This window comes from Rhodococcus spelaei, assembly GCF_006704125.1.
Lineage (GTDB): Bacteria > Actinomycetota > Actinomycetes > Mycobacteriales > Mycobacteriaceae > Rhodococcus_G > Rhodococcus_G spelaei.
Genome location: NZ_VIGH01000002.1, coordinates 1 through 461,373 on the forward strand (window position 1 = coordinate 1; position 461,373 = coordinate 461,373).

A 461,373-nucleotide genomic window follows, 5' to 3' on the forward strand; every position below is an offset into this window, starting at 1 on the left:
CGCCCGGCCCGGCATGAACAACCCCGACGACCCCGACTCACCCGCCGGCGACGCCGAATCCCCGAACCTCGACCACGATGCCCTCGCGAAGGCCGCGGCCCGCGACACCCGCACCGCCGGACAACGAGGCCACGACGCCCTCAAAGCCGGGCTGCGGCACCTGCTCGCATCGGGGGTACTGGGCAGTCACCGCGGACTCCCGGTCACCGCGATCATCACCATGACTTTGCAGCAACTCGAGGACGCCACCGGGGTGGCAACGACCGCCGGCGGCGGGATCGTCCCCATCCGCGACGCCCTGCGAATGGCCGAACACGCGCACCCGGTGCTGTGCCTGGGGGCACCTCCCTGCACGAAGTGCTTGGGGGATTCGACCACCACGGCCGACCCCTGCACCTGGGCCGATCCAAACGGCTCGCCACCCCCGACCAACGCCTGGCATTGATCGCATCCTCCCGCGGCTGCACCCGCCCCGGCTGCGACGCACCCGCCACCATGACCGCCGTCCATCACATCCGAGAGTGGAACGACGGCGCCGGCACCGACATCACCAACGAAGACCTCGCCTGCGACGCCTGCCACGCCCTCGTCAAGGACGGACCCACGGGGTGGAGAACCCGCACCGCCCCACCGGAATCCGAGCATCCCGGCCGCACCGAGTGGATCGCACCCGCCCACATCGACCCCGACCGACAACCGCGCATCAATCACCGCCACCACCTGGACGAGCTCCTCGCCCAGGCACTCCAACGCGCCCGCGCACGCCGGGACGCGGAACTACGGCGACACCGCGCACAGCGGAACCGCCACATCGGCACCGAGCCCGGCGACGATGCGCCCAACGACGGCGACGCCCCGTGACCCACAGGTCCCGCCAGACCGCCTTCGAGAACCCGGGACCGGGCGTGCCCACTCGACGTAGTGTCGGCTGGTCCGACCCGTTGCAGCAGAACAGGAGACCACCCGTGAGCTTTGTCCTCGTCGAGCGGCCGCGCGAGAACGTCGCGCTGGTGACCCTGAACCGCCCGGAGCGGATGAACGCGATGGCGTTCGACGTGATGGTGCCACTCAAGGAGTCGCTCGAGGCGATCAGCAACGACAACTCGGTGCGCGCGGTGGTCCTCACCGGGGCCGGCCGCGGGTTCTGCTCGGGCGCCGACCAGGCCTCGGCGGGCAGTCCGCCGCACATCGACGGTCTCACCCGACCCTCGATTGCGCTGCGCGCCATGGAGATCCTCGACGACGTGGTGCTCGCGATCCGTCGAATGCACCAGCCGATGATTGCCGCGGTGAACGGGGCCGCGATCGGCGGTGGCTTCTGCCTCTCGCTGGCGGCCGACATCCGCCTGGCCTCCCCCGACGCCTACTTCCGCGCCGCGGGAATCAACAACGGGCTCACCGCGAGCGAACTCGGGCTGAGCTACCTACTGCCGCGCGCGATCGGTTCGTCGCGAGCATTCGAGATCATGCTGTCGGGCCGCGACATCACCGCCGAGGAAGCCGAGCGGATCGGACTGGTCTCACGCCTCGTGCCCGGCACCGACCTCCTCGACGAGTCCTTCGCGCTGGCCGAACGGATTGCCGCATTTTCGAGGCCCGGTGTCGAGCTCACCAAGCGGACGCTGTGGTCGAGCCTGGACGCCTCCTCGATGGCCCAGCACATGAACCAGGAAGGACTCGGCCAGTTGATGATCCGGCTGATGACCGACAACTTCGAGGAGGCGACACTGGCCCGTCGAGAGAAGCGAGACCCGGTCTTCCGGGACATGCGCTGACGGGGCCCGCAGGCGCGGCGTCAGCCCAGCAGCGCCAACGCGTCACCGAGGGTCTCGACGGTGTCGAGTCCGGACCGCACCCGTTGATCGTCACGCATCCGCTGCAACGTCGAACGGCCGTCGACCACCACACATTCGACCACCATCGAACGCAGTCGCATGCCGATCTCGCTCACCGTCGCCCCCACCCGGGAATCGATCCCGCGGACCGCCTCGAGGTCCAGGATCACTGCACTCACACCCGTCCGACCCGCCTCCTCGACGATCAATTCGCCTACCGCAAGCGCATTCTCGTCATCACGCAGGGGCGGAACCCCGACCACGAGACAGCCCGAAACCTCCACCATCGGCACGTCCGGATTCACATTGCCCCCTCATCTTCCTTCTCGTCGCTTGTCATCCACTCGTTCCCCCGTTGCGTTACACGACCACCAGGCACAGCTATCCATAGGTGAACGAGAACGCCTGCAGCCCTTGTGAGAGCGTCACCTCGAGACGACCGGCCTGTGTGGTGTCGGCGGCGACGATCTGGTGCAGCGTCGGTGGACCACTGATCGGCACCGTGGTCGACTTCCCGTTCCTGGTGACAGTAGCGGTCCCGGCTCCGCCGACGACGAGGTACACGTTGCGCGCGTGGTAGTTCAGCGCAATGCTCGACGTGTCGCTCTCCGCGGTCGCGCCCTGGTAGTCGAGGCTCCACTGTCCGCGGTACGCGAAGCTGTCAGCGGGCAGCGATGCCGGATAGTCGAAGGTCGCGGCGCCCTGGTCGTACGCGCCGCCGCCACCGTAGTTGACCACCTTGCCGACCCCGAGGTAAGTCTCGGGAGTGGTGCTCGCCTGAGGTGTGCTGTCCGACGCGGTGGACGACGCAGGCAACGGAGCGCTCGGGTTGGCGTCGCGAAGCAACTGACGAATCAGGTTCTCCGTCACGTCGTAGTCACCCTCTCCGAACTTGATGTGCCGCACGGTGCCGGTGGCATCGATCAGGTACTCCGCGGGCCAGTAGCTGTTGCGGTAGTTGGTCCAGGTCGAGTAGTTGGTGTCCAGCGCGATCGGATAGTCGATGTGCAGGCCCGCGGCACCGGCCGCGACGTTGCTCTCGACGCGTTCGAAGGCGTACTCGGGCGTGTGTACGCCGATCACCTCGAGGCCCGCGTCCCGGTAGGTGTTGTACCAGTCGACGACGTGTGGGATGGCGCGTTGGCAGTTGATGCACGAATAGGCCCAGAAGTCGACGAGGGTGACTTTGCCGCGCAGGGACGTCAGGTCGATCGGCGCGCCGCCCGGAGTGTTCAACCATCCGGTGATGCCCGTGATGTCCGGTGCCGTACCACAGTTTTCGAGCGTCGCCGCGTCGCTGCTACAGTTCGACAGCTCACGATTCTGGTCGGTGACGATGCCGCCGAGGTTGAGTTTCTCCTGGACCTGGCTGCTGCCCGCGACCTTGTCCTGCAGCCCGCCGGTGTAGTCGGGGATGGCGCGCTGCAGTACCGCCGGCAGGTTGAATACGAGGCCGACGGCAAGCGCGATCATCAGCAGGCCGCCGACCACCCGAATCTGGCGTTGGTGGTTGCGAAAGGCGCTGACCCGCTCCGCTACTCGACGACCCGCGAGCGCGAAGATCAGCAGCGGCAGCGCGGCGCCGATGGCGAACGACAGGGTCAACGCGACGGTCTGGAGACCGATCTGCCCGGTGGCTCCCGCGACGACGATGGCGGCGAGAACCGGCCCCGCACAGGGGACGTAGAGCACGCCGAGTGCAAGTCCGAGACCGAATCCGCTCTTGCCCGCCCCGACCTGCCGCTGCGGCAGTCGGGCGAAGGGGCGCTCGAGCAGATGCTCGACGCGCGGAAAGATCAGGCCGAGGCCGATGAGGGTGAGCACCACGAGCCCGGCCCACCGCACCGCGTCCTGCGGGAGATGCAACAGCGTCAGCAGGGCCGAGCCGGCGAGAGTGAACACACTGAAACTGAGCACCAGTCCGGCGATCACCCGGTAGGGGCGCAGTGCCTCGCCTACCGAGCGGGTCGGCGGCGGCGCCGCGATCAGCACGTCCCCGGCCACCTCCGGTGATCGAGCGGACTCACGGGTGCGGGCGTTCTGTGCGCCGGAGAAGAAGATGACCGGCAGGACGGGGAGGATGCACGGGGAGATTCCGGTGATCAGTCCGCCCAGGAACCCGATGAGCACGATGGTGTACATGCACGATATTCGGAGCCGGCCTCGTCTCGGCTTGGTCGCGCTGCCCGAGCTGCACTGAAAGAAACTCTCCGCTCCGACCCATCCGGTCGTGACTCGGCGCCGAATACCCAGTCGACAGAGCTGACGGCGACGGCAATCGTGCCGTCCGAGAAGGAGTGACCGATTATGAAGAGTGTTCAGCGAAAGGCATTCGCGGCGGCCGGAATTGCCGCAGTTGCTGTTCTGGGCCTGTCGGCATGTTCGAGCGACAGTTCGGACTCGTCGTCGGATTCGACGGCGATGTCGCAGCAGAAGACCTCGGCGATGACGGCGCCGAGCGGCCAGATGAGTGCGGCCGCGGATCTGGTGGGACCGGGCTGCGCCGACTACGCAGCCAAGGTGCCGACCGGCCCCGGTTCGGTGACCGGCATGGCTCAGGACCCGGTAGCCGTGGCGGCGTCGAACAACCCGCTGCTGACCACCCTGGTCTCGGCGGTCTCGGGCAAGCTCAACCCGAACGTCAACCTGGTGGACACGCTCAACGGTGGTCAGTTCACCGTCTTCGCGCCGGTGGACTCTGCGTTCGGGAAGATCGATCCGGCCACGATCGACTCGCTGAAGACCGATTCGGCGACTCTGACGAAGATCCTCACCTACCACGTGGTGCCGGGTCAGATCAGCCCGAAGAACATCGACGGCCAGCACAAGACCGTCGAGGGCGGCTCGGTGACGGTGACGGGATCCGGCGACACCCTGAAGGTCAACGACGCGGCGGTGATCTGCGGCGGTGTCCACACCGCCAATGCGACCGTCTACCTCGTCGACTCGGTTCTGATGCCTCCGGCGCAGTAGCCGCCGCCGGCGCACCGGAGGGGTGTGCGCCGCAGGTCGCCGGTGCGGCCACCGGGTGAGAAGTCTCGACCCGCAGACCTACGTTCCGGTCTGCGGGTCGAGGTCGAACACGACGCGGTCATTGGTCGCCGGGTTGCGAAACTTCGTGCTGGCAGCGAGATTACGGCCACCGATGTCGGTGATGCTGCTACCTGGGCTTTCCTACCGCGCGTGCAGTTCTCGTCGGCACGACTGTCCGAACACCAGCACGGACACCGCGAAGAAAGCGGCTCCGACCGGCCAGCCGAGGAACAGTCCGATCACCACCCCCGCCACCGCGAACAACGCAGTCTGCGCGTACAGCCGCATCGGGTTGCCCAGCCGGCGGCGGGACGTCGGCGCCATCCACACCGACCAGATCCCCGCCGCCACCACGGGCAAGGCGATCGCCGCGACCACCCTCGACGGCACTGAATCGGCGGACGCGGCGCCGGCGAGGGCGAGCAGGATCAGCATCGCCAGTTCGCACAGGAACGCCAGCAGGTCGAGCGCGCCGACGCGGGCCTCCGGCTGGTGCCCGACCAGCCCGGTCATGCGTCGGCCACCTTCACCAGGAGTTTGCCGAAGTTCTTGCCCCGCAGCAGCCCGATGAACGCCTCGGGAGCGTTCGTCAGCCCGTCGACGATGTCCTCGCGGTAGCCGACCTTGCCGTCCCGCACCCATCCGGACATGTCCAGCATGAAATCCGCGAACGACTCCTTCACGAACTCGGACTGGATGAAGCCGCGCACGGTCAGGCTCTTGGTCAGGATGCGGCTCATCAGCGCCGGGGCCCGGTCCGGACCCGCAGGCGCCGAGGTGAGGTTGTAGTTCGCGATCAATCCGCACACCGGCACCCGCGCGTAGGTGTTGAGCAGCGGCAACACCGCATCCCACACCTGGCCGCCGACGTTCTCGAAGTAGACGTCGATGCCGTTCGGGACCGCCGCGGCCAGCTGATCTGCGAAATCGGGTGCACGGTGGTCGATCGCGGCGTCGAAGCCGAGCTCGTGCAAGTAGGCGCACTTCTCGGGACCGCCCGCGATCCCGACCGCCCGCGCGCCCTTGATCCTGGCGATCTGCCCGACCGCCGAGCCGACGGGTCCGGTTGCCGCGGCCACCACCACCGTCTCGCCCGGCTGTGGCTTCCCGATCCGCAGCAGTCCGGCGTATCCGGTGAATCCGGGCATGCCGAGCACCCCGAGGGCCGTCTCCACGGGCGCGAGGCTCGGGTCGATCTTGCGGACGTGCTTCGCGTCGGCGACCGAGTGGCTCTGCCATCCCGAGAAGGACAGCACCACATCACCACTGGAGTAACCGGGGTCGCGTGACTCGATCACAGTGCAGACTGTGCCACCGACCATGACGTGACCGAGCGCGACCGGGTCGGCGTACGACTCGGCATCACTCATCCGTCCGCGCATGTAGGGGTCCAACGACAGGTAGCGGGTCTCGAGCAGCAACTGCCCCTCACCTGGCACGGGCAGCGGCGCCGACTCGATCCGGAAATCGGACGGCTGGGGCTCGCCCACGGGGCGCGAAGCGAGCACGATGCGGGTGTTCTCTGCAGGCTGGCTCATGTTTGTCGAGGCTAGTCCCGAATCGCGGGAAAAGTCCTCAGGAACGAGGTTCGCTCGCCTCGGCCGCCGAACCGTGACCGGCTCGTGAACTCTGCGCGAACCGTGACAGTTTCGTTAAGGCTCGACGCGCCGATCCGAGCGCCGGCACCTTAGGCTTCGTGCGTGCATGCGAGAGTGACCCGCCGGGCAGTGCTGCTCGGACTGATCGGGGGCGGCATCGGCGCCGCGAGCTGGGTATACGTCGAACCCTCCCTCGCCAGCCCGGTACCACCGGACGCCCCGCTCCCTCCACCGGCGCCTCCGGGCTCCGGGTCCGTCGCCCCCTGGTTCACCGAGCCACTCCCTCCGCCCCCGCCGGACCCGGCGGCAGTGAAGGCGAAGTACGCGACAGCGGTCCCGCACGAGTGGGGCACGGCGGTGACCGGGGCTCGAACCCGACTCGCGTCCGCCGGTCGCCGACTCGCGCTGACCTTCGATGCCTGCGGCGGTCCGGGTGGTGGCAGCGCAGTGGACACCGCGATCCTCGATCTGCTCGAGCGCGAGAGGATCGCGGCCACCCTGTTCCTCAACAGCCGCTGGATCGAAGCCAACCCGGCGCTCGCGGTCCAGTTGGCCGCGAACCCGCTGTTCGAACTCGGCAATCACGGGACGCGGCACCTTCCCCTGTCGGTGACCGGCCGCAGCGCCTACGGCATCGCGGGCACCCGGTCCGCGGCCGAGGTGGTCGACGAGGTGTGGGCGAACCACCAACGGCTGCAGCAGATCACCGGCGCGGCACCGCGCTGGTTCCGGCCCGGCACCGCGCACTGCGACGAGGTCGCGACCGCGATCGTCCGCGACCTCGGCGAGGAGGTGGTTGGTTTCACGGTGAACGGTGACGCCGGCGCCACCCTGCCGGCCGCCAAGGTTCAGGGCGCACTGACCGCCGCCGCACCCGGCTCGATCGTGATCATGCACATGAACCGACCCAAGGGCGACACCGCCAAGGGGCTGGCCGCCGCCCTTCCTGCATTGCGCCGCGCGGGAACGGAATTCGTCACCCTCAGCGGAGCCGCCGGGCTCGCCTGACAGCGCTCAACCCAGCAGCTTCTTCTGCACCTTGCCCATCGCGTTGCGCGGCAACGAGTCGACCACCCGAATCTCGCGCGGCCGCTTGTGCACCGACAGCTCGCCCGCCACGTGCTCGATCAGCGCCGCCGGGTCCACCGCGTCGCCGACGACGAACGCCACCACGCGCTGGCCCAGGTCGTCGTCGGCCAGGCCGACGACCGCGACTTCCCGCACCGACGGGTGCCCGAGTAGCGAGGTCTCCACCTCGCCGGCCCCGATCCGGTACCCGCCGGACTTGATGAGGTCGGTCGACTCGCGCCCGACGATCCGATGGAAGCCGTCGGCGTCGATCGCCGCGACGTCGCCGGTGACGAACCAGCCGTCCTCGGTCCACGATTCCGCGGTCGCGTCGGGCCGGTTCAGGTACCCGTCGAAGAGCATCGGGCCGCGCACCTGTAGCCCGCCGATGGACTCGCCGTCGTGGGGCACCGGCGCCCCGCCCTCGCCGACGAGCCTGGTCTCGACGCCCTGGACCGGGGTGCCCACCCAGCCGGGGCGGCGTTCGCCGTCGGCCCGGGTACTCAGGGTGATCATCGTTTCGCTCATGCCGTAGCGCTCGATCGGCGTCAGTCCTGTCAGTTCGACGAGCCGGGAGAACACCGGAACCGGCAGCGGCGCGCTGCCCGAGACCAGCAGCCGCGCCCCACTCAGTGCGCGGGCCGCCTCCTCGTCCTCGACCACCCGGGACCAGACGGTCGGGACGCCGAAGTACAGCGAACCGCGCGCCTGCGTGTAGGCCCGCGGGGTGGGCTTGCCGGTGTGGATCAGCCGGCTGCCCACCCGCAACGGTCCGAGCAGCCCGAGAATGAGGCCGTGCACGTGGAACAGTGGAAGTCCGTGCACCAGAGTGTCTTTCGCGGTCCACTGCCAGGCCTGCGCGAGCGCGTCGAGACCGGCGGCGATGACGCCCCGGCTGAGCAGCACGCCCTTCGGCGGCCCGGTGGTGCCCGAGGTGTAGAGCACGAAAGCGATCGACGACGGGTTCGGCTCGGGGTGACTGTGCCAGTCGCGGGCATGCAGCCGCACCGGTACCACCGGAAGGGTGCCTGCTCGGGAACTCGGCGGAATGTCCCTGTTCTCCGGTGCCGTACCGAGCCACGCCTGCGCACCGGAGTCGGACAGGATGTGCGCGAGCTCGGCGGGACCGGAATCCGGGGGCACCGGCACGACGGTGACCCCGGCGAGCAGGCACCCGACTATCGCGACGACCGTGGTCGCGGAAGGCTCGGCGAGCACGGCGACCCGCTCGGCGCCGGCGAGGCGCCTGGCCAGGGCCCCGGCGCCGCCCACGATGTCGCTGCGCGACAGGGTGTGGCCGTCGATCCGCACGGCGTCGGGCAGGTCGTCGCCCCGGGCAACGGCGAGGGGGTTCAGTGAACGCAGCAGCACGCCGTCCAGCGTCTCACACGGTCTAGCCGCGGGTGGCGAGCGAGCGCAGGAAGAAGGTGAGGTTCGCCGGGCGTTCGGCGAGCCTGCGCATGAAGTAGCCGTACCACTGGCCACCGTAGGGCACGTACACCCGCACCTGTGCACCCCCAGCGGCCAACCGTGCCTGCTCGACATCCCGGATCCCGTAGAGCATCTGGTGTTCGTAGTCCCCCGCCCCTCGGCCCGCCCCGGCCGCCGACGCGGCGGCCGCGTCGACCATCACCGGGTCGTGCGAGGCCACCATCGGGTAGCCCTGCCCGTCCATCAGGACGGTCAGGCAGCGCAGGTACGACGCGTCCACCTCCGCCCGGGACTGGTAGGCCACCGACTCCGGTTCGCGGTACGCACCCTTGCACAACCGAATTCGCGATCCCGGTCCCGAAAGGTCGCGGCAGTCCCCCTCGGTTCGCCGCAGGTACGCCTGCAGCACCGTGCCCAGCCACGGGTAGTCCGCGCGCAGTTCGGTGACGATCGACAGGGTCGAGTCAGTGGTGGTGTGGTCCTCCGCGTCGACGGTGACCCACACGCCGGCCTCCTGCGCCGCCGCACACAGGTGGTGGGCGTGCTCGAGCGCCACCGCCCGACCATCGGACGGCAGTGCCTGCCCGAGAGCGGACAGCTTCACCGACACCTCGAGCCGGCGCGTCTCCCCCGCTGTGCGGGCCTCGGGCAGTCGCGCCAGTTCCGCCAGCAGGGACCGGTATTCGGCGACCGCCGCGCGTGCCTGAGTGAGGTCGGTGGTGTCCTCGCCGAGGTGGTCGATGCTCACCATCCGGCCCGAGTCGAGCAGCGTGCGGGCTGCCACGAGCGCATCGGACCGGGTCTCGCCCGCGATGAACCTGGTCACGATGGACCTGGTACCGGGCGCACGGGTGATCGCCGACTTGACCCTGGGTGAGCGGGCCGCGGCGAGGATCGCGGGGCGGAGCGGATTCGCCAGCGCCCGGGGCACCACGGTCAGGCCTCCGGCCCCATGTGCGGGTACCGGTAGTTCGTCGGAGGGACGAAGGTCTCCTTGATCGTGCGCGCGGAGGTCCAGCGCAGCAGGTTGATCGGCGAGCCCGCCTTGTCGTTGGTCCCCGAGGCGCGGGCCCCGCCGAAGGGTTGCTGGCCGACGACCGCGCCGGTCGGCTTGTCGTTGACGTAGAAGTTCCCGGCGGTGAATCTCAGTGCGGCGGCGGCCTTGTCGACCGCGACACGGTCGTCCGCGATCACCGATCCGGTCAGTGCGTAGGGCGCGGTGGCGTCGACCACCTCCAGCAACCTCTCGAATGCGTTCGGTGCCGCGTCGTCGTAGACGTGCACCGAGAGCACCGGACCGAAGTACTCGGTGGCGAACGACTCGTCGGCCGGGTCGTCGGCGAGCAGGACCGTCGGACGCACGAAGTAGCCCTCGCTGTCGTCGTACTTGCCGCCGACGGCGATCTCGACCCCGGCGGCGCCGCGGGCGCGCTCGATGGCCGCGACGTTCTTGTCGTAGGCCGCGCGGTCGATCAGCGCCCCACCGAAGTTCGACAGGTCGGTCACGTCACCGTAGGTGAGTTCGTCCGCCTCGGCGAGGAAGTCTGCACCCATCCGCTCCCACACCGAGCGCGGTACGTACGCCCGCGAAGCGGCCGAGCACTTCTGACCCTGGTACTCGAATGCGCCGCGCACCATGGCCGTTCGCAGCACGTCCGGGTCCGCCGACGCGTGCGCGACGATGAAGTCCTTGCCACCGGTCTCCCCGACCAGCCGCGGGTACCCGTGGTAGCGGTCGATGTTGCTGCCCACCTCCCGCCACAGGTGCTGGAAGGTGCGGGTCGAGCCGGTGAAGTGAATGCCCGCCAGGCGCGGATCACCCAGCGCCACATCGGAAACCGCCGCACCGGACCCGGTGACCAGGTTGATCACCCCGGGCGGCAGGCCGGCCTCCTCGAGCAGTTTCATCGTCCAGTAGGCGGCGAGGGTCTGGGTGGTCGCGGGCTTCCACACGACGGTGTTGCCCATCAGCGCGGGTGCGGTCGGCAGGTTGCCCGCGATCGCGGAGAAGTTGAACGGGGTGATCGCGTAGACGAAGCCCTCGAGCGGACGGTACTCCATCCGGTTCCACACGCCGGGACCGGACGTCGGCTGCTCGGCGAGGATCTGCCGTGCGAAATGCACGTTGAACCGCCAGAAGTCGACCAGCTCGCAGGGGGCGTCGATCTCCGCCTGCTGCACGGTCTTCGACTGCCCCAGCATCGTTGCGGCGGCGAGGGTCTCGCGCCACGGCCCGGCCAGCAGGTCCGCGGCGCGCAGCAGCACCGCGGCGCGGTCGTCGAAGGACAGCGCCCGCCAGCCGGGGGCGGCGGCGACCGCCGCGCTGACGGCCGCGTCGGCGTCCTCGTGGGTGGCGTCGGTGAGGGTGCCGAGCACCGCGCGCCGGCGGTGCGGCTGCACCACCTCGACCCGAGTGCCGCGGCCCTGCCGGTGCACGCCACCGATGACGTGCGGCAGGTCGATGTGGTCGGCGGCCAGCTCGGCCAGTTCGGTTGCGAGGATCGTGCGTTCGCGACTGCCCGGTGCGTACGCGTGCACCGGCTCGTTGGCGGGCGCGGGAACCTGAGTGACGGCGTCCATGCTGCCTCCTGCCCCGAGGAATCGCTCCCGGGCGGCACCCCGGCAACGTCTAACCAGGAACTCGAATCCAGGCTAGCCCACACGGCGAATGCGCTCCGTGCTTGTGCGCGATCGTGACCCCGGCCGGGGTCACGATCGGGCACGGGCAGCGCAGCTGCTCACAAACGCGAGGCCGCCGCCGCGATCCGCTCGTCGGTCTCCGTCAGCGCCATCCGCACGTGCCGGCGACTGCCAGGACCGTAGAAATCACCCGGCGCGACCAGGATTCCGCGCTCGGCGAACCAGTCGACGGTGTCGCGGCAGGCCTCCTCGCGGGTCACCCACAGGTAGAGCCCGGCCTCGGAGTTGTCGACCGTGAACCCGGCGCCGCGGACCGCGTCGAGCAGCACCTCGCGGCGCTTGCGGTACCGCTCACGTTGCTCGTTCTCGTGCTCGTCGTCGCCCAGCGCCGCCGTCATCGCGGCCTGCACGGTCGTCGGCATGATCATGCCGGCGTGCTTGCGGACCTCGAGCAGTTCGGCGACGAGCGCCGGGTCGCCGGTGACGAAGCCGGCCCGGTAGCTGGCCAGGTTCGAGGTCTTCGACAGCGAGTGCACGGCCAGCAGACCGGTGTGGTCACCGTCCGACACCCGCGGGTCGAGGATCGAGTAGGCCTCGGCCTCCCAGGTCAGGCCCAGGTAGCACTCGTCGGACACCACGATCGCGCCGCGCTGACGGGCGAAGTCCACGACCTTGCGCAGGTGGTCGATGCCGAGCACCTTGCCGGTCGGGTTCGACGGCGAGTTGACGAAGATCAGCGCCGGGCTCTCGGGCCCCAACCGCATCGTGCCGTCGGCGCGCAGCACCCGACAGCCGGCCAACAGGGCCCCTACCTCGTAGGTCGGGTACGCGACCTCCGGGATCACCACCAGGTCGTCGGCGCCGAGGCCGAGCAGACGCGGCAGCCAGGCAATCATCTCCTTGGTGCCGAGCGCGGGCAGCACCGCAGCCGGGTCGATCCCCGTGACCCCGTACCGTCGGGCCAACGCGGACGCCGCCGCGGCACGCAGCTCCGGGGTGCCGTGCGTCGTCGGGTACCCGGGCACCTCCGACACCGACGCCAGGGCCTCGCGAATCAGCGGTGCGACCGGGTCGACCGGGGTTCCGACGGACAGGTTGACGATGCCGCCGGGATGCGACTGCGCCTTCGCCTTGGCGTCGGCAAGCGAGTCCCACGGAAAGTCGGGCAGTCCTCGGGAGACGGGTGTACGGGGCAAGTCAGTCCTCGCCCATGGGGGGCAACGCCTTGATGAACGGCGGGTCGTAGTCGACCTTGCCGAGCTTGGCGGCGCCGCCGGGAGAGCCGAGCTCGACGAAGAAGTCGACGTTCGCGCTCACGTACGCGTTCCACTGGTCCGGCACGTCGTCCTCGTAGAAGATCGCCTCGACCGGGCAGACCGGCTCGCAGGCGCCGCAGTCCACGCACTCGTCGGGGTGGATGTAGAGCATCCGGCCGCCCTCGTAAATACAGTCGACGGGGCACTCCTCGATGCACGCCTTGTCGAGCACATCCACGCACGGTTCAGCAATCGTGTAGGGCACTGCCGCTGCCTTTCTGAACGGACCTGTTTCGTCGAGCGCACAACGCGAACGCTCACGAGTTACTAGTATCACCCCTCCGAACCGCACCCGGCCGCGCAGGGTGCCCTCAGGGTGAGTCAGACGGTGGTGGCTCCGAGGGCGCCGGTGTGCTCGACCGCGGTGCGCACCGTGTGCCCGTCGATCCACCGCCGGCCCTGCACCGCGGCGTCGAACAGCGCCCCGCGCTCCCCGAGGTAGTCCGCGACCGCGCCGAGGAACGGCACGTGCCCGAGGACCTGGTACGGCCGGGACGGTTGCGGCCGCTTGTGCAGCTCGTCCGGGATGGCCCGCAGTGTCCGGGCAGTACGCCACAGTCCGCCGAGCATGGCCAGCGGACGCCAACCCGCCGCCGACTCGTCCGACGGTTCCCCGGCCCGCTCCTGTGCGAGCAGCGTGCGCGCGTCCGTCGAGCGCTTGCACAACACGGCCGCGAGCATGTCGACCTGGGCGCTGCGGTCGGTGACGCCCAACTCGCGGGCGACGGCGACCAGCACCAGCGTCTGGTTGGCGAACCCGAGCAGGTCCTGCAGCGGCAGGCGCTTCGCGAGCGGCCCGAGCACGCCGGGGAACGCGACCACGATGGTGTTGAGCAGCCCCAGCCTGGTCAGCCACCAGCGGGCGCGGCGCTCGTCGCTGGCCCGCACCCAGGCCGCGGTGCCGGGCACCTCGGCGAGGTCCAGCAGCCACGCGGCCCCGTCGAGCGACTTCTCGACGAGACTCCGATCCTCGGCGTTCGGCAGGAACGTGCGCGCCTTGATGCCCAGCGGGTCGCTGCTCGCCAGGTCGAGCAGCGGGTTGACCCCCCACGCCGCCCGCTCGAGAACCGCGACGACGCGTCCGTCGCCGATGAGGTCCCCGGCGTTCCGATCCTTGGCGGCCTTCCGATCCTGTGCGTTCATGAAACCCCCACTCTCTCGGCATAGCTGGTCGTGCGCTGTCGAGCCGGTCGACCGATCCCCTCGGCGATGGCCCGCAGTTCGGCGACGGACATCTGCGAGCCGTGCTGCGAACCCGCCATCCGCGAGATGGTCTCCTCCATCAGTGTGCCCCCGAGGTCGTTGGCGCCGCCCTGCAACATCGCCTGGGTGCCCTCGGTGCCGAGCTTGACCCAGCTGGTCTGGATGTTCGGGATCCGCCCGTGCAGCATCACCCGGGCCAGCGCGTGCGCCGCCCGGTTGTCACGTCGGGTCGGGCCGGGTCGCGAGGCGCCGGCCAGGTACAGCGGCGACGACTGGTGCACGAACGGCAGCAGCACGAACTCGGTGAATCCGCCGGTGCGGTCCTGGATTCCGCGCAGGACGTTCAGATGCCCCACCCAGTGATGCGGCTGGTCCACGTGGCCGTACATCATCGTCGAACTGGACCGCAGGCCCACCTCGTGCGCAGTGCTGACCACGTCGATCCACGTGCTCGTCGGGAGCTTGCCCTTGGTGAGCACCCAGCGCACCTCGTCGTCGAGGATCTCCGCCGCCGTGCCGGGAATCGTGTCGAGTCCCGCCTCCCGCAGTTCGGTCAGCCAGTCCCGCACACTCTGCCCGCCTCGGGAGGCGCCGTTGACGATCTCCATCGGGCTGAAGGCGTGCACGTGCATCGACGGCACCCGTGCCTTGACCGCGCGCACCAGGTCCGCGTAGCCGGTGACGGGCAGTTCGGGGTCGATCCCGCCCTGCATGCAGACCTCGGTGGCCCCGGCGACGTGCGCCTCCCAGGCCCGGTCCGCGACCTCGTTCGCGGACAGGGTGAATGCGTCGGCGTCGCCCTTGCGCTGTGCGAACGCGCAGAAACGGCAACCGGTGTAGCAGATGTTGGTGAAGTTGATGTTCCGGTTCACCACGTAGGTGACCTCGTCACCGACCGCCTCGCGGCGCAGCGCGTCGGCGAGGGCGACCAGGGCCTCGAGCCCCTCGCCGTCAGCGTTGGCCAGCGCCCGGTACTCGTCGTCGGTGCAGCCGGCGGGATCGGCCTCGGCGCTGCGCAACGCCGCCAGCACGTCGGTGCCCACCCGGGCCGGCGCACTCAGCGAGAGCACCTGCTCGCGCACGGTCTCCCAGTCGCCGAACGCGCTGCCCAGGTCGGAACGGGTCTCGGTGTTGCGGCCCTGGGTGTCGATCTCGGTGTTCAGGTCGACGCGACCCGTCGACGCCCACGTCTCGTCCGGCTCCTGCCACGGCAACCCGACCGGCCGGGTGTCGTGCCGGGCCAGACCCGTCACTGGGTCCGCCAGTGCATGCACGTGCGCGCTGATCCGCGGGTCGATCCAGGGTGAGCCGGCCACCACGTACTTCGGCTGCGCCGCCGTCCGCTCGACGAGCTCGAAACCCGCCTCTGCGGTGAGCGCGGCGAGGGTGTCCAGGTTCGGCCAGGGACGCTCGGGGTTGACGTGATCGGGGGTGAGCGGGGACACCCCACCCCAGTCGTCGACGCCGGAGGCGATCAACTCCAGGCACTCCTGCCCGGATACCAGGTTCGGCGGTGACTGGATGCGCATCGACGGTCCGAGCACCAGTCGGGCGACGGCGATCGCGGCGCGGAACTCCGCTATCCCGGCGTCCGGAGTCTCGCGCATCGCGGTGTCATCCTTGGCAAGGAAGTTCTGGATGATGACTTCCTGGATGTGCCCGAAGGCCTTGTGCGACTGGCGAATCGCCATGATCGACTCGGCCCGCTCGGTCATCGACTCGCCGATACCGACCAGGATGCCGGTGGTGAACGGCACCGAGAGCCGACCCGCGTCGGTAAGCGTGCGCAGCCGCACGGCGGGGTCCTTGTCGGGGCTGCCGTAGTGGCACTCGCCCTTCTCCGTGAACAGCCGCGTCGAGGTGGTCTCGAGCATCATGCCCATCGACGGGGCGACCGGCTTGAGCCGGTTGATCTCCTCCCAGCTCATCACCCCCGGATTGAGGTGCGGGAGCAGACCGGTCTCCTCGAGCACCCGGATCGACATCGCGCGCAGGTAGTCGAGGGTGGAGTCGTAGCCGCGGGACTCGAGCCACTCCTGCGCCTCCGGCCAGCGCGCCTCGGGCCGGTCACCGAGGGTGAACAGCGCCTCCTTGCAGCCCAGTTCCGCGCCGCGGCGAGCGATGTCGAGGACCTCGTCCGGGTCCAGGTACATCCCGTGGCCCTCGGCGCGCAGTTTGCCGGGCACCGTCACGAAGGTGCAGTAGTGGCACTTGTCGCGGCACAGCCGGGTCAGCGGAATGAAGACCTTGCGGGAGTAGCTGACCGTCCTCGGCCTGCCCGCGGCCTCGAGGCCGGCGTCACGGACCCGCGCCGCCGAGACGGACAGGTCGTCCAGGTCCGCGCCACGCGCGTGCAGCAGCACCGTCGCCTCGTCGACATTGAGCGTGGCACCGTCGCGGGCCCGGCGCAGCGCACGCCGCATCGCCGATGCGGACGGGACGGCCACCTCCCGCTTTACACCCGAAGGCATGGCCGGGTCGGGCAGCATCGCGGGCGTGGTGGTGTCGTCGTCGCTCGTGGTCACGCGTTCGATCATGCGCCATCGACGGAGACTTGTGCCACAGCAGGTGGGTGCTCGCTCCGCAGGCTCCGCTCAGGCAGGTCGGTGCTCGCTCAGCCGCGCGGGTAGTCCTCGTCGTCGGGCACACTGCGCTGCTGCTCCGCCGCATCGGCCTCGTTCACTTCGAGCGCGTCGGTCGTGTTCTCCTCCGCGTCCTCGGCTTCGTCCGGCCCGCCGACCTCGGTGCCCTGCTCGACACCGTCCGCCTCGGGAACCTCGGGTTCGAATCGGTCCATGTGCACCTCCTGCTAGCCCCACGGTCCAGGCTAGTAGGCGCCGCGCGCACGTGCGGCGCAGCCGCCGGTCGGGCAGGCTGAAGGTGTGAGCAGCCCCGTACCGGCGGTCGTGACCATGGCGGACCCGCAGTGCCGGCCCAGTCGCAAAGCGCCGCGTCTGTGGGCGATCAACGCCGTGCTGGTGTGGACCCCCGTCTTCGTCGCGCAGGTCGTGTGGGCGGTGATCGCGGGACGGTGGACCACCTGGCCGCATGTCACGGTGTTCGCGGCGACCCTCGCGCTCGCGCTCGCGCACGTGCTGGTGGTCCCGCAGTGGCGGTACCGCGTGCATCGCTGGGAGGTCAGTCCGAGCGCGGTGTACACCCGGACGGGGTGGTTCAACCAGGAGCGACGCATCGCCCCGATCTCCCGGATCCAGACGGTCGACACCGAGCGCGGGCCGATCGACCGACTGCTCGGTCTGGCCACGGTCACGGTCACCACGGCGTCGTCGGCGGGGGCCGTCAAGATCACCGCACTGGACCAGGACGTCGCCGACGCGACTGTCGCCCAGCTGACCGAGATCGCCGGCCGCAACCTCGGGGACGCGACGTGAGTGCGCCGGGCCGCGTCGGCGTGCCCAGTCCGGCGCCGGGCACGGCTCCCCCGGAGGCCTCGGGCGACGAGGCACTCGCCGCAGAAGAAGAGCAGCCCTGGCTGCGTCTGGACAAGCGGATGCTGCTGGTGCATCCGGTCAACGAGGTCGTCAGACTCCTTCCGGTACTGCTGATCTCTCTCGTCCTCGGCAGCCGAACGGGCAACCACCTCTGGGGGCTCGTCGCGGTAGCCGTTCTGGTGATCTTCGCGCTGCTCCGCTGGTTCACCACCAGCTACCGACTCGGCCCGGTGCACGTGCAGCTGCGGTCGGGCATCTTCCAGAAGAAGTTGCTGTCGGTGCCGCGCAACCGGATTCGCTCGGTCGACGTGGAAGCCGGTGTGCTGCACCGCATGCTCGGACTGTCCGTGGTGCGCGTCGGCACCGGACTGCGTACGGGCCGGCCCGGCGAATCGTCGAAGTTCGAGCTCAACGCCCTCGACTCCAGGCTGGTTCCGGCGCTGCGCGTGGCCCTGCTCGCCCGACATCTCGACGCCCAGACCCTCGACGAACGGGAGTCCGCCACACCGCAATCCGCGGGACCGCCGGAGGCACCGGAGGTAGAGATCGCGCACTGGTCGCCCCGCTGGGTGCGCTACGCACCATTCTCGGTCACCGGTGTACTCACCGTCCTCACACTGGTCGGTGTGGCCTTCCAGTACGGCGTCGGCGAGCAGATCGCCCGTTCGTCGGCCGTTTCACGCGGGCTCGACTCGGCGCAGCGGCTCGGCACCACGGCAGCCGTACTCGCCGGGCTGTTCCTGCTGCTGGCCCTCGCGAGCGCGCTGGCGTGCGTGCGCTACCTCGTCGCGTTCAGCAATCTTCGCGTCACCGACGACGGGCATGTGCTGCACGTGAGCCACGGACTGCTCAAGACCCGACAGAGCACCCTGGATCGGACCAGGCTGCGCGGCACCACGCTGCACGAGCCGCTGCTGCTGCGACTCGCCCACGGTGCACGACTGGACGCGATCATGACAGGCGTCGCGGTGGAGAGGCGGCACTCGTCGATGCTGCTGCCGCAGGCCCCGCACGCGGAGGCCACCCGCATGATGGGAATCGTCCTGCGCGAGCAGCACTTCCCCACCGACGTCACCGGGCCCCTCACCGAGCACGGACCCCGTGCGCGGCGCCGCCGGTACACCCGTGCGCTGTTACCGGTCGCCGTCCTCGCCGCGGCCGACGCCGTCGCGGCCGCGTTCGGCGCGAGCACCGGTTGGCCGGCGGTGGTCGTACTGGTGCTGCTCGCCGGGTTCGCCGCCGCACTCGCCCACGACCGCTACCGCGGGCTGGGCCACGCAACGCCACCCGGCTGGCTGGTGACCTCGAGCGGTTCCCTGGACCGCGGCCGCCACAGCCTCGAGGCCGACGGCATCGTCGGCTGGACCGTGCGCCAGACCTTCTTCCAACGGCGCGCGGGGGTGGCCACGATCGTCGCGGCGACGCCCGCCGGCACCGGCCACTACGAGGTGATCGACCTGCCCGTCGAGCGGGCGTGGGGCCTGGTCGAGTCGGTGGCCCCCGGGGCGGGCGACATCTGGAGCACCACAACCTGATCCGATCGAACCACAACCGTGGAGGTCCCGATGCACGACGACCGTCTGATCGTGGAGGCGCGGCTGCGCCGGTTCGTCGATCAACGGTTGGGCGCGGCGTTGTACCGGGAGAGCGCGGCGGCCACACTCGAGGCATGGCCGGTGCCCGACGAGCCGGTACCGGTCGCCGAGGCTCTCGTGCAGGAGTTCACCCCGATCTCGGTCGGTGCGTGCTGGGGCCGCCCCTGGTCCACGCTGTGGCTGCACGCGACCGGATCCGTCCCCGCGCACTGGCTCGACCGCCCGGGACTGGAGCCCGAACTGGTGGTCGACCCCGGATTCACCGGCGGTCCCGGTTTCAACGCGGAAGCGCTGGCCTACCGCCCGGACGGCAGTGCGATCAAGGCCGTCTCGCCGATGAACGACCACGTGCCGGTGGACCCGTACCGCCCGCTCGACGTCTACCTGGAACTGGCCGCCAATCCGGACGTTGCCGGTGCCGGGTTCCGGCCGACGGCGCTGGGCGACAAGTCCACCGCGGGCGAGGAACCGCTCTACCGACTGCGCCGGGTCGACCTCGCGCTACGCGACCTCACGGTGTGGGAACTGACCCAGGACATCGCGGTGCTCGATGGGCTGATGCACGCGCTGCCGTTCGACCTGCCACGCCGGCACGAGATCCTGCGGGCGCTGGAGAGGATGCTCGACGCCGTCGACCCCGACGACATCGCGGGGACCGCCGCGAACGGGCGCGAACAGTTGCGCGAGGTGCTCGCCCGACCGGCCTACGCCAGCGCGCACCACCTGATCGCGGTCGGGCATGCCCACATCGACTCGGCCTGGCTCTGGCCGGTGCGCGAAACCGTCCGCAAGTGCGCACGCACCTTCGCGAATGCCGTTGCCCTGATGGAAGATCACCCCGGCTTCCGGTTCGCCTGTTCCTCGGCCCAGCAGCTCGCCTGGGTCAAGGAGGACTATCCGGAGCTGTTCGAGCGGATCCGGGCGAGGGTGGCCACCGGCCACTTCGTTCCGGTCGGCGGCATGTGGGTGGAGGCGGACACCAACATGCCGGGCGGCGAGGCACTGGCACGACAGTTCGTGGCGGGCAAACGGTTCTTCCTCGAGGAGTTCGGCGTAGACACCCCGGAGGTCTGGTTGCCCGATTCGTTCGGGTACTCGGCGGCTCTGCCGCAACTGGTCCGGCTGTCGGGATCGCAGTACTTCCTCACCCAGAAGATCTCGTGGAACCAGACGAACCGGATGCCGCACCACACCTTCCGATGGGAGGGTATCGACGGCACGCAGGTGTTCACGCATTTCCCGCCCGTCGACACCTACAACTCGGAGCTGTCCGGTCACGACCTCGGCCACGCCCAGCGCAATTACCGGGAACAGGGCGCGGGCACAGTGTCGCTCGTTCCGTTCGGCTGGGGTGACGGCGGCGGTGGACCGACCCGGGAGATGCTGGCCGCCGCACGCCGCACCCGTTCACTCGAGGGCTCCCCGACGGTGACGCTGGACTCTCCCGTGAACTTCTTCCGCCAGGCGCAGGCCGAGTACCCGGCACCGCCGGTGTGGTCCGGCGAGCTCTACCTCGAGCTGCACCGCGGCACGTACACCTCGCAGGCAAAGACCAAGCAGGGCAATCGGAGAAGCGAACACCTGCTCCGGGAGGCCGAGCTGTGGGCGGCCACCGCGGCCGTGCGGTCGGGCGCGGACTACCCGTACGACGAGCTCGAGCAGGTGTGGCACACGGTGCTGCTACAGCAGTTCCACGACATCCTGCCCGGCAGCTCCATCGCCTGGGTGCACCGCGACGCCGAGCGCAACTACGCCGCGATCGCCGCGAAACTGGAGGAGACCATCGCCGCTGCGGTCCACGCGCTCGTCGGCGAGGGCGTGGTCCCGTTGACCCTCAACGCAACTCCGAACGCGTGCGCCGCCGTTCCGCCCCTGGGCATCGACGTACCGGAGACCGCCAGCGAGCCGACTCGGATCACGGCAGACGGCACGGGATTCACGCTCGACAACGGACTGCTGCGCGCTGCGATCACGTCCGACGGCCTGCTCGCCTCGCTGGTCGACGCCACCGGCCGCGACGCCGTCGCGCCGGACAGTGCCGGAAATCTGCTCCAGCTGCACCGGGACCTGCCGAACCAGTGGGACGCCTGGGACATCGACGAGTGCTACCGCCGTACCGTCACCGACCTCCGCGAGGCGGACTCCGTGGGCCCGGACGGCGACGCCATCGTGGTGCGCCGGTCCTTCGGCGACTCGACCGTGGTGCAGCGACTCGCACTCGCACCCGGTGCGGGCGCACTGGAGGTCACCACCGAGATCGACTGGCACGAGCGGCAGAAGCTGCTGAAACTCGCCTTCCCCTTCGACGTGCACGCCGATCGCAGTGCGGCCGAGATCCAGTTCGGCCACGTCTTCCGCCCGACGCACTCCAACACCTCCTGGGACGTCGCGAAGTTCGAGATCTGCGCGCACCGCTGGGTCCACGTCGGGGAACCGGGCTACGGCGTCGCGGTCGCGAACGACTCCACCTACGGTCACGACATCACCCGTTCCACCCGGCCGGAGGGTGGCACCACGACCACGGTGCGGCTGTCACTGCTGCGCGCTCCGCTGTACCCGGACCCGCAGTCGGACCAGGGTGTGCATGTGCTGAAGGTCTCGGTACGCCCCGCGTCGTCGATTGCCGACGCGGTCGCGGAGGGCTACCGGATCAACCTGCCGCCGCGCACCGTCCACGGTGGCAGGTCGGTCGAACCGTTGGTGCGGGTGTCCAACCCGTCGGTGGTGGTCGAGGCGGTGAAGCTCGCCGAGGACCGGAGCGGCGACGTCGTCGTACGGCTGTACGAGTCCACGGGCGGTCGCTCCACCGCGGAGGTCGAGGTGCGGTTCCCGCACACCGGTACCGAGTTCGTCGACCTGCTCGAACGACGCGTCGCCACCCCGCCCGGCTGTGCCGCCGGTTCCGGGCCGATCGTGTTGGCGCTGCGCCCCTTCCAGATCGTGACGCTGCGGGTGCGGCGATGAGCCGCCGCACCCTGGCCGAGATGGACGCCGAACTTGTCGATTGCCGCCGGTGCCCGCGACTGGTCGCCTGGCGGGAACAGGTGGCGGTCGAGAAGCGAGCCGCCTTCCGCGACGAGACCTACTGGGGCAGGCCGGTACCCGGTTTCGGTCCGCCCGACGCTGCGATGCTGATCGTCGGGTTGGCGCCCGCCGCGCACGGCGGCAACCGCACCGGGCGGATGTTCACCGGCGACCGCAGCGGCGATGTGCTGTTCGCGGCTCTGCACGCGGTCGGGCTGGCCAACCAGGCCACCGCCGTCAGTCGCGACGACGGTCTGGCCCTGCGCGGAGTCCGGGTCACAGCACCGGTGCACTGCGCTCCCCCGGACAACAAGCCCACACCGACCGAGCGGGACACCTGCCGACGCTGGATCGACGAGGAACTGCGGCTGCTCGCCCCGACCCTGCGGTCGGTGGTCGTGCTCGGCGGGTTCGGCTGGCAGGCACTGTTTCCCGCGCTCGCCGATGCCGGCTGGGCGGTGCCGAGGCCGCGACCGAAGTTCGGTCACGGCGCGCATGTCGTGCTCGCGAACGGGCAGGGACAGCCACTGGACGTGTTCGGCTGCTTCCATGTCAGCCAGCAGAACACCTTCACCGGCAGGCTCACGCCGGCCATGGTCGAGGCGGTGCTGGCCGACGCGGGTCGGGCCGCCGGGCTGCTGGGCTAGGAGCCGGAGCCGTGGGGTAACGAGTGGCCTGTGGTGTGGAAGCGGTTTCCTCGAAATCGGCCGGGCTAACGCGGCCGCGCCGCCTGGCCTCGCGCCACGGCGGCGTCGGAGGCGAACTTGAACAGCAGGATGCCGGGCGGGACCACACCGCACACCAGCAACAGCAGCGTGCGCCAGTCTGCGAGCAGCAGTGCGTCGCCGCCGGGGCCGCCGAACATGCAGATCGCGAAGCCGACGAACCAGCCGACCACCGGCAACGCCGTCATCACAGGACGGTCGGTGACCGTCCGCGCACCGACCACCAGCAACACGTTGATCACGGCGGCGGCGAGGGCACTCACCGGGAAGGGCACCGACCCGAGCCGCACCGGGAGGAACAACACCGCCAGCACCGCGGTGAGCAGTCCGTCGAACACCAGCAGCGCCAGGATCGCCGAATCGAGGATTCCTGGCGTGCTGGGAGTTCGCTGGCTGGCGGTCATGACCTCGATCGTAGAACCCGGGCCGCCGACCCCGGGCCCCCAGGGCGATCAGGCGGCAGCGCGATCAGGGCACCGGCGGGTAGCCGAGCATCGTGAGCAGGTGGCTCTGCATGTCGACGAAACCGTACAGCGCATTCATGTACATCTCGTGGTACATCTGCGCGTTCGGCCGCAACGAATCCACGAAGGCCACGATTGCGTTCTGCACGTCCCAGTTCAACTTCGACACCTCTCGGCAGCCCGACCCGATATGACCTACATCACATCGTAGTCCGGTGATCCGGCGTTACTCGAACCATTTCGTCCTGCACAGCATCGCGGGCGTGCCGTCGTCAGTGATGGAACCCGACCCGCGCCGCATCGCTGGGCGCACCCGACGTCAGCCGAGTCAACGCCGCCCTCATGTCGTCGGCCAGCAGCGCGAGCTGGTCGCGGGAAACGCCGTGGCGGACCAGCACCCGTTGGATGACCGTCTCCTGCCGGTCCGGCGGCAGCGGGTAGGACGGCACCTGCCACCCGCGGATCCGCAGTTGGTCACTGAGGTCGTAGAGCGAGAATCCCGCCGATTCCGGGTCGGTGAGCGTCTAGGACACCGCGGGCAGGCCGCCTCGACCGTCGTAGAGCAGCTTGAACGGACCCATGCCCCGGACCTGCTCGGCGAAGAACTGCGCGGTGTCGACGCAGGACTGCTGGACCTGACGGTAGCCCTCGCGCCCGAGTCGCAGCAGCAGGTAGTACTGCGCGACGATCTCGCCGCCGGGCCGCGAGAAGTTCAACGCGAAGGTGGGCATGTCGCCGCCCAGATAGCTGACACGGAAGACGAGGTCCTCCGGCAGCAGGTCCGCAGATCGCCACACCACCCAACCGACGCCGAGCGGCGCCAGCCCGTACTTGTGCCCGGACGCGTTGATCGATGCCACCCGGGCGAGACGGAAGTCCCACACCAGTTCCGGTTCCAGGAACGGGGCGATGAATCCGCCGCTCGCGGCGTCGACGTGGATCGGCACGTCCCACCCGTTGTCCGCCTCGATGGCATCGAGTTCGGCGGCGATGTCGGCTATCGGCTCGTAGTCGCAGGTGTACGTGACGCCGAGGATGGCGACAACGCCAATCGTGTTCTCGTCCACGTACTTCCGCAGTTGATGCGGACGCAATCCGGTGGCACCCGGCTCGACCGGGACCTGCCGCAACTCCACGTCGAAGTAGCGCGCGAACTTCTCCCAGCACACCTGCACGGGGCCGCACACCAGGTTCGGCCGGTCGGCGGGCTTCCCCGCCGCCTCGCGGCGTTGCCGCCAGCGCCATTTCAGGGCGAGGCCGCCGAGCATCGCGGCCTCGCTGGACCCGGTGGTCGAACAGCCCATGGTGCCGCGACCGTCGGGCGAGTTCCAGAGGTCGGCGAGCATGTGCACGCAGCGGGATTCGATCTCGGCGGTCTGCGGATACTCGTCCTTGTCGATCATGTTCTTGTCGAGGCAGTCGTTCATCAGACGATGAACTTCGTCCTCGGACCAGGTCGAGCAGAAGGTGGCGAGGTTCTGCGAGGAATTGCCGTCGAGGGCCAACTCGCCACGGATCAGCGCGTAGGCGATTCGTGGATCCGAGGATTCCTGCGGCACTTGATACTTCGGCAGGACCGTCGCGCTCAGCGGTGTGGAGTAGATGTCCTCGACGGTCTCGTCCCTGTTCCCCACCCGATGCAGCGCCATCGACCTAGTCCCTCCGTCATCCGAAATCGACACTCGATACTGGATACAACGTGTGAAGAGCAGGTACCACCGTGAAACGTGTCTCAGGGTAACCCCGATCGGGGCACGGCGTCAGCGAGACGGAGTCAGGCGATGCCCGAGAACAGGTCTCGCTCCCGACCGTCCGCAGCGGTCTCGCCGCGGGTCCCCCGGACCAGGACGAAGTGCTCCTCCGCGAGGATCGGCTGGGCGATGTTGTTCGACAGTGCGTACTCGGTGCCGGTGGGCGCGACCGTCACCTGGGTGGCGTGGGCCGCCAGTGCGGACACCTTGCGGTCGAGGACGCCGCGCACGTCGATGGTGGTCGTCACCGTCTCGTCCGGCACGCAGGGCAGCTCGCCCGGCTCGGGCATCCGCCAGCCGGACGGCAACTCACCGATCGACTCGACGCCACGCTCGAGCGAATTCGCCTCCGTGACAGTCCAGTACAGCTTGGACGGCACCCACGGTATGCCCGCATGGGGGTACCGGACGGTTCCCGCCGCCTCGAACGCGGCGGTGGTCAGCCGGTGCACCTGCATGTGATCGGGGTGCCCATAGCCGCCCTCCGGGTCGTAGCAGACCACCACCTGCGGGCGCAGCTCCCGGATCACCGCCACCAGGGCCTCGGCGGCCTCGTCGTGGTCGGCGCCGACGAAGGCCCGCGGATGGTCCGCCGACGGGGTGCCGATCATGCCGGAATCGCGCCAGCGACCGGCACCGCCGAGGAAGCGCGGCCCCGCCACCCCCAGCGCCGCCAGTGCCGTGGTGAGTTCGAGCACCCGGTATCCGCCGAGCTGATCGGCCCGGCCCGCGACCAGTCCGGCCCACGTCCGCCCGATCACCTCACCCTCTTCGCCGAGGGTGCAGGTCAGCACGGTCACCTCGGCGCCCTGGGCGACGTAACGTGCGATGGTGCCACCGGTGGTGATGGTCTCGTCGTCCGGATGCGCGTGCACCAGCAGCAGCCGGCGTGCGGGTCGGGTCACGGGGGCGGTCACCTCTGCTTCCTCGACCAGGCCTCGGCGTCGCCGAACACGCCGACCTGGATGGCGCCGGGCATGGTCACGCCCTGCACGTCCGGCCCGACCGCCTCGACCGTCGCGTCCTGCAGCAGCGGCAGCACCGCCGCCAGGTCCCACAGGCGCGGTTCGGCCTGCGCGATCGCCTGGCCCACGTCGGTGGTCCCGCGCAGCGCCTCGTCGATGCCCACCTGCAACGCCGGGTCACACAGCCCCGAGATATTGCTCGGCGCAGCCGGATTCGGCTCCACGGAGGGTTCGACGGTAGGCGCCTGGGCCGCCCCGGTCGGTTCCGGCGCGGGTGCCGGCGTGGCGGGCGGGGGGCACCCGAACCGGGACGCCATCGAGGTCGCCGGGTCCGAGCCTGCCCGCACCCAGCCGACCACCGCGTCCACCTTGCCGCCGACGAGCGACTTGCCGTACAGCTCGTCCGGGCGCACCGTCGTCACGGTCGCGTTCACCCCGGCGCCGCGAAGCTGGTCCGCGGCGGTGTTCGCGACCGCGACCGCGGTGTCGTCGTTCTCGGGAGCGCCGATCACGACCGCCAACTGCTTTCCGTCCTTCATGATCCGGGCCGGTTCGGTGGCGTCCGGGCCGTCGACGACGGTGTGCACCCACCCCGCCTCGCCCAGCAGCCCGAGCGCCTGCTCACGCGTCAGCGGCGGCGGGGCCGTCGGTGCGTAGCCGGGGTCCGAGGGCGCGAGGACCTGTGCCCGCGCCACGGTCGCGTTCGATCCGGTGGGGGTGCCGACCGCGGCGAGCAGGTCCGGGCTCAGCATCCCGAACAGCCCACGACGCACCCGCTGGTCGGCGAGGGCCGGGATCCGGCCGTTGAGCGTCAGTTCCAGTACCCGGGGTTGCGCGGCGGTCGCGGCCCGCACCTGGGGAATGGCCGCGAGCTGCGACTGCAGCGGTCCCGCCCCGCGAACCTGCGCGATCTGGGCGTCACCCGACCGAATCGAATCCGCCAGCTGCGGGTTCGAGCCGCCACGGCGCATCAGGATCTGGTCCGCGGTGGCGGGCCTGCCCCAGAACCGGTCGTTGCGTTCGAGCAGGATCTCGTCGCGGCCGCGGTCGATGGACTTGATGTGGAAGTGCGCGCCGGAAACCGGGATGTTCTCGGCGAGGCCGCGCGCGAAGCCGCCCGGCGAATCCTTCACCAGGTGCGAGGGCAGCAGGTCGGTGAACAGCTCACGCCAGGCCGGGTAGGGCGAGCGCATGATGACGGTGACCGTCTTGCCGCCGCCCGAGGACCCGATGTCGTCGATCAGGGCGTAGCCGGCGGGGTCGACGACGCCTGGCTGGCTGGTCATCTGCTGCCAGAGGTAGCGAAAGTCCTCGGCGGCGATCGGCGCGCTGTCGGACCACTGCGCCTCGTTGCGGAGCTGGTAGGTGATCGTGAACGGGGCCTGCGAGGTGACGTCCGCCGAGACCAGCAGCGAGTCGTCGAGCAGCCAGTCGGTGCCGCCGGGGCGCGTCGGGCTGGGCACCGGCCGGAACGGGCTCGGCAGCACCATCGAGGAGACCGCCGAATTGACCGGCGACTGGTCCGAGAGCAGATGCGGGTTGAAGCCGAGCCCGATCTCGTCGATCGCCACCACGACCGTGTTCTTGGTGGTGACGGCGGTGGTCGGCTTGGGACTGTCGGTGCTCTCCACCGGCGGGGGCGGATTGGCGGTGCAGCCCGCGAGGGTGATCCCCACGACCAGCGCTGTCACTATCGGCAGGATCTGTCGAACCCGTCCCGCTCGATGCACTCGCCCGTCCTTCCGATTTCGCGGCTGCGCCGCCTGTGCGCGCGGTTCACCCCGGTTGGGGTAAACCGCGCGCACAGTGCGCGAAGCGCAACTTTACAGCGCGGCCTTGTCGCGGGACTTCGCGCGCGAACGCTCGCGGGCGCGGTCGGTCTGCGACAGGTGCACCTTGCGGACGCGGATCGCCTCCGGGGTGACCTCGACGCACTCGTCGCCGGCGCAGAACTCCATCGCGGACTCGAGGGTCAGTTCGATCGGCTTCGCGAGGGTCTCCGTGACATCGGCCGTCGCGGACCGCATGTTGGTGAGCTTCTTCTCCTTGGTGACGTTGATGTCGAGGTCCTCGGCGCGCGGGTTGATGCCCACGACCATGCCCTCGTACGTATCGGCGCCGGGATCGACGAAGAAGGTGCCGCGGTCCGACAGCTGAATCATGGCGAACGGGGTGACCGAGCCGGTGCGGTCCGAGACGAGCGAGCCGGTGTGGCGGGCACGGATCTCGCCGGCCCACGGGGCGTAGCCGTGCGAGACGGCGTTCGCGATACCGGTGCCGCGGGTCTCGGTGAGGAAGTCGGTGCGGAAGCCGATGAGCCCGCGCGAGGGGACGATGAATTCCATACGGACCCAACCGGTTCCGTGGTTCGTCATCTGCACCATCTTGCCCTTGCGGTTCGCGAGCAGCTGAGTGATCGCACCGAGGTGCTCCTCGGGGGTGTCGATGGTCAGCTCCTCGAACGGCTCGTGCAGCTTGCCGTCGACCTGACGGGTGACCACCTGCGGCTTGCCGACGGTCAGCTCGAAGCCCTCGCGGCGCATCTGCTCGACGAGAATGGCCAGCGCCAGCTCGCCGCGGCCCTGCACCTCCCACGCGTCCGGACGGCCGATGTCGAGGACGCGCAGCGACACGTTGCCGACGAGCTCGGAGTCCAGTCGCTGCTTGACCATGCGGGCGGTCAGCTTGTGGCCCTTCACGCGGCCGACGAGCGGCGAGGTGTTGGTGCCGATGACCACGGAGATGGCGGGCTCGTCGACGGAGATGGTCGGCAGCGCGACCGGGTTCTCGACGGAGGCGAGGGTGTCGCCGATCATGATCTCCGGGATGCCCGCGACGGCGACGATGTCACCGGCGACGGCAAGCTCGCCCGGCTCACGGGTGACGCCGACCGTCTTGAGCAGCTCCGTGATCTTGACGGTCTTCACACCGTCGGAATGCATCCAGGCAACCTGCTGGCCCTTGCGGAGCTCGCCGTTGTGGATGCGGACCAGCGCGAGGCGACCGAGGAAGTCGGACGCATCGAGGTTCGTCACGTGTGCCTGCAGCGGGGCGGCCGCATCGCCCTTCGGCGCCGGCACGTGCTCCATCAGCACGTCGAAGAGCACATTGAGGTTCTCGGTGTCGGGGGCATGCCCGTTCTCGGGCTGGTTCATCGACGCCTTGCCTTCGCGACCCGACGCGTACAGGACGGGCAGGTCCAGCAGGGCCTCGGCGGCCTGCGCTGCCTCGTCGTCGAGGTCGGAAGCCAGGTCGAGCAGCAGGTCCTGCGACTCGGCGACGACCTCCTCGATGCGCGCGTCGGGCCGGTCCGTCTTGTTCACGACGATGATCACCGGCAGCGACGCGGCGAGCGCCTTGCGGAGCACGAAACGCGTCTGCGGCAGCGGCCCCTCGGAGGCGTCGACGAGCAGCACGACGCCGTCGACCATGGACAGACCGCGCTCGACCTCGCCGCCGAAGTCGGCGTGACCGGGGGTGTCGATCACGTTGATGATGGTGACCGAGCCGTCCTCGTTGTGCTTGTGCACCGCGGTGTTCTTCGCGAGGATGGTGATGCCCTTTTCGCGCTCCAGGTCACCGGAGTCCATCACTCGGTCGACCAGTTCGGCTCGTTCGGCGAAGGCGCCGGACTGCCGGAGCATGGCGTCGACGAGGGTGGTCTTGCCATGGTCGACGTGTGCGACGATGGCAACATTGCGGAAGGTGGTGCTGGGCACGCTGCGGTCTCCTGGCTGGATTGATTCCGCCACGCGAAACCTAGGCTCGCACGGCTCGGGCGGCCGCGTCGCGAAAGCGAATCCATCAGCACAGGACGTCCTGAGTAGGCATTGCGGCCAGCTAGATACTACCCGCCCGAGCCAATTGTGCCGAAAGCTGCAGCGCAGATCACTCGCGTCTGCTAGTAATCCATGCTTCGTCGCGATCATTTCTGAGGGTACGCTAACCCAATCATGGGCAAGGTGAAGGCGAAGAAGGTCTCGGGCCTCAAGCCGAAGAAGAAGTGCTGCCGCAGCAAGAAGCGCTGCCTCAAGTGCCCTGTCGTCATCATGCGGATGAAGAAGCTCGAGAACGAGGGCGTCAAGGGCAAGGACCTGAAGAAGGGGCTCAAGAAGGCCCGCGCAGCCTGATCAACAGTTCGGTGTGGTCGGATGCCCGACCACACGGTCGTCGAGCCACTTGTAGGCGGGCGGAATGCCGGCCAGTCCGTAGCCGACGTGATCGAGCCCCGGCCCGGCGGCGTACTGCACATTCACGCCACGGTTGCAGTACTCCCGCACCACCCCGGTCATCCCCCAGTCCGGGATCAGCGCGTCCTTGGTGTCGTGGAATACGTACAGCGGCATGTCCGGCGTGGCGGCGGTACGACCCAGCGAATTCTCCTCGACGACCGACTTGACGCTGGGCAGCGCGAGGATGTCACCGACCTTCGAGTACTGGGCGAGGCTGACGCCCTTGGTCTTGCTCAGCAGGTCGGCCAGGCACCCGTCGGTGAGCGTCTTGGCGAACTCGATGCCCGCCGGCGTGAAGTAGTCCTGCGGCCGGACCCTGTCCTGGTACTCCCGCGACAGTCCGAGCAGCGTGCCCCAGGCGGTGAACCCCACCGCGGGCTGCTTCTCGCTGAGCAACGCGAGGTCGCCCGGGACTCCGCCCTCCGCCGCACCGATGATGTTCAGTTCGGGCGCGTAGGAGGCCTTCTGCTCGGCGGCCCACGCGGTCGCGTGTCCGCCTCCCGAGTATCCGTACATCACTACGGGCGAGTGCGAAAGACCAAGTGGCTCAAAGCGCTGCGCGGCGCGGATGCCGTCGAGGACGCCGTGCGCGGTCTGCAGACCGGCGATCCAGGCCATCCCCGGGCCCTGGTAGTCGGAGGCCACCACCGCGTAGCCGAGCGCAAGCATGGGCGAGATCATGGCCAGATCCTGACCCTTGCCCGCGGGCAGCGTCACCGACGGGTTGCACTCGAGACCCAATGCGTCCATGGCCTGCTGCTGTGAGAGCAGCGGCCGCTGGCCCGGTCCGGTCCACGGACGATCGGGAATCATCACCGTCGTCGTCGTGGTCACCGGCGTGCCGAACGAGTCGGTGGTGCGGTAGAGCAGCTGCGTGGTCTTGACCACCGGCCAGGCGGTGTCGGCAGGAAAGCGCACCTCGACCGGACGGCTGCGGATCACGTCGCCGTTCGCGTAGCCGGACAGGTCGGTAGGCCCGCGGAACCAGTTGTCCGCCAACGGGGTCGGTCCGGGCAGCGGCTCGGCCGCCGCCGCGGGCGCCACGCCGACCACCAGTGCAGTCGTCACCGCCACAGTGAATCCGAACAGAACTCTCGCCGAGTGCCTCATGTCGGACGCCTTCCCTCGAGTGGCCGGTCAAAAGTAACAGCGATTCGCCGAAAGCAACTGGGGCCGCCGGTTTCCCGACGGCCCCAGTCCGGATCAGCTACCGAGAAGATCTCGCAACGATCCGAAGCCGCTCGAACCTGCCGATCCACTGGACCCGCCGCCCGGTGCACCGTTGACCGTGACGACGCCGGCCGTCGAGGTCGACCCGTTGTGCTGGTCGTCGCCGCTGTAGACCGCGGTGACGCTGTGCGCACCCGGCGTTGTGAACGCATGGGTCAAGGACGCACCGCCGCCGGTCACAGCGATCGGGCTGCCGATCGCGACACCGTTGTCGAGGAACTGCACCGTTCCGCCCGTCGGGGCGGGGGCCACTGTCGCGTGAAGGCTCACGTCCTGATTCGGCTCGACGGTCGATGGGGAGACCGTCAACGTCGTCGTCGTATCGGTCTTCTCCGCGCCGCCGATCTGGACTGTCGCGAGCGGGCCGCCGCCGGCGTTCAGCGGCGCGTCGTCGACAGGCTTGGTCGCCCCGTCCTTCGGAACGCACTGGGTCGGTGCCCACTGCTTGGCCCCGAGGAAGGTGGCGCTCGCCAGGGACGTCGAGTAGTTCTCGGGGTTGTTGGTCAGTGCGGCGTTGCCTGCGACGCGGACATGCGGCTCGATCACGCCACTCGCGCCGGCCGTGACGGTGACGTCGACGGCGGGAAGCTGGAAGTTGGTGGCACTGTTGGCACCGTTCTTCGTCTTCGGCACGGTGATGCCGCCGTCGGTGTTGGTCGACGAGGTGGGGCTGTTGGCGATCACCTCGTTGTTGCCCGACAGGCGCAGGATGGTGCCGGCCGCATCGACGTTGCCTGCGGAGTTGATCCGAAGGATGTTGGGCGCCACGCCGCCGAGTCCCGCGTCGGTCCCCGAGACGACCGCTGCACTGTCGAAGGTCGCGTTGGCGGGGATCTCGAAATCGAACTTCAGGCGGGACAGTTGGACGGTCGTGGCGCCGGAGTCCCGGTCGGGGTAGCTCTCCGGACCGGGCTGGATTCGGTAGGTGAACTGTTGCCCGGGAGTGACCGTCGGGGGCGCGGTCACGACGACCGACGCCGGAACCGGCTTGTATACCGGTCCGATGACGCTGCCTGCAACGCAGGCATTGTTGAAGCTGGTGGTGGCCGCCGCGGCGACCGAGTTGCCGAACAGGAACAGCCCAGTGGCTGTCAGCGCGGTGAATACGACGGGGCCCGTGGCGCGACGGGCGGTGGGCAGTGACATCATTGTCTCCTCAGCTGTGGCATCGAATTGCCGAAAGCTCACTACTGGCGGCACCGAGCGGGCGCCTCTGTGCGCCCGCTCGGTGCACCTGTGTGGGGTCGGAGCAGTGCTGTCTGGCCTCGCTCCGTCACCACGCACCACGCCCGTCACGCATCGGCGTAGTACCGGAATCGCGCACGGGTCGAATCGGGGGCGGCCTCAGCGACCCCCGATTCGACTGTCAGGCGCAGTTGTTCGGCGCCGGCTTGTGCGCGAACCGGTCGCCGGTGTAGTCCATCAACTGGTTCCAGTGGTTGATGCTGACGTCGACGTGCCCACCCGGAACGATCTGGTAGTCGACGGTCGCGCCCGCCGCGCAGTACTTGCCGACCATGGCCGTCGTCGACGCGACCGGCACGATTCCGTCCTCGTTGCCGTGCACGATGAGCATCGGCACATCGGGGATCTGCCCGTGCTGTGCGGCCTGGTTCTTCTCACCGACGGCGAGAGCAGCCGGCCAGTGCGGAATCGGGTCGTCCGAGTCCGGCCAGTTGGTCAGGCTCTGCAGAGTCTGGGTTCCGAACCCGTCCGGGCCGGTGCCGAGGCCGGCACCGAGCATGCAGGCGTCGCCGAACTGCTTGACGACCTCCTTGCCCTTCGCGGTGAAGAAGCCGTTCGGCTGAGCCTCCTGCGGATATTCGCGGAACAGCGCGACCACCGCAGCGAAGTAGAAGAACGAGGTGTTCTTGCCGTTGTTCTGGCGTCCGGTGGCCAGGATGTCGAGCGGCGGTCCGGCCATCGCCGCACTGATCACGTTCAGCTCCGGTGCATAGGACTTGTGCAGCTGGGCGCCCCACGCGGTTGCGTGTGCTCCACCCGACTGTCCGATCAGCGCAACTTCGGTAGTTGCCGGCAGACCGAGATGACTTTCGGTGGCACGGATTCCGTCGAGAACCGAGTGTCCCTCGGTGTAGCCCGCAATGAAGGAGGCAAGCGGGCCGTTGTGATCAGGCGCGGACACCGTGTAGCCGCGGTTGAGGGCCTCCTGCAGGAACGGCGTCATCACCGTCAGGGTGTTGATCGGGTTGCCGGAGTTGAAGATCACCGACGGCTGGCACTTCATGCCGAGGCTGTTGGTCGCGTGTTGGTACGAAATCAGCTTGCCCGCACCGACGCAGTCCCCGCCGCCGGAGGAGCCGAAGGACGAGCCGCCAGATCCGTTGCCGCCCAGCCCACAGCCGTTCGGGGTGAACACCGTGGTAACTGTGAGGATCGGCTGGTTCTGCGAATTGGTGGTCTTGTACGCGACCTCCTTCGCGCGGCCGCCGACGATCGGGATCGGCTGTACGCCGCGCTCCCGGATGACAGCGCCGTTCTGCAACGAAGCGATGTTTGCGGGCGGGGTGTAGAAGGCGTCCTTGAAGCCACCACCGCTGCTGCCGAGGCTGCCGAGACTTCCTCCGCCCCCGGCGAAGTCGCTGTTCTGGCCGTAGAGCCAGTCCAGGCTCGCGTCTCCGGTGGGATTCGACGGTGCCTGGGCGTTGGCCGTGGCGCCGGGCGCGGCGACTGCCATGGCAACGGCCGCGGCGATCACCGCCGTTCTTCGCATGATTCGAGAGAGATTCTGGGTACGCACCGATTACACACCTTTCCTAGCGGATCGGAATAGCGAACGCGGTACTTCCAAATCTGACAGCGGCGCCGATGTACACGTGAAATTCGTGACCGCGGCGAGAATTTAGCATTCAACGAGGCAACAGCTGACCATTTACCGGTCAACGACTTCGTGTCACATTCCCGCACTACCTGGGCGAACGCGGAAATCACCAGGACGGACATCCCAGTCACGAACGGGTCTCCGCAGTCCACTTTCCGCGACATTTACGGAGGTTCGACCCCCCGGAACCGATGCGGACTATTCGAAAGACTCGAGCAGCGCCGTCAACTCCGGCAACCACACCTCGTCGTTGGGCACCAGGTCCGCGCCCGCCAACTGCTCTGCGTCGACCCACCGCACCGCGGCGTGCTCGAGCGCCTCCGGAGTCCCGGACTTCAGCTCGACGACGTACGCCCGCAGCACCATCGCGCCGGCCAACGGCACGTCGGATCCGATCCTGGCGCCGACCACCGTCTCCACCCCCAACTCCTCGCGCAGTTCTCGGGCCAGCCCGTCGGCCGGGGTCTCCCCCGCCTCGATCTTGCCGCCAGGCAGCTCCCACAGTCCCGCCAAGTGCGGCGGCGACACCCGCTGCGCGAGCAGCAGCCGCCCGGCGTCCACGATCGCGGCCGCGGCGACTTCCCGCGGCTCGGCACTGTTGCCCGCACCCGTCTGCATGGGACCATCATTGTCATGGCCGAGTTGCTGACGGACGCCGAGGTCGACACCGCGCTCACCGGACTACCGCAATGGCAGCGGGCGGGTTCGGAGATCGTCCGGACCATCGAGTTGCCCACGTTCCCCGCCGCGATCGCCCTCGTCGACCGCGTCGCCGAGGCCGCCGAAACCCGCAATCACCACCCGGACATCGACATCCGCTGGCGGACCGTCACGTTCACCTGCTCCACCCACTTCAAGGGTGGGCTCACGGAACTGGACGTGGCACTGGCTCAGGAGATCGATCGACTCGCCGCCGGGTGAATCGTCCGGCCCAGATCACCCACAGGTAGAAGGCCGCCGCCCCCACCACGTTCACCGCGCCCAGCCAGGCGAGCAGCCCGGGCCGGGAGATCAGCCAGATCGAGTCCTGGAAGAAGCTCAGGATCCAGGGCACCCCGACCAGGATCGCGGCCAGCCAGCAGCCCGCGAGGATCCGCGATCCGCGCAGTCCCGACAGCGGCCCGTGCACCAGCCAGATCAGCATGGGAATCAGCCACACCCAGTGATGCGACCAGGAGATCGGCGAGATCAGCAGGCCGAACAGTTGGACGATCACCAGCGTCCCGAGGAGGTCGTCGCGCCCCAGCGACCGCCAGGCCAGGAAGGCCAGCGCCGCCGCCACGGCGACCGCGGTCAGCCACAGCGGTCCACTCTGCACGTCGTGCCCGACCACCCGGCTCAGCGCGCCCCGCACCGACTGGTTCCACACCGATCCGACCGGCCCGATCCGGGAGGCGTCGCCGAGCAGGTGCTCGAAGTACCGACGCGCCTCGGAACCGATCAGCAGATAGCTGACGCCGACGGTCAACCCGAACGCGACCGCAGAGAAGATCGCCGCCTTCCACCGTCGCCGCAGCACGAAGTAGAGGCCGGTGATCGCCGGCGTCAGCTTGATCCCGGCGATGATCCCGACGAGCCCGCCGGCCACCCACCAGCGCCGGCTCCGCACCGCGACCATCGCGCCCAGCGCGAGGAAGACGTTGACCTGGCCGTAGTCGAGGGTGCTGCGCACGGGTTCGGTCCACATCCCCACCGCGGTCCAGACCATCGCGACCGAAGTCCAGCCCGGGCCGAGCGTGCGGGTGCCGAACAGCAATTCGAGACTCATCCGGATCAGCAGGTACAGCGCGCCGATGGTGAGCAACTGCCAGCAGACACCCACCAGCCCGAACGGGAGGTAGTGCAGCGGCAGGAAGACCAGCGCCGCGAAAGGCGGGTAGGTGAACGGCAGCGGGAAGTCGGGGGTGAACTCCGAGTAGGTGTAGTCGTAGAGGTTGCCGCGCAGCAGCGCCGCCGAGCCGTCCACGTACACGTGCAGGTCGACCAGGTTCATGCCGTTGGGACTCAGGAAACCCCAGGCCATCCGGGCGAGCACCGAGACGAGGAGGAGCACCGGTGCCAGGCGCAACAGTCGAGCGCCGCGCGTTCCCGTGCGAGGGCTTCGAGCCGCGAGTGCGGTGGGCGTCTCGGACACAGCGTTCGCGTTCTCCCGGGTGAGGTGGACCGACGGGTCGAACCCGAAGCCTTCAGACCTCGGAGCCTACGTCAGTGCCTCGTGACTGCCCGAACCGGAGAATCCACATCCATAACAGTTGCATCAACAATCTCAACTATCACTTCAGTCACACGTATGGTCACCGGGCAACCATCGATCGACCAGCGTGTGAATAGACTGCCCCGGAAGCCGGACCTTCACCATCACATGGGACGGGCATTTCAAACGCTGTACAACGCCAGATGGCCTGCATAGAGTGGCCCCTCGACACCGAGTGGCCGGCCAGGCCAGCCGACGCTTGAGAACAAAGGATGGGGACATCGTGCTTCGTACGCGAGGAACGCGCAGAACGATCACCGCTCTGGCGATCGCCGCCACAGCAGCTATCGCCGCACCGGCGGGTGTGCTCGCCGAGACCGCCCCGGCGCCTGCCCCGATCCCGCTGCCCGCAGGCCTGGACATCGAGGCCCTCGCGTCGCTCGCTCCCGCCATCGTCGGCGCCGCTGCAGGCCCCCTCGACCTCACCCGACCGGCCGACATCGCCGGATCACCGCAGGCCGACCTGCTCGCGCAGGCCAAAGCGATGCTCGAGTCGTCCAACCTGCCTCCTGAGACGAAGGCGACCCTCGAGAAGGTCATCACCTTCCTCGACGGCAGCGGTGGCGGCGGACCCGCATTGCCCCCGTCGACCGGCCCGGTGATCGCGCAGTTCCTGTACCCGACGATCGGCAAGGGCTGCATCGGCCCGACCTCCGACTCGGTGGGCACCGCACTCGCCGTGCCCGGCCCCGCGCACCTGCCGCCTCCCGGCCCCACCGCCGGCCAGACCGGGTTCGTCTTCACCGCGCTCGGCACCAAGTCGGCCACGGCGAACCAGCCGAACCCGCTGACCGTCTCCTGGGTCAACATCGACAACCAGAAGTCCGGCACCGCGAACCTGACCACCGCCTCGCGGATCAACCCGGACGGTCCGGCGACGCTGTCCGCGATCGCGGATACCGGCCGCGGCCGCGTGCTCGCGGTCATCTCGGGCGGACTGACCACGCAGGCCGAGGGCGCCGCGCCCATCACCTGCAGCTTCCTCCCGACGGTCGGAACGGTCGTCGTTCCCTGACGTTCGGCACCACCAGCAGTGAAGGGCTCCTCGCATCGCGAGGAGCCCTTCTGCATGCGGGGCCCCTGTGGTACACCAAGTCATGGCCTCCCAGCAGAGTTCCCGAAATCAGCACTCCTGGAAGTCGACCCACGCCAAGCGCTCGATCCTCTCGATCCGATCCGAGGGTTCGATCCTGTCCATCGGCTCCGCGTACTCGATCCTGTCGATCGGCAGCGTCGGATCGATCCTCTCGATAGGCTCCATCGGCTCGGCCGGTTCAGCGCTGTCCACCGGCTCGTTCGGCAGCCTCGGATCGGCGCTGTCGGGCCTGTCGCGCTGGTCGGTGCTGTCCTGGCGGGCGGACGGCGAGAGTCGCAGCGAACGACCGCTGCACGTGCTGGCCGAGGAACCGGAACTCGCGACCTCGCCCACCGCACACACTCAGACCTGACCCTGCACAGCACGATCGACCGATCGACCACACACGACGGAGGCAGCGTGACCGAGCTCGACCACGGCAAGACGACGACCGGCGGCGGTCGGTGGACCAGGGACGAGCTCGAGGAGGCGTTCGCGGGCTACCAGCGAACAGTCGAGGAGGCGAAGCGGACCGGCGACTGGAACCTCTTCGCGGACATGTTCACCGAGGACGCGACGTACATCGAGCATGCCTACGGCAACTTCGCCGGGCGCGAGGAGATCCGTCCCTGGATCATCCGGACGATGAACAGCTTCCCCGGCAATCACATGACGGCGTTCCCGGCGCTCTGGTACACCGTCGACGAAGATCGCGGTTGGGTGATCTGCGAGATCGACAACCCGATGTGCGATCCCGGCGACGGCTCCGCGCACGGGGCCTCGAACCTGACCATCTTGCACTATGCGGGCGACGGGCTGTGGTCGTGCGAGGAGGACGTCTACAACCCGATGAAGTTCCTCAAGATGGCCAGGCGGTGGTGCCGCAGCGCCGAGGCCGCCGGCGCCCTGCCGGACGAGGCCAAGCAGTGGCTGACGGCGGTCGGCGCCTGACGATCTACTCAGGTGCCGATCAGGGCTTCGTCGTGGGCGGGGTGGACGGTGCCGTCGACCCCGCCGAGATGCCCTGGTAGATGTTCGAGGCCGTGGCGTAGAGGAAGTCGATGATCACGTTCATGGAATTTCTCCGTCTTCGTTGAAGTGTGTTTCTCGAATGGTTGTCGCGTCCTGTACGTCGTACAGGACGCGCCACGACGTTACGGTCCGAACATCCGGAGTCGGCGCCGTAGGAGGGCTACCCTTTCGACTATGAAAATTGCAGCAGCAGTACTCGCCGCCTCTGCCATTTCACTCGCCGTCGCCGGCTGCAGCTCGAACAGTAGCGACACCACGACAACGACCGCGAACTCCGCCAAGGACAAGGCATCCGCCGCGATGAGTTCCGCCGCGAGCGCCGTCGGCGGGGCCATGTCGTCGGCCAGCGCCGCGGTCGGCAGCGCCGCGAGCAAGGCCCAGGGCGCTGTCGACAGCGCCAAGTCGACCACGTTCACCGTGGCGTTCAAGGCCGGCTTCTCCAACCTCGCCGAGGGGCGCGACGACGCGGCGATCGCGGACATCTTCAACCAGACCTGCGCGGACATCGACGCCAACCAGGACGAGTCGACGATCGTGACCGGCCTCGAGACCCGGGCCGGAAACAACGGCGTACCCGCAACGAAGGACCAGGCTCAGCACATCTACGACATCGCCAAACCGCTGTGTTGACGAAGTGCGGGCTGAGGTAGCCCGGCGCGAGAACGGATAGTGCCCGCGGGCCTGACGATCGTCGTCAGGCCCGCGACCACTGGCCGTGCTCGGCCCGCAGGATCGCGTTGAGGTCGACGCCGACACCGTCGATGGTGCGCTTGTCGATCTCGTACTGGTGCAGGTGCGCCGACGGGTGCACGTATCCCTTCGGGGTGCCCCAGTTGTGCTGCCAGTAGTACGTTCCCAGGCCCTCGTCCACCAGCACGTCGAGGGTCGGTGAGTTCGCGTACACGCCGGTGTTCGCGTGCCCGAGAACCGATTCCCAGCCTCGGAGGTAGGGCACGACCAGATTCGTGATGTCGGCATCGTTCGGGTTGTCGTCGATGGAGGCGTAGATCGGTCGGTCGTCGGGACCGCCTGCGGCCCTGTGCAATTCGAGTCCACGCTGCGCGTGCCGTTTGCCTGCCTCGAGGCCACCGCGCCAGTCGGCCGTACTCCCCTTGCCGAACTGGTAGCAGGAGACCACCTCCAGTCCTGCCGCGGTCAGCGCGGTCGCCTCGTCGGCGAGCATCGGCTTGCCGGTCATCCACTTCGCGTCGGGCCTGCGGTCGGAGACGTAGCGGATCGCGCCGGCGTGACCGGCAGCCCGGATAGCCTCGGCGTCGGGCACCCCACCCGCGTAGTCGACGAGTGTGCCGAGGTTTGGGGCCGCCTGCGCGAGGGAGTTCGATCCCAGTGCGGCGACACCGAGGGCAGCCGAACCGGCGGCCGCGTACTTGAAGAGTTCTCGACGGGAAACCTGCACGTTGCCTCGCATCTTCGATGGCCGGTCCACCGGTGCGCCTCGCTGAACGAACTGCGCGCAACCGGTAGGGTGGATGGTTTTGTGCATTCCACCACAGTCACTCTGGTGCCGCCAGTCACACGGGTTTCACCAGTCACAACAGTACCCACTGCGGACGGGTCACCCTGGAACCGATCGGCGGTAGTCTCGGAAGGTATCGCGCTAGGTATCCACACCCCTTCCCTCCCCGAGGAGGACGAGGCTGTCATGGCCAAAGAAACGTGGTGGGTCATCGCCCCCGAGAGCCGATTCTCGTTCGAGCAGCAGGCAAACGGCGATCTGGTCGTCACCGACACGTCGGCGGCCGAGCAGCACGTCCTGCACGGCTACGAATGGATGCACGTCAAACACGGAGACGAGGGCGCGCACCGGATCAAGGTGCACGGCGAGGGTCCACCCCCGTTCGGACAGTGGGTAGCCCTCGACGAGGGTTGACCTTCCCCACCCGTCGCGCTGTCGGTCCGACCGCACATCCTTGAGCAAAGCTCACGAATTCGAGCGGCCCGACCCTGCACCGAGTACCCTTCCCGCGGGGGTCGAACGCGGCACCGCAGCCTCTGCTGCGCGGCGCCGTGAGAACGATGCGACATCAGTCGAAATCGTAGGAACACCGGGGAGGGTATTTCGTCATGCCGTACATGGCATTCGGTCTGATCACATTGCTGCTGTGGATCTTCTGTCTGGTCGACGTGCTGACCAGAGAGGACTGGGAGGTCCGCAATCTCCCCCGGATCGGCTGGATCCTCATCGTGCTGCTGGTGCCCACGATCGGCTCGATCCTCTGGCTGATCCTCGGTCGCCCGCAGGGACCGGTGCGCCCGCCCAACCAGCGCCCGCATCCGTCGACCTTCGGCGAGTACGAGCGCGCCGGTCGCCACATCGCCCAGAATCCCGACGACGACGAGGCGTTCCTGCGGCAGTGCCGCGAACGCGCGGAGGAGCAGCGCCGGATCGCCAGGCAGCAACGCCTCGACCGCGAGGCCAGCGGCGACTAGTCCGCCGGAATAACGTGCGCATGCACGTAGTTGCCCAGAGTCATGACCGAACCCAGCACACCATTGCCCGTAGACGGCCTCTTCGAACCCTTCGCGGTGAAGTCGCTCAACCTGAAGAACCGGTTCGCCATGGCCCCGATGACTCGAGCCTTCTCGCCGGACGGGGTTCCGGGCGACGACGTCGCCGAGTACTACCGGCGACGCGCGGCGGGCGGGGTCGGGCTGATCATCACCGAGGGCACCTACATCCCCGACCCGGCCGCCGGACCGCACACTCGGGTTCCGCGCCTCTACGGTGACGAGAGCCTGCGCGGCTGGAAGGCGGTCGTCGACGCCGTACACGCCGAGGGTGGCTCGATCATCCCGCAGCTCTGGCATCTGGGCGTCGAACGCGGCGACGGCCCGCGGCTGAACCCCGACGCCCCGACCGTCAGCCCGTCCGGACTCGCCCTCGACGGCACTCCTCTCGGCCGGGCCTTCACCACCGCGGACCTCGACGACCTGCGGGAATCCTGGGTCGCGGCCGCCGTGAACGCGAAGGACGTCGGCTTCGACGGCATCGAGTTGCACGGCGCGCACGGCTACCTGCTCGACGAGTTCCTGTGGGCGCGCACCAACGTTCGCACCGACGGCTACGGCGGCTCGCTGCACGCACGCACCCGCTTCCCCGCCGAGGTGGTCGCCGCGATCCGAGAGGCCGTCGGCGACGACTTCGCCATCGTCTACCGCTACTCGCAGTGGAAGTCGAACCACTACGACGCCCGCCTCGCCGACTCACCCGCCGAGCTGGAGCAGGTGCTCGCACCGCTGGTCACCGCCGGCGTCGACGTGCTGCACGCGTCCACCCGCAGGCACTGGGAGCCGGCGTTCACCGACCTGACCGGCGCAGACGCCGACCTCGGCCTGGCAGGGTGGACGAAGAAGCTCACCGGGCTGCCCACCATCACGGTCGGGTCGGTCGGCCTCGACAAGGTTTTCACCACCGCGTTCACCGCCGACGGAGCGTCCGGCACCGTGGGTATCGACCGTCTGCTGGCGCAGTTCGAGGGCGGGGAGTTCGACATGGTCGCGGTCGGGCGGGCGCTGCTCGCGGACCCGCAGTGGGTGCACAAGCTGCAGGCGGGTCGCGCGGACGACCACATCCCGTACGCCAACGTGCACCGGGAAGTGCTGCGCTGACCGCTCGCCGGCGTCAGCGGGGGTAGTCCCAGAACTGCAGCCAGCGCACCGACCCGAACAGGGTCAGCGTCGCCGCGTAGAGCACCAGGACCGCCGCGGCGCCGGCGATGCCGACCCGCGCGCCCGCCCCGTCGACGGGGTCGAGCCAACGCCGGAACCGTCGGGTTGCCGCGGGCATCAACGTGAACGTCAACAACGCGACGCTGGCGATCTGGCCGAGCCAAGTCGACAACCACAGCGGCGCGCCCCAGTCGACGAAGTGCGGTGTGAGAAACCGCGACAGCGTCATCACCGTCGGATACAGGACGAGCAGGACCAGCATCGCGGTCTTCCATCGCGGCGTGACCGCGGCCCTGCCGTCCTGTACCCGCAGGATCGAACCGAACGGGGTGCTGCTGGCCACCACCGCGAAGTCCTCGGTCAGTTCGGATCGCAACTCCGGCAGCGCCTCGTGGCGCCGACTCGACGCCATCCACACGGCGAGCTGGCGATCGGTGCGGAAGCGGAGCACCGAGAACCAGCGCCCCGCGCCGCGCGGGCCGAGTACGGCCGACCCCTCGAACCCGGGGAACTCGGCGATGACCGACGCCAGGCGCGCCTGTGCCGCGACGAACCGCGACTCTCGGCCGGGAGCGACAGCGTGCTCGAAGACCGCGGTGCCGGGCGGCAGGTGCCCCGGAACCAGGATCATGTCCGAGCTCGCACGGCGACAGCCCGCGGTCACCCCCTCGGCCAGCAGGCGCCGGCGGTCCGGATCGTCCAGCCACCGCTGCAGATTCGCCTCGGAGTCAAACGTGACCGAGACCGCCCAGTCGAGCTCCGGCATCTCCCCCGCCGCGACGCGCGCCTCGACGAATCCGGTTGCGCGCCCTGCCGCCTCGCCCATCCGATCCGCCCAGGCGACGAACTCCGCCGGGTCCGGCTCGGCGTGGAACACCGTGACTGCGGTCGCGGTGTCGGTCATCTCGAGCTCAGCGCAGTGTCATGTGCCACACGAGAGCGGCGGCGAGCGCGCCGATCCCGTTGAGCGACCAGTGCAGCGCGATCGGCGCGAGCAGGCTGCCGCTGCGACGACGCAGCCAGGTGAACACGAATCCCGCGACGGCGGTGGCCGCGACGGCGCCTGCGATCCCGAGCACCTGGCCGGCGACGCCGCCGCCGAGGACGCCGGTCAGTCCCTTGTTGCCGGTGGTGAGTCCGAGCGACGAGGCGATGTGCCAGAGCCCGAACAGCAGCGAGCCGGCCGCGAAGACGCCGCGCGCACCCCAGGCTCGGTCCAACGTGCCGTGCAGCACTCCGCGGAACGCGAGCTCCTCCGGGATCACGGTCTGCAACGGGATCACGATCATCGAGGCGATCAGAGCGCCGGTGACGGTGGCGTAACGGTCGGCCATGAAGAACTGCCGGGTGAACGGCAGGGCCACCCCGACGGCGACCACGGCGGCCACGATCCCGACCGCACCGAGCGCGTACAGCGAGCCCTTGCGCCAGTGTCTCGGTGAGAGTCCGAGCTCCGCCCAGCCGAGGCCGCGACGTTTGGTCAGGGCCACCAGAACGACGGCCGCGATCGGCACGCTCGCGATGCTCGCCCACGCGTTGGTGAAGTGGGCGATCAGGTTGGTGCCGACGAGGACGACCACGACCACGGCGACGTCGAGGTAGGCGTGCAGCCGCTGCCGCGAAGACGGGGTGTCCGGGCTTTCGTCGAATCCGACGACGGAGTCCGCGTATCCGGTCTCGACGCTCATCTCCGCCTCACCTGCTCCCCTGTTCGCTGCACCCGGACCAGTGTACGGACCGCCGATTCGGCCATTGTGACTGTCGTCACAACACATTACGGCGATGCGTCCCTGACCGAGCCGCCCCCACGACGGCACCGGCGGCCGTATGATCCCCGCCTTCGGCGCGGCGGATGCGCACGTTTAGCCTGAACTGGACTCCACACGCCCATGTTCAGGAGATGTGACGATGGCCGACTTCCTCTACGAGGACCTGCTGCCGATCGGTGACGACCCCACCGAGTACCGGCTGCTCACCACCGAGGGGGTGTCCACCGTCGAAGGACCCGACGGGCGAACCTTCCTGCAAGTCGAGCCGGAGGCGCTGCGGCTGCTCACCGAGACCGCGCTGCACGACATCTCCCACTACCTGCGCACCGACCACCTCAAGCAGGTCGCGAGCATTCTCGACGACCCGGAGGCGTCCGACAACGACAAGTTCGTCGCCCTGGACCTGCTCAAGAACGCGAACATCTCCGCGGCGGGTGTGCTGCCCATGTGCCAGGACACCGGCACCGCGATCGTGATGGGCAAGCGCGGTCAGCACGTGCTGACGCCGGGTGACGACGACGAGGCGATCGCTCGCGGCGTCTACGACGCATACACGCGCCTGAACCTGCGGTACTCGCAGAACGCCCCGATCACGATGTGGGACGAGAAGAACACGGGCAACAACCTGCCCGCGCAGATCGAGCTGTACGCGGACACCCACAAGGGCCACGAGAACTCCTACAAGTTCCTCTTCATGGCCAAGGGCGGCGGGTCGGCGAACAAGTCGTACCTGTACCAGGAGACCAAGGCGATCCTGAACCCGGACTCGATGATGCAGTTCCTCGAGGCCAAGATCCGCTCACTCGGCACCGCGGCGTGCCCGCCGTACCACCTGGCGATCGTCGTCGGCGGCACCTCCGCCGAGTTCGCGCTCAAGACCGCGAAGTACGCGTCCGCGCACTACCTGGACGAGCTGCCCACCGAGGGTGCGATGACCGGCCGCGGCTTCCGCGACCACGACCTCGAGAAGAAGGTCTTCGAGCTGACGCAGAAGATCGGCATCGGCGCGCAGTTCGGCGGCAAGTACTTCTGCCACGACGTCCGGGTCGTCCGGCTCCCCCGCCACGGCGCCTCGCTTCCCGTCGCGATCGCCGTCTCGTGCTCGGCGGACCGCCAGGCCAAGGCGAAGATCACCCCGGAGGGCGTGTTCCTCGAGCAGCTCGAGTTCAACCCGGGGCAGTTCCTGCCCGAGGTCACCGACACCGAGCTCGACGCCGAAACGTCGGGCGTCTCGGGCACCGGCAAGGGCGCCGCGGTGAAGATCGACCTCACAAAGCCGATGCCGGAGATCCTCGCCGAGCTGTCGAAGCACCCGGTCAAGACCCGGCTGTCGCTGACCGGTCCGCTGGTCGTGGCCCGCGACATCGCACACGCGAAGATCAAGGAACGTCTCGACGCCGGCGAGGAGATGCCGCAGTACCTCAAGGATCACCCGGTGTACTACGCCGGACCGGCAAAGACCCCGGAGGGCATGGCGTCGGGTTCGTTCGGCCCGACCACGGCCGGTCGCATGGATTCGTACGTCGAGCAGTTCCAGGCCGCGGGCGGATCGATGGTGATGCTGGCCAAGGGCAACCGGTCCAAGCAGGTCACCGACGCGTGCAATGCCCATGGCGGGTTCTACCTCGGCTCGATCGGCGGCCCCGCCGCCCGGCTGGCCCTGGACTGCATCAAGAACGTCGAGGTCGTCGAGTACGAAGAGCTCGGCATGGAGGCTGTCTGGAAGATCGACGTCGAGGACTTCCCGGCGTTCATCGTCGTCGACGACAAGGGCAACGACTTCTTCGCCCACACCGGCGAGGTCACGCTGACGGTCGGCAAGCGTCCGGGCCTGTAAACGGCTCGCACACAGAACGACTGACGAGGGCCCGGCGGGATTCACCCGCCGGGCCCTCGTCGCGTTGTCACTGTCGCATCGTCACCAGGACTGACCGGCGGGCTGACGAACGGTGGCGTTGAGCCGGTTCCACACGTTGATCAGCCCGATCTGGAGGATCAACGCCGCCAGCTGCTTCTCGTCGAAGTTGTCGGCCGCGTCGTCCCACACGTCGTCCGGCACCGCATCCGGCCGATCCGCGATCCGCGTCACCGCCTCGGTCAGCGCAAGTGCGGCGCGTTCGGCATCGCTGAAGTGCGGCGACTCCCGCCACGCGGCGACCGCGAGCAGCCGGTCCACACTGTCGCCGTCGCGCAGGGCCTCCTTCGAATGCATCTCGAGGCAGACGCTGCAGCCGTTGACCTGGCTGGCACGGATGTGCACCAGGTGCACAATGCTCGCGGGCAGGCCGGTGCCCTCGGTCGTCGCGCCCACCGCCTGCAGCGCTGCCACCGCGCCGGGGAGAACCATGGCCGGATTGTTCATGCGTGCCTTCATCGTCTGCTCCTTGTTGTGTGGGATGTTCGGTCTTCGTTGTCTTGTTGACGAATCGGACGAGGAGAATGTGACAGCGGTGAGCGACGAATTTCTGGCGCGCAGTTTCGAGGAGCATCGCGAGCACCTTCGAGCGGTGGGGTATCGCATGCTCGGTTCGACCGCCGAAGCCGAGGACGCGGTGCAGGAGACGTGGCTGCGCCTGAGCCGGTCGGACACCGAAGCGGTGAACAACCTCGGGGGCTGGCTCACCACCGTGCTGAGCCGGGTGTGCCTGGACATGCTGCGCTCACGCGGGTCCCGTCACGAGATTCCGCTGGACGAACCGGGACACTCGGACCTGCCCGAGCCCCGACACGAGTCGGCTCCCGAAGACCAGGCGGTGCTCGCCGACTCGGTCGGCATCGCGATGATGGTGGTGCTCGACACCCTCACCCCGGCGGAACGGCTGACCTTCGTGCTGCACGACATGTTCGCTGTGCCGTTCGAGGAGATCGCGCCGATCGTCGACCGCTCCCCCGCAGCCACCCGGCAGTTGGCCAGCCGCGCCCGCCGTCGACTGCAGGATGCACCCGCCCCCGGCCACGACCGGCGCAGCCGGCGCCGGGTGGTCGACGCGTTCCTCGTCGCCGCGCGCGAGGGCCGGTTCGAGGACCTGCTCGCGGTGCTCGACCCCGACGTGGTGCTGCGTGCCGACGACGTCGCGGTGGCCGGCGCGACCGCGGCGCTGGCGTTCGGCGCGCCCTCGCTGGCCGCGGAGATGCACGGTGCCGGCGCAGTGGCAGAGGCGTTCCGTGGACGCGCGACGCACGCCCGGCCGGTCTTGGTCGACGGCCGGCCCGGTGCGGTCTGGGCGCCGGACGGCACGCCCCGCTCGGTGTACGCGTTCACGATCGTCGGGGACCGGATCGTCGGACTCGACGTGGTGGCCGATCCGGAGACCATCTCCGGTTTCGGCATCGACCTCGCCCCCTCGGACGCGTGACACCACTTCCGCGACATGCCGCCAAGGTGCGGACACGAGAAGGCCCGGCGGAGCATTTGCTCCGCCGGGCCTTCTCGTCAGTTCGTGTCGGCTACCGAACGGTCTACGGTCCGACGGCGAGCAGGCTCGCCAGGTCCGTGGCGGTGGCCGCCCCGACGTAGGGAACCAGGGCGTCGTAAATGTAGGTCGACATGTCGTGACTCCGTTCGATTGCTGCGTCGCCGCCGGTTTCGTCCCGGTGACGGCCACAGCGTATAGGTGTTGCGACAGGTTTGCCACCGGTCTCGCATCATTCAGCCAGTCGACCGACAGCCGATCCCTCCCTGACCTCGGCCACCGCGTCACGCAGCAACTGCTCGTAGGTGCCCACATCGGTTATCACCGACGGACTGGTCACGATGCTGAGCGTCACCGTGTCGCCGATACCGTGCACCCCGTGCGTCAACCCCATGAACTGGGACAGAGCAGGGAAGCCCGCGGTGAACCGCACCTGTGCGCCGCCGAGTGTCAGGTCCGCGGCCCCGCGGGCGACACTCGAGACGACGGTGTGTCCGGTGACCGCATCGGGGACCGCGGTGAAGTCGAACTGCTCGACACCGCGGCGCAGCAGCACGGCGGGAATGGCGGCCATCGCGCGGTCCTCGGCCGGTCCCGCCGGGTGGTCGCCGCGCAAACGCCGAGTCCGCAATGACTCGGCAATCATCGCGGCGCGTTCGCACGGGTCCTCGGCGTCGGGGAACAGGTCGACGGCGAGATTGCGGAAGTGGTTGCGCGCCAGTGCCGGTCCGGCCTTGGCGACGGTCACCTCGGCGGCCAGGCCCTCGACGGGGATCCCGTGCAGACCGAGATACCGCGTCAGGGCCAGCGAGATCGCCGTCAGCGCACCGACGGTGACGCTCGTCCCCACCCCGCGCAGGTCGTCGGCGTCGACGACCACGGTCCGGATCGACCGGTACTCGTTCGGTCTGGAGTTGGTCGACAGCTTGGGCAGGCTCGGCGGCTTCGCAGGCACGAGGCCGGCCTCGGTGTCGCGTTCGAGTTGCCGGTGCATGCGATGTGCCGGCCCGGCGCGCCGGACCATCTCGACCACCTGGACCGGCAGCCGTGCGGCGGCGGCGGTCAGGGCGAGGGCGGGCCGCCACGGCCGCTCCGGGGCGGGGGCAGGCGCCGCCTCGGAGAAGAGTGCACGCGCGGTCTGCGACGCGCGGGTGCCGTCGGCCAGTGCGTGCGCGACCTGCAGGACGGCGACCACCGCCGGACCGTCGTCGCAGCGGGGCGCGCCGTCCACCGGCCCGAAAAGATGCAGCCGCCAGGGTGATTCGGACGGGTCCAGTCGAGCGGTGAGCAACGCGGCGACGGCGTCGAGGCAGCTCTCCCATGACCGCGGGCCCGACCCGTGCAGGCGGACGTGACTGTCCTCGACGGACATCGGCACCCAGTACGGATAGTCGGCCCGCAGTGGGATCTCGCCGACCTTGATCCGCAGATCCGGAATCAGCGCCGCACGTTCGAGCAGCGCGGTCCGGATCTCGTCCAGTCCGTCCGTCGGGTCGGCGAAACAGTAGAGCAGGAACTGGTCGGTAGGGATCTTGCGAGAGATCCAGTACGACTGCGCATCTGGGGTCGACATCCGTGTCCCACGACCCGAGACCCCATCCGAGAACGGCACCGGCAGACGATACAACAGCGCCGGCCGCCCCGAAAGGGACGGCCGGCGCCGAGACCGATGCCGTCAGACTGTGGCAGCCAACCGGTTCGCGAGCAGCCCGGTGAAGCGGACCGGGTCGTCGAGTTCACCGCCCTCGGCGAGCAACGCCATGCCGTAGAGCAGCTCCGCGGTCTCGGCGGGCGCGGTGTCGTCGGGCCGGTCGGCGTGTGCCGTCCGCAGCGCCGCGACGAGCGGGTGGTCGGGATTGAGCTCGAGGATGCGCTTGGTCTGCGGCACCGGCTGTCCGGACGCCCGGTACATGCGTTCGAGGGCGGGCGACATGCTGAAGTCGTCGCCGACGATGCACGCCGGAGAGGTGGTCAACCGGCTCGACAGCCGCACCTGCTTGACCTTGTCGTTCAGGGTCTCGGTCATCCAGCCGAGCAGGTCGGCGAAGTCCTTCTCCCGCTCCTCGCGCTCGAGTTCGTTCGCCTTCTTGTCGTCCTCGGTGTCGAGGTCGACCTCACCCTTGGCGACCGACTGGAACGACTTGCCGGCGAACTCGGGAACCTGCGACGTCCACACCTCGTCGACCGGGTCGGTGAGCAGCAGCACCTCGAGCCCCTTCGCCTTGAAGGCCTCCAGGTGCGGGGAGTGCTCGAGCAACTGACGCGAGTCGCCCGTCGCGTAGTAGATCTGCTCCTGACCGTCCTTCATCCGGCCCACGTAGTCGGCGAGGGTGGTCAGCTCGTCGTCGCTGTGAGTGGATGCGAACGAGGAGATCTCGAGCAGTGTGTCGCGGTTGTCGGCGTCGGAGACCAGGCCCTCCTTCAGTGCCCGCCCGAACTCCGACCACAGGGTGCGGTAGTCGTCGGTGCGGTCGGCCTGGATGTCCTTGACGGTGGCGAGGACCTTCTTGGTGAGCCGCCGCCGGATCGCGCGGATCTGCCGGTCCTGCTGCAGGATCTCCCGAGAGACGTTGAGCGAGAGGTCCTGTGCGTCGACGACACCCTTGACGAAGCGCAGGTACTCGGGCATCAGCTGGTCGCAGTCGTCCATGATGAAGACGCGCTTGACGTAGAGCTGGACGCCGGCCTTGCCGTCCCGCATGAACAGGTCGAACGGTGCGTGCGACGGGATGAACAGCAGCGCCTGGTACTCGAAGGTGCCCTCGGCCTTCATCGGGATGGTCTCGAGCGGGTCGTCCCAGGCGTGCGCGATGTGCCGGTAGAACTCCGCGTACTCCTCGTCGGAGACCTCGTCGCGCGAGCGCGCCCACAGGGCCTTCATCGAGTTGATCGTCTCGGATTCGACGGTGACCTGCTCGGCGCCGCCCTCCTCGGTCGCCGGCGTGCGCCGCTCGACGTCCATCCGGATCGGCCAGGCGATGAAGTCGGAGTACCGCTTGACCAGTTCCCGGATCTTGTGCGCGGACGTGTAGTCGTGCAGGTGGTCGTCGGTGTCGACGGGCTTGAGGTGCAGGGTCACCGAGCTGCCCTGCGGGGCGCCCTCGACCGCCTCGATCGTGTAGGTCGCCTCACCGCTGGACTCCCAACGGGTGGCCTCTTCCTCACCCGCGCGACGGGTCAGCAGGGTGACCTTGTCGGCCACCATGAAGGTCGAGTAGAAACCGATGCCGAACTGGCCGATCAGCTCCTCCGAGGCCGCGGAGTCCTTGGCCTCCTTCAGCTTTCGACGCAGCTCTGCCGTGCCCGACCTGGCGAGCGTGCCGATCAGGTCGACGACCTCCGCGCGTGACATGCCGATGCCGTTGTCACGGATGGTGAGGGTGCGGGCGTCCTGGTCGGCCTCGATCTCGATGTGCAGGTCCGAGGTGTCCACCGCGAGGTCCTTGTCGCGGTAGGCCTCGAGCCGCAGCTTGTCGAGCGCGTCCGAGGCGTTGGAGAGCAGCTCCCGCAGGAAGGAGTCCTTGTTCGAGTAGACCGAGTGGATCATCAGGTCCAGCAGCTGGCGGGTCTCCGCCTGGAACTCCAGCTGCTCACGACGCGGTGCGTCCTGTTCTCCGATGTGCGCGTTCAATTCATTTCCCTTTCGACAGCAGCACCCGCTACCGGACACGTCGTCGGGATTTTAGCGTCGCCCGGACCGGCCATTGCTATGCCCGGCCGGTGGGAGGAGGGTGAGAAGTGGGGTTGACCGGTGGCGCCGCCGGGGCGCCGCCTCGAGCAGAAAGGGGTGGATCGTGTACGCGCGCTCTACCACTATCCAGGCCCACCCGTCCCACATCGACGCCGGAATCAAGCACATCCGTGACACCGTCATGCCCGCCCTCGCCGACCTCGAGGGCTGCGCGGGGCTCTCGCTGCTGGTCGACCGCGACACCGGACGCTGCATCGCCACCAGTTCGTGGATGGACGAGGACGCCCTGCGCGGCAGCGAGGGACCCGTCCGGGAGATCCGCGACCGCGCCGCGGAGATGTTCCACGGCACCGCCACCGTCGAGCGGTGGGACATCGCGGTCCTGCACCGCGACCATCGCTCCCAGCGCGGCGCCTGCGTGCGGGCGGCGTGGCTCAAGGTCGAGCCGGGCCGGATGACCCGAGCCGTCGACGTCTACAAGCTCGTCTCGGTGCCGTCGATGCAGGAGCTCGAGGGCTTCTGCAGTGCCAGCCTGATGGTCGATCACGCCGCAGGCCGGGCGGTGTCCTCGGTGACGTTCGACAGCGTCGATGCCATGAACCGGAACCGGGACGCGGCCGAGACCCTCCGAACCAACGGGGTCAGGGAGATGGGCGCCGAGGTGCTCGAGGTGTGCGAATTCGAGCTCGCGATCGCGCACCTGCACGTGCCCGAGATGGCCTGAGGAACCGGTACGGCGACTAGAACACGAACGGAATCAACCGTCTGGTGCGAGCCATGTACCGGCGGTACGGTTCGCCGATCTCGGCGGCCAGGACGCGCTCCTCGTGTGGGATCCGCACCACGTAGGCGAGCGCCAATCCGAGCACCGCGAGCGGGGCCAGCCAGTTGGTGTAGGCGATGGTGAACCCGAGCGCGCAGATGAGTGCGCCGGTGTAGGACGGATGCCGGATCCGCCGGTACGGGCCGGTGTCGACGACCGCCTGCCCGGGGACCGTCTGGACCCGGAAGGTGAACGACGACCCGAGTTCGCGCACCGCGCGCAGCCGTAATCCCTGCCCCGACGCCGCGACCACCAGGCCGGCGGCGAACCACCACCACTGCCCCTCGACGATCACCGTCGCCGTCGCCAGCACGCTCACCGCGAGTCCGCCGAAGTACGCGACGAGGAGGCCGAGGCCCACGGCCGCACCGCTGAGGTCTCCCGGCCGCGACTGAGTCGGCCGGGTCCGACCGATCCGGTACTCGGAGACCACCCATGCCGCGAACGCCGCCGCCAGTACCGCCCCCGCGACCGGGTTGGTCGCGAAGAGCGGCAGTACCCGGTCGGGCTCGCTCACACGAGTGCCTCAGCGGGCCATCGATCGAGGTCGTCGATCAGCGCGTGCACGGTGTCCGGGCTCGCAGCGACGACCGGTCGAACGTTCGACGAGGAATGCGTCGGTGTCCATGCGTCCGACCCTAACCGGGACGAGGAGCGTCCGCGCGGGACCACGGACGAGGCCGGGCGGCGGCGAGCCCCCGGCAACAGCCCTCCAGTTGGATGTCGGTCGAGCAATCCGAACTTGTATCAAATTCTCGACCGATTACTACCTCTACCTCGAAAGACACGTGATAGAACACGTTATAGAAATGATGGTTGCCCGACAGTGCGCTCGCGGCGTAGGCGCCCATCGGTGCAACCCGCACACGCACACCGAAGGACCTCGATGCACTGGTACACCGGAAACACCGTCTACGACACCGTCCTGACCCTCGCCTTCGCATTCGCCGCGTTCGTGATCGTCGGCAGCTTCTTCGCCCAGAGTTCGTACGGACGCTTCTCCTCCACGAACCTCGGGTTCAACCTCAACCCGAAGCTCGGGTGGTGGCTGATGGAGATCCCGGCGACGGTGGTGTTCCTCGTCGTCTACCTGACCGGACCGAACCGGTTCGAGCCGACGTCGCTCGTCCTCGCGGCGATCTGGCTGCTGCACTACGCGAATCGTGGCTGGTTCTTCCCGCTCGCGATCCGGCAGGTTCCCGGCAAGCGCAGCACCTTCAACATCTCGGTGATCGTGATGGGCATGCTGGTCACCTCAATGCACGGGTACCTCAACGGCGCACTGTTCAGCCAGGACTACTTCGGCCAGTACGGCACCGAATGGCTGACCGATCCCCGGTTCCTCGTCGGCCTGGTCGTCTACCTGTGCGGTTTCGGGCTGCTGATCAGCTCGGAGTCGATCGTGCGGAACCTGCGCGACAAGAACAACCCGGGCGCCGCCGAGTACCGGATTCCGTTCGGCGGCGGCTTCCGGTTCGTCACCAGCCCCGCCTACCTCGGCGAGTTGATCGCGTGGTCCGGATTCGCGCTGCTGACCTGGGCGCTGCCCGGTGTGGTCATCCTCCTCATCACCGCCGGCAACCTGATTCCCCGCGCCTTCGCCACGCACCAGTGGTACCGGGAGAAGTTCACCGACTACCCCACCGACCGCAAGGCACTGGTGCCGTACCTGGTCTGACCGGACGCGCGGGGCGTCCGCTCTGCGTGAACAGCGACGCGTCCGACCGCGCAGCGGTGCCAGACTCGGGACATGGCAGCAGCGGACCGCCCCGTCGTCGTCGACCTCGCCACCCGGCGTCGCGACCAGCGCGGCCCCGACCGCGCAGACTCCCCCGCGCCGCTGTTGCGCGCGGTCTACGGCGAGATCCTGCGCGACGAGCGCCGGGACCAGGACCGCACCCTCGCCGAGGTCGCGCGGGCGGTCGGCATGTCCAAGCAGTACCTGTCCGAGGTCGAGCGCGGTCGCAAGGAGCCGTCCTCGGAGATGCTGCACTCGGTGTGCGGCGCGCTCGGGTTGCCGCTCGAGCACCTGCTCGCTCGTGGCGTCCGGCGACTGTCGGTCACGCGGCGAGTCGCGACGGGTGCACCCGCCGGCCCGCCGGGCATGCAACTGCTGGCCGCGTAGGCACACTCACCCGACGTCGCGGGTGACGATCACCTGGTCGGCCAGGCCGTAGTCGAGGGCCTCCCGAGCGGTGAAGATCCGGTCCCGGTCGGTGTCCCGGCGCAGCCGGGCCACGTCCTGACCGGTGTGGGCGCTGAGGATCTCCTCGGTCTGCGACCGAATCCTCAGTACCTCCGCGGCCTGCAGCGCGAGGTCGGAGATCGAGCCCTGCCCCTGCGTCGAGGGCTGGTGCAGCAGCACCCGGGAGTGCGCGAGCACGTACCGCTTGCCGGGCGCGCCGGCGGCGAGCAGGACCGCCGCCGCGGACGCGGCCTGACCCATGCAGTACGTCGCGACCTTCGGTCGCAGGAACTGCATGGTGTCGTAGACGGCGAGCATCGCGGTGGTCGATCCGCCCGGCGAGTTGATGTACAGCCCGATCTCGCGGTCCGGCGCCTCCGCCTCGAGGTGCAGCAGCTGCGCCATCACCACGTTCGCGACGCCGTCGTCGATCTCGTTGCCCAGGAAGATGATTCGCTCGTTGAGGAGGCGGCTGAACACGTCGAAGGACCGCTCGCCCGCGGGGGTCCGTTCGATGACGTTGGGAATCGTGTACTGGGACATCGCTACAGCCCCATCCGTCGGGTGGTCGCGAACGGCGCGATCTGCGCGAAGGAATCGACGACCTCGTCGACGATCCCGTAGTCGCGGGCCTGCTCCGGCGTGAACCAGCGGTCCCGGTCGCTGTCGGCGGCGATCTCCTCGACCGGGCGCCCGGTCTCGGCCGCGAGGATCTCCTCCGACTGTCGCTTCATGTACTCCCAATTGTCGGCCTGGATGGCGATGTCCATCGCCGTGCCGCCGATGCCCGCGGACGGCTGGTGCATCATGATCCGGCTGTGCGCCAGGCTGATCCGCTTGCCGTGGGTGCCCGACGCGAGCAGCACCTGCCCCATGCTCGCGGCGAATCCGAGGGCCACGGTCACCACGTCGTTGGGGATCAGTTTCATGGTGTCGTAGATGGCCAGGCCGGCCAGCACGGACCCGCCGGGCGAGTTGATGTACAGCACGACGTCCCGGTCGGCGTCGGCGGCGGCGAGCAGCACCAACTCGGCACACACCCGCTCGGCCATCTCGTCGTTCACCTCCCCGGTGAGCAGCAGGGTGCGCTGGCGGAAGAGTCGGTCGGTCAGTTGGTCGCGGTAGTCCAGGGGCGATTTCTCGATCATGCCTCTCGTTGTAACCACCCGACGCGGGCCCGAATCGATTCGTCTGCCAAGGGCAGACACGTGGCAGTCGCTCGGGCCCGCCCTTGACAGCGCGGAGTCCGCGACGAATACTGAACTAGATGGTTCAGTATTCACGCCTCGACATCACGTTCGCTGCGCTCGCGGACCCCACCCGGCGCGGGATCCTCGAACACCTCGGCCGGGCGGACGCCACCGTCAGCGAGTTGGCGGAGCGCTTCGAGATGACCCTCACCGGCATCACGAAACACCTCAGGCTCCTCGAACAGGCCGGGATGATCGAGACAGAGAAGCACGGGCGGGTGCGTCACTGCCGGCTCGGCACGAACCCGCTCGACCGCGAAGCCGCCTGGATCCGGGGCCACCAGCTCGAGATCGAGGGCCGCATGGACCGTCTCGGACAGTTCCTCAACCGCACGGAGGAGTAACGATGACCACGCAACACACCCCCGCAGCCGCAACCGTGTCCGCCCCGGGCGAGCGGGACATTCACGTCGAACGCGTCTTCGGCGCCACCCGCGACCGGGTCTGGGCCGCGTACACCGAACCCGAACAGCTCGCCCAGTGGTGGGGTCGTGGCAACCAGCTCGACATCGAGCGCTGGGAATTCGAGCGCGGCGGCCACTGGCGGTTCGTCGAGCACCACGAGGGCGGCACCGACGGCTTCGAGGGACGGTTCCGCGAGATCACCCCGAAGGAGCGGCTGGTCTACTCCTTCGAGTGGGACGGTATGCCCGCGCACGTGTGCATCGACAGCGTCGAGTTCGTGGATCTGGGCGACGGCCGCACCCGGGTCGTCATCGACAGCCAGTTCCTCACCGCCGCCGACCGCGACGGCATGCTGGAGTCCGGCATGGAAGAGGGCATGAACGCCAGCTATCGGGCGCTCGACGCGCTCCTGGCGAAGGCCGGATGATCGCTGCCACTCAATCTCGAACGCACAGGCAGAAGTAGTGCCCGGCCGGATCCCGGAACACCGTGAATCCCGGATGCTCGGCCGGTCCCTCGACGAGCTCGGCACCCAGCCCGGTGACCCACCGCCCGGAGGCATTCATGTCGTCGGTCACCAGGTCCAGGTGCACCCGCACGCCCTGCGCCGGCCAGTCGACGGGGACGAAATCGGGGGCGAGCTGGAACGCCAGCCGGAGCGCCCCCGGACCCTGCAGGACCACCCAGTCGTCGTCCGACTGCACGACCTGCCAGCCGAGCACCGCGCCGTAGAAGCCTGCCAACGCGCCCGGATCGGGGCAGTCCAGCACGGTGTAGTCCATACCGATGTCGGGTCGGGTCATGGCATCGACCCTAAGCCGCGGCTCGACAGCCCGCACACAGCAGACCTGCCCGTCGAACGGATGAACCCGGCGCCGGTCGCCCCCGAGCGGTCCGGTATGCCTGGTATGGATGAGGATGACGATCGCGCCGAGACCGGCGCGCATCACCGCACTCGTGAAGGATCCGCCCGTGTTCTCCAGCCCCACCGCCCCCGACAGCGGCGCACGGCCCCTTCGCAGGGACACCGCGTGGATCGTCGGCGCCGCGGGCCTGTTGGCGGTCGTCGGAATCGCGGGATGCGGTGGCCCGGCAACGTCGACTCAACCCACGACGACCGAGGCAGTCGCCACCTCCGCGTTGTCGACCACGTCGTCCCGGACGCCGTCGACAACAACGACGACTCCGACGGGCGCCGCCGTCCCCGAGCCCGCAGCCGCGGTCGCGTTGTCCGTCAACGGAACCGGTGCCGCGAACACCGCACTCGCTCAGCTGGACACGCTGCCGGTCAAGGGTCGCGCTCCGAAAACCGGCTACGACCGTGCGCTGTTCGGGCAGGCATGGTCTGACGACGTGACCGTCGCGGGTGGCCACAACGGTTGCGACACCCGCAACGACATCCTCCGACGCGACCTGGCCGACGTCACCCTGAAACCCGGCTCCAACGGCTGCACCGTCCTGACCGGCACCCTCGCCGACAGCTACACCGGTACCACCGTCGCATTCACCCGGGGGTCCGGGACGTCGAGGGCTGTGGAGATCGATCACGTGGTGGCACTGTCGGATTCGTGGCAGAAGGGCTCGCAGCAACTCGACGAGCAGACGCGGCGCAACTTCGCGAACGATCCCCGGAACCTGCAGGCCGTCGACGGTCCGACCAACCAGCGCAAGGGTGATGGCGACGCCGCGACGTGGCTGCCGCCGAACAAGGAGTACCGGTGCACGTACGTGTCCCGGCAGATCGAGGTGAAGGCGGCCTACAACCTGTGGGTCACCGCGGCGGAACGGGATGCGATGGCGCGCGTGCTCGGGGATTGCGGTGCGGCACCGGCGCGCGTCGTCCCCGCCGCGGATCCCACCGAGCACCGACAGGCGGTCACGACGGTCCCGCCGGCCCCCGCCCCACGATCCGCACCCGCGCCCGCAGCGGCTCCGGTTCCGTTCGTTGCCCCACCGGCACCGGCACCGGCGGCCGCCCTTCCCGCGCCCAGCGCCACCGTCTCGTATGCAAGTTGCAGCGCGGTCCGAGCCGCGGGTGCGGCGCCGATCTACGCCGGGCAACCGGGGTACAGCCGGAAGCTGGACCGCGACGGTGACGGGGTCGCCTGCGAGTGAGCGATCGTCCAGGGTCCATGTAGGCGCGGGCGCCGTCCACTGACGCTTGCACCACAGCACACCCACGAACGGGCGGTTTCCGGGATACGCACTCGACGTTCGTCCCGGAAACCGCCCGTTCGTGTGCGGGTCTCAGAGTGCCCGCTTGAGCCCGACGTGACTGTTGCCGTATCCCAACCGTGCGTAGAACGCATGCGCTCGCTCGCGGCTCCGGTCGGTGGTGACCTGTGCGAGTGTCGCGCCGCGATGCCGACCATGCTCGTGCGCCCACTCGAGCATTGCGGTGCCGACACCGTGGGACCGTTCGGCGGCCGCCACCCGCACTCCCTCGATCTGAAGGCGAGTGGTGCCGCCGCGGGACAACCCCGGAATGACGGTGAGCTGCATGGTGCCGACGATCCGGTCGTCCTCGTCGCGGACCACGGCCAGGTAGTGCGACGGGTCCCGGGCGACGGCGTCGTACGCCTCCTCGTACCGTGCCATCTCGGCACCCTCGCGGGTGCAGCCGATCTCGTCGTCGGACAGCAGGGCGACCAGCGCCGGCACGTCGGCACGGCCCGCACGCTGCACCCGAAAGGTCCTGTCGCCGAGGCGGAGCCGTCCCCCGACCGATGCCCGCGACTGCACGTGGGAGATGAGGGTGTCCAGCCAGGTGCCGACATGCCGTCGGGCCTCGGGGGTGTCGGGGTAGCGACAGCGCAGGTGCAGCCCGGACTCGTCGAGGATGAACCAGAGCATCACGCCGTCGGTCCGGATCGTCGCGCCGACGTACTGTGCCTCCAGACCGGCCGCATCGACGCGGACCGGCAGCCGACGCAGGTCCAGCCAGGAGATCGCGAACATCCCTGGCGCCTCGGGCATCCCGCCCCACGGACGGAGTACGTCCTCCAGTGGCCAGGACCCCATCCGGACGGCTTCCTTGACCGCCTCCGCGCTGGCGCGGGGATCGGGGTCGGCCGATTCCAGCACCGAGTTGGTGATGAACCAGCCGACGGAGTCGTGCCAGGTGGAGTCGTACCGGCTGTGCACCGGAAACACCGCCCGCAGTGGGGTTCCGGCCAGCGCGCGGGTCACCTCGGTCATCGCCGCCACCACCAGCGCCAGGGTCGAGACCCCGTCGTCGCGGGCCTGCGCCGAGAAGGCGGCGCTGTCGTCGACGTCGAGCACGTCACGCACCTCCACCCGCTCCTGCTGCAACGTCGCGGGGCCCAGCGGCAGCGGGAACCGTGGCATCACCTCGCCGCTCGCCGCGAGCACCTCGGCCCAGCGGCGGCGCACGTCGGCGGGTGCGGACGGGCGGTCCTGCAGCGCGCGGGTGTGCTCGGCGAAGGCGGGCGCGGGCGGCAACGACGCCGTGCGACCGTCACGCACCACGGCCAGCGCGGCGAGCAGGTCGCGTGCGATCACCAGCATCGACCACATGTCGACGTGCGCGTGGTCGGCGGCGACCACCACCGTCGGCCCCACCGCGGTTTCGAGCACGCACAGCCGGTGCGACGGACGACTGTACGGCGAACACGCGCGGTCGAGCACGTCGCGGAGCGCATCGTTGACGGCCTGCCCGGGGGCGATCGGGTGCAGGGCCCAGTCGCCGGGGAGGATCTCGACCTCGTGCAGGCGCGGCTCGCCGTCGTCGCCGGGAACGAACACCGACCGCAATGTGCCGTGCCGCGCGATCACCGCCAGCCACGCGGCGGCGAGCTCGTCGGGCGGCACGGGCTGGGAGAGCTTGAAGGACAACGCCATCCAGGACCCGGCCCGGTCTCCTGCACCGACGTGGCGTCGCTGGTCGAAGGACACGGGCAGCGGTCGGCCGAGCGGGCCCACTGTCACGTCGTAGCCCAGTAGTCGGCCGAACGGCAGGCGCAGGTGCGCGACGTTGGTCAACCGCATGGCGGGTAGCCTAGGCGCTTTCCCGAGCGGCCGCCGTCCCCGCGATCCAGGAGCTGCCATGCCGACCTTCAGCGTTCCGGGAGCCGAGCTCGACGTGGAGCTGAGCGACGAGGGCGGCCACCCGGTCGTCCAACTCCACGGCCTCACCTCCAGCCGCCATCGCGACCGCCTGATGGAGCTCGACCTCGGCCGCGGTCTCAGCGGCACCCGACTGCTGCGGTACGACGCACGCGGGCACGGCCGCTCAACCGGGCGCGCGGTCCCCGAGGACTACCGCTGGACGGTTCTGGCCGACGACCTGCTGAGGCTGCTCGACCACTGGTTCCCCGGCGAACGGGTGCACGGCGTCGGCCCGTCGATGGGCACGGGGACGCTGCTGCACGCGGCGGTGCGCGATCCGGGCCGGTTCAGCGGACTCACCCTGTTGGTGCCGGCGACCGCCTGGGGCACCCGCGCCGCCAAGGCCGACGTCTACCGGCACAACGCCGCGATGATCGAGGAGCGGGGACTCGACGCGTTCCTCGCGGCCGACCTCGCCGTGCCCCGCCCACCCGCGACGGTCGGGACGCCCGAGACCGGGCCGGACGTCGACGAGCGTCTGCTTCCGTCACTGTTCCGCGGGGCCGCGCTGAGTGACCTGCCCGACCCCGACGATGTCGCGAAGATCGACGTGCCGACCACGATTCTCGCCTGGACTGACGACCCCGGTCACCCGGTGTCCACCGCCGAGTCGCTGGTGAACCTCCTGCCCCGGGCCACGCTGGAGGTCGCGCACACGCCGGCCGATCTCGCCCGCTGGCCCGGCATCCTGTGTGAGGACGTGGCGCGCCACGGCTAGCGTCGCACCGGACTCACCACCCCTTGACCGCAGTTCCGTCCCACCGGGGGTCGGCCAGCAGTTCCGGTGCCGGGCCGACGAAGGCTCGCGCTGCGTCGGCGTCGCCGGTGAGGGTGAAGCGCAGCCACGCGGTGAGGTACCCGCGGAATCCGCCTCCGTCGCTCGGCCAGTTGTGCCCCACTCCGAGCAGGCGGCCGCGGGCCGCGGGCCCCGGGCTCACCGCGTGGAACGCGGCCTGCGGTATCGCCGTCGAGACCGGATCGTCGGACCCGGTCAGATAGAACACCGGACCCGTCAGCCGGGTCACGTCGAACACATCCACGGGCCTACTGGCCCACCACGGATCGGGCAGGTCGAGCACGGCGGTGGAGGTGATGAGCCCACCAGAGGCGGTGCTGGCATTGATCGATCCCCCGGCGCCCTGCGAATGTCCGACGGCGGCGACGTGCGCGACGTCGATGCGATCGTGAAAGACGCTCTCCGGGTTGTCGTTCTGCGCCAGGATGTAGCGCGCTGCGGCCAGGATCTCGGTCCCGTCGCCGGTGACGCTGCTGTCGGCGACGACGACGACGAAACCCCAGGACGCCAGGTGGCGCAGCAGTTCCTCGTACTGCACGTACGTCGCGTAGCTTCCGTTTCCGAAGGTGACCACCGGATGCCGGTCGGGGCTGACGGCGATGTCGGCGGGGTGGAACACCTGGTATCCAGGCACCGCAACCGCTGTGACGGCGTGAATTCCGGTGGCCGCGTAGCGCTCGCTGACGGGGCGAGGTTCCGGCGCAGCGGGAGCCGTGACCCCCGCCCCGGGGGCCGACGCGACGGCCGGCGCCGCAAATCCCGACACCATCGGCATCGCGATCATCGCGGCGATGAGCAGTATCCGAGTGAGTCGGGTGGTGGGCAGCCGGGGTCCTCGCAACGTCACGGACGCAGCCTACCCAGCGTCGGCGGTCGGCCGGTTCGACGTGGACGGCGCCGTCGCGGACGTCACCGTGAAACGACGCGACGGGGCCCGCGCCGGTCACCGGTGGGATGATGACGGACGTGCCGATGCCCTCACCACTGCCCGTCAAGGACGGGGTCGGGGCGACGCGACTGCGCGTCCCGTCGTCCGGGCAGTGGGCGACGATCGCCGAGTACGTCGTCGCGAGGTTCGACCACCTGGACTCCGCCGACGTGTATCGGCGGTTCGACGACGGGGAGATCGTGGGCACCGACGGCCGTCCGATCGGTCGCGGCACGGCGCTGGGCGCTCACCAATTCGTCTGGTACTACCGCGATCTGCCGGCGGAGGACCCGATTCCGTTCCACGAGGAGATCCTGCACGTCGACGACGACCTCGTCGTGATCGACAAGCCGCACTTCCTCCCGACCACCCCGAGCGGGCGCTACCTGCGTGAGTCGGCGCTCGTCCGATTGCGGACCCGCCTCGACAACCCGGACCTGACGCCGATCCATCGGCTCGACCGTGCGACCGCCGGCCTGGTGATGTTCTCGGCCCGTCCCGCGACGCGCGGCGCATACCAATCGCTGTTCGAGAAGCGGGAGGTCGTGAAGGTCTACGAGGCGGTGTCGGCGCGACCGCCCAGGTGGAACCCGGACGCACCGGCGCTCGCCGGGCGCGCCGTCCCCCTCGTCCACCGCAACCACATCGCGTCGCGGCGCGGCCAGTTGCGGGTCGTCGTCGACGACGTCCGCGAGCCCAACGCCGAGACGGCGGTCGAGGTGCACGGGACCGGCGTGAGTACCTCCGGACGTGCCGTGCTGCGCACGGTCCTGCGTCCACACACCGGACGGATGCACCAGTTGCGCGTGCATCTGGCAGCGCTCGGCGTCGGGATCCTGGGCGACCGTTTGTATCCCGATCTGCTGCCCGAGGCGCCGGACGACCATGGTCTCCCACTCCAATTGCTCGCGCGGGAACTGGAATTCACCGATCCGCTGTCGGGGATGCCGCGGAGGTTCGTCACCCACCGGACGTTGAGCGAGGCGCCCGTGCGGGCGCGCTGACGCCACCGGAAATTCTCGGAACCACCGAATCTGTCGGTGGCACTCGGTACAATCGAACACATGAGCGAACCGAGGGCGAGGAGCCAGTCGGTCACGGCCGCCGCGGTGGAACGGTGGATCAGCCGCCTCGCCGACGCGGACGGCCCCGACGAGCAACCCGAGCGCATCGACCTGCTCCGAGCTCTCGAACGACTCACCTGCGCTGCGGCCGGCCTTCAGGCTCAAGTCACCTCCGATTTTGCGACGCACCAACGCCACGCGGCCACCGCCGCGGGAGTGGCACGCGAACGTCGGGATCGGGGCATCGCCTCGCAGATCGCGCTGGCCCGCCGCGAGTCCCCGCACCGCGGCGGCATCCATCTCGGTCTGGCCACCGCACTCACCTCCGAGCTTCCACACACCCTCGCCGCGCTGCGCGGAGGGTGGATCACCGAGTGGCGCGCTACCCAGATTGCCCGCGAAACCGCGTGCGTCTCAGCCGAAGACCGAGCCGAGATCGACCGGAAGCTCGCTGCCGATCCCGAACGACTCGAGAAGATGAGCGACAAGGATGCTGTCGCCACAGCGCGACAGATGGCGTACGAGGCGGACAAGCAGGTCTGGGTCCGGCGGAAGGCCAAGGCGCACTCCGAGCGGCGGGTGTCGATCCGCCCGGCCCCGGACACGATGGCCTACGTGACGGCGCTGCTCCCCATGGCGGAGGGCGTCGCCTGCTACGCGGCCCTCTCGGCGGCGGCCGCGGCGGCAACCGCCACCGGCGACGAGCGGACCCGCGGGCAGATCATGGCGGACACCCTCGTCGCCCGCATCGTCACCTCATCGACCGACGACACCGCCGCACCGACGACACCGGTTCGAGTGCACCTGACGGTGTCCGATCGCACGCTGTTCGGTGGCGGCGACGAGGCGGCACACGTCCGCGGCTACGGACCGATTCCCGCAGACGTGGCACGGGAACTCGTCCATGCCGCCGCGACCGCCGGTGTGGCCGAGCTTCGCCGGGTCTACACGCGGCCGGATACCGGCGCGGTGGTCGCCATGGACCGCAGCACCCGCCTGTTCCCCCCTTCCCTGGCCGAGTTGATCCGGCTCCGCGACCCCGTCTGCCGCACGCCGTGGTGCGATGCGCCCGTGCGGCACATCGACCACATCCACCCCGCCGCCGCCGATGGACCGACCAGCTTCGAGAACGGCCAGGGCCTGTGCGAGGCGTGCAACTACGCCAAACAGTCACCCGGATGGGCCGCCGAAGCACTCGACTCCCCCGACGGCAGACATCGAGTCCGAATCACGACCCCCACCGGACACATTCATCACAGTCTCGCGCCGCCCGCACCGAGACCGGCCGTCGCGTGACCGCCAGCACTTAACCTTGTCCCATGGCCAACTCGAATGCGGAACACCTGCATCCCGGATCCCTCGACGAGTGGCACGTGTGGCTGCGTGACAATCACCACGAATCCGACGGCGTATGGCTTGTGTTCTGGCGCAAGGAGTCCGGTAATGCTCCGCTCGACTACGACCAGGTGGTGCGGGAGGCGCTGTGCTGGGGATGGGTCGACGGGCACACCCGGACCATCGACGAGCATCGACGGGGCATGTGGTTCACCCGGCGCGGCCGCAACAGCGCATGGGCCGCGTCCAACAAGGCGCGCGTGACCGACCTGCTCGCCGAGGGACGGATGCAGCCGGCCGGGCAAGCCGTCATCGACGACGCCAAACAGCGTGGCCTGTGGACGCTGCTCGACGACGCCGAGGCACTCGTCGAGTCACCGGAACTCGCGGCGGCTCTCGACGCGGAGCCACAGGCCCGCACCCACTGGGACGCATGGCCGCCGAGTGTCCGCAAGTTCGCGCTCAGCCAGATCGCGTTCGCCAAGCAACCCGCAACCAAGACCAAACGAATCGCCGGCATCGTCGAGAAGGCCGCCCGCAACGAGCGGCCGTGACCTCACCCCGACGAGGGGCTACACGTTGAAGCGGAACTCCACCACGTCCCCGTCGACCATGACGTAGTCCTTGCCCTCCATGCGCACCTTGCCGGCGGCCTTGGCGGCGTTCATGGAACCTGCAGCAACGAGGTCGTCGAAGGACACGATCTCGGCCTTGATGAAGCCGCGCTCGAAGTCGGTGTGGATGACGCCGGCCGCCTGCGGGGCGGTGTCGCCCTTGTGGATGGTCCAGGCGCGCGACTCCTTGGGGCCCGCGGTCAGGTAGGTCTGCAGCCCGAGGGTGTGGAAGCCGGTCCGGGCGAGCGCGTGCAGGCCGGGCTCGGACTGGCCGATCGAGTCGAGCATCTCCTGACGGTCTTCCTCGTCCAGCTCGAGCAGCTCCTGCTCGACCTTCGCGTCGAGGAACACCGCGTCGGCGGGGGCGACGGACGCGCGCAGTTCGGCGACCTTCGCCTCGTCGGTGAGCACGGCCTCGTCGGCGTTGAAGACGTAGAGGAAGGGCTTGGTGGTGAGCAGGCTCAGCTCACGCAGCAGCGAGAAGTCCAGCTTGTCCTTGACGCTGAACAGGGTCTTGCCCTCGTCGAGGAAGGCCTGAGCCTTGAGCGCCTCCTCGTGCAGCGGCTTGAACTCCTTGTTCTTCTTCGCTTCCTTCTCCAGGCGCGGGAGGGCCTTCTCCAGCGTCTGCATGTCGGCGATGACGAGCTCGGTCTCGATCACCTCGATGTCCGAGGCGGGGTCGACGCGACCATCGACGTGCACCACGTCGTCGTCGGCGAACACGCGAACGACCTGACAGATGGCGTCGGCCTCGCGGATGTTGGCGAGGAACTTGTTGCCCAGGCCGGCGCCCTCGGAGGCGCCCTTGACGATGCCGGCGATGTCGACGAAGGACACGGTCGCGGGCAGGATGCGCTCGGAACCGAAGATCTCGGCCAGCTTGACCAGCCGCTCGTCCGGCAGCTCGACCAGGCCGACGTTGGGCTCGATGGTCGCGAACGGGTAGTTCGCGGCCAGTACGTCGTTGTTGGTCAGCGCGTTGAAGAGGGTGGACTTGCCGACGTTGGGCAGTCCGACGATTCCGAGGGTAAGGCTCACGGTCTCCAGAGTCTACGGACCGACGTGCGCCGTGTGGTCACGCCGGTCCGCGGAACTCCCCGATCGCGACTCAGTACGTGCTGTTCGCGGCGTTGACCGCGACGATGATGACCACGATATAGAAGAGAATGAACAGGACGAACAGCCCAGCAAAGACCCCCAGCGCGATCTTGCCGAGCTGCTTGGTGCGGTCCGATGCGTACTGCGCGCCCTGGTAGTCGCCGAGTGCCCACTTCGGGTACACCGACGACGAGTGGTTGAACGCGGCGAAGGCCAGCGGCCAGAAGAAGATGACGGCGGCGGCAGCCCAACCGGCGTTCGTCGGCGGCAACATCGGGGCGCCGTACTGCGGCGCCGGACCGGGCATCGGCGGCTGGCCGGGCACGGGCTGCTGACCCGTCGCGGGCTGCTGGTACTGCGGGTACGCGGGCGCTCCGTAGTACGGCGTCGGGCTCGAAGTGTCAGGTTCTGTCATGGTTCCCCCCTCGGGATGCGTGGTTACGGCGCAGCAACCATACCCACGGGCGAGCCGAACCGGCTGACCGCGAACGCAGACCGTCAGCCCTGGGCCGGCTTGCGGGCGACGGTCACCGCCCAGTCGGCACCCTCACGCCAGGGCCGCAGGTCCCAGGTCGCGAAGCGATGCTCGACCACGAATCCCGTTGCCACGAGGTCTGCATCGAACTCCTCGACCGTGTACCGGTAGTCGGTGGCGAACCCGGTGACGAACACACCACCGGGAACCAGATGATCCGAGAACCCCTGCAGCACAGCGCGTTCGGTACCCGACTCGAGGAAGATCATCACGTTGCCCGCGGCGATGATCGCGTCGAACCGAGGCACCGGCAGCTCCAGCTCCGACAGGTCTGCCCGCACGACAGTCAGCCCCGGCTGCGTCGCGGCGACCTCGAGGAGAACGGGGTCGAGGTCCACGGCCGTCACCGAGTGTCCGCGCCGCGCCAGTTCGGCCCCGACTCGCCCGGTCCCACATCCCGCGTCGAGCACCCTCGATCCACGCCCGATCACCGTGTCGAGCATCCGCGCCTCGCCGTGCAGATCGGCGCCCTGCGCGTCGAGCTCCTCGAACCTGAGCACGTAGTCGCGCGACTGCGCCTCGCTGCGTTCACTTTCCCATCTCGTCACATTGTTCAGACTATGTTCAGATTCCGCCCGACCGTGCAGCGGACGTCGCGAGTTCCACGTAGTGTTCGACGAGGGACGCGGGGGGGCTTCAATTGTGGGGCTGCCCAGCGGATCACCCAATTCATGCGCTTCACCGACGATGTACCTCCGAAAGGGGAATCACTGTGGCGAACACCTTGCAGGCGGGTTCGGGTCTCACGGCCGGTCAGTCGCTCACCTCCGACAACGGCGCATACACCCTCACGCTCCAGGACGACGGCAACCTCGTCCTGGGTGAGAACGGAAATGCGGTGTGGGCGAGCAAGACCAACGGCAAGTCCGTAGTCAAGGCGGACCTGCAGGACGACGGCAACTTCGTGCTGTACACCGAGGGCAACGACGCCGTCTGGGCCTCGCAGACGTCCGGCAACTCGGGCGTGCGCCTGGTGCTGCAGGACGACCGCAACGTCGTGCTGTACGCGGGCGACAACGCGGTGTGGTCGACGGACACCGTCACCGACACCCCGGCCGAGGCGCCCGCACCGGAGCCCGAGCCGGCGCCGGCCGAGCCTGCCGCCGCCGAGGCGCCGCCGGCTCCCGCCGCTCAGACCTACACGATCGAGAGTGGCGACACCCTCTGGGATCTGGCGCAGCGCTTCTACGGCGACGGCAACCAGTTCCAGAAGATCGCCGACGCGAACGGCATCCCGAATCCGGACGCGATCAACGTCGGACAGGTCCTGACCATCCCGGCCTAGACACTGTCTACACGGCGGCCCCGCCCATTCCGGCCGGGGTCGCCGTGGTGTCTCCCGACCTGGTGAACGTCCGGAGGGCATGATGGTGACCGAAGGGAGTGCACCGTGATTCGATGGCTGATCGTTGCCGGAGTGTGGGTGGTCGGCCTCGGGGCTGCGGCGCTCGCGATTGCCGTCGGGGCAGGCTGGTGGGTGCTGGCACTGCCGGTTCTCGCCCTCGCGGCACTCGGCTCCTGGGATCTGACCCAGCGCCGTCACAGCGTGCTGCGCAACTACCCGATCCTCGGCCACGCCCGCTTCCTGCTCGAGAAGGTCCGCCCCGAGATACAGCAGTACTTCATCGAATCATCAACGGACGGAACACCGTTCGACCGGGAGACCCGCGACCTGGTGTACGAGCGAGCCAAGGGCGTCAAGGACGCCGAGCCATTCGGCACCGAGCGGGACGTGTACGCGCCCGGCTACGAGTTCTTCACCCACTCCCTGCGTGCGCGACGTCCCGACGAGGCGACCCCGACCGTCCGACTCGGCGGTCCCGACTGCACCCGGCCGTACGACATCGCGATGCTCAACGTCTCCGCGATGAGTTTCGGCTCGCTGTCCGCCACCGCCATCGAGGCGCTCAACGCCGGCGCGGCGCGCGGCGGCTTCGCGCACGACACCGGCGAGGGCGGTATCAGCCCGTACCACCGCAAACCCGGCGGCGACCTGATCTGGGAGATCGGCTCCGGCTACTTCGGATGTCGCACCGCGGAGGGCCGTTTCGACCCGGACGCGTTTGCCGCCAAGGCCGTCGACGATCAGGTCAAGGCGATCTCGATCAAGCTCTCGCAGGGTGCCAAGCCGGGCCACGGCGGCGTGCTCCCCGGGGTGAAGGTCAGCCGCGAGATCGCCGAGACCCGCGGCGTTCCGGTCGGCAAAACGGTGATCTCCCCGCCCGCGCACAGCGCGTTCGACACCCCGGACGGGCTGGTCGACTTCATCGTCACGCTGCGCACCCTCTCGGGCGGGAAGCCGGTGGGCTTCAAGTTGTGCGTCGGTTCGCGGATCGAGTTCCTCGGGATCTGCAAGGCGATGATCGCGCGCGGCGTCACTGCAGACTTCGTCATCGTCGACGGCGCCGAGGGCGGCACGGGCGCAGCGCCGTCGGAGTACGAGGACCACATGGGCATGCCGCTGACCGAGGGACTGATGCTCGTGCACAACGCACTGGTCGGATCGGGTCTGCGGGACCGGATCAAGATCGGTGCGTCCGGGAAGGTGGCCAGCGGCAGCGACATCGTCAAACGGATCATCCAGGGCGCCGACTTCACACTGGCCGCGCGGGCGATGATGTTCGCCGTCGGCTGCATCCAAGCGCAGGCCTGCCACACCAACCACTGCCCCGTCGGCGTCACCACCCAGGACCCGGCACGGTCGCGGGCGCTCGACGTCCCGGACAAGTCCGCCCGGGTCTACCGGTTCCAGCGCTCGACGGTGGACAGCGCGAAGGAGTTGGTGGGCTCGATGGGCCTCGACAGCTTCGCCGACCTGCAACCGGCGATGCTCAACCGGCGGATCGACGCACACACCACCCGGACCTACGCCGAACTCTACGAGTGGCTACAGGTCGGCGAACTTCTCGAGGATCCGCCGCCGGGCTGGCGCAGCGACTGGGTGGACGCCTCCGCGGATCGGTTCTGACGCCACCGCGATGTCCGATTCCCGCTAGCGCGATGGTCGCGTGGCTGCCAGAGTGGAGTTCGTGACCGCCCCCTACCTGGACTTCGACCGCTGCTACCGCGCCGTGTCGTCCCGAGACGCCCGCTTCGACGGGCAGTTCATCACGGCCGTGCGGACCACCGGGATCTACTGCAGGCCCTCCTGCCCGGCGATCACCCCCAAGCCGGGCAACGTCACCTTCCTGCCCACCGCGGCCGCCGCCCAGCAGGCCGGCTACCGCGCCTGCCGTCGCTGCCTGCCCGACGCCGCGCCCGGGTCACCGTTGTGGAACGTCCGCTCCGACCTCGCCGCCCGCGCGATGCGGTTGATCTCCGACGGCGCCGTCGAGCGCGGTGGCGTCGACGCCCTCTCCGCCTCGTTGGGTTACTCGTCCCGCCAGCTCACGCGGACCCTGACTGCCGAACTCGGTGCCGGTCCGCTCGCGTTGGCCCGGGCGCACCGCGCGCACACCGCCCGGATCCTGATCCAGACCACCACCATGCCGATGTCCGACATCGCGTTCGCGGCGGGGTTCTCGAGCATCCGGCAGTTCAACGACACCGTCCGCGAGGTGTTCGCCGCGACGCCGTCGACGATGCGCACCGAGGCCTCCCGGCGCACCCCGGACGCGCCGCCCGCGACCGGGACGGTGTCACTGCGACTGCCGTATCGCGCCCCGCTCGACCCGACCTGGCTGGCCTGGTTCCTGTCCGGACACGCCGCCACCGGCGTCGAACGCTGGTCCGACGGCGAGTACCGCCGCACCCTGCGACTGCCACACGGGACGGGGGTGGTCGCGACGGTCGTGAGCGCGGGGTACGTGCGCGCCGAGCTGACCCTGGCCGACATGCGCGATCTGGCGCCTGCGGTCGCCCGGCTGCGACACTTGCTGGACCTCGACGCCGATCCCGAGGCGGTGGACGGCGCGCTGTCGACCGACCCGGCGCTGGCCACGGCCGTCGCCGCTGCGCCCGGCCTGCGCGTGCCCGGCAACGTCGACCCGGCGGAGTTGCTGCTGCGCACCATGATCGGTCAGCAGATCTCCCTCGCGGCAGCCGCGACGCACACCGCCAGGTTGGTGTCGGCCCTCGGCGAGCCGGTCGACGACCCGTACCTGACGCACCTCTTCCCCAGCCCCGCCGCGGTGGCGGCCCGCGGTCGGGAGGTGCTGACCGGCCCCACGGCCCGAGTCGACGCCGTCGTCGGAGTGGCCGAGGCGCTGGCCGAGGGCACTCTCACTGTGCACGCCGGCCGCACCGCGTCCGACCTCCGCGCGGACCTTCTCTCGCACAAGGGAATCGGACCGTGGACCGCGGACTACGTGGTGATGCGCACCCTGGCCGACCCCGACATCCTGCTGGGCACAGACCTGGTCGTCCGCCAGGGCGCCCACGAGCTCGGGGTGGACCTCGACGAGGGCGCGCGCTGGACACCCTGGCGCTCGTACGCGTCGATGCACCTGTGGCGCAGCGCACTTGCCGCGCGCGGCGCCTATCCGAACACTCCCCCACACACTCCCGACCTCGAACCGGAGGACCTCCGATGACCGCAAGTTACGCCACCACCGCCACCCCGATCGGCCCGTTCACCGCCGTCGTCGACGGCGACGGCGCCGTCCTCGCCTCGGGCTGGACGGCGGACCCGGAGGACCTGTGCACCCTGGTCCACGCGTCACTGCGACCGTCCGCACTCGAGCAGCGCACCGAACTCGGAGCCGTCAGCCGCGCCGTCGCCGACTACCACCGCGGCGACCTGACCTGCATCGATTCCATTGCGGTGCGGCAACACTCGGGCGAGTTCCTCGAAGCTGCCTGGGAGGTGCTGCGCAAGGTGCCACCGGGCGAACCCGTCACCTACACGGAGTTCGCGGCACTGTCCGGCAGGCCCGCCGCCGTCCGCGGAGCGGCCTCCGCGTGCGCCCGCAACGCCGCCGCGCTGTTCGTCCCCTGCCATCGGGTGGTGCGCGTCGGCGGGGCGCTCGGCGGCTTCCGTTGGGGACTGCCCGCCAAACGCTGGCTACTCTCCCACGAGGAGACCGCGAGGTAGATTCGGTCCCGATCCCGCCTGGAAGGACCGAAACGTGAGCGAACAGCCCACCTCGACACCACCCGCCGCGCCGGACCGCGGGTTCCGAGACCGCGGCGAGGTGCTTGGCAAGGGCGGCATGTGGTTGGCCAAGTGGTCGCTGTGCCTGGTCGCGATCGCGGCCGGCGCGTGGGTGCTGTGGACCGTGCTCGGCCAACTGTGGGTCGTAGTGCTGCCGGTGCTCATGGCGATCGTGGTGGCGACCGTGCTCTGGCCACCGACGCGCGCGATGACCAGCCGCGGGGTGCCGCCCGCGGCGGCCGCCGGGATCACCCTGCTCGGGTTCGTCGCCGTGCTGTCCGGGGTTGTCGCGTTGATCGTGCCGTCGGTCGTCGACCAGGCGCCCGAGCTGGCCAACAAGGCCAGCCAGGGTCTACGCCAGGTGCAGAACTGGCTCAAGGGGCCGCCGGTGAACCTGCGGGACGACCAGATCGACTCGGCCGTCGCCGCGATCACCGCCAAGCTGCAGTCCAGCGCCCAGTCCATCGCGACCGGTGTGTTCAGCGGCGTGACCACCGCAGGCTCCATGCTGATCACGACGTTCCTGGTGCTCGTCCTCGCGTTCTTCTTCATCAAGGACGGCCCCCGGTTCCTGCCGTGGCTGCACGGGGTCTCCGGCGGCCGCGCCGGCAGGCATTTCGAGGCCGTGGCCGTGCAGGTCTGGGACACCCTCGGCGGATTCATCCGGACCCAGGCGCTGGTCAGCTTCGTCGACGCGTTCTTCATCGGCCTCGGTCTGGTGGTGCTCGGTGTCCCGCTGGCCCCGGTGCTGGCGGTGCTCACCTTCCTCGGCGGATTCATCCCGATCGTCGGCGCGTTCGTCGCGGGTGCGCTGGCCGTGCTGGTGGCGCTGGTCGCGAAGGGGTGGACCACCGCACTGATCATCCTGATCATCGTGCTGGCCGTGCAGCAACTGGAGGGGAACGTGCTGCAGCCGGTGCTGCAGAGTCGCAGCATGAACCTGCACGCCGCGATCGTGTTGCTCGCGGTGACGGGCGGCAGCTCGCTGTACGGGATCGTCGGGGCGTTCCTGGCGGTGCCGGTCGCGGCGTGTGCCGCGGTGGTGATCCGCTACATCGGCGAACAGATCGACCGTCGACTCGACGAGCCGGAGTCCGGCACGGGCGACGTCGCCGACGATCCGGCGCCCGACGAACCCGGACGAGAACTCGCCGACGAGATCGACGACCTGGCGGCGGGCGCGACCGCCGGCTGACCTCCCGGCCGCGGGCCACCGCTACCCGGCGACGACCTCCACGCTGGACCCGGACCGGCCGCGAATCACATGCAGCCGACTCGGGATTCGCGCCCGCATCTCGTCCACATGGCTGACGATCCCGACCACCCGTCCGCCCTCGCGGAGTTCGTCGAGTACGCCCATGACCGATTCCAGGGCGTCCGGGTCGAGGGTGCCGAAACCCTCGTCGATGAACATGGTGTCGAGGACCACCCCGCCCGATTCTGCGGCGACCACGTCGGCCAACCCCAGCGCGAGGGAGAGCGACGCGAGAAAGGACTCGCCGCCGGAGAGCGTCTTCGCCGACCGCACCACTCCGGTGTAGTCGTCTCGGATGTCGAGGCCGAGCCCGCCGCGCTTCCCGCGTGGGCCCGCACCGTCCTCGTGGACGAACTCGTAACGACCGCCGGACATTCGGCGCAGCCGCACCGACGCCGAGAGCGCGACCTCCTCGAGTCGCGCGGCGAGCACGTAGGAGCTCAGCGACATCTTGCGCGAGTTCTGGCCACGCCCGGCGATCACGTCGGCCAGCGCCGCCAACTCGTCGTGCCTGCGCAGCGCCGGGCCCAGCGCGTCGAGTTCGCGCTCGAGCTGCCCGACCAGCCGCTCGAGGTCGAGTACCCGGTCGTCCGCCTTCGCCTCCGCCGAGATCGCCTCGCCGAGCAGTTCGCCGACCCGCGTTCGCTCGGCGGCCGCTGCCTCCGGATCCGCCGGGGCGGCGGCCGCGACCGCGAGCACCTCGGGTTCGGCCAGCACGGACTCGGCCCGCACCGCTGTGTCGCGCGCATGTGCCAGGACCGACTCGAGTTCGGCGATACGCCCCGGCTCACGGACCGCGGCGAGGGCATCCTGCGGCGAGGCGAACCCGGCTGCAGCGGCCGCCGCGGAGACCTTGACCTCCAGTGCGCTGACGTTCTCCTCGACCGCGGTGACCTGAATCCGCAACTCTCCCAACCTGGATACCGCGGCGGCCAGCGCGTCGACCCGATCGCGGCGGGTTCGGAGGTCCTCGTCGGCGCCCGCTGCCGCGGCGATCTCCGCGCGCACCCGGGCAACCAGCGCCGAGCCCGCGCCGATCCGCTCGGCCAGTCCCGCACGCTCGGCGTCGACGGCGCGGATGCGCTCCTGGTGCCCTTCTCCCTCGGCGCGCAGCGCGGCCACGCCTGCGGCCAGCTCGTCCACTCGGCCGGCGAGAGTGCGGGCCCGCGCGTGCTCGTCGGTGGCATCCCGCACCAGAACGCCGAGCTCGTCGGGGTCGCGATCGCCGGCGCGGGTCACGAGCCCGTCGAGAATCCGTTCCGCCTCGATCAGACGGCCGGCCGCTGCGTCGAGGTCCGCGGCCCTTCGCTGCTCGACCGCCGACGCGGCATCCTCGTCCGCCTTGCTGACCGCGGTGTCTGCGGGCTGCGCCGGCGCGGGATGTACGTCCGATCCACAGACCGCGCACGGCGCCCCGTCGACAAGGCCCCCCGCAAGTTCGGCGGCCATGCCGTCGATCCTGGCCTTCCGCAGGTCGAGCAGGTCGGAACGGGCCTGCTGGTGCAGGTCCCGCAGGTCCGCCCGAGCCTGGGCCAGCTCGGCGACCGTGCGACGCTGCCCTGCCGTCGCGGTCGCCGCGTCCCGTGCGTCGACCAACCTCGCCAGCTCGGCACTCAGCCCGTCCACGCGGGCGGCCGCCGACCGGGCCTCGCCGAGTTCGGCCTCGGCGACGCCCACCAGCGCGGGAATGGCCTCGCTCCGCTGCCCGAGCTCGGTTGCGGCGGAGTCGAGTTCGCTTCGACGCGCCTGGTCGCGCTCGACCTCCGACTGCGCCTCGTCGGCTCCCGACGCCCGCTCGATCAGTGCGTCGAGGCGTGTCACCTCGGCGGTCCATTCGCGCACGGCGGCGGCGACGGTGTCTCGGTCCGAGGCAGCGGCCGGCCAACTGAGCCGGGCGAGCAGGGCGCTCCCCTCCCCTACCTTCGCCACACCGTCCTCGAGGTCGGCAAGCCGACGGCGCTGCGCGGCAGCGTCGTTCGCGACGCCGTCCGCCTGCGCGCGGAGCGCGGCAACCGGCTCTGCGGCGCGTGCGCGTGACAGCTCGGACGCCAGCGCGGAGCGTTCCGTCGCGGCCGCCTGGTGAGCTGTCAGGTCGGCGCGGGCGCGGGCCGCTCGGCGTTGCAGTTCGTGCACGCGCTGCGCCTCCGACAGACTGTCGGCGGCGCGGATGTCGACTGCGCGTGCCTGCAGGAGCGCGACCGCCGCGGTGTCTCGCGCCTCGGTCGCGTCGGCGAGCAGTTTGCGTGCCCACGTCAGCGGGTCCGCATCCGCACCGGCCTCGATCCCGGCAGCCGTCGAGACCTTGGCGACCGCGATGTCCACCGATCGACGGCTCGACTCGATCCTCGCGGCACTCTCCCGGCGCCGATCGGCGAACCACTCCTCGACGGTGCCGAAGCGTGCGGTGTCGAACAGTCGCTCGAGCAGCTTGCCGCGCTCCTCGGTGTCGGCTCGCAGGAAACGCGCGAAGTCGCCCTGCGGCAACAACACCACCTGGAAGAACTGGTCCGCGCTCATGCCGAGCAGACGGCCGACCACCTCGCCGATCTCGTCGAGACGGGTCAGGTTCTCGCCCTCACCGTCGAGCCACTCGAGACTCGCCTTCGCGTTCTCCTTGGTGGTCCCCGTGCCGCGCAGCTTGGCGCGCTGGAACTCCGGACTCCGGGTGATCCGCACCCGGCGACCACCGATCGTGGCCTCGAGCACCACCTTCGGTGCGGTTCCCGGGTCGGCATGGTCGGACAGCAGACGCTTGCCCTCCTGACGCGCGCCGGGCACCCGGCCGTAGAGCGCGAAGGCCACCGCGTCGAGGATCGTGGTCTTGCCCGCGCCGGTCTGTCCGTGCAGCAGGAAGAGTCCGTCCGCGCCGAGGGTGTCGAAGTCCACCGACACAGTGCGCCCGAACGGACCGAAGGCCGTCGCCTCCAGGGTGTGCAGCCTCATGCGATGCGCTCCACCGCGTCGGCGTCGTCCCGGTCCGGACCATCGGTTTCGCGCACTGCGGCACCGAAAGCCTTTTCGGTCCAGCGCAGTTCGTTCTCCGTGGGCTCACTGCGCATGTCGGTGAGGAAGCTCGTCGCGATCTCGAGGTCGGTGCGGCCGCGCACCTTCTCGCGGTAGCGCAGATCCGAGTCTCCTTCCGGCCGCGTCCATTCCAAATGCACGAGATGCGGGAACCGGGCCCGCAGGGTCCGCATCGCATCGAGCGGACGAACCGGATCCGTGAGCACCGCCGACACGTAGTCCTCGGTCGCGTGCTCGAACTCGTCGCCGCCGAGGAGTTCCTCCACGGTCCCGGTCAGCTGACTGAGTCCACGCACCACCGGGAGGTCGTGCCGCTGCACGGCGGACAGTCCCGACTCGTCGAGGTCCACGATCCACACGGCCTTGCGGTGCGAGCGCTCCCCGAACGAGTACGGCAACGGGGAGCCGGAGTACCGCACCCCCTCGCCGAGGGTCTGCGGCGAGTGCAGATGTCCGAGTGCGACGTAGTCGACGCCGTCGAAGGCTGAGGCCGACACGGTCTCGACCCCACCGACCGAGATCGACCGCTCCGACCCGGTCGCCTCGGCGCCCACCACGAAGGCGTGTGCGAGCAGGACCGAACGCGGCGGGACCCCACCGGCGGCACGGGCGGCGAGATCGGCGCGCACGCGGTCCATCGCGGCGTCGAGGATCGCCGCGTGCGAGCGCGCGGTCGGCACGCCCAACTCCGCTCGCGTGGTCTCCGGTTCGAGGTAGGGAATGCCGTAGAACGCGACGGGTCCGAACTCGTCCGTGACGATCACCGGGCGGTCGACCTCGGAAACCCGGGTCATCAGGTGCAGCCCGCCGGCCGCCGCGAACACCGCCCCAGCACCGAGCCGGACCGGCGAGTCGTGATTGCCCGACGTCGCGACGATCACCGCACCGGCCGCCCGGATCGCCTCGAACCCCCTGTTGCACACGGCGACCGCGTCCGCGCTCGGCACGGCGCGGTCGTACACATCGCCCGGCACCACCACGACGTCGACGGCGTTCGCGGCGACGAGGGCCGCCACGGCGTCGAGCACCCGGGCCTGGTCCGCGAGCAGATCGACCCCGTGGAAGGTCCGCCCGATGTGCCAGTCGGAGGTGTGCAGGATTCGCATGGCCCGACCGTAGTTCACCCCACCGACAGTCCCGGGAACGCACGCCGCGGCCCGCCCCTGCCGGCCGTGCCGCAACTTTGTCGGTGGCCTCGTGCACCATCATCGCCATGAACGCCGTCACCGCATTCGGACTGCTGGTCGCGCTGGCCCTCGGCATCGCCGTCGGATGGCTGTGGCACTCCGCGCGGACCGGGCAGCGCACCGCGCGAGCCGAGGCGCAGCTGGCCGCGCTGCGCGACAACGAGAAGCTGCTCCGCCAGTCGCTCGCCGCCGTGAACGAGGACTCCGCGCGCCGGACGTCGGGCGTCGTCGGCGAGCAGGTCGCCCACCTCGTCGGCCCGTTGCACGAAGCGGTCGACGCGCTCTCGCACCAGGTCCAGCAGGTCGAGCGCAGCCGGGTGCACGCCTACGCCGGACTCTCGGAACAGGTCGCGGGGATGCGTCACTCCTCGCAGTTGCTGACCACCCAGACGGGTCGGCTCGTCACCGCGTTGCGCGCGCCGCAGGTTCGCGGCCGCTGGGGCGAGATCCAGCTCGAGCGGGTGGTCGAGCTGGCGGGCATGGTCAAGCACTGCGACTTCGAGACCCAGGTGGTCGGCGAGGGCGTGCGGCCGGACCTCGTCGTGCGACTCGCCGGGGGCAAGAACATCGTCGTCGACGCGAAGGTTCCGTTGGCGGCCTACCTCGACGCGGCACAGGAGGAGGACGTCACGGTCCGCGACGGTCACCTCACCCGGCACGCCAAACAGCTGCGCACCCACGTCGACCAACTCTCGGCCAAGGCCTACTGGGCTGCGTTCGACCCGACACCGGAGTTCGTCGTTCTCTTCGTCCCGGGCGACTCGTTCCTCGACGCCGCGCTCACCGCGGACGCTGGGCTGCTCGAGCATGCCTTCTCGAAGAATGTGATCCTCGCCACTCCGACGACCCTGGTTGCGTTGTTGCGCACCATCGCCCACACCTGGCGCCAGGAGACCCTCTCCCGCGAGGCCGACACCATCCACCGCCTCGGACGCGAGCTCTACAACCGGATCGGCGTCGTCGGCAATCACCTGGACCGGCTCGGATCGCAGCTGGGCAAGGCCGTCGAGTCGTTCAATCTGACCGCCGCGTCGATGGAATCGCGGGTGACAGTGACCGCCCGCAAACTGCACGACCTCGAGGTCGGGGACGGCGAGGTGCGGGAGATCGGGCGCATCGAGTCCTGGCCGCGGACCGTGGGACTTTCGGAGATCGTTCCCACAAACGGTCCCGCTAACGAGGCTATCGGCTGATGAGCGGCTAATGTCGAAGCGTGTCTGCAACCCAACGTGCTCGCTCTGGGGTGCCGCTCGATACGCGGTCCGTTCTCCCAACCGTCCCTGGCCTTCCCGCCTGGGGCGCGGTCCTCGTTGCCGTGGGAGCCGCCGTCGTTGGGTTCTTGCTCGACTCGATGCGCGGCACCGAGCTGACGTCGACGTTCTCGATCTTCTACTTCCTGGGTTGTGTGGGCGCCGTGCTCGCGGTGCGAAGCCGCGGACTGTTCACCACCATGGTCCAGCCCCCGCTGATCCTCGTCGCCGCGGTACCGATGGCGTACCAGCAGCTCGCCGCCGGATCCGGCGGTGGCATGAAGGACCTCATCCTCAACGCGGCGATCCCACTGGTCAACCGCTTTCCACTGATGCTGCTGACCACCCTGGCGGTGCTCGCGATCGGCCTCGGTCGGCTGTACATGGGCCGCGAGGCCGACAAGCTCGCCGCCCGACCGCGCCGCAAGTCCGCGGCGTCGGGGCGCCCCGACGAGCCGGCCCGACCGGCTGCGGAGCGCGCGTCGGACGCGTCCCGCTCCGCGCGGACCGCCCACGCGACCGGCCGTTTCCCGACCGGCCAGCACCCCACCGGAGCACGTCCGGTGGTCCCGGAACGCCCGCGCGCCGCCGAACGGACCCAGGAGGTCCCATTCGATTCGGCGCCGATCAGGCAGCGCCGTCCCGAGCCCGGCCGCAGCCCGGTCCCACCGCAGTACGGCGAGAACCTCTCGCGCCGACCCGAGCGTGGACCCGCCCCCGTGCGGACCCCGCAGTTCAGTCGGCCGTCCGAGCCGGAGATGCCGCTGCACCCGGTCCCGCAGGTCCGCTACCGGGACCGCTACGACGCCCCCACCGAGCAGCCCCGGCACACCCGCTAGCCGGTCGTCGGACTCGGCTTGCGCAACTCGCGGGGCAGCGAGAACACCAACGTCTCGTTCGCGGTCGTCACCGACTGGACGTCGTTGAATCCGTTCTCGGCGAGCAGGTCGATGACCCCGCTCACCAGGATCTCCGGCACGGATGCACCGGAGGTCACGCCCACTGTCTGGACGCCGTCGAGCCAGGCGATGTCGATCTCGCGGGCGTAGTCCACCAGGTAGCTGGCCTTCGCCCCTGCCCCCAGCGCCACCTCGACCAGCCGGACCGAGTTCGACGAGTTGCGCGAACCGACCACGATGACGAGATCGCACTCGGGCGCCATCGCCTTCACCGCGACCTGACGGTTCTGGGTGGCGTAGCAGATGTCGTCGCTCGGGGGATCCTGCAGCAGCGGGAACTTCTCGCGCAGGCGGGCCACCGTCTGCATGGTCTCGTCCACGCTCAGGGTGGTCTGCGAGAGCCAGATGACCTTCGACTCGTCGCGGACCGTCACCGCGTCCACGGACTCGGGTCCGTCCACCAACTGCACGTGGTCGGGAGCCTCGCCTGCCGTTCCCTCGACCTCCTCGTGACCCTCGTGGCCGATCAGCAGGATGTCGAAGTCGTCGCGCGCGAACCGCTTCGCCTCCTGGTGCACCTTGGTGACCAGCGGGCAGGTGGCGTCGATGGTGTGCAGACTGCGCGCGGCGGCCGCCTCGTGCACCGCCGGGGACACACCGTGCGCGGAGAAGACCAGGACCGAGTTCTCGGGAACCTCGTCCGTTTCGTCGACGAAGACGACGCCGCGGTCGGACAGGGTCTCGACGACGTGCCGGTTGTGCACGATCTCCTTGCGCACGTAGATCGGGGCACCGTGCTTCTCGAGCGCACGCTCGACAGTCTCGACGGCGCGGTCCACGCCCGCGCAGTATCCCCGCGGCTCGGCCAGCAGGACCCGCTTGCCGGTCGCGGTGGTAGGCGCGTTGGAACGGGCGATACCCAGGTTCAGGGGGACTGCGGAAGACATGCTTCCAGGGTACGGGGCGTGGCCACCGTCGTCCGATCAGGCGCCCTCGACCGCGTCGGCTACCAAATGGGGGCGTGGTGAGGCACTCTAGGACCATGATTCGTCCCCCTTTCGCTGCCCGCGTGGCGGCCGGGATCGCGGCCACCGTCGTCGAAGAGGTGCAGAAACTGCCGACGACGGCCGTGACGCTGCCCATGACCACGGTCAGCCAGGTCCTGCAGACCTCGATGCGCATCCAGCAGTCGATGACCGCGCTTGCCATCAAGGGAGACGAGGCGCTCGCGATCCTGTTCCACACCACTGAGGAGCAGCCGCAGTGGGCAACCTTCGACGAGGACCTCGAGCCGCCGGCCACCAACGGCGCCGTGTCCGGGTCCCCGTCGGCGAACACGAAGTCCCCGTCGACCGACGCGAAGCCGGCCAACCAGGGCCGATTCGAGCTGTACTCGATGTCGCCACCGGTCGACGCACCCGCGAAGGCGCCCGCCCCGGCGAAGACGCGGACCGCGGCGCCCGCCAAGCCCGCCGCACCGGTGGAGCGGCCCGAGATCGCCGAGTACCTCGACTACGACAACCTCACGCTCGCGCAGCTGCGCGCCCGGTTGCGGACGCTGTCCGTCGACGAACTCGAGTCCCTGCTCGCGTACGAGAACGGCTCACTCGGCCGGGCCCCCTTCCAGACCATGCTGGGCAACCGGATCACCACCGCCAACTCCAAGTGACCTCAGCCCAGCCCACCCCGGCGGCCCCCCGTCCATCGGCGCAGACGTCGAACTCGGCCGAGAGCCCGTGGCCGGTCCGCTCCGTCGCGACGAAGGTCGCGCAGTGGATCGACCGCCTCGGCAGCATCTGGGTCGAGGGGCAGATCACCCAGATCAACATCCGGCCCGGCACCCGGACCGCGTTCCTGGTGCTGCGCGACCCGTCGGCCGACATGTCACTGTCGGTCACCTGCTCCCCCACCCTGATCCGCGACTGCCCGGTGCCGCTGACCGAGGGCAGTCGGGTGGTGGTGTTCGGCAAGCTGTCCTTCTACACCGGCCGGGGCACGGTGTCGCTGCGGGTCACCGAGATCCGCGCGGTCGGCATCGGCGAACTGCTCGCCCGGATCGAACGGCTGCGCGGCCTGCTCGCCGCGGAGGGACTGTTCGACCCGCGCCTCAAACGGCCGCTGCCGTTCCTGCCGCGGACCGTCGGACTGATCACCGGGCGCGCCAGCGCGGCCGAACGCGATGTTCTCAGCGTCGCCGGACAACGCTGGCCCGCCGTGCAATTCGAGATCCGCAACACCGCAGTCCAGGGACCGACCGCGACCGCGCAGATCGTTGCGGCGCTCGCCGAACTGGACGAGAACCCCACCGTCGAGGTCATCGTGCTGGCCCGCGGCGGCGGCAGCGTGGAAGATCTGCTGCCCTTCTCGGACGAGACCCTGTGCCGTGCCATCGCCAAGTGCACGACACCCGTGGTGAGCGCGATCGGCCACGAGCCGGACAATCCGCTGTGCGACCACGTCGCCGACGTTCGCGCCGCGACCCCGACCGACGCCGCGAAGCGGGTGGTCCCGGACGCCGTCGCCGAGCAGGCGCTGGTCGCCGAGTACCGTGCCCGCGGCGCGGCCGCACTACGGAATTGGGTTGCGCGCGAGGCGCGTTCCCTCGCCGACCTGCGCAGCCGGCCGGTGCTGGCCGACCCGCTGGCGGCGATCGAGCGCCGTACCGAGGAGGTCGAGCGGCTCCGTGAGGCCGGTCGACGTGACGTCGCCCGACTCGTCGCCGGGCAGACGACCGTGGTCGAGCACCTGGCTGCGCGGCTGACGACGCTCGGGCCGGCGGCCACCCTGGCACGTGGCTACGCGGTGGTACAGCGCGTGGTCCCGGGGTCGGACACCGAGGTCCTGCGTTCGGTCGAGGACGCCCCGCCCGGCACACAGATTCGGGTACGGGTCGCCGACGGCGCGGTCGTCGCGGCCGTCATGGGCAAGGACAAGTCAGGAGATTCCAGGTGAACGAACCGGTGTCGGAGCTCGGCTACGAGGCCGCCCGTGACCAACTGGCCGAGGTGGTCAAGATGCTCGAGCAGGGCGGACTCGACCTCGACCACTCCCTCGCGCTGTGGGAACGCGGCGAGGCGTTGGCCAAGCGCTGCGAGGAGCACCTGGCCGGCGCGCGCGCACGGGTCGAGAAGGCGTTGGAGCAGACCGAGGACTAGCCCGGATTTCTCTCACACTCTGTGACACCGATGCGCGTCAGCCGCCATCGCGTGCACAGAGTGTGGGCTCAGTACGGACTAGTGCGCGAGCGGTTGCGCCGCGCCGACCGCGGTCGCGAGCGTCGTGTACTCCTGCTCGGAGCCGGCTCCCTTGATCAGCACACGGACGTCCCCGAGGTTCGTGACCCAGATCGGTTCACTGCCCTCCTCGGTGTACTTCACCCAGGAGTCCGGACCGATCTGCTCGACGCCGGTCGAGCTGCGCGGACCGCCTGCAACCCAGGGCACCAAGGTCTCCTCGGTGGCAGCGCTCTGGCTCAGCTGCAGGTATGCGCCCCTGTCGGTGATGAAGCCGACGGTGCTCACGTCGCCGCCGCCGTCACCGGTGGCGGTGCCGCGACTGCCCGAGTTCGGCTGCCACCCCTCCGGCACCGCGGGGTTCCGGATCGGGAAGCCGAGGTCGCGGGCGTCGTACTTGAGTGCGGCGTTGATGTCGAAATGCGGCACCGGGCCGGGGGTCGGGCCACCGGGGCTGAGCGTGCACTGGCTGGCGATGCCGGCGATGATCAGGCAGAGCAGGACGAGCGGGATCATCGACCACAGCATGTCGCGGTTGCTTTGCAGAATTCGGGGTTTGTCGCCGGCCACGCGTCCAGTATCCCAGCACCTCGCGATCGGGTTCCGGCCGGTTCCCTTCGCACCGGAAACCGACCACCAGGTCGCGCACCTGTAGTTAGCTTGCGCACCATGAGTGCACGCATCGCCACGCGTCCGGCCGTCCGGCCGAGAGCCTGGCTTCGAGGAGTCCTGGTCGCCGTGGTCGGCGCCGCCGCGGTGACGGTCGCGACGGGGGCCACGCCGGCCGCGGCCCAATCCGCCGCCTACGCGCAGTTCCTCGACATCACCCCCACTAACTCGAACGCCGAACTCGCCGGTGGGCTCGATCCCCGCCTGCCCACAGCTTCGGCCGTCCTCGGCGCCGCACTGGCGTCTGCGCGCGCCGACCACGTCGCCCCCACCCGGTACGCGGCACTGCTGCACCAGTACTGGCTCGCACTCGGCACCGAGACGACGGGCATCGACCTGGCCACCTGGGACCCGAACGTCGGGTTCGCGGCCAACGCGACCCTGGTGGACCGGGTGTACGCGAATTACGGCCGCTACCAACGCGAACACGCGGAGCTGAACTGGGCCGGCATGGCGGGTATGGCGGGCGCGTCGTTCGCCGCCGGGTTCTGGGACATCGACGGCGGCCGCACCGCGCTGACCGTCGACGCCGTCCACCGGCTCGGCACCGCGGTCGGCGCCGCCGTCGGCACCCTGCCCACCGAGGCGGCGGCCCTGCTCCCGGCGGACGTCCGGACACTCGCCACCCTGGGGCCGGCCATGACCGCGGAGGATCTGGACTGGTACCAGAAGCGGCTGCTGATCATGCAGAAGCACATCTACTTCGACATGGTCCCGATGCACGAGGCGTATGCGCGGGCGGGACGGCCGGCGATCGAGGAGCTCGCCGCGGCCGGCCTGCTCGACGCCAACGCCGAGACCGCGTGGCAGGGCATCTTCTCGGGAACCGCCGAGGGACGCGCCGACGCCACCCGGAGGATGGCGGACCGCGAACAGAACCAGGTCGTCGCCGACCAGTGGGACGCGACGGCGAGCAGCCGCGGCGGCGTCGGACGCGCCCTCAGCTACGTCACCACCGTCGCCGCGCAGCCGTCGATTCCCGGCACGCGGGCGCCGGGCGTGGCGTCGCCGCTGTCGGTCGTCGGCACGGTCGGCGGCGCGACGTACCGCCTGCAGGCCCCACTGCCGGACTTCAACTGGGCCGACCGCGTACCGCGCTGGTCGTACATCGGGGGCGACACCGTCCCCGCCTATCAGCGACTGGTCGAGACTCGGCCCGCCGAGGCGTACGCGCTGCTCGCGCAGCCGTTCCCCGATTTCGTGGACCAGCAGCGGGTGCTGCGCCGGGTTCCCGCGCTCGCCCGCGACCTCGGCACCGGGTGGTCGCTGACGCGGGAGCCGTAGACCAGCCGCGGTTCGACCGAGGCGGTGATGAGATAATCACGCTTCGAGACCGATGGTCTCCCCATTGACCGAACCTATGGCGACGCCGACCGCGTCGACCGCAAGGAGGCACCGCCCCATGACGGCCAGCACCCCATCGAGTCGCCGCGAGGCACCGGACCGCAACCTGGCGATGGAGTTGGTGCGCGTGACCGAGGCGGGCGCACTGGCCGCCGGCCGTTGGGTCGGCCGGGGCGACAAGGAGGGTGGCGACGGCGCCGCCGTCGACGCCATGCGCCAGCTCGTCTCGTCCGTCTCGATGCGCGGCGTCGTCGTGATCGGCGAGGGCGAGAAGGACGAAGCGCCCATGCTCTACAACGGCGAAGAGGTCGGCAACGGCGACGGACCGGACTGCGACTTCGCGGTCGACCCCGTCGACGGCACCACGCTGATGTCCAAGGGCATGCCGAACGCCATCTCGGTGCTCGCTGTCGCCGAGCGCGGCGCGATGTTCGACCCGTCCGCCGTGTTCTACATGGAGAAGATCGCCGTCGGCCCCGACGCCGCCGACGTCATCGACATCACCGCCCCGGTCGAGGAGAACATCAAGCGGATCGCCAAGGTCCGCAAGGCCTCGGTCTCCGACGTCACCGTGTGCATCCTCGACCGGCCGCGGCACGCGCAGCTGATCGCGGACGTCCGCGCGACCGGCGCTCGGATCCGGCTGATTTCCGACGGCGACGTCGCCGGCGCCATCGCCGCGGCCCGCCCCGACTCGGGCACGGACATGCTCGTCGGCATCGGCGGCACCCCGGAGGGCATCATCGCCGCTGCCGCGATGCGCTGCATGGGCGGTGCCCTGCAGGGCCGGCTCGCCCCCACCGACGACGCCGAACGCCAGAAGGCCATCGACGCCGGCCACGACCTCGACCGCGTGCTGCTCACCGAGGACCTCGTGTCCGGCGAGAACGTTTTCTTCACCGCCACCGGCGTCACCGACGGCGACCTGCTGCGCGGCGTCCGCTACAGCGGCGGCGGCGCACACACCCAGTCCATCGTGATGCGCAGCAAGTCCGGCACGGTCCGCATGATCGACGCGTACCACCGCCTGTCGAAGCTGCGCGAGTACTCCTCCGTCGACTTCGACGGCGACCCGGACGCCCAGTTCCCGATGCCGTAATGCGCTCCGCGCCGTGAGTCCATCTGGCCCCGACAGGGGCCAGAAGGACTCACGGGCGGCGCAGGCGCTTCGGTGGCAAGCTAACTGGGTATGACCGAAGAACTGCAGTACCGCATCGAGCACGACACCATGGGTGAGGTCCGCGTTCCGAAGGACGCGCTGTGGCGGGCGCAGACCCAGCGCGCGGTGGAGAACTTCCCGATCAGCGGCCGCGGCCTCGAACGCGCGCAGATCCGCGCCATGGGACTCCTCAAGGCCGCCTGCGCGCAGGTCAACAAGGACCTCGGACTGCTCGACCCGGCGAAGGCCGACGCGATCATCGCCGCCGCGAACGAGATCGCCGACGGCCGCCACGACGACCAGTTCCCGATCGACGTCTTCCAGACCGGCTCGGGCACCAGCTCGAACATGAACGCCAACGAGGTCATCGCCTCCATCGCGAACGCCAACGGAGTCGCGGTGCACCCCAACGACGACGTCAACATGTCGCAGTCCTCCAACGACACCTTCCCTACCGCCACCCACCTTGCCGCCACCGAAGCCGCGGTCAAGGAGCTCATCCCCGCGCTCGACCACCTTCGACTCGCCTTGGGCGACAAGGCCGCCGAGTGGAAGACGGTGGTCAAGTCCGGTCGCACCCACCTGATGGACGCGGTGCCGGTGACCCTGGGCCAGGAGTTCGGCGGCTACGCGCGGCAGGTCGAGGCGGGGATCGAGCGGATCCTCGCCACCCTCCCCAGACTCGGCGAACTGCCGATCGGCGGCACCGCGGTGGGCACCGGACTCAACGCCCCCGACGGTTACGGAACGAAAGTCGTTGCCCGACTTGTCGAATCGACCGGGATCGACGCACTGTCCCCGGCCGTCAACAGCTTCGAGGCACAGGCCGCACGGGACGGACTGGTCGAAGCGTCCGGGGCGCTGCGCACGGTCGCGGTGTCACTGACCAAGATTGCCAACGACATTCGATGGATGGGCTCCGGACCGCTGACCGGCCTCGGAGAGCTCCACCTGCCCGACCTGCAGCCCGGCAGCTCGATCATGCCCGGCAAGGTGAATCCGGTACTGCCCGAGGCGGTGACCCAGGTGGCCGCACAGGTCGTCGGCAACGACGCCACCGTCGCCTGGGGCGGAGCCGCGGGCGCGTTCGAGATCAACGTCTACGTCCCGGTGATGGCCCGCAACCTGCTGGAGTCGATTCGACTGCTGTCCAACGTATCCCGACTGTTCGCCGATCGATGCGTGGCGGGACTCGTCGCCAACGTCGAGCACCTGCGGACCCTGGCCGAGTCGTCCCCGTCGATCGTCACGCCGCTGAACTCGGCAATCGGCTACGAGGAGGCGGCGGCGGTCGCCAAGGAGGCCCTCAAGGAACGCAAGACCATCCGGCAGACGGTGATCGACCGCGGCCTGATCGGCGACAAACTGTCACTCGAGGAACTCGACCGTCGCCTCGACGTGCTGGCGATGGCGAAGGTGAAGGACCGGTAGCGCCGACTCAGGCCTCGATCGCGATGACTGCGCCGGGCTGGAGCCAGCGGATCAGCCAGACCAGCGCCGTCTCGTCGATCGCGACGCAGCCCTCGGTGGGTTCGCCGTTGGTGACGTGCAGGAAGAAGGCGCCGCCGTCGCCGGGTACACGATCCTTGTTCACGCCCATCACCACCGCGTAGCGGTAGGCGGGGATCTGCAGAGGCTCCGAATCCGACTCGTCGAAGGCGCAGGCACCGGGAGCGCAGACCTGGTGGGTGTTGTAGGTCGGACTGTGCGGGTCGCCGTCCCACCAGTCGTCGGGCCCGACCATCCGGTAGGGCAGGCCGCCGCCGGGGTTGGGTGCGGTACCGAACGCCGCGTCGAGGCTGTAGACGCCGGTCGGGGTCGCCGGGACACCGTCGTGCGACTGCGGGGCGAACCCCGCGGACCCGACCTTCGCCGGCAGCGCGGGCGAGATGCGGTGCCAGCCGATCGGCGAACGCTGCCACGCCTCGACCGTCGCCTGCGAGCCGCCTGCTCCGTTCACCGTGACTACCTGCGTCGCGGCGCCGACGGATCGGTCGAACCAGGGACCCTGAGCGGCCGCGTGCGGGGCGCACAGCAGCGCCAGCACCGTCGCGACAACGGTCGAAAGTATGACGCCCATCACATTGCGCACACCACATCCTGACCGGTCGGTCCGCATCGGTCAAACGCTGGCGGCGGTACCGTTGAGCGACGACCCGACCGATCGACACGGGGGACCGCATGGACACGCCACCGCTCGATGCCGCCGCCGACTCGGCGACAGCAGTCGAGAGCTTTCTCACCGCCCTCGCCCGTGGCGACGTCGACTCGGCCCTGGGGATGATCACCGACGACATCGAGTGGGTCAACGTCTCGCTGCCGACGCTGCGCGGTGCCCGTCTCGTCGGGCGGTCGCTCCGTGCGATGAACAGCCCGTGGCTCGGCTTCGACGCGATCCTGCACCACGTCGCGTCGACGGACGGGGTCGTGCTGACCGAACGCACCGACCTGCTGTCCCTCGGGCCGCTGAGCATCGAGTTCTGGGTGTGCGGCACGTTCGAGCTGCGGGACGGAAAGGTTGCGGTCTGGCGCGACTACTTCAGCTTCCGAGACCTGCTGCGCGGCACGGTCATCGGTCTCGTCCGGCTGGCCCTCGGCCGGCGCGGCGGCCGCTCGACCGGCTATCTGGGTGCCCGATAGGCGCTGACGCGCAGTGGCGCGGATCCGGAGCGTGGAACGTCCGTATCCGCACCACTGCGGCGCAGCTGCCTACGCGGTCGGGCCGAACTCCTCGAGCATCTCGGTCACCAGTGCGGCGATCGGCGACCGCTCGCTGCGGGTGAGCGTCACGTGCGCGAAAAGCGGGTGTCCCTTGAGCTTTTCGATCACGGCGGCGACTCCGTCGTGTCTGCCGACCCGAAGGTTGTCGCGCTGGGCGACGTCGTGCGTGAGCACCACCCGCGACCCGGTACCGAGCCGCGAGAGCACGGTGAGCAGCACGTTGCGTTCGAGCGACTGCGCCTCGTCGACGATGACGAAGGAGTCATGCAGGGACCGACCGCGAATGTGCGTGAGCGGCAACACCTCCAGCATCCCGCGGCTGATCACCTCGTCCATCACCTCGGGGCTGGCGAGGCCGTCCAGGGTGTCGAAGACGGCCTGCGCCCACGGCCCCATCTTCTCACTCTCACTGCCGGGCAGGTAACCGAGCTCCTGTCCCCCGACCGCGTACAGTGGCCGGAACACCACCACCTTGCGGTGCGTGCGGCGCTCGAGCACCGCCTCGAGTCCGGCGGTCAGCGCCAGGGCCGACTTCCCGGTGCCGGCCTTGCCGCCGAGCGAGATGATGCCGATGCTCTCGTCCAGCAGCAGGTCGAGGGCGATGCGCTGTTCGGCAGAACGCCCGTGCAGCCCGAACGCCTCCCGCTCGCCGCGCACCAGTTGCACCCGCTTGTCGGCGGTCACCCGGCCCAGTGCACTCGACCGCCCCCCGAGTAGCCGGATCCCGGTGTGACACGGCATTTCCCGCGCCCCCTCAAGGTCCAGAATCCCTTCGGAGAACAGTTCGTCGATCTGCTCGGAGGCCACCTCGAGCTCCGTCATGCCGGTCCATCCGGAGGGCACCACGTCGTGCGCGTGGTACTCGTCGGCGGGCAGACCCACCGCACCGGCCTTGACCCGCAGCGGGATGTCCTTGCTGACCAGCACCACGTCTCGGCCCTCGGCGGCGAGATTGAGCGCGCACGCGAGGATCCGGGAGTCGTTCGAGTCGGTGCGGAATCCGACCGGCAGCACCGCCGGGTCGGTGTGGTTCAGCTCGACCTGCAGGCTGCCGTCGTCGGCGCCGATCGGCACCGGTTGGTCCAGCCGGCCGTGCTCGAGCCTCAGGTCGTCCAGCATCCGAAGTGCTTCGCGCGCAAACCATCCCAGCTCGTGGTGGTGGCGTTTGCCCTCCAGTTCGCTGATCACGACGAGGGGCAGGACCACCTCGTGTTCGGCGAACCTGGTGACTGCCCACGGGTCCGAGAGCAGGACCGAGGTGTCGAGGACGTAGGTGCGGACTGCGCGGTTGGCGGCCGGACGGTCAGAGACGGAGCTTGCTGCGGTCACGGTGGCTCCTCGACCTTGCGCGGCACCCACGCAAGCGGTGTTCGCTGGGCCGTTCGGTCCGCGCGGAACTCGCGTCCCACAGGGGCCGGGTGCCGGCCCCTTCGCACTGATCGGTGTCAGTCACGATTCGAACCTCCCGGACGGTCGGCGTGCTCGCCTCCCGCTAAGCAGAACGCTACGTCCGCGGCCCGCACCGGCGTGCGAACAACACGGTGAACGTTGGGTTAACCGAGGTAGGAGGGAACAAATTCGCAACGCGTCCGGCGCGTCGGCACACGCGAACGGCCCGCGTCCGGAGCGGACGCGGGCCGTCGAGGCGACGCTGGGTCAGACCGTCTTGGACAGCAGGCCCCAGTCCTCGAGACCGTCGTAGAGCGGGAAGTCGAGGGCCAGCTTGGACACCCGGGCACGCAGGGCCGGGACGTCGGCACCCGTACCGGCGGCCAGCGCGGTCGCGATGATGTCGGCGACCTCGGTGAACTCGGCGTCGCCGAAGCCGCGGGTGGCCAGGGCGGGGGTGCCGATGCGCAGGCCGGACGGGTTCATCGGCGGACGCGGGTCGAACGGCACGGCGTTGCGGTTGACGGTGATGCCGATCTCGTGCAGCAGATCCTCGCCCTGCTGGCCGTCGAGCTCGGAGTGGCGCAGGTCGACGAGCACCAGGTGCACGTCGGTGCCGCCGGTGAGCACGGAGATGCCGTTGCCCGCGACGTCCGCGCCGGTGAGGCGCTCGGCCAGGATCTTCGAGCCGGCGAGAGTGCGGGCCTGACGGTCCTTGAACTCGTCGGTGGCGGCGATCTTCATGGCGACGGCCTTCGCGGCGATCGCGTGCATCAGCGGCCCGCCCTGCTGGCCGGGGAACACCGCGGAGTTGAGCTTCTTGGCCCACTCCTGCTTGGCCAGGATCATGCCGGAGCGCGGACCGCCGAGGGTCTTGTGGACGGTGGTGGAGACGACGTCGGCGTGCGGCACCGGCGACGGGTGCAGCCCGGCGGCGACCAGTCCGGCGAAGTGCGCCATGTCGACCCACAGCCGGGCACCGACCTCGTCCGCGATCGAGCGGAACGCGGCGAAGTCGAGGTGCCGCGGGTAGGCGGACCAGCCGGCGATGAGCACCTGCGGGCGCTCGGCGAGCGCGGTCTCGCGGACCTTGTCCATGTCGACGACGTGGGTGTCCTCGCGGACGCCGTACGACGCGACCTGGTAGAGCTTGCCGGAGAAGTTCAGCTTCATCCCGTGCGTGAGGTGCCCGCCGTGCGCGAGGTCCATGCCGAGAAGCTTCTCGCCCGGGTTCATCAGCGCCATCAGCACCGCGGCGTTGGCCTGCGCGCCTGCGTGCGGCTGCACGTTCGCGAACTCCGCGCCGAAGACCTCCTTGGCGCGCTCACGCGCGAGGTTCTCCACGACGTCGACGTGCTCGCAACCGCCGTAGTAGCGACGGCCCGGGTAGCCCTCCGCGTACTTGTTGGTCAGCACGCTGCCCTGGGCCTGCAGCACCGCGCGCGGCACGAAGTTCTCCGACGCGATCATTTCCAGGGTGTCGCGCTGACGGGCCAGCTCGCCGTTCATCGCCGCGGCGACCTCGGGGTCGAGTTCGGCGAGCGAAGCGTTGTTGACGTCGGTGCTGGGCACAGCGGTCATCGAGGGATCTCCAAGCGGAAGGCCGGGCAGGGGCAGCTCTCATTCTAGGGCCAGGTCAGTGGCCGGGAACGTGGGGTGTCCGGCAGTATGACCGCCGCCACCGTCCCGCCTCGCGGGAAGCGCAGGTCGTCCCCCACTGCCGGACACCTAGGCTCGCGCGCGGATCACCCATGACGACGACCTCCCGGGAGCACCGATGACCCTCGAAAGCCTGCTGGCCGAACGCGCCGTCACCCGCACCCTCACCCGGATCGCCCGGGCCATGGACGCTCGGGACTGGTCCGCGTTCGACGACCTCGTGCTGCCGGACGCCACCGCGAACATGGGCGCCGGGGAACTCTCCGGCCGCGAGAACATCGTCGCGAACATCCGCTCGTTCCTCGACGAGTGCGGGCCCACTCAGCACCTGCTCGGCAATGTGCTCGTCGACGTCGACGGCGACACCGCGACCAGCCAGGCGTACGTGAGCGACATGCACGTCGGCGCCGGGGACCGCTCGCACCTGACCTTCAGCACTCTCGGCGACTACCACGACGAGTGGACGCGGCGCGGCGACTGCTGGCAGCTGGTCCGCCGCGTCAAGGTCAACCGCGGGTGGGTCGGATCGTTCGAGGCGCTCGGCCCCGGCCCGGCAGGATGGTCGCCGAAGTCCTGACCTCAGCGCAGCGCGGACGGGATCAGCGGTTCGTCGAGCAGGCGCCGGAACAGTTCCGAGCGCTCGTCGGCGGTGTCGCCGCGGTCCAGCCACCCCCCGAGCAGGCGGTACCCCTCGACGTAGGTGCTCGTGTACGCCCGCCACAGCGGCGAGGACAGGAACCGCAGCGACTGCCGGGCGCGTTCGGGGGTGGCCAGCGTCCACCGCTGCAGGAACTCGGCGACCTCGTCGTGGCTGCGCCCGCGGTCGTGCAGCAGCAGGGCCGCGTCCTGCCGTACCCCGAGCAGCTTCGCCGACGCGCCCGCGAGAGCCTCGGCGCGTTCGCCGTCGAACCGTAGGCCGAGGTCGGCGTAGATCTCCTGCGCCCACGGCCCCCAGCCCGGTCCCACGATCGACGCGAGCGCCAGGTCGGCCAGGCCCTCGGCCATCAGGCACTGCGGGGTGTTCACCAGGAACAGGGTGTGCTCGGCCTGCCCGTCGCCGACCAATCCGGCCTCCTTGCGGCAGTGCTCGGTGTGGTGACCCGGGTACGACTCGTGCGCGATCAGGTGCGGCAGATTCGCCATGTGCTGCTTGAGATCCGAGTTGATCGCGACCCGGGACCGGTAGTCGCCGAGGTAGTAGTTGAACCCCGACCACGGCTTGTCCCCGACCACCTCGTACTCGACCCGCTCGGTCTCGGGCAGCTGGTAGCGGCCGCGGACCAGGTCCCGCAACGCGCTGGAGAACGCGTCCACGCACTCGGCCAACCGGTCCGCGGGGATCTCGTCGGCGGCCCGATGCGCCTGGAGTCGCTCGGCCAGCGGCCGGCTCCGGTCCCCCGCCAGCACCTCGTCCATCGCCCGGTGCGCCTCCCGGTAGTCCTCGACGGCCCCGGGCTCGATCCGCACGTCGAAGTAGGCGTGCACCTCGTCGACGAATCCGATCTGCTCGCCGGCAAACTTTCGGCCCGAGCACTCCAGCGCCCGCAGGTGCACGTCGAGGAAGCCCGCGCGGTCGGCGGACAGGTCGACGCTCGGCAACTCGGACCGCAGGCGGGCGGCCCGGGCGGCCAGCTCGCGCGGGTCCGGGGCCGGTGCGTTGTCGACCTGCCTGCGCAGCGCCGGGTCGCCCGTGAAGGCGTCGACGAAGCCTTCTTCGATCCGGTCGAAACCGAGTCCGAGCAGCAGGTATTCGCGAACGAATGCGTCGGGGTCCATGCCGGTCAAGGGTAGTGCTCGGACCCGCCGATCCGGCGCGGTGTGGGGACGCGCACAATTCCCTGTATGCAGACCGAGTTCGGGGGACGCGAATGGCGCGGGTGAGCGAGAGCAGCCCCTACGTCGAGTTCGACCGCAAGCAGTGGCGAACTCTGCGCAAGTCGACGCCGCTGGTCCTCACCGAGGAGGAACTCCTCGGGATGCGGGGCCTCGGCGAGCAGATCGACCTCGACGAGGTCGCGGAGGTCTACCTGCCGCTGTCGCGACTGATCCACCTGCAGGTGGCCGCGCGCCAACGCCTGTTCGCCGCGACCGCGACGTTCCTCGGTGAGAAGCACCCCGACCGTCAGGTCCCGTTCGTGATCGGTGTCGCCGGCAGCGTGGCGGTCGGCAAGTCGACCACCGCCCGTGTGCTGCAGGCGCTGCTCGCCCGCTGGGACCACCATCCGCGGGTCGACCTGGTGACCACCGACGGATTCCTGTACTCGACCGCGGAGCTGACCCGCCGGGGCATCATGCACCGCAAGGGTTTCCCCGAGAGCTACGACCGCCGCAAGCTGCTGCGGTTCGTCACCGAGGTCAAGTCGGGCGCGGAAGAGGTTGCCGCCCCGGTGTACTCGCATCGGTCCTACGACGTGGTGCCGGGCCAGTACCACCTGGTGCGCCAGCCCGACATCCTGATCATCGAGGGGCTCAACGTCCTGCAGACCGGACCGCGACTGATGGTCTCGGATCTGTTCGACTTCTCGATCTACGTGGACGCGCGGATCGAGGACATCGAGAACTGGTACATCAAACGCTTCCTCGCGCTGCGCAAGACCGCGTTCGCCGACCCGAACGCGCACTTCCACCACTACTCGGCACTCTCGGACGAGCACGCGACCGTGGCGGCCGACGACATCTGGAACTCCATCAACCGGCCGAACCTGGTCGAGAACATCCTGCCGACCCGTCCTCGCGCGACGCTGGTGCTGCGTAAGGACGCCGACCACTCCATCAACCGGCTGCGCCTGCGGAAGTTGTAGACGCAGCCGACCCGTCGTCACGGTCAGCGTGCCGGCACCACCGCCTGTGCGCGCTTGCGACCCGCCTCGATCTCCTTCGTCAGGTCGCGAACGTAGCGAGCGAAGTCGACCTGAATCGTGTGCCGCGGCGTCTCGTAGTACTGCGCGAGGCTGGCAGCGTCGTCGGAGTCGATCGTGCGGCGCATCTCGTCAGCGGTCGGCAGTGCGTAGGACCCGTCGAGGATGCCCGCGACCAGCTTGCTCTGCTGCTCGGCCAGGTTCACGATCGTCGGCGACGCCTGCGCGAGCCCGACGAAGAACAGGTTGGGCACATCGGGTCGAACGATCCTCTTGAAGAGCGGAAACCGGTGCTGCGCATCGGGTTGCAGCGCCGGATCGTCGAAGAACGGGAAGCTCATCTGGTAGCCCGTGGCGCACACGACGACGTCGGCGGGCACCGTACGACCGTCCACGAGCAGCACGTGGTCACCCTCGAGCGACTCGATGGCCGGAACGCACGTCAGGTCTCCCGACCCGGACTTGGCCAGGAAGTCGATACTCACCGAGGGGTGCGCACCGAGCGGCTCGTGGTCCGGCGCCGGGAGGCCGTAGTCCTCCATCCGCCCGAGCGACTTCTTGATCTTGCGCCGGGCGATGGCGAGGCCGAGCTTGCGCGGCATCCACGGCGGCATCATCATCTTGTCCGCCGGCTTGCCGTCGCGGTACTTCGACAGCACCCAGACGCCACGGCGCGCGGACACCCAGACGTGCTTGGCGATCGAGCGATGCGAGAGCTCGGACGCGATGTCGAGCGCCGAGTTCCCCATCCCGACGACCACGACGTTCTTGCCACGCATGTCCACCGGCTCGAACGGGTTGACGTACTCGTGACTGTGCAGGATCGTGCCGTCCAACTCCCCCGGATAGGTGGGCATCCGCGGGTCCCAGTGGTGCCCGTTCGCGACGACGAGGGCGTCGTACGAACGGGTTTCGCCGGTGTCGAGGGTGACCGCCCAGCTTCCGTCCGCCTGACGCCGCGCCTTCTCGACACGGGTGCCGAATGTGATCGTCTCGCGAAGACCGAACTCGTCCACGTAGTCCCGAAAGTAGCTGTGCATCAACGAGTGGTGCGGAAAGTGGGGCCAGTCGTCGGGCACCGGGAAGTCCTCGAACTGCAGGCGCGTCGAGGACGTGTCGATGTGCAGGCTCTCGTAGCAGGCGGAGCGGCCGGTCGGGTTCCGGAAGTACCAGTTCCCGCCGATGTCGTCGGACTCCTCGAAGCAGTCGTACGCGATGCCGTGGTCCTTGAGCCGCTTGGCCGTGGTGAAACCAGAGCAACCGGCACCGATGATGCACACCGTGGGAGACGTCGACATGTGGTTCCTCTCCGATCCGCCTGCGCGGCACCGAAGTCGCGCCGCATTGTGATGCGCGTCATACAACCCGACTCGCTGACATGCTGTCAAGCGAAACTCGGGCGGACTCCGTATGATCCGACCGGAGGTGTTGCGATGCGCGAGACCACGGATCGACCCGGCCGGAAGCCGACCATGCGGGACGAACAGAAGCGGCGGACGCGCGCGGCGCTCCTCGACTGCGCGCGAGAACTGTTCGAGGCCAACGGCTACGCCGGAGTGAAGATCGACGACATCGCGTCCGCCGCGGGCTGCAGCCGGGCCACCTTCTATCTGCACTTCACCGGCAAGGGCGAGATCCTGCAGAAGATCGGCGAGGAGGCACTGCCCCCGCGTGCGACCACCGTCTACGCCGATCTAGACCGGATCCTCGAGACCGGTTCCCGGACCGAGTTCACCGCGTGGGTCGAGCGCACCATCGACTGGTTCGACCAGCATCGGGCGATCCTGCCGGCCTGGGACGAGGCGCTCGCACTCGAGCCGGACTTCAAGGACGTCGCCCGCATCGCGTACGGCGCGTTGCCGGACGCGATGCCGTCCTACCTCTCACGCTGGGGCCCCGACCGGCAGACCGAGGCGCGACTGCGGATCGAACTGCTGGTCGCCCAGCTCGAGCGGTTCTTCACCCGCTGGGCCGTCCACGGCACGATCGACATCCCGCGCGAGCTGGCGGCCGGGGTTCTCGCCGACATCTGGTTCCCGGCACTGACCGAGCCGGCCGATCGCTAGGCGCCGAAGCGGCGGTGCCGGGCGGCGTAGTCGCGCAGGGCACGCAGGAAGTCGACGCGACGGAACTCGGGCCAGTACGCCTCGGTGAACCAGATCTCCGAATAGGCGCTCTGCCACAACAGGAAGCCCGACAGGCGCTGCTCGCCGGAGGTCCGGATGACCAGGTCCGGGTCGGGCTGCCCGGAGGTGTACAGGTGCCCGTCGATGCCCTCGACGCTCATCGCCTTGACCAGGTCGTCGCCCGTCAGCCCTTCGCGCAGTTTCTCGCCCAACAGCGACTGCACGGCGTCGGCGATCTCCTGCCTGCCGCCGTAGCCGACCGCGACGTTGACGTGAGTGCCGGTCCGCCCCTCGGTCCGGTCGGCGGCCTCGCGCAGTCGGCGCGCGGAGTCCTCCGGCAGAAGCTCGAGGGTGCCGACGATCTTGACCGACCAGTTCTGCTCCGGCCCGGAGATCTCTTCGACGACGTCGGTGATGATCTCGAGCAGCGAGTCCAGCTCCTCCGGATCGCGACGCAGGTTCTCGGTGGAGAGCAGGTAGATGGTGGCCATCTCGACACCGGCGTCGTCGCACCAGCCGAGCAACTCCGCGATCTTGAGCGCGCCCATCCGGTGACCGTGCGCCACGTCGGTGAACCCGTTCTCGCGCGCCCACCGACGGTTGCCGTCGCACATCACCGCTACGTGCCGCGGCTGCTGCAGGCCTGCGAGCTGTCGGGTGAGACGACGCTCGTAGATGCTGTACAGCAGGTTCGAAGGCTTCACCTGGACATCACCACGGGAGCCCACATTACGCCGGGCTCACGAGGTGCCGACGCGCAGCGGTGTTATCGGGATCGCACCCCGTACCGACCGCCCTCCGCTGCAGGTACAGTGGCCGCACACCTGAACCTACGCAACCGTAGGTTCGTCGTCGCCGAGCACGGGAGACCCGAATGACCGCACTGGACCTCGACGCGCCACCGGTCAAGCCGCGGCTGCGCGGCTGGATTCACCAGTGGGCGTTCGGCGTCGCGGTCGTCGCCGGTGCGGCGCTGGTGGTCCTCGCGGCCGGCGAGTCGGCGAGGGCCGCGGTCGCCACCGCGATCTACGCGGTGACGGTGTGCGGGGTGTTCGGGGTCAGCGCGACCTACCACCGCGTGCACTGGCACGCCCTGCGCGCCCGGATCTGGATGAAGCGTGCGGACCACTCGATGATCTTCCTGTTCATCGCGGGCAGCTATACCCCGTTCGCCATGTTGGCGCTGCCGCCGAGCACCGGCCGACCCCTGCTCGCGGTGGTGTGGGCGGGCGCGCTCGCGGGGGTCGCGCTGAAGATGCTGTGGCCGACGGCGCCGCGCTGGGTCGGCGTCCCGCTGTACCTGCTGCTCGGTTGGGCGATCGTCCCGGTGGCAGGACAACTGGTACGTGAGGTCGGCTGGGCACCGCTGATACTGCTCGCGGTCGGCGGCGTGCTCTACAGCGTGGGGGCGGTCCTGTACGCCACCAAGTGGCCGAACCCGTGGCCCGCGACCTTCGGCCACCACGAGTTCTTTCACGCCAGTACCGTCGTCGCGGCGCTGTGCCACTACGTCGCGGTGTGCCTGGTGGTGTTCGGCTGACGTTGCCTCCGTTCACCTCTCGTCGCGGGCGAGTCCGATCAGTCGATGCAGCTCGGACGCGATGTCGTCGCCCCCGACAGGCAGGGCGCTGACGATGTCGGTGCCGCGGACGAGGTAACGCCCGTCGCCCTCGAAGTCCATCCAGTGCACGACGTGACCGTCCGCGGTCGGTCGCCAGTCGACCGCCGGGCCCGCGAAGACGCCGATCTCGCCGAGCCCGGTTCGCGGACGGTCGAAGAACTCGTCGCGCTCCTCCTCGGGTCCGCGCCGGGTGGCGGAGACCATCAGCGGGCCGTCCGTTCCGACCCGTCGCGACGGGCCCGCGGACGCGGCGCCCCGCCGCGCGCCGCGCCGCGCCGCCGGCAACGACTCGACGATCCGCTCCGGCAGCTGGCCCGACGGGAGGGACGACAGTACGACGTCGGCACCGGACTCGAGGTCGACGCCCGGCTCCTGCCGTACCAGCGTCGCCCGCTCGCCGCGCACCCCGGCGTGCGCCCGCACCACCGTCGCGAGACCGTGGCCGTGGCCGTGGCCGTGGAATCCGCATATCTCCACCCGCACGGTCGGGGCGAGCAGAATCGTGAACGCGCCGTAGAGGCCCTCGTCGAGCATCGGGCGGATACGGCGGGCCGCGTCTCGTCGGGCGCTGTGGTGGTCGTCGGCGGTATCCGCGGCCCCCCGGCACTGCAACGGATAAGGCAACCGGTCGCGCCCGAGCAGACCCCAGAGAACATCGAATTCCAATGCACTCAAGCGCCATTCGATCGATGACGCCGCGATCACGCGCGACCCCGGCCGGCACCGGCCACGCTCGCGACACCGGCCACTCCTCCGACACCCAGCACCGGACACCCCCACTCGACAACCAGCCCACTCACCAGTTCTGACGCCGCTCGCGACGGTTCGGTTCCACAGTGCCGACACGGATTCTCGCTCCGTGCCCGCCAGCGGACCTCTACCCTGGCGGCCATCCGGCAGGGCAGAAGGGGGCACGGTGACACTCACTCGTCAGGAACGGTCGATCGCACGGCTGGCGCCGCAGGATGCCGAGTACTTCTACAACGAGAGCGAGCGGCATCGCTCGAACATCGTCGCGGTGTACCTGTTCGACGCCACCGGCGCCGTCGGCGACCTCGACCGGTCGGCGGCGACCGCATGGATGCGTGACCGACTCGACCAGGCCAGGATGTTCACGCATCGAATCCGCCGGATACCACTGGACCTCGACCTGCCGCACTGGGAGCTGGACTCGCACCTGGACCTGCATCGACACGTGAGCGCGGAGCCGATCGACGGACCAGGGTGGGAAGCGGTGCAACGCAGAATCTCTCGCATCGCAGGTACGGCGATCGACCTGACACGACCACCGTGGGAGCTGCACGTGATCACCGGAATCACCGGCGTCGACGATTCACCCGACCGGATGACCGCCGTAGTGCTCAAGTTTCATCACAGCGCGGGCGACGGCATCGCCACCCGCGACCTCGGGCTGCGCCTGTTCGGGCCAGCACCGGATCGGCTCCCGCCGACACCCGCACAAGCACCGAATCAGTTGGTCGAGCTAGCTTGGGCGGCCATGATGCTGCCGCTTCGACTCGTCCGGTTCGGCCGCGGGCTGCACACCACGCAGGAAGCCGACCACCGCACACGCGAACTGTCGGCCATCGGTGAGATCGTCGAGCCGCTCCCCACGCGACCGATGTGCCGGTTCAACTCCGCCATCGGCACCGACCTCACCTTCGATCATGTGCGAATGCCGAGGGATGCCATCGACGCTGTCCGCGCTGCGGTGCCCGGCGCCACGGTCAACGACGTTCTCCTCGCCGCGGTCTCCGGTGCGCTGCGCGCCTACCTGGCGGGGGTCGACGAGACCCCGACCGGATCCCTCGCGGCAATGGTCCCGATGTCCCTGCGCGGCACCGGATCCGGGGCAGGCGGTGACACCGACGGGCCCCGCGCTACCCACCTCGCACTACTGTCGGTGGACCTGCACACGGACGCCACACACCCCCTCGCTCGCCTTCATGCCATCGTGGCCAGCGCACAAGCCGAGAAGGCCCGGCACCGCAACGAGCATGTTCGGAAGTCCTCGCAGCGCATCGAGACCACCCCCGCGTGGCTGTTACGGCTGACCGGGCTCGCCCGTCGTTTCCAGCCGCACACAGGGGAGACGGTCGCCCTGCACAACACGATGGTCAGCAACGTGCCATGGGTGGGCACCGGACTGACCTTCATCGGGGCACCGGTGGTCCGCAGCTTCGGCGTGCTCGGGGTCGTCGACGGATCCGGGCTCCGTCACCTGATTGTAACCTCGGAGCCGAGCGCAGTTGACCTGACCTTTAGCACCGACACCGCCATGATGGCCGACACCCAGGAGTACAAACGCCTGCTACGGGCCTCGTTGGACGAACTTGTGGTGGCCGTGCGCGACTGAGTTCAGCAAAATGCAAGCAAAGTTCGCGTGTTCTTCATTACTTGCAATTGGAATGTTGTTACCGTGCCGTTTGTTACGAACCGACCGGTTGTAACTGTTCATGCGGTGCACGAATGCTCAGCGACATCGCGCGCCGCCGTCCGAAGTTCGACTCAAGGAGGCACACGTGGGTTCACTTGAAGGCATCATCGGCGCAATCATCCCGGGACTCGGTTCCATGATCGCTGCGGACGGACTGTTCAAGGTGTTCATGGGATCGGTCGACGGTAGCGTCAACACCCCACCGGCCTAGCTTCCACCGGTACGATCGCCGATCGCGCAACGGAAATCACGTGCACCACACCGTGTTAACCCGGGGTCGGGATACACCGGCCCCCTCTCACATCTGAGGAGCAACATGGGATCGATCACCGACGTTCTGGGCCCCCTGGTCACTAGCGCGAACGGCGCCGGCACCAAGGTCATCAACGCGCTCATCACACTGAGCGGCGGGACCCCGGCCCCCAAGTAGGCATTCGGATGCGGACCCGCACCCTCGCGCGGGTCCGCATCCGCCTGACGACCACCCACACACGCCGCGCAGCACCAAGGATCGCCGTTGAGCCCCTCCCCCCACCTGCGTCTCGCCTTCGGCCTCGCCCTGGCTCTGGTCATTCTCTCCGGAGCGCCGACTGCGAACGCCCAGGCGGCCCCCGGGCCGCAGCAGGGTTCAACCCTCGGCAGCCGCCTGGAAACCCTCGACGTGTACTCGCCGTCGATGCAACGCAGCATCCCCCTCGAGATCCTGCGCCCCACGGACACCAGCACCCCGGCGCCGACGCTGTACCTGCTCAACGGCGCGGGTGGCGGCGAGGACGGTGCGACCTGGAAGGCCCAGACCGACGTCGCACAGTTCTTCGCCGACCGGCACGTCAACGTGGTCGTCCCGATGGCGGGTGCGGCCAGCTACTACACCGACTGGCGCCGTCCCGACCCCGGGCTCGCGAAGACCGGCGAGAACAACGGCCGGAACATGTGGACCACCTTCCTCACCGAGGAACTGCCCCCGGTCATCGACCGCAAGCTCCACACCACCGGCGCCAATGCCCTTGCCGGACTGTCCATGTCGGGCACGGCGGTCCTCAACCTGGCGATCGCGGCCCCCGAGCTCTACCGAAGCGTCGCAGCGTACAGCGGGTGCGCGATGACCAGCCAGGCGCCGGGTAGGCAATTCGTGTCGCTGGTCGTCGAGGCCGGCGGCGGCGACGCGGACAACATGTGGGGACCGCCGGGCGACCCCGAGTGGACTGCCCAGGATCCGTACGTCAACGCGGACAAGCTCCCACCCATCCCGATATACGTCGCGAGCGGCACCGGACTACCCGGCACCCACGACAACCTCGCCAACCCGCGATTGAAGGGGAACGCGATCACCCTCGGTAGCCAGATTGTCCTCGGCGGTGTCATCGAGGCCGCGACGAACTATTGCACCCACCGACTCGCCGACCGCACCCGCGACCTCGGGATGACCAACGTGGTGTTCAACTTCCGCCCGACCGGAACCCACTCGTGGGGATACTGGCAGGACGATCTGCATCGGTCTTGGCAGACGCTCGCGGACGCGCTCGGGGTGCCCCGATGATTCGTAGACCATTGCGCCATGCACTGCTCCCGGCAGTCGCCGCCAGTATCGTCGTCGCGCCCACCGCGACCGCGCAAACCGTTGTCCCCGAATACGTCTCGGTCTCCCCGGATGCCACGCCTGCGATCGCCTCGGCAACCGAACTCGACGGCAGGGTGGTCCTGCAGGTGGCGTCGCCCGCGATGCGCCGGGAGGTCGCGGTCACGGTGCTTCGGCCCGCGGACCGGAGCAGAGCGCACGGAAGCTACTACCTGCTCGACGGGAACTCCGGTCAGGTGACCGAGAACAACTGGCTCGACCCCGGACGCGGCAATGCGCGGGAGTTCTTCTCCGACAAGAACGTCAACGTCGTCCTTCCGATCGGCGGGACAGGCACCAACTACACCGACTGGGACCAGGACCATCCGGTGTTCGGCCGGACCAAGTGGGAGACCTTCCTCGCCGAGGAGCTACCCCCGCTGATTGACGCCCGGTTCGGTACCAACGGCCGCGCCGTGATCGGCGGCATCTCGTCCGGTGCTGCCGGGGCTGTCATGATCGCACAGCGGCACCCCGACGTCTTCGCGGGTGCGGTCGGCTACAGCGGCTGTTATCTGACCGACGGACCCGTCGGGAAGGCGCTGACCGACCTCGTCGTGATCAACGGCAGGGCCACCTCGGAGATGATGTGGGGGCCGCCGGCAGGAGAGCAGTGGCGCACACACGACCCGATCGCGCATGCCGGTGCGCTCGCCGCCAAACCCGTCTACCTGTCCTCAGGATCCGGACTACCCGGACCCCACGAGGATCCCGCGTCGCCCGACTTCGCCCGAACCGCCATCGTCGGCGGCGCACTCGAACTCGGCTCGAAGCTGTGCACCGACCGGCTCGAGCAGGCGCTGCGATCGGCCGGCGCCGTGGTGACGCGAAGCGCCACCCCTGTGGGCACCCATGCCTGGCCGTACTGGCGCGACGAGCTGGCGCGGTCGTGGCCCACCATCCGGGCAGCCGCGGAGGGATGAGCCTACCGGCCGAGCGCTTCGATCAGGTCGTTCGGCGCGGTGACCGGCCGGTCGCAGACGAACCCGCGGCAGATGTATGCCGCCGAGGCGCCGTCGACGAGGGGACGGTCGGCGAGTAGCGGTGCCGAGTCCGGCGCACCGCCGAGCACGATCACACCGCCCGGGGCGGCCCGACGTGCCGCGTCGAGCAGCGCGGACTCGCCGCCGTCCGTGGCCACCGCCACCTGGACCGGCCCGCGCACCGACGCCTCGGCGACCGCCAGCCAGTGCCCAGCCGAGCGCGCGACCCTGGCCAGCAACGGCACCCCGCGCTGCAGGGTCTCGGCGGCCGCCGCGGCGTACCGGGCCGAGTTCTCCGGCTCCGACAGCGCGGTGGCGGCGAGCAGGGCCTCCGCGATCGACGACGCACCGGACGGGGTCGCCCCGTCGAACGGGTCGCGGGGGCGGGCGATCAGCCGCTCGGCGTCGTCGGCGGTGTCGAACCAGCAGCCGGGCTCGTCGGGGTCGGCGAAGTGCTCGAGCGCCAGCGTGACAATTTCCTGTGCGCGGGTGAGCCATTCGAGCTCCCCGGTGGCCTGGTGCAGGGCGAGCAGTCCGGTGGCGAGTGCGGCGTGGTCGTCGAGCACCGCCGCCGCGTCCCCGACCACTCCACCCAGCGACGCCCGGCGCAGCCGACCGTCGACCAGGTGCTCGTCGAGCAGGTAGCGCGCGCATCCCGCGGCCGCGGCAGTCCAGTCCGGTCGGCCGAGCCCGGCGCCCGCCTCGGCGAGCGCGGTGACGGTCAGACCGTTCCACGCGGTGACGACCTTGTCGTCGCGACCCGGTTGCGGACGCGCCGACCGCGCTTCGAAGAGCTTGGCGCGCACCGCCTCCCAGCGCTCGGGGTCGTCCGGGTCGGATGGCAGCTGCAGCACCGAGGTGCCCGCCTCGAAGGTGCCCGCCGAGCTCACCGCGAGCAGTCCGGCCGCCCAGATCCCGTCCTCGAACCCGAGTGCCTCGATCAGCTGGTCGGGGGTCCACGCATAGGTCAGTCCCTCGACGCCGTCGGTGTCGGCATCGAGCGCGGACGCGAAACACCCGGTGTCCGTCCGCAGTTCGCGCAGCATGAACTCCGCGGTCTCGGCGGCCACCCGCAGCGCCAGCGGCGAGCCCGTGCGTCGACCCAGGTGCGCATACACCCGCAGCAGTTGGGCGTTGTCGTAGAGCATCTTCTCGAAGTGCGGCACCACCCACTCGGCGTCCACCGAGTATCGGGCGAACCCTCCCCCGACTTGGTCGTAGATGCCGCCGCGGGCCATCGCCGCGGCCGTGCGCTGCACCGCGGCCAGCACCCGGCCGTCGCCGGTGCGCTCGTAGCCGCGGAGCAGCCCCTCGAGCAGCGCGGACGGCGGGAACTTCGGCGCCCCACCGAATCCGCCCCGCTCGGTGTCCTCGTCGCGCAGCACCGTTGCCACCGCGGCGTCGAGCAGTTCCGCGGTCAGCGGCGCCGTCGCCGCCGGGACCCCCGCGCCGCCGGCGCGCAATTCCGCGGCGATGGACGCCGATGCCTGCTGCACGTCGTCGCGGCGCTCGCGCCAGGTCTCGGTGATGGCCTCGAGCACCTGGGTGAACGAGGGCATGCCGCCGCGCGGCGTCTGCGGATAGTAGGTACCGCAGTAGAACGGCTCGGCCTCCGGGGTGAGGAAACACGTCATCGGCCACCCGCCGTGCCCGGTGGTCGCGACCGTCGCGTTCATGTAGATCGCGTCCAGGTCGGGTCGTTCCTCCCGATCCACCTTGATGCAGACGAAGTTCTCGTTCATCACCGCGGCGGTTGCCTCGTCCTCGAACGACTCGTGCGCCATCACGTGGCACCAGTGGCAGGCCGAGTACCCGACGGACAGCAGGATCGGTACGTCCCGCTCGGCGGCCCAGGCCAGCGCGTCGGGTCCCCACTGCTGCCAGTGCACCGGGTTGTCGGCGTGCTGACGCAGGTAGGGACTCGTCGCCCCGCCGAGGGTGTTCCGGGACAGGGCGCTCATACCGGTGCCGGTCCTAGCTCGGGGCCTGCGTCGGCGGCTCGGACTTCTTCGACTCGTCCGTGGTGGCCGGTTCGGCGGGCGGGACCGCCGCGCCGGGGTCGGTGCCGTCGTCGACGGCCTGATCGGCCTCGGGATGCTCCGGCTCGAAGGTCTCGGGGAGCTTGCGCAGCTGCCGGTTCATCGAGCGGATCAGCAGCACCGTGCCGACGAGCAGCGCGATGATGAGTACCAGCCCGACCGGCGAGGCCTTGCCGAACTCGGGGCCGGTCGGGGTGCCGGGGGTCTGCGCCAGCCAGTCGACCGCCGCACTTGCCAAGATCACTTCGTCTCCTCTTGATGTCCGGATGCCACGCCGACGTGATCGATTCCGGAGAACAGGTCGTTCTCCGGAATCGCCGTGCGGACCCGGGTCTTCGCCAGCTCGAACTCCTCGGTCGGCCAGATCTTCTGCTGCATCTCGAGCGGCACCGCGAAGAAGGACCCGTTGGGGTCGATCTGGGTGGCGTGCGCGCGCAGGGCGTCGTCGCGTTGCGGGAAGTAGTCACCGCAGGTGATCTGCGTGGTGACGCGGGCCATCAGGTCGCCCTGCTCGGTCTTCCACTTCTTGAGCCACTCGGCCATCGGGAACTCCTCGCCCCGACGGTCGTACTCCTCCTGGAACAGCTGCAGGCGCTTCCGGATGAACCCGTGCGAGTAGTAGACCTTCTGCACCGCCCACGGCTCCCCCGCGTCGGGGAACTGCTCGGGGTCGGCGGCCGCCTCGTAGGCGGCCATCGACACCTCGTGGCAGCGGATGTGGTCGGGGTGCGGGTAGCCGCCGTTCTCGTCGTACGTGGTGATGACGTGCGGGCGGAACTCGCGGATCACCCGCACCAGCGCCTCGGTGGACTCCTCGAGCGGCACCAATGCGAAGCAGCCCTCGGGGAGCGGCGGCAGCGGGTCGCCCTCGGGCAGTCCGGAGTCGACGAACCCCAGCCACATCTGCTCGACGCCGAGGATGCGGGCCGCCGCGGCCATCTCCTCCTTGCGAACCTCGCTGATCCGGTCGCGGACGCCGGGGACGTCCATCGCGGGGTTGAGGATGTCGCCGCGTTCACCGCCGGTCAGGGTCACGACCAGCACGTCGTTACCCTCGGCCGCATAGCGCGCCGTGGTTGCGGCGCCCTTGCTGGACTCGTCGTCGGGATGGGCGTGCACGGCCATGAGACGCAATCCGCTCACTGTGCTCCTTCACCTCAGCTTCGCCTGTAGCCATCGTCGGCCTGCCTGACATCACCGGTCCGTCGACGCCTACCGCGCCAGCGGGCCACCGTTGTCCTTCCCCTATAGTTCCACCCGATACCTCCAGCGTCAGCCGTGGCCCCGCCCGGCCACCGCGGGGGTGCCCGCCGGGCGGCAGCTCGCCCGGACCGCTTCACGAGAGCAGAGCCGATGACCGAGACGCTTCCCGCCGACCGCTACCCGACGACGCCGCAGCGCAACCTGCGCGGGTCCCGGATCATGGCGGTCGTTCTCACCATCGGCGTGATCCTGCTGGGCATCGCGCTGGCGTACTTCGCGTACAACAAGTTCGAGAACAAGGACATCTCCACCAGCGTCATCTCGTACGACATCGTCAACGACTCGACGATGAACATCCGGTTCACCGTGACCCGCGACGAGCCCTCGGAGCCGGCGGTCTGCATCGTGCGGGCCCGGTCCAAGGACGGTTCGGAGACGGGTCGTCGCGAGGTGTACGTCGCGCCGTCCGACAGCGGCACGGTGGACCTGACGACACTGATCCGGACCTCCCAGACGCCCGCAATCGCCGACATCTACGGCTGCGGGGCGGACGTGCCGGAGTACCTCACCGGCAGCTGAGCGGGCACAGCGAGGCACCGCCGGGCAGCCTGCGGTTTTCGCGGCGAAATCCCAGCTCGTGCTAGAATACGTCGATACACGGTTCCGGGTTGGAACCGTGTATTGCTGCATTTGCGTACGGCTGTGTGTTTGCACAGCTGCAAGGCGGCAGGGTGCACCGCTCACATGACTGAGCCGACCGGGGGATCCGTTCAACCGGGGGACCGCGCGCTCTGCCACCGCTGACCACTGGATTTCAGTGGTCCGTCCGGGGGGCCCGCGAGGGTTCCGACTTACGAGGAGTGATCGAGCATGACCGAGACCCAGGTGACCTGGTTGACCCAGGAGTCCCACGACCGGCTCAAGAGCGAACTCGACCAGCTCATTGCGAACCGTCCGGTCATCGCAGCCGAGATCAACGAGCGGCGCGAAGAGGGCGACCTGAAGGAGAACGGCGGCTACCACGCGGCCCGCGAGGAGCAGGGCCAGCAGGAGGCCCGCATCCGCCAGCTCCAGGAGCTGCTCAACAGCGCCAAGGTCGGCGAGGCCCCCACCCAGTCCGGCGTGGCCCTGCCCGGTTCGGTCGTCAAGGTCTACTACGACGGCGACGAGTCGGACACCGAGACCTTCCTGATCGCCACCCGCGAAGAGGGTGCCCGCGACAACAAGCTCGAGGTCTACTCCCCCAACTCCCCGCTCGGCGGCGCGCTGCTCAACGCGGCCGTCGGCGACACCCGTGAGTACATCCTGCCGAACGGCAAGACCATGAAGGTCACGCTGCTCAGCGCGGAGCCGTACCACTCCTGAGGCGGCTGCGCCGCCCGTGCGCGCCGTTCACCCCGGTTGGGGTGAGAAGCGCGCACAGTACGAACCCCGGTTCGAGACATTCGGACCGGGGTTTCTTGCTGTCCGGAGGTCGGGGATCCGACCCTCCCCCGCCGGCCTACCCCGACCCACAGCTAGACAGGCGCGGCGAACCACATGACGGTTCCGCACGGTTCACAGACACTTCCGACACCGGAATCAGGAAGCCGTGAACGCGAGACTGAGCACGTCCACCAGCTCGTCCGGCTCGGTCTCCGCGGACCCGCACATCTCCAGCAGCTCGCCCCGGTATCGAGGGTCGATCGGTTCGATGCCGCCGAACGCCCGGATCGAGTCGCCGGTCGGCAGCAGCCGGGCACAGACCAGGGTCCCGACGGCGAAGTTGTGGCCGGCAACGGCGTCGACCACCTCCACCATCTCGACTCCGGTCACCTCGCGCAGCGTCAGCGACCGACCCGGCGCCACCGCCGTCACCTCGTACACGCCCCGGCTGCCGGCCAGCCACTGCCTCGCGAGTTCGAGCTCCTCGGCGGGCAGGACCTGAGCGCGGCGGGCCACGAACTGCTCGAGAACGCCGCCCTCGAACAGCGCGGCATCGATGACCAGTCCGCCCTCGAGAGCCGTGATGGTGGCGTCCTCGTCGTCGGTGTGGGCGGCCCGGATCTCGGCGAGCTCGTGGACCAGGTCGAACAGTTCCGGTGTCCGCGCGAACATCAGGGCCTTGGTGTACAGCCAGGACGCCCGCGCGTCAGCCGTGAGGTCGGACCTGCCGAGGTGGCAGGCCTTGTACTTGCGGCCGGACCCGCACCAGCAGCGATCGTTGCGGCCCAGTCCGGGACGTTCCACGGGCTGGTATCGCGCGAGCACCTCCAGCAGGGTCTCCGCGTCCCCGCCCTCGATGCGGGCGAGCAACGACTGCGCACGAGTCAGGTCACCGGCGTCGGCGGCGAGCAACGCCAGGTCGAAGACGGCCAGCATCCAGTCCGGATCCCGGTCCAGGGCACGCTCGTAGTGCGTCACGGCGGCGAGGACGTCCCCGAGCTGGTCGGCGGCCTTGCCCGCCAGCCAGTGCCCGGCCGGATTCACGCGGCGCGGTGCGTGCTCGATCAGCGCCGCCGCAGCGGCACCGACGGCTTCGGCGCGGTCGTCGCCGGTGGTGGCGAGGTCGAAGGCGACCGCCGCGGCCGACGGATCCTCGAGCCCGGCGAACGCAGCGGGGTCCGCGGCCACACGGGCGGCTGCGACGGCGCTCGCCTCCTCGCCCCGCGCGGACGCGTCGCCGATCTCGTGGACGAGATCGGTGAAGTCGACGACCGCCCCGGCCTCGGCTGACCGCAGCCGGTTCTCGCGTGCGATCGACTCGACGAGTGTCGCGCGGTGAAACGCATCGAAGTCGAACCCCCGCGGTGCGAGGTAGTTGCGTTCGCAGACGTACCCGGCGCCGTCGAGCAGCTCGGCCAGTGGCACTGTCGGCGCGGTGAACAGGTCGCGGTGGTCGGCGACGAGCTGCCAGACGACGGGGTCGGTGTGCTCGGCGGTGCGGTCGGCGATGATCCCGCGCACCGACTCGACGAGGTCCGGGGCCGCGACGGTGCGGTCCACCCGGACCAACCGCAGCTTCCCGCCCGCCAGACCGAGGCCGATCAGGTCCCCCACGGTGTAGCCGACGAGCGTGTCCGGATCGAGCAGGAGCCGCTCGATCTCCGGGTCGGCGATCCCGGTGCGGCCACGTTCGGACAGCACCGCGGCGTCCGATGTGGGGTAGACGACGCCGACATCGGATTCGCCTCCGCGGGAGCGGGATCCGACCAGTCCGGTCAGCGCGGACAGGTCCGGATCGATGTCGAGCACACCGGAGGCGATCTCCTCCTCGGAGAGCCGGTGGGTGAACACCCGCCCCTCGAGCAGGCTGTCGACGGCGGCGATGCGTCCGTCGGCGAGCGCACCGAGCGCGGGATCGTCAAGGGTGTGCACCACCTCGGTCATCTCCGCCGAAGTGCCGAGCCCCCGGTCGACCAGCGCAGCAACCCACTCGTCGGCGGTGAGCGGCCCTCCTCGACGCAGCACCGTGATCGCCGCCTCGGCGACATCGACCGTGTCGGTATCGGGGTCGGGGACGGCGTCGGGACGGGGAACAGCGTCGGGACGGGGCTCGGTGCGGAGCTCGGCGTCGCGGCGACCCACGATCTCGAGGTGCCGGTCACCGCGGGATTCGGTCGGGGCGATCACCCTGCGATCGTAGGCGACCGGCGGGCGCCGCCGTGGCCCGGAGTGCTCCTCGCTCAGTGCGCCGCGAACCGCTCGCTGAGGAGCTCCACCAGTTCGGCGGGGTCGGTGTCGTCCGCATCCAGCAGCGCCATCAGTTCGGCCCGACTGCCCGACGCCACCGGCTCGATGCCACCGAAGATCTGAGTCGCCCCACCGGCGGGAACCACACGGGCGCAGATGAAGTCGCCTGCCGCCAACTGCTGGCTGCCCGTCCGCTCGAGCACCTCGACCACGTCGCCGGTGCGTTCGTCGCGCAGGGTCAGCCCTTCTGCCGGCCGCGCCGCGATCACCTCGAACACCGATCGCTTCGCCTCCAACCACCGCTGGGCCAGTTCGAACTCGTCCGCGGGCAGCAGTGCGCCGCGCCGCGCCAGGTACAGCGCGAAGACGCCGCACTCGAACAGCGCGACGTCGAGCGCGAGCGGGTCCTGGAACGCCCGGCCGACCGCGTCCTCATCGTCCCAGTGGGCCGCGCGGACCTCCGCCAGGTCGTACGTCAGGTCGAACAGTTCCGGGCTCAGCGCGAACCACTCGGCCTTCCGGTACAGCCACAGCGCCCGGTCGTCGAGGGAATTGTCGACCTTGCCGAGGTGGCAGGCCTTGTACTTCTTGCCGGAGCCGCACCAGCAGCGGTCGTTGCGCCCCAACCCGGGATGCTCGGCCGGTGCGTACTGCTGCAGTAATGCGTACAGCGGTTCGGCGTCTCCGCCCTCGATCCGATTGAGCAGCGAGAGGCCGCGAACGGCGTCGCCCCGGTCGGACGCGAGTTGTGCGAGCGCGAACACGGCGGGCGCACAGTCGTCCTGGCTGGCGGCGTCCTCGAAATGGGCCTCCGCGGCGACGATGTCGCCGAGCCGGTCCGCAGCGTTGCCCGACAGCCAGTGCGCGGATGCCTTCGCCCGCCGCGGGCCCGCCTCGACCAGTGCGACCGACGCGGCATACAGCGCGTCGGGACGGTCGGAGAAGCCGGCAACCAACTCGAGTGCAGCGGCCGCGGCCACCGGGTCGGCGAGGCCCGCGTACCGACCGGGCTCCACCGAGACATGTTCGCGCGCCCAGGATCCCGGGTCGGTCCCCTCTTGCGCCACGTCGCGCGTCTGGCCGACCAGCGCGAGGAACGCGACGACCGCGGCCGCCTCGTCCGGATGCAGCTCGTGTTCGCGGGCGACCATACCGATGTGCGTCGCGAGATGGTGCGCCTCGAAGTCGAACCCGCGCACCGCGACGTAGTCGCCGTCGCGCTCGAACCCGGCCGCCTCGATCAACTCTCCGATCGGTGCGGTGGGCGCGGTGAACAATTCCTGGTCGTCGGCCATCAGCTGCCAGACCACTGCGTCCAGGTTGTCCGCACCCTCCTCGCCGAGGATCCGGCCGAGCCCGACGGACAGGTCCGGTGTCTCCACTGAATCGGCGGGCGTCAGCTCCACCAACCCGTCGCGGACGGCGAGCGCGACGAGATCGCCTGCGGTGTAACTCGACAACGCGTCCCGCTCGAGCAGCAGACCCTCGCTGTACGGGAAGTGCGGATCCTCGACACCACGATCGGCGAATGTCGGTTCGTCGGCATCGGCGAAGACGACGCGAAACTGTCCGGCCCGCTCCTGGTCGGAGTCGAGGATGAACACCGTGAGCGCGGCGAGATCGGGGTTGGCATCGAGAATGCCCGCCGCGACTTCGGTTTCGGTCAGCCGGTGGGTGAACACCCTGCCCTCGAGCAGCGACTCGAGCGCGACGGTGCGGCCGTCCGGCAGGTAGCCGAGGTCCTCGTCGTCGAGCAACTCCACCAGCTGCGTCATCTCGACGACGGGACCGTGCCCGGCGTCCGCGAGCAGTTGCCCCCAGTCCTCAGCCGTCAGCGGGCCGTGTTCGCGGAGAATGCCCATCGCCGCGTCGGCGAGCACGTCACGGGGATCGATCGGATCGGTCACGTCACCGATCCTAGGCGTCGGCGCGCACAGGCGGCGGAGCCGCGTCAGACGATCCGGCGGACCTTCATGCCGTCGAACACCGGACCCACCTTCACCACGTCGCCGGTCTGCGGCGCGTGCACCATCTGCCCGTTGCCGATGTAGATCGCGACGTGCCCAGGACCGCCCGACTGCCAGTTGCCGAACAGCAGGTCGCCGGGACGGGCCTCGGACATCGGGATCTCGGTGCCGATGTTCCACTGGGTCTCGGAGGTCCGCGGCAACGCCAGGGTGTCGCCGGTGGCCGAGTACACCGCGTACGAGGTCAGGCCCGAGCAGTCGAATCCTCCGCCGGACGGGCCGTTGATGTTGCCGCCGCCCCACACGTACGGCAGGCCCAGGTACCGCAGCGCCGCCTCGACCACCTTGCTGCCGATCGTCCCGTCGCCGTTGAACGGCGCCAGGATCGCCGCGAACACCGGCTCGGACGCCCGGATCTTGGCCACGTACGGCTTGGTCTGGTGCTCGTAGTCGAACGAACCGCTCGGCATGCCACCCGCACGCCGCACCGCGTCGACGCCCGCGTTGTAGCCGGCGATGGTCAGGTCCAGGGTGTCGCCCTTGACCAGGCCCTGCTTCTTCCAGTCGTCGATCTGGGCGTACATGTCGCAGAGCAGGTGGCCGGACGCCATCACCGGGTCCGCGACGCCGAGGACGTCGGCCTTGCCGTCGCCGTCCGCGTCCTTGCCGTACTTGGCCCAGGTGCCCGGCATGAACTGGCCGGGGCCGAGCGCTCCCGTGCGCGACACCGGGGCGGTCGGGCCGAACCGGAAACCGTTCTCCGCGTTGTACAGCGCCGCGATGACCGGAGCCTTGACACCCTCGCAGATCTGACCGGCCTTCTGCAGCCACGGAACGAACACCCCGATCGCTCCGATCGGGGCCAGGTTCGCACCCGGGAAGGCCGCGTCGAGCGACGTCACAGTCCGCGAGAGGTCCCCGCCGAACGGAATCGAATTGTCGCTGTCGTCCCCATTGTCCGAGGTAGCCGTGACTCGCGGCGCGGCGGGTGCGGGCGGCGTGATCACCGGCGCGGGCGGCAGCACGGGATCGGGTACCGCGGGCGGCGGCGGGGGCGGAAGATACGGCTGCACCGCGGTCTGCACCGCCGTGGCCGCGTCCGCGACCGCCTGCCTTGCCGGTTCCTGCATCTGCTGGGGCAGCTGGCCGATCACATCACTGATCTGTTGGCCGGCCTGCGGCGAGGAGGCTTGTACCGATTGAATCGCTTGTGCTGCTTGTTCTTTGACCGGAGCTGGAATGTCTGCGCCTTGTACGAGACCACCGAGAGCTGTCGCTACGGCGACTATCACCGCCGTGGGGTCAACCGGCATTCGCAATCTCCCTACGTCGAGCGTGGCTTCGTGGTCCAACGTTATGACTCGTGCGGCGGTGGCGGGGTGACTTTGACGCGTTCTCTTAGTTTGCCTTCAGGTTGCTGCTCACAACGTGGAATCGCGGCCCGCGAGTCGGCCGTTACCTCGGGCAATTACCAGCCCGCATTCAGGAATCTCTCAGGCCGGAAGCGGACGCTGGTAGCCATGAGCGCCCGACCCGATGCCCGAGAGTCCGCGAACACCGGAACCGATCCGGTGAACCGACCGTCTCGGGTACGCCGGGCCCTCGCCGCGTCCGGCATCGTCGGCGTGATCGGCCTCGGGTCGCTGGCCGCCGCGCCGCTCGCCCTCGCGGAGGCGACGGTCGCCGACGGCGTGTCCGCTCCGACCGTCAGCGAGGGGTCGGGGGCCTTCGACGTGATCTCCGGCGGATCGTGACGTCGGTGACCGCGAAGGCCTCGAAGAGCTGGTCCCTGTGGGGTGTGCGGGCGACGGTCGTCGTCACCGAACCGGACCTGCTCGACTCGGCCTGGCATCTGGTCCGGGGACACCTGGCGGTCGCGGACCTGGCCGTCAGCAGCACGCGCACGGACTCCGAGATCGCGGCACTGAACAGGTCGGGAGGACGACCGGTATCGGTGAGTGCCACACTGGCACAACAGGTTCGGCACGCCCTCGAGGCCGCCGAGCTCACCGACGGCTTGCTCGACCCGACCGCGGGAGCCGACCGGCCGTACGCATGGCGGTCGGTCGCGGTGCACGGCACCGAGATAACCCTCCCCACGGCCGTCACCCTCGACCTCGACGCGACCATGCGTTCGGCGACCGCCGACCACTGCGCGGAGGCGGTCGCCGCACTGCTCGGGTGCGGCGTCCTGGTCAGCCTCGGCGGCGACGTCGCGACCGCCGGACCCGAACCGGCGTCCGGCTGGCAGATCAAGGTCGAGGACCTGCCCGGCGAACCGTCCTGCCAGGTGTCGATTCCGTCCGGTTCCGGCCTGTCCACCGCCAGCACCGTCAGTCCCCTGCACCCGGACCCCGCCGATCCCCCGCGCTGGCGCACGGTCAGCGTGGTGGCGGGGTCCGCGTGCAACGCCGCGGCCGTGAGCAAGGCCGCCCTCCGCCTCGGCGACGCCGCCCTCGAGTGGCTGGACCGCCTGCGACTGCCCGCCCGCCTGGTGGACCGGGACGCACGGGTGACGCTGCTCGGCGGCTGGCCGTGAGGCGCCTGCGGCGCTGACGCCGGGCCGGATCTATCGCAGCGCCTGCGCCACGTCGGCGAGCAGGTCCTCGGCGTCCTCGATGCCGACCGACAGTCGCACCAGGTCCTCGGGCACCTCGAGCGCCGAACCGGCCGTCGAGGCATGCGTCATCGCGCCCGGATGCTCGATCAGCGACTCGACGCCGCCGAGCGACTCCGCGAGGGTGAAGATCTCGGTGCGCGAGCAGAAGTCGAGCGCCGCCTGCTTGCCGCCGGACAGGCGCACGGAGATCATGCCGCCGAACCGTCGCATCTGCTTGGCCGCAACCGCGTGCCCCGGATGCGACTCGAGGCCCGGGTAGATCACCTGCGAGACCGCGGCGTGCCCGGTGAGCAGCTCGACGATCTTCTCGGCATTGTCGCTGTGCCGCTCCATCCGCAGCGCCAACGTCTTGATGCCGCGCATCGTCAGGTACGCGTCGAACGGTCCGGGCACGGCGCCCGCACCGTTCTGCAGGAACGCGAACGCGGTGTCGAGTTCCTCGTCGTTGGTCACCAGCGCGCCGCCGACCACGTCCGAGTGCCCGCCGATGTACTTGGTGGTCGAGTGCAGCGCAATGTCCGCTCCGAGTGCCAGCGGCTGCTGCAGGTACGGGGAGGCAAAGGTGTTGTCCACGACGATCTTTGCGCCCGCCTCGTGCGCGACCGCGGACAGCGCCTCGATGTCGCCGATGTTGAGCAGCGGGTTGGTCGGCGTCTCGACCCACACCAGCTTGGTGTTCGGGCGGATCGCGGCACGCACGGCGTCGACGTCGGACACCGCGGCCGGGGTGTACTCGATGCCCCACTGGGTGAACACCTTGTCGATCAGCCGGAACGTTCCGCCGTACGCGTCGTTCGGGATGACGAGGTGATCGCCCGGGCGCAGCGCGGAGCGCAGCAGGCAATCGGTCGCCGCCATGCCCGACGCGAACGCGCGGCCGTAGCTGCCGCCCTCGAGCGCCGCCAGGTTGGCCTCGAGCGGGCGGCGGGTCGGGTTGCCGGTGCGCGCGTACTCGAAGCCGTTGCGCATGCCGCCGACGCCGTCCTGGGCGAAGGTCGAACTGGCGTAGATCGGCACGTTCACCGCACCGGTCTGCGGGTCCGGTTCGTAGCCTGCGTGGACGGCCCTGGTGGAGAATCCGTGCTGCTGCTGCTCGCTCATGGCGACCAGCCTAGCGATCCGCTACTTGCCGAGAAACTGGGCAATGCTCACGGCCGCGTCGAGATAGTGCTGCCAGTCATCCGATCTGCCGAGCGTGCCTGCGTCCACGCTACGTCCGGGCATCGCGATGGTGGCCAGACTGTCGGTGACCCGCAGTGCGACGCCGCCGAGCGCGGTGACCCGCGGATCGTCCACAACGCTGAGACTCCCGCGACCGCGCATCGAGTCGATCATCGCCGCGGTGAATCCGTTGTCCTTGACGCCGGCGAACAGGTTGTCCCCCACGCCGATCGGCGCGCCGTCCGTCCACAGGCAGATCGGCGCGGCGCTGCCCGGCATCGTCGTCTGCTTGGACAGCGTCATCCCCGCGACGAATGCGCCCAGCGCCCGGTCGAGCGTCGCGCAGTCCGGCAGCGCAGTGACCGGCTGCCCGCCGCCACTGCCGGCGGAGGTCGTCACCGCGCCCGGTTCCGCGACCGCCGACCCGCGGGTCACCGACCCGCAGCCCGTCGCCAGCACCGCGATCACCGCGGCGACCGCCCCCACCCGTATCCGTCGATCCCCCATGACAGGCGATCGTAGGGCACCGGGGCCGGCCGCTCTCCCCGCCGAGTTACGCGCCCGCGCTGAGGAATCCGAGCAGGTCGTGTCGGGTGATGACGCCGACCGGCTTGCCGTCGTCGACGACCATCAGCGCGTCGGACTCGCCGAGCGCCTTCGTCGCGGCGGTCACGGGCTCGCCGGAACCGATCAGCGGGAACGGCGCGCTCATGTGCTTGGCGACCGGATCCGCGAGCTGCGCACGCCCCTCGAACACCGCCGAGAGCAGGTCGCGTTCGGTGACGCTGCCCGCGACCTCGCCGGCCATCACCGGCGGCTCGGCCCCGACGACCGGCATCTGCGAGACGCCGTACTCGCGCAGGATCTCGATGGCGTCGCGCAGCGTCTCCGACGGGTGCGTGTGCACCAGGTCCGGCAGCTCACCGGACTTGCCGCGCAACACGTCCCCGACGGTCGGCTCGTGGGTCTTGCCGTCCAGCGGGGTCCGCAGGAAGCCGTAGGACGCCATCCACTTGTCGTTGAAGATCTTCGACAGGTAGCCGCGACCACCGTCGGGTAGCAGGACCACGACCACCGCGTCCGGGTCGCGCTCGGCCACGCGCAGGGCCGCGACGACCGCCATGCCGCAGGAGCCGCCGACCAGCAGGCCCTCCTCGCGGGCCAGGCGACGCGTCATGTCGAACGAGTCGGCGTCCGAGACCGCGATGATCTCGTCCGGGATCGACGGGTCGTAGGCGGTGGGCCAGAAGTCCTCACCGACGCCCTCGACGAGGTACGGCCGACCGGTGCCGCCGGAGTACACCGAGCCCTCCGGGTCGGCACCGATGACCTTGACCTTCCCGCCCGAGACCTCCTTGAGGTAGCGGCCGGTGCCGGTGATGGTGCCGCCGGTTCCGACGCCCGCGACGAAGTGGGTGATCTTGCCCTCGGTGTCGCGCCAGATCTCCGGACCGGTGGTCTCGTAGTGGCTGTCCGGCCCGCCCGGGTTGGAGTACTGGTCCGGCTTCCAGGCGCCGGGGATCTCCTTGACCAGACGGTCGGAGACGTTGTAGTAGCTGTCCGGGTGGTCGGGCGCGACGGCGGTCGGGCAGACCACGACCTCGGCGCCGTAAGCCTTCAGGACGTTGCGCTTGTCCTCGCTGACCTTGTCGGGGCACACGAACACACACTTGTAGCCGCGCTGCTGGGCAACGAGAGCCAGACCGATACCCGTGTTGCCGGAGGTCGGCTCGACGATGGTTCCGCCCGGCTTCAGTGCACCCGACGCCTCCGCCGCGTCGACCATCTTGACCGCGATGCGGTCCTTCGAGCTGCCGCCCGGGTTGAGGTACTCGATCTTGGCCGCGACCAGGCCCGAGCCGGGTTCGACCACCGAGTTCAGCTTGACCAGCGGGGTGTTTCCGATGAGGTCCACGACGTGATCCGCGATGCGCATGACTCCATGGTCCCAGAGGCCGCGTCGACGGCAACACGTGGACCGCTCGCCACGACGCACCGCCGCGATTGGCACTAGATTCGAGGTGTCAGCTTCGCGCCGAGGGGAGGGGTGGTCGCTGTGCCCACCAGCGGATGGAAGACCGCCGCGAAGGCGGGTGCGGCCGCGGCCGTTGCGGGGTCCTCGGCGGGCACGGCGTCGTGGGCGCTCTACAACTACCTGATGGGGCAGGCCAGCGCCGCACGCGGGGTGATCGGCCGCAACGTGGCGAAACCGCCCGAGGCCGACGGGGTGTACACCGCGGGCTGCGTCGCCCCGCAGCCGTGGCGGCCCGGGGTGGAGTGGGACATCTACCTGATGATCTTCGGCGACTCGACCGCGGCCGGGGTCGGCTGCGCCAGTGCCGACGAGGTGCCGGGCGTCCGGCTGGCCCGCGGCCTCGCCGACGAGACCGGCAAGCGGGTGCGGCTGAGTACGAAGGCGATCGCCGGGGCCACCTCCAAGGGCCTCGAGGGGCAGGTCGACGCGATGTTCATCGCCGGGCCGCCGCCGGACGCGGCGGTGATCCTGATCGGCGCGAACGACGTCACCGCGAAGAACGCGATCCACGCGTCCGCCCGCCGCCTCGGCGACGCCGCAGCGCGCCTGCGCCTCGGCGGCAGCGTCGTCGTGGTCGGCACCTGTCCCGACCTGGGCGTCGTGGGTGCGATCCCGCAACCCCTGCGCACGGTGGTCCGGCGGTGGGGTCAACTGCTGGCCCGGGCCCAAACCGCGGCCGTGCTCGAGGCGGGCGGGCACCCGGTCGCGCTGGCGGACCTGCTGGCCCCCGAATTCCTGGCCGCACCCGACGCGATGTTCTCCGCGGACCACTTCCATCCGTCGGCCGCGGGGTACGAACTCGCCGCCAGACAGTTGCTTCCCGTCCTCGCCGCAGCGCTCGGTGAGTGGGACGGTGGTCCGCTGCCCACCCTGCCGCAGGTGTCCGAGGCCGCCGAGGCCAAACGGATCGGATCGCGAATCAGCGCTGCCGCCAACCACTTTCTGCGTCGCCGCGAGCTCGAACGGCGGCCCGCCGCGGTCGGCGACGACACCGAACGGGCAATCGCCGAGCCCCGCGCGGCCCCGCCCGAACCCGTCGATGACCGACTGCGTCGTCAGCGCGCGGAAAGCGCCACGTAACGTCTGAGCCAAACCACCCGTGTCCGCGTCATGTACACAAGCAAAGAAATAAGGAGTTCTCATGCCTGAGGCAGTCATTGTCTCCGCCGTGCGCTCGCCCATCGGCCGCGCCGGAAAGGGTTCGCTCAAGGACATTCGCCCGGACGACCTGGCCGCTCAGATGGTCGCCGCCGCCCTCGCCAAGGTCCCGGAGCTCGACCCCGCCGAGATCGACGACCTGATCATGGGTTGTGGCCAGCCGGGCGGACAGTCCGGCTACAACATCGCCAAGATCGTCGCCACCACGCTCGGGTACGACTTCCTGCCCGGCGTGACCGTCAACCGCTACTGCTCCTCGTCGCTGCAGACCACCCGGATGGCCATGCACGCCATCCGCGCGGGCGAGGGTGACGTGTTCATCTCCGCCGGCGTCGAGTCGGTGTCCAGCTTCGCCACCGGCAGCGCCGACGGCTGGCCGAACACCAAGAACGCCCGCTACGCGGACGCCCAGGCCCGCACCGAGCTGGCCACCCAGGGTGGCGTCGCGTGGAAGGACCCCCGCGAGGACGGCCTGACCCCCGACATCTACATCGCGATGGGCCAGACCGCCGAGAACGTCGCGTCCCTGACCGGCATCAGCCGCGAGGACCAGGACCGCTGGGGCGTGCGCAGCCAGAACCGCGCCGAGGAGGCCATCAACCGCGGCTTCTTCGCGAACGAGATCACCCCGGTCACCCTCGCCGACGGCACCGTCGTCAGCACCGACGACGGTCCGCGCGCCGGCACCGCCTACGAGAAGATCAGCCAGCTCAAGCCGGTCTTCCGTCCCGACGGCACCGTCACCGCCGGCAACGCCTGCCCGCTCAACGACGGCGCGGCCGCGCTCGTCATCATGAGCGACACCAAGGCCAAGGCCCTCGGCCTGACCCCGCTGGCGCGCGTCGTCTCCACCGCCGCCACCGGCCTGTCCCCCGAGATCATGGGCCTGGGCCCGATCGAGGCCGTCAAGAAGGCCCTCGGCTACGCGAAGATGACCACCTCGGACATCGACCTGTACGAGATCAACGAAGCGTTCGCGGTGCAGGTCATCGGCTCCGCCCGCGCGCTGGACCTCGACGAGGACAAGATCAACATCTCGGGCGGCGCGATCGCCCTGGGCCACCCGTTCGGCATGACCGGTGCCCGCATCACCAACACCCTGCTCAACAACCTGCGCGAGCAGGACAAGACCTTCGGCGTCGAGACCATGTGCGTCGGCGGCGGCCAGGGCATGGCGATGGTGCTCGAGCGCCTGAGCTAGTTCTTCGCGTCCACGAACGGGCGGTTTCCTGGCGGGTCACTCGACCGATGCTCAGGGAATCGCCCGTTCGTCGTTCACGGACAAAACAGGACAGCGAGCTCGGTGGTTGTACAAGAATGGACTCACTCTCGCCTCGAGGAGTACCCGATGGACATCACCTCTCCCGGCCACGAGGCCCGGCCCGTACGCGCCCCCCGCGGCTCCGAGCTGAACACCCTCGGGTGGCAGCAGGAGGGCGCGCTGCGCATGCTCATGAACAACCTCGATCCCGAGGTCGCCGAGCACCCCGACAACCTGGTGGTCTACGGCGGCACCGGCCGCGCCGCACGCAGCTGGGCCGCGTTCGACGCGATGGTCGCGACCCTCAAGACGCTGAAGAACGACGAGACCATGCTGGTCCAGTCCGGCAAGCCGGTCGGCGTCTTCCGCACCAACGAGTGGGCGCCGCGCGTGCTCCTCGCGAACTCCAACCTCGTCGGCGACTGGGCCAACTGGGAGCAGTTCCGCAAGCTCGAGGCCGAGGGCCTGATGATGTACGGCCAGATGACCGCCGGGTCCTGGATCTACATCGGCACCCAGGGCATCCTGCAGGGCACCTACGAGACCTTCGGCGCGATTGCCCGCAAGTTCGCGGCCTCTGGTCGGCATGGACACGGTGACGGCACCCTGGCCGGCACGATCACCCTGACCGCGGGCATGGGCGGCATGGGTGGCGCGCAGCCGCTGGCCGTCACCATGAACGACGGCGTCGCGATCTGCGTCGACTGCGACGTCACCCGCATCGACCGCCGCATCGCCCACGAGTATCTCGACGCCAAGGCCGACAGCATCGAGCACGCCCTGCAGCTGGCCACCGAGGCCCGCGACGCTCGCAAGCCGCTGTCCGTCGGCATCGTCGGCAACGCCGCCGAGATCTTCCCGGCCCTGCTCGCGATGGACGCGCCCATCGACATCGTCACCGACCAGACGTCGGCGCACGACCCGCTGTCCTACCTGCCGCTCGGCGTCGAGTTCGCCGACATGAAGACCCTCGCTGCCAAGGACCCCGAGCACTTCACCGAAGAGGCACGCAAGTCGATGGCCGCGCATGTCGAGGCGATGGTCGGCTTCCAGGACAAGGGTGCCGAAGTCTTCGACTACGGCAACTCGATCCGCGACGAGGCACGCAAGGCCGGCTACGACCGCGCGTTCGCGTTCCCCGGCTTCGTACCGGCCTACATCCGCCCGCTGTTCGAGGAGGGCCTCGGCCCGTTCCGTTGGGCCGCGCTGTCCGGCGACCCGAAGGACATCGCCGCCACCGACGAGGCGATCCTCGAGCTGTTCCCGGAGAACGAGCACCTGGGGCGCTGGATCGAGATGGCCGGCGAGAAGGTCGCCTTCCAGGGCCTGCCCGCCCGCATCTGCTGGCTCGGCTACGGCGAACGTCACAAGGCCGGCTTGAAGTTCAACGAGATGGTCGCCTCCGGCGAGCTGTCCGCTCCGATCGCGATCGGCCGCGACCACCTGGACTCCGGCTCCGTCGCCTCGCCGTACCGCGAGACCGAGGCGATGAAGGACGGCTCCGACGCGGTCGCCGACTGGCCGCTGCTCAATGCCCTCGTCAACACCGCGTCCGGCGCGTCCTGGGTGTCGATCCACCACGGCGGCGGCGTCGGCATGGGCCGCTCCATCCACGCCGGTCAAGTGTGCATCGCCGACGGCACCGAGCTGGCCGCCAAGAAGATCGAAGCCGTGCTGACCAACGACCCGGGCATGGGCGTCATCCGACACGCCGACGCCGGGTACGAGCACGCCATCGACACCGCCCGCGAGCGCGGCATCCGGATCCCGATGCAGGAGAACCGCTGAGCCACAGCCCGATCCCCGAAATCCGGGCCCTCTACTGACATTGGAGCCGTCGTGACCCACCCCGCCGACACCCCCACCGTCGAGGTCGGCCTCGGACCCGTCACCATCGCGGACGTCGTCGACGTCGCGCGCCGCGGCCACGGTGTCCGACTGAGTGCCGAGTCGCTCGCCGCGATGGCCGCCACCCGCACCCACATCGAGGACCTCGCCGCGAGCCCGGTCCCGGTGTACGGGGTCTCCACGGGCTTCGGCGCCCTCGCCACCCGGCACATCCCGCCGAACCTGCGAACCCGGTTGCAGCGCAGCCTGATCCGCTCCCATGCCGCCGGGTCCGGCCCGGAGGTCGAGCGGGAGGTCGTGCGCGCGCTGATGCTGCTGCGTCTGTCGACCCTCGCGACCGGACGCACCGGCGTCCGCCCCGAGGTCGCGCAGGCCTACGCCGACCTGCTGACGACGGGGATCACCCCGGTGGTCTACGAGTACGGCAGCCTCGGCTGCTCCGGCGACCTCGCCCCGCTCGCACACGTCGCCCTCGCGGTCATGGGCGAGGGCACCGTCCGTATCGCCGACGGACGCCTTCTCCCGGCTGCCGACGCCCTCGCCGAGCACGGCCTCACACCGGTCGTCCTCGCCGAGAAGGAGGGCCTGGCGCTGATCAACGGCACCGACGGCATGCTCGGACAGTTGGCGCTGGCGATCACCGACCTGGACCACCTGCTCAAGCTCGCCGACGTGGCCGCGGCGATGAGCGTCGAGGGTCTGCTCGGCACCGACCGGGTGTTCGCCGCGGACCTGCAGGCACTGCGCCCGCACCCCGGCCAGGCCGCGGCCGCCGCGAACATGACGCGACTGCTCGCCGGTTCGCCGATCGTCGCGTCCCACGCCGGACCCGAGGACACCCGCGTCCAGGACGCCTACTCGCTGCGCTGCGCCCCTCAGGTCGCCGGCGGCGCCCGCGACACCGTCGAGCACGCCCGCACCGTCGCGGTGCGCGAACTGGCTTCCACCATCGACAATCCGGTAGTGACCTTCGACGGCCGCGTGGAGTCCAACGGCAACTTCCACGGCGCACCGGTCTCGTACGTGCTCGACTTCCTCGCCATCGTCGCGGCCGACGTTGCGAGCATCAGCGAACGCCGCACCGACCGGTTCCTCGACGTCGCCCGCAATCACGGACTGCCGCCGTTCCTCGCCGACGACCCCGGCGTCGACAGCGGACTGATGATCGCCCAGTACACCCAGGCCGCGATCGTTTCCGAGCTCAAGCGCCTCGCGGTGCCGGCGAGCGTCGACTCGATCCCGTCCTCCGCAATGCAGGAGGACCACGTGTCGATGGGCTGGTCGGCGGCCCGCAAGCTGCGCCGGTCGATCGATGGACTGACCCGAGTACTGTCCGTTGAAATCCTCGCCGCGGCACGGGGAATCGACCTGCGTGCTCCGTTGCAGCCCGGCGCGGGCACCGGAGCGGTGCTGCGGATGCTGCGGACCGTGGTCCCCGGCCCCGGCACGGACCGCCACCTCGCCCCGGAGATCGAGCGGGCCGTCGAACTCGCCATGTCGGGCGCGCTGGTCGCGGCTGCGGAGGACGCGGTCGGGGCCCTGCGGTGAGCAGGTCCGCACGGACCCGGGCCCTGACGAACATCGGCACCCTCGTCACCAACGATCCCGGTCTCGGCGAGGGAGTGCTCGGGGTTCGCCGCGACGCCGCGATCGTCTTCGAGGACGGGGTGGTGGCGTGGGTCGGCAACTCCGCCGACGCACCGGCTGCCGACGCCGGACACGACCTCGGCGGCCGGGCGGTCCTGCCCGGGTTCGTCGAGAGCCACTCGCACCTGGTGTTCGCGGGTGAGCGTGCCGAGGAGTTCGCGGCCCGGATGTCCGGCGAGAAGTACGCCGCCGGCGGCATCCGCACCACCATCGAGGCCACCCGCGCCGCGAGCGACGAGCAGCTCGCCGCCAACGTGCGGCGCCTCCTCGACGAGTCGCGGCGCTCGGGCAGCACCACCGTCGAAATCAAGTCCGGCTACGGACAGTGCACACGGGACGAGCTCCGCAGCGTGCAGATCGCGAGCCGGTTCACCGACGAGGTCACGCTCCTGGCGGCTCACGTCCCGCCGCCGGAGTACGCGGGCCGCGCCGACGAATACGTCACGATGGCGGTCGACGAGATGATCCCCGCCTGTGCCCCGCACGCCAAGTGGATCGACGTGTTCTGCGAGCGCGGCGCGTTCACCCTCGAGCAGTCGCGCGCCGTTCTGCGCGCCGGCGTCGCGCACGGCCTGATCCCCCGGGTGCACGGCAACCAGCTCGGTGAGGGCCCCGGTGTACAGCTGGCCGTCGAGATGGGCGCCGCGTCCGTCGACCACGTCACCTACGTGAACCAGGCCGACATCGACGCCCTCGCAGGCAGCTCGACGGTGGCGACGCTGCTACCGGGCGCCGACTTCTCCACCCGAAACCAGTACCCCGGAGCCCGGGCCCTGCTCGCCGCGGGCGTCACGGTCGCGCTCGGCGCGGACTGCAATCCGGGCACCTGCTACACCACCAGCCTGCCGTTCTGCATCGCGATCGCGGTCCGGGACATGCACATGACGCCCGCGGAGGCCGTCTGGGCGGCGACCGCCGGCGGCGCGAGGGCTCTGCAGCGCGAGGACGTGGGCAGCCTGAGGATCGGCGCCCGCGCCGACGCGATCGCCCTGGATGCCCCGTCGTACCTGCACCTCGCCTACCGGCCGGGGGTGCCACTGGTCCGCGAGGTCTGGAAGGACGGTGTGCTCGCATGAGCCACGACATCGCTGTCGACATCGCGCCGCAGCCGTGGACCGGTCGGTCCGACGGAGAGTCGCCCGAACACCTGCGCTGGCACCACGCGATCACGCCGTACTCCGCCGAGCCCGGCGTCGGTAGCGTCCTGATCGGCTTCGCCAGCGACGAGGGTGTGCGACGCAACAAGGGCCGACGCGGCGCGGCCGCCGGACCGGACGCCCTGCGCGCGGCGCTCGCGTCGATGGCGCTGGCGCAGCCGCTGCCACTCGAGGACGCCGGCACGATCGCCGTCACCGGGGAAGACCTCGAAGTCTGCCAGGCTGCCCTCGGCCGGGCCGTCGCCACCGCCATCGACGCGGGCAGGCTGCCGGTGGTGCTCGGCGGCGGCCACGAGGTGGCCTTCGGCACCTACCAGGGCGTCGCGGCCGCCCAGCTGCGTCGGGCCCGCCCCCGGCTGGGGATCTTGAACCTCGACGCGCACTTCGACCTGCGCGGCGACCCCGTGCCCAGCTCCGGCACCTCGTTCCGGCAGATCGCCGAGGCCGAGCACGCGGCCGGCACCGCACACCGTTACGACGTTCTCGGCATCAGCCAGCCCAGCAACACCACGGCCCTGTTCGACACCGCGCACCGGCTCGGCGTCCGCTACCTGCTCGACGAGCGTTGCGGCGTCGCGGATCGCGCGGAGGTGGACGAGTTCGTCTCGACCTTCCTCGACGACGTCGACCTGGTCTACCTGACCATCGACCTCGACGTGCTGCCCGCCGGCGTCGCCCCCGGCGTCAGCGCCCCGGCCGGATACGGCGTGCCGCTCGAGATCATCCAACGGGTCTGCGACCGCGTCACCACCAGCGGCAAGCTCGCTGTGGTCGACGTCGCGGAGCTGAACCCGACGTTGGACGTCGACAACCGCACCGCGCGCACCGCGGCCCGACTGCTGCACCGCATCGTCACCGCGCACGTCGCGCCCGCACGCTGACGCTGACGCACTGACGCCGAACGGGCGATTCCCTGAGCATCGGCCGAGAGGCTTTCCAGGAAACCGCCCGGTCGTCGTCAGACCGGGGCGCCGGCCGCGCGGAGTTTGCCGCGAACCCGGCGGACCAGATCGCCCGGTCGGTCGTACAGCAGCTCCGCGCCGACGCGGACCACCGTCCACCCGAGCGCCTCGATCCGTGCCAACCGCTCGATGTCCCACGCCCGCTGACGCCGATCCTTCCAATGGTGCTCGCCGTCGTATTCGACCAGCACCGACCACTCCCGCCAGCCCAGGTCTGAGCGCGCGAACTCCCAGCCGTCGTTGTCGACGATCACGATCTGTGTCTCGGGGCGCGGCAGTCCGGCATCGACGATGACCAGCCGGGTGTGGGTTTCGGGCGGTGACTCCGCGCCACCGTCGACGTCCGGCAGGATCGAGCGCAGTCGGACGAGTCCCCGGGCCCGCGGGTGCCGTTCCGCGAGCCGCGCGATCTCCTCGGGCTTGAGTCCCGTAGAACTGCACAGGGCGTCGAGCGCGACGATCGCCGGGATCCGCGGCAGCCGGCGACCGAGGTCGAACGCCGCGCGAGCAGGGGTCGCGGTTCGGATACCGTCAACGACGGTCGCCTCGCCGGGTTCGAGCCGGAAGTCGTGAACGAGGAGCTTCGTCGTCGACCGGTGATGTCCCTCGCGGATGACCTCGGCGGGCTCTCCCGGATCGATCCACGTGGACCCGTGCAGGGCAGCAGCCGAGAAGCCGGTCAGGGTCGCGTCCGGACCGGCGAACAGCCACGCCGCGCGGGCCCGCACAGCGGCGGTGAGCTCGGTGCGCTTGCTGAGGTAAACGCCCTGGTAGATGCGTGCGAAGTCGTGGTAGAGCTCGTGCTGTGTCAGCAGTCCGTCGGCAACCGCATGTGAGCCGAGAAATGGTGCGTCATATCCCCCCATCACCTCAGCGTGCCGTCTCGGCGCGCCCGAAATCGCGGGCGACCTTCAGCCTGTGGACAAGTCGCACCGTTGTCCACAACGGCGAACGGGCGATTCCCTGAGCATCGGCCGAGAGGCCTGCCAGGAAACCGCCCGTTCGCGGTGAAGCGTGCTGCTGCTAGTCGTTGTTGAAGTAGCTCAGCAGTCGCAGGATCTCGACGTACAGCCACACCAGCGTGACGGTGAGACCGAATGCGACGCCCCAGGCCGCCTTCTCCGGCGCCTGCGCGCGGATCAGCTGGTCGGCGGCGTCGAAGTCCAGCAGGAAGCTGAACGCGGCGATGCCGATGCAGACGAGGCTGAAGACGATCGCGAGGCCGCCGCCGTCACGAAGGCCGAGACCGCCCGAGATGAAGAAGCTGGCGACCAGGTTGCCGAGCGCGAGGACCACGACGCCGATCAGGGCGCCGACGATCATCCGGGTCAGCCGTGGGGTGACGCGGATGGCGCCGGTCTTGTAGACCACGAGCATGCCGAAGAACACACCGAAGGTGCCGAGCACGGCCTGCCCGATCAGTGCGGTGCCGCCGACGCCGCCGAACTCGATGTTCGTGAACATGAACGACAGCGCGCCCAGGAACACACCCTCGGCCGCGGCGTAGGCCAGCACGATCGCCGGGTTGTCCATCTTGCGACCGAAGGTGGCCACCAGGACCAGGACCAGGCCGACGAGGCCGCCCACGATGACGAACGGGCCGGCGAGGCTCGTGTTCCCGTGGACCAGGCTGTAGGAGATGATCGCGGCGATGGACAGCACACCGAGCGTGATGCCGGTCTTGGTGACCACGTCGTCGATCGTCATGGCCCGCTGCGCGGGACCGGTCGTGTAGGGCTCGGCCTGGGTGTACTGCGGCTGGCCGAACTGCTGAGTCATCTGCCCGGCGCCCGCCGTGGCAGAACCGAACGAGGCGTATCCGCCCTCCTGCTTGGGGAGGTTGCGGAACACCGGGTTGCTGGTGGTGCGCACCGTGCGTGTCCCTTCTTTCGTGGACCCTCGCGGGGGTCTGTCGCGCCATTGTGGCCCGACCGCTGCGGGTTCGCACCCGCTCCTGTTTGGTCAAACGACTGGCATCCACCCGGAAGTTCCCGTCGCGACCTGCGCGACCGAAACCATGGTCGGACAAAACGGACTCTACCGTCCGCCGAGGTGCCGTCGCGACCGTCTGCGCGCCACTCGCCCCCTCCATCGAGGAGCGAGCTCACTGCCCCTTGACGGAGCGGGTGACGGTGAACTTCGGGTTGCGCCCGACCTCCTCGGTCCGCCCGACGAGCACACGCAGCGAACTCCGGTAGGCCAGGTGCGAGTTGTAGACGGTCCACAATTCCCCGCCTGGTCGCAGCACCCGGCCCGCCGCGCGGAACATCGCCTGCGCCGCGCCGGTGTGCACCGCCGCGCCGACATGGAACGGCGGATTGCACACGATCAGGTCCACCGAGTTGTCGCCGAGGCTCGACATGACATCGTCGCGCAGCGCGGTGACCCGGTCGCCGACGCCGTTCGCTGCCGCTGTTGCCGCGGCCGAGTCGACGGCCGCCGCGGACTGGTCCGTCGCGATCACGGCGAGCTCGGGTCGCACCCGGGCGAGCGCGACCGCGAGAATGCCCGTCCCGCACCCGAGGTCGACGGCGTCACGGGCGGACAGCTCGGTTCGGGGCAGGAAGTCGAGCAGGAAGCGGGTGCCGATGTCGAGTTTGGTGCCCGCGAACGCCGCCCCGTGCGCGACGACCTCCAGGTCCAGTTCCTCGATCCGCTCGCGCAGCGGGAAGGTCGGTGCCACCGGAGCAGGCAGTGCGCCGCGCGCGACGAGCACCCTCGACTTCTGCCGCGCGAGGGTCGCGTGGACGTGGGTGAAGCTGCGGGCGAGCACCTCGTTCATCGCGACCGACAGGTGCTTGACGCGACCGCCCGCGTACACCACGACGTCCGGGTCGCCGTAGCGGGCGATCGCCTCCGCGATCTCGGCGAGTGCGGTGAGGCTGCGCGGCAGTTGCAGCAGCACCACCGTGGCACCGGTCAACAGATCCGCGTCGAGCGCGCAGTGCCGGAAGCTGTCGACGAGCCCGGCACGCTCCGCATTCGCGGTCAGTGCACGCTCGCCGGTGAGCGGATCCTGGTGCACCCGAACGTCGTTCGTACCGAATCCGGCAACGGCACCGAGGGTAAGCGCGCCGTACCGGTCGCCGATCACCGTGACCGTCCCCGGCCGCGCCGCCAGCAGGGCCTGCCCGGCCTCGTCGAGGATCAGCCGGTCCGCGCCGTCGACGGCGAACAGGTTCGGCGCCTCCACGTCGGGGAAGCGTCGCAGCTGGGCGAGGAGTTCTTCGGGAACCGGCACGCGGTCCAGTGTTTCAGGTGGGCCGGCGCACTACCGCGACACCCAGCTGACCACAGCGTCCTGGTCGGCCCGGGTGGTGCGGAAGCCGTTCGCCGGGTGTTCGATGTCCGGATAGCCGAACGAGATGGCGCACACGACGTTTCGCCCCTCGGGGATGCCGAAGAAGTCGCGCAGGTAGGGCGAGCAGCCGGCCAGCGCGGCCTGCGGGATGGTCGCGACTCCGAGGCTCTGCGCGGCGAGCAGGAAGGTGCCCACGTAGAGACCGCAGTCCACGGCGCCGTACGTGCCGAGTGCCTCGTCCGTGGTCACGACCGCCACGTGCGGCGCGTCGAACAGGTCGAAGTTACGCATGGTCTGCTGCGCCGAGGCCGCGCGGTCGCCGGCGATGCCGAGACTCGAGTAGAGCTGCAGTGCGCACTCGCGGCGGCGGTCGCGGTACACGCCGTGGTACTCACGCGGGAACTCGATGTCGCTGGCCTGCGCGACCGTGCGCAGTGCCTCGGCGAGCCCGACACGGAAACGGTCGGTCGCCTCGCCCTCGGTGATCGCAACCTGCCAGGGCTGCGTGTTGCACCAGGACGGGGTGCGCTGCGCCAGCGTGAGGATCTGCTCGATCACCTCGTGCGGAACCTGGTCCGGCAAGAACGCGCGGCAGCTGTACCGGGTGTCGAGCAGTTCGGTGAGAGATTGTGCTGTGAGGGTCGACTCGGTCACTGGTCGTTGTGTCCGTTGCCGGTCCAGGTGACCGAGACACCGTTGTCGCGCAACCACTTTGCGGGGTCGATCTTGGTTCCGGCCGGGTCCCAGACCTCGAAGTGCAGGTGCGGACCCGTGGACTCGCCACGGTTGCCGACGGTCGCGATCTGCTGGCCCGCGACGACCTGCTGGCCCACCTGGACCTGGTAGTCGTTGACGTGGCCGTACACCGTGATCGTGCGGTCCTCGTTCATCACCCGGACCCACTGGCCGAACCCGGAGGCCGGGCCGGCGGAGATGACGGTGCCGTCGGTGGCGGACCTAATCGGAGTCCCGATCGGGGCGGCGATGTCGAGACCGCCGTGGTGGGCGCCCCAGCGCGAGCCGAAGTCGGAGGTCAGCGTGCCCGACACGGGTTGGACGGTGCGCGCCTTGAGCGGACTGAGCTGCTTGACCTGATCGTTCACCCACTGCTTCGCGGTGGCGAACCCGGGAATCGAGTCGGCGGCCGGTACGTCCGGCACCTCGATCGAGGTGGGCAGTTCGACGCCCGCGGGCAGCAGGTTCGCCGCCTCGGCGGGCAACGTCGGCAACTGGATCGGGGCAGCGGAGGCACTGGCCGCGCCGAGCTGGGCCCCGCCGGCGAGGATCGCACCGGTCGCCGCGGCGACGGTCGCGGCCTTGACACCGGCGCCGCTTCCCGACGTCTGCGCGCGGTGACGCCCGCGCATCGCGTCCGGATCGACGCGGAACGCCGTCGCGCGATTGTTCGACCTTCGGTGATCTCCCACGGCGTCAGTACCTCATCCGTTGTCGGCTGGCGGGGCACTTTCCGTGCGCACCGTTTGTCCGGTCCGAACATAACAAAACGATATCGGCGCCGTCTACCGTTACCGGATCTTGATGTTGAACGGGTCAGGAACCCCAGGTCACGCCGACGCCCCGGTCGGCGAGCCACGCGCTCGGGTTCGTCCGGTTGCCGTTCGCGTCCCACGTCTCGAAGTGCAGGTGAGGCCCGGTCGACTCGCCGCGGCTGCCGACGGTCGCGATCTGCTGACCTGCCTCGACGCGCTGGCCGACACTCACCAGGTAGGTCTCGACGTGGCCGTAGACGGTGACGACGCCGTCGTCGTGCCGCACGCGCACCCACTGCCCGAATCCGGACGCGGGGCCGGCGGAGATGACCTCGCCCGCCGCGGCGGACTTGATCGGGGTGCCCATCGGGGCGGCAATGTCGATGCCACCGTGCTGAGTACCCCAGCGCGCGCCGTATCCGGAGCTCAAGGTGCCCGCGACAGGCTGAACGGTCAGGGCCTTCGGCGCGACGCTACCGGCACCCAGGGAGCCGACGAAGTCGGTCAGCCACTGACCGGCCGGGCCGGGCGGCGTCTCGATCACGGGGACCACAACACCGGCGGGGAGCACGCCGGGGGCGACCTGCAGCGGCGCCGCGGAGGCGCTCGCGGCACCGAGCTGGGCTCCGCCGGCCAGGATGGCGCCGGTCGCGACCGCGACAGTCGCAAGCTTGAGGCGGGTGGGCAGTGCGTGAGAACGATTGAACGTCCTGTGGTGAATCGCCACAGTTACTTCCTTCATCTTCGTCGGCTCGGCCGAGCTCCCGCTTCCGCGGCCTCGGTCCCCGTCGCAAACGAAGGTAACGACTTGGTATCAACTCGTCGATCGTGACCAAATATTTATCAAAGTATGATCTTGCTTTACGCCGTAAGGGCAGCGCTGTGCGCAGCGACTATGCGGATTCGACCGGCCCGGACATGACTCCGGTCACATAACGCCTGGTCTGCGCGTTTTTCACGGTGATCGCCCGGTTGCGGCCCGGATGAAACCGGTTCTGGCTACGATGCGCCATGCGCACCCTCCGAAACCTCGCCCTGTCCGCCGCCGGCGTCGCAGTGGTACTGACCACCGGCTCCGGAATTGCCGCCGCTGCGCCGAACGCCGCCGACACTCCACGCGAGGCGATCGCCCGTGCCTACATCGACGCTCTGGTCTCACACAACGCGGCCGACGTCCGGTTCGCCCCCGACGCGACCCGAGTGGAGGCCGGCCTCAAAACCGGCTTCTCCGGCCCACAGATGACGCGGGACCTGGAGCAGGGTCTGCAGTACCGGGTCATCCAGGGCATCCGAGACCTCGAGATGTCCGAGGCCGGCAATACGGTCTCCACGACGTACCTGCTGGACGCGGGCGTCGCGGGCACCAAGTTGATGACCGTCGAGATCACCGAGACCTTCGACGTCCCGGACGGCACGATCCACGCCATCGTCGCGGACATTGCGCCGAAGTCGCTGTCATAGACCGCGGTCGCCGACTCGCCGGTCTGGTACGCGCGAGTAACGAACCTTCTTCGCTACCGTGATGCCCGCGTCGCCCCTCCAGTGACGCAGACCCCACCAGCCTTGCCCTCCCTCGCGCTGGTGGGGTCATTCATGTGCCGGGACGTCCGCCTTCGTGGCTCGTGCGTTCCGCACCTGTGCCCCCACCGGGACTCGAACCCGGACTGAGCGGATTTTAAGTCCGCTGCCTCTGCCAATTGGGCTATGGGGGCGTGGCCGCTCGCCACCCGGCCGAGCCGAAGGTGGCTGCACGGGATGCTAGCGTGCCGACCCGCCCCGACAGCAGGTCTTCACCGTCACAGGATCGAGAGTGCGATCCCGTCCAGGATGTCGTGCTCGCTGACCACGAGTTCGTCGATGCCTGCGCGCCGCGCCAACTCCTCGGCCAGCGTGTCGGCGACGATCGCTCCCCCGCCGATCACGTCGACCCGTCCCGGATGCATCGGGCCGATGGCCGCCCGCTGCTCGTGGGTCATGTGCAGCAATCGAGCGTCCACTTCGTGCAGCCGCGGCAGCGACATCCGCGACAGGTGCACCCGCTCCGCGTCGTAGTGCGGCAGGTCCAGGGAGACCGCGGCGAGGGTCGTCATGGTTCCGGCCACGCCCACCCAGGTGTGCGCCTGCTCGACGGGCACCCGCTCGAACGCCTCGGCCAGCTTCGCCGACGCGAACTCGCGCGCCTGCGCGATCTGCTCGGCGGTCGGCGGGTCGTCGTGCAGGCACCTCTCGGTGATCCGTACGCAGCCGATGTCGGTGGAGTAGGCCGCCCGCACGCCGTCGCCGTCGCCGAGCACCACCTCGGTGGACCCGCCACCGAGGTCCACCACCACGAAAGGCCCTGTCGCCGGGTCGAGTTCACCGACGGCACCGGAGAACGACAGTCGCGCCTCCTCGTCGCCGGTGATCACCTCGGCCTGTGCCCCGGCGATCACCGCGCCGAGCACCTCGCGGGTCATGGCGAAGAAGTCCTCGCGGTTGGCAACGTCGCGGGTCGCGGAGGTCGCGACCATCCGCACGGCGGTCGCGCCGGTCTCCCGGATCATCCCGGCATACTCTTCGAGCGCGACGCGGGTCCTCGCAATCGCCTCGGGCGCGAACTCGCCGGTCGCGTCGACACCCTGACCGAGGCGCACCACCCGCATCTCGCGGCGGACGTCGTGCAGCCGGCCGGACTCGTCGGCGTCGGCGATCAGCAACCTGATCGAGTTCGTGCCGCAGTCGACGGCGGCGACCCGGGTCATTCGGCGTCGCCCTCCGCGCGCCCACCCTCGGGGCCCTGGTACTCCGGCCAGTCCGCGGGAATCGCGGTGCCGCGCAGTTTGCCGGTGGCCGCGAGGGCCACCGACTCGTCGCCGAGCGGGTTGACGCCCGGTCCCTTGGCGAGCGAATGCGCCATCAGCACATGCAGACACTTGACCCGGTCCGGCATGCCTCCGCCGGTGAAATCCGTTCCGAGTGAGTCAATTTCGTTGCGCTCGGCAAGGTACGACTCGTGTGCCCGTCGGTAGGCGGCGGCCAACTCGGGGTCGGCGGCCAGACGCTCGGTCATCTCGCGCATCACCCCGGCGGACTCCTGCCGGCTCGCCTCAGCGGTCAGCCGCGGGTCGGTCAGGTAGTACAGCGTGGGAAACGGGGTGCCGTCGGGCAGTCGCGGCGCGGTCTTGACCACGCCGGGCGCTCCGTCCGGGGCGCGGTACGCGATGGCGAGCACGCCGCGCGGGTCGCGGCCCAACTGCGCGGCCACCGCCTCCAGGTCCTCGGCGGACACCGCGGGATGGGAATTGCTGTCGGCAGGCTCGGTCACCTGACTGGCCCTCCTTGATCGTGTGGGATGGTCATCGATCCCGGGTTCGCCGGATCGGGCGCGGCAGGCGCCGGGGCGGGCGGTGTCGGCGCCGGCGTGGCCTGCGGTTCGACGATCGGCCGCCACAGGTCGGTGTACCAGGGATTGCCGCTGCGCTTCGGCTTGTTCAGCGTTTCGATCGGCGGTGCCGTGGCACCGGGCAGTTGCACCTGGTACGGCGTCTCGCCGGGCATCACGTACTGCAGCCGGTCGCGGGCCTCGGCCTTGATCCGCGCCGGGTCGTTGCTCTGCTGCTTCTCGCGGGTCAGCCGCGCGACATCGTCCTCGAGTTGCTGCTGCTGGTCGGCGAGCTGCTCGGCTTCGCCGCGCTGAGTCAGGTAGGTGCGCAACGGCATTGCCAGCGTCAGCGCCAGCGCACACACCACCACGGCAAGCGTCACCGCCTTCGCGGTGGACAGGCCGAGAAAGGTGCGTTCCGGGTTCTCACCCGACGCACCCTTCCGACGACCGGCCCGCGCGCCCACCGGCTTCTCGGTGGGCGACGCGGCGCCGAGGTCGGGATCGGCGTCACCGGGGACGCCACGGCTGCCCGACGCGGTAGGTCCAACGGACCGGGTGCGCGACGGTCGACGCGCAGCCGCCCCGTCCCGAACCCGACCGCCCGGGCTCTGGCCCGGACGAGACCTACCGCGTCCGCTCACCGCTGCGCCCTACTCCGCCGCGATCAGTTCGCGGAACCGTCGAAGGAGAAGCGCGGGAAGGCCAGCTCGCCGGCGTAGCGGGCGGCGTCACCGAGGGACTCCTCGATGCGCAGCAGCTGGTTGTACTTGGCGACGCGCTCGCTGCGCGCCGGCGCACCGGTCTTGATCTGGCCGCTGCCGACCGCGACCGCGAGGTCCGCGATGGTGGTGTCCTCGGTCTCGCCGGACCGGTGGCTCATCATCGTCTTGTAGCCGTTGCGGTGCGCGAGGTCGACGGCGTCGAGGGTCTCGGTCAGGGTGCCGATCTGGTTCACCTTCACCAGCAGCGCGTTGGCCGCACCCTTGACGATGCCGTCCTCGAGGCGCTCCGGGTTGGTGACGAACAGGTCGTCGCCGACGAGCTGGACCTTGTCGCCGATCGCCTCGGTGAGCGCAACCCAGCCCTCCCAGTCGTCCTCGTCGAGCGGGTCCTCGATGGACACCAGCGGGTAGGCGCCGAGCAGCTCCGCGTAGAACGCGCCCATCTCGGCTGCGGTGCGGTTCTTGCCCTCGAACTTGTATCCCGTTCCGGCGGTGTAGAACTCGGTGGCCGCGACGTCGAGCGCGAGCGCCACGTCGGTGCCCAGCTTGAGGCCGGTCTTGGCGACGGCCTCACCGATCAGGTCGAGCGCCTCCTTGGTGCCCGCGACGTCGGGGGCGAAGCCGCCCTCGTCGCCGAGTCCGGTGGACAGGCCCTTGGCCTTGAGCACCGACTTGAGGGAGTGGTAGACCTCGGCACCCCAGCGCAGCGACTCCTTGAAGGTGGCGGCGCCGACCGGCGCGACCATGAACTCCTGGACGTCGACTCCGGTGTCAGCGTGCGCGCCACCGTTGAGGATGTTCATCATCGGCACGGGCAGCACGTGGGCGTTGGGTCCGCCGACGTAACGGAACAGCTCGAGGCCCGAGGAGTCGGCGGCAGCGCGGGCGACGGCCAGCGACACACCGAGCAGGGCGTTGGCGCCGAGACGGGACTTGTCCGGGGTGCCGTCCGCGTCGAGCAACTCCTGGTCGACGGCCCGCTGCTCGGTGGCATCCATGCCGATGATGGCGGGCGCGATCTCGCCCAGTACCGCCTCGACCGCCTTCTCGACGCCCTTACCGTTGTAGCGGTCGCCGCCGTCACGCAGCTCCACAGCCTCGTGCTCGCCGGTCGAGGCGCCCGAGGGGACCGCGGCGCGGGCGAAGGTGCCGTCGTCGAGCAGCACCTCGACCTCCACCGTGGGGTTGCCTCGGGAATCGAGGATCTCGCGGGCTCCGACCTGCTCAATGATGGCCACGGATGGTTCTCCTTATTGGCGGCTTCGATGTGTTGGCGACGCCAGCGATGCGTGCGGTGACAGCACCGCCGACGATTTCGCTACATAGTGCCAGGTCTGAGCCTAACGGCAGTAACCGGCCAGGACGGTAACGGCGCGCGGTCCTGGGGGAGCTACAGGTCACGGACGGACGCCGACGGAGTAGGCGGCGGCGCGGTCACGGACCTCGGCCAGGTACTCGGTCGACTGGTTGTAGGCCATCAGCGCCCGACGCCAGCCGTCGGCCGCGGTGAGGTCGCCGCCCCGCTCGCACAGGTACCGCGCGGCAGTCAGTGCGGCGTCGTCGATGTTGTCGGGGTCGGCGACGCCGTCACCGTTGGCGTCGACACCCCACCGCTTCCAGGTCTCGGGAATGAACTGCAGCGGCCCCATCGCGCGGTCGTGCACCGGGTCGCCGTCCATCGCGCCACCGTCGGTGTCGGGAATCTCGGCGAGTCCGGGCGCGCCGTCGAGCGGCACCCCGCGGATCGGCGGGCTCACCTTGCCGTCGGGCGCCACCCGCGACCCCCGGTAGGTGCCGTGCCTGCTCTCGACGCCGGCGATACCCGCGATCGTCGTCCACCCGATGCCGCAGTCGGGCCGCGACCGCGCCATCACCGCAGCTGCGTACCCGTACGCCTCGAGCGCGGTCACCGAGATACCGAGCGCATCGGACTGCCCGGCAGCCCAGTCGGCCAACTGCTCGGCGCTGCGTCCGGGGGCGTCGACGTCGATCGGCGGCAACGCCGCGCCGGGGCCCGGTGGGATGCCCTGCGGGATGGCGATCCTCGGTTCGCTCGCGCATCCGGCGAGGACGGCGGCGCCGACCACGACCGCGGCGACGCCGCTGAGGAGTCGCCTGTTCCGGGTGGTCACCGGGTCCATCATCCACGGCACACGGAGGTCGGCGGCGATCCGGGCATATCGGGCGGGGCGACTGCGCGCTTCACGGGCGCCGTGTGGTAAGTGCTACCTTAGTCGGGTTCCAGAGAAGGTTCGCCTTGCCTATATCGCGGCGGGTGGACACGCACAGATGAGGAGCCCTGCGTGCTCATCCTCGCCTCGGGCGCGACCGCGCCGAGCATCGCGACACAACTGTTCGGCAGTGGTCTGATCGGCGTCCGCGAGGGCCTCGAAACCGGCATCGTCGTGATGATCCTGATCGCCTTCCTGGTCAAGTCCGACCGTCGCGACGCCCTCAAATGGGTGTGGCTCGGCGTGGCGGCCGCCGTCGCGATGGTCGCGGGAATCTTCGCGGCCATCCACTTCGGCACCTCCACCGTCACCGGCATGGCCGCCGAACTGATCAGTGGCATCGCCTCACTCGTCGCGGTCGTGATCGTCACCGCCATGGTGCTGTGGATGCGCAAGGCCGCCGCCTCGATCTCCGGGCACCTCAAGGCCGGTATGAGCAAGGCCCTCGCCGTGGGGCCGCTGGCCGTCGCGGCGATGGCATTCTTCGCGGTCGGCCGGGAGGGCGTCGAGACGGCCCTGCTCCTGGTCGGCTACGCCGAGAACGCCGCGGGCAGTGCCTGGCCGCTCGTCGGGCTGATCCTCGGGATCGTGGTCGCCGCCGCGCTCACAGTGCTGCTCTACTTCGGCGCGGTGCGGATCGACTTCGCCAAGTTCTTCCGCTACACCGGCATCTTCCTGATCGTGGTCGCCGCGGGCATCCTCGCGTACGGCGTGCGCGCGCTGCAGATCGCGGGTTGGCTGCCCGGCGGCTCGCACCTCGCGTTCGACGTCTCGTCGGGCTTCGACACCTCCAGCTGGTACGGCACCGTGCTGCAGGGCATCTTCAACTTCCGGCCCGACCCGACCGTGTTCCAGGTGATCGCCTGGCTCGTCTACGTGGTCGTGGTACTGGCACTGTTCCTCCGCCCGACTCCCCCGAAGCCGGCGCAGACCCCTGCTGAGGAGCGCGGCAGCGCCGATCAGACTTCCGACCTCCCCGCATAATCGAAAGGCCCCCGCTCGTGCGTCGTTCCACCACTGCCCTCGCCCTCGTGGCGATCGCGCCCCTTGCCCTCGCCGCCTGCACCTCCAAGTCGGATGAGACGGCGGAGTCGATCGCGGTCACCGCGACGGACACCACCTGTGACGTCGCGGCGAACACCGCCACCGCAGGCACCACGACCTTCTCCATCACCAACAACGGCTCGAAGGTCACCGAGTTCTACGTCTACGGGGCGGGCGACCGGGTGATGGGCGAGGTCGAGAACGTCGGTCCGGGCCTGACGCGGCAGCTGATCGTCAACCTGCCCGAGGCGGGCACCTTCCACACCGCCTGCAAGCCCGGAATGGTCGGCGAGGGCATCCGCGCCGAGTTCACCGTGACCGGCAATGCCGCCGCACCGACCGACGAGTCCGGCCAGCTCGCCACGGCCGCGGCCGGCTACAAGCAGTACGTCACCGGGCAGGTCTCGGCGCTGCAGGAGTCCGCCGCCAAGTTCGTGGCCGCGATCAAGGCCGGCGACATCGAGTCGGCGAAGGCCCAGTACCCCCTCGCCCGCACGTACTACGAGCGCATCGAGCCGATCGCCGAGTCCTTCCCCGACGACCTCGACCCGCGCATCGACCTTCGCGAGGCGAACGTCGAGCCCGGCCAGAAGTGGACCGGCTTCCACCGTCTGGAGAAGGACCTCTGGGTGACGGGACCGCAGCCGGATACCAATGCGATGGCCGACCAGCTGCTCACCGACCTGAAGGAGCTCGCCGACGGCATCGCCGCCGACGACTTCGCCATCGACCCGATCCAGGTCGCAGGCGGCGCCCAGACTCTGCTCGACGAGATCTCGCGTACCAAGATCACCGGCGAGGAGGACATCTTCAGCCACACCGACCTGTGGGACTTCCAGGCTAACGTGGACGGCTCGCAGGCCGCGATCGCCTCGGTGCGCCCGATCCTGGACGAGCGGAACAAGGACCTGGCGGCCCGGATCGACCAGCGGTTCGCGGAGCTGGACGCCGAGCTCGCCCAGTACCGCCGCGGCGACGGCTTCGTGTTCTACGACACCGTGACCGAGCCGCAGCGGCAGGCCCTCTCGCACAAGATCGACGCATTGTCCGCCGAGGTGAGCCAGGTGCAGGGTGTCGTCGCCGGACAGTAACGAGCCCATCCAGACGAGTCCGCAGCCGGCCAAGATCTCCCGGCGCCGTCTCTTCGGCGCTGTCGGGGCCGGCGCGGTCATCGCGGCCGGCGCGGGCGCGGCGGTCGGGCGCCTGACCGCGCCCGAGTCGGCGTCCGAGTACGGCGACGTCGTCGCGTTTCACGGTGAACATCAGGCCGGGATCGTCACTCCCGCGCAGGACCGGATGCACTTCGTCGCCTTCGACGTGACCACCGACTCGCGCGACGCACTCGTGGCCTTGTTGCGCAAGTGGACCGAAATGGCCGAGCGGATGACCGTGGGCGAGGAGGCTCACCCGGACGGCGCGATCGGGGCCGGCGAGTACAAGCCACCGAGCGACACCGGCGAGGCCCTCGACCTCGACGCCTGCCAGCTCACGCTGACCATCGGCTTCGGTCCGTCACTGTTCACCACACCCGACGGCCGGGACCGGTTCGGCATCGCCGACAAGCGTCCGACGGCGCTGGTGGAACTGCCGAAGTTCACCGGCGACGCGCTCGAGCCGGCCCGCAGCGGCGGCGACATCTGCATCCAGGCCTGTGCCAACGATCCTCAGGTGGCGGTGCACGCGATCCGGAACCTGGCCCGCGTCGGTTTCGGCACGGTCGCGGTGAAGTGGTCGCAGCTCGGCTTCGGACGCACCTCCTCGACGTCCACCTCACAGACGACGCCGCGAAACCTGTTCGGGTTCAAGGACGGAACCCGCAACATCAAGGCCGAGGAGACATCGACGGTGTCGGACTTCGTCTGGGTCGACCCGAAGGACGACCAGCCCTGGATGGGCGGCGGCTCGTACCTGGTGGCCCGGCGGATCCGCATGCTGATCGAGCCGTGGGACCGGACCGTGCTGCACGAGCAGGAACGAGTCATCGGGCGCAGCAAGGGAACCGGTGCACCACTAGGACAGAAGGCCGAGTTCGACGAGCTCGACCTCGACTCGAAGGGCCCTCGCGGTCCGCTCATCGACAAGGATGCGCACGTCCGACTCGCGTCCAAGGAAGAACTCGGCGGGATCCAGATCCTGCGCCGCGGTTACAACTTCACCGACGGCTCCGACGGTTTCGGCCACCTGGATGCGGGACTGTTCTTCATCGCGTACTGCCGCGACCCGCAGAAGCAGTTCGTACCGATGCAGCAGTCGCTGGCCCACAACGACGCGATGAACGAGTACATCAAACACGTCGGCTCGGCGCTCTTCGCGGTTCCACCGGGGGTCCGCGCGGGCGAGTTCTGGGGTTCGTCGCTGTTCGGGGCGCCTCCGGGGCCGGTCGCTGAGGCCGAGAAGTAGTTACGGGAACACGCCCTCGCCGAGGATTTCACGTAGGTGGGTCAAACATCGTCCGCGCAACGGCCCGATTCCCCCGACCGCGCGGCCGAGCCGTCGAGCCATCTCGACATACGAGGGCTCGGCAGGATCGAGGAAGAGTCCGCACAGCAGATCCCGACACGGCGAGTCGAGACGCTGTAATGCGTTGTACACGACGGAGGATCGCTCCCAGTCCCCGATCGGATCATCATGGCAAGCCACATCGTCGGGAAGTTGCTGGTACTCGTGGCGCCCCTGGCACGCACGCCACGCCTGCCGGCGTGCCACGGTGATCAACCAGAAGGGCAGTCGCTCGACGTCGCGGACCTGATCGATCGAGTTGAAGAGCGCAATGAACGTCGTCTGGGTGACGTCGGCAGCGTCATCCCTGGTGAGCCCGTTTCGCAACGCGGTACTGAAGACGAGCCGTTCGTATCGAGTGACCACTTCGGTCCAGGCCGCGGACTCACCGCACCGGCACCGCTGCAGGAGGTCATGATCCACAGGTACATCGACGGCTTCGCAGCCGAGGCACGGCGGCGACCGGTGCGAATCGCAGAGGGCCGACGGCGACACTCGGGTTTCAATACCTAACGTTTGAAACTCCATTAGAAACCACACCTTTTCCCCGTTTCAAGCATTGACGATACACACCAAACCTCCTCAAGTCCCCTATCAGAGGCGATCGGATATGATTTGAAGCTCAGAAACAGGGCGACCGATGACGCGGACAAGCCCTCGTTGCGCACGGCCTTCAGAAGGCCCGCTCAGAGAGCCCACTACGACGAACGCGACGAGACCGCCACCGGAATTCGGAGCCGCGCCAACGCCTTCTTCGCAGACCGGCACCTTGCCCTCGGGGCGCCTGACTTTGCCGAATCCTGCTACAGATCAATGAAGTTCGCCTGAATAGACGAGGTCAATGCCGCCGGCTGTCCAACTCGATCAGCTTCCGCGTGATCCACGACCTCGCCATCGAGAATCGATATACGCTCTGTCCCGCAATCCGTTGAATCTCGGTGTGGAACTTGATTTCACAGTTCGGTTCCGAAGACCAGGTGTCCAGGAAGCGCACCCATGGTCTCGGATCTCCCCAGGTCGCATACAGTTTCGCAGGGGAGAGCGCAATGGGATTCAAGCCGCGATCGATGGCTGCCCAGACAGCTGCGGGAACACCAGGTGTGTGTTCAGACCGAATGTCGTCGAACACGACGACGCCCTGGGGCGCTGACAGAGTGCGCGTCGACTCGACGTCAGTCTTCACATGCTCATAGAGATGGGATCCGTCGACATGCACGAACCGGTGCGTGCCGTGGGACGCACGGTTCGCGATGATCGAACTCGACCCATGGACGATCACCGGCAGCGAGTCGTGAAATTCGAGATACTTGCTCCGAAACCGCTGCTCCGTCAGCTTTCCGTAGTTGCGCGCGTTTTCCTCGTTGTTCTCGATGTCATCCGCAGGAGAGCCGAAAAGATCGACCACCGTGAAGGTTTCACCTGGTGCGAGCGAGGAGCCGATCAAGATTGCACTCTTCCCGAAGTATGTGCCGATTTCGGCAAGATCTCCCCTACCGACGATCCGCCGCGACTCGGCGAGGAACACCCTGAACAACGCCTGATCGAGCGGCCAAAACCAGCCCGGCACCCTATTCAAGTTCTTGGCGCAGATCGGGAGCTGGGATCCCATGCCCAGTGATGCTACGCCAGCTCGTTCAGATTGCCCTGGGGAATCTAGCCATCTCCCGCCGGGGATGGCGGCGATCCGGGCAGCCAGCACCCGGCGCTTCACTACACTGCAGCGAATGTCAAGTGCGGGTTCGGTTTCCAAGCCCAACCTGCCTGATGGGACGACACCGATACCGTCGCCACGAAATATTCATGCCGGCACGGGATCAGACCGGCCGTCGCAGCGCACTCATCTAAATAAGTGTTCACAGCAGACTCCTCCTGTCGTCGCAGGGCTTGTGTGGCGATCCACGAGGTTCGCGGTGAACAGGGCACTGGCGGGGAAGGGACGCAATCATGACGCCGGCATCGGCTGCAACAAGCAGGACGAACAACCAGCCACGAGAGCCATCGCCCCGCAGCGATGCGGTAGCAGCTCCGATCCAGGACAGCCGGACCGGAACGGTAAGCCTGATCATCCCCACCAAGAACGAGGCACGAAACCTGGCCTGGGTGTTGGAGCAGGTTCCCGACTGCATCGATGAAATCGTGTTGGTGGACGGAGAGTCCGTCGACGCCACACGAACCATGGCACTCGCGTGCCGCCCGGACATTCGGGTTGTCGCGCAGAACGGCCCCGGCAAGGGCAACGCTTTGCGCACCGGATTTCTGGCAAGTACCGGTGACGTCGTCGTGATGATCGACGCCGATGGCAGCATGTCGGCCCAGGAGATTCCCCATTACCTGCACTTTCTGGACAATGGATACGACTTCGTGAAGGGGTCGCGGTTCATCTGCGGCGGCGGTTCACTGGACATCACCATCTTCAGGCAAGCGGGCAACCGTGCGCTCCTCCACCTGGTCAATGTGCTCTACGGGACGAATCTCACCGATCTGTGCTACGGCTTCTGTGCATTCCACCGTCGGTATCTGGACCATCTCCACCTCACCGCGTCGGGCTTCGACATCGAGGCCCAGATGACTATTCACGCTGTGCAGGCCGGGCTTCGGATTGCCGAAGTGCCCAGCCTGGAGTTGCCGCGCCGTAGTGGTCGCTCGAACTTGCACGCAGTCTCCGACGGGAGCCTGGTCCTGCGTGCCATTCTGCGCGATCACCGGACCGGCCTGTCAGGAAGGCTGGTCCAGGCGCTTCGCCGCGACGGAACACAGCCGCTATGAGTCGGCCCGCTGCCGGGGCGATGGAGGCGGTGCTCGTCGGCGACCTGGACGTAGACGCTCCGATTCCAGCGCTCGAGCGCGCCGGCAGGTACAGAGAGGCTCGACTGCTCGTGCGACTGCACACCCGCCCGGTGGGTGAGGTCGTCGTGCCACTCTCCCACGATCGACTGGCGCCGGATCGAGTGGTCGAGGCCGTGTGGTCCCAGCTGGGCGACCGCATCGTCGATCACATGGTGGTCGACCAGTTGCCGGCCCCACGGATGCTGTCCACGGCGGGGCTGATCGACTCCCCCGCACCGCCGTGTCTCGAGCGGAGGTCCACCATGACGGTCCCGTCCGTCACCGTGATGGTCGCAACCAGAGACCGCACCGAAAGCGTGCTGCGCTGCCTGAAATCACTAGAAGCACTGGACTATCCAAGTTTCGATGTGGTCGTCGTGGACAGCGCACCCAGCACACCCGAGACCGAGCGGGCGCTGACAGGCGGTCACTCGTGGAGATACCCGTTCACATACGTTCGCGCCGACCGGCCCGGCCTCGCGTTCGCGCACAACACCGCACTGCCGGCCGTCACAGGCGAGGTGGTGGCGTTCACCGACGACGACGTCCAAGTGGATTCACACTGGCTCATGGCCCTGGCCGAGGGTTTCGACGACCCGGCAGTAACCTGTGTGACCGGTCTGATCCTGGCCGCCGAGCTCGAGACGCCCGCCCAGTTGTTGTTGGAGCAGTCCGGCGGATTCGCACGGGGATACGTCGAGCGACGATTCAGCCTGAACAACCCGCCGGACGACCAACTGTTCCCGTTCACCGCCGGGCGTTTCGGCTCCGGTGCCAACATGGCTTTCCGGACCGATTGGCTGCGCGGACACGGGGGCTTCGACTGGGCCACCGGCGCGGGGACCCCGGCGCGCGGGGGTGACGACCTCCTGTCCTTTCTTCACGTGATCCTCGACGGCGGTGACCTCGTCTACCAGCCGGCGGCGATCTTGCGGCACTGGCACCGGCGCGAGTATGCCGGGCTGCGCCGACAGGCCTTCGGATACGGGGTCGGACTGGGTTCGTACCTCGCCGCCTCGGCCTGCGCGCAACCGTCCCTGGTGCCGGTGATGCTTCGGCGTGGAGTACCGGCGCTTCGGCACATGCTCGGATCTGCCTCGGCCAAGAACCGGGGCAGGCGCCCGGGCTTTCCTTCGGAGTTGATCTGGCGGGAGCGCGCTGGACTGGTCGCCGGACCGTTCGCGTACACCGCGAGCCGGTGGCGCTACCGCGGCACCCGCGACTCGACGCGTCAAGGAGCCGATCGATGAGCGAGCCCGAGCCCGCACTTGCGAGGCACCGCGCCAATCCGACTGTGTCGGTGGTGATCTGTTGCTACACACCACAGCGCTGGACGCAATTGACCGCGGCGATCGAGTCGGTCGGACAGCAGACTCTGCCCGCATCCGAGGTTCTGGTGGTGGTCGATCACTGCCCCGCGCTGACGGAGATGGTGCGTCGGAATCACCCGAACGTCCGAACGCTGGAAAATGTTGGCCCACAAGGACTGTCGGGTGCCCGCAACTCCGGAGTGGCCGCCAGCGGAGGCGACATCGTCGCCTTCCTCGACGACGATGCCGTCGCGGCGTGCGACTGGCTGGAGGTGCTGGTGGCCGCCTACACAGACGACCGGGTGCTCGGCGTCGGCGGGCATGTCGAGCCGGCCTGGCAGTCCGGGCGCCCCGACTGGTTCCCGCACGAATTCGACTGGGTCGTGGGTTGCAGTCACCCGGGACAGCCTTCCGTACCCGCGGCGGTGCGCAACTTCATCGGTGCGAACATGTCATTCCGTCGCCTCGAACTAGCCGAAATCGGCGGGTTTCGTACCGATCTGGGGCGCATCGGTACACGACCACTCGGATGCGAAGAAACCGAACTGTGTCTCCGGCTCGCCGCCCGCCGCCCGGACGGCATCCTCCGTCACCAGCCTGCCGCGACCGTTCACCATCACGTGCCCTCTGCGCGAGGCACCTGGACCTATTTTCGGCAACGCTGCTTCGCCGAAGGACTTTCGAAGGCTGTGGTCGCGCGATCGTGTGGGCCGCACCGCGCACTGGCGGCCGAGCGCCCCTACATGGTGCAGATACTGCCGCGGGGGTTCGCACGCGCATTGGTCGCCCGAATCGACGGCACGGATCCGGCGGGAATGCGGCGGGCCGCCGCCCTCCTCGCCGGTCTGATCATCACGTGTGGGGGCTACGCCACCGGACGGATGCGACGGCCACACGCGGCGACACTCGCCGGACACCTCAGGACCGCCCGATGACTGGGCCGTTCCCCGTGCTGCTGTATCACGCGATCGGGACCGACCGCTCGTCCTGGATCGCGCCGTTCTCGGTGTCAGCCAGCACATTCGAGCGGCACCTCGAACTCGTCTCCTACTCCGGACGCACCGCGCTGACCGTCGGTGAGCTGCGTTTGGGCATGGCGGGCAACCCGCCGCTGCCTGCGCGACCGGTCGTCATCACCTTCGACGACGGGTTCGCCGAGATTGCCGATGTCGCAACGCCACTGTTGGCCCGGTGGGGAATGCCTGCCACCGTCTACCTCACCACCGGATTCGTCGGCTCGGTGAGCCCCGGCGGCGACCGGATGCTGAGCTGGGCGGCGGCCGGGGAAGTGGCCGACGCAGGCCTCGAGATCGGCGCGCACTCCGTCACCCACCCGCAGTTGGACACGCTGTCGATTGCCGACGCCCGCGCCGAAGTCACGCGATGCCGAACCGAGTTGCAGGACCGGCTGGATGTGCCGGTGGGCAGCTTTGCCTATCCGCATGGCTACTCCAGCCGCGCTGTTCGACAGCTCGTCGCGCAGGCCGGTTACGACTCGGCCTGCTCGGTCAAGAATGCGCTGGCCACCGCGTCGGACCCGTGGTACTCGATCGCCCGGCTCACCGTCACCGACCGGACCACCGACGAACAGCTCACGGCCTGGCTCGGCGGCCGCGGAGCGCCTGTTGCCACACCTGGCGATCGGATGGCAACTCGCCTCTGGCGCATGTACCGAAGAACTCGCACCCTGGCGACCCGTGGGCGCCAACGGCCGCACGCCGAATCCGCCGAGCGGCCGTCGTCGCCGGAGGGCCCGCACCATCCCGGAGGAGGACTGCCATGATCTTGCTCGTAACCGGCGGAGCCGGATATATCGGTACGCACGTCGTCCGCGCACTACTCCGTGACGGCCACCGAGTTGCCGTGATCGACGACCTCTCCACCGGGAATCCGGATCTGCTGCCGGCCGAAGCACCGTTGCAGGTCGGCTCGGTGCTCGACACCGACTTCCTCGCCGGGGTCATGCTCGAGTACGGCACGCAAGGCGTCGTCCACCTTGCCGGACGCAAAGCCGTGGACGAATCCATCGCGCAACCACTGCTCTACTACCGGCAGAACGTGCTCGGGGTGCACAGTCTGCTGACAGCCATGGTTCGCGTCGGCGTCCCGCGGATCGTGTTCTCCTCCAGCGCTGCGGTGTACGGCACACCCTCGACCGGACTGGTCACGGAAGAGTCGCGAACTGTTCCCGAGACCCCGTACGGATGGTCGAAGCTCATGTGCGAACGAATGATTCGCGACACCGCCCGCGCCGAGAGGCTGAGCTGGTCTGCGCTGCGGTATTTCAACGTCGCCGGTGCAGCGGAACCTCGGCTCGCCGATCGGGGTATCCACAATCTGATACCGCGGGTCCTTCGGGCCGTCAGCTCCGGCACCCGCCCGCAGATTTACGGCGATACCTATCCGACGCCGGACGGCACGTGCATCCGCGACTACATCCACGTCGCGGACTTGGCCGCGGCGCACGCCGTCGTCGTCCGACGCATGTGCACGACGGACGTCGCCGCCACCTACAACGTCGGCACGGGATGCGGTGCGAGCGTTGTGCAGATCATGCATGCCGTCCGGCGCGCGACCGGCGTGGACTTCGAATGGGAGTTCACCGCAGCCAGACCCGGCGACCCAGCCCGCGTCGTCGCCGACGCGCGCCTGATTCGCGCCAGTCTCGGATGGTGCCCGATCCACGACCTCGACGACATCGTCCGCAGTGCGTGGGCAGGGTGGTCGGCAACTGCCACCGTGGGGCGGTCATGAGACCGGAGGGGCCAGCGTCCATGCTGGTCGGCGACCTCGACCTCGACCGCCCGATTCCACGGGTCCCATGCGGTGCACAACACGTCGCCGCAAGGCTTCTCGTGCGGCTGCACACCCTACCGGTCTGCGAGGTCGTCCTTCCGACGGACGGAAAGGCGTTGCGCCCGGTCGACATAGCGACCTCGATCTGGCCGCAGATCCGCTCCAGGGTGGCTGCGCACCTCGACGCAGACGGGGTTCCGGTTCCTGATCGACTCCCCCTCACAGGACTCCCCCGTCTCCCGGCTCCGAATTGCCTGCGCGGCCAGACCCTGACGGCGCCAGAGGCACCGACCGCCACCATCGTCATAGACGCCGACGACCGTCCGGCAAGTCTCATCCACTGCCTTGCCTCGCTGTCCCGGCTGGACTATCCGGCAGAGTTCGACGTGGTGGTCATCGACAGCACACCGGGCGGTACGACCACCGCGGAAGCACTCGGCAAGACCTCCGCATGGCCGTTCGAACTGCGCTACCTTCGGACTGCTCGACACGGGTCGGCGCTCGCACACAACACCGCGCTGCCATTCGTCACCGGCCGGCTCGTAGCCTTCATCGACAACGACGTCGAGGTCGATCCACGCTGGCTGGCCGCGCTCGCCGAAGGTTTCACCGACCCCTCCGCGACCTGCGTGACCGGACTGATCCTGCCGGCAGAGCTCGAGACGCACGCACAACTGTGGATGGAACAGGCCGGCGGCTTCACACGGGGGTTCACCCGCCTCGACTATCGGAAGGGTCGGCCACCGCCCGACGGACTGTTTCCGTTCACCGCAGGTCGCTTCGGATCCGGGATGAACATGGCCTTCCGAACCGAATGGCTGTTGGGTACAGGAGGATTCGACCCAGCGACTGGGGCGGGAACGCCGGCCAGAGGCGGGGACGATCTGATCGCGTTCCTCCGGGTGATCATGGACGGAAAGTTGCTCGTCTATCAGCCGGCCGCGATCGTGCGGCACCGACACCGGCGCGAGTACGCCGGGCTACGCAAGCAGTCCTACGGCTACGGCGTCGGGCTCGGCGCATATCTGACCGCCTCGCTCTGCGAGGACCCCGCACTGCTGGCTCCGATGCTGCGGCGCGCTGCCCCCGCAATGCGATACCTGCTCGGCCGCGGCTCCGCAAAGAACGCGGGCAAACAGCCCGGGTTCCCGCTGGAACTGGTGTGGCGCGAGCGACTTGGCCTGTGCGCCGGACCATTTGCCTATGCGACGAGTCGGTGGCAACACCGCAAGACCGAACGGCCGACGTGGAAGGTCGCCGGGTGAACGCGGCCCAGGCGTTGGCGCGCCGGTTCGCGGCCTCGTGGCGCGAGCCGATGTACCGCAGCGGATACCTACTGGTGGCCAATTCGGCACTCACCAGCGCGGCCGGAGTGGGGTTCTGGACGCTCGCGGCCCGGTTGTACCCACCCGAAGTGGTGGGTGCCAACTCCGCAGCTGTCTCGGCGATGATGTTCCTCGCCGGAATCGCACAGTTGAACATGATGAACGTTCTTCTGCGCTTCGTTCCGATCGCAGGCACCGACGCACGTCGCATGACCACCACTGCGTTGATCGTCGGCGCCGGCCTGTCGGGGCTGGCCGCGGTCGTGTTCCTGGCCGGTTTGCGCCAGTGGTCCCCCGGGTTGACCGAACTGCTTCGCGGCCCGATCGCGTTGAGTTTCGTTGTCGCCACCATGGGCTGGGCCGTGTTCGTGATTCAGGATTCGGCTCTGGTGGCGGTCGGTCGGGCCGTCGCGGTTCCAGCGGAGAACTTGGGCTTCGCGCTGGTCAAGGTCGCGCTGGTGGTCTGGTTCGCGCAGCTTCTTCCCGGCGCTGGGATCTGGGCCGCCTGGGCAGCGGCGATGATCGTGGCGGTGTCGATCACCACGGGGTACCTGTTCGCTCGGGCGATCCCGAGGTTCGCTGCCACCGCTCACTCCGCGAGCAGGGCGCACTCGTTGCGCGTTGTAGGCCGCTATCTCGGCCCCGACTACCTCAGTTCACTGGCCTGGATTGCCTGCACCTCGCTGATCCCGGTGCTGGTGCTCAACATCGCCGGGGCCCGGGAAGCCGCGGTGTTCGCGCTGGCCTGGTTGGTGGGCACAGCACTGTACGACGCGCCATCGGCTTTCGGTCAGTCGTTGGTTGCCCACGGCGTGGGCGACCAGACGCGGTTGGACGAACGGTTTCGGCAGGTTCGCCGGCACACGCTGGCGCTGGTGATACCCGGCGTTGTCGTGCTTGTGTTGTTCACGCCCTTCGTGCTGACGTTCTTCGGGCCGTTCTACGCAGCGAACGGGACCGCGACGCTGAGGCTGTTCGCCCTGTCCGCGATACCCAACGTCGAGGTGGCACTGTCGGTGAGCCGGGCGCGCGCAGCCAGCGACATGCGTACGGTGGTGGCCGCGATGACGACCCTCGCCGCAATCGTCATCGGGCTCACCGTGATTCTCGTCCCCCACATCGGCATCGCCGGTGCCGGAGTGGCCTGGTTGACTGCGCAGCTCGTCGTGGCCGCGGCATTGGTCGTGCGCCGCCGGCCTACCCGGGTAGTGCCCGTGCGTCTGGGCGCGATGCCGCACACCGTTCGTCTCGGGCCCGCGGGCAAATCGACCCGCACCGTGCGCCGCATCCTCGCCGACGTACCCGGGAAGTGGGACGTGGAACGGCCCATTCCCACGGTCGCCGACACGGCAGTGATCCTGGTGCGGTCCCACTCCGGTCGTTCTGGTGTCCTCAAGATGAGCACCACAGATCGCGGCGCCGAGGATCTACGGCGGGAGGTCGACATACTTCGGCGCCTGCGGGAGGACAACCGGCTCGGCGCCTGGCGAGCGCTGATACCCGTGGTCCTCGAGGCCACGCACAGTGAGTCCGGCGACTACCTGCTGGCCAGCCGACTGCCCGGCCGAGACGCGCGGGACCGGGCGTGCCTCCCCTCGGCGGCGCTGGACGCGATCGAGCCGCTGCACCAGCTCGACGCGCGCACGACGACAGCCGATGCCACACTGCTGGTTCGGTGGGTCGATGAACCGTCAGAGGTGCTCCGGCGCGCTGTCCGTCCCGGAAAGTCGTGCGCCGCAATAGATCGCCTGGTCGCAGCGCTGCACGACGACTTGGAGGGCCGGCCGGTCCGGCTCGGCTGGACGCACGGCGATTTCCACCCCGGGAATCTGATGCTGGCCGACAGCGGCTCCGTGAGCGGGATCATCGACTGGGGGCGGGCACACCCCGATGACCTCGCCGTCCTCGACACCACACATTGGCTGTTGACCTCACCCGTACCGGGCCGCCGCAAGGAGTTCGGCAGACGGGTCGCGGACCGTCTCGCTGCCGAGAGCTGCTGGAGCCCGGCCGAAACACTGATGCTGCACAGCAGCCAACCGGCCGACCCGCTCCCTGCACGCGCATTGTTGCTGCTGAGTTGGCTCCGCCACGTCACCGACAACCTCTCGAAGTCTCAACGCTACACATCCAGTCCAATCTGGATGCACCGCAACGTCATTCCTGTTCTACGTCAGGTCGGCACAATGAACTACGGCACCCACACACCGACGCCGGACACAACCGCCCTCACCTTGTCGCCGGCCCACTACATTCGGCGCATGACATGACCGCCACAGTGTCCCCCCAGGTGAATGTCCCCACAGCGCCCCTGCAGGCGGCCAACCTGCTGTGCACCGGTGAGATGGTGGCGGACCGGCTCCAGGAGGCGCTGCGGCGCCGGGACTGGCTCGATGCGTTCCTGCTCGCAGCCGGACTGGTCCAGTTGATCGAGGACCGGCTACACCCCGACCCGATGCAACTCCGTCGAGCGGCCAGCTACATGCGTGCACACGGCTCGGCACCAGCGCGCGCCGCCGGCGCGCTCGCCTCTGCCTGCGCGACGGTCCTGAGCCGGCCCGCCCAGCGGCGAACGTTGATCGAGATCCGCAATGCGCTGGCCGCCCTGACGTCTGCGCTGGCCGCGCTGGTTCTCGATCCTGACGCGGTGACTTCCGTCGAACCCGATTCGCTGCCACCGATCCCACCCGGCGCATTCGGCCTCGATGTGATCCGATTGCCCGCCTGCTTCACCAGCTTCGACCAGCACCCTGACGACGCGAGATGGATGGCCCGCACATATCTCGATCAGTACCCCGACCGCGGCGCGCCGATCGCGGTGGTGGGAGTACGCACCTCCGGCGACTACCTCGCCCCGCTGCAGGCGGCCGCGCTGGAGGCAGCGGGCGTGACTCGCGTAGAGGTACTCAGCTATCGGCCCGGGCAGCCATTTCTGCGCACGGACGAGTGGCGGCTGCGTGACATCGCGCGGTCCGGCGGTCGTGTGCTGATCACGGACGACCCGCCCGGGTCCGGCGGGTCGCTTGCCGCCGCGGCAACCGCGGTCGGCGCGGCGGGCGTCCCAGATTCTTCGATCGTGTTGCTGATTCCCCTGTTCGCCGACACCGAGGATCCTCCCGTCGCGCTGTTCCGATGGCCCGCGGTCACCCAGCCGTGGACCGAGTGGAGCGTGCATCAGCGACTCACCCCCGACTCGGTCGGTCGGGCGCTCACCCGACTGCTCGGCGCCGATTGGCAGGTTCAACTGCCGAGACCGAGGCCGCTCCCCCCGTCAATCCGTCCGCGCGGCCACGTCCGGTGCCGGTTCCTGGTTCGAGTGGTCAACCGCAGTACGGGGCAGACCGAGGATCGGGACATCCTGGTGGAGGGCGCCGGACTCGGTTACCTCGGCCGGCATTCGATAGCCGTCGCCGAAGGACTCGACGGCCACCTTCCCCGGGTGTACGGGTTCGACGACGGTCTCCTCTACCGCGACTGGCTGCCGTCCGCCGGGCGGCCACCCACGGAACAGGCGGTGATCCGCGCGATCGTCGACTACGTCACGGAAAGAAGCAAGAAATTGGCTGTACGCACGGATCCCACTCCCCGGCTGCGCGGCCGAGCCCCGGCCTGGGAGGTCGCGGCCGAACTTCTGGCGAAAATGTACGGTCCGCTGGCACCGCCCGCGCAGTTGTGCCTACTCGAACCTGTTGTTCGGCGGCTGATGTTCGCAGCCGAAACCAATGTGGTGGACGGCAAGACCGACACCCGACACTGGTTGGCCGACCCGGCCGCCGACGGCCTGCTACGCAAGGTCGACTTCCACGACCGCGCGTTCAGCAACCTCGAATTGGTCTGCTACGACCCGGTATTCGACCTCGCCGGCGCCGCGGCCGACCCCCCGTCCGCGGCGTTCGGCGCTCGGCTCCGTGCGGCCTACGAACATACAACCGGACAGCACGTGGACGGCGAACGCTGGCTGCTGTACCGCCTCGGCCAGCTGTGGCGACTGGACAGGACGGGCGAGGTTCCAGCGGCACGAATGGCGCGCCAATCCGCGGCCGCCGTCCACGACTATCTCGCCGACCTGTACCTGGCCGACCTGCGACCGACGAGTGGTCCACTCTGCGCGATCGACCTGGACGGCGTGCTGGAATCGGACCCACTCGGTTTTCCGGCCACGACCCCGGCCGGTGTCCTCGCACTACGGGCACTGACCAGCCACGGATATCGGCCGGTGCTGGTCACAGGTCGCAGCCTTGTCGACGCGCGCGACCGCTGTGTGTCGTTCGGCCTCGCCGGCGCGGTCGCCGAGTACGGCGCGGTCTGCTATCGACGCGAAAGCGGAACGGTGACCGACCTGCGCCGGACCGACCAACGCGCGATGCTCGACCGGATCCGCGCCGCACTCGGTCGGCACCCGGACGTCCAGATCGACCCCGACTACCAGTACATCGTCCGTGCGAGGCTGCGGGACGGCCCGCTGCCCAATGGCTTGCTCGACCAGATTCCGGAATCAGCGGATCCCGCAGTCCGGGTAATCCACGGCCAAGGCCAGACCGACCTGATCGTCGAGGGCATCGACAAGGGCGCGGGTCTGCGGGCCCTGGCGGGCGAGCTGTCCGCCAGCGAATGCGCATTGGCAGTTGGCGACTCGGCGCCGGACCTCGCGATGTTCGACCTGGCCGCACTCGCCCGCGCCCCGCGCAACGCCGATAGGGCAGTGCGCTTCGCCGGCATACCGTTGACCCGGCGCGCGTACCAGTCGGGACTCGCGGAGGCATGTGCCGATCTGCTCGGACACCGACCGGGCGGGTGCCCGACCTGCCGGACGCCTGCACTTGCTCCGCGCTCGACCGTTCTGCTCACCGTGCTCGGCCTACGCGAGGACGATCTCCGAGCCCTCACCACCCGCACCGCGCGGCTGGTCGCCCTCACTCTGGGGAGGTCGCGATGGTAGCCATGCGAGTCGACAGCCCTGCACCCCGCGGGGAGTGGCGCGACATCATTGCACGCGACGCCGAGGCACTGCCCGAGCACGCGCCGGAATGGGTCGATGCCCTCTGCGAGGGCCACGAATTCGCGGATGCGAGTCGCCTGTACGAGTTTTCCGACGGTCGCCGGTTCGTGCTACCCCTGGTCCGGCGCCGAGGACCTGCCGGCGTCGGCGGCTGGCTCACGTCCTACCCGATTGCCCGGGGAATGGGTGGGCTGATCGGCAACGACCTCGACGCGGGCGTCGTGTCTTCAGTCGTCGCCGATCTCCGCCAGTCGGGAGCGACGCGGGTCTGGATTCGTCCCAACCCGCTCACTGCGAACCAGTGGACATCGTCACGCGGAACGGGCGTCACGGCCATAGCACGGCGGGCACACGTCATCGATCTCGCGGGCGGCCCCGACGCCGTACTGACCCGTATGCACCGCTCCACCCGTCGAGGACTGCGCGTGGCGGAGCGTTCGGGGGTGCGGATCGAGATCGACCGAACCGGACGGCTGCTGCCCGTCCACTACGAGCTCTTCAACGCGTCGGTGGAACGCTGGGCTCGACATCAGCACGAGCCGCTGGTGCTGGCACGGTGGAGGGCGCAACGACGCGATCCGCTGCGAAGGATGCAATGCATCGCCCGACACATGGGCGATGCCTTCGTCGTGCTGGTGGCTTTCGTGGACGACACCCCGGCGGCATCGGGTATCACCCTGCTCGGACAGACTGCGCACGACATTCGCGCGGCGATGGACCGGGACATCGCCGGCCCGAGCCGAGCGAACGAACTACTCCAATGGCACGCGGTCAGGCTTGCCTGCGAACGCGGGTGCGCCCGGCACCACCTGGGCGAGTCCGGGAATTCGGTCGGACTGTCCCAGTTCAAGGAACGCTTCGGCGCCGCCGCCGTCCCGTACGCGGAGTATCGGATCGAACGATTGCCCTACACACCCCTCGACCTGGCATTGCGAGGCATGGTCAAGAGGGTCCTGGGGTTTCACGATTCGTGATCAGCAGGTCACGCACCATGTCTGCCGGCAGCGGGCGGTGCAGCAGGAAACCCTGGGCTCGATAGCAACCGAGGTCGAGGAGGGTGCGAGCGGCCATCTCGGTCTCCACCCCTTCCGCCACCAGAATGAGATCGAACGACTTCGCAAGAGTGACAATGGATTTGACAATGGCCAGATCGGCCGGACTGTCGCCGAGATCGCGAATGAATTCGCGGTCGATCTTGAGGACGTCGAACTGCAGCTGCTTGAGCTGTGCCAGTGAGCTGTAGCCGGAACCGAAGTCGTCGATAGCCACCTGAACACCCAGGCCCGCGAGCCCGCGCAGTGCACGTCGGGTGCGATCGACGTCGCTCACCACTGCGTTCTCGGTGATCTCGAGGCATACGTTGCCACCGTCGATGCCGTACTCACCCAACTCTCGGGCGATGGAGTCGACGAAGTCCGCACCGACCAATTGCCCTGGCGACACGTTGACCCGCAGGACCACGTCCAGACCTGCGATCTCCGACCACCACTGGGCATACTGACGGAACGCGCTCCGAATAACCCAGGTACCCAACTCGGTTGCGAGGTTGGTCGACTCCGCGACGTGGATGAACGACTCCGGCATCAGCAGGCCGAGGAGCGGATGTTCCCATCGCAGCAGCGCTTCCACCGCAACGATCACACCGCTGCGCATGTCCACCTCGGGTTGGTAGACCAGATGCAGGCAGTCGTCGCTTATCGATGACCGCAAGCTCAGCTCGACGATGTCGCGACTCTCGCTCTCGGCCCGAATCTCTTCGGTGAACGCGGCGATACCATTGCCGCCCCGAGATTTCGCGGCAAGGAGAGCCTGATCAGCCTGCCGCAGCAGGTCCGCACTGGAGCATTGCCCAGGTATGCCCACTGTGACGCCGATGCTCGCACTTCTTGTCACGAAGACGCTGCCGATGGCTACCCTCTCGCTGACGATGTCCATGATCCCCGTCGCCATGATCTGGGCAGCTGCAAGGTCGAGTTCCCGACCGAACACCACGACAAATTCGTCCCCGCCCAATCGGGCGACGACGTCCTCCTGGCCGAGGTGGTCTTTCAGCCGGGCACCCACTGCCATGATGAAGGCATCTCCGGCAGTGTGACCGAGGAAGTCGTTGACGGATTTGAGTCTGTCCAGGTCGAGAAACAAGATTGCGACAGGGCCCGGCATTCCGGGAGCAATCCGGTGCTCGAGGTACTCCGCCAGGAACCGACGGTTCACCAGACCGGTCAGTTCGTCGTGGTCAGCCGAGTAGCGCAGTTGCTCCTCCGCGCGCACCCTCTCCTGGACCTGGGTCAGCAACGAGGCAATTGCCTTGAGCACGTTCACTTCCGCGGCGGTCCAGGAGTGGTCGCCGTATTTGATGAAGCCCAACGTACCGGTCGTCACGTCCCCCGAGACGAGAGGAACCGCAGCCAGCGTCACTTGCGGCACTCCCGCGCCCCTTGCCACTCGTTCCTGATACTCGGAGTTGTCCTGGCCCGGACGAACGAATCCGACCTCCTTCAGGTTCGCTGCTTGTGCGAATTCTGGTTCGGCATCGGCGAAGTAGACGACGCCGAGCGGGTCCGGATCTGGGATGACCTGCCTCTTCGGCCATTCGGCAACCAGGATGGTCGCACCGATTACATGGTCGTTACGCCTCAGCAAGCACGCATCGAGTTCGAAGTGGTCGACCAGGTCGCGCAGAACCTGCTCGGCAACGGTCACCCACGTCTCCGCATACGCTGCGCTCAATCGCGAAGCGACGGCGGTGACCAGTTCCTCGAGACTGCGCACGGATATTCGATTCTCCGTCAGACCCGCCGGCGCGGAGTGGCCTGGTCGCCCGAAAGGAAGCGCCGACTGCGGACCGAGGGGCGAGGGGCGTGGCTCATGCGCAGGATCAACACGAGAGTCTCTTCCGCCGCAACGCCGAACATCTCGCGCATCGCCCGCCGCCCCTCGGACAGCTGTGTGGTGTAGGCCGGCGCCAATTCCTCCAGGTCCGCCGTGTCCAGTCCGTACAGGAACACCGGCGAAATCGGCTGCACGGCCAGCCCGTGTTCCTCGGCGCTGATCCACACAGCCTCCAGCGCCGATCCCCCACGAACGAAGTCCAACGGTTGGTGTCCGTCGATGACCACCGCCGCGAGTGCCGAACTGGATCTGACCCGGTCGCGTGTCGTCGCCCCCAGGCTTCGCCCCAGTTGCCACTCGGCCAAGTGCGCCATTGCGTCGGACCTGCTCACAACCCGCAGCGTCGACGCGTCTGTGGCATCAAGTTCGAGCGATCGCATGTCGATGCCCGTCTCCAGGTTGTCCTCTCCCGGCCACCGCAGCTCGCCGATCATCTCGGCGTGGAGTCGAGGATCGAGAAAGCGCACTCGCTCCGACGCCGCAAACAGCTCTGACGCCGCGGTGATCGCACGCCGGTCTGTGATGATCCGCAGCCGCGCACCCTCCTCCTCCGCCGCTGCCGCCAGCTCCCGTGACGCCCGATCGCCAATGCGCTGTGGAACGCCGCGATGACGGTTGGTGCCACGGCGCAACATCCGGTCGTATCGACGTGCGAGCGCAGCATCGGACGAAGTACCGAAGGCCATCGTCGCCACCAACGTCGGGGTCTTTCGGTCGCCGAACATCTCGATCGACCCGAGAATGCCGAAGGCGGCGGCCGCAACCCGTGCGTTGTAGAGCGCTGCGCCGAGCGCGACGTAACTGCCGCGGAACTGCACGTCCATCGTCGAGGTACGGTCCGGATCCAGGAAGAGACGCAGCTCGGTGCGATCGGCCACCACCTTCCAGGGTTGCGCGTTTCCCCCGGAGGGCGCCGCATGCGCGGCGTGCACCACAGCACCGCGCCCGTCGACCGGCGCCGGCGGGGGCTCGACGTCGGTCGGATGGGCGCCCGTGCCGCCCGCCGCGGCCGTTGGCGAACTCAGCACGTCCAGCACGGCATCGAGATCGATCCGGACACGACCCGAGGGCAGCGCCCGTCCCAGGCCGAACCTTCGCACAGCAGCCGCGATGCTGGCTCCCCCGAACAACACGTCACCGCCGAGCTGCGGCCAGGTCGAGATGGTGGTGCCGATCTCGACGAGAGACGCGGCCATTCTCGAGGAGAGGTCCGCGGCACCCAGCACTCGAAGCATGTGCGGCACCTTCTCCCGCGCGGACAGCCCCGCCAACAACGCGCTGTCGACGTCTCCGAGCAATCCGTGGAACAGCGGCCGATCCGGTTCGAGGTCGAACCGCTCCACATCGATCAAGCCCCGGTCACTCGTCTCCATCACCACGGGAATCCGCTGTGAGCGGGCTTCCTCGCGCACCGCGACCTTCATGTCCAGCGAGTCGCACTCCTCGATCACCAAGTCCAGACCGTCGAGGAAATCAGAAATCGTGCCGACCGTAACTCCACCGGTGTGCACGGACACCGTGAGATAGGGGTCGACTTCAGCTATCCGGCGCGCTGCCACCACGGCCTTGTTGACGCCAAGGTCGAAGACTGTGGCCGGCACCCTGTTGAGGTTGGACAGGTCCACCGTGTCGAAGTCCGCGAGCCGAATCTTGCCGCACGTGCCCTCCAGGGTCAGCGCCAGCGCTACCGCATGACCGACGCTGAGTCCGACGATCCCGACCTCCAGCTCCGCGAGCCGATCCTGTTCCGCTCGGGTGATCTTGTTGCGGTTCCGGTCAAGTCGCAGGAGCCGGAACGCCGCCTGGTCGAGCAGTCGGACCGCTGCCCGTCGCCACGGGTAGTACGCCCAGACCGGCGATTCCTCGATACCCGCCGAGTCGGATGTCGACAGGATTCCTCGGAGGCTGGCGCGCTGCGCCTCGTACTTGTCGTGGAACTCGATCGCGGGACTCGCCCGGAGGCGGGCAAGCCTCGCCGCGTCCTCGGGGAGTCGCTCATCGAGCAGCGTCGCAGTGCACTCCTCGCAAGACAGATCCATGGCACGCTCCGAGCGTCACATCGAACGACTCAGCCTGATGGGTTCATCATGGTCGGTTGCGGTCGTCCGCGTGCGAGACCGCGCAAATTTGCTCGCGCCGATCCCGCCGGACGGACGCTGACGATCCCACCACATCATTCGCGTCCGATATCGCTCGTCTGGATACGGAGTTGCCGGTATGTGCTCGGCCACCTCTCCCCCGGACGACACCCACAACTGCAAGACATGCTCGGCCGCGGTTGCCAGCAGAAACTGCACGTCCAACATCTCCAGCGTGCAGTAGCCGATCCCGGCAAGTGAGCGAAGCAGCTCGCGTCGATGCGAGGCGTGGTCTGCCACCCACGCCGCTTTCATCTCGACGACGCCGAACGGGAGACGATCGGAGATCATCGTCCGAACCGCTTTCGCCCCGGGATGCGCCGCCCACTCGACGATGGCGTGGGCCTGTTCCGCGGACGAGTAGGGACCTTGCGCCCGCAGTCCGCCTATCACCGACCCGTCGGACGAAATGGCGACGAAGAACAATGCCGTTGACGAGCCGTCGCAAGTTGCCTCGTATTCCAATGCCTTCTCGGCGCCGTACTTGTGGTAGCCGAGCTGAGCCCCCGCGAGATATTCCGACCACAGCGCCGGCTCCGCGGCGGGACGTGCAGCAACGAATCGACATTGGGACCGCGGATCCCATACACTTCTGGTTTCAATCTTCTGGTAGATGCCCAGGTCTCTCGCATACGCATATTGACATGCCATATCAATTGGTCCATTCCGGAATCGAGTTGCGGACTACAGGACACGCGGGGCAACCGTCCCGATGAATCGTCCCACGCTCTAAGCGAGTGAAATGAAGAGCTCGACCTCACTCGCGTCTCGGGTTATCTCAATTTCTTCGGCGAAGGCGCGATCTATTCTTCCCTCCTGTGCGGCTGCCTCCACCTGCATCCACACATCCGCAACAGGATCGGCGACCGGACCGTCAGGAGTGAACACCGCGAAATATCCGCTCGGTACGCGAACATGAACGTCGCCCGTCACGGGGTCGTCGGAGCTGTCGCACTCATATCCGATCACCGCCGTCCAGCCGCCGTCTCCGTTCGGGACGAAGACGGTGACGATATCGACGACCCCCCGCTGCAGGATTCGTTCACGGGTGAATTCCATCAGGTCGCCGTAGCGTCCACCCGTCCCTGTCTCGACGTTCGGCAGAACCAGACCGCCGAAGTCCCGCACACCCTGCTTGACTATTTCAAAGCTCATGGCCGACACTCCCCCGCCATCGGCCCAACCGGGATGTACAGGTCTATTCGGTATTCGTTCGGATAGCATTCGAAGGCGCCCGTGAACCCGATGTCGATCCGCCCGGATTCCTCGGCGTCCCGTACCTGGTCCCACAGACCGCGCACCAGATCCGGGAATTCGCCCATCGAGGCAAACCGCGCATACAGTCCGCCCGGCACCCTGGCGAGAACGTGCCCCCGCAGCACCTCGTCGATCGACGAACACCGGTATCCGACGACCTGGGTGTAGTACGCATGGTTCTCTTCCGAGTGATCGGTGTAGATCGATGCCAACGACCCCGGTGGGTCTCTCTGGAGGATGAGCGACCAGGCCCGCTCGACATCGCGGTCACGCAACTTTCCGAGCGGACGCTTCGGGCTCCGCACTGGGAGCCCGGCGACGAGCGTCTCTCCGAGTTCGACGAACTCCATCTCCCTTGGTCGACTGTCCATCACGATCGATCCTCCCTGGAACGAGCCGCAAGTACGGTCACGGCACGACCTCGACTCGCGCCCCGCGTAGGTCAGGGTTGCACCCACCCGCGGACACCACAAGGGGCTCCACTCACTGCTTGGTCATCTGAATAGCCGACGGGTCCGGCCCCGCCTGCTGCATCCGCGCAAGCTCGGAGGGAAGCGGTTGGTACACCGCAACCCAGTCGACTTCCACCCCCACATGATCGGGATGCGGTCCGCTGGGGTCGCACGGCGGAAGGCCCAGCTCTTCTCGCTGCTGACACGCCCCCGCTTCGGCCTGCATAGCCAGCCCCATCGGCTCGTTCGGGACCATCACCTTCGAATGAGCTTCCGCCCAGACAACCCCGTCCAGCAGGTATCGCACCACGCCCGGCCCCCACTCGACCCCGACGGTGTGCCACTGCGAGAAATCCCCCATGACCGTCGCCCCGCTCTGGGCGTTCTCACCGTCCGTGTCGACCCAGTGCAGGAATGCCGATATGGCCGTGCGCGGACCGGCACTCTCGGCGAAATCGATTTCCGGCGGCCAGTCGTTGCCTGCCGGCCAGAGCAGCATGTGGTACGAAATGTCGTCACTGTTGTCGGCGCGCATCCGAATCTCCCAGCGACCGTACGTTTGTTCAACCCCGTGATTCGAGACGCCACCGCTGATCCAGCCGGTTGCGGTCTTCTCTGAATCCAACCTCAGCATTCCGCCCTGGTCACTGACCATCTTCGGATCCCACCAGCCATTGGGGTTGCCGCCAGGTTGTCCGGAGTACAGACTCCAACTCGATCCGAGGCTGCACCGGTTGAAGTCGTCAACGAAGATCTGGTGCCAGCCGGGTAGATCGCCCATCGGTGCCCCCACGCCGCCCGGAGGCGACGATGGTGCGCAGGAGGTCGAGGCAACCGGGATCACTTGATGAGGTACTGGTGGGGCGCTGCAGGCTGTACACCCGATGAGCGCTAGGGTCGCCGCGGCAAGCCTGCCGGCCATCACGGTCATCACTGCTGTCACCTCGCTACGTGGACAAATCGATCAGATGCCGGTAGGTGAGCGCGGCCGCGGCGACGAGCGACGCGAGGAGACACACCCACAGGACGTGCGCCAGCCGACCGCGTCCGATGGACCCGGTCGGGGGAACCTCCCATTCACGAATCGCTGCACAAGCAGCGAGGAGGCCGCCGGACAGCAGATAGAAGAAGACGCCCGCACTCATGGAACCTCCCCGATAGGCGGGCTGTCTGTTCGACGAAGAATGAGAATGGTGGGCTTGTCGACCATCGGGACGTAATGCCCCGAGTCGACTATTTTCGTTATCGCCTCACTGAGACGGTCGTAGGTCACACCGTCCTGAAATTCCAGCATGCCCATCCCCTGACTCGTGATGTAGATGTAGGAAGGTTGTTGATCGAGCGCGCACGTTCCGAGGTCGGCTAGGCACGGGGGTTTGTCGACGAAGACGATATCCGGCGTCTGGGAACCAATAGTGTTGGCGCCCAGCGCCGGAGGAGAGTAGCTCCACGACATTATCGAACTGCTCGGAGAAGCCGATGCGACGAATTCATCCGTCGCCGCCACCAGTTCGGGCGTCGTTGCCTCGAATGCGGTGTTGAGGCCACGATTCGTCGTCACCACGATGCCCAGGGCGGTCAGCACGACGGCCAGTGCGGCCACCATCGACCACCGGAGAGGGGCCGTGACGGCACCATCGCGAGTAATCCACAACCGCTGTGATGCTCGACTGATGCCAAATGCGGCGAGCGGAGCCAACATCGGTGCGGAGAGCACGAAACTGCGGATGACAACCTCGCCGTCATATCCCTGCAACGCAATCAGGAGAAACGCTGCTCCGAAGAGAGCACCGGAAAGCAGCCACGACCGACGCCCACGCATGGCGATCCAACCCATGAATCCGAGAACGGCGAAGGCCGCGGACGCACCGATCCGGAGGTATTGCATTTTCTTGTAGACGGGATCGCCGGTAAGACGGTCGCCGACACCCTCAGTGACGGAACTTCCGACCTTCCCTACCTCGCTGAAGATTCCGTACAGATGGCCCATCCAGTAGTCCGACGCGCCGTAGGTGAACCACGCTGCAAAAATGAGGCCGGCAACCAGCCACAACACCCGGTATCTGGTGGCGCCGAGCAGCGAGAAGAATCCGAGCGAGATGACGACCAGCAGCGGAGTGATCTGATGGGTGACCACATTTGCGGCGATGAGAACGATCAGAGCCGCGCCGATCGCGGCCGTACGCGCTCGGCCGAATCCAGGTACCAGGCCGAGGGTTCGGCGAGGCGCTGTCGTCAGGAATCCCAGCACACCCGGATCGAGACGCGGCAGTGGTGCACACCGAAATTGCCAGAGCAGGGTTGCAATGATCGTCGAATAGAAGACAAGTGCGACAGATTGCGGCGCGAAGTAGTCCTGTTGATACCAGTTGAACAGTTGGTACAGCACTACTGCGAGCCAGGCGACGCGTGTCCTCCCCGTCACCGCAACAGCGATCGCATAGACAGGAAACGCGAGCACACAATTGAAGTACAACGGCGCCAACGCCATGAAAGGTTGGCTGTCGGGCAGATGCGCGACCGATGTCAGGTGCGCACCCGCGGAAAAGAACCCGGCCCAACTGAACCGGGCGTCGACAGCCTTCGGTAGCGCCCCCTCCTGCATGATTGCCGTGATGAATCCACGGTGCACGAACGCGGTCGGGAAGGACGACTCACCGGTGGCGATCGGCACGAGCAGGGTCGCATACGTGATGAGCACGACCGTCGAAGCCGCCATCACGACATGATCGATCCGGGACCGTGTGAGGGTCACCGCGACGATGCAACTGATCAGGACGAGCCCTGCGACGTACGGCCAACCAACCTCGGTGATGATGCCGAACTTGCCTGCGGCCATGTAGTCGAGCGTCGACGTCTGCCGAGCGAAGAGAACCACTGCGGCAACGAGCGCGACCAGTTCGGTTGCACGCCATCTGTCCATCCACAGCGCATTCTGGTAGCGGTTGCGCGACACCCGGAACCTCGACGGGAGTCGGAGCCACACTGCGACGCAGAGCACCAGAGCCGATACGCCGAGAACCGTTTGAGTGCGGTACGGGTTCCACCAGTGACCGATCAGGGAAAACTGACTCACCAGGATCGTCGTAGCCAGGGACAGCGCGACTGCCAGGCTCGCGGCAAGTGCGCGCCCCGGGATGCGCAGCGCGATGACGATCGGGATACCGGGAACGAAGGTTGCGCCGAATATCACCAGGGCGGCCCGCAGTTCCGGCGGTAGCCATTGGTCCTGACCGTTCCCGCCGACGAGTGGCACCAGCATTGCCGCTGACGCCAACACTCCGACCAGCAGCGCCGCACGAGGTGACCAACCGAAGGAGGGCAACCGTCCCGCCGGCTCGATGTCGAGGGGGGAAGGGCCGGCGTCCGTCGCCGTCAGAGCGCGGCTGACGGCCATGAGAACGCCCTAGCCGAGCGACGAAGTAACGGTCCACACGTACCGCTCGCGCCGAACGCGTGGACCACGGAGTCCACTCGAGATGTGTTGTCGCCGACTACCACGATCACCTCGTTCCCGACTCGCGAAACGTTCCTCCGAGGTGAAGGCGCTTCGGTCGAGGCAGTGCCAGGCGCAACCCAGCCTAACAACATGCAACGACCGTAACGCCGCATTCGAGGGATTGGCCGAGGTCAGCCGACCCAGTACTGCGCCCACTCCGAAGCGGTGAGCTGCCCCGGCCCGGTCCCGCCCGCCTGCGCGGACAGCTCGGTCGCCCGGATCCGCGCCACAAACGACAGCGTTGCCTTGCGCAACACGTCCTCGGCATTCCCGGGATCGCCGAGCCTGATCACCAGAATCTCGGGCGGGACCAGCTCGCGGGGCAGACCCGCCCTGCTCGCCCGCTCGATCACCTTCTCGGCCAGTGCGAGGGCCGGCTGCGCCATCGCGATTCCGTCCATGCAGGACGCCCGCGCCTTCTCCGCGGTCTTGGCCACTTCCCAGGCCGCCTCCTGCTCGGCCACGTCGACGGGACCGGTGTGGCCGTTGGTCAGGTGCGGACTGCGGTGCGTCAGCTTCGCGACCAGGGTGGCGGCGACGTCGTCGACGGTGAACCTGCCCGCGGCCTGCGCGATGCGCGAGTGGAAGAGCACCTGCAGCAACAGATCTCCGAGTTCCTCACGAAGCCCCTCCGGATCGCCCTCCTCGATCGCGTCGAGCAACTCGTAGGTCTCCTCGAGCAGGTACCGCCGCAGCGAGTCGTGGGTCTGGGTGATCTCCCAACCGCCGAAACCCCACAGCCGGTCCATCACCTCGGCGGCCTCGGCGAGCCCCTCTCCTACCCGGGGTGCGTCCGTGTCGCTCACGCGGGCGCACCCACCGGCAGCGACACGTCCACGGCCCCGGCAGCCTTGCCGTCCATCGCGAGCAGGAAGTCGGCGATGTACTGCAGCAGTTCCACGTCCCGCACGCGGTCGGCGCCCACTCCGCCGGATCCGGTGCGCGGCAACGGCATCTGCACCATCCCGGTGGTCGCACGGTATTGCGCGGCGGAGTACAACCGCTTGAGTCGCAACTGTTTCGAGTCCGGCAGCTGCATCGGCGAGATCTTCAGCTGGGTCCCTGCGACCGACACCTCCTCGATCTCGTACTCGCGGCACAGCAGTCGCAACTTGGCCACCGAGACCAGCCTGCCGACCTCCTCGGGCAGCGGTCCGTAGCGGTCCACCAACTCCTCGACGACGGCGGTGATCGCGGCGTCCTGTGTGGCGGCGGCCAGCTTCCGGTACGCCTCGAGGCGCAGCCGGTCGCTGGTGACGTAGTCCGGCGGGATGTGCGCGTCCACCGGCAGGTCGATGCGCACCTCCTTGGTGCCTTCGTCGGTGACGATCGGCCTGCCGTCCGCAGCGGCCCGGTAGGCCTCGACTGCCTCGCCGACCAGGCGGACGTACAGGTCGAAGCCGACGCCGGCCACGTGCCCGGACTGCTCGGCGCCCAAGACGTTTCCGGCGCCGCGAATCTCGAGGTCCTTCATCGCGACGGCCATACCGGCACCGAGGTCCGAGTTCTGCGAGATGGTCGCGAGCCGGTCGTACGCGGTTTCGGTGAGCGGCTTCTCCGGCGGGTACAGGAAATACGCGTAGCCGCGTTCGCGACTGCGCCCGACCCGGCCGCGCAGCTGGTGCAGCTGGGACAGTCCGAGCGAGTCGGCCCGCTCCACGATGAGGGTGTTGGCGTTGGAGATGTCGAGGCCGGTCTCGATGATGGTGGTACACACCAGCACGTCGAACTCGCGCTCCCAGAAGCCCTGCACCGTCTTCTCGAGTGTCTCCTCGTTCATCTGACCGTGTGCGACCACCACCCGCGCCTCGGGCACGAGTTCGCGAAGTCGCTTGGCCGCCTTGTCGATCGAGCTGACCCGGTTGTGCACGTAGAACACCTGACCGTCGCGCAGCAGCTCGCGGCGGATGGCGGCGGCGACCTGCTTGTCGGCGTAGGCGCCGACGTAGGTGAGGATCGGGTGCCGCTCCTCCGGCGGGGTGAGGATGGTCGACATCTCGCGGATCCCGGCCATGCTCATCTCGAGGGTGCGCGGAATCGGGGTGGCGGACATGGTGAGCACGTCCACGTGGGTGCGCAGCGCCTTGATGTGTTCCTTGTGCTCGACGCCGAACCGCTGCTCCTCGTCCACGACGACCAGGCCGAGGTCCTTCCAGCGAACGCCGGTCTGCAGCAGCCGGTGCGTTCCGACCACCACGTCGACCTCGCCGTCGGCCAGCTGCGCGATGATCTCCTTCGACTCGCCCGCGTCGGTGAACCGGGACAGCCCGCGCACCTTCACCGGAAAACTGGCCATCCGCTCGGTGAAGGTCTGCAGATGCTGTTGTGCGAGAAGGGTTGTCGGCACCAGAACCGCGACCTGCTTGCCGTCCTGAACGGCCTTGAACGCGGCCCGCACCGCGACCTCTGTCTTGCCGTAGCCGACGTCGCCGATGACGACGCGGTCCATCGGGACCGGCTTCTCCATGTCGGCCTTGACCTCGTCGATGACGGTCAGCTGGTCCTGTGTCTCGGTGAACGCGAAGGCGTCCTCCATCTCCTTCTGCCACGGGGTGTCGGGGCCGAAGGCGTGACCGGGCGCCGCCTGGCGCGCCGCGTACAGCTGCACCAGCTCGCCGGCGATCTCACGAACCGCCTTGCGCGCCTTGCGTTTCGTGTTCGCCCAGTCGGAGCCGCCGAGCTTGCTCAGCGCAGGCAACTCGCCGCCGACGTAGCGCGACAGCTGGTCGAGGGACTCCATCGGAACGAACAGCCGGTCGCCGGGATGGCCCCGCTTGCTCGCCGCGTACTCGATGACCAGGTACTCCCGGCGGGCACCGCCGACGGTCCGCTCCACCATCTCCACGAACCGGCCGATGCCGTGTTGATCGTGCACGACCATGTCGCCGGCGGCCAGCGCCAGCGGGTCGACCTGGTTTCGGCGCTTGGCGGGCAGCCGTTTCCCGTCGCCGGCCGCGGTGACCCGGTTGCCGGTCAGGTCCGACTCGGAGATCAGGACCAGGCCGACATCACCGTCGGTCGCGGCCGGGAAGACGAGACCGTCGTGGAGGCTGCCGCACAACACCTCGACCTGACCGCGCAGAGGATCGCCGCCAGGCGCCAGCGCGGCGGCCGGTACCTCGGCCTCGCCGAGCCGTTCGAGCACGCGGTGCGCTGTGCCGGAGCCGGCGACCACCACCGCGGCGCGACCGCCGGCGGCAACGTGTGCGCGCAGCATCACGAACAGTTCGGCGAGCAGGTCTTCGGAACCGCGGACCTCGGGCGCGGGGCGAAGGTCGAGGACCAGTTCCTCGTCGCGCCCGGAGGCGAGCGGGCTGACCGTCCACCAGGGCCTGCCGTTCGCTTCGGCACTCTCCCGCACCTGCCGGAGGGACCGATACGCGGACGCCCCCAGGTCGATGCCCCGGGTGTCGAGAGGCGCCGCACCACCGATCGAGGCCGCGGTCCACGAGGCCTCCAGGAACTCCTGACCGGTGCGCACCAGATCCGTTGCGCGGGTACGAATCTTCTCGGGGTCGCAGAGCAGCACGTGTGTGCTCGCGGGTAGCACGTCGGTCAGCAGGACCAGCTCGCCGCCGAGGAGTACCGGGAGCAGGGCCTCCATGCCCTCGACCGGGATACCGGCGGAGAGCTTGTCGAGCATCTCCACGAGCGCGGCGTCGGCCTGGTTGTCCTGGGCCAGCACCGCCGCGCGGTCGCGGACCCGCTCGGTGAGCAGCAACTCGCGGCACGGCGGCGCGATCAGCATCGCGACCTCGAGCTCCGGAATCGACCGCTGGTCCGCCACCGAGAAGGCTCGCAGCTCGGTCACCTCGTCGCCCCAGAACTCCACCCGCACAGGGTGATCGGCGGTCGGCGAGAACACGTCGAGGATCCCACCGCGGACCGCGAACTCGCCGCGCTTGCCGACCATGTCCACACGGGTGTACGCCATCTCGACCAGTCGCTGGATCAGTCCGTCGAACGGGGTCTCGGTGCCCACCCGCAGCGTCACCGGTTCGATCTCGCCGAGCCCTGGAGCCATCGGCTGCACCAGCGAGCGCACCGTGGTGACGACCACGCTCAGCGGCGGGCCGTAGTCGGCGTTGTCGGGGCAGGCGAGCCGGCGCAGCACCTCGAGTCGCCTACCGACCGTGTCCGCGCCCGGCGAGAGCCGCTCGTGCGGCAGCGTCTCCCAGGACGGGAACTGCGCAACCGAGTCGCCGAGGATCTCGCGCAGCTCCACGGCCAGGTCGTCGGCCTCCCGGCCGGTGGCGGTGACCAGCAACAGCTGGGCGCGCTGTGCGATTGCGGACGCGACGAACGGGCGCGCAGGGTTGGGGGCGACGATGTCGAGGGCGGCCCGTCCGACCGCGTCCCGCACGTCGGAGAATGCAGGGTGCGCGAGTGCGACGCGGGCGACACCGGCGAGCGGAAGCTGCTCGTGCGTCACCGGGGTCGAGGCGTGCTGGGAACGGGAGGGCAACGTCGATGCTCCTGTGTGGACGAGCGAGGCCGCCACGTCGACGGCCACGTCGATTCTAAGCCGGGCCGCCGACAGAGTCAGCGACGGTCATCGGCGCGAGCGGCGCACCGCGAACTCACGGAAGTAGTCGATCTTCCCGGCTGCGACCAGCGACGGCAGGATGAAATGCCACGCCCGCTCAGTCCGGGCGTTCAGCTGATCGAGCGTTCCGGTGGCGTGCGCCACGACCCGGGCGCCGAACAGGGCCTCGAAGATGAACATTCCGACGTCCCGGGCGTCGGAGTCCGCGGCCACATCGCCCTCGTCGATCGCACGTTCGGCCATCGTCACGAAGTACTCCTGCCAGGTCTCGACGACATTGTCGCCGGTCCCCCGATGGTCGCCGACCTCGTGGTGCAGGCGGTACATGGCCGCGACGATCGGGTCGGCTGCGGCCACGTCGGCCGCGAGGTAGGACAGCCCGATCATCGTCTCCAACGCGGGGTTCCGCAGTTCCACGAGCGGCGCACAGGCCACGCCGAGGCGTCGGGTCCCCTCGTCGATCACGCCCCGGGCCAGGTCTTCCTTGGACGCGAAGTGGAAGTAGAGCGAACCCTTCGTGGCACCCGACTGGGCGACGATCTCGCTGAGGTTCGCCTGCGCGTACCCCAGCCGGGCGAACACTTCCGCGGCGGCGAGCAGGACTGCGTTCCGCGTCGCCTCGGCACGTTCCTGCCTTGCCATAGACCGCCTCCTGCCGACCGACAACCCGCAGTCGGTTGCGACTGAAAAATACCACCGGTTCGGTTAATCGCTCGGAATTGTGACCGCGGGTTGCACGATCAGCCGAGTTCGGTACCTGCGAGGCGCTACTCCCCGAGCTGCGGGTCCGCCTCGAGATTGGTCAGGCCGTTCCAGCACAGGTTCACCAGATGCGCGGCCACCACCTCCTTCGGCGGGGTCCGCTCGTCGAGCCACCACGTCGCCGTGGTGGCGACCATCCCGACCAGCGCCTGCGCGTACAGCGTTGCCAGACCCGCATCGAACCCGCGGCGCGAGAAGTCGCCGGCGAGGATGTGGCCGACCTGGGTGACCGCCTCGTTGAGGAGGCTCGAGTACGTGCCCTCCTTCGCCGACATCGGGGAGTCGCGGACCAGGATCTGGAAACCTTCGGTCCGCTCCTCGACGTAGGTCAGCAACGCCAGTGCTACCCGCTCGACCCGCACCCGGGAACGGTTCTGGGCGAGCGACGAGGTGATCATCTGCAGGAGGGTGGACATCTCGCGGTCCACCACGACGGCATAGAGGCCCTCCTTGCCGCCGAAGTGTTCGTAGACGACCGGCTTGGAGACGTTGGCCCTGGCGGAAATCTCCTCGATCGAGGCAGCCTCGTAGCCACGCTCTGCGAAGACGCTGCGACCGATCTCGATCAACTGCTCGCGACGCTGGGTTCCGGTCATCCGTGTCCGCTGTGACTTGATCGGCACAGCCGACTGCGACTTGATCGACATATCCGACTGGGATTTGCCGGCGGGGGCCTGCGGCGGTCGGGACATGTGGTCCAGCGTATCGGCCACGCGCGCGGCTACCGGCGAGGCGGTTCGCACGGAAGCCGGGTGGCGTGCGAGGATCGTGGGCGCACAGCGGGGCCCGATCGACGCTGGATCGAGCTTTCACCATGGATCGATCGAAACCGCAGGTGCGGCAATCCGCCGTAGTGTAATGGCAGCACCTCTGATTTTGGTTCAGATAGTTCAGGTTCGAGTCCTGGCGGCGGAGCGTTCCAGACAGTCGATTTCGAGGAGCTTCATGCCAGTCGAGACCGCCGTGATCGTCCTCGCCGCGGGCGCGGGGACACGAATGCGGTCCAAGACCCCGAAGGTGCTGCACAGCCTCTCGGGTCGGACGATGCTCGCCCACTCCCTGCACGCCGCGGCCGCGCTCGATCCGACCCATCTGGTCACGGTGATCGGGCACGAACGCGAGGCCGTCGGTGCAGCCGTCGCCGATGTCGCCACCGAACTCGGAGTCAAGATCGCCACCGCGGTGCAGGACGAGCAGAACGGCACCGGCCACGCGGTCGCGTGCGGGCTCAGCGCACTCCCCGACAACTTCGCGGGCACGGTCCTCGTGACATCCGCCGACGTGCCGCTCCTCGACGGCGAGACCCTGCGCGGCCTGCTCGACACGCACGTCCAGGCGCCGGCCGCCGCGGTCACCATCCTCACCTCCACGGCCGCCGACCCGACCGGGTACGGCCGGATCCTGCGCACCACCGACGGCGAGGTCAATGCGATCGTCGAGCAGGCCGACGCCACCGACTCGCAGCGCGCGATAACCGAGGTCAACTCGGGAGTGTACGCATTCGACGCGGCTACTCTGCGGTCCGCACTGACGGAACTGAGCTCGGACAACGCCCAGGGCGAGCTGTACCTGACCGACGTGATCGCGATCGCGCGGCGGTTCGGCGGCAAGATCCGGGCACAGCGCCTCGAGGACTCGCAGCTGGTCGCCGGCGCCAACGACCGGGTGCAACTGGCGGACCTCGCGCGAGAGATGAACCGTCGCATCCTCGACGCCCACATGCGCGCGGGTGTCTCGGTGATCGATCCGTCGACCACCTGGATCGACGTGGACGTGACCATCGACCGCGACGCGACGATCAAGCCCGGCGTGCAACTGCACGGCCGCACCGAGATCGGTGAGGACGCGGTGGTGGGACCGAACAGCACACTCACCGACGTCGTCGTCGGCGCGGGCGCGTCCGTCGTCCGGACACACGCCGACCGCGCGCGCATCGGTGCGGGCGCGACCGTCGGACCGTTCACGTACCTGCGCCCGGGCACGGTCTTGGGTGAATCGGGCAAGCTCGGCGCCTTCGTCGAGGTGAAGAACTCCGACATCGGCGATCACTCGAAGGTCCCGCACCTGACCTATGTCGGCGACGCGAGCATCGGCCACCACAGCAACATCGGGGCGTCGAGCGTGTTCGTCAACTACGACGGGGTCAACAAGACCCGTACCGTGGTGGGGTCGCACGTGCGCACCGGGTCGGACACCATGTTCGTGGCGCCCGTCCGGGTCGGCGACGGCGCGTACACGGGAGCGGGCACGGTGCTGCGGTCCGATGTCCCGCCCGGGGCGCTCGCCGTCTCCGGGGGCAAGCAGCGCAACATTGACGGCTGGGTCGAGCGCAATCGACCCGGCACAGCGGCCGCCGAGGCAGCCGCTATGGCACAGCAGCACAACATCGAGAACAACGAGGACGGCGAAGAGCAGTGACCGCGAATTGGATCGACAACCAGAAGAACCTCATGCTCTTCTCCGGTCGCGCGCATCCCGAACTGGCCGAGCAGGTGGCGAAGGAACTGGACATTCAGATCACCCCGCAGACCGCGCGCGACTTCGCCAACGGCGAGATCTTCGTGCGATTCGAGGAGTCGGTGCGCGGCTCGGACGCCTTCGTCCTGCAGAGCCACCCCGCGCCCCTGAACCAGTGGATCATGGAGCAGCTCATCATGATCGACGCGCTCAAGCGTGGATCCGCCAAGCGCATCACCGCGGTGCTGCCGTTCTACCCGTACGCCCGCCAGGACAAGAAGCACCGCGGCCGCGAGCCGATCTCGGCCCGCCTGATCGCGGACATGCTCAAGACCGCCGGTGCGGACCGGATCATCACCGTCGACCTGCACACCGACCAGATCCAGGGCTTCTTCGACGGCCCAGTCGACCACATGCACGCCCAGGGTCAGCTCGCCCAGTACGTCCGCGAGAACTACGGCACCGAGAACATCTGCGTGGTCTCCCCGGACGCCGGTCGCGTCAAGGTTGCCGAGAAGTGGGCCGACGCCCTCGACGGCGCGCCGCTGGCATTCGTGCACAAGACCCGCGACCCGCTGGTGCCGAACCAGGTCAAGTCGAACCGCGTCGTCGGTGACGTGAGCGGCCACACCTGCGTGCTGATCGACGACATGATCGACACCGGCGGCACGATCGCCGGCGCGGTGAAGGTGCTCAAGGACGCCGGCGCGGGCGACGTGATCATTGCCACCACGCACGGTGTGTTCTCCGACCCCGCAGCCGAGCGCCTCGCGTCCTGCGGCGCCAAGGAGGTCATCACGACCAACACGCTGCCGATCCCGGAGGAGAAGCGCTTCCCGACGCTGACCATCCTGTCGATCGCCCCGCTGCTCGCGCGGACCATCAAGGAGGTCTTCGAGAACGGCTCGGTGACCTCGCTCTTCAACGGCAGCGCCTAGGCGGCTGCGCCGCCCGTGAGTCTTTCCGGCCCACTGAGGGGCCAGAAAGACTCACGGGCGCTAGCCTTTTGTTTGTGTTCTCCGGATTCTCCGACGCCGCCCTGGACTTCTACGAGGACCTGGAGGCGGACAACAGCAAGACATTCTGGACCGCCCACAAGGCGGTCTACGAGTCGTCGGTGCGTGCGCCCATGGTCGGGCTGCTGGTCGAGCTGGAACGGGACTTCGGCGAGGGCAAGGTGTTCCGGCCCTACCGCGACGTCCGGTTCTCCAAGGACAAGACCCCGTACAAGACCCATCAGGGCGGCGTCGTCATGGTCGGTCCCGGCATCGGGTACTACGTCCAGATCGACGCGTCGGGCCTGTTCGTCGGCGGCGGCTTCTACCAGAACACGCCCGACCAGGTCGCGCGGCTGCGTGCCGCCGTCGACAGCGACCTGCGCGGCGAGCAGTTGGTACGACTGACGCGCGCACTGGAGAAGTCGGGATTCGAGATCGGCGGAGACCGCCTCAAGACTCGTCCGCGCGGGTTCGCCGAGGACCATCCGCGGCTCGAGCTGCTGCGTCACCGCACGCTGACGGCGGGGCGCAGTTACGGCTGCCCGCAGTGGCTCGACAGCGCTCGGACGCTCACCGAGGTGCGCGCTTCGTGGGAGTCGCTGCGCCCGCTGACGGAGTGGCTGACCGACGTCGTGGGCGGACCGACGGGATAGATCTGCCCGCCGGGAAACCGCTTGCGCGGCAAGAGTTTGCCTGCGCACGGCCACTACCGAACCGAGTTGGCCATGAGATTGATCACGTCTGACACTTCAACCGCAGGAACGTAACGATCCGGTGTCGTGTGCCGGCGAGCTCTGCCCTATTGTCATGCGTCGTGATTGACGCGCAGACTCTCGATGTCCCGGCCGGAACCACAACGATGCAGACGGCTCGGCGTTGGGTTCCCGGCGCCTGCGTCTGGTGCGGCGACGACGTCGCCGTGGAGATGTACCGCAACGAGCCGCGGTGCGGCACCTGCCGTGAGAACGAAGAGATCATCGAGGGCGCGCGCCGGTTCCTCGGCATGTACGGCCTGCGCCCGCTCGGCGGCACCCTGCAGTCCGACGACGAGGAGGAGCGCGAGTGGCGCGTCACCGCTCGCGACGCCCGCGCCGCCCTGAACCAGACCAAGCTGGCGTCCCCGCCCGACCCGGCATTGGTCCGTAAGGCGTTGCGCCCCCGCGCCGCCGCCGTCGTCGCCGAGACCGTCGTCGCGTCGCGCGCGTCCACCGCGACGGGATCGGCAACCCGCGCGGCCGCCACCGCACGCACGACCCGTTCGGCGGCCGGGCAGGCGGCGGTCAGTTCGGACGCCGTCGACCTCGACGAGATCCAGGCGCGGGGACTGGCCCTGCTGGACCAGATGAGCTCCGTCGACGCTCAGCTCGCTCAGGTCGCCGACCAGTCGGGCCTGGCGGCCCGCGCCCGCCGCAGCGATCTCGAGAAGCAGAAGGCGACGATCATGCGCACCCTCGGCGCACTGGAGAAGGCGCGGCAGAGCGCGCAGCGGTAGCTGGCGTGCGTCACGATGGTGTGGTGACCATCGTGATCCGCGACGCCCACGCCGACGACCTGCCCGGCATCCTGGAGATCCACAACGAGGCGGTCCGCAACACGACCGCGATCTGGGACGAGGAGCCGGTCGACATCGACGACCGTCGCGCGTGGCTGGACGGCCGCGAGCGGGCCGGGTTCCCGGTGTTGGTCGCGGTCGACACATCGGTGGGAGTCGACCGAGTGGCCGGCTATGCGACCTACGGCGTGTGGCGGGCCAAGAGCGGCTACCGGCACACCGTGGAGAACTCGGTGTACGTCCACGTCGACCATCACCGCAAGGGCATCGCCTCGCAGCTGATGGCCGCGCTGATCGAACGGGCCCGCGCCGGCGGCATCCACGTGATGGTCGCGAGCATCGAGTCGACGAACACCACCTCCATCGCTCTGCACGAGCGGTTCGGGTTCCGGACGGTCGGGGTGATGCCGGAGGTGGGCGTCAAGTTCGGGCGGTGGCTGGACCTGACTTTCATGCAGTTGACGCTGTAGACCTCCCGGCGGTGTCGAGCATCGTCAGTGCTGGTGGTTCGACGATTTCGAGGACAAGCATCGGCTGGCCTTACGCTGTACATCAGGTCGAACCGGTTGCATGTGTAGCGCTCGCCGCTTGCTGGACGATGTACGGAATGACGTGATGCGTCGCCGGGGCAGGGCGCATGTCAGAGAGTCGAATTTGGGAGTGGGCATGACACCTCGAGGATTCTTCGCACGCCATCGCATCGCATCGGGCCTGATCGCGCCCGGAATCCTCGGCGTGGCCGCCTTGGTCACGCTGCCATGGGCACTGTCATCCGGGCCCCGTACCGCCGACACAGAACTCACGTCGTCAGTGACCGAGTGCCACGACATGGTCACCGTCTCGATCGCCGGGCGCGGTGACACGCCCTCGGCGGACACCCCGAAGCTCGTCGACGCCAACGGCAATGCGCTCCCGGCCGCGCTGTCGACCGACTACAGCAGCAAGTGGCTCGATCCGGTCGCCAACGCCCCGGCTGCCAGCGTCAACCCGAACTCGTACGCGTCGGTCTACGTCGCGTACCCCGCGAACATGGACAGCTACGAGAGCGCCGTCACCACGGGCGTGGCCAACGCCGAATCGGTGATGCAGCAGATCCAGCAGTCGTGCCCGAACACCCGGTTCGCGATCGTCGGCTACAGCGAGGGCGCCGACGTCGCGCGGCGGGTCGCGATGGACGTCGGGCATCAGACCGCCGACGCCAAGGGCGGGTACGGGATCGTCAATCCGGCGAACGTCACCGGTGTCGTCATCTTCGCCGACGCCGGCCGCGCGGACGGTACGGGTCCCTTCCCGGGCGCGACGAACCCGTTCACCAACCCGAACGGTTTCAACCAGGCGTACCAGACCGGTACCACCCCGGCCGACGGACAGGGCGCGGTGCAGGGTACCGGCGGTTCCGACTTCGGCGCCCTGAACGGCAGGATCGCGTCGTTCTGTTCGGACGGCGACCTCACCTGCTCGGCGCCGCAGAACATCTCGCTGCTCAACCTCGCGGTCAACGTGGGTAGGCAACTGAACGTCGACTCACTCGAGAAGAACGGTCTCACGCTGGACAACGGACAGGGCGTCGCAGTGGTGCTCGGGCAGATCGCGTTCAATGCGTTCCAAGAGATTCGGGCGACGCCGAACTGGATGCAGGGCAACGAGACGTTCCTCGACGTGCTGCTGAAGGTGTCCGACCCGGCCTACAAGCCCGGACAGACGACTGCAGTGACGGACACCGCGCAGGACGCGTCGATCTCCACCAACCAGATGTCACCGCTGGCCTATCTGCCGCAGAAGATGTTCAAGGAGATCGTGGGGCTCATCGCGACGAACCAGAACACCATCCCGGTGGTCATGAGTGACCCGTACAACCTCACCCTGGGCCCGGATGCCAAGGGGCATCACTTCGACTACTGGCGTGACGCGAACACCGCCGACGGCAAGCCACTGACGTCATCGCAGTACGCGGCGGCCTGGCTGACGCAGCTCGCTCAGCAGGCGCAGGCAGGACAGCCGCTCGACACGACGGTCAAGCCGGACGCGACGACGGTCAAGACTGTCGTCGATCAGGTGACGGCGACACCGACGCCGACCTCGGCTGCCGCCACGACGTCGGGCACTGCGACCACGTCCACGTCTACATCGAATTCGGCGACACCGACCGACTCGGCTTCCGCTTCCGCGACAACGACTGCGCCGACCACGGCTGCACCCACGCCGGCGGCAAATGAGGTCGACGCTTCGACGAGCGTGACCCCGGAGACGACGAGCGCGGCCCCGACGGTGGAGACGCAGACCGCGGCGGTTGTCCCCACGACGACCGCGGCGGTGTCGACCACCCCAACCACGACCCCGGCGGTTCCGAGCTCGACCAGGTAGGTCGCACGGCGGATTCGTCAGTTGTCCGGCGTGACCGGAATCCAGGAGCCGCATCGCTTCCGAGGGGTCAGGATCGCCGTCGGTGTGACCACGCAACCGAGGTTGGCTGACCGATGGCCCGGAGGAATAAGAGCCTCGTTCGGCTAGCCGGTCAGAAGGGCGCAGGTTCGCTGAGGTCGACGACGAGGACCGGCTTCGGCGATGGGTCGACATCACGGTCGCGGTTGCGCCAGTCCGGCGCGAGCGCGTCGAGGATGTAGACGAGATCGTCTTCGACGCCGCGGCCGCGGTGTGGGCCGAAGAGTCGTTCCATGGTTGCGTCGTCGGTGAGTGGCCCGAATGGGAGACCCACGTCGGGGTCGGCGAAGGCGCCGGCCGGTTCGGTGACGGTGACGATCCCGTTCGGATCGGTCCACTCGAGACGCCCGCCCCCGACTTGCCTGACCTTCCATCGGCCGCTCGTCTTGAGGCGGTGGTGCCGACGGCACAGGCAGGCCAGGTTCTGTTCGACCGTCCACCCGCCCGCTGCCGGATCGGCATGATCGAAGTGCACGGTGTGGTCGATGTCGCAGGTGGAGGCCCGCGCAGTGCATCCCGGAAACCTGCACGTCCCATCCCTGGTGCGGACTATCTCGACCAATCTTGCGGAGGGCCGATATGTCAGTGCTTCGCGGCGGCGCCGGGTACGTTCGCGGACCGCGGCGGGAGTGATGCCGGCCGCGGACAGACTGCGGCCGATGCCGAGGATCGGGCCGTGTGCCGCGGTGTCGACTCGTCGACCGGTGAGCCACACGGTGTCCGGGTCGGGATCGGGCACGCCGGAATCTCCCGAACCTGCGCGACCACTCCCCTCCGTTCCGCACAGTGCGTCGAGAATCGCTTCGCGGTCAGATTCGCTGAGCGTCAACACCTTCCGCCATGTCCCGTCCTCGGCAAGTTCCCGTGCCAAGTCCGCATCGATCGGCCCGTATCCGGCGAGGTAGCCGGGCAGGTCATCCAGGCCGAGGAGGGTGGTCGCGTTGACCCCGACCATGATCGTCGCCTTCGGCAGCGGCGGCAGGGCAGGCGGAGTTGACGTCGTCGCAGAGGGCACGCCCAGTGCCACGGCCGTTGCGGCTGATGCGACACCGTGGCTTGCAGTGTCACTGCTGCCATTAGCAGAATCCTGGCCGCCGGGTTCCGCGGCAACTGTGGCGGAGGAGTTCAGGTCACCGTCGCTCACGGCGAGCTCGACGGCATTCCCGGAATCCTGGCCGCCGGGTTCCGCGGCGTTGGGAGTGATGGGCGGGACACTCACGCCCGACGACTTCGGAACGTCGTTCGCGGTGCACTCCCGGCGTCCGCACAGGCATTCCAGTCGGCCGTGGCCTTCGGCGAGGGCTTGCAGCGCATCGGCGCGCCGCTGCGCGAAGGTCCGCGGATCGTGGGCGCAGACGTCGAATGCCATGGACCGCAGACGCATCGCGACCACTTGGCCCGCGGCGGCCGGCATCAGCCCCTCGAGCGTGCACATTCCGTCGTCGGCGGCCCGCACCCGGACGTCACGGTCCTCGACCGCGCGCTCCCGCCGACTCCGCGCACCCTCCGGATCGTGACGAGCGATCAACCGCTTTGCCCGACGCCGCAACGCCGTCGACGTGCACCGCGCCGCACCCTCGACCATCCGCCGTTCGAGTTCGTCGAGCGCATCCTCGGAGACGTTCGCCAGTGCATCCGAAATCACGGTCGCCTGAACCAGATCGAGCTTCCCGGCGGCGAACAGCGCCGACACTCGGTGCAGCCTCCACCGCAGATCGCAGCCGAGCCCGATGAGATTCTGCGCCGCCGCCTCGGTGATGTGCAGGATCCCCGCGACCTCCACGTGCGCGAACTCGCCCTGGAACGCCTCGTTCCGGCCGCGCCGCGCGTCCTGCGCGCACCGCGCGATGTACACGGTGGCTGCCGCGTCCACTTCACGGAACTGCGCCCGCGCGATCGCCGCGTGCTGGTCCACCAACGCCGACGGCCACTCGCAATCAGGGATGCCGTCGAGCACCCCTGCCTGCGAAGATCCATCGGATTCGAACACAGTTTCGAGTATATGCCGAATAGCCTTTCAGCGCGCCGTTTTCGCGATTCGATACTTCCCTAATCGCGGAAGTGAGCGCACCGTCGCCGCAGTCAGGAGCAGTAGTCGGGTTCGCCCTGCTTGACCACGGAGAGCACCGCGTCGCCCTCGCCGAAGGTCGATCCGGCGGGCGGGGTCTGTCCGACAACCACCCAATTGCGGTCAAGCACGGGGGCGCGACTCTTCCCGGTGGCGTCCTTGCTGCGGGAGGAGAAGACACCGGCCGCCTGGATGGTGTCCTGGGCGTCCTGCAGATTCACTACGAGCAGAACACCATGGTCCTCGGCGACCCAGGCCGGCGGCAGCACCACCGTGCCCAAGCTGAAGGTGAACATGATCGAGGTGACCGGCTAGCGGTGCGCAATCACGTCGGCGACGACAGCAACCGCGTGCGCATGAGGTCGAGCACCCGCTCGACGGCGGCGAGCGTCGGCTGGCCGGGCTCGTCGACGAGATGCTCGGTGAGCACCGAGTGCGGTGGCAACGCCCCCTGCGGATTGGCGCTTGCGCCATCGAGTTCGACGGCGACGAACGCTTCACCGAGCTGTTCGCGCAGGAACTCGAACCGCTCGGCGGGCACGAACCGGTCCCCTACGAACCGCAGCCCGAGCACGGTCAATCCGCCCGCGCATCGCTCCTTGACACGTGCGAGGTCCTCGGGCGAGATGTCGATCGTGGCCCGCCGCCCCGCAGTGACGGCGAGCGGCAACGACGGCTGCGAGAGCACCGGTGCGAGCAGGACGTCGTCTGCGGCCATCGCGAGGGCGAAACCGCCGGTGAAGCACATTCCCACCGCGCCGACCCCGGGGCCGCCGCAGCGCGCGTGTTCGTGCCGGGCCAGTGCCCGCAACCAGCCGATCACCGGCGAGGTGCGCCCGGTCGCGAGCACGGTGAACTCGCGATTGATGCAGATCGGGATAATCGTGGACGCCGCATTGACGGCCGCGGCCGCGATCCCGTGCGCGTCCGGGTGCGGGTCGCGGCCCGGGCGCCCGAACAGGTGCGGGAGCACCGCAGTGCAGCCGATATCGGAGATGCGTCGGGCAAAGTCGAGGACCTTCGGCGTGATGCCCGGGACCTCGGCCATCACGATCACGGCTGGCCCCGTGCCGCGACGGAAGACGGTCCGGGTCGCGCCGTCGTGGGTGAACTGATCGCGGTCGAAGTCGCTCAGCTCGTCGTCGGACATCGCACGCCCCTCTCGTCAACGACCATCTTGCCGTAGCCCTCCCCTGATGAGCGGCCAACGCCACGGTACTGCGCCCACCAAGACGGCCCTTGCTGGTGAGCTGCTCGCAATCAAGCACGCGCTCAAGCGATTTCCGCGCCGAGGCCTCCACAACCTCACTGACGGCCTGGGCGCACGCCTGCCTCGCCCGGCACTGCTCGATCGACACACCGGCGACGTGGCACGGCGGTCACCCGCAACCGGGATATCGGCCCGGTGTCACGCCAGTGCGCGCGAGCACTGCAGCCTGACCTGGGCACATGTCCACCATGCAGCCTGTCCGCTTTGCGCGTTTTGTGACTGGGCGCACATCGTTCCCGTTCAGTGAGACTCGCCACTTCGCCTCGGCGGCGCTCCCGTATCAATGTCTCCAGCACTGAGATGTGCGTCACAACACCACCTCACAAGGAGCACACACCATGGGTTCTACCGAAGTTCTCGGCGGCCTCAAGACCATCCAGCCGTACCTCGGCATCGCCACCGGGCTCATGAGTGGCGCCGGCGCGCTGGTCGGCCTGACCCTCCTCGCCGCACCGATGCTCGCGTCGGCCTCCGCCTGATTCAGGTTGCACGTGGCCGGTCCCGCTCGTTCGACAACGGGACCGGCCACACCTGGTCATCTGACCAAACCGCTGGTCACAGACATCTACTTCCGACATTTCTTGCAATTCGGACGGTGTCCGTAACTCAATGTTGATATTCCTTATCAGCGATTTCTCATATATTGATACGCAGGATTACCGGATCCTTTCGCTTGTGATACGAATTACTCGGCGCAGGCACTGAGACCTGCGTCACTCCCCCACCCTCAAGCAATTAGGAGTCACCCCATGGGTTCTTCCGACGTCCTCGGCGGCCTCAAGACCATCCAGCCGTACCTCGGCATCGCCACCGGCCTCATGAGCGGCGCCGGCGCACTGGTCGGCCTGACCCTCCTCGCCGCACCGATGCTCGCGTCGGCCTCCGCCTGACTCCACCGGCCGGCCCCGCTCGATCGAGTGGGGCCGGCTGCCGGATCCGGCCGCTGCCCGACCGTCAGCCCGCCCGGTCCGCGAGGATCAGCGCGAACCGGTCCAGCGGATCCGTCCACACCCGATCACTGCCGAAGCCGGCCGCGGCGAGCTCCTTGCAGATGCCCTCGACGCGGAACTTCGCCGAGATCTCTGTTCGCATCTGCTCACCCGCCGCGAACTCCACCTCCAGGCCCAACGCGGGAACCTGCACGGTCATCGGTTCGACCGCCTCCACACGCATTTCGATCCACTCACTGACCTCGTCCCACAGCGCCACGTGCCGGAACCGGTCGAGGTCGAAGTTCGCCCCCAACTGGTCATTGAGCACCGACAACACGTTCAGGTTGAACCGCGCGGTGACGCCGGCGGCGTCGTCGTAGGCAGGCACCACTACCGCGGGATCCGTGACCAGCCCGACCCCCAGCAGCAACTGCTCACCCTCCTCGAGCACCTCGGCGACCGAGGCGAGGAACTCGGCCCGCTCCTCCTGCACCAGGTTGCCGAGCGTGCCGCCGAGGAACGCGATCATCCGCCGGCCACCACGCGGGAGGTTGTGCAGCGTGTCGGTGAAGTCGCTGACGATCCCGTGCACCGTCAACGCTGGGAACTCCGCCGCCACCTGGCGCACTGCCGACGCGAGCGCCGCCTCCGACACGTCCTGCGGCACATACCGCTCCAGCGTGCCGTGCTCGGTGAGGGCGCCGAGCAGCACTCGCGTCTTCTCCGACGACCCCGACCCGAGCTCGACGAGGATCTGCGCTGACGTTGCCTCCGCGATGTGCGAGGCACTGGCCCGCAACAACTCCCGCTCGGTACGGGTCGGGTAGTACTCCGGCAGCCGGGTGATCTCCTCGAAGAGTTCACTGCCCTTGGCGTCGTAGAACCACTTGGGCGGCAGCCACTTCGGAGTCGCAGTCAGGCCGAGACGCGCATCGGCCCGCAGATTCTCGTGCAGTTGCCGCGGCGCCAGGTGAACCTCGACGGTCGGTTCGTTCATGCACTTGCCTCCAGTTCGGTGATCTCCAGATGCCCGGGCCGTGCCTCGAGAAGGTGTCGGTCGGGCACCACCAGCCACCCCTCCTCCTCGTCCACCGGTTCCGAGGCCACCACTGCGACCGACTCGTCGACACGGACCGACAGCGAGTGGTACACCGCCGACGCCCACAGCCCCGTCCCGTCACTCAGCAGCAGGTTCAGCCGCGACAGCGGCGCCGCCTCCAGCACGTCGATGAGCACACTGCGCAACGCCTGACCCGGTTCCTCGGTGTCGAGCCGTCGCCGCACCATCGTCCACAGCAGAGCCGAATCGGTGAGCGCGGGCATTCGCAGCAACTCCACCGCCGGCAACCACTCCGCGAGCGCCGCAATCGAATCCGGCCACCCGTCGATACTGCCGTTGTGGCTGAACGCCCACTTGCCATCAGTGAACGGGGCGCAGGCCTCGCGGGTCAGCGGCATTCCGACGGTGGCCGAGCGCACCGCGGCCACCACCGCAGGCGCCGCCACCTCGCCGAGCGCCCCCTCGACCGCCGGATCGGACCAGACCGGCGCGGGGTTCCGGTAGGCGACCGGGTCGCGACCCGGCGGCCACCACGCGGCGCCGAAGCCGTCGGCATTGATCACGCCACCGCCACGCATCTCCCGCGGCGCCCACGACTGGGTCAGCAGGCTGCGCTCCCCACCCGCCGTCAGCACATCCGCGACCGTCCGCGACGGGCCGAGATACCCGAGATGCCTACACATCTATTCGGATACGTCTCGTGCGCAACGGAACCCGGCGAAGATCTGGCGGCGCACCGGATGGTCCCAGTTCCGGAACGTCCCGCGGCACGCCACCGGATCGGTGCCGAACGAGCCACCGCGCAACACCTTGTAGTCGCCGCCGAGGAACACCTCCGAGTACTCCCGGTACGGGAACGCCGAGAAGCCCGGGTACGGCAGGAAATCCGACGACGTCCACTCCCACACGTCGCCGATCAGCTGGTGCACACCGAGCGGGGACCGGCCGGCCGGATAGGCGCCGACCGGTGCCGGCTCGAGGTGCCGCTGGCCGAGGTTCGCGTGCTCGTCGGTGGGTTCCTCGTCGCCCCACGGGAATCGGTGCGAGGTCCCGGTCCGCGGATCCCACCGGGCCGCCTTCTCCCACTCCGCCTCGGTGGGCAGCCGTTTGCCCGCCCACCGGGCGTAGGCATCGGCCTCGAAATAGCTGACGTGCACGACCGGGCGATCCGGCGCCACCGGCGCTCGCACACCGAATGCGCGCCGCCACCAGTCGCCCGAGGTGTCCCGCTCCCAGAACTGCGGGGCCACCAACGCGGCCGACTGCCGGTGCCGCCAACCTCGCTCGCTCCACAGTTCCGGTCGCCGGTATCCGCCGTCGCCGATGAACTGGAGGTACTGCCCGTTCGTCACCGGCGCGGCATCGAGCGCGAACGTCGGTACCTCGACGCGATGCGCAGGCCGCTCGTTGTCCAGCGCCCACGGGTCCGTGGAGGTCCCCATCGTGAACGCGCCGGCCGGCACCACCACCTCGTCCGGGACGGCCGTGTCGATCGCGGGCGGCACCGGTTCGGCCGCGAGCACCGGTGCACCGCTGCGCAATTGGTGGGTGGCGAGCATCGTCTCGTCGTGCTGCTGTTCGTGTTGGGCGATCATCGCGAACGCGAACCCGTCGTGTTCGAGCGGCCTGCCGCGCAACGGTGAACGGTCCAGCACGTCCCAGGCCTTCTCACGGACCTGCGCCACGTAGCCGCGGGCCTGCGCAGGGTCGAGCAACGGCAGGGCCGGCCGGTCGGCGCGGGCGTGCTTGAACGCGTCGTACAGCTCGTCGATGTCGCGGCGCACCGGCTCACGGCCACCGACGTCCCGGACCAGCCACAACTCCTCCTGGTTGCCGATGTGCGCGAGGTCCCAGACCAGCGGGCTCATCAACGGCGAGTGCTGGGCGATCAACTCCCCCTCGTCGACGCATTCGGTGAGTGCGAGGCTGCGCTCGCGGGCCCGGGCCAGCACGGTCGCGAGATCGTCGCGCAACGCGTCGGTACTCATGCGTCGGCCTCCTGGACGGGGGTGCGGCCGCGACGACATCGCTGCGCCGCGGCGGACAGTTCCACCGAGAAGGACCGTGACTTCGATGCCGCCAACGACAGCAGACCGACTGCGGCACAGCGTAATTCGGTGTCGACCAGGCCGAACTCGGCAGCGTCGCGCCAGCGACCAGCCGTGCCCGCGGACAACGCGGCTGCCTCGGCGACAGTCTCACGGTCGCAGAGCAGCGCATCCAACGCGGCGATCGGCACCCGCCACAACTCCCCCGGCTGCGCGTCGAGGTAGCGCACCTCCAGATGGCCCGCGGCGCGGACCGGCGGGAACAGCGTGCTCAGGTGGTAGTCGAGGTCGCGGTGGTCCGGACGACGGCCGATCACCTCGTCGAGCTCGCCCGCCATCCAGTCGGCGAAGGTGGCATCGCCGGCCAGGGACCAGTCGTCGGGACAGTCGCCGCAGCCACCGATGACGCACAGCATCGGCGCGTCCAGGGCCCACCGCCCGTAACTGCTGATCGGGTCGGCCAGCGGTGGCGGGTCGGTGCGCCCGGGGTCCAGTTCGAACCAGGCCCGCATCCGCTGCGACGCCCAGGCGCCGTCCGGAATGCCCCACAGCCGGGGCGAGCAGGCGAACGCCGCGAGCAGCGCGGGCCCCACCGCGTGCAGGACCGTCCAGCGCTCCGACACCTCGACGGCATCCGCACCGGCGTCCACGCTGACCTGCGTGGCCGCGGTGTTGCACATCATCAGTCGGCCGTAGGGGCCGATCCGGTCGAATCGCTCTTCCATCGCCCGGTAGCGAGGCAGCTGCAGGATTCGATCGGCCGGACGGGCGGGGTCCGCGGCGGCGTCGACCATGGCGATGTCCGCGCGGGCGAGCCTGCTGCGGAGCTGCTCGGAGTCGGCCGTGAGTGCGGCGCACAACTCCTCCACCGACGGGAGTGGAGTGCTGGAGAGTTCGATCTGGCCGCCGGGCTCGAGCGTCACGGCGCTTCCGGCCGGGAGCGGGCGGGCGGGCGAATCGGGGGCGATGCTGGTCGGGGCGTGCGGCGCGAGGACCGACGCGAGGTCGTGCAGGTCGGGGCGGTGCGGATGGGACGGATCGTCGGCGCGACAGTGCAGGGTCAGCCACTCCAACTCGGCACCGATCAGCCGCGGCGGCCCGAGTTTGAAGCAGACGCCGCCGATGTAGGCCTCCGCCGCGGCCCTGGTGGTGAGCCGCGCGGACCTCACTTCTCTTGCCAAAGTCACTGCCATCACGCGCTCCGATCATCGGGCGGGCACCGCTACAGGACGTACGGGTGATGAGGGTAGATGCCGTCACCGACACTAAACCGAGATCGCTGATCGTGTCACCCGCCAGATGTAGCGTCGAGGGTCAATGCCGACCACCACCGGGAGGTTCGATGCTCGACCAGCAACGAGTCCGGGAGGACACCCCCGGTTGCCTCGACAAGGTGTTCCTCGACAGCGCCGGGTCGTCGCTACCGCCGCGCCCGGTGGTCGACGCCGTGGTGTCCCACCTGCGACGGGAGGCCGAGGTCGGCGGTTACCGCGCCGCCGCGGAGCGCGCCGACGACCTGGCGGAGGTGAAGGCCTCGATCGCCGAACTGCTCGGTGCCCGACCCGAGGACATCGCGCTCGTCGAGAGCGCGACACGCGCCTGGGCGGATTTCTTCTACGCGGTACCGCTGTCGCCGGGTGACCGCATCCTGATCACCGAGGTCGAATATGCGAGCAACGCGATCGCCGCGCTCCAACGCGCCCGCACTGCGGGCGCACACGTCGAGGTGGTGCCGTCCACCCCGACCGGCGAACTCGACCTCGAGGCGTTGCACAAGATGCTCGACGAACGGGTCCGGGTGGTCTCGCTGGTGCACGCGCCGACCAACGGCGGACTGCTCAACCCGGTCCGCGAGGTGGTCGACCTCGCCCACGGCGTCGGCGCACTTGTTCTGCTCGATGCATGCCAGTCGCTCGGGCAGGTCCCCCTCGACGTCGTCGAACTCGGAGTGGACGCCCTGTCCGCGACCGGCCGCAAGTGGCTGCGGGGCCCGCGCGGCACCGGACTGCTGTACCTGCGCCCGGAACTGGCACGGACCATGGAACCGGCGGCACTGGACCTGCACGGCGCCCAGTGGGCCGAGGAGTCCGGCTACCGGCTCGCGCCGGACGCGTCGAGGTTCGAGTTCTGGGAGTGCAGCGTCGCGAGTCGGCTCGGGCTCGGCGTCGCTGTCCGCTACCTGCTCGACCTCGGCATCGACGAGATCGAGCAGGCGGTCTCGGCCCGCGCCGAGTACGCGCGCACCGAACTCTCGACCCTTTCCGGCGTCACCGTGCGCGACCTCGGCGGCCAGCGCAGCGGCATCGTCTCGTTCACCGTGGACGGCGTGGACCCGAACGTCGTCCGGAAGTCCTTGGCGGACAAGGACGTCACCGTCACCGTCAGTGGCCGTGGTTCGACCTTCGTCGACATGAGCAAACGGAACCTGGACGGTGTGGTCCGCGCTTCCCCGCACTACTTCAACACGTTCGAGGACATCGACAGGCTGGTCGCGGCGGTGGCAGAACGGTAGGCCTGCCACCGCCGCGTCCCGGCTTCAGCTCAGGTGGTGCACTTCCTGCAGCCCGTACACCGGGGTTGCGATCCCCTCGTAGCGGGCCTTGAGCTGCAGCGCCAGGTACAGCGAATAGTGCCGGGACTGGTGCAGATTCCCGCCGTGGAACCACAGCGACTCCTGCTGGGTGGGCTTCCACATGTTGCGCTGTTCGCCCTCCCACGGTCCCGGGTCCTTCGTGGTGTCCGAGCCCAGACCCCACACCTTGCCCACCTTGTCCGCAACGTCCTGTCCGATCAGGTCCGCGACCCAGCCGTTCATCGAGCCGTAGCCGGTGGCGTAGACGACCACGTCGGCGTCGAGTTCGGTGCCGTCCTCGAGGATCACGCTGCGTTCGGTCAGTTCGCGGACGTCGCCGTGGGCGAGCTTGATGTCGCCGTTGGCGACGAGTTCCGCTGCACCGACGTCGATGTAGTAGCCCGATCCGCGGCGCAGGTACTTCATGAACAGCCCGGAGCCGTCGTCGCCCCAGTCGTGCTCGAAACCGGCCTGCTCGAGCCGCTCGTAGAAGTCCTTGTCCCGCTCGCGAATTGCGTCGTACACCGGGATCTGGAACTCGTGCATGATCCGGTACGGCAGCGACCCGAACGTCAGATCCGCCTTGTGCGTGGTCACGCCGGCCGCCAACGCCCGCTCCGAGTAGAGGTCGCCCAACCCCAGGTCCATCAACGAATCGGACTTGACGATGTGCGTGGAGCTGCGCTGCACCATCGTCACGTCGATGCCGTGCTCCCACAAGGCACCGCAGATGTCGTGCGCGGAGTTGTTGGCGCCGATCACCACGACCTTCTTGCCGACGTACTGGTCGGGACCGGGATGCTTGCTGGAGTGGTGCTGATCGCCGAGGAAGATCTCCTGCCCCGGGAAGGTCGGCACGTTCGCCTTGCCGGACATGCCGGTGGCCATCACCAGGTGCTTGGGCCGCAGGGTCAGCTCCTCGCCGTCCCGGTCGACCTCGACCGTCCACTCGCCGCGGACCTCGTCGTAGGCGGCGGAGGTACAGGTGGTCGAACTCCAGTACGGGACCTCCATGACCTTGGTGTACATCTCGAGCCAGTCGCCGATCTTGTCCTTCGGCGCGAACACCGGCCAGTTCGACGGGAACGGCAGGTAGGGCAGGTGGTCGTACCAGACCGGGTCGTGCAGGCACAGCGACTTGTAGCGGCCGCGCCACTGATCGCCGGGCCGCGCGTGGCTGTCGATCACGACAGCGGGGACCCCGAGCTGACGCATCCGGGCACCGAGGGCGATGCCGCCCTGCCCGCCGCCGACGATGACGACGTACGGCTGAACGGTGCGACCGAGTTCGCGGTCCTCGATCTCGCGTTCCTCCGCCCAGGTCACCCGGTTCTTGTCCGCGCCGTGCTTGGCGCCGCGCGGCCGACGCGTGCCGGTTCCTTCCTCGAAACCCTTGAGTTCCTGCAGCGTGGTCAGCAGGGTCCAGGCCCGGTCGCCCTCGCCGTCGTCCTTCAGCCGCAGGTGGCCCTCCCCGCGGCCGGTCGCCGTCTCGAACACGATCCACGCACTGACGACGCCGTCGGCGTCCTCCGGGGTCTCGGTGGTCCGGAATCCGGACGGGTCCGCGTCGTCGAGCCGCTCGGTCAGCATGTCGGCGACTCCGGCGCGGCCCTCGACGGTCTTGATGTTCCAGGTGAACGAAACGAGGTCGCGCCAGAAGCTGTCCGCGGCGAACATGCCCGCCGCGGCCGCGACGTCACGCGCGGCGAGGGCTGCCTCGAAGGCCGCCAGCCAGGCGTCGACGCGCTGCTGTGGTGCCGCGGTGTCCGGCCGGAGAACCGGATCGAGTGTCTGTGTCATCGCTGAGCCTTTCCGTGGATGCTGTGACTCAGAGCACACTCCCCCGCCTCGGCCGCGACAAGCGTTGCGTCACGTTGCACCGATTGTGGCGCGCGACACACTCCCGACATATGCTCGCCGGACCAGTGCGACGAGGAGAAGTGGGGATCGTGGGCACCTTCAGCGCGGTCACTCCGGGAACCGACCTGCCCCGCTACGCCCGCGAACTGTCCCGGATGCACGACGCGCTGATCGGCGGCGGCCGGTCGGCACTGCGCCCCCGCGCGGTGGTGCAGCGGTCGTGGGCCCGCGTGCTGGGCACCGGCCTCGCGCCGGACGGCACCAACACACGTGCGCTGCTGCCGTTCGACGAGGTCGAGCGCCGCCGCTCCCGCTCGCCGCTGTCGGGAGTGATCGACGATCTCGCACAGGTCATCGCGGGCGTCGCCGAGGCTTCGCAGCTGCTGATGGTGGTCACCGACGCCGACGGAGTCATTCTCTGGCGCGCCGGCTCGGCCAAGGTGCGCGACCGCGCGAACACCCTCGGATTCCGGGAGGGTGCCGAGTGGACGGAGACCACGGTCGGGACCAACGCGATCGGCACGGCGATCGCGGAAGCCGCTCCGGTGCAACTGTTCTCGGCCGAGCACTTCGAGCAGGCCCAGCACCCCTGGTACTGCACCGCCGCGCCGATCCACGATCCGCGCACAGGCGAACTCCTCGGTGTCCTCGACGTCAGCGGACCCGCCCTGACGTTGCACCCCACGATCAGCGCGCTCGTCGAGACCGCCGTCCGCATGGCCGAAGCACAGATGTGGCGTCACCACGAGCACCGACTCGAGCGCCTGCGCACCACCGCCGCGCCGCTACTCGCGTCCGTGACCGGGCCGCTGCTGCTCGTCGACGAGCACGGCTGGGTGGCCCACACCTCCGGCGTCGCCGCCACCAAACGAATCGCCGCGCCGCGCAACGAGCGGGCCCTGACCGTGCCCGGCCTCGGCCTGTGCCTGCCCGAACCGATCGCCGACGGGTGGCTGATCCGGCCCGCGGGCGCGGCCGTGCGAATCCTGATGGAACTGGACCTGTCCGGGCCGCCCGTCGTCGTAGTCACCGGGGCCGACTCGACGTGGCGGTCTCCCGTCACCGCCCGGCACGCCGAAATCCTGGTCCTGCTGCACCATCGCGGACGCCGCGGTATGTCGGTCGCGGAACTGAGTTCGGGGATCTACGGGGACCCGGACCATGCGGTCGCGGTCCGCGCGGAGATCTCGCGCCTTCGGCGCGCGCTCGGCTCGGTGATCGAGGGCCGCCCCTACCACCTCGCGGACTCGATCGAGCTGTCACTGACGTTCGGTAACGAGGAACGTCTCGCCGACTGCGCGTTCGTCCGGCGCTCCGCCAGCCCGGCGGTCCGCGCACTCGCCCGGCCGCACGACGATTAGCCGCGTCGCGCCCGTTCGGGTAGGCTGTCCAAGTTGTCTCGGCGAGGGTGAGCCGCTTCCACGTTTGCGAAGCAGGGCTCACCGTGATCGACGCGGCCACGGTTTCCATTCGAGCAGTTGCTCCGGGCCGTAGCGCGTTGTCCGCCCCCGTCGAGCACAGCATCCAAGCGAAGTAAATCTGATGTGAGCCGTAGGAGCTGTATTCCCATGTCGACCGACGTCAACAACCTCGTCGCCGCCGTCCGCACCGAGTTCGGCAAGGGTGCCGCCCGCCGCGCCCGCCGCGACGGCCAGGTTCCCGCCGTGCTCTACGGCCACGGCACCGACCCGCAGCACCTCAACGTGCCTGCCCGTGAGTTCGCCGCGATCCTGCGTGCCCACGGCACCAACGCCGTGCTGACCCTGGACATCGCCGGCACCGAGCAGCTCGCGCTGACCAAGTCGGTCGTCGTCCACCCGATCCGCAACTACATCGAGCACGCCGACCTGCTCGTCATCAAGAAGGGCGAGAAGGTCACCGTCGAGGTGCCCGTCGTCGTCACCGGTGAGGCCGCCTCCGGCACCATGGTCGCCCAGGACGCCACCGTCGTCGCCCTCGAGGCCGACGCCCTCAACATCCCCGAGCAGATCGAGGTCTCCGTCGAGGGCCTCGAGGTCGGCAGCCAGATCCACGCCAGCGCCCTGACCCTGCCCGCCGGCTCCACCCTGCAGGGTGACCCGGAGGTCCTGATCATCAACATCGTCGCCGCCCCGTCCGCCGAGGCCATGGAGTCCGAGGGTGCCGGCGCCGAGAGTGCCGAGGCTCCCGCGGAAGAGGCCACCGAGGCCGCCGCGGAGTCCGAGGCCTAGGCTTCGCCACCGCACACATCAGTGCAGCGCTAACGTCAGCGGCGCGCCGTCCCACACGGGGCGGCGCGCCGCTGCCGTCTGCGCGGCACGTCACCTACCACCGAGAGAGCCGATCGCGTTGAGCGAGCCAACCGAAGCACCCGCCCTCGTCGTCGGGCTGGGCAACCCAGGACCGCAGTACGAGCGCACCCGGCACAACGTCGGCTTCATGGTCGTCGAGACGCTGGCCGAGCGCGAACGAGCCCGCTTCAGCGCGCACAAGAAGAGCGGCGCGGACGCGGTGACCGTGCGCATCGCGGGCCGCCAGGTGATCCTCGCGAAGCCGCGCTCCTACATGAACCTGTCGGGCAAGCCGGTCGCGGCGCTGGCCCGGTTCTTCTCCGTCGACCCAGCGAATCTGGTTGTCGTGCACGACGAACTGGACCTCGACTACGGGACGCTGCGGCTCAAGCTGGGCGGCGGCGAGGGCGGCCACAACGGCCTCCGGTCCATCTCGCAGGCCCTCGGCACGAAGGACTACCTCCGCACCCGGGTCGGGATCGGTCGTCCACCCGGGCGGATGGACCCCGCCGACTACGTGCTCAAGCCGTTCTCGTCGGTCGAGCGCAAGGAACTCGACCTCGTGCGCGAGGAGGCCGCCGACGCCGTCGAACTGCTGCTGCGAGTGGGGCTCGAGGCCGCACAGAACCAGCTGCACTGACTCGACGCGAGCCGCGCTCCACGGGCTCTGATCGCGTAGTCGACTACGCGTGTGCCGCCACTCGGCGGGCCCGACGATGAAGTTCCCTCGCCCCACCCCCGGACACCCGAGGCTGGGACACCACCCACGAGGAACGGACACGTCATGAAACTCTGCGCTCCCCTGATGATCGGGGTGGTCCTCGCGCTGCCCCAGATTGCGGCCGCGCCCGCCGCGACGGCCGCCGACCCCATCGGCGACCCCGCACTCTGGCTGACCACCTACCGACACTCGATCGTCTGCGACGGCGGCGTATGCGCCCCGGTGGGCGACGGCGTCGCAAGGGTCAGGATCAACGGCGACCACTTCACTCTCAACAGCCCCGTCGACCTCGTCGTTCGGCGTCCGGACGGTGAAACCACTTCCTTCACCACCACGGCACGGCCGCTTCCGGGCTTCGTCGCCGGCGCGTTCAGCTACGAGTCTCCCGTGCTCGACGACTGCGACGGGACCACGACCTCCCACATCCAGGCCCTCGACGGCTCGTCCAACCGGTGGTCCGCCGAGGTTCCTGTCGTCGATGCCTGCGGCACCGCATGACGAGCGCGACGGACCTCAGTTGTCTCCGACAGACACAATTCAGTTGTCTCCGACAGACACAATTCAGTTGTCTCCGACAAGGGTCGCCGAGTGCCCGCGCCGCAGCTTGCCCGAGGAGGTCTTCGGGATACTGCCCGGCCCGAGCACCGCGACCGTCCGCGGCCGCACCCCGACCTCAGAGAACACCGCGTGCACGATTTCGTGCTCGATCCGCTTGACCTCGTCGGGGTCGTCGATCGCGTTGGTCTCCACCGCGACCGCGAACGACTCCCGCTTCTGTCCGGCATCCAGACGCACCGCGACCGCATTGCCCGGGCGGACCCCCGGAACCGAGCTCGCGGCGCGCTCGATGTCGGTCGGGTAGATGTTACGACCGCCCATGATGATGACGTCCTTGACGCGGCCGCACACGACCACCAGCCCGTCCTCGGTGAAGTACCCGACGTCGCCGGTGCCGAGCCAACCCTCCTCGTCCTGCGCGGTGCGCGGCCCGTCGACAGTCAGGTAGCCGGGGGTGACGGCCTTGCCCCGGACCTCGATGACCCCGACGTTCCGCGCGCTGAGGACCCGCCCCTCCTCGTCGACCACTCGCCCCTCGAGGTCGGGCACCATCTTGCCGAGCGTGACCATCCTGCGTGCGTTGTGCTTGGTGGACGGCACCGCGTGCTGCATCGCCTCGAGCAGGTCCGGGTCCACCAGGTCCAGCACCATCCCCAGACCCGTTTCCGGTAGCGAGACCGCCAGGGTCACCTCCGCCATCCCGTAGACCGGCGCGAGCGCCATCGGGTCGAGGCCGAACCGAGCTCCGGCCTCCGCCACCGCGGTCAGCGTGTCGGGGTCGACCGGCTCGGCGCCGTTGATCATGCAACGCATCGTCGACAGGTCGACGGCCCCGTCCTCGGCCTGCGCCAACCGTCGCGCGAGCACCGAGTAGGCGAAATTCGGTGCGGCAGTGACGGTTCCGCGATACTTCCCGATCAGCTCCGCCCACAGTAGCGGCGCACGCAGGAAGTCGAGCGGTGTGGTGCTCACGATGTCGGCGCCGAACAGCATCGGGAGGGTGAGGAAACCGATCATGCCCATGTCGTGGAAGAGCGGCAGCCAGCTGATCATCACGTCCTGCTCGGGATCGATCTTGAGCCGCTCGATCATCGCGCAGGCGTTCGCGTGCAGGTTCGCGTGCGTGAGCCGCACCGCCTTGGGCGACCCGGTCGATCCGGACGTCAGCTGCTGCACCACGATGTCGGACTCCCCGGTCTCGACCGGGTCGAGGTCGCGTCCCGCGTGCAGCTCGTCGACTGTGACCACCCGGATGCCGCGCTCGGCGAGCAGCGGCGCCGCGGCCTCGAACGGCGCACCGAGGACCACCGCGTGAGCCTCGATCATCGCCACGACCACCTCGGTGTCCCGGGCCCACACTCCGAGGTCGGTGCGCGGGGTCGGCTGGTGCAGCATGGTCACCGACGCGCCGCGCATCCAGATCGCCTGACAGGACGGCGCGATGTCCACTGGCATCCCGGCCAGCACCCCTACCGCGTCGCCGGGGCCGATGCCGGAGGCCTCCAGGCCACCGGCCATCCGCCGGGCGATCAGGTGGATATCGCCCCAGGACTGCCGCAGCGGGGTGCCGGGCTCACCCGTCACCAGCCCGCGGCCACTGCTCTCGGCCGTCGCGTACATCTCTTCGGTGAACCTGCTCACGATGGTCTCCTCACCAGTGCGGGTCACGCTAGAAGGCGGAGTCAAGGACAACTGTGCGCCGGATCCCCGTCCCCACATTTGTTTCAGCGCGAACCGGCGCTCGGTTGTTACACGAAAACCACGGCGCCGCGGTTCGGGGAGCGCCTCACCGCGGTCACCGGGGCACGGGTAACCTGGACTACCGGCCTATCGCCTCTGCTCCCCCGCCTTGTCTTTCAGTTAGGAATCCCCGGTGACCACCGAGCCCGCGTCCGCGCCAGCCGCACCGTCCACCGGCACCGCCGCCGAGCCCGCGGTGGTGGACAAGTCCGCCAAGGCGCTGACCGCGGAGGCGACGCGGCGACGGACCTTCGCCGTCATCTCGCACCCCGACGCCGGTAAGTCGACGCTCACCGAGGCGTTGGCGCTGCACGCGAAGATGATCGCCGAGGCGGGCGCCGTGCACGGCAAGGCGGGCCGGCGCTCCACCGTCTCGGACTGGATGGAAATGGAGAAGGCCCGCGGCATCTCCGTCAGTTCCACCGCTCTGCAGTTCAGCTACCACTCCTCCGAGACGCCCGACGACCAGGTCAACGTCATCAACCTGGTCGACACGCCCGGCCACTCCGACTTCTCCGAGGACACCTACCGGGTACTCACCGCCGTCGACGCCGCGGTCATGCTCATCGACGCCGCCAAGGGCCTCGAACCGCAGACACTCAAGCTGTTCCAGGTGTGTCGCCACCGCGGCATCCCGGTCATCACGGTGATCAACAAGTGGGACCGGCCCGGCCAGACGCCGCTCGAACTGCTCGACGAGATCCACGAGCGGATCGGACTGACCCCGACGCCGCTGTACTGGCCGGTCGGCATCGCCGGCGACTTCCGCGGCCTGCTGCGCCGCGGCGAGGACGGCGCCGCGACCGAGTACATCCGGTTCACCCGCACCGCGGGTGGCGCCAAGATCGCCCCCGAGGAGATCCTGGACGCCGAGGCCGCCGCCGCTCGCGAGGGCGGCGAGTGGGAGACGGCGGCCGAGGAGAGCGAACTGCTCTCGGCGAGCGGCCAGGACCACGATCAGGAGATGTTCCTGGCCGGGCAGACCTCGCCGGTCATCTTTGCCTCCGCGATGCTGAACTTCGGCGTCCGGCAGATCCTCGACACCCTGGTCGCGCTCGCCCCCGCCCCCGGACCGCGCGACGACGTCAAGGGCACCCCGCGCACGGTGACCGACCCGTTCAGCGCGGTGGTGTTCAAGGTGCAGGCGGGCATGGACACCGCGCACCGCGACCGGCTCGCGTTCATGCGAATCGTCTCCGGGGTCTTCGAGCGCGGGATGGTCGTCACCCACGCGCAGACCGGTAAGCCGTTCACCACCAAGTACGCGCAGACCGTCTTCGGCCGCGAGCGCTCCACCGTCGAGTCGGCCTACCCGGGCGACGTGGTCGGTCTGGTCAACGCGACCGCCCTGGCACCCGGGCACACCCTGTTCACCGACAAGAAGGTCGAGTTCCCGCCGATCCCGTCGTTCGCCCCGGAGCACTTCTCGGTGCTGCGCGCCGAGAGCGCCAGCAAGTACAAGCAGTTCCGTCGCGCGGTCGAGCAGCTCGACTCCGAGGGCGTCGTGCAGATCCTTCGCAACGACATCCGCGGCGACGCGGCACCGGTGATGGCCGCGGTCGGGCCGATGCAGTTCGAGGTGGTGGCCGCCCGGATGAAGGCGGAGTTCTCCGTCGAGGCCCGGATGGAGGGCCTGCCGTACCAGCTCGCGCGCCGCACCGACGCCGAGTCCGCGACCGAACTCGGTCGCCAGCGCGGGGTCGAGGTGTTCACCCGGTCCGACGGGGTCATGCTCGCCCTCGTCAGCGACAAGTGGCGCCTGCAGTACATCCAGAAGGAGCATCCGGAACTCACTCTCGAGCCGCTGGTCGCGACTGCGGACTGACCGTCGTGAGCCCCCTGCTCGCCCTGTTCGACGCGCAGATCCACATCGGCAGTGCCTCGATCCTGTGGCGTGAGGTGATCGGCAACGGGTTCGGCATCGCCTCCGCGATCGGCGGGATGAAGCGCGTGGTGTGGGCCTGGCCGGTCGGCATCGCGGGAAATGCGTTGCTGTTCACCGTGTTCATGGGCGCGCTGTTCCACACCCCGCAGGACCTGAACCTGTACGGGCAGGCGGGCAGGCAGGTGATGTTCATTTCGGTGAGCGTCTACGGCTGGACGCAGTGGCTTCGCTCGCGGCACGCCTCCGGCGAGGCGGTCCTGCCGCGCTGGGCGTCCCGCCGGGACCGCCTGCTACTGGTCGCCGGAATGGTCGTCGGGAGGGTGGTTTTCGCGCAGATCTTCGAACGGATCGGGTCGTACGGCCCGTGGCCGGAAGCCTGGATCTTCACCGGTTCGATACTCGCGACCTACGGCATGGCGCGCGGATGGACCGAGTTCTGGCTGATCTGGATCGGCGTGGACATCGTCGGCGTCCCGCAGTTGCTGCACGCGGGGTACTACCCGTCGGCGGTGCTGTACGTGGTGTACGGGGCCTTCGTGATCTGGGGTTTCGCGGTGTGGCTACGGATCACGCGGCGCGGGAATCTGCAGCCTGTGAGCCCCTAACCGTTTCCTGGTGTTTCACCGACGGTACCGCCGACCTGTCCGCGAGTCCGCGCGGTGGCACCCGGCTGCGCCTGCCCCGCCGCAGACAGGCGACGAGGCAGGCGAGCACGCACCCCGCCGGACGGGGTCAGCTACCTGAACTGCCTGCGCTTCCCGAACTTCCCGCACTGCCCGAGCTCAGCGACGGCAACGTCTCGAAATCCCAGGTGTTGCAGCCAAATTTCACGTTGTCCGCGAAGCTGGTGCTCGCACTCGCGCCGGTGCCGACCCGGATCCCGTAGGCACGGATCTCGGCCTTCGGGTTGGCCGCCTTGATGTCGGCCAACGACACCGCCTGGCGCCCGGTGGCGCCCGCAATGTCCCTCGAACTCCACCACTTCCCGTTCTCCAGCGCGTCGTAGCTGTGCCACTGCCCCGCCGCAGGGATGCCGCCGTTGCGAGACGCCTCCCAGGTCAACGCGGTGAATCCGTCGGCCGCGCCGTCGGTGCGATTGGCGCCCCACACCCGCAGCTGGTACGCGGGGGCGACGGTGCTGTCGAGGAACACGTTGTACCCGAGCCCTGCGGCATCGGCGAGCGGAGTGCGGGTCGGCTGGTAGTAGGTCACCGCCTCCGAGGTGGAGTTCACCCCGAAGTTCAGCGCACCGTTGCCGGTGCCGCCCGCAACGCCCTCGGGGTTGTCGACGAACCGCGGACCGTTGCTCTCGATCGGCAGCCATCCCCACGTGAAGAACGGAAACACCTGGGTGGTGCCGCAGGTCAGGCTCCCCGTGGAGGATCCGTCGTTGCTGCCAGCGCTACCGCTACTGCCGAAATCCGGCAGCTGCGCGGAGGCCGGTGCCGCCATCCCGACCAGTGTTGCCGCCGCCGCTGCCGCGGCCAACCCTCCGAGCCGAAACTTCCGAGACGTCATACGCAAATCCCTCTCGTCCGAACGCATCCAGACGAGGGCTGCACGCAACCCCCGACGGTGCGCTTCCCGGTTGTGGGTTCCGTCACAGCATGAAACCCGACGTGAACTTAACACGACAAAAGACCCACCGCTCTGCGGCGGAAAAGCCAGGTGGTGGCCAACTCTCACGCACACATGCGGTCGAGGCCCGGATCGGCGAATTGAAAACCCTGGACTACGAGGACTTTTCGAACAAACACCGACCCGAGACCGCCACACCGCCCGCGCAGTTCGAATCGGTTCCCGCCGCACTCACCGAGCCCTGATGATTCACTAACGGCCGCCGAGATTTTCGTCCATACCTTGGGTCCGGTCGAAGCCACCGGAGCTCGACCCGACCCAAGGAGTCACCATGTCCGATTCCCTCACCCCCAGCTCCGTGCGTCGCCGCATCGGCCTGGCGGTCGGCGCCCGGTAGGTGCAACACACTCGATCGCTAGATTCCGGCCCGTCGGACCAGGGCGTCCACCAGCCCGGGCGAGAGTGAGTCGACGAACCGCAGCAGCTCGGCATAGCTGGGCATCAGCTCCACCGGCCGTGTCCGCACGGCCCGCACCAGCCAGTCGGCCGCCTGCTGCGGGGTGAGCGCGGCCATCGAGTCGTAGTCCTTCGTCGGCGCGATCATCGGCGTGCGGATCAGCGGGAAGTGCACGGTCGTCACGGCCACCCCTCGACCCGACACCTCCGCGCCCAGGTCCCGACCGAACGCGGTGATCGCGGACTTCGACGCGTGATAGGCCGCGAACTTCGGCATCACCCGGCCGGGGACGCCCCACGTCGCGACGTTCACCACGTGCCCCTGCCCGCGCTCGAGCATCTCGGGCAGCATCGCCAGAGTCAGTCGAACCGGGCCGAAGTAGTTGAGCGCCATGGTCCGTTCGTAGTCGTGGAAACGGTCGAGCGATTCCTCGACGGTGCGGCGGATCGACCGGCCTGCATTGTTGACCAGCACGTCCACCGGCCCGTGCTCGGCCAGCACCACCTCGGTGAGCTGCTCGACCGATGCCGCGTCCGTCAGGTCGCAGGGGATCGCGTGCGCCACCCCGCCCGCGCCGCGGATCTCGTCGCGCACCGCCTCGAGTGCCTCGACCCCGCGGGCCACCAGCACGACCTCCGCGCCGAGTTCGGCGAACCGGTGCGCGGCCGCCTCCCCGACGCCGGACGACGCCCCGGTCAGCAGGATCGCCTTCCCGTCGAGCCCTCCGTCACCTGACCCGGTCAGGCGGCCGGCGAGCGAGCGGATCGAGGGCACCGGGTTGAGCGCGGCCCTGGCGAGCATCTCGGAAATCATCCGTCGAGTGTGCACCTACCGCCGGATCGCCCGAGAACGAACGTCCGTAGGTGCACACTCGACGGGCTAACCGAACAGGGCGGCGATCGCGTCGGGGTCGACCGCGTCCAGCGTCGCGGGCGACCAGGACGGATTGCGGTCCTTGTCGACCAGCACTGCCCGCACCCCCTCGGCGAAGTCCGGAGCCCGGGTGACCGGACCGGTGAGGGCCAGCTCGCGCTCCAGACAGCCCGACAGCGAATCGGTCGCGCCGCGGGTGATCAACTCCGCGGTGACGAACTGGCTGGTCGGCGAGTGCGCGAGCATCGCCGCACGGGTCTGCTCGGTCCACGCGTCAGCGCCGGTGAGCCGGCCCAGCATCTGTGCGGGCGTCCCGGAGCCGAAGACCTCGTCGATCTGCGCCTGGCGGTCCGCGAGCGGCGCCTCGGCGGCCGCTTCGGCGAACTTGTCCAGCCCCTCGGTCAGCGAGCCGGCGCGGATCGCGTCCGCCAGCTCGGGCAGTCGCTCGCTCGGAACGAAGTGCGTCGCCAGGCCGAACGCGAGCGCATCGCCCGCCCCCGCCCGGGCTCCGGTGAGCCCCAAGTACATTCCGGCCGCGCCGCGCAGTCGGGGCAGGAAGTGCCCGGCCCCGACGTCCGGGAAGAAGCCGATGGCCGTCTCGGGCATGGCGAGCACAGCCCGCTCGGTGACCACCCGCACCGACCCGTGCACGGAGATCCCGAGCCCGCCGCCCATTGCCGCGCCGTCGATCAGCGCGACGTACGGCTTCGGGTACTCCCCGATCAATTCGTTGAGGCGGTACTCGGAGGCGAAGAACTCGTGAACGAATTGAGGGTCGCGCCGCAGCACCGCAGCCCGGACCGCCTTGATGTCGCCACCCGCGCAGAAGGCCCGCTCGGAGGCGCTGGTCACCAGCACCGTCTCGACGGCCGGGTCCTCGCGCCAGGCGAGGAGCGGTTCGTGGAGGTCGCGGATCATGCTCGGGTCCAGCGCGTTGAGTGCATTCGGGCGGTCGAGGACGATCTCGCCCACACCCCCGCTCACGCTGGTCCTGATGAACGTCATACCCGCTCCCGTCGCACGCCGTTCACGGCCACAGGGTCTCGGTGGACCATCCCGTCGGGGCGGCCCGCCGATACCGCCACCGCTGGTGTCTGCGGCCCGGATCGGCGAGCCAGAACTCGACGCTGTCCGGGACCAGGCACCAAGCCTGCCAGCCCCGAGCGACGAAGTCGGGATCGGCCTCGATTCGCGCACCCGCCGCGGCGACAGCACGGTCGTACTCGGCCTCGTCGGTGAGCGGCTCGCTCTGCCTGCTCGCCGCGGCCACCGCCCGCGCCGTCGCCGACCGTTCCAAGTAGTCACGCGCACTGATCTCGGCCGATCCTGCCTCGACGCGGCCGCGCACCCGGACCTGACGGCCTCGCCCCGGCCAGTGGAACGTCAGCGCCGCGGCGGGGTTCTCGGCGAGCTGGCGGCCCTTCGGTGAGTCGGTGGCACCCGAGAACCACCAGCCGTGTTCGTCGACGTCCTTGAGTGTCAGCACCCTGGCGTCGACGTCTCCCGTCGAGGTCGCCGTCGACAGCACCGTCGTCTGCGGATTCGGTTCGCCGGCCGCGACCGCCTCCTCGAGCCACCGCAGGAACAGGACGGAGGGCTGCGTCGGGATCTGGCCGGGGTCCACTGCGGGGTCGCCCGGCAGCGAGGGCAGGGCGCGCAGCCAGGCCCTGGTGTCGGGAAACGCGGACCGGGGTGGGAGGTCGGGCATGCTCGACACCCTATGCCCGGCCGTGACCCGGCACTGTCAGGCGGACTCGGGCGTGATCTCCATCGCGGCCCAGCGATTCGATGTCAGCTGGAAGCTCGGCACGTCGGCGAGCGCGATCACCATCTCGTAGGTCCGCTCGTACCCTGTGTGCGAGATCCGCCACTCGCCGTTCTCGTTGCGCGCGTAGCGGTCGTGGTAGAAAGCCGAGCCGCGCAACAACATTCCGTCCTCGGGAATGATCACCGTGTCGGCGAGTACCCACACACCGGTGGCGGTGTCCCCGTGGACGTCGATTTCCGGCTGCCCGCAGAGGTGCTCGGTGAGAACGTGCGGCCCGAGGGTGATCTCCATGAACGAGCACAACGCGTCCCGGTCCTCGAAACCGAGGTGCTCGCCGTAGGTCGCGGTCGCCTCCGGCAGCAACGTCTCCCGGAACACCGACCAGTCCTTGGTGTCCAAGGCCCGCGTGTAGCGGTGCTTGAGCTTGCTGATCTCGGCGAAGGCCTCCAGATCCATGACGCACGCCCTCCGTGACGGTGACCCATGAACAGACACTGACCTGTCTCGCAGAGTAGTCGCCTTCACGCGCACGCGGGAGGTGAATAGAACCGGCCGGACTACTCCAGCTCGGCCGCCAACTCCATCCACCGCTCCTCCGCGGTCTCCTTCTCCGCCACCACCGCTCGCAGCTCGGCGTCGAGTTGCTGCAGCTTCTGCTGATCCGTGGCCGCCTCCGCCAACGCGGTGTGCAGCGTCGCCTCACGCTCGTCGAGCTTGGCGACCTGGCGTTCGAGGCGGCTGAGTTCCTTGCGTGCGGCGCGGTCGGCGGCGCCGTCGCGGACCACCGCCTGCCCGCCGGTGCCACCGGCCCGGGGGGCAGGGACCGACGCGGGGCCCGGTGAGGCCAGGGCCGCCACCGCCTCGCGTCGGCGCAGGTACTCCTCGATTCCGCCCGGCAGGTTGGTCAGTTTGCCGTCGCCGAACAGTGCCCAGGTGGAATCGCAGAGCCGCTCGATCAGGTAGCGGTCGTGACTGATCACGACCATCGTGCCCGCCCAGCCGTCGAGGATGTCCTCGAGCTGCTGGAGGGTGTCGATGTCCAGGTCGTTCGTCGGCTCGTCGAGCAGCAGCACGTTCGGCTCGCTCATCAGGACCCGGGTCAGCTGCAGACGACGACGCTCGCCGCCGGACAGGTCACCGACCGGAGTGCGCTGGCGCGCCGGCGTGAAGCCCAGCCGCTCGGCCAACTGTCCGGCGGAAACCTCCTTGTCGCCCAGCATGATTCGCTCGGCGACATCCTTGACCGCGTCGAGCACGAGCATCTTGACCGGCAGGTCGTCGAGTTCCTGTCGCAGCCAGCCGATCTTGACCGTCTGACCCTGGATCCGTTTGCCCGACGCAGGTTCGAGCTCGCCGGCGAGGGTCCGCAGCAGCGTGGTCTTGCCGGACCCGTTGACGCCGACCAGACCGATCCGCTCGCCCGGCGCGAGCCGCCAGGTCAGGTCGTGCACGAGCTCGCGGCCGTCCGGTGTCGCCAGGCGCGTGTCCTCGAGTTCGATCACGACCTTGCCGAGCCGGCGCTGCGCGAAGGTGGCCAGCGCCACGTTGTCACGCGGCGGCGGCACGTCCGCGATCAACGCCTCCGCGGCCTCGATCCGGTATTTGGGCTTGGACGTTCGCGCCGGGGCGCCGCGGCGCAGCCACGCCAGCTCCTTGCGGGCGAGGTTGCGTCGGCGTTCCTCGGAGGCGTCCGCCTGACGGGATCGCTCGGCGCGCGCGAAGATCCAGTCGTTGTAGCCACCCTCGTAGCTTTCGACCTTGCCGCCCACCACTTCCCAGGTCCGGTTGGCGAGGGTGTCGAGGAACCAGCGGTCGTGCGTGACGACCACCAGTGCGCTGCGCCTGCCGACGAGATGCTCGGCGAGCCACTGCACACCCTCGACGTCGAGGTGGTTGGTGGGCTCGTCGAGCACCAGCAGGTCCAGGTCCTGCACCAGGGCCGCGGCCAACGCCACCCGGCGGCGTTCCCCACCGGACAGCCCCTCGACGCCGCGGTCGAGGCCGACGGAGTCGATGCCGATCCCGGCCAGGATGGACCGGATGCGCGCGTCGCCCGCCCACTCGTGCTCGGCCATCCCGAGCGGCGCGAGCACCACGTCGGCCACCGTGGAGCCGGCGGGCAGCACCCCACGCTGGGTGACCACGGCCATGCGCAGACCGCCGACCCGGCTGACCCGGCCGCTGTCCGGTGTCTCGAGCCCGGAGAGCACCTCGAGCATGGTGGTCTTGCCGCCACCGTTGAGGCCGACGACCCCGATCCGCTCGCCCTCCTGCACCCCGAGCGAGACGGAGTCCAACAGGGGCTTGATCCCGAAGGATTTCGAGACCTGCTCCAGGTTGATCAGGTTGGCCATCAGTGCTCCGTCTCGTGATCGATGATGCGGGCGCCGGGCACCGGTCCGTGCGCAATGCGCACGGTCCGGCACACGCCTGCGCCTGCCAGTTCCGCGCCGACCGCGACTGCGGCCTCGGCGTCGGCACAAAGAAATGCGCAGGTGGGCCCGGAGCCCGAGACGATGCCGGCGAGTGCGCCCGCATCGGTGCCCGCCCGCAGGGTTCGGCGCAGCGCGGGCGCCAGCGACAGCGCCGCGGGCTGTAGGTCGTTGCCGAGCAGCGGGGCGAGGGCGTGCGGGTCGCCGGAGGCCAGTGCGTGCATGAGTTCCTGGGCGTCGCCGAGCCGCGGCGGGCTGCCCTCCGCCCGCAGCCGGTCCAGTTCCCGGAACACCGTCGGGGTGCTCAGTCCGCCCTTGGCCAGAGCGAGCACCCAGTGATAGGTGTCGCGGGCGAGCACCGGCAGGAGCCGCTCGCCGCGGCCGGTGCCGAGGGCGGTGGACCCGTGCAGCGAGAACGGCACGTCGCTGCCGAGCCGCGCGCCGATCTCGCTCAGCTCGGCGCGTCCGAGTCCGAGCTGCCACAGCTCGTTGAGCCCGACGAGGGCGGCCGCGGCGTCGGCACTGCCGCCCGCCATGCCACCGGCGACGGGGATGCCCTTCGTGATCGTGATTGCGACGCCGGGGGCGCGACCCGCGCGCTCGGCGAGCAGTTCCGCGGCCCGCCAGACCAGGTTCCGGCGATCGGTGGGGACGGCCCGCGCGTCGTCGCCGCGTACGGTGACCGACAACTGGTCGGCGTCGGCGAACCGAACGTCGTCGCTGAGCGAGAGCGCCTGGAAGACGGAGGTCAGCTCGTGGTAGCCGTCTTCCCGGAGGTCACCGACGCCCAGGTGGAGGTTCACCTTCGACGGCGCCCGGACGATCACGGGAAGCGGAACTACGGACAGCACAAGGCACCAGCCTAGTGGAGAAATACCAGCCCGTTGACCGTCGGACCCAGGCCCCCTCGGACCGCGACCCGAACCGCCGACCTCGGGAGGCACAGACCGTCGGCCGTCGACTCCCGGCGGCGATCAGGCGTGCGGGGCGTCCGTGTCCTCGGCGAACATCGCCTCGATCCGCGCCTTGATCTCTGCGGTACTCATCGCGGCACCGCCACCTGTTGTGCCGATCGCCGTCACAGCGCCCGCCCCCGACCCCGACATGTTCATTCTCTCCGATCGTTCGTACTACGAATTCGATTGCGATGGTTCATTTTTCGAGCGAGCCGGGCGGCGACCACGGCGACGGCGGATCAGAGCCCGACAACCCGCTCGAGCGCACCCAGCTCGTCGTCCAGGTACCCCAACATCGGCTCGAGGTCGGGCACGGTGCGCCGGCACCCGGTCAGCCCGAACGCGATCTCGTCGTCGGTGCTGGTGCAGGTGATGTTCAGCGCCTGCCCGTCCACCGGAATCGACAGCGGGTAGAGCGCCGTGAGCCGGGCGCCGTTCCAGTACAGCGGTGTGCCCGGGCCGGGCACGTTGGAGATCATCACGTTCGCAGGACGGATCGGGGCGCCCGACCCGAGGAACATCCCCATCGCCAGCGGGACAACCCCGAGCGCACTCATCGCGCGGATCTGGGTGGCACTGCGGGTGCGCATCGACTCCTTCCCCTCCAGCATCGACTCGCGGACGGCGGCGAGCCTGTCCGACGGGGCGTCGAGGTGGGTGCCGAGGGAGCAGGTGAGCATCCCGATCTCGTTTCCCGCAGTGCCCTCGCGGCGCTCGCTGCGCAGAGAGACGGGGACCATCGCGACGAGCGGGCTGTCGGGCAGTTCGACGCGGTCGGCGAGGTGGGTCCGCAGCGCCCCCGAGCACATGGCGAGCACCACGTCGTTGATGGTGGCGTCGGCGAACTTGGCAACAAGTCGGAGCCGCTCGATCGGCCAGGACCGGGCGGCGAAGCGGCGAGCCCCGCCGATCGGCACGTTGAACACGGTTCTGGGGGCGGCGAGCGAGAGCGCACCGCCGCGGTCGTGCAGTGCGCGGTCGACGGTCGCCACGAGGGCAGGCACCAGGCTCGCGGCCTCGCCGACCGCCCCCCGAGTCGCGCGCACCGCGCTCGCCGCGAGATCGAGCGCCCCGCCGCGGTCGGCCTGCGGCTCGTCCCGGACCACGGTCAGGGCCGCCCTGCGCTCCCCCGCGTTCGGCTCCCACGGCGCCGGCATGTCCCGCGCATCCGGGTCCTCACTCAGGGCACGTCGCAGCATCCGCATCGCCGAGACCCCGTCGGCCACGGCGTGATGGATCTTCATGTAGACGGCGTAGCGACCGTCGGCGAGCCCCTCGATCAGGTGCATCTCCCACAGCGGACGATTGCGGTCGAGCAGGCCGGCGTGCAGTCGGGAGACCAGGTCCATGAGTTCGGTCATGCCGCCCGGCTGCGGCAGCGCGTCGTGCCGGACGTGGTGATCGAGGTCGATCTCGGTGTCCGTGTCCCAACCCCACTGTCCGAGCGAGGTCACCGAACGCCGCGCACGCTTGCGCAACCGCGGCGCGACGTCGCCGCGCCGCAGCGCCGCGTCGAGCATCGCTCTGACGTCGGTGGCGTCCATACCCTCCGGCGGCTGCAACAGCACGAGGCCGCCGACGTGCATGGGATGCTCGCGCGACTCGCCCAGCAGGAACATCGAGTCGGTCGGTGACATCGGTAGGAGCATGGTCCGCCTTCTTCCGGTGCCGATGGGTGTGACGCAGGTTATGCGCTACCCGGGGTAACAATGAGGTGTGATAAAGGTCACGACTCGGTTGCTATGCGACTTTCTACATCATCGAGAACCGCCCCGGCCACTCGGTCAAACGTCCAGGTAAACGACTGAATCCGGGGTCGCGACGCGGCAACGGGACGAATGCGACACCCGCGAAATCGTGGACAGTCCGACCCTGCTCACGAGAGACCCGGCGGGCGGGGACGGAATCACACCGCGGCGCTACTCGCCGTAACAGGAAACGATTCGAATTGAGGCGGCAAATGCTACTCGCGAGTACGCGAAAACGTTACTCGGAAGTAGCCTTTATCGGCCGATTCCGACCTCCGAATGACACCTGAATTCCATTGCAGCGCCGCGTAATTGAACAATCGATGTAACGACATGACATCGCCGCCGAAATAATGCATGCTGGCATATCGGTAGGGCCGACTGGGGCCGACCGGGCGTCGGAGGAAACGCCGGATTTTGCGGCTGTCGCGTTGACGCAACGACGCGGCCGAACCTCCGAGCTCCCGGTGACCGGTAATCCAGCGGCCACGGCTTGGCTGTGGGCAGCCTGGCACGTCGAGGACACCGGAAGGGTTCCACTCGACGGCCGGAGTGTGCCCGCATCGCGTGGCCGTCGAGCGCTCACTGTCGTGCGGTCGACAACTTCTTTCAGGAAACGGTGGCACGAGAACGGTGGCTAAAGGAATGTTCACACGGATTGCGGTAGTCAACCGGGGTGAGGCGGCGGTCCGCCTCATCCGGGCCGTACGCGAGCTCAACGCGGAGCACGATCACGCCATCACCACGATCGCGCTGCACACCGAGGCCGAGCGTCGCGCCATGTTCGTGCGGCAGGCCGACGAGGGTGTCACGCTGCGCGCCTCCACCACGGCCGCGACGCCGTACCTCGACCACGCCGAGCTCGAGCGCGCCCTGCGCGAGGCACGCGCCGACGCGGTGTGGGTCGGCTGGGGCTTCGTCGCAGAGGACCCCGCCTTCGCCGAGGTCTGCGCGCGCCTGGGCATCACCTTCATCGGCCCGTCCGCCGACGCCATGCGCCTGCTCGGCGACAAGGTCGAGGCCAAGCTGCTCGCCGAGAAGGTCGGCGTCCCGGTCGCCCCGTGGTCCGGTGGTCCGGTCGAGACCCGCGCCGACGCACGCCGCCACGCCCAGGCCATCGGGTACCCGCTGATCATCAAGGCCCGCTCCGGTGGCGGCGGGCGCGGCATCCGCAAGGTGTACGCCGAGGAGGAGCTGGAGCTCGCGCTCGAGCGCACCCAGGGTGAGGCCGAGCGCTCCTTCGGCGACCCCGTCGTGTTCATCGAGCGGCTGGTCACCGAGGCCCGCCACGTCGAGGTACAGGTGATTGCCGACGCCCACGGCAACGTGTGGGCCCCGGGCGTGCGGGACTGCTCGATCCAGCGCAAGAACCAGAAGGTCATCGAAGAGTCCGCCTCCCCGCTGCTCAGCAAGGAGCAGGCCGACCACCTGCGTGCCGTCTCCGCGGATCTGGTGCGCGCCGCCGGCTACTGCGGCGCGGCAACCGTCGAGTACCTCTACCAGCCCTCGCAGCAGGTCTTCACCTTCCTCGAGGTCAACACCCGCCTGCAGGTCGAGCACCCGATCACCGAGGCCACCACCGGCATCGACCTGGTCAAGTTGCAGATCCACGTGGCGGGCGGCAACCCGCTGGTCGGCGACTGCCCGCCCGAGTTCGGGCATGCCGTCGAGGCCCGCCTCAACGCCGAGGACGCCGACAACGGCTTCGCGCCCGCCCCCGGCATCGTGCAGTTGCTCAAGTTCCCGCTCGGCTCCGGGCTGCGCGTCGACACCGGCATCGCCCAGGGCGACGTCATCCCGCCCGACTACGACTCGATGGTCGCGAAGGTCATCGCGTGGGGTCGTGACCGCTCCGAGGCCCTTGCCCGGCTGCGCACCGCGCTGCGCGAGACCACCGTCGTCCTCGAGGGCGGTACCACCACCAAGTCCTTCCTGCTCGACCTGCTCGACCGCGAGGAGGTCATCTCGGCCAGCGCGGACACCGGCTGGCTGGACCGCACCGGCGCGGGTACCGCGACCGGTCCGACCCGCACCGCGTCGATCGCGTTGCTGGCCACCGCGATCGACGTCTACGACGCCGAGGAGGCACTCGAGCGCAACGCCTTCCTCACCACCGCCCGCGGCGGCCGCCCCCGCACCAAGAACACCGTCGGGCGCCCGGTCGAGCTGAGCTACCAGGGCCAGGCCTACCAGTTGGTGGTCGGGCAGATCGCGCCGCGCCGCTACCTGATCGACGGCGACAGCGGCGAGGTCGAGGTCGACGTCGACCGGCTCGGCGAGTTCGAGAGCCGGCTGGTCGTCGGCGGCCGGCGCCACCACGTGGTGTCCGTCGCCGGTCCGGCCCACCACCTCGTCGAGGTGGACGGCATCAGCCACCAGATCAGCCAGGACGAGGCCGGCGTGGTCCGGGCGCCGTCACCGGCCGTCGTGGTCGCGATGCCGGTCGCCGTCGGCGACGAGGTCGAGGCGGGCGCCACCCTGGTGGTGCTCGAGGCCATGAAGATGGAGACTGCGATCCGCGCCCCGCACGCGGGCATCGTCCGCGAGGTGCTGGCGATCGTCAACTCCCAGGTCGACGCCGGCGCCCCGCTGCTGAGGGTGGACCAGGTGGCCGAGGAAGCGGTCACCGAGACCGCACCGCGGGTGGAGTTCGCCGCGCCGGAGGTCCGCGACGGCGACACCCTGGGCGAGGCCCTCGCCCGCCTGGACGCGCTCAGTGCCATGATCACCGGCTTCGACGTCGAGGCGGCACGCTCACGCGCACTGCTCGCCGAGTACCGCGAACTGCGCGCGGCACTGCCCGAGTCCGACCACACCCTCGTCGAAGCCGAGCTCGCGTTGCTGACCACGTTCGCGGACCTGTGCGAACTGTCCCGCAACCGGCCGACGGCCGACGAGGAGGACACCGACGAGCGCGTGCACAGCCCGCGCGAGCACTTCCACTCGTTCCTGCAATCCCTCGACGTGGACGTGCACGGAATGCCGGAATCGTTCCGTGCCAAGCTTTCTCGTGCACTGCAGCACTACGGCGTCACCGAACTCGAGCGCACCACCGACCTCGAGGAGGCGGTCTACCGGATCTTCGTCGCGCAGCAGCGCACCGAGGCCCAGGTCCCGATCGTCGCCGCCCTGCTCTCGCACTGGATGCGCGACGGACGGGTCGGTGCCGACACCCTGCCCGCACTGGCGGAGGTGCTCGACCGCCTGGTCCTCGCGACCCAACTGCGCTTCCCTGTGGTCGGCGACGTGGCCCGCAGCCTGCAGTTCCGGATCTTCGACGAGCCGGTGATCCGCCGCACCCGCGAGCAGGTCTACGACGGCGTTCGCGGCAGCCTGCAGTACCTGGCGGAGCGGCCAGGCGCGGTCGACCGGGCGGAGCGGATCGACGCCCTCGCCGACACGTCGGAGCCGTTGGTGGGCCTGCTCGCCGACCCGGTGACCCAGCCCGGCGACCTGCTCGAGGTGGTCACGCGGCAGTACTACAAGATCCGCAGACTGCAGGACGTGAAGACCCTCGATGCTGATGGTTTCGACTGTGTGACAGGAACTTTCGAGCTCTCGGGCGAGAACCTGCGCCTCGTGTCGGTCGCCGCCGAGCACGCCACGCTCGGCGCGGCGCTGGCCGCCGTCGACGGGGTGGTCGGGCCCGCGCCCGTCAACCAGGTGGTGGACCTCTACCTCACCTGGGCCGACGCCCCGGCGGGCGCCGACGGCCTCGCGGAGGCGCTGCACTCCGCACTGGCCGCTCACCCGGCGTCCACGGGCTGGCGCCGCGTCACCGTCACGGTGGCGGCCGCCGACGCCGGCACCGCCCAGCGCGTGGTGACCTTCCGGCCCGCGGCCGCGCCGGACTCCGGTCTCGCCGAGGACAAGATCATCCGGGACATGCACCCGCTGACGGCGCAACGCCTGGACATGTGGCGGCTCAAGAACTTCAACGGCACCCGACTGCCCGCGCCCGCCGACACCTACCTGTACCACCTCGTCGCGAAGGAGAACCCGACCGACGAGCGACTCATCGCCATGGCGCAGGTGCGTGACCTCACGCTGCAGTTCGACGCCGACGGCGAGATCGACGCCGCACCGGCCATCGAGCGGGCCGTCGCGTCCTGCCTGGACGGCATCCGCCGGGCCCAGGCCGACCGCGGCAAGAACCGCCTCGAGAACAACCGTGTGGTGCTGTACGTCTGGCCGACATTCGAAGTCTCCGCCGACCGGATCGCCCGCATCGCTCAGCACGTCGCGCCGCTCACCGTCGGCGCCGGCCTCGAGCAGCTCACCATCATCGGCCGGCTGCAGGAGACACCGGCGACCGCGCCGCGCGAGGTCGCGGTGCGCTTCTCGTACCGGTCCGGCGCAGGATTGCAGGTCGCTGTCACCGAGCCGCCCACCGAGCCGCTCAAGCCCCTCGACGAGTACACCCAGAAGGTGCAGCGCTCGAAGTCCCGCGGCACCGTGTACCCGTACGAGCTGATCCCCGCCCTGACCGCGGGTGGCAGCTTCGTCGAGTACGACCTGGATGCGACGGGAAGCCTTGTCCCCGTGGAACGTCCGTACGGCCGCAACACCGCGGGCCTGATCGTCGGTGTGGTGACCACGCCCACCGCGCGATACCCCGAGGGCATGACCCGTGTCGCCCTCTTCGGTGACCCGACCAAGGCTCTCGGCACGGTCGCCGAGGCCGAATGCGCCCGACTGGTCGCCGCCGTCGACCTCGCGGAATCCCTCGGCGCTCCGGTCGAGTGGTTCGCGCTGTCGTCCGGTGCGACCATCTCGATGGAATCCGGCACCGAGAACATGGACTGGGTCTCGCGCGGGCTGCGCCGGATCATCACGTTCACCCAGAACGGCGGCGAGATCAATGTGATCGTCGCGGGCATCAACGTCGGCGCCCAGCCGTACTGGAACGCCGAGGCCACCATGCTCATGCACACCAAGGGCATCCTGGTGATGACCCCGGACAGTGCGATGGTGCTCACCGGCAAGCAGTCGCTCGACTACTCGGGCGGCGTCTCGGCCGAGGACAACTTCGGAATCGGCGGCTACGACCGCGTGATGGGCCCGAACGGCCAGGCGCAGTACTGGGCGCCGAACCTGACCGCCGCCATCGGGGTGCTGTTCGGTCACTACGAGCACGCGTACCTCGGTGCGGGCGAACGCTTCCCGCGCAAGGCCGAGTCCACCGACCCGGTCGAGCGCGACGTCCGCTGCTTCCCGCACGTGCACCCGTCGAGCGAGTTCACCACCGTCGGCGACATCTTCTCGGCGGAGACCAACCCGGACCGCAAGAAGCCCTTCGACATTCGGACCGTGATGCGCGCGGTGGTCGACCAGGACCACGCGGTGCTCGAGCGCTGGGCCGACATGGCCGACGCCGACACCTCGGTGGTCTTCGACGCCCACCTGGGCGGCAACGCGGTGACGGTGATCGGCATCGAGTCGCGCGCCATCGCCCGCAAGGGCTGGTTCCCCACCGACGGTCCGGACCAGTGGACCTCGGGCACGCTGTTCCCGCGGTCGTCGAAGAAGACGGCCCGCGCGATCAACGCGGCATCCGGCAACCGCCCGGTCGTGGTGCTCGCCAACCTGTCCGGCTTCGACGGCTCCCCCGAGTCGCTGCGGAACCTGCAGCTCGAGTACGGCGCCGAGATCGGCCGTGCCATCGTCAACTTCGACGGCCCGATCGTGTTCGTGGTGGTCTCGCGCTACCACGGCGGCGCGTTCGTGGTGTTCTCCGGCGCACTGAACGAGAACATGGAGGTCCTCGCGGTCGAGGGCTCGTTCGCCTCCGTGCTCGGCGGCGCGCCCGCCGCGGCGGTGGTCTTCACCCGCGACGTCAACGCCCGCACCTCCGCGGACCCCGGCGTGCGGGACCTCGAGGCCCAGCTGGCCGCGGCCGAGGAGGATGCCGAGCGCACCCGACTGCGGGTCGAACTGGCCGCCGAGCGGGCGGCGGTCCGTTCCGCCAAGCTCGGTGAGGTGGCCGCCGAGTTCGAGGCGATCCACAACATCGAGCGCGCCCGCGAGGTCGGCTCCGTGCACGCGATCGTCCCGGCCGCCGACCTGCGTCCGCGCCTGGTCGACGCGGTCGAGCGCGGCATGGGCAGGGCGCTGAACGCGCAGTAGCGGGGTGTAACTCGTGCAGAACGGCGCCGTCGAGGTTTATCCCGGCGGCGCCGTTCTGCTGTCCACGGCTCGGGCCCGCTGCCGAGCTTCGCTGAACCCGGACACCACCCAGACAGCGAGAGCCGCTGCGGCGTAGCCGGAACCGAGCACGGCGACCACATTCCATCCCCACCTCGCGTAGACAGCGCCGGCAGTGAAGGCACCGAGGCCGCTACCGATCGAGTAGAAGACCATGTAGCTGCCGACGATCCGACTACTCGACGCGGGATCCTCCGATACGAGTCGGTTCTGGTTGCTCACGTGGACCGCCTGAACGGCGAAGTCCAACACCACGACCCCGACCACCAGAGCGGCCAGCGAATATGCCGCCTGCCCACTGAAGGCCCACGAGACGACCAGCAGTACCAGCGCGATCGCGGTGACCCGCTCGCCGAGGCCCTTGTCGGCCCACGCGCCGGCGCGGGCCGCGCCGAGAGCGCCTGCCAGGCCCGCGATTCCGAACAATCCGATCTGGGCAGGCGAGAGCCGCCACGGCTCCGCACTCAGCGGCAGTGCCATCGCGCTCCACAATGTGCCGAATGAGGCAAAGAGCAACAGGGCGATCGTCGATTTCGCTCGGAACACGCGATCGGTGGCGGTCAAGGTCACGACCGAGGCGGCCGCGGCCGAGTACCGCCCACCCGCCCGCGGACCGTCGTCCCGTGGCAGCATCGCGGCCGCGAGCGCGGCCAGCACCAGTGACAGGACCGCTGAGCCCGCATACACCGCACGCCACCCGGCCAGATCGGCCACCAGTCCAGATACGGTTCGGGCCCCGATGATGCCGACCACCACCCCGCCTGTGACCACGCCCAGGTTCCGGCCGCGTTCCGCCGGGGCACTGATCGCAGCCGCGTAGGCCACCACGATCTGTACGACCACGGAGAACAGTCCGGCCAGCGCCATCCCGATCAGTAGTTGAGCGGCCGTGGTGGAGTTCGACACAGTCAGTGTCCCGAATCCCGCGGCAATGCCGAGACCGGCGATCAACCACCGGCGATTCATCAGGTCGCCCAGCGGGACCAACAAGATCAGTCCGAGCAGGTAGCCGACCTGCGCGACCGTGACGATCAACCCGAGGCTCGCGGTCGGCAGCGACAGGTCCGAACCGATCCGCCCCAGTAGCGGCTGCGCGTAGTAGATGTTCGCGACGGACACCGCGCACAGCACCGCCAGCAGAATTCGCAATCGGTGCGTCACAACTACCTCCCTTTGGTTGCAAATCAAAACCAAATGAACCGTAGGGCATAATGGTTTCGAAACGCAACCGAAGGGGGCAATCCATGGCACAACGCGCCGAGTGGACCGATCCGCAGTGCCCGGTCGCACGGACCGTTGACATCCTCGGGGACCGCTGGTCCCTGCTGATCGTGCGGGATGCGTTCGACGGGGCTCGCAAATTCAGTGAGTTCCAGCGGAACCTGGGGATCGCGAGGAACATCCTCGCCGACCGACTCCGAACTCTCGTCGAGCACGGAATCCTCACCCCGAAGCCGAGCGGGTCAGGCACCCGCCACGAGTACGCCTTGACCGACAGCGGCCGGGATCTGTTCACCGTCGTCGTGAGCCTGCGCCAGTGGGGTGAAAGGCACGCGTTCAGACACGAGGAACGCCGATCCACCATGATCGACGAGTCCACGGGACACCCGGCACCCACGTTGCGGTTCGTCAATGCCGACGGGATCGTCCTCGACTCCACCAACACCCATGTCCGGAAGGTCGACGACCACTAGCTCATGCCTCGCTGTCGAGGACTGCTTTCGTCCGCAATGGGTGCCATGCTGACCCCATGCTGCAGACCTCGGCGAGACTGCTCCGACTGCTGTCCCTGCTCCAGACGCGGCGCGAATGGTCGGGCACGGACCTGGCCGAGCGACTCTCGGTGACCCCGCGGACCGTCCGCCGCGACGTGGACAAACTCCGCGACCTCGGCTATCCCGTCAACGCGAACGTCGGCGTCGGCGGCGGCTACCAACTGGGCGCCGGCGCCGAGATGCCGCCGCTGCTCCTCGACGACGAGGAGGCCGTCGCGGTCGCGTTCGGCCTGCAGTCGGGCGCCACCGGATCGGTGGAGGGCCTCGGCGACGCGTCGCTGCGCGCGCTGACGAAGCTGCGGCAGGTGATGCCCTCGCGGCTGCGACACCGACTCGACGCCCTCCCCATCGACGTCGTCCCGCAGACCGCACCGCGCTCCGCGGTCGACGCATCGGTGCTCACCGCGATCGCCTCGGCCTGCCACGCACAGGAGCGGCTGCGCTTCGGCTACCGCACCCACGACGGCACCGAGACCCGTCGCGAGGTCGAACCGCACCGGCTGGTGCGCGCCGGTGCACGCTGGTACCTCGTCGCCTGGGACCTCCTGCGGTCGGACTGGCGGTCCTTCCGAGTAGACCGGATGACGCCGAAAACGCCTGTCGGACCGCGGTTCACGCCGCGCGAGCTACCGACGGGCGATGCCGCGGCATTCGTCTCCCGCGGCATCAGCCGCGCCGCCGGCCAGGTCAGCGCCCGGATCCTGCTGGACGCCCCGGCCGACCGGATCGCCCCGATGGTCGACGAGTTCTGGGGCGCAGTCGAAGTGCTCGACGCGAACCGGTGCGCGCTGGAACTGCGCGGCGACTCGATTGCCGGTATCGCGGGGTGGCTCAGCGCCTTCGACGTCGACTTCACCGTCCTCGATCCACCGGAACTGCGGCAGGAGTGCCTGCGGATCGCCGCACGGCACGCGCTCCTCGGCGAGCGCTACCGCCTGGCGACGACCTGAGCGACCCGGGGCGTCGCTCGGCGGAACCGGCAGGCGGCGGGTGCCCGGGTCACTCGTTCCCGGACACCCGCCGCATCCTCACCGCCGCCGAACGGCCGGGCGCTGCAGTTCCCGCGCGGCCACCAGCAGGCATCCCGCCGCGCACCGCAGCACCGCCCGAACCGTGGGACTGGCGACCGTGGCCACCACCGCGTCGCGCATCAGACCCGCGCCCGCTCGGCGTCGAGTTCGGCCGTACGCGGCGTGCGCAGTGTCGCGCCGGCCAACACCGCCCCCACGAGCGCGATCACCGCGGCCGCCACGAACGCCGCCGAGAACCCGTCGGTCAGCGCACCGAGGTCACCGATGCGTCCGGCGCCCGCGGTCGCCGCGATGGCGGTCGCCGCCGCGAGCCCGAGCGCGGATCCGAGCTGATAGCTCGTGTTCACGATGCCGGACGCGAGACCGCCCTCCTCGGGACGGGCGCTCGAGATCGCCGTCCCGAGCGACGGGATGAACGCCAGGGCCATGCCGAGCGCCGACACCAGCGAGGCGGGGAGCACATCGATCCAGAAGTTCCCGTCCGGACGCACCAACGACAGCCAACCCAGCCCCGCGGCCAGCAGGACGAGTCCGGCCACCACCAGCGGCTTCGCTCCGAAGCGCGCGATCAGCCGGGGTGCGAGCACGATCATCGCGAGCATGATCAGCACCGTCATCGGGACCAGCGCCGCGCCGCTGGGGAACGCCGACAGGCCGAGTACCTGTTGCAGGTACAGGTTCAGGAAGAACCACATCGGAATCCACGCCGCGCCGAGCAGGAACTGTGCAAGGTTGGCGGCACCCAGGTTCGGCGTCCGGAAGATCGCCAGCCGGACCAGAGGTTCGCGTCGCCTCGCCTGGATCGCGACGAATCCGACCAGCAACAGCGCCGCGGCGAGCAGGACTGTCCACGTCTGCGCGGCGGCCCAGCCGACCTCCGGTGCCCGGACGATCCCGTACACCGCGGCGCCGATCCCGAGCGTCACGGTGAGCGCGCCGACCAGGTCCAGCCGACCGGTGGCGCCGCCGCGTCCACCGGGCAGCAGCGCGGGAGCCGCGACCAGCGCGAGGACCGCGATCGGGATGTTGACGAAGAACACCCACGGCCACGCCGCGTACTCGGTGAGCAGGCCACCGAGGAAGACCCCGGCGGTACCGCCGGCCGGGGCCGCCGCGCCGTAGACCGCCAACGCCCGGGTCAGCTCCTTCGGGGTGGACCCGAAGATCATCATCAGCAGCGTGAGGGCGGCGGGGGCGATCAGCGCTGCGCCGACGCCCTGCACGGCGCGGCCCGCCAGTTCGACCGGGACGTTCCCTGCTCCCCCGGCCACCGCAGACCCGCTCAGCAGAATCAGCCAGCCGAGGCCGAACATCCTGCGGGCGCCGACCAGGTCTGACAGTCGACCGCCGAGCAGCAGTAGCCCGCCGAAGACCACGACGTAGGCGTTGAACACCCAGGTCAGGTTCTCCTGGGTGAATCCGAGGTCGGTGCGCATCTGCGGCAGCGCCACCCCGATGATCGACGTGTCCATGATGACCATGAACTGCGCGAGCGCAATCAGCCCGAGCGCCAACCATTTTCGTGACGCCACCGAATCTCGTACCTTGTCCATCTCGATCACTCCCTCGTGTGTGTGCGGAGGCCGTTCCCGGCGGAATGCCGTGGTTCCGGTTTATACCCCCCATGGGTATGCAGCGCAATCCCCGACACACACTTGCGCAACCTACCCCCCAGGGGTATGTTCACTTCCATCAAGCCCCTACCCCCCAGCGGTATCGGCACCGATCGAAGGAGACCGACATGGACATCGCGAACTACACCGTCACCGGCATGACCTGCGGACACTGCGCGAGCTCGGTCCGCGAAGAGGTCGGCAAGATCGACGGCGTCACCGCCGTCGACGTCGACGTCCCCACCGGTCGCCTGACCGTCACCAGCTCGGCGCCGCTCACCGCCTCCGCGGTGGTCGGAGCCGTCGAAGAGGCCGGCTACGCAGCCGCACCGCAGCAGTCATGAACACACCAACCAAGCTGGTCGCCTACACCGGGGGGCTCGCCGTCATCTTCGCGGCGGCCCTCGGTGTCGGGGCGGCCGCAGGGAGTCCGATCGCCATGACCACCATCCACGAGAACCACGCCGCACACATCGAGACCACCACGGTCCCGGCCGGACTGCAGGTTTCCGAACAGGGGTACGCCCTGTCCGAGATCACCGCCCCGGCCGCCGCGAACGAGGCGGGAACCCTGCGGTTCCGGATCCTCGACCCCGCGGGCGCCCCGCTCACCGCATTCGACACCCAGCACGACAAGCAACTCCACCTGATCGTGGTCCGAAGCGACACAAGCGAATTCCGGCATGTACACCCGACCCGCGAGGCGGATGGCACCTGGTCGATCGACTGGAACTGGCCGACCGGGGGCACGTACCGCGTGTTCGCCGACTTCCAGGCGACCGGCGGCCCGGCGCTCACCCTCGGTCGAAACGTCGACGTGGCAGGCGATTTCGCGCCGACGCCGCTGCCCGCACCGGCACGGACCGCACAGGTCGACGGCTACCAGGTCATCCTCGGCGGAGACCTGACCACCGCCGGCGGACCGCTCACCCTGAGCGTCTCGCGAGACGGCAGGCCAGTGACCGACCTGCAGCCCTACCTCGGCGCCTACGGACACCTGGTTGCGCTGCGCACCGCGGACCTCGCCTACCTGCACGTGCACCCGCAGGGCGAGCCGGGCGACGGCGTCACCGCCCCCGGCCCGGACGTCACCTTCCACGCGCAGGCGCCCAGCAACGGCAGCTACCGCCTGTTCCTCGACTTCCAGCACGAGAACGCTGTACACACAGCCGAATTCACCGTCGCCGTCGGGGCTGCCACCGAACCCACCGCCGCACCCACCGCCGCACCGGCCCCCGCCGGCCACGGGCACTGACGACCACCGACCGAGAGGATCAACGATGAACCCCGTCACCCAGGCACCGCCCGACGCGCAGGTCGAACTGCTGATCGGCGGCATGACCTGCGCCTCGTGCGCGGCCCGGATCGAGAAGAAGCTCAACAAGCTCGACGGGGTGACCGCGACGGTCAACTACGCCACCGAGAAGGCCAAGGTCGTGATCGACGGCGCCACCGACCTCACCCCGGTCGACCTCGTCGCCGAGGTGGAGAAGGCCGGCTACCGCGCCACCCTGCCCGCCCCCGCAACCCCCGACGCGCCCGCGGGCGCGAACGAACCCGAGGACGAGCAGTCGCGCGCACTGGCCGCACTGCGGACCCGGCTGACCGTCGCCGCGGTCCTGTCGGTCCCGGTGATCGCGATGGCGATGATCCCGGCCCTGCAGTTCACCAACTGGCAGTGGCTCTCGCTCACCCTCGCCGCGCCGGTGATCGTGTGGGCCGGACTGCCCTTCCACCGCGCCACCTGGGCCAATCTCAAGCACGGCGCCGCCACGATGGACACGCTCATCACCATCGGCACCGGGTCTGCCTTCCTGTGGTCCCTGTACGCCCTGTTCTTCGGCACCGCAGGCGAACCCGGCATGACGCACCCGTTCTCCTTCACCGTCGGTCGCACCGACGGCGCAGCCAACATCTACCTCGAGGTCGCCGCCGGCGTCATCACCTTCGTGCTGGCCGGGCGCTACTTCGAGCAGCGGTCCAAGCGTCGCGCCGGGGCCGCGTTGCGCGCCCTCTTCGAGCTCGGCGCCAAGGAGGTGTCGGTGCTGCGCGACGGCGTCGAAACCCGTATTCCGGCAGCCGAACTCGCGGTCGGCGAACTGTTCGTGGTGCGCCCAGGCGAGAAGGTCGCCACCGACGGCGTCGTCACCGAAGGTCGCTCGGCGGTCGACATGTCGATGCTGACCGGCGAATCCGTGCCGGTCGAGGTCGGTGCTGGTGACGCCGTGGTCGGCGCGACCGTCAATGCCGGCGGGCGCCTCGTCGTGCGCGCCACCCGCGTCGGAGCCGACACCCAACTCGCTCAGATGGCTGCGCTGGTGGAGGACGCGCAGAACGGCAAGGCGCAGGTGCAACGCCTCGCGGATCGGATCGCGGGGGTGTTCGTCCCGGTCGCCATCGCGATCGCCGTTGCCGCACTGGGCTACTGGATCGGCACCGGCAGCGCGCTCTCGGTCGCGTTCACCGCCGCCGTGGCGGTGCTCATCATCGCCTGCCCGTGCGCCCTCGGACTGGCCACACCCACCGCGCTGCTCGTCGGCACGGGGCGGGGCGCCCAGATGGGCATCCTCATCAAGGGTCCCGAGGTCCTCGAGTCCACCCGAAGGGTCGACACGATCGTGCTGGACAAGACCGGCACCGTCACCACCGGCACGATGACCCTCCACGACGTGGTCACCGCCGACGGCACCGACCGCGCCGAGGCGCTACGCCTGGTCGGGGCGCTGGAGAACGCCTCCGAGCACCCCATCGCGAAGGCGATCGCGGCGGCTGCCGCCGCCGCGGGTCCCCTGCCCGAAGTCGACGGCTTCGCCAACGTCGAGGGCCTCGGAGTGCAGGGCGTCGTCGACGGGCACGCTGCCGTCGCGGGCCGGACCACGCTGCTCGAGGACTGGTCGATGCACCTGCCCGACGCCCTCGCGGAGGCCAAGGCCGCCGCGGAGCGGGACGGCAAGACCGCGATCGTGGCGGGCTGGGACGGCGCGGCACGGGCCGTGCTGGTCGTCGCCGACACGGTCAAGGCCACCAGCGCCGACGCGATCGCCCAGTTCAAGCGGCTCGGCCTCGAGCCGGTGCTGCTGACCGGCGACAACGCTGCCGCCGCCCGAGCAGTGGCCGACCAGGTGGGCATCGAGACCGTGCTGGCCGAGGTGTTGCCCGCCGACAAGGTCGACGCCGTCAAGGAGCTGCAGTCCCGTGGCAAGGTGGTCGCGATGGTCGGCGACGGCGTGAACGACGCCGCCGCACTGGCCCAGGCCGACCTCGGCCTGGCGATGGGCACCGGCACCGACGTCGCGATCGAGGCCAGCGACATCACCCTGGTCCGCGGCGACCTCCGCTCGGCCGCCGATGCGATCCGGTTGTCCCGCAAGACACTCGGGACCATTCGCGGCAATCTGTTCTGGGCATTCGCCTACAACGCGGCGGCGATCCCGCTGGCCGCGGCCGGCCTGCTCAACCCGATGCTGGCCGGGGCAGCGATGGCCTTCTCGAGTGTGTTCGTGGTGAGCAACAGTCTGCGCCTCAAGCGCTTCCGGTAGGCGTCACGCACCACCGGGCCGAGCATGGCTCCGCTGCTCGGCTAGGTCGAAGTAGCAATTGCACACTGACCCAGGCCCCGGCTCCCAGCCCGCAATCGCGGGCCGGGAGCCGGGGCCTCGTGCGTCGAGGCACCGCATGCCGGCCCTTGTCTGATTCCACTGAGCGGGACTGACGAGAACGTCTTGTGCTGTACGTCACAGAATGTCCCGAGCTAGTTGAGGATCACACAATTTGGCGCTAACGGAGGATCAGAATGAGTCGTCGTTCCAGACGAGGCAATCGCGGCTTGGCTGCGGTCACCCTTGCGGTTGCAGGAAGCCTGTTCTTGGCCTCGTGCGCAGGCAACAACGAGGGCAGCAGCGGTGGCAGCGCCGACGCACCTCAGACTGGATCCGACCTCACCATCGGACTGGTCAACAAGCAGGGCGATCCCGGAACTCCCGTCAAGGGCGGAACGCTGACCTTCGCCGGCTACACGGCGGTCACCACGCTCGACCCCTCGAAGTCTCAGGCCGCCGGTTCCGCCGGCGGTACCGAACTGGCCGCGATCTACGACACGCTGATGCGTTACGACCCGGTCGCGAAGAAGTTCGATCCGCAGATGGCCAAGTCACTCGAGTCGAGTGCGGACAACCTGTCCTGGACGTTGAAGCTGCGCGACGGGACCAAGTTCAGTGACGGCAGCCCCCTCGATGCGCAGGCCGTGACCGCGAGCATCAACCGCTATGTCGCCAGGAAGGCACCGCAGTCCGCCCTCTGGGCTGCGAAGGTCGCGTCGATGGACACCCCGGACGCGACGACGGTCGTGTTCCACCTGTCCAGCCCGTGGACCGGCATCCAGTCGATGCTGTCCACCGGTCCGGGCATGATCGTTGCCCCGTCGGCGCAGCAGGGCGACCAGTTCACCCCGATCGGTGCCGGCGCCTACAAGCTCGAGAAGTTCGCGCCGAACGAGGAGCTGGTCCTGACGGCTCGCCCCGACTACTACGGCGGCGCACCCCAACTCGACAAGTTGCGTCTGATCAGCATCGTCGGCGGTCAGCCCACCGCTGATGCCCTCAAGACCGGCGGCGTCGATGCTGCGTACGTACGCACGCTCAACCCCGCCCTCGATCTGATCGACGCCGGCTACCCCGCATTCGTCGACATCCCGTCGCTCGGGTCCATCGCCAACGTCAACATGGCGCCGGGCCGTCCCGGTGCGGACGTCCGCGTCCGTCAGGCCATGGCGTACGCCGTCGATCCGCAGACCCTGAACACCCGCGTGAATGCGGGTAAGGGTATGCCCGGCCAGGTGATCTTCCAGGACACCTCGCGCTGGCACAACGACGTCAAGCCCATCGGTGTCGATCCGGCCAAGGCCAAGACACTTCTCGATGCGGCGAAGGCCGACGGGTACAACGGCAAGGTCACCTTCCTCTCGTATCAGGAGCCGGCCGCACAGGCATCGGCATTGGCCGTACAGGCGATGCTGAACGCTGTCGGTTTCGACACGCAGATCGAATATGCCACCGGCCCCGGCGATCTGGTGAAGAGGATGTACGTCGACCGCAACTACGACATCAGCAGCGCGGCGATCAACCTGTCCGAGGCCGATCCGTTCGAGCGTCTGTACAGCAGCCTCAGGACGGGTGGACCCAACAACACCACGGGCTACTCGGATCCCGAAACCGATGCGCTGCTCGACAAGCTCGGAACTGCGGTGACGGACACCGACAAGAAGGCGGTGCTCGCCCAGATCCAGGAGCGCGCCAATGTGACTGTGCCGTGGCAGGTCTGGGGCAACGTGCCGAACATCGACGTCTGGGCGAAGAACGTGAACGGCATCAAGCAGAGCGTCGACGGCATCATGCTGTTCGACACCGCCTGGAAGTCCTAGACCTCCTGTGGCAATGCGCATCCGGCTCCGCGGGGTCACCCCCGGGGGCCGGATGCGCCTGCCGACCCATTTCGAAGTACGAGGAACTGCTGTGAATTGCGAGCTCGGTGTCCGAAGGAGACGAAATCGATGAATGTCGGCGCAATCGGGAAAAGACTGGGCCAACTCGTTGTTGTGCTCCTGATCGTCAGCTTCGGCACTTTCGTGCTGGCATCGTTGATTCCCGGCGATCCTGCCGTGTCCGTCCTCGGGGAGGGACGCACCCCTGCGGAGTACGCGGAGGTTCGCCAGCAACTCGGTCTCAATGATCCACTCGTCGTTCGCTACTGGGACTGGCTGACAAGTGCCGTCACCGGCGATCTCGGACACTCGCTGGTTCCGCCGCAGCAGGACGTCCTCACCGCCATCGGTTCGGCCCTGCCCGTCAGCGTTCAGCTGGCCGTGATGGGCCTGATCATCGCACTGCTCGTCGCCGTACCGCTGGCGCTCTGGTCCGCCCACCACGAAGGTGGAACCGTCGACCGGATCATCAGTGCCGCGACCTTCGGTGTGCTGTCGGTGCCGAGCTTCCTGGCCGGCCTGCTGCTGATCATCCTGACGGTCAACACTCTCGGCTGGTTCCCCCGCTCGCAGTGGGTGCGTATCGGCGAGAGCGTCTCCGGAAACCTCTCTCACGCAATACTCCCCGCGATCACCATCAGCCTGCTCGAGATGGCGATGTTCACGCGCGTTCTCCGCAGCGACCTCGTCACCACGCTGCGTGAGGACTACATCCTGGCCTCGAAGGCCAAGGGCATGCCCACGCTGCGCGTCCTCTTCAGTGACGCGCTGCGGCCCTCGTCGTTCTCACTCATCACGATGATGGGTCTGGCGCTCGGCGGCATGATCGGCAGCACCGTGATCGTCGAGACGCTGTTCACGCTGCCCGGCATGGGCACGCTGATCGTTCGGGCCGCCCAGCAAGGCGATGCGCCGATGCTGTTGGGTGCGGTGGTCGTGATCGCCGTCCTCTACGTCCTGATCAACAGTGCAATCGATGTTCTGTACACCTATCTCGACCCGAGGAGTCGTCGTGTCCATGTCTGAAGTGACGCCTGACGGAGCGGCGACCACCCCGGCACCGTCCGAGGTGATGACATACCCACGCCAGACCGTGCTGCTTGCGCCGAGTCCGGTATCGCCCCTGGCAGGTCCGAAGCATCTGTATCTACGGGGAAGCGTGTGGACCGTTCTCGGTCTCGTCCTGTTGGGGACAGGCCTCTTCGGTTCGGCCGTGATGATGCCGGTCCGCATCGCGTTGGTCCTTCTCGCTCTGGTGATCCTGTTCAAGGGCCTGGCCAAGCTGGGCACTGCCAAACTGGGCAAGGGTTTCGACCTGTCCTACTGGCTGGCCTGCGGATGGCTGGCCGTGCTGATTCTTGCCGCGATCTTCGCGCCTCTCCTGCCCCTCGGTGAGTACAAGGACACGGTCAAGACTCTGGCCGAGCCCGGATTCGCCTCGCCCAGCCTGCTGTCCGCTCACCCCCTGGGTACCAACAACTTCGGCCTCGACCTCTTGGCCCGCGCGCTGTTCGGAGCCCGGGCATCGCTGACGGTGGCCGTGTGCGCCGTCCTGATCGGCATCGTCGTCGGCGGCACGATCGGTGTGATGGCCGGCTACTTCCGCGGCAAGCTGGACGCGACTGTCGGCATCCTGACCAACTCGCTCCTCGCGGTTCCCGCGCTGGTTCTGCTCATCGCGCTGGCGGCCGTGCTGCCCTCCAACCTGCGCAACATCACGTTGGCACTGTCGATTCTCTGCATACCCAGCATGGTTCGAATCGCCCGAGCGAACACCATCCTGGTGGCGCAACGCGAGTTCGTACTGGCCGCCCGGGCCATGGGCGCGACCAAATGGCGGGTGATCTGGCGCGAACTGGTTCCCAACGTCCTGGTGCCGGTGGCTGCCCTCGGCCTGGTGACGGTCTCCGGTCTGATCGTGGCCGAAGCGTCGTTGAGCTTCCTGGGTCTCGGTATCGCCCAGCCCAATCCGACGTGGGGAAACATGATCGCCGAGGGCCAGGGCGGCATTGCGGAGAAGCATCCGTTCATCGTCCTGGTGCCGGGCGTGTTCCTCTTCCTGACAGTGTTCTCGTTCAACCTCATCGGTGAGAAGTACCGGAGCAGGATGTGAAAACTCCAACGCACGACGGGCGGCGTCAGATGACGGACAAGACTGCGCGAGCCGATGCTCCGCTCCTGCAAGCAGACAACATCCGAACCGGATTCGCCACCGCGAGAGGACAGCTGAGAGCTGTCGACGGTGTGTCGATCACGGTCGCGGCCGGCGAGACTCTCGGAATTGTCGGCGAGTCGGGTTCGGGAAAGTCGGTACTCGGCCGGACGATCATGGGTCTGCTCGAGAAGGGCCCGGCCATCGACATCACCGGCACCGTCACATTCGCCGGACGGGACCTCGCGTCGATGAAGAAGTCCGAGATGAAGCACTTCTGGGGCCCTGAGGTCGCGATGGTCTTCCAGGATCCGATGACGTCGCTGAATCCGTTCAAGCGCATCGGTACTCACATCACCGAGTCGTTGAGGTTTCACCTCGGCATGAAGAAGGACGCTGCGCGCGATCGCGCGGCCGAATTGCTGTCGATGGTGGGGATTCCCGAGGCGAAGCGTCGGCTGGACCAGTTTCCGCACGAGTTGTCCGGCGGCATGCGTCAGCGGGTGGTCATTGCCATGGCCCTCGCGTGTGAGCCGAAACTGCTGATCGCCGACGAGCCGACGACGGCGTTGGACGTGACGGTGCAGAAGCAGATTCTGGACCTGCTGGCCTCGCTCAACGACTCGCTGAACATGGCAGTGATCTTGATCAGCCATGACCTCGGAGTGGTGTCGGGCCGATCTGATCGGGTCGCTGTCATGTACGCCGGATCGGTGATGGAAACCGCTGCGACCGAAGAGATCTTCAGCCGCCCGCGGCACCCGTACACCGAAGCGTTGATGGCCGCGATCCCACGCCTGGAGCACCCGACGCACACCGTGTTGCAGACCATTCCGGGTGGACTTCCGGACATGACCAAGCCGATGGTCGGCTGCCGCTTTGCCGCGCGCTGCAAGTACGCGCAGGAGAAGTGCCTGACCGACGATCCCGAGCTCGCGAGCGGTGCTACCGGTGATCGAACGTCCGGCGCACACGAATTCGCGTGCCACTTCCCGGTGGACACACCGGAGGGGATGGCAGCGCTGGTGGCGAATGAAGAGGCCGGTACGACCGCTGCCGGCCTGACGGTCGGTTCGAGGGAGTTGGTCTGATGACATCCGTGGTGGAGACGAAGAAGCCCGCGACGAGTACCCCGGCCCTCACGGTCGAGGACCTGGTCGTCGAGTTCGGGGTCGGCAGGGGCCAGACCGTCCATGCCGTGTCGGGGATCAGCTTCACGGTGGGCGAGGGTGAAACCCTGGGCGTGGTCGGTGAATCCGGCTGTGGAAAGTCGACGGCCGGCAAGGCGATCATGCAACTGCCGTCCCCGACGTCCGGGTCGATTCGCCTCGGCGACGTGGAGATGACCTCACTGGACCCCGAAGCACTGCGCCGCAGCCGTACGTCGTTGCAGATGATCTTCCAGGATCCGATTTCGTCGCTCAATCCTCGACGCAAGGTCAAAGCACTTGTGACGGAGGGCCCCTCGATCTGGGGTAACAAGGACAAGGCGGCCGTCGAGAAGCGGGCCCGGGAAGTGCTCGCGGAGGTCGGCCTCGATCCCGACATGGTGTGGGACCGCACGCCGCGGGAACTCTCGGGTGGTCAGTGCCAACGGGTGTGCATTGCCCGGGCATTGATGCTGGATCCGAAGGTGCTGATCTGCGACGAGCCGGTGTCCAGCCTCGACGTCTCGGTGCAGGCCCAGATCCTCAATCTGTTGGAGGATGCGAAGCGTCGCCACGGGCTGAGCCTGTTGTTCATCGCCCACAACATGGCGGTGGTCAAGAACATCAGTGATCGGGTGATGATCATGTACCTGGGACGAGTGTGCGAGATCGTTCCCGCCGAGGACATGCAGAATCGGGCACTGCACCCGTACACCCAGTTGCTGCTGTCGTCGATTCCCGACCCGGATGCCGGCGCCACCGCAGAGCAGAACGTCGAGCAGACCGCGGTGGAACTTCCCTCTCCGCTGAACCCGCCGAGTGGCTGCCGTTTCCGTACGCGCTGCCCGCTGGCGACGGACCGGTGCGCTGCCGAGGTACCGCAACTGCGACTTGTCGACGACGGTCACCAGGTCGCCTGCCACAACGTGTGACGCACGTGCGCAGCGTGTTCCGAACGTAGCCGGCCCGATGCCGCCACACCCGAACAAGCGGGTGGGGCGGCATCGGACTTTTCGGGGCGGACGCCGTCGGTACCGGTTACACCCCGACCCGCTGCCCGGCGAGATACGTTCCGAGCACCGCGATGTCCCCGATCCGCATCGGTTCCACGTCCAGCGGGTTCTCCGCCAGCACCACGAAGTCCGCGAACTTGCCGACCTCGATCGAGCCGACCTCGTGCTCGCTGAACAGCTGCCACGCGGCGTCGATGGTGACCGCCCGCAACGCCTCCTGCACGGTGACCCGGTGCTCGGGGCCGAACGTCCGGCCCCGCCGTGACGTTCGGGTGACCGCGACCTGGATGTTGCGCAGCGGCTCGATCGGCGTCACCGGGCCGTCGTTGTGGAACGAAATACGCTGCCCCGCATCGAGGGCAGCCCGCGCCGACGTCCACGAGTGACCGCGATCCCCGAAGAACTCGTCGAGCACCTCACCCCAGTAGTAGATGTGGTCCACGAACAGCGAGCACGTGACACCGAGTTCGGTTGCCCGCCGGTACTGTTCGCCGGTCATCGACCCGCAGTGCTCGATCCGCAGCCGCGCATCCGGTCGCGGATGCTCCCGCTGGATCTCCTCGTACACGTCGAGAACCATGTCGATCGCGTTGTCGCCGTGCGAATGGCAGGCGATCTGCCAGCCGTCCGGGTAGTAGCTGCGGCACACCTCGAGCAGCTGTTCCTTCGTGTAGTTCGCGTGCCCGCGGTGGCCGGGCTCGAGGCCGATCGCATGCGTGGAGTCGGAATCCTGGTAGGCGAAGGAGGTGTCGATGTTGCCGACCCACGGTGAACCATCGGACCAGACCTTGATCCCGATCTGGCGGAACATCTCGTCACCCTCGCCGACAGCACGCTTGCTGCGACCCGCCGGTCCCGACGTCTCGTAGGCCCGGACCCGGACCGTCGCGGAGCCGGACTTCGCCAGTTCCTGGTACCGCTCGAACAATGCCTCCCCCAACGCCAGGTCGCCCACCGTCGTGACTCCCTGGGCGTTGAGGTAGTCCATCTCGTGGGTCATCAGCCGCGGAAAGTCCTCGGGCTCCGACATCATCGGGGGGCCGCCGAGAATCCACACCGCCGGCATCTCGAAGCCCCTGCCTGTCGGGTTCCCGTCCGCGTCCCGCTCGTACTCGCTGTGTCCCTCGTTCGGGGTGTCCCGGGTGATGCCGAGCAACTCCAGGCCCCTGCGGTTGGTCCAGGACGAGTGCCCCGAGTTGTGCACCACGCTCACCGGGTTGTCGGGCGAGATCTCCGTGAGCAGTGCGCCGGACATCTCCGGCAGGTCCCGCAGCAGCAACGAGTCCCATCCGTAGGCCGTCACCCACTCCCCCGGTTTCGCGCTCGCCGCGGCCGTTCTCAGCCGGTCCATCACCGCCTCGGCACTCGTGCACACGGTGGGGCGGATGTCGACGACGCCGGGGCCGACGATGGTCATGTCCATCGCGGGGTGGGCGTGCGCATCGATGAACCCGGGCAGCAGAGTCGCGCCGCCGAGGTCGACGACGTCCGCGGCGGGGTTGTCCCCGCCGGCGAGGTCGGCGGCGCTGCCGACCGCGGTGATCCGCCCGTCCTCCACCGTGACCGCGGTCGCGAGGGGGTTCGCCGGATCCATGGTCACGACAGTCGCGTTGGTGAAGATCTTCTTCATGGGACTCCTCGTTGTCGGGTTGTCGGGCTGTCAGGGAGTGACGGGCGCGAGGACTGGCGCCGCGGCTGTGGGTGGTCGCCGCGCGGGCACCCGCATGAGGAACGCGACCGCGAGCGCGGCGAGGACGAAAAGGACGGACAGGGCGAGCATTCCCACACCATAGGCGTGTGGGGTGCGGGCCTCGCCGGTCGTCAACAGCGCGGCGACCGGTCCGGCGACACCGAGCCCGAGGCCCATCCCCAGTTGTCCGACAGCGGGTTTCACCGATCCGACAGTGCCGATCAGGCCCGGCGGTGCGGCCGCCGCAACCACCGCGGACTGCGGGTTCTGCATCCACATGATCCCGAACCCGACCACCAGGACGCCGAACCCCGGGACGGCCAGCTCGCGGCCGACGGCAGTGAAGATCTGCGACGCGAGTCCGACCGCCAGAACCAGCAGACCGGAGACGAACATGGTCCGCGGCCCGACCCGGTACCGCGACATCACGAAGCCGGACGCCGTCGCCCCGGCGATGCTCCCGACGCCGATCAGTGACGCCACCATCGCGACTCCAGCATCAGTGTGCCCCAAGGGAATTGCCATGGCCGGGAACTGCCCGATGATCGCGCCGTTGGCCAGGTTGAACATCAACCCGACGAGACAGGCGCCCGCGAACGCGGGCGCGGCGAAGAGCCCGACGGGAAAGCCCGGGTTCGCGCAGCCCGCCTCCCACCAGACGAAGGTCGTCAGCACGACGAGGGCGATCACGACACCGCCGAGCACCACCGGTGAACCCCAACCTCTGGCGCTCCCCTGGCTCAGGCTGTATATGAGGGCAACGAGCCCGACTCCGGCGAGCACCACCCCGAAAGTGTCGAACCTCCTCGACGTCGCCGCACGGTTCTCCGGCAGCAGCAGCGCCGCCGCCACGGTCGAGACCAGGGCAAGGGCGCCGGTGAGCAGGTACACACAGCGCCAACCCCACTGCTGCTGCACCAGTCCGCCCGCCACGCCGATCAGCACGATCGCGACGGAGTCGACTACCAGCCACACCGAGAACGCCCTCACCAACCGGCGGTCGGAGAACAGGGCCGGCAGGAAGGCAAGCACCATCGCGAACGACATGGCCGTCGAAACCCCCATGAGCACGCGACCCGCACCGAACACCCACTCATTGGTCGCCGCGGCGCCGGTGACCGCGGCAGCAGCGACGCCCGCGCCGCCGAGCACGAGTATCAGCTTACGGCCCTTGAGGTCTCCGAGGATCGCGACCCCGAGCATGCAGGCCGCCAGCGCGATGGTGCTGATCGAGCGGAGCAGATCGGACGCCGCCGGATCGAGGCCGAAGTCGGCGGCCACCGCCGGCATCGCGACCGCGTTCAACTGCGGGTCGACGGCTTGGAGCGTCGAGTTCAGCACGATGACGGCAAGCGCGGCGGCGAGCGGGCGGCGGGTCCGCAGCGTCCGGGCCGGCCAGCGCTGGGGCACCGGGGTGTGGGGGTACGCGGGTACTGCAAATCGAGCCATCGAGCGGTCCTTCGGACGATGCGCGGACAGGACGGAGGGCTAGTCCGACCCGCCCGGATCGCGTCGTTCGACCGCGAGGAGGTACACCTTGCTGCGCCGGAAGGCGGCACGCATGGGTCCCTCGAGGATGAGCATGTCCGCCAAGCTAGGGGGCGCGGCACGGCGCGACAACGCTGGTCTCACTCAATGAGCAAGATCACTGAACCGTGTCTGCGAACCGGACGAAGTCCGCGGGCCACGCCTCGGCCTGCCGCAGGACAAGGTCGAGACCGTAGCGCCTCGCGCCTGTGCACGGACTACCGCCCGCCCGGTATGTCCCAGCTTCCGAAGTTGGCGCCCGCGATGGCTCCGATCATCGATGAGGTGCACGAGCTGAACGCACGAAGGTCTCCCGCCTCGCATCACGACGGGAGACCTTCGTTGTCCATCGACCGGCTACCGCGTGGATCGACCCTGATCTCCCAATCCCCCAGAGGAACCCTCACCCAACATCGTGATCAGACCCCCCACCGCCTGCAAAACCGACCCAATCAATTCCATCACAGGATCCTCTCGACAGCGAATTGCCCGACAGGGTATTTCACGCACCCTCGGGAGCGCCCGACCCGGCGCTGCGCCGAAGGCTACCGACCCGCCCCGACCCCCATACAGGAACTCGAATATCACTGCAGCAATTAACTATTCGTTCAACACAAACGAATGCAGGAACTACTCGACACTCTCAAACCTCACCAAAGCGGCGGGTTCCAAGACCTCATCGGAGAAGGATTCGGGCGGCGCGGACGGACCGACGTCAGGGGCGCGTCATCCGATCGGATCGACCGCGGCCAGGCGCACGAAGTCCGCGGCGTCGAGGACCTCGCCGCGGGCGGACGGCTCGATCCCCGCCGCGACCAGCCGGCGCTCGGCCTCTGCGGGCGATCCCGCCCAGGTGGCCAGCGCGGCCCGCAATGTCTTGCGGCGCTGTGCGAATGCAGCGTCCACGACGGCGAACACCCTGCGGCGGTGCTCCTCGTCGATCGGCCACGGCGGGGTGGGGTAACGGTCGATTCGGACCAGTCCGGACTCGATCTTCGGTTCCGGCCAGAACACGTGCCGGCCAACCGATCCCGCGCGACGGACCTCGCCGAAGAAGTTCGCCTTCACGCTCGGTACCCCGTAGATCTTGCCGCCGGGCGAGGCAGCGAGCCGGTCCGCGACCTCCGCCTGCACCATCACCAATGCGGTACGGAGCGACGGGAACGCGGCGAACAGGTGCAGTAGCACCGGGACCGCGACGTTGTAGGGCAGGTTCGCCACCAGTGCGGTCGGCTCGGCCGGCACCTGCGACGGCAACACCCGCATCGCGTCCTCGAGGACCACGTCGAGCCGTCCGGACAGTTCCGGCGCGCGCTCGGCGACGGTCGTGGGCAGCCGGGTCGCCAGCTTGGGGTCGATCTCGACGGCGACCACCCGCTCGACGACGTCGAGCAGGGCCAGCGTCAGCGAACCGAGGCCCGGGCCGACCTCGAGCACCACGTCGTCGCGAGTAACCCCGGAGACCGCGACGATCTTGCGGACGGTGTTGCCGTCGTGGACGAAGTTCTGACCGAGCTGTTTGGTGGGCCTGATGTCGAACTCGGCCGCCAGGGTCCGCACCTCGGCCGGGCCGAGCAGCGCGGCCTCGCCCCGCGGGGTCGCCTCGGGGGTTGTCACTGCGGGTTCACCTCGGTGTCTGACACAGGGGTGAACCTATCGCCTGCCGTGACCTGGGCAGAAATCCGGCGCGCGGTCAGCGCATGCCCAGTCGCGAGGTGCACGCCGGCCAGGCACCCCAACCCTGCGACTGCTGGGTCTTGCTGGCGATGGCGATCTGCTCCTCACGGGTGGCCAGGTCGGCGCGGGGTGCGTACTTCAGGCCGCCCTGACGCTCCCAGGTGTTCTGGTCGAACTGGACGCCGCCGTAGAAGCCGTTGCCGGTGTTGATGGCCCAGTTGCCGGTCGCCTCGCACTGGGCGAGGGCGTCCCAGGTGGACCCGTTGGACACCGGCGGCACCTCGGTGCCCGGCTTGGCGCCGACCCGGACGACCTTGGGCTGCGCGGGCGTGGTGACGTTAGCGGCGACCTCGTGCCGCGCGGACTCGACGCCGTTGACGGTGGTGACGGCGTAGGTCACGTCCTGGACGCCGGGCGTGCCCGCGTGTTCCTGGACCGTGCGGCTCATGTTCATCGTCGGGTCCTCGATCCGCTGCTCCGGCGGGGCCAGCGGCTGGGTCTCGACCTTGTTCTCGGTCCGGGTGCGGGTGACCTTCACCTCGAGGCCCTCGGTCACCGGGGTCTCCGGGGCGGGTACGACGGTGTCCGCCTGCTCGAGCGGCACTCCGTGCGCGGCGAGCAGGTCGCCGACGGTGGCGGCGGCCAGGCGCACGGGGGCGGCCGCGGCGGCGCCGTCGATCAGGTTCACCACCTTGGCGCTGATCACGTCCAGGTTGGCGCCGTCGAGCGGGAGCCGCTGTGACCGCGAGGCCGAGACGTGCACGTCGCCCGCCAGGCGCTCCTGCTGCAGAGCCTCGTCCACTGTCAGTGCCGTGGTCCACAGCGTTCGCGGCTGCCCGTCGACGGTGAGGTTGAGCTCGCGGGCCCGCCGCAGCACGACCTTCTCGCCGTCGGCCACCGTGGCGTCCTTGGCGGGTGCGACCACGTCCTTGTCGCCGATCGCGTACCCGGCGTCGGCGAGGACGCCACTGACGTCGGTGGACATGGTGCTCAGCGCGATCGCCTCGCCGTCGACGTCGACGGTGACCGTCTTGTGTCGGCTGACGGCGAGCACACCACCGGCGAGCAGGGTGAGCAGGAGCGCCCCGACGACGAGCCGCAGCAGCGGCGAGTTGGCCTGGTTGATCCGAGTCAGAGGTGACACAAGTGAGTCCTGGTGCGGTCGGTTACCGGAGAGTGACCCCGGCCTTCTTCGATCACAGTACGGTAACGAAAGAGTGCAACTACGGCAACCACAGCGCTGTGACCTGCAGAGAAGAACGTTGCGGACTAGGGTCAGACGCCGGGTCACCGCCCGCGACACGGCTACCAGGAAGTGACGTGAATGCGCACACACAGACGCCGAACACTCGCCCGACTGCCCGTCCTGCTCGGCGTCCTCGCCCTGCTCGGCCTCGTCTTCGGCCCCGGCACCGCCGCCGCCCAGCCCGACTCCGGCAAGACCTATGTGATCGCCACCGACGTCACGTTCGCCCCGTTCGAGTTCCAGAACGAGCAGGGCGACTTCGTCGGGATCGACATGGACCTGCTCAAGGCCATCGCCGAGGACCAGAACTTCCGCTACGTGGTCAAGCCGCTCGGCTTCAACGCCGCCGTCCAGGCCCTCCAGTCGCGTCAGGTGGACGCGGTCATGGCCGGCATGTCGATCACCGACGAGCGCAAACTGGTCTTCGACTTCTCCGACCCGTACTTCGCCTCCGGCGTGCAGATGGCCGTCGCGAAGTCGAACGACAACATCAAGTCCTACGAGGACCTGCGCGGCAAACGCGTCGCGGTCAAGACCGGCACCGAGGGCGCCACCTTCGCGGACTCGATCAAGGACAGGTACGGCTTCAGCACCGTCACCTTCGACGACTCCGCGAGCATGTACGACGACGTCAAGACCGGGAACTCTGCGGCCGTGTTCGACGACTACCCGGTTCTGCTCTACGGCATCGCACAGGGCAACGGCCTCAAGACCGTCACCGACAAGGAGGCCGGCAACTCCTACGGCTTCGCGGTGTCGAAGGGCCAGAACGCCGAACTGCTCGCCAAGTTCAACGCCGGACTGGCAAACCTGCGGGCGAGCGGGCAGTACGACAAGATCCTGAACACCTACCTCGGCGAGCAACCGCAGAGCCAGGGCGGCAAGGGCTTCTTCTCACTCCTCAAGAGCACCTACCCGCAGCTGCTCAAGGGCCTGTGGCTGACCATCGTGCTGACCGTCGTCTCGTTGGCGATCGCGTTGGTGCTCGGGCTGGTCTTCGGGTTCCTCCGGGTCTCGACGAGCCGGATCCTGCGGGCGATCGGCGTCACCTACGTCGACGTCTTCCGCGGCACCCCGCTGCTCGTGCAGGCGTTCTTCATCTACTTCGGCATCCCTGCCGCGCTGAACTTCCAGATGCCGGCCATGACCGCGGGCATCATCACGCTGAGCCTGAACGCCGGCGCCTACATCACCGAGATCATCCGCGGCGGCATCCAGTCCGTCGACAAGGGGCAGATGGAGGCGGCCCGCAGCCTCGGCATGGGCTACCTGCCGTCGATGCGCAAGGTGGTGCTGCCGCAAGCGGTCCGGACGATGATGCCCTCGTTCGTCAACCAGGCGGTCATCACGCTCAAGGACACCTCGATCCTGTCGGTGATCGGCATCGCCGAACTCACCCAGACCGGCAAGATCATCATCGCGAGGAACTTCGAGTCCTTCAACATGTGGCTGATCGTCGGCATCTTCTACTTCGTCATCATCATGGCGCTGACCAAACTCTCCAACCGGCTCGAGAAGAGGATCACCGCGTGAGCGAGTCGACAAGCGTGACAACCGAACCCAAGATCCGCGTCTCGGGACTGGTGAAGTCCTTCGGCGAGAACGAGGTGCTCAAGGGCATCGACGTGGACATCGTGGGCGGCGAGGTGGTGTGCGTCATCGGACCGTCCGGCTCCGGCAAGAGCACCTTCCTGCGCTGCCTGAACAAACTCGAGGACATCACCGGCGGGACCGTGATCGTCGACGGGTTCGACCTGACCGACAAGAAGGTCGACATCGACAAGGTCCGCCAGCACATCGGGATGGTGTTCCAGCACTTCAACCTGTTCCCGCACATGACGGCGCTGGAGAACGTGATGCTCGCACCGGTCCAGACCAAGAAGGCCACCAAGGAGGAGGCCCGGGCGACCGCGCTGAAGCTGCTCGCACAGGTGGGCCTCGGCGAGAAGGCGAACGCCAAGCCCGCCAGCCTGTCCGGCGGGCAGAAGCAGCGGGTCGCGATCGCGCGGGCACTGGCGATGAGCCCGGACATCATGCTCTTCGACGAGGCGACCAGCGCGCTGGACCCGGAGATGGTCGGCGAGGTGCTCCAGGTGCTGCGCGACCTCGCCGCCGAGGGCATGACGATGGTCGTCGTGACGCACGAGATGGGCTTCGCGCGCGAGGTCTCGGACCGGGTGATCTTCATGGCCGACGGCTACATCGTCGAGGAGGGAACGCCCGCCGAACTGTTCGGGAACCCGCAGCACGAGCGCACCCAGGACTTCCTGCGCAAGGTGCTGTGACCGCCCGCGACGGGGCGGGACGCCGTGACCGGGATCATTCGGCGCAAGCCCTGTCGTCCACGGCCCGGGATAGCCAATCCGGTGGTGGTGTGCCGCGGATGTCGGACCGTGGTGGGAGTGTGTGATTCATGATCGTTCGCTACCGGTACCGTGCCTACCCGACCGGCGGTCAGCAGCAGATGCTGGCCCGGGCGTTCGGGTGGTGTTCAACGACGCGCTCAGGGTCCGGCAGGACGCCCGTGCTGCTGGGGTGAAGATGACGGACACCGAGGTGCAACGCCTGGTGGTCACGGCGGCGAAGAGCACACCCGAACGGGCATGGTTGGGTGAGGTGGCGTCGGTGGCGCTGGTGCAGGCATGTCAGGACGCCCGCCGCGCGTACCGAAACTTCTTCGACAGTCTCTCGGGAAGGAGGAAGGGCCAGCGGGTCGGGGCACCGAGGTTCCGGTCCCGCAAGGGCAACAGGCAGTCGATCCGGCTGACCCGCAACGGGTTCACAGTCACCGGCCGGGGTGTGCGGTTGGCGAAGATCGGTGACGTCGAGCTGGCGTGGTCCCGCGGACTGCCGTCCGCGCCGTCCTCGGCCACCGTCGTCCGGGAGGCCGATGGCCGGTACTACGTCTCGTTCGTCGTCGAAACCTCCGCGACGCCACTGCCCCCGTCTACGACGGTCGCCGGTATCGACTTGGGCCTGACGGATCTGGCGGCGATCGTCCGCTCGGACGGAACCCGGGAGAAGATCCGCGCACCCCGCCACCTGCGGGGAGCGGAACGTCGTCTCGCCTGCGGGCAGAAGGCGTTGGCCCGCAAGGAGAAGGGCTCGAAGAACCGGGGCAAGGCCCGCCGCCGGGTGGCGGTCTTGCACCGGAAAGTGAGGGAAACTCGGCTCGACCAGCACCACAAACTCGCGCACCGGCTCGTTCACGACAACCAAGTGATCGCGGTCGAGGACCTCGCCATCGCCGGGCTCGCACGAACCCGTTTGGCGAAGTCTGTGCACGACGCCGGATGGAGCACCCTCGTCCGGCTGCTCGAGGAGAAATCCGTCAGGTACGGGCAGACGGTCGTCAAGGTCGACCGTTTGTTCCCGTCGACCCGCACCTGCTCAATCTGCGGGTCGGTTGGGGACAAGAAATCGTTGTCGGTTCGGGAATGGGTGTGTCCGTGCGGGGCGCACCTGGATCGGGACTACAACGCGGGAGTGAACATTGCCGACGCGGCCGGGCTGGCCGAGTCATTAAATGCTTGTGGAGCAGATGTCAGACTCCGGCTTGCCGGGGCGGTCAGCATTGAACCAGGAACCCACCGAACGGATGCAGCGTGATGCTGCGACGCGTAGGACTCCCGGCCGTTCACGGCCGGGAGGATGTCAATAGCATGTGACTCGGACCACACCGGCGAGCCGGGCCCGATCACGGGCCGGCCACGCACGAACCAGGAGTTGCCATGCTGAGCACGATGCAAGACGCCCCACTGTCGATCGCGCAGATCCTGCGCCACGGCGCCAGCGTGCACGGCGCCGCGGAGGTGGTCACCTGGACCGACCAGGGGCCGCGGCGCGAGAGCTACGCCGATGTCGGCCGTCGCACGGCCGCACTGGCGCACGCCCTGCGCGGGCTGGGTGTCACCGGCGACCAGCGAGTGGCGACCTTCATGTGGAACAACGCCGAACACCTCGAGGTGTACCTGGCCGTGCCGGCGATGGGCGCCGTCCTGCACACCCTGAACATCCGACTGTTCCCCGAGCAGCTGGTCCACGTCGCCAACCATGCCGAGGACCACGTCGTCATCGTCGACCCGACGCTGATCCCGCTGCTGGCCCCCCAACTGCCGCAGCTGACGACGGTCAAGCACGTCATCGTCACGGGCAAGGACACCGCGGGTCTGCAGGCGCCGGCGGGCGTACAGGTGCACAGCTACGAGGACCTGCTGGCGGGACAACCGCAGGAGTTCGACTGGCCAGAGGTGGACGAGCGCAGCGCGGCCGCGATGTGCTACACCTCCGGGACCACCGGGGACCCGAAAGGTGTTGTGTACTCGCACCGTTCGATCTACCTGCACTCCATGCAGGTGTGCATGAGCGACGGCCCGAACCTGCGCCAGGGCGATCGCGCCCTCGCGGTCGTGCCGCAGTTCCACGCGATGTCGTGGGGACTGCCCTACGCCGCCTTCATGATCGGCGCGACCCTGATCATGCCGGACCGGTTCCTCCAGCCCGGCCCGCTCGCCGAGATCATCGCCTCCGAGAAGCCGACGATGGCTGCGGCCGTCCCCACCATCTGGCAGGGCCTGCACCTCCATCTCGAACAGCATCCGCAGGACATCTCCAGCATGAAGGAGGTGCTGATCGGCGGGTCCGCGGTGCCGCCGTCGCTGATGCGGGCATTCGAGGACGAGCACCAGGTGACGGTGCTGCACGCCTGGGGCATGACCGAGACCTCGCCACTCGGGTCCGTCGCGCGACCGCCCGCCGACGCCACCGGCGACGAGCGCTGGGCCTACCGCTTCACCCAGGGCCGCTTCCCCGCGTCGGTCCAGGCCCGCCTGGTCGACGACGAGGGCGCAGTGGTCCCGCACGACGGCACCGGCATCGGCGAGCTCGAGGTCCGCGGACCGTGGATCACCGGCTCGTACTACGGCGTGGACGACGCCGACAAGTTCGACGGCGGATGGCTGCGCACCGGCGACGTCGGCAGCATCACCGCCGACGGCTACCTCACCCTGACCGACCGCTCCAAGGACATCATCAAGTCCGGCGGCGAGTGGATCTCCTCGGTCGACCTGGAGAACGCCGTGATGGGCCACCCGTCGGTCGCCGAGGCCGCGGTGATCGGCGTGCCGGACGAGAAGTGGGACGAGCGGCCACTGGTCGCGGTCGTGCTGCGCGAGGGTAGCGGGACGTCCGTCGCGGACCTGCGCGACTTCCTGGCGGACAAGGTCGCCAAGTGGCAGCTGCCGGAGAACTGGGCGCTGATCGAGGAGGTGCCCAAGACCAGCGTCGGCAAGTTCGACAAGAAGCGGCTGCGGGCGCGGTTCCAGGACGGCGGACTCGACGTGGTCCGCCTCTGACCACCGCGCCCTGAGACCCCTCGGACTGCCGTCGCCGTCAGATTCCGTAGACCCGCTCCGCAGTCGCGGTGGCGGCGGCGGCCAGTTCGAGGGGATCCTGGCCACGCGTGCGCGCCAGCGACCGGACCGTGTACGGCAGGCAGTACGGCTCGTTCGGAGCGCCCCGGAACGGGTGCGGAGTCAGGAACGGCGCGTCGGTCTCGACCAGCAGCTGGTCGTCGGGCACCAGTTTCGCCGCCTCGTGCAGCTCGCGGGCGTTGCGGAAGCTGACGGTCCCGGAGAAGCTGAGCACGTAGCCCGCCTCGACGCACGCCAGCGCCATCGTCGCGTCCGACGAGAAGCAATGGAAGATCACCGTCTCCGGAGCGCCCTCGTCGAGCAGCACGGTCAGCAGGTCGTGGTCGGCCTCGCGGTTGTGGATCATCAGCGGCTTGCGCAGCCGCTTGGCCAGGTCGATGTGCCAGCGGAAGCCCTCGACCTGCTCCTCGATCCCTGCGCAGCCGTCCAGCTTGCCGGGCCAGTAGTAGTCGAGGCCGGTCTCGCCGACCGCGACGGTCCGAGGGTCGGCCGCGAGCCGCTCGATCTCCGCCTTGGTCGCCTCGTCGAGGACGTTGGCGCGAGTCGGGTGGATCGCCACCGCCGCGTACACCCTCGGGTCCCAGTGCGCGGCGTCGACCGCGAACCGCGCGGCCGCCAGGTCGTCGGCGACGGTGACGACCCGGCCGACGCCCACCTTCGAGGCGCGGTCGAGGATGTCGGCCACCGACTCGGCGTCGCTCGCGCCGCAGGCGTCGAGGTGGGTATGCGCGTCGATCAGCGGCGCGAGCGGCTCGGGCAGGTCCGGGGCCGGACGATCTTTGCTCATGCGGACATTGTCGACGGCGCCGCGGGCCGCGGCCGCACCACCCTCGGTCAGACCCGCTGCGCGTCCACCTCGTCGACGAAGCGCGTGACCTGAGCGAGTGCGTCGACGGCCTCGGGCACCGCGAGATAGCCGGCCTGGAACACGTGCACCTGGCCGGGCCAGACCCGCAGCTCGCATCGCCCACCCGCCGCGAGAGACGCCGCGGCGAGGTGCTCGGCGTCGGCCTGCAGGACCTCTCGCCCGCCGACGTGGACCAGCATCGGCGCCAGCGCCGGACCTGCCCCGGACGCGACATCCAGTCTGGGGTCGGCCGGGTCGGCGTCGGCGAGGTACATGCCGATCAGTCGGCGACCCGTGGCGGCCTTCGCGTACGGATCACGCACGGCCGGCTCGCGGGTCGCGGCCAGCGTCATGGTGGGGTCGACGACGGGCGAGAACAGCACCAGAGCGGCCGGCTGTGGCAGACCCCGACGGACCAGCTCCCCCGCGAGCCCGAGCGCGAGGTGACCGCCCGCCGAGTCACCGGCGACGACGATGTCCTCCGGCCGGTGGCCGCGGCCGAGCAACCAGCGGTACCCGGCGAGCGCGTCGTCGTGGGCGGCCGGGAACGGGTGCTCAGGCGCGAGGCGGTACCGCAGCGCGAACACCGGCCGTCCACACGCCTGCCCGACCCTGTCGATCAGCCCTCTGTGTGTGCCGGGCGAACAGGAGAAGTAGGCGCTGCCGTGCAGGTAGTAGACGACGCGCGTACCCGGCTCCGGCACCGCGCCGACCCACTCGCCCTCGACGCCGCTCTCGCGGACCCGAACGTGGAACACCCCCCATGACGGCATGACCAGGCGCAACACCTGCATCCCCAGTCGCCCGACCCGGGCACCGAGTCGGGTGGGCGACAGCACCGCGCCGAACTGGCGGATCGTGACGTACATGACGGCGGCGACGATGCGGCTGGCCCGCGACGGGGTCGTGGCGGTCGGCTCGGCGAGTGGTGGCATGGGCAACACGATGCCCCTCCGACACCGATCTGACAAGCATGCGTGTCAGATCCTCAAGATCGACTCAGCCTGTCCTGCGCCGCTTCGAACAACGTCGCACACACCTCGACGAGCGTCTCGACGCGCTGACGACGACCGCCCAGCAGCCAATCGACCAGCAGGTGGTTGACCGCCCCCACCAGCGCGACGGCCGTCAGCGACGCGAACTCGGCAGACACGTCCGGTCGCAGTTCCGGCAGCCACACCGCCGTCACGAGTTCGGCGAACTCGCGGAGCACTCCCAACCGGGCCTCCTCCAGCTCGGCCGACACACCGACCACCTCGATCAGCACGATGCGCGCGCGGCGAGCGTCCTCGGTGAGGCATTCGACGAAGGCCGCCAGCCCGGCGTCGGCCATCGCCCGCGGCGACGGACCTGCGGACTCGAGTGCGCCGGTGGTCGCTCCCCTGACGGTGTCGACTACCTCGGCATACAGGGCGACCAGGCAGGCATGCCGGTCCTTGAACGACTCGTAGAAGTACCGCTCGGTCAGCTCCGCCTCCGCGCAGATCTGCTTGACGGAGGTCGCGGCGTAGCCCTTCGCGCCGAAGAGTTCGAGCGCCGCAGCCAGGATCGCAGTGCGTCGGGCGACCGCGCGCTGCCCGGCATCGAGCCCCGAGTACCTGCGGCCGGCGCCGCGAGCGAGAGTCATCCTCGTACCTTCCCCCATCCCCGCATTCGAGGGTAGTCTCATCTGACATGACGCCATGTCACATCAGTGCGATCCGGCCGACACGAGGAGCGAGACCGACATGACAGTGACACCACTGACCGGACGCGTCGTCGCGGTGACCGGCGGCGCCCGGGGAATCGGCCGCGAGATCGCCTCCCAGCTCACCCAGGCCGGGGCGCGGGTGGCCATCGGCGACCGGGACGGCGCCGGCGCGCGCCGCACCGCCGCCGAAATGACCGGCACCGCACAGGGTTTCGACCTCGACGTCGCCGACCGGGACTCCTTCGCCGCCTTCCTCCGCGCGGTCGAGGCGCTGTGGGGCCCGCTCGACGTGCTGGTCAACAACGCCGGCGTGATGTGGGTCGGCCCGTTCGACGCCGAACCCGAGTCGGCCCGCCGTCGCCAGTTCGACGTCAACGTGCACGGGGTCGTCAACGGCGTGACCCTCGCCGCGCCCGCCATGCGCGAGCGCGGCGCCGGGCACATCGTCACCGTCGCGTCCGCGGCGTCGAAGCTCTCACCGCCGGGCGAGTCGACCTACGCAGCGACCAAGCACGCAGTGCTCGGCTACCTCACCGGCGTCCGGGCCGAACTGCGACGCAGCGGGGTGCACCTGTCGGTGGTCATGCCGGCGGTCGTGAACACCGAGCTCGCCGTCGGCACCGCCACCGGGGCCGCAGCGATGCTCCAGCCGGAGGACGTCGCCCGGGCCGTCGTCGCCGTCATCGAGCGCCCACGGTTCGAGGTGACCGTGCCCGGCTACCTCGGACCGCTGGTCCGCGCGGTGAACGTCCTGCCTCGACCGGTCCGCGACCTGGTCTTCCGCGCGATGGTGCCGGACCAGGTCGAAGCCGTCCGGGACACGACCGCACGGACCGACTACGAACGCCGCGTCCTCGGCACCGACACCTCCACCGACACCGATCCGTCAGGAAACGACAAATGACCAGAACCGATCCCCCCACCACGGCTGTCCGCCCGATCCCCGAGTTCGACGGCGTCCACGACGTCTGGCCGCGCGGCGCACGGCTCGAGGCCGTCCGCGACGCCGCCCTGCGCTACCGAGAACGCTTCCTGACACAGGGACAGGTGCGGGCGATCAAGAGTGTCGACATCGCCGCCGCGCCGTACCCGGCCCGGTTCGCCTTCCAGGGATACTCCGTCAACGCCAACCCGATGATCTCGATCATCAACCGGATGTTCGTCATCCAGTTCGACGGTTTCGACGGCGAACTCAAGACCCTGGTCTGGGAGCCCACCGTCGCGGCCGGCTCCGCGGAGGCGCCGTTCTACGCCAAGCTGCAGAAGTTGTCGCGCAAGCTCCGGGCGGAGTCGCTCTTCGTCAAGTACTACAACGACCCGGAGCAGGTGCTGCCGCGCCTCGGGCTGCGCAACGAGGACGTCGACTACCTCAGCTTCGACCATCTGCATGTGCAGGACGTGCGGATGATCATGGGCAGCACCGCGGTGATCGAAGGCGAGACCCGACCCCGCGACGCACTGTTCCCGAACGCCAGGCTGCTCGTGCACCGCAAGGAACTCGGCACCTTCGAGTCGATGCACCCGATGCAATGGGCCTGGTACGTCGACGGCGGTATGGACGGTGTGCCCGCCGAACGGCTCGAGGTCTTCGACGGTGACGTCGAACTGGGCGTCGGTGTCAGTCTGCTGTGGACGCCGGGTCACACCGACGGCAACCACTCGCTCTGCGTGAACACCCCCGACGGGGTGTGGGTCTCGTCGGAGAACGGCATGGCCCCCGACAGCTGGCAGCCGGAGCACTCGAGGATCCCCGGGGTGCGGCAGCAGGCCCGCTTCTACGGCCGCGAGGTGGTCCTGAACGGAAACACCCTCGAGGACTCCCTCGACCAGTACGACTCGATGGTCAAGGAGAAGACGATGGCGTCGCCCTCGAAGCGCGATCCTCGCTGGCTGCAGGTCATCCCGTCTTCGGAGTGCGCGAATTGGAAGCGGCAGTGGCCGGTCGTCCCGACGTTCAGTCACGGTGAGCTGGACTACGGCACGATCACGATCCCCCCGCGTACTCGCGGGTGAGGGCGTGCGCGGGCAGATCTGCGCGCCACCGCCGTGCGCGGCGCAGTTAGAGTAGGCCCACCATGACTTCGCCCGCTCCCGCCCCCCGGACCCCGTTCTATCTGACGACCGCGATCGCGTACCCGAACGGCGCCCCGCACATCGGACACGCCTACGAGTACATCTCCTCCGATGCGCTCGCCCGCTTCAAGCGGCTCGACGGCTTCGACGTGTTCTTCATGACGGGCACCGACGAGCACGGTCTGAAGATGCAGCAGACCGCCGCCAAGGAGGGCATCGACGTCCGCGAACTCGCGGCGCGGAACTCCGACGTCTTCCAGGCGATGGACAAGGTGCTCGGCATCTCGTACGACCGGTTCATCCGCACCACGGACACCGATCACGAGCTCGCCTGCCAGGCGATCTGGGAGCGGATGGTTGCGGCCGGCGACATCTACCTCGACACCTACGCGGGCTGGTACTCGGTGCGCGACGAGGCGTACTACACCGAGTCCGAGACCACACTGCTCGAGGACGGCAACCGGATCTCGACGGACACGAAGACCGAGGTGGAGTGGACCGAGGAGTCCACCTACTTCTTCCGACTGTCCGCGTACCAGGACAAGCTGCTCGCGCTCTACGAGTCGCACCCCGAGTTCATCGCCCCGTCCACCCGGCGCAACGAGATCGTCAGCTTCGTCTCCGGCGGACTCAAGGACCTGTCGGTCTCGCGCACGACCTTCGATTGGGGTGTGCCCGTTCCCGGCGACCCGTCGCACGTGATGTACGTCTGGGTCGACGCGCTGGCCAATTACCTCACCGGCGTCGGCTACCCGAACACCGACTCGGAGGCGTTCACCCGGAACTGGCCCGCCGACCTGCACATCATCGGCAAGGACATCAGCCGCTTCCACACGGTGTACTGGCCCGCCTTCCTGATGTCGGCCGGCCTGGAGATCCCCAAGCGCGTCTTCGTGCACGGATTCCTCTACAACAAGGGCGAGAAGATGTCGAAGTCACTCGGCAACGTCGTCGACCCTCTCGAAATGGTCGAGCAGTACGGCCTCGACGCGCTGCGCTTCTTCCTGCTGCGGGAGATCTCCTACGGCCAGGACGGCAACTACAGCCACGAGGCGATCGTCACCCGGATGAACGCCGACCTGTCCAACGAGCTGGGCAACCTCGCACAGCGGTCGCTCACCATGGTCGCCAAGAACTGCGACGCCGTGGTGCCGACGCCGGGCGAGCTCACGGACGACGACCGGGCCCTGCTCGCGCAGGCCGACGCGCTGCTCGAGAAGTGCCGCGCCGAGTTCGACGTGCAGGCGCTGCACCACGCCCTCGAGGCGATCTGGCACGTGCTCGGCGAGACCAACCGCTACTTCTCGCAGCAGGAACCGTGGGTGCTGCGCAAGACCGACCCCGCCCGGATGGCGACGGTCCTGTACGTCACCCTCGAGGTGGTGCGAATCGTCGGAATCCTGGTCCAGCCCGTGATGCCCGACTCCGCGTCGAAGATCCTCGACCTGCTCGGACAGTCCGAGGGCGCCCGCGACTTCGCGCACCTGGGCGAGCGGATCGTGGCGGGCAGCCCGCTGCCCGCGCCGTCGCCGGTGTTCCCGCGGTACGTGGAGCCCGAAACCGCCTGACATGTCGGGGCGCGGCACATTCGACGACGGGCGCCCGTCCGCTGAGGCCGGGGCGCTCGTCGGGGCGGTCGCGGCCGCGTACGAGCGTGGCTGGCAACCCGCGGACCTGCTGCATCTGACCAGGCGCGAGGGTGAGTGTCCGCCGGCCCTGGCCGCGACCGCCGTGCTCTACCAGGCCCGACAGTGCCGCGCGGCGGACCGAGCCCCGACGGCCTGGTCGGACCAGCTCCGGGAGGTCGCCGACCAGTACCCGGATCAGGCCCGGCTCGCGGACGGCGTACCGGTCGACGATCCGCGGGGTGACCATCTCGCGGGCGCCCTCGTCGCGGGCCGGTCCGGCTTCCTGGGCTACCAGATGACCGAACTGGCCACGGAGTGGAATCGGCTGCCGGGCACGACGATTCTGCTGCCGCTGCCCGAGGAATGGCCCGCCCACCGCGCCGACGCGCCGACGTCGGAACCCGCCGGTGATGCCGATCCGAAGGTGCTCGGCCGTATCCGTGGCCTGCTCGCCAAGGCCGAACGCACCGAGTTCGAGCACGAGGCCGAGACCTTCACGGCGAAGGCCCAGGAGTTGATGACGCGCTACGCGATCACCTCCGCGCTGGTGCGTTCGCGCTCGGCAGCGGGACGAACGGCGGTGCACAGCAGGCGCTTTCACCTCGACAACCCGTACCTGACAGAGAAGGTGCATCTGCTGACCGCGATCGGCGAGGCGAATCGGGTGCGCACCGTCTGGGCCGCCGACGTCGCGATCGCCACCGCCGTCGGCACCGCGATCGACCTGCAGCAGGTCGACATGCTGTTCACCTCCCTGCTCGTGCAGGCCACCCGGTCGATGCAGTCCAGCGCCGCGGAGGGTCGCAGCGGCTCGCGCACCACGCCGTTCCGCAAGGCGTTCCTCGCCGGATTCGCCTCCCGGATCGGTCAACGACTTCGCGAGGCTGACGCCAAGGCCACCGAGGACGCCGCCGCCGACGAGTCGGTCCCGCTGAACACCCTGCTGCCGATCCTCGCCGGCGCATCGGCGGCGGTGGACTCGGAATTCACCCGACTGTTCCCCGGCACCCGCAAGTCACGAGCCCGCTCGGTGGACGCCCACGGCTGGTACGCGGGCCGCGCGTCCGCCGACGACGCCGCACTCACACCCGGAGCCCGCCCGATCCGCCCCGGGAAGTAGCCCCGAAACGGCTTCTCACCTGCCCGAACGTTACTTGTCGGACCCCGGGTGCACACTGTCACCATGGGGAGCATTCGAACGCATATTCGACAGCCTGAATCATCCGACGAGCAGTGGCACGCGCTGATCGGCGCGCTGGCCGCCGCCTACGAGCGCGGGTGGCAACCCGCCGACCTGGTACACGTCGCGAGCCGCGCGCTCGACGCCACTGCGGTCCGATGCGCCGCGGTGACAGTGCTGCACGAGGCGGATCTGAGCGGGGCGTGGTCGCGGGCGCCGCAGGGCTGGCTCGATCAGCTCCGGACCATCGCCGACGTCCACCCCGAGAGGAACGATCCGGCGGAGATCGGCGCGGCCGAGTGCGCATCACTCACCTTCCTGTGGCGACGACTGCCGCGCTGGCACGTTCTGTGCCCACCGCCGTCCGCGTGGCCGACCCGGCGCGCCGAGGATCCACACGCCTCGGCGACCGCCGCGGATCCGAAGGTGCTGAACAAGATCCGGGGACTGCTGGCGAAAGCCGAGAGCACCGAATACACCGAGGAGGCGGAAACCCTCACCGCCAAGGCACAGGAACTGATGACGCGATATGCGATCGGCGCGGCGCTGCTCGAGGCCGCTACCCCCGGCTCCCGGGTGGTTGTGCACAGCAAGCGAATACACCTCGACAACCCGTACGTGAAGCAGAAGGTCCTGCTGCTCACCTCGATCGGCGATGCCAACCAGGTGCAGACCGCCTTCACCGCACAGCTCGGCATCGCGACGGTGGTCGGGTCTCCGGTGGACCTCGAACAGGTCGAGATGTTGTTCACCTCGCTGCTCGTCCAAGCCACCCGCGCCATGCGGACCGAGGGTGAGAAGGGCTCTCGCTCCACGCCTTTCCGCAAGGCATTCCTGTTCGGCTTCGCCGTCCGCATCGGTCAGCGACTGACCGAGGCCGGCAAGGCGGCGACCGCGCAGGCGGTGGTCGAGTCGGAGGTCGAGTACCGCGACCTGCTGCCGATCCTCGCCAATCGCGCGGAGGCAGTGCAGGCGGAGGTCGCGCGGCTGTTCGGCCCCATGCGCGAGATGACCTGTTCGGCGGTCGACGCCGGGGGATGGCACGCCGGGCGTAGCGCGGCCGACGCGGCGACGTTGGCCTCGGACGGTTCCGCAATCGCGGGGTGAGGAATGGACACGATTCGGGTGGCGGGCGAGCTCGTGAAAGTCTTGTCCGATGCGGATCGAGCGGATCGGAGAGGGCGGCACCCCGGCCGAGGTGTTGCGTGCACTCGGGCGCCTCGCCGCCGAGCGTCACGAGGCACCGCCCGCCGCCCTGATCGGCGACTGGTTCGGGTCCCGCGCGATACTCGCGCCGACCGTACGTGCCACGCCGGTCCAGCCGACACACGCCTTCGACGTGACCGGTCGGTCCCCCGACTCCGGTGGCCCGGTGATCGGCGGCGGGTGGATCGGCTACCGCTCCTACCCGGATCGCGTCGCCGCCGCACCTGCACCCACCCTGCCCGAATCCGCGGGGGGCTGGACGGACAGCGTCCTGCGGCAGGACACGGACGGCTGCTGGTGGTACGAGTCGCTCACCGAGAAGCGTTGCCCCCCACACTGGTCGGCCGCCGTGGCCCGCCCTCGAGCCGATCCTCGGAGCTGGCACATCGACTGGACCCCACCCGACCGGGCCGCACACCGTCGCGGGGTCGAGCAATGCCTCGAGGCCATTCGCGAGGGCGAGGTGTACCAGGCATGTGTGTGCACGCATTTCCGCGGCCGGGCACAGGGCGATCCGCTGGACTTCTTCGCGGACGCGGTGGAGGCGACCGGGCCCGCACGCGCCGCATTCGTGGCAGGCGAGTGGGGCGCGGTGGCCTCGCTGTCGCCGGAGCTCTACCTCGCCCGGCACGGAGACCGGGTCACCTCGAGCCCGATCAAGGGCACCCTCCCCATCGCGGGCGACCCGGACCTGCTTCGCGCCTCCACCAAGGACGTCGCCGAGAACGTGATGATCGTCGACCTGGTCCGCAACGACCTCGGCCGGCTGGCCCGCCCCGGTTCGGTGACGGTGACCGACCTGCTCGGCGTCTACCCCGCGCCCGGCGTCTGGCACCTGGTCTCGACCGTTGCCGCCACCGTGCCGACCGGGACCACCACGGCCGACCTGCTCGACGCGAGCTTCCCACCGGCATCGGTCACCGGCTGCCCGAAACACCGGGCCCGGCAGCTGCTGTCCCGGTGGGAGGAGAGCTCGCGAGGGGTGTATTGCGGGACAGTCGGTTTCACCACCCCTCAGGCGGGAACCGAACTGAACGTGGCGATCCGCACGGTCGAGTTCGATCCAGACGGCGGGGCGAGGCTCGGCGTCGGCGGGGGCATCACCATCGACTCCGACCCGGATGCGGAGTGGCAGGAATGCCTCGACAAGGCCTCGAGCATCCTCTCGCTCGGCCTACCGATCGCACCACCCTGATCCGAACCCGCCGCCACGCGACATCATTCGGCCCCACACTCACCCCGTGCGGATCCGGACAGCTCGAAGTCCGTCCACCGCTGCGGCGACAACTCCGCGGTGGACGAGCAGATCCGGTCGACGATGGACTGCTCGTCCAGTCGCCATGCCCGCAGGACTCCGTCACCGTCTCCCGCGAAGACGGTCTCCGTCCCCGGCCGGAACGCCACCTGCCAGCGGCCTGTGCCCGCAGTGGTGATCGGACCACCCACCTCCCGCATCGCGCCGGCATCCGACACGTCCCACAGTCGTACCGTGCCGTCGTCACTGCCGCTGACCACGTGCCGGCCGTCCGGGTCGAACGACACCGAGTACACCGTGCCGGTGTGGCCGCGCAGCGCCGCATCCCTGACCACGAGCGTGCCGTCCGAACTCCTGTCCCACACCTGAACCGACTGGTCGTCGTCCCCGGCCACCATCGTCTTCCCGTCCGGGCTGAAGGAGAGCGAGTTGATCCCACTGCGACGACCGTCCGTCGTGACCTCCACCGAACTCGGGTGGGCACGATCGCGCACGTCCCAGGCGTGCACCCCGCCGTCCGCATCCGCCGCCACCAGATTCGTCCCGTCCGGGCTGAATGCGACGGTCCGGACCAGATTGCTGGGCCCGCTCAGCGCGTCACCCCACGGCACCGGCCGCTGCGGATCCGCCAGGTTCCACAGCCGAACGCTGGTGTCGTCGTCGCCGACGGCGAGGGTCGAACCGTCCGGGCTGAACGCCAGCTCCCAGGTGAACCGCGTGCGGGTCAGGATCGGCTCGCCCAACGCGCGGGGGTGCTCGCGGTCGCGCACGTCCCACACCTGCACCTGCCCCCCGTTGGTGGGCGCAGTCGCCATCAGCTCACCGTTCGGCGACAGCGCCACCACGTGCGCGCCGCCGAAGGGCCGCGGCAACGCGGTCGCGCTGGCCAGCGACAACCGGCCGCCGCCGACCAGTGTCCACAGCCGGATCACCGAGTCGTATCCGCCGGTGGCCATGATTCCGCCGTCTTGCGACATCGACGGCAGCGTCAGCGCGGACTCGGAGACCGCCAGCGCCGTCCGCGGCAGAGTCCACACCCGGACCATCGAGTCCTGGCCGCCGGTCACGATCGTCTCACCGTCGGAGACCAGGGCCACGGCGGGGACGCCACCGCCGTTGCCGGTCAACGCCGGCCTCAGTTCACGCAGGCTGCCACGGGCCGGGTCCACCGCCCATCGCTTGACGATCCCGTCCCAGGACGCGCTGACGAGCGTCGCCCCGTCCGGCGAGAACGAGATGGTCCAGATACCGCCGGTGTGCGCCTGGACGGGGACCCCGATCGGGCGCACCGCGACCACGTCGGTCGCGTCGAACAGTCGGAGGACACCGTCGTCGCTGCTGGCGGCGAGCGTTCGGCCGTCCGGCGAGAACGCGACCGAGTGGACCACGTCACCGAACCCGTCGAGCACCGACGGCAGCGGGGTCGGCGTGCCGGGCTTTGCCATGCTCCACAGCCGCACCGTGCGATCGTCGCTGGCCGTCGCCAGTACCGCGGAATCGGCCCGGAACGAGACAGTCCGAACCGCGCCGGCATGGGCGCTGAGCACGGTCTTCGGGAATTCCCCGGACGACGGGTTGGACGTGTCGAACAGCATCACCGTGCCGTCGTCGTTCGGCACGGCCAGAGTCCGCCCGTCCGGACTGAACCGGATGTTGTGGACCGCCCGGGACCCGGCACGGGCCGCCTCGAGCAGCGGTTTCGGTGCGGAACGGTCGGTGATGTCCCAGATGAACACGGTTCCGTCGCCGCTACCCGCGGCCAGGATGTTGCCGTCGGGGGTGAACGACACCGACGCCATGTACTTCGCGGACCCGCCGAGCGGGATCCCGATCGGTCGCGGGTCCGAGCGGTCGGTCAGGTCCCACAGCCGGACCGTCCGATCGTCGCTCGCCGACGCCATCGTGGTGCCGTCGGCGGTCACCGCCACCCCGTACACCGGGCCCTGATGCCCGCTCAACGCGCGGCCGACCGGCGTCGACTCCGTTGCGATGAGGCCCGAATAAGCGGAGTCGTCGCCCGGCCGCATCTGCCAGGCGGCCAGCGACAGTCGCGCGGCCGTCGTCGGGTCGGTCTCACGCATCGAGTCCGCCAGGGCCACCACCTGACGGAACTGCGCGGCGCTGCGTTCGGACTCGGCCCGGCTCTTCGCGGTCCATGCCATCGACACCGCGACCAGCGCGATGACCGTCGACACCACCAGCCCGGCCATCACCGCCCGCTGCACCCAGGTGTTGCGGCGCACGTGCTGCGTGGAGGAGGCAAGGAACTCCGACGCCCCCGGGGTCAACGACGACGAGACCCGGGCGACGCCGAGCCCCTCGGCCGCGACCCGGGATGCGTCATGTTCGGCGACCATGTCGAGACGGGCACGCTGATAGAGCAGGCTGCTGTCCCGCTCCGACTGTTCCCAGCGCGCGGCGTCCTCCTCGATCTGCTGGCGCAGCGCCGAGTAGGACCGGTCCTCCTGGATCCAGGACTTGAGCCGGGGCCACGCCTCGATCACTGCGTCGTGGATGAGCTCGACACTCTCGGTGTCCGCGACGAGGACCCGGGCCGCGATGAACTGGTCGACCACCTGCTGCCCGGCGACGGTGTCGTCACCGGCGAATGCCAGCAGCTGCGGCAGGGTCCGCCGAATCTTCACGTCGGTGCCCGTGTGAGTGACGTACACCAGGTGCACCATGATCGACCGCGCCAGCACCCGACCGTGCTCGTCGAGGTCCTCCCAGGTTCGTTCCGCCGTCGCGGCCACCGACCCGCGCACGCCTCCGGTGGAGCGGTAGCTCGCAACAGTCAGCGCCCCACCGCGGCGCCGTTCCCACATCGTGTCCAGCAGATGCGACAGCAGAGGCAGCACCGTGCCGCTGCCCTCCGACGACGTCAGCACGCCCAGGTCGTGCAGGATCAGATCGACCAGGCCCGCCTCGAGCTTGAACCCGATCAGCTGTGCGGGACGGGTGATCACGTCCACCATCTCGGCACGAGTCAGCGGCGCGATCGCCTTGCTGCGACGCTCGAGCGCCTCGGCGAGCACCGGATACGACAGTGCCTGCTCGTAGAAGTCCGAACGCATGGTCGCAACGACCGACGGCGCCGCATCGGGTGTCTCACCGGAACCGAGAGCAGACGCGGCGTACGCGAGGACCGCCAGGAAGCGCACCCGTTCGTCCTGCTCACCGCACTGTGTGAACAGCTCCTCGATCTGATCGACGACGATCACGAGCGACGGCGCCCCGAGCCGCTCCGACGCTGCACGCATCGCCCGTCGCACGCCCTCCCGATCCGGCCGCTCGACGACCGATGCGAGTTCCGGCAGGGCCTCGCTGATCGAATCCAGCGGACAGGGCCCCGGGGTGAACACCACGCTGGCGGAGGCCGCCGTCTCCGCGTCCGGGTCCCTGCGGGCCAGATCAGGGACCAGGCCCGCCTGAACCAGCGACGACTTGCCGACGCCGGAGGCCCCGGTGACGATGACCAACCCGTGACCCTGCGCGGCGATGACCGCGTCGACCAGACCGCGCAGACTCGCGCTCCGACCGAAGAACAGTCGCGCGTCCTCGGCACGATAAGGCTCGAGTCCCCGATACGGCCGCACCCCGGACACCGGTGCCGCGACGGCGACCGGCTTGACCGACTCGGGCCGACCCCGGACGGCGCCGCCCTCGCGCGCGTCCCGCCACCACCCGTGCCACTGCTTGACCGAGTAGAGGCCGGGTGCGGGCGGCTGGGCTCCGTGCAGTTCCTGCGCGGCACGGATGAGAACCACGAGAACCGGACGGACCGAGTCGAAGCTCGCGGGCACCCGCTTGCCCGACCGCCAGTCGCTGAGCCGTTGCACTGAGACCTGCTTGTCGGCGCCGAGCGCGCGACCGAGGGCCGCGGATTCCGACACCACCGTTTTCAACGCCGGTCTGCCGGCAGTCGCGAACAGCAATCGCATCTGGTCCGCAAACAGCAGTCGGGCCTGAGTGGACGGATCACTCGGCAGGCTCGGCTCCAACTCCGAGTCGCTGCGAGGGCTCCGCTCCCGAACCTGCGGATCTGCCTCCGAGTCCCCTGGCCGGCTGTCCGTCATCCTCGATCACTCCTCGTTCACCCCGGCGGAATTCCGCTGCGGAAAAGTTCCTCACCGGCGATGAACTGGGACGATACCCGAAAGACACTGCACACCGATTGGTTGGGTTTGAGTCGGCCAGCAGAGTTGACCTCGGCGCAGGACGGCCGGCGCCACGACGCAGCGCCGGCGGGAACTAGGAGTTCGAGGGGTAGTTCCCGCCGGGCAGCGGAGTCACAAGGCCGCACCGATCCAAATCCGGGGAGCAATCGTGAACAGACTCGCAGTCAAGATCGCATCGATGGTCCCGCCGACCCTCGCCGCCGCGTTGGTCGTCGCCGCCTCCGTCGCTTTGATCATGGTGATGGCCGCCCCGCCGAACTGACAGCCGAGCCCGAGAGAATTCCCCTACGCCTTGCGGGCCGCGAGCACCGCTTCGTAGACCTCCCGCTTGGACACCCCCGCGGTGGCGACCATCGCGCACGCATCTTTCAGCCGTGCGCCGTCGGCCACCAGCCGCTCGACCTCACCGACCAGATCCTCGGGCTCGGCGGCCACTGGACGGGCCCCCTCGAGCACCACCGTGATCTCCCCCCGGACGCCCTCTGCGGCCCACTCCGCGAGCTCGGCGAGCGTCCCGCGACGCACCTCTTCGTAGGTCTTGGTCAGCTCCCGGCACACCGCAGCGCGGCGCTCCCCGCCGAGCACGGCGACCGCGTCGGCCAGGCAGTCTGCCAATCGGTGCGGCGCCTCGAAGAACACGCACGCCCGCGGCTCCGCCCGGAGCGCCTCCAACCACGACCGCCGCTGGCCCTGTTTGCGCGGCGGGAACCCGTCGAAGCAGAACCGCTCGACCGGCAGCCCCGACAGCGCGAGCGCAGTGGTGACCGCGGACGGGCCGGGCAGGCAGGTCACCGGCAGGTCCTTCGCCACGCATGCCGCGACGAGCCGGTAACCGGGATCGCTGACCGAGGGCATACCGGCGTCGGTGACCAACAGCACCGTCCGCCCCTCCTCGATGTCGGCGACCAGTGCCGGCAGCCGGGTCGTCTCCACCTGGTCGTAGAAGCTGACCACCTTCCCGGTGATCGTGACGCCGAGCGCAGCGGCGAGGTGCTTCGTCCGTCGGGTGTCCTCCGCGGCGACGACGTCCGCGGTGGCCAGCGCCTCCCGCAACCGATCCGAGGCGTCGCGGACCTCCCCCATCGGCGTCGCGGCAAGGACCAGGCAACCGTTCATGTCCGACAGCCTACGATCGACGGGTGACCCAGTTGACGGACGAGCGTGCGACGCCCCCCGTCGACCGTCCTACCCTGCTCAGTCCCGGCCCGACCAGGCCGGCCTCGGACCCCGGACCCACCGACCGCTTCCGCGGCTGGGTGGTGACCCTCTTCGTCACGGCGATCGCCGCGATCACCCGTTTCGCGATGCTCGGCTACCCCACCGACGCGGGCACCCCGGTCTTCGACGAGAAGCACTACGCGCCCCAGGGCTGGCAGGTGCTCACCGACGGCTGGCTCGAGGACAACCCGGGCTACGGACTCGTCGTGCATCCGCCGGTCGGGAAGCAGATGATCGCGATGGGCGAGGCGATCTTCGGCTACAACGGTTGGGGCTGGCGGTTCTCCGCGGCGGTCGCGGGCACCCTGCTGGTGCTGCTGGTGCTGCGGATCGTGCGCCGAATGACTCGTTCGACCCTCGTCGGCGCGATCGCGGGCGTGTTGCTCATCGCCGACGGCATGACTTTCGTGTCCTCCCGGATCGGGATGCTCGACATCTTCATGGCGCTGTTCGTGGTGGCCGCGTTCGGCTGCCTGATCGTCGACCGCGACCAGATGCTCGAACGGATGGCCCGGGTGTACGCCGAGGGCCGGATCCTCGACACCGCGTACGGGCCACGCCTTGGCGTGCGCTGGTGGCGGTTCGGCGCCGGTCTGATGCTCGGTCTCGCCTGCGGCACCAAGTGGTCGGGCCTGTATTTCATCCTGTTCTTCGGCCTGATGAGCGTCGCCTTCGACGTCGCGGCCCGGCGCCGGTACGGGGTGCGCCGCCCCTGGATCGGTGCGGGTCTGCGCGATGTGGGGCCCGCGCTGTACGCGCTGGTGCTGGTCCCGGTCGTCGTGTACCTGTCGACCTACTGGGCCTGGTTCGCCTCGGAGACCGGCGTCGACCGGCACGCGGTCGGGTCGAAGGTCGGTTTCGGCGGCTCCTTCTCCTTCGTCCCCGAGGCGCTTCGCTCACTCTGGTACTACAGCGGCAATGTGCTCGAGTTCCATGCCGGACTGACCAATTCGGCGGGCAACCACCATCCGTGGGAGTCGAAGCCGTGGACGTGGCCGATGGGACTGCGGCCGATGCTCTACTACTTCGCGGAGGGCGACCAGGTCACCGGCTGCGGCGCGTCCACCTGTGTCAAGGCGGTCATGCTGATCGGCACGCCCGCCATGTGGTGGCTGGCGGTACCGATGCTGGGCTGGGCGTTGTGGCGCGCGCTGGTCGGCCGGGACTGGCGGTACGCCGCGGTGCTCGTCGGCTACGGTGCGGGCTTCCTGCCCTGGTTCGCGACCATGGACCGGCAGATGTACTACTTCTACGCCGTCGCGATGGCGCCGTTCATGGTCATGGGCCTGGCCCTGGTGTGCGGGGAGGTCATCGGCCGGGCCCGGGACGCGGCCGAACGCCGGGGCACCGGACTGCTCGCGGTCTGCCTGTACGTCGGGCTGGTGATCGCGAACTTCGTCTGGTTGTGGCCGATCCTCACCGCGCTGCCGATCACGCCGGAGGCGTGGCAACAGCAGTTGTGGCTACCCAGCTGGCGTTGACCGGGTCCGACGGGTCGAGCGCTTCTGAGTCGGAAGCGCCAGCCGTCGCTTCCGCTCGCGCGCCAGGATCATCGGGTCGTGGCACAGGTCCCGGTACAGGGACACGCACAGCCCGATCATGACCAGCACGAACGGCGCCGCCGCGATGATCGTCATCGTCTGCAGCCCGTTGAGCGCGTCCTTGCCGCCGGTCCACAGCAGCAGCACGGCCACCCCACCGGTGAGCAGTCCCCAGAACACCACCACCGCACGGCTGGGATGGCTGGTGCCGCGTTGGGACAGGGTGCCCATCACGATCGACGCGGCGTCGGCACCGGAGACGAAGAAGATGGCGACCAGGATCATCACCAAAACGGTCGACAGACCGGCAAGCGGCAGGTTGTCGAGCATGCCGAACAGCTGGGACTCGGAGCTGCCGCGGCCGGCGAGGTCGATGCCGTCACGCTGCTGCCCGATTGCCGCGCCGCCGAACACCGTGAACCACACCAGGCTCACCAGGCTGGGCACCAGGATCACGCCGACGACGAACTCACGGATGGTCCGGCCGCGGCTGATCCGGGCCAGGAACATCCCGACGAACGGGGTCCACGAGATCCACCACGCCCAGTAGAAGATGGTCCACGAGGACAGCCACTCGGCGGTATCCGGATTGCTCGACGCGGCGCTGCGCGCGGACATCTCCGCAATCTGGCCGGCGTACGCGCCGAGTGTGGTGGGGACCAGGTTGAGGATCAGCACCGTGGGTCCGAGCACGAACACGAACACGGCCAGGACCAGCGCGAGCACCATGTTGATGTTCGAGAGCCACTGGATCCCCTTGGACACCCCGGAGACCGCGGAGGCCACGAACGCGAGGGTCAGGACTGCGACGATCACGACGAGCAGGAGGGTGCCCGCCTCCTGCAGCCAGCCGGTGACCTCGAACCCCGATCCGATCTGCAGCGCGCCGAGGCCGAGCGAGGCGGCGGTGCCGAACATGGTCGCGAAGATGGCGAGAATGTCGATCACCCGGCCGATCGGGCCCTCGGCACGCCTGCCGAGCAGCGCGATGAACGCAGAACTGAACAGCTGCTTGCGGCCGCGCCGGTACGTGCCGTAGGCCAGCGCGAGCCCGACCACTGCATAGGTGGACCACGGGTGCAGGCTCCAGTGGAACATGGTGGTCGCCATCGCGGTGCCGACCCCGCCGTTCGTTCCCGGCGGCGGAGTCACGAAGTGCGCCAGCGGTTCGGCGACGCCGAAGAACATCAGCCCGATGCCCATGCCCGCACTGAACATCATGGCGATCCAGCTGACGGTGCTGAATTCCGGCTTCTCCCCGTCCTTTCCGAGCGGGATGCGACCGAACTTGCTCACCGCCAACCACAATGCGAAGAGCACGAAACCGGAAGCGGCGAGGATGAACAGCCACCCCATGTTGGTCACCAGCGAGTCCAGGACCGAACCGGTGACGGAGTCGAAGCCGTCGGGGGCGACGACGCCCCAGATCAGGATCGCGGCGACGATGGCGGTGGTGACACCGAACACGACGTAGTCGGTGCGTGGCCCGGCGGGGCGTGCACCGTCGTCTGGTTGGCCGGAATCCTGCTCGGGTCGATCAGTATTGGCCAGCATGCAGGCTTACGTTGCTTGCCTTCGGAGCCAATTGCAACCGCAGGCGGGCGCGCGTCGCACCCGCCTGCGGTTCGGTGATGTCGCTACACCGTGGCTTTCGCTCCGAAGCGACCGCCGACGAGCGCGTCGAGACTGATGCGGCCTGCGCCGGTCGCGGCGAGCAGCAGGGAACCCACACCGAGCGCGACCACTAGCTCGTAACCGCCCTGGCCGACGAACACGCCCTGGTCGTAGTGGACCGTGAAGAAGGCACCGAGCATGTCGACGAAGAGCAGGATGCCCGCGATCGGGGTGAGCAGTCCGGCGATCAGCAGGATGCCGCCGCCCAGCTCGACGGCCGCGGCGAAGATCGCGGAGACGTCGTGGAGCGGGACGCCCATCTGCTCGAACGAAGCCTGAGTGCCGCTGATGCCGTAGGTGAAGAACTTCTGCCAGCCGTGGGCGACGAAGACGACGCCGAGGCCGATGCGGGCAACAAGGATCGCGAGGTCTCGGAATGCGCTGGATTTCATGTATGGGTCCTTTGCGATGTGCGGCGCAGTTTCATGGAACGTCCCCACTGTGACACAGGTAAGTTGAAGCGTCAACTATGCGACACGGGGACGGCGGCCCGACGGCGCAGCACGAATCCCGCCCACGAGACCAGTACGAGCGCCGCGACCAGCAGTCGGACCAGGTTCACCGCGTCGACGGGATACAGCACGCCGGTGATGTAGTACGCGATGAATCCGCTCGACGGAAGCGGCGGCCCTCCCGCCATGCCGCGAGCCCAGTTCTCCAGATCGGTCAGCGGGCAGTCGTACCCGACGAGCACCGAGCCGAACCCCCATGCCACCGCGAACAGGTGCAGCACGATCGTCCGGCGCCAATGCCAGGCCAGGAAGCCGCCGAGAACCACGTACCCGATGAAGGCGAAGTGGACAGTGACGGCGATCGTCTCGATCGCCCGAAAGATCAACGCCGGGAAGACCATCACCACCTCCAGTGCCGGCCCCGAGTCTCAGGGTAGTCCGGTACGAGGCGCCGAGGTCAGGCTCCGCGGATCGCGGCTTCCACCAACGCGCGAGCGACCTCGTCGTCGAGCCCCAGCCCTCGCACCACCGCAACGTAGTCGGTCGCCGCCCGCTCGGCCGCGGTCATCGACGCGTCCCCCACCGCCGCCACGAACGACCCGAGTCGGCCGCGGGTCTCGATCGCGCCGAGCGTCTCGAGTTCGCGATACGACTTCGCGACCGTATTGGCCGCCAGACCGAGTTCCTCCGCGAGCGCCCGGACCGTCGGCAGCTTGGTGCCCGCGATCAGCTTCCCGCTGCGCACCTGGTCGAGAACCTGGCGCTTGAGTTGCTCGAAAGGGGCGGTCGGCGAATCGGGGTCGATGACGATGCGCATGCCGCGAGGCTAGCCCGGCCGGCCCGCGCCGGCACCTCAGTCGGCGAAAGCCTCGGCAAGGTTCTCGAACCAGGCCGACTCCTCGACGAGCCTGCGACTGCGCCAGCCGTCCTCGGTGCGAACCAGCTCGTGGTTGTACCAGCCGCCGCAGAAGAACTGCTTACCCGGCTTGACCACCATCGGGTTGAAGAACATCGCCCGCACCGTGGCCTCGTCGCCGGCCAGGCCCACGGTCAGGTTGGACACGAAATGCTGTGTCTGCGTGAACAGGTCGAGCATCGGGGTCAACGCGGACACGACCTCCTCGACGGTGCCGAGCGGACCGCCGGTGGCCGAGTAGTCGATGTGCGCGTCGGGAGTGAACACCGTCCGGTACAGCGACCAGTCCTTGGTGTCGACGGCATGCGCGTACCGCGTCAACAGGTCCGTGATCTCGATGCGGTCGCCGATCGTCTGCAGGTCCATGCAGACATACAAGCGCACCGGTTCGCGGTTTCGACCCGGAACGGCAGAATGGGCGCCATGGCAACGAAAGCGACGATCTACCACAACCAGCGCTGCAGCACCTCCCGCACGGTCCTCGCCCTGATCGAGGCGGCCGGCATCACCCCGACCGTCGTCAAATACCTGGAGACCCCGCCCTCGCGCGACGGCCTGCGCAAGCTGCTCGACGACGCCGGACTCAAGCCCAGCGAGGCGATCCGCAAGAAGGAGTCCGTCTACAAGGAACTCGGACTGGCTCAGGCCGACGAGGACGAACTGCTCGATGCCATGGTGGAGAACCCGATCCTGATCGAGCGCCCGATCGTGGTCACCGACAAGGGCACCGTGCTGGCCCGGCCCGCCGAATCGGTACGAGAGATCTTGTAGTCGTCGTTGCGCTGCCGGCGGTCTCGTCCCAGATCCTGAAGCAGTGACTCCAGAGCGTCCCTGCACCGGGGGTCAGAGGCCGAATGCGCCACCACGGACGAGGATGTCGGCACCGATGGCGACGAGAACGACGGGCAGCACAATGTGGTCCCAGCGCGCGAGGGCGGCCGCGATCATCGGCCGGTTGGCGAAGTATCTGCCAGCCGCGCACCACACGGCCACGAGCAGGAGGAACACGGCGGCATAGGCGAATACTTCACCGAGATCCGCTGCGGCGAACACCGGGACGTACACGCCGATGTTGTCGCCTCCGTTGGAGATTGTGACGGCCGCGACGGCCCCTACCGTCGGATGCGAGATCGCGGGGGCGTCCGCGCCACCGGTGGACGAAACCCTGCCCCTCCACGCCTGCATCGCGTAACGAATCCCGAGCGCCAGCGGCAGTATCCCCAGGTACGGAATTACTGTATCCGGCAACAGCCCGACGCCGAGTCCACCGGCAACCGAGACGCAGACGATCCCGACGAATCCGAGGTATTGACCTGCCACCACCCGTGACTCGGCTCGCCGTTGGCCGACGACACGACCGAAGAAGAGCGTCAACACCACCAGGTCGTCGATGTTCGTCACCGCGAACAACCCGACTGCGCGACCGATGAACGCCAGATCCACACTCACCGGAGCAGTTTCCTCGACGGCTGCGCTGTCGGCACCGCGACCACCCGTGACCGGTTCGCCGCCCGAGCGGTGGGCTCCTCGCGCACACAGCGGATCAATCGACGCAGGGGGTTCCGTGATCGGCCTCGACCGGAGCGCCTTGCGGACCTGCGGTGGGCACAGCGGCACTCGAGTCCGGGGCCCGCCCAGTCGAGCCGGCGGGGGAGGTCACCGCTTCCGTCTCGCCGGAAGGTGGCGTGTCGGGGCTGTCGGCGCCGAGGGTGAGGCTGACCCTGTCGGAGGGCAGGGCACTACTGGCAGTGGCGGTCACGGAGTACTGGTCGGCGACGACCTGCGCCACGGCCTGCGCACCGGAACCGTATGTCACGGTTGTCGATTCGGTTGCGTGGCCGGTGGTGGTCGACCCGGTGCGATATCCCTGGGAGGCCAACGCGGCGGCGGTGGCGCCGGCCAGCCCGGCTCGTCCCGTTCCGTTGACGACGTCGATCGTCTCCCGTCCGGACGGTGACTCGGCTTTGGTCGTGGTGCTGGCGGTCGCGGTCCCGGTCTTGAACAGGTTGGCGATCTCGGCGCGCAGGCGGGTCGGGTCGACCTTGTTGACGTCCTGGCTGTCGATGGTTGCGTATCCCTCGATGGGCAGGGTGTAGAGGTCGAGGCTGCCCGAGGTCAGGTTGTCCGCTTGCGAGGCGAAGGTCACCGGGTCCAGTCCCGAATCGATGACGACGTCCTTCTTGACCACGTCGAGCAGGGCTTGCATCTTGCCGATGTTGCCGATCACGCCCGTCGACTTCAGGTTCGCGATGACCGCGGAGATGAACGCCTGCTGGCGGTGGGTGCGGTCGAGGTCGCCGTTGTCGAGTCCGTGCCGCTGCCGCACGAACGCGAGCGCCTGGGAGGGGTCGAGAGTCTGCTTGCCCGCCGGGAAGTTCGCCCCGGAATAGGCGTCGCGCACCGGCGCGTTCAGGCAGACCCGCAGGGGGCCCAGCGCCTGCGCGATGTGGTAGAAACCGATCAGGTTGACTTCGGCGAAATGATCGATCGGCACACGCAGCAGGTTCTGCACCGTGGTGAGTGTCGAGCGTCGGCCGGCATCGCGTGACTTCTGCTCCAACGTGGCCGGGTCCGAGACCCCCGACTTGGACAAACGGTTCTGCTCGTCGAATTTGGCGAGCCCGTAGGCCTCCTTGATCTTGCGCATGCCGTAGCCCGGAACGGCGACGTAGTCGTCTCGTGGGATCGCCGCGGCGGTGGCCCGGCTTCCGTCTCCGGGGACATGGAGAAGGATCAGGGTGTTGGTGTTGTAGCCGCCGACGTCGCTGTCGCCGGCGTGCAGTTCGTCGGTCACGAATTGCGCGGGCAGGTCGCTGCCGTCCATGGCCTTTCGGCTGTCCAGTCCGATCAGCAGGATGTTCGAGTCACCATGCTCGGACCTCGGCCCGTCCGCCCCGAGAACGCTCAAGGCATCGGAAACGTGAAGCCCGGACACCACGTGCGTTTTGGCCGCCCAACCGAACCCGACACTGCACAGCACCACGACCGATGCCGCGGCGGCGAACACCCGGACCGTACGCACACCCCGTGGCGCCCTACCCTGCTGCCTGTCCGGGCGATCCGCGATCGGCCCGCCCCGCGGCGCAGCCCTGCGCGACGGATCCCGTGGTGCACGGTTGGACACACCGACCACGGTACCGATCACCAGCGGCGAACCCGGGACCTCGCACAGACATCTTGTCCGGCGGCGTCGGAGTCGATCCACCCGGCGGGAGTCATTGGAGATCCGATATGACCCTGACCTGCCCAGATGTCTGTAAACTGCCTGTCGGTGCCAGGCACTGCCGCGGCGGTACGGGCCTGCCACTGTCGGGAGATCACCATGTCCAAATCTGCGGCGTTCATGGGTCTGGGCGACACCCCGGACCTCGAGCGAATCATCGCCGACCATGCGTACCGCGGGGTGCGGCTGCAGTTGGCTGTGCGAACGGTGCTGGTGGTGTTGATCGCGTTGACGTTGGTGGTCGTCCCCCCGGCTCGCGACGCCGCCGTGTGCTACGCCATATTCGCCTGCTACGCGTTGTGGGCGGCAGCAGTTGCGGTGTGGATGGGCCACAGCGGCCGGGCGCACGTCGACGCGAGTTGGCTCGCCCTCTTTGTCGACCTTGCGGTTGTCGCGGCGTTGACACTGGTGGCGGGAATTGCCGCACAGCAGAGCTGGACGGCGAACATACTCACCAACGCGCTGTTCATGATCCCCCTGCTGGCCTGCACGCAGCTGCGTCCGGGAGTGTGTGCTGCGGTGGTGGTGCCGACCGTCGCGGTGTTCCTGACGGCCAGCTGGGCCACGATGACATCGAACGAGGAGCCGTGGTCGTCGATCCTGCTCAGCACGATGGCTCTGGCCGGACTGGGTGGCGGCGCGATCGGGCTGTCGTGGATCCAACGCTCCCGGGTACACACCATCGGCACCTTGGTGCGCGACCGCACCGCGCTGCTCGCCGAGCTGATGAACCTCGAGCAACGTGAGCGGCAGGCACTGTCCGAACGACTGCACGACGGTGCGCTGCAGTACGTGCTCGCTGCCAGACAGGACCTCGACGACGTCCGGAACGGACAGTCGGATGCACTGGACCGGATGGACGAGGCGCTGCACGAGTCGTCGAGGTTGCTGCGCAGTGCGACCTCCGAACTGCACCCTGCCGTCCTCGAACATGTCGGACTGGCGCCGGCACTCGCCGACCTCGCCCGGTCCGCCGCCGTTCGAGGTGGTTTCGACTGTGAGGTGAACGCGGAAGGCTGGCCGGACGGTCTTCGTACGTCGGTGGACTCGATGCTGTACGGCGTGGCGCGGGAGTTGCTGACCAACGTCGTCAAACACGCTGCCGCGCAATCCGTTCGAGTGGATCTCCGGTGGACCGGCCAGCGGGCCACACTCGAGGTCGTCGACGACGGCGTCGGCATCGGCGCACAGGTCCGCGACCGGAGTCTGACTGCCGGGCACATCGGTCTGGCTTCACAGGAGCTTCGTCTGGCCGCGGCAGGTGGGAGTTTGAGCGTCCGCCCGGGGACTCGGACCGGAGCCGTGGCCCGCGTCGACGTCCCCGGAATCCCGGCCACCCGGCAGCGCTGCGCTCGTTCGGCAGCTACCTCACTCGAGCGCGGTCAATAGTGCGGTGAGAGTGCGCGTCTCGGTGGCGGGGTCGGGTCTGCCGGCCCGCAACGCCTTGAGGACGCTGTCGATCCGGCTGTCGACGACGCGCCAGGTGGTTTCGTCCGCGGGACGCAGGGACACCTCGTCGTCGTCCCACGCAGTTTCGAGGTCCTTGACCCGCGCTGTCGCGTCAGCCTGGTCGCCGGCCCGCACCTTTGCGAGGGTGTCCTGTGCGATCACGCGGAAGTTCGCCACGTCGGACGGCGGGAAGTGCTCGGTCACCTGCCCGGGGCTCAGGGTCGTGGCCACGGTTGCCGTGCCGGTTTCTTCTTCGCTCGCCACGGTTGCGTGCGGCTGCCCTGAGGACCAGGCCAGCAGGGCGACGGTGGCTACGGCGATCGCGGCGTAGTACCCGAGCATGACCCGTTCGCGATCCGGGCGCGAAGCCGCGGCCTGCGCGTGGGTGCGGTCCCGGTCTTCGATGACGTCGCTGCGGGTGCGCGTGAGGTACACGACCGTGGCGAGAATCGCGACGAGGAAGATCGCACTGGTGACCGCGGTGCCCAAACCGAGACCGTGCTCGGTCGACGGGGATGCGAACCAGTCACCGAGGTTCGCGCCCAGCGGCCGGGTCAGAATGTAGGCGAGCCAGAAGGACAGCACAGCGTTCGCACCGAGCCGCCAGCCGATCACGACCACGACGATCAGCGCGGTCGGCAGGAGAACCGAGACGCCCGGTCCCCAACCGGTGAGGTCGAGCGTCCAGTCGCCAGCCGCAGTTCCGAGGGCGAACGTGACCAGAACGGCGAGCCAGTAGAACAACTCCCTCGGCATGGTGACAATGCTGTGGATCGACAGGGTCCGCTCGCGCGCAAACCACACGCCGAAGACCGCTGCCAGGGCCCCGACGAAGACGCTGGTACTCACCGCGAGCGGTACACCGAGGCTGTCCGTGAGGATGTCGGTGTACAGGGTGCCGGTCACGCTGAGCACGACGACTGTCAGCCAGTAGACCAGCGGCACATAGCGGTTGAGGCGCAGTTGGCAGCCCAGGACAGCGGCAAGGACCACCGTGAAGCCGAGCGCAGTCGTGTTCAGGCCGACGCCCAATGTCATGTTGATCCAGTCGGCGAAACTCTCCCCTACTGTCGTGCACAGGATCTTGATGACCCAGAACCACACCGTGATCTCGGGCACCTTGCTCAGCAGTGCATCTTGGGTCTTGACGGCCTCGGATCTCGATGTGTCGGTCACGACGACCGACAGTAAGGACACGTTGCTGAACGGACGCTGAGGCTCGGAGCCGCGGTGCGACTGACCAGATCTGCAGTCGAGGCCCGCTCACACCGGGTCGCGCTGCACCGGACAGGACATGCACCGCGGGCCGCCGCGTCCCGAACCGAGTTCGGAGCCCGCGATGCGCAGCACCTCGATGCCCGACGACTCCAACCGCGCGTTGGTCTCGACGTTGCGCTCGTAGGCCACCACCACGCCCGGCGCCAACGCCAGGGTGTTGTTGCCGTCGTCCCACTGCTCGCGCTCGGCGGTGACGTGGTCGAGTCCGGTGTCGATCACCCGTAGCTTGCCGATGCCCATCGCGTCGGCCGCAGCCTCGACGAACGGGTCCGCGCCACGGATGCTGACGCCGCTGTCCTCACGGCGCAGGGTGAACGCGGTCAGGGTGTGCGCGACGGCCGGGTACATCACCACCGCGTCCACGTCGACCATCGTGCACACGGTGTCGAGGTGCATCGACGCTCGCTGCTGCTGAATCGGCACCACCAGCACCGTGTGCGCGAGATCGTCCTCGAAGACACTGCGTGCCAACGCCTCCGCCCCAGCGGGCGTCGTCCGCTCCCCCACTCCGACGGCGATCACTCCCGGCGCGAGCAGCAACACGTCGCCGCCCTCGACCGGCGCGGTGTGCGACTCGTAGGCCCGTCGCACACCGAGGAAACGCGGGTGGTGCGCGTAGATGAGGTCGGTCAACGACGCCTCCCGCGCCCGGGCCGGCAGCGCCAGCGAGGTGATCGCGACCCGATCGCCGATCCAGAACGACGAGTCGCGGGTGAACAGCAGGTTCGGCAGCGGCTCGATCACGAAGTCCCCGCCGTGGTGCATGCGCCGCACCAGGGACGCCCCACTGGGACCGATCGGCAACTCGTCGAACGTCATTCCCGCGGTGAGCACCGTGGCGAGGGTGACCGGGTCCGCCGTCCGCAGGTACGTCGACAGCTCCTGGGCGAGGGTGTGTCCGAGTCGCCGCGGGTCGACCGCGGCGGCGATCCCCTGGATCCTCGCCGCCCCGCTGACCGTCAGCGCCTCGGTCAACACGTCCGAGAGCAGGAGGGTGTCCACCCCGCGCGAGCGCAGCAGGTCGGCGAAGGCGTCGTGCTCGTCCTGGGCGCGATCGACCCACGGCAAGCCGTCGAAGAGCAGCTGGTCGTTGTTGCGCGGGGTCAGCCGCTTGAGTTCGTCGCCCGGCCGGTGCAGCAGCACCGTACGCAGGGTCCCCACCTCGGAGTCGACCCCCACCCCGGACGTGCGCTCGCTGGCCATGACACGACGGTAGTTCCACCACGCGCACGCCGCGAGCCGTCCGTGCGGCGCCGGAACGGAGGAAGCGGCGCGTGGTTCCCGTTGGCACTCGCCGGCAGGCCGAAGCCGGCGAGTGCCAACCTTGTTCAGGAACCGAACTGCAGGCTGTCCGAGCCGAAGGATTGCCCAGTCGTTTCGGGCAGCACGGCGGTGTGCTCCGACCTCACGGCCTGCAATGCCAGCGGATCCAGTCCGAGCAACGTCAGGATCGTGGGTGCGATCTGGGTGGTCTCGACGGGGGCGGTCACGGTGCCATGCTTGGCGGCACCCTCTCCACGGATCACGATCGGTACGTTGCGGTCCTCCGCGCCCGCGCCGCCGTGCTCGGCGATCTTGCCCTTGCCGCCGGTGAACACCACCCCGTGCTGCGCGATCGCGTACAGGTCGGGCACGCGCGCATCACTCGGCGCGGTTCCGAAGAACGCCGCGGCGTCGACTCCCGCGTGGACCACGTCGACGCCGGATCCCGTGTACGGCTTCGACTGTCCGTTGACGTCGGCGCCGACACCGTTGTGATGCAGCAGGTAGTCCTTGGCGAACGCGGCGGCGGCCGAGGACCGATCGGAGAACCACATGATCATCGCGTCGTCGTCGACCGCGTGTGCGACCAGCGCGGGCGTACCCGGGTGCGCGGCCGCCCAGGCGGCGTTGAGCCCGTCGATGATCGGCTGGTCGTCGATGCGAGTGAGCGTGGCCGGGTTCATCGGCGACTGTCCGTGTTTGGCGGAGAGGATGATCGTGGTGTCGTCCTCGCGGTGCCGGCTGTGGATCTCGTCGACGATCCGTCCGACCTGGGTGTCGACGAAGTCGAGTGCCGAGGCGAGGACGGGACCGGGTGTGGCGCCGTCGGCAAGGTAGCCGCCGGGCTTGCCGCCGGATGCCGGCAGTTTCTGTGCGGTGGACACCGACTGGAAGTTCAGGCCGAAGATCGCCGGTACCGAGGCCTTGGTGGTCCGTGAGTGGTCGTACCCGTCGATCTCGTTCAGCACGGCCTGGACCTTGTATCCGTCGTACTGCTGGGTCTTCGCGTTGTCCTTGGTCCAGTCCTTCCCCGCGGGGACGCCGTCAGCCTGGCTGTTGACCTCCGGCGTGAACAGATCGTCGATGCTCGGGTCGATCGAGCCCGGACCGTTGAGGATGTCGTACGCCGCATGCTTGTCCGACCACGCCGTCCGCAGTCCCGCCTGCTTGGCCACCTGGAAGACGGTGTTCACCTGCAGGTAGTCGTGGGCGCTGACCGGCGTGCAGGTCTTGGGGTCGACCGGCAACTTGCTCGGGTCGATCACCGAACGCGGGTTCCCTGTCATCGACAGGATCGCGGCCGGCAGCCCGGACAGTCCTTGCCCCGCATCGATCGAGTCGGGGTTCTTGTCCAGGGCCTCGGTCAATTCGACCTGTGCGCCGGGTGCGACTCCCGCGCAGGACGTGGTCCCGGGGGCGAGCAGTGACCGGTTGTAGCTGTCGTCGTAGTACACGCCGGTTGTCCGGGGGTTTCCGCCGGTCACCTGGGCAACCATGCCGGGGAACGAGTCCGACGGCACCGGCGTCTGCGCCGCGGTGTAGTCGACGCCGTCGCGAACAAGGTGCGCGAGAGCCGACTCATGGTGCTGCTCCGCATATTTCGCGAGATCGCTCTGATGGAGCCCGTCCACCGAGATCAGCAGCACATGCTTGGCCGCCGCCGGATCCCTCTCCGGCGGCGCTGCGGCGGCGATGGAGCTGGTGAACGCGGCGCTCGCCAACACCACACTGGCGCACACCGCACTCTTGGACACAACGGATCTTCCCGACATCGGAACCCCTCCCGCGACCGGACCCTCGCCGGCGGCCGGATCAGGACACCTCGACCGGGCAAACTCCCGCAACACGGCAGATGTACACTGCCCGAACATGTGCCGTCGCAACGGAATTGAGCCGGCAGACTGACCCTTTTGTCTGGTGATTCCCTCAATAGGCTTGAGCCGCACAGGAATTCGAAGTCAATTTGCCCGTTGCGCCCGAAGTGCCGCGAAGGTCACCAAGGTCGAGTTCGGACCGGAGCCGTCAGGTGATCAGCCCGCGTTCCCGGGCGGCGGCCACTGCGGCCGTTCGGCTGTCCACCTCGAGCTTCGAGAACACGTGCACCAGATGCGATTTCACGGTGGCCTCGGTGACGAACAGCTCCTTGGCGATAGCCCGGTTCGACAGCCCGCGCGCGACCAGCGCCACGATCTCGGTCTCGCGTGAACTCAGCTCGACCCTCGGCGACCGGATTCGCTGGAAGAGCCGTTGCGCGACATCGGGATTGAGTACGGTCTCACCGCGTGCCGCAGCCCAGACCGCGTCGACCAAGACCGCCGGGTCGCTGTCCTTCAGGAGGTACCCCGCGGCCCCCGCCTCGACGGCGCGCAGGATGTCCGCGTCGGTGTCGTACGTGGTGAGCACCACCACCCGCGGCGGGTCCGGGCGGGCGGAGAGGGCCGCGGTGGCCTGCGCACCGTCCATCCCCTCGCCGAGCCGCAGGTCCATCAGCACAACGTCGGGCCGTTCGCTGTCGACGAGTTCGAGGGCCTGTTCCCCGGAGGAGGCCTCCGCGACCACGTCCAGGCCTTCGTGCGAGGACAGCAGCGCACGCATGCCGGCCCGCACCACCGGATGGTCGTCGACCAGCAGGATGCGAAGCCGCTCGCCGGTCATCGCTGCTCCTGCCCGACGGGAAGCGTTGCCGCCAGGGCCGTTCCGTCGCCCGGCGCCGATTCGACGACCAGTGCGCCACCGAAGGAGTCGAGCCGGTCCCGCATCGCGCGCAGACCGAACGAGGTGGACGCGAACTCGCCGTCCGGATCGAACCCGACGCCGTCGTCGACCACGTCGAGCCGGACCTCGTCGATCCCGTAGCTCAGAGTCAGCCGCACCTGCCGGGCCGCCGAATGCAGTCGCACGTTCGCCAGCGCACTCTGCGCCACCCGCAGCAGCGCCACGTCGTAGTCCATCGGCAGTGCGACGTCCTCGCCGTCGACGACCAGCTCGCCGGCGATGCCGGTGTGCTCGCGCAGCTGCACCAGCAGCCGGCGCAACGCGGAGGCCAGCGACGCGTCCTCGAGAGCCGACGGGGTCAGGGCCCCGACCACCCGGCGCGCCTCCGTCAGGTTGTCCTGCGCGGTCTCGGCGATCTGGTCGAGGATCGCCGTCGGCTCGTCGCTGCGTTGCCCCGCCCGCGCCAGCAGGACGATGGAGGAGAACCCCTGGGCGAGGGTGTCGTGGATGTCACGGGCCAGCCTGGCCCGCTCGCCGGCCGCACCCGCCTCCCGCTGGAGGGAGGCGAGTTCGTCCTGGGCACTGAGCAATTCGTTGTGCGAGCGGGTCAGCTCGTCGAACAGGCGGCGGCGCTGCTGGGCGTCGCGCAGCAGTTGTTGGTAGACCACCGCCATGCCGGAGGCGGCGGCGGCGCCGAAGATCGGGCCCAGGATGGAGGCGAGAGTGTTGTCGGTGCCGTGCCAGAGCACGGCACCGACCGCCACCGCGGTGATCGCGACCGTGGACGCCAACGCGCTGCGCGTCGAGAGGAGGTGGAAGCACAGGAAGAACAGGGGGAACGCCAACCACACGAAGTTGACGCTCAACGCCGCGAGACCCAGCCAACCGAGCACCAGCACGCCGAGCCACACCCGGCCGTACCAGTCGTTGCCGGTCGCGGCGGACCTGCGTGCGAACCACATGCCGAGCAGGTACCAGACCAGCACCACGCCGGCGAGCAGCAGCGCGCCGGGCCGGTGTTCGCCGTCCGCCGCACTGCGTGCCGCACCGACCGCGAGCAGGAGCACGAACAGGGCGTGGGCGCCGAGTTGCATGATGCGCAGCACCGACGCCGGGCCGTCGTCGTGGCCGCGGGTCTGTGCCGCGCCGTCGCCGTGGCGGGTGTCCGAGTGCTGCATTGCATCCACGCTAACACCGACCCGACGCCCTGACCGGCCACGACGGGCGATCTCCAACTTTCGATTGACCGCCGCACCCATCCGTTGCGCGATGCCGCGACCCGGCCTCGCGGACCAGGCTGGTAGCCATGTTCCTCAGTATTCGTGACCTCCGATTCGCCAAGGGCCGCTTCGCGCTCATGAGCGTGGTGCTGTTCCTGATCTCACTGATGGTGGTGATGCTCTCCGGGTTGACGGCGGGACTGGGCAACCAGTCGATCGCGGCCGTGAAGAATCTCGGCGCGACCTCGTTCGCCTTCGGCGCACCCGCCGAGGGGCAGCAGGTGTCGTTCACCGACTCCCAGGTCACGGAGCAGCAGGGGCGCGCGCTCGCGGCGACACCCGGTGTCGACGCGGCGACCGTCATCGGCATCGCGCCCGCCCGCGTCACCGTCGACGGACGCGACGTCAGCGCCAGCGCCTTCGGCGTCGACGGTTCCTCCTTCGCCGCCCCGGTCCCGCTCACTCCCGGCGAGCTCGCCGTCAATCGTGAACTCGCACAAGACAACGACTGGACCGTCGGCCGGACCGTCGAGCTGGGCGGGCGACCGTTCACCGTCTCGGCGTTGGTCGACGACTCGTTCTACAGCCACCAGTCGGTGGTGTGGCTCGACCGCACCGACTGGCTGAAACTACCGACCGCGGGCGGTAGCGAAGGCACCGTGGTGGCGATGCGGACCTCGAGCGGTTTCGACGCGAACGCGGCGGCCGCCGCGACCGGCACCGCGATCACCGACGAGCAGGGCGCGATCAACGCGATCGGGTCGTACACCTCGGAGCACGGTTCGCTGCTGCTGATGCAGGGGATGCTGCTGGTGGTCAGCGCGCTGGTGGTCGGCGCCTTCTTCACCATCTGGACGATCCAGCGGGGCCAGGACCTGGCCGTGCTCAAGGCGGTCGGCGCGTCCACCGGATACCTGCTCCGGGACGCGCTCGGCCAGGGGCTGGTGGTGCTCGTCCTGGGGGCCGGCCTCGGCACGCTGGCCGCAGTCGGGCTGGGCGCCGTCGCCTCGACGGCGGTCCCGTTCACCCTCACCGCGACCGGCACATTCCTGCCCTTCTTCGCCCTGATCGCGCTCGGCATGCTCGGCGCGACCGCCGCGCTGACCCGGATCGTCTCGGTCGACCCGCTGACCGCGCTCGGCTCGGCCCGCTGACCCCCACCCCCAGGAACAGGAGATCCACATGAGCATCGCGCTGAAGAACACGGTCCTGACCTACCCCGACGGCGACACCCGACTGCGGGCCCTCGACGACGTGGACTTCGCCGTCGGCCGCAGCGAACTGGTCGCGGTGACCGGACCGTCGGGGTCCGGAAAGTCCAGCCTGCTCGCCGTCGCCGGGCTGCTGATCACCCCAGACTCCGGCACCGTCACCGTCGACGGCGTCGACGTCACCGACCTGAGCAGGTCGGAGCGCACCACCGTCCGACGCACGCAGCTCGGTTTCGTCTTCCAGCAGGCCAACCTGATCGCCTCGCTCACCGCCACCGAACAGTTGCTGATGATCACCCACCTCAGCGGCGGCAAGGTCCGCGGCCAGCGGGCCCGCGCCCGCGACCTGCTGTCCTCGCTGGGCCTCGAACAGCAGCTCGACAAGCGCCCGCACCAGCTCTCCGGCGGCCAGCGCCAGCGGGTCGCGATCGCACGGAGCCTGATGAACGACCCCTCGGTGCTGCTGGTGGACGAGCCGACGTCCGCGCTCGACGAGAGCCGGAGTCGTGAGATCGTCGGGCTGTTGGCCGATCTCAGCCGGGACCGCGACGTGGCGATCGTGATGGTCACCCACGACCTCGGTCAGCTCGATCTGGTCGACGAGGTCTACGAGATGCACAGTGGCCGGTTGACCCGGGCGGCAGTGCCGGCCTGACACCGGCTGAACGGACCGTGGGCCCGGACGCTGAGTGCGTCCGGGCCCACGGCTGTATCAGGTGATGTGGCGCTAGCTGCTACCGAACAATCCGCCGAGTCCGCTGGCGCTGCCGGTGCCGCCGCCGGTCGAGGGCACCGAATCGGCGACGGTGATCGTCGTCGTCGCCTCCGAGGCGAGGTAGCCCGGTGCGCCGGTGTAGACCGCGCGGATGTCGACGGGGCCGTTGACGGTGAACGTGTAGGTCTGGTTGGCGACGCCGCCCGTCACGGTGACCGGGTTACCGAGCGGCTCGGGCCCGCTGAAGAACTGCAGGGTGCCACCCTGGGCCTTCGGGGCCACATTGGCCGTCAGGAAGATAGCGCTGCCCTTCTGCGCAACCGCGGGCACATTGAAGGTGATCGTGGTCGCGACGTCCGTCGCACCCGGGGTCGTGATGCTCAGTGTCTGCACGTTCGAGGTGGAGGCGGCATATCCGGGGGCACCGGAGAACTCCGCGGTGATCGACTTGTCGCCGGCCACGTTGAAGTTCTGGACCACGCTGGCCTTGCCGTCGGCGCCGACCGTGCCGGTGCCGAGAACGGTCATGCCGTTCTTGAAGGTCACCGTGCCCGCGCCCGGGAACGGTGACACCTGCGCCTGCAGGCTCACGTCGACATTGGTCTGTGACGTGGTCGGGATGATCAGCGTCGTCTGCGTCGTCATGTTGCCGGGAGCGACCGTCGCGGTCTGCACTGCCGAGGTCGACGTGGCCGAGAACGGCGTCTCCAGGAACGTCGCCGTGAAGTCGTGTGAACCGGCGTCCGTGGAGGCCGGGGTCCAGTCGACCGAGGTCGCGCCGTTGGCGTCCAGGCTCCCCTGACCGATCTTGTTGGTGCCCGCGAAGAACTGCACCAGATCGCCCGCCCGACCACCGAGCACGTTCGCCTTCAGAGTCGACTTGACGCCGCCCTGGAGCACCCCGACAGGCGCGAGGGTCGTGGTGGTGACGTTCTTCGGCACGATGAACGCCGGGCCCTGGTTGAGGTACGCGCCGGACGCGGCCGCGCCGTTGTACTGGATTCCGGAGTTCAGCGCCGCCGCGCGGGGGCAGTTGGCCCCGACTTGGTACTGGAAGGAGAAGGTCGGCGAGTTCGTCGCATCCACCGGCCAGCTGCCGGCCACGCGCAACGTGCCCGCGCCCTGGCTCTGCAGCGCGACCGGGATACCGGCCACCGTCGCCGAGCCCGCGACGTAGTTCATGCAGGTCGGGTGGTCGTCCTCGAACCAGTTGACGGTGTTGGCTCCCGCCACGGTCGTCGTGACGGTGACGACCTCACCCTCGAGCGGGGCGGTGTTGCTCACGGTGCGGCTGAAGTTCACCGCGCCGTCCGCCCACGTGATCGTCCCTGGGGCCGCGACCGCGGCACCCGCCCCCATCGTCACCGCGAAACCCGCGGCGACCGCTAACGCACCCGTCGCCGCGACCACGCGGCGCACAGACATCCCCGACATGTCTTTCCTCCAGAGCCGAGGGCACCCACCAGCGTGGGAACACCCAGTGTTGTCGTCCCGGAAACCGACTCCCCCAACTTTCGGGGCCATCGGCGTGGACCGAATCGAGAGGCAGTAGACCACGCCCGGAAAGGGCGCGAGGGCACTTTCGACCAACAAGATGGACGGTTGTCCGGTCTGTACAGAGAAAAAACAGACCAATAGGTCAGTCCCGGGATCGCTCCTACAGGAACTTGCTGAACTGGTCGTTGGCCTTCTGCATCACGAACTCGTACGGCGGCGCGAACTTGCGGGCCCACCAGTACCCGAAGCGAATGTCGTTGGAGGTGTACACCAGGTAGCGGTCACGCTTGATGCCGCGCACGATGCAGTCGGCCACCTTCTCCGGTGTGACCGCGCGCTTCTCGAAGCGGTGCACCAACTTCCGAACCCGCGGGTCGTCGCGGTCCACCCCCGCGATCTGGACGGTGCCCACCAGTGGGGTCTTCACCCCACCCGGCACCACCAGGGAGACCCCGATGCGGTGCCGCTTGAGGTCGAAACGCAGTACCTCGGAGACACCGCGCAGGCCGAACTTGCTGGCGCTGTACGCGGCGTGCCACGGTAGCGCGAGCAGGCCCGCCGCCGAGGACACGTTGACGAGGTGGCCGCCGCGACCGGCCCGCACCATGGGCGGCACGAAGTTCTCGATGATGTGGATCGGGCCCATCAGGTTGACGTCGACCATCGACTTCCAGTGCCGGTGCTCGAGGTTCTCGACGGTGCCCCAGGCGGAGATGCCGGCGACGTTCATCACCACGTCCAGCGCGCCGTGGTCGGCGTCGACCTCCTGAGCCCACGCGGTGACCGCGTCGTAGTCGGAGACGTCGAGCGCCCGCGACTGCGACACGGTCCCGCCGGCGCGGCGGACGAGTGCGACGGTCTCCTCGAGTCCCACGGCGTTGATGTCGGTGAGGAAGAGTTCGGCACCCTCGGCCGCGGTGGCCAGGGCGGTCGCCCGGCCGATCCCACTGCCGGCGCCGGTGATCAGGCACTTCTTTCCGCGCAGATCCTTCACCGCTGTCTCCCCCTGCCGTGTGGTCACGTCAGGCGGAGTCTACGCGGCGACCGCGGGCGGCAGGCCCGGGTAGTCGCGGCCGGTCGCCGACGGTCGGGGCCCGTCGGAATCGCGGTGCCGCACCGGCTTACAGCCGAGTCGACATCTCGTCCTGGTAGTCGCGGATCGTCTTCTCCATGGCGTCGGCGGCCGCCGTGTCGTCGTGGCGGCGGGCCTCGTCGGCACGGTCTCGCAACGTCCGAATCGCGGTGCGCAACTCGTTGTCGGTCATCCTGTGATCCATGCCGTCAAGTCTGCTCCGCCGCGCGACGAGTGCCAACCGGCCGACCGGATCGAGACCACAACGTTGACCACCTCGACCGCCCTGGTTCGCGCGATATGCTCGAAGAGTCCACGGCAACCTCGGTGCCGGACAACTCTTCGATCGAGGCTCCCACCATGGGCGATGTCGACTCATTCGCGTCACCGCGGGACGGCGCCGGGATCACCGCGGAACTGAGCGCCGCGGGTTTCGAGAAACCCGAGGAGGTCGGTCGGGGCGGTTTCGGCATCGTGTACCGCTGCCTGCAACGTGCCCTCGACCGGACCGTGGCAGTGAAGGTGCTCACCGCCGACCTCGACGAAGACAATCTCGAGCGCATCCAGCGCGAGCAACGCGCCATGGGCAGGCTCTCGGGACATCCGCACATCGTGGACATCTTGCAGTCCGGCGTCACCGGGTCCGGCCGGCCCTACATCGTGATGCCGTACCACCGGCACAATTCGCTTGACGCCCTGGTCCGTGCCCAGGGACCGATGGACTGGGCGGAGGCGGTCGCTGTCGCGGTGAAGGTGGCTGGGGCGCTCGAGACCGCGCACCGCGTCGGCACCCTGCACCGGGACGTCAAACCCGCGAACATCCTGCTGACCGGATTCGGTGAGCCACAACTCACCGATTTCGGAATCGCCCGTGTCGCAGGCGGATTCGAGACCAGCGCCGGCGCGGTCACCGGTTCCCCGGCGTTCACTGCCCCGGAGGTGTTGCTCGGCCGACCACCGACCGCCGCCTCCGACGTCTACAGCCTCGGGTCGACGCTCTTCTGCCTGGTCACCGGGCACGCAGCCTACGAGAGGCGCAGCGGCGAGCAGGTGGTGGCCCAGTTCCTGCGGATCACCACCCAGCCCCTCCCCGACCTTCGCCCCGACGGCCTCCCCGCCGACCTGTGCACGGTGATCGAGGGGGCGATGTCGGAGGATCCGGCCGATCGCCCGCCATCGGCGGCGGCCTTGGGCGACGCTCTGCGCGAGGTGCAACGCAGGCACGGGCTCCGGATCGACGAGATGGCGCTGCCCGACGACGTCGCACCCGAGGGCACCGACGCCGACGTCACCGCGGCGTTCCCCGCCCCGCTCCCCTCGCGCGCCGCCACCGCGCGGCGCTCGGCCCGCACACCCGGCCGCGGGGCCTCTGCGACAACCACTCCGCCGACACCCGAGACCAGGTTCCGGCCGCCGACACCGACGCGGGCCCTGGTCGAGCGGCGACAACTGGTCGAGGCGATGCGCATCGACCAGCGCCGCCGGCTGACCGTGGTGCACGCGCCCGCCGGGTTCGGCAAGAGCACGCTGGCCGCCCAGTGGCGCGACGCGCTCACCGCCGACGGGGTCGCGGTCGCCTGGCTCACGGTCGACAACGACGACGACAACGCGGTGTGGTTCCTCGCGCACCTCGTCGAGGCGATCCGCCGCGCGGCGCCCAGCCTCGCCGAACAGCTGCAGCTGACACTCGAGGAGCACGCCGACGAAGCCGAACGCTATGTGTTGACCTCCCTGGTCAACGAGATCCATGATCGCGGCGAACGCATCGCCCTGGTCATCGACGACTGGCATCGGGTCTCCGGCACCGCGACGATCGACGCGCTGGACTTCCTGCTCGAGAACGGCTGCCATCATCTGCAAGTCCTCGTCACCAGCCGTAACGTGACCGGGCTGCCGATGAGTCGGATGCGGGTCCGCGACGAGCTGGTCGAGATCGACTCCGCCGCACTTCGTTTCGACGTCGCGGAGTCGCAGCAAATGCTCGTCGAACTCGGCGGCCTGCGACTGTCGGATGCCGATGTCGCCGGGCTCAACCAGTCCACCGACGGCTGGGTTGCGGCGCTGCAGCTCGCCGCGTTGTCCCTGCGCGAACGCGACGACCCGGCCGAACTGATCGACAGCATCTCCGGCCGGCACCATGCCATCGCCGAGTATCTCGCCGAAAATGTCCTCGACACAATCGATTCCGACACTCTCGAGTTCATGCTCGCGACGTCGATGACCGCCAGGACGTGCGGCGAACTCGCCTCCGCGCTCACCGGCAGTCAGCGGGGTCTGGCGATGCTCGAGGAGGTCGAACGGCGCGATCTGTTCCTACGCCGGATCGAGAACGACAACGACTGGTTCCGCTACCACCACCTGTTCTCCCAATACCTGCGCCGACGGCTCGACCGCGACCATCCCGAGCGGGTGCCCGAGCTGCACCGGACCGCCGCGCGCTGGCTGGCCCGACACGAACACCTCAGCGAGGCAGTCGATCACGCGTTGCGCGCCGGCGACCCCGGCCTCGCCGTGGACCTGGTCGAGGCGCACGGCAGCGACCTGGTCGAACGCTCGCGGCTGGCCACCCTGCTCGGCCTGGTCGGCAAGCTGCCGCCCGCGGTCGCGGCGACCCGGCCCCGATTGCAGCTGGCGGTCGCCTGGTCCAACGCGCTGCTGCAGCGCGTCGCACCGGCCGAGACCGCGCTCGACCTCGTCGACGCGACGCTCGAGGACGGCGGTCTGACCGCGGTCGAGATCGGGGACCTTCGCACCGAGGCCGCCGTGGTCAAGGGCGTCCTGGCCGTCTCCGCCGGCCGCCTCGACGGAGTCCGCGAGCTCACCGCCGCCTGCCGGGAGCGCGCCGACACGCTGCGTCCCTGGGTGATGTCCGCGGCCGCGAACGTCGCGTCGCTGTCGGCCCTCCATCGGTACGACTTCGCCGAGGTACGCCGACTTCAGGAGTGGGCCCACCGATACCACGAGCAGACCGACAATCCCTTCAGCGCGACGTACGGCTACTGCTTCTCGGGGATCGCGGCCAACGAGGAACTCGACGTCGCCGCCGCCGAGCAGGACTTCCGGACCGCACTGGCCCACGGGGCCAGACTCGGCGGCGGCTCGCACATCACACGACTCACCGGGTCACTGCTCGGCAACCTGCTCTACCAGCGAGGCGACATCGCCGAGGCCGAGCGACTCCTCGACGAGAGCATCGAACTGCCCACGGGGCCGACCGGCATCGACTTCCGGCTCACCTCGCTCGGGGCGGGACCCAAGATCCGTGCCCTCCGCGACACCCTGACCTCCTCGGCCCGCGACCTGTGGGGGCGAGTCAACAGCCCCGAGTCGGACAGCCCGTCGGCGGGCCTCGCCGATTCCGCCACACCCGAGGTCGTCGGACTGGCCGCCTACACCGCGGAGATCGAGGAGATCGCGGGCATCCGGGCACTCATCGCCGAGGACTTCCCCGGCGCGGCGGAGGACGCGTGCGTCAGGTCCCGGGCACTCGTTGCGCGACTCGACGGCCACGGCAGGCCCCGCGCACTGCTCGAGGCGCAGCGACTGCTCGCCGCCTCCTTGGCTGCGGCCGGACACCGGGACGAGGCGTGCGCCACGCTGGCGCCGGTCGCCGCGACCTGCGCGGAACTCGGGCTGGTCCGCTTCATGCTGGACGAGGGTCCGCCCATCGTCACGGCCGTCACTGCGCTGGCCGAGGACCGGCGCTCCGGTCGGTGGCCGCCGGAACGGCCGAACGTCCCCCTCGGCTTTCTCGAGAAGGTTCTCGCGGCCGCCGCGGAGCCGAACGAATCCGGTTGAACTGCAGAAACAATCGCAGGATGTCGACGATCCCCGCCGCCTGGAGCGGCGCGAGATGCAGAAAAGGCGCCATCCGTCTCGCGGATGACGCCTCTTCCTGCCGATCTGGTGGAGCTGAGGGGAATCGAACCCCTGACCTCTTCGATGCGAACGAAGCGCGCTACCAACTGCGCCACAGCCCCTGACCACGCCCCCGAAGGAACGCTCGGCAACTGTAGCAGGACGGAGCGTGCAGTAAAAAATCGGCCGGTCAGCCGGGTATTCAGCCCCTCCCCGACGCACCGCCGGGGGTTGCGGCGTCGAGGATGGTGCACCCGAGCGGGGTCGCACGCCACTGCTCGAACGAGCGCTCGAGCGCGAAGCGACCGTCCGGCTCGCGCACCAGCGTCCGACTCTCCGCGTTGCCGGGGTTGTTCAGCGACTCGAAGTACTCCACCGACCAGTGGAACCAGCGCATGCAGAACAGCCGCATCGTCAGGCCGTGCGTGACCACGAGGGTGTTCGGTGGGTAGTCGGGCTTGGCGAAGTGCCGGTAGAGCGTCTCGAGGAAGGTGCTCACGCGGTCGAAGACGTCCGCGCCCGACTCCCCCTCGGCGAATCGATAGAAGAAGTGGCCGTAGCTGTTTCGCAGTTCACGCTGCCGGGCGATGTCGTGCGGATCCTGAAAGTTCGCCCAGTCCTGCTCGCGCAGGCGGGGCTCCTCGATCCGGCGATCGATCAGGTCGTCGATCCCCAACGCGTCGAGGGTCTGGTACGCCCGCAGGTACGGCGAGACGTACACGCAGACCTTCCGACCGTCGAACTCCGCCCGCAACCGCTGCCCCGCGGCCCGCGCCTGCTCGACACCGCGCGCGGTGAGCGGGATGCGGTAGTCGGGCAGGCGCTCGTAGATCGCGGGGTCGATGTTCGCCTCGGACTCCCCGTGCCGAAGCAGCACGATGCGCTCGGGCGCGTGCGCCGGAGCCGACAACCCACTGCGCTGGGGCAATGGGGCTACTGCGCTCGGCATTCGCGGGCTATTGCCCGACCACCCGCCGAACCTCCTGGGGGGGAAGGTCCTCACCGGCCTGCTCGTCGTAGTAGTCGAGGTGGTCGAAGCTCGGATCGCCGTCGTCGACCTCGAGGACCACGGCACCGGGCCTGCGCAGCCGCGACGGGATGAGCCGGAGCTCCTCGTCCTCGCGGGACTCGACGCCGAGCCGGGACCGGCTGAGCCTGGCCATCCGCCTGCGCCGGATCTCCTGCTCGATCTGCACCTGGCGGCGCAGGTAGGCCATGTACCCGACCAGTGCCACGACCCCGGCGACGCACGCCCACCACATCGCCGGCGAGATGACGACTGCCAGCGCCGCGGACATGATCGAGACCAGCACCAACCCGAGGACTGCGCGCTGACGGAAGGAGTACCGGGCGGCCTGCGCGATGGCGTCGGCCTCCGGGTCGAAGCCGCCGCGCCCGCGGCGCTGCGGCACGTACCGCCCGGCCTCGTCGCGGTCGTCGTGGCCGTAGTCGTCGTGGCTGTAGTCGTCGGATTCGTCGTACTCCCGATCGTCGAACGCCGCGTCGGCTCCTGCGTGGGATTCCATCCAGTCCTCCGCGTCCATCGGGCGATTGGGATCGCTGCGCCAGTTCGGATCGCTACGGTGCCCGGTCGCCGGACCACGCTTGTGCTGCCGGGCGAGTTGATCCCTGTCGAGCACCCGCGTCGCCAGCGCGACGTCGGTGGTCTGGCGAATTCTGGGACGACGCTTGGCCTGCATGGGCAGCAGCACGATCAGCCACACCACCACCAGCGCAATCCACAGCAAGGAGGAGTTCATCATGTCAGCGACCTCCCTCCCCGTCGTCTGTCTGCACGGCTGCTACCAGCACGCCTGACCGAAGTGGCATGCCCAGGCTAGTTGTCCCGACGCCCTGTTCCCCGCAGACGCGCCGACTCATCTTTCCCACATGCCACATTAGTCACTACCGACCCACCCCCGCACACCGGGTAGCCAAAAGATAACCAGCGAGGCTCAGCCCCAGGTGGCCTTACCCGAACGCACCAACCTGTCGACGACCGTGGCCTCGACCTCCTCGACCGTGATCGCCACCAGCAGGTGGTCGCGCCAGGCGCCGTCGACGTCGAGGTAACGCCGCAGCAACCCCTCCTCGCGGAAGCCGACGTTGCGCAACACCGCCTGGCTCGCCACGTTCTCCGGCCGGACCGTCGCCTCGATGCGGTGCAGGCCGACCGCCGAGAAGCCGTGGTCGAGGCCGAGCGCCAGCGCTGCGGTCGCAACGCCCTGGCCGCCGACCTCCTTGGTCACCCAGTAGCCGATCCAGGCCGAGCGCAGCGCCCCTCGAACGATGTTGCCGATCGTCAGCTGTCCACAGAACTTGCCGTCCAGCTCGATCACCATCGGCAACATCCGCCCCTTGCGCGCCTCCGACCGCAGGGACGAGCACAGGCCGGGCCAGTTGCCGATGTGGTGACGGGCCTCCCACGGGCCCTCGCCGGTGGGCTCCCACGGTCGCAGGTGTTCCTGGTCCCGGATCCGGATGCGGCTCCACGCGGCGGCATCGCGCAGCCGGATCGGTCGCAGCGTCACCCGCCCGGCACCGACCACGAGTGGTCCGAGCTCGGCCGGCCACCCCGGGTGGACGGAGTATCGACCCAGCGCCGTCGCCACCGCCTCAGCCTCGCTGAGCGAGGAAGGCCACGTCGACCTGATCCCCGGTCCGGATCTCGGTGACGTCGGGATCGATCAGCACCAGGCAGTTCGCCTCGGCCAGGGTGGCGAGCAGATGGGAGGACGCTCCCGGCGCGCCGCCGAGCGCCTGCACCAGGTACTCGCCCGTCGACTCGTCCCGCATCAACTGCCCCCGCAGGAATCCCTTGCGCTTCTCGATCGAGGTGATCGGCGCGACCGTCCGCGCGGTCACGATACGACGCATCGGCTGCCGCCGACCGAGCGCGATGCGAATCAGCGGCCGGACCATCACCTCGAACACGACCAACGCGCTCACCGGGTTCGACGGCAACAGGAACGTCGGCACCTCGTCGCGGCCGAGCTGGCCGAAGCCCTGCACCGACCCGGGGTGCATCGCCACACGCTCGACCTCGAGGTCGCCGAGCTCACGCAGCGCCTCGCGGACCTGGTCGGAGGCCCCACCTCCGACGGCGCCCGCGATGATCACGATCTCCGACCGGATCAGCTGTCCCTCGACCACCTCGCGCAGCCGACGGGAGTCGGCGCCCGCGATCCCCACTCGGTTCACGTCGGCGCCGGCGTCGCGTGCCGCCGCGGCGAGCGCGTAGGAGTTCACGTCGTACACCTGGCCCGGCCCCGGCGTGCGATCGACGTCGACGAGTTCGCCGCCGACGGTGATCACCGAGAGTCGGGGCCGCGGGTGCACGAGGACTTTGTCCCGCCCGACCGCGGCGAGCAGGCCCACCTGGGCTGCACCGATGATGGTGCCCGCGCGCACCGCGACGTCACCGGGCTGCACGTCGTCGCCGATCCGGCGGACGTAGTCGCCCGAGCGGACCGGGGCGAGCACCCGCACTCGGTTCTGGCCACCGTCGGTGCGGTCGAGCGGAAGAACGGCGTCGGCGAGGGTGGGGAGCGGCGCCCCGGTGTCCACCCGCACGGCCTGACGGGGCTGCAGCCGGGTCGGCTGGCGGGACCCGGCCGTCACCTCACCGACCACGGGCAGCGTGATCTCGATCGGTTCGCCGTCATCGCCGAACATGTCAGCACCCGCACCCGCCACGTCCACGCTGCGCACCGCATAGCCGTCGATGGCGGCCTGGTCGAATCCGGGGAGGGGACGCTCGGTGACCACTTCCTCCGCGCACAGCAAGCCCTGTGCCTCGGAGATGGCGACGCGCACCGGCCGGGGCGCGACCGCGGCAGCGGTCACCCTGGTCTGCTGCTCCTCAACCGAGCGCATGTAGTCATTGCCTCCCGACCCCACTACCGACCCGTCTGCTGCAATCTCTGCACGAGCCATTCGCGCAACGACGGGCCGTACTCTTCGCTGTCGAGCGCAAAGTCAACCGCAGCACGCAGGTACCCGCCGGGATTTCCGAGGTCGTGTCTCCCACCACGATGCACCACCACATGCACCGGATGCCCCTCCGCGATCAACAACGCAATCGCATCCGTCAACTGCAACTCGCCACCCTGCCCCGGCGTGATCCGACGCAACGCATCGAAGATCGCCCGATCCAACAGGTACCGGCCCGCCGCCGCGAACGTCGACGGCGCATCCTCCGGCTTCGGCTTCTCCACCATCCCCGTGACCTTCAGCACGTCCGGGTTGGTCGCGTCCGGGACCTCCTCGACCTCGAACACCCCGTACGCACTGACCTGATCCTTCGGCACGTCGATCGCACACAGCACGCTGCCACCACGCTTGGCCCGCACCCGCGCCATCGTGTCCAACACCCCACGCGGCATCACCAGATCGTCCGGCAACAACACCGCGATCGCGTCCTCGTCGTCGTCGAGCACCGATTCCACACACCCGACCGCATGCCCCAGCCCCAGCGGCTCGTCCTGCACCACCGACTGCACCGCCAGCAGACCCTGCGCCTTGCGGACCTTCTCGAGCAGATGCGACTTCCCGCTCTCCTTGAGCTTGCTCTCGAGCACCAGGTCTTCGACGAAGTGCGCGACCACCCCGTCCTTGCCCTCCGAGGTGACGATCACCAGCCGCGAAGCACCCGAATCCGCAGCCTCACCCGCAACCAGCTCGATGCCCGGGGTGTCGACAACGGGCAACAACTCCTTCGGCACCGTCTTCGTCGCGGGCAGGAACCGGGTACCCAGTCCCGCCGCGGGCACGACCGCCGTGCGGAAGTGCCGTGTTTCATTGGTGCCGGACTCTGTCATGAGCACACCCTATCTACCGGTTGGTCGCCCACGAGTTCGTAGGGTTACCTGTATGGATTCACCTGGGCGGACACCGTCGGCGCCGGCACTGACGAAATCGCAGTGGCGCGAACGCGTCCTGGCGGCGCGCCGGACGCTCGATCCCGACGTCCGCGCCGCCGAGGACCGGGCGGTCGCCGCGGCAGCCCATGACCTGGGGACGACGGCCGGGGCGTCGGCGACGGTCTGCGCCTATGTGCCGGTGGGCCGCGAGCCCGGGTCGATCGAGATGGTCGAATCGCTCAGCCTGGTGGTGGGACGGGTGCTGTTGCCCGTCGCGGGCGCACCCGGACCGTTGCAGTGGGCGCCGTACCGCGGACGCGACGCGCTGGTCCGGGCCTCGTTCGGACTACTCGAGCCCGCCCGACCGCACCTGCCCCCGGAGGCGGTCGCCGAGGCGGCACTGGTGTTGGTGCCGGCGTTGGCGGTGGACCGCCGTGGGGTGCGGCTCGGCCGCGGGGCCGGCTTCTACGACCGCAGCCTCGCCCTGGCCGACCCCGGCGCCCGCCTGATCGCGGTGGTCCGCGACGACGAGCTGGTGGACCAGCTGCCCGAGGACCCGCACGACATCCGGATGGGCGAGGCGCTGACACCCGCTCGAGGCGTGCAGTTGCTGCGCTGATCGTCCGCACCACCGGCCCCGACGAGGGCAGTGTCGACCCGAGGGAATGGACAGCTGATTAGCGGCGTTGGCACTCCTGACTGTAAAGTGCCAATGCCTGCGGTATCACTACCCAGGCCTGAGTACCCCGTGCGGAGGAACCTGCAGTGCCCACCTACTCCTATGCCTGTACCGAATGCAGCAACCGGTTCGACATCGTGCAGTCCTTCAGTGACGACACCCTGACGGTCTGCCCCGAGTGCTCGGGCAAGCTCCGCAAGCTCTTCAACTCGGTGGGCATCGTGTTCAAGGGCAGCGGCTTCTACCGCACCGACAGCCGCGGCGGCGGTAGCACCGCAAGCGAGGCGGCAGGCACCAAGACGGAGTCGGCGCCCGCCAAGAGCGATTCTTCGTCGTCGAGCTCGACCGCGAGCGCACCCGCGCCCGCCGCAAGCGCCTCCACCAGCTAGTTTCGAGTTGTCCACAGCCGCCGGATTCGTCCACAGGACGGGTCCGGCGCGACTGTTTCCCGCCTCGGGCGGATCTAGCGTGTGTTCATGCCACGCCGTCGCGACACCCTCGCCCGCACCCTCGGCGACCGCCTCGCGCGACTGACCAGACCGGGGTGGGCGCGCACCACTCTCGCCCGCCGGATCGGGGCGGCGGCCCTCGCGCTGGCCGCACTCGTCCTGCTGATCCGCGGCGACCGGGACGCCGACGAAGTCTCGGTGGTGACCGCAGCCCGCGATCTGACACCCGGCGAGGTCCTGACCCTCGCAGACCTGAAGGTGACGCCGACCGGTGCCGGCGCCGTGCCCGCGGGCGCCCTGCGCGTGCCCGAGGAGGCGGTCGGGCACACCGTGGCGGGCCCGGCCCGGCGTGGGGAAGCTCTGACGGACGTACGCCTCCTCGGGCCTCGCCTCGCGGAGGCCGCCGTCGGCGGGCCCGATGCCCGGGTGGTCCCGATCCGGTTGGCCGATCCCGAGGTCACCGACGTGCTCCGTGTCGGCGACCGGGTCGACGTGCTCACCGTCGGCGCCGACCGGTCCACCGAGCCTCGCATCGTGGCGTCGGGCGCCACCGTGGTCCTGGTGACGGCGAAGGAATCCGGCCGCACCACGCGGGAACGGGTGGTCATGCTCGCACTGCCCTCCGCAGCTGCGACAACGGTGGCCGCGGCGTCGCTGTCCGGCGCGTTGGCCGTCACCTTCCGCTGATCGACCGGATGTGCGCTTGCCCGCGGGCGGTTAGGGTTCCTAGCATCGTTGTCCAAGCTCACCAACCGGCCGATCGAAACGGAGACACCATGCTCAAGGGCTTCAAGGACTTTCTGCTCAAAGGCAACGTGCTCGATCTCGCGGTAGCGGTCGTGGTCGGCGCGGCCTTCACCGCCATCGTCACCGCCTTCACCAACAACATCGTCAATCCGCTCATCGCCTCCGTCGGCAGCGCCGAGATGGGATTCGGCTTCCAGATCACCGACAATCCGGAGACCTTCGTGAACGTCGGCGCAGTCCTCACCGCGGCCATCAACTTCGTGATCATCGCCGCGGTCGTCTACTTCGTGCTCATCCTGCCGTACAACCACGCCAAGGCACGGTTCGGCAAGCCCGTCGCGGAGGCGTCCACCGACAACGAACTCCTCAGCGAGATCCGCGACCTGCTGGCCGAGAGCCCCGCCATGCGCAGGCAGTAGCCACTCACCCGCCGAGCACAATCTGGGCCCGTACCGAAATTGGTACGGGCCCAGACTGTTTCGAAGTACTCGGAGATCAGCCGATGCTGAACGGCTGACCCCACAGGGTCACAGTGCTCGACACGTTCTCGGTGTTGACCTTCACCTTGACGTAGGAACGGGCCTGCGCGTAGCCGGCGCACCCCTCGACCCCCATGGTCGAATCCGCCCACGTCACCGACCCGGAGTTGCCGGTGAAGGAATTCTCGCCGGAGTGCGACTCGCCACCGAAGTCGTCCGGGGCCTCGAGGTCGAGGAGGCTGAACGCCTGCGCCTCGCCGGGGCCGATGGAAACGTTGCCGGTACCACCGGCGCTCGGCTCGGACGGAGTGCCGTCCCAGCCGGCGCCCATGCCGGACTCGGCGCCCGCCTCGCCGCCGAGGGTCAGCTGACACGCCACGATGTAGCCGGGTTCGATCTTGCCGCCCTCGGCGTTCGGACCCGAAATCTCCACCTTCGCCGACCCCGACACCCACACGTTGCGGTGCAGCGGCGTCGCACCCATCGACGGCGACACCGTCGCGGACTCACCGGTGCGGGTCACCGTCACGACAGTGCCGTCGACCAGCGTCTTCGAGATCGACCCGTCCGGCAGCGGCACGAAGGTGTCCGCGTTCGCGGCACCCGCGGAGAAGAACCCGATCGCGACGGCGGCGACCGATCCGACCGATGTCACCTGCAGCCCGCGACGCAGGCCCTTGTTGGAAGTACGCATGAAAACCCCTCTGAGGGAAGTCATCTCACATCCGGTGAGATGGAATGAACAAGGAATGAGAAGAACGAGACTCGATCAGCCGATGCTGAAGGGCTGGCCGTACAGGGTGGTCTTGGAGTAGTCGTTGCCGACGATCTCGACCACCGTGTAGGACCGCGCCTGGGCGTACCCGCCGCAGTTCTGGATCTCGAGCTGCGTGTCCTGGTACTGCACCGAGAAGGCGCCGTTCTTCTTGATGTCCTTGCCCGCCACGTTCACGAACTTCACCTGCCCCGCAGAGACTGGCACGGTCAGCGATCCCGACAGGGAGGGACCCGACAGGTCCATGCCGGCGCCGAGCGACCCGCCGAGGCCGGTGATGTCCACCTGGCAACCCACGATGTAACCGGTGCTGATCCGCGAAACCCCGTGTGTGGACGAGTTGTTCGTGCCCTTGTCGTTGGTCGCGCCGTTCCACGGGCCCGCCTCACCGTCCTCCGAGACGCCCGTGACGTCCGCGGTGACGGTGCCCGACACCCACGCGACACGACCGGCGCCGTTGGCTGCCAACGAGGGAGAGATCAGCGCACTCTCGCCGGTGCGGGTGACCGTCGCACCCGGTCCGGCCTTGTGCCCGTCGGGCAGCGGGACGAAGGTGTCGGCACTCGCCACGCCGGTGGACATCAGGCCGATCGCCACGGCGGCAACGGCGCCGACGCCACCGATTCGGGCGCCGCGTCGCACGCCGGACTTGCGGATCTCACTCATTCGTACCCCTCACAGGTGTCGGCCCAGCGCCCGGCGGTCGGGAGCTGAGCTTGGTTGCCTCGCAAAGCTAAAGCCTTGGACGGGCGTCCGAAAGGGTGCAAACCTCACTTTTACGCATCGTTAACTGTGCGGGAACCGAACGAAACACACGAAGCCGGGGACCTGTGGATTCCTCCGTGTGGTCCCCGGCTTCGCGGGAGTGTCGAACAGTGAGTGGAATCACGCGCTGACCCGTAATCCGGTCCGCCGGTGAGTGATTCAGCTCACACGAGCGGGCTTCAGCCGATACTGAACGGCTGACCCCACAACGTGACGATGCTGTTGACGTTCTTCGTGTTCGCAGTCACCTTCACGTAGCTACGGGCCTGCGCGTAACCCGCGCAACCGTTGACTGCAATGGTCTCGTCGGCCCACGTGACCGAACCACCCTTGCCCTTGAAGGCGTTGGCACCCGAATGCGACTCGCTACCGAACGCGTCGGGAGCCTCGAGGTCGAGGAGCTTGTAGTTCACGGCCTGGCCCGGTCCGATCGACACGGTGCCCGAGCCCTTGCCCGACTGCGTCGTCTTGTCACCCGCGTAGTTCGACCCGATACCCGAGTCGGCGCCCGCCTTGCCGCCGAGGGTCAACTGGCAACCCACCACGTAGCCCGGCTCGATCTTGCCGCCGTCGGCATTCGGACCGATCAACTCGACCTTCGTCGAACCCGACACCCACACGTTGCGATGCAACGGCGTCGCACCCAGCGACGGCGAGACGTTCGCGGACTCACCCGTACGGGTGATCTTGACGACCGTGCCGTCGGTGAGGGTCTCGGTGATCGACCCGTCCGGCAACGGCACGAGGGTGTCCGCGTTGGCGGCACCAACCGAGAAGAGGCCGACGGCGACGGCGGCGGCCGCACCGACGGAGGCGATCTGCAGCCCGCGACGCAGGCCGGTCTTACTGGCGTTCATGAATTCCCCTCTGAGGGTTAAGATTTCACAGTGGTGTGGAACTGTGCGCGCCGTTCACCCCCATCGGGGTGAACGCCGCGCACGGGCGCCGAAGGCGCGTCAGCCGATGCTGAAGGGCTGGCCGTACAGGGTGGTCTTGGAGTAGTTGTCGCCGACGATCTCCACCACGGTGTAGGACCGGGCCTGGGCGTAGCCGCCGCAGTTCTGGATCTCGAGCTGGGTGTCCTGGAACTGCACCGAGTACTTGCCGTTCTTCTTGATGTCCTTGCCCGTGATGTTCACGAACTTGACCTGCCCCGCGGACACCGGAACCGTCAGCGAACCGGAGAGCGACGGACCGTTCAGGTCGATACCGCCACCGATCGACCCACCCAGGCCGGTGATGTCCACCTGGCAACCCACGATGTAACCGGTGCTGATCCGCGAAATCCCGTGCGTGGACGAGTTGTTCGTGCCCTGCTCGTTCTTCGCCCCGTTGTACGGACCGGCCTCGCCGTCCTTCGTGATCGAAGACACGTCCGCAGTGACCGTGCCCGACACCCAGGCCGTACGCCCGGCACCGTTGGCCGCCAGCGACGGCGAGATCAACGCACTCTCACCGGTACGGGTGACCACCACCCCCGCCGCCGACTTCGACCCGTCCGGCAAGGGCACGAAGGTGTCGGCGCTCGCCACACCCGTCGACATCAGGCCGATCGCAACGGCCGCAGCCGCGCCCACACCGGCGATACGGGCGCCACGGCGCAGGCCGGACTTGCGGTTCTCGCTCATTCGTTCCCCTCATCACGTTCTGCTACTTCTCAACCTCGACCGCCGAGATTGACGAGTGGTCCCATAAGGCCCGGCGAAGTATTACCAACGCCGATGACCGCGAGGTGAACCCGAGATGATCAATTGTTGGTACGCGCATTACTGATGAGGTGCCATCGGTAAGCCGTCTTCGCCCGAGGGGACGTACCCATCGACGGCCCGCCTGGACCATTCGAGGAGCTGACTCGCCGAGGAGGCTAACCAGGGCGGACCACGCTGGCAATGAATAGTTTTCGCGAAGGGGCGTGAGTCGTCACACAGTGTTAAGGAAACAATTCGCCGCCGACCGGACACGGTCGACGGCGAATCATGTGACGGCGTCAGGAAGCTGTTCACCGGACGTTTCATTTCCGTCAATCTTTTGCCAGGGCATGTCCTAGCCGTGGTGCGGGGGAACCTGACGTCGCAGCCACTCGTCGCCGCCGGACTCGGAGGATCCAGGCGAGTCGCCGTCGCCGCGCTCGTCGCGCGTGGTGTCGGGGAGGACGTCACCGAAAATGCGCGCCAGCCGGGCCCGATCGATCGGGTCCCGGCTGGGGCGTGCCTGCTCGGCGTGGTCGGTGATGTCTATTCCTCTATCCAGGAGAGCTCGCCGATCACCTGGCCGGCGAGCGGCGTGAGCGTGGCCATCCCGTCGCGCACGGCGGCACGGGACGAGGCCAGGTTCACCACCAGGGTACTTCCGGACACGCCGACGAGTCCGCGTGAGAGCCCGGCGTCGAGCGCGCCCGCCGCGAGCCCGGACGAGCGCAGCGCCTCACTGATTCCGGGGATCTCCCGGTCCAGCACGGCTGCGGTCGCGTCGGGTGTGACATCGCGCGGGGAGACACCGGTGCCACCGACGGAGATCACCAGGTCGACGCCGCCGATCACCGCGGTGTTGAGGGCATTGCGGATCTCGACCTCGTCGGCCGCCACCGCGACGGTGGCGTCGACGAGGAACCCCGCCTCACCGAGCAGCTCGGTGACCAGGGGTCCGATCGAGTCCACCCCCTCGCCGTGAGCGGTTCGATCGTCGACGATCACCACGAGAGCGCGGCCGGCCAGCGGGGTTTCGATGTCCATGACTCCTACGGTAGTGGCTGACCGGCCGGTGGAACCGACCCGGCCGTAAATCCGGGACACGGCCGAACGGCCGCGCCCGGAGGCGCGGCCGTTCGGTGTGACCATCAACGCCCGCCCGTGGTGGGCGCCGCCGCGAGAGTTACCTCGACGGTCTTCGGGTTCCCGCCGTTGGCATCGGTGTAGGTGACCTTGACCTTGTCGCCCGGGGCGTGCGAGCGGATGGCCGCGATCAGCGCGTCACCGCTGTCGATCATCCGGTCGTCGACCCGGGTGATCACCACACCCTTCGGGATGCCGGCCTGGTCGGCGGGGCCGCCCTGCGTGACGTCCTGGACGCCCGCTCCGTGTGAGGTGTCCCGAGAGGACACCGACACCCCGACGATCGCCTGGCTGGCCTTGCCGGTCTTGGTCAACTCGTCCGCGATGCGGCGGGCCTGGTCGACGGGGATCGCGAAGCCGAGTCCGATCGAGCCGCCCTGCTGTCCGCTGGCCGCCTCGCCGCCCAGGGTGGCGATCGCGGTGTTGATGCCGATCAGCTTGCCGTCCATGTTCACCAGCGCGCCACCCGAGTTGCCGGGGTTGATCGCCGCGTCCGTCTGGATCGCGTCGATGACGGTGTTCTGGTTGCCGGACTCGCCGCTCGTGGAGACCGGGCGGTTGAGGGACGAGATGATGCCGCTGGTGACGGTGCCCGCGAGACCGAGTGGCGATCCGATCGCCACCACCGGCTGCCCGACCTGCAGGTCGCCGGAGGTACCCAGCTCGATCGGGGTCAGGTCGTTGCGGCCGTCCACCTTGATGACGGCGATGTCCGAGGTCGGATCGGTGCCTACCAGTTTCGCGGTGGCGGTGGAGCCGTCGGCGAACGCGACCGCCAACTTCCCGTTCGGGCCGGCGCCCGCTGCCACGTGGTTGTTGGTCAGGATCAGACCGTCGGAAGACAGGATGATGCCGGAGCCCTCACCCTCGGCGTTGCTGCCGGTGACCTGGATCTGCACCACGCTGGGCAGCACCTTCTGCGCGACCGACTGCACCGAACCGGCCGGGGCGTTCGCGGTCTGGGTGGCGTTGGCCCGCGGGGAGTTGAGCGCGTTGGTCACCTGGCCGGAACCGCTCCCGTTGTTCGCGGACCAGGCGCCGACGGCGCCGCCGATGCCGCCGCTGACCAGCGCGAGCGCGATGGCGCCCGCGGCGATCGCGGTGCGTCCCGACTTCGGCTTGCCGGCGGTGCTCGGACCGACCGACACCGGAGCGGCCATGCCCGCGGTGGTCTGGCCGCCTGCGGTCGGGTACTGGGCGGTCGCGCCGTACGGGTCGTGCGGCTGCTGGTAGCCGCCGTACGGCGCCTGCTGGTAGCCGGACTGCTGGTAGGCCTGCTGCGGGTGCGCCGAGGTCGGGTGCGCGACGGTCGGGTACTGCTCGGTCGGATTGTGGGCCGCCGGGTTCACCGCGGTCTGGTCGTCCGACGGCGCCGACGGGGTGTGCGGCGGCTGACCGGCCGGGGTCTGGGTGTTCGGGGGCTGGGCATTCGGGGGCTGGGCATTCGGGGGCTGGGGCGCCCAGTGCGAATCCTGACCCTGGTTCTGCTGGTCGTCGCTCATGGCTGTGTGGTGTCCGTTCTCCCCTGCGCACCCGCGCGGGCACGCTTCGAATTCGATCTCGTTGTCCCCAAGCCTGCACGCGCGTTCTGAGAGAGGCCTGAGACCCACCTATCAGTTTGCCGAGATCCTGTTGTCAGCACGACCATCCGCGACGAAATCGGCCTCGCCGGGAAGCACGATCGTGATCAGGGCCCCGCCGCGGACGGACTCCCCCGCGGTGACCGTGCCGCCGTGCTTGACGACCACCTGCCGGACGATCGCCAGCCCCAGCCCCGATCCGGGCATCGACCGCGCGGCGGTCGCACGGTGGAACCGCTCGAACACCAGTTGCCGGTCCTCGGGCGGGATTCCCGGTCCCGCGTCGTCGACGGTCAGCGCGAGGTGGCCTGCGTCCAACTGTCGCATCCGCACCCGCACCTGCGCACCCGGCGGGCTCCACTTCGCCGCGTTGTCGAGCACGTTGAGCACGGCTCGCGCCAGCCCGGCACCGTCGCCGTAGACGAACCACGGCACGGTCTCGACCTCGAAGTCGACCTCGTTGCGTCGCCGGCGGGCCCGCTCGAGCGAACGCTCCACCGTCTCGGCGACGTCGATTCGCTCGTGCACCGTCTCCGGCGCGTCCTCGCGGGCCAGGTCGACCAGGTCGCCGACCAGCGTGGACAGTTCCTCGATCTGGGCGATCACGTCCGCGCGCAGTTCCGCCATGTCCTCGTCCGGAATGCGGGGAGCGCCGGGTCGTCCGGACGCGATGAGGAGTTCCATGTTGGTGCGCAACGAGGTCAGCGGCGTCCGCAGCTCGTGCCCGGCGTCGGCGACGAGTCGGCTCTGCCGGTCCCGCGACTCGGCCAGCGCCCGCAGCATCGTGTTGAACGAGACCGTCAGTCGGGCGAGTTCGTCGTTGCCGGTCACCGGGATCGGGGTGAGGTCGTCGGTGCGCGCCACCCGTTCGGCGGCCGCCGTCAGCCGGGCGATGGGCCGTAAACCGGTGCGGCCCACCGCCATACCGGCGAGCGCGGCCAGCCCGACACCACAGCCGCCGACGACGAACAGCACCCAGGCGAGCCGGTCGAGCACTTCCCCGGTCGGCGCCAGTCGTTGCGCGATCACCAGGGTGCTGCCGACATTCGTCTTCTGCGTCAGCACCCGCTGTCCTTCGATGGTGCGCAGCGCGGAATCGTGTTCGCCTCGGGCGACGGACATCTCGGCGTCGCCGATGGGCGCGTTCGAGCCCGGCGGCATGTACACCTTCAGGTCCGGGAAGATCAGCGCGACGCTGATGTCGTTGGAGTAGAAGGTGGCCAGAGAGATGGAGCGGAAGTCGAGGGCGTCGAGGTTGTTGTCGATCAGGGTGGCCGAGCGGCTGCGCAACTGCGAGTCGACCTCGTTGTACAGCGCGCGCGAGACCACCGCGTAGGCGGCGATCGCCATGACCGCCACCGCGATTGCCACCACCGAGGCGGCGAGAAGGGTGACCCGCCAGCGCAGTGACACCGACCGGGTCAGCGGCATCGGCGGGCGCATCTCGGGCATCGGCGTCGGCTCACCGAACGTGGTGCCGGGTGCCGGGTTCTCTGCGGGTGTGTCCGACGCGGCGACCTTGTGCGCCGTCGCGCCGCGTCCGAAGGGTGCGACCATCACGGGGGCGTCTCCCGCAGCACGTAGCCGACACCGCGGACGGTGTGAATCAGCCTCGGCTCGCCATCGGCCTCGGTCTTGCGTCGCAGGTACCCGACGTACACCTCGAGCGCGTTACCGGAGGTCGGGAAGTCGTAACCCCACACCTCCTCGAGGATGCGGCTGCGGCTGAGCACCCGGCGCGGGTTCGCCAGCAGCATCTCCAGCAGGGAGAACTCGGTGCGGGTCAGACTGATCGAGCGCCCCTTCCGGGTGACCTCGCGGGTGACCGGATCGAGGGTGAGGTCTTCGAAGCACATCGTCTCCGAGTCCGCGCCCGGCTCGGGGGCGGCCCGCCGCAGCAGCGCACGCAGTCGGGCGAGCAACTCCTCGAGGGCGAACGGTTTCGGCAGGTAGTCGTCGGCGCCCGCGTCCAGACCCGCGACCCGTTCGGAGACCGAGTCCCGCGCGGTCAGCACCAGGATCGGCAGGTCGTCACCCGCGCTGCGCAGCCGGCGGCACACCTCGAGCCCGTCGAGGCGGGGCATCATCACGTCGAGCACGAGGGCATCGGGCCTGTTCGCGGCGATCTTCTCGAGCGCGTCGAGCCCGTCGACGGCGAGGTCGACGGTGTAACCGTTGAAGGTGAGGGAGCGGCGGAGCGATTCCCGCACGGCACGGTCGTCGTCGACCACCAATATGCGCATGCTCATAGTTTCTACCTGTGAACTGAGATCCGGCTGAGAGGTCGCTGAGGCGTGTCGGTGGAGATCGTGTCCGACGGGATCAGTCGTCGACCAGACGCGGTCCGGGCAGACTCCAGTGACGCCACAGGGCAACCAGCCGGATCGCCGACGCCGAGATCGTCCCCACGACGAGTGCGATGTCGGTGTTCAGTCCCAGGCCCGAACAGGCCACCACGGCCGTCGACCCGATCAGCGCGGGTATCGCGTACAGGTCGCGCTGAAGCAGCAGTGGGATCTCGTTGACAAGAACGTCGCGCAGGACGCCGCCGCCGATCGCCGTGGTCGCGCCGATCAGGCAGGCCGCCTGACCGCTGGCGCCCGCGTCCAGCGCGATGGCCGCGCCGCTGCTCGCGAACAGCCCCATCCCGACGGCGTCGAGCACCAGGATCTCGCGGCGCAGCCGTCGGACCGCGGCATGCAGGAAGAACACCACCAGCGAGGTGAGCACTGCGGTGGTGAAGAACCTCCAGGTGTTCAGGGAGGTCGGTGGGGTGATGCCGAGCAGGACGTCGCGCAGGACGCCGCCGCCGATGGCCGTGAACACCCCGATCAGGCAGACCCCGAAGATGTCGAGTCGCTTGCTCACCGCGACCAGCGAACCGGACGCCGCGAAGGCCACGACACCGATCAACTCGACAATCTTCAGCAGCACCGGTCCAGGGTGTCACGGCGCACGACGGAAATACCGCTACCGCCGCGCCCGGAGTTCCCGACGGTCCTCCACCACCGGGTCCGCGGTCAAGACGGCTCCGGATCGCTCACCGGGCGCCGGGTGAGAAACCGCGTGCCCGTACTCCCGTCCTGGAAGACCACTGGGTGGTGGTCGGGATGGATGCTCTCCTTCATGCCGTGCCCTCTCTCTTGACGTCGCTGTACGGCGATTCGCTTGCCTCGCAAGGATCTTGGTGCCACTGACCGAACGGGTCCGACCACGTCGGCCAGTGGGTCTGGCGGTCGAGTTCCTCGTCGGTGACCAGCGCCCACTGCAGTGCGCGGTCGATGTCGGTCGGGTCGGCGGCGTGCGCGAGCACCACCAGCGACACGTCGCGATCCCCGAACCGCTCGTCCCAGCGCATGGCCGCCATCGCCCGCCGCGCGGTCGGCTCCCCTTCCTGCTGGTCGGGCGTCATCGCGGCGAGCCATCGCCCGCCGTCGCCGACGCGCAGTCCCCCGCCCGCCGATTCGAGCCAGAGCACCCGGTCCGGTTGGGTGGCCAGCCACAGCCGGCCGCGCGCGGTGACGACGCCGTCGAGCAGGACGTCGAGCGCCTCGTGCAGACGCTCGGGATGGAACGGACGCTCGGCGGCGAACTCGACCAGGGTCACACCGCAGTCCGTGGCCAGCGGCGGCTGCCCGCGGAGCAACGGCGCGTGCGCATCGGCGGCGGCGCCGCGCCTGGCGCCGGCGGGGATCCGGGCGAGCAGACGCGGCGCGTCCGGGGCGAGGTCGTCGCCGATCCAGTCGATCGGCGCGGTGGGGGCCAGCCGGGCCAGCACCGCGTGCAGTCGGGCCTGGTTCCACCCGTCCGCGCCCGCCCCGGCGACGACCAGCGCGTCCGCGCACCCGACCTGTCCGACGACGACCTGGGCGACGGTGCGCTCGTCGTCGCCGACGCCGAGTCCGAGCTCGAGCAGGGTCCGGTCACCGGTGGCGTCGTCGAGCCAGCTGTCGGCGTCGACGCAGGCGATGACGGCCTCGATCCGCACGTCCCTCGACGCGGGGCCGTCGAGTTGCCCGACCACACCCTCGACGACCACCTCCTCGACCGCCCGGCACAGCGACTCCGGTTCGAGCGTCCGATCCAACTGCACCGCGATACGTCGCACCGAGCTGCGCGCATGCAGTCGTCGCAGCAGCGGCAGCAGGTCCTCGCGCAGCGTGCAGGACACGCAGCCGTGCGCGAGCTCGAGGACGGTGGTCCGGGCACGTCCGTCCGGGTCGGTCACGGTGCGGCGCACCACCCCCTCCCCGAGCCGGCTCAGGTCGTGATGAATCAGCACTGTCCCGTCCGCAAGCAATGACCGTGCGGTGGTCTCGGCGACATCCGACCAGCCCGCGACCACCACGAGCGGCGTTCGTCCGTCCGTCACTGCAACACCCTTTCGACAACGATTGTCATTAACTGGAAGTGACGCTACAGTGAGAACCGGCCATTGTCGAAAATGATTTCCATTAGCAAGGAGGCCGCGATGTCGGCGCACTGCCAGGTCACCGGACGCACGCCGAGTTTCGGCAGGTCCGTCTCTCACTCGCACACCCGAACCAGCCGGCGCTGGGACCCGAACATCCAGCGCAAGACCTACTACCTACCCAGCGAACGACGGCGGATCACGTTGAGCGTCTCCGCCAAGGGCATCAAGACCATCGACCGCGACGGCATCGAGGCCGTCGTCGCCCGGCTGCGCACCCAGGGGGTTCGGCTGTAATGGCACGGAACGAGACCCGTCCGATCGTCAAGCTGAAGTCCACCGCCGGCACCGGCTTCACCTATGTCACTCGCAAGAACCGCCGTAACGACCCGGACCGACTGGTGCTGCGCAAGTACGACCCGGCGGCACGCAAGCACGTCGATTTCCGGGAAGAGCGGTAGGCATGGCCAAGAAGTCCATGATCGCGAAGAACGAGCAACGGAAGGCCGTCGTCACCCGGTACGCCGAGCGTCGCACCGAACTGAAGGAGACGATTCGGCGGCCGTCCACCCCGGCCGACGACCGCGCTGCGGCCCTGGCCGCCCTGCAGCGTCTGCCGCGCGACGCGAGTCCGGTACGATTGCGAAATCGTGACGCTGCGGACGGACGTCCGCGAGGTCACCTACGGAAGTTCGGCCTGTCCCGTGTGCGCATGCGCGAGATGGCCCATCGTGGGGAACTGCCAGGCGTCCGCAAGTCCAGCTGGTAATCGAGCCGTAAGGGAAGCAATGGCAGTCAAGAGAGCCCCGTCGAAGAAGCCCCGCGGCGCTGACGCGGGCCGCAAGCCCAAGAAGAACCCGCTCTTCGCGGCGAAGATCGAGCACGTCGACTACAAGGACGTGAACCTGCTCCGCACGTTCATCTCCGACCGCGGCAAGATCCGCAGCCGTCGCGTCACCGGCCTGACCCCGCAGCAGCAGCGTCAGGTCGCCGTCGCGGTGAAGAACGCCCGTGAGATGGCCCTGCTGCCGTTCACGAGCCGGTAGCCAGTCACACGCACCAGAAAGGCCGCGCAGTCCTGAAGACTGCGCGGCCTTTCTGCATCCCCCGCCGGTCGCGGAGTGCCCGTCCGGCCGCCGAGTGTGCACCTACCGGCGCCCGCTCTCGGCCGATGCTCCGGCAACTGCACGCTCGGCGGTCAGCTGCGGACCACCGCGCGCAGGGCGGGGGCGATCACGTCGTCGAGTCGGTCCCACGGCACCGTCACCACGACCAGCCCGGCGGCGTGCGGACCGACCTGGTAGTCGGCGAAGTGAATCTCCATGCCCGCCGGCGTCGGAATCCAGTTCGCGAAGTTGGCCTCGGCCGGTTCGATCCCGGACCGTTCGAAGCCCTCGCCGACCGCGGTGGCGGGCAGCAGTCGGGCCGACTCCTCCGACAGTCGCTGCAGTCCCGCATGCAGGTCGGGAAACAGTCCCCCGAGGGTGATCGGCTGCGCGCTGTCCGCGTCGATCACCACCGTCGCCACCAGAGGTGTCGGGTGCGCACCGGGTGGGTCGGCATTCCACGAGGTGACCAGCAAGCCGGCCACAACCCGGGTGCCGATGTGCGCGACCTTCGACTCGTCGCGACCTTCCAGGGTGAACCGTTCCCCCGCCGAGCCGTCGATCTGGTCCTGCAACGCCGCGTGCACGGACTGGTTGAACTCCGCCGCGACGGCAGGGTCGCCACCGGCGACCTGCGGCAGCACAACGTCGTAGCGGACCCGACCGTTGTCGCCCGTCACGCGAGTGGTGGTCGCGGTGTACGCCGTCGAAGCGGCGGACGGCTCGGAGGTCCCGCCCACCGAGGCGGTCGACTCGGCCGAGACAGACTGGGCGCTCGGCACCGGCGCTGCGGTCCCACCGGTGTCGGAGGAGCAGCCGGCGGCACCGAGCAGCACTGCGGCCGCGATCGGGACAACTCGTCGTGTGAGCGTGCCTGAGTTCGCCATGGAGCAATCCTCGAGGCAAGGCGATGCAACGGCAAGGTGACGCGCGGTGAAGTCATTCGCGCAGCTACCGACTAGACTCCTGGGGGTTGTTCTCCAGGAGGTTCGCGGGTGTCGGGTGTGTTCGCGGGCTTCACTGTCATATTCGTCGTCATCGCGATCGGCTACGCGCTGGGACGCTCGCGGGTCCTCGGCGAGCACGGCGAATTCGTGCTCAGCCGACTGGTGTTCTTCGTCGCCACACCCGCCCTGCTCTTCGACACCCTCGCCCATTCGGACCTCGCGGTCATCTTCTCCCCGACGCTCGCGGTCGCGGCCGCCACGGCGTTCGTGGTCGGCGGCATCTACCTGGCGATCGCAATGGGCTGGCTACGCAAGCCCCTGCCGGAATCGACGATCGGCGCGCTCGCCGCCAGCTACGTCAACTCGGCGAACCTCGGGATCCCGATCTCCGTGTTCGTGCTCGGCGACGCGTCGTTCGTGGCGCCGTTGCTGCTGTTCCAGATCGTGGTCTACTCCCCGATCGCACTGACCGCTCTCGACCTCGCGACCACCCGTCGCGGCGCGTCGCTGGTCGAGACCGTCACCACTCCGTTCAAGAACCCCATCGTGGTCGCCGGGATCGCGGGCCTCGCGGTCTCACTGTCCGGGTGGACGCCGCCGGAGGCGTTGACGCAGCCGTTCCACATCATCGGCGGGGCCTCGGTGCCGGGTGCGCTGCTGGCATTCGGCATCTCGCTCTACGGGGTCCGGGTGTTGCAGCGGGGTGTGAGCCCGCGCCGCGAGATCGCGCTCGCCTCGGTGCTCAAGATCGGACTCCAGCCGGTGCTGGCATACCTGATGGCCCGCTTCCTGCTCGGCCTCGAGGGACACGAACTGTTCGCGGTGGTCGTGGTGTCGGCGCTGCCGACCGCCCAGAACGTATTCGTCTACGCGAGCCGCTACCAGCGCGGCATGGTCCTGGCCCGCGACACCGCCCTCGTCACCACGCTGGCGTCGATCCCCGCGATCGGCCTCGCGGCGTGGACGCTGGCCTGACACCGCGCACCCGGACCGCCGGCGGGATACGGTGTGGCATGCGCCACACCGCCATCGGTGTCCTCCTACTCGCGGCCGTTGCCGGGTGCTCCGACAGCGCAGGCTCGGGTGACGGCACCGTTGTCAGCAGTCCCGCGGCGACCAGCCCGGCCCCGATCATGGCGACCACCAACCCCACGCCGGTGAACATCCCCGGCGCCGATCCCGGCACGGTGTTCATCCCCGACGCCGAGCTGGTCGACGCGCATCCCACCCCGTTCCAGTCCTACTCCGTCCTCGGCGCCGGCGACGTGATCGGTGTGCATTTCACCGCGGGAAACCCGGAGTGCGTCGGCGCGGACGCGACGGTCACCGAGTCCGACACCTCGGTGGCGATCGCGCTGCGCACCGGCACGCGCGCCGACGCGGTGGGCAAGGCGTGCACCATGATCGCGGTGCCGGGCACGATGGAGGTACCACTGAGGGAGCCGCTCGGAACCCGGCTGGTGACCAGCAGGTAGGTCGACGCCGGCTACGCCGTGTCGCGCTTGGCCTGACGCTGCACACCGGCGGAAATGTCGGACGCCTCTCGCTTCTTGCGCCCCGCCGACTGCTTCTTCGACTTCTCGTTCAAGGCGGCCGGCAGGTTGCCTGCTGCGGAATCGAACCTGTCTTCGGCGACGGACGGGGCGTCCTTGCGCGCCAGGGCGAGGCGGGCCCGCTTGAGTTCGGCGGCACTCGCCTTGGCCACGACCCCCAGTCGACGGCTGACGCGAGCCAACGCATCCTCGAAGATCTCGGTCCTGGCCGCATTGCGCGTCGTGGTCCGCCGGGCGGCACCGCGACTCGCCTTGTCGGTCACGGCTCCCGCCGCCTCACGCCGGTACAGCGTGGAGTGTTTGTTGCGCGCCTTGCGGACCCGGGCATGCAGATCGATCAGCGCAACCTCGTCCAGACCGGCCAGCTGATCGCGCTTCGTCTCGAGCACGAGCTGGATATCCTTTTCCGACAACGACTTCAACAGCTTCTTCATCACATACCCCTTCGCGGGATGAGCCCGAGGAATCCGCTCGCCGACCGCGGCACAGTGCGCGAATCCGACACTACCGCTCGGGATCAACGCCTGCGCCGCAACCGCATGTAGTCGCTGACGACCGCCGCACCCAACCTGTCGAGTTCGGGTGCCACCACCCGACCGCCGACTCGCTGCGCCATCCGGTCCACCACCCGGGCCAGCCCGGGGTCGTCGCCGAGTCGGAAGATGGTCACCTGCGCACCCAGCTTGGCCAGGTTGTCGAGCTCGCGGACGGTGAGCCCCAACGTCTTCGGGTGCGGCGGGTAGTCGAAGAACGCGTGCCCGTCGGGTTCGAGGTGTGCGGTCGGTTCGCCGTCGGTGACGATCAGGACCACCGGCTGCGCGTTCGGGTTGCGACGCAGGTGCCTGCCCGCGAGCAGCAGCGCGTGATGCAGGTTGGTGCCCTGGTCCCAGGCGCCGTCCAGGCCCGCCAGCTCGGCCGGGGTCAGTTGCTGGGCGAGCCGGCCGAAGCCGATCAGTTGCAGGTCGTCACCGCGGAACCGGGTGGTGATCAGGTGGTTCAGCGCCAGCGCCGTGCGCTTCATCGGCACCCACCGTCCGTCCATCACCATCGAGAACGAGGTGTCGACCAGCAGCGCGACCGCCGCCTGGGCGCGCTGCTCGGTCTCGGCGATCTCGACGTCGGAGACCTGTAGGCGCACAGGCAGTTCCGCGACACCCCCCGATGCGGCACGCAGCACCGCGTTCGTGACGGTCCGGGTCACGTCCCACGGTTCGGTGTCACCGAACTCCCAGCTGCGACTCGATCCGGTGGGTTCGCCCATCGCACCGGCGCGCTGGGTGTCGCGTTCACCACGACGACCCGAAAGTCTCTGCGCCACATCGTGCAGCGCCGACTGCCCGAGCTGGCGCATCGCCTTCGGCGACAGCCGCCACTGACCGTCCGCCCCGCGGTCGAGGAAGCCCTGCTGTTGCAGGGCACGCTCGAGGTCGGCCAGGGCGCGGGCATCGGTGGCCGCCTCGTCGCCGAGCTGACGCAGCAGCGCCTCGGGGTCGATGTCGTCGAGCTGCGCACCCGCGTACTCCTGGGACAGCTGCTCTGCGAGCTGCTCGAGCTCGGCGATGTCGGCGAGGGCGGCGGCGCCCTCACCCAGCCCCATCGGCTCGTCGCCCCGGAACCGTTCGCTGCCGCTCCAGTTCTCCCCCGGGCGCGCCGACCGCAGGTTCGCGTCCAGCCGGTCGAGTTGCTGCATCAGGCTGGGGCTGCCGAACGCCTGCTGCGCCAACGCATCCAGCTCGGCCCGTTGCTCGGGAGTCAGCGAGTTCCGCAGTCGCTGCGCGGCGGCCGCACGGCGGGCCAGCGCGTCGAGCAGTTCCTCGGTGTCACGAGGATTCTCCGGGAAGAACTCGCCGTGCTCGTCCATGAACTCCGCGAAGTCGGCGTCGGTGTCCTCGCCACGAGAGTGCTTGTCCAACAGGTCGTTCAGATCGCGCAGCATCTCGTCCACCCGGGCACGATCCTCGGCGGTGGCGTTCTCGAGTGCCTGCTTCATGCCCGCGAAGCGCTGATCGAGCAGTTCCCGGCCGAGCAGGTCGCGGATCTTCTCGTAGTCCTCGCGGGCCTGCGGGCTGCGCCAGTCGTACTCCGACAGGTCCCGGACCGCCTGGGCGGTCGACGGCGGCAACTCGCCCAGTTGCAGCTCGGCGAATCGCGCGTCGTCGTCGAGCGCGCGGGCGAGTTCCTGGCGTTCGGCGAGCACCGCGCGGTCGAGCAGCTCGCGGACCTCGTCGAGGGTGCCGCCGAGATTGTTGCGTTCGAGCAACTCGCGCCTGCGCCGGTTCGCCTGCGCGGCGAGTTCGTCGAGTCCGCGCATCCGGTCGGTGCCGCGGCGCAGCAACTCGCGCAGCGCCCGACGAGGCGACGAGCCTTCGAGCACGTCGTTGCCGATGGCGTCGAGGGCCTCCCGCAGGTCCACCGGCGGGGCCAGTGGGTCGTCGCCGCCGTGATAGGGGCCGTACCGCTGGTACATCAGCTGTACACCAGCTGCCCGTCGTCGTCGGGATCCTTGGCGATCCGCCGAGCCAGGTAGAGGCCCTCGAGCGCCAGCTCGACCGCCGCGGCGCGCGCCCCGACGCTCTCGGCGCCCAGCCGGTCCGCCAGCGCGTCGAACACCGCCAGCTCGGGCAACTCCCCGAGCAGGTCCTTCGCCGTCACCCGTTCGCCCGTCACCACCGGTGAGCCGGCCTCGATCGCCGCCACCAGCGGCCCGAGGTCGAGGCCACCGAGCCGCTCACGCACGGTGTCGGCGGTGGCCCGGCGCAGCAGGTGCTCGAGCACCTCGAGCTCGCGGCCCTCCTCACCGGACTCGAACTCGATCTTGCCGCGCAGCACCTCGACCACCGTGCCGAGGTCCACCGGTCGCGCGGTCGGATCGACCTCGCCGAGCACCGCCCCGCGGTGCACCGCCGCGGCGCTCACCGTCTCCGCGGCCGCCACCGCGAACCGCGCCGACACCCCGGACCGCTGGTCCACCGACGGCGACTCCCGAAGCAGTCGGGTGAACCGGGCCAGGATCTCGAGCAGGTGCTCCGGCACCTCGGCGCGCAGCTGCGCCTCCTGCTCGATCACCGCGATCTCGTCGGCCAACTCGCTCGGGTAGTGGGTGCGGATCTCGGCGCCGAAGCGGTCCTTGAGCGGGGTGATGATCCGTCCGCGGTTGGTGTAGTCCTCCGGGTTCGCGCTGGCCACCAGCAGCACGTCCAGGGGCAGCCGCAGCGTGTAGCCGCGGACCTGGATGTCGCGCTCCTCCATCACGTTCAGCAGCGACACCTGGATCCGCTCGGCGAGGTCGGGCAGCTCGTTGACCGCGACGATGCCGCGGTGGGCGCGCGGGACCAGACCGAAGTGGATGGTCTCCGGGTCACCGAGGCTGCGCCCCTCCGCGACCTTGACCGGATCCACGTCGCCGACCAGGTCGGCCACCGACGTGTCCGGGGTGGCGAGCTTCTCGGCGTACCGCTCACTACGGTGCCGCCAGACGACCGGCAGCGCGTCGCCCAGTTCGGCCGCCCGCCGGATCGACGCCGGGGTGATCGGCTCGTAGGGGTGCTCACCCAGTTCCGAGCCCGCGATCACCGGCGTCCACTCGTCGAGCAGCAGCGGGAGGGTTCGCAGCAGCCGGGTCTTACCCTGGCCACGCTCCCCGAGCAGCACCACGTCGTGGCCCGCGATCAGCGCCCGTTCGAGCTGCGGCAACACGGTGGCGTCGAAGCCGACGATGCCAGGCCAGGGGTCACGGCCGTCGCGCAGCGCGCCCAGCAGGTTCTCGCGGATCTCGTCCTTGATCGGGCGCTGCACGTGTCCGGACGCGCGCAGCTCACCGAGCGTGCGCGGGCGGGGTTCGGGGTTGGTGACAGTCACCTCACCAACGCTACGAGTGTTCGGCCGATTCGGCACCCGGGTCGCACAATTCCGCCGCGATCCGCGTTGCCGATTCGAGACGCGGTTAGCCGCGCAGGGAACGTGCGCGGCGAGTAGTTTTCCCCGCGGGACACCGCCCGAGGATACGGAGACACCGTCGTGACCGAAACGGACGACACCACCGCACCACCCGCGAACCGGGGCTTGCTGGCCCTGGCCGGCGTACTGCTCCTGATTCCGCTCGTCGCCATCCTCTGGGTGCCGTTCTATGCGCGGGACACTCCGCGGCTGGGCGGGTTCCCGTTCTTCTTCTGGTACCAGTTCGCGTGGGTGTTCCTGTGCGCGGCAGCCACCTTCGCGGCCTACAAACTCGTCCTCAAGGCACGACCGCACCGGCCCATGTCGCGCCCCGACGAGACCGACGGCGGCGACCGGTGAGCGCGCCCGAGGTGCTCGCGGCGGCCGGCTCGGACGGCGTCGACGGGGTCGCCCTCGCGGTGCTGATCGCCCTGTTCGCATTGGTCACCGTGCTCGGGTTCATGGCCTCCCGCTGGCGGCGGGCGTCGAGCCTGCAGAGCCTCGACGAATGGGGACTCGGCGGGCGCAGCTTCGGCACGTGGGTGACGTGGTTCCTGATCGGTGGCGACATCTACACCGCGTACACCTTCATCGCGGTGCCCGCGGCGATGTTCGCGCTCGGGTCGGTGAGCGGGTTCTTCGCCATCCCGTACACGATCATCCTGTACCCGATCATCTTCGTGTTCATGTCCAGGCTGTGGTCGGTCAGTCACCGGCACGGGTACGTCACGACCGCGGACTTCGTCGGCGGCCGTTACGGTTCCAAGTGGCTCTCGCTCGCGATGGCGCTCACCGGCATCCTCGCGACGATGCCGTACATCGCGCTGCAGCTCGTCGGCATCCAGGCGGTGCTCGAGGTGATCGGCCTGGGCGGCGCCGACAACGTGATCGCCCGGGACCTGCCGCTGCTGATCGCCTTCGCCGTGCTCGCCGCATACACGTACTCCTCGGGACTGCGCGCGCCCGCGATCATCGCCTTCGTCAAGGACACCCTGATCTACCTGGTCATCATCGTCGCGGTGATCTACCTGCCGTCCAAGTTCGGCGGCTGGTCGCACATCTTCGACGCCGCGCAGACCAAGATGGAGACCCCGAACCCGGCCACCGGCAAACCCACCGGCTCGTTCATCCCGAACAGCCAGCAGTACTGGGCGTACTCGACCCTCGCGCTCGGGTCTGCGCTGGCCCTGTTCATGTACCCGCACTCGGTCACCGCGACCCTGTCGTCGAAGTCCCGCAACACGATCCGGCGCAACGCGACCATCCTGCCCGCGTACAGCTTCCTGCTCGGCATGCTCGCGCTGCTCGGCTGGGTGGCGATCGCCGCGGGCACCAAGCCGATCGGGCTCGACGGAAAACCCAACGCGCAGCTGGTGATCCCGCAGCTGTTCGAGGACGCCTTCCCGTCCTGGTTCGCCGGGGTCGCGTTCTCGGCGATCGCGATCGGCGCACTGGTGCCGGCCGCGATCATGTCCATCGCGGCGGCAAACCTGTTCACCCGCAACGTGTACCGCGAGTGGTTCCGACCGTCGGCCACGCCCGCGCAGGAGGCGAAGGTCAGCAAGCTGGTCTCGCTGTTCGTCAAGTTCGTAGCACTGATCTTCGTGCTGACGCTGGACAAGCAGAACGCCATCAACTTCCAACTGCTCGGCGGCATCTGGATCCTGCAGACCTTCCCCGCCATCGTGTTCGGGCTCTACACCCGCTGGTTCCACCGGTGGGCGCTGCTCGCCGGGTGGGCTGTGGCGATGGTCTACGGGACGGTCGCGGCGTACAACGTCTCGTCCGCGACCACCCCGCACTTCGCCGGCTCGCTCGCCTCCATCCCCGGCATCGCCCAGATGGGGTACATCGCGCTGACCGCGTTCGTGGTGAACGTGGTGATCGCGGTGGTGTTGACGCTCGTGCTGCGCGCGGTCAGGGCGCCCGAGGGCGTCGATGCGACGATCAAGGGCGACTACTTCGCCGACGCCGGCGACCCGAGGGTCCGGCCACTGCCCGCGACCCCGACGGAGGCCACGCCCAGCCCCTGACAGAATCTCCACCATGGCCGACACCGAGATCACCTTCACCAGCGGCGACGTCACCCTGCACGGCAGCCTCCGCCTGCCCGCCGACGCGCCGGGGCCGGTCCCCGCAGCCCTGCTCCTCGCCGGCAGTGGACCCACCGACCGCAACGGGGACAGCGCGGTGCTGCCCGGGCCGATCGGCACCCTGCGATTCCTCGCGGACACGCTCGAGCAGGCGGGCATCGCGAGCCTGCGCTACGACAAGCTGGGGAGCGGCGAGACCGGGCTCGGCCCCTACGACGTCGAGGATGTCGCGGGTCTCGGCTTCTCCGTCTTCGTCGACGCCGCCGCCGACGCACTGAAAAACCTTGCCGCACAGCCCGACATCGACGCAGACCGACTGCTGGTCATCGGTCACAGCGAGGGTGCACTGGTCGCGATGGCCCTGGCCGTCCGCGAAGGCACACCGACGCTGGTCGGGCTCGGCCTGCTCGAGCCGCTCGCCGTCCGGCTGCTCGACCTGCTGACCCGGCAGATCGCGGGTCAGGTGGACGCCGCGGTCGCGGGCGGGCAGCTGCCGCTGGAGCTCGCGGACCAGCTGCGCACCGGCCTCACCGACGCCGTCGAGTCGCTGCGGGCCGACGCCACCGTCCCCGACGACCTGCCCGAGCCGCTGCGGCTCGCGGGACTGGTCTCCGTCAACGCGAAGGCCCTCGCCGAGGAGGACGCACTCGACCCGCAGGTGCTGGCCGCACAGCTACCCGCCGGGCTGCCGGTGCTGACCAGTTGCTCCGCCCGCGACATCCAGGTCGACTGCGGCGACGTCGCCGCCCTGGACACGGCCCTCGGCGCGTCCGCGCTGACCTCGATCCGGATGACCACCGCCAACCACGTGCTCAAGGAGATCGGCGAGCGGGTCTCCACCGGCGCCGACTACGTCGAGGACCTGCCGTTCTCTGCGGAGTTCGCGGCCGGGTTCGAGAACTGGCTCGCGCAGCTGTAGCCCTCCTCCCGCCGGTGTCCGCGTTCCCCCGGCTGACCGCTCGCTGCGCTCGCTTCGCCGAGTGTGCACCTTCCGTCGTCTTCACTCGGGCGATGCCCCCGCAAGTGCACACTCGGCGGCCTGTGGATGGACCGCGGAGTTGTCCACAGATCGGGGCGACCCCTTCCGTCTGTGCGACTGATCGGCCAATGTCGGCGTATGGGGGAATTCGCCGGTCCGTTCCTGGGTACCGTGGCGGTCGCGTCGGGTGTTGTGACAGACCGCCAACTACGCCTCGACTACACGCGGCTGCACCGGGATGTGTACATCGCCAAGGGAATTGCGCTCGACGCCGTCATCAGGGCACGGGCCGCCGCGCTGTGGGCGGGCGAGGACGGAATCCTCGCCGGACTCTCCGCCGCCGCCGTGCACGGCACCAAGTGGATCGATCCGGGTGCCCGGCCCGAGCTGTTCCGGACGGGCAGCCGACGCGGCGCAGGGGGCATCTCGATCCACGGCGATGCGCTCGAACCCGACGAAATCTGCATTGCCGGAGGGTGGCTCACCTCGACGCCGGCCCGCACCGGGTACGACCTGGGCCGCCGACTGCCGTTCCTCCGGGCCGTCGAGACCCTCGACGCGCTCTGCAACGCCACTCGCATCACCCCGGCCGATATCGCCGCCCTCGCCGGGAAGCACCGCGGCACAAGAGGAATCGTGCAGCTTCGCCAGGTCCTCGAACTCGTGGACGGCGGCGCGGAGTCACCACCGGAGACGCGGACCCGACTGACCCTGGTCGACGGCGGGCTCCCCCGCCCGAGCACCCAGGTCAAGGTTCGGAACAAGCGCGGGCAGATCGTCGCGCGCTGCGACCTCGGTTGGAAGCGCTGGAAGGTGGTGGTGGAGTACGACGGCGACCACCACTGGACCGACGAGGAACAACGCACCCGAGACATCGAGCGCTACGAAATGCTCGCCGGTCTCGGTTGGCGCGTCGTCCGCGTCAGTTCCGAGCAGTTGCGACTTCGTCCGCACACCATCGCGCGGCGCGCGCGTGAGAAGCTTCGGGAAGCCGGCGCACCCGTCTGACCTGCGTCGAGTGTGCACCTGCTGACGCCTCCACTCGGCCGATGCCCCCGCAAGTGCACACTCGGCGGCGGGCGGCGGCGGCGATATCGACGTGCACCGACGCCGAGAGTGCTGTAGCGTCCTCGGCTAACCCACCACGCCAGAGCAGAAGGGAACGCCCGACATGACGATGTCCATGCACGTATCGGTACACGCAGCAGCGTGGCGTTGCCCCATTTCGGCCAAGCGTGTCCCCCGAGGACGATCCTGACAACCGGATCACCGGATCAGTTCTCGGCACCCAGGGCGCATTCGCTCGGGTGCCTTTCTTTTACCCGAACAACCCCTCGCGGAAACCTTCCGCACACACAGCACAGACACACTCGACCAGTACAGAACAAGGAGTTCACATGAGACTTCGCATCAGCCAGCTGTCCACCGCCCCGCCACTGACGGAGCTGCCCGCCGACCTGACCGGGCACGCCGTCACCCTCGACCTCTCGCACACCGACGCGACCCAGCGTGCCGCCGCGACCGACCTCGCCCGCGAGCTGCTCGACCGCGGCGCCGCCCGCATCGTCATCTCCGGCTCCGCCGCCTGAGGCCAACCGCCGCGTCGAGTGTGCAGTTTCCGGGGCATCGCCCGAGGGGAAACGACGAGAGGTGCACACTCGGCGGAAGCCGGGCATGCACCTCTCGGGGTGAAGCGGGACGCGGTCAGTGCGCGAAGTGGCGCGCTCCGGTCAGGTACATCGTGATGCCGGCCTCGCGGGCCGCCTCGATCACCTCGTTGTCGCGGACCGAACCACCCGGCTGCACGACGGCCTTGACGCCGGCGTTGGCGAGCACCTGCAGGCCGTCCGGGAACGGGAAGAACGCGTCCGAGGCACCGACCGATCCGGCGACCCGGTCACCGGCGCGGTTCACCGCGAGGTGCGCGGAGTCGACGCGGTTGACCTGGCCCATGCCGACACCGACCGAGGCGCCGTCGCTGGCCAGCAGGATCGCATTGGACTTCACGGAACGGCATGCACGCCAAGCGAACTCGAGATCCTTGAGTGTCTGCGCATCCGCGGGATCGCCGACCGCGAGGGTCCAGTTCGCCGGGTTGTCGCCCTCGGCGTCGAGCACGTCGCGCTCCTGAAGCAGTGCACCGCCGGAGATCGGCCGCAGCTCGATTCCGGTCGCCGTCGGCGCGGTCGCCTGCAACACCCGAACATTCTTCTTGCGCTGCAGAACTCCGAGTGCGCCGTCCGCATAGGACGGGGCGATGATCACCTCGGTGAAGATCTCGGCGACCTGCTCCGCCATCTCGACGGTTATCTCGCGGTTGGCCGCGATCACGCCGCCGTATGCGCTGACCGGATCGCAGGCGTGCGCCTTGCGGTGCGCCTCGGCGATGTCGGCGCCGACGGCGATGCCACACGGGTTGGCGTGCTTGATGATCGCGACCGCGGGCTCGGCGAAGTCGAACGCGGCGCGCCACGCGGCGTCACCGTCGGTGTAGTTGTTGTACGACATCTCCTTGCCGTGCAACTGCGTCGCCTGCGCCAGCCCCGGGGCGGCGGCCGGGTTCACGTAGAGGGCGGCGGCCTGGTGCGGGTTCTCGCCGTACCGCAGCACCGCGCTGCGGTCCCAGCTCGCACCCGCCCACGCCGGGAAGGCCGAGTCCTGCTCCACCAGCGTCGAGGTCATCCAGCTCGCGACCGCCACGTCGTAGGACGCGGTGTGCTGGAACGCCTGCGCCGCAAGGGCGGTGCGCTCGGCGAGGGTGAACCCGCCCGCGGCGACCGCGGTCAGCACGTCCTCGTAGCGGGCCGGGTCGACGACCACGGCGACCGACGGGTGGTTCTTCGCCGCCGCGCGCACCATCGACGGTCCGCCGATGTCGATCTGCTCGACGCACTCGTCGGGCGTCGCGCCGGACGCCACGGTCGCGGTGAACGGGTACAGGTTGACGACCACGAGCTCGAACGCCTCGATGCCGAGTTCCTCGAGCTGGGCGAGGTGCTCGGGCTTGCGGGTGTCGGCGAGGACACCGGCGTGCACGCGCGGGTGCAGGGTCTTCACCCGGCCCTCGAGGCACTCCGGGAAGCCGGTCAGCGACTCGACCGGGGTGACGGGGATGCCGGCGTCGGCGATCCGCGCCGCGGTGGAGCCGGTGGAGACCAGCTCCACCCCCGCGGCGTGCAGGCCGGTTGCCAACTCGACCAGGCCGGTCTTGTCGTACACACTCACCAATGCGCGGCGCAGCGCCTTACGTTCGGTCACTTGGGATCACGGCCTTTCGTCCGTCGGAAACAACACCTCGCGTGGCGACGGCGGCGATGACGTCCACCAGCAGTCGCCGTTCCACAGTCTTGATGCGCTCGTGCAGGCTCGACTCGTCGTCGTCCTCGAGCACGACCACCGGTTCCTGAGCCAGCACCGGACCGGTATCGACACCCGAATCCACAAGGTGCACAGTCGATCCCGTCACCTTCACGCCGTATGCCAGCGCGTCCGGCACGGCGTGCGCCCCCGGGAACGAGGGCAGCAACGCGGGATGGGTGTTGATGATGCGACCACCGAAACGGCCCATGAACTCGGGGCCGAGGATCTTCATGAAACCGGCGGAGACGATCAGATCGGGCTGGTGCGCGTCGACGGCCGCGGTCAGCGCGCGGTCCCAGGCGTCGCGGTCGGGGTACTCACGCAGCGCCACCCGGAAGGCGGGGATGTCCGCGGATTCGGCGTGCGCGACGGCCGCGCAGTCACGATCGACGCCGACCGCCACGATGCGGGCCGGGTAGTCGCCGACGGCCGCCGCGATGAGCGACTGCAGCAGGCTTCCGGTGCCGGAAGCGAGGACCACGACCCGGACCGGGCTGTGCGATCCGGGGCGGAAGACATGCGGGGCGGTCAGCGCTCTACTCCTTGCGGCCAGCGGCCGGCATGCCCGACCGGTGGGTAAGCCTAGTCGCTGCCGGCCCGGGGACCGTCGGGCAGGTCCGACTCGACTTCATGCGTCGTGACCTGCGCCACCTCGTCCGAGTCGACCACCTCGGCGTCGACCACCACGCTCTCCGCGCCGGCGTCGAACCGCTCGACGGCCGTGCCGACGGGGCTGTCGACCACGACGTCCTCGAGTACCTCGGCCTCGATCACCGCACCCGAGCTCACCGGGGTCTCGACAGCGTCGACCTCGTCTCCGTCGGCCTGCTCGTCCCGGATCCGCGCGGGCAGGACCAGCATGCCCGCGGTGGCACTCCGGGTCGGCTGCGCCACGGGCTCCGGTCGGACCACCGCCTGCTCGACACGCGGACCGCGGCGCCAACGCACCAGCGCGGCAGTGACGGCCCCGAACACCGCCAGCCACCCGAAGGTCAGGCCGGCGAAGGTCGCGACGTTCACCCCGACCGTCCCGAACGTCCCGAGGTTCCCGCCAGCCGCGAATCCGAGCGCGGCGAACACCACCGCGACCGCGGCCGCACCGACCAGGGCGGACTGCACGGCCTCCCGCACGGAACCGGCCCGCCGGGCGCAGTCACGACCGAGGAACGCCCCGAGGACCGCCGGGATCACCAACCCGACCGCCCACCCGCTGCCCTGCTCGGCGGGCAGCACCCCGAGCACCGGCAGCGCGGGCACCGGGCCGCCGACCACGTCGAACATGCTCACCGAGGCCGCCCCGACGTGCGTCGCGGACCCCACCAGCACCGCGGTGGAGCCGATCACGATGTTCGGCAGGTACAGGATCGAGACGACCGTCAACCCGAGTGCGCCGGTGATCCCCTCGCCGGCCTGCAGCAGCTCACCGACCGTCGACCACGACGCGAGCAGCGAGACCACGGTGATCGCCGCGCCTGTCGCGAGCAGCATCACGCCTGCCCGCAGGGCGGGACGGGCCGCGTCGAGCACCCAGCGGGGAAGACGCCATTGCACGGCGACCGGTCGCCACACCCGGGTACCGATGCCGACGACCGCCCCGACCAGGTGTACCGCGAGCACCCAGGCGAACGCGGCCAGCGCGTTCGGCGGCGACAGCGCGATCACCGAGGAGGCGTCGGCGACGACGGCCAGCGAGATCGCAGTGGCCACCAGCGGTCCGGCGACCGCGGCACCGAGCACCCACCACCGCTCGTGCCGGGGACTGGACTCGGTCACGGCCCGCGCACACCCGCGCGCGACCGCCCAGATCATCAGCAGGGTGGGCAGCAGCGGCAGCACGCCGAGTGACGCGCCGCCGATGGTCAACTGCACCTGGTGCAGCGCCAGCCAACTCGCGGCGATGGCCCCGCTGGTCCCGGTGAGGTCGCTGTTCGCGGCGACCAGCGTCACCAGCACACAGGTGGCGATCAGCACCAGCCCGACCAGCGTCGGACGCAACGCGATCCCGAGCAGGGTGCGGACCTGATCGGGTGTCGGCTGCGACGGCACCGGCCTCCGGCTCAGTTTCGTCCGGGCGGTGTCGCGGCTCAGCAAGGAACTCATCTCCTCGAGGGTGGCATCTCGGCCGACGGCGGTCGGCCAGGCGCGCCGATCGGCCGGGGCCGGGCGCGGCGGCGCCCGCCGATCGAGATGGCCGGGCGCGGCGGCGCCCCCCCCGGCGTTCACCGAGGGGCGCCATGCGGTCGGGCGGTCAGTCGTCCTTCGGCTCGGACGCCGTGGGTGCGGCACCGAACGCCTGCGTCGGCGCGGGGGCGCCCGGCGTCTGCTCGGTCGGATTCGCGGACTCAGAAGGCTTCGGCACCACGACCGTCTCGTCGGCGGCGGGCGCGGCGTGCTGCGGCTGACCGTAGGCATGTCCGGACTGCGGGTACGACGGGGGCTGCGGCGGCGCGTACGGGTTGGGCTGGCCGTAGCCGGGCTGTCCCTGCGCGGGCTGTCCCTGCGCGGGCTGTCCCTGCGCGGCCTGTCCCGGGGCAGGGTATCCGCCCTGGTACTGACCCTGCGGGTAGCCCGGCGCCTGCGGCTGACCGTAAGGCTGACCGGCCTGCGGGTAGCCCTGCGGCGGCTGACCGTATCCCTGCGGCGGCTGACCCTGCGACTGACCGAAGCTCGGCTGCGGCGGACCGTATCCGGTGGGCGGCTGACCGTAACCCGGCTGCGCGAAGCCGGCCGGCTTCGGCGCGGGAGGCTTGAGCAGGCCCAGTTCGTAGAGCACCACGGCGATCGCGAGCACGGTCTGGACGAAGCCGAGCACCAGGTTGAGCACGCCACCCCAGGCCAGGGTCACGCCCTCGGAGAGGCTGAACAGGAAGAACAGCCCGACGAGGAAGCCGACCAGCGAAGTGGCCGCGGCGATGCCCTTGTAGGGGTTGCCGGGCAGCAACGACAGCCCTGCCAGCAGTGCACCGACGAGCAGCAGCGCCAGTCCGATGACCGGGTAGCCGCCCTCGAACGAACTCTGGCTCAGCGTGGTGTCGCCGAAGGTGCTGACCTTCGCGAACGGGGCGAACCCGAACAGGAAGTTGACGATGCCCAGCCCCAGCACACCCAGCGTCAGCAGCTGCGGCAGACCCTTCGCCGCGAGTCCGCCGAAGGGCTGCGCGGGGGGACCGTAGCCGGGCCCTGCGGGCGGGTACGTCATGATCGGCTCCTTGCTGTCGTGCGCGGACGCGTGTCTTCTGAACGCTAGCGCACATTCCTGTGTTGAACCTGGGGCGTGTGTTCACGCTGTGACGGGCGGTGCGGGTCCGGAAACGGCCGAAGGGCACCCACGCTCGCGCGAAGCGAGTGCGGGTGCCCTTCGACAGGACTGCGGGTGTCAGGCGCCCACGGTCAGGCTCTCGAGGATCTCGCGCGCGAGGGCGGCGGTCTCGGACGGCGTCTTGCCGACCTTCACGCCGGCCGCCTCGAGGGCGTCCTTCTTGGCCTGCGCGGTGCCCGAGGAGCCGGAGACGATGGCGCCGGCGTGGCCCATGGTCTTGCCCTCGGGGGCGGTGAAGCCCGCCACGTAGCCGACGACCGGCTTGGTCACGTTGGCCTTGATGTAGTCGGCCGCACGCTCCTCGGCGTCGCCGCCGATCTCGCCGATCATGACGATGAGCTTGGTCTCGGGATCCTTCTCGAACGCCTCGATGGCGTCGATGTGGGTGGTGCCGATGACCGGGTCGCCGCCGATGCCGATGGCGGTCGAGAAGCCGTACTCACGCAGCTCGAACATCATCTGGTAGGTCAGGGTGCCGGACTTGGAGACCAGGCCGACCGGGCCCTTGCCCGCGATGTTGGCCGGGGTGATGCCGACCAGCGCCTCGCCGGGGGTGATGATGCCGGGGCAGTTGGGGCCGATGATCCGGGTCTTGTTGCCCTTCTCGACGTTGTAGGCCCACGCGTACGCAGAGTCCTGCACCGGGATGCCCTCGGTGATGACCACGAGCAGCGGGATCTCCGCGTCGATGGCCTCGACGATGGCGTCCTTGGAGAACGCCGGCGGGACGAACGCGATGGAGACGTCCGCACCGGTCTTCTCCATGGCCTCGGCGACGGTCGCGAAGACCGGCAGCTCGACGTCGGAGCCGTCCGCGGCCTTGTGGGAGACGGTGGTGCCTGCCTTGCGGGCGTTGACGCCGCCGACGACCTGGGTGCCCGCCTTCAGCATCAGGGCGGTGTGCTTGGTGCCCTCGCCGCCGGTGATGCCCTGGACGATGACCTTGGAGTCCTTGGTCAGGAAGATTGCCATTGTTCTAGTCCCTTACTTCGCTGCGAACGCGAGTTCGGCGGCCTTGTCGGCGGCCTCGTCCATGGTGGCGACGACCGTGACCAGCGGGTGGTTGGCCTCGGCGAGAATGCGGCGACCCTCTTCGACGTTGTTTCCGTCCAGGCGCACGACGAGCGGCTTGTTGGCCTCGTCGCCCAGGGTCTCCAGGGCGCCGACGATGCCGTTGGCGACCGCGTCACAGGCGGTGATGCCGCCGAAGACATTCACGAACACGCTCTTGACCTGCGCATCGTTGAGGATGACGTCGAGGCCGGCGGCCATGACCGCAGCCGAGGCGCCGCCGCCGATGTCGAGGAAGTTGGCGGGCTTGACGTTGCCGTGCTTCTCACCCGCGTAGGCGACGACGTCGAGGGTCGACATGACCAGTCCGGCACCGTTACCGATGATGCCGACCGAGCCGTCGAGCTTGACGTAGTTGAGGTCGTTCTCCTTGGCCTTGAGCTCGAGGGGATCGGTAGCGTCGCGATCCTCGAAGGCCTCGTGGCCGGCCTGACGGAAGCCTGCGTTCTCGTCCAGTGTGACCTTGCCGTCGAGGGCCAGGATCTGGTCGTCGGGGGTGCGCACGAGGGGGTTCACCTCGACGAGGAGGGCGTCCTCGTTGATGAACACCTCCCAGAGCTTCTGGATGGTGACGGCGGCGGCGTCGAGCACCTCGGCGGGCAGCTTGCCGGCCTCGGCGATGCTGCGCGCGAACGCCAGGTCGACACCCTTGACGGCGTCCACCGGGATCTTGGCGAGAGCGTCGGGGTTCTCCTCGGCGGTGACCTCGATCTCGACGCCACCCTCGACCGAGCACATGGCCAGGTAGGTGCGGTTGGTGCGGTCCAGCAGGAAGGAGATGTAGTACTCCTCGGCGATGTCGCTCGCCTCTGCGACCAGCAGCTTCTTGACGACGTGACCCTTGATGTCGAGCCCGAGGATCGACTCCGCGTTGGCGACCGCCGCGTCGACGTCGGCGGAGTACTTCACGCCACCCGCCTTGCCACGTCCGCCGACCTTGACCTGCGCCTTGATCATCACGGGCTTGCCGATTTCCTCGGCAATCTCACGTGCGCCTGCGACCGTGTCGGTAACACGTCCGGCCGACGTCGGCACTCCATGCTTGGCGAAGAGTTCCTTCGCCTGGTATTCGAAGAGATCCATCTGCTCACCGTCTCGTCTGCGTTGACGCCCGCTCGAGGGGTAAGAGCGGGTCCGTTCGGACTGTATCTAGTTGAATCAATGACCCATCGGTCGCCTTGGTGCTATGTGGCATATCTCACGGGGTCACACCGGTGCGCGGCAGGTCACCGCCGATCGACACGAACGGCCACGACAGCCGTCGCCGTCAGCGCCGCCACACCCAGGATCGCGGCCACACCACCGGGACCGACCACAGGATCGATCACCCGGCCGCTGGTCAGTGGCCACCCAATCAGGTATACGCCCATGCCCGCGGCCGCGCCCAACGACCCCGCCGCTGCCCGTGCGGGTCGCGCCTTCGCGGCGACCCAGACGGCGACCACCACGACGACCGCGAACAGGGCCCGCCCCCACATGTCCCACCCCCAGGGCCAGTGCGTCACCGAGTCCGGGCCGTAGCCGGTGCCCCGGTACAGCGGCAACGCCAGCGCGACCACCGACACCACCGCCGCGGGCATCCCGACCAGCAGCACCGCGCGCCGGGGCGGGGTGTCCACGGAGGTGTCGATGCCCTCACGCTCGGCGGACCCCGCGCACCAGGCGAGCAGTCCCGTCACCGCCGCCGCGACGGTCGCGAGCCCCAACACCCACGCGCCCGGGCCCGGGCCGACCCCGGGCAGGTCCGTCGCGACCACCACCGACTGCAGCACCGCGGCGACGGCGGCGACGAGCGCCGCCCACAGCACCCCGACCGCCGGGCGCACCAGCGCGGCGAATTCCGACAGCAGCAGCCACGCCGACGCCACCACCAGGACCGCCGCGGCGACCAGGGCCACGCGGGTGGCGAGGATCTGCGGCTGCGGGAGACCGTCGGGCACGGACAGCACCGGCAGTAGCGCACCGACCGCCGCGAGCAGGCCTGCGGCGATCCCGGCAAGGCCCGCGCGCCGGTGCCAGCGGTCGACCCGGGCGCGGGCCGCGGCCTCGGCGGCGGCCAGGGCCTTGGCCGTCGGCTTGCCGGACCTCCGGGTGGACGGCGCGGCGGACTGCGCGCCCGCGCCTCCGGCCAGCCCGGCGATCCCCCGCCGGGCGCGCGCGGCCGCCACCGCGGGAAGCGACACCCCGAGCGCGACCAGTGCGGCGCACGCGACCGCGGCGACCACGGACCCCGGCGCGAGGGCGACGCCGTCACCCGCTGCGGCGCCGGCCGCCAACCTGGACCCCGACAGTCCGAACGCGGCGGTGCCCGCACCGATCAGTGCGCCCGCCGCCACGCCGGGCGCGACCGACACCAGTGCCGCCGCGACCACCACGAGCACCGCGACCACCACGAGGGCCGAACCGATCGCGGTCGCCGGGGGCGAGCCGACCAGGGGGTGCACCAGCAGCACCGGGTCGGACGAGCGCAGCGGTCCGGCCAGTGAGGCGACCGCGAAAACCAGTGCAGCCAAGACGATTCCCGCACCCCACCCGGCGCCGATCCGGCGGCCGACGGAAGCGCCGTCGTGGTCGGGGTAGCTGCTGTGGCCGTACCCGTCGCCGTGCGAGGCGCGCGCGACGGTCAGCATGCCCAGCAGTCCGGCGACCACACCGAGCGCGTGGCCGGCCAGCACCGCGTAGGCGCCGGGACCCGCACTCAGGTGGGCGGCGGTGAGTGGACGGAACAGTTCGAGCCGATTGGCGTCCACCGGTCGCGCCCACAGTTGGAGGTCGAGCACCAGCAGTCCTAGCGCGACCGCCCCGGCGCCTGCGGTCAGCGCCCCCGCGACCGCGGGACTGCGGCGCGCGGCGACCAGGGCTGCCACGGGAGCGGCGACGGCTCCCAGCACGGCGACCACGGCCGCGGCGGCCACGGCGGCGCCCGCCTCCGGCCGAACGACCCCGGCCGGTGCGGCCAGCGCGACGAGGACGGCGCCGAGCAGGCCCGCCGCGATCGCCGCCGCCGCGGTCCGGCCGGGGTCGGCCGGGCCTCGGAGGTCGGGGCCGTTTGCCTCGGCCACACGTTGGGGTTCGGCACGGGTACGGGACCGGTCTCGGGGTGAGGACGCCACGGGATTCGACGCTAGCCGCGTGGGTGTGACGGTCGGCGGGCCGACACGAATTCCGGGTCGTCATCCGCAAAGTCCGTGATCAATCTGTGATGCATCTCACAATCGCCCGGTCAGCCGCGCGGAAGAGTTGCGGGTCTCGCGACCGTTTCGTTACCGTCGCTTCGGTCAATGTCACAGGCAGGTCACGAGCGGAAGGGTTTTGAAGGTTGTCCAGACACCGCGCGCCCTCCGTAACCAGCCACTTCAGCGTCCAGCCGGTACCCGATTCGGGGCCCGCAACTGACCTGATCACCGCAGGTCACACCATCGATTCCCGCTTCGGGACGACGAAGGCGCCCAGTAGACCGGCCCTGCCCTTCACCGCCGATGACGCAACCACGCAGTCGTATTCGCAATACTCGGCACAGCGTTACACCGGGTCACCAAGTCTTGAGACCCCCCGCATGAACTTCCGATCCACCTCGCTCGCCCAGCAGGACACCCCGTATGCCCCGGACACCGCGGCGTCGGACTTCGACTCGGACTTCGCAGCTCCCGCTCGACGCGGTGGAGCGCACCGGATCCCCACACCCCCCACCGCCCTCAAGGGCCGCGCCGCCGTAGTGGCGGTCGCCGCTGGTGCCGTCGTCGCCGCCGGACAGGCCGCGCTCGACAACGGATCGTCCACGACCTCCGGGGTCACCCTCGCCGCCGACGACAGCGCGTCGAACATCGCCGCCACCGCCGAGCCGCAGGCCGCGCAATTCGGCGCCGGCTCCACCGGGTCCCCGCAGGCGCCCCAGGTGCTCAACGTCGCCGACCCGGCCGACCTCAGCCAGTTCTCGAACCTGCTCGCCAAGGGCCAGCGGTTCAGCCAGGAGCGTGCCGCCCGTGAGGCCGCCGCCCGCCGCCCGCTGTTCGTCCTGCCCGCCGTCGGCACCTTCTCCTCGGGCTTCGGTTCACGGTGGGGCACGCTGCACGCCGGCGTCGACATCGCCAACGCCATCGGCACCCCGATCTACGCGGTCGCCGACGGCGAGGTCATCGACTCCGGGCCGGCCTCCGGCTTCGGGATGTGGGTGCGCCTCAAGCACGCCGACGGCACCATCACCGTCTACGGCCACATCGACTCGTCCCTCGTGTCGGTCGGCCAGCACGTGATGGCGGGCGACCAGATCGCGCGGATGGGCAATCGCGGCTTCTCCACCGGCCCGCACCTGCACTTCGAGGTGCACCTCGCGGGCGACAACAAGATCGACCCGCTGCCCTGGCTGGCCACCCGCGGCATCAGCCTCGGCGTCGAGCGCGACTGAGCCGCGACCCGCGCCTCCACGACTGGGTGATGGGAACCGTCAACCAATCAGACCGAATGATGGTTCCCATCACCCGTCCGGTACGCCCCACCGCGCCTGGACCGGAAGCCACCGTTACTGCACTACCCTTCGGACAGTCGGAGCGTTGACGCCGCACTGCGAAGGGATCGAGTGATGAACTACTCCCGTGGAACCGCTGTCCTGGCCGCAATCGTGGGCGCCGGCTCACTGGCGTTGGCACCCAGCGCATCCGCCGCCACCCGGGTGAACGAACCCGGGCGCTACGTAGCCGAATTCACCTTCGACGCTCCCGGCGGAAGTCCTGCCGCGACGACGCTGACGTTCGACGCGCTGCCCTCACCGCTCGGCAGTTCGTCGTAGCCCGAGCCCGACCACTGGGCTAGAGCTTGATCATGGGAACGCCGCCGATCAGCATCAGGCGGACCTTCCCCGCGGACCCGAAATCCACGGTCACCGTTGCCGTCGGCCCGGTCCCCTTGGTCTCGAGCACCGTGCCCAGGCCGTACTTGTCGTGACTGACGCGGTCACCGACGGCGAGCACCAGGTGGTTGTTGCGCGCCTTCGGCGCGCCGAAGCTGGGAGTCGACGCTCCCCCACCCGATCCGGCACCGTATCCACCGCCGCTGCCGTAGCCTCCGCCGTAGCCGCGACCGCCACGGTCCCGACCGCCGCCGATCGCGCCACCGCCCGGGCCCGGGTCTTCTCGGCGCCAGTGCAGCAGGTCGGACGGAATCTCCTGCAGGAAACGCGATTCCGGATTGGTGATCGGCTGGCCCCAGGCCGAGCGCAACACCGCGCGGGTGACGTAGAGCCGGTGCCGGGCCCGGGTGATGCCGACGTAGGCCAGGCGCCGTTCCTCCGACAGTTCAGCGGGATCGCCGAGTGCGCGCATGTGCGGGAACTGGCCGTCCTCCCAGCCCGTCACGAACACCACCGGGAACTCGAGGCCTTTCGCGGTGTGCAGGGTCATCAGGGTGACCACGCCGTCGCCGTTGTCCGGCAACTGGTCCGAGTCCGCCACCAGCGACACCCGCTCCAGGAACGCGGCCAGCGAACCCGGATCCGGTTCGCCCTCACCGGGATTGGTGTCGTCCTCGTCTGCGGCCGCCAGCGCACCCTCGAGGCCCTCGTCCACCTCGTCCTCGATGCCCGCGGCGTTGCGTGCGTCGGAACTGAATTCGCGGGCGACGCTGACCAACTCGTTGAGGTTGTCCAGCCGCGCGCCGTCCTGCGGATCGCTGCTGGCCTCGAGTTCGGCGCGGTAGCCGGTCTTGTCGAGCACCGCCTCGACCACCTCGCCGATGTCGATCAGCCCGGTCCCCTCGGGCTGGGCCTCGGGCGGTGTCCCCTCGGGCTGCATGCTCGAGCGGATCTCGTCCATCATCTCCGCGAACGCAGCGATCGCCTTCTGCGACCGGGTGTTCAGCAGCGGAACGGTGCCCGCGGCCGCGTCACGCAGGGCCGCGGCGAACCCGATACCGCGCTGCTCCGAGTGCACGGCGACGCAGGCCTCGGCGCGGTCGCCGATGCCGCGTCGCGGGGTGTTGAGGATGCGGCGCAGGCTCACCGTGTCGTCGGGGTTCGCCAGCACCCGCAGGTACGCGACGATGTCGCGGACCTCCTTGCGCTCGTAGAACCGCACCCCGCCGACCACCTTGTAGGGCAGGCCGAGCCGGATGAAGATCTCCTCGAGCGCCCGCGAGGAGTTGTTGGTCCGGTAGAACACCGCGACGTCGCCGAACTTCGCGTCACCGTTGTCGACGAGCCTGTCGATCTCCGAGGCCACGAACGATGCTTCGTCGTGCTCGTTGTCGGCGACGTAGCCGGTGATCAGCTCGCCCTCGCCGGAGTCCGTCCACAGCCTCTTCTCGCGGCGGCCGGTGTTTCGGGAGATCACCGCGTTGGCGGCCGAGAGGATGTTCTGGGTGGAGCGGTAGTTCTGCTCGAGCAGGATGGTCCGGGCGTCCGGATAGTCGCGCTCGAATTCCTCGATGTTGCGGATCGTCGCGCCGCGGAAGGCGTAGATGGACTGGTCCGCGTCGCCGACCACGCACAGTTCCGACGGCGGGACCGGCCCCTGCCCCTCGTCGCCGACCAGGGTGCGTACCAGTACGTACTGCGCGTGGTTGGTGTCCTGGTACTCGTCGACAAGCACGTGCCGGAACCGGCGCCGGTAGTACTCGGCCACCTGCGGGTGAGCCTGCAGCAATGCCACCGTCTCGCCGATCAGGTCGTCGAAGTCCATCGCATTGGCCGCGCGCAGCCGCGCCTGGTAGTGGCCGAACACCTTCGCCACCAGCCGGACCAGCTCGTTCGGGGCCTTGTCGGCGTCCGCCGCGGCCTGCTCCGGCCCGACCAACTCGTTCTTGAGGTTCGAGATGTGGGTGGCCAGCAGTCGTGCCGAGTATCGCTTGACGTCGATCTCGAGGTCCTTGGAGATCATCGTCAGCAGCCGGCGCGAATCGTCCGCGTCGTAGATGGTGAAGTTCGAGTTCAGTCCCGGCAGCAGCGCCGCCTGCATCCGCAGGATCCGCACGCAGCTCGAGTGGAAGGTCGAGACCCACATGTTGTTCGCGCGCGGGCCCACCAGTTGCGCGACCCGCTCTCGCATCTCCGCGGCGGCCTTGTTGGTGAACGTGATGGCCAGGATCTGGCCGGGCGAGACGTCACGCTCGGCGAGCAGGTACGCGATCCGGCGGGTGAGCACCGCGGTCTTGCCGGATCCGGCACCCGCCACGATCAGAAGCGGAGAGCCGGTGTGCACGACCGCCTCGCGCTGCTGCGGATTCAGTCCGTCGAGAAGTGCGGCCGAGGACGTGCGGGCACCCGCGTGAGCTGCTGCTGAGAATGTGTTCATCGCATCCCAACGCTACCGCCGGGCACCGACAGTGATGCCCCCGGCCGTGGCCCGACCAGGCACCCGACCGTGGCTGGACGTCGCGGTCCGTGGCAAACTGGAATCATGCTCAGTGTCGACCCTCGCCAGAGCTGGCGATTTTTCTACGGGTACCGGACTCCGGTGCCCGTGGCCTGAACATCCCACGAGCCCCGCGGTCCGCTTCAGCGATCCGGGGCTTTTTCGTGAGAAGGGCCTGGATCGGGTAACGACCCGCGGGACCGAAAACGATCCACAGAATTGACACGAGGAGAAGTACATGGGCGCCCACACTTCGCCGAACGACGCTTCGAACGAGGCAACCCCGGCCGAGGCCACGGCCGCTACCGACCTGCCCGCCAGCGAGGCCGAGATCAACGAGCTCCGCAAGGAGATCGACCGGCTCGACGCCGAGATCCTGGCCGCGATCAAGCGGCGCAGCGAGGTCTCGCAGATCATCGGCCGCACCCGGATGGCGTCGGGCGGACCGCGACTGGTGCACAGCCGGGAGATGAAGGTCCTCGAGCGCTTCAGCGACCTCGGCCAGGAGGGCCACACCCTGGCCATGCTGCTGCTGCGCCTCGGCCGCGGCCGGCTGGGGCGCTGACGCGCCCGTGCGCGCGGTTCACCCCGGTTGGGGTACACGGCGCGCACAGTCGGCGCAGCCGGACAAAACGGTCAGCGACTGCCGATATACGGTGACCACGGCCGTCCGTGCGGCCACGGTCGGCGAGGGAACCCGGTGCGATTCCGGGACTGACGCGCAACGGTAACGGTCCTGTCCAGGAGCGAAGTCCGAATGCTCGCCGATCGAGTTCGGTGACATTCCGGCCCCGCGACTGGGCCCTGGACCAGGAGTTACCGCTTCATGCGACTTCGTCCCCTCCGCTGTACCGCTGCGCCGGCCGCGGCCAACGCGACGGACGTCTCCTCGCGCGCACGCGTTCCCAGTCCGCGGGCGGGGTCGACCCGCACCGATTCGAGAGCGCTGCTTGCCGCGATCCTCGCGGCAGGACTGGCTGCACTCGTCGTCTCGATCGCAGTCACCATCACGATCGGGCCGGCCGACCTGTCGGTCCGGGACGTCTACGCGGTGGTACTCGAGCACGTCGGTATCGGCTCGTCCGGGTTGAGCCGTCTGCAGGACGGCATCGTGTGGGAACTGCGGCTCCCGCGGACACTGCTGGCTGCGGTGTGTGGGGCCGGCCTGGCACTGTGCGGTGCGATCATGCAGTCGCTGCTGCGCAATCCTCTCGCCGATCCGTTCGTGCTGGGCATCTCCTCCGGTGCGTCGACCGGGGCGGTGCTGGTGGCGGTCGTCGGCATCGGCGGCGGCGCGATCTCCCTGTCGACAGGCGCGTTCGCGGGCGCGGTGGTGGCCTTCGCCGCGGTGGTCGCGCTGGCCGCGGGATCGGGTGGTGGCACCGCGCGGGTGATTCTCGCGGGAGTCGCCGGCACCCAGTTGTTCTCCGCGTTGACCTCGTTCATCGTCATGTCGTCGGCTGACGCCGAGCAGACGCGCGGGGTGCTGTTCTGGCTGTTGGGTTCGCTCAGCGGCGCGGACTGGACCGATGTGCTGTTGTGCGGCAGCGTGACTGCGCTCGGCATCGTCGCCTGCCTGGCTGTGGCGTCGTCGCTGGACGCGCTGACCTTCGGGAACTCCGCGGCTGCATCCCTGGGGGTGTCCGTGCGCAAGATCCGCGTCCTCCTGCTCACCGTCACCGCGCTGATCACCGCGGCGCTGGTCAGTGCCGCCGGAGCGATCGGTTTCGTCGGGCTGGTGCTGCCGCACGCAGCACGGTTCCTCGTCGGCCCCCGGCACAGTCGGCTGCTGCCGTCGACCGCGCTGATCGGCGCGGTCTTCATGGTGTGGGTGGACGCGATCGCCCGCACCCTGTTCGCGCCGCAGGAGATTCCGGTCGGTGTCGTCACCGCACTGATCGGCGTTCCCGCGTTTGCCCTCATCCTCTTTCGCATGCGGCGGACCTCGTGACGTGGCGGGCGGTGGTCACCGCCCGGTGGAACGCAACCCGTCGGCCAGCTTCTCCACCGCGTCGACCGCACGGATACCGGGGTCCAGTTCGGAGCCGGTGAGCACCACGTAGCGGCGTTCACGCACCGCGGACAGCTCCTTCGTCACCGGATTCGATTCCAGGAAGGCTATCTTCGTGTCCAACGAGTCTCCGTCGACCCGCTTGCGGCTGAGATCACCGAGCACCAGTACGTCCGGATCGCGGTCCGCGAGGATCTCCCAGTTCACCTCCGGCCAGTCGTCCCGCGCGTCTGCGAACACGTTGACCGCGCCCACCTCGGCTGCGAGCAGACCTGGGGCGGAACAGCATCCGGCCATGTAGGGGGTGTCGATTCCGGAGAACCAGAAGGCGACGGTGGGCCGCTCGGCCCCCACCCCGGCGGCCGCAGTGGCAGCGTTCATCCGCGCCCGCAGTGTGTCGACCAACGCGGAGCCGCGCTCCTGGACATCGAAAATCGCAGCCAGTTCCCGAATTTCCCGGTACAGCGTGTCGACCGTGAGCGGCCGGTCACGGGTGACGTCCTCCCCCGCGACGGTAGCGTCCACGCACACCGAGGGCGACTGGTAGGTCGGCACGCCGAGTTGCGCGAAGCGGTCGCGGTCGGCGACGACCGCGGGTGTGAAGGTGTGTGCACTCGCGGAGGTCACCAGGTCGGGCTCCACACCCAGCACGGTTTCGAGCGAGGCGTCGTTGTCGGCCAGTCGCGGCACGGTCGCGTCGGACTCGACGAGATGTCCGAGCACCGGGTCGAACCACGTGGAGGTCCCGACCATCCGGTCCGCGAGGCCCAACGACAGCAGGATCTCGGTCGAGCTCTGATAGAGCGAGACCGCCCGCCGCGGTGCGGCACCGAAAGTGACTGTCTCGCCGCAATTGTCGAGGGTCAGCGGATATGCCGTGGCGCCGGGCTCATCCGGCACACCGCTGGATCCGACGACGGATCGGTCGTTGCTCGCACATCCCGCGACGAGGGCGGCGCCGCAGATGAGGGTGGCGGCGGCGAGCACGCCGCGGTTGGCCGTGAATCTGGACACGAGGGCACGTCCTTCGGTTGAGGGCCCGGTCGCGGGGCCCGTCGACGATGTAGGTCGGCATCTCTCGACGCCATGCCCGGCAAGCAGTCGGACTCGGGGCGGAGCCCCTCACCGTTGCGCGTCAGTTCCGGATTCGCACCGGATTCCCTCGCTGGACGGTTCGACCGTAGCAGTCAGCGGCTCGACCGCCCGCCGCCAGTGCGGCCCCAGGGCCTGCTCGAGGCAGACCCCGTCGATCACGGTGTCACGCAGAACGGCCGCCAGTTCGTCCGTCGTGTGACCGACCGTGGAGTGCCAGGCCGCGCAGACAGAGGTGCGCCGGAACACCTGCAACACCAACTGTGCCGCCCCACGGCTCGGCGCCGACCGTAGCAGCGCATGCGCGATCAGCCGACGGCGGGCGGACAACGTCAGCGCGGACCTCGTCCACAGGTGTCGGTCGATGTAGTCCGCAGCCAACGCCGGGGTCACCGCAACGGCCGCGACGGCGCCGCTCGTACTGCGCGGGATGTCCACGATCCCTCCGAATCTCGTGTCAGGAATGCGGGTACGGCAGGTTGCTACTTCTGTCCTCGTCCACCCGGATCGGCCTCCCGAGTTGCGGGAACGCACGCTGGGCGCACGCGGGCCGGTCGCACACCTTGCAGCCGGCTCCGATCGGGACCGGGGTCGCCGGATCGTCCACCTGGAGGCCGTGTGAGTAGACCAGTTTGTGGGCGTAGCCGATGTCGCAGCCGAGGCCGATCGCGAAGTTCTGTTCCGGCGCAAGGTATCCGATTCCGCCACTGTGGGTGGTCCGGGCGATCCACAGGTAGGTGCGACTGTCGGGCATCTGGGCGACCTGGGTGAGCACTCGCCCCGGGTTGACGAAGGCCTCGTGCACGACCCAGAGCGGACAGCTACCGCCGACACGAGAGAAGTGAAAGGCAGTGGCGGACTGTCGCTTCGAGATGTTTCCGGCCCGATCGGTACGCACGAAGAAGAACGGCACCCCGCGGTGCCCCTTACGTTGGAGGGTGGAGAGTCGATGACAGATCGTCTCGAATCCGACCTCGAACTCGATCCCGAGCAGGTCGATGTCGTAGCGCAGCGACTCCGCAGCGCGGAGGAACCTGGTGTACGGCAGGATCAGTGCACCAGCGAAGTAGTTCGCCAACCCTATCCGGGCAAGGGCGGCCGATTCCGCGTTGAGCGAATCATCCTCGGCAACAAGCGAATCGAGTAACGTTGCGTGAGCGAGAAACGCCAGCTGCGTGGCCATCTGGAAGGCGCGCTGCCCCGGCGTCAGTCGACGGGCAATGGTCAGCGTGCGCCCACGCGCGTCGAACGCGCGCTTGGGACCGAAGGCCACACCGTCCCCCGTGCCCGTTTCGTCGGCCCGGATCTGCACGGTAACCCCGAAGTCCGAGCGCAACAGTTCCGCCAACTGCAGGTCGAGCGCACCCACGCTCAGGCCACTGCCGGTGAACATCTCCTCCGCCGCCTCGTCGAGCTCGGGGATGTGATTACGGCGGTCGTAGAAGAAGTCGCGCACCGCCTCGTAGGGCATCGGAGCGTATTCCGCGCCAGTCGGCTCGCCACCGGACAGTTGCGCAGAGAACTGCTCGATCTGGTCGTTCGCGGAATGCAGCCGCCGGTGCAGGGCCACCAGGGTGCGACCGATCGCGGGCATCCGGGCCACCAGTTCCTCGACCTCGCCGGGCGTCGCCTCGCCGGCCTCCGCGGTCTCGGTGAGCACCTCGTGCAAGTCCGCGACCAACCGGGCATCCTCGTCCGTGGCGAAGAACTGCACATCCAGGTCGAACGCCGCGTTCAGCTTCATGAGAACCGGCACCGTCAGCGGACGCTGGTCGTTCTCGAGCTGGTTCAGATAGCTCGGCGAGAGTCCCAGCCGCTTCGCGAGCGCAAGCTGAGTCAACCCACGCTCCTCACGCAGTCGCCGCAGTCGAGCACCGGCGTACATCTTCCGCATCACTGTCCTCCCGAGGGCCCCGAGTCGTCGCTGCCGCGAGCGTACCCGTACACATTTGCAACATTCGCAAATGTTGGTCGGTTCGACCGCAAACATAGTCATTTGCAACATATTTCAGGTCGTCAAAGGAGTGTGTAGCGTGCGAAATATCGGCTGGACATCGCTACTCGGAGGTTTGATGAAGATCCATCCCGTTCGCACCCGCCGCTCTGCGGAGGAATTCCCGCAATCGGAACACCTGGCCTGGAAGATCGCGGAGGTCGCAACCGACCCCGTGGACGTCCCGGAGGCTGTATCCGAGATGGTGATCAACCGCATCATCGACAACGCCTCGGTCGCCGCGGCTTCGCTGGCTCGGCGCTCAGTGTCGAACGCGCGCGCCCAGGCGAAGGCGCATCCCCACACCCCGGGTGCGACCGTGTTCGGCATCGGCGGCACCTTCTCCCCGGAATGGGCGGCCTGGGCGAACGGGGTCGCCGTGCGCGAACTCGACTTCCACGACACCTTTCTCGCCGCTGACTACTCGCATCCCGGCGACAACATTCCACCGATCCTGGCCGTCGCCCAGCACGCCGGCCGCAGCGGCGCCGACCTGATCCGGGGGCTGGCAACGGGTTACGAGATCCAGATCGACCTGGTGCGCGCGATCTGCCTGCACGAGCACAAGATCGACCACGTCGCACACCTCGGCCCGTCCGCCGCCGCCGGCATCGGCACCCTTCTCGGCCTGGACATCGAGACGGTGTATCAGGCGGTCGGACAGGCGCTGCACACCACGACCGCGACGCGTCAGTCCCGCAAGGGTGCGATTTCCAGCTGGAAGGCGTACGCGCCGGCCTTCGCGGGGAAGATGGCGGTCGAGGCAGTCGACCGTGCGATGCGCGGCGAAGGCGCACCATCTCCCATCTGGGAGGGCGAGGACGGCGTCATCGCCTGGTTGCTCGGCGGTGCGACCGCCGAGTACGACGTACCTCTGCCCGGCGTCGGTGAGGCCAAACGCGCGATCCTCGACAGCTACACCAAGGAGCACTCGGCCGAGTACCAGAGCCAGGCCCCGATCGACCTGGCTCGTCGCCTGCGCGGGCGAATCGGCGACCTCGAGCAGATCGCCTCGATCGTGTTGCACACCAGCCATCACACCCACGTGGTGATCGGCACCGGCTCGAACGATCCGCAGAAGTTCGATCCCACGGCTTCCCGAGAGACGCTGGACCACTCGGTGATGTACATCTTCGCCGTCGCCCTGCAGGACGGCACCTGGCACCACGAGCACTCCTACGCGCCGTCGCGCGCACAGCGGCCCGACACGATCGACCTCTGGAACAGGATCTCGACGGCCGAAGACCCGGAATGGACGCGGCGCTACCACTCCACCGACCCGGACGAGAAGGCGTTCGGGGCCCGCGCGGTGGTCACGCTGAAGAGCGGCGAAGTGATCGTCGACGAGCTCGCGATCGCCGATGCACATCCGCTCGGTGCCCGTCCGTTCGCGCGCGAGCAGTACATCGCCAAGTTCCGCACGCTCGCCGAGGACGTGATCGCGCCAGCCGAGCAGGACCGCTTCCTCGACGCCTCGCAACACATCGCGGACCTGAAGGCCGGCGAACTCGGGCAGCTCACGTTCAGCGTGAGCGAGAACGTGCTCGCCCGCGCACCGAAGCTGCCGAAGGGACTGTTCTGATGCCGGGCCTGATCGCCGCTGCCACCTCGGCAACCGACAAGCGAATCGCGTTCCGGCTCGGGCTCGCCTCGGGCTCGATCCAACGGTTGCCGGGGGCGATCAATCCGCTGACCGCCAAGTTGATCCAGGAAATCGGCTTCGAGGGCGCCTACGTGTCGGGCGGTGCATTCTCGGCGAGCATGGGGTTGCCCGATATCGGACTCACCACGTTGACCGAGGTCGCCACCCACAGCGCCCAGATTGCCCGAGTCACGGACCTTCCCGTGCTCGTCGATGCCGACACCGGGTTCGGTGAGCCGATGAGCGCGGCCCGTACCGTCACCGTCCTCGAGGATTGCGGCGTCGCCGGACTGCATCTCGAGGATCAGGTGAACCCCAAGCGGTGCGGTCACCTCGACGGCAAGGCGATCGTGTCGACAGACGAGATGGTGCGGCGGCTGCGCGCCGCGGTGTCGGCCCGGCGCGACCCGAACTTCGTCATCTGCGCCCGCACCGACGCAGCCGGGATCGACGGGATCGACGCGGCGGTCGACCGTGCCAAGTCGTACGCCGCCGCCGGCGCCGACCTCATCTTCACCGAGGCCCTGCACACCGAGGCCGACTTCGAGAAGTTTCGCGCCGCCGTGGACATTCCCTTGCTGGCGAACATGACCGAGTTCGGCAAGTCGCAGCTGATCCCCGCGCAGACGCTCGAGGACATCGGCTACAACGCGGTGATCTACCCGGTCACCACGCTGCGCCTGGCAATGGGTGCGATCGAGTCCGGTCTGCGGGAGATCCACGCGACGGGAACACAGTCGGGCATGGTCCCTCGGATGCAGACCCGCTCCCGGCTGTACGAACTGCTCGAGTACGAGCGCTACAACGAATTCGACTCGGGGATATTCAATTTCACCATCGGGGAGGCACGGACATGACCGAAACGACAACCATCTTCAAGGGCCTGGCCGGGGTGGTCGTCGACACCACCGCGATCTCCAAGGTGGTACCCGAGACCAACTCGCTGACCTACCGGGGCTATCCGGTGCAGGATCTCGCCGCGCACTGCAGTTTCGAACAGGTGGCGTACCTGCTGTGGAACGGTGAACTGCCCACGGACGCGCAACTCGAGATGTTCACCCAGCGCGAGCGGGCGAACCGGCGCGCGGACCGTTCACTGCTGTCCCTCGTCGCCAAGATGCCCGACAGCTGTCACCCGATGGACGTGGTGCGCACCGCCATCAGCTTTCTCGGGGCGGAAGATCCTGCCGAGGAGGACAATTCGCCGGCCGCGAACCGTGTCAAGGCGCTGCGCATGATGGCGGTGCTGCCGACCATCGTGGCCGCGGACCACCGTCGCCGCCGGGGACTGGACCCCGTCGCCCCGCACAGTCATCTCGGGTTTGCCGAGAACTTCCTGAACATGTGTTTCGGTGCGGTGCCGGCCCCGGCGATCGTCAGGGCCTTCGAGGTGTCGCTGATCCTGTACGCGGAACACAGTTTCAATGCGTCCACCTTCGCCGCACGCGTGGTCACCTCGACCCTGTCGGACATCTACAGCGCCGTCACCGCCGCGATCGGCGCGCTCAAGGGCCCGCTGCACGGGGGAGCAAACGAGGCCGTCATGCACGACATGCTGGAAATAGGTGAGCCCGCCCGGGCGGAGGTGTGGATACGCGACAAGTTGGCGCGAAAGGAGAAGGTGATGGGGTTCGGCCATCGCGTGTACCGCAGCGGCGACTCCCGAGTGCCCACCATGCGCGCAGCCCTTGCCGACGTCGCCGCGCACACCGGCGGGGACAAGTGGGTACAGATGTACGAGACCCTCGAGCGCACCATGAACGGGGCCACCGGAATCAAGCCCAACCTCGACTTCCCCACCGGGCCTGCGTATTACCTGATGGGCTTCGACATCGAAGTGTTCACCCCGATCTTCGTGATGAGCCGCGTCACCGGGTGGACAGCGCACATCATCGAGCAGGGCGAGTCCAACGCACTGATCCGGCCGCTCAGCGAGTACACCGGGGTCGCGCAGCGTCCGGTGGTCGCCTGAGGCATGCAGATCCACGAATCCGGCGACCGACGGGCGGCCGCACCACGGTAGGTGGCGCGGCCGCCCGCGGAATCGGGTCGGCCGATGTCGAACGGCTGACCCCACAACGGCGCTAGGTACGACGGCGGTGTCGGGCACGCAACCCGACGAGGACGTCGACCAGCAGGAAGGCGATCAGGCTGAGTCCGAGCAGCGGAACGAACCACCCCACGGCGGCCGCTCCGGCGGCGAGGCCGATCGCCAGGGCCGGACGGACCTGCCGCAGCGCACCGCGCAACGGCGGTCGGCCGACCGCCCAGTCGGACCCGCGGGTGGGCCTTCGTCGCCACCACATGAGGTAGCCGCGCACGATGACCGTCACCAGGGCGACGGCGAGCGCGGCGAGGGCGAGCTGATTGAGCAGCCCGAACTGCAGCCCCATGTGCAACTGGATTCCCCAGGACGTGAGCTTCGCGGCGAGCGGCCACGTCGAGAACCGCAGCACGTCGGTGACCTGACCCGATGCGCCGTCGACGGCGAGCGAGTCCGTGGCGAACACCCAGGGCTGACGGGTCTGGGCGACCGTGAACGCCGTCGTGGACGTCGCCGGGATCGACGCCTCGACGGCGCCGTCGACGCCGTTCTCCCGCGCCGTCGCGAGCACCGAGTCGATCCGCGTCACATTCGCGGCAACGAGATCGGCACCGTTCCCCGACGCGACGCCGTGCCCCCCGTGCTCGGCATGCCCACCCGGCGCAGCAGCCGCGGGCGCCCCGAGGGTGTTGTCGATCTGCGGCGTGGTCCAGCTCAGTGCGGTCCGGAGCTCACTGACGTTCTCCCCCGCGTACTTTGACCAGGTCAGGCCGGTCGCGGAGAGGAAGACCAGGCCGACGGCGATCCAGATCCCGACCACGCCGTGCCAGCTCGACGTTCGCGCACGCTCCGACGTCGAGCGGTCCACGGTGAGCAGTCGCGCCTCGGATCCGTTGCGTTGCCGGACCTTCCGGTAACGGTCCCACCAGAGGTAGACGCCGCCGAGGGCGACGACCCACATCCACGAGGCCGCGAGTTCGCTGTAGATCCGGCCCGGCTCACCGAGATGCAGGTGGCGGTGGAGCTGCGAGATCCAGGTCCGCAGTGGCAGAGCGCTGCTGCTGCCGTAGACGGTCTGCTCGCCGACCGGGTGCGCAGTGGCCGGGTCCACGAAGACCGCTCGCCGCTCGGACTCGCCGAGTCCGGGATCGCTGAACAGGACCCTGGTGGTGTCGCCGGGTTCGGGTGCGGGACGCACCGCGGCGACGGTCAGGTCGGGACGGACCTGTTGCGCCGCGCGGACCTGGTCCGCGACGGGCAGGGCGGGCCCGGTCGAGTCCACGTGCAGGTATTCGCGGTAGACGAGTTGTTCCAGCGAGGGCGCGACAGCGTAGAGCCCGCCGCTGACGGCGGCGATCAGGATGAACGGCGCGATCAGGATGCCGGCGTAGAAGTGCAGCCGCATCATCACCGGACGGATGCTGCGGGCCGGGGCGGAGCCGGGGCGTTTCGGAGGTGGCGAGGTGTCGTTGAGCGTGGATGCGCGTTCCCGCTCGACTTCGGGTGCAGACATGGTTCAGTTCTCGATTCGATTCGGCCGCCGGCCCGAGGCACCACACGGCGGCACCCGACCACCGAGGGTGGGGCGCAGGCGCGGGTACCGCCGCGGGTGCGACGGACAGAGGATGCGGCGTCGCCGTGCACACGACTCTGGTGTGGCGGTCCGCCGGTGAAAGGGTGCGCCGGGCGCGGCAGGGCGCGGTCGGACGACAGCGATGCCAGCGGTAGCGGCGTGATCAGGGCGCGACGTCGGACCCGTGACGGGTCGTATCCCCCGTCTACGGTGCATGTACGCGCCGAGGAGCGTCTCGCGGTTCCGTGCGAAGCGCGAAAGGAGAGACGTGCCCTAGTGGGCGGGCAGCGGTGGGCCGCGGGTCCCGACGCTCGAGCCGACCAGCAGCCGGCGGGCAACTCTCGGGCGATACTCGGGGACGACGGCGGCGATGGGGGCGACCACCGGAATCGCGGCGAACAGCGCCGGCAGAATCCGGCGCAGCGCGGAGACGGCCGATGCGCATCCTCGCTCGCCCGCTCTGATGAGCACCGCCGACACCACGACGGCGAGCGCGTGCATGGCCACCATCGCGGGGCTGAGGGCAAGCCCATGACGGTGGGCCGCGCCGAGCGCCAGCGTGGTGTGGCCGATCACCTGGCCCAGGGTCAGCGCCCCGGCGAGGAACAGCACGGTGTGGCTGGCGATGCGGGCCGACGCGACGACGGCACCGACCGCGGCGCATCCAAGCACCAGCAGCACCATCGAACTCTCGGCGGGGACCGTGCCGCCGCCCATCGCGTGGGCCGCGACGCTGACCGCGCCGGACAGCGAGCCCACGAAGGCGCCGCGCATCCGCGCGGTCACTGCCTCCCGTGTGCTCACCGGCAGAGACTACAACGCACTACTACCGCGAGTAGTACAGGGATGACGGCGCGCGCGCCCCGACACCGTCGAGGGCACGCGCGCCCACCTCGCTACAGCTCGGATCGCACCGCTTCCGCGGCGGCGACGAGGTTCCGCAGCGAAGCCCGAACCTCGTCGATGCCGCGGGTCTTGAGGCCGCAGTCCGGGTTCACCCAGAGCCGTTGCGCAGGAACGGCCTTCAGTGCTTCACGCAACGACTCGGCGACCTCCTCGACCCCCGGAACACGCGGTGAGTGGATGTCGTAGACACCGGGGCCGACTCCGAGGTCGAAACCGACGGCGTTCAGGTCGTCGAGCACCTCCATGTGCGAGCGTGCCGCCTCGATCGAGGTGACGTCGGCGTCGAGACCGACGATCGCGTCGATGACCTCACCGAACTCGGAGTAGCACAGATGGGTGTGCACCTGAGTGGAGTCCGCAACGCCGGAACTGGCGAGGCGGAACGCGCCGACCGACCAGTCCAGGTACTCGGGCCGATCAGCGGCCCGCAGCGGCAGCAGTTCCCGCAGGGCGGGTTCGTCGATCTGGACGATCGCGGCGCCGGCCGCCTCGAGGTCGACGGCTTCGTCGCGGATCGCGAGCGCGATCTGGCGCGCACTGTCAGCCAGCGGTTGGTCGTCCCGGACGAACGACCACGCCAGGATGGTCACCGGACCGGTCAGCATGCCTTTGACGGGCTTGTCGGTCAGTGACTGAGCGTAGGTCGTCCAGGCCACGGTCATGGGCCGCGGCCGGGAGACGTCACCGAACAGGATCGGGGGCCGCACGCAGCGAGACCCGTAGGACTGCACCCAACCGAACTCGGTGGCCGCGAAACCGTCGAGTTGCTCGGCGAAGTACTGGACCATGTCGTTGCGTTCCGGCTCCCCGTGCACCAGCACGTCGAGCCCCAGCTTCTCCTGCAGGACAACCACATCCGAGATCTCGGCGCGCATCCGGTCGAGGTACTCCTCACGGCTGATCTCCCCCGAGCGCAATCCGGCCCGGGCCACCCGAATCCGCGAGGTCTGCGGGTACGAACCGATGGTGGTGGTCGGCAGCACCGGAAGCTCGAGCCGCTCGGCCTGCAGCTCGCGACGTTCCGCCGCGGGTGCCCGACCGCCCGCGGCCGCGATGTCCGCCAGTCTGTTCCGGATCTCGTCGTTGCGCAGCCGCGCGTCCGACCTGCGCGAGGCGGCCGCGGCGGACGATGCCGCCAGTGCATCGACGACCGCGTCGCGCCCGGCCGTCAGTGCGGTGGACAGGGTGACCACCTCGGAGACCTTCTCGGTTCCGAACGCCAGCCACGAGCGCAGCGTCTCGTCGAGTCCGGTCTCGGGGTCGAGGGTGTGTGGCACGTGCAGCAGCGAGCATGACGTGGACACCGCCAGCGATCCCGCCGATCCCACCAAGCCGCCGAGCGCGACGAGGGCCGTCTCCAGATCGGTGCGCCAGATGTTGCGGCCGTCGACGACACCCGCGACCACCAGCTTGCCGACCAATGCGGGCACGGCGGCAACCGCATCGACCGATCCCGCGACCAGGTCCAGCGCGATCCCCTCGACCCCGGTGCTCGCCAACGCCGGCAAGGCCGGACCGAGGTCCCCGAAATAGGACGCGACGAGGACGGCCGGTCGATCGACCGCCGCGGAGAGCCGGTCGTACACGCGCCGAGCGGTCTCGATCTCGGCCTCGGATCGGTCGGCCACCAGCGCGGGCTCGTCGATCTGCACCCAGCTCGCGCCGGCTGCGGCGAGGGTGCGCAGCAACTCCGCATACAGCGGGAGCAGCTCGTCGATCCGGTCGAGTAGGTCGGCGGACCCGTCGACCGGTTTGGACAGCAGCAGGAAGGTCACCGGGCCGAGGATCACAGGCCGTGCCGCAATGCCCAGCGCGAGCGCCTCTTCGAGCTCACCGACCACTTTGCTCGAGTCGAGCGCGAATGCGGTGTCGGGACCGATCTCCGGCACCAGGTAGTGGTAGTTGGTGTCGAACCACTTCGTCATCTCGAGCGGTTGTACGTCCGCGGTGCCGCGGGCCGCGGCGAAGTAGCGGTCCAGTTCGTCGGGGATCCCCTGCACCCGCGGCGGCAGCGCGCCGACCATCGCGGCCGTGTCGAGAACCTGGTCGTAGTAGGAGAAGGTGTTCACCGGTATCGAGTCCAGTCCGGCGTCGCGCAGTCCGGTCCAGGTCTGCGCTCGCAGGGTCCGCGCGACGTCCTCGAGCTCGGGCCGGTCGATCCGGCCGGCCCAGTAGGCCTCGACGGCTCGCTTGAGTTCGCGGCGCGGTCCGATCCGCGGCGACCCCAGGACCGTGGCGGCGAAGTGCGGGAAAGTCAGATTTTCGGGTGTTGCGGTCACGACAGTGCTCCATGGAAAACGTAGGAGTGGTCACCACCGGAAGACGGGTACACCTGACGAAGCCCCGGGCCCACTCGCACGAGGGAGCCACACACTGCCATCTGTCAGGCCCACACGCCCAGTCCACGAGGCGGCAAACCGCCGGGCACGGCGTGCCCGGCGCAGACGGCAGGTCTTCGGACTCGCGGGCACCGGGTTCTCACCCGACCTACTGGCCGTCGCTTCCCAGGCTGGGCGCCCAGTGCTGATGACGGCGGTCGTTCCTGCATACCGCTGCGGGACAGTCCCGGATTCTCACCGGGTTCCCTCTCACCCCTCGGACACGTCCGAGGCGCTTCGACGCCGCGCCCGACCTTCGGGGCTCCTCACGATCACGCACGGCGAACCAACTGCATCCACCAGACTAGCGGCTGGACGTCCTGGTTCGATTCAGCCTTCTCAGGTGGTGGAAGTACTCCCGCACTCGCGAACTGTGACCACTAATGTCGAGCACATGAGTCTCGACATCTCCGCGACATCGGCCTGGCAGAAGTTGCGCGCGCACCACGACCAGGTCGCCGACCGGCATCTGCGCGAGTTCTTCGCCGAGGACCCGGAGCGCGGTCGAGAGCTCACCGTCACCGCGGGTGACCTGTACATCGACTACAGCAAGCACCGGGTCGACCGCGAGACGCTGCGACTGCTGGTCGACGTGGCGCGCGCCGCGGGTGTCGAGGAGCGCCGCGACGCGATGCTGCGCGGCGAGCACGTCAACACCTCCGAGGACCGGGCCGTACTGCACACCGCGCTGCGACTGCCCGCGGACGCCACCCTGACGGTGGACGGTCAGGATGTCGTCGCCGACGTGCACGAGGTGCTCACCAGGATGGGCGAGTTCACCGACCGCCTGCGGTCGGGACAGTGGCGCGGCGCAACCGGCGAACGCATCACCACCGTGGTCAATATCGGCATCGGAGGGTCCGACCTCGGACCGGTGATGGCGTTCCGGGCGCTGCGGCACTACGTCGACTCCGGCGTGACCGCGCGGTTCGTCTCCAACATCGACCCCGCCGACCTGGTCGGCAAACTCGCCGGTCTGGACCCGGCGACGACGCTGTTCATCGTCGCGTCGAAGACGTTCTCGACCCTCGAAACGCTCACCAACGCGACCGCCGCCCGGCGCTGGCTGATCGCTGCTCTCGGCGAGGACGCCGTCGCCAAGCACTTCGTCGCGGTGTCCACCAACGCCGAGCGGGTCGCCGAGTTCGGCATCGACACGGCCAACATGTTCGGGTTCTGGGACTGGGTCGGCGGCCGCTACTCGGTGGACTCGGCGGTCGGGCTGTCGCTGATGTGCGTGATCGGCAGGGAGGCATTCGCGGAGTTCCTCGCCGGCTTCCACACCATCGACCGGCACTTCGCGGAGCAGCCACTGGAGTCCAACGCCCCGGTCCTGCTCGGGATGATCGGGCTCTGGTACTCGAGCTTCTTCGACTCGGATTCGCGTGCGGTGCTGCCGTATTCGAACGACCTGGGCCGGTTCGCGGCATACCTGCAGCAGCTGACGATGGAGTCGAACGGCAAGTCGGTGCGCGCGGACGGGTCGCCGGTGAGCACCCCGACCGGGGAGATCTTCTGGGGCGAGCCGGGCACCAACGGCCAGCACGCCTTCTACCAACTGCTGCACCAGGGCACCCGCCTGGCGCCGGCGGACTTCATCGGATTCGCCGAGCCCACAGACGATCTCGCCACGATCGACGGCACCGGATCCATGCACGACATCCTGATGAGCAACCTCTTCGCCCAGACGAAGGTGCTGGCGTTCGGTAAGACGGCCGAGGAGATCGCTGCGGAGGGCACCGCGCCGGAACTGGTGCCGCACAAGGTGATGCCGGGCAACCGGCCGTCGACGACGATCCTCGCGCCGAAGATCACGCCGTCGGTGGTCGGCCAGCTGATTGCGCTCTACGAGCATCAGGTGTTCGTCGAGGGCGTGGTGTTCGGCATCGACTCCTTCGACCAGTGGGGAGTCGAACTCGGCAAGGTGCAGGCCCTCGAACTCGAGCCGCTGCTCACCGATCCGCAAGCACCTGCCCGACAGGATGATTCGTCGACCGACACGCTGGTGCGGTGGTACCGCAGCCGACGCGGCCGGGCGGTCTGACTACTCGATCGTCGGCGCGCCCGCGCTCTGTCCTCGGTTCGGATGAATGTCCAGCGAATCCAAGCCGCATCACAAACGATGCCGTACCGTGATCGAATCATTGGCCGGCCTGGACGTTTGTCCAGCTAACGGTCACGGCATCGCGAGAAGGGGTTCGAGAGTGTCGAAGGACAGGAATCTGCGGCGGCTGGTCGCCGGCGCCAGTACGGCAGTGATGGCGGTCGGCATCGCCGCGACGTTCGGCGTCGCCGAGGCATCCGCCGCACCGGTGAACCAGTCGACGGACTCCGGCCAGTGGACGTTCAACCGGACGATCAGCAACGGCACCCCGGCTCCGGGCGAGACGATCACCGTCACCAACGCCATCCGCTGGAACGGCGGCCTCGCCCCCACCATCAGCTCCTTCAAGGACATCCATCCCGCCTGCCTGACGTACGTCACCGATTCGTCGAGGGTCAACGGCAAGGGCGTCGGCACCACCAGCGACGCCACCTCCGTGAACATGAACGGCTCCTGGATCCGCAGCGCCGTCGACCGCAACATCGACTACTCGGTCCAGTACACGGTCGGCGCGGACTGCGCCCGCGACACCGCCCTGATGACCGGCGCCGGGATCAGCTCGAACCAGGGCCTGGGCTCCCAGAACACCAACGCCGGCCCCACGCTCAGCGTCACGAAGAACGCCACCTCGACCACCGTCGCGGTCGCACCCGCCCCGCAGGCCACCAAGGCCTCGACCCTGACGGCCAAGGTGACGAACAACGCCACCGGCACCGTCGAGTTCGCCAACAACGGCACCGTCCTCGGCACCGCCGCCGTGAGCAACGGCACCGCCGTCTACGCCTGGACCCCCGCCGCCGCGGATGCAGCCAAGGCGTTCTCGGTCACCGCGAAGTACCTCGGCGATGCCACCAACGCGGTGTCGGTCTCCCCCGCGCAGACCGGGATCGTCGGCGCAGCCCCGGCTGTGCCCGCCGCCCCCACGGGCGTCACGGCCACCCCGACCTCGGTCGTGGCCGGTAACGCCGTCACCGTGTCCGGCAATGCCGAGGCCGGCTCGACCGTCAAGGTCACCGCAGGTGACAAGACCTGCACCGCCACCGCCGACGGCGCGGGTGCCTTCCACTGCAACATCGTCTCCACGACCCCCGGCACCCTGACCGTCACCGCCGTCGCCACGAACACCGTCGGCACCTCCCCGGCATCTGCCCCGGTCACCGTCACCGTCACCCCGGTCCAGGCCGGCACGGCGCTGATCAACGTGGACCCGGCCTCGCCGATCGCGAACAACCCGGCGACCATCTCGGTCATCGGCGCCGACGCCAACTCACACGTCACGGTCAAGAACGGCGCCGACACCGTCTGCACCGCCACCGCCGACGCGAACGGCACCGCCGTCTGCACCTGGACGCCGGCCGCAGGTAGCCAGACCCTGACCGCCGAGGTCACCGTCGGCGGCACCGCGACCACGGTCACCAAGACCGTCACCGTGGAGGCCGTCTCGACCGGCCCCGGCACCGGTTCGCTGGCCGGACTGTTCGGATCCAGCTAGTCCCCCCACCGAGAGTACGGTCGAGCCCCCACCGGCGAAATCCGGTGGGGGCTCGACCTTTTCGACTGGCTACGCGACGTGCCCGTGCGGGCACAGGTGCGACCACGCGTCGGTGGTGCGCACACTGCCGCGACGGTAGGCGACCCGGGCCGCCAGGTCGTTCTCGGTGAGCCAACGCAACGCGGCCACCCCGCGACCGAGCGCAGCGGTCGCGGCGGCGTAGGCCCACAGTCCGTCCTCGGCAATCACCGTCACGCTGTCGACCCCGCCGTCCGCCGCGTCCTCGCCGGGCACCGCCGCGCGGGCCGAGGCCATCGTCCGCCCCGACACCACCTCGACCTGTTCGCCCTCGCCGAGACGGCACCCGCCGAGACCGACCTGCCAGCCACCGATCGGGCAGTGCCCGGAGGTCGCGACGATGTCGTCGACCCGCACCATCACGCCGCATTCGAGGTTGTCGGCGGCGACGCGGGCCGCGTGGTGCGCGGTGCCGGCCTTCGCGGTTCCGGTGATGTCGAGAAACACCCCGAACGGCGCGAACACGGTGTCACCGTGCACTCGGACGTCCGTGAATCCCGGCGCCGGATGCGTACCCGGGACCTCTCCGGCCTCCAGCGACAACGGTGAGACCGCGCCCGCGGTCATCCGGGCTGCCCACAGGGCCGATCTGATCAGTTCGGTCAGGCGCGCGCTGACCTTCACCGGCGTGCCCTGCGCCAGATTGACCGCATGGATCTCGGCGTCGCCGCGCGAGAGGTCGCACACGGCCTGGACGTCCGACAGGGTGGCCGACACCATCTCCGCCGCAGCGGTCAGCGCCGCCCACTCGGTGACGCGCACCTCGACCTCGCTCCCCCAGGTGCTCCATTGCGTGCTCGGGACCATGATCGTGCTCCACGGAATTCGGGCGCTGATGTCGCTCAGCTGATGTTGAACCTCCAGTATGCGCCCGGATCCTGTGGGTGGCCTGTGGGATTTTCCGCGGGGTAGCGTCAGCGCATGGCTGTGCGCACCGAACGAAACGGGCCCGTGACCACCGTCGTCCTCGACCGGACCGAGGTCCGCAACGCCGTCGACGGGCCGACCGCCGCGGCACTCGTCGAGGCCTTCACTGCCTTCGACGCGGACCCCGAGGCCGCGGTGGCGGTCCTCTGGGGCGAGGGCGGTACGTTCTGCGCCGGGGCCGACCTCAAGGGGCTCGGGACCGACCGGTCGAACCGCCTCGACCCGGACGGCGACGGCCCGATGGGACCCACCCGGATGCGCCTGTCCAAGCCGGTGATCGCCGCGATCTCCGGGCACGCGGTTGCCGGCGGCCTCGAGCTTGCCCTGTGGTGCGATCTGCGGGTCGCCGAGGAGGACGCGGTGCTCGGGGTGTTCTGCCGCCGCTGGGGAGTGCCGCTGATCGACGGCGGCACGGTTCGCCTGCCGCGGCTGGTCGGCAGCAGCAGGGCGATGGACCTGATCCTCACCGGCAGGCCGGTCGACGCCGCGGAGGCGCTGGCGATGGGTCTCGTCAACCGGGTGGTCCCGACCGGTGCGGCGCGCACCGAGGCCGAGGCCCTCGCCGCGCAACTGGCCGCGTTCCCCCAGACCTGCATGCGCCAGGACCGGCTCTCGCTGCTCGAACAGGAGGGTCTGGGTGAGAGCGACGCGCTGCGTCGGGAGTTCGAGCACGGCCTGCTGTCGGTGCAGTCCGACGCGCTCTCGGGTGCGGCCCGCTTCGCGGCGGGCGAAGGCAGGCACGGGAGCTTCGACTGAACACCCCACCGGACCGCCTGTCGGTGGTCGACGAGATGTTCCTGCGCACCCACCACGGCTTCGGCACCCCGGTGGTGATGCAGGGCCTGTGGCGCAGCGAGGGCGAGGTGGACCCCGCGGCCCTCGCCGGTGTGCACCATCTGCTGTCGTTGGGCCCCTTGAGCCGCACCGTGATTCGCCCCCGCATCCCGGGCGCCCGGCTCCGCTGGCGGTCGGGCGCAACCCCGTGGCCGCTGGACTACCCGACCGCCCCGATCGCCGCCGGCGCGGTGGTCGACTGGGCGGACCGCGTGGCCGGCGAACCGGTCGACCCCGAGGCAGGCGCGGGGTGGCGACTGGCCGCCGCCCGGATCGACGGCGGCGGGACGGTGGTCTCGCTGCTGTGCTCGCACGTGCTGGCGGACGCCCGCGGCCTGGCCGGGGTGCTGGCCGAGGCGATGTCCGGGTCCGCCGCAGCGGTCGCCCCCGGGCCCACGCACCCGCGGCGCGCCGACCTGGCCGACGCGATCGCGATGTACGCCTCGGTCGGCGCCCGGACGCTGCGCGCCGTGGCGGGGTTGGCGCTGCATCCCTCGAGGAAGGCAGCGCTGCTGCCCGTGCGCGCCGTTCACCCCCACCGGGGTGCACAGCGCGCACAGTTGCCGGAGGCACTGGTCGTCGAGGTGGACGCCGCGCACTGGGATGCCGCGGCGGGCCGGGACGGGGGCACCCCGAACTCGCTGCTGGTGGCGCTGGCCGGGGCGATCGCGGGCTCGGGCGTCCCGTTGCAGGTCAGCGTGCCCGTCGACCGCCGCACCGACCCCGGCTCCGCGTCGAACGCGGTGGACATGGCAGAGGTGACGGTCGCGCCGGGCGACTCCCCCGCCACGGTGCGTACGGCGCTGCGCCAGGCGTACGCCCGACCACCGATGTCCAGCCCGGCCGGGTTCCCGCCGGAACTGCTGCAACTGCTGCCCGACGCGACCGCGTACCGGCTGGCGCCGAACCCCGGCGAACGGGACGTGCTGTGCTCGAACGTCGGCACGGTCCCCGACACGCTCGGCATGCTCGGCGCGTGCCGGGCGAGCGGGATCGCCACCAGGGCGGTGCACCCCGGGGTCACCCCCGCACGGGCCGCGGAAATACGAAACCGCTTGTCCGCGTACCTGTGCCGCTTCGGCGACCGCTACACCCTGGCGCTGGTCTCGATGGACGGCGAGCTCCGCGAGCGGGCCGAGATGGCACTGACCGCGTTCGGGTTGACTGCGCGCTACTGGTGAACGCACGACCGGTCCGGCCTATGGTGGAACCGAACCCGTGATCTTTGTCGAGACGAGTGGAGTTCCCCGATGAGCGAACAGGACATCCTCGCGCGCATTCGCGAGCTCGTGGACACCGAACATTCCCTTCGAGCGAAGACCGAAGCGGGCGAGCTGGACCCCGACACCGAGCAGGCACAGCTCGCCTCGGTCGAGCAGACCCTGGACCAGTGCTGGGACCTGCTCCGCCAGCGCCGCGCCCGCGCGGATGCCGGCCTGCCGCCGGACGAGGTGCCGGTCAGCCCGGCCGGGCAGGTCGAGGGCTACCTCCAGTAACCCGCTTTCGGGACCCGGGTCCGTTCTACGGTGGATGCATGGCCACACAGTCGGAGTACGACGTCATCGTTATCGGTGGCGGACCTGCGGGCGAGGTCGCAGCCCAGTACGCCGTCGCCGGTTCGGACCGCACCGCGGTGATCGTCGAACACGAACTGCTCGGCGGCGAGTGTTCCTACTGGGCCTGCATGCCCAGCAAGGCCCTGCTGCGGCCCGCGACGGTGGCGGCCGCGGCGCGTGCCATGCCCGGCGTCCGGGAGGTCGTCGGCGACGCCGGGCTCGACGTCACGGCGGTCCTGCGTCGCCGCGACGAATTCACCAGCCACCACAACGACTCCGGGCAACGCTCGTGGTCCGGCTCGCTGGGGATCGACGTCCTGCACGGTTCGGCGCAGCTGACCGGCGAGCGAACGGTCGAGGTCTCGACCGGCGGTCACGGCGACCCGCCGACCGGCACGCTGCGGGCGCGCCACGCGGTGGTCCTCGCGACCGGCTCCCGGCCCGCCGTCCCGTCGATACCCGGACTGCGCGGGGCTCTGCCCTGGACGTCCCGGGACGCGACGAACCTGCGCGAGGTGCCCGCCCGGGTCGCGATCATCGGCGGCGGCGTGGTGGCCACCGAATGCGCGACCTGGCTGCTCGCCCTCGGTGCCCGCGAGGTCACACTGATCGTCCGCGGGAGTGCGCTGCTCGCGTCCGCCGAACCGTTCGCGGGCGAACTCGTCGCCGGGGCTCTGCGCGCGGCGGGCGCGACCGTGCGCTTCGGCACCAGCCCGACCGCCGTGCACCGCGACGGCCCGCACGACACCGGCGAGGGCCGGATCCACGGCGGCCCGGTGACGGTGACGTTGGACGACCCGGCGCGGACCGAACTCACCGTCGACGAGTTGATCGTCGCGGCCGGGCGCAGGCCCGCGACAGCCGGACTGGGTCTCGCGGCGGTCGGTCTGGGCGACGACCGACTGTCCACCGACGACCGTCTCGCGGTCCAGGGTGTGCCCGGCGACTGGCTGTACGCGATCGGCGATGTCAGCGGCCGCGCCCCGCTGACCCACATGGGCAAGTACCACGGCCGGGTGTGCGGCGACGTGATCGCCGCACGCGCCGAGTCCCGCCCGCTCGACGGCCCGCGCTACCTCGCGAGCGCCGACCACGGCCGGGTCCCCCAGGTGGTGTTCACCTCCCCGGAGGTCGCGTCCGTCGGCCGCACACAGCGTCAGGCCACCGCCGACGGGTTCGACGTCGAAGCCGTCGAGGTGGACATCGCGGTGGCCGGATCATTGCTGCTGCGAGACGATTTCGCCGGCCACGCCAAACTGGTGATCGACCGCGCCACCGACACGCTGATCGGCGCGACGTTCGTGGGCACCGAGGTCGCCGAACTCGTACACGCGGCGACGGTGGCGGTGGCGGGCCGGGTGCCGATGGAATCGCTGTGGCACGCGGTGCCCGCGTACCCGACCGTCAGCGAGGTCTGGCTCCGACTGCTGGAGGCGCGTCGTGGTTGACCCCCTGGTGGTGACGACCGCCGACGGTGCGCTGCTCGGTCGCGAACAGCACGGCCTGCGGACCTGGCGCGGGATCCCCTACGCCGCACCGCCGGTCGGCGAACTCCGGTTTCGCGCCCCGCGGCCGGTGGTCGGTTGGCCCGGGGTCCGCGAGGCGCTCGAGTTCGGCTCGGCCGCGCCGCAGTCGGGCCGCGGCGGCCGGCGCGGCACCGACGAGGACTGCCTCACCCTGAACGTGACGGCACCCGCGACGCGCAGCGACGCCCGCCGGCCGGTGATGGTGTTCCTGCACGGCGGCGCCTACAGCGGCGGGACGGCGTCCATGTCGTTGTACCGCGGGGACTCGCTGGTGCGCCGTGGCGATGTCGTGTACGTGTCGGTGAACTACCGCCTCGGCGCCCTCGGCTACCTCGATTTCAGCGAATACTCCACCCCGGAAACACCTTTCGAATCCAACCTGGGCCTGCGAGACCAGCTCGCCGCGCTGCACTGGGTGCGCCGCAACATCGCCGCGTTCGGCGGCGACCCGGACAACGTCACCCTGTTCGGCGAGTCCTCGGGCGCCAACGCGGTCACCACCCTCATGTGCGTCCCTGCCGCCGAGGGACTGTTCGCCCGTGCGATCGCCGAGAGTCCGCCCGCCGCCTCCGCGTACGGGCCCGACCGCGCGAAGGCGTGGGCCACCGAGTTCCTCGACATCCTCGACGGCCCATCCGATCCTGCCCGCGCCCTGACCGAGGCCGACACCGACGCGCTGGTGCGCGCCGGCGATGCGCTGGCCGCGCGCGGCGCCGACGAGGTGCCGGGCACCAGGGCGTTCGCGCCGGTGGTGGACGGCGACCTGGTTCCACTCCACCCGCTCGACACGTTCGCGTCGGGTCGTCAGCACCGTGTCCCGCTGATCATCGGCACCAATGCCCATGAGGGCACGCTGTTTCCGCGCTTCCTCGACATCATTCCGACCGATCCGGCGCGGATCGAGAAGATGTTCGCGGAGACCGACCCCCTCCTGAAGTCCCGCATCCAAGCGGCGTACCGGGGCTACCCGAACAGGCGCGCGGCGGTCCGACTCGGCGGCGACGTCACGTTCTGGGAGCCGTCGATCCTCGTCGCGCAGGCCCACACGACCGCCGCCCCGACCTACGCGTATCGCTACGACTTCGCGCCGCGCCTGTTCGACGTCGCCGGGTTCGGCGCCACCCACGGAACCGAGATGCTGGCCGTGTTCGGGGCCGCCGACGAACCGCTCGGCCGGGCCGCGACCGTGCTCGGCGGCCGCCGCGGGCTACGCGCGACGACCGCCGTCGTGCAGTCGCACTGGCTGCACTTCGCCCGGTACGGTGCGCCCCGGTCGAGTTGGCCGGTGTACTCGACGCAGCGCCGCGAGACGCTGATCCTCGACTCGGTGCCGCGGATCGAGGATGATCCGGACGCCGAACTGCGGAAGGCCTGGATCGGCTACCGGCACCGGCGTTGAGCGGGGCTACCCGCCGGCTCCGTTGTTCGGGTTGGTGCAGATCGTGCCCTCGCATGGCACCACCGTGCCGTCGCCGTTCGGATTCTGCATCACCGTACCGCCGTTCTGCTGGGGGTCTGTGCCCGCACCGTGGTCGGGATTGGTGCAGATCGTGCCCTCGCAGGGAACGAAGTTGCCGCTGCCGTCGGGGTTCGGAATCGCGCCGGCACCGACGTAACTGCCCGCGGGGCAACCGGGATCCTGGTTCTGGGCACAGTACTGGGGACTCAGGTTGTTGCCGGTGGAGCCGTCCGCGCCGACGGGACCCGCCGCGGGAGTGACCACCGGAGTGGGCGCAGGCATGTGCGCCTGGGCCCCGGGCTGGACCGTCGGTGCCTGCTCGTGTTGGGTCGGGTTCAGCATCGGCATGGTGGTAGTGGTCGTGCTGGGCGCGGTGGACGACGTGGCGGACGGCGACGTGGTGGTGTCGGTGTTCGACGAGTCGTCGCTACACCCGGCCGCGAAGGCCGTCAGAGTAAGTGCGGCAAGGACAATCACACTGCGTTTGAGCATGTAGTACTCCTACCGAGACGTCTGCCCCCGAGGCCTCGAGGGCACCTCGGACGGTAGCCGGTACAGCCCCAGGATTCGTCGAATCCGACCGGATGTCGCACGACACCGTCACGACGCGAGGCTATTTCAGCAATCTGGACATGCGGCGGTCGGCGAGGATCTTGCCGCCGGTCTGGCAGGTCGGGCAGTACTGGAACGACCGTTCGGCGAACGACACCTCCCGCACCGTGTCCCCGCACACCGGGCAGGGCAGGCCGGTGCGCGCATGCACCCGCATCCCGGACCTCTTCTCCCCCTTGAGTCGAGCCGCGTCCTGCCCGACCGACCGCTGCACCGCGTCAGTCAACGTCGAGCGCATCGCGCCGTGCAGGGCGGCCACTTCCTCGGCACCCAGCTTGTTCGCGGTCGCGAACGGGCTGAGCTTGGCCACGTGCAGAATTTCGTCGGAGTACGCGTTGCCGATCCCCGCCAGCACCGACTGATCGGTCAGCGCGGTCTTGATCCGCTGCGATGACTTCGAAAGAAGCTCGGCCAGAGCAGGTTCCGTGACGTCGAGGGCGTCGGGACCGAGCCGGGCGATGCCGGGCACCTCGGCGGGGGTGCGCACCAGCCAGACCGCGAGCCGCTTCTTGGTGCCCGCCTCGGTGAGGTCGAACGCCGGAGTGCCGCCGTCGGGAGCGAACAGGTGCACCCGCAGTGCCAACGGCCCCTTACCCGGTTTCGGTGGCGTCGCACTCGGGTTGTCGCTCCAGCGCAGCCAACCGGCCCGCGACAGGTGCGTGATCAACCACAGCCCGTCCTCCTCTCCGCACCGGATCCCGAGATGCTTGCCGAACCGCGCGGCGCCGCTCACGTCGCGGCCCTGCAGGTCGGAGATCGGCGGGTCGAAGGTCTTGAGCACGCTCAGCGCGGCGACGTCCACCCGTCCGACCACCGCACCCACCGCGTGGGCGCGAAGAAACTGTGCCAGGGCCTCTACCTCGGGCAGTTCGGGCATGAAGACAGGGTATGCGCCTGCGGCGCCCGTGCGCGTTCTTTACCCCGGTCGGGGTGAATCGCGCGCACAGTCGCGTCAGCGACTTCGGACGAGGTACGTATCCATGATCCAGCCCTTGCGCTCGCGCAGTTCGGCGCGCACCCGGACGATCTCCTGCGAGACGTCGGGCAGGTCCCCGGAGATCAGCACCTCGTCGGGCGTACCGAGGTAGGCGCCCCACCAGATCTGCCAGTCGCCGCTCAACTGCGCGAAACTGCAGTCCGCGTCGAGCATCACCACGGCGTCGCGCACGCCGTCGGGCAGGCCCTCGCGCAGCCGGCGGCCGGTCGTGATGTGCACCGGTTCGCCGATCCGGTTGAGCACGATGCGGTGCTGGGCGGCCAGCGACTGCACGCTCGTCACGCCGGGGATCACCGAGTACTCGAACGTCTCGATGCCCCGGGCGAGCACGCGCTCGACGATCCGCAACGTGCTGTCGTACAGCGACGGGTCGCCCCACACCAGGATCGCGCCGACACCCTCGACTGCGCCGAACTGCTCCTCGAAGATCGCAGCACGTCGGTCGTGCCAGTCGTCGACCACGCCTTCGTAATCCGACGGGGTCCGGTCCCTCGGCGGGTCGACGATGTCGACGATCCGGTAGTCACCACGCATGTGCTCGTCGAGGATGCCGGTGCGCAGGTCGACCAGGTCCTGCTTCTCGGCGCCCTTGCCGATGACGAAGAACACCTCCGCCCGATTCATGGCCTTGATCGCCTGCACCGTCACCTGGTCGGGGTCGCCGGCGCCGATGCCGATCACGAGGAGTTCACGCATGCGCGCAGGCTATCGCCCGTGAGTCCTTCTGGTCCGCGACGGGGCCGAAAGGACTCACGGGCGGCGCAGCCGCCTAAACTTGCCCCCGTGCACACCCCCTACGAAGACCTGCTGCGACTCGTCATGGAGACCGGCACCCCGAAGGCGGACCGCACCGGCACCGGCACCCGCAGTGTGTTCGGCCACCAGATGCGATTCGACCTGTCCGAGGGTTTCCCGCTGATCACCACCAAGAAGGTGCACCTCAAGTCCATCGTCTACGAGCTGCTGTGGTTCCTGCGCGGCGAGTCGAACGTCAAGTGGCTGCAGGACCGCGGCGTCACCATCTGGGACGAGTGGGCCTCCCCCGAAGGTGAACTCGGCCCGGTCTACGGCGTGCAGTGGCGCAACTGGCCGACGCCGTCCGGCGAGCACGTCGACCAGATCACCCAGGTCATCGAGACGCTGCGGACGAACCCGGACTCGCGCCGGATGATCGTCTCGGCCTGGAACGTCGGCGAGATCCCGCAGATGGCGCTCGCCCCCTGCCATGCCTTCTTCCAGTTCTACGTCGCCGACGGCAAGCTCAGCTGCCAGCTGTACCAGCGCAGCGCCGACCTGTTCCTCGGGGTGCCGTTCAACATCGCCAGTTACGCGCTGCTCACCCACATGGTCGCGGCGCAGACCGGCCTCGAGGTCGGCGACTTCATCTGGACCGGCGGCGACTGCCACATCTACGACAACCACACGTCGCAGGTCACCGAACAGCTCGGCCGCGAGCCGTACGAGTACCCGACCCTGAAGCTCGCCAAGCGCGACTCGATCTTCGACTACGAGTTCGAGGACGTCGAGATCGTCGGCTACCGGCACCACCCCGCCATCAAGGCGCCGGTGGCCGTCTAGTGCTGGGACTGATCTGGGCGCAGGGCCTCGGCGGCGTCATCGGTCGCGACGGCGCCATCCCGTGGCGGATCCCGGAGGACATGGCGTACTTCAAGTCCGTCACCACTGGACATCCCGTGGTGATGGGCCGCAAGACCTGGGACTCGATCCCTCCGAGGTTCCGTCCGTTCAGCGACCGCCGCAACATCGTGGTCACCCGCGACCCATCCTGGTCCGCCGACGGCACCGACGTCGCACACTCCCTCCCGGAGGCGCTGAAGTTCGCCGGGCCCGGCGACGTCTGGGTCGTCGGTGGCGGCCAGATCTACGCGGAGGCGCTGCCGGTCGCCGACCGGTTGGCGGTGACGGAGGTGGACCTCGACGTCGCGGGCGATGCCTACGCCCCGCCGATCGGGCCCGAGTGGTCGCCCGAGACCACGGGCGAATGGCAGAAATCGACACGCGACGGCGTCCGGTTCCGGTTCCGCACCTACGTCCGCAGCTGACCGGTTCGGCGAGTACTGCGCCACGCGGCGTGACGTGGGCCATACTGCAGGGGCAGGTCTTTCCCCAGCCACCGGAGAGGCATCAGATGGACAAGAAGTCGCTGACCGCCGTTGCCCGCCAACAGCTCAAGCTCGCCGCCGCGGCATCGAGCGGTCGCAGTTCCCAGACGATCTACGGCGGCCATCAGCGCAGCCTCCGCCAGACGGTGGTGGCGTTGCGCGCCGGTGAGGCGCTCGCCGAGCACGACAGCCCGGGCGAGGCCACGCTACTGGTGCTCAGCGGGACGCTGTCACTGGTCGCGGGCGACGACTCCTGGAAGGGGTCGACCGGCGACATGCTGATCATCCCCGCCTCCCGGCACAGCGTCGAGGCGCTCGAGGACGTCGCGTTCCTGCTGACGGTCGCGAAGTAGTCACCCGACAACATCGGCTGTGAATTTCGGTCACAGATACCTATTGACCATCGCACCGAGCGGGTTTACGTTCTGACCGAGGACGGAAATCGCAGCGAATCAGCTGGGACCGCAACCACGAATGGGGTTCGTGGCGGTTCGCATCGATGCCGATGGAAGGACAGGCGATGACCCGAATCATCACGCCGACCGACCGCGAAACGGTCGCCGGACGACTGCTCGAGGGATCGGTCAAACGCTCCTACGATCCCGTCGTCGACCTGGACTGGGACGCACCACTCGAGGACGGCAAGTACTTCCTGCCGCCGTACGTACTCTCGCTCTACGGCACACCGATGTGGGAGTCGATGAGCGAGACGCAGCGCGTCGAACTGTCCCGCCAGGAGTCGGCGAACATCCTCAGTGTCGGGTACTGGTTCGAGAACATCCTGCTGCAGGCGCTGCTGCGCAACCTGCTGCATCACGACCCCACCTCGCTGCACACCCGCTACGCACTCACCGAGATGGGCGACGAGTGCCGGCACATGACCATGTTCGGCCGGGCTGTCGAGAAGATGGGCGCCAAGCCCTACCAATTGAGGTGGTACCAGGCCATCGCGGCCAACCTTCTGCCGAAGACGTTCCGCGGCACCATGCTGTGGGTTGCCGCACTGATCGGCGAGGAGATCTTCGACGCCACCCAGCGCCGTGTGCTCGACGACCCGCAACTGCAGCCGATGATCTCGCGCGTGATGCGCATCCACGTCACCGAGGAGTCGCGTCACATCCGCTTCGCCCGCGAGGGTGTGCGCCGACGAGTCGCGGAGAGTCACCGGCTCGAGAGGTTGTGGGTCGGTTCCGTCCAGGGCCTCGGCGGTCTGCTGCTGCAGCGACTGTTCACCAACCCCGCCATGTATCAGCGCGCCGGACTCGACCCCAAGCAGGCCCGTCGGCAGGCGCTGGCCAATCCACGCTTCCGCGAGAACCAGCGGCGCGGCTTCGACAGCCTCGCCGAGTTCCTCGAGGACACCGGGCTGATGCGCGCGAGTTCGCGGGCGATGTGGCGCCGGGGAGGGTTCCTGTGAGGTGGTCGCGGCGGCCCACGTCCGCCGACACCTGGACCGCCGCGGACGAACTCGAGCCGGACACCCTGTACTCCGGCGCGGCGACACTCTCGCGCGGTGAGGTGGCGCTCGCCGTCACGGTGCACCTCAACGGCCACTTCGAACCGCTCGACGGCAAGTACCACTGGCACGGTCGGATCGTCGGCGACGGCGTCGAGACCCTCAAACTGCCCGATCGGCACCCGCTGCTGCTCACCCTCGTCGGCGGACCCGCGACGCCGGCGACGCTGGCCGAGCAGGACCCGTGGGGAAACTATCGGATCGCCGGAACCGGTACGCCCCCGTACCGGCTCGAGCCGGTCGAGGTGGACGTGCCGCTGCGTTAGCGTGGACGCATGAGCGAGCCGTTCGAACGCGAGGACGTGCGTGGCGATCTGCACCGCCCCGATGCAGATCCGGCGGGGGCCCTGCTGTTGACGCACGGCGCAGGAGGCAATCGCGACGCGAGGTTGTTGCTGCGCGCCGCCGAGGAATTCGCCGCCCAGAGACTACTGGTGCTGCGCTACGACCTGCCCTTCCGGCAGCGCCGCCCGAAGGGGCCGCCCAGCCCTTCGACCGCCGAACGGGATCGCGAGGGCATCGCGAGCGCGGTCGCCGCGATGCGCGAATTGTGCACCGGCCCACTGATTCTCGGTGGTCACTCGTACGGAGGCCGGCAGTCGTCGATGCTCGCGGCGCAGCGACCGGAGGTCTGCGACGGCCTGCTGCTGTTCTCCTACCCCCTGCATCCGCCCGGCAAGCCCGAGAAGGCCCGCACCGCGCACCTGCCGGACCTGCGCAGCCCCTGCGTGTTCGTACACGGCACCCGCGACCCGTTCGGCAGTCCTGACGAGATGCGCGCGGCCCTCGACCTCGTCACCGCGCCGACCCGACTGGTGCTGGTCGAGGGCAAGGGCCACGACCTCGCGCCGGACCGCAGCGAGGCGGTGCCGCTCGCGGTCGAGGCAGCCAGGGCGACATTCGGATTCTGTGACCGGGCAGGCCGGCCGTGACCGCCGACGAGACCGTCGTCGAGACCGCCGTCGCGGCACCCGCGGCGCGGGTGTGGCGCGCGCTCCGCGACCCGACGCTCATCCGGCGCTGGCACGGGTGGGAGTACGACGACGAGCACGGGCTGGACGAGGAGATCCGCCAGATCTTCGTCGACGGCGTCGTCGAGGACGCGGCGGCGATGGTCCTGACGGTCCACGGCGGCGACCGCTTCACCGTGACGCCGGGCGCCGAGGGCGCCGTGGTCCGAATCGTACGGGCCGCCAAGGGATCCAACCCGGAATGGGACGACTGGTACGACGACGTCACCGAGGGCTGGACCAGCTTCCTCCAGCAGCTCAAGTTCGGTCTCGAACGCCATGACCTGGCCGAGCGCTGCACGCTGTACCTCGACGGCCCGACCGGCGGCGCCACCGTGATGGAACTGCTCGGTGTGGCCGGGGTGACCGGGCCTCCCGGCTCCGCGTACACAGCGCTGGTCTCGACCGGGGACGCCCTGAGCGGCACGGTGTGGTTCCGCTCCCCGAAACAACTGGGGCTGACCGTCGACCAACTCGGACCGGGACTGCTGGTGCTCGCCATCCAGCCGGAGAACGCGCAGCGCCCCGGCGGCGGCGCCCAGATGATTCTGAGCGCCTACGGCCGGGGCGCCGAGGAGTTCGCGGCCCTCAGCGACCGCTGGACGAACTGGTGGAACGCCCGCGATCAGGCCGCGGGGTGCTGCTGACCGGTCGGCTCGCCGCCGATCAGCTCATCACCACGCCCATGCTCGGCCACCAGATGGTGCTCTTGACGACGTCGGTGTCGTTCGGCCCGACCTTGTGCCACAGCGAGCCGTAGACGGCGCCGACGACCATGCCGTTGCCCACGTTCAGCGGGGCGGTGGAGATGACGGTCGGGATCACCTTGTTGTTCTGGTCCAGTCGGGCGATGCCGCTGGTGCCGTTGGCCAGGCTGTACCAGACCACGTTCAGCTCGGCGCCGGTCTGGTTGTCGGCGATGCTGCCGGGACCGCCGAAGAAGCCGAACCGGAACTCGTTGTTCATGTTGGTGGCGACGCCGGCGCCGTAGAGCTGGCCGAGGACGTCGCCACCCTGGCCGGTGTCGGAGTAGGCGGGGATCGGGAAGATCTGTCCGGGCAGGGACAGCACGGGGGTGGCGATGTCCTTGGGCGCGCCGATCAAGCGCTCGACGGCATCCTGGGCCTCCGGGTTGCCTGCCGCCGCGGCGCGCAGTTGGACCGCGGCACCGGCGAGGTCGACGGTGGGCGCGGGAGCGGGGGCCGCTGTCGCGGTCCCGGTGAACAGCACCGCCACCGCGGCGCAGACGGACGTGATCAGTGCGGCCAGGCGGCCGAGGGTGGATCGCTGCATCATGGTCTCCTCACCGATGACTTAGGTACCCGAAACATCGGTTCCGGTCGGTTTCCCGTTACAAGCCAGCACACTGGACGGACTCTCTAAGTGACTCCTAATGTTCCGTCAAGGATCGCTGAGTTCTCCGTCCATAGCGTGGTTCCCGTCGAACCCGATCGGGTCGACCACCACGAACGAGGAGATCCTCATGGGCCAGTTCCACGCCACCACCACCCGAATCCGCCGAATCACGATCGCCGCCCTCGGCGTCAGCGCGGCCGCGGCGCTCGCGGTGCCCGGCGCCGCGTGGGCGTCCACCGGCGTGCCGACCGGTGACCCGGTGGCCGCCGTCGCGTCCGCGCTCGGCGCCGGCTCCTCCGACGCCGCCACCAAGTCGTGCGGCGGGGTGGTGAAGCCGGTCTCGGAGGCGGAGATGCAGAAGCTGCTCGGCGGCGGACTACCCCTCACCGAGGACGCGGGCGCGTTCAGCCTGGACGTCCATGGCACCGACAAGGTCGACCTCAACTTCGACGAGTCCGGCGTGAACGTCATCGAGATCACCCCTCGGAACTGCTGAGCACCCTGGAGGGACGGGCACCATGGACCGGGTGACCGACCACGCCCGCATCCTGCTCGTCGACGACGACCCGAAGGTCCTCTCGTCCCTGACGCGGGGGCTCCGCCTGCACGGTTTCGACCTCGAGACCGCGCAGGACGGCGCCTCCGCGTTGCGGGCGGTCACCGCATCGACGCCCGATGCGATCGTGCTGGACGTGAACATGCCGGTCCTCGACGGGGTGAGCGTCGTCACCGCACTGCGGGCGATGGGGAACGAGGTGCCGATCTGCGTGCTCAGCGCGCGCACCACCGTCGGCGACCGGATCGCCGGACTCGAAGCCGGCGCCGACGACTACCTCACCAAGCCGTTCGAGCTCGGTGAACTGGTGGCCCGGTTGCGGGCACTGCTGCGCCGCGTCCCCCGCACGTCCGCCCCCGCGGGCACGGGCGCGGTCACCGTCGGCGCACTGACCGTGGACCTGCCCGGACGACGGGTCCACGTCGACGGCCGGCGTGTCGACCTGACCAAACGCGAGTTCGACCTGCTCGGCGTGTTCGCCGAGCACGCCGGCATCGTGCTGAGCCGTCCGCAACTGATGCGGTTGGTGTGGGGCTACGACTTCAACGCCGACACCAACGTGGTGGACGTCTTCATGACCTATCTGCGCCGCAAGCTGGAGGCGAACGGGATGCCACGGGTGCTGCACACCGTGCGCGGGGTCGGGTTCGTGCTCAGGGAACAGCCGTGAGCCGCCGCTCGCCGTCGCTGCGCACCCGGGTCGCTCTGGTGTCGGCGCTGGCGGCCGCCGTGGTGATCGCCGCGATCGGGGTGGCGTTCGCCGTCTTCCTGCGCGTCAACGGATCTGCACAGCTCGACCGCACACTCGACTCGCTGTCGCTGCACATCTCGCCGGACTCCGCGCTGCAAGGCGAGGGCATCGTGATCGCGGGGCTGCCGGTCGCCGACCCGGCGGCGGATGGGGTGCGCACGACATCGATCGACGGCACGGCGGTTCGGGCGAAGGAGGTGCCGGTTGACGGCACCGCGGGGCAGGTCCTCGCCGTCTCGGTGCCCGAAGACGCCTTGACCCGGGCGATCCGTGAGCAACAGTGGCAGGTCGCCGGAACCGCGGCAGCGGCGATCGTCGCTGCCGCGGGACTCGGATGGCTGCTGGCCGGGCGCGCGGTGCGGCCACTGCAACGACTGGCCGCGGCCACCCACACTATTGGAGACCACCCCGGCGCCCGGCGACCGAACGTGCGCGGCGCGCGCGAAGCCGAGGAGCTGTCGGAGGCGATCGGCCACATGCTCGAACGAATAGCCAAGGCGCAGAATCGAACCGAGGAGGCACTCGGGTCGGCCCGCGACTTCGCCGCGGTGTCCGCCCACGAGCTTCGCACTCCGCTCACCTCGATGCGCACCGACTTGGAGGTTCTCACAACCATGCAACTCTCGGATGAGCAACGCGGGGAGATCCTGCGCGATCTGGTCGCCACGCAACGTCAGGTGGAGACGACGTTGACCGATCTCGAGCGCTTGGCGGTGGGCGAGCTGTCCGATGCCGAAGACCACGAGGAGGTCGATCTGGCCGAGCTCGCCGATCGATGCGCACAAGAATCCGCACGTGTCCACCGCGGGCTCGACGTCGATGTCTCGGCTCCCGAAAGCCTTGTGGTGCGGGGAATTCCCACCGGGCTGCGGCTCGTTCTCGACAACGCCGTCACCAACGCAGCGCGGCATGGCGGCGCCCGGCGGGTGCGCGTCACCGTCGACAGGGACACGCGCGACTCCTCCGTCGTCATCCTGGTGGACGACGACGGGATCGGAGTGCCGCACGCCGAGCGCGCGACCGTGTTCGAGCGGTTCGTCCGCGGCGTGGGCTCGCGCACCGACGGGTCCGGGCTGGGTCTCGCACTGGTCGCCCAACAGGCCGCACTGCACGGTGGCACCGCCGAGCTGGTCGACAGCCCGCTCGGCGGCGCCAGACTGTCGTTGCGGCTGCCGCTGAACGGTCGCGAGGCGTAGTTCTCGACGACTCGACGAGGTCGGTCTAGTCGGCCTCGACCGGGCGCACGATGAGCACCGGGCAGTCGGCGCTGTTCATCAGCGCGGTGCTGGTCGATCCGAGCAGCATGCCCGTGAATCCGCCCCGGCCGTGGCTGCCGACCACGAGCAGTTGTGCCCGTTCGGAGTAGTCGCTCAGTACCCGCACCGGACGGTCACGACCGACGACCCGCTGCACGGACACGTCCGGGTACTGCTCGATCCAGCCGGCCAGCCGTTCGGAGAGCACGGCCTCCTCGGCGGCCTGGATCGAGCTCCAGTGCGGGTCCTCGGCGGTCGCACCGAGCGAGGGCTGCACGGACACGTCGCTCCACACGTTCACCGCGATCAGTGGTGCGCGGCGGGCCGAGGCCTCCCGGAACGCCGCGGCGAGCGCGGCCTCACTGATCTCGGAGCCGTCCACGCCGACGACCACGGGCCCCTCGGTCGGCGGCCTGCCGTCGAGCGTGCGCCCCCGGATCACCGCGACCGGCGCCGTCGAATGCGCTGCGACACTGCGGGTCACCGAGCCGAGCACCGCACCGGTGAACTCACCGAGGCCGCGGCAGCCGAGGACGATCATGCTGGCGGTCGGCGAGTACTGCAGCAGGATCTCGGCGATCCGGCCCTCGTGCAGCTTGGTGTCGACGATCAGGTCTCCGACGTCCTCGGCGGCCTCCTTGGCCAGCACCGCGGCGCCGTCGAGGTGCGCCCGACCGGCGTTCGTCAGCTCGTCGCCGTACCCCCGGGCCAGGTAGGGCTCGGTGTAGTAGTACGCGGGCACGTGCACCACGGAGACCAGCAGCAGCGGCAACTTGCGCGCCGCGGCCGTACGTGCGGCCCAGACCACCGCCGCCGATGCGGATTCCGATCCGTCCACTCCGACCACGATCGGCTTGCCTGCGCTCATGCTGCACCCTCACTCATCGACGACAACTACCCGACCATTGTCGCCCGCCCGTGCCGAGTGTGCAGTTCCCGACGCTCGACCGAGCCTCAGCCACGCTGCGGGTCGGTCAGGTACGCCTCGAGCCGCCCCGACCGACGCTTGGTCAGCGTCGCCGCACCACGCAACGCGGCGAACCAGATCGCCAGCGAGACCACGGTGCTCGTGAGGACCAGACCGAGCAGGCCGTCCCCGGTCAGCGAGTTCGCGTTGATCGGCAGCCGCACGTGCACGACCAGCAACGGCACCAGCAGCACCACGACCACGGCCGCGGGGAACACCGCGTACGGCAGCACGACCAGCACGCCCCACCGCACGATCACGGACCGGAACCGCCGCCGGTTGTCCCAGCGCCACCGCAGCGGATTCTGGTGGTACGGGAGGAACACTCCCACCCAGGTCGACAGGCCCAGCGCGCCGAACGGTGCCACGCAGATGATCGCCGTGACCGCCGCGGCGAGGGACAGGTCGTGCTCGACGAACCCGACCGCCAACGCCACCAGCACGCAGACAGGCGCCACCAGGATCCACAGCACGACGGTCTTGGCCCAGAGCAGTCGCTCGAGCGCGCCGGTGTCCGTGAGCTTGTCGAGCACGTCGAGCGGGTCCTGGGCCAGCACGTTGGTCGCGGAGACGTCCGCGTACATCCAGCCGGCGAGGGCCGCGGGGAATCCCCACGGGCCGGTGAACTCGAACAGCCAGCTGCGTGGGAGGAGAAACCAGGCCGCGGTGACCAGCAGGGCGTTCCCGAACACCGTCAGTGGGACCTCGGCGGGCCGCCGCCAGGCCCGACTCCATTCCGAGCGAACGGTGGTGGCCAGGGTCCGGCGCATCCCTCGACAATAGGCACCCTCGCCGGGCCGCACAGCTCAGTCGACGTCGCGTCGGCGCAGCACCACCGCGGTCGCGACCACGAACACCACCAGGTAGACCGCCAACACCGCGGCCGCGAGACCGGGGCCGAGCACGGTCAGGACGCCCGGCGTCCGCTCGGCGTCGGACGCGGCGCCGCCCAATCCGCCCGCCAGCGATCCGGCGGCGGTCCCGGGCAAGTAGTCGGTGACGAACCGGATCGGGTCCAGCACGGCGCCCACCCCGCGTAGCAGGTTCTCCACCACCAGCACCCACACCAGACCGAGCCCGACTGCCAGGGCCGGGCCGCGGGCGAGGGTCCCGATCAGCACCCCGCACGCCGTCCACATCCCGAGGATCAGCATCCCGGCCCCGATCGCACGCGCCGAATCACCCACCCACGGCAGCCGCATCGGTTGCGACTCCGCGCCGGCGACGATCGAGGACACCCCCAGGTCGACGGCGAACACCACGACCACCAGCGCGGCGACCACCACCGCCAACGCGACGAGGGTGCCGCCGATGGCGGTCAACCGTCCGGGGCCCTGGGTCAGCGCCGTCTTCCAGGTGCCCCACCCGTATCCGCTGCCCGCGGCGAGCGCGCCGAGGGTCAGGATCAGTGCGCCGCCGAACATCGCCATGCCCTGGGTCAGCACCTCGGGTACCGCGCCGGGCAGCATCCGTGCGAGCAACACCGACCGCGGCACGGCCGCACCGAATCCGGTGCCTCCGTCGCTGCGATAGGTCAGGTAGTTGAACACGTAGACGAAGGTGAGGTTGAGGACCAGCCAGGCTGACAGCAGGACCCACAACGAGGGCCACGTCCGCAGCCGCAGGAACTCCGCCCGGGAACTCGCGGTCAGTGTGTTCATCGTGAAACCTCCGGGTCGTCTCCGGTGGAGTCCGAGCCTCGCGTCATGTCGAAGAAGGCCTCCTCGAGGGACCGTTCGCTGCTGTGCACGTCGAACACCTCGATGCCGGCGCCGACGAGTGCACGCACCAACCTAGGGGCGACACCGGCATCCGCGTCCACCCGGATGCCCGTGTCGGTCGCGGCGACGCGGTTCGCACCCGCGACGTCCCGAGCCACCGCCAGGGCCCGCGGATACGGCGTCGCGCGCACGACAATGGTTGTCCCGCCTCGTAGTTCGGACACCGTGGACTCGGCCACCAGGCTGCCCGCAACGATCACGCCGACACGGTCGCAGGTGTCCTGGACCTCGTCGAGCATGTGACTCGACAGCAGGACGGTGTGTCCGTCGGCTGCGAGATCGGTGATCAGGGAGCGCATCTCGGCAACGCCGGCCGGATCGAGCCCGTTCGTCGGCTCGTCCAGGATCAGCAGGTCCGGGTCGCCGAGCATTGCCGCCGCCACGCCGAGACGCTGCTTCATGCCCAGCGAGTAGCCGCGGAACCGGTCGTGTGCCCGTGCCCGCAGACCCACTCGCTCGAGCGCGGATTCCGCGGCGGCATCGGACAGTCCGCGGTACCGGCACAGCACACGCAGGTTGTCGCGACCCGACAGGTACGGGTAGAAGCCGGGCCCCTCGATGAGCACCCCGATGCGGGCGCACGCGGACGGATCGCCGGGGTCACGGCCGAGCACTGTCGCGGTTCCGGCGGTCGGGCGCACCAGACCCACCAGCATGCGTAGGGTCGTGGTCTTGCCCGCGCCGTTGGGGCCGAGGAACCCGTAGACCTCCCCCGCCCGGACGGTCAGGCTGACACCGTCCACCGCGGCCCTCCCGCCGTACCTCTTGGTCAGGCCGTCCGTGGCCACCCGCAACTCGGTTGTCGTCGTCATGGCTTCCAGCCTTCGCCGCGTACGCACCGAGCACATCCGCCGCGCGGCGACATTCGAGCTACGCCCGCAGGACGACGCCGCGGGCCCCCGCGCGGGGCTAGGTTGGGGCCATGCCCAGACCGTTCGACGTCGCGCTCGCGGGAGTCGTCGGCGTGGTGTCGGTGCTCGGCTCGGTGGCCGCGGCACGGCACGGGCATCCGGCACGCCCGCTGGACTGGTTCGCCGTTGCAATGCTCGTGGTCGGCGCGGTCGCGTTGCTGTGGCGGCGGGTCGCACCCAACGCGGTGCTGGCGGTGACGCTGGTCGCGACGTTGACGTATCTGCTGCGCGGGTACGGGATGGGTCCGATCTTCCTGTCGCTGGTCGTCGCGTACCTCACGGCGGCGCCCCGAGCACGGCGGTGGCCGATGTACGCGCTGCCCGCGGTCGGGTTCGCCGTGGTGCTGTGGCTGGTGCCCTGGGTCACCGGACAGGACGCCGTGCCGGCCGCCGCGATGGTCGGCATCGGCGCGTGGCTGCTGACATTGGTGGCGATCGCCGAGGGGATCCGACAGCGCCGGGAGGCGATCCGGGCGCGCCGCCAGCGTGCCCGCGAGGCCGCCCGCAGCGCCGAGGAGGAGCGCCTGCGCCGCGCCAGCGAGGAGCGCCTCGACATCGCCCGGGAACTGCACGACGTTCTCGCACACAGCCTTTCGCTGATCAATGTGCAGTCGGGCGTGGCACTCGAACTGCTCGACAGCAAGCCCGAGCAGGCCGGCGTCGCGCTGGCCTCCATCAAGGACGCGAGCCGCGAGGCGCTCGTCGAGGTGCACTCGATGCTGCGGACCCTGCGCCGCGGAGGTGAGCTCGCCCCGCTCGCACCCGCTCCTTCCGTCGCCGACCTCGACGCACTCGTCGAACGCGCCCGCGGCGCCGGAATCGACGTGACGACAATCGTTTCCGGCACCTCACGACGTCTGCCCTCGGCGGTCGACCTTGCCGCCGCCCGCATCGTCCAGGAGGCGCTGACCAACGTGGCACGGCACTCGGGACAGTCCGCGGCCCGGGTGCGGGTGGAGTACCGGCCGGACCGGCTCGAGGTGCGCGTCGACGACGACGGCCACGCCGCCGGATCGTCCGAAGGCGGCGTCGGCGGCGTCGGCGGCGGCATCGCGGGTATGACCGAGCGCGCGCACGCCCTCGGCGGCACACTGAGCGCGGGCCGTCGCACCGACGGCGGGTTCCGCGTCGAGGCGCGACTTCCGCTCTCCGACAGCGACTCCGGAGAGGACGTGACGTAGGTGAGCATCCGGGTGATCGTCGCCGACGACCAGTCCCTGGTACGGGCCGGGTTTGCCGCGCTGCTCGAGGCGCAGGACGGCATCGAGGTGGTCGGGCAGGCCGAGGACGGCGCGCAGGCCGTCGCACTGACGACGGAGTTGGCGCCGGACGTCGTGTTGATGGACATCCGGATGCCGGTGCTCGACGGACTGGAGGCCACCCGGCGGATCGTGGCGCGACCCGAACTGTCGGCCGTGCGGGTGGTGGTGCTGACCACCTTCGAACTCGACGAGTACGTCTTCGAGGCGATCCGCGCCGGCGCCGCCGGGTTCCTGGTCAAGCACACCGAGCCGGCCGACCTGGTACGCGCGGTGCGGGTGGTGGCCGACGGCGAGGCCTTGCTATCCCCCGGCGTCACCCGCCGCCTGCTCGCGGAGTTCGCCACCCGCGCCAAGGAGGCCCCCGCACCGCGCCTGCTGGCCGAGCTGACCGACCGCGAACGCGAGGTGATGACGCTCGTCGCCGAAGGCCTGACCAATGCCGAGATCGCCGAGCGACTGGTGCTCAGTCCGGCCACCGCCCGCACCCACGTCAGCCGGATCCTGCTCAAACTCGGTGCCCGCGACCGCACCCAACTGGTCGTGCTGGCCTACGAGTCGGGCCTGGTCCGGCCCGGTTGGCGGGGCTGACGCCGGTCACCGGAAGGCGGACGACTCGTGTCGAGCGAACTCACCCTCGCGGAGAACCTCGCGGAGAACACCCATGAGACGGCGAATCGAAAAGGTACAGATCGTGCAGTCTGTACAGATCATGCAGTCTGTACAGATCGTGCAGTCTGTACCTTTCGACTTTCGTGCGGATGGAGACATTCCGGCCCGAGCGACGTCCCCCGGCCCGCCATTCGACCGCCCTGGCGCACCCGGTGTACGCGCCGGTGCGTACCGGCGGTGCCGCCTGCCGACCGATGCGCCGACCGTCCGCCGCCGAGCAGGCTGGATGCATGAACACTCTCGGAGCACAGACCGCACTGATCCTGGCCGACAACTGGGACGGCCGCTACGGACCCGGGTGGGGACCCGGGCCGTGGTTCTTCCTGATCCCCCTGACCTTCTGGATCGCGGTGATCGTGATCGTCGTGCTCGCGCGCCGGCGCTGGCGCGGCCGGCACGGCGAGTCCACGCTGCGCGACGTCTACGCGCACGGCGAGATCACCGAGGCCGAGTACCGGGCCCGCCTCGCGGTCCTGCGGGAGACCCGACGATGAGGGTTGTCGTGGTCGAGGCGCCCACCGGGTCCGGCCGGCAGTGGGCCGAGCGCGCCCGAGTGCTCGACGAGCAGGGGTTCGATGCGCTGCTGGTGCCCGACACCCTGTGGACGCCGTCGCCCTTCCCCGCGCTGGCGGCGGCCGCGGCTGTCACGCGGACGCTGCGGCTCCGCACCTGGGTGGCCGCGGCGCCGCTGCGCACGGCGGCGGCGTTGACCAGGGAATGCCGTGCGCTGCAAGCATTGTCGGACGGACGTTTCGAACTGGGCATCGGCGCGGGACGTCCCGACGCGGAGGCCGAAGCCGGCCGGCTCGGGACGTCGTGGGGCACCGCCGCGCAGCGGATCCATGCGGTGGAGGAGTCGGTGGCCGCGGTGCGCGCCGGCGTCGACCCCGTGCCGGAGGTGGTGGTCTCGGCCGCCGGGCCGCGGATGCTGGCCGCCGCTGGACGGGTGGCAGACCGGGTCGCGCTGGCGCTCGGCCCGACCACGACGGAGGCGGATCTGGCCGACGCGGTCGAGCGCGCACGCGAAACATGTGGCCGAGCAATGACGTTCACCCAGTCATTGGTGGGCATCGGCGACGCGCTGCCGTCGTACTTCGCCCGAACCGGCGGCCCGACGCTCGCGGAGCTGCTGCAACTGGGGTCGGCCGGACTGCTGCCCGCAGACCCCGGCCGGGCCGCGGACGTCCTGTGCACACGGGAGGAGGAACTCGGAATCGCCGAGGTGACGGTGCCGGGCGAACTGTCCGAGGCCTTCGCCCCGGTGCTCGCCCGGCTCCGCCGCTGAACGTGTCGGGAACTCAGTCGATGAGGTTGCGGAAGTCCTCGATCAGCTTGACCCGACCGGCCGAGTCGCCGGCCAGCGGGCTGACGGTCAGGGTGGTCACGCCCGCCTCGGCGAACGCCGCGACCCGCTCCTTGACGTACCCGGCGGGACCGATCAGCGAGATCGCGCGGACCAACTCGTCCGGCACGGCCGCGGTGGCTTCCTGCTTCTTGCCCGACAGGTACAGCTCCTGGATGGTCGCGGCCTCCTTCTCGTAGCCGTACCTGCAGGCGAGGTCGTTGTAGAAGTTCTTGCCCTTGGCGCCCATGCCGCCGATGTACAGGGCCAGGCTCGGCTTGACCCACTCGAGCATGTGGTCGACGTCCTCGCCGATGGCCAGCGCAGGGCCCGCGTAGATCTGCAGCTCGCCCAGGCTCGGGTCGCGCTTGGCCTTGCCCGCCGCGAGGGACTCGCCCCACACGTCGCCGGCGCGCTCGGGGTCGAAGAAGATCGGCTGCCATCCCTCCGCGATCTCGGCGGTCAGAGCCACGTTCTTCGGGCCGAGGGCGGCGATGACGATCGGGATGCGCTCGCGCACCGGGTGATTGATCAGCTTGAGCGGCTTACCGAGTCCGGTGCCCTTCTCCGCGGGCAGCGGCACCTGGTAGTACTTGCCGTCGTACTGGACCTTCTCCCGCCTCCACACCTGACGGCAGATGTCGACGATCTCGCGGGTCCGGCCGAGCGGGGCGGTGTAGGGCACGCCGTGGAAGCCCTCGATCACCTGCGGTCCGGACGCGCCGAGGCCGAGCACGAACCGGCCGTCCGAGACGAAGTCCAGGCCCGCCGCGGTCATCGCCATGAGCGACGGGGTACGGGTGTAGATCTGGAAGATGCCCGACGCCAGTTCGATCGTCGAGGTTTTCGCCGCCAGGAAGCCGAGCTGACTGACCGCGTCGAAGGAGTAGGCCTCCGCGAGGAAGACGATGTCGAGACCGGCACGCTCGAGGTCGGCGACCTCCGCGACGGTCTCGGCGAACCCGCCGCTGTAGGTGATCTGCATTCCGACTCGCACCCGGACACCTCTAATCGACTCGATGTGACACTTCTCCACGAAGCCTACGCATGCCCGCACCCAATCCGAATGACAGAACCGACCACCATTTGTGACCGAAACTCCTACGATCGCGCCGTGACGAGGAGACCGGTCGACTGGCAGCGCTCACACGTGATCGTGACGGGCGGTTCGCAGGGCATCGGTGCCGCGGTCGCGCGGGCCGCGGCGGGACGGGGCGCGGCGGTGTCGATCCTCGCGCGCGGCGAGCAGCAGCTGCGTGCGACGGCCGAGCCGATCGGCGCACACTGGGCGTCCGTCGACGTCACCGACCCGAAGGCACTACAGCGGGCCGTCGAGGACGTGGAGGCTCGGTCCGGGCCGTGCGACGTGCTGGTCGCGTGCGCGGGCACCGCGCTGCCCGGGCGGTTCCTCGAGGTACCGATCGACGAGTTCGAGTCGCAGATGCGGCTGAACTACCTCGGCGCGGTGCACGCGGCCCGGGCGGTACTGCCGTCGATGGTCGCGCGCGGGCGCGGTCACGTGGTGCTGACCAGTTCCACCGCCGGGCTGATCGGTGTGGTCGGATACAGCGGCTACGGTCCCACCAAGGCCGCGGTCCACGAGCTCGCACACTGCCTGCGTTACGAGGTGGAGCCCGCCGGCGTGACGGTCTCGGTGCTCTACCCGCCGGACACCGACACGCCCGGTTTCGCCGTGGAGAACACGCGCAAGCCGGTCGAGACGTCCGCCGTGTCCGGTGCCATCACACCGGTCAGCGCGGACGTCGTCGCCGCCGCGGTGATCGCGGGTATCGACAAAGGGCGCCATCACATTTCGGTCGACCCTCTCACGCGGGTCCTGGTCCGCGCCGGGGGCATCGTGGAGCCGGTGATCCGGCCGTTCCTGACCCGGACCATCCGGAAGTCGCTCGGGACGTGAGCAACTAAGGCAGCGTCCAGAACACCCTCGTGACAAGCCAGAAGACGATCGCGGCGACGGCGAGGAAGGCCACCGAGATCGCCACACCGAGTCGCTCCGTGCGCAGGTCCCGGGGATCGTCGGGCTCGAGCCAGAACCGCAGGGCACGGGTGACCACCGGCATGACGACCCACGTCAGGATCGTCACCGACAGCACGTTGCCGACGAGCAGGCCGAGCCACAACGGTGCGCCCGGCCAGATCTCGGCGATCAGGAGGGTCAGGATCACCACGGTCGGGTACAACCCGATCAGCACGGACAGCGCGGTCTTCCACTGCGCCGCGGGTGCCGCGTCGGGACCGCCCGCGGGGAACCACGACCCGAACGGGTTCGCGATGGGGTGGACCTCGAATCCTCGGAACTCGCGGCCCTCCTCGAGCAGGGCCGCCCGCTCCGGCGACGACAACCACCGCTCGAGGTTCTCCGAGGAGTCGAAGGTGAACAGGATCGTCCAGTTCTCCTGGATCCCCGTCACGGGGCGACGCGTCTGCGACCCCCGAAAACCGGGAAAAGCCTTCTCCGCCTCCACGACCCGCTGCTGCCAGGCGAGGAACTCGGCCTCCCTGCCGGACACCGACGGGTGCGAGACCGCGACGGTCACCGCGTCGTCATTGCCCGAGGCTCCGCCCGAGGTGTCGTCATTGCCCCAGGCTCCGCCCGAGGTGTTGTCGCGGACCTCGTCGATCAGCACGTATTGGCCCAGTACTCCCGAAGCTGACCCGAAGTGCAAAGTAGCGTTCGTTCAGGGGGGGCGACCTCGGTGACTAGCTGCTGCCGCTGCTTCCGAATGTCGGCGGGTCCGGGTCGGGTGTGGGTGTATCGATCTCGATCACCGACACCGCGTCAGATTCCTGGTTTGCCACGTAGGCGCGGGTGCCGTTGGGGGTGATCGCGACACCGTTCGGGAACTTGCCGACGGGGATGGGGGAGCCGATGACCGTGTTGGTGGCGGTGTCGATCACCGACACTGTCGCCGAGTAGAGGTTGGTGACGTAGGCGCGGGCACCGTTGGGGGTTATCGCCAGTTGATACGCGTGGCCGCCGATGACGGGGATGGGGGTGCCGATGACCTTGTTGGTGGCGGTGTCGATCACCGACACCGTCCCGGCGTTTTCGTTGGCCACGTATGCGCGGGCACCGTTGGGGGTGATCGCCACACCTTCCAGACCTCGGCCGACGGTGATGGGCGTGCCGATGACCTTGTTGGTGGCGGTGTCGATCACCGACACCGTCCCGTCCGAATAGTTGGTGACGTAGGCGCGGGCACCGTTGGGGGTGATCGCCACACCGGCCGCGCCGCTGGGGCCGCCAACGTCGATGGGGGAGCCGATGACCGTGTTCGTGGCGGTATCGAACACCCACACCGATCCGTCCGAATAGTTGGTGACGTAGGCGCGGGCACCGTTGGGGGTGAACGCCACACTCTGCGCGATACCGCCCATGTCGATAGGGGTGCCGATGACCGTGTTGGTAACGGTGTCGATCACCGACACCGTCCCGTACGCAGAGTTGGTGACGTAGGCGCGGGCACCGTTGGGGGTGATCGCCACACCGTCCGCGCCGACGCTGCCGTCGACGGTTATGGGGGTGCCGATGACCGTGTTCGTGGCGGTGTCGATCACCGACACCGTCCCGTCCAGATGGTTGGTGACGTAGGCGCGGGCACCGTCCGGGGTGATCGCCACACCGCGTGGGTGATCGCCGACGGGGGTGGTCGTGACCACGCTGTCAGCCCACGCTGCGGGGGAACCAGTGGGTGGCGCGATGGTCAGGGTCAGCGCGGCGAACGCGACGAGGGGCACGACAGCGCGGTGGCGCATCGGATGTCCTTACGGATGGAAGGGACTGCTGCACGATCGGGTGGTTCGGTTGCCGCCGAAGGCGGTGGCTCCGGGTGCTGACGACCCAATCGTCTGAAGAGAGTAAACGACCAGGCCACGGAGACCTCTCGGTAGTGTTGCCGCCGTGTTCCGTGTTCCGACTATGGAGGTTGTTGTGGAGGTGGGCGGAGCTTCCACATACTGCTGCGGGGCCATATACGAAGACGGCGAGGACACCTGCGGGAGCTGCGGCGAGCCCCTCTAGGCCGAACTACCGATTAGCAGTGGCTGCCTCCTTCGGCAGTTCAGATCAGAGGTTGTTCGGCTCCGTAACTTCCGCCGATCGTCCAGTCGTCTTCTGAAACTGACACACGAACAGTGCGAGGACAGGTCCGGGGCGTCCTGTTTGCCTGTCCTGCAAGCCGATGCCGGACGGGTCGCTCCTACAGGACCTCGACTCCGGCCGACCCAATCGGGTCGAGGACGAGCTTTCCCCGGATGTGCTCGGCAGCATGATCGTTGATGTAGCGGTAGAGGGTGGCGCGGCTGAATCCGAGGACTTTGGCGATCTCGGCCTTCGGGGTGCCGGCCTCGAGCATCTGCTTGATCGCACGCGCCTTCTCCGGGGTGATCTTCGTAGGCTGACCGCCGACCCGACCTCGAGCTCGGGCCGCCTCGAGACCAGCCATCGTGCGTTCCCTAACCAGTTCTCGTTCGAACTGAGCGAGCGCCCCAAACAGGTGAAAGGTGAAACGCCCGTTCGGTGTCGAGGTGTCGATCCCATCAGTGACGCTTCGGAGAGCGGCCCCGGCGTCCTCGATGCGCTGCACCGTCTCGATCAGATGCGGGAGACTCCGACCCAACCTGTCCAAGCGCCACACGGCGAGCGAGTCCCCCGGGCGAAGGGCGTCGAGCACCTTTTCCAGCTCTGGTCGATCGCGGCGGGAACCGGACGCCGTTTCTTCCCAGATCCGCAAACAGCCGATCGCCTCCAGTGCGTCCATCTGAAGATCGAGGGACTGATCGGCGGTGGAAACCCTGATGTACCCGAGAATGGCGCTCACAGGACAAGACCGTCTCAGAAACGTCCGACAGCCTCCAGTGGGCACCTGAGAGCGTGAGACAGGTTTCTGAGACAGGTCACGAAATGATCACAACTGCCGCTGTTTCGAGTGAGGCAGCTGTTCGAGGCTGTCAGTTTCAGAAGTCGGCTGCACTGGGTGTCAACAGTGGGCTGCACTGGCTGGGATCGTCTGCCTCGGGCCAGTCTTCGATGATCGCGAGGGTCTGTTCCAGGAGTCGGTCGGCGTGGTCTTCGACGGTGTCGAGCAGGTCACCGACATCGGAGAGTGCGGTGTGGGCGGCGCGGCGGGCGGCGATGCCGTGGTCGAAGTACTCGCCCAGCGGTGCAGAGATGCACTCGGGGTTCTCGGCGCGCTCGGGCTCGGGCGTGGTCGCCGTTCCTGCGCGGCGGGCGGGAGCGGTGTGCGTGGGCGCTCGTCCGTTCAGGTGCGCCTCGGCGATGGCGGCGACCGACGCGGCGGTCAGCGGTATCGGTTGCAGCGGCAGGTACCCCCACCGGTCGATGCTGGTCAGCAGCGGTGCATCCGAATCGGGAAGGGGCGTACCGCCGGGGATCTCGCCGCGCTCAAGGTGATGGGCGAGGAGGCGGGTGCTGGGGTGCCGGTCGGTGAAGGCGAGGACGTCGGCCCACCGCCGGTAGACCGCGGCGGGTGAGAGACGCGGGTCGGGGTGTGCATCCAAGCGCACCGGATGCGCACCGGCGACGAACAGCGTGTCGTTCTCGACGCTCACCTCGCTGCGCCGCAGTCTGCTGATCCGCTCGAACCCGAGCCCGGAGGCGGCCAGGACCAGCAGCAGTCCGTCGCGGCGGCCGAACAATCCCTGCGGCCACCCCGCCGTGGGGACCTCCGGGAGGCGTTGACGCACCTGGTGTTTCGCCCTCGCCAGACGCGCCGAACGGTTGGTGTCGAGTGCGCTCCGGATGGTTTCGGCCCGGCCCGGGGCGGGCAGACCGACCCGCTCGTGCACGTGGTTGACCGCGCTGACCCGCCGCCGGTGGGTTGCCGGCGCGGCGGGGTTCTCGGCGAGAAACGTCGCGAGGGTGGTCGGGTCGGCCGGCAGCGTGTCGAGATTCGCCGCGGCGGCCCAGTCGGCGAACAACGCCCAGTCGTGCCGGTAACGCCGGTCGGGCCCGCTCCGCGGGGCGTCGCGGCCGGCAATCACCGAGGCGAGGCCGTCGCGCATGTCAGAGCCCGATGGTGGTGACGGCGTTGCCGATCAACGGGGCGTGCTCGCGGGCGTACACCTCGAGCATCCCGACGGTGGTGTGCCCGGTCTGACGCATGATCGCGTGCGCGTCCGCGCCGTTGCGGAAGGCCTGGGTGACGAACCCGGCCCGCAGCGAGTGTCCGCCGAGGCGGGCGATGAGGTGCTCGTCGTAGCCGGCTTGCTCGGCGAGGCGGCGGATCGCCTTGTGCACCGCCGCCCCGGACAGGGCCGTGTCGGAGAGGTTGCCGTTGCCCCGGATCGACCGGAACAGCGGTAGCTCGGGGAGGGTGAGCGGGTGTGGGCCGCGGCACACGTGTGCGTCGAAGGCCGGGGTGGTCCGCAGCAGCGCGATCACCGCGGGCCGGCCGCCGGTGTCGGAGGCGGCGACGACCTGTGCCCACCGCAGGTAGGCGCACGGCGGGCAGCTGAGGTGGCCGGTCGTGAACGGCAGGGCCCGCACGGTGCCGGTTCCCTCCTGGTCGGTCTTCGAGCGGCGCAGCGCGACGTGCAGCCCGTCGAGCCGGTGCACGCGCACGTCCCCGCAGGCCAGTCCGACGAGTTCGCTGCGCCGGAAGGCGCCCGCGAACCCCATCAACAGCAGCGCGCTGTCGCGGCGCTCGAGGATCTCCGACGCCCAACCGGTGACCCCGCGCCGGACGGCGGCGACGAGGGTGACGACGTCCTCGACCAGCAGCGGGGCCCTCGGCGTGCGGGGGCGGTCCCCGGCGCCGGCGTAGTCGCGGCGGATTCCGGACAGGGTCGTCCGGACGATCTCGTCGCCGGTGGGGACCGGGTGGCGGGCGGTGCGGTGGTGGTGGGCGATCGCGGCAACCCAGCGGGCCAGGGTGGCCGGGGCGTAGGCGCGCCGGCCGTCTGGGGTGAGAGTGTCGGCGGTGTCGACGAGGTAGGCGGCGACGGTGACCGGGTGCGCCGGCAGCGCGGGGTGTCCGTGGGCGGCGCACCAGCGCTCGAAGCGGCGCCACGCCGAGGCGTAGGTGCGGTAGGTGCCGGCGGCGCGGGCGGAGGTCATCGACGCCGCGATGCGGTCGGCCACCCCGGCCGGCACATCCGGCACCCGCGGGGCGACATGGGCCGCGACCTGCGACAGACCGGCGCGGCTCGCGGTGTCGTGGTCGATCGTCATGGCCACGGACGCTACAAGCGCCCACCGACACCCCCCCGTTCTGCCCGGGGGGTGTCTTTCAGGGCCGGTCAGGCGACCTTCCGGGATCGCCGGTCCTGACGGCGCTGGTGCGCGACTGCCTGGATCGCCGTGACGGCGCTGGTGTCGATCCGTGCCATGTCGGCACTCGTCTCACCCACGCTATTGATCTTGTCCGCGAGCTCTTTCGCCTTGTCGGAATGCTCGGCGAGGCGATTCCACCGCCACACTGCGCGGGGCATCGCGGCGAGCTCGTGAGCTGCCTTGGCGCGACTGACGATTGCGTGCGCTCGGGCGTCGCCGAGCATGGCGGTGCCGGCGGGTGGACAGCACTGGGGATCGGCGCACGCCACTTGCGACCACAGCGCTCGATGCGAACGGAGGGCGGTCAGGGTCTTCGCCGGGATGCTCCGGCCCAAGGCGGGAACGAACACCGGCCGGCGCCCGAACCCGCCGTCGGTCGGAGCTTCCCGGTGTCTGGTCATCTCGACACGAAGGTCGCATTTCTCGCGCCACCCGATGCCGGTTTCGTATCCTGCGGCCCCAGCTGCAATGCACGCTTCGCCGAGAAGGCCCTGCTGCCAGGCGATGACCGGGTATCTGGAACTCAGTCGCTCGATCATCAGGACCAGGTCCATCAGACGGTCCTCGGGCTTCACGCCGGCGGCGACCTTCGACGCGGCCACGGCGACCTCTGTGGGGCGGAGGGCCTCGAGCGCCGCGAACGCCGCTCCGAGCACTTTCGGGCCCTGGACCGGGTGCAGCAGGCGCCATCCCGGGGCGAACACGGCCGTCACCGGCAAGGTCACTCGGTGGTCGTCGAGGTAGCGGCGAGTGCCGCGCCACAGACTCGCCTGCACCTCGATCCAGCCGCCTGTGGCGTTCTCGAGATGGACATACGGAGGGATGATCGACGTGGCGCCGTTGGCGATCTGGTGGTTGACGCTTTCGCGGATGAGGTCCTGCTGCCGCGCCGGCGACAGGGCATCGGCAGGAGTCCAGATCTTCGGGTCGCCGAACGGCAGGTTCGCCCACTTGTCTCCGGGGTGCTGGAAGTCCTGGAGGAAGTACGTCTGCGGGTCGATCAGGAACGGGACACCCGCACGGCGGGCCGTGTCGCCGATCCCGGGTGCGGAGTTCGGTGTGTGGGCGTCGACGACGATGCGGCTCGGCACCGCCGCCGCACGGCGCGGCCCGTCGAAGCCGAAGATTCGCCGCAGCAGGGCCGCATCCGTCGACAGTGCTCGAATCAGCAGTTCAGCCATGTCCACACCTCGTTTCTGTCACAAGAGTAGCATGTGACTGAGAAAGTCAAACCGCAACTTGCGCAGCAACTCAATCTGCACAAGTATGACGGCATGATGGAAAGGGAGCGGCGGCGATGACAGACAGGAACCGTCGACACGAAGCCGGGGGGTCGTTGACATACATGCGGGTGATCGAGGACATCACCCGTTCCGGGATCACCCAAGGGGAGCTCGCCAAGGCGGTCGGCGCCGGATCACGCTCGGTTCAGAACTGGGCGAGCGGTCAGAACTCGCCTCGCGGGAAGTCGGTCACGAAGCTGCTCGATCTCCGCAGCATCGTCGACCTCCTCGGAGAGTCGTACACAGAGGAGGGGATCGACATCTGGCTGCACTCGCGTAACCGCAATCTCGACATGCAGCGACCGGTCGACCTCCTCGTCGAAGGACGAATAGACGAAGTACTCGACGAGGCCCGTTGGGTCGCAGGAGGAATGTGACTTGGATTCCCTACCCGCACGCCTGTCCCAGGCGACGCCGATCAGTGTGACGGGGACGTGGCAACGGCACGTGCCCGCCAAATTCGCACAAGCTGCGTTGGACGGTCGGTCCGCCGTCGGGCGGTGGGGAACGGAAGACTCGTTCCCGGTGCTGTACCTCGGCCAGCCCCTGGACTCGGTGGTCGTCGAAGCCTATCGACACCTGGTCGACCCGGTGGACAACCCCGCGATGGCCTCGGCGATCCGGCCTCGGGTACTGGTCACGTGCGCCGTGGACGTCACCGAGATCCTCGACCTGCGCGGTGCGGCCAATCGTTCGCTCGCCCAGCTCACGATGGCGCAGCTGCAGTCGCCGACTCGGGATCGCCAGTCGTACGCCGCGTGCCAGAACGTATCGGCCGCAGCCCATCAGCTCGGCTTTCACGGGATTGTCACACCGGCCGCGACCGAACGGGGTGAGACGCTCGTGCTGTTCACGGACATCCTGCCCTTGCCGGAGAAGCCGACGGTGATCGCGGACGAGACCTGGATGCAGTTGCCCGCCGACCCTCGCCGGGAGCGGGGAGAAGATCGGCTCCGGATCGTCCGGGACCCGAACTGATCGACCGAGGGCGCGTACAGCCGAGCAGAAAGCAATGCCACACCGAGAAGAAGTAGGTGCGGTGCGTGCCGGCTACGGGGGTGTGCCGGTCGACGGTCGGCGTTTTGAGGCCACAACCGCCTGCCGGCACCCCCGTTCCCGCGAAAACGCGGTGAGGTGGGGTTTCGCCGGGGTGGGTGCGGAAATCCGTTTTTCCGTCACCCACCCCGCGCAAACCGAGAGTGACGCGGAGGCAAGGCGCATTTCTTGGACCGGTGGCGAGCGGAATCGTGCGGATAGATCAACTCGAGGTTGCAGTAGTACTCGCCGAAAATCGGGCGCCGCGGCGAAGAAACCCGCAGGAAAGTGGTCGGCCAGCCGTGGCTGCGTAGCCATCGTTGGGCTCCCGAGGGCAGGTCATCGGTCGACCGCATCTCCGGTCCATCGGGCACGGCCAGCAGCGGGTCGTCTCCACAGACGGTGCAGGCGATGTCGGCGACTGCGTGGGCTGGTGCGCATTCGGCGCAGTGATGGATGGCGGTGAGTGTCCCGGCACCGTATCCGCGGCACCCTCCACCGCAACGACAACCGCACCGTCGGCGACGCCGGGGCTGACCGAAACTTCGACCGCCTCGTCGTCGTCGACGACCTCGCCGCAAATCCCGCCCGGTGGCACGACTGCACCTGGCGCCGACCGCTATTCGGCGGTCGCGACACCATCCCCGGCGAAACCGACGACTGGCGCGGAGGCTACGACCTCCACCCCCGTGGCGTCGAGCTCATCGCCCGATCCGGCGCGGGCGCCCGCGCCGGTCCCAGGCGTTGCCCGGGAACGGCAAGAAGATTCCGTACACGGGCAAGCCCACCGAGAACCCGAACGCCACGGTCGTCCCGGGCAAGATGCGCTCGGATCGGGAGGAGATCCCGGAGGACTTCACCAAGGAGGACGCCGACAAGGCGGAAACCATGGAGGCCCGGATCATTCAGCAGCAGTCGGCACGCGGCGCCACGCTGTTCCTGACCCCGGGCTGTCAGGTGTACTGGCCGGCACCGTACGAGGTGTGCGGCGCGATCAAGGACAAGTACAACTCCCTCGGCGGCCCGTCCAGCTTCCTGCTCTGGCCCACCACCAACGAGCTGACCAATCCGGACGGGGTCGGCAAGCGCACCCAGTTCATGAACGGGCCGATCTACTGGTCACCCACCGGCGGCGCGCACCCGGTCGTCAACAGCTTCCTCAACCGGTGGGGCGTGTACGGCTACGAGGCTGGATTCATCGGGTACCCGACCACCGACGAGATAGTGCACCCAGATGGTGTCGGCAGGAGGCAGGAGTTCCAGAACGCCACGATCTACGTGTCGACCCCGAACGCAATCGGGTCGGTCGTGCGCGGCGCGATCCGCGACAAGTACAACTCTCTCGGCGGCTACAGCGGGACCTTGGGCTATCCAATGACCGATGAACAGGCCTCGGTTCAGCTGCTGCAACCGACCGGCGGGACGACGCAGGTCTTCCAGCACGGAATGCTCGTATGGAACACCCAGACGAACGCCGTCGCGATCGCGGGTTGGCAGGACATGTCCCAGATCCCGAGTGCGGCGGCATCTGCCCCGGCCACCCAACCGTCTGCGGCTGCAGGTGGTGGAGTAACCCCGATGTTCCAGTCAGGATGCCCGGCCGGCACGACCGGGTACACCGGCGCTCAGGCGGCGTTCAACTGCGTCGTCCGGTACCAGGACCAGGGTGGCACCTGGATCAATCTTCGAAGTGGGAAGGGCGATCCGAACGGCTTCGGGCAGTTGCACTACAAGACCGATCATCAGGTCAAGGATCGCTGGGTGGAGCTCCTGCTGCAGGACAGCTACGGAGTTCCGACCTCGTTCAACGCAGAAGGGACGGGCGTTACCGCCAACCCTGATCGATACAGGTATGCGCAGGGGTTGTACACCGATTTCGCTGGGCAGCGAAACTATCTCATCGCGCTGCAGGTGATCGTCGACTTCGCCCCCACCAATCAGGTGTCCGACAACACGCAGTTCGGGATCGTCACCTCGTACTGCTCGGATCCGAACAACAACGACAACATCATCCAGTTCTGCCCTCAGCTACCGCCCCCGTACCTGTGAGGTAACAAATGTCTTCGGGTTGGGCGCAGAGATGCGCTCAACCCGAAGACATTTCGCATAGACGCGCCACCCGGTCGGCACCACACTCGGTGACTCGTGCAGCACGAGTTCTCGGCCAACTCCGCCTGGCATCGCTCGCGATTGCGTGGCCAGCAATCCGGTCCCGGCGACAGTTGCCGCGAACACGGGAACCACGGGACTGTAGTCGCCGATGCGCCGCTCCTCGCTCAAGGTGCCAGCAAGGGTATGGATCCCCTCGGCAATGCTGGTATGCCGGACGACAGCCTGGAATCCGTCCTCACCGGTCACCAGTGACACGCCTGCATCCGCTGGCGTGGCCGGCGCAATGTGGCGAACCTCAGCTGTCACCGTGGAAACCAAGCCCGCGGGCGCCCCGTGAACGAGTGTGTTAAGCAGGCAACTGAGCGCCACTCGGTCACCGACCGCGTACTCGCGAGCAGGATTCGCGTCGAGGACGACCCACATGGACCTCACCTAACCCACGTTAGCGCGCGCATTTGCGCTGCTGAACCGGGCGCGAACAGGGTGCCGGGGGCCATCCGTGACAAGTGTTGTCAAACAGGCTCGGAAGGAGGCCATCTCGGGTATCCGACCAGCGATGAGATCAACACCCGCTGAGCTAGCAGCGTTGGGAACTCGTATGAACGTGTTCCAGGCGGGGATATCGTCTGGAACGCGATTCAAGGAGCAGCCGATGGCGTCTGGGTTCGGGCGGAGAACATGTTGGTCGAACTCCGTGGATTCACATGCGCGAGATCGAGCGCCCATCGGAACAACGATTGTGCTGTCGTTCCGATGGGCGCTCGATCACATCGGTGATCGGCGGTACATCCTGCCGATCGAGGCACCCGACTGGGATGCGGCGACGGGATCCGACCACCTGATCACCCGGCTCGACTTGTTCTTGTATGCCCCTGGGTGGCAGGAGCGAAGTGCACACCCGATCAGCGAGGCAGTCTCCGTGGTGGTGATGCCCCCGCCTCCAGCTAACCGTTGAAACAGGTCGTGTCACGAGCGAAGCTCCCAACCGGTGATGGTTGGGAGCTTCGCTCGTCGGCAGGCACGTAACTCTCGGCGCACGTACGCACGTCCACGCAGAAGGAGAGCTCACACGCCGATCTCGTTCCGGTTCGGCCGCAAAGGATCGTTGGCGGCCGACAGCCTGACGGGGCTGACGCAAATTGGAGTTTCACCTCAAACGTACTGGCCAGTACTTTTTGTAACCAAAGCGAGACTTGTCAATTAAGTCCGAGATGTGAAGTTTACCTTTAGGTTCAGCAATGAACGACCCAGTTCACAGGTACCTCCCAGGAGCATTCCAGGAAAGCAGGTGCAGTTTGAACCAGAGTTCATGGCGCGGGCATGAGTACCGTCGCCGACATCGGAAGGGCGCCGCGCGGGCGCTCGGAACCCTCGCCGTCACCGCCACGCTCATGGTGACCGGCGTGAGCACCGCGATCGCAGCACCGACTACCTCGCCCTCGCCGACTCCGGTCGAAGTCGAAGAGTCCTCCACGGCAACCTCTTCGACGCCATCGACCACGACCACGACCACGACGCCACCGCCCACATCGGCGGCATCAGATCCTGTGTTGAAGGAATCGCCCGCCGCGTCGGCGACCAAGCAGCGCACGTCGACACCCCCGGCGGTGCCCAGCACTGCGGTCGAAACCACTTCGCCTTCCCTCACGACGACGTCGAGCGCCGAGGCCACTAGCAGCTCACCGGCGCCGGCCGCCGCAGCGAACGGGAAGAAGATCCCGTACACGGGCAAGGCGACCGAGAACCCGAATGCCACCGTCGTACCGGGCAAGATGCGTTCGGATCGGGAGGAGATCCCGGAGGGCTTCACGAAGGCCGACGCGGACAAGGCCGAGACGCTCGAGGCCAAGGCCAAAGACCCCAAGAACGCCCGGTCCACCTTCGGAATCCTGGCCTGCCAGTACTTTTGGCCGTCGCCCCACGCGGTGTGCGGCGCAATCCTGGACAAGTACCTGTCGCTCGGCGGCTCCAACAGCTTCCTCAAGCACCCGATCAACGTGGAGCTGGGCAACCCCGACGGCGTCGGTCGCCGCCAGGAGTTCCTGGTGGGTCCGATCTACTGGCATCCCACCCATGGCGCTCATCCGGTCGTCAACAGCTTCATGACCAAGTGGGGCTCCAAAGGCTGGGAAGCCGGCATCCTCGGCTACCCCACCACCGACGAAGCGGTCAACCCGGACGGCGTCGGGCGACGCCAGAATTTCGTCGGCGGCACAATCTACTGGCACCCTCTAGCGGCACCCCAGGCCGCGTTCGTCGGCGGAGCGATCCGCGACAAATGGGGCCAGACAGGCTGGGAGGGACCGGGCGGCCTACTCGGCTACCCCACCGAAGACGAGAAAGTGGTCGGATCGAACGGCGCAGGCCGAATGAACCGCTTCGAGAGAGGCGTGATCTACTGGTCGCCAACTACAGGTGCGCACCCTGTATCGGGGATCATTCTTGCAGAATGGACCGAATCCGGCTATGAAACCGGGTACTACGGCTACCCGACCGGTGACGAGTTCGCAATGAACCCAGGCCGCAAGCAGGTATTCCAAAACGACTACATTGACTTTGGGACAGCGCAGTCGATTTCAAAACAACACTACGACTGCTCGCTCAATCAGTCATGGCCTGTCGCAACCAGTTCGACAAACTGGGTAAGAAGCAATATTCGTGCGACGTGTACAGACCCGAAGCAGAAGATTGAGATGATCACTCAGTACTTCTACACTGCGCCCGGCCAGAGCAATGAAGTAAACCTAACTGAGGCCGTCCAGGTAGCTACCGGCCCCCAACCCCTCCATGAGTTCAAGCGCGGATATACATCGACTTGCGTCAATGGAACATATCGAGCGAGGACGAAATTCAATATCATTAATGCGGACGGCGGAACCCTGCCTCCCCCTACTCCCCACAGGTCAGATCCCGTTGTGGTGAGCAATTGCCGAACAGTTGCGCCGGTGTGCCCCGCTACCATGAGTCAACCAGATTGCAATGCATCGGTCGACGCATACCTATTCGCTGTACGGAAGAACATGGCCGCACGGCCGGGATATGCAGGTAAGAGCGTCTTCGACAACGACTTGAATCACCTACCGACCCCAGTGACGAAATGGCTAGAGTACGACGTCTATCTACCCGACTCAAACAATGATCGCACCGCCGAGCGTCTTGTTATCGACGACGGGGATCGCCTCGGGAAGATTTGGTTTTCCAAGGATCATTTCAAGACACAAGGAGGGTGGACTGGCTGGGAACTAGAATAGGGGCAGTCCCCAGCCTGGCGCGAAGTAAAGTATAGCGCCTTGTCAACCGTGAGGGGGTCTCGGAATTCCGCATCACTCCGAGACCCCCTCACGAGTCCACGGTATCCAAGGAAGCGAAATATGACACTGGATCGCGATAGGCCTAGTTCAGGACGAATTTGGACTCCCATCGACCGAGCCGACAAAGTTCAGCTTTGGTCAGATTTCAATAAGCGTTACAAGTTTCAACCCGGACTTGAGCCTGAGGATTTTCCTGGAATCGCAGAGCCTGTGCCGTCAATTACATTCAAGCTCGCCAAGAATCCCACCAAGTCTGCATATCGGGATAACTTCAATCGGATCAATATGGAGGCTCTCCAATCTTTCCAGTCGATCGTTCCAGCGGGACGCGAAATGATAGCCTTGGACTGGCAGCACCCATGCTTCCGGTTCATGCCGTCCGCGGTCGAATCATCAAATGAAATTGACTGGAAGATCCCGGTGTATCCGAATGGCGACTACTACATTTTCGTTACCGAATCGCTCAACGAGGGGACATTTGGGCACCCATGGGAGCATTCTATTTGCGTATTCGGATCGCAGCTAGTTGATGAACTTGGTAGTCGTCTGGGAAAATGGCTCACCCCGATAAGGATCGACGGAAAGTCCACCTAATGAATACAACGAGGGGGTCAACGCGGCGTTCGCGGTCACCGGCACGCCCACGCGCCGTACGTGTGGTACGGGGCGGCCCGTGATGCGAGAGTGGAGACCGCGTGCGATTCGACGACGCGTTCGGCGTACGTCGGGGGATCGCCCGACACGGCCAGGGAGGCGATGGACCGGTGCTGGCAATACGACCGGGAGCGCCTTCTCGTTGAGTCCGACTGACGGGCTTTCGCTGCCGCGTTCCAGCGGTCGTCAGGGTTGGCCCAATACTCCCGAATCTGACCCGAAGTGCAAAGTAGCGCCCGTTAGGCGTTGATGTTCCGGCGTGAGCTGTTCATCGCCCTTGCGGCAGAATCTTTCGGCGCACCGCAGAGAGAATTGACCTGCCGGCACAGCGCGCCCTGATCGGCCAGGCGAACGGTGCGTGACCGGCGGGAAGATCTCTGTTGCCCCCGTGCAGCGAACCGCACCACCGACGAAGGGACAGATCGTGGCGAAGAAGGTACTTGTCGAGTACGTCGACGACATCGACGGCACCCCCCTCGACGCCGACGGCAAGACCATCACCTTCGCGGTCGACGGAGTCGAATACTCCATCGACCTGCACAGCGAGAACGCCCGCGCATTTCACCGCGCACTCGACCATTACATCGAACACGCCACCAGATTGAGCTCCCGACGCGAAACTCCCGGCGTCGTGCTGTCGCGATCCCAGGCCCGCACGCGATCCCAGGCGATCCGACAGTGGGCGGCAACCAACGGACACAGCGTGCCCGCGCGGGGCCGCATCCCGGGCGCAATAGAGCAGGCGTACATCGCGGCCCAGTGATCGTAGGGGTGGAGGGTCGGGGCCGGCCATCGTCACCCGAGATGTGTCGCGGTGGGCTGGTGGCCGAGCGTCCCGGTGGGGATGCCCAATTCGGTGAAGGTCGACAGCAGTCGGTCCACGTCTGCCGCGTCTCGGCAGCCGTATCGGGCGAGGTCGAACAGGGATCGGGCGACGGTCGGGTCGGTCCGGGCGGCCGCGACGGCGGCGTCGACTTCTTGCTTCACGCGCGCCGAGACACAGCCGGTGTCCTCGGTGCTGGGTGCCGTGCCGCCGTTCAGGGACGGGGCGGCGCTCGGCGGAGATCCCGGTGCGAGGTGGAGACGGGTTCGGGTGTCAGAAGGGAGCCATGCGTGCCGCGGGCGAGGATCGTCCCGCGCTCGATCAGGCCGATGGCCGTGGCGGCAGCCTCGAGCAGGAGCGCCTGATCGGGCCAGGTCAACTCCTCGAAGGGTCGTCTGTGCAGGCGCATGTTCCGGCCACCGAGCTGCTCCCACACCTGCCGCAGATCAGTCCCCCGACACCCCGCCCGGCCGAGGGGCGCGCACAGTTCGTCGAGGAGGGTGCGCAGCAGGCGGAACCAGACGCCCGCGTGAACCTGTCTGCGCGGCAGCGTGACACGACCATCCCTCAGCGCCTGGGAGGTGCGTGCGTCCATCGCGGCCACCGGATCGGAGGCCGGTGTGGGCCGGTCCTGGTCGGACTCCCACCCCACGTAGACGGCGGGCAGGCACTCGCACGGTTCGAGCAGGCATCGATGTGTCGGGCAGCTGAGCTGCAGCGGCAGGTTCCACGTCAGCAGCAGCGCCGGAACGACGGCGTCGTCAAGGCAGCGCCGGCAGGCCCGTTGGACGGGTCGCCCGGGTGGCAGCCATGGCCGCCAGCCGGGCGGCGGTGTGCGCGACGGCCGCCGGTCCGTTGGAAGCAGGACCGAGAACTGGCGGGTGTACGTCTCGAACGAACAGCTGCAGGGGTCGAGGCTGTCGAGCAGCCACGGTACGAGGCCGGCCAGGCTCATGCGGCGCAGCCGGTCCGGCTCGACACCGCTGCGCCCGGACAGGGACTCGAGCAGGTCCGGCGGCGGATCGGAGTCCAGGCCGGCATCCGTGATCCGGTGATGGCCCAGGTCGTGTTCGAGCAGTCCGGGCAGCGTGAGCTCGTAGGCGGCCGCGGTCCTGTGCAGCCACGAGGACAGGGCCTCGCCGTCGAGGAGTGCGGGATGGATCGGCCACCGCGCGGGCGGGGTCACGGGATCTCGCGTTCGAATTGTCTGCGGCGCTCGCTCGGCCCCACGTACGCGGCCATGGTCAGGGTGCGCCGGTTGATGGCCTCCTCACCGCCCTCGACCGCCGCGACGGCGGCCTCGGTCAACAGCAGTGCCAGCTCTCCGATTGTGCCCTCGCTGCGCGCGAGCAGGTAGCTGGTCATGTCGTCGGTGGCGAGGTGTGAGCGTCGCCGCAGCGGGAAGGACGCGGCGAAGCTGGCCACCAGCGAACGTGAGTCCCCACCACCCTCCCACAGCGGCAAGGTCATTGGCGCGAAGCGGTTTTCGAGTTGGTCGTCGGTGCGGATGGCGAGGTAGGCCTCCCGGGTGCCGACGCCCACGATCGGGATCCGGAGCTCGTTGCCGAGGTAGCGCAGCAGGTTCAGGAATTCGCGGCGGACGCCGTCGCGTCCGGCCAGGACGTTGTGCAGCTCGTCGATCACCAGCATCCGCACCCCGGTCCGACGCAGCAGCGACAGGGTCGTCTGTTCGAGTTCGGACACCCGCCGGCGGGGCCGAACGCGTGCTCCGAGGGCGGCCTGCAGCGCCACGAAGAACCGGGCCACCGACGGGTCGGAGGGCATCTGGACGGCAAGCACGGGGATGTGCTCGCGGTCGGTGTCGCTGACCGGCGGGTGCCGGCGCCGGAACTTCTCGACGATCATGGATTTGCCGTTGTTCGTCGGCCCGACCAGCAGCAGGTTCGGCATCCGCTGCCGGGCCGGCCAGGCCAGCAGCGTCTCGAGTCGGTCCAGGGCGGTGACCGCCCTGGGGTAGCCGATCCACCGGTCGGCGCGTATGTGTCGGAGCCTCTCGGATCCGGGCAGTCGCGCGACCGCGCGCGCGTCCTCGCGCAGGTGGGTCAGGTCCTCGGGTCGCTCGTCCATCGTCACCATTCCTCGATGTCGTCGAACGGGGCGCTCACACAGTCGGTTTCGTTGTCGCCCTTGCCCTTCGGTGGGGGCGGTGGGTGTCCGGGCGCCGGTTCCTCCCGGAGGTGTCGGCGCCGTTCGCCGTCCCGGCGGGCCTTGCGGGTGGTCTTCTGCGCGACGGCGGTGATCTCGCGCATCTGGGCCAGCATGCGGAAGAGGGTGGCCTCGTCGACCTGACCTCGGGCCTGTTCACGCAGGCGGGCGATCGCCTGCCGTTGTTCCCACAGGGTCACCGGTGGGTGCGAGAGCGTGCGGTAGGGCACCTCGACGTAGTCGCGGCCCTCCGGGTCGAGCACCCACACTCGGCTGATGTCGCGTGGGTCGCGCCGGATGACGAACTTCTCCATCCGGTCGCGGCGGGCGATCCACGGCTTGAGGGCGTTGGCGAAGTAGTGGATGTGGTCGATGACGAAACCGGTGCGGGTAAGCCGGCGCCGGATGACCGGCAGGAAGTCGACCAGAAAGGCGGTCGGATTCGACACCAGGGTGGGTGTGCCGCACCGGGCGACCTCCTCGGCCCATCGGCCGGCGGGGGTCTGACCGAGACCGGCATGGACGCTGCCGTGGTAGGACGCGACGGCCAGGGTGAGCCAGCGCTCGAGTTCGGCCAGGGTCAGGGCCGCGGTGGCCTCGGAATCGTAGGCTCCCCTGGCCGTCGGATTCGAGAACGTCGTGCCGGGCAGCTCGTGCACCCGTGTCATGACGGTGCCGATGAGCCGTTCGACGATCCCGCCGTAGTGGGGGCGCCCGGGCGGGCGGTAGTCGAGGTCGATCCCGTGCTGTTGGCATCCTCGGCGCAGCGCCTCGCTCTTGAACTCCGGTGCGTTGTCCAGGTACAGCCGGTTCGGCTTGCCGCCCATCGGCCAGTCGACCCGACCGGACAGTCCCAGCGCGTCGAGCCACAGTCGTTTGTCGCAGCACACGTGACCAAGGCAGAGCCCGACCGACACCGCGGACGGGGCCTCAGCGTCACGACCATGCCGAGCACGCACCGGCTGCGCTCGTCGATCGCCACCGTCAGATAGGGGCGCCCGATCGGCTGCCGTTCCCGGTCGTCGACGACCATCACGTCCATGACGGTGTGATCGATCTGCACCCGCTCCAGGACTTCGCTCGCGGTCGGTGCCGTGCCCCCGACCGCCTGCAGTGTCCTGGCAGCATCGCGGCCCTCCCGCCGCCGCGCGACCACGCCCGGATGCATCGCAGCAATCCGCGCGGAGACGGTGTTGCGGGCCGGGGCCGTCAGCCCCCGCTCCCGACACGCCTGCGCGATGCCCTGGTAAACGACGGCCAGCGACGGCTTCTGCCGCTTCAAGTAGACCCTGCGTAGATGCTCGGCCACCAACTCTTCGAGTTGATCCGGCAGACGGCCCCCGCCACGGCCCCCGGACGATCGGCCCCCGAGCAGATCCGAGACCACACCCGAACCGCGACGGCACCGATCGACCAGCGTATACACCTGCCTGCGTGAGAGCCCCAGCCGCGCGGCGGCATCGTCTGCCGCCTTGTGCCCCACAGTGTCCATTGCGGACAACGGCGCAATCACCGCAAACCGCGCTCTGGCCTGCTCCCACATCGCGTCCGACGAGGTGAGCACACCGCTCTCCGTGACCGCGGGCCCCTCCGCGGTCACGGGCCGAACCCCCGGCGCGCACGGCGCATGTCGCAGTCGACGATAGTGCACATCACTTCTGATCGGCAGTGTCAGAAGTTCCCCGCACGACACACCGTTACCCCACGAAGCCGTGCAGTCGACTCCTGAAACCGACAGAGGCGGCGAATCGGCTCGGCGACCAACTCGCGGCGAGCCGGCGGAGATGTCTCATCTTCAGGTGTTACAGAATCGGTCGATTGTTGGACGGCTTCGGCCCCCTCCCCAACACCTCCACTCCGAAGTCGGGCCGAAAGCGCCCGTTCCCGGCCGAATGCCGACATCCCCGCCAAATTGGAGTTCAACCCAAACGTACTGGCCAGTACCTTTTGTAACCAAAGTGAGACTTGTTACCTAAGTCCGAAATGCGACGGTGACCTTTAGGTTCGGCAGTGAACGACTTCGTTCACAAGTACCTCCCAGAACTTCCCAGGAAGAAGGTGCAGGTTTGAACCACAGTCCAAGGCGCGGGCACGAGTACCGGCGCCGACATTGGCGGGGTGCCGCGCGAGCACTCGGAGCCATCGCCGTAGCAGCAACCATCGCGGTGACCGGGATGAACACCGCGACCGCAGCTCCCTCCACCACGCCGACGCCAATACCCTCCGCGACTGAGAAGGCATACGAGACAACATCATCGGCAGTCCCGACAACCACCCCTGCGGCAACCGATCCCGCAGCCGAGGAAACGACCACCGCAACTACCATCACGTCACGGGTTGCATCCCCCGCACCCTCGACGAGCGCACAACTCACGACTAGTACGCCGGCTACGACGACTACCGAGCCAACTCCCAGCACCGCTCCAGCGCCGGCGGCGAGCGGGAAGAAGATCCCATACACCGGCAAGCCGACCGAGAATCCGAACGAGACCGTGATCCCCGGAAAAATGCGGTCGGATCGCGAGGAGATCCCCGGGGGCTACACCAAGGAACAAGCCGACAAGGCCGAGATGAAGGAAGCCCGGACGCAGAAACAGGCTCAACAGGCCCGCGCGGGCCTACTCGCGCCACCGCCGCCTGGATGCCAGCAGTACTGGCCGACAGAATGGAACGTGTGCGGCGCCATCCGCGACAAGTACAACTCGCTCGGCGGACCCCTGAGCTTCCTGCTGCTACCGGCGTCCCACGAGCTGGTCAACCCGGACGGGTTCGGCAGGCGCTCAGTCTTCCAGAATGGCCCGATCTACTGGTCCGCGGCTGGTGGCGCGCACCCGGTGGTGAATCATTTCTTCGCCGCGTGGGCACGCAAGGGCTACGAGGGCGGATACATCGGATACCCGACCACCGACGAGATCGTTAACCCCGACGGAATCGGCCGACGCCAGAACTTCACCGGTGCCACCATCTACTGGAAGCTGAACGAGGCCTACTCGATCGGCGGCCTGATCCGGGACAAATGGGGCCAGACCGGCTGGGAAGGTCCCGGTGGCTTGCTCGGCTACCCCATCACCGATGAGGTCGTCCTGCCGGATGGGCAAGGACGAATGAACCGATTTGAGCGTGGCGTTATCTACTGGCACCCGACCTTCGGCGCCCATCCGGTCACCGGCCGCATCCTCCTCCAGTGGGGAAGCGAGCAGTACGAAGCGGGAATATACGGCTACCCCACCGCTGACCCGCAGCAGGTTGGAACAAATCAAACCCAGCAGTTCCAGTACGGCACAATCGGCGGTCCTCAAGCTATCGCCCGCTTTACTGCGACGGAACCGGAAGACACCCCCAGTAACGTGAATATGCCCGACTATGTCGGATCAAATGGGCAGTACGTCACAACGCTTCCTGCCAATTTCCAAACCAGGGACTGCAATACTGCTGGAACAGGTACTGGATCGGGGTACGCGGCGTGCGTCACATACGGCGCGCACACTACTGACCCGACCATCATGATGACGCCAGGGCAACCTCCCCTCGAAGAACAAGCGCCGCCGCCCGTTCAGCCATTCTCGGCACCAATCGTTACAAAGAATTGGTGCGAAAAAGACTACGACGAGGAGGCGAAGACAGGGAATATCACCAACAGCTGGATAGCGGAACGCACGTACGCTTGCTCGGTTCACCCCGTCGTTCTCACACTAAAGAATATATCAACGAATGCGCTGCTGGCGAGAGCCAATGCGAAGTTCGTGCAGGAAGTCCACACTAAGTACAATGACCCGAAGCAAAATGAATATCGGGCAATGTTTGACATTGAAAGCGTTTTCCGAACCCTGGAAGGGGCAAACGCGCCATTCACGCTGAGTGCAAGTATTTCATGCCCCACCAGCGCCTGCACGGCCGCCCAGCAGGACGGCATGGTCAATGAAAACATTGTTCCCGGCGCTCAACTGTTTGTCTACTCAAAGATCTCGTTTGGAGATCTCGCACCCGGCGCTCTCGTAAGCGGCCCCGCAGAGGTGGACTGGACGCTTAGCGGAATACCGACCAGTCCTGGATCAAACGAAGGGGTTGATTCCACACCCAATATTCGGTGCGATAATGACACTCCGCCGCCCGGGTTCGCCAAGGTGATCGGCAAAGGTTGCGTCTTCCCCAATCGGTCGCCAATCATGGACGTTGTTTCTGATCCAAATCAGCAAACGATTGCAAATCACATCAAGCGGGCCCAACAGTCGGGACTCAGGGGTGCAGAGACTCTATATGCGACAGGGCCGTTGAACCGGATGGCCGACAAGAATGAGAGGATCAAGAACCGCAATCGGGCTTGCCCGGGCACTGCCAACAAGTACGACACTGCTGGTGGAACGAAGAGTTGCGACGAATATCCGTTCGCATCAACAAAGCAGGGTGCCGCCCAGCCTTCGGATATCGTCCAACCGCCGAATGGCCGCACCTTCTCGGGATGTGGCGTCAATGACCTCCCGAGGGTCGACCCTAGTCGGACGGGGAGCAGCGGATACAGCGTCTGTATGGTCCCGGTTGGGGAACAAAGTAAGCAAGCGAACGCGATCGGATCGTTCTACTATCAGAACCGGCTCCTCGACGGCGAGGCGTTCTTTGTGAGAGCCGACACCGGTAACTGACAGCGGCAAGAACAAGAAGGTGGAGGAGGGCCGAGAGTGCGGATCTACACTGGAACTGTATGGGCTGAGGAACAGGTCTTCATCTGCGATTCCGGGGATCCGTTCTCTCGGTCCGAATCCATTGACTTCAATAATTCAGGGGTCGGGCCATTTTCCGGACAGGGAATAATTCTCTTCGCGATACCCGAGTATTACGGGAGTATTCAGGTAACCGTGCAGGTACATGACTCCGATCCCGGGCTTGACGCCGAGACCTGGTCTCGGGTCGCCGAGGGGAACTTCGCCACCGATCTTGGTGAACTCCGAGTGCTCGGTGCTGAAATGAATGAAGCAACGGGCGAACTTGACCAGCCACTGACCTCCGCCGGTGCATACGTAGCACACCTCCGGCTCCATGTACGCCCGCTCCCCGTGCCTGAACAGCACACATGGGAGGACATTGGTGCAGTGTGCCTAGTCCAACTCTGGATTACCGGCGGGGCTGCACAAACTTCAGTTGATCCCTCTTATCGTTGACCCCGACAGGGGACATCTGACTGTAGGGTGTCGGTCTGCCACCGGAAGTTGTCAGCGCAGCGACGATTCTCGGACGGACCGGATAGTGACTCCGGGGAAGCCACCACTGACCAAAGTGCCCGTAATCGGATGTGCAGAAAACTTTCAATTCTGCGACACCTATCGGTTGCGCTCTCCGGACCTCCAGCACTGCCAGTAAATAGACCCCAATCTCAGAGTGCATCGATCTGTTCCACTGGAACCAGGTACGAACACCCTTGCCAGACTGCCGCTCCCCGCAACTCACCTGGTGTTGTCGGGAGGCGAGCCGGACCCCGGTTCCGGCGCTACGGTGAGGCATGCGCCTGGTCCCCGATCCGCCGACGCCGGACGATGATGACGAGTTCACGCTGACGCCGCGACAGATGCATATTGTCGCGATCGTGGCGCGGACCCTGGCCGACAGTGCCTACGACGACATCGACACCCACGGCGACGCGCCCGTGACCGCCGGCGCGGATCGGTCAGTGTTCACCGAGTACCCAGCCACCACGTGGGACCAGCCCGCGGCATGGCGCAGGCACGCCGCCAGGTCCTTCGACGACCTTGCCGCCGACGCTGAATCCGGCCGCTCACCACGACCGACGTGCACTGGCGAGGAAATGGCACTACACCTGATCCTGCGACGCGCCTCTGCACTGCATCACGACGGTCATTTCGATGATGAATTGGCCGCCATTCCCAGGCATCCCGAGGATTCCGACTGGGCCGGCCCCCTGGACTACCTGTTCGAGGACCACGACGTGCTGACCCTGTTCGACGGCATTACACCCGACGACGGGGTCAACCTCGACCCACCGGCCTGGTTCGATCCGTTCGAGCCGCCCCGAGCTCGCGACCCTCAGCGCGGATACCGCCGATAGCCGTACCGGCGGACGGCCAGTAGCTGTCGGGCAGTCGAGGCCCGCTCGGCAGAAATTACGGCAACCCCACCGGGTCACGCAGCGCGACACCGATTCCCGGGACTTGACCAGTTCGGATCGTTCTGGTTGTCGCGATTGCCCGAGTGTTGCACTATGCCCTAATGCCTACGTCTCAAGCGCCGTTCCTGTCGCCCCGGAGTCAGAAGATCCCGACAGCTCGGCAGTTTCTCGGCCTGCCAATGCTGTACTTCGGCCTTGGATTGTTCCTTGCGCCTCTCGCGCTCACACTTTTGAAGTACCTCCTGCGAGTGGACTCCACGCAGGGCTGGTTCACGGTGTGCTTCCTTGCTCTCGTTCTCGCAGGCGGAGTCGGCTACGTCGCGTATCAAAGCCCTGTAATCGCTTGGTGGCATTGGCTGTTCATCGCGTTCGGCGCCAACCTGTTCCTCGGGGCACTCGCCCGTACAACAGAGGCCCAGGCCCTCTACGTCGTCTTCTCACTCGTCAACTTGGCGGGGTTCCTGGGAGCGGTCGCCGGGGGCATCGCCGCGAGCGTGCAAATGTCGAAACAACCTGCAACCGCACCCCACGACGCCCGAATGGTGGCCCCGATCGTCGGCCACACTGCCGATGGACAGCCGGTGTACGGCGCCCCCATTCGTTCACAGTCCACCAACGTCTTCGCAATTCTTGCCCTCGTGTTCGGATTCCTCGGCGGCGTACTGGCGATCATCTTCGGTCACATCGCTCTGAGCCAGATCAAGCGCACTGGTGAGAGCGGCCGTGGCCTCGCCATCGCCGGACTGGTTTTGGGCTACTTCTTCGTCGCGTTCTGGCTGGTGCTCGTCATCTCGATAGCCTCCGGCAACGCGTAGCGCCAACGCCGCCCGGCTGGAGTGGAACTCCACCGCCGAATACGCCTGTCTGGCACACTTACTCGTTGCCGACATGCACGCCCGCCTGGCGGAACTGGCAGACGCGCCGGATTCAAAATCCGGTACCCGTGAGGGTGTGGGGGTTCGATTCCCCCTGCGGGCACCACGTCGGCTGTACCGCGGCAACGTTGAGGCAGCGGACCGGATGCTGGTGGGGTGCCCGGGTGGGGCCCACGTTCCTCCGCGTTCAACCGGCCGATCATTCAACGGCTTGCACAGGGGGAAACCCCACCCGGGTGAGCCGACAGTACGCGCTGCGGTCGGCGCACCGCACCCGGATTTCCGTGCCGACGTCGCGCACGCGAGAAGCCGTGCGCGACGTCGCCGGGTCAACGCGCCACCGGTTGCGCCCCACCTTGCACCTCCGGTCACGTTCGGGAGTACTGGGCCGTATTGGGCGGGCGGGCCGTCGAAGAGATCCTCGCCCCGGGCCAGCAGTTGCCGACGCACCCCACTGTCGAGCCACCGCTTGAGGTTGTCGGTGCCGTCGAACCGGTAGACGACCGACCGGGCACCGGGCACCGGGCGTCGGGGCGACCTCGGTCCCCAGGAACCCTGTGAACACCGCCGCGGCGCCGTTCACTTCGTCCTGCCAGTGCCGGAATTCGGACTCGCGGCCGGGGCGGAGGCGTTGGGTGATCACCACGGTCGCGCACTGATGTCGCGGCGATGCGCCGTCCGGCACAGACACGTCAGTGAATCTACTCCGGGGCACACGCCCCGAGAGCCCGAAACGGTGTCAGCCCCGGAACGTCCGGCGGTACGCGACCGGCGAGACGCCGATCGTCGCGTTCAGGTGCTGGCGCAACGACGCGGTGGTCCCGAAACCCGACCGCTGCGCCACCAGATCCACCGGAAGGTCGCTGGCCTCGAGCAGTTCCCTGGCCCGGTCGAGGCGTCGTGCGGTCAGCCACCGGTTCGGCGTCGTCCCGACCTCCTCGCGGAAGCGGCGGGTGAACGTGCGCACGCTCATGTTCGACCGCTGCGCCAGATGTTCGAGCGACATCGGCTGGTCGATCTGTTCGAGGGCCCAATGCCGCACCGCCGCAGTCGATTCGGATGACGGTTCGGGAACCGGCCGCTCGATGTACTGCGCCTGCCCGCCATCGCGCCAGGGCGGCACCACGCACCGGCGCGCGACCCGGTTCGCCACCTCCGCGCCGTGGTCGCGGCGCACGATGTGCAGGCACAGGTCGATGCCCGAGGCGACGCCCGCCGACGTCAGGACCCGGCCCTCGTCGACGAACAGCACGTTGGGATCGACCCGCACCGCCGGGTACGTGCGCTGGAAGTGGTCGGCGTGGCTCCAGTGGGTGGTCGCGCGCAGGCCGTCGAGCACGCCCGCCGCGGCGAGCACGTACGACCCGATGCAGATCGACACCAGTCGGGCGTCCGGCCTGATCCGCGCGAAGGCCGCGGCCAGTTCGGGTGACAGTCGCCCGTCCTCGACCTCCGGCCCCAGTTCGTGCGTAGCGGGGATCACCACGGTGTCGGCGGTCTCGAGCAGGTCGGGACCGTGCTCGACGACGATGGCGAAGTCCGCCTCGGAACGGACCGGACCGCCGTCGAGGCTGCAGGTCCGCACGTCGTATAAGCCGGCCCCGTCGGCGCCGACCGCTCCCCCGAACACCCGCGACGGGATGCCCAACTCGAGGGGAATGACGCCGTCGAGCGCCAGGACGACCACGCGATGCACCGACATGGCCGAATTCTTTCACATATTGGCTATCCAGCCACTGGTGTGTGCGACCAACGGCCCCGAACAATGACATCCGTGACTTCAGAGATGACGGCCACCGGGCCGCTCGCGCCGATCCCGACGACCCGCCCGCGGATCCACCGGGCCTGGATCGTCGCCGCCGTCGCCTTCCTCGCCCTGGTCGGTGCGGCCAGCTTCCGCGCCGCGCCGTCGGTGCTGATCGAGCCGCTGCACGAGGACTTCGGCTGGTCCAGGGCGACGATCTCCGCCGCGGTCTCGGTCAACCTGGCGCTCTACGGGCTCACCGCGCCGTTCGCCGCGGCCCTCATGGAACGGTTCGGGATGCGGGCGGTGGTCTCCTCCGCACTCGTCCTGGTCGCGACCGGCAGCGGGCTCACGGTGTTCATGACCGCGGGATGGCAACTGGTGCTGCTGTGGGGCGTGCTGGTCGGCCTCGGGACCGGGTCGATGGCGCTGGCCTTCGTCGCGACCGTCACCGACCGCTGGTTCGTCGCCCGTCGCGGGTTGGTCACCGGCGTCCTCACCGCGGGCGGGGCGGCCGGCCAGCTGGTGTTCCTGCCCGTCCTCGCGATGCTCGCCGAGCGCTACGACTGGCAGGCCGTCTCGCTGACCGTGACCGTCGCCGCGCTGGCCGTCGTACCGCCGGTCCTACTGTTCCTGCGGAACCGGCCCGAGGACGCCGGGACCACCCCGTACGGCGCGGCGCCCGGCTACACACCACCCGTCCCTGCCACCACGACCCGAGGCGGCGCCGCCGGACGCGCTGTCGGCGTGCTGCTCACCGCGGCCCGCACCCGCACGTTCTGGTTGCTGGCCGGGACGTTCGCGATCTGCGGCGCGAGCACCAACGGTCTGATCGGCACGCATTTCGTGCCGGCCGCCCACGACCACGGGATGCCGGCGACCGCGGCCGCGAGCCTGCTGGCGGTGATCGGCATCTTCGACATGGTCGGCACCATCGCGTCGGGCTGGTTCACCGACCGCTTCGACTCGCGCCGCCTCCTCGGCGCCTACTACCTGCTGCGCGGGATCTCGCTGATGTTCCTGCCGATCCTGTTCGCGGAGTCCGTGCACCCACCGATGCTCGCGTTCGTCATCTTCTACGGCCTCGACTGGGTGGCCACCGTGCCGCCGACGGTCGCACTGTGCCGCAAGCACTTCGGCGCCGACGCCCCGATCGTGTTCGGCTGGGTGCTGGCCTCGCACCAGATCGGTGCGGCCGCGGTGGCCTTCCTGGCCGGCCTCGTCCGCGATCAGTTCGGCGGGTACGACTCCGCCTTCTACGTCGCCGGCGCCCTGTGTGCGCTTGCCGCCGCTCTCTCGCTCGCGATCGGCAGGCGGGCCGCCGGCCACGCCGAGTGACAGCCGACACATCCAGGGTCGGAGTGTGGTCAAAGCAACAAAATTGCACTCATCTGCAAGTTTGCAGACTCGTGCAATCTCGGTACCTTCGAGGAGGTGACCACGCAACTGCCACTACGCGACCGCAAGAAGGCCGCGACCCGGAGGGCACTGAGTGACGCCGCGGTTCGACTGGCCAAGACCCTGGGGGTCGACGCCGTCACGGCCGATGCGATAGCCGCGGAGGCCGGAGTGTCCACTCGGACCTTCCACAACTACTTCCCGTCCAAGGAAGAGGCCATCCTCTACCGCTTCGAGACGGACGTGGGCGAATGGGTGGCGCAACTCAGCGCCCGCCCCGCCGACGAAGCGATCTGGGACTCGCTCGAGCGATTGGTCGTCGGCATCGTGACGGACCCCGCACGCGACGTCGCCGAGACCTTCGCGGTGATGGCACTCATCGAGGACAGCCCGGCGCTGATGGCCCGCAAACTCGAGGTGCACGGCCGGGTGAGCCGGATCCTCGGCGAAGCCATCGCGGACCGCACCGGGACCGACGTCGACAACGACCTGTACCCGAACCTGCTGCAGATGGCCTCCGGCGCCGCCTGCAAGGCCGCCATCGACCTGTGGATGCAGGGCAACACCGGCTACGACACCCCCGCTCCCCTCGTGACCGAGGCGTTCGCCCAACTCCGGGCCGGACTCCCCCCACCCGCCCGTCCCACGGTCACCGCGTCGCGGCCCGCCCAGTCCTGAACAGTCCCGACCAACCCTGACACCGAAGGGTCCTCCATGGCCACCCATCTCTATCGGATCGGCAAGTTCGCCTACCGGCGAAAAGGCACCGTCCTGTCCATCTGGCTCGCGATCCTCGTCCTGATGGGCGTCGGGGCGGCCACCCTCTCCGGCCCGACGAACGACTCGTTCTCCATCCCCGGGACGCCTGCACAGAAGGCGCAGGACCTGATGTCCGAGCGCTTCCCCGCCGCAGGCAAGGACCCGTTCAACTCCCTGTCGGCGCGGTTCGTCTTCGCCGCCCCCGAGGGCCAGACGCTGGCGACACCCGCCAACGAGGCGGCCATGGACGCGACGCTGGCGAAGGTGCGCACCATCGATCTGGTCGAGCCCGCCGCGAAGGTCGACCCGTCGGCACCCGCGGCCGGATCCGATCCGGCCGACCCGGCCGCGGGCCAGCACAGCGCCGCCCTGGTCAATCCCGTGGTCGCGAACGACGGGCTGATCAAGATGGTCACCGAGCAGGCCGAGAAGTCGGGCAAGCCGGTCGATCAGGCCGTCGCCGATGCCGAGGCCCTGTCCCCGCTGAGCCCCGACAAGACCGTCGGCTTCGTCGAGGTCCCCTTCAGCGGCTCGCACACCGACGTCACCACCGAACTGACCGACCAGATCGACGCCGCCGCACAGGTCGCCCGCGACGCCGGACTGACCGTCAAGCTGAGCGGTACCGCCGCCCAGACCCAGGAGGGGCCCGGCGGCTCGACCGAACTGGTCGGCATGGCCGTGGCCGCGATCGTCCTGATGATCACCTTCGGATCCCTCGTCGCCGCGGGCCTGCCGCTGATCTCCGCGATCATCGGCGTCGGCATCGGCAGCCTCGGTATCACCGTGGCCACCGGCTTCACCGAACTCGGGTCGATGACACCGACGCTGGCGATCATGATCGGCCTGGCGGTCGCCATCGACTACTCACTGTTCATCGTCTCCCGGTTCCGACACGAGATGACCGTGACCGACAACCGCGAGGAGGCGGCCGGTCGCGCCGTCGGGACCGCCGGTTCGGCTGTGGTGTTCGCCGGCCTGACGGTGATCATCGCCCTCGTCGCGCTGCGCGTGGTCGGCATCAAGTTCCTCAGCGACATGGGTATGGCCGCGGCCTTCTCCGTGTTCGTCGCGGTCCTCGTCGCGCTGACGTTCCTGCCGGCGATGCTCGGACTGTTCGGCCGCAAGGTGTTCGCGGGCAAGATCCCGTTCGTCAAGGCCAAGGACCCCGAGTCCGGTTCCGTCAAGCCCGGTCCGGCCATGCGCTACGCGAACTGGGTGGCGCGCGTCCCCGCGGTCCCGCTGATCGGCGGCGTGCTGCTGCTGGCCGTGCTCGCCCTGCCCGCGACCGGGCTGAAGCTGGCCCTGCCCAGCGAGAGCACCGGTGACCCCGCGACCAGCTCGCGGCAGGCGTACGACCTCGTCGACGAGGGCTTCGGCCCGGGCCGCAACGGCCCGCTGCTGGTGGTCGTCGACGCGAAGGACGCGACCGTCCCCGCACCCGAGGCGTTCGGCACCGTCCTGCAGACCATCAAGGACCAGCCGGACGTCACCAACGCCCAGGTGATCGGGATGAACCCGGCCGGCGACACCGCGCAGATCATGGTGACCCCGTCCAGCGGGCCCACCGACGCCCGGACCGTCGACCTGATGCAGTCCATCCGCGACAGCGAGGCGGGCCTGCACGAGAAGATCGGCGTCAACTACGGCGTCACCGGCCAGACCGCGCTCGAGACCGACGTCTCGGACCGGCTGCAGAGCGCGCTGATCCCGTACCTCGCGGTGGTCGTGGGCTTGGCGTTCCTCCTGCTGATGCTCGTGTTCCGGTCGATCCTGGTGCCGCTCACCGCGACCGTGGGCTTCCTGCTCAGCGTCGCCGCGACGTTCGGTGCAACGGTCGCGATCTTCCAGAACGGCTGGGGCGGGATGATCGGTAATCCGCAGCCACTGGTCAGCTTCATGCCGATCTTCCTGATCGGTGTGGTGTTCGGCTTGGCGATGGACTACCAGGTGTTCCTGGTGACCCGGATGCGTGAGGAGTACGTCCACGGGGCGTCCGCCAAGGACGCGATCAAGATCGGCTTCAGCCACGGCTCGCGAGTGGTCACCGCCGCCGCGCTGATCATGATCTCGGTGTTCGGCGCCTTCATGGCCGAGCCGAACTCGTTCATCAAGTCGATCGGCTTCGCACTGGCCGCGGCGGTCTTCTTCGACGCCTTCATCGTCCGCATGGTGATCATCCCCGCGGTGATGGCACTGCTCGGCGACAAGGCATGGTGGATTCCGAAGTGGCTGGACAAGATCCTGCCGAACGTCGACATCGAGGGCGAGAAGCTGCGGCGTGAGCTGCCGGCGGAACTGCCCGAGGAGGAGACGGTCGCCGCACGGTAGTCGCGGCACACCACGACACCTCCGGTCGCGTCGGGACACCGACACGACCGGAGGTGTTGTCGTGTCCGGGCCTGGTTCCGCGCCTAGGCTGAACCCTCGACAACCATCTCGAGCGGGCGCGGTGGCCCGGCTCCGGAAGGCAGACGGGATTCCATGGCACACCACGCTCATTCGGAACGCATCGCGGGCCTGAGCCGCACGCAGAAGGCGACGCTGACGACGGGGGTCGGTTTCTGGCACACGGCCGCCGTACCGGACGCCTCGATCCCGTCGATCATGCTGACCGACGGTCCGCACGGCCTGCGCAAGCAGTCCGAGGGCGGTGATGCGCTCGGTCTCGGTGACAGTGTCCCGGCGACCTGCTTCCCGCCGGCCGCCGGGCTCGGCTCCAGCTGGAACGTCGACCTCATCCACACCGTCGGCGCCGCGCTGGGCACCGAAGCCCGCGCCGAGGGCGTCTCCGTGCTCCTCGGGCCCGGCGTGAACATCCGCCGCTCGCCGCTGTGCGGCCGCAATTTCGAGTACTACTCCGAGGATCCGTTCCTGGCGGGCGTGCTCGGTGCCGCATGGGTGCAGGGCGTGCAGTCCCGCGGGGTGGCCGCGTCGCTCAAGCACTTCGCCGCGAACAACCAGGAAACCGACCGGATGCGCATCGACGTCCAGGCGGACGAGCGCACCCTCCGCGAGATCTACCTCCCCGCGTTCGAGCGAATCGTCACCACCGCCCGTCCCTGGACGGTGATGTGCTCGTACAACAAGGTCCGGGGCGTTCAGGTGAGCGAAAACCGTTGGCTACTCACCGAAGTCCTGCGCGACGAGTGGGGTTTCGACGGTCTGGTGATGTCGGACTGGGGAGCGGTCAACGATCGGGTGCGGGCGCTGGCCGCCGGCCTGGACCTGACGATGCCCGCCGCGGCCGGCGACGACCGGGTGGTCGCGGCGGTCGAGGCAGGCGGGCTGGACGAGTCCGTGCTCGACCGTGCGGTCGGTCGGCTGCTGACCCTGCTCGATCGCACCGCCGCCCCCGCCGACGATCCGGCCGGCTACGACGCCGGCGCGCATCACGACCTCGCCGCGGTCGCCGCCACCGAGTCGGCGGTCCTGCTCAAGAACGACGGGGTGTTGCCACTCGACCTATCCGACCTCGACCGGGTCGCGGTGATCGGCGAATTCGCCCGCACCCCACGGTTTCAGGGGTCCGGCAGCTCGCAGGTCGTGCCCACCCGCGTCGACTCGGCGCTCGACGCCATCGGCGATCTCGCCGGGGAGGGCGCTGCCGTCCGTTTCGCGCCCGGCTTCCGGTTCGACGGCACCGCGGACCCCGAATTGGTCGCCGAGGCGGTGGCGCTCGCCGAGCAGTCCGCGACGGTGCTGCTGTTCCTCGGCCTGCCGACCGAGTTCGAGTCGGAGGGCTTCGATCGCACCGGCATCGACCTGCCCGCGAACCAACTGGCCCTGATCGATGCGGTCGCCGCGGTCAATCCTCGTGTCGCCGTGGTGTTGTCGAACGGCGCCGTCGTCGCGACGGCGTCGTGGCAGGACCGCGCGCAGGCGATCCTCGAGGGGTGGCTGCTGGGACAGGCCGGCGGATCGGCGCTCGCAGACCTGCTGTTCGGGCTGGCCAATCCTTCGGGACGGCTGACCGAGACCATCCCGCTGCGCCTCGCGGACACCCCGAGCCGTCTGAACTTCCCGGGCTCGGACGGTGTCGTCGTCTACGGCGAACGCATCCACGTCGGCTACCGGTGGTTCGACACCCTCGACCTGCCGGTGGCGTACCCGTTCGGATTCGGCCTGTCCTACACCACCTTCGAGTACTCCGACCTCGCGCTCGCCCCGTCCGCCGACGGACTCGAGGTGTCCTTCACGGTCACCAACACCGGCGACCGCGCGGGCGCCGAGGTACCGCAGGTCTACGTCCGCGACGTCGAAGCGAGCGTCGACCGGCCCGCGCACGAACTGAAGGGGTTCACGAAGGCCCACCTCGCGCCCGGCGAGGCACGAAGGGTGACGGTCAGCCTCGACGGGCGCGCGTTCGCGTTCTGGTCTGTGCGCGAACACCGCTGGGTGATCGAGGCCGGCGACTTCGAGATCCGAGTCGGCGCCTCCTCCCGGGACATCCGGCTGGCCCGGACGTGGGCCTCCCCCGGTGACGGCATTCCGGCGACCCTGACCGGCATGTCGACCATCGGCGACTGGTTCGCGCACCCGATCGGCGGGCCACTGCTGCTGGCGGCGTTCGCGGACGCGGGCGGCGGTGACGGCGCCGGATTCGGCGACGTCGATCCGCTGGTCATGAAGATGGCGGCGGGGGCGCCACTGGCGAAGATGGCCTCGTTCGCCCCGGGCATGACAGCCGACCGGGTCGAGGGACTGGTCGAAGCAGTTCGGGCGCAGAGCACACTCGGCTGACGGACGTCCGGAGCCGACCACCCAGCGAGAGGCGAGTGACCGTGACCAGGCCGAAGCACGAAGCCCAGGAACCGACCGCCCCAGGGCAACGGACGAAGAAGCTGCGCAGCCCGCTGTTCTGGGCGGCGCCGATCGTGGTGGTGGCGCTGCTCATGTCGCTGCTGGCCGCGCTGTACCTGGGGGGCATTCTCGACCCGAAGGGCAGCCTGCACGGTTTCCCGATCGCGGTCGTCAACCAGGACGAGGGCGACGTCACCCCGGGGTCTGACGTCCGGCAGAACATCGGCGACCAGATCGTCGACGGACTGGTGGCCGGGGTCCCCTCGGACAAGGTCGACCTGGTGCAGGTGGGGATCGGGAGCGCTCGGTCGATGCTCGATTCGGCCGAGGTGTACGGCGCGATCGTGATCCCGTCGGACTTCACCAAACGGCTGATGATCCTCGCCCAGTCGAGTGTCGTCCCGGGCGACGTGGAGCGCCCGGTCATCACCGTGTTCACCAATCCGCGGGCGGGCACGTTCGGGGTCGGGATCGTGCAGTCGATCACCGAGCCCGCGATGGCCACCGTCAACGAGACCGTCGGCAAGCAGGTCAGCCAGCAGGTCGCCGCCGCGGTCGGGAGTACGCCGGTACCGGGCGCCTCACGGCTGACGCTCGCGACACCGATCGACGTGCAGACGGTCGCGCACAAGCCGCTGCCGGACGGCACCGGAAACGGCCTGTCCGCGTTCTACTACGCGCTGCTGGTGATCCTCGCCGGGTTCACCGGGGCGATGATCGTGAACACCCTCGTCGACGGCATGCTCGGGTTCGCACCCACCGAGTTCGGGCCGCGGTACCTGCACAATCCCGCGGTGGAGATCTCCCGGTTGCAGACCCTCGCCGTCAAGTGGGGCGTGATGCTCGTGCTCGCGCCGCTGGTGTCCGGGCTGTACCTGTGGATCTCGCACCTGCTGTCGATGCCGCTGCCGAACGCATTGGGGCTGTGGCTGTACGGCATGTTCGCGATCGCCGCGGTCGGAATCACCGCGATGTCGGTCCTCGCGGCCTTCGGTACCGCCGGGATGATCATCAACCTGATCATCTTCGTCATCCTGGGTCTGCCGTCCGCCGGCGGCACCATCCCGATCGAGGCGACACCGCCGTTCTTCGGCTGGCTGGCAAGTTTCGAACCGATGCACCAGGTGTTCCTGGGTGTGCGGGCGCTGCTGTACTTCGGGGAGGGCGGGTCACGGGAACTCGCGCACGCGGTGATGATGACGGCGATCGGGCTGGTGATCGGGCTCGTACTCGGTGCGGTCGTCGCGGCGCTGTACGACCGCAAGGGGTTTCACCGCGGGGTGGCCAACCCCGAGCCGGCCGCCGATCCCGCGACTACCGCCTGATCTGCGCGGGCACTGGAAACACCGTCAGATCAGGTTCGCGCCCTTGCCGATTCGCCGGCGAAGGTCCCGCATCAGCAGGTAGCTGCCACCGTTACGGATGAAGCTCGGCAGGAACCGGTTGACGAACGAGACGAAGATGAACAGGTGCTCGAAGCGGCGCCGGTCGTCCTCGGTCCACTCCAGGGCAAGTTGCTCCCGAAACAACGGGGGCAGGAACCCGATCGTCAGGAACCTCAGCAAGTTCCTGAACGGCGCCCGGATCGGCCAGGCGATCATCCGCAGTCCGACGAGGTCGTCGAAGAACTGCATCGACCGCTCGTCGAACTGCACCCGTTCGCACGCCGTGTTCCAGTACACGTCGAAGTCGGCACGGGTGGCGGGCCACATGTCCTCGGTGACCTGCAGCGTCGTGCCGAGGGTGGAGGACCGCTGGTAGAAGTGCTCCAGGTCCTCGCCCGACAGTCTTCCGTGCAGCAACTGGTGCGAATCCTCGAACCCGATGTATAGGCACGCCGCGACCCACAGCTGCAGTTCCCGGTTGAAGGCGTTGTACTCGACCGGACTGTTCTCGTCGGACCGCACCTGCCGATGTGCGCCGTTCACCGCCTCCCGGTAGGCCGCGCGTTCGGTGTCGGTGCCGAGGATCGCGACCGCGAGGTACTGGGTGGTGGTGCGGGCCCGCTTCCACGGGTGGTGCATCAGCGCACCGGACGGCACCTTGCTCTCCATCACCCCGTACGCGACCTCCGGCCAGCCGATCTGCATGGCCACGTTCGCGGCGGCGCCCGCGAACGACCAGAAGTCGAGGGCGTCGGTGAGGTCCGGGTTCTTCCGGGTCCACCGCTTGCGGGAACTGGTGACGGTGATGCGGGTCTGCGCGGCGGTCAGCCGCGGACGGTCGTCGAGATTGACATAGCTGCGAGGCACACGCCCTCCTTCGATGGATCCCCCGTGGGCGAAACGGTCGGTACACCAACAGTTCCGGACTCCGATCGCGTTCACCCCTCCGCGACCACGATCGGCACCTATGCGAATTGCCGTTAACATACCACCCGCGCGACCGACGTCGAGGACAATCGCCGAACGGATCTGCCGCGGGTGATGACGCCCCGGCCTGCCGGTTCCCGCTACACTGCCTACTGCAGCGGGGACGGGCAGCGATGCCCACACCCCACGCCCTCGTAGCTCAGGGGATAGAGCAACCCTCTCCTAAAGGGTAGGTCGCAGGTTCGAATCCTGCCGAGGGCACCATGCCATCAGGGCCGGGCCGGTCATCACGAGCTGGCCGCCGCCGCGATCACGTCGGCCACCACGCCCGGCTGCGAGACCAGCGCGACATGCGAGGCCTGCACCTCGCTGGTGTGGGCGCCGATCCGACCGGCCATGAACCGTTGCGCGGCAGGCGGAATCACGGTGTCGTTCGCCGAGACCAGGTACCAACTCGGGGTGCTCGACCACGACGTGGGCCCGGACGGCTCGAGGTTCGCCCAGACCGCGAGGGACTTCTGGTGGGCGAGCATCGTCGCGGCCGTCGCGTCGCTGACGTCCGGCGCGAATACCTTGTGGAACGAGGAGTCGGCGATGTAGGCGTCGAGGTTCTTGCCGCCGAACGCGTGCGCGTCGTCGACGACCTTCATCTGCAGCGCCGGCGGCAGCAGTTGACTGCCGGGGAATCGGATCGGGTCGAGCGCGAGCGCCACCGGTTCGCCCTGAGCCGGGGCGAAGGCCGCGACGTAGACCAACGCCTTGACGTTCGGATTGTGGGTGTTGGTGATGACGGCACCGCCGTACGAGTGCCCGACGAGCACCACGGGACCGGAGATCCCGCCGAGAGTCTTCTCGATGGCGGCCGCGTCGTAGCCCGGACCGCGCAGCGGATTGTCGGGCACCACCACCGGGTAGCCCCGTCCGCGCAGGTTGGCGGCCACACCGTCCCAACTGGTGGTGTCGGCGAACGCGCCGTGCACCAGCACGATCGTCGGCAACGGTTTCGCGGCTGCCGGGCTCACGGCCATCGCCCCAGCGAGGGCCGCCAGAGCCAGCATGACGAAGGCTGCGCGGACGAAACGGATGATCTTCATGACGTGTCCCTTCGCAACGACTGCGACGACAACGATCACCGGCTCGACGGCCGGCTCCGACTGGGCTGCCGACAGGCATACCCACGGGCAACGATAGTCGCGCCCGAAGATCGGTCAGGGGAGAACGGTCCATTTCGTAGCGATGAGGAACCACACCGACCGGTATGGATGCCTTGCCTAACCTCCCCTTTGTCGGCACTATGTCCGAGTGCCCAACATCGGTCGGAGTCCCGTCGCACTGCTGTCGCTGACCACCGCGGCGGTACTCGCGGCCGGCGGATGCTCGGCCTCGAACGCGGACACCGACGCCGCGTCCGACCCGACCAGCATTCCCACCGCGTTCACGAAGCCGCCGTCGACCGCCGCGGTGAGCAACTGCGGACCGGACAGCGGCGCGACGATCAGACCGGGCACGCTCACCATCGCCACGGACTCCCCCGCCTACGAGCCGTGGTTCGTCGGCGACGATCCGTCCAACGGCAAGGGTTTCGAGGGTGCGGTCGCCAAGGCCGTCTACCAGAAACTGGGCTACCGACCCGACGAGGTGCAGTTCGTGCGGGTGCCGTGGACGGAGGCGATCAAGCCGGGCCCCAAGACTTTCGACTTCGACATCAACCAGGTCACCATCGTCGGTGACCGCCGCGACGCCGTCGACTTCTCGTCGCCGTATTACGCGGTGGCGCAGTCGATCATCGCGATGTCGGGCACGCGGGCGGCATCCGCCCACAATCTCAATGACCTGACCTCGTACCGGCTCGGCGCGCAAGCCGGTACGACCAGCCTCGCGGCCATCACCGGCACCATCCGCCCCGCCATCGCGCCTACGACGTTTGCGACCAACGACGAGGCAAAGGCGGCCCTGGCCGCCGGTACCATCGACGCGCTGGTGGTCGACATCCCGACCGGCCTCCAGATCACCAAGTCCGACCTGCCGAACAGCGTTCTCGTCGGCCAGTTCCCGCGACCCAACACCGTCACCGAGTTCTTCGGGCTGGTGCTCGAGAAGAACAGCAAGCTCACGTCGTGTGCGTCGGCAGCCCTCGACGGACTCTACGCCGACGGCACCCTAGACCAGCTGTCGCAGACCTGGCTGATCGACTCGGCCCGGGTGCCGATCCTCGAGTGAGACTCAGGCGTAGAGGCTGACGAACTTCTTCAGCGAACCCTCGATGTCGCCCTTGAGTGCCCTCGCGACACCGGACCCGATCGGGCCGAACAGCGGCGCCCCACCGAGTTCGACGTCGAGGCCCACCTCCGAGCCGTCGCCCTTCGGCGTGACCGACAGCGTGAGGTTGACCCTGACTCCGCCCTTGCCGTCGCCCTTGAGGGCCAGGCTGCGCGGCGGCTGGTAGTCGGTGATGACCCACTTGACGCGGTTGCGCATGCCCTTGACGGACACCACCGACTCCGCGGTGGTCCCGGTGGCCAGCTGTGCGGGGATCTCGCAGCGCCAGCCGTCGTGGATCGAGAGCCAGTTGTCGAATTCCTCCAGCGCGCTTGCCTTTTCCCACGCATCCTGCGGAGCGAGTGGGACGGCGATCGAAACCTTGAGCTTGGCCATCGATGAATCGTAGCGAACCGGAAACGAGAGCGTCCCGCACCCGGGTCGGGGAAACCGGGTGCGGGACACGTTCTCGAGCGGCGGATGCCGTCAGTGGGCCACGGCCTTCTCCACACCGACACCGGTGAGGGAGCGGACCTCCATCTCGGCCTGCTTGGCCGGGTCCTCGAGCTTCCGGCGACCGACGTACGTACCGACGATGCCGAGCACGAAGGCCAGCGGGATCGAGACGATGCCCGGGTTGGCCAGCGGGAACCAGGCGAAGTCACTGTTCGGGAACATCGACGACGGCTTGCCGGAGACGGCAGGCGAGAAGACGATCAGCACGAGGCAGCTGATCAGGCCGCCGTAGATGCTCCAGAGTGCACCGGTGGTGTTGAACTTCTTCCAGAACAGCGAGTACAGCAAGGTCGGCAGGTTCGCCGAGGCCGCGACCGCGAAGGCCAGCGCCACCAGGAACGCGATGTTCTGGCCCATCGCCATGATGCCCAGCACGATCGCGACGAGACCGATCACCACCACCGTGATCCGCGAGACGCGGACCTGCTCCTCCTCGGATGCCTTGCCGCGCTTGATGACGCTGGCGTAGATGTCGTGCGCGAAGGACGCCGACGCGGTGATCGCCAGGCCCGCCACGACCGCGAGGATGGTCGCGAAGGCGACCGCGGAGATGATCGCCAGGAAGATCGTGCCGCCCAGCTCGAAGGCGAGCAGCGGAGCCGCCGAGTTCTCCTTGCCGGGTGCGGCGAGGATCCGGTCGGGGCCGACCATCTTCGCTGCGCCGTAGCCGAGAACCAGCGTGAACAGGTAGAAGGCGCCGATCAGGCCGATCGCCCAGGTCACCGAGCGGCGGGCCTCCTTGGCGGTGGGCACGGTGTAGAAGCGCATCAACACGTGGGGAAGGCCCGCGGTGCCGAGCACCAGGGCGATGCCGAGCGAGACGAAGTCCAGGCGCGACATCGAGCTGATGCCGTACTTCGCGCCGGGGGCCAGGATGTCGCGGCCGGCTGCGGCCTTGTTCGACGAGCCCGCGACCGTTTCCTGCGCCTGGGCGAGCAGCTGGGAGAAGTTGCCCTTGACGGCCAGCAGCACCAACACGCACATGATGCCCGCGCCGAGGATCAACAGGACCGCCTTGACCATCTGCACGTAGGTGGTGCCCTTCATGCCGCCGATGAGCACGTACACGATCATCAGCACACCGACCACAGCGACGACGATCGACTGACCGGCCTTGCTGTGGATGTCGAGCAGCAACGCGACGAGTCCGCCGGCGCCGGCCATCTGCGCGAGCAGGTAGAACAGCGAGACCACGAGGGTGGACAGCGCCGCGGCCATCCGGACCGGACGCTGCTTGAGCCGGAAGCTCAGCACGTCGGCCATCGTGAATCTGCCTGTGTTGCGTAGTAGTTCGGCGACCAGCAGCAGCGCCACCAGCCAGGCGACGAGGAAGCCGATCGAGTAGAGGAAGCCGTCGTAGCCGTAGACCGCGATGGCGCCCGCGATGCCGAGGAACGAGGCCGCCGACAGGTAGTCGCCCGCGATCGCGAAGCCGTTCTGCGGGCCGGAGAACTGCGCGCCGCCGGTGTAGAAGTCGGAGGCCTTCTTGGTGGTGCGGCTCGCGCGGATCACGATGCCCATCGTGATCACCACGAACGCGACGAAGATGGCGATGTTCAGGGTCGGGTTGCCGACATCGGTGCCCGATGCCGCGAGGATCTCGGTCACTGCTGCGGTCCTTCCAGTTCTTCGCGGATCGCCGAGGACCGCGGGTCGAGCTCACGGTTCGCGAAGCGCACGTACAGTCCGGTGATCACGAAGGTCGTCACGAACTGGCCGAGGCCCAGGATCAAGCCCAGGTTGATGTTGCCGACGACCTTGGTCGCCATGAAGTCGCTCGCGTAGATGGCGAGCAGCACGTACAGGGCGTACCAGGCGAGGAAGAACGCCGTCATCGGGAACACGAAGCGGCGCAGCCTGCTTCGCAGTTCCTGGAACTGCGGGCTGGCCTGCATGTCGATGAAGGCCTGCTCGTCCGGGGTCGCCCGCTCGGGCGACCTCTCCGGACTCAGGTCTGCTGTGGTCACTGCGGACTCCTTAGCGAACGGGCAAAGTGAGGAAGGTCTAGCCGCAGACGGTAATGAGATGCAGGTCACAGCCATAGCCGGTTCGACTGTTCGACGCCGAGCTGTCGAGTTGCGCGCCGGACGGTCGCTGTAGAGCGACGAACGGCACGGGCGGCTGCGCCGCCCGTGAGTCCTTCTGGCCCACACCGGGACCAAAAGGACTCACGGGGACCGGAGGTCCCCCTCCCGGTCGCGGCCGACGCCGAGCCGCTCCGGCGCGTGCATCCGGGTGAAGATGCGACCGACACCCTCCGGGACCCGGTCGCGTGTCACCCGACTGACCACGACCATCACTCCGAACGCGAGCGGGACGCTCACCGCGGCCGGGTACCCGACCAGCGCCGCGGCCCATCCGCCCCACAGGCTGTCGGCGATCCCGCCCGCCGCCGTGGCCAGCGCCGCGGCGCCGGACGCCAGCCCGCCCGCGACCATCCCCGCGGCGGCGCCCGGCGCGGTCAGCCCGCGCCACCAGATGCCGAGCACCAGCAGCGGGCACAGGGTCGACGCCGCGACCGCGAACACCATCCCGACCGTCCGCGACAGGTCCAGCGAGACCACCCCGACCCCCAGCGCCAGCGCCGTCGCGCCCGCCGCGACCGCGGCGACCCGGAAGTCGCGGACCCGCCCGCGCAGCACATCGGTGCTCAGCACGCCCGCGACGCTGACCAGCAGCCCCGAGGAGGTGGACAGGAACGCGGCGATGGCGCCGGCCGCGACCAGTGCGGCGAGCAGTTGCCCGCCCCAACCCGAGAGCACCGTCCCCGGCAGCAGCAGGACCGCGGCGTCCGAGGTGCCGGTGATGAGCAACTGCGGGACCCACAGCCGGGCGAAGACCCCGAGCACCGTGGGGAACAGGTAGAACACCCCGAGCAGCCCGATCACGGTCAGCGAGGTCAGCCTCGCCGTCCGACCGTCCGGGTTGGTGTAGAAGCGGACCAGCACGTGTGGCAGTCCCATCGCACCGAGGAAGATCCCGAGGATCAGCGAGTACACCTGGTAGAGCGGGTGCCGGCCGCCGAATCCCCAGCCGGGTTCGAGCCACTGCGCGTCGGTGGCCGGCGCCCCCGCGACCACCGGCACCGGCGAGCCGGCCTCGAGCACCAGCGAGGTGCCCGCCCCGAACCCGTGCTCGCCCGGCGGCAGGGACAGCGGACCGTCCACCGTGCGGTCGTCGATTGTGCCGGTCACGGTGGCCCGCAACGGGTCCGACACCTGGACCACCACGTCGGTGGTGATGTCGACGGTGGTCCGGTCGGCGACCGTGGGCGGCGCGGGCGAGCCGAGGTCGTGGGGTCCGCCGAAGAAGTGCACGCCGAGCACCAGGGCCGGCACGGCGACCGCGGTCAACTTGAGCCAGTACTGGAAGGCCTGTACGAAGGTGATCGAGCGCATGCCACCGCCGACGACGTTCGCGATCACGATCAGCCCGACGCCCACCGCGCCCACCCAGGCCGGGATGCCGAGAAGGATGCCCAGCGTCAGGCCCGCGCCCTGGAACTGCGGCACCATGTAGAGGATGCAGATCACCGCGACGACGACCATCGCGAGTGAGCGCAATCGCGCTGAGCCGAGCCGGAACTCGGCGAAGTCGGGCACCGTGTAGGCGCCGGACCGTCGCAGCGGCGCAGCGACGAACATCAGCAACCCGAGGTACCCGGCGGTGAAGCCGACCGGATACCAGAGGGCGTCGGCGCCGTACTTCGCAATCAGGCCGGCGACACCGAGAAACGATGCAGCGGAAAGGTATTCACCGGAGATGGCGGCGGCGTTCCACCTCGGCCCCACGCTGCGTGAGGCGACCAGGAAGTCGGAGGTGGTGCGCGCCAACCGAACCCCGTACGCACCGATCGCCACCGTCGCGACCGCCGCCGCGACCAGGCCGACCACCGTGGCGACGGGAAACGCCTGTCCGGACATCTTCGGCCGCCGCGGCTCAGTCGTCGGCCAGGTCGACGAACTCCTGCTCGGTGCGCTCCGCGAGCCGGATGTAGAGACGACCGACCGCGTACAGCACCGGGTACACCGCGACTCCGAGCACCACCCAGGCCACAGCGTCGGGCAGCGCCGGGACGGCGAACATCACCAGCGGTACCGCGCACACCAGCGCCACCACTCCCGCCGCGACGCGCAACGCGAGCCCCAGCTGCGCGCGCACCAGCGCACGGATCATCGCCTCGCCGACCTCGGTGTGTTCCTGGACCTCGACCCTCGTACGGACCACGCGGGCGCCGCGCCGGTGCGCCAGCACCACCCGCTCCCGGGCCCGCGGCGATCCGGCTCCCGGCGCGGTCACCGCGCGGTCCAGCTCTGCCGCGGCGTCCGCACCAGGCGGTCCTTGAGTTCGCGGGTGTGTCTGCGGCTGACCGGGAGCTCGACCACCGGGCCGTCCGCGGTGGTGCGCAGGCACACCACGGTTCCCGTGCCGACGCTGCGGATCCCGGTGACGAGCGGCAGCGACACCAGGTACGAGCGGTGCACGCGCAGGAACCCGGCCGGCTGCCAGCGGGCCTCGAGCGCGGAGATCGGAATCCGGACGAGGTGCGAGCCGGTCGCGGTGTGCAGTCGCGCGTAGTCGCCGTCGGCCTCCACCCACGCCACCGCCGACCGGTGCACGAGGGTGGTGACGCCGCCGAGTTCGACCGGAATCACCTCGTCGGTCTCGGTGGCGGGTGGCTCCTCGCCCCGACTCGACTGCGACCGGCGCGGCTGCCGGACCCGGCGCACCGATTCGGCGAGCCGCTCCTCGCGCAGCGGTTTGAGCAGGTAGTCGACTGCGCCGAGATCGAACGCGTCGACCGCCCGGTCGTCGTGCGCGGTCACGAACACGACCGCGGGCGGGGCCGCGAACGCCGCCAGCACGCCCGCCAGTTCGAGCCCGTCCAGTCCGGGCATGTTGATGTCGAGGAAGACCGCGTCGATCGGGGCTGCGCGGCCGAGCCGATCCTTGATCACCCGAAGTGCGGTGGTGGCGTCGCTCGCGGTGAGGATCTCGCCGACGTCCTCTTGCGCGCGCAGCAGGTACGCCAGCTCGTCGAGCGCCGGGCGCTCGTCGTCCACGGCCAGCACGGTCAGTGGGGCCTCGCCCGACCCCTCGGCATTCTGCGTCACAACGGATCCATCGTGCCACGCCGGCGATTCTGTGCGCGTCACGGCGCGTCCGGTCACGCTCGGATCCCGGCGCGGAACTTCGGCACCCGCATGCTGACCTTGGTGCCGAGGCCCGGCGCGGTCTCGACCACCAGCCCGTAGTCGTTGCCGAACGCCGCGCGCAGGCGGTCGTCGACGTTGGCCAGGCCCACGTGGGCCGATTCCTTCGCACTCGGCCTGCCCGCGCCCGACTCGATCGCGTCCAGCGATCCCGACCGCAGCAGTTCCGGGTCCATCCCGGCCCCGTCGTCCTCCACACTGATCAGGCAGTCGGTGCCCTCGTCGGAGGCGACGATCGTGACCGTGCCGTGGGACTGGCCGGAGATCCCGTGCCGCACCGCGTTTTCCACCAACGGTTGCAGCGCCAGGAACGGCAGCACCACGTTGAGCACTTCGGGCGCCACTTGCAGGCGCACCTCGAGGGCGTTGCCGAACCGGGCGCGCTCGAGGGTCAGGTATCGGTCGATGTTGCGCAGCTCGTCCGCGAGCAGCGTGTACTCCCCCGCCGACCGGAACGAGTACCGGGTGAAGTCGGCGAACTCGAGGATCAGCTCCCGCGCGCGATCCGGGTCGGTGCGGACGAACGACGCGACGGTGTTGAGGGCGTTGTAGATGAAGTGCGGACTGATCTGCGCGCGCAGCGCCCGGACCTCGGCCCGGTCCAACCGGGCGCGGGAGGCGTCGAGCTCGGCCAGTTCGATCTGGCTGCACGCGTACCGGGCGACCTCGCTGATCGCGCCGAGCATGCCGGGGCCCGGCTCGGCGGTGGTGACCACGCCGAGCACCCCGACCACCCCGGAGTCCTCGATCAGCAGGGGCTGAACGATCAACGCCCGCACCGGTGCCCCGCCGAGCTCGCCCTGCCCGACCAGCATCCGCCGCTCGCCCTCGACCGCCCGGACCGCGGCCTCGGCGAAGCGCGCGGCCAGATCCTCGTGCGGGCCGTTCCACGCCAGCACTGCGCCGTCGACGTCCGCGATCGCGAGGGCGTCGGCCCCGGTCAGGTGCCGCAGGTGCGGGGCGGCCTCGGCAGCGGAGGTGGCGTCGAGGCCACGCCGCAGCGGCCTGGCCGCCAGCGACGCGGTGTGCAGGGCGTCGTGCACGGCACGCTCGGCGGGGGTGGTCAGCACGCGACGAGTGCGCAGCCACACCGCGGCGATACCCACGACTACGAGCACCGCCACCACGACGAGGACGGTGAGCACGGTGCCGGGCATCAGTCGACCGTCCGGTCGAGCAGCGCGATCAGCTTCGCGGGCGCAACACTGCGGTACGCGTGCTCGACGATGTCCTCCACGTCCACCCAGTGTCGTTCGGCGAGTGGGCCGTCCAGCGCGACGTCGAGGTAGACCCCGACCCAGCCGCGCCCGCCCACGTACGGCGGCACGAAGAACCGTCCCGGGTCGCGTCCGATCCAATCCTGTTGCGCCCCAGGCGGTGCCGCCGCCCAGAACGCTACCCGTGCATCATGGTGCCGGTCGGCGAAGGTGACGAATTGCGGAGTCCGCCGAACGAACCAGGCCGGCTCGCCGTGACTGACCCGCTCGGTGGCTTCCGGCAGCGCCAGGCACAGTGCGCGCAGCCGGTCGAGCGGTCGGGGCACGGTCATGCGCTCACGTTACGACAGGACGGGGCGTCACCACCGCTGCCGCTGCACTCGCGCTTCGGCCGCCGCCTCCTCCATGTCCAGACTCTCGAGCACCCGACGCAACACCTCGTCGTCCAGCTCGCCGGCGTCGCGGGCTGCGATCAACGCGCCGCGCTGAGCCTTGAGCACCCGGGTACGCAGCGCGTTGAACAGTGCGCCGGCGTCCCGGAGCTTCGCGTCGTGCTCACCGAGGTACTCCTCCTGCTCGGCCGCGATCCTGGCCTCGGCGGTGCGCCGCACCCTCTCGGCAAGCTCGACCAGCTCCTCGGTGCCCACCCCCGGCGGCGGGTCGCGCAGCACCTCGAGTAGCGCGGCGTCCGCGGCAGACCGCGACACCTGCCGGGCCAGGGTGGTCTGCTGCGCGGTCCGCTGCTCCTCGTCGGGATCGGCGACGTCGAGCAGCCGGATGAGGGTCGGCAGCGTCGCGCCCTGGATCAGCAGAGTCCCGACGGCCACCGTGAACGCGATCGCCTGGATGACCCCGCGACCGGGGAACGGGTCCCCCGCCAACGTCGTCAGCGGCACGCCGGACGCGGCGGCGAGGGTCACCACACCGCGCATCCCGGCCCAGGAGATCACCAGGTTCTGCCGCCAGTTCAGCCTCGCGTCCGAGGTGGGGAGCGAGACGATCGAGCGGGTGACCTTGCGTCTGCCGCGGTTGACGAAGATCCAGGCCGGCCGGACCACGATGACGAGCGCCAGCACGGCGAGTCCGTAGCCGAACACGTGATGCACCGGCAGACCGTCGGCCCGCACGTCGTCGATCACGAACTTCAGTTGCAGGCCCATGTACGCGAAGACGAACGTCTCGAGCAGCAGGTCCACCGTCGGCCACACCGCACGTTCCTGGATGCGGGTGTCCACCGACTCGTCGCCGACGGTGCGGCCGAGGACGAACCCTGCGGTGACGACGGCCAGCACCCCCGACGCATGGATCTCCTCGGCCGCCAGGTAGGCGGCGAACGGCAGCACCAACCCGAGCACCGTCTCCATCGGCGAGTCCACGATCCGCGCGCGCACCAGGCGCACCAGGCCCGACAGCACCAGGCCGACCAGCACCCCACCGACGATCTCGTAGAGGAAGAACAGGATCGGCGAGTCGATTGCGATCTTCTTGCCGGTCACCGCGGCGACGGACAACGCGAACAGCGTCAACGCGGCCGCATCGTTGACCAGGCTCTCGCCCTTGAGGATCGCCATCATGCGGGCGGGCAGGCCCAGTCGCCTGCCCACCGAGACCGCCGCCACCGCGTCCGGCGGAGCGACCACCGCGCCGAGCACGAAGGCCGCCCCGAGCGTGAACTCGGGGACCAGCCAGTTCGCGAAGAACCCGACCGCGACGGTGGTCACCACCACCATGCCGATCCCCAGCCGCAGGATCGGCGCGAGATTGCGGCGGAAGGTGCTGAACGAGAAGTCCAGCGCCGCCGAGTACAGCAGCGGCGGCAGCACCACCCCGAGCATCAGGTCCGGCGGCATCTCGAGGCGCGGTATGCCCGGGATGAAGGACGCCGCGGCACCGATGGTGACCAGTACCAACGGAACCTGGAAGCCGAGGCGTTTCGCGAGGCCGGTGAGGGCGACCCCCGCGATGACGACGAACAGCAGCCAGGTGAAGTTCATCGGCGTCTATCCGTGGTCCAGGTCCACCGCGCAGCTGCCGCCCTTGCCCGGCAGCCGGTGCCGGTTTGTCGCGACCGTCCGGTACGCCGCGTCCTGAATCTGGCGGATCCCCCAGATTCGGTAGAAGTACAACGGGATTCGACTGCCGAGGACGCCGGACAGGGCCGCATTGACTGCGCCCGCGCCGTGGTGGCGACCTCCGGACGAGTCCAGTGCCCAGGCCTGTTCGAGCGCCTGGTCCGTCGTCACGCCGAAGTGGGCGGGCGCGCCGGCCTGTTGCAGCGGCACGACTTTCACCCGACCGCGGCGATCGAGCCGCGCGAGCAGTGCGGCGCTACGCACACAGAAGCCGCAATCCCGGTCGTAGAGCAACTCCACGGTGAAACGCGGGGCGGCCTGACGGTCGGGCATTGCGGCTCCTGTGGGTTGTGTGCGCTATTCCTTCGGCGGGATGACCTTCTTCGCCGCATCCTGGACCTTGTCGACCGTGTCCTTGTACTTGCCGCCGGTCTTGTCGTCGATGAAGTCGCCCGCCTTGTCGACGGCGCCCTCCACCTTCTCCGCATTCTCGGACGCGATCTGCTTGCCCTTGCCGAACAGGCCCTTCAACGTGTCTGCGAAGCTCATGGCGTCTCCTTCTCCGATGCCGGACCGGCACCTGTCGTTCTCGGGCGGAGCCTCGGGCATGCCGTCGTGCTCCGGTGGAGCCTCGGGCATGTCGTTCAGGGGTCGATCCCCCGCACGGACCAAGTCTCACAGCTTTGACCGGTACCCGCCACAGTTGCACGCAGCGTGACACTAAGCCGCGGGCGACTCCGGCAGCGAGAACAGCCTGCGCTTGTCCCCGGAGATCAGCCCCGAGACCCACCACCCCAGTTCGACCAGCCCGATCCCCACCGCGCCGCACACGACCGCGACGGTGGTCGCGGCGACGTTCGACGGGTCCAGCTTGAAGAACTCGCGGGTGAACGGGACCGAGAACAGCACCAGGTAACCGGCCACCGACCCCGCGATCAGCACGATCTTCCACCACACGTACGGCCGGGCCACGATCGCCAGCACCCAGACCGCGATCATGATCAGCGTGATGAGGGCAGTCGTGCTCGCCTGGATCGTCTGCGTCTCGGTCGCGTGCGGACCGGAATAGACGAGCGCGTACGCGACGAACGTCGCGATACCGATGACCAGGCCCGACGGGATCGCGAAACGCATCACCCGAGGCACGAACCCGGTGCGTGCCCGCTCGTTGTTCGGAGCCAGCGACAGGATGAACGCGGGGATACCGATCGTGAACCAGGCCGCGATCGTGACGTGTCGCGGTAGGAACGGGTACGGCATCGCGTCGAAGTCGAAGATCTGCGAGGCCACGCCCGACAGCCCGATCAACAACGCCAGCAACACCGAGTAGACGGTCTTGGTGAGGAACAGATTCGAAACCCGCTCGATGTTGCCGATCACCCGCCGTCCCTCGCCCACCACGTACGGCAGGGTTGCGAACTTGTTGTCCAGCAGCACGATCTGCGCCACCGCCCGCGTCGCCGGACTGCCCGATCCCATTGCCACGCCGATGTCCGCGTCCTTGAGGGCGAGCACGTCGTTGACGCCGTCGCCGGTCATCGCGACCGTGTGCCCGCGCGACTGCAGCGCGCCGACGATCTCACGCTTCTGGTCGGGCCGGACCCGGCCGAAGGTTGTGGACTCGTCCAACGCGTCGGCCAGTTGGTCACGGTCGTCGGGCAATTCGCGCGCGTCGACGGCGCGATCGCCGCCCGACAGGCCGAGCGAGCTGGCGACCGCACCGACCGAGACCGCGTTGTCACCGGAGATGACCTTCACGGACACCTTCTGCTCGGCGAAGTACTCGAGGGTCTCGCGGGCGTCGGGTCGCACCCGTTGCTCCAGCACGACCAGCGCTCGGGGTGTGACCTGTCCCGGCGCGGACGCATCGTCCACCGACCGGTCGCTGCTGCCGAGCAACAGCACCCGCAGGCCCTTGGCGCCGAGTTCCTCGGCGGTGCGGGCCGCGTCGGACTGCGAATCGAGGAGCACGTCGGGGGCGCCGAGCAGCCAGTTGCCCTTGTTCCCGTACGAGATTCCGCTCCACTTCTTCGCGGAGGTGAACGGGGCCACGGCGGTGGAGTTCCATCCAGGGTCGTGGTCGACCGACTCCGCGATCGCCAGCACACTGGCGTTCGGCCGTGGGTCGTCGCCGGCGAGCGCGGCCAGAGCGTCGCGTACCTCGGCGTCCTCGCCGGTGAGCACCCGCAGTTCCGACAGCCGCATACCGTTCTCGGTGAGGGTGCCGGTCTTGTCCGCGCACACCACGTCGACGCGGGCCAGCCCCTCGATCGCCGGCAGTTCCTGGACCAGGCACTGCCGCTGACCGAGCCGGATCACACCTACCGCGAAGGCGAGTGAGGTCATCAGCACCAGGCCCTCGGGCACCATCGGGACCAGCGCGGCGACCATGCCGCTCAGCGCGGAGCCCAGATTCTGCTGACTGATGAACAGCTGGTTGTAGATGATCAGCAGGCCCGCCGGGACCATCATGTAGGTGATGACCTTGAGGATCTTGTCGACGCCGCTGCGCAGCTCCGAGTGCACCAGGGTGAACTTGCTGGCCTCCTCGGCGAGCTTGGCCGCGTAAGCGTCCTTGCCGACCTTGGTCGCCTGGTAGGCACCACCACCGGCCACCACGAAGCTGCCCGAGAGCACCTGTGCGCCAGGCAGTTTGTGAACGGGATCGGCCTCGCCGGTGAGCAGGGACTCGTCGACCTCCAGCGCCTCGCCCTCGACCACGGTGCCGTCGACGACGATCTGGTCACCCGCACCGAGTTCGATGATCTCGTCGAGCACCACCTCGTTCGGCGCGACAGCGACGGCTGCGCCGTCACGGCGGACCTGCGGCTTGGCGGCGCTGACGATCGCCAGCTTGTCGAGGGTCTGCTTGGCGCGGACCTCCTGGATAATGCCGATCGCGCTGTTCGCGATGATCAACAGGCCGAACATTCCGTCGATCACCGACCCCGTGGCGAGGACGATGATCAGCAGCACCCCGAGGATCGCGTTGATCCGGGTGAACACGTTGGCCCGGACGATGTCCTTGATCGAGCGGCTCGCGCGGCCGGGCACGTCGTTGGTCTTGCCGTCCGCCTTGCGCCGGGCAACCTGTTCCGCGGTCAACCCGACCGCCAGGTCCACGTCGGTCACGGGGATGGTGGCAACTGCCCCCGGTCCAGCTGGATTCTCCTCGTCGGCCATGCCCGCCAGGTTATGCCAGTGCGAGCCACCAGCGCCGCTGGGCGTCCGGGCGCAGCACGTCGATCCGCTGTCCGGGCATCGGGACGCGGACCCGGGTGCCCGACCCCTCGGCGGCCGCGAGCAGCCGCGTCACCGGTTCCACCCAGGGATGGAAAGCCAGGTTGAAGGTGGCCCAGTGCACCGGGACCAGCACGCCGGCGGTGTCGTCGCCCACGGACAGGTCGGCGTGCATCCGCACCGCCTCCTCCGGGTTCATGTGCACGTCCGGCCAATGCTCGTCGTAGGCGCCGACCGGCAGCAGCGTGAGGTCGAACGGGCCGTGCCGCTCCCCGATCTCGGCGAAGCGCAGGGAGTACCCGGTGTCACCGCCGAAGAACACCGCGTGCGCGGGCCCGCGAACCACCCACGACGCCCACAGCGTGGTGTTGCGGAGCAGTCCCCGCCCGGAGAAGTGCCGGGCCTCGGTGCAGGTGAGCGAGAGCCCGCCGAGCGTGACCTCCTCGTCCCAGTCCAGCTCGACGATCCGGTCCTCGGGGACCCGCCAGTGCCGGAGGTGGGCGCCGATCCCGGTGGGGACCACGAACGGCGCGTCCTGGGTGCGCACCAGCGCCTCGATCGTGGCCTTGTCCAGGTGGTCGTAGTGGTCGTGCGAGATCACCACGGCGTCCACCCGCGGCAGGTCGGCGACGGCGACAGGGGCCGGGTGCAGCCGGGCGGGTCCGATCAGCCGCGACGGCGAGACCCGGTGGCTCCACACCGGGTCGGTGAGCACCCGGAACCCGTCGACCTCGACGAGCACGCTGGAATGGCCGTACCAGGTGACCGCCAACTCGGCCGCCTGCACGGGCGCGAGTGGAGTGGCGAGCGGGATCGGCCGACGGGGGCGACCGAGGCGGCCGCGGGTCAGGATCGACGACAGCAAGCTCGACTCGGAGCCCCGCACCACCTGGCTGCTCGGGTCGGAGTTGTGGAAGCGCCTGCCCCGATACCGCGACGACCCCAGCGCGTGCGGCGCGATCGCCGCCGTCGACGCGCCGATCTGGCCGGGCACACCCCAACTGGCCCTGACCAACGCCGCCGCGCCAGTCACCGCTACCGCCGCCGCCACCGCGGCCCGCACACCCATCTCAGCGCCCCCGGAAGTTCGGTTGACGCTTCTCCTGGCGCGCCTCGCGCGCCTCGTGCATGTCGTCGCTGGTCCAGGCCGCACGCAGGGCGTCGAGCTGCTCGGGGGTCGGCGCGTCCTGGGTGCCGTCGTCGTTGAATGCGAGCTTGAGGTGCCGCAGCGACAGCGGTGCGAGTTCGGCGACTCGCTTGGCCCAGTCCTGCGCGAGCGCGAGGTCCCCGACCTTGTTGGCCAGCCCGCACGCGAGGGCCTCCGCGGAGCTGAGCCGGTCGGCCCCCATCAGGACGGTGCGGGCCGGCCCCCCACCGGCGAGTGAGACGAGCCGTCGGACGGTCCACGAGTCGACCGAGATGCCGAGTCGGGCCGCGGGCACCGCGAAGTAGGCCTCCGGCGCGACCACCCGCAGGTCCGCAGCGATCGCCAGCTGGGTGCCCGCGCCGATCGCCGGACCGTTGACTGCGGCGATCACCGGCACGGGCACCGAGTCGACGGTGTGCAGCATCTCGAGCAGGGTGTCGGTGAAACCGTCGGCGTACACGTCACCGGAGAGGTCGGCGCCCGCGCAGAAGGCGGATCCGCGCCCGGTCAGCACGATCGCTCGCGCGCCCCCGGCCACGGCCTCGTCCAGCGCGTCGCGCAGTAGCACGCACTGTTCGGTGTCGAGCGCGTTGCGTCGATCCTCGCGCTGCAGTTCGATGGTCACCACGTCGCCGTCACGGCTGGTCCCGATCATGGTGTGACCGTACCGTTCACCCCCGGGAGGTTGCCAGCATGGAAACGCACGTGGACGTCGCGGTCATCGGCGCCGGGCAGGCCGGACTGTCGGCCGGGTACTACCTGCGCAGGCTCGGCCGCGAGGCCGGGATCGACTTCGTCATCCTCGACCACGCGCCGAAGCCGGGCGGTGCGTGGCAGTTCCGTTGGCCCTCATTGACTTTGAGCACGGTCAACGCCGTGCACGACCTGCCCGGCATGCCGTTCACCGATGTCCTCGACGACTCTGCGCCCACCGAGGTGCAGGCGGCGGACGCGGTTCCGCGGTACTACGCCGAGTACGAGCGTCGATTCGACCTCCCGGTCCGCAGGCCCGAACACGTGCGGGTGGTGTGCGACCACGGTGACCACCGTGTCGACGACGACCCCGGCAGTCGCAGCGGCCCCCTCACGGTCGAGACCGGCGACGGCGGCCTGACCGTACGGGGCATCGTGAACGCCACCGGAACCTGGGAGCACCCGTTCATCCCGCGCTGTCGCGGCGCAGAACTGTTCCTGGGCCGCCAACTGCACACCCGCGACTACACCTCCGCCGCGGAGTTCGCGGGCCGGCACGTGGTCGTGGTCGGCGGCGGCATCTCCGCGGTCCAGTTGCTCGACGAGATCTCCCGCGTCACCTCGACGACCTGGGTGACGCGCCGCGAGCCGCAGTTCCGTGACACCCCGTACACCGCGGCGGAGGGCCGGGCGTCGGTGGCGGTGGTCGAGGACCGGGTGCGCCGCGGGCTGCCTCCCGGGTCGGTGGTCTCGGTGACGGGGTTGCCGCTTACCCCGGCCCTGCGGGCGGCACGCGAACGCGGGGCACTGCACCGGCTGCCGATGTTCGACGAGATCACCCCGGACGGGGTGCGCTGGGCCGACGGTGGCTTCCGCCGCGCCGACGTGATCCTGTGGTGCACCGGATTCCGTAGTGCCCTGGACCATCTCGCACCGCTGCGGCTGCGCGGGCCCGGCGGCGGCATCACGATGGACGGCCGCCTCGCGACGCGCGTGGCCGCGGACCGGCGAGTACACCTGCTGGGGTACGGGCCGTCCGCGAGCACCATCGGCGCGAACCGGGGCGGTCGGGCCGCGGCCGCAGAACTGATCGAGCACCTGACCGGAAACTGATCCGAAGGCTCACAGCGGGTCACACCGCGGCCCAGCTCCCCATCCTGATCTCGCGCGGAGTCGATCCGGTGACTTCGCGGACCGCGCGGCCGAACTGGCTGAGCCCGGCGAATCCGCTTCGGCGGGCGATCTGACCGATCGACAGGTTCGCGTGGTCCGGGTCGGAGAGCAGCTCCACTCCGAACCGGACCCGCCTGGCGCGGATCAGGCCGTAGACCGTGCGATCCTCGCCTTCCATCAGCTTGTGCAGGTAGCGAGTGCTCACGTTGATGCCCGCGGCCACTCGGTCGACGTTGAGGCCGGGGTCCGCGAAGTTCGTCTCGATGAACCGGTGGACACGGGCACGATTGCCCATGGTCATGTCGCCCGGATCGCCGGCACGATCCGACGACTGTCGGACCACGGCGAGCGCGAGGTCGACGACCGCGTGTTCGATCAACGAGATCTCGGCGGACGAGGTCGGCTCGTGCGCTGTCAACGGTTCGAGCAGACCCGCCAGTGCGACCCCGAGCGGGGAGCCGGACAGCACTGTGCCGCTGAGGTTTCGCGGATCGAGCGATTTCGCCGCCAGCAGGGTTCGCGGCAGGTAGATGAAGGCCACGTCGCTGCGGTCCGACAGGTCGAGTTCGAAACTTCGCCCGAAATCCACGTAGACGACGTCGCCCGCCTTGGCGAGGATCGTCGTACGGTCCTGCTCGAGACCAGCGGTTCCCGCGCGGACGCAGCCGAGCGCGACGTAACTCCCCATCACATCGCCGAGCATCCGTGAGGTGCGGGTACCGGTCACCGCCGTGGAGCGCATCCGATTGACCCGGACGTCCCCGAAGTCGGCGGACGCCATGGAGGCGCTGAATCGTTCCGGTTCGTCGGCGCTGAATCTGCAGATCCCCGAGAACATGTCGATGCCGTCCGAACCCGCCATGCTGATTCCGCCCCGGAAGCGCTGGGTCAACCCCGTGTCTCGGACTACTGCATGCACACCGCCCCTGCCTTCCCCCCGACAAGAATTTTGCTAGACCATAGCTCAATCCTTACGAGGAAAGGCGGATCACGTCCGAGGTCGTGTCACGCCAACGACGTGCCCACCACCCAGCCCACGCCGCCCAGGACCACCAGGGCGACAACCGAGGTCATCACGAAGAGCCACACGCTCCAGTCCAGGCCCTCGCCGTTCGCGCTGTCCACGACAGTGCGACGGTCGTCCTCGGTCGCCACGGGCGTCGCGACGACGTCGACGAGAGCACCGACGAGTCCGTCCACTCCGTCCGCATCGGAAGACCATGTGCCCGCTGTGATCTCACGGAGCACCGCGGACAGTCCACGAACATCGTCGAGTCGGGTGACGCTCGGCGGCCGACCAGGAAATGCCAGGTAGGCGATCCCGTCCATGCCCACCCGAACCCGGTTCGGATCGTCAAGGGAAACAACCGTTTCGCCGTGATGCGCGTCCTGCACCGCCAGCGCCAACGGGATCAGTGCCGACGCCGCGCCGTGTTCGCCCGAATCTCCTGCCGCGACCTCCGCGAGCGACCGACTCGGCCGCCACTCGGAGACGACCACGGCGAGCGCGTCCACCGCGATCATGTCCAGAATGCCGGCCAGCGCGCCGGACCTGATCCGGCACAGCAAGACCGTGCGGGCGAAGTACTCGTCGACGGCCACCGCAGCCGACCCGGGCCCCGCGAAACTTGCGACCGTCAGCGCGACATCGCGGCCCATCGGCACGTCACGGGCATGCCAGAACTCGGTGTCCGGGGCCGATCCGCAGAGCGCGAGCAGTCGGTACCGCCCGCCCGCGAACAATGCACCCGGCACCCGTTCCGCGACCGGGGTCCGTGGTGTCGGCAGCGTGACGGTTCTCGGCATCGACAGTTCCCACTGCGACCCGAGGCTTCGCCCGAGGACGGGTACCTTCTGCTGCCCGAGGTTTCGCCCGCGAGGTTCCGCGGTCCGGCGTCGCTGGTCAGTACGCACGGGCCGCCGCCCCCGTCGTCGGTCCGCCCGCGAGCGCACGCAGGGCCGGCCTGATCAGTGCGCCGATCCTCGGTTCCGCAACCTCTGCCAGTTCGAGTGTCGGGCTGCCCCACGGTGTCCGAGCGGTGTCTCGGTACTCGAATTCCCAGCCGAGGGCGGAGTTCAGTCCCTCCGCCAGGGCCTGGTGGTACTCGTCCCACCCGTACTGCTGCCAGTCGAGGAACCGCTCGACCACCAACGGACGCCACAGCGCGTCGTGCAGGGCAGGCGCCTTGGCCGGCACGTAGACGCGACTGCGCACCGTGCGCCGTTCACCCGACGTCTCGGCGTTGGCGATCGCGACGAGACCCACTGCGGGGCACCACTCCACCCCGGCGCCGATGTCGAGTCGCACCGCGGTCGCGTGCCGCTCCCACAACGCGAGCGTCCGGTCGACAGCCGCATCGTGCGCTGCGACGACCGTGTCGAGGCACTCCGATCCGGTGGCGAATGTCGCGGCCAGCACGGAGAGCATCGGCGAGAACGACATCTCGAATCCGACGACCCGCGAAGACTTGTCACTTCCGGTGGCGGGGGCGGCGAACAGCCATCCCACCGATTTCTCGTCGGGTGGACGGGTGAATGCCATTCCACTGGTCGATGCCCCCGCCCAGCGTAGTCGCGCGATATCGCACGCTTTGAGCGACGGAATCGAATTCACATGCGCGACAACCCACGTCATGGCTTCGATTCTGGCACTCGAAGTGCGCGAGCGCCGGACGAGAATCGAGGGTGCGCGCTACCGTGCGCGAATCGTCGAAACCATATGCACAGATTGAGCAGTGGTCAGACCGGCGCAGTGGTCAGACCAGTGATGTCCCCACGAACCAGCCCAGCGCGCCGAGAAACACCAATGCCACCACCGAGATCGCCACGAACAATCGCACGTTCACCTCGGAACCGCCCTGGTCCGGACCTGCCGCGGACACGGCCTCGGCGTCGAGGGCCTCGGCCCGCGCCGCCGCCACCTCGGCCTGAGCGACGATGTACTCGAGGGTGCGGACGACGAGGTCCGCGCTCGACGCCCCCGAACAACCCGTCCCCGCAGTCAATTCGTCGTAGGCGGCGCCGAGCACCCGAACGTCCTCCTGCCGCGTGGCGCTCGGATGCAGGCCGGGGAACGCCAGATACGCAGTCCCGTCCATACCGACCCGGATTCGGTTCGGATTATCCAGGGAGACAACCCGTTCGGGACGTCGATGCGCGCCCTGCACACCACGCGCCAACGGCAGGAGCGCCGCAGCCGCGCCGGCGGCACTCGGACCGCCCGCAGCGACCTCCGCGAGCGTGCGGCTCGGCAACCACTCCGACACCACGACGGCTGCGGATTCCACGACCACCATGTCCAGGATCGGCGCCAGCGCCGCGGACCGGACTCGGCCCAACCAGACGGTGCCCGCGAAGCAGTCCGCAACGGCGGCCGCCGCGTCGGGCCCGCGTCCCGCGAAGTCCACCACGGTCAGCGCGACGTCCTGCCCCGTCGCCAGGTCGTGGGCGTGCCAGAACCCGGTGTCCGACGTCGCGTCGCAGCGCTCGAGCAGTCGGTACCGCCCCGCCGCGAACAGTGCGCCCGGCACCCGTTCCGGCGTCGGAGGAGGCGGTCGCGTGATCGACTTCGGCGTGATCGGTGGCGGCCGCTTCTGATTCCGACGTCGGTGGTCAGTACGCGCAGCACCCCGCGTCATGGGCTCGATTCTCCCACTCCTGGTCGACGCCCGCCCGGTGACGAGGGGCGCTGCGGATGCCGTGCGCGAATCGTCGAATCTCCGTGCGCGGATCGCCCGCTACCGGTCCCCGCTCGGGCAACTCACGGCCTGGGCACCACGACGCCGACCGGCCCGACGCCGACGCACAGAGTCAGGGTCGGGTCGAGGGCGCGCACCTTCAACCGGTCGCCGCCGCCGACGAGCCGCACGAACACGCTGTTCGGGCCGCGCCGGACCGGCACGACGACCGGACTGCCGTCCTGCATGGCCAGCTCGATCCGTCCGTCGTCGTTCGCGAAGTAGTTCAGCTGCGCCGTCCACTCCCAGCCCGACATCGGCCCGTCGAGCGGCAACTCCGACCCCTCCGCGGTGACGCGATGACCGCAGCCGGGCACCGGTCCGGCCTCGATCGCACGGGTCCAGGTCACCTCGGCGTCGACCACCCCGCCCGAGTCGTCGATCATCCGGAGTTCCGGCGTGGACTCGGCGAACGCGGGCCGCTCCGGCAGCGGCGCGAGCACCCGACCGGCGAGGTTGTGCGGGTACGCGACCGGAAGCAGCACCCAGATCGAGACGGGCTGTTCGAGCAGCGGGACGTCGCGGTGCGCGGCGAGCGAGGACCGCGCGGTGGCGAGGTAGTCGACGGTCGGGTTGTCCTCCCAGCTCCTGGTGAAGGTCGCCGTCGACCACAGACATCCGGCGACGAACACCCCCGCGAGCACGGCCGCCACCGCGCGACGGGTGCGGGTGAGCGGGCGGACCCGCGTCACCCAGCGGTCCCGAACGGGGGCGCGCAGGACCAACGCCACTGCGATCGCCAGGACGACGGCGCTGTCCGCCAGGTAGCGCAGCGTCTGCCCCAACTCGTAGGTGGTGTCCGGACCGGACCGGACGATCACCATCGCGGCCTCGGAGGCGAGCACGTACGCCGCCGCCGCGGGCCACACCCACCCGACGCGCCGCTTCCACAGCACGCTGCCGAGCACGATCGCCACCGCCGTGGCGACACCGGCCACGACCAGCACTGTCGGCGGGTCGGCCCACGGCGGGCTCGGCGGCCAGCGGTCCCACGACCACGGCCCGCCGAGCACCGTCGGCAGCAGCCCCTTCGTGGTGGTGTGGGTCAGCAGCGCGGCGGTCATCTCCGAGTTCTGTACGGCGACCGTCGGTTCGACCGCGAACCGGTACACCACGGCCCAGATCGCGACCACCACCGCGGACGGACCCCACAACGCCACACCCCGCACCAGCGCGCCGCGCACCGGTCGTCGACGCCCGTCGACCCGTCGCAGCAACACGACCACCGCAAATGCCACGAACGGGACGAGAACGGACTTCTCGAAGAACAGCAACGACCCGACGAACACCACAGTGCCGCTGACCGCGTAGCGGCGACGCCCGGTGCGGCACAGCGCGACCGCGTCCGCGGCGACCCAGGCCAGCGCGGCCTGCAGCGGCAGCGCGTTCAGCCCCGCCGCCCACCACGCGAACGACGGCAACGTCAGCGGCGAGAACAGGTACAGCCCCAGCGGGACCAGCAGCATCATCCCCGAGGCTCCGCCCGAGAGCGTTCCGGGCCTGCGGCCGAGCAGGACCGTCAGCAGTCGCAGCACCGCCAGCGAGGCGAGCGCCTGCAGCAGCACCAGCATCACCGCAGGCACCGCCCACTGGTACGGGGCCAGCCGGGTTGCCAGGCCCGCCGCGAGGAACGCCGCCGGCATGAAGTGCCCGTCGTGGTCGTAGAGCAGGAACTCGCGAGACAGCAGCGGCAGGCTCGCCGAGCGGCCGGCCAGGATCAGGTCGTCCCAGTAGAAGTAGCCCCGCGCCGCCACCACGCCGCGCACGACCAACTGCACCGCGATCAGTGCGACCGCGAGTTGGAGGACGCGAGCGCCGGCAGGTCGCGGGAAAGGTTCGGTCCGCGACTCCCGAGGTCCGGCCGATGTCGCGCCGACGACCGAACCTGGAACTCGCATGATCTACGAACCCTATCGCCGAACGCCGGGTCGACGGTTCATCCGCGACGGAGCGCGTCCACCACCATCCTGGGCGGCGGATTGACGTGCGCGACGCCGTCGATGACGACGGTCGGCACCGTCTCGTTCCCGTCCGCGACGGACCGGACGAACGCCGCGGCGTCCGGGTCCTTCCAGATGTCGACCTCGCGCGGGCGCAGGCCGCGCAGTCGCAGCGTCGCCCGCATCCGCATGCAGAACGGACAGCCCGGACGCCAGTACAAGGTCACCTCTGCGGGAGCGTTCACCGCCTCAGTCTCCACGCGGGCCGCGGCACCGCGCTACCTTCGAGCCGATGACCGCCCGGAATCTGCTCCGCTGGTGGCCGCCGATGGGCGTGCTCGCCATGATCGCGCTCGGCCTGGCCGTGGGCCGCGGCTCCACCTCGGTCGACGCGGCATTCCTCGACGATGCCAGGGAGGTGACCGGCCAGCGCCCGACATGGCTGCTGGCCTTCACCGACTGGTGGCTGCTCGGACCGGTGCTGGCTGCCTCGCTCGCGGTCGCGCTGTGGCGCAGGCAGTGGCGACTGGCGGCGGTGGTCGCGGTGTGCCCGTGGCTGGTCCTCACGATCAACCAGGTGCTCAAGCACCTCTTCGACCGCCGCAACGGCCCCTACCTGGAGTACCCGAGCGGGCACACCACGCTGGTGGTGGTCGTGACGGGGATGGCACTGCTGGTGGTCGGGGTGCGCTGGTGGGCGGTGGCAGTCGTGGCGGTGGTCTGCGCGCTCGGCATGCTCGGCCTGGTCACCAACGGCTTCCACTACCTCACCGACACGATCGGCGCGGCACTGCTGACCACCGCGCTGGTCTGCCTCGCCGCCCGGGTGGCCGGCCTGATGCCGGCGCGACCACCCGGCGGCGGGCGGCACGAGGAACCGGCCGATTAGCCCATGTCGAATTCGTCGGGGTTCGGACCGAGCCGGTTGCCCGTGTCCAGACCCGCGATCGCGGCGAGGTCGTCGGCGTCGAGTTCGAAATCGAACACCTCGATGTTCTGGCGAATCCGGTACGGCGTCACCGACTTCGGGATAACCACGTTGCCGACCTGAAGGTGCCAGCGCAGCACAACCTGGGCAGTGGACCGCTGGTGCTTCTCGGCGATGCGTCCGAGCACCGGGTCGTCGAGCAGACCCCGGCCCTGCCCCAGCGGCGACCACGCCTCGGTCACGATGCCGTGCTCGGCGTGGAAGGCCCGCAGCTCCGGCTGCGCGAAGTCGGGGTGCACCTCAACCTGGTTGATCACCGGGACCACCCCGGTCTCGTCGATGATCCGGGTCAGTTGCGCCGGCTGGAAGTTGGAGACGCCGATCGACTTCACCCGGCCGTCGGCCCGCAGCTCGGCGAACGCCCGCCAGATGGCGAGGTAGTCCTCGCGCATCGCCCGCGGCCAGTGGATCAGGTACAGGTCCAGGTAGTCCAGGCCGAGCCGGTTGAGCGAGGCCTCGAACTCGAAGAACACCGCGTCCCGCGTCCACGGTTGGGCGGTGCCGTTCCAGAGCTTGGTGGTGACGAACAACTCGTCGCGGGCGATGCCGGACGAGGCGATGGCGCGGCCGGTGCCGGCCTCGTTGCCGTAGATCGCGGCGGTGTCGATGCTCCGGTAGCCGATGCTCAACGCGCTGGTCACCGCGGTGAAACTCTCGTCGTCGGGCACCTGCCACACCCCGAAACCGAGCTGGGGAACGGTGTTGCCGTCGCTGAGGGTCACGTTCGGGACTGGGCTCACAGAGGTCATAGAAGCAGACAACGGCCCACACCGCAGACTTGTTCCGCACGACCGCGCGATCGGGGCGCCTGCGAGAATTGCCCCATGACCGCCACCCTGCACGCCGACGGGCTGTCCGCATCCCGCGGCGAGCGCCTCCTTTTCTCCGACCTCGACCTGGTAGTCGCACCGGGCGATGTCGTCGGACTGGTCGGCGTGAACGGCGCGGGCAAGTCCACCCTGCTCTCGATCCTCTCCGGCGACACGACTGCCGATATCGAGGGCACCGTCACGCTCAGCCCGCCGCACGCCACCGTCGGTCACCTCACCCAGGAACCCGAGCGGTTGCCCGGCGAGACAGTCGAGGGATTCCTCGGCAGGCGCACCGGTGTCACCGAGGCGGAGGAGGAGATGAACGCCGCGGCGGAGTCGCTCGCCGAGGACGGTGGGGACGACCGGTACTCCCATGCCCTCGAGCGCTGGCTCGCACTCGGCGGGGCGGACCTGGCCGAGCGTGCTGAGAAGGTGCTCACCGACCTCGGCCTCGACGTCGGCCTGCACGCCGAGATGACCGCACTGTCGGGCGGCCAGGCGGCCCGGGCCGGGCTGGCCTCACTGCTGCTCTCGCGCTACGACGTGCTGCTGCTCGACGAGCCGACCAACGACCTGGACCTCGACGGCCTGGAGCGGCTGGAGCGGTTCGTCGCCGAAGCTCGTACCGGCATCGTGGTGGTCAGCCACGACCGGGAGTTCCTGGCGCGCACGGTGACCGGGATCGTGGAACTCGACCTGGCACAGCAACAGATCTCGGTCTACGACGGCGGCTACGACTCGTACCTGGCCGAGCGGGCCATCGCCCGCCAGCACGCGCGGGACCGCTACGAGGAGTACGCCGACACCAAGGCCGGCCTCGAGGATCGCGCGCAGATGCAGCGCAACTGGCTCGAGCACGGCGTCCGCAACGCCCGCCGCAAGGCCAAGAACGCCGACTCCGACAAGATGGGGCGCAAGGCGCGCGCGGAGTCCACCGAGAAGCAGGCCGCGAAGGCCCGACAGACGCAGCGCCGGATCGAGCGGCTCGAGGTGATCGAGGAGCCGCGCAAGGAGTGGGAACTGCGCATGCAGATCGCCGACGCTCCGCGCAGCGGCAGCGTGGTCGCAACCCTCGGCGGCGCGGTTGTTCAACGTGAAACGTTCCGCCTCGGACCGATCACCACCCAGATCGACTGGGGCGACCGGATTCTCGTCACCGGACCGAACGGGTCCGGCAAGACCACCCTGCTGCGGGTGCTGCTCGGCAAGCTGACCCCCGACGAGGGCACCGCGACCCTCGGCTCGGGCGTCGCGGTCGGCGAGGTGGACCAGGCGCGCGGCCTGTTCGAGGGCGACGAGGCGCTGGCGGAGGCGTTCGGTGCACAGGTACCCGACTGGCCGGATGCCGAGGTGCGCACCCTGCTCGCCAAGTTCGGCCTGCGCGGCGCACACGTGCTGCGACCCGCGAGCTCGCTGTCTCCCGGCGAAAGGACAAGGGCCGCACTGGCTCTGCTGCAGGCACGCGGGGTGAACCTGCTGGTGCTCGACGAACCGACCAACCACCTGGACCTGCCGGCCATCGAGCAGCTCGAGCGCGCGATGGACGAGTACGAGGGCACCCTGCTGCTCGTCACCCACGACCGCCGGATGCTGGACACGATGCGCAGCACTCGACGGTGGCGGATGACCGACGGGACGCTCAGGGAAGAGTGAGCGGGGCTGCCCGGACTCGTCCTCCGCTCTACACTCGGGCACGAGTCCGGTTTGCCACCGGCCCCTCCCCCGTCGTGTCCGGACCTAGCCCAGTGGAGACTGCGTGACTGCGAACACCCTTGCCGTGGACCGAGTCTCCAAGCGCTACGGGGACGTGGTCGCACTGGACGACCTCAGCTTCGAGGTCCACCCCGGCGAGATCTTCGGCTTCGTCGGTTCCAACGGCGCGGGCAAGACCACCACCATGCGGATTGCGCTCGGCGTGCTCAGCGCGGACTCCGGTGAGGTCCGGCTCGGCGACCGGCCGATCGACCTCGACGTCCGCCGCACCATCGGCTACATGCCCGAGGAACGCGGCCTGTACCCGAAGATGAAGGTCGGTACGCAGCTGTCGTATCTGGCCGAGCTGCACGGGCTTTCCCGGACCGAGGCTCGCACCGCCGTCGAGCACTGGACGGAACGCCTGGGCATCTCCGAGCGACTCGGCGACACCGTGGACTCGCTCAGCCTCGGCAATCAGCAGCGGGTCCAGCTTGCCGCCGCCCTGGTCCACGACCCGGCGGTGCTCGTCCTCGACGAACCGTTCTCCGGCCTGGACCCGGTGGCCGTCGACGTGATGAGTGCGGTCCTGATCGAGAAGGCGGCCACCGGTGTGCCGGTCATCTTCTCCAGTCACCAACTCGACCTGGTGCAGCGGCTGTGCCACCGCGTCGGCATCATCGCCCGCGGCCGGATGCGCGCCGTCGGCACAGTCGACGAACTCCGCGGCACCGGTCGCCAGCAGCTCCTCGTGCACGCGCCCGGTGCGCCGACCGGCTGGGCGGACGGTCTCGCCGGCGTCCGCACACTCGGCCACAGTGACGGCCGCACCAGGCTCGAACTCGACGCGGAGACCGACGATCAGCAGGTCCTTGCCGCCGCGCTGAAAACGGGACCGGTGCACGAGTTCTCGCTGCACAGGCCCTCCCTCACCGAACTGTTCCGAGAGGTCGTGGCCGCGTGAGCGCTCCCACCCCGATGCGCACCCGAACTGCACTGGGCAACACCCGCGCGATCCGCCTCGTCGCCCGGCGCGAATTCCGCACCCAGGTCCGGAAGAAGAGCTTCCTGATCAGCAACGTGATCGTGCTGATCGCGATCGTCGGCGGCATCGTCGGATACTCGATCTTCTCCGGCGGCAGCGCAGAGGACCGCGCCACCGTCGGACTCGTCGGCGACCAGTCGCTGTCCGCCCTGCTCGTCTCGGCGGGCGAGCGGACCGGCACGCTCGTCGAGGTGTCCGAGGTGCCCGACGAGGCCACCGCCCGCGACCGCGTCGAGTCGGGCGACCTCGACGTCGCCCTGGTCCCGCATCCCGACGGATCTGCCACGGCCGTCACCGATTCGGAGATCGACGCGGGCCTGCACACTGTTCTCGTCGCCGCGGTGTCGGGCCGGGCCCAGCAGTCGGCGCTGGCCGCGCAGGGCGTGGACATGGCGGCCCTCGACAAGGCCACCGCCACCGCCGCGGTTACCGTCGACGCGATCAACCCACCCGATCCCGAACGGGGACAACGGGTCGCGCTGTCCATCGCCGCAGTGATCGTGCTGTACATGCAGATCCTCGCGTTCGGCATGTACGTGGCGATGGGAGTCGTCGAGGAGAAGTCCAGCCGGGTCGTCGAGCTCCTGCTGTCCACCCTGCGACCGTTGCAGCTGTTGTGGGGCAAGATCATCGGCATCGGCGCGGTCGGGTTGCTGCAGCTGACCGCCTACGGCGTCGCGGGCATCGGCGCGGGCATGGCGACCGGCGCACTCACCGTCACCGGTGCCGCACTCGGCACCGTGGCGGGCACCCTCGGCTGGTTCGTCCTCGGCTTCGCGTTCTTCGCCGTGCTGTACGCCGCGGCCGGCTCGATGGTCTCGCGACAGGAGGACGTCAACTCCACCGCGATGCCGATGACACTGCTGATCATGGCGATGTTCTTCACCGCCTTCTCCGCCGTCGGAAACCCGGACGGCACGCTGAGCAACGTGCTGAGCTGGATACCGCCGTTCTCCGCGGTGCTGATGCCGCTGCGGATCGCGGCCGGTGTCACCGGGCCGGGGCAGGTGCTCGGCACCATCGCGATCATGCTGGCCGTCACGGTCGCCCTCTCGCTTGTCGCGGCCAAGATCTACCAGCGCTCCATCCTGCGGGTCGGCAAGACGGTGTCGTGGAAAGAGGCGTTCGGGCGCACGTAGCCGCCGACGCCTCGGGATATGGTCGGGCACATGACCGAGCGACTGTCCGCCCACGAGATGCTCGACCTGGTACTCGACACCGACAGCTACGTCTCCTGGGACCGGCCTCCGATCCGGGTGGACACCGACCCGGCCTACCGAGCCGACCTGGACGCGGCGGAGGCGAAGACCGGCCTGGACGAGTCGGTGATCACCGGCGAGGGCGCGGTGCGCGGTCGCCGGGTCGCGGTGATCGCCTGCGAGTTCGGCTTCCTCGCCGGCTCGATCGGCGTCGCCGCCGCGGAACGGATCGTCTCCGCCGTGGAGCGCGCGACCGCCGAGTCCCTGCCGCTGCTCGCGTCGCCGACCTCCGGCGGCACCCGCATGCAGGAGGGCACCCTCGCCTTCGTTCAGATGGTGAAGATCGCCGCGGCGATCACCGTACACAAGGCGACCCACCTGCCGTACCTGGTGTACCTGCGCAACCCGACCACCGGCGGGGTCTTCGCGTCCTGGGGTTCGCTCGGGCACGTGACGGTCGCGCAGCCCGGCGCACTGATCGGGTTCCTCGGCCCACGCGTCTACCAGGCCCTGTACGGCGAGAAGTTCCCCGACGGCGTGCAGACCGCCGAGAACCTCTACGCCAACGGCGTCATCGACGGGGTGGTGGAACCGAAGTGGTTGCGGCACCTGGTCCATCGGGCGTTGCGGGTGATGACCGGCGAGTCCGACGAGTGGGTGGACGGGCACCCCGAACCCGCCGAGATCCCGGACGTGCCGGCGTGGCAGTCGGTGATGCTCTCGCGACGAACGGACCGGCCCGGCATCCGACAGTTGCTGAGATACGCTGCCACCGAACAGGTTCCGCTCAGCGGCACGGGCCAGGGCGAGGCCGACAAGACGGTGCTGGTGTCGCTGGCCCGGTTCCGCGGGGCGCCGTGCGTCCTGTTCGGCCAGGACCGCAGCGGCCAGTCGGCTCAGCACACGATGGGACCCGCAGCACTGCGCGAGGCGCGCCGGGCGATGAAGCTCGCCGAGGAGCTGGGCATACCGCTGGTGCTGGTCATCGACACCCTCGGAGCGTCACTGTCGAAGGAAGCCGAGGAACGCGGGCTCGCCCCCGAGATCGCGCGCTGCCTCGCCGATCTCGTCACCCTCGACACCGCGACCGTCTCGGTGCTGCTCGGTCAGGGCACCGGCGGCGGTGCACTGGCCCTGCTGCCCGCCGATCGGGTGCTCTGCGCACAGAACGGCTGGTTGGCCCCGCTGCCGCCGGAGGGCGCCAGTGCCATCGTGCACCGGGACACCACGCACGCCCCGAGCATGGCTGCGGCCCAAGGCATCCGATCCCTCGACCTGCTCCGCGACGGCGTGGTCGACGCGATCATCCCGGAAGTGCCCGACGCCGCGGACGAGCCGATCGGGTTCTCCAAGAGGGTCGGCGAGGCGATCGCCCGCGAGTTGTCGAGGCTGGTCGACGTGCCTGCCGAGCAGCGGTATCGCACGCGGATCGCACGCTACCGCAACCTCGGTATCGCCGGAGAGTGAGAGTGTGGGATTCCTCCCGGATTCCGGGAGGAATCCCACACTCTCACCACCCTGCTAGCTACCGCCGGCCGCCACCGACGGCACGATCACCGCCGCGATGATCGCGGCGTTGACGGCCTCGACTGCCTTGCGGACGGCGGCCCCGGCCCAGTCGTCGGCGGCGACTGCCTTGGCGCGCTTGCGGATCGCCTTGCGGTCCGCATCCGGGAACACCTTGTGTGCGGCGTCCACCGCGGACAGCAGCGACACCAGTGCGGCCGTCCGCGGTTCAGGTCCGGTGCCGTCGACCAGCACCGCCCACAGCTTCTCGCGCACCACCCGCTCGTGGGAGGGATCCACCGACGGCCACGTCTTGGTCGGGAAGATGCCGAGCAACTTGCCCTTGCGCTCGTGCACCCAGCCCCGCTCGACGATGCGTCCGAGCACAGCCTCCCGCAGCCCCTGGCCGAGTTTCTCGATCGCCCGCTCCGGCTTCATCGGCTTCGAACCCCGCAGCTGGGCGGTTGCCCGCGCGAGGATCGGGTCCAGCGGCGCGGTGCGATCGCGCAGCACCAGCCGACCCTTCTTCACCTCGCCGTCCTCCGCGGCGGGTTCGACCACCCCGTCCAGCGCGAGGTCGAGCAGCACCGCTCCGGCCAGTGCGCGGGGCAGCGCGGTGCCGTCCACCAGCGGCTTTCCGGTCTTGCCGTCGAGCAGGAGCAGGAGCAGGTCCTCGGCGAGCAGAGTCATGGCTCCACCGTACGACGTCCGCTCCGCCGATCGGGATAGGGTTCGTCGGATATGACGGGTGTGCGAAACACGATTCAGGCCGCGGTACTGGTGACGACGGCGGCCACACTGACGGCGTGCGGATCACGCGACTACCCCGGGGTCGACCTCGACGTGCTGCCGGCGGACGCGGTGGGCGCGATCTCCGTGGGGGCCGTGGATTTCGTACAGAGCGACATCTTCAACCAGAACCGCTCCCTGACTTTCCTTTTCGATGAAGGCGGGGAGGTGGTCGGGCGCATCGAGGGCGACGAGATCCACGCAACCCAGGCACTGGCGTCACCGGGCCGACTGGTGACGGTGTCCGCGCATGCGGTCACGACGATGACCCCGACGTCACGCATCGATTTCGGTATCGACGAGTCGACAGTCCAGGCTGCGGTGAACGACCCGGCGACCGGCGTGGCGACCGTCTGGTTCAACGGCGGCCGGGAGAGCGTCTTCGTCACCGTCGCCGGCGACGGCCAGGCCGCCACCGGTTCGGTGCCCGGCCTGGTCGACGCCGCGGCGCAGTGCGGCGACCGCGTGGTCGCCGTCGCACGGGACGTCGGCCCCGCCGACACCGATGGCCGATACGTCGCCAGGCTGTTCGAGGTGCCAGTCGGCGGCGACCCGGTCGAGCGGGGGAACTGGCTCACAGGTCTCGACTTCTCGGCCGCATCGGCGGCTGCCGTCTGCACCCCCGATGGTGGGGCGATGCTCTCGCTGCACCGGTCGCCGCCCGCGGCCGACGGCAGCGAGTCGGGGCTGACGTTGGTTCGCACGGACCCGACCGCCGGGGACCGGGACGCCCGGCCGATCGCGATGGACGGCCACTCACCGGCAACGCGCCGCGGCTCGCTGACCGTCGTCGAGGACCGCTTGTACTGGCTCAACTGGGACGGCGATGTGCTGTCGGTGCCCCTCGACGGCCCGGCAGATGCACGGCCGGAATGGACGATCCCCGAAGCGGGCGAGGGCACCGTCGCGTCGGTGACCGGCACCACCGTCGCCGTGCTCGACCCCGCACAGCGGCCACCGACCCTCACCCGCTACGACCTCGTCAGCGGTGCGCGGGCGGGCGAACGCGTCGAGTTGGCGTGGCTGGCGGAGGTTGCCGGCACAGGGACCGAGAGCGGCAACAACACCTACGCCGTCTCCGATCTCGACCTCCTCCCCGTGCCCCGGTGACCACCGTTCACCGACCGTTCACGACCACCCACCGACTGTCCGATCGCCACGGGCATTCCACCGACCCCGTCACATAGGGTGTAGTGCACATCACAGGTCAGCGAGAGGACACGAGTCGATGAGTTCAGTCGGGCACGCGAACGGTGGCTATGCGGAGGCATTCGGCCAGAGCGTCGAGGACCCCGAGGGATTCTGGCTCGGCGCGGCCGAGGCAATCGACTGGGTCGCCCCGCCCACCCGCGCCCTCGACGACTCGGCCGCCCCGATGTACCGCTGGTTTCCGGACGCCCGGATGAACACCTGCTTCAACGCCCTCGACCGGCACGTGGCGGCGGGGCGCGGGGAGCAGGCCGCACTGATCTACGACTCCGCGATGCTGGGCACCACCCGCACCTACAGCTATGCCCAACTGCTCGACGAAGTGTCGCGATTCGCGGGTGGGCTTGCTGCGCAGGGCATTTCCGCAGGTGATCGCGTGGTCGTGTACATGCCGATGATCCCCGAGGCGGCCGTCGCGATGCTCGCCTGCGCGCGGATCGGCGCGATCCACTCGGTGGTGTTCGGCGGGTTCGCCGCCGCCGAACTCGCGGCCCGCATCGACGACGCACAGCCGAAGGCACTGGTCACAGCGTCCGGCGGGCTCGAGCCGGGACGCACGATCGAATACCTACCCTTGGTCGAGCGGGCGCTCGGGTTGACCGCCCAGGCACCGGCGACGGTGATCGTCAAGAAACGGGAGCAGATCCCGGGCGCCGCTTCCGATTACCCGGGTTGGCTGGACTGGGACGATGCCGTTGCGGCCGCCGGACCCGTCGACTGCGTGCCCGTGGCGGCGACCGACCCGCTCTACATCCTCTACACCTCCGGCACGACCGGTAAGCCCAAGGGCGTGGTCCGCGACAACGGCGGGCACGCCGTCGCGCTGGCCTGGTCGATGCGCAACATCTACGACATCGGCCCCGGCCAGGTCATGTGGACCGCGTCGGACGTCGGCTGGGTGGTCGGTCACTCCTACATCGTGTACGCGCCACTGCTGGTCGGCGCGACGACCGTCATGTACGAGGGCAAGCCGGTCGGCACACCCGACGCGGGCGCGTTCTGGCGGGTGATCGCCGAGCACAAGGTGCGGGCACTGTTCACCGCACCGACCGCGATCCGCGCCATCCGCAAGGAGGACCCGGACGCGAAAGAGCTTGCCCACTACGACATCTCCTCGATGACCACGCTGTTCGCCGCGGGTGAGCGACTCGACCCGGACACCTACGAATGGGCCACCCGCGAGCTCGGCGTGCCCGTGATCGACCACTGGTGGCAGACCGAGACCGGTTGGGCGATCTGCGCGAACCTGCGGGGACTCGACCCGATGCCGATCAAGGCCGGCTCGCCAACGGTGCCGGTGCCCGGTTACCGCGTCCAGGTGGTGGACGCCGAGGGCGCAGAGGTCGAGGCCGGCGCCGAGGGCAACATCGTGATCGCGCTGCCACTGCCGCCCGGCACCCTGGCCGGGTTGTGGCGCGACGAGGAGCGCTACGTCAAGTCGTACCTGGCGACCTTCCCCGGCTACTACCTGACCGGCGACTCCGGCTACGTCGACGCCGACGGGTACGTGTTCGTCCTGGGCCGCAGCGACGACGTGATCAACGTCGCCGGGCATCGGCTCTCGACCGGCGCGATGGAGGCCGTCGTCGCCCAGCACGCGGCCGTCGCCGAGTGCGCGGTCGTCGGCATCAAGGACGAGCTCAAGGGCCAGCGCCCCAGCGGCTACGTCGTGCTCAAGGCCGGTGCGGAGGTCGAGCCCGAGCAGCTGCGCACCGAGCTGGTGGCGATGGTCCGCGACCAGATCGGCGCCGTCGCGACCTTCCGCGACGTGACGGTCGTGCAGGCACTGCCGAAGACCCGCTCCGGCAAGATCCTCCGCAAGACGATGCGCCAGATCGCCGACCACGAGGACTACACCGTTCCCTCGACGATCGAGGATCCCGCGGTGCTCGACGCACTGACCCGGCTGCTCGGCGGCCCGGGCGCCTGACACACTCAGAGGATTCTCAGAGCGGCGACGAGACCCGGCCAGGCACAATGGCGGGGTGACCGATCCCGCTACCGCGACCGTCCTGGTCGTCGACGACGACCAGGACGTCCTCGCGTCCCTGCGACGCGGCCTGCGCCTGTCCGGCTTCACCGTCCTCACCGCGGCGGACGGTGCGCAGGCACTGTCGGTGGTCGCCGAGCGCTCCCCCGACGCCGTGGTGCTCGACATGAACATGCCCGTCCTCGACGGCGCCAGCGTCGTCACCGCGCTACGGGCGATGGGCAACGACATCCCGATCTGCGTGCTCAGCGCCCGCTCGTCGGTGGACGACCGGGTGGCCGGCCTCGAGGCCGGCGCGGACGACTACCTGGTCAAGCCTTTCGTACTCGCCGAACTGGTCGCCCGGATCCGCGCGATGATGCGCAGGCGCACCGCTCCCGCTGCTGCGCCCGCACCGGCAGGCAGCATCGGGGTCGGAGGCTTGTCGGTGGACCTGCTGGGCAGGCGGGCCGCCCTGGACGGGATCGAAATCGAGCTCACCAAAAGGGAATTCGAGCTGCTCGCCGTCCTGGTCCGCAATGCCGGGGTAGTCCTGACCCGCGAGCGGCTGCTCGAACTGGTCTGGGGGTACGACTTCGTCGCCGACACCAACGTGGTCGACGTGTTCGTCGGCTACCTGCGGCGCAAGCTCGAGGCGCACGGCCACCTCCGCATCCTGCACACCGTGCGCGGCGTCGGCTTCGTGCTGCGGGACACCCAATGAGCCGTCGGCGGTCGCATTCGCTGCGGGCCCGCGTCGCAGCCGCCACCGCCCTCGGCGCCGCCATCATCGCCGCACTGCTCGGCATCTTCATCTCCGTCGCGATCTCCCGCAACAACGTCAGCCAGTTGGACCGGCGGCTGGACACCGCGTCCAGCGTGCTGATCGCCAACGTGGCGTCCGCGACCTCGTTCCTGCCGACCTTCGGCGACGGCGGCGCGTTCGCGGTGACCATCCGCTCCGGCGGGTCCGTCGTCGTCAGCACCCCCACCCAACTGCCCTCGCTCGAGCCGGGCGCCACGACCGTCCGCGTCGACGGCGTCGACTACCGCGTGGTCACCAACCCGATTCCGAAATCGTCGCTGCTGCTCTCGTTGGCGGTGCCGGCGTCCGAGGCCCGCGACGTGACCACCGACCAGCGCCAGTGGGTGATCATCGCCGGACTGCTCGCCGTCGCCGCCGCGACCGGGCTCGGCTGGATCTTCGGCGGCCGTGCGGTGCGCCCGATCGTCTCGCTCACCCACCAGATCGGTAGTGACACACCGCAAGCCGCACAAGTATCCGGGGTTCGCGAGGCGGAAGAGCTGGCCGACGCCATCGAGCTGATGCTCGGCCGAATCGCGGACGCGCAGTCCCAGACCACCGCCGCCCTCGACACCGCGCGAGACTTCGCCGCAGTCTCCGCCCACGAGCTGCGCACCCCGCTGACCGCGATGCGCACCGACATCGAGGTGCTCAGCACCCTCGAACTCGACGACGCGCAGCGCGCCGAGATCCTCGCCGACCTGGCCCGCACCCAAGGCCGTGTCGAGGCCACCCTGTCCGCACTCGAGCGGCTCGCCTCGGGCGAGCTCTCCAGCGAGCGGGACCACGTTCCCACCGACCTCGTGGAACTGTGCGACGCGGCCTCGAACGACGCCGAGCGCCAGAATCCGAACCTGACGGTGCGCGTCGAGTCCGACCCGGTGCTCGTGATCCGCGGACTGCCCGCGGGAATGCGTCTGGCCGTGGACAATGCCGTCGCGAACGCGGTTCGCCACGGCGGCGCCACCGAAGTCGCGCTGGCCGTGCAGCGGCTCGATGACGGCACCGTCCGGCTGACCGTCGACGACAACGGCCGCGGCATCCCCGAACCGGAACGCGAGGTGGTCTTCGAGCGCTTCCGCCGAGGCTCCGCCGCTTCGACCGGCGGCTCCGGCCTGGGGCTGGCACTGGTCGCGCAGCAGGCCCAATTGCACGGCGGCCGAGCGTGGTTCGAGGACAGCACCCTCGGCGGGGCGCGCCTGGTGTTCGACATCCCGCCCCGCCCCTGACCTCGCCGCCCGCGCCCCCAAGCATTGAATGGGGGTTCAGTGACCACCTTTCGACCCAGAATGACCACTGAACCCCCGTTCAATGCAAGGCGGGGGCTGCTGGGGCAAGGCGGGGACGCCGGAGTCCGCGCATGCGAAAGGCCCCGTATCGCATTGCGACACGGGGCCTTTCGGATCTGTCAGGCGCTGGGTTTCTCAGACACCCAGCAGGTCGATCACGAAGACCAGGGTCTTGCCGCCGAGCGGGTGACCCGAGCCGGCCGGACCGTACGCCAGCTCCGGCGGGACCGTCAGCTTGCGTCGGCCACCGACCTTCATGCCGGGGATACCTTCCTGCCAGCCCGGAATCAACCGGGGCAGCGGGAACTTCACGGACTCGCCGCGCTGGAACGAGGAGTCGAACACCTTGTTCGTGTCGTACTCGACGCCGTGGTAGTGCACATCGACGACGCCACCGGGCTGCGCCTCGGCACCGTCACCGACGGTGATGTCCTCGATCACCAGCTCGGCCGGGGCCGGGCCGGTCGCGGGCTCGATCACCGGCGCCGCCGGCGGAACCACGACGTCGAGGAGATCGATCACGAAGACGAGGGTCTTGCCCGAGAGCTGGTGTCCGGCACCGGCCGGGCCGTAGGCGAGCTCCGGCGGGATGGTGAGCTGGCGGCGACCGCCGACCTTCATCCCGGGAATGCCCTCCTGCCAGCCCGCGATCAGGCCGGCGAGCGGGAAGTTGATCGACTCGCCGCGGCTCCACGAGGAGTCGAACTCCTCGCCAGAGTCGAACTCGACGCCGAGGTAGTGCACCTCGACCTTGGCGCCGGGAGTGGCCTCGGCGCCGTCACCAACGGTGATGTCCTTGATCACGAGCTCGGTGGGCGCGGGGCCCTCCTGGAACTCGATCACCGGCTGCTCGTTGCTCATGCGACCTACCTGCTTCCGAGATCGACGTAGTTGCGTTCGGTGTAACCGGTGTAGATCTGCCGAGGGCGGCCGATCTTCGTGGCCGGGTCCTCGTGCATCTCACGCCAGTGCGCGATCCAGCCGGGCAGTCGACCCATCGCGAACAGCACGGTGAACATCCGCGTCGGGAAGCCCATCGCGCGGTAGATCAGGCCGGTGTAGAAGTCGACGTTCGGGTACAGCTTGCGCTCGATGAAGTAGTCGTCGGTGAGCGCGGCCTCCTCGAGCGCCTTCGCGATCTCGAGCAGCTCGTCGTCGCCGCCGAGCTTGGCGAGGATGGTGTCCGCAGACTTCTTGGCGATCGCCGCGCGCGGGTCGTAGTTGCGGTAGACGCGGTGCCCGAAGCCCATGAGCTTCACGCCGTCTTCCTTGTTCTTGACCTTGCGGACGAACTCCTTGACGTCACCGCCGCTGGCCTTGATCTCGTCGAGCATCTCGAGCACGGCCTGGTTGGCGCCGCCGTGCAGCGGGCCCCACAACGCGTTGATGCCCGCGGAGACTGAGGTGAACAGGTTGGCGTCCGACGAGCCGACCATGCGCACCGTCGACGTGGAGCAGTTCTGCTCGTGGTCGGCGTGCAGGATCAGCAGCATGTCGAGGGCCTTGGCGACCTCCGGGTCCACCGCGTACGGCTCGGCCGGGAAGCCGAACGTCATCCGCAGGAAGTTCTCCACCAGCGACAGCGAGTTGTCGGGGTAGAGGAACGGCTGGCCCACGGACTTCTTGTATGCGTAGGCCGCGATGGTCGGCAGCTTCGCGAGCAGTCGCGTGGTGGACAGCTCCACCTGCTCCGGGTCGTCGGGGTCCAGCGAGTCCTGGTAGTACGCCGACAGGGCGTTCACCGCGGACGAGAGCACCGGCATCGGGTGCGCGTTGCGCGGGAAGCCGTCGAAGAACCGCTTGAGGTCCTCGTGCAGCAGCGTGTGGCGCTGGATGCGGGTGGTGAACGCGGCGAGCTCGTCGACCGAGGGCAGCTCGCCGTAGATGAGCAGGTAGCTCACCTCGAGGAAGGTCGAGCCCTCCGCGAGCTGTTCGATCGGGTAACCGCGGTACCGCAGGATGCCCTGCTCGCCGTCGATGTAGGTGATCGCCGACTTGGTGGAGGCGGTGTTGACGAATCCGGGATCGAGGGTGGTGTACCCCGTCGCGGAAAGGAGCTTGCCCAGCTCGATGCCGTCATTGCCCTCAGTTGCTTTGGCAATGGACATCGAGTGTTCGCCACCCGGATAGCTGAGCGTGGGCGTGGTGTCATCGACAGCGGGCACGAAGGATCCCTCTCAAACTCGAACCTTTGCGAGTTGCAAATATCAGTCGTCTAGAACCTAGTCGCAGTTCGGTTCGGATGCCCAGGGAGGGTCGGTTTCGCGACTACAGAGCGTCGATTCCCCAGGTCCCCGCCCAGGACTGCCCCGGACCGAGAACCACCTGGTCGATACCGGAATTGAACGCGTCCGGCGGGCACGTCATCGGCTCGACCGCCAGTGCCCGACCGCGCCCCGGATAGCCCTGCCCGTTGGCCGGGTCGGCGGTGAAGACCTGAACCCAGCCGAAACGGCGGTCCGCCCACAGCACGGCGCCGGATCCGTCCGCGGCCCGCAACTCGTGCCGGGCCCGACCGTCCGGGTCCGGCACGATGGAACTGAACGGGGTGTCGAGCTGGACGCCGGCGAGGCTGCGCGCGGTGGTGAAGTCGTACTCGGTGCCGTACACCGACTCGGAGTTGCCGCTGGGCAGCATGCGGTCCGGGTCGAGCGGCAGTCGGGTGCCCGCGGTCAGCCGCAGGGTGCACTCGTCGAGCGGCGTGTCCCCCGCTCGCAGGTAGGCGTGCACGCCGAGCCCGAACGGCGCGGGCATGGCGCCGATGTTGGTCGCGGTGTGCGAGACGGTGAGCCCGTCCGCGCCGAGCTCGTGCGCGACCGTCAGCTGCAGCGGGTACGGCCAGCCCTTGTGCAGTCCCACCCGGATCGTCTGCTCCACCCGGTGCGCGGAGTGCTCGACCAACTGCCAGTCGTCGCGGCGGACCAGTCCGTGGATCGCGTTGCCCCGGGCCGGTTCGGTCAGGGCCAGCTGATGCTCGACGCCGTCGAAGTAGAAGTGCCCGTCGCGAATCCGGTTCGGCCACGGCGCCAGCACGAGGCCCGCCGAGAGTGGCGGTCGCTCGCCCGCCTCCCAGGTCTCCGTCAGGGCGCGGCCCGCATGCTCGAGCACCCGCAGACCGGCACCGCGGGCGACCACCTCCGCGGTGTAGTCGCCGGATCGAATCGAGTACACGGGCTCACGCATGCGCCCCAGTGTCCACCAAAGCTGTGAACCTGCGGTCAATACGGTCGGTTAGCTTCGTCCGACCCGGTAGCGAAGGAAGATCGGGAAGGCCAGGCACGCCAACACGGTTCCGATCACCACCAGGATGCCGCCACCGGCCGCGGCGACCGCGGTCCCCGCGTAGTACGCCGCGACGCCGTGCAGCACGTCGCCGATCCGGGGACCGCCCGCAACCACCACGATGAACACGCCCTGCAGCCGGCCGCGCATCTCGTCCGGCGCGACCTGCTGGAGCATGGTGCTGCGGAAGGCCGCGGAGATCATGTCCACCGCGCCGCCGAAGGCGAGGAACGCGAGCGCGATCCACATCAGCGCAGGACCGCTGGCGGGCGAGGCGAAGCCGACCGCGACGCCGAACCCGACCATCGCCAGGCCCCACGCCACGATGCAGGCCACCACCGCGCGGCCCTGGTAGCGCACGCCGGGCAGCCAGCCGGAGAACACGCCGCCCATCACCGCACCCGCGGACATCGCCGCGAACAGCAGACCGAGTGCGACGCCGCCGGACACGGGGTCGCCGAACGTCTCGTGCGCGATCTGCGGGAACAGCGCGCGCGGCATGCCGAAGACCATCGCGATGATGTCCACCACGAACGAGGCCAGCAGCACCTTCTGAGTGGACAGGTACCGGAACCCGTCGACGACTGCCCCGATACCCGCCTTGGTGGTGTGCCCGGTGGGCGGCAGCTTCGGCAACGCGATCACCGCCCACAGCGTGGCGAGCAGGGCGATCGAGTCGATCAGGTAAAGGCTCGGCAGTCCGACGGTCGGGATGAGCACGCCCGCGAGCAGTGGTCCGGCGATCGCGCCGAACTGCACGACCGTCATGTTCAACGAGTTGGCCGCGGGCAGTTGGTCGCCGGGAATCAGCCGGGGAATGATCGCCGCCCGCGTCGGCTGGTTGACCGCGAAGAACGCCTGCTGCAGCGAGAACAGGCCGAGCACCAGCCACACGTTGTCCACGCCCGCGGCGGCCTGCAACCAGAACAGCACCGAGGTGACGATCAGCCCGACCGTGGTGATGGTGATCAGCCGGCGCCGGTCCATCACGTCGGCGAGCGCCCCACCCCAGAGCCCGAACACCACGAGCGGCACCAAGCCGAAGACGCCGGTCAGGCCGACGTAGGCGGAGCTGCCGGTGATCTCGTAGACCTGCTGCGGCACCGCGACGACACTGAGCTGGGCGCCGATGACGGTGACGATGCCCGCCATCCACAGCCGCCGGTAGTGCGGTTCGCGCAGGGGTGTGGTGTCGGCCAGCAGCCGACGCCGTTTCAGTTCGGTCACGGCTGCAGGCGCTCCGCGATCCACCCGGTGTCGGTGCGGGTGACGAGCACCCGGTTGTGCATGCGGTTCGCCCGGCCCTGCCAGAACTCGACGGTCCGCGGCCGGATCACGAAGCCACCCCAGCCGGGCACCAGCGGCACGTCGTCGACGCCCGAGAACCGCGCGGTGACCTCGGCCAGCTGGGCGTCGAGGGCGGCGCGGGAGTCGATCGGCCGCGACTGCTGCGAGGCCCAGGCACCGAGCTGCGAACCGCGCGGGCGGGTGCGCCAGTAGGCCTCGGTGACCTCCGGATCGACCCGGTCCACCGGGCCACGGACGGTCACCTGGTGTGCGAACGCGATCCAGGAGAAGGTCGCCGAGGCGTACGGGTGGGCGTCGAGCTGGCGGGCCTTGCCGGAGCCGTAGTTGGTGTAGAAGACCAGCCCGTCCTCGGTCAGGCCCTTGCACAGCACGGTCCGCGAGGCGGGCAGGCCCTCGGCGTCGACGGTCGCCAACACCATCGCGTTGGGCTCGGCGATCCCGGCCGCACTGGCCTGGTCCATCCACTTCTGCAGCAGCGGCAGCCAACCGTCTGCAAGCGCCGCCACGTCCAGGTTCGACTCCTGCGCAGGCGAATTCATACCCTGCGCCGCGTACGCCACCCGCATCGCGGCCAGGTCGACGGGGCCGGCGGGCGGGAGCTCGGGATCGGGTGACACAGCCGATGACGTTACTCCCGGGTATGCACTGCTCACCTGCGACGTGGAACGGGATAGAGTTCTGCGGTGACCGCGGCGTCACGTGCCTGCAAACCATGCACGCGCCCCGCAGGACGGTGATGGCTTAGTCAGTGCGGCCCGGACCGGCGGCACTCGGATGAGGAGAGTCCACGAGCAATGGCATCGAGCGCGGCAGTACCCGAGGATTTCGTCAGTGGACTCGAGGGCGTCGTCGCCTTCACCACCGACATTGCGGAACCTGACAAGGACGGCGGCGCACTGCGCTACCGCGGCGTCGACATCGAGGACCTGGTCGGTCGCGGCGTCACCTTCGGTGACGTGTGGGCACTGCTCGTCGACGGCCAGTTCGGCCAGGGCCTGCCGCCCGCCGAGCCGTTCCCGCTCCCCATCCACACCGGCGACGTCCGCGTCGACGTGCAGGCCGGCCTCGCGATGCTGGCCCCGATCTGGGGCTACCAGCCGCTGCTCGACATCGACGACGAGACCGCCCGCGACCAGCTGGCCCGCGCCTCGGTGATGGCCCTGTCCTACGTGGCGCAGTCGGCCCGCGGCATCTACCAGCCCGCCGTTCCGCAGAAGGTCATCGACGAATGCGACACCGTCACAGCGCGTTTCATGACCCGCTGGAAGGGTGACCCGGACCCGAAGCACACCGAGGCCATCGACGCCTACTGGGTGTCCGCCGCCGAGCACGGCATGAACGCCTCCACGTTCACCGCCCGCGTCATCGCCTCCACCGGCGCCGACGTCGCGGCCTCGCTGTCCGGCGCCATCGGCGCGATGTCGGGCCCGCTGCACGGCGGCGCCCCGGCCCGCGTGCTCCCGATGATCGAGGAGACCGAGAAGACCGGCGACGCACGCGCACTGGTCAAGGGCATCCTGGACCGCAAGGAGAAGCTGATGGGCTTCGGGCACCGCGTGTACCGCGCGGAGGATCCCCGTGCCCGTGTGCTCCGCGCCACCGCCAAGCGCCTGGACGCCCCGCGCTACGAGGCCGCCGCCGCACTCGAGCAGGCAGCACTCACCGAACTGCGTGAGCGTCGCCCGGACCGCGCCATCGAGACCAACGTGGAGTTCTGGGCCGCGGTGATCCTCGACTTCGCCGAGGTCCCCGCGCACATGATGCCCGCGATGTTCACCTGTGGTCGCACCGCAGGCTGGTGTGCGCACATCATGGAGCAGAAGCGACTCGGCAAGCTGGTTCGTCCGGCTGCGATCTACACCGGCCCCGCGCCCCGCACCCCCGATTCCGTCGAGGGTTGGGACAAGATCGCCCGCTAGTCGGCCGCGACCCAACCGTGCAGGCCTCGTCACCATCAACACAGAAGGACGTCAAGACGCGATGAGCACCCCGATCATCCCCGCCGAACTCAAGCCCGTTGACGGCCGCTTCGGTTGCGGACCCTCGAAGGTCCGCCCCGAGCAGCTGCAGTCGCTGGTGGAGGTGGGTGCCTCGGTGTTCGGCACCAGCCACCGCCAGAAGCCGGTCAAGGACGTCGTCGCCCGGGTTCGTTCCGGCCTCGCCGACCTGTTCTCGCTGCCCGAGGGCTACGAGGTGGTGCTCGGTAACGGTGGCACCACCGCGTTCTGGGACGCAGCCGCGTTCGGTCTGATCCGCGAGAAGTCGCTGCACCTGACCAACGGCGAGTTCAGCTCGAAGTTCGCCTCGGTCGCGAAGGCGAACCCGTTCATCGGTGACCCGATAGTCGTGTCGGCCGAGCCGGGCAGCGCGCCGGTGCCGGTGTCGGACCCGTCGGTGGACCTGATCGGCTGGGCACACAACGAGACCTCGACCGGTGTCGCGATCCCCGTCTCGCGTCCCGCGGGCTCGGAGAACGCCCTGATCGCGATCGACGCGACCTCCGGCGCCGGCGGCCTGCCGGTGAACATCGCCGACTCGGACGTCTACTACTTCGCTCCGCAGAAGTGCTTCGCCTCCGACGGCGGCCTCTGGATCGCGATCATGAGCCCGGCCGCCCTGGCCCGCGTCGAGGAGATCAAGACCTCGGGCCGCTGGACCCCGGACTTCCTGTCGCTGCCGATCGCGGTCGACAACAGCTCCAAGGACCAGACGTACAACACCCCGGCGCTGGCCACCCTGCTGCTGTTCGCGAACCAGATCGAGTGGATGAACGGCAACGGCGGCCTGGACTGGGCCACCTCGCGGACGAAGGACTCCTCGGACCGCCTGTACTCGTGGGCCGAGGCCAGCGAGTACGCGACGCCGTTCGTCGCGGACCCGGCCCACCGCTCGCAGGTTGTCGGCACCATCGACTTCGACGACAAGGTCGACGCCGCCGCGGTCGCGAAGATCCTGCGGGCCAACGGAATCGTGGACACCGAGCCGTACCGCAAGCTGGGCCGCAACCAGCTGCGCGTCGGCATGTTCCCGGCCATCGACCCCGATGACATCAGCCAGCTGACCAAGAGCATCGACTGGGTGGTCTCTCAGCTGGGCTGAGATCATGTCGACAGTCCAGCTCTGAGCCGGACAGGTACCTCGATCAGCCCCCGACGCCTCCCTGGCGTCGGGGGCTGATCGCATTCCGGAGCCGAGAAGTATTAAGTACTGTGGATCACAGATAATTGGGCCAAGGGAAGAGGCTGTCCGATGACCACGAAGACCGACTACCTCGACGTGCTGATCGTCGGAGCCGGACTGTCCGGCATCGGTGCCGCCCACCACGTGCAGGACGCCTTCCCCAACCGGACCTTCGCCGTCCTCGAGGCTCGTGACGCGATCGGCGGCACCTGGGACCTGTTCCGCTACCCAGGTATCCGGTCCGACTCCGACATGCAAACCCTCGGCTACCGCTTCCGGCCGTGGACCGACGAGAAGTCCATCGCGGACGGCCCCGCGATCCTCGACTACGTCCGGGACACCGCCGCCGAGGCAGGCATCGACAGGCACATCCGATTCGGACACCGCGTGATCGGTGCCGACTGGTCGAGCGAGCAGAGCATGTGGACGGTGACCGCCGAGCACGCCGGCGAGATCGTGACACTGTCAGCCCGCTTCCTGTACGCGTGCACCGGGTACTACCGGTACGACGAGGGGTTCACCCCGAAGTTCGAGGGCACCGAGCGGTTCCGCGGCGAGATCGTGCACCCGCAGCACTGGCCCGAGGATCTCGACTACACCGGCAAGAAGGTCGTGGTGATCGGCAGCGGCGCGACCGCCGTGACGCTGGTGCCGTCGATGGCCGCCGACGCCGGGCACGTGACCATGCTGCAGCGCTCCCCCACCTATATCGCGTCGCTGCCCGCGAAGGACCCGATCGCGAACACCCTGCGCCGCGTCCTCGGCAACCGGATCGCGTACCCGATCACCCGCTGGAAGAACGTCGCGTTCTCCACGGTCACCTACCAGCTCAGCCAGCGGTTGCCCCGACTGGTCAAGGCGTTCCTGCGCAAGGCCCAGGAGCGGCAACTGCCCGACGGATACGACATCGGCACCCACTTCACCCCGCGCTACAACCCGTGGGACCAGCGCATGTGCCTCGTCCCGGACGGCGACCTGTTCCGCGCCATCCGGCACGGCAAGGCGTCCGTAGTCACCGACCGGATCGCGACCTTCACCGAACGCGGGCTCGCGCTGGAGTCCGGCACCGAACTCGACGCCGACGTGATCGTCACCGCGACCGGGCTGAACCTGCAGATCTTCGGCGGTGCCGAACTCTCCGTCGACGGAAAGCCTGTGTCCCTTCCCGAGACGTTGGCCTACAAGGGCATGATGCTCAGCGACGTCCCGAACTTCGTGTTCACCATCGGCTACACCAATGCGTCCTGGACGCTCAAGGCCGACCTCGTCGCCGAGTACTTCTGCCGACTGCTGGCCCGGATGGACGAACGCGGGGAGAGCGTGTGCGTGCCCGTCAACAACGACCCGACGCTGACCACACGTCCGCTGCTCGACTTCGAGGCCGGGTACGTGATGCGCTCGGTGGCCCAGTTCCCGAAGTCCGGTTCCCGCGCGCCGTGGCAGCTCGGCATGAGCTACGTCCACGACCTGGTCACCCTCCGCCACCGGACCCTCGACGACGGGGTCATGCAGTTCAGCTAGTTACGCGCTTCTGAAGGATCAGTTCCGGATACCGAAACAAATCCTTCAGGATCGAGGACTCGCGGGAACCGTCCGCACGGCACCGCGTCAAACCGTGCATGACGCCGAAACGCGTGCACTCGACGATGTCCAAGCAGGACGGCGTGATCACCCTGCACCAAGCGCTCGACGCAGGGATGACCAAAGCCGGGGTGAGCCGTCGAGTCGCGTCCGGCGAGTGGCGAAGGCTGACCACCGGTGTCTATCTGCGGTCCGACCGTCCACACTCCTCGGCCGTTCGACTGCGCGCCGGGGTGTACGCGGCCGGCGAGAGGGCCGTTGCGGACGGTCCGAGTGCGGCGTGGTGGCACGGGTTGATCGACCGACCACCCACTCGATGCCATGTCACGATTCCGGCGCGGCGGTCCGTCACGCGCCGTGCGGGGGTACGGATCCGTCGGCGTGACCTGGAGTGGACCGACGTCGGAACCCTTCGGTCGTTGCGCTGCACCGATCTCCCCCTGACTGTGCTCGAGGCTGCGGTCTCACTCCCACGTGGTTCGGTGTTGATGGACCGCGCACTCCAGCGCCACACGACACTGCCGGTCCTCCTGTCGGTGCACGAACGGAACCTGGGCCGGCACGGCAGCGCCGCGGCCGCCCGGCTGCTGCAGGCGGCCGGCGAGGGCGGCGCATCCGAGGCCGAACGGATGCTGCACCGCCTTCTACGTGGGGCCGGAGTCGCCGGTTGGACGCCGCATCTGACGAGTTGTGGGTACGAGATCGACGTGGCGTTCGTCCGGGAGCGGGTGGCCATCGAGGTGGACGGGTGGGCGTGGCACCGCGACGTCGAACGGTTCAACCACGACCTCGAGCGACAGAACGTCCTGGTGAACACGGGTTGGCACGTGCTGAGGTTCAGCTGGCACCAGCTGCGGTACGACCCGGACACGGTGCTCGGCCAGATAGTCGCTGCCCTCGGTCGATCGTGAAGGATTCGTCCCGGAAACCGGAACGAATCCTTCACGATCGCAGGCGGGAAGCGCTACTCCGCGACGATCGCGTCGGCCTCGATCTCGATGAGCAGGTCGGCGTCGATGAGCTTGCTGACCTCGAGGATGGTGGTGGCCGGCCGGATCTCGCCGAAGACCTCGCCGTGCGCCAGGCCGGCCTCCTCCCAGCGGCTCATGTCGGTGAGGAACATGCGGGTGCGGATGACGTCCTCGGGCTTCGCGCCCGCTTCGGCGAGCGCCGCGACGATCCGTCGCAGCGCCTCTCGGGTCTGCTCGGCCAGGCTGTCGCCGCCGACCGGACCGTCGGGACCGGAGGCGGTGGTGCCGGACACCGACACCTGCTGCCCGATGCGCACGGCCCGCGAGTAACCGATCTTCGACTCCCAGTCGGAGCCGGACGAGATGTTGTTTCGATTCGACATGCCGCCGATTCTGTCAGGGCCGCTCACCCTGCTCCGCAACGAACCTCCGGAACGGCTCGAGCCCCTCGTCCCCGAGCACCGGCCCGACCACCTCGACGGCCTCGTCGGTCGACTGGGCGACGTCCGCGCAGGTGAGCCGGAAACGCGGCCCGCCGCTGAGGATCTCGCCGAAGTCCGCGGCCGCGGCGGCGAACACGATCCGACGCACTCCCGCCCACACCATCGCCGCGCTGCACATCGGGCACGGTTCGCCGCTCGCGTACACGGTCCCTCCGAAGAGTCGCTCCGCATTGCCCTCCGCGCACGCGGTCGTGATCGCGTCGAGCTCGGCGTGCTCGGTCACGTCACCGGAGGTTGCCACGGAGTTCGCGCCCTCGCTGACCACCGTGCCGTCGGCGGCGACCGCCACCGCACCGAACGGCCGGTTGCCCGCGTCCCCGGTCTCGACGGCGAGGGCGATCGCCCGGTGCAGGTGCGTGCGGTCGACCTCGTCGATCTCGTTCATCTCGCCACCTCCGTCGAATTCCTCCGCAACAGTGCATTCGTCCCCACGCCCACCACGATGAACGCGATCCCCAGCCAGGTCGGCCCGCCGTCCATCGCCAGGGTGATGATCCCGATCGGAACCAGCCACACCGCGAGTGGCGCGAACAACTCCCGCAACGGCGGGACCGGCTCGGCAGGACGCCCCTCGGCGACGGCCGCCCGCGCGCGGGCCACGTCGGGATACCAGTTCGTGAACTGAAGCGCGCACAGCAGCGCCGCGGTCTGGATGACCCACCCGGTCCACAGGTTGTCCGGATCGTCCAGGATCGCGTCGCCGTAGAAGCCCGCGACCGCCGCGATCAGGAAGGCCAGCGCCCACGCACCGGTGATCACGTAGTTGACTCGAAGGAAGGTGGGCGTCCGCCAGTACTGCTCCTCGACCTCCTCGCGCGCGTACTGGATGGTGAACGGGACGCGAGCGAGCATCGACCCGACCGCGATGAGCACGAGGGTGACGTTCGCGATCTCGCCGACCCAGACTTCCATCCACTCCTGCCCGGCCTCGTCGATCGAGAAGTGCAGCATCAGCAGTCCGGCGAAGAACGCCACGTCGACGACGCCGAGGATCTTGAGGGAACGGCCACGAGCGAGGTCCACGACCACGAACACCACCGACAGCGCGAGTGCGACCCCGGCCGCGACGACGAGCCGTCCCGGTCCCTCGAACACCCCGAGCACGATCCATGGGGCGAGTCCGGTGAGCGGCCCGTCGAGCAGCGCACCGAACGCCTCGAAGGCCCGCCGAGCGGGCGAGGAGGTCCGCGCAGTAGCGGGCACGTTCTCGACCATCACGACCGATGCTAAACCCGGCCAACGCGGTTCGGGGCCGAACGGACAGCGACCGGACCGAAACGAACCAGAGAGGATAGCGTGCCGGGAATTGAAGGAGCGCACCCGACGTGGCGTGTCCTGAGCCCACACCGATCACGGGTCGATTACAGTCGGCTCGGGCAATATCGCGAACCGACGCGATGAGGAGGTCAGAGTGCGAGAACTTTCTGTGATCGGACTGGAGCCCGGCGGATCGCACGTGGTGTGCGCGGACAGCGAGACCGGCGAACGGTTCCGAATCCCGGCCGACGACAAGCTGCGCGCGGCCTCCCGCGGCGACATCGCGCACTTCGGTCAGATCCAGATCGAGTCGGAGAGCCAACTGCGCCCGCGGGACATCCAGGCCCGCATCCGGGCCGGCGCCACCATCGAGCAGGTCGCGGACGAAGCGGGCGTCTCGACCAAGCGCGTCGAACGCTTCGCCCACCCGGTGCTGCTCGAACGCGCCCGCGCCGCGGAGATGGCACAGGGCGGACACCCGGTCCGGGAGAACGGTCCGACGGTCGAAACCCTCGCCGAGATCGTCGCGCTCGCGTTCCGCACCCGCGGGCACAACATCGACGACGCGACCTGGGACGCCTGGCGCGACGACGACGGACACTGGGTCGCCCAACTGCAGTGGCAGGCCGGCCGGACCGGCAACGCCGCACACTGGCGCTACCAGCCGGACACGCACGGCGGCACCATCTCTGCACTCGACACCGCGGCCACCGACCTGCTCGATCCCGACTTCGGACGCCCGCTGCGCGGCCTCGCCCCGCTCGCCCTCGAGGTCGGCAGTGCGGTGGACGGCGCGTCGATCGCGGACGACGAATCCGACCAGCTACCCCTGCCCGAGACGGAGTCGGGAACCGAGGACGACGTCGCCGAGATCGAGGGCGACGAGCACCTGCCCAAGGTCGCGCCGCAGCATCAGGGCGGCAAGGACAAGCGCGGCAAGCCGTCCCTGCCTTCCTGGGACGACGTCCTGCTCGGCGTCCGGAGCAGCGGCCGCGGCTGACCCTCGCCGGACTTACGGTAACCTTCGGTAACACTTAACTGGGTTCCGTAAGCGCAAGGGGAGAACGCGTGCTCGACTTCGACTGGCGTCCGCGCCTGACCACCATCACCCGCAACGCCTGGGGGCTGACCTTCGGCGGCGGCGTCGAGCCCGCCGAGCGCACCCCTTCCGAGCGGCTGCACAGCGGACACCACCGCGACCTGTACCGGTTCGGCGTCGAGCGTCGCCGAGACGCCCGCCCGGTACTGCTGGTGCCGCCGCTCGCCGTCTCGGCAACCTGCTACGACCTGCGCCCCGGCCAGAGCATGGCCGCCCACCTGCTCGGGCAGGGCCACGCGACCTACCTCGTCGACTACGGCACGATGACCGCCGACGACCGCCGCATGGGCTTCGAGGCCTGGGTCGACGACATCCTGCCCGAGAGCATCCGACGCGTCAGCGACCTGCACGACGGAGCCCCGGTCGACCTGGTCGGCTGGAGCCTCGGCGGCACCATGTCCCTGCTCACCGCGGCCGCCCACGCCGACCTCCCGATCCGGTCGGTGACGGCGGTCGGAACGCCGGTCGACTACACCCGCATCCCCACCATCGCCCCGCTGCGGGCGGTCGGTGCCGTCACCAGCGAGCGGCCCCTCACCGCGGCCACCTGGGCGCTCGGCGGCCTGCCCGCACCCGTCGTCCAGGCGAGCTACCGTGCGACCGCGCTGCAACGCGAATTGCTGCGCCCCTGGTTCATCGCACGCAACCTGCACGACACCGAGTCGCTCGCCCGAATGGAGTCGATCGACCGGTTCATGGCCTCGATGCCCGGCTACCCCGCCCGCTTCTTCCACCAGTTGTGCCAGCAGCTGATTCTCGGAAATGCGCTTGCTGCAGGGCAATTCCGACTCGGGGACCGGGTCGTCGAGCTGTCCGAGATCTCGGTACCGGTGCTCGCGGTCGGCGGGACCACCGACGTTCTCGCGCCCGCCGCGTCCGTGCAGGCACTGGTCCCGCTCCTGACCGGATCGCCGTCGGTGCGCTTCGAGGGCGTACCGGGCAGTCACCTCGGACTGGTGGCCGGCCCGGGCGCGAAGGACACCACGTGGCGGTTCCTCGACGAGTTCCTCGTCGACCCGATACCCGCCATCTGACGACTCGGCGGTGCGCCGACGCCCAATCCCTCGCGAAAGTCGTACCCTGCTAACAAAGGGAACGAAAGCGAGGTGCGGGCCGTGGGGGCCAAAGCATCAACGATCTGGTACGTCGACGCCCCGGACCCCCTCGCAGTGCTGCGCGAAAGCGCCGAGTGCGACGCCGAAGCCGCCCGCGCACTGGTCGGCGCACTCTATCCCGAAACCGTCGTTGCACCACTGACTCCCGGCGCCATCGCCACCTCCGCCGGCGTGGGCAGACACGAGGTGTACATCGGCAGCTTCCCGGGGCTGACCGTCGTGTGCGGAGCGAACCTCGCCGTCCACGAGCCGTCGACGCTCGACGAATCCTGGACGCGGCCACTGGCTTCCGAACGGACGTACCTGGTCTGCACCGACCCCGACACTGCGTGGGCCTCGTTCGCCTGCTGGGAACGCGGCGCGCTGCGGCGATCCTTCAGCGCGACGCCGGTGCACATCTACGAGGACATCGGCATCCCGCTGGTGTGGGAGCGACCCTTCTGGGCGGGCGAGCACCCGATGAAGCACCCGATCGAGGTGCTACCCGACCCGCAGTCCCTGCCGTTCAATCCCTGCGAGTTCGCCGAGGCCGCGAACGCCGAGTGGCTGGGCTTCCGCTACACCGGCCCGGTACGCGACGGTGAGATCGATCCCGCGACCGTCGGCGTCTGCGGATTCGGCGTCTACGCCGAGGGCGAACTACCACCGGCGCCTGCTCTGGAGCCGAAACCTGCCGGGAGCCTGCGCCGTTGGCTGCGCCGGCTCGCGGGAGCGGAGCCTGCGTAGCGAGCGCGGGCACCGGAGCGGAGCCTGCGTAGCGACCAACTGCGCAGCTGACTGTCAGCCGGCGCCGAACAGCAGCGCCACCCATCCCCCCACGACCCCGATCACGCCGCCCAGCAGTACCCACCGCCACACCGGCACCGCACGCCACGGCCACAGCGTCGGCGCGACCCCGGCAGCGACCACCGCGTTGACGACGATCGCCAGCACTGGATGAACGGCCACCATCGCAGCGCCGCAAGCGATTACCGCGGTCGCGACCACCGCGGCCGAGAATCCCGACACGACCCAGCCGGGACCGTTCACCCGCCCGTCCTGACCCGTTCGTAGAAGGCCATCGCCGCCGCCGTCGCCACGTTCAACGAATCGGTGCCGGGCGCCATCGGAATCCGTGCCCGCACATCGGTCTTGCGCATCGTGTACTCGGACAGTCCCGGCCCCTCCGCGCCGAGCAGCAACGCCACCTTGTCCCCGGTCATCGCCTCCGCGAGGGTCATCGCCGAGGGGTTCGGGGTCAAGGAGATCAGCTGAAAACCCTTGTCCCTGAGCAACTGTAGGCCGTGCGGCCAGTCCGGAACCCGAGCGAACGGGACCCGCAGCACGTGTCCCATCGACACCCGGACCGCCCGCCGGTAGAGGGGGTCGGCGCAGGCGCCACCGAAGAGCACCGCGTCCACCCCGAGACCCGCCGCATTGCGGAACATCGAACCGATGTTCTCGTGATCGTTGACGCCCTCGAGCACCGCGACCGTCCGAGCGCCCGCGAGCACGCCGTCCAGGTCGAGTTCCGGCGGGCGGTGGGCGGCGGCCAGCACGCCGCGGTTGAGGTGGAACCCCACGACCTCCGCCATCACGTCGGCGGTCGTCCGGTAGAACGGCACGTCCACCCCGTCGAGGTCCTCGGCGAGTTCGCCGAGCCTGCGGTCCACCCCGAGCAGGCTGATCGGGTCGAACCGGGAGGCGAGCAGTCGCTGCGCGACCAGCACTCCCTCGGCGATCACCAACCCCTTGCCGTCGGGCAGGTCGGGACGGCGATCCGAGGAGTTGAGGTCGCGGAAGTCGTCGAGCCTCGGGTCGGCCGGATCGTCTATGTCGATAACGTGAGCCACGCGACCATCTTGCCGCACTGCGACCCGGCCCCTGCCGGCCCTACTCGGAGTCGTTGACGATCCCGCCGATGATGTCGATGGACTGACGCAACACGGCCTGCTGCTGGTCGTCCAGACCCGCGAGGCGATCCGTCATCCACTGCTCGCGAGCGGAGGTCTCGTCGGCGAGCAGCGCCCGTCCCGCATCGGTGAGGGAGACGATGATCTGACGCCCGTCGGTCGGGTGCGGGGTCCGCAGCACCATGCCGGCCTCGGCCAGTGACGCGATGACCCGGGTCATCGACGGCGGCTGCACCCGCTCGCGTGCGGCGAGTCCACCCGGCGTCATCGGTCCGTGCTCGTCGAGGCTCGCGATTGCTGACAGCTGGGTCAGCGACACCGCGGAGTCGGCACGCCGACCGCGAAGGTGTCGCGACAGACGCACGACCGCCAGGGAGAGATCGCTGGCAAGTGAGCGGGTATCCAAGGTCACCTACGGAGGATACGGCACTGCGTGACAACTGGTTCAGGTAATGGCGTCAGTTATAGGACCGACAGCAAAGTAGGCCACGAACAGCGCCGCAACCACCCACAGGAGCGGGTGAATCTGCTTCGCCTTGCCGCTCGCGGCGCCGATGACGACCCACGCGATGAAGCCGACGCCGATGCCGTTCGCGATCGAGTAGGTGAACGGCATCACGACGATGGTCAGGAAGGCCGGCAGCGCCACGTCGAACTTGGTGAAGTCGATGTCGCGGACCTGCCCGATCATCAGCGCACCGACCACCACGAGAGCCGGGGCGGCCGCCTCGATCGGCACCACCGAGTACAACGGGGTCAGGAACATCGCGGCCAGGAACAGCAGGCCTGTCACGACGTTCGCGAGGCCGGTGCGAGCGCCCTCGGCGATGCCCGAGGCGGACTCCACGAAGACGGTGTTCGACGAGGCCGACGCGCCACCGCCGACGATCGCGCCGGCGCCCTCCACCACGAATGCCTTGCCGATGCCCGGCAGGTTGCCGTGCTCGTCGGCGAGGCCGCCCTCCTTGCCGAGGCCGGTCATCGTGCCCATCGCGTCGAAGAAGTTGGCGAGCACCAGGGTGAACACCAGCAGGCTGGCGGCCAGGACGCCGATCCGGGTGAAGGCACCGAACAGGCTGACGTCGCCGACCAGGCTGAGGTCGGGCAGCTGCGCGAGGACGTCCGGCAGGACCGGCACGCTGAGGTTCCAGCCCTTCGGATCCACGCCCTTGGACGCCCCGACGTGGAAGACGGCTTCGAGAACGATCGCCAGCGCGGTGGTGACCACGATGCCGATCAGCAGACCGCCACGGACCTTGCGCGCCACCAGAATTCCCATCAGCAGCACACCGAACACGAAGATGACGGTGGGCAACGACGCGATGGAGCCGCCGATGCCGAGACCGACCGGGACGGTGGTGCCGGCGACGTCGGGGATCCGCCGGACGAAGCCCGCGTCGACGAAACCGATGAACGCGATGAACATGCCGATGCCTGCCGCGATGGCCGACTTGAGCGCATCCGGGATGGCGTTGAACACCGCGGTCCGGAAGCCCGAGATGGCAAGCACCACAATGATGATGCCGTCGATGACCACCAGACCCATCGCCTCCGGCCAGGTGACCTGGGGCGCGATGGTCACGGCGAGCAGGGCGTTGATTCCCAGTCCGGCGGCGATGCCGAACGGATAGTTCGCGACGATGCCGAAGACGATGCTCATCACGCCCGCGACGAGCGCGGTCACCGCTGCTACCTGGGCCACGGGAAGGATGTTGCCGAGCACGTCCGTCTTCGCGGCCGCGTCGTCGGCGGAGAAGCTGCCGAGGATCAGCGGGTTGAGCACCACGATGTAGGACATCGCGACGAAGGTGACGAGGCCGCCGCGCACCTCTTTGCTCAGTGTCGAACCGCGTTCGGTGATCTTGAAGTAGTTGTCAAGGAGCTTCGAGGTTCCAGCCATATCGTTCATGTCTCCATCGCCGAAGGTGCGCGTCGCACTTCGGAGGTTAAATCACCAGCCGCGGTAGCGTTACTCGCGTGACGCACACCGCACCTCCCCTACCTGCTCGGCTGACCGATCCGCGGCCCGTGGTCGCCATCGGCACGATCGCCTGGTTGGTGGCGACGATCGTGATGCTCGCCGCCGGCGACCGGTGGGCTTCCGCCGTGCCGATCTGCTACGCCGGCCTTGCGGTCGGCGCGGCGGGTTTCGCCCTCTTCCTCGTCCAACGCGCGGCGGCGCGGCGCGGCAGCCGGACCGCGCAGCGCGGCCTCAGCTGAACACCGGTATCCGCTCGGTGTCCGGGTCCGCGTCGAACTCGGCCTCGACCTCGTCTCGCTGACGGCGCCGCCACCAGACGGTCAGCAACACCGACCCGACCACCAGTGCCGCCAGCACCGCGATGGCAAGCCAGAACCGTGACCCGTAGTAGCCGACCAGCACCATCCGCAGGGCATTCTGCGCGTAGGTCAGCGGCATCAGCTCGTGCAGCCAGCGCAGCGGCGCGGGCATCTGCTGGATCGGGTACACCCCGCCGAACGCGAAGACCTGGATCATCAGCGCACCCAGCCCTACGAAGGTGCCGTTGACCGGACCGAACACGACGGTGAACAGTCGGGCGGTCGCTACCGCGGCGGCCCCGATGAGCACCATCACGGCGACCATCGCGAGCACGCTCGGCGGGTCCGCCTTCGCCACGGTCAACGAGACCACCGAGAACACCAGGGCGGCGGCCAGTGTCACCGCTGCAGGCACCCGGTATCGACGCAGACCCTCACGCAGGATGCTCCCGTGCACGCGCCGGACCGGGCCGCGGCGTGGCCGCACCACGAACCAGGTGAGGATTCCGCAGAAGAACAGCAGCACCGACATCACCGCCGGGACCGCGCCGGGACCGAATCCCACTGCGGGATAGATGTTCTCGGACTTGAGCTCCACCGGGGAGGACAGCAGGCCCGCCGTGGTCTCGCGCTCGGCGGCAGTGAAGTGCGGCACCTGCTTGGCGCCGTCCGCGAGTCCGGTCGCGAGCTGGGTGCTGCCCGCGCCGAGCTGGCCGACGCCGTCCTGGAGCTGGCCGAGCCCCGCTTTGAGCTGGCTGCCCCCAGTGTCGAGCTGACCGAGCCCGGTGGAGAGTTCGTGCGCTCCGGAGTCGACCTGGTGCGCGCCCGTGGACAACTGCCCGAGGCCGGTGGACAGCTCGCCCGAGCCCGCGGCCGCGGCATTGAGCCCGCCGCGGAAGTCCGCCTTGGGATCGGAGAGCTCGTGCGCTATCTGCTTGGCGCCCTCACGCAGCTGCTTGAGCTGGCCGGGCAGGTCCTCGGTACCCATCGGGACGCCGGAGGCCACCATCGTGTCCACCAACGGCCCGATCACGGTGTCGATGACATCACTGATCTGGGTAGCGCCCGCCCCCAGCTGGTCGGCGCCGGCCACGAGCTGGCCCATGCCGTTGTGCAGGTCGCCCGCGCCACGCGCCGCGTCGTCGGCGCCGGACGCCAACTGGCCGGTGCCGTTCGCGAGCTCGACGCTGCCGGTGTGCGCCTGCGTCAGGCCGGTGGAGAGCTCCACGCTGCCACTGGCGAGTTCCTTCGTACCCGCGAGCGCCTCACCTGCGCCGTCGGCGAGCTGCTTCGCGCCGTTCGCCGCGTCGTTGAAGCCGGTGCCGGCGTCTCCGAGGCCGACGAGCACCTGGTCCACCGACTGCTCGCCGATGGATTCCGAGACCGCCGAGCGCACCTGCGCCATCACGCTCTCACCGACGGGGGTGGCCACGAGGCTGTTGTGGTCGTTGTAGACGACGTCGAGCTGAGCCTTCTGGCCCTTCCCGCTCGCGGCGCTCGCGATGTCGCGGCTGAAGCCCTCCGGGATCACGACCGAGAAGTAGTAACGCCCATCCTCGACTCCGGCCTTGGCGTCAGCGAGGCTCACCTCGTGCCACTGCACGTCGCCGCCGTCGATGAGGGCCTTCGCCACATCGTTGCCCGCCTGCAGCTTGGTGCCGTCGAGGTCCGCGCCGGCGTCGGCGTTGACGATGGCGACGGGCATCCGCGAGACTGTGTCGCCGGGGTTCCACAGAGCCCACATGTAGAAGCCGAGCAGCGCCAGCGGCGCGATGACCAGTATCGCGATCGCGGTGCGAGTCAGGTGGACACTACGCGTCGCCATGGGCTTTTTCTCCTGAACCGAATTCTGGACAGACGTCCAGGTTGGGTCAGGATAAGGAAGTCAAGGTCATTCGGCAACGCTTTCGCCAGATTTACGGCCACGCGAACCGAACCGCGAGACGCCCCAGATCCACAGCGCCGCCCACACGGCCCCGAACACCCAGCCCGCCAGCACATCGGTGAGCCAGTGCGCGCCCAGATACACCCTGGACAACCCCACCGCGACCGTCCACAACGCCAGCAGGCCGAAGATCACCGGGTTGCGCGCGCGGGGACCGAGCACCCGCACCAGCGCCGCGCCCACCACACAGACCAGGATCGCCGACATCATCGCGTGCCCGGACGGGAACGAATGGGTCGCCTCGTCGACCAACCGCTCCGGAATCGGTGGTCGCTCGCGACCGAACAGCAGTTTGAGCCCGTTCATCACCAGCAGCCCGCTGAGCATCGCCCCGACCACCAGTTCCGCCTCGCGCGGATGCCGTCGCACCAACAGCGCCACGGCCACGGCCGCCGTGATCACCCACGAGACCAGCGTGCCGCCGAGATCGGTGACCACCGTGACCACGTCCGTGAGCCACGGTGTGCGGATCCGGAGCATGGCGTCGAGGACACTCTGGTCAATCCACACCCGGCGCCTCCACTCCTAGGAAGTACCCGTACTCCGCCACGTGGGTGTGACCGGAACCGTCCACCCACCACGGCAGCTCGACCTCCCGCTCCACCGCGCCGGACAGCCGCACCAGCAACCGGTCGTGCACGACCATCACCCCGCGCGGCAACGGTCGCCCGAGCGCCACGTGCGCGAGCACGGCGCCCGGCTCGCGATCCCAGTCGCTGACCCGGCCGGCTCCGACCACCTCGCCGCGAACCCCCTCGGATGCGGGCGCCAGGTCCAGCAGCTCGGCGAGCGCAGGGGCGGTCGGCAGGTCCCCGACCACCAGCAGCTCGGGCGGGACCGCCGCGGCGAACCACGGCCGGTCGAGGACCACCGCCGCGGCGGGATCTGCCAGCACGCCCGAGACAGTACGGACGCGCGGCGGCGGCGACAGCTCGTCGAGGTCGATGGCGTCGGCAGCGGTCGCCGCCCCGAGCAATCGGTGCGTCCGGGCGATCACGGCCGGACTCGGCTCCCGCTCGGGGTCGGCCAGCCGGTCGAGCAGCAGCCCCGCGAGCGCGGTCCCGTCCACTCGGTCCGCGGCGAGCGCCCCGGACAGGACCGCGGCGTCGGGGTGGTCGAGCACGTCGAGCAGTCCCTCGAAGGTGCGATCGTCCGGCCCGCGCAGTGAGCCGAGCGGCTCGCCGTGCACGTGGGCGTGCGCACGCAGCCACCACGCCGTGTAGCCGTCACGGTCGGCCAGCAGCGCCGCCGTGTCGGGCTCGGCGGCCAGCAACGAGAGGGCTGCGGGCCACCGGTCCTGGTCCACCAGGTCCAGGTCTCGGACGGCGACGAGCACCTCGGGATCCGTGGTCAGCGTCGCCCACCACGCGGGCTCGTCGTCGAGGTCGTGTTCGGGCCCGGTGGGAAGCTCGGCGCGCAGCACCGCGAACGACCAGCCGACACCGAGCGCCCGGAGCGCGTCGTCGCCGTGCCGCTCGACCACGTGCGCCGCGACCTCCCCGAACGGCGAGTCCGCCGTCAGCACGGACGCCAGCGGGGCGTGGGGCAGCAGCAGCTCGTCCGCGGCCCGCAGCTCCCCGTCTGCGTCGGGCAACGGCAGCTCCCCGAGCCAGCTCGGCAGGTCCCCGCGGCCGTCCACAGCCGCGACCAGTGGCAGCACCGCGTCCGCGAGTTCGGTTGCCGCGAACGGATCCCCGTAGTCGACGTCCTCGATGCGCGCTCGCAGTGCGGGGTCCGCGAGAACGTCGCCGGGGCCGACCGTGCCGGCGCCGAGCCGGGCGAGCAGCGGATGCGCGGCGTCCGGGTGCACCAGCCGGATCCAGTCGACCCCGCGGCCCGCGACACCGAGGTCGTCCCGACCGAGAACCGTGGTCCGCGGGCCGGTCACGGTGCGGCCGTCGGCAAGCGGCACCGGCACCGCGGCCAGCTCCTCGACCGCCAGCGCGTCCACCACGAGCGGCTCGAGTTCCTGGTACAGCCTTCCCCACCACTCGGGTTCGCGATGCAACCCGGACAGCAGCTCCGCCAGTCGGGCCAGACCGATGCGGTGCGCACCCACCGCGGACAACGCCTGTGCGCTGCCGGCGCCGGACAGCTCGGGGACCACCAGTCCGGGCACCGCGTCCGCCAGCAAGGCTGCCAAGTCGGCGGTGAGTCCGGGCAGCACGGTCGCCTCACGCGGAGTCAGCATCGCGTCGCCGACGCCGGGCAGCCACCTGCCGTTCGTCAGCTCGCGGAGCACCGACTCCCGCAGCTGTTCGTCGACCTCGCCGCGAGCGAATCCCGGCACCGGCACCAACTTCAGCCGCTGCGAGACAGGAAGGGCAGCAACGAAATTCACGTACCCGTCGGCCAGGTGCGCCACCGCGGCGCCGGGCATGACGCGCCGGCGGTCGGGCTGCAACTCGGTATCCGCGACAACGATCGCGGGCAGCGACAACTGCTCGTCCGACCGGGTCGGCGCACGCAGGACATCGGCCTCGACCGGGCGCACCCTGCCGCCGTCGACCGGAACCAGCCAGCGCGCCGAGGCAGCCCGGCACTGCCACCACGTGCGACCGTCGATCTCGACGACGGTCAGCGGCCCGTCTCCGAGCGGCCGCTCGGCGCGCACGAACTCCCGATCCGATACCCGGATCGACTGCAGCGCAGGAAGTTCCAGCAAGAGGTCGGCCGCGTCGTCGGCGAGCTCGTCGAGCAGTCGGGCGCCGTCCACGCCGGGACGGAGCCCGAGCACCACCTCGGAGTCGAAACCCTCGCAGGCCGGAAGGTCGTTCGGCCAGACGAGCCGCAGCACCGGCACGCCGTGTTCCGGCACGGCCAGGCCCGCGGCGTCGAGTTCGTCCCGGGTTCGGGTGGCGGAGAAGGTGATCGAGCCGGTGGTCGAGCGCAGGTCGATCTCCTCGCTCACGGCGAGGACAGCGGTGAAGCCGACGCCGAATCGACCGACGCCGGTGTCACCCTTCCCGGAGACCCGCAGCGCAGACAGTGCCTGCACGCCGGTCTCGTCCAGGGGCGCACCGACATTCGCGACGTGGAGGTCGGAGCCGTCGAGCCAGATCTGCAGCCGGCCGGGCACACCCGACCGGGCCGCCGCGTCCGCGGCGTTCTGCGCCAGTTCGGTACCGAGCCGGTCGCGGTAGCCGCCGCGGACCAGGTCCGCCTCGGTCGCCGCGTCCTCGCGGAGCCGGGTCGGCGAAGACGTCCAGGCCAGCAGCGTGGCGGCCCGCAGCGCGTCCGCGCCGAAGGGGTCCGGCGCGGTCAGTCCGTCGATGCCGGAGCCGCCGGAATCTCGGTGACCTCGGGCTCGACGGTCACCTCGGGCTCGACGGCCGCCGGTTCGGCAGTCGCCTCGGGCTCCGAGATCGGCTCGGCCGGGGTCGCCTCGGGCTCGGGGAGCACGACCACTTCCACCGCACCGTCGTCGTAGGCGTCGAACTGCGGGCTCCCGGCGCCGGTCGGCAACTCGGTGTCCGAGTGCGCGCCGCAGCCGTACTCGGCATGCACCACGTGGCCGTCCGCGGCCATCTCGTTGCCACACACCCCGAACGCGGCGCGCATCGAGCCCGCCAGCGGAAGGTAGAACCCGCACAGCGAGCAGATCGACGGCGCGGCCTTCGCCATCTCCGAGTCCGGGCCGTAGTCGCCGTCGTGCCACCGCTCGGCGGCGTCGAGTCGACCCTCGAGGCTCAGGACCTGCTTGCGCCCGAGGCCGACTTCCCGTGCCAGCTCGTCGACCTCGGGGTCGCCGCTGGCCACGTAGCCGGGCACCAGCCGCGGATCGGCGGCGCGCGGGGCCAACAGGTCACCGGGACCGAGGTCGCCGGCGCGGACCCTCTCGTCCCAGGGCAGCCAGTCCGGTGCGATCAGCGCGTCGGGGCCGGGCAGCAGCGCCAGCTCGCTCACCGTGACCCGGTCACTGTCGGGCGCCGCCGCCAGGACCACCGCCCACTGCCAGCCGCGGTAGCCGGGCAGCGTCGCGGCGAAGCGATGCGTGGCCGAGCACTCGTCCTCGTAGGTGACGCCGAGATGCGTGCCGACCTCACCCTCACCGAGGTCGGTCAGCGCCTGCCGCGCCAACCCCACGGCATCGGCCAGCAGGGGGCGCACATGGGCAAGCTCGGGGGCAGACTGGGCACTCACACCCTCATTTTGCCGTATCGCAGCAAATGCGGGGCAGGTCGGGCTGTCATGCTGGCCTGATGTCACTCCTCCGGACCGTCGTCGTCGCCGCGCTGGCGCTCACCGCCGCCACCGGATGCGCCCGCGGCACCACCCCGGCCGACGGCGTCGGCGTCGACCGACTGCGGGTCGAGGTGGTCGCGACGCACCCGCACGACCCGACCGCCTTCACCGAGGGACTCGAGGTCTCGGACGGCGAACTGCTCGAGGGCACCGGACTGAGTGGGCAGTCGTACCTGAGCGCGCGCGACCTCGCGTCAGGCATCGAGCGGACTCGAGTCCCGGTACCGGACGGCATGTTCGGCGAGGGTGTCACCGTGGCCGGGGACACCGTCTGGCAACTGACCTGGCAGGACGGGGTGGCCCTGGCCCGCGACCGCGGCACCCTCGCGGAGCGGTCCCGGGCCCGATTCGAGGGCGAGGGCTGGGGCCTGTGCGCGCAGCCCGACCGCCTGGTGATGAGCAACGGCAGCGACACCCTCACCTTTCGTGACCGGGTCACCTTCGCGCCCCTCGGCAGCGTCGCCGTCACCCTCGACGGCAAGCCCCGGGACAATCTCAACGAACTTGAATGTGCAAGCGACGGAAGGGTGTACGCCAACGTGTGGCGAACCCCGTACATCGTGCGGATCGACCCGGCGGACGGACGGATCACCGCAGTGATCGACGCATCAGGCCTGCTCAGTGAGGCCGAGTCGCGCAATGTGGACGTGCTCAACGGGATCGCGCAGGTGCCGGGTACCGACCGGTTCCTGATCACCGGCAAGTACTACCCGAAGCTGTTCGAGGTGCGCTTCGTCTCCTGATCCCGATTACCCGCGGGGCGTGTGGTCCTTCGTCCGGGTTCTAGGACAGAATTGGGGGGTGACCGGACCTCGCGAGCCCTACGACCCCAATGGGAGTCGGAACTCCGGCGACCGCGGTCGCGGCGAGACTCACCCCGGCTACGCGAACTATCCGCCGACGCGGCGCGTGTCCGGCCGCCGTCAGCCGCTGCCCCCGCTGCACCCGGTCGACAACACGCAGCGGGAGGAGCCCGCGACCGAGCAGATCCGGCAGCCGAACGCGCCCAAGCCTCCGCCGATCCCCCGCAAACTCACCGTCGCCCGAGTGGCTGCCATGCGGAGCCGGGAACTGACCAACAAGGGCATCGCCACCTTCCACCGGGCCGCCAAGGCGGATGGCGCCGACAAGTCCGGCCTGACGGCCCTCACGTACGCGGTGATGGCGAACTTCGCCACCGACGCCGCGGTCGCCGTCGCCCTGGCCAACACCCTCTTCTTCTCGGCCGCCACCGGGGAGGACAAGACCAAGGTCGCGCTGTACCTGCTCATCACCATCGCGCCGTTCGCGGTGATCGCACCGCTGATCGGCCCGGCCCTCGACCGACTGCAGCGCGGTCGGCGAATCGCACTGGCCTCCTCCTTCGCGCTGCGCACCGTGCTCGCGGTTCTGTTGGTCTTCAACTTCGACAGCTGGGCGCTCTATCCCTGCGCGCTCGGCATGTTGGTGCTCAGCAAGTCGTTCTCGGTGCTCAAGAGCGCCGTCACCCCGCGCGTGCTGCCACCGGAGATCGACCTGGTGCGCACCAACTCCCGCTTGACCGTGTTCGGGCTGATCGGCGGGACCATCGGCGCGGGTGCGGTGGCCGGCCTGATCGCGTTCGTCGCTGGATCGACCGGTGTCCTGTGGTTCACCGCGGTGGTCACCGTGCTCGGCGCCTACCTCAGCATGCGCATCCCGGCCTGGGTCGAGGTCACCGAGGGCGAGGTGCCCGCCACCCTGCACTACCACGGTGACAACGCCGACACCCAGGTCATCGACCGCGAACACAAGGACACCGTCAAGGCGAGCAAGCGGCGCCAGCCGCTGGGCCGCGCGGTCATCACCGGACTGTGGGGCAACAGCACGATCCGGGTGCTCACCGGATTCCTCACCCTCTACATCGCGTTCGTGGCGAAGTCGCGCACCGAGCACGCCCCGCTCGAGCAGGCCGCGATGCTCGCCCTCGTCGGCGCGGCCGCGGGCATCGGCAACTTCGCCGGCAACGCCACCGGCGCCCGGCTCAAGCTCGGCAAACCGACGGTCGTGGTGTTGCGGTGCACGATCGCGGTCACCGCGGTCGCGATCATCGCGGCGTTCACCGACAGCCTGCTCACCGCCGCACTCGCCACACTTGTCGCCTCCGCGGCGAGCGCGCTGGCGAAGGTCTCCCTCGACGCCTCGCTGCAGGACGACCTGCCGGAGGAGTCCATCGCGTCCGGCTTCGGACGTTCGGAGACGGTGCTACAGCTGAGCTGGGTCGTCGGCGGCGCACTCGGCGTAATGCTGCCCACCCAGTACTGGATCGGTTTCACTGTGGTGTCGGTAGTGCTCGTCCTCGGTCTGATCCAGACCGTCCTCAGCTACCGGGGTTCGACCTTGCTCCCCGGACTCGGCGGCAAACGCCCCGACGTCGCCAACCAGGAGATCCCGGAACCGGTCTCCAGCGCCGACTGACAACAAGAAACGGAAACCGATGACTCTGCAAGCCCGGACGAAGAAGACCATCGCAGCACTCTCGGTGGTCGCACTGGTGGCCGCCGGTGGCCTCGCCGCCGTGGTCACCGTGCTCGTCCACGACGCCCCGGAGACCCTGCCGACGGTCACCGCGTACGCGCACTACAAGTCCGTCGACGTACACGCGGGCGTGTGCGACGCGAACCTCGCGTGCGCGGGGCTCGAGGTCGCGAACCTCAGCGTTCCCGAGGGGCAGCCGCTGCAG

419 protein-coding genes, 5 tRNA genes, 4 pseudogenes and 2 riboswitches (1 of these 430 only partly in view) are annotated in these 461,373 nt (G+C 69.1%); of the genes and pseudogenes, 202 read left to right on the top strand and 226 right to left on the bottom strand.

Annotated features, from left to right (window positions below):
- Nucleotides 1–861: pseudogene (locus FK531_RS03875) on the top strand (HNH endonuclease signature motif containing protein); the annotation flags it as partial.
- A gap of 104 nt (nt 862–965) precedes the next feature.
- On the top strand, nt 966–1,775 hold the full coding sequence (locus FK531_RS03880; RefSeq protein ID WP_142095370.1) for an enoyl-CoA hydratase: 810 nt from the start codon (nt 966–968) through the stop codon (nt 1,773–1,775).
- Nucleotides 1,776–1,795: 20 nt separating this feature from the next.
- Here the strand turns inward: FK531_RS03880 and FK531_RS03885 are convergent, their stop codons facing one another.
- Nucleotides 1,796–2,014: a hypothetical protein gene (locus tag FK531_RS03885; protein WP_142095372.1), complete on the bottom strand. Its 219-nt coding sequence runs from the start codon at nt 2,012–2,014 to the stop codon at nt 1,796–1,798.
- A 202-nt stretch (nt 2,015–2,216) separates the two neighbouring features.
- Nucleotides 2,217–3,977, bottom strand: a complete 1,761-nt coding sequence (locus tag FK531_RS03890) for a cytochrome c biogenesis protein DipZ (protein WP_142095374.1) — start codon at nt 3,975–3,977, stop codon at nt 2,217–2,219.
- Between the two features lie 165 nt (nt 3,978–4,142).
- Between FK531_RS03890 and FK531_RS03895 the strand changes: the two genes are divergently transcribed.
- On the top strand, nt 4,143–4,808 hold the full coding sequence (locus tag FK531_RS03895) for a fasciclin domain-containing protein (protein WP_142095376.1): 666 nt from the start codon (nt 4,143–4,145) through the stop codon (nt 4,806–4,808).
- A gap of 201 nt (nt 4,809–5,009) precedes the next feature.
- On the opposite strand, the gene FK531_RS03900 is transcribed toward FK531_RS03895, so the two are convergent.
- On the bottom strand, nt 5,010–5,381 hold the full coding sequence (locus FK531_RS03900; protein WP_142095378.1) for a YrdB family protein: 372 nt from the start codon (nt 5,379–5,381) through the stop codon (nt 5,010–5,012).
- Nucleotides 5,378–6,406 carry an NADPH-dependent curcumin/dihydrocurcumin reductase gene (gene curA, locus FK531_RS03905; protein WP_142095380.1) on the bottom strand — a complete coding sequence of 343 codons (1,029 nt, stop codon included), beginning with the start codon at nt 6,404–6,406 and terminating at the stop codon, nt 5,378–5,380. Before curA ends, FK531_RS03900 begins: the two co-directional genes overlap by 4 nt.
- A gap of 162 nt (nt 6,407–6,568) precedes the next feature.
- On the opposite strand from curA, the gene FK531_RS03910 reads away from it, so the two are divergent.
- Nucleotides 6,569–7,474, top strand: a complete 906-nt coding sequence (locus tag FK531_RS03910; protein ID WP_246097856.1) for a polysaccharide deacetylase family protein — start codon at nt 6,569–6,571, stop codon at nt 7,472–7,474.
- Between the two features lie 6 nt (nt 7,475–7,480).
- On the opposite strand, the gene FK531_RS03915 is transcribed toward FK531_RS03910, so the two are convergent.
- The 8 genes from FK531_RS03915 to FK531_RS03950 all read right to left on the bottom strand — a co-directional run bounded on the left by FK531_RS03915 (nt 7,481) and on the right by FK531_RS03950 (nt 16,921).
- A complete protein-coding gene (locus FK531_RS03915) occupies nt 7,481–8,905 on the bottom strand; it encodes an acyl-CoA synthetase (protein WP_142095382.1) in 1,425 nt (474 codons plus the stop codon).
- Nucleotides 8,906–8,927: 22 nt separating this feature from the next.
- The gene (locus FK531_RS03920; protein WP_142095384.1) at nt 8,928–9,899 is read right to left on the bottom strand and encodes a proline dehydrogenase family protein; all 972 of its coding nucleotides are present in this window, start codon (nt 9,897–9,899) and stop codon (nt 8,928–8,930) included.
- Between the two features lie 2 nt (nt 9,900–9,901).
- Nucleotides 9,902–11,545 (bottom strand): L-glutamate gamma-semialdehyde dehydrogenase, encoded by a 1,644-nt coding sequence (gene pruA, locus FK531_RS03925; protein WP_142095386.1) that lies wholly within the window; start codon nt 11,543–11,545, stop codon nt 9,902–9,904.
- 158 nt (nt 11,546–11,703) lie between these two features.
- Nucleotides 11,704–12,801, bottom strand: coding sequence for a succinyldiaminopimelate transaminase (gene dapC, locus FK531_RS03930; protein WP_142095388.1), 1,098 nt, complete (start codon nt 12,799–12,801; stop codon nt 11,704–11,706).
- Nucleotide 12,802: 1 nt separating this feature from the next.
- A complete protein-coding gene (gene fdxA / locus FK531_RS03935; protein WP_142095390.1) occupies nt 12,803–13,126 on the bottom strand; it encodes a ferredoxin in 324 nt (107 codons plus the stop codon).
- A 116-nt stretch (nt 13,127–13,242) separates the two neighbouring features.
- Nucleotides 13,243–14,064, bottom strand: a complete 822-nt coding sequence (locus FK531_RS03940; RefSeq protein WP_142095392.1) for a hypothetical protein — start codon at nt 14,062–14,064, stop codon at nt 13,243–13,245.
- Nucleotides 14,061–16,661: a bifunctional FO biosynthesis protein CofGH gene (locus FK531_RS03945; RefSeq protein WP_246097858.1), complete on the bottom strand. Its 2,601-nt coding sequence runs from the start codon at nt 16,659–16,661 to the stop codon at nt 14,061–14,063. Before FK531_RS03945 ends, FK531_RS03940 begins: the two co-directional genes overlap by 4 nt.
- Before the next feature lie 77 nt (nt 16,662–16,738).
- Entirely contained in the window at nt 16,739–16,921 is a 183-nt protein-coding gene (locus FK531_RS03950) for an Rv3202a family protein (RefSeq protein ID WP_142095394.1), read from the bottom strand.
- A 115-nt stretch (nt 16,922–17,036) separates the two neighbouring features.
- Between FK531_RS03950 and FK531_RS03955 the strand changes: the two genes are divergently transcribed.
- The 4 genes from FK531_RS03955 to FK531_RS03970 all read left to right on the top strand — a co-directional run bounded on the left by FK531_RS03955 (nt 17,037) and on the right by FK531_RS03970 (nt 22,842).
- Nucleotides 17,037–17,516: a PH domain-containing protein gene (locus FK531_RS03955; protein WP_142096578.1), complete on the top strand. Its 480-nt coding sequence runs from the start codon at nt 17,037–17,039 to the stop codon at nt 17,514–17,516.
- A 119-nt stretch (nt 17,517–17,635) separates the two neighbouring features.
- Nucleotides 17,636–19,111 carry a PH domain-containing protein gene (locus FK531_RS03960; protein ID WP_142096581.1) on the top strand — a complete coding sequence of 492 codons (1,476 nt, stop codon included), beginning with the start codon at nt 17,636–17,638 and terminating at the stop codon, nt 19,109–19,111.
- Nucleotides 19,112–19,141: 30 nt separating this feature from the next.
- On the top strand, nt 19,142–22,135 hold the full coding sequence (locus FK531_RS03965) for an alpha-mannosidase (RefSeq protein WP_142095396.1): 2,994 nt from the start codon (nt 19,142–19,144) through the stop codon (nt 22,133–22,135).
- Nucleotides 22,132–22,842, top strand: coding sequence for a uracil-DNA glycosylase (locus FK531_RS03970; protein WP_142095398.1), 711 nt, complete (start codon nt 22,132–22,134; stop codon nt 22,840–22,842). The genes FK531_RS03965 and FK531_RS03970 overlap by 4 nt, the downstream gene beginning before the upstream one ends.
- Nucleotides 22,843–22,907: 65 nt before the next feature.
- Here the strand turns inward: FK531_RS03970 and FK531_RS03975 are convergent, their stop codons facing one another.
- The 6 genes and pseudogenes from FK531_RS03975 to typA form a co-directional block, all read right to left on the bottom strand.
- Entirely contained in the window at nt 22,908–23,324 is a 417-nt protein-coding gene (locus FK531_RS03975) for a hypothetical protein (RefSeq protein ID WP_142095400.1), read from the bottom strand.
- Between the two features lie 64 nt (nt 23,325–23,388).
- Complete coding sequence (locus tag FK531_RS22240) at nt 23,389–23,544, bottom strand: hypothetical protein (protein WP_181762811.1); 156 nt, start codon at nt 23,542–23,544, stop codon at nt 23,389–23,391.
- Between the two features lie 112 nt (nt 23,545–23,656).
- Nucleotides 23,657–25,033, bottom strand: a pseudogene (gene gad / locus FK531_RS03980) (glutamate decarboxylase).
- 125 nt (nt 25,034–25,158) lie between these two features.
- A complete protein-coding gene (gene mshB, locus FK531_RS03985) occupies nt 25,159–26,040 on the bottom strand; it encodes an N-acetyl-1-D-myo-inositol-2-amino-2-deoxy-alpha-D-glucopyranoside deacetylase (protein WP_142096584.1) in 882 nt (293 codons plus the stop codon).
- Between the two features lie 8 nt (nt 26,041–26,048).
- Nucleotides 26,049–27,791 carry an ABC transporter family substrate-binding protein gene (locus FK531_RS03990; protein WP_142095402.1) on the bottom strand — a complete coding sequence of 581 codons (1,743 nt, stop codon included), beginning with the start codon at nt 27,789–27,791 and terminating at the stop codon, nt 26,049–26,051.
- Between the two features lie 132 nt (nt 27,792–27,923).
- Nucleotides 27,924–29,819, bottom strand: a complete 1,896-nt coding sequence (gene typA / locus FK531_RS03995) for a translational GTPase TypA (protein WP_142095404.1) — start codon at nt 29,817–29,819, stop codon at nt 27,924–27,926.
- 234 nt (nt 29,820–30,053) lie between these two features.
- Here typA and FK531_RS22245 point away from each other — a divergent pair, with 234 nt between their 5' ends.
- The gene (locus FK531_RS22245) at nt 30,054–30,230 is read left to right on the top strand and encodes a hypothetical protein (protein ID WP_181762813.1); all 177 of its coding nucleotides are present in this window, start codon (nt 30,054–30,056) and stop codon (nt 30,228–30,230) included.
- Here FK531_RS22245 and FK531_RS04000 read toward each other — a convergent pair whose 3' ends face one another.
- The 4 genes from FK531_RS04000 to FK531_RS04015 form a co-directional block, all read right to left on the bottom strand.
- Nucleotides 30,231–31,400 carry a lipase family protein gene (locus tag FK531_RS04000; RefSeq protein ID WP_142095406.1) on the bottom strand — a complete coding sequence of 390 codons (1,170 nt, stop codon included), beginning with the start codon at nt 31,398–31,400 and terminating at the stop codon, nt 30,231–30,233.
- Nucleotides 31,401–31,535: 135 nt separating this feature from the next.
- Complete coding sequence (locus FK531_RS04005) at nt 31,536–32,708, bottom strand: Ig-like domain-containing protein (RefSeq protein WP_181762814.1); 1,173 nt, start codon at nt 32,706–32,708, stop codon at nt 31,536–31,538.
- Between the two features lie 220 nt (nt 32,709–32,928).
- Complete coding sequence (locus FK531_RS04010) at nt 32,929–34,296, bottom strand: lipase family protein (protein ID WP_142095410.1); 1,368 nt, start codon at nt 34,294–34,296, stop codon at nt 32,929–32,931.
- A 306-nt stretch (nt 34,297–34,602) separates the two neighbouring features.
- The gene (locus FK531_RS04015; RefSeq protein WP_142095412.1) at nt 34,603–35,022 is read right to left on the bottom strand and encodes a (deoxy)nucleoside triphosphate pyrophosphohydrolase; all 420 of its coding nucleotides are present in this window, start codon (nt 35,020–35,022) and stop codon (nt 34,603–34,605) included.
- Between the two features lie 15 nt (nt 35,023–35,037).
- Here FK531_RS04015 and FK531_RS04020 point away from each other — a divergent pair, with 15 nt between their 5' ends.
- On the top strand, nt 35,038–35,325 hold the full coding sequence (locus FK531_RS04020; protein ID WP_142095414.1) for a 4a-hydroxytetrahydrobiopterin dehydratase: 288 nt from the start codon (nt 35,038–35,040) through the stop codon (nt 35,323–35,325).
- On the opposite strand, the gene FK531_RS04025 is transcribed toward FK531_RS04020, so the two are convergent.
- Entirely contained in the window at nt 35,270–36,538 is a 1,269-nt protein-coding gene (locus FK531_RS04025; RefSeq protein WP_142095416.1) for a mannosyltransferase, read from the bottom strand. The genes FK531_RS04020 and FK531_RS04025 overlap by 56 nt on opposite strands.
- A gap of 343 nt (nt 36,539–36,881) precedes the next feature.
- Here FK531_RS04025 and FK531_RS04030 point away from each other — a divergent pair, with 343 nt between their 5' ends.
- From FK531_RS04030 to FK531_RS04045, 4 genes are all read left to right on the top strand, one after another.
- Nucleotides 36,882–37,673 carry an Rv1157c family protein gene (locus FK531_RS04030; RefSeq protein ID WP_142095418.1) on the top strand — a complete coding sequence of 264 codons (792 nt, stop codon included), beginning with the start codon at nt 36,882–36,884 and terminating at the stop codon, nt 37,671–37,673.
- Nucleotides 37,674–37,755: 82 nt separating this feature from the next.
- On the top strand, nt 37,756–38,106 hold the full coding sequence (locus FK531_RS04035; RefSeq protein WP_142095420.1) for a hypothetical protein: 351 nt from the start codon (nt 37,756–37,758) through the stop codon (nt 38,104–38,106).
- 47 nt (nt 38,107–38,153) lie between these two features.
- Nucleotides 38,154–38,684: a nuclear transport factor 2 family protein gene (locus tag FK531_RS04040; protein WP_142095422.1), complete on the top strand. Its 531-nt coding sequence runs from the start codon at nt 38,154–38,156 to the stop codon at nt 38,682–38,684.
- Nucleotides 38,685–38,939: 255 nt separating this feature from the next.
- Entirely contained in the window at nt 38,940–39,395 is a 456-nt protein-coding gene (locus FK531_RS04045) for a hypothetical protein (protein ID WP_142095424.1), read from the top strand.
- Nucleotides 39,396–39,459: 64 nt separating this feature from the next.
- Here the strand turns inward: FK531_RS04045 and FK531_RS04050 are convergent, their stop codons facing one another.
- Complete coding sequence (locus FK531_RS04050; RefSeq protein ID WP_142096587.1) at nt 39,460–40,194, bottom strand: DUF1906 domain-containing protein; 735 nt, start codon at nt 40,192–40,194, stop codon at nt 39,460–39,462.
- 234 nt (nt 40,195–40,428) lie between these two features.
- Here FK531_RS04050 and FK531_RS04055 point away from each other — a divergent pair, with 234 nt between their 5' ends.
- The 3 genes from FK531_RS04055 to FK531_RS04065 all read left to right on the top strand — a co-directional run bounded on the left by FK531_RS04055 (nt 40,429) and on the right by FK531_RS04065 (nt 42,395).
- Entirely contained in the window at nt 40,429–40,656 is a 228-nt protein-coding gene (locus FK531_RS04055; protein WP_142095426.1) for a maltose regulon activator MalT, read from the top strand.
- 194 nt (nt 40,657–40,850) lie between these two features.
- Nucleotides 40,851–41,216: a PLD nuclease N-terminal domain-containing protein gene (locus tag FK531_RS04060; RefSeq protein WP_142095428.1), complete on the top strand. Its 366-nt coding sequence runs from the start codon at nt 40,851–40,853 to the stop codon at nt 41,214–41,216.
- A 42-nt stretch (nt 41,217–41,258) separates the two neighbouring features.
- The gene (locus FK531_RS04065) at nt 41,259–42,395 is read left to right on the top strand and encodes an NADH:flavin oxidoreductase (RefSeq protein ID WP_142095430.1); all 1,137 of its coding nucleotides are present in this window, start codon (nt 41,259–41,261) and stop codon (nt 42,393–42,395) included.
- Nucleotides 42,396–42,408: 13 nt separating this feature from the next.
- Here FK531_RS04065 and FK531_RS04070 read toward each other — a convergent pair whose 3' ends face one another.
- On the bottom strand, nt 42,409–43,359 hold the full coding sequence (locus FK531_RS04070) for an antibiotic biosynthesis monooxygenase (protein ID WP_142095432.1): 951 nt from the start codon (nt 43,357–43,359) through the stop codon (nt 42,409–42,411).
- A 7-nt stretch (nt 43,360–43,366) separates the two neighbouring features.
- Entirely contained in the window at nt 43,367–44,143 is a 777-nt protein-coding gene (locus tag FK531_RS04075) for a CPBP family intramembrane glutamic endopeptidase (protein WP_142095434.1), read from the bottom strand.
- Nucleotides 44,144–44,363: 220 nt separating this feature from the next.
- Between FK531_RS04075 and FK531_RS04080 the strand changes: the two genes are divergently transcribed.
- Entirely contained in the window at nt 44,364–46,061 is a 1,698-nt protein-coding gene (locus FK531_RS04080; protein WP_142095436.1) for a fumarate hydratase, read from the top strand.
- Between the two features lie 81 nt (nt 46,062–46,142).
- Here FK531_RS04080 and FK531_RS04085 read toward each other — a convergent pair whose 3' ends face one another.
- Entirely contained in the window at nt 46,143–46,598 is a 456-nt protein-coding gene (locus FK531_RS04085; protein ID WP_142095438.1) for a carboxymuconolactone decarboxylase family protein, read from the bottom strand.
- A 22-nt stretch (nt 46,599–46,620) separates the two neighbouring features.
- Between FK531_RS04085 and FK531_RS04090 the strand changes: the two genes are divergently transcribed.
- Nucleotides 46,621–47,580: a sigma-70 family RNA polymerase sigma factor gene (locus FK531_RS04090; protein ID WP_142096590.1), complete on the top strand. Its 960-nt coding sequence runs from the start codon at nt 46,621–46,623 to the stop codon at nt 47,578–47,580.
- A gap of 289 nt (nt 47,581–47,869) precedes the next feature.
- On the opposite strand, the gene FK531_RS04095 is transcribed toward FK531_RS04090, so the two are convergent.
- Together FK531_RS04095 and htpG are read right to left on the bottom strand one after the other, a co-directional pair.
- Complete coding sequence (locus tag FK531_RS04095) at nt 47,870–49,210, bottom strand: wax ester/triacylglycerol synthase domain-containing protein (protein WP_142095440.1); 1,341 nt, start codon at nt 49,208–49,210, stop codon at nt 47,870–47,872.
- A gap of 102 nt (nt 49,211–49,312) precedes the next feature.
- Nucleotides 49,313–51,256, bottom strand: a complete 1,944-nt coding sequence (gene htpG, locus FK531_RS04100; RefSeq protein WP_290367603.1) for a molecular chaperone HtpG — start codon at nt 51,254–51,256, stop codon at nt 49,313–49,315.
- Between the two features lie 175 nt (nt 51,257–51,431).
- Between htpG and FK531_RS04105 the strand changes: the two genes are divergently transcribed.
- Nucleotides 51,432–52,052 carry a hypothetical protein gene (locus FK531_RS04105; protein ID WP_181762815.1) on the top strand — a complete coding sequence of 207 codons (621 nt, stop codon included), beginning with the start codon at nt 51,432–51,434 and terminating at the stop codon, nt 52,050–52,052.
- A gap of 16 nt (nt 52,053–52,068) precedes the next feature.
- On the opposite strand, the gene FK531_RS04110 is transcribed toward FK531_RS04105, so the two are convergent.
- Nucleotides 52,069–52,668: a methyltransferase family protein gene (locus FK531_RS04110; protein WP_142095445.1), complete on the bottom strand. Its 600-nt coding sequence runs from the start codon at nt 52,666–52,668 to the stop codon at nt 52,069–52,071.
- Nucleotides 52,669–53,037: 369 nt separating this feature from the next.
- Here FK531_RS04110 and FK531_RS04115 point away from each other — a divergent pair, with 369 nt between their 5' ends.
- Both FK531_RS04115 and FK531_RS04120 read left to right on the top strand, forming a co-directional pair.
- Complete coding sequence (locus FK531_RS04115) at nt 53,038–53,829, top strand: phosphatidylethanolamine N-methyltransferase family domain-containing protein (RefSeq protein ID WP_142095447.1); 792 nt, start codon at nt 53,038–53,040, stop codon at nt 53,827–53,829.
- A 72-nt stretch (nt 53,830–53,901) separates the two neighbouring features.
- Nucleotides 53,902–54,276, top strand: a complete 375-nt coding sequence (locus FK531_RS04120; protein ID WP_142095449.1) for a helix-turn-helix domain-containing protein — start codon at nt 53,902–53,904, stop codon at nt 54,274–54,276.
- 6 nt (nt 54,277–54,282) lie between these two features.
- Here the strand turns inward: FK531_RS04120 and FK531_RS04125 are convergent, their stop codons facing one another.
- Both FK531_RS04125 and FK531_RS04130 read right to left on the bottom strand, forming a co-directional pair.
- Nucleotides 54,283–54,879 (bottom strand): ATP-dependent Clp protease proteolytic subunit, encoded by a 597-nt coding sequence (locus FK531_RS04125; RefSeq protein WP_142095451.1) that lies wholly within the window; start codon nt 54,877–54,879, stop codon nt 54,283–54,285.
- A 2-nt stretch (nt 54,880–54,881) separates the two neighbouring features.
- Complete coding sequence (locus FK531_RS04130; protein ID WP_142095453.1) at nt 54,882–55,484, bottom strand: ClpP family protease; 603 nt, start codon at nt 55,482–55,484, stop codon at nt 54,882–54,884.
- Nucleotides 55,485–55,603: 119 nt separating this feature from the next.
- On the opposite strand from FK531_RS04130, the gene FK531_RS04135 reads away from it, so the two are divergent.
- Together FK531_RS04135 and FK531_RS04140 are read left to right on the top strand one after the other, a co-directional pair.
- Complete coding sequence (locus tag FK531_RS04135; RefSeq protein WP_142095455.1) at nt 55,604–55,930, top strand: ArsR/SmtB family transcription factor; 327 nt, start codon at nt 55,604–55,606, stop codon at nt 55,928–55,930.
- A 2-nt stretch (nt 55,931–55,932) separates the two neighbouring features.
- The gene (locus tag FK531_RS04140) at nt 55,933–56,418 is read left to right on the top strand and encodes an SRPBCC family protein (protein ID WP_142095457.1); all 486 of its coding nucleotides are present in this window, start codon (nt 55,933–55,935) and stop codon (nt 56,416–56,418) included.
- A gap of 10 nt (nt 56,419–56,428) precedes the next feature.
- On the opposite strand, the gene FK531_RS04145 is transcribed toward FK531_RS04140, so the two are convergent.
- On the bottom strand, nt 56,429–56,794 hold the full coding sequence (locus FK531_RS04145; RefSeq protein ID WP_142095459.1) for a VOC family protein: 366 nt from the start codon (nt 56,792–56,794) through the stop codon (nt 56,429–56,431).
- Between the two features lie 169 nt (nt 56,795–56,963).
- Here FK531_RS04145 and FK531_RS04150 point away from each other — a divergent pair, with 169 nt between their 5' ends.
- Entirely contained in the window at nt 56,964–58,106 is a 1,143-nt protein-coding gene (locus FK531_RS04150; protein WP_246097865.1) for a GmrSD restriction endonuclease domain-containing protein, read from the top strand.
- 132 nt (nt 58,107–58,238) lie between these two features.
- On the opposite strand, the gene FK531_RS04155 is transcribed toward FK531_RS04150, so the two are convergent.
- Nucleotides 58,239–59,999, bottom strand: coding sequence for a GNAT family N-acetyltransferase (locus tag FK531_RS04155; protein WP_142095463.1), 1,761 nt, complete (start codon nt 59,997–59,999; stop codon nt 58,239–58,241).
- A gap of 58 nt (nt 60,000–60,057) precedes the next feature.
- Between FK531_RS04155 and FK531_RS04160 the strand changes: the two genes are divergently transcribed.
- Complete coding sequence (locus FK531_RS04160; protein WP_142095465.1) at nt 60,058–60,837, top strand: alpha/beta fold hydrolase; 780 nt, start codon at nt 60,058–60,060, stop codon at nt 60,835–60,837.
- A 13-nt stretch (nt 60,838–60,850) separates the two neighbouring features.
- Here the strand turns inward: FK531_RS04160 and FK531_RS04165 are convergent, their stop codons facing one another.
- The gene (locus tag FK531_RS04165) at nt 60,851–61,762 is read right to left on the bottom strand and encodes a poly(ethylene terephthalate) hydrolase family protein (RefSeq protein ID WP_246097866.1); all 912 of its coding nucleotides are present in this window, start codon (nt 61,760–61,762) and stop codon (nt 60,851–60,853) included.
- Nucleotides 61,763–61,869: 107 nt separating this feature from the next.
- Here FK531_RS04165 and FK531_RS04170 point away from each other — a divergent pair, with 107 nt between their 5' ends.
- Genes FK531_RS04170 through FK531_RS04180 form a run of 3 tightly spaced genes read left to right on the top strand, consistent with a single transcriptional unit; the run spans nt 61,870 to nt 64,796 of the window.
- Nucleotides 61,870–62,847: a pseudouridine synthase gene (locus tag FK531_RS04170; protein WP_142095467.1), complete on the top strand. Its 978-nt coding sequence runs from the start codon at nt 61,870–61,872 to the stop codon at nt 62,845–62,847.
- A gap of 60 nt (nt 62,848–62,907) precedes the next feature.
- Nucleotides 62,908–64,203: an HNH endonuclease gene (locus FK531_RS04175; RefSeq protein ID WP_142095469.1), complete on the top strand. Its 1,296-nt coding sequence runs from the start codon at nt 62,908–62,910 to the stop codon at nt 64,201–64,203.
- A gap of 23 nt (nt 64,204–64,226) precedes the next feature.
- Entirely contained in the window at nt 64,227–64,796 is a 570-nt protein-coding gene (locus FK531_RS04180) for a YdeI/OmpD-associated family protein (RefSeq protein WP_142095471.1), read from the top strand.
- A gap of 18 nt (nt 64,797–64,814) precedes the next feature.
- Here the strand turns inward: FK531_RS04180 and ychF are convergent, their stop codons facing one another.
- The 3 genes from ychF to FK531_RS04195 form a co-directional block, all read right to left on the bottom strand.
- Complete coding sequence (gene ychF, locus FK531_RS04185; RefSeq protein WP_142095473.1) at nt 64,815–65,894, bottom strand: redox-regulated ATPase YchF; 1,080 nt, start codon at nt 65,892–65,894, stop codon at nt 64,815–64,817.
- 70 nt (nt 65,895–65,964) lie between these two features.
- Nucleotides 65,965–66,369 carry a CD225/dispanin family protein gene (locus FK531_RS04190; RefSeq protein WP_142095475.1) on the bottom strand — a complete coding sequence of 135 codons (405 nt, stop codon included), beginning with the start codon at nt 66,367–66,369 and terminating at the stop codon, nt 65,965–65,967.
- Between the two features lie 83 nt (nt 66,370–66,452).
- Nucleotides 66,453–67,037, bottom strand: coding sequence for a class I SAM-dependent DNA methyltransferase (locus tag FK531_RS04195; protein WP_142095477.1), 585 nt, complete (start codon nt 67,035–67,037; stop codon nt 66,453–66,455).
- 164 nt (nt 67,038–67,201) lie between these two features.
- Between FK531_RS04195 and FK531_RS04200 the strand changes: the two genes are divergently transcribed.
- The 5 genes from FK531_RS04200 (at nt 67,202) to FK531_RS04220 (ending at nt 72,776) form a co-directional block, all read left to right on the top strand.
- Complete coding sequence (locus FK531_RS04200; RefSeq protein ID WP_142095479.1) at nt 67,202–67,774, top strand: LysM peptidoglycan-binding domain-containing protein; 573 nt, start codon at nt 67,202–67,204, stop codon at nt 67,772–67,774.
- A 105-nt stretch (nt 67,775–67,879) separates the two neighbouring features.
- Nucleotides 67,880–69,457, top strand: coding sequence for an FMN-binding glutamate synthase family protein (locus FK531_RS04205; protein ID WP_142095481.1), 1,578 nt, complete (start codon nt 67,880–67,882; stop codon nt 69,455–69,457).
- Between the two features lie 52 nt (nt 69,458–69,509).
- A complete protein-coding gene (locus tag FK531_RS04210) occupies nt 69,510–71,021 on the top strand; it encodes an AlkA N-terminal domain-containing protein (RefSeq protein ID WP_142096602.1) in 1,512 nt (503 codons plus the stop codon).
- A complete protein-coding gene (locus FK531_RS04215) occupies nt 71,018–71,521 on the top strand; it encodes a methylated-DNA--[protein]-cysteine S-methyltransferase (protein ID WP_142095483.1) in 504 nt (167 codons plus the stop codon). The genes FK531_RS04210 and FK531_RS04215 overlap by 4 nt, the downstream gene beginning before the upstream one ends.
- Nucleotides 71,522–71,555: 34 nt before the next feature.
- Nucleotides 71,556–72,776, top strand: coding sequence for an AI-2E family transporter (locus tag FK531_RS04220; RefSeq protein WP_246097868.1), 1,221 nt, complete (start codon nt 71,556–71,558; stop codon nt 72,774–72,776).
- A 21-nt stretch (nt 72,777–72,797) separates the two neighbouring features.
- Here the strand turns inward: FK531_RS04220 and FK531_RS04225 are convergent, their stop codons facing one another.
- Nucleotides 72,798–75,779: an AAA family ATPase gene (locus FK531_RS04225; protein WP_142095485.1), complete on the bottom strand. Its 2,982-nt coding sequence runs from the start codon at nt 75,777–75,779 to the stop codon at nt 72,798–72,800.
- Nucleotides 75,776–76,966 (bottom strand): exonuclease SbcCD subunit D, encoded by a 1,191-nt coding sequence (locus FK531_RS04230; protein ID WP_142095487.1) that lies wholly within the window; start codon nt 76,964–76,966, stop codon nt 75,776–75,778. The genes FK531_RS04225 and FK531_RS04230 overlap by 4 nt, the downstream gene beginning before the upstream one ends.
- 107 nt (nt 76,967–77,073) lie before the next feature.
- Here FK531_RS04230 and FK531_RS04235 point away from each other — a divergent pair, with 107 nt between their 5' ends.
- Both FK531_RS04235 and FK531_RS04240 read left to right on the top strand, forming a co-directional pair.
- Complete coding sequence (locus FK531_RS04235; protein WP_142095489.1) at nt 77,074–78,240, top strand: DNA recombination protein RmuC; 1,167 nt, start codon at nt 77,074–77,076, stop codon at nt 78,238–78,240.
- Between the two features lie 50 nt (nt 78,241–78,290).
- Nucleotides 78,291–79,136 carry a DUF6542 domain-containing protein gene (locus FK531_RS04240; protein ID WP_354003505.1) on the top strand — a complete coding sequence of 282 codons (846 nt, stop codon included), beginning with the start codon at nt 78,291–78,293 and terminating at the stop codon, nt 79,134–79,136.
- Here FK531_RS04240 and FK531_RS04245 read toward each other — a convergent pair.
- Nucleotides 79,133–80,143, bottom strand: coding sequence for a 4-hydroxy-3-methylbut-2-enyl diphosphate reductase (locus FK531_RS04245; protein WP_142095493.1), 1,011 nt, complete (start codon nt 80,141–80,143; stop codon nt 79,133–79,135). The genes FK531_RS04240 and FK531_RS04245 overlap by 4 nt on opposite strands.
- A gap of 95 nt (nt 80,144–80,238) precedes the next feature.
- Between FK531_RS04245 and FK531_RS04250 the strand changes: the two genes are divergently transcribed.
- Genes FK531_RS04250 through FK531_RS04260 form a run of 3 tightly spaced genes read left to right on the top strand, consistent with a single transcriptional unit; the run spans nt 80,239 to nt 82,351 of the window.
- The gene (locus FK531_RS04250; protein WP_142095495.1) at nt 80,239–80,865 is read left to right on the top strand and encodes a lipid droplet-associated protein; all 627 of its coding nucleotides are present in this window, start codon (nt 80,239–80,241) and stop codon (nt 80,863–80,865) included.
- Nucleotides 80,862–82,148, top strand: coding sequence for an exodeoxyribonuclease VII large subunit (gene xseA, locus FK531_RS04255; protein ID WP_142095497.1), 1,287 nt, complete (start codon nt 80,862–80,864; stop codon nt 82,146–82,148). Before FK531_RS04250 ends, xseA begins: the two co-directional genes overlap by 4 nt.
- Nucleotides 82,145–82,351 carry an exodeoxyribonuclease VII small subunit gene (locus FK531_RS04260; protein WP_142095499.1) on the top strand — a complete coding sequence of 69 codons (207 nt, stop codon included), beginning with the start codon at nt 82,145–82,147 and terminating at the stop codon, nt 82,349–82,351. Before xseA ends, FK531_RS04260 begins: the two co-directional genes overlap by 4 nt.
- Before the next feature lie 78 nt (nt 82,352–82,429).
- Here the strand turns inward: FK531_RS04260 and FK531_RS04265 are convergent, their stop codons facing one another.
- Nucleotides 82,430–82,999 carry a DUF4245 domain-containing protein gene (locus FK531_RS04265; protein WP_142095501.1) on the bottom strand — a complete coding sequence of 190 codons (570 nt, stop codon included), beginning with the start codon at nt 82,997–82,999 and terminating at the stop codon, nt 82,430–82,432.
- 99 nt (nt 83,000–83,098) lie between these two features.
- On the opposite strand from FK531_RS04265, the gene FK531_RS04270 reads away from it, so the two are divergent.
- The 3 genes from FK531_RS04270 to FK531_RS04280 all read left to right on the top strand — a co-directional run bounded on the left by FK531_RS04270 (nt 83,099) and on the right by FK531_RS04280 (nt 87,032).
- Complete coding sequence (locus FK531_RS04270) at nt 83,099–84,382, top strand: hypothetical protein (protein ID WP_142095503.1); 1,284 nt, start codon at nt 83,099–83,101, stop codon at nt 84,380–84,382.
- Nucleotides 84,383–84,458: 76 nt separating this feature from the next.
- On the top strand, nt 84,459–85,541 hold the full coding sequence (gene glpX / locus FK531_RS04275) for a class II fructose-bisphosphatase (protein ID WP_435531020.1): 1,083 nt from the start codon (nt 84,459–84,461) through the stop codon (nt 85,539–85,541).
- Between the two features lie 90 nt (nt 85,542–85,631).
- Nucleotides 85,632–87,032 (top strand): class II fumarate hydratase, encoded by a 1,401-nt coding sequence (locus tag FK531_RS04280; protein ID WP_142095507.1) that lies wholly within the window; start codon nt 85,632–85,634, stop codon nt 87,030–87,032.
- Nucleotides 87,033–87,039: 7 nt separating this feature from the next.
- On the opposite strand, the gene FK531_RS04285 is transcribed toward FK531_RS04280, so the two are convergent.
- Nucleotides 87,040–87,693, bottom strand: a complete 654-nt coding sequence (locus FK531_RS04285; protein WP_435531012.1) for a L,D-transpeptidase family protein — start codon at nt 87,691–87,693, stop codon at nt 87,040–87,042.
- Nucleotides 87,694–87,782: 89 nt separating this feature from the next.
- Here FK531_RS04285 and FK531_RS04290 point away from each other — a divergent pair, with 89 nt between their 5' ends.
- Nucleotides 87,783–88,241 (top strand): limonene-1,2-epoxide hydrolase family protein, encoded by a 459-nt coding sequence (locus FK531_RS04290; RefSeq protein WP_142095509.1) that lies wholly within the window; start codon nt 87,783–87,785, stop codon nt 88,239–88,241.
- 69 nt (nt 88,242–88,310) lie between these two features.
- Here the strand turns inward: FK531_RS04290 and phoH2 are convergent, their stop codons facing one another.
- Together phoH2 and glyA are read right to left on the bottom strand one after the other, a co-directional pair.
- Nucleotides 88,311–89,651 carry an RNA 5'-3' helicase PhoH2 gene (phoH2, locus tag FK531_RS04295; protein ID WP_142095512.1) on the bottom strand — a complete coding sequence of 447 codons (1,341 nt, stop codon included), beginning with the start codon at nt 89,649–89,651 and terminating at the stop codon, nt 88,311–88,313.
- A 327-nt stretch (nt 89,652–89,978) separates the two neighbouring features.
- Nucleotides 89,979–91,292 carry a serine hydroxymethyltransferase gene (glyA, locus tag FK531_RS04300; RefSeq protein WP_142095514.1) on the bottom strand — a complete coding sequence of 438 codons (1,314 nt, stop codon included), beginning with the start codon at nt 91,290–91,292 and terminating at the stop codon, nt 89,979–89,981.
- Nucleotides 91,293–91,488: 196 nt separating this feature from the next.
- Between glyA and FK531_RS04305 the strand changes: the two genes are divergently transcribed.
- The gene (locus tag FK531_RS04305) at nt 91,489–91,947 is read left to right on the top strand and encodes a nuclear transport factor 2 family protein (protein WP_142095517.1); all 459 of its coding nucleotides are present in this window, start codon (nt 91,489–91,491) and stop codon (nt 91,945–91,947) included.
- 2 nt (nt 91,948–91,949) lie between these two features.
- Here the strand turns inward: FK531_RS04305 and FK531_RS04310 are convergent, their stop codons facing one another.
- The gene (locus tag FK531_RS04310) at nt 91,950–93,146 is read right to left on the bottom strand and encodes a DUF885 domain-containing protein (protein ID WP_142095518.1); all 1,197 of its coding nucleotides are present in this window, start codon (nt 93,144–93,146) and stop codon (nt 91,950–91,952) included.
- A gap of 92 nt (nt 93,147–93,238) precedes the next feature.
- On the opposite strand from FK531_RS04310, the gene coaA reads away from it, so the two are divergent.
- Nucleotides 93,239–94,171 (top strand): type I pantothenate kinase, encoded by a 933-nt coding sequence (gene coaA, locus FK531_RS04315; RefSeq protein ID WP_142095520.1) that lies wholly within the window; start codon nt 93,239–93,241, stop codon nt 94,169–94,171.
- Nucleotides 94,172–94,194: 23 nt separating this feature from the next.
- Here the strand turns inward: coaA and FK531_RS04320 are convergent, their stop codons facing one another.
- Nucleotides 94,195–95,526: a flavin-containing monooxygenase gene (locus FK531_RS04320; RefSeq protein ID WP_142095522.1), complete on the bottom strand. Its 1,332-nt coding sequence runs from the start codon at nt 95,524–95,526 to the stop codon at nt 94,195–94,197.
- A 135-nt stretch (nt 95,527–95,661) separates the two neighbouring features.
- On the opposite strand from FK531_RS04320, the gene FK531_RS04325 reads away from it, so the two are divergent.
- A complete protein-coding gene (locus FK531_RS04325; protein WP_142095524.1) occupies nt 95,662–96,294 on the top strand; it encodes a TetR/AcrR family transcriptional regulator in 633 nt (210 codons plus the stop codon).
- Here FK531_RS04325 and FK531_RS04330 read toward each other — a convergent pair.
- Nucleotides 96,291–97,058 (bottom strand): isoprenyl transferase, encoded by a 768-nt coding sequence (locus FK531_RS04330; protein ID WP_142095526.1) that lies wholly within the window; start codon nt 97,056–97,058, stop codon nt 96,291–96,293. The genes FK531_RS04325 and FK531_RS04330 overlap by 4 nt on opposite strands.
- A gap of 170 nt (nt 97,059–97,228) precedes the next feature.
- On the opposite strand from FK531_RS04330, the gene trhA reads away from it, so the two are divergent.
- Complete coding sequence (gene trhA, locus FK531_RS04335; protein ID WP_142095528.1) at nt 97,229–97,894, top strand: PAQR family membrane homeostasis protein TrhA; 666 nt, start codon at nt 97,229–97,231, stop codon at nt 97,892–97,894.
- A 12-nt stretch (nt 97,895–97,906) separates the two neighbouring features.
- Here the strand turns inward: trhA and FK531_RS04340 are convergent, their stop codons facing one another.
- Nucleotides 97,907–98,650 (bottom strand): ESX secretion-associated protein EspG, encoded by a 744-nt coding sequence (locus tag FK531_RS04340; RefSeq protein ID WP_181762816.1) that lies wholly within the window; start codon nt 98,648–98,650, stop codon nt 97,907–97,909.
- Between the two features lie 241 nt (nt 98,651–98,891).
- On the opposite strand from FK531_RS04340, the gene FK531_RS04345 reads away from it, so the two are divergent.
- From FK531_RS04345 to FK531_RS04355, 4 genes are all read left to right on the top strand, one after another.
- On the top strand, nt 98,892–100,331 hold the full coding sequence (locus tag FK531_RS04345) for a wax ester/triacylglycerol synthase domain-containing protein (protein ID WP_142095532.1): 1,440 nt from the start codon (nt 98,892–98,894) through the stop codon (nt 100,329–100,331).
- 166 nt (nt 100,332–100,497) lie between these two features.
- A complete protein-coding gene (locus tag FK531_RS22845) occupies nt 100,498–100,623 on the top strand; it encodes a hypothetical protein (RefSeq protein WP_290367598.1) in 126 nt (41 codons plus the stop codon).
- 306 nt (nt 100,624–100,929) lie between these two features.
- Nucleotides 100,930–101,952, top strand: coding sequence for an alpha/beta hydrolase (locus FK531_RS04350; protein WP_435531013.1), 1,023 nt, complete (start codon nt 100,930–100,932; stop codon nt 101,950–101,952).
- Nucleotides 101,949–102,953 carry an alpha/beta hydrolase gene (locus FK531_RS04355; RefSeq protein ID WP_142095534.1) on the top strand — a complete coding sequence of 335 codons (1,005 nt, stop codon included), beginning with the start codon at nt 101,949–101,951 and terminating at the stop codon, nt 102,951–102,953. Before FK531_RS04350 ends, FK531_RS04355 begins: the two co-directional genes overlap by 4 nt.
- Nucleotides 102,954–102,955: 2 nt before the next feature.
- On the opposite strand, the gene FK531_RS04360 is transcribed toward FK531_RS04355, so the two are convergent.
- The 3 genes from FK531_RS04360 to mca are packed head-to-tail and all read right to left on the bottom strand — an operon-like array spanning nt 102,956 to nt 106,195.
- Nucleotides 102,956–104,974, bottom strand: a complete 2,019-nt coding sequence (locus tag FK531_RS04360; protein WP_142095536.1) for a thioredoxin domain-containing protein — start codon at nt 104,972–104,974, stop codon at nt 102,956–102,958.
- Between the two features lie 13 nt (nt 104,975–104,987).
- Nucleotides 104,988–105,296 carry a hypothetical protein gene (locus tag FK531_RS04365; RefSeq protein ID WP_142095539.1) on the bottom strand — a complete coding sequence of 103 codons (309 nt, stop codon included), beginning with the start codon at nt 105,294–105,296 and terminating at the stop codon, nt 104,988–104,990.
- Nucleotides 105,293–106,195: a mycothiol conjugate amidase Mca gene (mca, locus tag FK531_RS04370; RefSeq protein WP_142095541.1), complete on the bottom strand. Its 903-nt coding sequence runs from the start codon at nt 106,193–106,195 to the stop codon at nt 105,293–105,295. The genes FK531_RS04365 and mca overlap by 4 nt, the downstream gene beginning before the upstream one ends.
- A 210-nt stretch (nt 106,196–106,405) precedes the next feature.
- Between mca and FK531_RS04375 the strand changes: the two genes are divergently transcribed.
- Together FK531_RS04375 and greA are read left to right on the top strand one after the other, a co-directional pair.
- The gene (locus FK531_RS04375; protein WP_142095543.1) at nt 106,406–106,834 is read left to right on the top strand and encodes a DUF4307 domain-containing protein; all 429 of its coding nucleotides are present in this window, start codon (nt 106,406–106,408) and stop codon (nt 106,832–106,834) included.
- Nucleotides 106,835–107,125: 291 nt separating this feature from the next.
- Nucleotides 107,126–107,620 carry a transcription elongation factor GreA gene (gene greA, locus FK531_RS04380; RefSeq protein ID WP_142095545.1) on the top strand — a complete coding sequence of 165 codons (495 nt, stop codon included), beginning with the start codon at nt 107,126–107,128 and terminating at the stop codon, nt 107,618–107,620.
- A gap of 216 nt (nt 107,621–107,836) precedes the next feature.
- On the opposite strand, the gene FK531_RS04385 is transcribed toward greA, so the two are convergent.
- Genes FK531_RS04385 through FK531_RS04395 form a run of 3 tightly spaced genes read right to left on the bottom strand, consistent with a single transcriptional unit; the run spans nt 107,837 to nt 113,207 of the window.
- Nucleotides 107,837–109,867 carry an SEC-C domain-containing protein gene (locus FK531_RS04385; protein WP_142095547.1) on the bottom strand — a complete coding sequence of 677 codons (2,031 nt, stop codon included), beginning with the start codon at nt 109,865–109,867 and terminating at the stop codon, nt 107,837–107,839.
- A gap of 53 nt (nt 109,868–109,920) precedes the next feature.
- Nucleotides 109,921–111,834 (bottom strand): SEC-C domain-containing protein, encoded by a 1,914-nt coding sequence (locus FK531_RS04390; protein ID WP_142095549.1) that lies wholly within the window; start codon nt 111,832–111,834, stop codon nt 109,921–109,923.
- Between the two features lie 44 nt (nt 111,835–111,878).
- Nucleotides 111,879–113,207: a C40 family peptidase gene (locus FK531_RS04395; protein WP_142095551.1), complete on the bottom strand. Its 1,329-nt coding sequence runs from the start codon at nt 113,205–113,207 to the stop codon at nt 111,879–111,881.
- A gap of 207 nt (nt 113,208–113,414) precedes the next feature.
- Between FK531_RS04395 and FK531_RS04400 the strand changes: the two genes are divergently transcribed.
- A complete protein-coding gene (locus FK531_RS04400; RefSeq protein ID WP_142095553.1) occupies nt 113,415–113,648 on the top strand; it encodes a hypothetical protein in 234 nt (77 codons plus the stop codon).
- Between the two features lie 5 nt (nt 113,649–113,653).
- A complete protein-coding gene (locus FK531_RS04405; protein WP_142095555.1) occupies nt 113,654–114,433 on the top strand; it encodes an FAD:protein FMN transferase in 780 nt (259 codons plus the stop codon).
- Nucleotides 114,434–114,463: 30 nt separating this feature from the next.
- Here the strand turns inward: FK531_RS04405 and FK531_RS04410 are convergent, their stop codons facing one another.
- The 3 genes from FK531_RS04410 to FK531_RS04420 are packed head-to-tail and all read right to left on the bottom strand — an operon-like array spanning nt 114,464 to nt 117,611.
- Nucleotides 114,464–115,615, bottom strand: a complete 1,152-nt coding sequence (locus tag FK531_RS04410) for a cystathionine gamma-synthase (protein ID WP_142095557.1) — start codon at nt 115,613–115,615, stop codon at nt 114,464–114,466.
- A 21-nt stretch (nt 115,616–115,636) separates the two neighbouring features.
- Nucleotides 115,637–116,182, bottom strand: coding sequence for a hypothetical protein (locus tag FK531_RS04415; RefSeq protein WP_142095559.1), 546 nt, complete (start codon nt 116,180–116,182; stop codon nt 115,637–115,639).
- A gap of 46 nt (nt 116,183–116,228) precedes the next feature.
- Nucleotides 116,229–117,611: a cystathionine beta-synthase gene (locus tag FK531_RS04420; RefSeq protein ID WP_142095561.1), complete on the bottom strand. Its 1,383-nt coding sequence runs from the start codon at nt 117,609–117,611 to the stop codon at nt 116,229–116,231.
- Nucleotides 117,612–117,731: 120 nt separating this feature from the next.
- On the opposite strand from FK531_RS04420, the gene FK531_RS04425 reads away from it, so the two are divergent.
- From FK531_RS04425 to hutG, 6 genes are all read left to right on the top strand, one after another.
- Entirely contained in the window at nt 117,732–118,790 is a 1,059-nt protein-coding gene (locus FK531_RS04425) for an SGNH/GDSL hydrolase family protein (RefSeq protein WP_142095563.1), read from the top strand.
- A 61-nt stretch (nt 118,791–118,851) separates the two neighbouring features.
- Nucleotides 118,852–120,069 carry an acetyl-CoA C-acetyltransferase gene (locus FK531_RS04430; protein ID WP_142095565.1) on the top strand — a complete coding sequence of 406 codons (1,218 nt, stop codon included), beginning with the start codon at nt 118,852–118,854 and terminating at the stop codon, nt 120,067–120,069.
- Between the two features lie 147 nt (nt 120,070–120,216).
- Nucleotides 120,217–121,917: a urocanate hydratase gene (hutU, locus tag FK531_RS04435; protein WP_142095567.1), complete on the top strand. Its 1,701-nt coding sequence runs from the start codon at nt 120,217–120,219 to the stop codon at nt 121,915–121,917.
- Nucleotides 121,918–121,968: 51 nt separating this feature from the next.
- A complete protein-coding gene (hutH, locus tag FK531_RS04440) occupies nt 121,969–123,525 on the top strand; it encodes a histidine ammonia-lyase (RefSeq protein WP_142095569.1) in 1,557 nt (518 codons plus the stop codon).
- Nucleotides 123,522–124,700: an imidazolonepropionase gene (gene hutI, locus FK531_RS04445; RefSeq protein ID WP_142095571.1), complete on the top strand. Its 1,179-nt coding sequence runs from the start codon at nt 123,522–123,524 to the stop codon at nt 124,698–124,700. Before hutH ends, hutI begins: the two co-directional genes overlap by 4 nt.
- Nucleotides 124,697–125,662 (top strand): formimidoylglutamase, encoded by a 966-nt coding sequence (gene hutG, locus FK531_RS04450; RefSeq protein WP_142095574.1) that lies wholly within the window; start codon nt 124,697–124,699, stop codon nt 125,660–125,662. Before hutI ends, hutG begins: the two co-directional genes overlap by 4 nt.
- Before the next feature lie 77 nt (nt 125,663–125,739).
- Here hutG and FK531_RS04455 read toward each other — a convergent pair whose 3' ends face one another.
- The 6 genes from FK531_RS04455 to FK531_RS04480 form a co-directional block, all read right to left on the bottom strand.
- Entirely contained in the window at nt 125,740–126,609 is an 870-nt protein-coding gene (locus FK531_RS04455; protein ID WP_142095576.1) for a type IV toxin-antitoxin system AbiEi family antitoxin, read from the bottom strand.
- Nucleotides 126,610–126,766: 157 nt separating this feature from the next.
- Nucleotides 126,767–127,615 (bottom strand): Bax inhibitor-1/YccA family protein, encoded by an 849-nt coding sequence (locus FK531_RS04460; protein ID WP_142095578.1) that lies wholly within the window; start codon nt 127,613–127,615, stop codon nt 126,767–126,769.
- A gap of 232 nt (nt 127,616–127,847) precedes the next feature.
- Entirely contained in the window at nt 127,848–128,984 is a 1,137-nt protein-coding gene (locus tag FK531_RS04465; protein WP_142095580.1) for a class I SAM-dependent methyltransferase, read from the bottom strand.
- Nucleotides 128,985–129,014: 30 nt separating this feature from the next.
- Complete coding sequence (locus FK531_RS04470; protein ID WP_142095582.1) at nt 129,015–129,698, bottom strand: nitroreductase; 684 nt, start codon at nt 129,696–129,698, stop codon at nt 129,015–129,017.
- Nucleotides 129,695–130,471 carry a M23 family metallopeptidase gene (locus FK531_RS04475; RefSeq protein ID WP_181762817.1) on the bottom strand — a complete coding sequence of 259 codons (777 nt, stop codon included), beginning with the start codon at nt 130,469–130,471 and terminating at the stop codon, nt 129,695–129,697. Before FK531_RS04475 ends, FK531_RS04470 begins: the two co-directional genes overlap by 4 nt.
- Nucleotides 130,472–130,595: 124 nt before the next feature.
- Nucleotides 130,596–131,261 (bottom strand): M23 family metallopeptidase, encoded by a 666-nt coding sequence (locus tag FK531_RS04480; RefSeq protein WP_246097872.1) that lies wholly within the window; start codon nt 131,259–131,261, stop codon nt 130,596–130,598.
- 284 nt (nt 131,262–131,545) lie between these two features.
- On the opposite strand from FK531_RS04480, the gene FK531_RS04485 reads away from it, so the two are divergent.
- The gene (locus FK531_RS04485) at nt 131,546–131,995 is read left to right on the top strand and encodes a DUF8021 domain-containing protein (RefSeq protein ID WP_142095586.1); all 450 of its coding nucleotides are present in this window, start codon (nt 131,546–131,548) and stop codon (nt 131,993–131,995) included.
- Between the two features lie 177 nt (nt 131,996–132,172).
- Here FK531_RS04485 and FK531_RS04490 read toward each other — a convergent pair.
- From FK531_RS04490 to FK531_RS04515, 6 genes are all read right to left on the bottom strand, one after another.
- Nucleotides 132,173–132,246 (bottom strand) — tRNA-Leu (locus tag FK531_RS04490).
- Nucleotides 132,247–132,330: 84 nt separating this feature from the next.
- Complete coding sequence (locus tag FK531_RS04495) at nt 132,331–133,275, bottom strand: Ppx/GppA phosphatase family protein (RefSeq protein ID WP_142095588.1); 945 nt, start codon at nt 133,273–133,275, stop codon at nt 132,331–132,333.
- On the bottom strand, nt 133,272–133,838 hold the full coding sequence (locus FK531_RS04500; RefSeq protein WP_246097874.1) for a DUF501 domain-containing protein: 567 nt from the start codon (nt 133,836–133,838) through the stop codon (nt 133,272–133,274). The genes FK531_RS04495 and FK531_RS04500 overlap by 4 nt, the downstream gene beginning before the upstream one ends.
- The gene (locus tag FK531_RS04505) at nt 133,835–134,539 is read right to left on the bottom strand and encodes an FtsB family cell division protein (protein WP_142095590.1); all 705 of its coding nucleotides are present in this window, start codon (nt 134,537–134,539) and stop codon (nt 133,835–133,837) included. The genes FK531_RS04500 and FK531_RS04505 overlap by 4 nt, the downstream gene beginning before the upstream one ends.
- 23 nt (nt 134,540–134,562) lie before the next feature.
- On the bottom strand, nt 134,563–135,858 hold the full coding sequence (eno, locus tag FK531_RS04510; protein WP_142095592.1) for a phosphopyruvate hydratase: 1,296 nt from the start codon (nt 135,856–135,858) through the stop codon (nt 134,563–134,565).
- Between the two features lie 159 nt (nt 135,859–136,017).
- The gene (locus tag FK531_RS04515) at nt 136,018–136,761 is read right to left on the bottom strand and encodes a lytic transglycosylase domain-containing protein (protein WP_435531021.1); all 744 of its coding nucleotides are present in this window, start codon (nt 136,759–136,761) and stop codon (nt 136,018–136,020) included.
- Between the two features lie 162 nt (nt 136,762–136,923).
- Between FK531_RS04515 and efeU the strand changes: the two genes are divergently transcribed.
- Genes efeU through efeB form a run of 3 tightly spaced genes read left to right on the top strand, consistent with a single transcriptional unit; the run spans nt 136,924 to nt 140,295 of the window.
- Complete coding sequence (gene efeU, locus FK531_RS04520; RefSeq protein WP_142095596.1) at nt 136,924–137,835, top strand: iron uptake transporter permease EfeU; 912 nt, start codon at nt 136,924–136,926, stop codon at nt 137,833–137,835.
- A 17-nt stretch (nt 137,836–137,852) separates the two neighbouring features.
- Nucleotides 137,853–138,986 (top strand): iron uptake system protein EfeO, encoded by a 1,134-nt coding sequence (gene efeO / locus FK531_RS04525; protein ID WP_181762818.1) that lies wholly within the window; start codon nt 137,853–137,855, stop codon nt 138,984–138,986.
- On the top strand, nt 138,967–140,295 hold the full coding sequence (gene efeB / locus FK531_RS04530) for an iron uptake transporter deferrochelatase/peroxidase subunit (protein WP_142095600.1): 1,329 nt from the start codon (nt 138,967–138,969) through the stop codon (nt 140,293–140,295). The genes efeO and efeB overlap by 20 nt, the downstream gene beginning before the upstream one ends.
- Here efeB and FK531_RS04535 read toward each other — a convergent pair whose 3' ends face one another.
- Both FK531_RS04535 and FK531_RS04540 read right to left on the bottom strand, forming a co-directional pair.
- The gene (locus tag FK531_RS04535; RefSeq protein ID WP_142095602.1) at nt 140,296–140,922 is read right to left on the bottom strand and encodes an RNA polymerase sigma factor; all 627 of its coding nucleotides are present in this window, start codon (nt 140,920–140,922) and stop codon (nt 140,296–140,298) included. It lies immediately after the preceding gene.
- A gap of 310 nt (nt 140,923–141,232) precedes the next feature.
- Nucleotides 141,233–142,003, bottom strand: a complete 771-nt coding sequence (locus tag FK531_RS04540; RefSeq protein ID WP_142095604.1) for a class I SAM-dependent methyltransferase — start codon at nt 142,001–142,003, stop codon at nt 141,233–141,235.
- Nucleotides 142,004–142,338: 335 nt separating this feature from the next.
- Between FK531_RS04540 and FK531_RS04545 the strand changes: the two genes are divergently transcribed.
- The 9 genes from FK531_RS04545 to FK531_RS04585 all read left to right on the top strand — a co-directional run bounded on the left by FK531_RS04545 (nt 142,339) and on the right by FK531_RS04585 (nt 154,624).
- Nucleotides 142,339–143,160, top strand: a complete 822-nt coding sequence (locus FK531_RS04545; protein ID WP_142095606.1) for a glycosyltransferase family 2 protein — start codon at nt 142,339–142,341, stop codon at nt 143,158–143,160.
- Entirely contained in the window at nt 143,157–144,470 is a 1,314-nt protein-coding gene (locus FK531_RS04550; RefSeq protein WP_142095608.1) for a glycosyltransferase family 2 protein, read from the top strand. The genes FK531_RS04545 and FK531_RS04550 overlap by 4 nt, the downstream gene beginning before the upstream one ends.
- Nucleotides 144,467–145,465 carry a glycosyltransferase family 2 protein gene (locus FK531_RS04555; protein WP_142095610.1) on the top strand — a complete coding sequence of 333 codons (999 nt, stop codon included), beginning with the start codon at nt 144,467–144,469 and terminating at the stop codon, nt 145,463–145,465. Before FK531_RS04550 ends, FK531_RS04555 begins: the two co-directional genes overlap by 4 nt.
- Complete coding sequence (locus FK531_RS04560; protein WP_142095612.1) at nt 145,462–146,313, top strand: polysaccharide deacetylase family protein; 852 nt, start codon at nt 145,462–145,464, stop codon at nt 146,311–146,313. Before FK531_RS04555 ends, FK531_RS04560 begins: the two co-directional genes overlap by 4 nt.
- Entirely contained in the window at nt 146,310–147,284 is a 975-nt protein-coding gene (gene galE / locus FK531_RS04565; protein WP_142095614.1) for a UDP-glucose 4-epimerase GalE, read from the top strand. Before FK531_RS04560 ends, galE begins: the two co-directional genes overlap by 4 nt.
- Nucleotides 147,285–147,385: 101 nt before the next feature.
- On the top strand, nt 147,386–148,591 hold the full coding sequence (locus tag FK531_RS04570) for a glycosyltransferase family 2 protein (protein WP_181762819.1): 1,206 nt from the start codon (nt 147,386–147,388) through the stop codon (nt 148,589–148,591).
- Nucleotides 148,588–150,921: a phosphotransferase gene (locus FK531_RS04575; RefSeq protein WP_142095618.1), complete on the top strand. Its 2,334-nt coding sequence runs from the start codon at nt 148,588–148,590 to the stop codon at nt 150,919–150,921. The genes FK531_RS04570 and FK531_RS04575 overlap by 4 nt, the downstream gene beginning before the upstream one ends.
- On the top strand, nt 150,918–153,590 hold the full coding sequence (locus FK531_RS04580) for an HAD hydrolase family protein (protein ID WP_142095620.1): 2,673 nt from the start codon (nt 150,918–150,920) through the stop codon (nt 153,588–153,590). Before FK531_RS04575 ends, FK531_RS04580 begins: the two co-directional genes overlap by 4 nt.
- Nucleotides 153,584–154,624, top strand: coding sequence for a GNAT family N-acetyltransferase (locus FK531_RS04585; protein WP_181762820.1), 1,041 nt, complete (start codon nt 153,584–153,586; stop codon nt 154,622–154,624). Before FK531_RS04580 ends, FK531_RS04585 begins: the two co-directional genes overlap by 7 nt.
- On the opposite strand, the gene FK531_RS04590 is transcribed toward FK531_RS04585, so the two are convergent.
- From FK531_RS04590 to FK531_RS04645, 12 genes are all read right to left on the bottom strand, one after another.
- Nucleotides 154,593–156,422 (bottom strand): putative bifunctional diguanylate cyclase/phosphodiesterase, encoded by a 1,830-nt coding sequence (locus FK531_RS04590; protein ID WP_246097875.1) that lies wholly within the window; start codon nt 156,420–156,422, stop codon nt 154,593–154,595. The genes FK531_RS04585 and FK531_RS04590 overlap by 32 nt on opposite strands.
- Nucleotides 156,423–156,439: 17 nt before the next feature.
- Nucleotides 156,440–158,581 (bottom strand): Rv1355c family protein, encoded by a 2,142-nt coding sequence (locus tag FK531_RS04595; RefSeq protein WP_142095624.1) that lies wholly within the window; start codon nt 158,579–158,581, stop codon nt 156,440–156,442.
- Nucleotides 158,582–158,596: 15 nt separating this feature from the next.
- Nucleotides 158,597–159,331, bottom strand: coding sequence for a hypothetical protein (locus tag FK531_RS04600; protein WP_142095626.1), 735 nt, complete (start codon nt 159,329–159,331; stop codon nt 158,597–158,599).
- 78 nt (nt 159,332–159,409) lie between these two features.
- Nucleotides 159,410–159,835, bottom strand: coding sequence for an effector binding domain-containing protein (locus FK531_RS04605; RefSeq protein ID WP_142095628.1), 426 nt, complete (start codon nt 159,833–159,835; stop codon nt 159,410–159,412).
- Entirely contained in the window at nt 159,832–160,287 is a 456-nt protein-coding gene (locus FK531_RS04610) for a GyrI-like domain-containing protein (protein ID WP_142095629.1), read from the bottom strand. The genes FK531_RS04605 and FK531_RS04610 overlap by 4 nt, the downstream gene beginning before the upstream one ends.
- Before the next feature lie 133 nt (nt 160,288–160,420).
- Entirely contained in the window at nt 160,421–161,170 is a 750-nt protein-coding gene (locus FK531_RS04615) for a glycoside hydrolase family 16 protein (RefSeq protein WP_246097877.1), read from the bottom strand.
- Between the two features lie 166 nt (nt 161,171–161,336).
- Nucleotides 161,337–161,534 carry a hypothetical protein gene (locus FK531_RS04620; RefSeq protein WP_142095631.1) on the bottom strand — a complete coding sequence of 66 codons (198 nt, stop codon included), beginning with the start codon at nt 161,532–161,534 and terminating at the stop codon, nt 161,337–161,339.
- Entirely contained in the window at nt 161,531–163,786 is a 2,256-nt protein-coding gene (locus tag FK531_RS04625; RefSeq protein ID WP_246097879.1) for a hypothetical protein, read from the bottom strand. The genes FK531_RS04620 and FK531_RS04625 overlap by 4 nt, the downstream gene beginning before the upstream one ends.
- 233 nt (nt 163,787–164,019) lie before the next feature.
- On the bottom strand, nt 164,020–164,637 hold the full coding sequence (locus FK531_RS04630) for a nucleoside triphosphate pyrophosphohydrolase (RefSeq protein WP_142096628.1): 618 nt from the start codon (nt 164,635–164,637) through the stop codon (nt 164,020–164,022).
- Between the two features lie 53 nt (nt 164,638–164,690).
- Nucleotides 164,691–168,320, bottom strand: a complete 3,630-nt coding sequence (gene mfd / locus FK531_RS04635) for a transcription-repair coupling factor (RefSeq protein ID WP_142096633.1) — start codon at nt 168,318–168,320, stop codon at nt 164,691–164,693.
- 120 nt (nt 168,321–168,440) lie between these two features.
- Entirely contained in the window at nt 168,441–169,076 is a 636-nt protein-coding gene (locus tag FK531_RS04640; RefSeq protein WP_142095634.1) for a ScbR family autoregulator-binding transcription factor, read from the bottom strand.
- 125 nt (nt 169,077–169,201) lie between these two features.
- Nucleotides 169,202–169,792, bottom strand: a complete 591-nt coding sequence (locus FK531_RS04645; RefSeq protein WP_142096636.1) for a TetR/AcrR family transcriptional regulator — start codon at nt 169,790–169,792, stop codon at nt 169,202–169,204.
- 248 nt (nt 169,793–170,040) lie between these two features.
- Between FK531_RS04645 and FK531_RS04650 the strand changes: the two genes are divergently transcribed.
- From FK531_RS04650 to FK531_RS04680, 7 genes are all read left to right on the top strand, one after another.
- Nucleotides 170,041–170,111: transfer RNA gene (locus FK531_RS04650), tRNA-Gln, on the top strand.
- A gap of 30 nt (nt 170,112–170,141) precedes the next feature.
- Nucleotides 170,142–171,614 carry a bifunctional UDP-N-acetylglucosamine diphosphorylase/glucosamine-1-phosphate N-acetyltransferase GlmU gene (gene glmU / locus FK531_RS04655; RefSeq protein ID WP_142095636.1) on the top strand — a complete coding sequence of 491 codons (1,473 nt, stop codon included), beginning with the start codon at nt 170,142–170,144 and terminating at the stop codon, nt 171,612–171,614.
- Entirely contained in the window at nt 171,611–172,591 is a 981-nt protein-coding gene (locus FK531_RS04660) for a ribose-phosphate diphosphokinase (RefSeq protein WP_142095638.1), read from the top strand. The genes glmU and FK531_RS04660 overlap by 4 nt, the downstream gene beginning before the upstream one ends.
- 74 nt (nt 172,592–172,665) lie before the next feature.
- Entirely contained in the window at nt 172,666–173,304 is a 639-nt protein-coding gene (locus tag FK531_RS04665; RefSeq protein WP_142095640.1) for a DUF2461 domain-containing protein, read from the top strand.
- Between the two features lie 161 nt (nt 173,305–173,465).
- Nucleotides 173,466–174,143: a hypothetical protein gene (locus tag FK531_RS04670; RefSeq protein ID WP_142095642.1), complete on the top strand. Its 678-nt coding sequence runs from the start codon at nt 173,466–173,468 to the stop codon at nt 174,141–174,143.
- Nucleotides 174,144–174,172: 29 nt separating this feature from the next.
- Entirely contained in the window at nt 174,173–174,673 is a 501-nt protein-coding gene (locus FK531_RS04675; protein ID WP_142096639.1) for a GNAT family N-acetyltransferase, read from the top strand.
- Nucleotides 174,674–174,869: 196 nt separating this feature from the next.
- A complete protein-coding gene (locus tag FK531_RS04680) occupies nt 174,870–176,567 on the top strand; it encodes a cutinase family protein (RefSeq protein ID WP_142095644.1) in 1,698 nt (565 codons plus the stop codon).
- A 151-nt stretch (nt 176,568–176,718) separates the two neighbouring features.
- Here the strand turns inward: FK531_RS04680 and FK531_RS22595 are convergent, their stop codons facing one another.
- From FK531_RS22595 to FK531_RS04695, 3 genes are all read right to left on the bottom strand, one after another.
- Nucleotides 176,719–178,635: an HNH endonuclease signature motif containing protein gene (locus FK531_RS22595; RefSeq protein WP_246097880.1), complete on the bottom strand. Its 1,917-nt coding sequence runs from the start codon at nt 178,633–178,635 to the stop codon at nt 176,719–176,721.
- 92 nt (nt 178,636–178,727) lie between these two features.
- Nucleotides 178,728–179,009 carry a calcium-binding protein gene (locus FK531_RS04690; protein WP_246097882.1) on the bottom strand — a complete coding sequence of 94 codons (282 nt, stop codon included), beginning with the start codon at nt 179,007–179,009 and terminating at the stop codon, nt 178,728–178,730.
- Nucleotides 179,010–179,038: 29 nt separating this feature from the next.
- Complete coding sequence (locus FK531_RS04695) at nt 179,039–179,863, bottom strand: dienelactone hydrolase family protein (protein WP_142095646.1); 825 nt, start codon at nt 179,861–179,863, stop codon at nt 179,039–179,041.
- A gap of 458 nt (nt 179,864–180,321) precedes the next feature.
- On the opposite strand from FK531_RS04695, the gene FK531_RS22250 reads away from it, so the two are divergent.
- Both FK531_RS22250 and FK531_RS22255 read left to right on the top strand, forming a co-directional pair.
- Nucleotides 180,322–180,462 carry a hypothetical protein gene (locus tag FK531_RS22250; RefSeq protein WP_181762822.1) on the top strand — a complete coding sequence of 47 codons (141 nt, stop codon included), beginning with the start codon at nt 180,322–180,324 and terminating at the stop codon, nt 180,460–180,462.
- A 270-nt stretch (nt 180,463–180,732) separates the two neighbouring features.
- Entirely contained in the window at nt 180,733–180,873 is a 141-nt protein-coding gene (locus FK531_RS22255; protein WP_181762823.1) for a hypothetical protein, read from the top strand.
- Between the two features lie 64 nt (nt 180,874–180,937).
- Here FK531_RS22255 and egtD read toward each other — a convergent pair whose 3' ends face one another.
- The 4 genes from egtD to egtA are packed head-to-tail and all read right to left on the bottom strand — an operon-like array spanning nt 180,938 to nt 185,216.
- Nucleotides 180,938–181,912, bottom strand: coding sequence for an L-histidine N(alpha)-methyltransferase (gene egtD, locus FK531_RS04700; protein WP_142095648.1), 975 nt, complete (start codon nt 181,910–181,912; stop codon nt 180,938–180,940).
- The gene (gene egtC / locus FK531_RS04705) at nt 181,909–182,658 is read right to left on the bottom strand and encodes an ergothioneine biosynthesis protein EgtC (protein ID WP_142095650.1); all 750 of its coding nucleotides are present in this window, start codon (nt 182,656–182,658) and stop codon (nt 181,909–181,911) included. Before egtC ends, egtD begins: the two co-directional genes overlap by 4 nt.
- Nucleotides 182,659–183,963 carry an ergothioneine biosynthesis protein EgtB gene (gene egtB / locus FK531_RS04710; protein ID WP_142095652.1) on the bottom strand — a complete coding sequence of 435 codons (1,305 nt, stop codon included), beginning with the start codon at nt 183,961–183,963 and terminating at the stop codon, nt 182,659–182,661.
- On the bottom strand, nt 183,960–185,216 hold the full coding sequence (egtA, locus tag FK531_RS04715; protein WP_142095654.1) for an ergothioneine biosynthesis glutamate--cysteine ligase EgtA: 1,257 nt from the start codon (nt 185,214–185,216) through the stop codon (nt 183,960–183,962). The genes egtB and egtA overlap by 4 nt, the downstream gene beginning before the upstream one ends.
- Before the next feature lie 149 nt (nt 185,217–185,365).
- Between egtA and FK531_RS04720 the strand changes: the two genes are divergently transcribed.
- The gene (locus FK531_RS04720; RefSeq protein ID WP_142095656.1) at nt 185,366–186,535 is read left to right on the top strand and encodes an aminotransferase class V-fold PLP-dependent enzyme; all 1,170 of its coding nucleotides are present in this window, start codon (nt 185,366–185,368) and stop codon (nt 186,533–186,535) included.
- Nucleotides 186,536–186,559: 24 nt separating this feature from the next.
- On the opposite strand, the gene FK531_RS04725 is transcribed toward FK531_RS04720, so the two are convergent.
- A complete protein-coding gene (locus tag FK531_RS04725; RefSeq protein ID WP_142095658.1) occupies nt 186,560–188,395 on the bottom strand; it encodes a flavin-containing monooxygenase in 1,836 nt (611 codons plus the stop codon).
- Between the two features lie 149 nt (nt 188,396–188,544).
- On the opposite strand from FK531_RS04725, the gene FK531_RS04730 reads away from it, so the two are divergent.
- From FK531_RS04730 to FK531_RS04745, 4 genes are all read left to right on the top strand, one after another.
- Nucleotides 188,545–189,816, top strand: coding sequence for a helix-turn-helix domain-containing protein (locus FK531_RS04730; protein ID WP_142095660.1), 1,272 nt, complete (start codon nt 188,545–188,547; stop codon nt 189,814–189,816).
- Nucleotides 189,817–190,023: 207 nt separating this feature from the next.
- Nucleotides 190,024–190,665, top strand: coding sequence for a 50S ribosomal protein L25/general stress protein Ctc (locus tag FK531_RS04735; RefSeq protein WP_142095662.1), 642 nt, complete (start codon nt 190,024–190,026; stop codon nt 190,663–190,665).
- A gap of 118 nt (nt 190,666–190,783) precedes the next feature.
- Nucleotides 190,784–191,365, top strand: coding sequence for an aminoacyl-tRNA hydrolase (gene pth, locus FK531_RS04740; RefSeq protein WP_142095664.1), 582 nt, complete (start codon nt 190,784–190,786; stop codon nt 191,363–191,365).
- Between the two features lie 144 nt (nt 191,366–191,509).
- Entirely contained in the window at nt 191,510–191,944 is a 435-nt protein-coding gene (locus FK531_RS04745) for a hypothetical protein (RefSeq protein ID WP_142095666.1), read from the top strand.
- Nucleotides 191,945–192,007: 63 nt separating this feature from the next.
- Here FK531_RS04745 and FK531_RS04750 read toward each other — a convergent pair whose 3' ends face one another.
- The gene (locus tag FK531_RS04750) at nt 192,008–193,645 is read right to left on the bottom strand and encodes a fatty acyl-AMP ligase (protein WP_142095667.1); all 1,638 of its coding nucleotides are present in this window, start codon (nt 193,643–193,645) and stop codon (nt 192,008–192,010) included.
- A 232-nt stretch (nt 193,646–193,877) separates the two neighbouring features.
- Between FK531_RS04750 and FK531_RS04755 the strand changes: the two genes are divergently transcribed.
- Nucleotides 193,878–195,569 (top strand): peptide chain release factor 3, encoded by a 1,692-nt coding sequence (locus tag FK531_RS04755; protein ID WP_435531014.1) that lies wholly within the window; start codon nt 193,878–193,880, stop codon nt 195,567–195,569.
- A gap of 5 nt (nt 195,570–195,574) precedes the next feature.
- Nucleotides 195,575–196,234, top strand: coding sequence for a nicotinamide riboside transporter PnuC (pnuC, locus tag FK531_RS04760; RefSeq protein ID WP_142095669.1), 660 nt, complete (start codon nt 195,575–195,577; stop codon nt 196,232–196,234).
- 127 nt (nt 196,235–196,361) lie between these two features.
- Here pnuC and FK531_RS04765 read toward each other — a convergent pair whose 3' ends face one another.
- Entirely contained in the window at nt 196,362–197,147 is a 786-nt protein-coding gene (locus tag FK531_RS04765; protein WP_142095671.1) for a hypothetical protein, read from the bottom strand.
- An 89-nt stretch (nt 197,148–197,236) separates the two neighbouring features.
- Between FK531_RS04765 and FK531_RS04770 the strand changes: the two genes are divergently transcribed.
- A complete protein-coding gene (locus tag FK531_RS04770) occupies nt 197,237–197,452 on the top strand; it encodes a hypothetical protein (RefSeq protein ID WP_142095673.1) in 216 nt (71 codons plus the stop codon).
- A 170-nt stretch (nt 197,453–197,622) separates the two neighbouring features.
- Here FK531_RS04770 and FK531_RS04775 read toward each other — a convergent pair whose 3' ends face one another.
- From FK531_RS04775 to FK531_RS04805, 8 genes are all read right to left on the bottom strand, one after another.
- Nucleotides 197,623–198,477 (bottom strand): SDR family oxidoreductase, encoded by an 855-nt coding sequence (locus FK531_RS04775; RefSeq protein ID WP_142095675.1) that lies wholly within the window; start codon nt 198,475–198,477, stop codon nt 197,623–197,625.
- A gap of 66 nt (nt 198,478–198,543) precedes the next feature.
- A complete protein-coding gene (locus FK531_RS04780; protein WP_142095678.1) occupies nt 198,544–199,542 on the bottom strand; it encodes an enoyl-CoA hydratase/isomerase family protein in 999 nt (332 codons plus the stop codon).
- A gap of 22 nt (nt 199,543–199,564) precedes the next feature.
- Nucleotides 199,565–200,245, bottom strand: a complete 681-nt coding sequence (locus FK531_RS04785) for a pyridoxal 5'-phosphate synthase (protein ID WP_142095680.1) — start codon at nt 200,243–200,245, stop codon at nt 199,565–199,567.
- 36 nt (nt 200,246–200,281) lie between these two features.
- A complete protein-coding gene (locus tag FK531_RS04790; RefSeq protein WP_142095682.1) occupies nt 200,282–200,761 on the bottom strand; it encodes a nuclear transport factor 2 family protein in 480 nt (159 codons plus the stop codon).
- Nucleotides 200,762–200,862: 101 nt separating this feature from the next.
- Nucleotides 200,863–202,659 carry an ABC-F family ATP-binding cassette domain-containing protein gene (locus tag FK531_RS04795; protein ID WP_142095684.1) on the bottom strand — a complete coding sequence of 599 codons (1,797 nt, stop codon included), beginning with the start codon at nt 202,657–202,659 and terminating at the stop codon, nt 200,863–200,865.
- Nucleotides 202,659–203,588 carry a 4-(cytidine 5'-diphospho)-2-C-methyl-D-erythritol kinase gene (locus tag FK531_RS04800; protein WP_142095686.1) on the bottom strand — a complete coding sequence of 310 codons (930 nt, stop codon included), beginning with the start codon at nt 203,586–203,588 and terminating at the stop codon, nt 202,659–202,661. Before FK531_RS04800 ends, FK531_RS04795 begins: the two co-directional genes overlap by 1 nt.
- A gap of 123 nt (nt 203,589–203,711) precedes the next feature.
- Nucleotides 203,712–203,849, bottom strand: a complete 138-nt coding sequence (locus tag FK531_RS22260; RefSeq protein WP_181762824.1) for a hypothetical protein — start codon at nt 203,847–203,849, stop codon at nt 203,712–203,714.
- Nucleotides 203,850–203,932: 83 nt separating this feature from the next.
- Nucleotides 203,933–205,342 (bottom strand): WS/DGAT/MGAT family O-acyltransferase, encoded by a 1,410-nt coding sequence (locus FK531_RS04805; RefSeq protein WP_142095688.1) that lies wholly within the window; start codon nt 205,340–205,342, stop codon nt 203,933–203,935.
- A 744-nt stretch (nt 205,343–206,086) separates the two neighbouring features.
- On the opposite strand from FK531_RS04805, the gene FK531_RS04810 reads away from it, so the two are divergent.
- On the top strand, nt 206,087–211,567 hold the full coding sequence (locus FK531_RS04810; RefSeq protein WP_142095690.1) for an ATP-binding protein: 5,481 nt from the start codon (nt 206,087–206,089) through the stop codon (nt 211,565–211,567).
- A 36-nt stretch (nt 211,568–211,603) separates the two neighbouring features.
- On the opposite strand, the gene FK531_RS04815 is transcribed toward FK531_RS04810, so the two are convergent.
- Nucleotides 211,604–212,806 (bottom strand): MFS transporter, encoded by a 1,203-nt coding sequence (locus tag FK531_RS04815; protein ID WP_246097884.1) that lies wholly within the window; start codon nt 212,804–212,806, stop codon nt 211,604–211,606.
- 83 nt (nt 212,807–212,889) lie between these two features.
- On the opposite strand from FK531_RS04815, the gene FK531_RS04820 reads away from it, so the two are divergent.
- Both FK531_RS04820 and FK531_RS04825 read left to right on the top strand, forming a co-directional pair.
- Nucleotides 212,890–213,339: a winged helix-turn-helix transcriptional regulator gene (locus tag FK531_RS04820; protein ID WP_142095692.1), complete on the top strand. Its 450-nt coding sequence runs from the start codon at nt 212,890–212,892 to the stop codon at nt 213,337–213,339.
- Between the two features lie 56 nt (nt 213,340–213,395).
- Nucleotides 213,396–214,370, top strand: coding sequence for a helix-turn-helix transcriptional regulator (locus FK531_RS04825; RefSeq protein WP_142095694.1), 975 nt, complete (start codon nt 213,396–213,398; stop codon nt 214,368–214,370).
- Between the two features lie 200 nt (nt 214,371–214,570).
- Here the strand turns inward: FK531_RS04825 and FK531_RS04830 are convergent, their stop codons facing one another.
- On the bottom strand, nt 214,571–216,004 hold the full coding sequence (locus FK531_RS04830) for an MFS transporter (protein WP_142095696.1): 1,434 nt from the start codon (nt 216,002–216,004) through the stop codon (nt 214,571–214,573).
- Nucleotides 216,005–216,192: 188 nt separating this feature from the next.
- On the opposite strand from FK531_RS04830, the gene FK531_RS04835 reads away from it, so the two are divergent.
- From FK531_RS04835 to FK531_RS04870, 8 genes are all read left to right on the top strand, one after another.
- Nucleotides 216,193–216,408, top strand: coding sequence for a heavy-metal-associated domain-containing protein (locus FK531_RS04835; protein ID WP_142095698.1), 216 nt, complete (start codon nt 216,193–216,195; stop codon nt 216,406–216,408).
- Nucleotides 216,405–217,319: a DUF8832 domain-containing protein gene (locus FK531_RS04840; protein WP_142095700.1), complete on the top strand. Its 915-nt coding sequence runs from the start codon at nt 216,405–216,407 to the stop codon at nt 217,317–217,319. The genes FK531_RS04835 and FK531_RS04840 overlap by 4 nt, the downstream gene beginning before the upstream one ends.
- Nucleotides 217,320–217,344: 25 nt before the next feature.
- Nucleotides 217,345–219,603: a heavy metal translocating P-type ATPase gene (locus FK531_RS04845; protein WP_142095702.1), complete on the top strand. Its 2,259-nt coding sequence runs from the start codon at nt 217,345–217,347 to the stop codon at nt 219,601–219,603.
- A gap of 254 nt (nt 219,604–219,857) precedes the next feature.
- A complete protein-coding gene (locus FK531_RS04850; protein ID WP_142095704.1) occupies nt 219,858–221,483 on the top strand; it encodes an ABC transporter substrate-binding protein in 1,626 nt (541 codons plus the stop codon).
- 129 nt (nt 221,484–221,612) lie between these two features.
- Nucleotides 221,613–222,569 (top strand): ABC transporter permease, encoded by a 957-nt coding sequence (locus FK531_RS04855; RefSeq protein ID WP_142095706.1) that lies wholly within the window; start codon nt 221,613–221,615, stop codon nt 222,567–222,569.
- The gene (locus tag FK531_RS04860) at nt 222,562–223,656 is read left to right on the top strand and encodes an ABC transporter permease (protein WP_246097886.1); all 1,095 of its coding nucleotides are present in this window, start codon (nt 222,562–222,564) and stop codon (nt 223,654–223,656) included. The genes FK531_RS04855 and FK531_RS04860 overlap by 8 nt, the downstream gene beginning before the upstream one ends.
- A 29-nt stretch (nt 223,657–223,685) precedes the next feature.
- A complete protein-coding gene (locus tag FK531_RS04865) occupies nt 223,686–224,786 on the top strand; it encodes an ABC transporter ATP-binding protein (RefSeq protein WP_142095710.1) in 1,101 nt (366 codons plus the stop codon).
- Nucleotides 224,786–225,775: an ABC transporter ATP-binding protein gene (locus tag FK531_RS04870; protein WP_142095712.1), complete on the top strand. Its 990-nt coding sequence runs from the start codon at nt 224,786–224,788 to the stop codon at nt 225,773–225,775. The genes FK531_RS04865 and FK531_RS04870 overlap by 1 nt, the downstream gene beginning before the upstream one ends.
- Nucleotides 225,776–225,881: 106 nt before the next feature.
- Here FK531_RS04870 and FK531_RS04875 read toward each other — a convergent pair whose 3' ends face one another.
- The 4 genes from FK531_RS04875 to FK531_RS04890 all read right to left on the bottom strand — a co-directional run bounded on the left by FK531_RS04875 (nt 225,882) and on the right by FK531_RS04890 (nt 231,894).
- Nucleotides 225,882–227,486 carry an amidohydrolase gene (locus FK531_RS04875; RefSeq protein WP_142095714.1) on the bottom strand — a complete coding sequence of 535 codons (1,605 nt, stop codon included), beginning with the start codon at nt 227,484–227,486 and terminating at the stop codon, nt 225,882–225,884.
- A gap of 30 nt (nt 227,487–227,516) precedes the next feature.
- Nucleotides 227,517–228,995 (bottom strand): MFS transporter, encoded by a 1,479-nt coding sequence (locus tag FK531_RS04880; protein ID WP_142095716.1) that lies wholly within the window; start codon nt 228,993–228,995, stop codon nt 227,517–227,519.
- Nucleotides 228,996–229,799: 804 nt separating this feature from the next.
- Nucleotides 229,800–230,690 (bottom strand): 16S rRNA (adenine(1518)-N(6)/adenine(1519)-N(6))-dimethyltransferase RsmA, encoded by an 891-nt coding sequence (gene rsmA, locus FK531_RS04885; protein ID WP_142095718.1) that lies wholly within the window; start codon nt 230,688–230,690, stop codon nt 229,800–229,802.
- Nucleotides 230,691–230,766: 76 nt separating this feature from the next.
- Complete coding sequence (locus FK531_RS04890) at nt 230,767–231,894, bottom strand: resuscitation-promoting factor (RefSeq protein ID WP_142095720.1); 1,128 nt, start codon at nt 231,892–231,894, stop codon at nt 230,767–230,769.
- 180 nt (nt 231,895–232,074) lie between these two features.
- Here FK531_RS04890 and FK531_RS04895 point away from each other — a divergent pair, with 180 nt between their 5' ends.
- The 5 genes from FK531_RS04895 to FK531_RS04910 all read left to right on the top strand — a co-directional run bounded on the left by FK531_RS04895 (nt 232,075) and on the right by FK531_RS04910 (nt 237,350).
- Complete coding sequence (locus tag FK531_RS04895) at nt 232,075–233,529, top strand: amino acid ABC transporter substrate-binding protein/permease (RefSeq protein WP_142095722.1); 1,455 nt, start codon at nt 232,075–232,077, stop codon at nt 233,527–233,529.
- Nucleotides 233,526–234,281 (top strand): amino acid ABC transporter ATP-binding protein, encoded by a 756-nt coding sequence (locus FK531_RS04900; protein WP_142095724.1) that lies wholly within the window; start codon nt 233,526–233,528, stop codon nt 234,279–234,281. Before FK531_RS04895 ends, FK531_RS04900 begins: the two co-directional genes overlap by 4 nt.
- A gap of 128 nt (nt 234,282–234,409) precedes the next feature.
- On the top strand, nt 234,410–234,535 hold the full coding sequence (locus tag FK531_RS22600) for a helix-turn-helix domain-containing protein (protein ID WP_246097888.1): 126 nt from the start codon (nt 234,410–234,412) through the stop codon (nt 234,533–234,535).
- 2 nt (nt 234,536–234,537) lie between these two features.
- Nucleotides 234,538–235,605, top strand: a complete 1,068-nt coding sequence (locus FK531_RS04905; protein ID WP_246097890.1) for an RNA-guided endonuclease InsQ/TnpB family protein — start codon at nt 234,538–234,540, stop codon at nt 235,603–235,605.
- Between the two features lie 122 nt (nt 235,606–235,727).
- Nucleotides 235,728–237,350: a long-chain fatty acid--CoA ligase gene (locus FK531_RS04910; RefSeq protein WP_142095726.1), complete on the top strand. Its 1,623-nt coding sequence runs from the start codon at nt 235,728–235,730 to the stop codon at nt 237,348–237,350.
- A gap of 37 nt (nt 237,351–237,387) precedes the next feature.
- Here FK531_RS04910 and FK531_RS04915 read toward each other — a convergent pair whose 3' ends face one another.
- From FK531_RS04915 to FK531_RS04925, 3 genes are read right to left on the bottom strand one after another with little or no spacing between them, the layout of a single operon-like run.
- Nucleotides 237,388–238,215, bottom strand: coding sequence for a TatD family hydrolase (locus FK531_RS04915; protein ID WP_142095728.1), 828 nt, complete (start codon nt 238,213–238,215; stop codon nt 237,388–237,390).
- Between the two features lie 47 nt (nt 238,216–238,262).
- Nucleotides 238,263–239,210: an alpha/beta hydrolase gene (locus FK531_RS04920; RefSeq protein WP_246097892.1), complete on the bottom strand. Its 948-nt coding sequence runs from the start codon at nt 239,208–239,210 to the stop codon at nt 238,263–238,265.
- A gap of 53 nt (nt 239,211–239,263) precedes the next feature.
- The gene (locus FK531_RS04925; RefSeq protein WP_142095730.1) at nt 239,264–239,902 is read right to left on the bottom strand and encodes a TetR/AcrR family transcriptional regulator; all 639 of its coding nucleotides are present in this window, start codon (nt 239,900–239,902) and stop codon (nt 239,264–239,266) included.
- A gap of 100 nt (nt 239,903–240,002) precedes the next feature.
- Between FK531_RS04925 and FK531_RS04930 the strand changes: the two genes are divergently transcribed.
- From FK531_RS04930 to FK531_RS04955, 6 genes are all read left to right on the top strand, one after another.
- On the top strand, nt 240,003–240,869 hold the full coding sequence (locus tag FK531_RS04930) for an SDR family oxidoreductase (RefSeq protein ID WP_142095732.1): 867 nt from the start codon (nt 240,003–240,005) through the stop codon (nt 240,867–240,869).
- Nucleotides 240,866–241,978, top strand: a complete 1,113-nt coding sequence (locus FK531_RS04935) for an MBL fold metallo-hydrolase (RefSeq protein ID WP_142095734.1) — start codon at nt 240,866–240,868, stop codon at nt 241,976–241,978. Before FK531_RS04930 ends, FK531_RS04935 begins: the two co-directional genes overlap by 4 nt.
- 62 nt (nt 241,979–242,040) lie before the next feature.
- Nucleotides 242,041–243,606: a methionine--tRNA ligase gene (metG, locus tag FK531_RS04940; RefSeq protein ID WP_142095736.1), complete on the top strand. Its 1,566-nt coding sequence runs from the start codon at nt 242,041–242,043 to the stop codon at nt 243,604–243,606.
- 1 nt (nt 243,607) lies between these two features.
- Nucleotides 243,608–244,786 (top strand): DUF2786 domain-containing protein, encoded by a 1,179-nt coding sequence (locus FK531_RS04945; protein ID WP_142095738.1) that lies wholly within the window; start codon nt 243,608–243,610, stop codon nt 244,784–244,786.
- A 63-nt stretch (nt 244,787–244,849) separates the two neighbouring features.
- Nucleotides 244,850–245,953: a DUF2786 domain-containing protein gene (locus tag FK531_RS04950; RefSeq protein ID WP_142095740.1), complete on the top strand. Its 1,104-nt coding sequence runs from the start codon at nt 244,850–244,852 to the stop codon at nt 245,951–245,953.
- 49 nt (nt 245,954–246,002) lie between these two features.
- The gene (locus FK531_RS04955) at nt 246,003–247,247 is read left to right on the top strand and encodes an aminodeoxychorismate synthase component I (protein WP_142095742.1); all 1,245 of its coding nucleotides are present in this window, start codon (nt 246,003–246,005) and stop codon (nt 247,245–247,247) included.
- A gap of 23 nt (nt 247,248–247,270) precedes the next feature.
- On the opposite strand, the gene FK531_RS04960 is transcribed toward FK531_RS04955, so the two are convergent.
- Nucleotides 247,271–251,383 (bottom strand): nSTAND1 domain-containing NTPase, encoded by a 4,113-nt coding sequence (locus tag FK531_RS04960; RefSeq protein ID WP_142095745.1) that lies wholly within the window; start codon nt 251,381–251,383, stop codon nt 247,271–247,273.
- 387 nt (nt 251,384–251,770) lie between these two features.
- Nucleotides 251,771–252,601, bottom strand: a complete 831-nt coding sequence (gene rsmI / locus FK531_RS04965) for a 16S rRNA (cytidine(1402)-2'-O)-methyltransferase (RefSeq protein WP_142095747.1) — start codon at nt 252,599–252,601, stop codon at nt 251,771–251,773.
- Nucleotides 252,602–252,624: 23 nt separating this feature from the next.
- Here rsmI and FK531_RS04970 point away from each other — a divergent pair, with 23 nt between their 5' ends.
- Nucleotides 252,625–254,184: a dolichyl-phosphate-mannose--protein mannosyltransferase gene (locus FK531_RS04970; protein WP_142095749.1), complete on the top strand. Its 1,560-nt coding sequence runs from the start codon at nt 252,625–252,627 to the stop codon at nt 254,182–254,184.
- Here FK531_RS04970 and FK531_RS04975 read toward each other — a convergent pair.
- From FK531_RS04975 to FK531_RS04995, 5 genes are all read right to left on the bottom strand, one after another.
- The gene (locus FK531_RS04975) at nt 254,167–255,798 is read right to left on the bottom strand and encodes a BCCT family transporter (RefSeq protein WP_142095751.1); all 1,632 of its coding nucleotides are present in this window, start codon (nt 255,796–255,798) and stop codon (nt 254,167–254,169) included. The two genes, FK531_RS04970 and FK531_RS04975, sit on opposite strands and share 18 nt — an antisense overlap.
- Before the next feature lie 83 nt (nt 255,799–255,881).
- A complete protein-coding gene (locus FK531_RS04980) occupies nt 255,882–256,310 on the bottom strand; it encodes a DoxX family protein (protein ID WP_142095753.1) in 429 nt (142 codons plus the stop codon).
- A 71-nt stretch (nt 256,311–256,381) separates the two neighbouring features.
- Nucleotides 256,382–256,771: a DUF2784 domain-containing protein gene (locus tag FK531_RS04985; RefSeq protein WP_142095755.1), complete on the bottom strand. Its 390-nt coding sequence runs from the start codon at nt 256,769–256,771 to the stop codon at nt 256,382–256,384.
- A gap of 56 nt (nt 256,772–256,827) precedes the next feature.
- On the bottom strand, nt 256,828–257,187 hold the full coding sequence (locus FK531_RS04990; protein ID WP_142095757.1) for a GntR family transcriptional regulator: 360 nt from the start codon (nt 257,185–257,187) through the stop codon (nt 256,828–256,830).
- Between the two features lie 36 nt (nt 257,188–257,223).
- Entirely contained in the window at nt 257,224–257,652 is a 429-nt protein-coding gene (locus FK531_RS04995) for a nuclear transport factor 2 family protein (protein ID WP_142095759.1), read from the bottom strand.
- Nucleotides 257,653–257,709: 57 nt separating this feature from the next.
- Between FK531_RS04995 and arsC the strand changes: the two genes are divergently transcribed.
- The gene (arsC, locus tag FK531_RS05000; protein ID WP_142095761.1) at nt 257,710–258,057 is read left to right on the top strand and encodes an arsenate reductase (glutaredoxin); all 348 of its coding nucleotides are present in this window, start codon (nt 257,710–257,712) and stop codon (nt 258,055–258,057) included.
- A gap of 72 nt (nt 258,058–258,129) precedes the next feature.
- Here the strand turns inward: arsC and FK531_RS05005 are convergent, their stop codons facing one another.
- Nucleotides 258,130–258,729, bottom strand: a complete 600-nt coding sequence (locus FK531_RS05005) for a cadmium resistance transporter (protein ID WP_142096655.1) — start codon at nt 258,727–258,729, stop codon at nt 258,130–258,132.
- Nucleotides 258,730–258,829: 100 nt separating this feature from the next.
- A complete protein-coding gene (locus FK531_RS05010) occupies nt 258,830–260,308 on the bottom strand; it encodes an LCP family protein (protein WP_246097893.1) in 1,479 nt (492 codons plus the stop codon).
- Nucleotides 260,309–260,608: 300 nt separating this feature from the next.
- On the opposite strand from FK531_RS05010, the gene FK531_RS05015 reads away from it, so the two are divergent.
- Complete coding sequence (locus FK531_RS05015; protein ID WP_142095765.1) at nt 260,609–261,898, top strand: sensor histidine kinase; 1,290 nt, start codon at nt 260,609–260,611, stop codon at nt 261,896–261,898.
- Here the strand turns inward: FK531_RS05015 and FK531_RS05020 are convergent.
- The 5 genes from FK531_RS05020 to FK531_RS05040 form a co-directional block, all read right to left on the bottom strand.
- Entirely contained in the window at nt 261,878–263,134 is a 1,257-nt protein-coding gene (locus tag FK531_RS05020; protein ID WP_142095767.1) for a COG4705 family protein, read from the bottom strand. The genes FK531_RS05015 and FK531_RS05020 overlap by 21 nt on opposite strands.
- Nucleotides 263,135–263,221: 87 nt before the next feature.
- The gene (locus FK531_RS05025) at nt 263,222–264,439 is read right to left on the bottom strand and encodes an arginine deiminase (protein WP_142095769.1); all 1,218 of its coding nucleotides are present in this window, start codon (nt 264,437–264,439) and stop codon (nt 263,222–263,224) included.
- A gap of 125 nt (nt 264,440–264,564) precedes the next feature.
- The gene (locus FK531_RS05030) at nt 264,565–266,253 is read right to left on the bottom strand and encodes an alkaline phosphatase family protein (RefSeq protein ID WP_246097896.1); all 1,689 of its coding nucleotides are present in this window, start codon (nt 266,251–266,253) and stop codon (nt 264,565–264,567) included.
- A 268-nt stretch (nt 266,254–266,521) separates the two neighbouring features.
- The gene (locus FK531_RS05035) at nt 266,522–267,154 is read right to left on the bottom strand and encodes a response regulator (protein ID WP_142095773.1); all 633 of its coding nucleotides are present in this window, start codon (nt 267,152–267,154) and stop codon (nt 266,522–266,524) included.
- Nucleotides 267,151–268,320 carry a sensor histidine kinase gene (locus FK531_RS05040; RefSeq protein WP_435531022.1) on the bottom strand — a complete coding sequence of 390 codons (1,170 nt, stop codon included), beginning with the start codon at nt 268,318–268,320 and terminating at the stop codon, nt 267,151–267,153. The genes FK531_RS05035 and FK531_RS05040 overlap by 4 nt, the downstream gene beginning before the upstream one ends.
- A gap of 200 nt (nt 268,321–268,520) precedes the next feature.
- On the opposite strand from FK531_RS05040, the gene FK531_RS05045 reads away from it, so the two are divergent.
- Nucleotides 268,521–269,588 (top strand): ABC transporter permease, encoded by a 1,068-nt coding sequence (locus tag FK531_RS05045; RefSeq protein WP_142095777.1) that lies wholly within the window; start codon nt 268,521–268,523, stop codon nt 269,586–269,588.
- Nucleotides 269,589–269,616: 28 nt separating this feature from the next.
- Nucleotides 269,617–270,300, top strand: coding sequence for an ABC transporter ATP-binding protein (locus tag FK531_RS05050; RefSeq protein ID WP_142095779.1), 684 nt, complete (start codon nt 269,617–269,619; stop codon nt 270,298–270,300).
- 72 nt (nt 270,301–270,372) lie between these two features.
- Here FK531_RS05050 and FK531_RS05055 read toward each other — a convergent pair whose 3' ends face one another.
- The 3 genes from FK531_RS05055 to FK531_RS22265 all read right to left on the bottom strand — a co-directional run bounded on the left by FK531_RS05055 (nt 270,373) and on the right by FK531_RS22265 (nt 273,134).
- Nucleotides 270,373–271,794, bottom strand: a complete 1,422-nt coding sequence (locus FK531_RS05055) for an Ig-like domain-containing protein (RefSeq protein ID WP_181762825.1) — start codon at nt 271,792–271,794, stop codon at nt 270,373–270,375.
- Between the two features lie 223 nt (nt 271,795–272,017).
- On the bottom strand, nt 272,018–272,878 hold the full coding sequence (locus FK531_RS05060; protein WP_142095782.1) for an SDR family oxidoreductase: 861 nt from the start codon (nt 272,876–272,878) through the stop codon (nt 272,018–272,020).
- Between the two features lie 100 nt (nt 272,879–272,978).
- Nucleotides 272,979–273,134: a hypothetical protein gene (locus tag FK531_RS22265; RefSeq protein ID WP_181762826.1), complete on the bottom strand. Its 156-nt coding sequence runs from the start codon at nt 273,132–273,134 to the stop codon at nt 272,979–272,981.
- A 155-nt stretch (nt 273,135–273,289) separates the two neighbouring features.
- Between FK531_RS22265 and FK531_RS05065 the strand changes: the two genes are divergently transcribed.
- Nucleotides 273,290–276,727 carry a serine/threonine-protein kinase gene (locus FK531_RS05065; RefSeq protein ID WP_142095785.1) on the top strand — a complete coding sequence of 1,146 codons (3,438 nt, stop codon included), beginning with the start codon at nt 273,290–273,292 and terminating at the stop codon, nt 276,725–276,727.
- A gap of 106 nt (nt 276,728–276,833) precedes the next feature.
- Here the strand turns inward: FK531_RS05065 and FK531_RS05070 are convergent.
- From FK531_RS05070 to FK531_RS05095, 6 genes are all read right to left on the bottom strand, one after another.
- Nucleotides 276,834–276,909: transfer RNA gene (locus FK531_RS05070), tRNA-Ala, on the bottom strand.
- 80 nt (nt 276,910–276,989) lie between these two features.
- Complete coding sequence (locus FK531_RS05075) at nt 276,990–277,715, bottom strand: histidine phosphatase family protein (RefSeq protein WP_220126921.1); 726 nt, start codon at nt 277,713–277,715, stop codon at nt 276,990–276,992.
- A 28-nt stretch (nt 277,716–277,743) separates the two neighbouring features.
- Nucleotides 277,744–278,547, bottom strand: coding sequence for a divisome protein SepX/GlpR (gene sepX / locus FK531_RS05080; RefSeq protein WP_142096658.1), 804 nt, complete (start codon nt 278,545–278,547; stop codon nt 277,744–277,746).
- Nucleotides 278,548–278,742: 195 nt separating this feature from the next.
- Entirely contained in the window at nt 278,743–279,399 is a 657-nt protein-coding gene (locus tag FK531_RS05085; RefSeq protein ID WP_246097898.1) for a GNAT family N-acetyltransferase, read from the bottom strand.
- A 4-nt stretch (nt 279,400–279,403) separates the two neighbouring features.
- Nucleotides 279,404–280,663 carry a molybdotransferase-like divisome protein Glp gene (gene glp, locus FK531_RS05090; protein ID WP_142095789.1) on the bottom strand — a complete coding sequence of 420 codons (1,260 nt, stop codon included), beginning with the start codon at nt 280,661–280,663 and terminating at the stop codon, nt 279,404–279,406.
- A gap of 23 nt (nt 280,664–280,686) precedes the next feature.
- Nucleotides 280,687–281,607: a UTP--glucose-1-phosphate uridylyltransferase gene (locus tag FK531_RS05095; protein WP_142095791.1), complete on the bottom strand. Its 921-nt coding sequence runs from the start codon at nt 281,605–281,607 to the stop codon at nt 280,687–280,689.
- A 52-nt stretch (nt 281,608–281,659) separates the two neighbouring features.
- Between FK531_RS05095 and FK531_RS05100 the strand changes: the two genes are divergently transcribed.
- From FK531_RS05100 to mscL, 4 genes are all read left to right on the top strand, one after another.
- Complete coding sequence (locus FK531_RS05100) at nt 281,660–282,268, top strand: 5-formyltetrahydrofolate cyclo-ligase (protein WP_142095793.1); 609 nt, start codon at nt 281,660–281,662, stop codon at nt 282,266–282,268.
- Between the two features lie 146 nt (nt 282,269–282,414).
- Nucleotides 282,415–282,717, top strand: coding sequence for an FmdB family zinc ribbon protein (locus FK531_RS05105; protein ID WP_142095795.1), 303 nt, complete (start codon nt 282,415–282,417; stop codon nt 282,715–282,717).
- A gap of 87 nt (nt 282,718–282,804) precedes the next feature.
- On the top strand, nt 282,805–283,464 hold the full coding sequence (locus tag FK531_RS05110) for an SAF domain-containing protein (RefSeq protein ID WP_142095797.1): 660 nt from the start codon (nt 282,805–282,807) through the stop codon (nt 283,462–283,464).
- Between the two features lie 89 nt (nt 283,465–283,553).
- Nucleotides 283,554–283,943: a large conductance mechanosensitive channel protein MscL gene (gene mscL / locus FK531_RS05115; RefSeq protein ID WP_142095799.1), complete on the top strand. Its 390-nt coding sequence runs from the start codon at nt 283,554–283,556 to the stop codon at nt 283,941–283,943.
- 76 nt (nt 283,944–284,019) lie between these two features.
- On the opposite strand, the gene FK531_RS05120 is transcribed toward mscL, so the two are convergent.
- The 11 genes from FK531_RS05120 to mrf form a co-directional block, all read right to left on the bottom strand.
- Nucleotides 284,020–284,697 carry an MspA family porin gene (locus tag FK531_RS05120; protein ID WP_142095801.1) on the bottom strand — a complete coding sequence of 226 codons (678 nt, stop codon included), beginning with the start codon at nt 284,695–284,697 and terminating at the stop codon, nt 284,020–284,022.
- A 75-nt stretch (nt 284,698–284,772) separates the two neighbouring features.
- Nucleotides 284,773–285,444, bottom strand: a complete 672-nt coding sequence (locus tag FK531_RS05125) for an MspA family porin (protein WP_142095803.1) — start codon at nt 285,442–285,444, stop codon at nt 284,773–284,775.
- A gap of 278 nt (nt 285,445–285,722) precedes the next feature.
- Nucleotides 285,723–286,400: an MspA family porin gene (locus FK531_RS05130; RefSeq protein ID WP_142095805.1), complete on the bottom strand. Its 678-nt coding sequence runs from the start codon at nt 286,398–286,400 to the stop codon at nt 285,723–285,725.
- 99 nt (nt 286,401–286,499) lie between these two features.
- A complete protein-coding gene (locus FK531_RS05135; protein ID WP_142095807.1) occupies nt 286,500–287,171 on the bottom strand; it encodes an MspA family porin in 672 nt (223 codons plus the stop codon).
- A 415-nt stretch (nt 287,172–287,586) separates the two neighbouring features.
- Nucleotides 287,587–287,781: a hypothetical protein gene (locus tag FK531_RS22605; protein ID WP_142096664.1), complete on the bottom strand. Its 195-nt coding sequence runs from the start codon at nt 287,779–287,781 to the stop codon at nt 287,587–287,589.
- On the bottom strand, nt 287,778–288,275 hold the full coding sequence (locus tag FK531_RS05145) for a MogA/MoaB family molybdenum cofactor biosynthesis protein (protein WP_181762827.1): 498 nt from the start codon (nt 288,273–288,275) through the stop codon (nt 287,778–287,780). The genes FK531_RS22605 and FK531_RS05145 overlap by 4 nt, the downstream gene beginning before the upstream one ends.
- A 104-nt stretch (nt 288,276–288,379) precedes the next feature.
- On the bottom strand, nt 288,380–289,876 hold the full coding sequence (locus FK531_RS05150) for a S1C family serine protease (protein WP_181762828.1): 1,497 nt from the start codon (nt 289,874–289,876) through the stop codon (nt 288,380–288,382).
- Between the two features lie 111 nt (nt 289,877–289,987).
- The gene (locus FK531_RS05155) at nt 289,988–291,511 is read right to left on the bottom strand and encodes a HAMP domain-containing sensor histidine kinase (protein ID WP_142095809.1); all 1,524 of its coding nucleotides are present in this window, start codon (nt 291,509–291,511) and stop codon (nt 289,988–289,990) included.
- Nucleotides 291,511–292,197, bottom strand: coding sequence for a response regulator transcription factor (locus FK531_RS05160; protein WP_142096673.1), 687 nt, complete (start codon nt 292,195–292,197; stop codon nt 291,511–291,513). Before FK531_RS05160 ends, FK531_RS05155 begins: the two co-directional genes overlap by 1 nt.
- Nucleotides 292,198–292,276: 79 nt before the next feature.
- Nucleotides 292,277–292,888 (bottom strand): trimeric intracellular cation channel family protein, encoded by a 612-nt coding sequence (locus tag FK531_RS05165; protein WP_142095811.1) that lies wholly within the window; start codon nt 292,886–292,888, stop codon nt 292,277–292,279.
- 190 nt (nt 292,889–293,078) lie between these two features.
- Entirely contained in the window at nt 293,079–294,326 is a 1,248-nt protein-coding gene (gene mrf, locus FK531_RS05170; protein ID WP_142095813.1) for a ribosome hibernation factor-recruiting GTPase MRF, read from the bottom strand.
- A 99-nt stretch (nt 294,327–294,425) separates the two neighbouring features.
- Between mrf and rpmB the strand changes: the two genes are divergently transcribed.
- From rpmB to rpsR, 4 genes are read left to right on the top strand one after another with little or no spacing between them, the layout of a single operon-like run.
- Nucleotides 294,426–294,662 carry a 50S ribosomal protein L28 gene (rpmB, locus tag FK531_RS05175; protein WP_142096677.1) on the top strand — a complete coding sequence of 79 codons (237 nt, stop codon included), beginning with the start codon at nt 294,426–294,428 and terminating at the stop codon, nt 294,660–294,662.
- Nucleotides 294,662–294,826: a 50S ribosomal protein L33 gene (rpmG, locus tag FK531_RS05180; RefSeq protein ID WP_142095815.1), complete on the top strand. Its 165-nt coding sequence runs from the start codon at nt 294,662–294,664 to the stop codon at nt 294,824–294,826. The genes rpmB and rpmG overlap by 1 nt, the downstream gene beginning before the upstream one ends.
- 2 nt (nt 294,827–294,828) lie before the next feature.
- On the top strand, nt 294,829–295,134 hold the full coding sequence (gene rpsN, locus FK531_RS05185; RefSeq protein ID WP_142095817.1) for a 30S ribosomal protein S14: 306 nt from the start codon (nt 294,829–294,831) through the stop codon (nt 295,132–295,134).
- A 19-nt stretch (nt 295,135–295,153) separates the two neighbouring features.
- Nucleotides 295,154–295,411, top strand: coding sequence for a 30S ribosomal protein S18 (gene rpsR, locus FK531_RS05190; protein ID WP_072842868.1), 258 nt, complete (start codon nt 295,154–295,156; stop codon nt 295,409–295,411).
- A 152-nt stretch (nt 295,412–295,563) separates the two neighbouring features.
- On the opposite strand, the gene FK531_RS05195 is transcribed toward rpsR, so the two are convergent.
- Nucleotides 295,564–296,358 carry an RsiV family protein gene (locus FK531_RS05195; protein WP_142095819.1) on the bottom strand — a complete coding sequence of 265 codons (795 nt, stop codon included), beginning with the start codon at nt 296,356–296,358 and terminating at the stop codon, nt 295,564–295,566.
- A gap of 108 nt (nt 296,359–296,466) precedes the next feature.
- Between FK531_RS05195 and FK531_RS05200 the strand changes: the two genes are divergently transcribed.
- Together FK531_RS05200 and FK531_RS05205 are read left to right on the top strand one after the other, a co-directional pair.
- The gene (locus tag FK531_RS05200) at nt 296,467–297,393 is read left to right on the top strand and encodes an AEC family transporter (RefSeq protein WP_142095821.1); all 927 of its coding nucleotides are present in this window, start codon (nt 296,467–296,469) and stop codon (nt 297,391–297,393) included.
- Nucleotides 297,394–297,431: 38 nt separating this feature from the next.
- Entirely contained in the window at nt 297,432–297,893 is a 462-nt protein-coding gene (locus FK531_RS05205; RefSeq protein WP_142095823.1) for a hypothetical protein, read from the top strand.
- An 11-nt stretch (nt 297,894–297,904) separates the two neighbouring features.
- Here FK531_RS05205 and FK531_RS05210 read toward each other — a convergent pair whose 3' ends face one another.
- The 3 genes from FK531_RS05210 to FK531_RS05220 form a co-directional block, all read right to left on the bottom strand.
- Nucleotides 297,905–298,405, bottom strand: coding sequence for a hypothetical protein (locus tag FK531_RS05210; protein ID WP_142095825.1), 501 nt, complete (start codon nt 298,403–298,405; stop codon nt 297,905–297,907).
- Nucleotides 298,406–298,488: 83 nt separating this feature from the next.
- A complete protein-coding gene (locus tag FK531_RS05215) occupies nt 298,489–300,438 on the bottom strand; it encodes a vWA domain-containing protein (RefSeq protein WP_142095827.1) in 1,950 nt (649 codons plus the stop codon).
- Nucleotides 300,438–301,829 (bottom strand): sigma 54-interacting transcriptional regulator, encoded by a 1,392-nt coding sequence (locus tag FK531_RS05220; protein ID WP_142095829.1) that lies wholly within the window; start codon nt 301,827–301,829, stop codon nt 300,438–300,440. Before FK531_RS05220 ends, FK531_RS05215 begins: the two co-directional genes overlap by 1 nt.
- Nucleotides 301,830–301,988: 159 nt before the next feature.
- Here FK531_RS05220 and FK531_RS05225 point away from each other — a divergent pair, with 159 nt between their 5' ends.
- The 5 genes from FK531_RS05225 to FK531_RS05245 all read left to right on the top strand — a co-directional run bounded on the left by FK531_RS05225 (nt 301,989) and on the right by FK531_RS05245 (nt 306,568).
- Entirely contained in the window at nt 301,989–302,267 is a 279-nt protein-coding gene (locus tag FK531_RS05225; protein ID WP_220126922.1) for a DUF3311 domain-containing protein, read from the top strand.
- A complete protein-coding gene (gene mctP, locus FK531_RS05230; protein ID WP_246097900.1) occupies nt 302,264–303,940 on the top strand; it encodes a monocarboxylate uptake permease MctP in 1,677 nt (558 codons plus the stop codon). Before FK531_RS05225 ends, mctP begins: the two co-directional genes overlap by 4 nt.
- A gap of 13 nt (nt 303,941–303,953) precedes the next feature.
- Nucleotides 303,954–304,919 carry an alpha/beta hydrolase family protein gene (locus FK531_RS05235; RefSeq protein ID WP_142095831.1) on the top strand — a complete coding sequence of 322 codons (966 nt, stop codon included), beginning with the start codon at nt 303,954–303,956 and terminating at the stop codon, nt 304,917–304,919.
- A 198-nt stretch (nt 304,920–305,117) separates the two neighbouring features.
- A complete protein-coding gene (locus tag FK531_RS05240) occupies nt 305,118–305,987 on the top strand; it encodes an endonuclease domain-containing protein (protein ID WP_181762829.1) in 870 nt (289 codons plus the stop codon).
- A gap of 389 nt (nt 305,988–306,376) precedes the next feature.
- On the top strand, nt 306,377–306,568 hold the full coding sequence (locus FK531_RS05245) for a hypothetical protein (protein ID WP_142095833.1): 192 nt from the start codon (nt 306,377–306,379) through the stop codon (nt 306,566–306,568).
- Nucleotides 306,569–306,683: 115 nt separating this feature from the next.
- Here FK531_RS05245 and purH read toward each other — a convergent pair whose 3' ends face one another.
- The 7 genes from purH to FK531_RS05280 form a co-directional block, all read right to left on the bottom strand.
- Entirely contained in the window at nt 306,684–308,237 is a 1,554-nt protein-coding gene (gene purH / locus FK531_RS05250) for a bifunctional phosphoribosylaminoimidazolecarboxamide formyltransferase/IMP cyclohydrolase (protein WP_142095835.1), read from the bottom strand.
- The gene (purN, locus tag FK531_RS05255; RefSeq protein ID WP_142095837.1) at nt 308,224–308,892 is read right to left on the bottom strand and encodes a phosphoribosylglycinamide formyltransferase; all 669 of its coding nucleotides are present in this window, start codon (nt 308,890–308,892) and stop codon (nt 308,224–308,226) included. The genes purH and purN overlap by 14 nt, the downstream gene beginning before the upstream one ends.
- Nucleotides 308,893–308,921: 29 nt before the next feature.
- Nucleotides 308,922–310,439, bottom strand: coding sequence for a cell division protein PerM (locus FK531_RS05260; protein ID WP_142095839.1), 1,518 nt, complete (start codon nt 310,437–310,439; stop codon nt 308,922–308,924).
- A 148-nt stretch (nt 310,440–310,587) separates the two neighbouring features.
- Nucleotides 310,588–311,538: a DUF5336 domain-containing protein gene (locus FK531_RS05265; RefSeq protein WP_142095841.1), complete on the bottom strand. Its 951-nt coding sequence runs from the start codon at nt 311,536–311,538 to the stop codon at nt 310,588–310,590.
- A gap of 177 nt (nt 311,539–311,715) precedes the next feature.
- Nucleotides 311,716–312,630 carry a succinate--CoA ligase subunit alpha gene (gene sucD / locus FK531_RS05270; protein WP_142095842.1) on the bottom strand — a complete coding sequence of 305 codons (915 nt, stop codon included), beginning with the start codon at nt 312,628–312,630 and terminating at the stop codon, nt 311,716–311,718.
- A gap of 12 nt (nt 312,631–312,642) precedes the next feature.
- Entirely contained in the window at nt 312,643–313,812 is a 1,170-nt protein-coding gene (gene sucC, locus FK531_RS05275) for an ADP-forming succinate--CoA ligase subunit beta (RefSeq protein ID WP_142095844.1), read from the bottom strand.
- 143 nt (nt 313,813–313,955) lie between these two features.
- Nucleotides 313,956–315,842 (bottom strand): hypothetical protein, encoded by a 1,887-nt coding sequence (locus FK531_RS05280; protein ID WP_246097902.1) that lies wholly within the window; start codon nt 315,840–315,842, stop codon nt 313,956–313,958.
- A 206-nt stretch (nt 315,843–316,048) separates the two neighbouring features.
- Between FK531_RS05280 and FK531_RS05285 the strand changes: the two genes are divergently transcribed.
- Together FK531_RS05285 and FK531_RS05290 are read left to right on the top strand one after the other, a co-directional pair.
- Nucleotides 316,049–317,134 carry a M23 family metallopeptidase gene (locus tag FK531_RS05285; RefSeq protein ID WP_435531015.1) on the top strand — a complete coding sequence of 362 codons (1,086 nt, stop codon included), beginning with the start codon at nt 316,049–316,051 and terminating at the stop codon, nt 317,132–317,134.
- A gap of 174 nt (nt 317,135–317,308) precedes the next feature.
- Nucleotides 317,309–317,515, top strand: coding sequence for a hypothetical protein (locus FK531_RS05290; RefSeq protein WP_142095849.1), 207 nt, complete (start codon nt 317,309–317,311; stop codon nt 317,513–317,515).
- A gap of 19 nt (nt 317,516–317,534) precedes the next feature.
- Here FK531_RS05290 and pcrA read toward each other — a convergent pair whose 3' ends face one another.
- A complete protein-coding gene (gene pcrA / locus FK531_RS05295; RefSeq protein ID WP_142095851.1) occupies nt 317,535–320,012 on the bottom strand; it encodes a DNA helicase PcrA in 2,478 nt (825 codons plus the stop codon).
- Nucleotides 320,013–320,310: 298 nt separating this feature from the next.
- Here pcrA and FK531_RS05300 point away from each other — a divergent pair, with 298 nt between their 5' ends.
- The gene (locus FK531_RS05300) at nt 320,311–320,637 is read left to right on the top strand and encodes a chorismate mutase (protein WP_142095853.1); all 327 of its coding nucleotides are present in this window, start codon (nt 320,311–320,313) and stop codon (nt 320,635–320,637) included.
- An 85-nt stretch (nt 320,638–320,722) separates the two neighbouring features.
- Nucleotides 320,723–320,876, top strand: a riboswitch (cobalamin riboswitch).
- A 22-nt stretch (nt 320,877–320,898) separates the two neighbouring features.
- Nucleotides 320,899–322,023, top strand: a complete 1,125-nt coding sequence (locus tag FK531_RS05305; RefSeq protein WP_142095855.1) for a FecCD family ABC transporter permease — start codon at nt 320,899–320,901, stop codon at nt 322,021–322,023.
- Nucleotides 322,024–322,038: 15 nt separating this feature from the next.
- On the opposite strand, the gene FK531_RS05310 is transcribed toward FK531_RS05305, so the two are convergent.
- The 3 genes from FK531_RS05310 to FK531_RS05315 form a co-directional block, all read right to left on the bottom strand.
- The gene (locus tag FK531_RS05310; RefSeq protein WP_435531016.1) at nt 322,039–323,097 is read right to left on the bottom strand and encodes an ABC transporter substrate-binding protein; all 1,059 of its coding nucleotides are present in this window, start codon (nt 323,095–323,097) and stop codon (nt 322,039–322,041) included.
- Nucleotides 323,098–323,205: 108 nt separating this feature from the next.
- Nucleotides 323,206–323,613, bottom strand: coding sequence for a hypothetical protein (locus FK531_RS23035; RefSeq protein WP_435531017.1), 408 nt, complete (start codon nt 323,611–323,613; stop codon nt 323,206–323,208).
- A gap of 19 nt (nt 323,614–323,632) precedes the next feature.
- Complete coding sequence (locus FK531_RS05315; RefSeq protein ID WP_142095857.1) at nt 323,633–325,069, bottom strand: short-chain fatty acyl-CoA regulator family protein; 1,437 nt, start codon at nt 325,067–325,069, stop codon at nt 323,633–323,635.
- 178 nt (nt 325,070–325,247) lie between these two features.
- Between FK531_RS05315 and prpD the strand changes: the two genes are divergently transcribed.
- From prpD to FK531_RS05330, 3 genes are read left to right on the top strand one after another with little or no spacing between them, the layout of a single operon-like run.
- Nucleotides 325,248–326,750, top strand: coding sequence for a 2-methylcitrate dehydratase PrpD (prpD, locus tag FK531_RS05320; RefSeq protein ID WP_142095859.1), 1,503 nt, complete (start codon nt 325,248–325,250; stop codon nt 326,748–326,750).
- The gene (prpB, locus tag FK531_RS05325) at nt 326,750–327,667 is read left to right on the top strand and encodes a methylisocitrate lyase (RefSeq protein ID WP_142095861.1); all 918 of its coding nucleotides are present in this window, start codon (nt 326,750–326,752) and stop codon (nt 327,665–327,667) included. Before prpD ends, prpB begins: the two co-directional genes overlap by 1 nt.
- On the top strand, nt 327,664–328,782 hold the full coding sequence (locus FK531_RS05330; protein ID WP_142095863.1) for a bifunctional 2-methylcitrate synthase/citrate synthase: 1,119 nt from the start codon (nt 327,664–327,666) through the stop codon (nt 328,780–328,782). Before prpB ends, FK531_RS05330 begins: the two co-directional genes overlap by 4 nt.
- A gap of 112 nt (nt 328,783–328,894) precedes the next feature.
- Here FK531_RS05330 and FK531_RS05335 read toward each other — a convergent pair whose 3' ends face one another.
- The 3 genes from FK531_RS05335 to metE all read right to left on the bottom strand — a co-directional run bounded on the left by FK531_RS05335 (nt 328,895) and on the right by metE (nt 333,591).
- Entirely contained in the window at nt 328,895–330,367 is a 1,473-nt protein-coding gene (locus tag FK531_RS05335) for a PepSY-associated TM helix domain-containing protein (RefSeq protein ID WP_142095865.1), read from the bottom strand.
- A gap of 333 nt (nt 330,368–330,700) precedes the next feature.
- A complete protein-coding gene (locus FK531_RS05340; RefSeq protein ID WP_246097904.1) occupies nt 330,701–331,231 on the bottom strand; it encodes a hypothetical protein in 531 nt (176 codons plus the stop codon).
- A 92-nt stretch (nt 331,232–331,323) separates the two neighbouring features.
- Nucleotides 331,324–333,591 (bottom strand): 5-methyltetrahydropteroyltriglutamate--homocysteine S-methyltransferase, encoded by a 2,268-nt coding sequence (gene metE, locus FK531_RS05345; RefSeq protein ID WP_142096693.1) that lies wholly within the window; start codon nt 333,589–333,591, stop codon nt 331,324–331,326.
- A gap of 171 nt (nt 333,592–333,762) precedes the next feature.
- Nucleotides 333,763–333,954: riboswitch (cobalamin riboswitch) on the bottom strand.
- A 151-nt stretch (nt 333,955–334,105) separates the two neighbouring features.
- On the opposite strand from metE, the gene pgi reads away from it, so the two are divergent.
- Both pgi and FK531_RS05355 read left to right on the top strand, forming a co-directional pair.
- On the top strand, nt 334,106–335,755 hold the full coding sequence (gene pgi / locus FK531_RS05350) for a glucose-6-phosphate isomerase (RefSeq protein WP_142095867.1): 1,650 nt from the start codon (nt 334,106–334,108) through the stop codon (nt 335,753–335,755).
- A 160-nt stretch (nt 335,756–335,915) separates the two neighbouring features.
- Nucleotides 335,916–337,307, top strand: coding sequence for an Ig-like domain repeat protein (locus tag FK531_RS05355; RefSeq protein ID WP_181762830.1), 1,392 nt, complete (start codon nt 335,916–335,918; stop codon nt 337,305–337,307).
- Between the two features lie 69 nt (nt 337,308–337,376).
- Here the strand turns inward: FK531_RS05355 and FK531_RS05360 are convergent, their stop codons facing one another.
- Entirely contained in the window at nt 337,377–338,192 is an 816-nt protein-coding gene (locus tag FK531_RS05360; RefSeq protein ID WP_142095871.1) for an FAD:protein FMN transferase, read from the bottom strand.
- Between the two features lie 114 nt (nt 338,193–338,306).
- On the opposite strand from FK531_RS05360, the gene FK531_RS05365 reads away from it, so the two are divergent.
- The 5 genes from FK531_RS05365 (at nt 338,307) to FK531_RS05385 (ending at nt 343,627) form a co-directional block, all read left to right on the top strand.
- The gene (locus tag FK531_RS05365) at nt 338,307–339,068 is read left to right on the top strand and encodes a crotonase/enoyl-CoA hydratase family protein (RefSeq protein WP_142095873.1); all 762 of its coding nucleotides are present in this window, start codon (nt 338,307–338,309) and stop codon (nt 339,066–339,068) included.
- 23 nt (nt 339,069–339,091) lie between these two features.
- The gene (locus FK531_RS05370; RefSeq protein WP_246097906.1) at nt 339,092–340,327 is read left to right on the top strand and encodes a hypothetical protein; all 1,236 of its coding nucleotides are present in this window, start codon (nt 339,092–339,094) and stop codon (nt 340,325–340,327) included.
- Between the two features lie 69 nt (nt 340,328–340,396).
- Entirely contained in the window at nt 340,397–340,642 is a 246-nt protein-coding gene (locus FK531_RS05375; RefSeq protein ID WP_142095875.1) for a DUF2630 family protein, read from the top strand.
- A gap of 38 nt (nt 340,643–340,680) precedes the next feature.
- Entirely contained in the window at nt 340,681–342,150 is a 1,470-nt protein-coding gene (locus FK531_RS05380) for a dihydrolipoyl dehydrogenase family protein (protein ID WP_142095877.1), read from the top strand.
- Complete coding sequence (locus FK531_RS05385; RefSeq protein ID WP_142095879.1) at nt 342,143–343,627, top strand: carboxylesterase/lipase family protein; 1,485 nt, start codon at nt 342,143–342,145, stop codon at nt 343,625–343,627. Before FK531_RS05380 ends, FK531_RS05385 begins: the two co-directional genes overlap by 8 nt.
- A 6-nt stretch (nt 343,628–343,633) precedes the next feature.
- Here FK531_RS05385 and FK531_RS22610 read toward each other — a convergent pair whose 3' ends face one another.
- The 3 genes from FK531_RS22610 to cobF form a co-directional block, all read right to left on the bottom strand.
- Nucleotides 343,634–344,179 (bottom strand): hypothetical protein, encoded by a 546-nt coding sequence (locus FK531_RS22610; protein WP_142095881.1) that lies wholly within the window; start codon nt 344,177–344,179, stop codon nt 343,634–343,636.
- Nucleotides 344,180–344,300: 121 nt separating this feature from the next.
- Nucleotides 344,301–345,176 (bottom strand): Fpg/Nei family DNA glycosylase, encoded by an 876-nt coding sequence (locus FK531_RS05395; RefSeq protein WP_142095884.1) that lies wholly within the window; start codon nt 345,174–345,176, stop codon nt 344,301–344,303.
- 75 nt (nt 345,177–345,251) lie between these two features.
- Nucleotides 345,252–345,992: a precorrin-6A synthase (deacetylating) gene (cobF, locus tag FK531_RS05400; RefSeq protein WP_142095887.1), complete on the bottom strand. Its 741-nt coding sequence runs from the start codon at nt 345,990–345,992 to the stop codon at nt 345,252–345,254.
- Between the two features lie 123 nt (nt 345,993–346,115).
- On the opposite strand from cobF, the gene FK531_RS05405 reads away from it, so the two are divergent.
- The 7 genes from FK531_RS05405 (at nt 346,116) to FK531_RS05435 (ending at nt 350,592) form a co-directional block, all read left to right on the top strand.
- A complete protein-coding gene (locus FK531_RS05405; protein ID WP_246097946.1) occupies nt 346,116–346,874 on the top strand; it encodes a thymidylate synthase in 759 nt (252 codons plus the stop codon).
- Complete coding sequence (locus FK531_RS05410; protein WP_142095892.1) at nt 346,874–347,359, top strand: dihydrofolate reductase; 486 nt, start codon at nt 346,874–346,876, stop codon at nt 347,357–347,359. The genes FK531_RS05405 and FK531_RS05410 overlap by 1 nt, the downstream gene beginning before the upstream one ends.
- Nucleotides 347,360–347,445: 86 nt before the next feature.
- A complete protein-coding gene (locus FK531_RS05415) occupies nt 347,446–347,772 on the top strand; it encodes a cupin domain-containing protein (protein ID WP_142095895.1) in 327 nt (108 codons plus the stop codon).
- Nucleotides 347,773–347,939: 167 nt separating this feature from the next.
- Nucleotides 347,940–348,836, top strand: coding sequence for an AurF N-oxygenase family protein (locus FK531_RS05420; RefSeq protein ID WP_142095898.1), 897 nt, complete (start codon nt 347,940–347,942; stop codon nt 348,834–348,836).
- Nucleotides 348,833–349,201: a DUF4873 domain-containing protein gene (locus FK531_RS05425; protein WP_181762831.1), complete on the top strand. Its 369-nt coding sequence runs from the start codon at nt 348,833–348,835 to the stop codon at nt 349,199–349,201. Before FK531_RS05420 ends, FK531_RS05425 begins: the two co-directional genes overlap by 4 nt.
- Before the next feature lie 9 nt (nt 349,202–349,210).
- Complete coding sequence (locus FK531_RS05430; RefSeq protein WP_142095904.1) at nt 349,211–349,867, top strand: alpha/beta hydrolase family protein; 657 nt, start codon at nt 349,211–349,213, stop codon at nt 349,865–349,867.
- Nucleotides 349,864–350,592 carry an SRPBCC family protein gene (locus tag FK531_RS05435; protein WP_142095906.1) on the top strand — a complete coding sequence of 243 codons (729 nt, stop codon included), beginning with the start codon at nt 349,864–349,866 and terminating at the stop codon, nt 350,590–350,592. The genes FK531_RS05430 and FK531_RS05435 overlap by 4 nt, the downstream gene beginning before the upstream one ends.
- 19 nt (nt 350,593–350,611) lie before the next feature.
- Here FK531_RS05435 and FK531_RS05440 read toward each other — a convergent pair whose 3' ends face one another.
- On the bottom strand, nt 350,612–351,238 hold the full coding sequence (locus FK531_RS05440; RefSeq protein WP_142095909.1) for a Tat pathway signal protein: 627 nt from the start codon (nt 351,236–351,238) through the stop codon (nt 350,612–350,614).
- Between the two features lie 190 nt (nt 351,239–351,428).
- Here FK531_RS05440 and FK531_RS05445 point away from each other — a divergent pair, with 190 nt between their 5' ends.
- Genes FK531_RS05445 through FK531_RS05455 form a run of 3 tightly spaced genes read left to right on the top strand, consistent with a single transcriptional unit; the run spans nt 351,429 to nt 353,804 of the window.
- Complete coding sequence (locus FK531_RS05445) at nt 351,429–351,797, top strand: hypothetical protein (protein WP_142095912.1); 369 nt, start codon at nt 351,429–351,431, stop codon at nt 351,795–351,797.
- 22 nt (nt 351,798–351,819) lie between these two features.
- Nucleotides 351,820–352,527 carry a response regulator transcription factor gene (locus tag FK531_RS05450; protein WP_142095915.1) on the top strand — a complete coding sequence of 236 codons (708 nt, stop codon included), beginning with the start codon at nt 351,820–351,822 and terminating at the stop codon, nt 352,525–352,527.
- On the top strand, nt 352,524–353,804 hold the full coding sequence (locus FK531_RS05455) for a HAMP domain-containing sensor histidine kinase (protein ID WP_142095918.1): 1,281 nt from the start codon (nt 352,524–352,526) through the stop codon (nt 353,802–353,804). The genes FK531_RS05450 and FK531_RS05455 overlap by 4 nt, the downstream gene beginning before the upstream one ends.
- Nucleotides 353,805–353,829: 25 nt before the next feature.
- Here FK531_RS05455 and FK531_RS05460 read toward each other — a convergent pair whose 3' ends face one another.
- The 4 genes from FK531_RS05460 to FK531_RS05475 all read right to left on the bottom strand — a co-directional run bounded on the left by FK531_RS05460 (nt 353,830) and on the right by FK531_RS05475 (nt 357,424).
- Nucleotides 353,830–354,732 carry a universal stress protein gene (locus FK531_RS05460; protein WP_142095922.1) on the bottom strand — a complete coding sequence of 301 codons (903 nt, stop codon included), beginning with the start codon at nt 354,730–354,732 and terminating at the stop codon, nt 353,830–353,832.
- Nucleotides 354,733–354,818: 86 nt separating this feature from the next.
- On the bottom strand, nt 354,819–355,601 hold the full coding sequence (locus tag FK531_RS05465) for a hypothetical protein (protein ID WP_142095925.1): 783 nt from the start codon (nt 355,599–355,601) through the stop codon (nt 354,819–354,821).
- Between the two features lie 36 nt (nt 355,602–355,637).
- Entirely contained in the window at nt 355,638–356,492 is an 855-nt protein-coding gene (locus FK531_RS05470; RefSeq protein ID WP_142095928.1) for an ABC transporter permease subunit, read from the bottom strand.
- On the bottom strand, nt 356,489–357,424 hold the full coding sequence (locus FK531_RS05475) for an ABC transporter ATP-binding protein (RefSeq protein ID WP_142095931.1): 936 nt from the start codon (nt 357,422–357,424) through the stop codon (nt 356,489–356,491). Before FK531_RS05475 ends, FK531_RS05470 begins: the two co-directional genes overlap by 4 nt.
- Before the next feature lie 110 nt (nt 357,425–357,534).
- Here FK531_RS05475 and FK531_RS05480 point away from each other — a divergent pair, with 110 nt between their 5' ends.
- The 4 genes from FK531_RS05480 to FK531_RS05495 all read left to right on the top strand — a co-directional run bounded on the left by FK531_RS05480 (nt 357,535) and on the right by FK531_RS05495 (nt 360,739).
- Nucleotides 357,535–358,704, top strand: a complete 1,170-nt coding sequence (locus FK531_RS05480) for a sensor histidine kinase (protein WP_142095934.1) — start codon at nt 357,535–357,537, stop codon at nt 358,702–358,704.
- Nucleotides 358,705–359,373, top strand: coding sequence for a response regulator (locus FK531_RS05485; protein WP_142095941.1), 669 nt, complete (start codon nt 358,705–358,707; stop codon nt 359,371–359,373).
- A gap of 311 nt (nt 359,374–359,684) precedes the next feature.
- Nucleotides 359,685–359,948 carry an SHOCT domain-containing protein gene (locus FK531_RS05490; RefSeq protein WP_142095944.1) on the top strand — a complete coding sequence of 88 codons (264 nt, stop codon included), beginning with the start codon at nt 359,685–359,687 and terminating at the stop codon, nt 359,946–359,948.
- On the top strand, nt 359,945–360,739 hold the full coding sequence (locus FK531_RS05495) for an LLM class flavin-dependent oxidoreductase (protein WP_142095948.1): 795 nt from the start codon (nt 359,945–359,947) through the stop codon (nt 360,737–360,739). The genes FK531_RS05490 and FK531_RS05495 overlap by 4 nt, the downstream gene beginning before the upstream one ends.
- Before the next feature lie 13 nt (nt 360,740–360,752).
- On the opposite strand, the gene FK531_RS05500 is transcribed toward FK531_RS05495, so the two are convergent.
- A complete protein-coding gene (locus tag FK531_RS05500) occupies nt 360,753–361,793 on the bottom strand; it encodes an LLM class F420-dependent oxidoreductase (protein ID WP_142095952.1) in 1,041 nt (346 codons plus the stop codon).
- Between the two features lie 117 nt (nt 361,794–361,910).
- On the opposite strand from FK531_RS05500, the gene FK531_RS05505 reads away from it, so the two are divergent.
- Nucleotides 361,911–362,714, top strand: a complete 804-nt coding sequence (locus FK531_RS05505) for an SDR family NAD(P)-dependent oxidoreductase (protein ID WP_181762832.1) — start codon at nt 361,911–361,913, stop codon at nt 362,712–362,714.
- Nucleotides 362,715–362,718: 4 nt separating this feature from the next.
- Here the strand turns inward: FK531_RS05505 and FK531_RS05510 are convergent, their stop codons facing one another.
- From FK531_RS05510 to FK531_RS05535, 6 genes are all read right to left on the bottom strand, one after another.
- Nucleotides 362,719–363,444: a putative antibiotic biosynthesis monooxygenase gene (locus FK531_RS05510; protein WP_142095957.1), complete on the bottom strand. Its 726-nt coding sequence runs from the start codon at nt 363,442–363,444 to the stop codon at nt 362,719–362,721.
- 73 nt (nt 363,445–363,517) lie between these two features.
- A complete protein-coding gene (locus FK531_RS05515) occupies nt 363,518–364,573 on the bottom strand; it encodes a beta-propeller fold lactonase family protein (protein WP_142095961.1) in 1,056 nt (351 codons plus the stop codon).
- A gap of 443 nt (nt 364,574–365,016) precedes the next feature.
- Nucleotides 365,017–365,637, bottom strand: coding sequence for a recombinase family protein (locus FK531_RS05520; RefSeq protein ID WP_142095964.1), 621 nt, complete (start codon nt 365,635–365,637; stop codon nt 365,017–365,019).
- Between the two features lie 136 nt (nt 365,638–365,773).
- A complete protein-coding gene (locus tag FK531_RS05525; RefSeq protein WP_142095967.1) occupies nt 365,774–366,841 on the bottom strand; it encodes a hypothetical protein in 1,068 nt (355 codons plus the stop codon).
- Nucleotide 366,842: 1 nt separating this feature from the next.
- On the bottom strand, nt 366,843–368,009 hold the full coding sequence (locus tag FK531_RS05530) for a site-specific integrase (RefSeq protein WP_246097910.1): 1,167 nt from the start codon (nt 368,007–368,009) through the stop codon (nt 366,843–366,845).
- Nucleotides 368,010–368,077: 68 nt separating this feature from the next.
- On the bottom strand, nt 368,078–369,292 hold the full coding sequence (locus tag FK531_RS05535; RefSeq protein WP_142095971.1) for a hypothetical protein: 1,215 nt from the start codon (nt 369,290–369,292) through the stop codon (nt 368,078–368,080).
- A gap of 116 nt (nt 369,293–369,408) precedes the next feature.
- Between FK531_RS05535 and FK531_RS05540 the strand changes: the two genes are divergently transcribed.
- The 6 genes from FK531_RS05540 (at nt 369,409) to FK531_RS05565 (ending at nt 377,269) form a co-directional block, all read left to right on the top strand.
- Nucleotides 369,409–369,771 carry a DUF2384 domain-containing protein gene (locus FK531_RS05540; protein ID WP_142095974.1) on the top strand — a complete coding sequence of 121 codons (363 nt, stop codon included), beginning with the start codon at nt 369,409–369,411 and terminating at the stop codon, nt 369,769–369,771.
- A gap of 1 nt (nt 369,772) precedes the next feature.
- Complete coding sequence (locus FK531_RS05545) at nt 369,773–370,372, top strand: RES family NAD+ phosphorylase (protein ID WP_142095999.1); 600 nt, start codon at nt 369,773–369,775, stop codon at nt 370,370–370,372.
- Nucleotides 370,373–371,173: 801 nt separating this feature from the next.
- Nucleotides 371,174–372,478, top strand: a complete 1,305-nt coding sequence (locus FK531_RS05550; RefSeq protein WP_246097911.1) for an LGFP repeat-containing protein — start codon at nt 371,174–371,176, stop codon at nt 372,476–372,478.
- A gap of 1,466 nt (nt 372,479–373,944) precedes the next feature.
- A complete protein-coding gene (locus FK531_RS05555; RefSeq protein ID WP_181762833.1) occupies nt 373,945–375,792 on the top strand; it encodes a hypothetical protein in 1,848 nt (615 codons plus the stop codon).
- 120 nt (nt 375,793–375,912) lie between these two features.
- The gene (locus FK531_RS05560; protein WP_142096005.1) at nt 375,913–376,446 is read left to right on the top strand and encodes a DUF2716 domain-containing protein; all 534 of its coding nucleotides are present in this window, start codon (nt 375,913–375,915) and stop codon (nt 376,444–376,446) included.
- A gap of 484 nt (nt 376,447–376,930) precedes the next feature.
- Nucleotides 376,931–377,269 (top strand): histone-like nucleoid-structuring protein Lsr2, encoded by a 339-nt coding sequence (locus tag FK531_RS05565; protein ID WP_142096008.1) that lies wholly within the window; start codon nt 376,931–376,933, stop codon nt 377,267–377,269.
- 32 nt (nt 377,270–377,301) lie between these two features.
- Here the strand turns inward: FK531_RS05565 and FK531_RS05570 are convergent, their stop codons facing one another.
- The 5 genes and pseudogenes from FK531_RS05570 to FK531_RS23090 form a co-directional block, all read right to left on the bottom strand.
- On the bottom strand, nt 377,302–377,493 hold the full coding sequence (locus FK531_RS05570) for a hypothetical protein (RefSeq protein WP_142096011.1): 192 nt from the start codon (nt 377,491–377,493) through the stop codon (nt 377,302–377,304).
- 50 nt (nt 377,494–377,543) lie between these two features.
- Nucleotides 377,544–378,515, bottom strand: coding sequence for a TniQ family protein (locus FK531_RS05575; RefSeq protein WP_181762834.1), 972 nt, complete (start codon nt 378,513–378,515; stop codon nt 377,544–377,546).
- Nucleotides 378,512–379,417: a TniB family NTP-binding protein gene (locus FK531_RS05580; RefSeq protein WP_142096018.1), complete on the bottom strand. Its 906-nt coding sequence runs from the start codon at nt 379,415–379,417 to the stop codon at nt 378,512–378,514. The genes FK531_RS05575 and FK531_RS05580 overlap by 4 nt, the downstream gene beginning before the upstream one ends.
- A gap of 2 nt (nt 379,418–379,419) precedes the next feature.
- On the bottom strand, nt 379,420–380,163 hold the full coding sequence (locus FK531_RS23040; RefSeq protein ID WP_494338127.1) for a Mu transposase C-terminal domain-containing protein: 744 nt from the start codon (nt 380,161–380,163) through the stop codon (nt 379,420–379,422).
- A gap of 33 nt (nt 380,164–380,196) precedes the next feature.
- Nucleotides 380,197–381,038: pseudogene (locus tag FK531_RS23090) on the bottom strand (TnsB C-terminal domain-containing protein); the annotation flags it as partial.
- A 949-nt stretch (nt 381,039–381,987) separates the two neighbouring features.
- Here FK531_RS23090 and FK531_RS05590 point away from each other — a divergent pair.
- The 5 genes from FK531_RS05590 to FK531_RS05610 all read left to right on the top strand — a co-directional run bounded on the left by FK531_RS05590 (nt 381,988) and on the right by FK531_RS05610 (nt 386,594).
- Nucleotides 381,988–384,135 (top strand): NucA/NucB deoxyribonuclease domain-containing protein, encoded by a 2,148-nt coding sequence (locus FK531_RS05590; RefSeq protein WP_246097914.1) that lies wholly within the window; start codon nt 381,988–381,990, stop codon nt 384,133–384,135.
- 36 nt (nt 384,136–384,171) lie between these two features.
- On the top strand, nt 384,172–384,651 hold the full coding sequence (locus FK531_RS05595) for a hypothetical protein (RefSeq protein ID WP_142096024.1): 480 nt from the start codon (nt 384,172–384,174) through the stop codon (nt 384,649–384,651).
- A 338-nt stretch (nt 384,652–384,989) separates the two neighbouring features.
- On the top strand, nt 384,990–385,553 hold the full coding sequence (locus FK531_RS05600; RefSeq protein WP_142096027.1) for a hypothetical protein: 564 nt from the start codon (nt 384,990–384,992) through the stop codon (nt 385,551–385,553).
- 161 nt (nt 385,554–385,714) lie between these two features.
- The gene (locus FK531_RS22625; protein ID WP_246097917.1) at nt 385,715–386,428 is read left to right on the top strand and encodes a DUF4190 domain-containing protein; all 714 of its coding nucleotides are present in this window, start codon (nt 385,715–385,717) and stop codon (nt 386,426–386,428) included.
- Nucleotides 386,429–386,507: 79 nt separating this feature from the next.
- Nucleotides 386,508–386,594, top strand: a tRNA-Leu gene (locus FK531_RS05610).
- A 633-nt stretch (nt 386,595–387,227) separates the two neighbouring features.
- On the opposite strand, the gene FK531_RS05615 is transcribed toward FK531_RS05610, so the two are convergent.
- Nucleotides 387,228–388,190 (bottom strand): GlxA family transcriptional regulator, encoded by a 963-nt coding sequence (locus tag FK531_RS05615; protein ID WP_142096030.1) that lies wholly within the window; start codon nt 388,188–388,190, stop codon nt 387,228–387,230.
- A gap of 63 nt (nt 388,191–388,253) precedes the next feature.
- Here FK531_RS05615 and FK531_RS05620 point away from each other — a divergent pair, with 63 nt between their 5' ends.
- From FK531_RS05620 to FK531_RS05640, 5 genes are all read left to right on the top strand, one after another.
- Nucleotides 388,254–389,570, top strand: a complete 1,317-nt coding sequence (locus tag FK531_RS05620) for an MFS transporter (protein WP_142096033.1) — start codon at nt 388,254–388,256, stop codon at nt 389,568–389,570.
- 96 nt (nt 389,571–389,666) lie between these two features.
- Nucleotides 389,667–390,308, top strand: a complete 642-nt coding sequence (locus FK531_RS05625; RefSeq protein WP_142096036.1) for an acyl-CoA-like ligand-binding transcription factor — start codon at nt 389,667–389,669, stop codon at nt 390,306–390,308.
- A gap of 36 nt (nt 390,309–390,344) precedes the next feature.
- Nucleotides 390,345–392,720 carry an MMPL family transporter gene (locus FK531_RS05630; RefSeq protein ID WP_142096040.1) on the top strand — a complete coding sequence of 792 codons (2,376 nt, stop codon included), beginning with the start codon at nt 390,345–390,347 and terminating at the stop codon, nt 392,718–392,720.
- A gap of 153 nt (nt 392,721–392,873) precedes the next feature.
- Nucleotides 392,874–395,132, top strand: coding sequence for a glycoside hydrolase family 3 C-terminal domain-containing protein (locus tag FK531_RS05635; protein WP_142096043.1), 2,259 nt, complete (start codon nt 392,874–392,876; stop codon nt 395,130–395,132).
- Between the two features lie 41 nt (nt 395,133–395,173).
- Nucleotides 395,174–396,517, top strand: coding sequence for a YhgE/Pip domain-containing protein (locus tag FK531_RS05640; RefSeq protein WP_142096046.1), 1,344 nt, complete (start codon nt 395,174–395,176; stop codon nt 396,515–396,517).
- Between the two features lie 24 nt (nt 396,518–396,541).
- On the opposite strand, the gene FK531_RS05645 is transcribed toward FK531_RS05640, so the two are convergent.
- Nucleotides 396,542–397,444 (bottom strand): oxygenase MpaB family protein, encoded by a 903-nt coding sequence (locus FK531_RS05645; protein ID WP_142096049.1) that lies wholly within the window; start codon nt 397,442–397,444, stop codon nt 396,542–396,544.
- 248 nt (nt 397,445–397,692) lie between these two features.
- Here FK531_RS05645 and FK531_RS05650 point away from each other — a divergent pair.
- A tRNA-Arg gene (locus FK531_RS05650) sits at nt 397,693–397,768 on the top strand.
- Nucleotides 397,769–397,791: 23 nt separating this feature from the next.
- Here the strand turns inward: FK531_RS05650 and FK531_RS05655 are convergent.
- Complete coding sequence (locus FK531_RS05655; protein ID WP_142096052.1) at nt 397,792–398,598, bottom strand: alpha/beta fold hydrolase; 807 nt, start codon at nt 398,596–398,598, stop codon at nt 397,792–397,794.
- 217 nt (nt 398,599–398,815) lie between these two features.
- Here FK531_RS05655 and FK531_RS05660 point away from each other — a divergent pair, with 217 nt between their 5' ends.
- Nucleotides 398,816–399,724, top strand: coding sequence for an ABC transporter substrate-binding protein (locus FK531_RS05660; protein WP_142096705.1), 909 nt, complete (start codon nt 398,816–398,818; stop codon nt 399,722–399,724).
- A gap of 3 nt (nt 399,725–399,727) precedes the next feature.
- Here the strand turns inward: FK531_RS05660 and FK531_RS05665 are convergent, their stop codons facing one another.
- The 14 genes from FK531_RS05665 to FK531_RS05730 all read right to left on the bottom strand — a co-directional run bounded on the left by FK531_RS05665 (nt 399,728) and on the right by FK531_RS05730 (nt 413,823).
- The gene (locus tag FK531_RS05665; RefSeq protein WP_142096055.1) at nt 399,728–400,159 is read right to left on the bottom strand and encodes a type II toxin-antitoxin system Rv0910 family toxin; all 432 of its coding nucleotides are present in this window, start codon (nt 400,157–400,159) and stop codon (nt 399,728–399,730) included.
- Nucleotides 400,160–400,249: 90 nt separating this feature from the next.
- The gene (locus tag FK531_RS05670) at nt 400,250–401,887 is read right to left on the bottom strand and encodes a monocarboxylic acid transporter (protein WP_142096058.1); all 1,638 of its coding nucleotides are present in this window, start codon (nt 401,885–401,887) and stop codon (nt 400,250–400,252) included.
- Nucleotides 401,884–402,246 carry a DUF485 domain-containing protein gene (locus FK531_RS05675; RefSeq protein ID WP_142096061.1) on the bottom strand — a complete coding sequence of 121 codons (363 nt, stop codon included), beginning with the start codon at nt 402,244–402,246 and terminating at the stop codon, nt 401,884–401,886. Before FK531_RS05675 ends, FK531_RS05670 begins: the two co-directional genes overlap by 4 nt.
- A 201-nt stretch (nt 402,247–402,447) precedes the next feature.
- The gene (locus FK531_RS05680; RefSeq protein ID WP_142096064.1) at nt 402,448–404,202 is read right to left on the bottom strand and encodes a sodium/solute symporter; all 1,755 of its coding nucleotides are present in this window, start codon (nt 404,200–404,202) and stop codon (nt 402,448–402,450) included.
- 16 nt (nt 404,203–404,218) lie between these two features.
- Nucleotides 404,219–404,590 carry a hypothetical protein gene (locus tag FK531_RS05685; protein ID WP_142096708.1) on the bottom strand — a complete coding sequence of 124 codons (372 nt, stop codon included), beginning with the start codon at nt 404,588–404,590 and terminating at the stop codon, nt 404,219–404,221.
- A complete protein-coding gene (locus tag FK531_RS05690) occupies nt 404,575–405,393 on the bottom strand; it encodes a LytR/AlgR family response regulator transcription factor (RefSeq protein WP_142096067.1) in 819 nt (272 codons plus the stop codon). Before FK531_RS05690 ends, FK531_RS05685 begins: the two co-directional genes overlap by 16 nt.
- Nucleotides 405,394–405,446: 53 nt before the next feature.
- Entirely contained in the window at nt 405,447–406,649 is a 1,203-nt protein-coding gene (locus tag FK531_RS05695) for a sensor histidine kinase (protein ID WP_142096070.1), read from the bottom strand.
- Nucleotides 406,649–407,041, bottom strand: coding sequence for an MmcQ/YjbR family DNA-binding protein (locus FK531_RS05700; RefSeq protein ID WP_142096073.1), 393 nt, complete (start codon nt 407,039–407,041; stop codon nt 406,649–406,651). The genes FK531_RS05695 and FK531_RS05700 overlap by 1 nt, the downstream gene beginning before the upstream one ends.
- Before the next feature lie 27 nt (nt 407,042–407,068).
- Nucleotides 407,069–408,703, bottom strand: coding sequence for a Na+/H+ antiporter (locus FK531_RS05705; protein ID WP_142096076.1), 1,635 nt, complete (start codon nt 408,701–408,703; stop codon nt 407,069–407,071).
- Between the two features lie 6 nt (nt 408,704–408,709).
- Complete coding sequence (locus FK531_RS05710) at nt 408,710–409,114, bottom strand: thiol-disulfide oxidoreductase DCC family protein (RefSeq protein WP_142096079.1); 405 nt, start codon at nt 409,112–409,114, stop codon at nt 408,710–408,712.
- 24 nt (nt 409,115–409,138) lie between these two features.
- Nucleotides 409,139–409,330: an antitoxin gene (locus FK531_RS05715; protein ID WP_142096083.1), complete on the bottom strand. Its 192-nt coding sequence runs from the start codon at nt 409,328–409,330 to the stop codon at nt 409,139–409,141.
- A gap of 171 nt (nt 409,331–409,501) precedes the next feature.
- Nucleotides 409,502–411,964: a cation-translocating P-type ATPase gene (locus FK531_RS05720; RefSeq protein WP_142096086.1), complete on the bottom strand. Its 2,463-nt coding sequence runs from the start codon at nt 411,962–411,964 to the stop codon at nt 409,502–409,504.
- A gap of 10 nt (nt 411,965–411,974) precedes the next feature.
- On the bottom strand, nt 411,975–413,090 hold the full coding sequence (locus FK531_RS05725; protein ID WP_142096089.1) for an MBL fold metallo-hydrolase: 1,116 nt from the start codon (nt 413,088–413,090) through the stop codon (nt 411,975–411,977).
- 1 nt (nt 413,091) lies between these two features.
- The gene (locus FK531_RS05730; protein WP_142096092.1) at nt 413,092–413,823 is read right to left on the bottom strand and encodes an enoyl-CoA hydratase; all 732 of its coding nucleotides are present in this window, start codon (nt 413,821–413,823) and stop codon (nt 413,092–413,094) included.
- Nucleotides 413,824–413,861: 38 nt separating this feature from the next.
- On the opposite strand from FK531_RS05730, the gene FK531_RS05735 reads away from it, so the two are divergent.
- Nucleotides 413,862–414,974, top strand: a complete 1,113-nt coding sequence (locus FK531_RS05735; RefSeq protein WP_142096096.1) for an NAD(P)-binding domain-containing protein — start codon at nt 413,862–413,864, stop codon at nt 414,972–414,974.
- Between the two features lie 19 nt (nt 414,975–414,993).
- On the opposite strand, the gene FK531_RS05740 is transcribed toward FK531_RS05735, so the two are convergent.
- The 6 genes from FK531_RS05740 to FK531_RS05765 all read right to left on the bottom strand — a co-directional run bounded on the left by FK531_RS05740 (nt 414,994) and on the right by FK531_RS05765 (nt 420,956).
- Nucleotides 414,994–415,896: an AraC-like ligand-binding domain-containing protein gene (locus tag FK531_RS05740; RefSeq protein ID WP_142096099.1), complete on the bottom strand. Its 903-nt coding sequence runs from the start codon at nt 415,894–415,896 to the stop codon at nt 414,994–414,996.
- Between the two features lie 143 nt (nt 415,897–416,039).
- Nucleotides 416,040–416,840 carry a protein kinase family protein gene (locus FK531_RS05745; protein WP_142096103.1) on the bottom strand — a complete coding sequence of 267 codons (801 nt, stop codon included), beginning with the start codon at nt 416,838–416,840 and terminating at the stop codon, nt 416,040–416,042.
- Nucleotides 416,841–416,937: 97 nt separating this feature from the next.
- On the bottom strand, nt 416,938–417,576 hold the full coding sequence (locus tag FK531_RS05750) for a relaxase domain-containing protein (protein WP_181762835.1): 639 nt from the start codon (nt 417,574–417,576) through the stop codon (nt 416,938–416,940).
- 214 nt (nt 417,577–417,790) lie between these two features.
- Nucleotides 417,791–418,564, bottom strand: a complete 774-nt coding sequence (locus FK531_RS05755) for a protein kinase family protein (RefSeq protein ID WP_142096109.1) — start codon at nt 418,562–418,564, stop codon at nt 417,791–417,793.
- Between the two features lie 230 nt (nt 418,565–418,794).
- Nucleotides 418,795–420,669, bottom strand: coding sequence for a hypothetical protein (locus FK531_RS05760; RefSeq protein WP_246097919.1), 1,875 nt, complete (start codon nt 420,667–420,669; stop codon nt 418,795–418,797).
- 38 nt (nt 420,670–420,707) lie between these two features.
- Nucleotides 420,708–420,956: a glutaredoxin domain-containing protein gene (locus FK531_RS05765; protein WP_142096112.1), complete on the bottom strand. Its 249-nt coding sequence runs from the start codon at nt 420,954–420,956 to the stop codon at nt 420,708–420,710.
- A 47-nt stretch (nt 420,957–421,003) separates the two neighbouring features.
- Between FK531_RS05765 and FK531_RS05770 the strand changes: the two genes are divergently transcribed.
- Nucleotides 421,004–421,600, top strand: coding sequence for a phosphatase PAP2 family protein (locus FK531_RS05770; RefSeq protein WP_142096115.1), 597 nt, complete (start codon nt 421,004–421,006; stop codon nt 421,598–421,600).
- Here the strand turns inward: FK531_RS05770 and FK531_RS05775 are convergent.
- Nucleotides 421,597–422,448, bottom strand: a complete 852-nt coding sequence (locus tag FK531_RS05775) for an aldo/keto reductase (protein WP_181762836.1) — start codon at nt 422,446–422,448, stop codon at nt 421,597–421,599. The two genes, FK531_RS05770 and FK531_RS05775, sit on opposite strands and share 4 nt — an antisense overlap.
- 75 nt (nt 422,449–422,523) lie before the next feature.
- Between FK531_RS05775 and FK531_RS05780 the strand changes: the two genes are divergently transcribed.
- The 4 genes from FK531_RS05780 to FK531_RS05795 all read left to right on the top strand — a co-directional run bounded on the left by FK531_RS05780 (nt 422,524) and on the right by FK531_RS05795 (nt 427,914).
- A complete protein-coding gene (locus tag FK531_RS05780; protein ID WP_142096121.1) occupies nt 422,524–424,164 on the top strand; it encodes an ABC-F family ATP-binding cassette domain-containing protein in 1,641 nt (546 codons plus the stop codon).
- 103 nt (nt 424,165–424,267) lie between these two features.
- Nucleotides 424,268–425,167 (top strand): ABC transporter ATP-binding protein, encoded by a 900-nt coding sequence (locus tag FK531_RS05785; RefSeq protein WP_142096125.1) that lies wholly within the window; start codon nt 424,268–424,270, stop codon nt 425,165–425,167.
- A 14-nt stretch (nt 425,168–425,181) separates the two neighbouring features.
- Nucleotides 425,182–426,387, top strand: a complete 1,206-nt coding sequence (locus FK531_RS05790; RefSeq protein ID WP_142096711.1) for an ABC transporter permease — start codon at nt 425,182–425,184, stop codon at nt 426,385–426,387.
- Between the two features lie 30 nt (nt 426,388–426,417).
- The gene (locus FK531_RS05795) at nt 426,418–427,914 is read left to right on the top strand and encodes an acetyl-coenzyme A carboxylase carboxyl transferase subunits beta/alpha (RefSeq protein ID WP_142096128.1); all 1,497 of its coding nucleotides are present in this window, start codon (nt 426,418–426,420) and stop codon (nt 427,912–427,914) included.
- A 54-nt stretch (nt 427,915–427,968) separates the two neighbouring features.
- On the opposite strand, the gene FK531_RS05800 is transcribed toward FK531_RS05795, so the two are convergent.
- Nucleotides 427,969–428,643 carry a GOLPH3/VPS74 family protein gene (locus FK531_RS05800; RefSeq protein ID WP_142096131.1) on the bottom strand — a complete coding sequence of 225 codons (675 nt, stop codon included), beginning with the start codon at nt 428,641–428,643 and terminating at the stop codon, nt 427,969–427,971.
- A 51-nt stretch (nt 428,644–428,694) separates the two neighbouring features.
- Here FK531_RS05800 and FK531_RS05805 point away from each other — a divergent pair, with 51 nt between their 5' ends.
- The 4 genes from FK531_RS05805 to FK531_RS05820 all read left to right on the top strand — a co-directional run bounded on the left by FK531_RS05805 (nt 428,695) and on the right by FK531_RS05820 (nt 433,954).
- On the top strand, nt 428,695–429,852 hold the full coding sequence (locus FK531_RS05805; RefSeq protein WP_142096134.1) for a hypothetical protein: 1,158 nt from the start codon (nt 428,695–428,697) through the stop codon (nt 429,850–429,852).
- A gap of 118 nt (nt 429,853–429,970) precedes the next feature.
- The gene (locus tag FK531_RS05810) at nt 429,971–431,881 is read left to right on the top strand and encodes a propionyl-CoA synthetase (RefSeq protein WP_142096137.1); all 1,911 of its coding nucleotides are present in this window, start codon (nt 429,971–429,973) and stop codon (nt 431,879–431,881) included.
- A 55-nt stretch (nt 431,882–431,936) separates the two neighbouring features.
- The gene (locus FK531_RS05815; RefSeq protein WP_142096139.1) at nt 431,937–432,644 is read left to right on the top strand and encodes a response regulator transcription factor; all 708 of its coding nucleotides are present in this window, start codon (nt 431,937–431,939) and stop codon (nt 432,642–432,644) included.
- Entirely contained in the window at nt 432,641–433,954 is a 1,314-nt protein-coding gene (locus FK531_RS05820) for a sensor histidine kinase (RefSeq protein WP_142096142.1), read from the top strand. Before FK531_RS05815 ends, FK531_RS05820 begins: the two co-directional genes overlap by 4 nt.
- Nucleotides 433,955–434,149: 195 nt before the next feature.
- Here the strand turns inward: FK531_RS05820 and FK531_RS22630 are convergent, their stop codons facing one another.
- The 6 genes and pseudogenes from FK531_RS22630 to pdxH form a co-directional block, all read right to left on the bottom strand.
- Nucleotides 434,150–434,515 carry an FKBP-type peptidyl-prolyl cis-trans isomerase gene (locus FK531_RS22630; RefSeq protein ID WP_290367604.1) on the bottom strand — a complete coding sequence of 122 codons (366 nt, stop codon included), beginning with the start codon at nt 434,513–434,515 and terminating at the stop codon, nt 434,150–434,152.
- 6 nt (nt 434,516–434,521) lie between these two features.
- Nucleotides 434,522–434,875, bottom strand: a pseudogene (locus tag FK531_RS22635) (FKBP-type peptidyl-prolyl cis-trans isomerase); the annotation flags it as partial.
- 5 nt (nt 434,876–434,880) lie between these two features.
- On the bottom strand, nt 434,881–436,179 hold the full coding sequence (locus FK531_RS05830; protein ID WP_142096148.1) for a citrate synthase: 1,299 nt from the start codon (nt 436,177–436,179) through the stop codon (nt 434,881–434,883).
- Between the two features lie 103 nt (nt 436,180–436,282).
- The gene (locus FK531_RS05835; RefSeq protein ID WP_142096151.1) at nt 436,283–437,197 is read right to left on the bottom strand and encodes an aldose 1-epimerase family protein; all 915 of its coding nucleotides are present in this window, start codon (nt 437,195–437,197) and stop codon (nt 436,283–436,285) included.
- A gap of 48 nt (nt 437,198–437,245) precedes the next feature.
- Entirely contained in the window at nt 437,246–438,523 is a 1,278-nt protein-coding gene (locus FK531_RS05840) for an MFS transporter (RefSeq protein WP_142096154.1), read from the bottom strand.
- On the bottom strand, nt 438,520–439,221 hold the full coding sequence (gene pdxH, locus FK531_RS05845; protein ID WP_435531018.1) for a pyridoxamine 5'-phosphate oxidase: 702 nt from the start codon (nt 439,219–439,221) through the stop codon (nt 438,520–438,522). Before pdxH ends, FK531_RS05840 begins: the two co-directional genes overlap by 4 nt.
- A gap of 177 nt (nt 439,222–439,398) precedes the next feature.
- Between pdxH and FK531_RS05850 the strand changes: the two genes are divergently transcribed.
- From FK531_RS05850 to FK531_RS05865, 4 genes are all read left to right on the top strand, one after another.
- Nucleotides 439,399–440,523, top strand: coding sequence for a citrate synthase 2 (locus FK531_RS05850; RefSeq protein WP_142096157.1), 1,125 nt, complete (start codon nt 439,399–439,401; stop codon nt 440,521–440,523).
- 61 nt (nt 440,524–440,584) lie between these two features.
- On the top strand, nt 440,585–441,703 hold the full coding sequence (serC, locus tag FK531_RS05855) for a phosphoserine transaminase (RefSeq protein ID WP_142096160.1): 1,119 nt from the start codon (nt 440,585–440,587) through the stop codon (nt 441,701–441,703).
- A gap of 150 nt (nt 441,704–441,853) precedes the next feature.
- On the top strand, nt 441,854–443,305 hold the full coding sequence (locus tag FK531_RS05860) for a flavin-containing monooxygenase (protein ID WP_142096164.1): 1,452 nt from the start codon (nt 441,854–441,856) through the stop codon (nt 443,303–443,305).
- 98 nt (nt 443,306–443,403) lie between these two features.
- A complete protein-coding gene (locus tag FK531_RS05865) occupies nt 443,404–444,276 on the top strand; it encodes a type IV toxin-antitoxin system AbiEi family antitoxin domain-containing protein (RefSeq protein WP_142096167.1) in 873 nt (290 codons plus the stop codon).
- A 53-nt stretch (nt 444,277–444,329) separates the two neighbouring features.
- Here FK531_RS05865 and FK531_RS05870 read toward each other — a convergent pair whose 3' ends face one another.
- The 3 genes from FK531_RS05870 to FK531_RS05880 are packed head-to-tail and all read right to left on the bottom strand — an operon-like array spanning nt 444,330 to nt 446,054.
- Nucleotides 444,330–444,719, bottom strand: a complete 390-nt coding sequence (locus tag FK531_RS05870; RefSeq protein WP_142096170.1) for a RidA family protein — start codon at nt 444,717–444,719, stop codon at nt 444,330–444,332.
- 13 nt (nt 444,720–444,732) lie between these two features.
- Nucleotides 444,733–445,224 (bottom strand): nucleoside deaminase, encoded by a 492-nt coding sequence (locus FK531_RS05875; RefSeq protein ID WP_142096173.1) that lies wholly within the window; start codon nt 445,222–445,224, stop codon nt 444,733–444,735.
- Nucleotides 445,221–446,054, bottom strand: coding sequence for a DUF3159 domain-containing protein (locus FK531_RS05880; protein WP_142096176.1), 834 nt, complete (start codon nt 446,052–446,054; stop codon nt 445,221–445,223). Before FK531_RS05880 ends, FK531_RS05875 begins: the two co-directional genes overlap by 4 nt.
- 196 nt (nt 446,055–446,250) lie before the next feature.
- On the opposite strand from FK531_RS05880, the gene sepH reads away from it, so the two are divergent.
- From sepH to FK531_RS05895, 3 genes are all read left to right on the top strand, one after another.
- Entirely contained in the window at nt 446,251–447,096 is an 846-nt protein-coding gene (sepH, locus tag FK531_RS05885) for a septation protein SepH (RefSeq protein WP_142096179.1), read from the top strand.
- A gap of 68 nt (nt 447,097–447,164) precedes the next feature.
- Nucleotides 447,165–448,229, top strand: a complete 1,065-nt coding sequence (locus FK531_RS05890; RefSeq protein ID WP_142096182.1) for an alpha/beta fold hydrolase — start codon at nt 447,165–447,167, stop codon at nt 448,227–448,229.
- Nucleotides 448,230–448,310: 81 nt separating this feature from the next.
- Nucleotides 448,311–449,036 carry a DUF6928 family protein gene (locus FK531_RS05895; RefSeq protein ID WP_142096185.1) on the top strand — a complete coding sequence of 242 codons (726 nt, stop codon included), beginning with the start codon at nt 448,311–448,313 and terminating at the stop codon, nt 449,034–449,036.
- 54 nt (nt 449,037–449,090) lie between these two features.
- On the opposite strand, the gene FK531_RS05900 is transcribed toward FK531_RS05895, so the two are convergent.
- The 4 genes from FK531_RS05900 to FK531_RS05915 are packed head-to-tail and all read right to left on the bottom strand — an operon-like array spanning nt 449,091 to nt 452,102.
- Nucleotides 449,091–449,339: a DUF2537 domain-containing protein gene (locus tag FK531_RS05900; RefSeq protein WP_142096187.1), complete on the bottom strand. Its 249-nt coding sequence runs from the start codon at nt 449,337–449,339 to the stop codon at nt 449,091–449,093.
- Complete coding sequence (locus FK531_RS05905) at nt 449,336–450,142, bottom strand: TrmH family RNA methyltransferase (RefSeq protein WP_142096189.1); 807 nt, start codon at nt 450,140–450,142, stop codon at nt 449,336–449,338. Before FK531_RS05905 ends, FK531_RS05900 begins: the two co-directional genes overlap by 4 nt.
- Nucleotides 450,143–450,182: 40 nt before the next feature.
- Entirely contained in the window at nt 450,183–450,614 is a 432-nt protein-coding gene (locus tag FK531_RS05910; RefSeq protein ID WP_142096191.1) for a MarR family winged helix-turn-helix transcriptional regulator, read from the bottom strand.
- A 33-nt stretch (nt 450,615–450,647) separates the two neighbouring features.
- Nucleotides 450,648–452,102 carry an NCS2 family permease gene (locus FK531_RS05915; RefSeq protein ID WP_142096194.1) on the bottom strand — a complete coding sequence of 485 codons (1,455 nt, stop codon included), beginning with the start codon at nt 452,100–452,102 and terminating at the stop codon, nt 450,648–450,650.
- A 77-nt stretch (nt 452,103–452,179) separates the two neighbouring features.
- On the opposite strand from FK531_RS05915, the gene FK531_RS05920 reads away from it, so the two are divergent.
- Nucleotides 452,180–452,422 (top strand): DUF2530 domain-containing protein, encoded by a 243-nt coding sequence (locus FK531_RS05920; protein ID WP_142096197.1) that lies wholly within the window; start codon nt 452,180–452,182, stop codon nt 452,420–452,422.
- On the opposite strand, the gene FK531_RS05925 is transcribed toward FK531_RS05920, so the two are convergent.
- The 4 genes from FK531_RS05925 to FK531_RS05940 all read right to left on the bottom strand — a co-directional run bounded on the left by FK531_RS05925 (nt 452,415) and on the right by FK531_RS05940 (nt 458,588).
- A complete protein-coding gene (locus FK531_RS05925) occupies nt 452,415–454,307 on the bottom strand; it encodes a YhgE/Pip family protein (RefSeq protein ID WP_142096200.1) in 1,893 nt (630 codons plus the stop codon). The two genes, FK531_RS05920 and FK531_RS05925, sit on opposite strands and share 8 nt — an antisense overlap.
- Nucleotides 454,308–454,373: 66 nt before the next feature.
- Entirely contained in the window at nt 454,374–454,937 is a 564-nt protein-coding gene (locus FK531_RS05930; RefSeq protein ID WP_181762837.1) for a phosphatase PAP2 family protein, read from the bottom strand.
- On the bottom strand, nt 454,927–457,692 hold the full coding sequence (locus tag FK531_RS05935) for a sacsin N-terminal ATP-binding-like domain-containing protein (RefSeq protein WP_142096721.1): 2,766 nt from the start codon (nt 457,690–457,692) through the stop codon (nt 454,927–454,929). The genes FK531_RS05930 and FK531_RS05935 overlap by 11 nt, the downstream gene beginning before the upstream one ends.
- Nucleotides 457,689–458,588, bottom strand: coding sequence for a DUF3027 domain-containing protein (locus FK531_RS05940; RefSeq protein WP_142096718.1), 900 nt, complete (start codon nt 458,586–458,588; stop codon nt 457,689–457,691). Before FK531_RS05940 ends, FK531_RS05935 begins: the two co-directional genes overlap by 4 nt.
- Nucleotides 458,589–458,629: 41 nt before the next feature.
- On the opposite strand from FK531_RS05940, the gene FK531_RS05945 reads away from it, so the two are divergent.
- The 3 genes in view from FK531_RS05945 to FK531_RS05955 are tightly spaced (at most 58 nt apart) and all read left to right on the top strand, a layout consistent with a single transcriptional unit that may run on beyond the window.
- A complete protein-coding gene (locus FK531_RS05945) occupies nt 458,630–459,415 on the top strand; it encodes a glutaminyl-peptide cyclotransferase (RefSeq protein WP_142096203.1) in 786 nt (261 codons plus the stop codon).
- Nucleotides 459,416–459,473: 58 nt separating this feature from the next.
- Nucleotides 459,474–461,108 carry an MFS transporter gene (locus tag FK531_RS05950; protein WP_142096205.1) on the top strand — a complete coding sequence of 545 codons (1,635 nt, stop codon included), beginning with the start codon at nt 459,474–459,476 and terminating at the stop codon, nt 461,106–461,108.
- A gap of 19 nt (nt 461,109–461,127) precedes the next feature.
- Nucleotides 461,128–461,373 carry the 5' portion of a DUF2771 family protein gene (locus FK531_RS05955; protein WP_142096208.1) on the top strand. It continues 222 nt past the right edge of the window, so the window shows 246 of its 468 coding nt (coding positions 1–246); it begins with the start codon at nt 461,128–461,130; the stop codon falls past the right edge of the window.

Excerpts from the sequence above, each read along its gene's own strand:
- FK531_RS03890 (WP_142095374.1), bottom strand. The coding sequence starts at position 3,977 with ATGTACACCATCGTGCTCATCGGGTTCCTGGGCGGACTGATCACCGGA.
- FK531_RS03895 (WP_142095376.1), top strand. The coding sequence starts at position 4,143 with ATGAAGAGTGTTCAGCGAAAGGCATTCGCGGCGGCCGGAATTGCCGCA.
- FK531_RS03900 (WP_142095378.1), bottom strand. The coding sequence starts at position 5,381 with ATGACCGGGCTGGTCGGGCACCAGCCGGAGGCCCGCGTCGGCGCGCTC.
- curA (WP_142095380.1), bottom strand. The coding sequence starts at position 6,406 with ATGAGCCAGCCTGCAGAGAACACCCGCATCGTGCTCGCTTCGCGCCCC.
- pruA (WP_142095386.1), bottom strand. The coding sequence starts at position 11,545 with ATGGACGCCGTCACTCAGGTTCCCGCGCCCGCCAACGAGCCGGTGCAC.
- FK531_RS03940 (WP_142095392.1), bottom strand. The coding sequence starts at position 14,064 with ATGAACGCACAGGATCGGAAGGCCGCCAAGGATCGGAACGCCGGGGAC.
- FK531_RS03945 (WP_246097858.1), bottom strand. The coding sequence starts at position 16,661 with ATGATCGAACGCGTGACCACGAGCGACGACGACACCACCACGCCCGCG.
- FK531_RS03950 (WP_142095394.1), bottom strand. The coding sequence starts at position 16,921 with ATGGACCGATTCGAACCCGAGGTTCCCGAGGCGGACGGTGTCGAGCAG.
- FK531_RS03955 (WP_142096578.1), top strand. The coding sequence starts at position 17,037 with ATGGCGGACCCGCAGTGCCGGCCCAGTCGCAAAGCGCCGCGTCTGTGG.
- FK531_RS03960 (WP_142096581.1), top strand. The coding sequence starts at position 17,636 with ATGCTGCTGGTGCATCCGGTCAACGAGGTCGTCAGACTCCTTCCGGTA.
- FK531_RS03965 (WP_142095396.1), top strand. The coding sequence starts at position 19,142 with ATGCACGACGACCGTCTGATCGTGGAGGCGCGGCTGCGCCGGTTCGTC.
- FK531_RS03970 (WP_142095398.1), top strand. The coding sequence starts at position 22,132 with ATGAGCCGCCGCACCCTGGCCGAGATGGACGCCGAACTTGTCGATTGC.
- FK531_RS03975 (WP_142095400.1), bottom strand. The coding sequence starts at position 23,324 with ATGACCGCCAGCCAGCGAACTCCCAGCACGCCAGGAATCCTCGATTCG.
- FK531_RS22245 (WP_181762813.1), top strand. The coding sequence starts at position 30,054 with ATGGGCAAGGTGAAGGCGAAGAAGGTCTCGGGCCTCAAGCCGAAGAAG.
- FK531_RS04005 (WP_181762814.1), bottom strand. The coding sequence starts at position 32,708 with ATGTCACTGCCCACCGCCCGTCGCGCCACGGGCCCCGTCGTATTCACC.
- FK531_RS04010 (WP_142095410.1), bottom strand. The coding sequence starts at position 34,296 with ATGCGAAGAACGGCGGTGATCGCCGCGGCCGTTGCCATGGCAGTCGCC.
- FK531_RS04015 (WP_142095412.1), bottom strand. The coding sequence starts at position 35,022 with ATGCAGACGGGTGCGGGCAACAGTGCCGAGCCGCGGGAAGTCGCCGCG.
- FK531_RS04020 (WP_142095414.1), top strand. The coding sequence starts at position 35,038 with ATGGCCGAGTTGCTGACGGACGCCGAGGTCGACACCGCGCTCACCGGA.
- FK531_RS04035 (WP_142095420.1), top strand. The coding sequence starts at position 37,756 with ATGGCCTCCCAGCAGAGTTCCCGAAATCAGCACTCCTGGAAGTCGACC.
- FK531_RS04045 (WP_142095424.1), top strand. The coding sequence starts at position 38,940 with ATGAAAATTGCAGCAGCAGTACTCGCCGCCTCTGCCATTTCACTCGCC.
- FK531_RS04050 (WP_142096587.1), bottom strand. The coding sequence starts at position 40,194 with ATGCGAGGCAACGTGCAGGTTTCCCGTCGAGAACTCTTCAAGTACGCG.
- FK531_RS04055 (WP_142095426.1), top strand. The coding sequence starts at position 40,429 with ATGGCCAAAGAAACGTGGTGGGTCATCGCCCCCGAGAGCCGATTCTCG.
- FK531_RS04060 (WP_142095428.1), top strand. The coding sequence starts at position 40,851 with ATGCCGTACATGGCATTCGGTCTGATCACATTGCTGCTGTGGATCTTC.
- FK531_RS04065 (WP_142095430.1), top strand. The coding sequence starts at position 41,259 with ATGACCGAACCCAGCACACCATTGCCCGTAGACGGCCTCTTCGAACCC.
- FK531_RS04070 (WP_142095432.1), bottom strand. The coding sequence starts at position 43,359 with ATGACCGACACCGCGACCGCAGTCACGGTGTTCCACGCCGAGCCGGAC.
- FK531_RS04075 (WP_142095434.1), bottom strand. The coding sequence starts at position 44,143 with ATGAGCGTCGAGACCGGATACGCGGACTCCGTCGTCGGATTCGACGAA.
- FK531_RS04080 (WP_142095436.1), top strand. The coding sequence starts at position 44,364 with ATGGCCGACTTCCTCTACGAGGACCTGCTGCCGATCGGTGACGACCCC.
- FK531_RS04085 (WP_142095438.1), bottom strand. The coding sequence starts at position 46,598 with ATGAAGGCACGCATGAACAATCCGGCCATGGTTCTCCCCGGCGCGGTG.
- FK531_RS04090 (WP_142096590.1), top strand. The coding sequence starts at position 46,621 with ATGTTCGGTCTTCGTTGTCTTGTTGACGAATCGGACGAGGAGAATGTG.
- FK531_RS04095 (WP_142095440.1), bottom strand. The coding sequence starts at position 49,210 with ATGTCGACCCCAGATGCGCAGTCGTACTGGATCTCTCGCAAGATCCCT.
- FK531_RS04115 (WP_142095447.1), top strand. The coding sequence starts at position 53,038 with ATGCACTGGTACACCGGAAACACCGTCTACGACACCGTCCTGACCCTC.
- FK531_RS04120 (WP_142095449.1), top strand. The coding sequence starts at position 53,902 with ATGGCAGCAGCGGACCGCCCCGTCGTCGTCGACCTCGCCACCCGGCGT.
- FK531_RS04125 (WP_142095451.1), bottom strand. The coding sequence starts at position 54,879 with ATGTCCCAGTACACGATTCCCAACGTCATCGAACGGACCCCCGCGGGC.
- FK531_RS04130 (WP_142095453.1), bottom strand. The coding sequence starts at position 55,484 with ATGATCGAGAAATCGCCCCTGGACTACCGCGACCAACTGACCGACCGA.
- FK531_RS04135 (WP_142095455.1), top strand. The coding sequence starts at position 55,604 with ATGGTTCAGTATTCACGCCTCGACATCACGTTCGCTGCGCTCGCGGAC.
- FK531_RS04140 (WP_142095457.1), top strand. The coding sequence starts at position 55,933 with ATGACCACGCAACACACCCCCGCAGCCGCAACCGTGTCCGCCCCGGGC.
- FK531_RS04145 (WP_142095459.1), bottom strand. The coding sequence starts at position 56,794 with ATGACCCGACCCGACATCGGTATGGACTACACCGTGCTGGACTGCCCC.
- FK531_RS04155 (WP_142095463.1), bottom strand. The coding sequence starts at position 59,999 with ATGCGGTTGACCAACGTCGCGCACCTGCGCCTGCCGTTCGGCCGACTA.
- FK531_RS04160 (WP_142095465.1), top strand. The coding sequence starts at position 60,058 with ATGCCGACCTTCAGCGTTCCGGGAGCCGAGCTCGACGTGGAGCTGAGC.
- FK531_RS04170 (WP_142095467.1), top strand. The coding sequence starts at position 61,870 with ATGATGACGGACGTGCCGATGCCCTCACCACTGCCCGTCAAGGACGGG.
- FK531_RS04175 (WP_142095469.1), top strand. The coding sequence starts at position 62,908 with ATGAGCGAACCGAGGGCGAGGAGCCAGTCGGTCACGGCCGCCGCGGTG.
- FK531_RS04180 (WP_142095471.1), top strand. The coding sequence starts at position 64,227 with ATGGCCAACTCGAATGCGGAACACCTGCATCCCGGATCCCTCGACGAG.
- FK531_RS04190 (WP_142095475.1), bottom strand. The coding sequence starts at position 66,369 with ATGACAGAACCTGACACTTCGAGCCCGACGCCGTACTACGGAGCGCCC.
- FK531_RS04215 (WP_142095483.1), top strand. The coding sequence starts at position 71,018 with ATGACCGCAAGTTACGCCACCACCGCCACCCCGATCGGCCCGTTCACC.
- FK531_RS04225 (WP_142095485.1), bottom strand. The coding sequence starts at position 75,779 with ATGAGGCTGCACACCCTGGAGGCGACGGCCTTCGGTCCGTTCGGGCGC.
- FK531_RS04230 (WP_142095487.1), bottom strand. The coding sequence starts at position 76,966 with ATGCGAATCCTGCACACCTCCGACTGGCACATCGGGCGGACCTTCCAC.
- FK531_RS04235 (WP_142095489.1), top strand. The coding sequence starts at position 77,074 with ATGAACGCCGTCACCGCATTCGGACTGCTGGTCGCGCTGGCCCTCGGC.
- FK531_RS04245 (WP_142095493.1), bottom strand. The coding sequence starts at position 80,143 with ATGTCTTCCGCAGTCCCCCTGAACCTGGGTATCGCCCGTTCCAACGCG.
- FK531_RS04250 (WP_142095495.1), top strand. The coding sequence starts at position 80,239 with ATGATTCGTCCCCCTTTCGCTGCCCGCGTGGCGGCCGGGATCGCGGCC.
- FK531_RS04270 (WP_142095503.1), top strand. The coding sequence starts at position 83,099 with ATGAGTGCACGCATCGCCACGCGTCCGGCCGTCCGGCCGAGAGCCTGG.
- glpX (WP_435531020.1), top strand. The coding sequence starts at position 84,459 with ATGGCGACGCCGACCGCGTCGACCGCAAGGAGGCACCGCCCCATGACG.
- FK531_RS04280 (WP_142095507.1), top strand. The coding sequence starts at position 85,632 with ATGACCGAAGAACTGCAGTACCGCATCGAGCACGACACCATGGGTGAG.
- FK531_RS04290 (WP_142095509.1), top strand. The coding sequence starts at position 87,783 with ATGGACACGCCACCGCTCGATGCCGCCGCCGACTCGGCGACAGCAGTC.
- glyA (WP_142095514.1), bottom strand. The coding sequence starts at position 91,292 with ATGACCGCTGTGCCCAGCACCGACGTCAACAACGCTTCGCTCGCCGAA.
- FK531_RS04305 (WP_142095517.1), top strand. The coding sequence starts at position 91,489 with ATGACCCTCGAAAGCCTGCTGGCCGAACGCGCCGTCACCCGCACCCTC.
- FK531_RS04310 (WP_142095518.1), bottom strand. The coding sequence starts at position 93,146 with ATGGACCCCGACGCATTCGTTCGCGAATACCTGCTGCTCGGACTCGGT.
- coaA (WP_142095520.1), top strand. The coding sequence starts at position 93,239 with ATGGCGCGGGTGAGCGAGAGCAGCCCCTACGTCGAGTTCGACCGCAAG.
- FK531_RS04320 (WP_142095522.1), bottom strand. The coding sequence starts at position 95,526 with ATGTCGACGTCTCCCACGGTGTGCATCATCGGTGCCGGTTGCTCTGGT.
- FK531_RS04325 (WP_142095524.1), top strand. The coding sequence starts at position 95,662 with ATGCGCGAGACCACGGATCGACCCGGCCGGAAGCCGACCATGCGGGAC.
- trhA (WP_142095528.1), top strand. The coding sequence starts at position 97,229 with ATGACCGCACTGGACCTCGACGCGCCACCGGTCAAGCCGCGGCTGCGC.
- FK531_RS04355 (WP_142095534.1), top strand. The coding sequence starts at position 101,949 with ATGATTCGTAGACCATTGCGCCATGCACTGCTCCCGGCAGTCGCCGCC.
- FK531_RS04360 (WP_142095536.1), bottom strand. The coding sequence starts at position 104,974 with ATGAGCGCCCTGTCCCGGAACACCCTCGGCGGGGCGACGAGTCCCTAC.
- FK531_RS04375 (WP_142095543.1), top strand. The coding sequence starts at position 106,406 with ATGACCGAGACGCTTCCCGCCGACCGCTACCCGACGACGCCGCAGCGC.
- greA (WP_142095545.1), top strand. The coding sequence starts at position 107,126 with ATGACCGAGACCCAGGTGACCTGGTTGACCCAGGAGTCCCACGACCGG.
- FK531_RS04395 (WP_142095551.1), bottom strand. The coding sequence starts at position 113,207 with ATGCCGGTTGACCCCACGGCGGTGATAGTCGCCGTAGCGACAGCTCTC.
- FK531_RS04400 (WP_142095553.1), top strand. The coding sequence starts at position 113,415 with ATGAGCGCCCGACCCGATGCCCGAGAGTCCGCGAACACCGGAACCGAT.
- FK531_RS04410 (WP_142095557.1), bottom strand. The coding sequence starts at position 115,615 with ATGAGCGAGCAGCAGCAGCACGGATTCTCCACCAGGGCCGTCCACGCA.
- FK531_RS04415 (WP_142095559.1), bottom strand. The coding sequence starts at position 116,182 with ATGGGGGATCGACGGATACGGGTGGGGGCGGTCGCCGCGGTGATCGCG.
- FK531_RS04420 (WP_142095561.1), bottom strand. The coding sequence starts at position 117,611 with ATGCGCATCGCGGATCACGTCGTGGACCTCATCGGAAACACCCCGCTG.
- FK531_RS04430 (WP_142095565.1), top strand. The coding sequence starts at position 118,852 with ATGCCTGAGGCAGTCATTGTCTCCGCCGTGCGCTCGCCCATCGGCCGC.
- hutU (WP_142095567.1), top strand. The coding sequence starts at position 120,217 with ATGGACATCACCTCTCCCGGCCACGAGGCCCGGCCCGTACGCGCCCCC.
- hutG (WP_142095574.1), top strand. The coding sequence starts at position 124,697 with ATGAGCCACGACATCGCTGTCGACATCGCGCCGCAGCCGTGGACCGGT.
- FK531_RS04455 (WP_142095576.1), bottom strand. The coding sequence starts at position 126,609 with ATGGGGGGATATGACGCACCATTTCTCGGCTCACATGCGGTTGCCGAC.
- FK531_RS04485 (WP_142095586.1), top strand. The coding sequence starts at position 131,546 with ATGCGCACCCTCCGAAACCTCGCCCTGTCCGCCGCCGGCGTCGCAGTG.
- FK531_RS04495 (WP_142095588.1), bottom strand. The coding sequence starts at position 133,275 with ATGACCCGGGTCGCCGCCGTCGACTGCGGCACGAACTCGATCAGGTTG.
- FK531_RS04515 (WP_435531021.1), bottom strand. The coding sequence starts at position 136,761 with ATGGACCCGGTGACCACCCGGAACAGGCGACTCCTCAGCGGCGTCGCC.
- FK531_RS04535 (WP_142095602.1), bottom strand. The coding sequence starts at position 140,922 with ATGGAGTTTCAAACGTTAGGTATTGAAACCCGAGTGTCGCCGTCGGCC.
- FK531_RS04540 (WP_142095604.1), bottom strand. The coding sequence starts at position 142,003 with ATGGGATCCCAGCTCCCGATCTGCGCCAAGAACTTGAATAGGGTGCCG.
- FK531_RS04545 (WP_142095606.1), top strand. The coding sequence starts at position 142,339 with ATGACGCCGGCATCGGCTGCAACAAGCAGGACGAACAACCAGCCACGA.
- FK531_RS04550 (WP_142095608.1), top strand. The coding sequence starts at position 143,157 with ATGAGTCGGCCCGCTGCCGGGGCGATGGAGGCGGTGCTCGTCGGCGAC.
- FK531_RS04555 (WP_142095610.1), top strand. The coding sequence starts at position 144,467 with ATGAGCGAGCCCGAGCCCGCACTTGCGAGGCACCGCGCCAATCCGACT.
- FK531_RS04560 (WP_142095612.1), top strand. The coding sequence starts at position 145,462 with ATGACTGGGCCGTTCCCCGTGCTGCTGTATCACGCGATCGGGACCGAC.
- galE (WP_142095614.1), top strand. The coding sequence starts at position 146,310 with ATGATCTTGCTCGTAACCGGCGGAGCCGGATATATCGGTACGCACGTC.
- FK531_RS04580 (WP_142095620.1), top strand. The coding sequence starts at position 150,918 with ATGACCGCCACAGTGTCCCCCCAGGTGAATGTCCCCACAGCGCCCCTG.
- FK531_RS04585 (WP_181762820.1), top strand. The coding sequence starts at position 153,584 with ATGGTAGCCATGCGAGTCGACAGCCCTGCACCCCGCGGGGAGTGGCGC.
- FK531_RS04595 (WP_142095624.1), bottom strand. The coding sequence starts at position 158,581 with ATGGATCTGTCTTGCGAGGAGTGCACTGCGACGCTGCTCGATGAGCGA.
- FK531_RS04600 (WP_142095626.1), bottom strand. The coding sequence starts at position 159,331 with ATGGCATGTCAATATGCGTATGCGAGAGACCTGGGCATCTACCAGAAG.
- FK531_RS04605 (WP_142095628.1), bottom strand. The coding sequence starts at position 159,835 with ATGAGCTTTGAAATAGTCAAGCAGGGTGTGCGGGACTTCGGCGGTCTG.
- FK531_RS04610 (WP_142095629.1), bottom strand. The coding sequence starts at position 160,287 with ATGGAGTTCGTCGAACTCGGAGAGACGCTCGTCGCCGGGCTCCCAGTG.
- FK531_RS04615 (WP_246097877.1), bottom strand. The coding sequence starts at position 161,170 with ATGGGCGATCTACCCGGCTGGCACCAGATCTTCGTTGACGACTTCAAC.
- FK531_RS04620 (WP_142095631.1), bottom strand. The coding sequence starts at position 161,534 with ATGAGTGCGGGCGTCTTCTTCTATCTGCTGTCCGGCGGCCTCCTCGCT.
- FK531_RS04625 (WP_246097879.1), bottom strand. The coding sequence starts at position 163,786 with ATGGCCGTCAGCCGCGCTCTGACGGCGACGGACGCCGGCCCTTCCCCC.
- FK531_RS04630 (WP_142096628.1), bottom strand. The coding sequence starts at position 164,637 with ATGGACCGGCTGTGGGGTTTCGGCGGTTGGGAGATCACCCAGACCCAC.
- FK531_RS04640 (WP_142095634.1), bottom strand. The coding sequence starts at position 169,076 with ATGGCAAGGCAGGAACGTGCCGAGGCGACGCGGAACGCAGTCCTGCTC.
- FK531_RS04645 (WP_142096636.1), bottom strand. The coding sequence starts at position 169,792 with ATGACCGGAACCCAGCGTCGCGAGCAGTTGATCGAGATCGGTCGCAGC.
- glmU (WP_142095636.1), top strand. The coding sequence starts at position 170,142 with ATGCCAGTCGAGACCGCCGTGATCGTCCTCGCCGCGGGCGCGGGGACA.
- FK531_RS04680 (WP_142095644.1), top strand. The coding sequence starts at position 174,870 with ATGACACCTCGAGGATTCTTCGCACGCCATCGCATCGCATCGGGCCTG.
- FK531_RS04690 (WP_246097882.1), bottom strand. The coding sequence starts at position 179,009 with ATGTTCACCTTCAGCTTGGGCACGGTGGTGCTGCCGCCGGCCTGGGTC.
- FK531_RS04695 (WP_142095646.1), bottom strand. The coding sequence starts at position 179,863 with ATGTCCGACGACGAGCTGAGCGACTTCGACCGCGATCAGTTCACCCAC.
- FK531_RS22250 (WP_181762822.1), top strand. The coding sequence starts at position 180,322 with ATGGGTTCTACCGAAGTTCTCGGCGGCCTCAAGACCATCCAGCCGTAC.
- FK531_RS22255 (WP_181762823.1), top strand. The coding sequence starts at position 180,733 with ATGGGTTCTTCCGACGTCCTCGGCGGCCTCAAGACCATCCAGCCGTAC.
- egtD (WP_142095648.1), bottom strand. The coding sequence starts at position 181,912 with ATGAACGAACCGACCGTCGAGGTTCACCTGGCGCCGCGGCAACTGCAC.
- egtC (WP_142095650.1), bottom strand. The coding sequence starts at position 182,658 with ATGTGTAGGCATCTCGGGTATCTCGGCCCGTCGCGGACGGTCGCGGAT.
- egtB (WP_142095652.1), bottom strand. The coding sequence starts at position 183,963 with ATGAGTACCGACGCGTTGCGCGACGATCTCGCGACCGTGCTGGCCCGG.
- egtA (WP_142095654.1), bottom strand. The coding sequence starts at position 185,216 with ATGGCAGTGACTTTGGCAAGAGAAGTGAGGTCCGCGCGGCTCACCACC.
- FK531_RS04720 (WP_142095656.1), top strand. The coding sequence starts at position 185,366 with ATGCTCGACCAGCAACGAGTCCGGGAGGACACCCCCGGTTGCCTCGAC.
- FK531_RS04725 (WP_142095658.1), bottom strand. The coding sequence starts at position 188,395 with ATGACACAGACACTCGATCCGGTTCTCCGGCCGGACACCGCGGCACCA.
- FK531_RS04735 (WP_142095662.1), top strand. The coding sequence starts at position 190,024 with ATGTCGACCGACGTCAACAACCTCGTCGCCGCCGTCCGCACCGAGTTC.
- FK531_RS04745 (WP_142095666.1), top strand. The coding sequence starts at position 191,510 with ATGAAACTCTGCGCTCCCCTGATGATCGGGGTGGTCCTCGCGCTGCCC.
- FK531_RS04765 (WP_142095671.1), bottom strand. The coding sequence starts at position 197,147 with ATGACGTCTCGGAAGTTTCGGCTCGGAGGGTTGGCCGCGGCAGCGGCG.
- FK531_RS04770 (WP_142095673.1), top strand. The coding sequence starts at position 197,237 with ATGAAACCCGACGTGAACTTAACACGACAAAAGACCCACCGCTCTGCG.
- FK531_RS04775 (WP_142095675.1), bottom strand. The coding sequence starts at position 198,477 with ATGATTTCCGAGATGCTCGCCAGGGCCGCGCTCAACCCGGTGCCCTCG.
- FK531_RS04780 (WP_142095678.1), bottom strand. The coding sequence starts at position 199,542 with ATGACGTTCATCAGGACCAGCGTGAGCGGGGGTGTGGGCGAGATCGTC.
- FK531_RS04785 (WP_142095680.1), bottom strand. The coding sequence starts at position 200,245 with ATGCCCGACCTCCCACCCCGGTCCGCGTTTCCCGACACCAGGGCCTGG.
- FK531_RS04790 (WP_142095682.1), bottom strand. The coding sequence starts at position 200,761 with ATGGATCTGGAGGCCTTCGCCGAGATCAGCAAGCTCAAGCACCGCTAC.
- FK531_RS04795 (WP_142095684.1), bottom strand. The coding sequence starts at position 202,659 with ATGGCCAACCTGATCAACCTGGAGCAGGTCTCGAAATCCTTCGGGATC.
- FK531_RS22260 (WP_181762824.1), bottom strand. The coding sequence starts at position 203,849 with ATGAACATGTCGGGGTCGGGGGCGGGCGCTGTGACGGCGATCGGCACA.
- FK531_RS04805 (WP_142095688.1), bottom strand. The coding sequence starts at position 205,342 with ATGCTCCTACCGATGTCACCGACCGACTCGATGTTCCTGCTGGGCGAG.
- FK531_RS04810 (WP_142095690.1), top strand. The coding sequence starts at position 206,087 with ATGTTCACACGGATTGCGGTAGTCAACCGGGGTGAGGCGGCGGTCCGC.
- FK531_RS04820 (WP_142095692.1), top strand. The coding sequence starts at position 212,890 with ATGGCACAACGCGCCGAGTGGACCGATCCGCAGTGCCCGGTCGCACGG.
- FK531_RS04825 (WP_142095694.1), top strand. The coding sequence starts at position 213,396 with ATGCTGCAGACCTCGGCGAGACTGCTCCGACTGCTGTCCCTGCTCCAG.
- FK531_RS04830 (WP_142095696.1), bottom strand. The coding sequence starts at position 216,004 with ATGGACAAGGTACGAGATTCGGTGGCGTCACGAAAATGGTTGGCGCTC.
- FK531_RS04835 (WP_142095698.1), top strand. The coding sequence starts at position 216,193 with ATGGACATCGCGAACTACACCGTCACCGGCATGACCTGCGGACACTGC.
- FK531_RS04840 (WP_142095700.1), top strand. The coding sequence starts at position 216,405 with ATGAACACACCAACCAAGCTGGTCGCCTACACCGGGGGGCTCGCCGTC.
- FK531_RS04845 (WP_142095702.1), top strand. The coding sequence starts at position 217,345 with ATGAACCCCGTCACCCAGGCACCGCCCGACGCGCAGGTCGAACTGCTG.
- FK531_RS04850 (WP_142095704.1), top strand. The coding sequence starts at position 219,858 with ATGAGTCGTCGTTCCAGACGAGGCAATCGCGGCTTGGCTGCGGTCACC.
- FK531_RS04855 (WP_142095706.1), top strand. The coding sequence starts at position 221,613 with ATGAATGTCGGCGCAATCGGGAAAAGACTGGGCCAACTCGTTGTTGTG.
- FK531_RS04860 (WP_246097886.1), top strand. The coding sequence starts at position 222,562 with ATGTCTGAAGTGACGCCTGACGGAGCGGCGACCACCCCGGCACCGTCC.
- FK531_RS04865 (WP_142095710.1), top strand. The coding sequence starts at position 223,686 with ATGACGGACAAGACTGCGCGAGCCGATGCTCCGCTCCTGCAAGCAGAC.
- FK531_RS04870 (WP_142095712.1), top strand. The coding sequence starts at position 224,786 with ATGACATCCGTGGTGGAGACGAAGAAGCCCGCGACGAGTACCCCGGCC.
- FK531_RS04875 (WP_142095714.1), bottom strand. The coding sequence starts at position 227,486 with ATGAAGAAGATCTTCACCAACGCGACTGTCGTGACCATGGATCCGGCG.
- FK531_RS04880 (WP_142095716.1), bottom strand. The coding sequence starts at position 228,995 with ATGGCTCGATTTGCAGTACCCGCGTACCCCCACACCCCGGTGCCCCAG.
- FK531_RS04895 (WP_142095722.1), top strand. The coding sequence starts at position 232,075 with ATGCGCACACACAGACGCCGAACACTCGCCCGACTGCCCGTCCTGCTC.
- FK531_RS22600 (WP_246097888.1), top strand. The coding sequence starts at position 234,410 with ATGATCGTTCGCTACCGGTACCGTGCCTACCCGACCGGCGGTCAGCAG.
- FK531_RS04905 (WP_246097890.1), top strand. The coding sequence starts at position 234,538 with ATGACGGACACCGAGGTGCAACGCCTGGTGGTCACGGCGGCGAAGAGC.
- FK531_RS04910 (WP_142095726.1), top strand. The coding sequence starts at position 235,728 with ATGCTGAGCACGATGCAAGACGCCCCACTGTCGATCGCGCAGATCCTG.
- FK531_RS04915 (WP_142095728.1), bottom strand. The coding sequence starts at position 238,215 with ATGAGCAAAGATCGTCCGGCCCCGGACCTGCCCGAGCCGCTCGCGCCG.
- FK531_RS04920 (WP_246097892.1), bottom strand. The coding sequence starts at position 239,210 with ATGCCACCACTCGCCGAGCCGACCGCCACGACCCCGTCGCGGGCCAGC.
- FK531_RS04925 (WP_142095730.1), bottom strand. The coding sequence starts at position 239,902 with ATGACTCTCGCTCGCGGCGCCGGCCGCAGGTACTCGGGGCTCGATGCC.
- FK531_RS04930 (WP_142095732.1), top strand. The coding sequence starts at position 240,003 with ATGACAGTGACACCACTGACCGGACGCGTCGTCGCGGTGACCGGCGGC.
- FK531_RS04935 (WP_142095734.1), top strand. The coding sequence starts at position 240,866 with ATGACCAGAACCGATCCCCCCACCACGGCTGTCCGCCCGATCCCCGAG.
- metG (WP_142095736.1), top strand. The coding sequence starts at position 242,041 with ATGACTTCGCCCGCTCCCGCCCCCCGGACCCCGTTCTATCTGACGACC.
- FK531_RS04945 (WP_142095738.1), top strand. The coding sequence starts at position 243,608 with ATGTCGGGGCGCGGCACATTCGACGACGGGCGCCCGTCCGCTGAGGCC.
- FK531_RS04950 (WP_142095740.1), top strand. The coding sequence starts at position 244,850 with ATGGGGAGCATTCGAACGCATATTCGACAGCCTGAATCATCCGACGAG.
- FK531_RS04955 (WP_142095742.1), top strand. The coding sequence starts at position 246,003 with ATGCGGATCGAGCGGATCGGAGAGGGCGGCACCCCGGCCGAGGTGTTG.
- FK531_RS04960 (WP_142095745.1), bottom strand. The coding sequence starts at position 251,383 with ATGACGGACAGCCGGCCAGGGGACTCGGAGGCAGATCCGCAGGTTCGG.
- rsmI (WP_142095747.1), bottom strand. The coding sequence starts at position 252,601 with ATGAACGGTTGCCTGGTCCTTGCCGCGACGCCGATGGGGGAGGTCCGC.
- FK531_RS04975 (WP_142095751.1), bottom strand. The coding sequence starts at position 255,798 with ATGCTGGCCAATACTGATCGACCCGAGCAGGATTCCGGCCAACCAGAC.
- FK531_RS04980 (WP_142095753.1), bottom strand. The coding sequence starts at position 256,310 with ATGAAATCCAGCGCATTCCGAGACCTCGCGATCCTTGTTGCCCGCATC.
- FK531_RS04985 (WP_142095755.1), bottom strand. The coding sequence starts at position 256,771 with ATGGTCTTCCCGGCGTTGATCTTTCGGGCGATCGAGACGATCGCCGTC.
- FK531_RS04990 (WP_142095757.1), bottom strand. The coding sequence starts at position 257,187 with ATGCGCATCGTCATCGACCCCGATTCGCCGACCGCCCCTTTCGAGCAA.
- FK531_RS04995 (WP_142095759.1), bottom strand. The coding sequence starts at position 257,652 with ATGGACCTGCAGACGATCGGCGACCGCATCGAGATCACGGACCTGTTG.
- arsC (WP_142095761.1), top strand. The coding sequence starts at position 257,710 with ATGGCAACGAAAGCGACGATCTACCACAACCAGCGCTGCAGCACCTCC.
- FK531_RS05015 (WP_142095765.1), top strand. The coding sequence starts at position 260,609 with ATGTCCAAATCTGCGGCGTTCATGGGTCTGGGCGACACCCCGGACCTC.
- FK531_RS05025 (WP_142095769.1), bottom strand. The coding sequence starts at position 264,439 with ATGGCCAGCGAGCGCACGTCCGGGGTGGGGGTCGACTCCGAGGTGGGG.
- FK531_RS05035 (WP_142095773.1), bottom strand. The coding sequence starts at position 267,154 with ATGACCGGCGAGCGGCTTCGCATCCTGCTGGTCGACGACCATCCGGTG.
- FK531_RS05045 (WP_142095777.1), top strand. The coding sequence starts at position 268,521 with ATGTTCCTCAGTATTCGTGACCTCCGATTCGCCAAGGGCCGCTTCGCG.
- FK531_RS05050 (WP_142095779.1), top strand. The coding sequence starts at position 269,617 with ATGAGCATCGCGCTGAAGAACACGGTCCTGACCTACCCCGACGGCGAC.
- FK531_RS05055 (WP_181762825.1), bottom strand. The coding sequence starts at position 271,794 with ATGTCGGGGATGTCTGTGCGCCGCGTGGTCGCGGCGACGGGTGCGTTA.
- FK531_RS22265 (WP_181762826.1), bottom strand. The coding sequence starts at position 273,134 with ATGGATCACAGGATGACCGACAACGAGTTGCGCACCGCGATTCGGACG.
- FK531_RS05065 (WP_142095785.1), top strand. The coding sequence starts at position 273,290 with ATGGGCGATGTCGACTCATTCGCGTCACCGCGGGACGGCGCCGGGATC.
- sepX (WP_142096658.1), bottom strand. The coding sequence starts at position 278,547 with ATGAACTCCTCCTTGCTGTGGATTGCGCTGGTGGTGGTGTGGCTGATC.
- glp (WP_142095789.1), bottom strand. The coding sequence starts at position 280,663 with ATGCGCTCGGTTGAGGAGCAGCAGACCAGGGTGACCGCTGCCGCGGTC.
- FK531_RS05095 (WP_142095791.1), bottom strand. The coding sequence starts at position 281,607 with ATGACAGAGTCCGGCACCAATGAAACACGGCACTTCCGCACGGCGGTC.
- FK531_RS05100 (WP_142095793.1), top strand. The coding sequence starts at position 281,660 with ATGGATTCACCTGGGCGGACACCGTCGGCGCCGGCACTGACGAAATCG.
- FK531_RS05110 (WP_142095797.1), top strand. The coding sequence starts at position 282,805 with ATGCCACGCCGTCGCGACACCCTCGCCCGCACCCTCGGCGACCGCCTC.
- mscL (WP_142095799.1), top strand. The coding sequence starts at position 283,554 with ATGCTCAAGGGCTTCAAGGACTTTCTGCTCAAAGGCAACGTGCTCGAT.
- FK531_RS05120 (WP_142095801.1), bottom strand. The coding sequence starts at position 284,697 with ATGCGTACTTCCAACAAGGGCCTGCGTCGCGGGCTGCAGGTGACATCG.
- FK531_RS05125 (WP_142095803.1), bottom strand. The coding sequence starts at position 285,444 with ATGAGTGAGATCCGCAAGTCCGGCGTGCGACGCGGCGCCCGAATCGGT.
- FK531_RS05130 (WP_142095805.1), bottom strand. The coding sequence starts at position 286,400 with ATGAACGCCAGTAAGACCGGCCTGCGTCGCGGGCTGCAGATCGCCTCC.
- FK531_RS05135 (WP_142095807.1), bottom strand. The coding sequence starts at position 287,171 with ATGAGCGAGAACCGCAAGTCCGGCCTGCGCCGTGGCGCCCGTATCGCC.
- FK531_RS05145 (WP_181762827.1), bottom strand. The coding sequence starts at position 288,275 with ATGGACATCGAAACCCCGCTGGCCGGCCGCGCTCTCGTGGTGATCGTC.
- FK531_RS05150 (WP_181762828.1), bottom strand. The coding sequence starts at position 289,876 with ATGAGCGACGACCAGCAGAACCAGGGTCAGGATTCGCACTGGGCGCCC.
- FK531_RS05155 (WP_142095809.1), bottom strand. The coding sequence starts at position 291,511 with ATGGTCGCACCCTTCGGACGCGGCGCGACGGCGCACAAGGTCGCCGCG.
- FK531_RS05160 (WP_142096673.1), bottom strand. The coding sequence starts at position 292,197 with ATGCGCATATTGGTGGTCGACGACGACCGTGCCGTGCGGGAATCGCTC.
- rpmB (WP_142096677.1), top strand. The coding sequence starts at position 294,426 with ATGTCGGCGCACTGCCAGGTCACCGGACGCACGCCGAGTTTCGGCAGG.
- rpmG (WP_142095815.1), top strand. The coding sequence starts at position 294,662 with ATGGCACGGAACGAGACCCGTCCGATCGTCAAGCTGAAGTCCACCGCC.
- rpsN (WP_142095817.1), top strand. The coding sequence starts at position 294,829 with ATGGCCAAGAAGTCCATGATCGCGAAGAACGAGCAACGGAAGGCCGTC.
- rpsR (WP_072842868.1), top strand. The coding sequence starts at position 295,154 with ATGGCAGTCAAGAGAGCCCCGTCGAAGAAGCCCCGCGGCGCTGACGCG.
- FK531_RS05195 (WP_142095819.1), bottom strand. The coding sequence starts at position 296,358 with ATGGCGAACTCAGGCACGCTCACACGACGAGTTGTCCCGATCGCGGCC.
- FK531_RS05205 (WP_142095823.1), top strand. The coding sequence starts at position 297,432 with ATGCGCCACACCGCCATCGGTGTCCTCCTACTCGCGGCCGTTGCCGGG.
- FK531_RS05210 (WP_142095825.1), bottom strand. The coding sequence starts at position 298,405 with ATGAAGAAGCTGTTGAAGTCGTTGTCGGAAAAGGATATCCAGCTCGTG.
- FK531_RS05215 (WP_142095827.1), bottom strand. The coding sequence starts at position 300,438 with ATGTACCAGCGGTACGGCCCCTATCACGGCGGCGACGACCCACTGGCC.
- FK531_RS05235 (WP_142095831.1), top strand. The coding sequence starts at position 303,954 with ATGGCCGACACCGAGATCACCTTCACCAGCGGCGACGTCACCCTGCAC.
- FK531_RS05240 (WP_181762829.1), top strand. The coding sequence starts at position 305,118 with ATGGGGGAATTCGCCGGTCCGTTCCTGGGTACCGTGGCGGTCGCGTCG.
- FK531_RS05245 (WP_142095833.1), top strand. The coding sequence starts at position 306,377 with ATGAGACTTCGCATCAGCCAGCTGTCCACCGCCCCGCCACTGACGGAG.
- FK531_RS05260 (WP_142095839.1), bottom strand. The coding sequence starts at position 310,439 with ATGAGTTCCTTGCTGAGCCGCGACACCGCCCGGACGAAACTGAGCCGG.
- FK531_RS05265 (WP_142095841.1), bottom strand. The coding sequence starts at position 311,538 with ATGACGTACCCGCCCGCAGGGCCCGGCTACGGTCCCCCCGCGCAGCCC.
- sucD (WP_142095842.1), bottom strand. The coding sequence starts at position 312,630 with ATGGCAATCTTCCTGACCAAGGACTCCAAGGTCATCGTCCAGGGCATC.
- sucC (WP_142095844.1), bottom strand. The coding sequence starts at position 313,812 with ATGGATCTCTTCGAATACCAGGCGAAGGAACTCTTCGCCAAGCATGGA.
- FK531_RS05290 (WP_142095849.1), top strand. The coding sequence starts at position 317,309 with ATGAACTACTCCCGTGGAACCGCTGTCCTGGCCGCAATCGTGGGCGCC.
- pcrA (WP_142095851.1), bottom strand. The coding sequence starts at position 320,012 with ATGAACACATTCTCAGCAGCAGCTCACGCGGGTGCCCGCACGTCCTCG.
- FK531_RS05300 (WP_142095853.1), top strand. The coding sequence starts at position 320,311 with ATGGGCGCCCACACTTCGCCGAACGACGCTTCGAACGAGGCAACCCCG.
- FK531_RS05305 (WP_142095855.1), top strand. The coding sequence starts at position 320,899 with ATGCGACTTCGTCCCCTCCGCTGTACCGCTGCGCCGGCCGCGGCCAAC.
- FK531_RS05315 (WP_142095857.1), bottom strand. The coding sequence starts at position 325,069 with ATGCGGAAGATGTACGCCGGTGCTCGACTGCGGCGACTGCGTGAGGAG.
- prpD (WP_142095859.1), top strand. The coding sequence starts at position 325,248 with ATGAAGATCCATCCCGTTCGCACCCGCCGCTCTGCGGAGGAATTCCCG.
- prpB (WP_142095861.1), top strand. The coding sequence starts at position 326,750 with ATGCCGGGCCTGATCGCCGCTGCCACCTCGGCAACCGACAAGCGAATC.
- FK531_RS05330 (WP_142095863.1), top strand. The coding sequence starts at position 327,664 with ATGACCGAAACGACAACCATCTTCAAGGGCCTGGCCGGGGTGGTCGTC.
- FK531_RS05335 (WP_142095865.1), bottom strand. The coding sequence starts at position 330,367 with ATGTCTGCACCCGAAGTCGAGCGGGAACGCGCATCCACGCTCAACGAC.
- pgi (WP_142095867.1), top strand. The coding sequence starts at position 334,106 with ATGAGTCTCGACATCTCCGCGACATCGGCCTGGCAGAAGTTGCGCGCG.
- FK531_RS05360 (WP_142095871.1), bottom strand. The coding sequence starts at position 338,192 with ATGGTCCCGAGCACGCAATGGAGCACCTGGGGGAGCGAGGTCGAGGTG.
- FK531_RS05365 (WP_142095873.1), top strand. The coding sequence starts at position 338,307 with ATGGCTGTGCGCACCGAACGAAACGGGCCCGTGACCACCGTCGTCCTC.
- FK531_RS05375 (WP_142095875.1), top strand. The coding sequence starts at position 340,397 with ATGAGCGAACAGGACATCCTCGCGCGCATTCGCGAGCTCGTGGACACC.
- FK531_RS05380 (WP_142095877.1), top strand. The coding sequence starts at position 340,681 with ATGGCCACACAGTCGGAGTACGACGTCATCGTTATCGGTGGCGGACCT.
- FK531_RS22610 (WP_142095881.1), bottom strand. The coding sequence starts at position 344,179 with ATGCTCAAACGCAGTGTGATTGTCCTTGCCGCACTTACTCTGACGGCC.
- FK531_RS05395 (WP_142095884.1), bottom strand. The coding sequence starts at position 345,176 with ATGCCCGAACTGCCCGAGGTAGAGGCCCTGGCACAGTTTCTTCGCGCC.
- cobF (WP_142095887.1), bottom strand. The coding sequence starts at position 345,992 with ATGCGTGAACTCCTCGTGATCGGCATCGGCGCCGGCGACCCCGACCAG.
- FK531_RS05405 (WP_246097946.1), top strand. The coding sequence starts at position 346,116 with ATGGAGACCGGCACCCCGAAGGCGGACCGCACCGGCACCGGCACCCGC.
- FK531_RS05415 (WP_142095895.1), top strand. The coding sequence starts at position 347,446 with ATGGACAAGAAGTCGCTGACCGCCGTTGCCCGCCAACAGCTCAAGCTC.
- FK531_RS05420 (WP_142095898.1), top strand. The coding sequence starts at position 347,940 with ATGACCCGAATCATCACGCCGACCGACCGCGAAACGGTCGCCGGACGA.
- FK531_RS05430 (WP_142095904.1), top strand. The coding sequence starts at position 349,211 with ATGAGCGAGCCGTTCGAACGCGAGGACGTGCGTGGCGATCTGCACCGC.
- FK531_RS05440 (WP_142095909.1), bottom strand. The coding sequence starts at position 351,238 with ATGCAGCGATCCACCCTCGGCCGCCTGGCCGCACTGATCACGTCCGTC.
- FK531_RS05445 (WP_142095912.1), top strand. The coding sequence starts at position 351,429 with ATGGGCCAGTTCCACGCCACCACCACCCGAATCCGCCGAATCACGATC.
- FK531_RS05450 (WP_142095915.1), top strand. The coding sequence starts at position 351,820 with ATGGACCGGGTGACCGACCACGCCCGCATCCTGCTCGTCGACGACGAC.
- FK531_RS05460 (WP_142095922.1), bottom strand. The coding sequence starts at position 354,732 with ATGAGCGCAGGCAAGCCGATCGTGGTCGGAGTGGACGGATCGGAATCC.
- FK531_RS05465 (WP_142095925.1), bottom strand. The coding sequence starts at position 355,601 with ATGCGCCGGACCCTGGCCACCACCGTTCGCTCGGAATGGAGTCGGGCC.
- FK531_RS05470 (WP_142095928.1), bottom strand. The coding sequence starts at position 356,492 with ATGAACACACTGACCGCGAGTTCCCGGGCGGAGTTCCTGCGGCTGCGG.
- FK531_RS05475 (WP_142095931.1), bottom strand. The coding sequence starts at position 357,424 with ATGACGACGACAACCGAGTTGCGGGTGGCCACGGACGGCCTGACCAAG.
- FK531_RS05480 (WP_142095934.1), top strand. The coding sequence starts at position 357,535 with ATGCCCAGACCGTTCGACGTCGCGCTCGCGGGAGTCGTCGGCGTGGTG.
- FK531_RS05490 (WP_142095944.1), top strand. The coding sequence starts at position 359,685 with ATGAACACTCTCGGAGCACAGACCGCACTGATCCTGGCCGACAACTGG.
- FK531_RS05495 (WP_142095948.1), top strand. The coding sequence starts at position 359,945 with ATGAGGGTTGTCGTGGTCGAGGCGCCCACCGGGTCCGGCCGGCAGTGG.
- FK531_RS05515 (WP_142095961.1), bottom strand. The coding sequence starts at position 364,573 with ATGCGCCACCGCGCTGTCGTGCCCCTCGTCGCGTTCGCCGCGCTGACC.
- FK531_RS05525 (WP_142095967.1), bottom strand. The coding sequence starts at position 366,841 with ATGCGCGACGGCCTCGCCTCGGTGATTGCCGGCCGCGACGCCCCGCGG.
- FK531_RS05530 (WP_246097910.1), bottom strand. The coding sequence starts at position 368,009 with ATGACGATCGACCACGACACCGCGAGCCGCGCCGGTCTGTCGCAGGTC.
- FK531_RS05535 (WP_142095971.1), bottom strand. The coding sequence starts at position 369,292 with ATGGCTGAACTGCTGATTCGAGCACTGTCGACGGATGCGGCCCTGCTG.
- FK531_RS05540 (WP_142095974.1), top strand. The coding sequence starts at position 369,409 with ATGACAGACAGGAACCGTCGACACGAAGCCGGGGGGTCGTTGACATAC.
- FK531_RS05560 (WP_142096005.1), top strand. The coding sequence starts at position 375,913 with ATGACACTGGATCGCGATAGGCCTAGTTCAGGACGAATTTGGACTCCC.
- FK531_RS05580 (WP_142096018.1), bottom strand. The coding sequence starts at position 379,417 with ATGGACGAGCGACCCGAGGACCTGACCCACCTGCGCGAGGACGCGCGC.
- FK531_RS23040 (WP_494338127.1), bottom strand. The coding sequence starts at position 380,163 with ATGACACGGGTGCACGAGCTGCCCGGCACGACGTTCTCGAATCCGACG.
- FK531_RS05600 (WP_142096027.1), top strand. The coding sequence starts at position 384,990 with ATGCGCCTGGTCCCCGATCCGCCGACGCCGGACGATGATGACGAGTTC.
- FK531_RS22625 (WP_246097917.1), top strand. The coding sequence starts at position 385,715 with ATGCCTACGTCTCAAGCGCCGTTCCTGTCGCCCCGGAGTCAGAAGATC.
- FK531_RS05615 (WP_142096030.1), bottom strand. The coding sequence starts at position 388,190 with ATGTCGGTGCATCGCGTGGTCGTCCTGGCGCTCGACGGCGTCATTCCC.
- FK531_RS05620 (WP_142096033.1), top strand. The coding sequence starts at position 388,254 with ATGACATCCGTGACTTCAGAGATGACGGCCACCGGGCCGCTCGCGCCG.
- FK531_RS05630 (WP_142096040.1), top strand. The coding sequence starts at position 390,345 with ATGGCCACCCATCTCTATCGGATCGGCAAGTTCGCCTACCGGCGAAAA.
- FK531_RS05635 (WP_142096043.1), top strand. The coding sequence starts at position 392,874 with ATGGCACACCACGCTCATTCGGAACGCATCGCGGGCCTGAGCCGCACG.
- FK531_RS05655 (WP_142096052.1), bottom strand. The coding sequence starts at position 398,598 with ATGAAGATCATCCGTTTCGTCCGCGCAGCCTTCGTCATGCTGGCTCTG.
- FK531_RS05665 (WP_142096055.1), bottom strand. The coding sequence starts at position 400,159 with ATGGCCAAGCTCAAGGTTTCGATCGCCGTCCCACTCGCTCCGCAGGAT.
- FK531_RS05680 (WP_142096064.1), bottom strand. The coding sequence starts at position 404,202 with ATGTCCGGACAGGCGTTTCCCGTCGCCACGGTGGTCGGCCTGGTCGCG.
- FK531_RS05695 (WP_142096070.1), bottom strand. The coding sequence starts at position 406,649 with ATGCCCGGCACCGTGCTCACCGTCCTCGTCGTGGTGGCGGTGCTCGTA.
- FK531_RS05700 (WP_142096073.1), bottom strand. The coding sequence starts at position 407,041 with ATGACCGTGCCCCGACCGCTCGACCGGCTGCGCGCACTGTGCCTGGCG.
- FK531_RS05705 (WP_142096076.1), bottom strand. The coding sequence starts at position 408,703 with ATGAACTTCACCTGGCTGCTGTTCGTCGTCATCGCGGGGGTCGCCCTC.
- FK531_RS05710 (WP_142096079.1), bottom strand. The coding sequence starts at position 409,114 with ATGCCCGACCGTCAGGCCGCCCCGCGTTTCACCGTGGAGTTGCTCTAC.
- FK531_RS05715 (WP_142096083.1), bottom strand. The coding sequence starts at position 409,330 with ATGAGCTTCGCAGACACGTTGAAGGGCCTGTTCGGCAAGGGCAAGCAG.
- FK531_RS05720 (WP_142096086.1), bottom strand. The coding sequence starts at position 411,964 with ATGGCCGACGAGGAGAATCCAGCTGGACCGGGGGCAGTTGCCACCATC.
- FK531_RS05725 (WP_142096089.1), bottom strand. The coding sequence starts at position 413,090 with ATGGGTGTGCGGGCCGCGGTGGCGGCGGCGGTAGCGGTGACTGGCGCG.
- FK531_RS05730 (WP_142096092.1), bottom strand. The coding sequence starts at position 413,823 with ATGATCGGGACCAGCCGTGACGGCGACGTGGTGACCATCGAACTGCAG.
- FK531_RS05735 (WP_142096096.1), top strand. The coding sequence starts at position 413,862 with ATGGAAACGCACGTGGACGTCGCGGTCATCGGCGCCGGGCAGGCCGGA.
- FK531_RS05740 (WP_142096099.1), bottom strand. The coding sequence starts at position 415,896 with ATGGCGGGTTCGGACGGCATCGACATGTTCTCGGGGATCTGCAGATTC.
- FK531_RS05745 (WP_142096103.1), bottom strand. The coding sequence starts at position 416,840 with ATGCCGAGAACCGTCACGCTGCCGACACCACGGACCCCGGTCGCGGAA.
- FK531_RS05750 (WP_181762835.1), bottom strand. The coding sequence starts at position 417,576 with ATGGCATTCACCCGTCCACCCGACGAGAAATCGGTGGGATGGCTGTTC.
- FK531_RS05760 (WP_246097919.1), bottom strand. The coding sequence starts at position 420,669 with ATGCGAGTTCCAGGTTCGGTCGTCGGCGCGACATCGGCCGGACCTCGG.
- FK531_RS05770 (WP_142096115.1), top strand. The coding sequence starts at position 421,004 with ATGACCGCCCGGAATCTGCTCCGCTGGTGGCCGCCGATGGGCGTGCTC.
- FK531_RS05775 (WP_181762836.1), bottom strand. The coding sequence starts at position 422,448 with ATGACCTCTGTGAGCCCAGTCCCGAACGTGACCCTCAGCGACGGCAAC.
- FK531_RS05780 (WP_142096121.1), top strand. The coding sequence starts at position 422,524 with ATGACCGCCACCCTGCACGCCGACGGGCTGTCCGCATCCCGCGGCGAG.
- FK531_RS05790 (WP_142096711.1), top strand. The coding sequence starts at position 425,182 with ATGCGCACCCGAACTGCACTGGGCAACACCCGCGCGATCCGCCTCGTC.
- FK531_RS05795 (WP_142096128.1), top strand. The coding sequence starts at position 426,418 with ATGACCGAGCGACTGTCCGCCCACGAGATGCTCGACCTGGTACTCGAC.
- FK531_RS05800 (WP_142096131.1), bottom strand. The coding sequence starts at position 428,643 with ATGACTCTGCTCGCCGAGGACCTGCTCCTGCTCCTGCTCGACGGCAAG.
- FK531_RS05805 (WP_142096134.1), top strand. The coding sequence starts at position 428,695 with ATGACGGGTGTGCGAAACACGATTCAGGCCGCGGTACTGGTGACGACG.
- FK531_RS05810 (WP_142096137.1), top strand. The coding sequence starts at position 429,971 with ATGAGTTCAGTCGGGCACGCGAACGGTGGCTATGCGGAGGCATTCGGC.
- FK531_RS05820 (WP_142096142.1), top strand. The coding sequence starts at position 432,641 with ATGAGCCGTCGGCGGTCGCATTCGCTGCGGGCCCGCGTCGCAGCCGCC.
- FK531_RS05835 (WP_142096151.1), bottom strand. The coding sequence starts at position 437,197 with ATGCGTGAGCCCGTGTACTCGATTCGATCCGGCGACTACACCGCGGAG.
- FK531_RS05850 (WP_142096157.1), top strand. The coding sequence starts at position 439,399 with ATGGCATCGAGCGCGGCAGTACCCGAGGATTTCGTCAGTGGACTCGAG.
- serC (WP_142096160.1), top strand. The coding sequence starts at position 440,585 with ATGAGCACCCCGATCATCCCCGCCGAACTCAAGCCCGTTGACGGCCGC.
- FK531_RS05860 (WP_142096164.1), top strand. The coding sequence starts at position 441,854 with ATGACCACGAAGACCGACTACCTCGACGTGCTGATCGTCGGAGCCGGA.
- FK531_RS05865 (WP_142096167.1), top strand. The coding sequence starts at position 443,404 with ATGACGCCGAAACGCGTGCACTCGACGATGTCCAAGCAGGACGGCGTG.
- FK531_RS05870 (WP_142096170.1), bottom strand. The coding sequence starts at position 444,719 with ATGTCGAATCGAAACAACATCTCGTCCGGCTCCGACTGGGAGTCGAAG.
- FK531_RS05875 (WP_142096173.1), bottom strand. The coding sequence starts at position 445,224 with ATGAACGAGATCGACGAGGTCGACCGCACGCACCTGCACCGGGCGATC.
- FK531_RS05880 (WP_142096176.1), bottom strand. The coding sequence starts at position 446,054 with ATGGTCGAGAACGTGCCCGCTACTGCGCGGACCTCCTCGCCCGCTCGG.
- FK531_RS05915 (WP_142096194.1), bottom strand. The coding sequence starts at position 452,102 with ATGGCTGGAACCTCGAAGCTCCTTGACAACTACTTCAAGATCACCGAA.
- FK531_RS05925 (WP_142096200.1), bottom strand. The coding sequence starts at position 454,307 with ATGGCGACGCGTAGTGTCCACCTGACTCGCACCGCGATCGCGATACTG.
- FK531_RS05945 (WP_142096203.1), top strand. The coding sequence starts at position 458,630 with ATGTCACTCCTCCGGACCGTCGTCGTCGCCGCGCTGGCGCTCACCGCC.